The sequence below is a fragment of the Treponema maltophilum ATCC 51939 genome (assembly GCF_000413055.1).
In the GTDB taxonomy this organism is placed as follows: Bacteria; Spirochaetota; Spirochaetia; order Treponematales; family Treponemataceae; genus Treponema_C; species Treponema_C maltophilum.
In genome coordinates this window covers 1,998,738-2,460,110 of the sequence record NZ_KE332518.1, presented here as the reverse complement: position 1 = coordinate 2,460,110, position 461,373 = coordinate 1,998,738, and the positions used below count along the sequence as shown (strand labels likewise).

422 protein-coding genes, 6 tRNA genes, 3 rRNA genes and 4 pseudogenes (1 of these 435 cut by a window edge) are annotated in these 461,373 nt (G+C 48.1%); 256 read left to right on the top strand and 179 right to left on the bottom strand.

Features of this window, described 5'->3' with window-relative positions; genetic code table 11:
* Positions 1 to 95: 95 nt before the first annotated feature.
* Positions 96 to 785, bottom strand: coding sequence for a flavodoxin family protein (locus HMPREF9194_RS11350; RefSeq protein ID WP_016526522.1), 690 nt, complete (start codon positions 783 to 785; stop codon positions 96 to 98).
* Between the two features lie 60 nt (positions 786 to 845).
* Positions 846 to 1,283: a GNAT family N-acetyltransferase gene (locus HMPREF9194_RS11345; RefSeq protein WP_016526521.1), complete on the bottom strand. Its 438-nt coding sequence runs from the start codon at positions 1,281 to 1,283 to the stop codon at positions 846 to 848.
* 94 nt (positions 1,284 to 1,377) lie between these two features.
* Here HMPREF9194_RS11345 and HMPREF9194_RS11340 point away from each other — a divergent pair, with 94 nt between their 5' ends.
* The gene (locus HMPREF9194_RS11340; RefSeq protein WP_016526520.1) at positions 1,378 to 1,980 is read left to right on the top strand and encodes an alpha/beta hydrolase; all 603 of its coding nucleotides are present in this window, start codon (positions 1,378 to 1,380) and stop codon (positions 1,978 to 1,980) included.
* A gap of 92 nt (positions 1,981 to 2,072) precedes the next feature.
* Here the strand turns inward: HMPREF9194_RS11340 and HMPREF9194_RS11335 are convergent, their stop codons facing one another.
* Together HMPREF9194_RS11335 and HMPREF9194_RS11330 are read right to left on the bottom strand one after the other, a co-directional pair.
* Positions 2,073 to 2,417: a TIGR02328 family protein gene (locus tag HMPREF9194_RS11335; protein WP_245540759.1), complete on the bottom strand. Its 345-nt coding sequence runs from the start codon at positions 2,415 to 2,417 to the stop codon at positions 2,073 to 2,075.
* On the bottom strand, positions 2,410 to 2,826 hold the full coding sequence (locus tag HMPREF9194_RS11330; RefSeq protein ID WP_016526518.1) for a YbgA family protein: 417 nt from the start codon (positions 2,824 to 2,826) through the stop codon (positions 2,410 to 2,412). Before HMPREF9194_RS11330 ends, HMPREF9194_RS11335 begins: the two co-directional genes overlap by 8 nt.
* Before the next feature lie 186 nt (positions 2,827 to 3,012).
* Here HMPREF9194_RS11330 and HMPREF9194_RS11325 point away from each other — a divergent pair.
* Positions 3,013 to 3,789 (top strand): annotated as a pseudogene (locus HMPREF9194_RS11325) (carboxylesterase family protein); the annotation flags it as partial.
* A gap of 65 nt (positions 3,790 to 3,854) precedes the next feature.
* The gene (locus tag HMPREF9194_RS12185; protein ID WP_016526516.1) at positions 3,855 to 4,022 is read left to right on the top strand and encodes a hypothetical protein; all 168 of its coding nucleotides are present in this window, start codon (positions 3,855 to 3,857) and stop codon (positions 4,020 to 4,022) included.
* Between the two features lie 2 nt (positions 4,023 to 4,024).
* On the opposite strand, the gene HMPREF9194_RS11320 is transcribed toward HMPREF9194_RS12185, so the two are convergent.
* The 5 genes from HMPREF9194_RS11320 to HMPREF9194_RS11300 form a co-directional block, all read right to left on the bottom strand.
* Positions 4,025 to 4,789, bottom strand: coding sequence for a class I SAM-dependent methyltransferase (locus HMPREF9194_RS11320; protein WP_016526515.1), 765 nt, complete (start codon positions 4,787 to 4,789; stop codon positions 4,025 to 4,027).
* Between the two features lie 301 nt (positions 4,790 to 5,090).
* Complete coding sequence (locus HMPREF9194_RS11315) at positions 5,091 to 5,723, bottom strand: RpiB/LacA/LacB family sugar-phosphate isomerase (protein ID WP_016526514.1); 633 nt, start codon at positions 5,721 to 5,723, stop codon at positions 5,091 to 5,093.
* Between the two features lie 169 nt (positions 5,724 to 5,892).
* Positions 5,893 to 7,632, bottom strand: a complete 1,740-nt coding sequence (locus HMPREF9194_RS11310; RefSeq protein WP_016526513.1) for an ABC transporter ATP-binding protein — start codon at positions 7,630 to 7,632, stop codon at positions 5,893 to 5,895.
* The gene (locus HMPREF9194_RS11305) at positions 7,625 to 9,370 is read right to left on the bottom strand and encodes an ABC transporter ATP-binding protein (protein ID WP_016526512.1); all 1,746 of its coding nucleotides are present in this window, start codon (positions 9,368 to 9,370) and stop codon (positions 7,625 to 7,627) included. The genes HMPREF9194_RS11310 and HMPREF9194_RS11305 overlap by 8 nt, the downstream gene beginning before the upstream one ends.
* 128 nt (positions 9,371 to 9,498) lie before the next feature.
* The gene (locus HMPREF9194_RS11300; protein WP_016526511.1) at positions 9,499 to 10,107 is read right to left on the bottom strand and encodes a TetR/AcrR family transcriptional regulator; all 609 of its coding nucleotides are present in this window, start codon (positions 10,105 to 10,107) and stop codon (positions 9,499 to 9,501) included.
* Positions 10,108 to 10,255: 148 nt separating this feature from the next.
* Here HMPREF9194_RS11300 and HMPREF9194_RS11295 point away from each other — a divergent pair, with 148 nt between their 5' ends.
* The 3 genes from HMPREF9194_RS11295 (at position 10,256) to HMPREF9194_RS11285 (ending at position 12,313) form a co-directional block, all read left to right on the top strand.
* Complete coding sequence (locus HMPREF9194_RS11295; protein WP_016526510.1) at positions 10,256 to 10,756, top strand: GNAT family N-acetyltransferase; 501 nt, start codon at positions 10,256 to 10,258, stop codon at positions 10,754 to 10,756.
* 70 nt (positions 10,757 to 10,826) lie between these two features.
* A complete protein-coding gene (locus tag HMPREF9194_RS11290; protein ID WP_016526509.1) occupies positions 10,827 to 11,684 on the top strand; it encodes an SIR2 family NAD-dependent protein deacylase in 858 nt (285 codons plus the stop codon).
* Between the two features lie 29 nt (positions 11,685 to 11,713).
* Positions 11,714 to 12,313, top strand: coding sequence for a hypothetical protein (locus tag HMPREF9194_RS11285; RefSeq protein ID WP_016526508.1), 600 nt, complete (start codon positions 11,714 to 11,716; stop codon positions 12,311 to 12,313).
* 19 nt (positions 12,314 to 12,332) lie between these two features.
* Here the strand turns inward: HMPREF9194_RS11285 and HMPREF9194_RS11280 are convergent, their stop codons facing one another.
* On the bottom strand, positions 12,333 to 13,268 hold the full coding sequence (locus tag HMPREF9194_RS11280; RefSeq protein WP_016526507.1) for an alpha/beta hydrolase: 936 nt from the start codon (positions 13,266 to 13,268) through the stop codon (positions 12,333 to 12,335).
* Positions 13,269 to 13,480: 212 nt separating this feature from the next.
* Between HMPREF9194_RS11280 and HMPREF9194_RS11275 the strand changes: the two genes are divergently transcribed.
* Positions 13,481 to 13,978, top strand: coding sequence for a flavodoxin domain-containing protein (locus HMPREF9194_RS11275; RefSeq protein ID WP_040846985.1), 498 nt, complete (start codon positions 13,481 to 13,483; stop codon positions 13,976 to 13,978).
* Between the two features lie 46 nt (positions 13,979 to 14,024).
* Entirely contained in the window at positions 14,025 to 14,513 is a 489-nt protein-coding gene (locus HMPREF9194_RS11270; protein WP_016526505.1) for a pyridoxamine 5'-phosphate oxidase family protein, read from the top strand.
* A gap of 39 nt (positions 14,514 to 14,552) precedes the next feature.
* On the opposite strand, the gene HMPREF9194_RS11265 is transcribed toward HMPREF9194_RS11270, so the two are convergent.
* The 4 genes from HMPREF9194_RS11265 to HMPREF9194_RS12340 all read right to left on the bottom strand — a co-directional run bounded on the left by HMPREF9194_RS11265 (position 14,553) and on the right by HMPREF9194_RS12340 (position 16,980).
* Positions 14,553 to 14,954 (bottom strand): cytidine deaminase, encoded by a 402-nt coding sequence (locus HMPREF9194_RS11265; RefSeq protein WP_016526504.1) that lies wholly within the window; start codon positions 14,952 to 14,954, stop codon positions 14,553 to 14,555.
* Complete coding sequence (gene deoC / locus HMPREF9194_RS11260) at positions 14,955 to 15,599, bottom strand: deoxyribose-phosphate aldolase (RefSeq protein ID WP_016526503.1); 645 nt, start codon at positions 15,597 to 15,599, stop codon at positions 14,955 to 14,957. It abuts the gene before it with no gap.
* A gap of 136 nt (positions 15,600 to 15,735) precedes the next feature.
* Positions 15,736 to 16,662 (bottom strand): DNA/RNA non-specific endonuclease, encoded by a 927-nt coding sequence (locus HMPREF9194_RS11255; protein ID WP_211209560.1) that lies wholly within the window; start codon positions 16,660 to 16,662, stop codon positions 15,736 to 15,738.
* A gap of 156 nt (positions 16,663 to 16,818) precedes the next feature.
* Positions 16,819 to 16,980 carry a hypothetical protein gene (locus tag HMPREF9194_RS12340; RefSeq protein ID WP_016526500.1) on the bottom strand — a complete coding sequence of 54 codons (162 nt, stop codon included), beginning with the start codon at positions 16,978 to 16,980 and terminating at the stop codon, positions 16,819 to 16,821.
* Between the two features lie 71 nt (positions 16,981 to 17,051).
* On the opposite strand from HMPREF9194_RS12340, the gene udp reads away from it, so the two are divergent.
* A complete protein-coding gene (gene udp / locus HMPREF9194_RS11250; RefSeq protein ID WP_016526499.1) occupies positions 17,052 to 17,852 on the top strand; it encodes a uridine phosphorylase in 801 nt (266 codons plus the stop codon).
* On the opposite strand, the gene rhaM is transcribed toward udp, so the two are convergent.
* Genes rhaM through HMPREF9194_RS11215 form a run of 7 tightly spaced genes read right to left on the bottom strand, consistent with a single transcriptional unit; the run spans position 17,840 to position 24,981 of the window.
* A complete protein-coding gene (rhaM, locus tag HMPREF9194_RS11245) occupies positions 17,840 to 18,208 on the bottom strand; it encodes an L-rhamnose mutarotase (protein WP_245540747.1) in 369 nt (122 codons plus the stop codon). The two genes, udp and rhaM, sit on opposite strands and share 13 nt — an antisense overlap.
* A gap of 45 nt (positions 18,209 to 18,253) precedes the next feature.
* Positions 18,254 to 19,384 carry a substrate-binding domain-containing protein gene (locus tag HMPREF9194_RS11240; protein ID WP_016526497.1) on the bottom strand — a complete coding sequence of 377 codons (1,131 nt, stop codon included), beginning with the start codon at positions 19,382 to 19,384 and terminating at the stop codon, positions 18,254 to 18,256.
* A gap of 55 nt (positions 19,385 to 19,439) precedes the next feature.
* The gene (locus HMPREF9194_RS11235) at positions 19,440 to 20,417 is read right to left on the bottom strand and encodes an ABC transporter permease (protein ID WP_016526496.1); all 978 of its coding nucleotides are present in this window, start codon (positions 20,415 to 20,417) and stop codon (positions 19,440 to 19,442) included.
* A gap of 1 nt (position 20,418) precedes the next feature.
* Positions 20,419 to 21,396 (bottom strand): ABC transporter permease, encoded by a 978-nt coding sequence (locus HMPREF9194_RS11230; RefSeq protein ID WP_016526495.1) that lies wholly within the window; start codon positions 21,394 to 21,396, stop codon positions 20,419 to 20,421.
* Positions 21,393 to 22,916: a sugar ABC transporter ATP-binding protein gene (locus tag HMPREF9194_RS11225; protein ID WP_016526494.1), complete on the bottom strand. Its 1,524-nt coding sequence runs from the start codon at positions 22,914 to 22,916 to the stop codon at positions 21,393 to 21,395. The genes HMPREF9194_RS11230 and HMPREF9194_RS11225 overlap by 4 nt, the downstream gene beginning before the upstream one ends.
* A 1-nt stretch (position 22,917) precedes the next feature.
* Positions 22,918 to 23,700, bottom strand: a complete 783-nt coding sequence (locus HMPREF9194_RS11220; protein WP_016526493.1) for a class II aldolase/adducin family protein — start codon at positions 23,698 to 23,700, stop codon at positions 22,918 to 22,920.
* A 21-nt stretch (positions 23,701 to 23,721) separates the two neighbouring features.
* The gene (locus HMPREF9194_RS11215; RefSeq protein WP_016526492.1) at positions 23,722 to 24,981 is read right to left on the bottom strand and encodes an L-rhamnose isomerase; all 1,260 of its coding nucleotides are present in this window, start codon (positions 24,979 to 24,981) and stop codon (positions 23,722 to 23,724) included.
* Between the two features lie 193 nt (positions 24,982 to 25,174).
* Between HMPREF9194_RS11215 and HMPREF9194_RS11210 the strand changes: the two genes are divergently transcribed.
* Both HMPREF9194_RS11210 and htpG read left to right on the top strand, forming a co-directional pair.
* Positions 25,175 to 26,071: a helix-turn-helix domain-containing protein gene (locus HMPREF9194_RS11210; protein WP_040846358.1), complete on the top strand. Its 897-nt coding sequence runs from the start codon at positions 25,175 to 25,177 to the stop codon at positions 26,069 to 26,071.
* 206 nt (positions 26,072 to 26,277) lie between these two features.
* Positions 26,278 to 28,305, top strand: coding sequence for a molecular chaperone HtpG (htpG, locus tag HMPREF9194_RS11205; protein ID WP_016526490.1), 2,028 nt, complete (start codon positions 26,278 to 26,280; stop codon positions 28,303 to 28,305).
* Positions 28,306 to 28,308: 3 nt separating this feature from the next.
* Here htpG and HMPREF9194_RS11200 read toward each other — a convergent pair whose 3' ends face one another.
* Genes HMPREF9194_RS11200 through HMPREF9194_RS11185 form a run of 4 tightly spaced genes read right to left on the bottom strand, consistent with a single transcriptional unit; the run spans position 28,309 to position 33,346 of the window.
* Entirely contained in the window at positions 28,309 to 29,814 is a 1,506-nt protein-coding gene (locus HMPREF9194_RS11200) for a CapA family protein (protein ID WP_016526489.1), read from the bottom strand.
* A gap of 9 nt (positions 29,815 to 29,823) precedes the next feature.
* The gene (locus HMPREF9194_RS11195; protein ID WP_040846356.1) at positions 29,824 to 31,269 is read right to left on the bottom strand and encodes a TrkH family potassium uptake protein; all 1,446 of its coding nucleotides are present in this window, start codon (positions 31,267 to 31,269) and stop codon (positions 29,824 to 29,826) included.
* On the bottom strand, positions 31,266 to 32,696 hold the full coding sequence (gene trkA / locus HMPREF9194_RS11190) for a Trk system potassium transporter TrkA (protein WP_016526487.1): 1,431 nt from the start codon (positions 32,694 to 32,696) through the stop codon (positions 31,266 to 31,268). The genes HMPREF9194_RS11195 and trkA overlap by 4 nt, the downstream gene beginning before the upstream one ends.
* A complete protein-coding gene (locus tag HMPREF9194_RS11185; protein WP_156828036.1) occupies positions 32,693 to 33,346 on the bottom strand; it encodes a hypothetical protein in 654 nt (217 codons plus the stop codon). Before HMPREF9194_RS11185 ends, trkA begins: the two co-directional genes overlap by 4 nt.
* 119 nt (positions 33,347 to 33,465) lie before the next feature.
* Here HMPREF9194_RS11185 and HMPREF9194_RS11180 point away from each other — a divergent pair, with 119 nt between their 5' ends.
* The 4 genes from HMPREF9194_RS11180 (at position 33,466) to HMPREF9194_RS11165 (ending at position 39,328) form a co-directional block, all read left to right on the top strand.
* Positions 33,466 to 34,020 carry an NAD(P)H-dependent oxidoreductase gene (locus tag HMPREF9194_RS11180; RefSeq protein ID WP_016526485.1) on the top strand — a complete coding sequence of 185 codons (555 nt, stop codon included), beginning with the start codon at positions 33,466 to 33,468 and terminating at the stop codon, positions 34,018 to 34,020.
* Positions 34,021 to 34,140: 120 nt separating this feature from the next.
* The gene (locus HMPREF9194_RS11175) at positions 34,141 to 36,114 is read left to right on the top strand and encodes an FAD-dependent oxidoreductase (protein ID WP_016526484.1); all 1,974 of its coding nucleotides are present in this window, start codon (positions 34,141 to 34,143) and stop codon (positions 36,112 to 36,114) included.
* Between the two features lie 189 nt (positions 36,115 to 36,303).
* On the top strand, positions 36,304 to 38,979 hold the full coding sequence (locus HMPREF9194_RS11170; protein ID WP_016526483.1) for an FAD-dependent oxidoreductase: 2,676 nt from the start codon (positions 36,304 to 36,306) through the stop codon (positions 38,977 to 38,979).
* A gap of 7 nt (positions 38,980 to 38,986) precedes the next feature.
* A complete protein-coding gene (locus tag HMPREF9194_RS11165; RefSeq protein ID WP_016526482.1) occupies positions 38,987 to 39,328 on the top strand; it encodes a hydrogenase maturation nickel metallochaperone HypA/HybF in 342 nt (113 codons plus the stop codon).
* On the opposite strand, the gene HMPREF9194_RS11160 is transcribed toward HMPREF9194_RS11165, so the two are convergent.
* The 7 genes from HMPREF9194_RS11160 to dnaA all read right to left on the bottom strand — a co-directional run bounded on the left by HMPREF9194_RS11160 (position 39,325) and on the right by dnaA (position 45,954).
* Positions 39,325 to 40,167 (bottom strand): biotin--[acetyl-CoA-carboxylase] ligase, encoded by an 843-nt coding sequence (locus HMPREF9194_RS11160; protein WP_016526481.1) that lies wholly within the window; start codon positions 40,165 to 40,167, stop codon positions 39,325 to 39,327. The two genes, HMPREF9194_RS11165 and HMPREF9194_RS11160, sit on opposite strands and share 4 nt — an antisense overlap.
* On the bottom strand, positions 40,164 to 40,772 hold the full coding sequence (locus HMPREF9194_RS12520) for a P-II family nitrogen regulator (RefSeq protein ID WP_016526480.1): 609 nt from the start codon (positions 40,770 to 40,772) through the stop codon (positions 40,164 to 40,166). The genes HMPREF9194_RS11160 and HMPREF9194_RS12520 overlap by 4 nt, the downstream gene beginning before the upstream one ends.
* A gap of 10 nt (positions 40,773 to 40,782) precedes the next feature.
* Complete coding sequence (locus HMPREF9194_RS11150; protein ID WP_016526479.1) at positions 40,783 to 41,469, bottom strand: 5'-methylthioadenosine/adenosylhomocysteine nucleosidase; 687 nt, start codon at positions 41,467 to 41,469, stop codon at positions 40,783 to 40,785.
* A gap of 193 nt (positions 41,470 to 41,662) precedes the next feature.
* Positions 41,663 to 42,064, bottom strand: coding sequence for a DciA family protein (locus HMPREF9194_RS11145; protein WP_016526478.1), 402 nt, complete (start codon positions 42,062 to 42,064; stop codon positions 41,663 to 41,665).
* A 46-nt stretch (positions 42,065 to 42,110) separates the two neighbouring features.
* Positions 42,111 to 43,196 carry a DNA replication/repair protein RecF gene (recF, locus tag HMPREF9194_RS11140; protein WP_016526477.1) on the bottom strand — a complete coding sequence of 362 codons (1,086 nt, stop codon included), beginning with the start codon at positions 43,194 to 43,196 and terminating at the stop codon, positions 42,111 to 42,113.
* Positions 43,197 to 43,201: 5 nt separating this feature from the next.
* Positions 43,202 to 44,305 (bottom strand): DNA polymerase III subunit beta, encoded by a 1,104-nt coding sequence (dnaN, locus tag HMPREF9194_RS11135; protein WP_016526476.1) that lies wholly within the window; start codon positions 44,303 to 44,305, stop codon positions 43,202 to 43,204.
* A 227-nt stretch (positions 44,306 to 44,532) separates the two neighbouring features.
* Positions 44,533 to 45,954: a chromosomal replication initiator protein DnaA gene (dnaA, locus tag HMPREF9194_RS11130; RefSeq protein ID WP_016526475.1), complete on the bottom strand. Its 1,422-nt coding sequence runs from the start codon at positions 45,952 to 45,954 to the stop codon at positions 44,533 to 44,535.
* 90 nt (positions 45,955 to 46,044) lie between these two features.
* On the opposite strand from dnaA, the gene gyrB reads away from it, so the two are divergent.
* The 3 genes from gyrB to HMPREF9194_RS11115 are packed head-to-tail and all read left to right on the top strand — an operon-like array spanning position 46,045 to position 51,011.
* The gene (gene gyrB, locus HMPREF9194_RS11125) at positions 46,045 to 47,961 is read left to right on the top strand and encodes a DNA topoisomerase (ATP-hydrolyzing) subunit B (protein WP_016526474.1); all 1,917 of its coding nucleotides are present in this window, start codon (positions 46,045 to 46,047) and stop codon (positions 47,959 to 47,961) included.
* Between the two features lie 20 nt (positions 47,962 to 47,981).
* Positions 47,982 to 50,426, top strand: a complete 2,445-nt coding sequence (gene gyrA, locus HMPREF9194_RS11120) for a DNA topoisomerase (ATP-hydrolyzing) subunit A (protein WP_016526473.1) — start codon at positions 47,982 to 47,984, stop codon at positions 50,424 to 50,426.
* An 18-nt stretch (positions 50,427 to 50,444) separates the two neighbouring features.
* Entirely contained in the window at positions 50,445 to 51,011 is a 567-nt protein-coding gene (locus HMPREF9194_RS11115) for a GNAT family N-acetyltransferase (protein ID WP_016526472.1), read from the top strand.
* Positions 51,012 to 51,500: 489 nt separating this feature from the next.
* Here the strand turns inward: HMPREF9194_RS11115 and HMPREF9194_RS11110 are convergent, their stop codons facing one another.
* A complete protein-coding gene (locus HMPREF9194_RS11110) occupies positions 51,501 to 52,265 on the bottom strand; it encodes an epoxyqueuosine reductase QueH (RefSeq protein ID WP_016526471.1) in 765 nt (254 codons plus the stop codon).
* A gap of 4 nt (positions 52,266 to 52,269) precedes the next feature.
* Positions 52,270 to 52,686 carry a secondary thiamine-phosphate synthase enzyme YjbQ gene (locus tag HMPREF9194_RS11105; protein ID WP_040846352.1) on the bottom strand — a complete coding sequence of 139 codons (417 nt, stop codon included), beginning with the start codon at positions 52,684 to 52,686 and terminating at the stop codon, positions 52,270 to 52,272.
* Between the two features lie 139 nt (positions 52,687 to 52,825).
* Between HMPREF9194_RS11105 and hisG the strand changes: the two genes are divergently transcribed.
* The 3 genes from hisG to dtd are packed head-to-tail and all read left to right on the top strand — an operon-like array spanning position 52,826 to position 54,781.
* Positions 52,826 to 53,719, top strand: coding sequence for an ATP phosphoribosyltransferase (hisG, locus tag HMPREF9194_RS11100; protein WP_016526469.1), 894 nt, complete (start codon positions 52,826 to 52,828; stop codon positions 53,717 to 53,719).
* Position 53,720: 1 nt separating this feature from the next.
* Complete coding sequence (locus HMPREF9194_RS11095; protein WP_016526468.1) at positions 53,721 to 54,341, top strand: imidazoleglycerol-phosphate dehydratase; 621 nt, start codon at positions 53,721 to 53,723, stop codon at positions 54,339 to 54,341.
* The gene (gene dtd / locus HMPREF9194_RS11090; RefSeq protein ID WP_016526467.1) at positions 54,341 to 54,781 is read left to right on the top strand and encodes a D-aminoacyl-tRNA deacylase; all 441 of its coding nucleotides are present in this window, start codon (positions 54,341 to 54,343) and stop codon (positions 54,779 to 54,781) included. The genes HMPREF9194_RS11095 and dtd overlap by 1 nt, the downstream gene beginning before the upstream one ends.
* Here dtd and HMPREF9194_RS11085 read toward each other — a convergent pair.
* Entirely contained in the window at positions 54,778 to 56,007 is a 1,230-nt protein-coding gene (locus HMPREF9194_RS11085; RefSeq protein ID WP_016526466.1) for a dicarboxylate/amino acid:cation symporter, read from the bottom strand. The two genes, dtd and HMPREF9194_RS11085, sit on opposite strands and share 4 nt — an antisense overlap.
* 79 nt (positions 56,008 to 56,086) lie before the next feature.
* Here HMPREF9194_RS11085 and HMPREF9194_RS11080 point away from each other — a divergent pair, with 79 nt between their 5' ends.
* The 5 genes from HMPREF9194_RS11080 (at position 56,087) to HMPREF9194_RS11060 (ending at position 62,307) form a co-directional block, all read left to right on the top strand.
* Complete coding sequence (locus HMPREF9194_RS11080) at positions 56,087 to 56,797, top strand: hypothetical protein (protein WP_016526465.1); 711 nt, start codon at positions 56,087 to 56,089, stop codon at positions 56,795 to 56,797.
* Positions 56,798 to 56,866: 69 nt separating this feature from the next.
* Positions 56,867 to 57,511 (top strand): MgtC/SapB family protein, encoded by a 645-nt coding sequence (locus tag HMPREF9194_RS11075; RefSeq protein WP_245540746.1) that lies wholly within the window; start codon positions 56,867 to 56,869, stop codon positions 57,509 to 57,511.
* A gap of 11 nt (positions 57,512 to 57,522) precedes the next feature.
* The gene (locus tag HMPREF9194_RS11070; RefSeq protein WP_016526463.1) at positions 57,523 to 59,328 is read left to right on the top strand and encodes a DNA repair helicase XPB; all 1,806 of its coding nucleotides are present in this window, start codon (positions 57,523 to 57,525) and stop codon (positions 59,326 to 59,328) included.
* On the top strand, positions 59,325 to 61,583 hold the full coding sequence (locus HMPREF9194_RS11065) for a hypothetical protein (protein WP_016526462.1): 2,259 nt from the start codon (positions 59,325 to 59,327) through the stop codon (positions 61,581 to 61,583). The genes HMPREF9194_RS11070 and HMPREF9194_RS11065 overlap by 4 nt, the downstream gene beginning before the upstream one ends.
* Positions 61,584 to 61,617: 34 nt before the next feature.
* Positions 61,618 to 62,307 (top strand): HAD family hydrolase, encoded by a 690-nt coding sequence (locus HMPREF9194_RS11060; RefSeq protein ID WP_016526461.1) that lies wholly within the window; start codon positions 61,618 to 61,620, stop codon positions 62,305 to 62,307.
* Positions 62,308 to 62,325: 18 nt separating this feature from the next.
* On the opposite strand, the gene HMPREF9194_RS11055 is transcribed toward HMPREF9194_RS11060, so the two are convergent.
* Positions 62,326 to 63,489 (bottom strand): SGNH/GDSL hydrolase family protein, encoded by a 1,164-nt coding sequence (locus HMPREF9194_RS11055; protein WP_016526460.1) that lies wholly within the window; start codon positions 63,487 to 63,489, stop codon positions 62,326 to 62,328.
* Positions 63,490 to 63,572: 83 nt separating this feature from the next.
* On the opposite strand from HMPREF9194_RS11055, the gene HMPREF9194_RS11050 reads away from it, so the two are divergent.
* The 5 genes from HMPREF9194_RS11050 to HMPREF9194_RS11030 are packed head-to-tail and all read left to right on the top strand — an operon-like array spanning position 63,573 to position 67,715.
* Complete coding sequence (locus tag HMPREF9194_RS11050) at positions 63,573 to 64,181, top strand: LemA family protein (RefSeq protein ID WP_016526459.1); 609 nt, start codon at positions 63,573 to 63,575, stop codon at positions 64,179 to 64,181.
* 21 nt (positions 64,182 to 64,202) lie between these two features.
* Positions 64,203 to 64,967, top strand: a complete 765-nt coding sequence (locus tag HMPREF9194_RS12420; protein WP_016526458.1) for a TPM domain-containing protein — start codon at positions 64,203 to 64,205, stop codon at positions 64,965 to 64,967.
* Positions 64,964 to 65,770 (top strand): TPM domain-containing protein, encoded by an 807-nt coding sequence (locus HMPREF9194_RS11040; protein WP_016526457.1) that lies wholly within the window; start codon positions 64,964 to 64,966, stop codon positions 65,768 to 65,770. The genes HMPREF9194_RS12420 and HMPREF9194_RS11040 overlap by 4 nt, the downstream gene beginning before the upstream one ends.
* Positions 65,771 to 65,773: 3 nt before the next feature.
* Complete coding sequence (locus tag HMPREF9194_RS11035) at positions 65,774 to 66,841, top strand: alpha/beta fold hydrolase (RefSeq protein WP_016526456.1); 1,068 nt, start codon at positions 65,774 to 65,776, stop codon at positions 66,839 to 66,841.
* The gene (locus HMPREF9194_RS11030) at positions 66,825 to 67,715 is read left to right on the top strand and encodes a YitT family protein (RefSeq protein WP_245540745.1); all 891 of its coding nucleotides are present in this window, start codon (positions 66,825 to 66,827) and stop codon (positions 67,713 to 67,715) included. The genes HMPREF9194_RS11035 and HMPREF9194_RS11030 overlap by 17 nt, the downstream gene beginning before the upstream one ends.
* Before the next feature lie 19 nt (positions 67,716 to 67,734).
* On the opposite strand, the gene HMPREF9194_RS11025 is transcribed toward HMPREF9194_RS11030, so the two are convergent.
* A complete protein-coding gene (locus HMPREF9194_RS11025; RefSeq protein ID WP_016526454.1) occupies positions 67,735 to 69,378 on the bottom strand; it encodes a potassium/proton antiporter in 1,644 nt (547 codons plus the stop codon).
* 116 nt (positions 69,379 to 69,494) lie between these two features.
* Here HMPREF9194_RS11025 and HMPREF9194_RS11020 point away from each other — a divergent pair, with 116 nt between their 5' ends.
* The 15 genes from HMPREF9194_RS11020 (at position 69,495) to HMPREF9194_RS10950 (ending at position 83,837) form a co-directional block, all read left to right on the top strand.
* Positions 69,495 to 70,001, top strand: coding sequence for an O-acetyl-ADP-ribose deacetylase (locus tag HMPREF9194_RS11020; protein WP_016526453.1), 507 nt, complete (start codon positions 69,495 to 69,497; stop codon positions 69,999 to 70,001).
* Between the two features lie 86 nt (positions 70,002 to 70,087).
* Positions 70,088 to 70,720: a TetR/AcrR family transcriptional regulator gene (locus HMPREF9194_RS11015; protein ID WP_016526452.1), complete on the top strand. Its 633-nt coding sequence runs from the start codon at positions 70,088 to 70,090 to the stop codon at positions 70,718 to 70,720.
* 40 nt (positions 70,721 to 70,760) lie between these two features.
* Positions 70,761 to 71,732, top strand: a complete 972-nt coding sequence (locus HMPREF9194_RS11010) for a helix-turn-helix domain-containing protein (RefSeq protein WP_016526451.1) — start codon at positions 70,761 to 70,763, stop codon at positions 71,730 to 71,732.
* Positions 71,733 to 71,823: 91 nt separating this feature from the next.
* Positions 71,824 to 72,411 (top strand): MptD family putative ECF transporter S component, encoded by a 588-nt coding sequence (locus HMPREF9194_RS11005; RefSeq protein ID WP_016518357.1) that lies wholly within the window; start codon positions 71,824 to 71,826, stop codon positions 72,409 to 72,411.
* 2 nt (positions 72,412 to 72,413) lie between these two features.
* Entirely contained in the window at positions 72,414 to 73,073 is a 660-nt protein-coding gene (locus HMPREF9194_RS11000; protein WP_016526450.1) for an energy-coupling factor transporter transmembrane component T family protein, read from the top strand.
* A gap of 2 nt (positions 73,074 to 73,075) precedes the next feature.
* Positions 73,076 to 74,530, top strand: coding sequence for an ABC transporter ATP-binding protein (locus HMPREF9194_RS10995; protein ID WP_016526449.1), 1,455 nt, complete (start codon positions 73,076 to 73,078; stop codon positions 74,528 to 74,530).
* 215 nt (positions 74,531 to 74,745) lie between these two features.
* A complete protein-coding gene (locus tag HMPREF9194_RS10990) occupies positions 74,746 to 75,495 on the top strand; it encodes a class I SAM-dependent methyltransferase (RefSeq protein WP_016526448.1) in 750 nt (249 codons plus the stop codon).
* A gap of 11 nt (positions 75,496 to 75,506) precedes the next feature.
* A complete protein-coding gene (locus HMPREF9194_RS10985; protein ID WP_016526447.1) occupies positions 75,507 to 75,881 on the top strand; it encodes a VOC family protein in 375 nt (124 codons plus the stop codon).
* Between the two features lie 31 nt (positions 75,882 to 75,912).
* Positions 75,913 to 76,830, top strand: a complete 918-nt coding sequence (locus HMPREF9194_RS10980) for an alpha/beta hydrolase (protein ID WP_016526446.1) — start codon at positions 75,913 to 75,915, stop codon at positions 76,828 to 76,830.
* Between the two features lie 9 nt (positions 76,831 to 76,839).
* Positions 76,840 to 78,576 carry an ABC transporter ATP-binding protein gene (locus HMPREF9194_RS10975; protein WP_016526445.1) on the top strand — a complete coding sequence of 579 codons (1,737 nt, stop codon included), beginning with the start codon at positions 76,840 to 76,842 and terminating at the stop codon, positions 78,574 to 78,576.
* Between the two features lie 2 nt (positions 78,577 to 78,578).
* Positions 78,579 to 80,297, top strand: coding sequence for an ABC transporter ATP-binding protein (locus tag HMPREF9194_RS10970; protein ID WP_016526444.1), 1,719 nt, complete (start codon positions 78,579 to 78,581; stop codon positions 80,295 to 80,297).
* A 29-nt stretch (positions 80,298 to 80,326) separates the two neighbouring features.
* A complete protein-coding gene (locus HMPREF9194_RS10965; RefSeq protein ID WP_016526443.1) occupies positions 80,327 to 80,935 on the top strand; it encodes an MptD family putative ECF transporter S component in 609 nt (202 codons plus the stop codon).
* 168 nt (positions 80,936 to 81,103) lie between these two features.
* On the top strand, positions 81,104 to 81,811 hold the full coding sequence (locus HMPREF9194_RS10960) for an energy-coupling factor transporter transmembrane component T (protein ID WP_016526442.1): 708 nt from the start codon (positions 81,104 to 81,106) through the stop codon (positions 81,809 to 81,811).
* Positions 81,812 to 81,827: 16 nt separating this feature from the next.
* The gene (locus HMPREF9194_RS10955; protein ID WP_016526441.1) at positions 81,828 to 83,273 is read left to right on the top strand and encodes an ABC transporter ATP-binding protein; all 1,446 of its coding nucleotides are present in this window, start codon (positions 81,828 to 81,830) and stop codon (positions 83,271 to 83,273) included.
* Positions 83,274 to 83,468: 195 nt separating this feature from the next.
* Positions 83,469 to 83,837 (top strand): DUF488 domain-containing protein, encoded by a 369-nt coding sequence (locus HMPREF9194_RS10950; protein ID WP_016526440.1) that lies wholly within the window; start codon positions 83,469 to 83,471, stop codon positions 83,835 to 83,837.
* A 95-nt stretch (positions 83,838 to 83,932) separates the two neighbouring features.
* Here HMPREF9194_RS10950 and HMPREF9194_RS10945 read toward each other — a convergent pair whose 3' ends face one another.
* The 5 genes from HMPREF9194_RS10945 to HMPREF9194_RS10925 form a co-directional block, all read right to left on the bottom strand.
* Positions 83,933 to 84,997, bottom strand: coding sequence for an OmpL47-type beta-barrel domain-containing protein (locus HMPREF9194_RS10945; RefSeq protein ID WP_016526439.1), 1,065 nt, complete (start codon positions 84,995 to 84,997; stop codon positions 83,933 to 83,935).
* Positions 84,998 to 85,044: 47 nt separating this feature from the next.
* Positions 85,045 to 85,545: an OmpA family protein gene (locus HMPREF9194_RS10940; RefSeq protein ID WP_016526438.1), complete on the bottom strand. Its 501-nt coding sequence runs from the start codon at positions 85,543 to 85,545 to the stop codon at positions 85,045 to 85,047.
* 97 nt (positions 85,546 to 85,642) lie between these two features.
* A complete protein-coding gene (locus tag HMPREF9194_RS10935) occupies positions 85,643 to 87,400 on the bottom strand; it encodes an ABC transporter ATP-binding protein (protein WP_016526437.1) in 1,758 nt (585 codons plus the stop codon).
* A 51-nt stretch (positions 87,401 to 87,451) separates the two neighbouring features.
* Entirely contained in the window at positions 87,452 to 89,167 is a 1,716-nt protein-coding gene (locus HMPREF9194_RS10930; RefSeq protein ID WP_016526436.1) for an ABC transporter ATP-binding protein, read from the bottom strand.
* 19 nt (positions 89,168 to 89,186) lie between these two features.
* Positions 89,187 to 89,771: a TetR/AcrR family transcriptional regulator gene (locus HMPREF9194_RS10925; protein ID WP_245540744.1), complete on the bottom strand. Its 585-nt coding sequence runs from the start codon at positions 89,769 to 89,771 to the stop codon at positions 89,187 to 89,189.
* Between the two features lie 170 nt (positions 89,772 to 89,941).
* Between HMPREF9194_RS10925 and HMPREF9194_RS10920 the strand changes: the two genes are divergently transcribed.
* Positions 89,942 to 91,114 carry a CobW family GTP-binding protein gene (locus HMPREF9194_RS10920; protein WP_016526434.1) on the top strand — a complete coding sequence of 391 codons (1,173 nt, stop codon included), beginning with the start codon at positions 89,942 to 89,944 and terminating at the stop codon, positions 91,112 to 91,114.
* A gap of 9 nt (positions 91,115 to 91,123) precedes the next feature.
* Here HMPREF9194_RS10920 and HMPREF9194_RS10915 read toward each other — a convergent pair whose 3' ends face one another.
* The 4 genes from HMPREF9194_RS10915 to HMPREF9194_RS10900 all read right to left on the bottom strand — a co-directional run bounded on the left by HMPREF9194_RS10915 (position 91,124) and on the right by HMPREF9194_RS10900 (position 96,736).
* Positions 91,124 to 92,584: a hypothetical protein gene (locus HMPREF9194_RS10915; protein WP_016526433.1), complete on the bottom strand. Its 1,461-nt coding sequence runs from the start codon at positions 92,582 to 92,584 to the stop codon at positions 91,124 to 91,126.
* A 14-nt stretch (positions 92,585 to 92,598) separates the two neighbouring features.
* Entirely contained in the window at positions 92,599 to 93,375 is a 777-nt protein-coding gene (locus HMPREF9194_RS10910) for an outer membrane lipoprotein-sorting protein (RefSeq protein ID WP_016526432.1), read from the bottom strand.
* 206 nt (positions 93,376 to 93,581) lie between these two features.
* Complete coding sequence (locus tag HMPREF9194_RS10905; RefSeq protein WP_016526431.1) at positions 93,582 to 95,957, bottom strand: efflux RND transporter permease subunit; 2,376 nt, start codon at positions 95,955 to 95,957, stop codon at positions 93,582 to 93,584.
* A 149-nt stretch (positions 95,958 to 96,106) separates the two neighbouring features.
* Positions 96,107 to 96,736 carry a TetR/AcrR family transcriptional regulator gene (locus HMPREF9194_RS10900; protein WP_016526430.1) on the bottom strand — a complete coding sequence of 210 codons (630 nt, stop codon included), beginning with the start codon at positions 96,734 to 96,736 and terminating at the stop codon, positions 96,107 to 96,109.
* 150 nt (positions 96,737 to 96,886) lie between these two features.
* On the opposite strand from HMPREF9194_RS10900, the gene HMPREF9194_RS10895 reads away from it, so the two are divergent.
* The 12 genes from HMPREF9194_RS10895 (at position 96,887) to HMPREF9194_RS10840 (ending at position 108,927) form a co-directional block, all read left to right on the top strand.
* The gene (locus tag HMPREF9194_RS10895) at positions 96,887 to 98,134 is read left to right on the top strand and encodes a tetratricopeptide repeat protein (RefSeq protein ID WP_016526429.1); all 1,248 of its coding nucleotides are present in this window, start codon (positions 96,887 to 96,889) and stop codon (positions 98,132 to 98,134) included.
* Positions 98,135 to 98,262: 128 nt separating this feature from the next.
* Complete coding sequence (locus HMPREF9194_RS10890; RefSeq protein ID WP_016526428.1) at positions 98,263 to 99,198, top strand: beta-ketoacyl-ACP synthase III; 936 nt, start codon at positions 98,263 to 98,265, stop codon at positions 99,196 to 99,198.
* Between the two features lie 20 nt (positions 99,199 to 99,218).
* Positions 99,219 to 100,202 carry an ACP S-malonyltransferase gene (locus HMPREF9194_RS10885; RefSeq protein ID WP_016526427.1) on the top strand — a complete coding sequence of 328 codons (984 nt, stop codon included), beginning with the start codon at positions 99,219 to 99,221 and terminating at the stop codon, positions 100,200 to 100,202.
* Positions 100,203 to 100,251: 49 nt separating this feature from the next.
* Positions 100,252 to 100,995, top strand: a complete 744-nt coding sequence (gene fabG, locus HMPREF9194_RS10880) for a 3-oxoacyl-[acyl-carrier-protein] reductase (RefSeq protein ID WP_016526426.1) — start codon at positions 100,252 to 100,254, stop codon at positions 100,993 to 100,995.
* A 100-nt stretch (positions 100,996 to 101,095) separates the two neighbouring features.
* Positions 101,096 to 102,337, top strand: coding sequence for a beta-ketoacyl-ACP synthase II (gene fabF / locus HMPREF9194_RS10875; RefSeq protein WP_016526425.1), 1,242 nt, complete (start codon positions 101,096 to 101,098; stop codon positions 102,335 to 102,337).
* Positions 102,338 to 102,348: 11 nt separating this feature from the next.
* A complete protein-coding gene (gene fabZ, locus HMPREF9194_RS10870) occupies positions 102,349 to 102,780 on the top strand; it encodes a 3-hydroxyacyl-ACP dehydratase FabZ (RefSeq protein WP_016526424.1) in 432 nt (143 codons plus the stop codon).
* A 31-nt stretch (positions 102,781 to 102,811) separates the two neighbouring features.
* A complete protein-coding gene (gene fabV, locus HMPREF9194_RS10865) occupies positions 102,812 to 104,005 on the top strand; it encodes an enoyl-ACP reductase FabV (protein WP_016526423.1) in 1,194 nt (397 codons plus the stop codon).
* 47 nt (positions 104,006 to 104,052) lie between these two features.
* The gene (locus HMPREF9194_RS10860) at positions 104,053 to 105,273 is read left to right on the top strand and encodes a leucine-rich repeat domain-containing protein (protein ID WP_016526422.1); all 1,221 of its coding nucleotides are present in this window, start codon (positions 104,053 to 104,055) and stop codon (positions 105,271 to 105,273) included.
* A 49-nt stretch (positions 105,274 to 105,322) separates the two neighbouring features.
* Positions 105,323 to 105,862 carry an acetyl-CoA carboxylase biotin carboxyl carrier protein gene (gene accB, locus HMPREF9194_RS10855; RefSeq protein ID WP_016526421.1) on the top strand — a complete coding sequence of 180 codons (540 nt, stop codon included), beginning with the start codon at positions 105,323 to 105,325 and terminating at the stop codon, positions 105,860 to 105,862.
* 11 nt (positions 105,863 to 105,873) lie between these two features.
* Positions 105,874 to 107,208 (top strand): acetyl-CoA carboxylase biotin carboxylase subunit, encoded by a 1,335-nt coding sequence (locus HMPREF9194_RS10850; protein WP_016526420.1) that lies wholly within the window; start codon positions 105,874 to 105,876, stop codon positions 107,206 to 107,208.
* 10 nt (positions 107,209 to 107,218) lie between these two features.
* The gene (accD, locus tag HMPREF9194_RS10845; protein WP_016526419.1) at positions 107,219 to 108,013 is read left to right on the top strand and encodes an acetyl-CoA carboxylase, carboxyltransferase subunit beta; all 795 of its coding nucleotides are present in this window, start codon (positions 107,219 to 107,221) and stop codon (positions 108,011 to 108,013) included.
* Positions 108,010 to 108,927: an acetyl-CoA carboxylase carboxyltransferase subunit alpha gene (locus HMPREF9194_RS10840; RefSeq protein WP_016526418.1), complete on the top strand. Its 918-nt coding sequence runs from the start codon at positions 108,010 to 108,012 to the stop codon at positions 108,925 to 108,927. The genes accD and HMPREF9194_RS10840 overlap by 4 nt, the downstream gene beginning before the upstream one ends.
* Before the next feature lie 140 nt (positions 108,928 to 109,067).
* Here the strand turns inward: HMPREF9194_RS10840 and HMPREF9194_RS10835 are convergent, their stop codons facing one another.
* The 3 genes from HMPREF9194_RS10835 to HMPREF9194_RS10820 form a co-directional block, all read right to left on the bottom strand.
* Positions 109,068 to 110,963, bottom strand: coding sequence for a flavocytochrome c (locus HMPREF9194_RS10835; RefSeq protein ID WP_016526417.1), 1,896 nt, complete (start codon positions 110,961 to 110,963; stop codon positions 109,068 to 109,070).
* 90 nt (positions 110,964 to 111,053) lie between these two features.
* Complete coding sequence (locus HMPREF9194_RS12625) at positions 111,054 to 114,188, bottom strand: MFS transporter (protein ID WP_016526416.1); 3,135 nt, start codon at positions 114,186 to 114,188, stop codon at positions 111,054 to 111,056.
* Complete coding sequence (locus HMPREF9194_RS10820) at positions 114,185 to 115,012, bottom strand: Fic/DOC family N-terminal domain-containing protein (RefSeq protein WP_016526415.1); 828 nt, start codon at positions 115,010 to 115,012, stop codon at positions 114,185 to 114,187. The genes HMPREF9194_RS12625 and HMPREF9194_RS10820 overlap by 4 nt, the downstream gene beginning before the upstream one ends.
* Before the next feature lie 406 nt (positions 115,013 to 115,418).
* Here HMPREF9194_RS10820 and HMPREF9194_RS10815 point away from each other — a divergent pair, with 406 nt between their 5' ends.
* Together HMPREF9194_RS10815 and HMPREF9194_RS10805 are read left to right on the top strand one after the other, a co-directional pair.
* Complete coding sequence (locus tag HMPREF9194_RS10815) at positions 115,419 to 116,078, top strand: SH3 domain-containing protein (protein WP_016526413.1); 660 nt, start codon at positions 115,419 to 115,421, stop codon at positions 116,076 to 116,078.
* 286 nt (positions 116,079 to 116,364) lie between these two features.
* Positions 116,365 to 116,898, top strand: coding sequence for a hypothetical protein (locus HMPREF9194_RS10805; protein WP_016526411.1), 534 nt, complete (start codon positions 116,365 to 116,367; stop codon positions 116,896 to 116,898).
* Here the strand turns inward: HMPREF9194_RS10805 and HMPREF9194_RS10800 are convergent.
* On the bottom strand, positions 116,885 to 117,154 hold the full coding sequence (locus tag HMPREF9194_RS10800) for a hypothetical protein (RefSeq protein WP_016526410.1): 270 nt from the start codon (positions 117,152 to 117,154) through the stop codon (positions 116,885 to 116,887). The two genes, HMPREF9194_RS10805 and HMPREF9194_RS10800, sit on opposite strands and share 14 nt — an antisense overlap.
* A gap of 128 nt (positions 117,155 to 117,282) precedes the next feature.
* A tRNA-Ile gene (locus HMPREF9194_RS10795) sits at positions 117,283 to 117,356 on the bottom strand.
* A gap of 554 nt (positions 117,357 to 117,910) precedes the next feature.
* Between HMPREF9194_RS10795 and HMPREF9194_RS10790 the strand changes: the two genes are divergently transcribed.
* On the top strand, positions 117,911 to 119,416 hold the full coding sequence (locus HMPREF9194_RS10790) for a methyl-accepting chemotaxis protein (protein ID WP_245540743.1): 1,506 nt from the start codon (positions 117,911 to 117,913) through the stop codon (positions 119,414 to 119,416).
* On the opposite strand, the gene argH is transcribed toward HMPREF9194_RS10790, so the two are convergent.
* The 5 genes from argH to HMPREF9194_RS10765 form a co-directional block, all read right to left on the bottom strand.
* The gene (gene argH, locus HMPREF9194_RS10785; protein WP_016526408.1) at positions 119,400 to 120,893 is read right to left on the bottom strand and encodes an argininosuccinate lyase; all 1,494 of its coding nucleotides are present in this window, start codon (positions 120,891 to 120,893) and stop codon (positions 119,400 to 119,402) included. The genes HMPREF9194_RS10790 and argH overlap by 17 nt on opposite strands.
* A 29-nt stretch (positions 120,894 to 120,922) precedes the next feature.
* Positions 120,923 to 122,155, bottom strand: a complete 1,233-nt coding sequence (locus HMPREF9194_RS10780) for an argininosuccinate synthase (RefSeq protein ID WP_016526407.1) — start codon at positions 122,153 to 122,155, stop codon at positions 120,923 to 120,925.
* A gap of 68 nt (positions 122,156 to 122,223) precedes the next feature.
* Complete coding sequence (locus HMPREF9194_RS10775) at positions 122,224 to 122,964, bottom strand: NAD-dependent protein deacylase (RefSeq protein WP_016526406.1); 741 nt, start codon at positions 122,962 to 122,964, stop codon at positions 122,224 to 122,226.
* 45 nt (positions 122,965 to 123,009) lie between these two features.
* On the bottom strand, positions 123,010 to 123,894 hold the full coding sequence (locus HMPREF9194_RS11995; RefSeq protein WP_016526405.1) for a TIGR03943 family putative permease subunit: 885 nt from the start codon (positions 123,892 to 123,894) through the stop codon (positions 123,010 to 123,012).
* Entirely contained in the window at positions 123,891 to 124,787 is an 897-nt protein-coding gene (locus HMPREF9194_RS10765) for a permease (RefSeq protein ID WP_016526404.1), read from the bottom strand. Before HMPREF9194_RS10765 ends, HMPREF9194_RS11995 begins: the two co-directional genes overlap by 4 nt.
* 347 nt (positions 124,788 to 125,134) lie before the next feature.
* Between HMPREF9194_RS10765 and HMPREF9194_RS10755 the strand changes: the two genes are divergently transcribed.
* The 6 genes from HMPREF9194_RS10755 (at position 125,135) to HMPREF9194_RS10730 (ending at position 128,958) form a co-directional block, all read left to right on the top strand.
* Positions 125,135 to 125,635 (top strand): hypothetical protein, encoded by a 501-nt coding sequence (locus tag HMPREF9194_RS10755; RefSeq protein WP_016526403.1) that lies wholly within the window; start codon positions 125,135 to 125,137, stop codon positions 125,633 to 125,635.
* Between the two features lie 194 nt (positions 125,636 to 125,829).
* On the top strand, positions 125,830 to 126,432 hold the full coding sequence (locus tag HMPREF9194_RS10750) for a hypothetical protein (RefSeq protein ID WP_245540742.1): 603 nt from the start codon (positions 125,830 to 125,832) through the stop codon (positions 126,430 to 126,432).
* Positions 126,422 to 126,733 (top strand): winged helix-turn-helix domain-containing protein, encoded by a 312-nt coding sequence (locus HMPREF9194_RS10745; RefSeq protein ID WP_016526401.1) that lies wholly within the window; start codon positions 126,422 to 126,424, stop codon positions 126,731 to 126,733. The genes HMPREF9194_RS10750 and HMPREF9194_RS10745 overlap by 11 nt, the downstream gene beginning before the upstream one ends.
* Positions 126,734 to 126,751: 18 nt before the next feature.
* A complete protein-coding gene (locus HMPREF9194_RS10740) occupies positions 126,752 to 127,306 on the top strand; it encodes a histidine phosphatase family protein (protein ID WP_016526400.1) in 555 nt (184 codons plus the stop codon).
* A 21-nt stretch (positions 127,307 to 127,327) separates the two neighbouring features.
* Complete coding sequence (locus tag HMPREF9194_RS10735; RefSeq protein WP_016526399.1) at positions 127,328 to 128,257, top strand: NYN domain-containing protein; 930 nt, start codon at positions 127,328 to 127,330, stop codon at positions 128,255 to 128,257.
* Between the two features lie 11 nt (positions 128,258 to 128,268).
* Positions 128,269 to 128,958 carry an HAD family hydrolase gene (locus tag HMPREF9194_RS10730; RefSeq protein WP_016526398.1) on the top strand — a complete coding sequence of 230 codons (690 nt, stop codon included), beginning with the start codon at positions 128,269 to 128,271 and terminating at the stop codon, positions 128,956 to 128,958.
* Here the strand turns inward: HMPREF9194_RS10730 and uvrC are convergent.
* A complete protein-coding gene (gene uvrC / locus HMPREF9194_RS10725; RefSeq protein WP_016526397.1) occupies positions 128,919 to 130,937 on the bottom strand; it encodes an excinuclease ABC subunit UvrC in 2,019 nt (672 codons plus the stop codon). The genes HMPREF9194_RS10730 and uvrC overlap by 40 nt on opposite strands.
* A gap of 72 nt (positions 130,938 to 131,009) precedes the next feature.
* Between uvrC and HMPREF9194_RS10720 the strand changes: the two genes are divergently transcribed.
* Positions 131,010 to 132,446, top strand: a complete 1,437-nt coding sequence (locus HMPREF9194_RS10720; RefSeq protein ID WP_245540741.1) for a fibronectin type III domain-containing protein — start codon at positions 131,010 to 131,012, stop codon at positions 132,444 to 132,446.
* Positions 132,443 to 135,379 (top strand): tetratricopeptide repeat protein, encoded by a 2,937-nt coding sequence (locus tag HMPREF9194_RS10715; protein WP_016526395.1) that lies wholly within the window; start codon positions 132,443 to 132,445, stop codon positions 135,377 to 135,379. Before HMPREF9194_RS10720 ends, HMPREF9194_RS10715 begins: the two co-directional genes overlap by 4 nt.
* An 88-nt stretch (positions 135,380 to 135,467) precedes the next feature.
* Here the strand turns inward: HMPREF9194_RS10715 and HMPREF9194_RS10710 are convergent, their stop codons facing one another.
* The 6 genes from HMPREF9194_RS10710 to HMPREF9194_RS10685 form a co-directional block, all read right to left on the bottom strand.
* Positions 135,468 to 136,283 carry a metal ABC transporter permease gene (locus HMPREF9194_RS10710; RefSeq protein WP_016526394.1) on the bottom strand — a complete coding sequence of 272 codons (816 nt, stop codon included), beginning with the start codon at positions 136,281 to 136,283 and terminating at the stop codon, positions 135,468 to 135,470.
* The gene (locus tag HMPREF9194_RS10705) at positions 136,280 to 136,981 is read right to left on the bottom strand and encodes a metal ABC transporter ATP-binding protein (protein WP_016526393.1); all 702 of its coding nucleotides are present in this window, start codon (positions 136,979 to 136,981) and stop codon (positions 136,280 to 136,282) included. Before HMPREF9194_RS10705 ends, HMPREF9194_RS10710 begins: the two co-directional genes overlap by 4 nt.
* A gap of 76 nt (positions 136,982 to 137,057) precedes the next feature.
* Positions 137,058 to 138,146: a metal ABC transporter substrate-binding protein gene (locus tag HMPREF9194_RS10700; RefSeq protein ID WP_016526392.1), complete on the bottom strand. Its 1,089-nt coding sequence runs from the start codon at positions 138,144 to 138,146 to the stop codon at positions 137,058 to 137,060.
* A gap of 39 nt (positions 138,147 to 138,185) precedes the next feature.
* Positions 138,186 to 138,638, bottom strand: coding sequence for a Fur family transcriptional regulator (locus HMPREF9194_RS10695; protein ID WP_016526391.1), 453 nt, complete (start codon positions 138,636 to 138,638; stop codon positions 138,186 to 138,188).
* 237 nt (positions 138,639 to 138,875) lie between these two features.
* Positions 138,876 to 140,894: a S1 family peptidase gene (locus HMPREF9194_RS10690; protein ID WP_016526390.1), complete on the bottom strand. Its 2,019-nt coding sequence runs from the start codon at positions 140,892 to 140,894 to the stop codon at positions 138,876 to 138,878.
* Between the two features lie 344 nt (positions 140,895 to 141,238).
* A tRNA-Cys gene (locus tag HMPREF9194_RS10685) sits at positions 141,239 to 141,310 on the bottom strand.
* 117 nt (positions 141,311 to 141,427) lie between these two features.
* On the opposite strand from HMPREF9194_RS10685, the gene HMPREF9194_RS10680 reads away from it, so the two are divergent.
* Complete coding sequence (locus HMPREF9194_RS10680) at positions 141,428 to 143,146, top strand: glycoside hydrolase family 3 protein (protein WP_156828035.1); 1,719 nt, start codon at positions 141,428 to 141,430, stop codon at positions 143,144 to 143,146.
* Positions 143,143 to 144,066, top strand: coding sequence for a GNAT family N-acetyltransferase (locus HMPREF9194_RS10675; protein ID WP_016526388.1), 924 nt, complete (start codon positions 143,143 to 143,145; stop codon positions 144,064 to 144,066). The genes HMPREF9194_RS10680 and HMPREF9194_RS10675 overlap by 4 nt, the downstream gene beginning before the upstream one ends.
* Positions 144,067 to 144,272: 206 nt before the next feature.
* Here the strand turns inward: HMPREF9194_RS10675 and HMPREF9194_RS10670 are convergent, their stop codons facing one another.
* Entirely contained in the window at positions 144,273 to 144,974 is a 702-nt protein-coding gene (locus tag HMPREF9194_RS10670) for a queuosine precursor transporter (RefSeq protein WP_016526387.1), read from the bottom strand.
* A gap of 289 nt (positions 144,975 to 145,263) precedes the next feature.
* Here HMPREF9194_RS10670 and HMPREF9194_RS10665 point away from each other — a divergent pair, with 289 nt between their 5' ends.
* From HMPREF9194_RS10665 to HMPREF9194_RS10655, 3 genes are read left to right on the top strand one after another with little or no spacing between them, the layout of a single operon-like run.
* Positions 145,264 to 147,357: a methyl-accepting chemotaxis protein gene (locus HMPREF9194_RS10665; RefSeq protein WP_016526386.1), complete on the top strand. Its 2,094-nt coding sequence runs from the start codon at positions 145,264 to 145,266 to the stop codon at positions 147,355 to 147,357.
* Between the two features lie 30 nt (positions 147,358 to 147,387).
* Complete coding sequence (locus HMPREF9194_RS10660; RefSeq protein ID WP_016526385.1) at positions 147,388 to 148,542, top strand: phosphotransferase enzyme family protein; 1,155 nt, start codon at positions 147,388 to 147,390, stop codon at positions 148,540 to 148,542.
* A 28-nt stretch (positions 148,543 to 148,570) separates the two neighbouring features.
* A complete protein-coding gene (locus tag HMPREF9194_RS10655) occupies positions 148,571 to 149,923 on the top strand; it encodes an ABC transporter substrate-binding protein (RefSeq protein WP_016526384.1) in 1,353 nt (450 codons plus the stop codon).
* Between the two features lie 83 nt (positions 149,924 to 150,006).
* Here HMPREF9194_RS10655 and HMPREF9194_RS10650 read toward each other — a convergent pair whose 3' ends face one another.
* The gene (locus tag HMPREF9194_RS10650; RefSeq protein WP_016526383.1) at positions 150,007 to 150,666 is read right to left on the bottom strand and encodes a hypothetical protein; all 660 of its coding nucleotides are present in this window, start codon (positions 150,664 to 150,666) and stop codon (positions 150,007 to 150,009) included.
* An 84-nt stretch (positions 150,667 to 150,750) separates the two neighbouring features.
* On the opposite strand from HMPREF9194_RS10650, the gene HMPREF9194_RS10645 reads away from it, so the two are divergent.
* Positions 150,751 to 151,113: a hypothetical protein gene (locus tag HMPREF9194_RS10645; RefSeq protein ID WP_016526382.1), complete on the top strand. Its 363-nt coding sequence runs from the start codon at positions 150,751 to 150,753 to the stop codon at positions 151,111 to 151,113.
* Here HMPREF9194_RS10645 and ppk1 read toward each other — a convergent pair.
* The 3 genes from ppk1 to HMPREF9194_RS10630 all read right to left on the bottom strand — a co-directional run bounded on the left by ppk1 (position 151,110) and on the right by HMPREF9194_RS10630 (position 156,607).
* Positions 151,110 to 153,287: a polyphosphate kinase 1 gene (gene ppk1, locus HMPREF9194_RS10640; protein WP_016526381.1), complete on the bottom strand. Its 2,178-nt coding sequence runs from the start codon at positions 153,285 to 153,287 to the stop codon at positions 151,110 to 151,112. The two genes, HMPREF9194_RS10645 and ppk1, sit on opposite strands and share 4 nt — an antisense overlap.
* A gap of 13 nt (positions 153,288 to 153,300) precedes the next feature.
* On the bottom strand, positions 153,301 to 154,731 hold the full coding sequence (locus HMPREF9194_RS10635; RefSeq protein WP_016526380.1) for an MGH1-like glycoside hydrolase domain-containing protein: 1,431 nt from the start codon (positions 154,729 to 154,731) through the stop codon (positions 153,301 to 153,303).
* 121 nt (positions 154,732 to 154,852) lie between these two features.
* The gene (locus HMPREF9194_RS10630; protein ID WP_156828033.1) at positions 154,853 to 156,607 is read right to left on the bottom strand and encodes a hypothetical protein; all 1,755 of its coding nucleotides are present in this window, start codon (positions 156,605 to 156,607) and stop codon (positions 154,853 to 154,855) included.
* A gap of 135 nt (positions 156,608 to 156,742) precedes the next feature.
* Here HMPREF9194_RS10630 and HMPREF9194_RS10625 point away from each other — a divergent pair, with 135 nt between their 5' ends.
* Entirely contained in the window at positions 156,743 to 158,263 is a 1,521-nt protein-coding gene (locus HMPREF9194_RS10625) for a tetratricopeptide repeat protein (RefSeq protein ID WP_016526378.1), read from the top strand.
* Positions 158,260 to 159,438 carry a TraB/GumN family protein gene (locus HMPREF9194_RS10620; RefSeq protein WP_016526377.1) on the top strand — a complete coding sequence of 393 codons (1,179 nt, stop codon included), beginning with the start codon at positions 158,260 to 158,262 and terminating at the stop codon, positions 159,436 to 159,438. Before HMPREF9194_RS10625 ends, HMPREF9194_RS10620 begins: the two co-directional genes overlap by 4 nt.
* A gap of 280 nt (positions 159,439 to 159,718) precedes the next feature.
* On the opposite strand, the gene radA is transcribed toward HMPREF9194_RS10620, so the two are convergent.
* Together radA and HMPREF9194_RS10610 are read right to left on the bottom strand one after the other, a co-directional pair.
* Complete coding sequence (gene radA / locus HMPREF9194_RS10615; RefSeq protein WP_016526375.1) at positions 159,719 to 161,074, bottom strand: DNA repair protein RadA; 1,356 nt, start codon at positions 161,072 to 161,074, stop codon at positions 159,719 to 159,721.
* 225 nt (positions 161,075 to 161,299) lie between these two features.
* Positions 161,300 to 163,036, bottom strand: a complete 1,737-nt coding sequence (locus HMPREF9194_RS10610; RefSeq protein ID WP_016526374.1) for an AMP-dependent synthetase/ligase — start codon at positions 163,034 to 163,036, stop codon at positions 161,300 to 161,302.
* A gap of 168 nt (positions 163,037 to 163,204) precedes the next feature.
* On the opposite strand from HMPREF9194_RS10610, the gene HMPREF9194_RS10605 reads away from it, so the two are divergent.
* Positions 163,205 to 163,277 (top strand) — tRNA-Thr (locus HMPREF9194_RS10605).
* Between the two features lie 14 nt (positions 163,278 to 163,291).
* Here HMPREF9194_RS10605 and HMPREF9194_RS10600 read toward each other — a convergent pair.
* The 6 genes and pseudogenes from HMPREF9194_RS10600 to HMPREF9194_RS12175 form a co-directional block, all read right to left on the bottom strand.
* A complete protein-coding gene (locus HMPREF9194_RS10600) occupies positions 163,292 to 164,032 on the bottom strand; it encodes a lysophospholipid acyltransferase family protein (protein WP_016526373.1) in 741 nt (246 codons plus the stop codon).
* Positions 164,032 to 165,192 (bottom strand): glycosyltransferase family 2 protein, encoded by a 1,161-nt coding sequence (locus HMPREF9194_RS10595; RefSeq protein ID WP_016526372.1) that lies wholly within the window; start codon positions 165,190 to 165,192, stop codon positions 164,032 to 164,034. The genes HMPREF9194_RS10600 and HMPREF9194_RS10595 overlap by 1 nt, the downstream gene beginning before the upstream one ends.
* Positions 165,189 to 165,959: a tetratricopeptide repeat protein gene (locus HMPREF9194_RS10590; RefSeq protein ID WP_040846341.1), complete on the bottom strand. Its 771-nt coding sequence runs from the start codon at positions 165,957 to 165,959 to the stop codon at positions 165,189 to 165,191. The genes HMPREF9194_RS10595 and HMPREF9194_RS10590 overlap by 4 nt, the downstream gene beginning before the upstream one ends.
* A gap of 179 nt (positions 165,960 to 166,138) precedes the next feature.
* On the bottom strand, positions 166,139 to 166,588 hold the full coding sequence (locus tag HMPREF9194_RS10585; RefSeq protein WP_016526370.1) for a hypothetical protein: 450 nt from the start codon (positions 166,586 to 166,588) through the stop codon (positions 166,139 to 166,141).
* 32 nt (positions 166,589 to 166,620) lie between these two features.
* On the bottom strand, positions 166,621 to 166,893 hold the full coding sequence (locus HMPREF9194_RS10580) for a BrnA antitoxin family protein (RefSeq protein WP_016526369.1): 273 nt from the start codon (positions 166,891 to 166,893) through the stop codon (positions 166,621 to 166,623).
* A pseudogene (locus HMPREF9194_RS12175) lies at positions 166,862 to 167,119 on the bottom strand (BrnT family toxin); the annotation flags it as partial. The pseudogene HMPREF9194_RS12175 and the gene HMPREF9194_RS10580, both read right to left, overlap by 32 nt.
* 216 nt (positions 167,120 to 167,335) lie before the next feature.
* Between HMPREF9194_RS12175 and purH the strand changes: the two are divergent.
* The 7 genes from purH to HMPREF9194_RS10545 all read left to right on the top strand — a co-directional run bounded on the left by purH (position 167,336) and on the right by HMPREF9194_RS10545 (position 176,044).
* Positions 167,336 to 168,898 (top strand): bifunctional phosphoribosylaminoimidazolecarboxamide formyltransferase/IMP cyclohydrolase, encoded by a 1,563-nt coding sequence (purH, locus tag HMPREF9194_RS10575; protein ID WP_016526368.1) that lies wholly within the window; start codon positions 167,336 to 167,338, stop codon positions 168,896 to 168,898.
* Between the two features lie 64 nt (positions 168,899 to 168,962).
* The gene (locus HMPREF9194_RS10570; RefSeq protein ID WP_016526367.1) at positions 168,963 to 170,033 is read left to right on the top strand and encodes an MraY family glycosyltransferase; all 1,071 of its coding nucleotides are present in this window, start codon (positions 168,963 to 168,965) and stop codon (positions 170,031 to 170,033) included.
* Between the two features lie 173 nt (positions 170,034 to 170,206).
* A complete protein-coding gene (locus HMPREF9194_RS10565) occupies positions 170,207 to 171,619 on the top strand; it encodes an SH3 domain-containing protein (protein WP_156828032.1) in 1,413 nt (470 codons plus the stop codon).
* A 6-nt stretch (positions 171,620 to 171,625) separates the two neighbouring features.
* Positions 171,626 to 173,653, top strand: a complete 2,028-nt coding sequence (locus tag HMPREF9194_RS10560) for an ABC-F family ATP-binding cassette domain-containing protein (RefSeq protein WP_016526365.1) — start codon at positions 171,626 to 171,628, stop codon at positions 173,651 to 173,653.
* Between the two features lie 116 nt (positions 173,654 to 173,769).
* Positions 173,770 to 174,549: a transporter substrate-binding domain-containing protein gene (locus HMPREF9194_RS10555; protein ID WP_016526364.1), complete on the top strand. Its 780-nt coding sequence runs from the start codon at positions 173,770 to 173,772 to the stop codon at positions 174,547 to 174,549.
* A gap of 117 nt (positions 174,550 to 174,666) precedes the next feature.
* Positions 174,667 to 175,335, top strand: a complete 669-nt coding sequence (locus HMPREF9194_RS10550) for an amino acid ABC transporter permease (protein ID WP_016526363.1) — start codon at positions 174,667 to 174,669, stop codon at positions 175,333 to 175,335.
* On the top strand, positions 175,322 to 176,044 hold the full coding sequence (locus tag HMPREF9194_RS10545; RefSeq protein WP_016526362.1) for an amino acid ABC transporter ATP-binding protein: 723 nt from the start codon (positions 175,322 to 175,324) through the stop codon (positions 176,042 to 176,044). Before HMPREF9194_RS10550 ends, HMPREF9194_RS10545 begins: the two co-directional genes overlap by 14 nt.
* On the opposite strand, the gene HMPREF9194_RS10540 is transcribed toward HMPREF9194_RS10545, so the two are convergent.
* Positions 176,039 to 176,866 (bottom strand): Cof-type HAD-IIB family hydrolase, encoded by an 828-nt coding sequence (locus HMPREF9194_RS10540; protein ID WP_016526361.1) that lies wholly within the window; start codon positions 176,864 to 176,866, stop codon positions 176,039 to 176,041. The two genes, HMPREF9194_RS10545 and HMPREF9194_RS10540, sit on opposite strands and share 6 nt — an antisense overlap.
* Before the next feature lie 107 nt (positions 176,867 to 176,973).
* Here HMPREF9194_RS10540 and HMPREF9194_RS10535 point away from each other — a divergent pair, with 107 nt between their 5' ends.
* A complete protein-coding gene (locus HMPREF9194_RS10535; protein ID WP_016526360.1) occupies positions 176,974 to 177,585 on the top strand; it encodes a nitroreductase family protein in 612 nt (203 codons plus the stop codon).
* Position 177,586: 1 nt separating this feature from the next.
* On the top strand, positions 177,587 to 179,032 hold the full coding sequence (gene aroA / locus HMPREF9194_RS10530) for a 3-phosphoshikimate 1-carboxyvinyltransferase (protein ID WP_016526359.1): 1,446 nt from the start codon (positions 177,587 to 177,589) through the stop codon (positions 179,030 to 179,032).
* 29 nt (positions 179,033 to 179,061) lie between these two features.
* Here the strand turns inward: aroA and HMPREF9194_RS10525 are convergent, their stop codons facing one another.
* The 3 genes from HMPREF9194_RS10525 to HMPREF9194_RS11990 are packed head-to-tail and all read right to left on the bottom strand — an operon-like array spanning position 179,062 to position 181,500.
* Entirely contained in the window at positions 179,062 to 179,289 is a 228-nt protein-coding gene (locus HMPREF9194_RS10525; protein ID WP_016526358.1) for a SlyX family protein, read from the bottom strand.
* A 4-nt stretch (positions 179,290 to 179,293) separates the two neighbouring features.
* Positions 179,294 to 180,700 (bottom strand): MATE family efflux transporter, encoded by a 1,407-nt coding sequence (locus HMPREF9194_RS10520; RefSeq protein WP_016526357.1) that lies wholly within the window; start codon positions 180,698 to 180,700, stop codon positions 179,294 to 179,296.
* A gap of 53 nt (positions 180,701 to 180,753) precedes the next feature.
* The gene (locus tag HMPREF9194_RS11990; RefSeq protein ID WP_016526356.1) at positions 180,754 to 181,500 is read right to left on the bottom strand and encodes a GNAT family N-acetyltransferase; all 747 of its coding nucleotides are present in this window, start codon (positions 181,498 to 181,500) and stop codon (positions 180,754 to 180,756) included.
* Positions 181,501 to 181,551: 51 nt separating this feature from the next.
* On the opposite strand from HMPREF9194_RS11990, the gene HMPREF9194_RS10510 reads away from it, so the two are divergent.
* From HMPREF9194_RS10510 to HMPREF9194_RS10500, 3 genes are all read left to right on the top strand, one after another.
* Positions 181,552 to 182,043 (top strand): hypothetical protein, encoded by a 492-nt coding sequence (locus tag HMPREF9194_RS10510; protein ID WP_156828030.1) that lies wholly within the window; start codon positions 181,552 to 181,554, stop codon positions 182,041 to 182,043.
* Positions 182,044 to 182,110: 67 nt separating this feature from the next.
* Positions 182,111 to 182,183: transfer RNA gene (locus tag HMPREF9194_RS10505), tRNA-Ala, on the top strand.
* Positions 182,184 to 182,244: 61 nt separating this feature from the next.
* Positions 182,245 to 183,381: an HAD family hydrolase gene (locus HMPREF9194_RS10500; RefSeq protein ID WP_016526354.1), complete on the top strand. Its 1,137-nt coding sequence runs from the start codon at positions 182,245 to 182,247 to the stop codon at positions 183,379 to 183,381.
* A 28-nt stretch (positions 183,382 to 183,409) separates the two neighbouring features.
* On the opposite strand, the gene HMPREF9194_RS10495 is transcribed toward HMPREF9194_RS10500, so the two are convergent.
* Together HMPREF9194_RS10495 and HMPREF9194_RS10490 are read right to left on the bottom strand one after the other, a co-directional pair.
* Complete coding sequence (locus HMPREF9194_RS10495) at positions 183,410 to 184,330, bottom strand: ParB/RepB/Spo0J family partition protein (protein ID WP_016526353.1); 921 nt, start codon at positions 184,328 to 184,330, stop codon at positions 183,410 to 183,412.
* Complete coding sequence (locus HMPREF9194_RS10490) at positions 184,323 to 185,078, bottom strand: ParA family protein (RefSeq protein ID WP_016526352.1); 756 nt, start codon at positions 185,076 to 185,078, stop codon at positions 184,323 to 184,325. The genes HMPREF9194_RS10495 and HMPREF9194_RS10490 overlap by 8 nt, the downstream gene beginning before the upstream one ends.
* Positions 185,079 to 185,133: 55 nt before the next feature.
* Here HMPREF9194_RS10490 and HMPREF9194_RS10485 point away from each other — a divergent pair, with 55 nt between their 5' ends.
* Both HMPREF9194_RS10485 and HMPREF9194_RS10480 read left to right on the top strand, forming a co-directional pair.
* Positions 185,134 to 185,655 (top strand): gamma carbonic anhydrase family protein, encoded by a 522-nt coding sequence (locus HMPREF9194_RS10485; protein ID WP_016526351.1) that lies wholly within the window; start codon positions 185,134 to 185,136, stop codon positions 185,653 to 185,655.
* Positions 185,652 to 187,061: a class I SAM-dependent methyltransferase gene (locus HMPREF9194_RS10480; RefSeq protein WP_016526350.1), complete on the top strand. Its 1,410-nt coding sequence runs from the start codon at positions 185,652 to 185,654 to the stop codon at positions 187,059 to 187,061. The genes HMPREF9194_RS10485 and HMPREF9194_RS10480 overlap by 4 nt, the downstream gene beginning before the upstream one ends.
* A gap of 70 nt (positions 187,062 to 187,131) precedes the next feature.
* Here HMPREF9194_RS10480 and HMPREF9194_RS10475 read toward each other — a convergent pair whose 3' ends face one another.
* The 4 genes from HMPREF9194_RS10475 to HMPREF9194_RS10460 all read right to left on the bottom strand — a co-directional run bounded on the left by HMPREF9194_RS10475 (position 187,132) and on the right by HMPREF9194_RS10460 (position 192,432).
* Positions 187,132 to 188,028: a carbohydrate ABC transporter permease gene (locus HMPREF9194_RS10475; protein WP_016526349.1), complete on the bottom strand. Its 897-nt coding sequence runs from the start codon at positions 188,026 to 188,028 to the stop codon at positions 187,132 to 187,134.
* Positions 188,029 to 188,039: 11 nt separating this feature from the next.
* Positions 188,040 to 188,942, bottom strand: a complete 903-nt coding sequence (locus HMPREF9194_RS10470) for a carbohydrate ABC transporter permease (protein WP_016526348.1) — start codon at positions 188,940 to 188,942, stop codon at positions 188,040 to 188,042.
* Positions 188,943 to 189,053: 111 nt separating this feature from the next.
* Complete coding sequence (locus HMPREF9194_RS10465; RefSeq protein WP_016526347.1) at positions 189,054 to 190,373, bottom strand: extracellular solute-binding protein; 1,320 nt, start codon at positions 190,371 to 190,373, stop codon at positions 189,054 to 189,056.
* A gap of 403 nt (positions 190,374 to 190,776) precedes the next feature.
* A complete protein-coding gene (locus HMPREF9194_RS10460; protein WP_016526346.1) occupies positions 190,777 to 192,432 on the bottom strand; it encodes an AMP-binding protein in 1,656 nt (551 codons plus the stop codon).
* Between the two features lie 85 nt (positions 192,433 to 192,517).
* On the opposite strand from HMPREF9194_RS10460, the gene HMPREF9194_RS10455 reads away from it, so the two are divergent.
* The 5 genes from HMPREF9194_RS10455 (at position 192,518) to HMPREF9194_RS10435 (ending at position 195,927) form a co-directional block, all read left to right on the top strand.
* Entirely contained in the window at positions 192,518 to 192,745 is a 228-nt protein-coding gene (locus HMPREF9194_RS10455; protein ID WP_040846939.1) for a hypothetical protein, read from the top strand.
* Positions 192,726 to 193,037, top strand: a complete 312-nt coding sequence (locus HMPREF9194_RS10450) for a YbjQ family protein (RefSeq protein ID WP_016526344.1) — start codon at positions 192,726 to 192,728, stop codon at positions 193,035 to 193,037. Before HMPREF9194_RS10455 ends, HMPREF9194_RS10450 begins: the two co-directional genes overlap by 20 nt.
* Positions 193,038 to 193,042: 5 nt before the next feature.
* Positions 193,043 to 194,089, top strand: a complete 1,047-nt coding sequence (locus tag HMPREF9194_RS10445; RefSeq protein WP_245540740.1) for a DNA-methyltransferase — start codon at positions 193,043 to 193,045, stop codon at positions 194,087 to 194,089.
* Between the two features lie 58 nt (positions 194,090 to 194,147).
* On the top strand, positions 194,148 to 194,642 hold the full coding sequence (locus tag HMPREF9194_RS10440; RefSeq protein ID WP_016526342.1) for a DUF2147 domain-containing protein: 495 nt from the start codon (positions 194,148 to 194,150) through the stop codon (positions 194,640 to 194,642).
* A gap of 94 nt (positions 194,643 to 194,736) precedes the next feature.
* Positions 194,737 to 195,927, top strand: coding sequence for a hypothetical protein (locus HMPREF9194_RS10435; RefSeq protein ID WP_016526341.1), 1,191 nt, complete (start codon positions 194,737 to 194,739; stop codon positions 195,925 to 195,927).
* 38 nt (positions 195,928 to 195,965) lie between these two features.
* Here the strand turns inward: HMPREF9194_RS10435 and HMPREF9194_RS10430 are convergent, their stop codons facing one another.
* Positions 195,966 to 196,868: a tetratricopeptide repeat protein gene (locus HMPREF9194_RS10430; RefSeq protein WP_016526340.1), complete on the bottom strand. Its 903-nt coding sequence runs from the start codon at positions 196,866 to 196,868 to the stop codon at positions 195,966 to 195,968.
* 182 nt (positions 196,869 to 197,050) lie between these two features.
* Here HMPREF9194_RS10430 and HMPREF9194_RS10425 point away from each other — a divergent pair, with 182 nt between their 5' ends.
* On the top strand, positions 197,051 to 198,223 hold the full coding sequence (locus HMPREF9194_RS10425; protein ID WP_245540739.1) for an iron-containing alcohol dehydrogenase: 1,173 nt from the start codon (positions 197,051 to 197,053) through the stop codon (positions 198,221 to 198,223).
* On the opposite strand, the gene HMPREF9194_RS10420 is transcribed toward HMPREF9194_RS10425, so the two are convergent.
* The 3 genes from HMPREF9194_RS10420 to HMPREF9194_RS10410 all read right to left on the bottom strand — a co-directional run bounded on the left by HMPREF9194_RS10420 (position 198,205) and on the right by HMPREF9194_RS10410 (position 200,631).
* Positions 198,205 to 199,188 carry a BtrH N-terminal domain-containing protein gene (locus HMPREF9194_RS10420; protein WP_016526338.1) on the bottom strand — a complete coding sequence of 328 codons (984 nt, stop codon included), beginning with the start codon at positions 199,186 to 199,188 and terminating at the stop codon, positions 198,205 to 198,207. The genes HMPREF9194_RS10425 and HMPREF9194_RS10420 overlap by 19 nt on opposite strands.
* Positions 199,185 to 199,703, bottom strand: a complete 519-nt coding sequence (locus HMPREF9194_RS10415) for a PadR family transcriptional regulator (protein ID WP_016526337.1) — start codon at positions 199,701 to 199,703, stop codon at positions 199,185 to 199,187. Before HMPREF9194_RS10415 ends, HMPREF9194_RS10420 begins: the two co-directional genes overlap by 4 nt.
* 178 nt (positions 199,704 to 199,881) lie before the next feature.
* On the bottom strand, positions 199,882 to 200,631 hold the full coding sequence (locus HMPREF9194_RS10410) for a formylglycine-generating enzyme family protein (protein ID WP_016526336.1): 750 nt from the start codon (positions 200,629 to 200,631) through the stop codon (positions 199,882 to 199,884).
* 227 nt (positions 200,632 to 200,858) lie between these two features.
* On the opposite strand from HMPREF9194_RS10410, the gene HMPREF9194_RS10405 reads away from it, so the two are divergent.
* From HMPREF9194_RS10405 to nox, 5 genes are all read left to right on the top strand, one after another.
* On the top strand, positions 200,859 to 203,396 hold the full coding sequence (locus tag HMPREF9194_RS10405) for a ribonucleoside-diphosphate reductase subunit alpha (RefSeq protein WP_016526335.1): 2,538 nt from the start codon (positions 200,859 to 200,861) through the stop codon (positions 203,394 to 203,396).
* Positions 203,397 to 203,418: 22 nt separating this feature from the next.
* A complete protein-coding gene (locus tag HMPREF9194_RS10400) occupies positions 203,419 to 204,480 on the top strand; it encodes a ribonucleotide-diphosphate reductase subunit beta (RefSeq protein ID WP_016526334.1) in 1,062 nt (353 codons plus the stop codon).
* Positions 204,481 to 204,564: 84 nt separating this feature from the next.
* On the top strand, positions 204,565 to 205,941 hold the full coding sequence (locus HMPREF9194_RS10395; RefSeq protein ID WP_016526333.1) for an ATP-dependent 6-phosphofructokinase: 1,377 nt from the start codon (positions 204,565 to 204,567) through the stop codon (positions 205,939 to 205,941).
* A 39-nt stretch (positions 205,942 to 205,980) separates the two neighbouring features.
* A complete protein-coding gene (locus HMPREF9194_RS10390; RefSeq protein WP_016526332.1) occupies positions 205,981 to 206,634 on the top strand; it encodes a DUF1007 family protein in 654 nt (217 codons plus the stop codon).
* 64 nt (positions 206,635 to 206,698) lie between these two features.
* On the top strand, positions 206,699 to 208,036 hold the full coding sequence (nox, locus tag HMPREF9194_RS10385; protein WP_016526331.1) for a H2O-forming NADH oxidase: 1,338 nt from the start codon (positions 206,699 to 206,701) through the stop codon (positions 208,034 to 208,036).
* Positions 208,037 to 208,088: 52 nt separating this feature from the next.
* Here the strand turns inward: nox and HMPREF9194_RS10380 are convergent, their stop codons facing one another.
* Entirely contained in the window at positions 208,089 to 208,976 is an 888-nt protein-coding gene (locus tag HMPREF9194_RS10380; RefSeq protein ID WP_016526330.1) for an Mrp/NBP35 family ATP-binding protein, read from the bottom strand.
* 163 nt (positions 208,977 to 209,139) lie between these two features.
* On the opposite strand from HMPREF9194_RS10380, the gene HMPREF9194_RS10370 reads away from it, so the two are divergent.
* The 6 genes from HMPREF9194_RS10370 to HMPREF9194_RS10345 all read left to right on the top strand — a co-directional run bounded on the left by HMPREF9194_RS10370 (position 209,140) and on the right by HMPREF9194_RS10345 (position 223,643).
* Positions 209,140 to 216,027, top strand: a complete 6,888-nt coding sequence (locus HMPREF9194_RS10370) for a FlgD immunoglobulin-like domain containing protein (RefSeq protein WP_169558734.1) — start codon at positions 209,140 to 209,142, stop codon at positions 216,025 to 216,027.
* A 209-nt stretch (positions 216,028 to 216,236) separates the two neighbouring features.
* Entirely contained in the window at positions 216,237 to 217,547 is a 1,311-nt protein-coding gene (locus HMPREF9194_RS10365; protein WP_016526328.1) for a TolC family protein, read from the top strand.
* Between the two features lies 1 nt (position 217,548).
* On the top strand, positions 217,549 to 218,511 hold the full coding sequence (locus tag HMPREF9194_RS10360) for an efflux RND transporter periplasmic adaptor subunit (protein ID WP_016526327.1): 963 nt from the start codon (positions 217,549 to 217,551) through the stop codon (positions 218,509 to 218,511).
* Complete coding sequence (locus HMPREF9194_RS10355; protein WP_016526326.1) at positions 218,508 to 221,708, top strand: efflux RND transporter permease subunit; 3,201 nt, start codon at positions 218,508 to 218,510, stop codon at positions 221,706 to 221,708. The genes HMPREF9194_RS10360 and HMPREF9194_RS10355 overlap by 4 nt, the downstream gene beginning before the upstream one ends.
* Positions 221,705 to 221,998 (top strand): PG0541 family transporter-associated protein, encoded by a 294-nt coding sequence (locus HMPREF9194_RS10350; protein ID WP_016526325.1) that lies wholly within the window; start codon positions 221,705 to 221,707, stop codon positions 221,996 to 221,998. The genes HMPREF9194_RS10355 and HMPREF9194_RS10350 overlap by 4 nt, the downstream gene beginning before the upstream one ends.
* A 103-nt stretch (positions 221,999 to 222,101) precedes the next feature.
* On the top strand, positions 222,102 to 223,643 hold the full coding sequence (locus HMPREF9194_RS10345) for a bifunctional metallophosphatase/5'-nucleotidase (protein ID WP_016526324.1): 1,542 nt from the start codon (positions 222,102 to 222,104) through the stop codon (positions 223,641 to 223,643).
* A gap of 147 nt (positions 223,644 to 223,790) precedes the next feature.
* On the opposite strand, the gene HMPREF9194_RS10340 is transcribed toward HMPREF9194_RS10345, so the two are convergent.
* Positions 223,791 to 224,960, bottom strand: a complete 1,170-nt coding sequence (locus HMPREF9194_RS10340; protein WP_016526323.1) for a DNA recombination protein RmuC — start codon at positions 224,958 to 224,960, stop codon at positions 223,791 to 223,793.
* Positions 224,957 to 226,750, bottom strand: coding sequence for an aspartate--tRNA ligase (aspS, locus tag HMPREF9194_RS10335; protein WP_016526322.1), 1,794 nt, complete (start codon positions 226,748 to 226,750; stop codon positions 224,957 to 224,959). Before aspS ends, HMPREF9194_RS10340 begins: the two co-directional genes overlap by 4 nt.
* 1 nt (position 226,751) lies before the next feature.
* Between aspS and HMPREF9194_RS11985 the strand changes: the two genes are divergently transcribed.
* Complete coding sequence (locus tag HMPREF9194_RS11985) at positions 226,752 to 227,480, top strand: TetR/AcrR family transcriptional regulator (protein WP_051127893.1); 729 nt, start codon at positions 226,752 to 226,754, stop codon at positions 227,478 to 227,480.
* The gene (locus HMPREF9194_RS10325; RefSeq protein WP_016526320.1) at positions 227,477 to 228,160 is read left to right on the top strand and encodes a YoaK family protein; all 684 of its coding nucleotides are present in this window, start codon (positions 227,477 to 227,479) and stop codon (positions 228,158 to 228,160) included. The genes HMPREF9194_RS11985 and HMPREF9194_RS10325 overlap by 4 nt, the downstream gene beginning before the upstream one ends.
* A 30-nt stretch (positions 228,161 to 228,190) precedes the next feature.
* Here the strand turns inward: HMPREF9194_RS10325 and HMPREF9194_RS10320 are convergent, their stop codons facing one another.
* The 6 genes from HMPREF9194_RS10320 to HMPREF9194_RS10295 form a co-directional block, all read right to left on the bottom strand.
* On the bottom strand, positions 228,191 to 229,294 hold the full coding sequence (locus HMPREF9194_RS10320) for a LacI family DNA-binding transcriptional regulator (protein WP_016526319.1): 1,104 nt from the start codon (positions 229,292 to 229,294) through the stop codon (positions 228,191 to 228,193).
* Positions 229,281 to 230,663, bottom strand: coding sequence for a sedoheptulokinase (locus HMPREF9194_RS10315; RefSeq protein WP_016526318.1), 1,383 nt, complete (start codon positions 230,661 to 230,663; stop codon positions 229,281 to 229,283). The genes HMPREF9194_RS10320 and HMPREF9194_RS10315 overlap by 14 nt, the downstream gene beginning before the upstream one ends.
* Entirely contained in the window at positions 230,663 to 231,613 is a 951-nt protein-coding gene (locus tag HMPREF9194_RS10310) for an ABC transporter permease (RefSeq protein WP_016526317.1), read from the bottom strand. Before HMPREF9194_RS10310 ends, HMPREF9194_RS10315 begins: the two co-directional genes overlap by 1 nt.
* 19 nt (positions 231,614 to 231,632) lie before the next feature.
* A complete protein-coding gene (locus tag HMPREF9194_RS10305) occupies positions 231,633 to 233,150 on the bottom strand; it encodes a sugar ABC transporter ATP-binding protein (RefSeq protein WP_016526316.1) in 1,518 nt (505 codons plus the stop codon).
* A 12-nt stretch (positions 233,151 to 233,162) separates the two neighbouring features.
* Positions 233,163 to 234,179, bottom strand: a complete 1,017-nt coding sequence (locus tag HMPREF9194_RS10300; protein WP_016526315.1) for an ABC transporter permease — start codon at positions 234,177 to 234,179, stop codon at positions 233,163 to 233,165.
* 91 nt (positions 234,180 to 234,270) lie between these two features.
* Positions 234,271 to 235,347 (bottom strand): sugar ABC transporter substrate-binding protein, encoded by a 1,077-nt coding sequence (locus tag HMPREF9194_RS10295; protein WP_016526314.1) that lies wholly within the window; start codon positions 235,345 to 235,347, stop codon positions 234,271 to 234,273.
* Between the two features lie 170 nt (positions 235,348 to 235,517).
* Between HMPREF9194_RS10295 and HMPREF9194_RS10290 the strand changes: the two genes are divergently transcribed.
* Together HMPREF9194_RS10290 and HMPREF9194_RS10285 are read left to right on the top strand one after the other, a co-directional pair.
* Positions 235,518 to 236,069: a hypothetical protein gene (locus HMPREF9194_RS10290; protein ID WP_016526313.1), complete on the top strand. Its 552-nt coding sequence runs from the start codon at positions 235,518 to 235,520 to the stop codon at positions 236,067 to 236,069.
* A gap of 39 nt (positions 236,070 to 236,108) precedes the next feature.
* Positions 236,109 to 237,197 carry an aminotransferase class IV gene (locus HMPREF9194_RS10285; protein WP_016526312.1) on the top strand — a complete coding sequence of 363 codons (1,089 nt, stop codon included), beginning with the start codon at positions 236,109 to 236,111 and terminating at the stop codon, positions 237,195 to 237,197.
* Positions 237,198 to 237,199: 2 nt separating this feature from the next.
* On the opposite strand, the gene HMPREF9194_RS10280 is transcribed toward HMPREF9194_RS10285, so the two are convergent.
* Positions 237,200 to 239,416, bottom strand: a complete 2,217-nt coding sequence (locus HMPREF9194_RS10280) for an MFS transporter (RefSeq protein WP_016526311.1) — start codon at positions 239,414 to 239,416, stop codon at positions 237,200 to 237,202.
* 51 nt (positions 239,417 to 239,467) lie between these two features.
* Here HMPREF9194_RS10280 and pepF point away from each other — a divergent pair, with 51 nt between their 5' ends.
* The 15 genes from pepF to HMPREF9194_RS10205 all read left to right on the top strand — a co-directional run bounded on the left by pepF (position 239,468) and on the right by HMPREF9194_RS10205 (position 254,068).
* Entirely contained in the window at positions 239,468 to 241,264 is a 1,797-nt protein-coding gene (gene pepF / locus HMPREF9194_RS10275; protein WP_016526310.1) for an oligoendopeptidase F, read from the top strand.
* Between the two features lie 81 nt (positions 241,265 to 241,345).
* Entirely contained in the window at positions 241,346 to 242,254 is a 909-nt protein-coding gene (locus HMPREF9194_RS10270; protein WP_016526309.1) for an amidohydrolase family protein, read from the top strand.
* Positions 242,254 to 243,024 carry an exodeoxyribonuclease III gene (locus tag HMPREF9194_RS10265; protein WP_016526308.1) on the top strand — a complete coding sequence of 257 codons (771 nt, stop codon included), beginning with the start codon at positions 242,254 to 242,256 and terminating at the stop codon, positions 243,022 to 243,024. The genes HMPREF9194_RS10270 and HMPREF9194_RS10265 overlap by 1 nt, the downstream gene beginning before the upstream one ends.
* Position 243,025: 1 nt before the next feature.
* Positions 243,026 to 243,625: a rhomboid family intramembrane serine protease gene (locus tag HMPREF9194_RS10260; RefSeq protein WP_016526307.1), complete on the top strand. Its 600-nt coding sequence runs from the start codon at positions 243,026 to 243,028 to the stop codon at positions 243,623 to 243,625.
* Positions 243,626 to 243,744: 119 nt separating this feature from the next.
* Entirely contained in the window at positions 243,745 to 244,395 is a 651-nt protein-coding gene (locus tag HMPREF9194_RS10255) for a TetR/AcrR family transcriptional regulator (RefSeq protein WP_016526306.1), read from the top strand.
* Positions 244,379 to 244,900 carry an SRPBCC family protein gene (locus HMPREF9194_RS10250; protein ID WP_016526305.1) on the top strand — a complete coding sequence of 174 codons (522 nt, stop codon included), beginning with the start codon at positions 244,379 to 244,381 and terminating at the stop codon, positions 244,898 to 244,900. The genes HMPREF9194_RS10255 and HMPREF9194_RS10250 overlap by 17 nt, the downstream gene beginning before the upstream one ends.
* Positions 244,901 to 244,997: 97 nt before the next feature.
* Positions 244,998 to 245,975: a UDP-glucose 4-epimerase GalE gene (galE, locus tag HMPREF9194_RS10245; protein ID WP_016526304.1), complete on the top strand. Its 978-nt coding sequence runs from the start codon at positions 244,998 to 245,000 to the stop codon at positions 245,973 to 245,975.
* Positions 245,972 to 247,201: a M20 family metallo-hydrolase gene (locus HMPREF9194_RS10240; protein ID WP_016526303.1), complete on the top strand. Its 1,230-nt coding sequence runs from the start codon at positions 245,972 to 245,974 to the stop codon at positions 247,199 to 247,201. Before galE ends, HMPREF9194_RS10240 begins: the two co-directional genes overlap by 4 nt.
* Positions 247,198 to 247,845, top strand: a complete 648-nt coding sequence (locus HMPREF9194_RS10235) for a penicillin-binding protein activator LpoB (RefSeq protein ID WP_016526302.1) — start codon at positions 247,198 to 247,200, stop codon at positions 247,843 to 247,845. Before HMPREF9194_RS10240 ends, HMPREF9194_RS10235 begins: the two co-directional genes overlap by 4 nt.
* A 9-nt stretch (positions 247,846 to 247,854) precedes the next feature.
* Positions 247,855 to 249,219 carry a COG3014 family protein gene (locus HMPREF9194_RS10230; RefSeq protein ID WP_016526301.1) on the top strand — a complete coding sequence of 455 codons (1,365 nt, stop codon included), beginning with the start codon at positions 247,855 to 247,857 and terminating at the stop codon, positions 249,217 to 249,219.
* On the top strand, positions 249,207 to 250,247 hold the full coding sequence (locus HMPREF9194_RS10225) for an LPP20 family lipoprotein (protein WP_016526300.1): 1,041 nt from the start codon (positions 249,207 to 249,209) through the stop codon (positions 250,245 to 250,247). Before HMPREF9194_RS10230 ends, HMPREF9194_RS10225 begins: the two co-directional genes overlap by 13 nt.
* A gap of 14 nt (positions 250,248 to 250,261) precedes the next feature.
* The gene (locus HMPREF9194_RS10220) at positions 250,262 to 251,431 is read left to right on the top strand and encodes an aminopeptidase (RefSeq protein WP_040846928.1); all 1,170 of its coding nucleotides are present in this window, start codon (positions 250,262 to 250,264) and stop codon (positions 251,429 to 251,431) included.
* A 4-nt stretch (positions 251,432 to 251,435) separates the two neighbouring features.
* The gene (miaB, locus tag HMPREF9194_RS10215) at positions 251,436 to 252,932 is read left to right on the top strand and encodes a tRNA (N6-isopentenyl adenosine(37)-C2)-methylthiotransferase MiaB (RefSeq protein WP_016526298.1); all 1,497 of its coding nucleotides are present in this window, start codon (positions 251,436 to 251,438) and stop codon (positions 252,930 to 252,932) included.
* 58 nt (positions 252,933 to 252,990) lie between these two features.
* Positions 252,991 to 253,326 carry a hypothetical protein gene (locus HMPREF9194_RS10210; RefSeq protein WP_016526297.1) on the top strand — a complete coding sequence of 112 codons (336 nt, stop codon included), beginning with the start codon at positions 252,991 to 252,993 and terminating at the stop codon, positions 253,324 to 253,326.
* Positions 253,327 to 253,396: 70 nt separating this feature from the next.
* Positions 253,397 to 254,068, top strand: a complete 672-nt coding sequence (locus HMPREF9194_RS10205) for a hypothetical protein (RefSeq protein ID WP_016526296.1) — start codon at positions 253,397 to 253,399, stop codon at positions 254,066 to 254,068.
* Here HMPREF9194_RS10205 and HMPREF9194_RS10200 read toward each other — a convergent pair.
* Entirely contained in the window at positions 254,028 to 255,560 is a 1,533-nt protein-coding gene (locus tag HMPREF9194_RS10200; RefSeq protein WP_016526295.1) for a pallilysin-related adhesin, read from the bottom strand. The two genes, HMPREF9194_RS10205 and HMPREF9194_RS10200, sit on opposite strands and share 41 nt — an antisense overlap.
* Before the next feature lie 80 nt (positions 255,561 to 255,640).
* On the opposite strand from HMPREF9194_RS10200, the gene HMPREF9194_RS11980 reads away from it, so the two are divergent.
* The 6 genes from HMPREF9194_RS11980 (at position 255,641) to HMPREF9194_RS10170 (ending at position 260,768) form a co-directional block, all read left to right on the top strand.
* Positions 255,641 to 256,537, top strand: coding sequence for a GNAT family N-acetyltransferase (locus HMPREF9194_RS11980; protein WP_016526294.1), 897 nt, complete (start codon positions 255,641 to 255,643; stop codon positions 256,535 to 256,537).
* Positions 256,538 to 256,625: 88 nt separating this feature from the next.
* Positions 256,626 to 257,228, top strand: a complete 603-nt coding sequence (locus HMPREF9194_RS10190) for a DbpA RNA binding domain-containing protein (protein ID WP_016526293.1) — start codon at positions 256,626 to 256,628, stop codon at positions 257,226 to 257,228.
* Positions 257,225 to 257,881, top strand: coding sequence for an MBL fold metallo-hydrolase (locus tag HMPREF9194_RS10185; RefSeq protein WP_016526292.1), 657 nt, complete (start codon positions 257,225 to 257,227; stop codon positions 257,879 to 257,881). The genes HMPREF9194_RS10190 and HMPREF9194_RS10185 overlap by 4 nt, the downstream gene beginning before the upstream one ends.
* 54 nt (positions 257,882 to 257,935) lie before the next feature.
* Complete coding sequence (locus HMPREF9194_RS10180; protein ID WP_016526291.1) at positions 257,936 to 258,760, top strand: hypothetical protein; 825 nt, start codon at positions 257,936 to 257,938, stop codon at positions 258,758 to 258,760.
* The gene (locus HMPREF9194_RS10175; protein ID WP_016526290.1) at positions 258,757 to 259,449 is read left to right on the top strand and encodes a metallophosphoesterase family protein; all 693 of its coding nucleotides are present in this window, start codon (positions 258,757 to 258,759) and stop codon (positions 259,447 to 259,449) included. The genes HMPREF9194_RS10180 and HMPREF9194_RS10175 overlap by 4 nt, the downstream gene beginning before the upstream one ends.
* 38 nt (positions 259,450 to 259,487) lie before the next feature.
* Complete coding sequence (locus tag HMPREF9194_RS10170; protein WP_016526289.1) at positions 259,488 to 260,768, top strand: solute carrier family 23 protein; 1,281 nt, start codon at positions 259,488 to 259,490, stop codon at positions 260,766 to 260,768.
* Between the two features lie 126 nt (positions 260,769 to 260,894).
* On the opposite strand, the gene HMPREF9194_RS10165 is transcribed toward HMPREF9194_RS10170, so the two are convergent.
* Entirely contained in the window at positions 260,895 to 261,881 is a 987-nt protein-coding gene (locus HMPREF9194_RS10165) for a DUF5700 domain-containing putative Zn-dependent protease (RefSeq protein ID WP_016526288.1), read from the bottom strand.
* Between the two features lie 136 nt (positions 261,882 to 262,017).
* On the opposite strand from HMPREF9194_RS10165, the gene HMPREF9194_RS10160 reads away from it, so the two are divergent.
* The 5 genes from HMPREF9194_RS10160 (at position 262,018) to HMPREF9194_RS10140 (ending at position 267,637) form a co-directional block, all read left to right on the top strand.
* Positions 262,018 to 263,703, top strand: coding sequence for a DUF4153 domain-containing protein (locus HMPREF9194_RS10160; RefSeq protein WP_016526287.1), 1,686 nt, complete (start codon positions 262,018 to 262,020; stop codon positions 263,701 to 263,703).
* Positions 263,704 to 263,827: 124 nt separating this feature from the next.
* A complete protein-coding gene (locus HMPREF9194_RS10155; protein WP_016526286.1) occupies positions 263,828 to 264,424 on the top strand; it encodes a winged-helix domain-containing protein in 597 nt (198 codons plus the stop codon).
* Between the two features lie 11 nt (positions 264,425 to 264,435).
* The gene (gene serC, locus HMPREF9194_RS10150; RefSeq protein ID WP_016526285.1) at positions 264,436 to 265,542 is read left to right on the top strand and encodes a 3-phosphoserine/phosphohydroxythreonine transaminase; all 1,107 of its coding nucleotides are present in this window, start codon (positions 264,436 to 264,438) and stop codon (positions 265,540 to 265,542) included.
* Between the two features lie 2 nt (positions 265,543 to 265,544).
* Positions 265,545 to 266,744, top strand: a complete 1,200-nt coding sequence (locus tag HMPREF9194_RS10145) for a phosphoglycerate dehydrogenase (RefSeq protein ID WP_016526284.1) — start codon at positions 265,545 to 265,547, stop codon at positions 266,742 to 266,744.
* 83 nt (positions 266,745 to 266,827) lie between these two features.
* Positions 266,828 to 267,637 (top strand): transglycosylase SLT domain-containing protein, encoded by an 810-nt coding sequence (locus HMPREF9194_RS10140; RefSeq protein WP_016526283.1) that lies wholly within the window; start codon positions 266,828 to 266,830, stop codon positions 267,635 to 267,637.
* A gap of 70 nt (positions 267,638 to 267,707) precedes the next feature.
* Here HMPREF9194_RS10140 and HMPREF9194_RS10135 read toward each other — a convergent pair whose 3' ends face one another.
* Positions 267,708 to 268,115, bottom strand: coding sequence for a hypothetical protein (locus HMPREF9194_RS10135; protein WP_016526282.1), 408 nt, complete (start codon positions 268,113 to 268,115; stop codon positions 267,708 to 267,710).
* An 86-nt stretch (positions 268,116 to 268,201) separates the two neighbouring features.
* The gene (locus HMPREF9194_RS10130; RefSeq protein WP_016526281.1) at positions 268,202 to 268,648 is read right to left on the bottom strand and encodes a PTS sugar transporter subunit IIA; all 447 of its coding nucleotides are present in this window, start codon (positions 268,646 to 268,648) and stop codon (positions 268,202 to 268,204) included.
* 88 nt (positions 268,649 to 268,736) lie between these two features.
* Here HMPREF9194_RS10130 and HMPREF9194_RS10125 point away from each other — a divergent pair, with 88 nt between their 5' ends.
* Genes HMPREF9194_RS10125 through HMPREF9194_RS10115 form a run of 3 tightly spaced genes read left to right on the top strand, consistent with a single transcriptional unit; the run spans position 268,737 to position 273,792 of the window.
* Positions 268,737 to 269,147 carry a hypothetical protein gene (locus HMPREF9194_RS10125; protein ID WP_016526280.1) on the top strand — a complete coding sequence of 137 codons (411 nt, stop codon included), beginning with the start codon at positions 268,737 to 268,739 and terminating at the stop codon, positions 269,145 to 269,147.
* An 8-nt stretch (positions 269,148 to 269,155) separates the two neighbouring features.
* On the top strand, positions 269,156 to 270,244 hold the full coding sequence (locus tag HMPREF9194_RS10120; protein ID WP_016526279.1) for a radical SAM protein: 1,089 nt from the start codon (positions 269,156 to 269,158) through the stop codon (positions 270,242 to 270,244).
* A 14-nt stretch (positions 270,245 to 270,258) separates the two neighbouring features.
* Entirely contained in the window at positions 270,259 to 273,792 is a 3,534-nt protein-coding gene (locus tag HMPREF9194_RS10115) for an alpha-amylase family glycosyl hydrolase (RefSeq protein ID WP_016526278.1), read from the top strand.
* Positions 273,793 to 273,890: 98 nt separating this feature from the next.
* Here the strand turns inward: HMPREF9194_RS10115 and HMPREF9194_RS10110 are convergent, their stop codons facing one another.
* Complete coding sequence (locus HMPREF9194_RS10110) at positions 273,891 to 275,207, bottom strand: pyridoxal-phosphate dependent enzyme (RefSeq protein WP_016526277.1); 1,317 nt, start codon at positions 275,205 to 275,207, stop codon at positions 273,891 to 273,893.
* Positions 275,204 to 276,106 (bottom strand): DUF2156 domain-containing protein, encoded by a 903-nt coding sequence (locus tag HMPREF9194_RS10105; protein WP_016526276.1) that lies wholly within the window; start codon positions 276,104 to 276,106, stop codon positions 275,204 to 275,206. The genes HMPREF9194_RS10110 and HMPREF9194_RS10105 overlap by 4 nt, the downstream gene beginning before the upstream one ends.
* 88 nt (positions 276,107 to 276,194) lie before the next feature.
* On the opposite strand from HMPREF9194_RS10105, the gene pepT reads away from it, so the two are divergent.
* Together pepT and murA are read left to right on the top strand one after the other, a co-directional pair.
* Entirely contained in the window at positions 276,195 to 277,454 is a 1,260-nt protein-coding gene (gene pepT / locus HMPREF9194_RS10100) for a peptidase T (protein ID WP_016526275.1), read from the top strand.
* Positions 277,451 to 278,734 carry a UDP-N-acetylglucosamine 1-carboxyvinyltransferase gene (gene murA, locus HMPREF9194_RS10095; RefSeq protein ID WP_016526274.1) on the top strand — a complete coding sequence of 428 codons (1,284 nt, stop codon included), beginning with the start codon at positions 277,451 to 277,453 and terminating at the stop codon, positions 278,732 to 278,734. Before pepT ends, murA begins: the two co-directional genes overlap by 4 nt.
* 2 nt (positions 278,735 to 278,736) lie before the next feature.
* On the opposite strand, the gene HMPREF9194_RS10090 is transcribed toward murA, so the two are convergent.
* The 4 genes from HMPREF9194_RS10090 to HMPREF9194_RS10075 all read right to left on the bottom strand — a co-directional run bounded on the left by HMPREF9194_RS10090 (position 278,737) and on the right by HMPREF9194_RS10075 (position 283,166).
* Entirely contained in the window at positions 278,737 to 280,548 is a 1,812-nt protein-coding gene (locus HMPREF9194_RS10090; protein ID WP_016526273.1) for a hypothetical protein, read from the bottom strand.
* A 1-nt stretch (position 280,549) separates the two neighbouring features.
* Positions 280,550 to 281,353: a hypothetical protein gene (locus HMPREF9194_RS10085; RefSeq protein WP_016526272.1), complete on the bottom strand. Its 804-nt coding sequence runs from the start codon at positions 281,351 to 281,353 to the stop codon at positions 280,550 to 280,552.
* Between the two features lie 336 nt (positions 281,354 to 281,689).
* Positions 281,690 to 282,241 carry an STAS domain-containing protein gene (locus HMPREF9194_RS10080; protein WP_016526271.1) on the bottom strand — a complete coding sequence of 184 codons (552 nt, stop codon included), beginning with the start codon at positions 282,239 to 282,241 and terminating at the stop codon, positions 281,690 to 281,692.
* Positions 282,242 to 282,359: 118 nt separating this feature from the next.
* On the bottom strand, positions 282,360 to 283,166 hold the full coding sequence (locus tag HMPREF9194_RS10075) for an SDR family NAD(P)-dependent oxidoreductase (RefSeq protein ID WP_016526270.1): 807 nt from the start codon (positions 283,164 to 283,166) through the stop codon (positions 282,360 to 282,362).
* A gap of 126 nt (positions 283,167 to 283,292) precedes the next feature.
* On the opposite strand from HMPREF9194_RS10075, the gene HMPREF9194_RS10070 reads away from it, so the two are divergent.
* Genes HMPREF9194_RS10070 through HMPREF9194_RS10060 form a run of 3 tightly spaced genes read left to right on the top strand, consistent with a single transcriptional unit; the run spans position 283,293 to position 285,271 of the window.
* Positions 283,293 to 283,874, top strand: a complete 582-nt coding sequence (locus HMPREF9194_RS10070) for a TetR/AcrR family transcriptional regulator (RefSeq protein WP_016526269.1) — start codon at positions 283,293 to 283,295, stop codon at positions 283,872 to 283,874.
* Positions 283,871 to 284,515 carry a CDP-alcohol phosphatidyltransferase family protein gene (locus tag HMPREF9194_RS10065; protein WP_016526268.1) on the top strand — a complete coding sequence of 215 codons (645 nt, stop codon included), beginning with the start codon at positions 283,871 to 283,873 and terminating at the stop codon, positions 284,513 to 284,515. Before HMPREF9194_RS10070 ends, HMPREF9194_RS10065 begins: the two co-directional genes overlap by 4 nt.
* A 15-nt stretch (positions 284,516 to 284,530) precedes the next feature.
* Positions 284,531 to 285,271 (top strand): RNA methyltransferase, encoded by a 741-nt coding sequence (locus HMPREF9194_RS10060; protein ID WP_016526267.1) that lies wholly within the window; start codon positions 284,531 to 284,533, stop codon positions 285,269 to 285,271.
* Positions 285,272 to 285,348: 77 nt separating this feature from the next.
* Here the strand turns inward: HMPREF9194_RS10060 and HMPREF9194_RS11975 are convergent, their stop codons facing one another.
* From HMPREF9194_RS11975 to HMPREF9194_RS10040, 4 genes are all read right to left on the bottom strand, one after another.
* Positions 285,349 to 286,485, bottom strand: a complete 1,137-nt coding sequence (locus HMPREF9194_RS11975; protein ID WP_016526266.1) for a sigma-54-dependent transcriptional regulator — start codon at positions 286,483 to 286,485, stop codon at positions 285,349 to 285,351.
* A gap of 75 nt (positions 286,486 to 286,560) precedes the next feature.
* Positions 286,561 to 287,301 carry a WecB/TagA/CpsF family glycosyltransferase gene (locus HMPREF9194_RS10050; RefSeq protein WP_016526265.1) on the bottom strand — a complete coding sequence of 247 codons (741 nt, stop codon included), beginning with the start codon at positions 287,299 to 287,301 and terminating at the stop codon, positions 286,561 to 286,563.
* Positions 287,283 to 288,077, bottom strand: coding sequence for an RsmE family RNA methyltransferase (locus tag HMPREF9194_RS10045; protein WP_169558733.1), 795 nt, complete (start codon positions 288,075 to 288,077; stop codon positions 287,283 to 287,285). Before HMPREF9194_RS10045 ends, HMPREF9194_RS10050 begins: the two co-directional genes overlap by 19 nt.
* 84 nt (positions 288,078 to 288,161) lie before the next feature.
* Positions 288,162 to 289,670, bottom strand: a complete 1,509-nt coding sequence (locus HMPREF9194_RS10040; RefSeq protein WP_016526263.1) for a S41 family peptidase — start codon at positions 289,668 to 289,670, stop codon at positions 288,162 to 288,164.
* 333 nt (positions 289,671 to 290,003) lie between these two features.
* Between HMPREF9194_RS10040 and HMPREF9194_RS10035 the strand changes: the two genes are divergently transcribed.
* Genes HMPREF9194_RS10035 through HMPREF9194_RS10025 form a run of 3 tightly spaced genes read left to right on the top strand, consistent with a single transcriptional unit; the run spans position 290,004 to position 293,321 of the window.
* Positions 290,004 to 291,629 (top strand): N-6 DNA methylase, encoded by a 1,626-nt coding sequence (locus tag HMPREF9194_RS10035; protein ID WP_016526262.1) that lies wholly within the window; start codon positions 290,004 to 290,006, stop codon positions 291,627 to 291,629.
* A complete protein-coding gene (locus HMPREF9194_RS12460; protein ID WP_016526261.1) occupies positions 291,626 to 292,762 on the top strand; it encodes a hypothetical protein in 1,137 nt (378 codons plus the stop codon). The genes HMPREF9194_RS10035 and HMPREF9194_RS12460 overlap by 4 nt, the downstream gene beginning before the upstream one ends.
* A gap of 1 nt (position 292,763) precedes the next feature.
* Positions 292,764 to 293,321, top strand: coding sequence for an MT-A70 family methyltransferase (locus tag HMPREF9194_RS10025; protein WP_016526260.1), 558 nt, complete (start codon positions 292,764 to 292,766; stop codon positions 293,319 to 293,321).
* Between the two features lie 284 nt (positions 293,322 to 293,605).
* Here HMPREF9194_RS10025 and HMPREF9194_RS10020 read toward each other — a convergent pair whose 3' ends face one another.
* Positions 293,606 to 296,401 (bottom strand): CHASE2 domain-containing protein, encoded by a 2,796-nt coding sequence (locus HMPREF9194_RS10020; protein ID WP_016526258.1) that lies wholly within the window; start codon positions 296,399 to 296,401, stop codon positions 293,606 to 293,608.
* A gap of 44 nt (positions 296,402 to 296,445) precedes the next feature.
* On the opposite strand from HMPREF9194_RS10020, the gene HMPREF9194_RS10015 reads away from it, so the two are divergent.
* Genes HMPREF9194_RS10015 through HMPREF9194_RS11970 form a run of 3 tightly spaced genes read left to right on the top strand, consistent with a single transcriptional unit; the run spans position 296,446 to position 298,802 of the window.
* A complete protein-coding gene (locus HMPREF9194_RS10015) occupies positions 296,446 to 296,916 on the top strand; it encodes a hypothetical protein (RefSeq protein ID WP_016526257.1) in 471 nt (156 codons plus the stop codon).
* Complete coding sequence (locus HMPREF9194_RS10010) at positions 296,913 to 298,073, top strand: hypothetical protein (protein ID WP_016526256.1); 1,161 nt, start codon at positions 296,913 to 296,915, stop codon at positions 298,071 to 298,073. The genes HMPREF9194_RS10015 and HMPREF9194_RS10010 overlap by 4 nt, the downstream gene beginning before the upstream one ends.
* A 9-nt stretch (positions 298,074 to 298,082) precedes the next feature.
* The gene (locus HMPREF9194_RS11970) at positions 298,083 to 298,802 is read left to right on the top strand and encodes a FecR domain-containing protein (RefSeq protein WP_016526255.1); all 720 of its coding nucleotides are present in this window, start codon (positions 298,083 to 298,085) and stop codon (positions 298,800 to 298,802) included.
* A gap of 178 nt (positions 298,803 to 298,980) precedes the next feature.
* Here HMPREF9194_RS11970 and nagB read toward each other — a convergent pair whose 3' ends face one another.
* From nagB to HMPREF9194_RS09980, 5 genes are all read right to left on the bottom strand, one after another.
* Entirely contained in the window at positions 298,981 to 299,784 is an 804-nt protein-coding gene (nagB, locus tag HMPREF9194_RS10000) for a glucosamine-6-phosphate deaminase (protein WP_016526254.1), read from the bottom strand.
* Between the two features lie 52 nt (positions 299,785 to 299,836).
* Positions 299,837 to 301,009 (bottom strand): N-acetylglucosamine-6-phosphate deacetylase, encoded by a 1,173-nt coding sequence (gene nagA, locus HMPREF9194_RS09995; RefSeq protein ID WP_016526253.1) that lies wholly within the window; start codon positions 301,007 to 301,009, stop codon positions 299,837 to 299,839.
* 104 nt (positions 301,010 to 301,113) lie between these two features.
* Positions 301,114 to 302,598 carry a tRNA uridine-5-carboxymethylaminomethyl(34) synthesis GTPase MnmE gene (gene mnmE / locus HMPREF9194_RS09990; protein ID WP_016526252.1) on the bottom strand — a complete coding sequence of 495 codons (1,485 nt, stop codon included), beginning with the start codon at positions 302,596 to 302,598 and terminating at the stop codon, positions 301,114 to 301,116.
* Complete coding sequence (locus tag HMPREF9194_RS09985) at positions 302,595 to 303,515, bottom strand: phosphatase PAP2 family protein (RefSeq protein ID WP_016526251.1); 921 nt, start codon at positions 303,513 to 303,515, stop codon at positions 302,595 to 302,597. The genes mnmE and HMPREF9194_RS09985 overlap by 4 nt, the downstream gene beginning before the upstream one ends.
* Before the next feature lie 93 nt (positions 303,516 to 303,608).
* Positions 303,609 to 305,828, bottom strand: coding sequence for a putative glycoside hydrolase (locus tag HMPREF9194_RS09980; RefSeq protein ID WP_016526250.1), 2,220 nt, complete (start codon positions 305,826 to 305,828; stop codon positions 303,609 to 303,611).
* 60 nt (positions 305,829 to 305,888) lie between these two features.
* On the opposite strand from HMPREF9194_RS09980, the gene HMPREF9194_RS09975 reads away from it, so the two are divergent.
* Positions 305,889 to 306,974, top strand: coding sequence for a 6-phosphofructokinase (locus tag HMPREF9194_RS09975; RefSeq protein WP_040846910.1), 1,086 nt, complete (start codon positions 305,889 to 305,891; stop codon positions 306,972 to 306,974).
* A 10-nt stretch (positions 306,975 to 306,984) separates the two neighbouring features.
* On the opposite strand, the gene HMPREF9194_RS09970 is transcribed toward HMPREF9194_RS09975, so the two are convergent.
* Positions 306,985 to 307,419, bottom strand: a complete 435-nt coding sequence (locus tag HMPREF9194_RS09970) for a MarR family winged helix-turn-helix transcriptional regulator (protein ID WP_016526248.1) — start codon at positions 307,417 to 307,419, stop codon at positions 306,985 to 306,987.
* Between the two features lie 63 nt (positions 307,420 to 307,482).
* Here HMPREF9194_RS09970 and HMPREF9194_RS09965 point away from each other — a divergent pair, with 63 nt between their 5' ends.
* Positions 307,483 to 308,268 carry a YesL family protein gene (locus tag HMPREF9194_RS09965; RefSeq protein ID WP_016526247.1) on the top strand — a complete coding sequence of 262 codons (786 nt, stop codon included), beginning with the start codon at positions 307,483 to 307,485 and terminating at the stop codon, positions 308,266 to 308,268.
* 26 nt (positions 308,269 to 308,294) lie between these two features.
* On the opposite strand, the gene HMPREF9194_RS09960 is transcribed toward HMPREF9194_RS09965, so the two are convergent.
* Genes HMPREF9194_RS09960 through HMPREF9194_RS09950 form a run of 3 tightly spaced genes read right to left on the bottom strand, consistent with a single transcriptional unit; the run spans position 308,295 to position 311,358 of the window.
* Positions 308,295 to 309,359, bottom strand: coding sequence for an ATP-binding cassette domain-containing protein (locus HMPREF9194_RS09960; RefSeq protein ID WP_016526246.1), 1,065 nt, complete (start codon positions 309,357 to 309,359; stop codon positions 308,295 to 308,297).
* Positions 309,352 to 310,056 carry a GTP-binding protein gene (locus HMPREF9194_RS09955; RefSeq protein WP_016526245.1) on the bottom strand — a complete coding sequence of 235 codons (705 nt, stop codon included), beginning with the start codon at positions 310,054 to 310,056 and terminating at the stop codon, positions 309,352 to 309,354. The genes HMPREF9194_RS09960 and HMPREF9194_RS09955 overlap by 8 nt, the downstream gene beginning before the upstream one ends.
* A gap of 24 nt (positions 310,057 to 310,080) precedes the next feature.
* Positions 310,081 to 311,358, bottom strand: coding sequence for an ABC transporter substrate-binding protein (locus HMPREF9194_RS09950; RefSeq protein ID WP_016526244.1), 1,278 nt, complete (start codon positions 311,356 to 311,358; stop codon positions 310,081 to 310,083).
* A 118-nt stretch (positions 311,359 to 311,476) separates the two neighbouring features.
* Here HMPREF9194_RS09950 and HMPREF9194_RS09945 point away from each other — a divergent pair, with 118 nt between their 5' ends.
* Together HMPREF9194_RS09945 and HMPREF9194_RS09940 are read left to right on the top strand one after the other, a co-directional pair.
* Positions 311,477 to 312,601 carry a YibE/F family protein gene (locus HMPREF9194_RS09945; protein ID WP_016526243.1) on the top strand — a complete coding sequence of 375 codons (1,125 nt, stop codon included), beginning with the start codon at positions 311,477 to 311,479 and terminating at the stop codon, positions 312,599 to 312,601.
* Between the two features lie 115 nt (positions 312,602 to 312,716).
* Positions 312,717 to 314,624 (top strand): bifunctional metallophosphatase/5'-nucleotidase, encoded by a 1,908-nt coding sequence (locus HMPREF9194_RS09940; protein ID WP_016526242.1) that lies wholly within the window; start codon positions 312,717 to 312,719, stop codon positions 314,622 to 314,624.
* A gap of 44 nt (positions 314,625 to 314,668) precedes the next feature.
* Here the strand turns inward: HMPREF9194_RS09940 and HMPREF9194_RS12550 are convergent, their stop codons facing one another.
* The 8 genes from HMPREF9194_RS12550 to HMPREF9194_RS09905 all read right to left on the bottom strand — a co-directional run bounded on the left by HMPREF9194_RS12550 (position 314,669) and on the right by HMPREF9194_RS09905 (position 321,820).
* A complete protein-coding gene (locus HMPREF9194_RS12550) occupies positions 314,669 to 314,794 on the bottom strand; it encodes a hypothetical protein (RefSeq protein ID WP_281166986.1) in 126 nt (41 codons plus the stop codon).
* Between the two features lie 146 nt (positions 314,795 to 314,940).
* Positions 314,941 to 315,258 (bottom strand): type II toxin-antitoxin system RelE family toxin, encoded by a 318-nt coding sequence (locus tag HMPREF9194_RS09935; RefSeq protein WP_016526241.1) that lies wholly within the window; start codon positions 315,256 to 315,258, stop codon positions 314,941 to 314,943.
* Complete coding sequence (gene relB, locus HMPREF9194_RS09930) at positions 315,259 to 315,465, bottom strand: type II toxin-antitoxin system RelB family antitoxin (RefSeq protein ID WP_016526240.1); 207 nt, start codon at positions 315,463 to 315,465, stop codon at positions 315,259 to 315,261.
* A gap of 98 nt (positions 315,466 to 315,563) precedes the next feature.
* A complete protein-coding gene (malQ, locus tag HMPREF9194_RS09925; RefSeq protein ID WP_016526239.1) occupies positions 315,564 to 317,213 on the bottom strand; it encodes a 4-alpha-glucanotransferase in 1,650 nt (549 codons plus the stop codon).
* Between the two features lie 27 nt (positions 317,214 to 317,240).
* Positions 317,241 to 317,870 (bottom strand): adenylate kinase, encoded by a 630-nt coding sequence (locus HMPREF9194_RS09920; RefSeq protein WP_016526238.1) that lies wholly within the window; start codon positions 317,868 to 317,870, stop codon positions 317,241 to 317,243.
* A gap of 28 nt (positions 317,871 to 317,898) precedes the next feature.
* Positions 317,899 to 320,184 carry an AAA family ATPase gene (locus tag HMPREF9194_RS09915; protein WP_016526237.1) on the bottom strand — a complete coding sequence of 762 codons (2,286 nt, stop codon included), beginning with the start codon at positions 320,182 to 320,184 and terminating at the stop codon, positions 317,899 to 317,901.
* Positions 320,185 to 320,193: 9 nt separating this feature from the next.
* Positions 320,194 to 321,156, bottom strand: a complete 963-nt coding sequence (locus HMPREF9194_RS09910) for a hypothetical protein (RefSeq protein WP_016526236.1) — start codon at positions 321,154 to 321,156, stop codon at positions 320,194 to 320,196.
* Between the two features lie 13 nt (positions 321,157 to 321,169).
* Positions 321,170 to 321,820, bottom strand: a complete 651-nt coding sequence (locus tag HMPREF9194_RS09905) for a TP0733 family outer membrane beta-barrel protein (RefSeq protein WP_016526235.1) — start codon at positions 321,818 to 321,820, stop codon at positions 321,170 to 321,172.
* Between the two features lie 118 nt (positions 321,821 to 321,938).
* Between HMPREF9194_RS09905 and HMPREF9194_RS09900 the strand changes: the two genes are divergently transcribed.
* Positions 321,939 to 322,823 (top strand): bifunctional 5,10-methylenetetrahydrofolate dehydrogenase/5,10-methenyltetrahydrofolate cyclohydrolase, encoded by an 885-nt coding sequence (locus tag HMPREF9194_RS09900; RefSeq protein WP_016526234.1) that lies wholly within the window; start codon positions 321,939 to 321,941, stop codon positions 322,821 to 322,823.
* On the opposite strand, the gene HMPREF9194_RS11965 is transcribed toward HMPREF9194_RS09900, so the two are convergent.
* Positions 322,815 to 325,196, bottom strand: coding sequence for a patatin-like phospholipase family protein (locus HMPREF9194_RS11965; protein ID WP_016526233.1), 2,382 nt, complete (start codon positions 325,194 to 325,196; stop codon positions 322,815 to 322,817). The genes HMPREF9194_RS09900 and HMPREF9194_RS11965 overlap by 9 nt on opposite strands.
* A gap of 121 nt (positions 325,197 to 325,317) precedes the next feature.
* Between HMPREF9194_RS11965 and nifJ the strand changes: the two genes are divergently transcribed.
* The 10 genes from nifJ to HMPREF9194_RS09845 all read left to right on the top strand — a co-directional run bounded on the left by nifJ (position 325,318) and on the right by HMPREF9194_RS09845 (position 339,164).
* A complete protein-coding gene (gene nifJ, locus HMPREF9194_RS09890; RefSeq protein ID WP_016526232.1) occupies positions 325,318 to 328,857 on the top strand; it encodes a pyruvate:ferredoxin (flavodoxin) oxidoreductase in 3,540 nt (1,179 codons plus the stop codon).
* A gap of 146 nt (positions 328,858 to 329,003) precedes the next feature.
* Positions 329,004 to 329,609 carry a dentilisin complex subunit PrcB gene (gene prcB, locus HMPREF9194_RS09885; protein ID WP_051127883.1) on the top strand — a complete coding sequence of 202 codons (606 nt, stop codon included), beginning with the start codon at positions 329,004 to 329,006 and terminating at the stop codon, positions 329,607 to 329,609.
* A 23-nt stretch (positions 329,610 to 329,632) separates the two neighbouring features.
* The gene (locus HMPREF9194_RS09880; protein WP_016526230.1) at positions 329,633 to 331,300 is read left to right on the top strand and encodes a bifunctional ADP-dependent NAD(P)H-hydrate dehydratase/NAD(P)H-hydrate epimerase; all 1,668 of its coding nucleotides are present in this window, start codon (positions 329,633 to 329,635) and stop codon (positions 331,298 to 331,300) included.
* A 133-nt stretch (positions 331,301 to 331,433) separates the two neighbouring features.
* Entirely contained in the window at positions 331,434 to 332,003 is a 570-nt protein-coding gene (locus HMPREF9194_RS09875; protein ID WP_016526229.1) for a TetR/AcrR family transcriptional regulator, read from the top strand.
* A gap of 157 nt (positions 332,004 to 332,160) precedes the next feature.
* Positions 332,161 to 333,879, top strand: coding sequence for an ABC transporter ATP-binding protein (locus HMPREF9194_RS09870; protein ID WP_016526228.1), 1,719 nt, complete (start codon positions 332,161 to 332,163; stop codon positions 333,877 to 333,879).
* A gap of 10 nt (positions 333,880 to 333,889) precedes the next feature.
* The gene (locus HMPREF9194_RS09865; protein ID WP_016526227.1) at positions 333,890 to 335,614 is read left to right on the top strand and encodes an ABC transporter ATP-binding protein; all 1,725 of its coding nucleotides are present in this window, start codon (positions 333,890 to 333,892) and stop codon (positions 335,612 to 335,614) included.
* On the top strand, positions 335,602 to 337,077 hold the full coding sequence (locus HMPREF9194_RS09860) for an ABC transporter ATP-binding protein (protein WP_016526226.1): 1,476 nt from the start codon (positions 335,602 to 335,604) through the stop codon (positions 337,075 to 337,077). Before HMPREF9194_RS09865 ends, HMPREF9194_RS09860 begins: the two co-directional genes overlap by 13 nt.
* Before the next feature lies 1 nt (position 337,078).
* Positions 337,079 to 337,789, top strand: a complete 711-nt coding sequence (locus tag HMPREF9194_RS09855; RefSeq protein WP_016526225.1) for an energy-coupling factor transporter transmembrane component T family protein — start codon at positions 337,079 to 337,081, stop codon at positions 337,787 to 337,789.
* A gap of 10 nt (positions 337,790 to 337,799) precedes the next feature.
* Positions 337,800 to 338,402 (top strand): MptD family putative ECF transporter S component, encoded by a 603-nt coding sequence (locus tag HMPREF9194_RS09850; protein ID WP_016526224.1) that lies wholly within the window; start codon positions 337,800 to 337,802, stop codon positions 338,400 to 338,402.
* Positions 338,403 to 338,480: 78 nt separating this feature from the next.
* Complete coding sequence (locus HMPREF9194_RS09845) at positions 338,481 to 339,164, top strand: YkgJ family cysteine cluster protein (protein ID WP_156828028.1); 684 nt, start codon at positions 338,481 to 338,483, stop codon at positions 339,162 to 339,164.
* A 34-nt stretch (positions 339,165 to 339,198) separates the two neighbouring features.
* Here the strand turns inward: HMPREF9194_RS09845 and HMPREF9194_RS09840 are convergent, their stop codons facing one another.
* The 3 genes from HMPREF9194_RS09840 to HMPREF9194_RS09830 are packed head-to-tail and all read right to left on the bottom strand — an operon-like array spanning position 339,199 to position 341,284.
* Positions 339,199 to 340,830, bottom strand: coding sequence for an amidohydrolase family protein (locus HMPREF9194_RS09840; protein ID WP_016526222.1), 1,632 nt, complete (start codon positions 340,828 to 340,830; stop codon positions 339,199 to 339,201).
* A gap of 38 nt (positions 340,831 to 340,868) precedes the next feature.
* Positions 340,869 to 341,063, bottom strand: coding sequence for a type II toxin-antitoxin system HicA family toxin (locus tag HMPREF9194_RS09835; RefSeq protein WP_016526221.1), 195 nt, complete (start codon positions 341,061 to 341,063; stop codon positions 340,869 to 340,871).
* Complete coding sequence (locus tag HMPREF9194_RS09830; RefSeq protein ID WP_016526220.1) at positions 341,063 to 341,284, bottom strand: DUF1902 domain-containing protein; 222 nt, start codon at positions 341,282 to 341,284, stop codon at positions 341,063 to 341,065. The genes HMPREF9194_RS09835 and HMPREF9194_RS09830 overlap by 1 nt, the downstream gene beginning before the upstream one ends.
* Positions 341,285 to 341,429: 145 nt before the next feature.
* On the opposite strand from HMPREF9194_RS09830, the gene pth reads away from it, so the two are divergent.
* The 3 genes from pth (at position 341,430) to HMPREF9194_RS09815 (ending at position 343,899) form a co-directional block, all read left to right on the top strand.
* Positions 341,430 to 342,011 (top strand): aminoacyl-tRNA hydrolase, encoded by a 582-nt coding sequence (gene pth, locus HMPREF9194_RS09825; protein ID WP_016526219.1) that lies wholly within the window; start codon positions 341,430 to 341,432, stop codon positions 342,009 to 342,011.
* The gene (gene mazG, locus HMPREF9194_RS09820; protein WP_016526218.1) at positions 342,008 to 342,937 is read left to right on the top strand and encodes a nucleoside triphosphate pyrophosphohydrolase; all 930 of its coding nucleotides are present in this window, start codon (positions 342,008 to 342,010) and stop codon (positions 342,935 to 342,937) included. The genes pth and mazG overlap by 4 nt, the downstream gene beginning before the upstream one ends.
* Positions 342,938 to 343,275: 338 nt before the next feature.
* Positions 343,276 to 343,899 carry an ATP-dependent Clp protease proteolytic subunit gene (locus HMPREF9194_RS09815; RefSeq protein WP_016526217.1) on the top strand — a complete coding sequence of 208 codons (624 nt, stop codon included), beginning with the start codon at positions 343,276 to 343,278 and terminating at the stop codon, positions 343,897 to 343,899.
* Between the two features lie 87 nt (positions 343,900 to 343,986).
* Here the strand turns inward: HMPREF9194_RS09815 and ybaK are convergent, their stop codons facing one another.
* From ybaK to HMPREF9194_RS09785, 6 genes are all read right to left on the bottom strand, one after another.
* Positions 343,987 to 344,469, bottom strand: coding sequence for a Cys-tRNA(Pro) deacylase (gene ybaK, locus HMPREF9194_RS09810; protein ID WP_016526216.1), 483 nt, complete (start codon positions 344,467 to 344,469; stop codon positions 343,987 to 343,989).
* Between the two features lie 8 nt (positions 344,470 to 344,477).
* Positions 344,478 to 345,305, bottom strand: a complete 828-nt coding sequence (locus HMPREF9194_RS09805; RefSeq protein ID WP_169558732.1) for a LuxR C-terminal-related transcriptional regulator — start codon at positions 345,303 to 345,305, stop codon at positions 344,478 to 344,480.
* A 14-nt stretch (positions 345,306 to 345,319) separates the two neighbouring features.
* Positions 345,320 to 346,930 (bottom strand): glycoside hydrolase family 3 protein, encoded by a 1,611-nt coding sequence (locus HMPREF9194_RS09800; protein WP_016526214.1) that lies wholly within the window; start codon positions 346,928 to 346,930, stop codon positions 345,320 to 345,322.
* Position 346,931: 1 nt separating this feature from the next.
* Complete coding sequence (locus tag HMPREF9194_RS09795; protein WP_016526213.1) at positions 346,932 to 347,876, bottom strand: ABC transporter permease; 945 nt, start codon at positions 347,874 to 347,876, stop codon at positions 346,932 to 346,934.
* Between the two features lie 13 nt (positions 347,877 to 347,889).
* Positions 347,890 to 349,377, bottom strand: a complete 1,488-nt coding sequence (locus HMPREF9194_RS09790; RefSeq protein ID WP_016526212.1) for a sugar ABC transporter ATP-binding protein — start codon at positions 349,375 to 349,377, stop codon at positions 347,890 to 347,892.
* A 111-nt stretch (positions 349,378 to 349,488) separates the two neighbouring features.
* On the bottom strand, positions 349,489 to 350,592 hold the full coding sequence (locus tag HMPREF9194_RS09785) for a substrate-binding domain-containing protein (protein ID WP_016526211.1): 1,104 nt from the start codon (positions 350,590 to 350,592) through the stop codon (positions 349,489 to 349,491).
* Positions 350,593 to 350,770: 178 nt separating this feature from the next.
* Between HMPREF9194_RS09785 and HMPREF9194_RS09780 the strand changes: the two genes are divergently transcribed.
* From HMPREF9194_RS09780 to HMPREF9194_RS09760, 5 genes are all read left to right on the top strand, one after another.
* Positions 350,771 to 351,616: an SAM hydrolase/SAM-dependent halogenase family protein gene (locus HMPREF9194_RS09780; RefSeq protein WP_016526210.1), complete on the top strand. Its 846-nt coding sequence runs from the start codon at positions 350,771 to 350,773 to the stop codon at positions 351,614 to 351,616.
* 37 nt (positions 351,617 to 351,653) lie between these two features.
* Positions 351,654 to 353,378 carry an ABC transporter ATP-binding protein gene (locus HMPREF9194_RS09775; RefSeq protein ID WP_016526209.1) on the top strand — a complete coding sequence of 575 codons (1,725 nt, stop codon included), beginning with the start codon at positions 351,654 to 351,656 and terminating at the stop codon, positions 353,376 to 353,378.
* Complete coding sequence (locus HMPREF9194_RS09770) at positions 353,359 to 354,192, top strand: energy-coupling factor transporter transmembrane component T family protein (protein WP_016526208.1); 834 nt, start codon at positions 353,359 to 353,361, stop codon at positions 354,190 to 354,192. Before HMPREF9194_RS09775 ends, HMPREF9194_RS09770 begins: the two co-directional genes overlap by 20 nt.
* A gap of 9 nt (positions 354,193 to 354,201) precedes the next feature.
* Complete coding sequence (locus tag HMPREF9194_RS09765) at positions 354,202 to 355,053, top strand: SAM hydrolase/SAM-dependent halogenase family protein (RefSeq protein WP_016526207.1); 852 nt, start codon at positions 354,202 to 354,204, stop codon at positions 355,051 to 355,053.
* Positions 355,054 to 355,233: 180 nt separating this feature from the next.
* Positions 355,234 to 355,794 carry an ECF-type riboflavin transporter substrate-binding protein gene (locus HMPREF9194_RS09760; protein WP_016526206.1) on the top strand — a complete coding sequence of 187 codons (561 nt, stop codon included), beginning with the start codon at positions 355,234 to 355,236 and terminating at the stop codon, positions 355,792 to 355,794.
* A 112-nt stretch (positions 355,795 to 355,906) separates the two neighbouring features.
* Here the strand turns inward: HMPREF9194_RS09760 and gpmA are convergent, their stop codons facing one another.
* Entirely contained in the window at positions 355,907 to 356,653 is a 747-nt protein-coding gene (gene gpmA / locus HMPREF9194_RS09755; RefSeq protein WP_016526205.1) for a 2,3-diphosphoglycerate-dependent phosphoglycerate mutase, read from the bottom strand.
* A 218-nt stretch (positions 356,654 to 356,871) separates the two neighbouring features.
* The gene (locus HMPREF9194_RS09750) at positions 356,872 to 357,420 is read right to left on the bottom strand and encodes a DUF308 domain-containing protein (RefSeq protein WP_016526204.1); all 549 of its coding nucleotides are present in this window, start codon (positions 357,418 to 357,420) and stop codon (positions 356,872 to 356,874) included.
* Between the two features lie 837 nt (positions 357,421 to 358,257).
* Between HMPREF9194_RS09750 and tuf the strand changes: the two genes are divergently transcribed.
* From tuf to HMPREF9194_RS09585, 35 genes and pseudogenes are all read left to right on the top strand, one after another.
* Positions 358,258 to 359,445, top strand: coding sequence for an elongation factor Tu (gene tuf, locus HMPREF9194_RS09745; protein WP_016526203.1), 1,188 nt, complete (start codon positions 358,258 to 358,260; stop codon positions 359,443 to 359,445).
* A gap of 67 nt (positions 359,446 to 359,512) precedes the next feature.
* A complete protein-coding gene (rpsJ, locus tag HMPREF9194_RS09740) occupies positions 359,513 to 359,821 on the top strand; it encodes a 30S ribosomal protein S10 (RefSeq protein ID WP_016526202.1) in 309 nt (102 codons plus the stop codon).
* A gap of 71 nt (positions 359,822 to 359,892) precedes the next feature.
* Positions 359,893 to 360,519 carry a 50S ribosomal protein L3 gene (gene rplC / locus HMPREF9194_RS09735; protein ID WP_016526201.1) on the top strand — a complete coding sequence of 209 codons (627 nt, stop codon included), beginning with the start codon at positions 359,893 to 359,895 and terminating at the stop codon, positions 360,517 to 360,519.
* A 15-nt stretch (positions 360,520 to 360,534) separates the two neighbouring features.
* On the top strand, positions 360,535 to 361,167 hold the full coding sequence (rplD, locus tag HMPREF9194_RS09730; protein WP_016526200.1) for a 50S ribosomal protein L4: 633 nt from the start codon (positions 360,535 to 360,537) through the stop codon (positions 361,165 to 361,167).
* Positions 361,167 to 361,451 carry a 50S ribosomal protein L23 gene (locus HMPREF9194_RS09725; RefSeq protein WP_016526199.1) on the top strand — a complete coding sequence of 95 codons (285 nt, stop codon included), beginning with the start codon at positions 361,167 to 361,169 and terminating at the stop codon, positions 361,449 to 361,451. The genes rplD and HMPREF9194_RS09725 overlap by 1 nt, the downstream gene beginning before the upstream one ends.
* A gap of 27 nt (positions 361,452 to 361,478) precedes the next feature.
* Complete coding sequence (gene rplB, locus HMPREF9194_RS09720) at positions 361,479 to 362,303, top strand: 50S ribosomal protein L2 (RefSeq protein ID WP_016526198.1); 825 nt, start codon at positions 361,479 to 361,481, stop codon at positions 362,301 to 362,303.
* Positions 362,304 to 362,317: 14 nt separating this feature from the next.
* Positions 362,318 to 362,596: a 30S ribosomal protein S19 gene (gene rpsS / locus HMPREF9194_RS09715; RefSeq protein WP_016526197.1), complete on the top strand. Its 279-nt coding sequence runs from the start codon at positions 362,318 to 362,320 to the stop codon at positions 362,594 to 362,596.
* A 13-nt stretch (positions 362,597 to 362,609) separates the two neighbouring features.
* Positions 362,610 to 362,966: a 50S ribosomal protein L22 gene (rplV, locus tag HMPREF9194_RS09710; protein WP_016526196.1), complete on the top strand. Its 357-nt coding sequence runs from the start codon at positions 362,610 to 362,612 to the stop codon at positions 362,964 to 362,966.
* A gap of 1 nt (position 362,967) precedes the next feature.
* Positions 362,968 to 363,660 (top strand): annotated as a pseudogene (rpsC, locus tag HMPREF9194_RS09705) (30S ribosomal protein S3); the annotation flags it as partial.
* 185 nt (positions 363,661 to 363,845) lie between these two features.
* Positions 363,846 to 364,265, top strand: coding sequence for a 50S ribosomal protein L16 (rplP, locus tag HMPREF9194_RS09700; protein ID WP_016526194.1), 420 nt, complete (start codon positions 363,846 to 363,848; stop codon positions 364,263 to 364,265).
* A gap of 12 nt (positions 364,266 to 364,277) precedes the next feature.
* Positions 364,278 to 364,484, top strand: coding sequence for a 50S ribosomal protein L29 (rpmC, locus tag HMPREF9194_RS09695; protein ID WP_016526193.1), 207 nt, complete (start codon positions 364,278 to 364,280; stop codon positions 364,482 to 364,484).
* A gap of 10 nt (positions 364,485 to 364,494) precedes the next feature.
* Positions 364,495 to 364,767, top strand: a complete 273-nt coding sequence (rpsQ, locus tag HMPREF9194_RS09690) for a 30S ribosomal protein S17 (RefSeq protein WP_016526192.1) — start codon at positions 364,495 to 364,497, stop codon at positions 364,765 to 364,767.
* A gap of 10 nt (positions 364,768 to 364,777) precedes the next feature.
* Positions 364,778 to 365,146 carry a 50S ribosomal protein L14 gene (gene rplN / locus HMPREF9194_RS09685; RefSeq protein WP_016526191.1) on the top strand — a complete coding sequence of 123 codons (369 nt, stop codon included), beginning with the start codon at positions 364,778 to 364,780 and terminating at the stop codon, positions 365,144 to 365,146.
* Positions 365,147 to 365,170: 24 nt separating this feature from the next.
* On the top strand, positions 365,171 to 365,485 hold the full coding sequence (rplX, locus tag HMPREF9194_RS09680; protein ID WP_016526190.1) for a 50S ribosomal protein L24: 315 nt from the start codon (positions 365,171 to 365,173) through the stop codon (positions 365,483 to 365,485).
* On the top strand, positions 365,485 to 366,036 hold the full coding sequence (rplE, locus tag HMPREF9194_RS09675; RefSeq protein ID WP_016526189.1) for a 50S ribosomal protein L5: 552 nt from the start codon (positions 365,485 to 365,487) through the stop codon (positions 366,034 to 366,036). Before rplX ends, rplE begins: the two co-directional genes overlap by 1 nt.
* A gap of 7 nt (positions 366,037 to 366,043) precedes the next feature.
* Complete coding sequence (locus tag HMPREF9194_RS12165; RefSeq protein WP_016526188.1) at positions 366,044 to 366,229, top strand: type Z 30S ribosomal protein S14; 186 nt, start codon at positions 366,044 to 366,046, stop codon at positions 366,227 to 366,229.
* 16 nt (positions 366,230 to 366,245) lie between these two features.
* Positions 366,246 to 366,644, top strand: a complete 399-nt coding sequence (gene rpsH / locus HMPREF9194_RS09670) for a 30S ribosomal protein S8 (protein ID WP_016526187.1) — start codon at positions 366,246 to 366,248, stop codon at positions 366,642 to 366,644.
* A gap of 13 nt (positions 366,645 to 366,657) precedes the next feature.
* Positions 366,658 to 367,197 (top strand): 50S ribosomal protein L6, encoded by a 540-nt coding sequence (gene rplF, locus HMPREF9194_RS09665; RefSeq protein ID WP_016526186.1) that lies wholly within the window; start codon positions 366,658 to 366,660, stop codon positions 367,195 to 367,197.
* A gap of 11 nt (positions 367,198 to 367,208) precedes the next feature.
* A complete protein-coding gene (gene rplR / locus HMPREF9194_RS09660; RefSeq protein ID WP_016526185.1) occupies positions 367,209 to 367,571 on the top strand; it encodes a 50S ribosomal protein L18 in 363 nt (120 codons plus the stop codon).
* 8 nt (positions 367,572 to 367,579) lie between these two features.
* On the top strand, positions 367,580 to 368,092 hold the full coding sequence (rpsE, locus tag HMPREF9194_RS09655) for a 30S ribosomal protein S5 (protein WP_016526184.1): 513 nt from the start codon (positions 367,580 to 367,582) through the stop codon (positions 368,090 to 368,092).
* A gap of 3 nt (positions 368,093 to 368,095) precedes the next feature.
* Positions 368,096 to 368,284, top strand: coding sequence for a 50S ribosomal protein L30 (gene rpmD / locus HMPREF9194_RS09650; protein WP_016526183.1), 189 nt, complete (start codon positions 368,096 to 368,098; stop codon positions 368,282 to 368,284).
* Positions 368,284 to 368,736: a 50S ribosomal protein L15 gene (gene rplO / locus HMPREF9194_RS09645; RefSeq protein ID WP_016526182.1), complete on the top strand. Its 453-nt coding sequence runs from the start codon at positions 368,284 to 368,286 to the stop codon at positions 368,734 to 368,736. Before rpmD ends, rplO begins: the two co-directional genes overlap by 1 nt.
* Positions 368,737 to 368,751: 15 nt before the next feature.
* Positions 368,752 to 370,074 (top strand): preprotein translocase subunit SecY, encoded by a 1,323-nt coding sequence (gene secY / locus HMPREF9194_RS09640; protein WP_016526181.1) that lies wholly within the window; start codon positions 368,752 to 368,754, stop codon positions 370,072 to 370,074.
* Positions 370,075 to 370,102: 28 nt separating this feature from the next.
* The gene (gene rpmJ, locus HMPREF9194_RS12160; protein ID WP_016526180.1) at positions 370,103 to 370,216 is read left to right on the top strand and encodes a 50S ribosomal protein L36; all 114 of its coding nucleotides are present in this window, start codon (positions 370,103 to 370,105) and stop codon (positions 370,214 to 370,216) included.
* Positions 370,217 to 370,233: 17 nt separating this feature from the next.
* Entirely contained in the window at positions 370,234 to 370,599 is a 366-nt protein-coding gene (gene rpsM, locus HMPREF9194_RS09635; RefSeq protein WP_016526179.1) for a 30S ribosomal protein S13, read from the top strand.
* Between the two features lie 16 nt (positions 370,600 to 370,615).
* A complete protein-coding gene (rpsK, locus tag HMPREF9194_RS09630) occupies positions 370,616 to 370,996 on the top strand; it encodes a 30S ribosomal protein S11 (RefSeq protein ID WP_016526178.1) in 381 nt (126 codons plus the stop codon).
* Between the two features lie 137 nt (positions 370,997 to 371,133).
* Positions 371,134 to 372,189, top strand: a complete 1,056-nt coding sequence (locus HMPREF9194_RS09625; protein ID WP_016526177.1) for a DNA-directed RNA polymerase subunit alpha — start codon at positions 371,134 to 371,136, stop codon at positions 372,187 to 372,189.
* A pseudogene (gene rplQ, locus HMPREF9194_RS12515) lies at positions 372,179 to 372,572 on the top strand (50S ribosomal protein L17); the annotation flags it as partial. The gene HMPREF9194_RS09625 and the pseudogene rplQ, both read left to right, overlap by 11 nt.
* A gap of 377 nt (positions 372,573 to 372,949) precedes the next feature.
* On the top strand, positions 372,950 to 373,132 hold the full coding sequence (locus HMPREF9194_RS09615) for a hypothetical protein (RefSeq protein ID WP_016526175.1): 183 nt from the start codon (positions 372,950 to 372,952) through the stop codon (positions 373,130 to 373,132).
* A 262-nt stretch (positions 373,133 to 373,394) separates the two neighbouring features.
* Entirely contained in the window at positions 373,395 to 374,537 is a 1,143-nt protein-coding gene (locus HMPREF9194_RS09610; protein ID WP_016526174.1) for an ABC transporter substrate-binding protein, read from the top strand.
* A gap of 38 nt (positions 374,538 to 374,575) precedes the next feature.
* Complete coding sequence (locus HMPREF9194_RS09605) at positions 374,576 to 375,475, top strand: branched-chain amino acid ABC transporter permease (protein WP_016526173.1); 900 nt, start codon at positions 374,576 to 374,578, stop codon at positions 375,473 to 375,475.
* A gap of 2 nt (positions 375,476 to 375,477) precedes the next feature.
* A complete protein-coding gene (locus HMPREF9194_RS09600; protein WP_016526172.1) occupies positions 375,478 to 376,506 on the top strand; it encodes a branched-chain amino acid ABC transporter permease in 1,029 nt (342 codons plus the stop codon).
* Positions 376,496 to 377,299, top strand: a complete 804-nt coding sequence (locus HMPREF9194_RS09595; RefSeq protein WP_016526171.1) for an ABC transporter ATP-binding protein — start codon at positions 376,496 to 376,498, stop codon at positions 377,297 to 377,299. The genes HMPREF9194_RS09600 and HMPREF9194_RS09595 overlap by 11 nt, the downstream gene beginning before the upstream one ends.
* The gene (locus HMPREF9194_RS09590) at positions 377,292 to 377,996 is read left to right on the top strand and encodes an ABC transporter ATP-binding protein (protein WP_016526170.1); all 705 of its coding nucleotides are present in this window, start codon (positions 377,292 to 377,294) and stop codon (positions 377,994 to 377,996) included. The genes HMPREF9194_RS09595 and HMPREF9194_RS09590 overlap by 8 nt, the downstream gene beginning before the upstream one ends.
* Positions 377,997 to 378,008: 12 nt before the next feature.
* Positions 378,009 to 378,647, top strand: coding sequence for a CBS and ACT domain-containing protein (locus tag HMPREF9194_RS09585; RefSeq protein WP_016526169.1), 639 nt, complete (start codon positions 378,009 to 378,011; stop codon positions 378,645 to 378,647).
* A 163-nt stretch (positions 378,648 to 378,810) separates the two neighbouring features.
* Here the strand turns inward: HMPREF9194_RS09585 and HMPREF9194_RS09580 are convergent, their stop codons facing one another.
* Positions 378,811 to 379,233, bottom strand: a complete 423-nt coding sequence (locus tag HMPREF9194_RS09580) for an Hsp20/alpha crystallin family protein (RefSeq protein WP_016526168.1) — start codon at positions 379,231 to 379,233, stop codon at positions 378,811 to 378,813.
* A 577-nt stretch (positions 379,234 to 379,810) separates the two neighbouring features.
* Between HMPREF9194_RS09580 and HMPREF9194_RS09570 the strand changes: the two genes are divergently transcribed.
* The 8 genes from HMPREF9194_RS09570 to HMPREF9194_RS09530 all read left to right on the top strand — a co-directional run bounded on the left by HMPREF9194_RS09570 (position 379,811) and on the right by HMPREF9194_RS09530 (position 389,711).
* Complete coding sequence (locus HMPREF9194_RS09570; RefSeq protein ID WP_016526167.1) at positions 379,811 to 381,283, top strand: hypothetical protein; 1,473 nt, start codon at positions 379,811 to 379,813, stop codon at positions 381,281 to 381,283.
* A 12-nt stretch (positions 381,284 to 381,295) separates the two neighbouring features.
* Positions 381,296 to 383,263, top strand: coding sequence for a transketolase (tkt, locus tag HMPREF9194_RS09565; RefSeq protein WP_016526166.1), 1,968 nt, complete (start codon positions 381,296 to 381,298; stop codon positions 383,261 to 383,263).
* Positions 383,264 to 383,675: 412 nt separating this feature from the next.
* Positions 383,676 to 384,551, top strand: a complete 876-nt coding sequence (locus HMPREF9194_RS09555) for an NADase-type glycan-binding domain-containing protein (protein WP_016526165.1) — start codon at positions 383,676 to 383,678, stop codon at positions 384,549 to 384,551.
* Between the two features lie 370 nt (positions 384,552 to 384,921).
* Entirely contained in the window at positions 384,922 to 386,394 is a 1,473-nt protein-coding gene (locus HMPREF9194_RS11960; protein ID WP_016526164.1) for a L,D-transpeptidase family protein, read from the top strand.
* Positions 386,395 to 386,522: 128 nt separating this feature from the next.
* Positions 386,523 to 386,939: a hypothetical protein gene (locus HMPREF9194_RS09545; RefSeq protein WP_156828027.1), complete on the top strand. Its 417-nt coding sequence runs from the start codon at positions 386,523 to 386,525 to the stop codon at positions 386,937 to 386,939.
* 19 nt (positions 386,940 to 386,958) lie between these two features.
* Positions 386,959 to 387,543, top strand: a complete 585-nt coding sequence (locus HMPREF9194_RS09540) for a hypothetical protein (protein ID WP_016526162.1) — start codon at positions 386,959 to 386,961, stop codon at positions 387,541 to 387,543.
* Between the two features lie 143 nt (positions 387,544 to 387,686).
* On the top strand, positions 387,687 to 389,198 hold the full coding sequence (locus HMPREF9194_RS09535) for an SH3 domain-containing protein (RefSeq protein ID WP_016526161.1): 1,512 nt from the start codon (positions 387,687 to 387,689) through the stop codon (positions 389,196 to 389,198).
* 270 nt (positions 389,199 to 389,468) lie between these two features.
* Positions 389,469 to 389,711 carry a hypothetical protein gene (locus tag HMPREF9194_RS09530; protein WP_040846322.1) on the top strand — a complete coding sequence of 81 codons (243 nt, stop codon included), beginning with the start codon at positions 389,469 to 389,471 and terminating at the stop codon, positions 389,709 to 389,711.
* A 27-nt stretch (positions 389,712 to 389,738) separates the two neighbouring features.
* Here HMPREF9194_RS09530 and lgt read toward each other — a convergent pair whose 3' ends face one another.
* Genes lgt through HMPREF9194_RS09515 form a run of 3 tightly spaced genes read right to left on the bottom strand, consistent with a single transcriptional unit; the run spans position 389,739 to position 392,446 of the window.
* Positions 389,739 to 390,719 carry a prolipoprotein diacylglyceryl transferase gene (gene lgt, locus HMPREF9194_RS09525; RefSeq protein WP_016526160.1) on the bottom strand — a complete coding sequence of 327 codons (981 nt, stop codon included), beginning with the start codon at positions 390,717 to 390,719 and terminating at the stop codon, positions 389,739 to 389,741.
* 9 nt (positions 390,720 to 390,728) lie between these two features.
* On the bottom strand, positions 390,729 to 391,862 hold the full coding sequence (locus HMPREF9194_RS09520; protein ID WP_016526159.1) for a P-loop NTPase: 1,134 nt from the start codon (positions 391,860 to 391,862) through the stop codon (positions 390,729 to 390,731).
* Complete coding sequence (locus HMPREF9194_RS09515) at positions 391,853 to 392,446, bottom strand: hypothetical protein (protein ID WP_016526158.1); 594 nt, start codon at positions 392,444 to 392,446, stop codon at positions 391,853 to 391,855. The genes HMPREF9194_RS09520 and HMPREF9194_RS09515 overlap by 10 nt, the downstream gene beginning before the upstream one ends.
* A gap of 65 nt (positions 392,447 to 392,511) precedes the next feature.
* On the opposite strand from HMPREF9194_RS09515, the gene HMPREF9194_RS09510 reads away from it, so the two are divergent.
* The 11 genes from HMPREF9194_RS09510 to HMPREF9194_RS12510 all read left to right on the top strand — a co-directional run bounded on the left by HMPREF9194_RS09510 (position 392,512) and on the right by HMPREF9194_RS12510 (position 403,971).
* Positions 392,512 to 392,949 carry a hypothetical protein gene (locus HMPREF9194_RS09510; protein ID WP_156828026.1) on the top strand — a complete coding sequence of 146 codons (438 nt, stop codon included), beginning with the start codon at positions 392,512 to 392,514 and terminating at the stop codon, positions 392,947 to 392,949.
* A gap of 559 nt (positions 392,950 to 393,508) precedes the next feature.
* Entirely contained in the window at positions 393,509 to 394,228 is a 720-nt protein-coding gene (locus HMPREF9194_RS12415; protein ID WP_169558731.1) for a WG repeat-containing protein, read from the top strand.
* Between the two features lie 676 nt (positions 394,229 to 394,904).
* Positions 394,905 to 395,465, top strand: coding sequence for a hypothetical protein (locus tag HMPREF9194_RS09500; RefSeq protein ID WP_040846318.1), 561 nt, complete (start codon positions 394,905 to 394,907; stop codon positions 395,463 to 395,465).
* A 562-nt stretch (positions 395,466 to 396,027) separates the two neighbouring features.
* Complete coding sequence (locus HMPREF9194_RS09485) at positions 396,028 to 396,345, top strand: hypothetical protein (protein ID WP_016526152.1); 318 nt, start codon at positions 396,028 to 396,030, stop codon at positions 396,343 to 396,345.
* A 67-nt stretch (positions 396,346 to 396,412) separates the two neighbouring features.
* Positions 396,413 to 397,252 (top strand): hypothetical protein, encoded by an 840-nt coding sequence (locus HMPREF9194_RS09480; RefSeq protein WP_016526151.1) that lies wholly within the window; start codon positions 396,413 to 396,415, stop codon positions 397,250 to 397,252.
* A 1-nt stretch (position 397,253) separates the two neighbouring features.
* Positions 397,254 to 397,571 carry a hypothetical protein gene (locus tag HMPREF9194_RS09475; protein WP_016526150.1) on the top strand — a complete coding sequence of 106 codons (318 nt, stop codon included), beginning with the start codon at positions 397,254 to 397,256 and terminating at the stop codon, positions 397,569 to 397,571.
* A 96-nt stretch (positions 397,572 to 397,667) separates the two neighbouring features.
* Positions 397,668 to 398,597, top strand: a complete 930-nt coding sequence (locus tag HMPREF9194_RS09470) for a hypothetical protein (RefSeq protein WP_016526149.1) — start codon at positions 397,668 to 397,670, stop codon at positions 398,595 to 398,597.
* Positions 398,598 to 398,721: 124 nt separating this feature from the next.
* Positions 398,722 to 400,515 (top strand): alanine--tRNA ligase, encoded by a 1,794-nt coding sequence (locus HMPREF9194_RS09465; RefSeq protein ID WP_040846314.1) that lies wholly within the window; start codon positions 398,722 to 398,724, stop codon positions 400,513 to 400,515.
* Positions 400,516 to 400,624: 109 nt separating this feature from the next.
* Complete coding sequence (locus HMPREF9194_RS09460) at positions 400,625 to 401,704, top strand: MOSP complex formation periplasmic protein, TDE1658 family (RefSeq protein ID WP_016526147.1); 1,080 nt, start codon at positions 400,625 to 400,627, stop codon at positions 401,702 to 401,704.
* A 30-nt stretch (positions 401,705 to 401,734) separates the two neighbouring features.
* The gene (gene nusB, locus HMPREF9194_RS09455) at positions 401,735 to 402,166 is read left to right on the top strand and encodes a transcription antitermination factor NusB (protein WP_016526146.1); all 432 of its coding nucleotides are present in this window, start codon (positions 401,735 to 401,737) and stop codon (positions 402,164 to 402,166) included.
* A complete protein-coding gene (locus HMPREF9194_RS12510; protein WP_016526145.1) occupies positions 402,163 to 403,971 on the top strand; it encodes a tetratricopeptide repeat protein in 1,809 nt (602 codons plus the stop codon). The genes nusB and HMPREF9194_RS12510 overlap by 4 nt, the downstream gene beginning before the upstream one ends.
* Positions 403,972 to 404,243: 272 nt before the next feature.
* On the opposite strand, the gene HMPREF9194_RS09440 is transcribed toward HMPREF9194_RS12510, so the two are convergent.
* Positions 404,244 to 404,510: a co-chaperone GroES gene (locus HMPREF9194_RS09440; RefSeq protein WP_016526144.1), complete on the bottom strand. Its 267-nt coding sequence runs from the start codon at positions 404,508 to 404,510 to the stop codon at positions 404,244 to 404,246.
* 390 nt (positions 404,511 to 404,900) lie between these two features.
* Here HMPREF9194_RS09440 and HMPREF9194_RS09435 point away from each other — a divergent pair, with 390 nt between their 5' ends.
* Together HMPREF9194_RS09435 and HMPREF9194_RS09430 are read left to right on the top strand one after the other, a co-directional pair.
* Positions 404,901 to 405,839 (top strand): hypothetical protein, encoded by a 939-nt coding sequence (locus HMPREF9194_RS09435; protein ID WP_016526143.1) that lies wholly within the window; start codon positions 404,901 to 404,903, stop codon positions 405,837 to 405,839.
* Entirely contained in the window at positions 405,839 to 406,615 is a 777-nt protein-coding gene (locus HMPREF9194_RS09430) for a LysM peptidoglycan-binding domain-containing protein (protein ID WP_016526142.1), read from the top strand. The genes HMPREF9194_RS09435 and HMPREF9194_RS09430 overlap by 1 nt, the downstream gene beginning before the upstream one ends.
* Here HMPREF9194_RS09430 and HMPREF9194_RS09425 read toward each other — a convergent pair.
* On the bottom strand, positions 406,594 to 407,217 hold the full coding sequence (locus tag HMPREF9194_RS09425; protein WP_016526141.1) for an NUDIX hydrolase: 624 nt from the start codon (positions 407,215 to 407,217) through the stop codon (positions 406,594 to 406,596). The two genes, HMPREF9194_RS09430 and HMPREF9194_RS09425, sit on opposite strands and share 22 nt — an antisense overlap.
* A 133-nt stretch (positions 407,218 to 407,350) precedes the next feature.
* Between HMPREF9194_RS09425 and HMPREF9194_RS09420 the strand changes: the two genes are divergently transcribed.
* From HMPREF9194_RS09420 to HMPREF9194_RS09380, 8 genes are all read left to right on the top strand, one after another.
* Positions 407,351 to 408,172 carry a cytidylate kinase-like family protein gene (locus HMPREF9194_RS09420; protein ID WP_016526140.1) on the top strand — a complete coding sequence of 274 codons (822 nt, stop codon included), beginning with the start codon at positions 407,351 to 407,353 and terminating at the stop codon, positions 408,170 to 408,172.
* A 73-nt stretch (positions 408,173 to 408,245) separates the two neighbouring features.
* Entirely contained in the window at positions 408,246 to 408,836 is a 591-nt protein-coding gene (pgsA, locus tag HMPREF9194_RS09415) for a CDP-diacylglycerol--glycerol-3-phosphate 3-phosphatidyltransferase (RefSeq protein ID WP_016526139.1), read from the top strand.
* Positions 408,837 to 409,285: 449 nt separating this feature from the next.
* Positions 409,286 to 410,831 (top strand): 16S ribosomal RNA (locus HMPREF9194_RS09410).
* A 163-nt stretch (positions 410,832 to 410,994) separates the two neighbouring features.
* Positions 410,995 to 411,068: transfer RNA gene (locus HMPREF9194_RS09405), tRNA-Ile, on the top strand.
* Between the two features lie 189 nt (positions 411,069 to 411,257).
* Positions 411,258 to 414,228, top strand: a 23S ribosomal RNA gene (locus tag HMPREF9194_RS09400).
* A 56-nt stretch (positions 414,229 to 414,284) separates the two neighbouring features.
* Positions 414,285 to 414,393: ribosomal RNA gene (gene rrf / locus HMPREF9194_RS09395) — 5S ribosomal RNA — on the top strand.
* The 16S, 23S and 5S rRNA genes sit together here with 1 tRNA gene alongside, the layout of an rRNA operon.
* A 1,600-nt stretch (positions 414,394 to 415,993) precedes the next feature.
* Positions 415,994 to 416,461, top strand: coding sequence for a hypothetical protein (locus HMPREF9194_RS09385; protein ID WP_016526138.1), 468 nt, complete (start codon positions 415,994 to 415,996; stop codon positions 416,459 to 416,461).
* A gap of 76 nt (positions 416,462 to 416,537) precedes the next feature.
* Positions 416,538 to 417,203 carry a hypothetical protein gene (locus tag HMPREF9194_RS09380; protein WP_245540738.1) on the top strand — a complete coding sequence of 222 codons (666 nt, stop codon included), beginning with the start codon at positions 416,538 to 416,540 and terminating at the stop codon, positions 417,201 to 417,203.
* Positions 417,204 to 418,099: 896 nt separating this feature from the next.
* On the opposite strand, the gene lptB is transcribed toward HMPREF9194_RS09380, so the two are convergent.
* The 4 genes from lptB to HMPREF9194_RS09360 are packed head-to-tail and all read right to left on the bottom strand — an operon-like array spanning position 418,100 to position 421,714.
* A complete protein-coding gene (lptB, locus tag HMPREF9194_RS09375; RefSeq protein ID WP_016526135.1) occupies positions 418,100 to 418,825 on the bottom strand; it encodes an LPS export ABC transporter ATP-binding protein in 726 nt (241 codons plus the stop codon).
* Positions 418,822 to 419,520, bottom strand: a complete 699-nt coding sequence (locus HMPREF9194_RS09370; RefSeq protein WP_016526134.1) for an LptA/OstA family protein — start codon at positions 419,518 to 419,520, stop codon at positions 418,822 to 418,824. Before HMPREF9194_RS09370 ends, lptB begins: the two co-directional genes overlap by 4 nt.
* Positions 419,517 to 420,119, bottom strand: a complete 603-nt coding sequence (locus tag HMPREF9194_RS09365) for a hypothetical protein (protein ID WP_016526133.1) — start codon at positions 420,117 to 420,119, stop codon at positions 419,517 to 419,519. The genes HMPREF9194_RS09370 and HMPREF9194_RS09365 overlap by 4 nt, the downstream gene beginning before the upstream one ends.
* Positions 420,116 to 421,714 (bottom strand): CTP synthase, encoded by a 1,599-nt coding sequence (locus HMPREF9194_RS09360; protein WP_016526132.1) that lies wholly within the window; start codon positions 421,712 to 421,714, stop codon positions 420,116 to 420,118. Before HMPREF9194_RS09360 ends, HMPREF9194_RS09365 begins: the two co-directional genes overlap by 4 nt.
* An 88-nt stretch (positions 421,715 to 421,802) precedes the next feature.
* On the opposite strand from HMPREF9194_RS09360, the gene HMPREF9194_RS09355 reads away from it, so the two are divergent.
* Complete coding sequence (locus HMPREF9194_RS09355) at positions 421,803 to 422,618, top strand: CheR family methyltransferase (protein WP_016526131.1); 816 nt, start codon at positions 421,803 to 421,805, stop codon at positions 422,616 to 422,618.
* A gap of 19 nt (positions 422,619 to 422,637) precedes the next feature.
* Entirely contained in the window at positions 422,638 to 423,819 is a 1,182-nt protein-coding gene (locus HMPREF9194_RS09350; RefSeq protein ID WP_016526130.1) for a protein-glutamate methylesterase/protein-glutamine glutaminase, read from the top strand.
* A gap of 41 nt (positions 423,820 to 423,860) precedes the next feature.
* Here HMPREF9194_RS09350 and HMPREF9194_RS09345 read toward each other — a convergent pair whose 3' ends face one another.
* The 3 genes from HMPREF9194_RS09345 to HMPREF9194_RS09335 form a co-directional block, all read right to left on the bottom strand.
* Positions 423,861 to 424,283: a SoxR reducing system RseC family protein gene (locus tag HMPREF9194_RS09345; protein ID WP_016526129.1), complete on the bottom strand. Its 423-nt coding sequence runs from the start codon at positions 424,281 to 424,283 to the stop codon at positions 423,861 to 423,863.
* Positions 424,276 to 424,815: a tetratricopeptide repeat protein gene (locus HMPREF9194_RS09340; RefSeq protein WP_016526128.1), complete on the bottom strand. Its 540-nt coding sequence runs from the start codon at positions 424,813 to 424,815 to the stop codon at positions 424,276 to 424,278. The genes HMPREF9194_RS09345 and HMPREF9194_RS09340 overlap by 8 nt, the downstream gene beginning before the upstream one ends.
* 69 nt (positions 424,816 to 424,884) lie before the next feature.
* Entirely contained in the window at positions 424,885 to 425,940 is a 1,056-nt protein-coding gene (locus HMPREF9194_RS09335) for a polyprenyl synthetase family protein (RefSeq protein ID WP_016526127.1), read from the bottom strand.
* A gap of 63 nt (positions 425,941 to 426,003) precedes the next feature.
* Here HMPREF9194_RS09335 and HMPREF9194_RS09330 point away from each other — a divergent pair, with 63 nt between their 5' ends.
* Positions 426,004 to 426,606, top strand: a complete 603-nt coding sequence (locus tag HMPREF9194_RS09330) for an SAM-dependent methyltransferase (protein WP_016526126.1) — start codon at positions 426,004 to 426,006, stop codon at positions 426,604 to 426,606.
* The gene (locus HMPREF9194_RS11955; protein ID WP_016526125.1) at positions 426,607 to 427,761 is read left to right on the top strand and encodes a peptidoglycan DD-metalloendopeptidase family protein; all 1,155 of its coding nucleotides are present in this window, start codon (positions 426,607 to 426,609) and stop codon (positions 427,759 to 427,761) included.
* 8 nt (positions 427,762 to 427,769) lie between these two features.
* On the opposite strand, the gene HMPREF9194_RS09320 is transcribed toward HMPREF9194_RS11955, so the two are convergent.
* The 4 genes from HMPREF9194_RS09320 to HMPREF9194_RS09305 all read right to left on the bottom strand — a co-directional run bounded on the left by HMPREF9194_RS09320 (position 427,770) and on the right by HMPREF9194_RS09305 (position 429,694).
* Positions 427,770 to 428,225 (bottom strand): hypothetical protein, encoded by a 456-nt coding sequence (locus tag HMPREF9194_RS09320; protein ID WP_016526124.1) that lies wholly within the window; start codon positions 428,223 to 428,225, stop codon positions 427,770 to 427,772.
* A 13-nt stretch (positions 428,226 to 428,238) separates the two neighbouring features.
* The gene (locus HMPREF9194_RS09315) at positions 428,239 to 428,811 is read right to left on the bottom strand and encodes an RNA polymerase sigma factor (RefSeq protein ID WP_016526123.1); all 573 of its coding nucleotides are present in this window, start codon (positions 428,809 to 428,811) and stop codon (positions 428,239 to 428,241) included.
* Positions 428,812 to 428,821: 10 nt separating this feature from the next.
* Positions 428,822 to 429,160: a hypothetical protein gene (locus tag HMPREF9194_RS09310; RefSeq protein ID WP_016526122.1), complete on the bottom strand. Its 339-nt coding sequence runs from the start codon at positions 429,158 to 429,160 to the stop codon at positions 428,822 to 428,824.
* 63 nt (positions 429,161 to 429,223) lie between these two features.
* Positions 429,224 to 429,694, bottom strand: coding sequence for a flagellar basal body-associated FliL family protein (locus HMPREF9194_RS09305; RefSeq protein ID WP_040846307.1), 471 nt, complete (start codon positions 429,692 to 429,694; stop codon positions 429,224 to 429,226).
* A 289-nt stretch (positions 429,695 to 429,983) separates the two neighbouring features.
* On the opposite strand from HMPREF9194_RS09305, the gene HMPREF9194_RS09300 reads away from it, so the two are divergent.
* Genes HMPREF9194_RS09300 through HMPREF9194_RS09290 form a run of 3 tightly spaced genes read left to right on the top strand, consistent with a single transcriptional unit; the run spans position 429,984 to position 433,287 of the window.
* The gene (locus tag HMPREF9194_RS09300) at positions 429,984 to 432,428 is read left to right on the top strand and encodes a hypothetical protein (RefSeq protein ID WP_156828024.1); all 2,445 of its coding nucleotides are present in this window, start codon (positions 429,984 to 429,986) and stop codon (positions 432,426 to 432,428) included.
* Between the two features lie 15 nt (positions 432,429 to 432,443).
* Positions 432,444 to 432,878, top strand: a complete 435-nt coding sequence (locus HMPREF9194_RS09295) for an acyl-CoA thioesterase (protein ID WP_016526119.1) — start codon at positions 432,444 to 432,446, stop codon at positions 432,876 to 432,878.
* Between the two features lie 16 nt (positions 432,879 to 432,894).
* Positions 432,895 to 433,287 carry a DUF1622 domain-containing protein gene (locus HMPREF9194_RS09290; RefSeq protein ID WP_016526118.1) on the top strand — a complete coding sequence of 131 codons (393 nt, stop codon included), beginning with the start codon at positions 432,895 to 432,897 and terminating at the stop codon, positions 433,285 to 433,287.
* Positions 433,288 to 433,303: 16 nt separating this feature from the next.
* On the opposite strand, the gene HMPREF9194_RS09285 is transcribed toward HMPREF9194_RS09290, so the two are convergent.
* From HMPREF9194_RS09285 to fliS, 7 genes are all read right to left on the bottom strand, one after another.
* A complete protein-coding gene (locus HMPREF9194_RS09285) occupies positions 433,304 to 434,779 on the bottom strand; it encodes a hypothetical protein (RefSeq protein ID WP_016526117.1) in 1,476 nt (491 codons plus the stop codon).
* Between the two features lie 81 nt (positions 434,780 to 434,860).
* Positions 434,861 to 435,790 (bottom strand): SPOR domain-containing protein, encoded by a 930-nt coding sequence (locus HMPREF9194_RS09280; protein WP_016526116.1) that lies wholly within the window; start codon positions 435,788 to 435,790, stop codon positions 434,861 to 434,863.
* Between the two features lie 6 nt (positions 435,791 to 435,796).
* On the bottom strand, positions 435,797 to 436,456 hold the full coding sequence (gene coaE / locus HMPREF9194_RS09275) for a dephospho-CoA kinase (RefSeq protein WP_016526115.1): 660 nt from the start codon (positions 436,454 to 436,456) through the stop codon (positions 435,797 to 435,799).
* On the bottom strand, positions 436,453 to 439,287 hold the full coding sequence (gene polA / locus HMPREF9194_RS09270; RefSeq protein ID WP_016526114.1) for a DNA polymerase I: 2,835 nt from the start codon (positions 439,285 to 439,287) through the stop codon (positions 436,453 to 436,455). Before polA ends, coaE begins: the two co-directional genes overlap by 4 nt.
* Before the next feature lie 168 nt (positions 439,288 to 439,455).
* The gene (locus tag HMPREF9194_RS12505) at positions 439,456 to 439,596 is read right to left on the bottom strand and encodes a hypothetical protein (RefSeq protein WP_281166995.1); all 141 of its coding nucleotides are present in this window, start codon (positions 439,594 to 439,596) and stop codon (positions 439,456 to 439,458) included.
* Between the two features lie 226 nt (positions 439,597 to 439,822).
* The gene (locus tag HMPREF9194_RS09260) at positions 439,823 to 440,311 is read right to left on the bottom strand and encodes a flagellar export chaperone FlgN (protein WP_016526113.1); all 489 of its coding nucleotides are present in this window, start codon (positions 440,309 to 440,311) and stop codon (positions 439,823 to 439,825) included.
* A gap of 3 nt (positions 440,312 to 440,314) precedes the next feature.
* The gene (gene fliS / locus HMPREF9194_RS09255; protein WP_016526112.1) at positions 440,315 to 440,752 is read right to left on the bottom strand and encodes a flagellar export chaperone FliS; all 438 of its coding nucleotides are present in this window, start codon (positions 440,750 to 440,752) and stop codon (positions 440,315 to 440,317) included.
* Between the two features lie 182 nt (positions 440,753 to 440,934).
* On the opposite strand from fliS, the gene ftsH reads away from it, so the two are divergent.
* Genes ftsH through HMPREF9194_RS09240 form a run of 3 tightly spaced genes read left to right on the top strand, consistent with a single transcriptional unit; the run spans position 440,935 to position 445,303 of the window.
* Positions 440,935 to 442,959, top strand: coding sequence for an ATP-dependent zinc metalloprotease FtsH (ftsH, locus tag HMPREF9194_RS09250; RefSeq protein ID WP_016526111.1), 2,025 nt, complete (start codon positions 440,935 to 440,937; stop codon positions 442,957 to 442,959).
* A gap of 3 nt (positions 442,960 to 442,962) precedes the next feature.
* Positions 442,963 to 444,000 carry an ABC transporter permease gene (locus tag HMPREF9194_RS09245; RefSeq protein WP_016526110.1) on the top strand — a complete coding sequence of 346 codons (1,038 nt, stop codon included), beginning with the start codon at positions 442,963 to 442,965 and terminating at the stop codon, positions 443,998 to 444,000.
* Positions 443,990 to 445,303: a glycoside hydrolase family 1 protein gene (locus HMPREF9194_RS09240; RefSeq protein WP_016526109.1), complete on the top strand. Its 1,314-nt coding sequence runs from the start codon at positions 443,990 to 443,992 to the stop codon at positions 445,301 to 445,303. Before HMPREF9194_RS09245 ends, HMPREF9194_RS09240 begins: the two co-directional genes overlap by 11 nt.
* Before the next feature lie 18 nt (positions 445,304 to 445,321).
* Here the strand turns inward: HMPREF9194_RS09240 and HMPREF9194_RS09235 are convergent, their stop codons facing one another.
* Together HMPREF9194_RS09235 and HMPREF9194_RS09230 are read right to left on the bottom strand one after the other, a co-directional pair.
* A complete protein-coding gene (locus HMPREF9194_RS09235; protein ID WP_016526108.1) occupies positions 445,322 to 446,962 on the bottom strand; it encodes a peptide ABC transporter substrate-binding protein in 1,641 nt (546 codons plus the stop codon).
* Positions 446,955 to 448,439: a TP0584 family protein gene (locus HMPREF9194_RS09230; RefSeq protein ID WP_016526107.1), complete on the bottom strand. Its 1,485-nt coding sequence runs from the start codon at positions 448,437 to 448,439 to the stop codon at positions 446,955 to 446,957. The genes HMPREF9194_RS09235 and HMPREF9194_RS09230 overlap by 8 nt, the downstream gene beginning before the upstream one ends.
* 29 nt (positions 448,440 to 448,468) lie before the next feature.
* Between HMPREF9194_RS09230 and HMPREF9194_RS09225 the strand changes: the two genes are divergently transcribed.
* Together HMPREF9194_RS09225 and ispF are read left to right on the top strand one after the other, a co-directional pair.
* On the top strand, positions 448,469 to 449,110 hold the full coding sequence (locus HMPREF9194_RS09225) for a CarD family transcriptional regulator (RefSeq protein WP_016526106.1): 642 nt from the start codon (positions 448,469 to 448,471) through the stop codon (positions 449,108 to 449,110).
* Positions 449,107 to 450,402: a 2-C-methyl-D-erythritol 2,4-cyclodiphosphate synthase gene (gene ispF, locus HMPREF9194_RS12145; RefSeq protein WP_016526105.1), complete on the top strand. Its 1,296-nt coding sequence runs from the start codon at positions 449,107 to 449,109 to the stop codon at positions 450,400 to 450,402. Before HMPREF9194_RS09225 ends, ispF begins: the two co-directional genes overlap by 4 nt.
* 188 nt (positions 450,403 to 450,590) lie before the next feature.
* Here the strand turns inward: ispF and HMPREF9194_RS09215 are convergent, their stop codons facing one another.
* The gene (locus tag HMPREF9194_RS09215; RefSeq protein WP_016526104.1) at positions 450,591 to 451,430 is read right to left on the bottom strand and encodes a sigma-70 family RNA polymerase sigma factor; all 840 of its coding nucleotides are present in this window, start codon (positions 451,428 to 451,430) and stop codon (positions 450,591 to 450,593) included.
* Positions 451,431 to 451,931: 501 nt separating this feature from the next.
* Between HMPREF9194_RS09215 and HMPREF9194_RS09210 the strand changes: the two genes are divergently transcribed.
* Positions 451,932 to 452,156, top strand: coding sequence for a YdbC family protein (locus HMPREF9194_RS09210; protein ID WP_016526103.1), 225 nt, complete (start codon positions 451,932 to 451,934; stop codon positions 452,154 to 452,156).
* A 13-nt stretch (positions 452,157 to 452,169) separates the two neighbouring features.
* Here HMPREF9194_RS09210 and holA read toward each other — a convergent pair whose 3' ends face one another.
* The 6 genes from holA to rpoN all read right to left on the bottom strand — a co-directional run bounded on the left by holA (position 452,170) and on the right by rpoN (position 456,972).
* Complete coding sequence (holA, locus tag HMPREF9194_RS09205) at positions 452,170 to 453,198, bottom strand: DNA polymerase III subunit delta (protein WP_016526102.1); 1,029 nt, start codon at positions 453,196 to 453,198, stop codon at positions 452,170 to 452,172.
* Positions 453,198 to 453,809 (bottom strand): transcriptional repressor LexA, encoded by a 612-nt coding sequence (gene lexA / locus HMPREF9194_RS09200; protein ID WP_016526101.1) that lies wholly within the window; start codon positions 453,807 to 453,809, stop codon positions 453,198 to 453,200. Before lexA ends, holA begins: the two co-directional genes overlap by 1 nt.
* 6 nt (positions 453,810 to 453,815) lie before the next feature.
* Positions 453,816 to 454,082: an HPr family phosphocarrier protein gene (locus HMPREF9194_RS09195; RefSeq protein ID WP_016526100.1), complete on the bottom strand. Its 267-nt coding sequence runs from the start codon at positions 454,080 to 454,082 to the stop codon at positions 453,816 to 453,818.
* A 30-nt stretch (positions 454,083 to 454,112) separates the two neighbouring features.
* Positions 454,113 to 455,102, bottom strand: a complete 990-nt coding sequence (gene hprK, locus HMPREF9194_RS09190) for an HPr(Ser) kinase/phosphatase (RefSeq protein WP_016526099.1) — start codon at positions 455,100 to 455,102, stop codon at positions 454,113 to 454,115.
* Positions 455,103 to 455,196: 94 nt separating this feature from the next.
* Positions 455,197 to 455,484 (bottom strand): HPF/RaiA family ribosome-associated protein, encoded by a 288-nt coding sequence (locus tag HMPREF9194_RS09185; protein ID WP_016526098.1) that lies wholly within the window; start codon positions 455,482 to 455,484, stop codon positions 455,197 to 455,199.
* A 105-nt stretch (positions 455,485 to 455,589) separates the two neighbouring features.
* Positions 455,590 to 456,972 (bottom strand): RNA polymerase factor sigma-54, encoded by a 1,383-nt coding sequence (rpoN, locus tag HMPREF9194_RS09180; RefSeq protein WP_016526097.1) that lies wholly within the window; start codon positions 456,970 to 456,972, stop codon positions 455,590 to 455,592.
* A gap of 120 nt (positions 456,973 to 457,092) precedes the next feature.
* Between rpoN and HMPREF9194_RS09175 the strand changes: the two genes are divergently transcribed.
* Together HMPREF9194_RS09175 and HMPREF9194_RS09165 are read left to right on the top strand one after the other, a co-directional pair.
* Positions 457,093 to 458,433 carry a DUF1015 domain-containing protein gene (locus HMPREF9194_RS09175; RefSeq protein ID WP_016526096.1) on the top strand — a complete coding sequence of 447 codons (1,341 nt, stop codon included), beginning with the start codon at positions 457,093 to 457,095 and terminating at the stop codon, positions 458,431 to 458,433.
* A gap of 515 nt (positions 458,434 to 458,948) precedes the next feature.
* Positions 458,949 to 459,031 (top strand) — tRNA-Leu (locus HMPREF9194_RS09165).
* A gap of 171 nt (positions 459,032 to 459,202) precedes the next feature.
* Here the strand turns inward: HMPREF9194_RS09165 and HMPREF9194_RS09160 are convergent.
* Both HMPREF9194_RS09160 and thrS read right to left on the bottom strand, forming a co-directional pair.
* Positions 459,203 to 460,960, bottom strand: coding sequence for an aminopeptidase P family protein (locus tag HMPREF9194_RS09160; protein ID WP_016526095.1), 1,758 nt, complete (start codon positions 460,958 to 460,960; stop codon positions 459,203 to 459,205).
* 16 nt (positions 460,961 to 460,976) lie between these two features.
* Positions 460,977 to 461,373: the end of a threonine--tRNA ligase gene (gene thrS, locus HMPREF9194_RS09155; RefSeq protein WP_016526094.1), read on the bottom strand. Its footprint extends 1,358 nt past the window's final position; only the last 397 of its 1,755 coding nucleotides appear in the window; its start codon lies off the right edge, out of view; the stop codon is at positions 460,977 to 460,979.

Below are 461,373 nucleotides of genomic sequence, written 5' to 3'. Positions count from 1 at the left end.
AATTTCTCAACTAAACTTTCAAGTTAATATGCGGCATCTCTAAAAATCCGGTTGGTTTTCAAAGGTTCCCTATAGAATATTTCCAAAGTTTATCATTATTTCCACGGACGGTTTTTATCCCGCCATCCCTTTTCCTGCCAATAATCCGTATCTGCCCGATTCCGAACTTTATTTTGCAAGAGGCGCATGATATTGAACATCAGTTTTGTTTTTATTCCGGGCTTCGCTTTACCATACTTATCGGTAATTTTTCTTGCAAGAGAGCTTAATGCTTTATCTATGGATTTTTTATCTTTTTCACTTACATCTTGCCATTTTACAGCCTGAACAGCTTTGCCGTATGTGTAAATTTCAGCAACTCCCCAAAAAAACAAACTGTCTGCCATATCTTTATTTGCAGATTTCATACCCCCACCCGCGGCAGAGGAAATACACACACCCTGCTTAGAAAACATTGTTTCCTCCGGCCGGTGTACCATCCAACGATATCCGTAATGATCTAAAAATGCTTTCATGGAACCCGTTGGGTGCATTACATATACGGGACTTGCAAGAATAATCAAATCGGCTTTGTCTATCGTCTCGGTAATAGGGTTAAGTTTGTCGAAATGCGGACATTGTTTTTCCGATTCTAAAAAACACTTTGTACAACCGGTACAAAACTCACCGAAATCTTTCGGCAAAAAAAACTCTTTTATGTTTCCTCCGACTTTCAATGCCAGATTGTTCGCAATATGATATGTTGATCCCTTATGATTTTGTCCGTGTATAATCACTGTTTCCATCGTCTAAAAATCATCTCCTCGGATTTCGATTTTACCGATTTATACGAATTACAGTTTATCTTACTCCAGCCACTGTATAAATGCCGTTTTGTCCTCGCTGTTGTACCCTGCATTTTTATAGAAATTCAATGTGCTTTCTTTTTTTGTACCCGTCAAAAGCATCATCTTATAGCAATTATTTTTAATCGCTATCTCCTTTGCATAATCGAGACATTCCGTTGCGTATCCTTTTCCGCGGTATTCTTCATTCGTAACGACATTTTCAATAAACGCATACGGGCGCACATCTCTCGTCAAATTCGGAATGATCACACAAACACAGGACGACAGTATTTTGCCGTCTATTTCATTGACGATGATATGATGATTTTTATCTTCAATAATTGTTTTCCATGTGTTTTCCAGACGGCTTGAATTTTCCGGAATATCTTTTTCGTGTAAAAACAGATATAGATTCAATAATTCATATAAATCTTCTTTTACCGCTTCTCTTACCATAAGCACAACCCCGCAGCCGATTTTCAGCTGTCCGTATTATACCACAAGTATTGAACACTATCCATATTTCGTTTAGAATGCGGCGGAGTTTTATATGAAAAATGCGGTTGTATATATACACGGAAAAGGCGGTTCTGCCGACGAAGCGCTTTACTATAAAAAGTTTTTTAATGATGATTATGAGCTTTTAGGTTTTAATTATAAATCGGAATTACCTTGGCAGGCCGATGAAGAATTTCAAAACTATTTTGATTCCATTATTCCAAATTATAATGAAATTTTATTAATTGCAAACAGTATAGGGGCATATTTTTCTATGTTATCCTTATCGGAAAAACCGATCAAAAAAGCACTGTTTGTTTCCCCCATTGTCGATATGGAAAATATCATTTTACACATGATGAAACGGGCAAAGATATCCGAAGAAGAGCTTAGACTAAAAAAAGTCATCAACATTCAGTTCGGCGAATCCTTATCGTGGAAATATCTTTCTTTTGCCAGAAAAAATCCTATAGCATGGAACATTCCTACCGGCATTCTTTACGGTAAAAAAGACGATATGACTTCTTTAGAGACAATGACGAATTTTGCGAATAAAATACATGCGGACTTAACGGTTTTTGATGAGGGAGAACATTGGTTTCATACTGAAGAACAAATGAATTTTTTGGATACTTGGTTTAGAAGATTTCTTTGATGGATTTCCGTACAGAAACGAAGTGAGGGAAACCTCCGGAGAAAAAAAAGCCATGAACAAAGACTTTCTTTTTATAATGGAGCCCCACAATATTAATCCAAATGAATTCCCTTGGTTTCCAAATTCTTGAGACACTCGCGATAATAGCAATCATCATGTTCGGTATATATGGGATTAGGTACTTCAATGACCGCTAAATTGTTATATGCCGGACATCTTTTGCCGCGATAGTCTTTGTCCAACCACTCGGGACTGACCCTGTAGCCTCGCCGATTCATCTCTGCCATAATGAGTCGGTGGTACCGATAGAGCAAATACGGTGAATAGTTAAACACATAGTTGACCGTTGCGTGCGGCCTGCCCCAGCCGTTTCCGCGCAAGGCACAACACTCCCTATGTTGTCCCAACAGCTGTTGACGCGGGAGTTTGTTAATCATATCTTGATGCCACAGTCTCATCTTGTTCTCCGAATAATAGATGCGATTGCTGCAAATAGTTGTTAGGGTAGACTGCAAAGAGCTTGCGAACAGCGCCCAACAAAATTTCCTGTTCCGCCTGACCGCTGCGATATTGCTCCAAACAATACATAAACTCCGCCTTTTCATCCCGAGCAGCCTGCTTCTTAAAATATCCCCAGATATGCTGAAACGCGTTGCAGACTTGTCCTCGATTCTCCGGTAAAGTGCGCGCCTGATCAATGAGAGTCAACACATGCCGCACTTGTGCATTCTCCCGCTTTAAATATTCGCGAATCTCGTTATAAATAGTGCCGGACTTGCTGAGAACGAGATACTTATGTGCTGCCCAAAGTTTCTGACATTCTTTTAATTGATTTGATTCTCTCATACCGTTTCTTTAAATCTCGAACAAATTCGCCCAAGGTCAATTTTTCGAGATGCCCTATCACTTATTCGGAATCCCCTGAAAAAATCTCTTTTAATTGACACTCTGCAATTATACAAAAAAATATAAGTATTGAGAATATAGGCAATCCGACGTTGATCTGCCCACTGATAGAAAATGTATCTTAAAGGAGAAGGATCGGGAACGGTTCCGATATACACAATGGCGCATATTGCCGAGCAAGGTATTGTAGCGGTTACAATTACTTATCGAATAGGAAACTTCGGCTATATGCCTGTTTTTGAAAGCGGATGCGCAGTCGCAGCCCTGTATCATTATTTAAATCCGCTGAGTAATAATCTGTTTCATAAACTCATGCTTTGTGCGGGAAATGTCCCGAATGATATCATTGACGGTAAGTTTTTTACAGAGCACCCGATGAATCTGTTGGAACGAGGATCATTCCCTTGTATGCCGGTACTGATAGGGTCAAATAAAGATGAATTTTCCATGATTGAATTACCGATGTACTACAAAGCCCTTGGAATTACAAAGAACAAAGAACATTTAAAAGAATTTCTGTTGAAAAAATACGGAGAATTTGCAGATTCTCTTGAATCCGAACTAAAACCGGAAGCGAACGGAATCGTAGACTTACAAATTCAAATCATGGAGTTGCTTGTATTTCACTCAAGTGCACTGTTCCTCATGGAAAAAATCGGAGAAAAATCTCCCGTATACGGATATAGAATGAATTATATTCCTAATCTATATAATGGACTTCGCGGCTCATATCATGGGGCGGAACTTGCATTTTTCTTCGGCACCATAGATAACATGAATATACACATTACCGATGAAAATAAGGCTGCCGTTATTGCAATTCAAAAGGATTGGATACAGTTTATTAAGTTCGGCAAGATAGAAGGGCGTCCGCTTTTTAATAAGACCGGAAAAATTACAGAAAGGCATTGTGAAAAAATTATACAGCTCATAAAGAACTGAGCGAAGGGGAATATAAAAGAGGTTGTATGGAAAAAGATTTGTGCTTTAAAGCACTGTTAAAGTTTTCTCTCGGCGTGGTGGCCATAGGAATTTTATTGTTTTTGCCTGCAGGAACTTTTCATTATTGGAAAGCATGGTTGTTGATGGGGATATTATTTATTCCGATGCTCTTCGCAGGAATTGTATTACTATAACATTATAGTTTAATGCAAAGTGTAGCTATATAGTCATTTCCATAACGTGATAATCTATGTCTTTTGTCACACGATTCATAAAAATCTATCATAGCGAGACCATTTTTAAGTTGTCCTCTAATCTGAGTTTCTAAGGTATGGCTAAATTCATATCCATATTCTGGATTTATGGTTATCTTGCCTTCCTCTTCAAGCTCTTTTGAATTAAAAGGGATTGAAAACTTTAAAAGTAATTCCTCATCGGGTTTGTCCCATACAATGTCAGCATCATACATGTATATCCAAGGATTCATAAATCCGACCATTAACAGTCCACCCTTTTTCAATACTCGAGAGGCTTCTTTATACATGTTTTCTAAATCTTCTATATATACATTTGAAACCGGATTAAAAATAATATCAAAAGTTTCATTTTCAAATGGAAATGGTTTTGTCATATCGCCTTGAATTGTGTTGATTTTTAAGCCTTCTCTTTTAGCAACCATATCATCTCTTTGTAATTGTGATTTAGAAAAATCCATTATGGTTACATCATAACCTTTTATAGCAAAAACCGGTCCCTGCTGTCCACCACCACAAGCTAAACCTAATATCTTTTTTCCGTTTGCTTTTTCAAACCATTCTTTCGGAACTTTTTTCCCAACAGTTAATGCAACAGAAATCGGATTATTTCTAACTTCTTCTAATTCTTCATGTGTCAATGGCTCAGTATAGTCATTTTTTACATTATTCCATCTATCTTCATTTAATTTTATATAATTGTTCATCTTATAATCTCCTCGTAATTTTATATTATTTCGATTTAAGTTGAATATGTTGCCATTACATTTTTCTCACCTCTACAAATTCTAATTTGAAGCGCGCAAGCATAAATGAACGACCGCCAAGCGGACATATTCATTTCGCGGCGCTTCGCCAGCAGACAAAGAGCACGAAGTGCGGCAAATGCGAAGTGTTTGGTCTGACGGTGAAGAAATGGCCGATAAACTGGAATTTGTAGATATCATTTGGGAAATATGATTGTTTATATCAAAGCTTAAAATTTTAATCATATATCTTGAAATCATATCAAATCTTACTTGAAATGTATTTTATTAGTTTTTCCTCTCTTGAATGATTAAGTATATAATCAATAACATCTTTTTTAGACAATATTTTAGCCATAAACTCTTGTTCCAACTGCTCCATAAACTCAATCAAAGATACCTTACTTATTTCATTAAATTTTTTAACACGACTGGTTTCTTTAATCTTTCGTTCTGCAATCTCTGGAGGAAATCCGATTCCAAAGTCTCCATCAAACAATTTTTCTAAAGTATATTCAAGATTGAGTTCCCCTAACCAACCAAAACCCAATCCCAAAGATAAACTTGCTACATTACCATCGTTAATTCTTCCAAATAGGTAGGCGTCTTGTGGATTCTGAATAAACCCTGACAATAACCCTGGCAATGTATTGCATGCCAAATTCATTCCTTGCCCTGAAGAACATCCAGTTATCACAAAATCGACCACCTTACTATTGATGAGTAAGGCAGTTAAGACCGCAATTTCTGTATACGAATATGAATTTATTTCTCTCGGATAAACCCCAAAATTTATAACTTCATAATTCTTTGATGACACTACTTTATTTGTTATTCTATATAATATTTCATTCTTATCAACTTGTGTTGTTCCTTGAATGATTCCTATCTTCATTTTTACCTCTCTTATATTGCAGTTTTTTCATTACTATGAAATACAAAAATACATTGTAAAATTCTAATTTGTTTTACTCGATGTTTGTAATATTATACTATTTTTAAGGCTTTTTTCCACTGTCAGATTTTTCCCCCACCCGAACGCAGTGAGGGGAATCTCCATACAATTATTTTTTTACCTTCCAGCTTGCAGCTTCGCGCCTCTCGCCGATAAAGTTGCGGTATATGCCGTTCTGATCCATCAGTTGGGTATGGGTGCCCTGCTGCACAATCTTGCCGCGGTCTACGACGATAATCTGATCGGCTCTCTCTACGGTTTTCAGCCGATGGGCAATCATGATGACGGTCTTTTCGGCGGTGAGCGCTTGGATAGCGTGCATCAGCTCGTTTTCGTTTTCGGGATCGACGTTGGCGGTTGCCTCATCCAAAAAGATGACCGGTGCATTTTTCATCATGGCGCGGGCAATGGAGATGCGCTGCTTTTCTCCGCCGGAAAGACTTGCGCCGCCTTCACCGACTACTGTGTCGTATCCGTGGGGAAGGCTTGAGATAAAGTCATGGCAGCAGGCTTTTTTCGCCGCAGCAATCACATCCTCCATCGGAGCGCCGGGCTGACCAAAGCGGATATTGTTGGCGATGGTGTCGTGGAATAAATAAACCGATTGGAACACAAAGCTGAAATTCGCCATCAAGGAATCCATATCGTAATCCTTCACATTCCGGCCGCCCAGCATAACGGTTCCTCCGTCTACATCCCAGAACCGTGCAAGCAGATTTACCAAGGTGGTTTTGCCTCCGCCGGAAGGGCCGACAATCGCCGTCGTGGTCTTTTCCGGAATCTTCAATGAAATGCCGTCAATGATCTTTCGCTTCTCATAAGAAAACGCGATATCCTGCGCAGTAATATCACGCACTGCCGGTGTAATATTTTCTCCGGATATATCCATCTGCGGCGTGTTCAGAATTTCCTGCGCCCGGTCAACACTCATATCAACCACGCGCAGCAGTGACGAATATTGTCCTGCCGTTTCCAGACTGGTATAGATGATAAATGCGGAGATTACCATGACAACAGCATTCAGCGCGTCCATGCTTCCGGCACAATAAAATGCGCATGAAAAAGCTACCATTGCCACACCGGTAAGCTTGGCAATAAAACTCTGCAATGCTATGCGGGGCACCAGTGTCGTTTCCATGTCGGTATTGATCTTACTGTTTTCCGAGATTGCCTCATTTAATTCCTTGCTCTTAACTCCCGTCAACCGGTAAGCCTTAACCTCGGTCATACCCTGCAAGTATTCCAGAACCTTTTCTACCAGCCTTTCATCTGCGCGTATCTTTTTTCCCGACACCTTTTCGGAAGCAATTCGGAGACGGCTGTTTGCAAAAAGAAACAGCGAAAAACCGCAGAGCAGCACACAGGCGATTCTCCAGTCGAAGAAAAACAGCATGATGACAATAAGCGAGGTTGTAAGCAAGCCGTCGCAGACAAGCATTACCACACGAGTCGCAATATTTTCAAGACTTTCCATTATGTTAGTTGTAATAGATGTAATCTGCCCGAGGCTGTTGGCGTTAAAGTATCCCATAGGAAGATACCGCATGTGCTCCGCAATCTCCACCCGTTTTTTCGCACAAGTGTCATAGCCCCCTTCGGTCTGTAACATAACAGCCTTTGATTTTAGTAATCCCGATCCGGCAATGCTGATCAGCATAATCCCTAACGAGAGCAGGATATCTTTTGTGTCTACCGTTCCGTTCATCAGCGCCCGAATCATCACCGCAATCGCCGGAATCTTTAGCGCCTCAAACAGAGCCTGAATAACATTGAGCCGAATGGAAGTGATGAATTTCCGGCGGTTTTCTTCACCGCAGAACGCAAAAAACTTTCTAATAACTTTAAGCATGATCTTTCACCTCCATATGTGCATTCCACATCGTTTCATATAAGCCGTGATGAGACAAAAGCTCATCATGGGTTCCGCTGTCTGCAACGGTGCCGTCTTTAATGACATAAATACAATCGGCAGCGGTAATCGTAGAAAGCCGGTGCGCAATCACGATGAGCGTCTTACCCTCCGTCAGCTTAGAGATAGAGCGCTGAATAACCGCCTCGTTCTCCGGGTCGGTGTATGCGGTTGCCTCATCCAAAATGATAATAGGTGCCGCTTTCAGCATTGCTCTGGCAATGGAAATACGCTGCCGCTCGCCGCCGGAAAGATGCCCGCCGGAAGTGCCTACCACGGTATCGTAACCATTCTCCAGCTCCAAAATAAATTCATGACAACCGCTGTGTTTTGCCGCTTCCTCAACTTCCGCATCCGTTGCATCCGCCCGCCCGATGCGGATATTTTCCCTGACCGTCATGTTGAATAGATAATTGTCCTGCGAGACAAAGGCGATCTTATCCGAATAGGCCTCTTGCGGAATTTCGCGAATGTCCGTATCCCCCAGCAAAATTGAGCCGCTGCTCACATCCCAAAGCGAAGCGATGAGGCGCGCAATGGTACTCTTTCCGCTGCCGGAAGGACCGACCAGCGCAATAAAGCTGCCCTCCGGGATTTCCATTGAAATGCCATGAAGCACTTCCTTTTCCTTATACGAAAAATGAACATCCTGCAGCTTCAACGTGTTTTCCTTTGGAATAGCTCCGTCTACAGGGCGCTCCATTTCCGGCGCGTACAAAATACTTTGAACTTCACCGAAGATGGTTCCCATCGTTCGAAAGTCGTCCGAATAACTCATCAAGGTTATAAGCGGCGTGATGATGCCGACAGAGAGAATAATAATTGTTACCAGATTCTGCGGCGGAAGAGATCCGCTTTTCACCAAAAGACCGCCGATAGGGAGCACGGAAACCATTGTGGCGGGCATGATTACCGTGGCGAATGTAAAGGTGAGAATACAGGAGCGCATCCAATCGATATAGCTGTGAGCGGCTTCATACGCGTCATGCACGAAGCGGTCGTAGGAACTTTTTGTATTTCCGAAAACCTTGATGACTTGAATACCGCCGATATATTCAACCGCCGTATCATTGAGCGCTTTTGTGGCTGTAACCGTGCGTTGATAAAATTGAGGACTGCCCTTCATCATAAGACCGTAACAGAAAAAGCCAACCGGTATCGTTGCAAGAGAAGCCAGCCCCATACGCCAATCAATAGTAAAAATATAGATCAAAATAATAATGGGGATCAGTAAATTTGCGGTGAACTCCGGAACGATATGCGCCAGTGTTGTTTCAATGCTGTCAATACGTTCGATGAGCGTATTTTTGAGCGCCCCGGAACTTTGCTCCAACACCGCACCCAGCGGCATTCTTGTCAGTTTTTCCGTGCAGCGTTTTCGGATTTCCCCGAGCACGGCAAACGTTGCTCTATGACTTGTCGATGTACTGAGCGCATGAAACAGTACACGGCAAAACCAAAACGCTGCAATAATCAGACAACGTATCATATAATATGACAGGTCTTTGTTTCCGCCCATCAAACCATGTACGATGCCGACAACAACAAAATACGGTGCGATGGAAAAGGCCACGCCGATAACTGCGAGGATAACACTCAGAACATATTGATCTTTGTGTTCCCCTGTTTGTCCCAACGCCCACGCTATAGGCGAAGGACTTTTTTCTTTTTCCTTCATAAGCAAACTTCCTTTTGTTAGCTAACAAACAATAGTTAATATTAACTAACATTAACTTAACCTCATCGCCTCTTCTTATAAACAAAGACAGGCGGTAAGACTTTATCCTAATTCAATTATGCAAGGTATTAAAACCCGAACAACTGCTTCCAGCCCGGAACAAAGAATGCCTCTACCGCTTTCAGACAATGTAATGCTTCTTCCAAACTGTAATTATGTATAACCGGTTCAAAAAGAGCGGTCGTATATGCCGAAAGCAGAAGATGCAGTTCCTTTGAATCTATGTCTTTCACGGCGTATCCTTGCGCTTTCAACATCGGCAGATATTTTAAAAGCTGCGCTTGCTGCCCCTCTGTAAGATCGTGGAGGAAATGCTCGTATTTGCTTCCCTGCGATTTTGCCAGCAATAGATGATATTCTTCTATGTTCGGATAGATAATCTCACGCATCATGTCTATTTCGGAATCGCGCCACTGAATGTGTTCCTTCTGATTCATCGTATCCACATAGCGCGCAATATGTGCATCCAGCCAAGCGTTTATGCGATCCACCGCAGGAGCAACAATTTGATCAAAGAGATCTGCTTTATCCACACAATGCCGATATATTCCCGCAGCCGTCATACCGCAGCGTTTGCTGATACTTCGCATGGAGGACTTATCAAAGCCCTTCTCCATAAATTCGGCTTTTGCTGCGGCTATAATTTTTATATGATTGGCGGTTTTGTCCCTCGGCATAGATTCCTTTTTTTGTATACACCGTTAGCTAACACATATAAACATACAACCAAAACGTTTGGCTGTCAAGACGGTCGAAGTCTGATATGAGTATAGAAAACACTAGATTTTTGTGCTATTTTTGTATAAGAAGTACGGAGTGGTTCTGATGAATATTTATTTTAACAGGCTGACTGCAAAATATAAAAAAGAAACGATCGATATTTTCAATTATTATATCGAACATACGACTGCCGCATATCGATCCGAAAAGGTTGACTACGATTTTTTTAATGCCCTCGTTGATGAAAATACTGTAAGTGCATACGCGGTAATGAATAATTCAAACGATGTTATCGGATTTTGCATGCTGGAAAAATATAAAAACATCCGAACATTTAACGAACTTGGCGATTGCATGTATTTTATTAAACCGGAAATGACCGGAAAAGGCGTGGGACGGGAAATCGTATCATTGCTGGAAAATGACGCAAAACTGCACGGAATGAAAAAGCTTGTCGTTGATATATCCGATGAAAATGAAAAAAGTATTGCATTTCATAAGAAGCAGGGGTTTATTGAATACGGAAGATTGAAGAACTGTTGGCGGAAATTCGGCAGGAACATCGGAATAGTATATATGTATAAAGACATAGGTACGGCAAAATGAAAAAAAGAAAAGGTGAAAAAACAGCATACCGGCTCGTTAAATTTTTATAGAAAAGATTCAGGAAAAGATTATGGAATTTACAAACGATTTCTTGCCGCTTCTTGAGCGGCTGAACAACGCGCTTTCGAAAGCGGATACGGTGCTCATCGGAGCCGGCGCGGGACTTTCAACTTCCGCAGGCTTCACTTATTCGGGCGAGCGCTTTGAAAAATATTTTTCGGATTTCCGCGCAAAGTACGGCTTTACCGATATGTATACGGGCAGTTTTTATCCGTTTAAAACGCTCGAAGAATTTTGGGCGTATTGGAGCCGCTACATTATGATAAACCGCTATACCGATGCGCCGAAACCGGTCTACGAAAATCTGCATAAGCTGACGGCCGGCAAGAATTATTTTGTGCTGACGACGAACGTCGATCACTGCTTTCAAAAAGCGGACTTTGATAAAACGCGGCTCTTTTACACACAGGGCGATTACGGCTTATGGCAGTGTTCCGTTCCCTGCCACGACAAAACCTACGACAACGAAGAGGCCGTCCGCAAAATGGTCGAAACGCAAAAAGACATGCGCATTCCGTCCGATTTGATTCCGTACTGTCCGCGCTGCGGAAAACCGATGTCGATGAACCTTCGAAGCGATTCAACATTCGTGGAAGACGAAGGTTGGCATCGAGCTTCCGAACGCTACGGCAACTTTATCGCGGCGCATAAAAACGAAAACATTCTCTTTTTGGAATTGGGCGTCGGCTTGAATACGCCCGGCATTATCAAATATCCGTTTTGGCGCATGTGCGCCGACAACCCGCGTTCGCTTTACGCGTGCATCAATTACGGCGAAGCGCTCTGTCCCGACGAAATCCGCGAGCGCTCGATATGCATAGACGGAGATATTGCAAACGTGCTGAACGCACTGGAAAAGATGCGGTGATTGTGATACTGTGAGGTTCGGAGGGAAATATGGATAACGACACAAAGCAGGAATTCGGCGAGATTGCGCAAAACATTGCGCCCTACGGAATTATGATGGCGGTTTTCACTTTGTTCTATTCCGTTTGGTTTTGTTTCGCATGGGGCACTCTCGGCAGGGTTTTATTTGCGCTGACCGTCGCATACGGCGGAACCATCGTTTTTGCAAGCATAAAAAATATCAAACACGCAAAGCGTTTTAAAGCGGTGCCGTCCGATGCGGGAAAAAAGATTCTCAAAAACATGAGTATCGTAAGCGCGATTACCTATTCGGCGATTACGGTTTTTGCCGTGACACTTTCGGCCGTTCATCTTGTAAAATTGATTTTTCCCGCCGTAACCCTTATTATCGGCTTGCACTTTATTCCGCTCGGAAAAATCATGAACAGAAAAATCGACTATCTTATCGCGCCTGTTCCGATTGTCTTTTCGCTGGCGGCCTCGTATTTAGCGTTTACGACAACAATGACATGGCTTGAAGTGTATGCCGTGGCGGGAATCGGAGGAGCAGTAGCGACGATGATTTACGGCGCGTATATGTTGTATGCGTACAAAAAAGTTGCGCGCGAATATGGCGTGGAATATCCTTAAAATTTCTGCGGTAAAAATTTCAGTTTTCTTTTATATACGCGTAAATAATTTTGCGCGTTTCTTTCGCTTCCGGAAGCCAGCCGGCGGCAGCCCACGTGTGCATCATGCCTTTTCCGATATGAATTTCAAGCGCAACGCCGTCCGCTTCACATTTTTGCTTAAAGGCATCGAGTTCGGCATAATAGATTTCGTCCGTTCCGTAAAAGGCCGCGATGCGCGGAAAACCTTTCCAGCTGTATGAAACGGAATTCCCCAAAAAACCGAGCGCGCCGCACAGCGACATCATCTTTGATGCGGCTTCGACGTATTCTGCGGTAAACATCGCATCTTTTTTTGCGATGCGCTTCATATTGTCAAGCTGTGCGGTTGTCGGGGGCATTTGGATCGTAGCCGAAAACGGAATGAGTTTGCCCGGAAGCGGAAGGCCGAGTTTTTGTTCGGTAATGTATGTACAAATGTCAAGGCACAAAGAGCCGCCGGACGACAGACCGAAAAAGGCGATGTCTTTCGCATCGTATAAGCCGAGCGCTTCTTTATAAACGTCGATAATCGATTCGATAAGTTCTTTTCCCGTCGTTTTAGGAAAAAGTTTATACCACACGATCCACACATCGGCTCCCGTTTGATCGGCCATATCCTGTGCAAAATCGAAATCGCCCGCATCGCCGGACATCACAAAGCCGCCGCCGAAAAAGTACAGCACGAGCTTTTTTTGCGCACCCGCACCGCCGCTTTTTTTATGCCGGCTGTGTACGGCATAATACGGAATTTCGCCTGCCGTTTTTTCATCGAAGTCGTATTTTTTGTGAAGATCCGAAAGCGGTAATTTCTTTTTTTGCTGTGCCTTATACTGTTCTTTAAGAAATTTTTCAGGATCGGAGGCGGCCTTTTTCATCATCGGGCGCACAAGGCTTTTAAATAAAAATTTCGTAAGCGTATATCGAATGCTTGCCATATCGAAAACTCCTTGGCGGACTTCGCCGTTAATTATTGTCGTCTAACATATTGTACCGCACTGCGGTTTTTCATTCAATAATTTTACGGCATTTTTAGCGAAACGCGATCAAGCACATAATTCTTTATTGCTTTTATGCAAAAGCTGTTGTAGTATATATGCATGCCGTTTGTAAAATGGTAAATTTTATTGTATTATGGGGTTGTAACCTTATGAATAAAACGGGTATTTTTTACGCAAGCAAGAGCGGCACGACGGAAGCTTTTGCAAAGCAAATTGCGGAAAAACTGGGCGCCGACGTGCACAATATGAAAGAAACGGACGTCGACGTGATTGCGGACTATCGGAATGTGATTTTGATGTCGTCGAATTACTTTTTCGGCTCTTTGGCGGAAGATTGGGGAAGTAAGGTAAAACTTTTGCATACCGTCGATTTTTCAAAAAAAATCGTTGCCGTCGTCGGAGTCGGCAGTCAGGAACGCCACCCCGACAGCTTTTGTTCCGGCGCAGCGGACTTTTTCGACAAACTCCGGTTTTCCGGCGCCCGCTTTGTAGGCAGCGTGAACGCAAGCGGCTATAATTTTACGTTTTCGCGCATGCAAAAAGGACAAAAAATGCTCGGGCTTTGTTTGGACAAGGGCGACGCCAAGTCTGTGGAAAAAATCGACGCATGGGTAAAAGACGTAAAATCCGCTTTTTCCGCCTCTTAACAAAAATTCCGCGTTCCGTTATAGTAAACGCCGGGAAGAATCTTTTATGAGAAGAACAGATCGGGAAGTTACGGATCCTGCACAGATTGCGCGCATTGTAGAAAAAGCGAAGATCGTACATGTCGGCATGGCCGACGGAGGCCGCCCTTACGTGGTGCCGCTTCACTACGGCGCGCTGTTCAACGACGGAATATTGACGCTGTATCTTCATTGCGCAAACGAAGGCCGAAAGCTCGATTTTATAAAAAAGAATCCGCAGGTTTTTATTGAAATCGACACGGACATCGCGCCGATTTCGGGCGGAGAAATCCCGTGCAAATACGGTTCGGCCTACGCAAGCGTTATGGGAGAAGGAACGGCACAAATCGTCGAAAACGGCGATGAAAAGATTTTCGGTCTTGAATGTATTATGAAAACGCAAACGGACAGGGATTTTACCGTATCGGCGCAAATGGCCGCCGCGGTAACCGTTTTAAAAATCGAGGTTCCGCGCGTAACGGCAAAAAGCCGCCGGCTCGAAGCGCACAAACATTAAACGCGGCCGCACCCGGCTCGTTCGGGCGGTTCTTTTTACTTATAAATCCGCGGAACTGAAGGCGCCGGGTAAAAGCTCCGCAATAACGGTTTTTTTGATTTTGCCGTTCAGGTTTGCCAAAATAATTTGACAATCTTTTCCCGCAAGTTCGGAAATAACCTGACGGCAGGCTCCGCAGGGCGAAATAACGTCATCGGTTTGACCGACTACGGCAAGTTTTACAAACTCGCCCGCACGGCAGCCGTCCGACAGGGCGGAAAAAAAAGCGCTGCGCTCGGCACAATTCGTCAGCCCGTAAGAAGCGTTTTCGATATTGCAGCCGTGATATACTTTGCCGTCTTTTGTAAGCAAGGCGGCGCCTACTTTAAAACGGGAATACGGCACGTACGCTTTTTCGCGCGCTTTGCACGCCTCTTTTACCAAATCTTCGTCGGAAATCATTTATTCGCCTTTTACGATTTTTATACCGTTGCTGGTGCCCAAGCGCATAACGCCCATTTTCAAATATTTTTCGGCGGTAGCGGCGTCGCGAATACCGCCGGACGCTTTTACGAGGGCATTTCCCTGAACAGTGTCGAGCATAAGCTGTACGTCTGCAACGGTTGCGCCGCCCGTACCGAAGCCGGTGGACGTTTTTACAAAATCGGCGCGCGCCGACACGGCAAGCTGGCATACCTTTCTTTTTTCTTCATCGGTTAAATAACAGGTTTCAATGATGACTTTTAACACGCGGTCGCCTATCGCCTGTTTAACCGCGCGGATTTCGTTTTCCGTTTCGGAATATTTTTTATCTTTTAATAAACCGATATTGATAACCATATCGATTTCATCGGCGCCCTGTTCCACGGCGTTTTTCGCTTCAAAAACCTTCGCCGCATACGACATCGCGCCCAACGGAAAAGCGACAACCGAACAAACCTTAACGGGAGAGCCCTTCAGTTCCTTCGCGGCAAGCGGCACCCAGCACGAATTTACGCACACCGAATAAAATCCGTATTCTTTGGCTTCCGCGCATAAACGAATAATATCTTTTTCAACCGCATCCGCTTTAAGTATTGTGTGATCGATAAATTTGTTTGCTTTCATAATTTTCTCCCCGAAACTGCATTACTATAGCATGTTTTATGAAAATATCCTAGTAGAAAAACACATTTCGTGCGGGAAAGTAACGGCACAAAAAAAGCAAGGCCGGCACTTTATCTTATTTTTAAGTTTCCTATCTTTAATCTTCAAGCTGCCGTTCTATCTCATCGGGGACGGCCGAAAAAAAATCATAACCGGTAAGCGCTTCCAGCGCATCGACGCTCACGGAATAATCCTGCCACTTTTTTTCGGCGCATTCGACCGTGTTCGGAATCAAAACGGCGATAACGCGCGTATCCGCACTTATACGCTTAAGGTCGTCCGTTCCGTTTTCCAAAACCAAAAGAACCTTCCACACGTACGACGGAATTTTTATAGCGCGGCCGGAATCGGGAACGGGAATTTCGGAAAAAAAGCCCTTATCCGAAGTTCCGCCGCTTCCCGCCTGCCCGCATACAATGTACAGCTCACAGCCTTCGGCCGCCAACGAGCGTTCGTATTCTTCGAGCAAGCGCCACACAATGCGGTTGTTGTTCGGCGTTTGCGGAACCATATTCGTCATTAAAAACGTTTCGGAATTATCCCGAACGTTTTTCGAGCGGTCCGCCGACGGGCACATATGCCCCCGATCGAAACCGTATTCTTTATAGCCGTAATCCGATTCTTTTACGGCGTACCACGAATCGGGAAGTTCGTCGTCGGCACGGAAGTCGCTTTGCCGTTTTATATCGCCGAGGTCGGAAGCGTCCAAGTGCCAGCTTACCCAATTCGGCTGCAAGGCGGCATTGTTGTACGAAAGCGCGTACGTATTTTTTATCATAAGATAATTGTCCGCATGATTTTGCTCGTCCCGAACGGCGCCGCTCGGATTTCCCAAATATAAAGAACCGTTTTCGCTATATGCAGGATCCGCAGGAGGACGGCCGGCAAAGCTTACAAAAAGCAGAATTAAAAGAGGCGCGGCGGTAAAAAGGATTTTCTTCATTTTCGATTCACGCAAAACAATAGCACATTCGGCGCTCTTTTGCCAATACAACAAGGATTCGGTATGAATGAAAATCGGCAAAAAGTGATGTGTACAGCAATGCCTCTGCCCGCATGCGGCGCGGTTACGCTTTTTGGGCAAAATCACCTGAGAAAAACGCGTAAAACGCCTCGCGGTCAGGGCCTTGCTGATACGCGGCGCTTATTGACTTTACACCATACTGCCCCCTCCCTCCCGTCATATGCGGGCAAAATCCATCTTTCTCATAAGACGGTATTTTTTTAATTCTTCATTCATGCCGAGTCCCTTTTTCCCGGAAAGCCCTAGATTTTTGAGCAGAAATGCACTTTGTTTTTGTCTTTTTATATCATTTTTTATGCTGAGGATTCGGTTCATCATAGACATCCGGCATGACATGGATTATACTTTTTACAAATTATTTTAGTATACGGTTTTTTACGGGAGGTTTTATGCAAAATTATTCGGGAGAAGTCGGTTTACAATATCATGTGCAGATACGGCCGGGGGATGTGGGACGCTATGTCATTATGCCCGGCGATCCGAAGCGCTGCGGAAAAATCGCGCAGTATTTTGAAGAACCGAAGTTTATTGCCGACAGCCGCGAATACGTTACCTACACCGGTACTTTGGACGGCGAAAAAGTAAGCGTTACCTCAACCGGTATCGGCGGGCCCTCTGCGTCCATCGCGATGGAAGAACTGGTACGCTGCGGCGCCGACACTTTTATACGCATAGGAACCTGCGGCGGTATGGACTTAAACGTAAAGGGCGGCGACATCGTTATCGCTACCGGCGCAATCCGTGCCGAAGGAACCAGCAAAGAATATGCTCCGATTGAATTTCCGGCCGTCGCAAATTTGGACGTTACAAACGCGCTCATAAAGGCGGCAAAAAAACTCAACGCGGTCTATCATGCCGGCATTGTGCAGTGCAAAGACGCCTTTTACGGCCAGCACGAGCCGGAAACGAAACCCGTCAGCTACGAATTGGAACAAAAATGGCAGGCGTGGCTGCGCATGGGCTGTAAGGCATCGGAAATGGAATCGGCGGCGCTTTTTATCGTAGCCGATTATTTGCGCGTACGCTGCGGTTCGGTTTTTTCGGTTGTCGGCAATCAGGAACGGAACAAAGCCGGCATGGACAATCCGATTGTGCACGATACGGATACGGCAATCCGTGCCGCAGTGGAAGCGCTGCGCTTTTTAATCGCGCAGGATGCCGAAGAAAAAGGCAGCCGTCAGTCCATGTGAAACATGCAGGGTAAATCCGTGCATACGGGCGAATTATCGGGATTAACGTCCATAATATCGGCCATCATATCCCACCATTTGCGGACTATTTCCATGTCTTTTTGCTTATCGGGATTTGAACCGGGCTTTACCTTTTGAACGGCAAAGAGCGTCAACGTTTCTTCGTCCAAATAGATGGAATAATCGTATACGCCGGACTCGCTGATGGCTTTTTTCAGTTCCGGCCAAATGGCATCGTGGCGTTTTTTATATTCGGCTTTGCAGCCCGGCTTTAATTTCATTTTAAAAGCTTTTTCCATATTTTCCCTCACAGGATAGGTTTCCATAAAATAAGGCTGCCCCGAAAGAAAACTCATTCAAGGCAGCCTTGTCGATCGATTATTGCAACATGCTTATCGCGATTATAAGCGCTTGATCCACACGGCCATATTGCCTTTGTGGAAAGAATACGGTGCGCCTACGGAAATCAGCGTTCCGCCGGGAGCATCGGGATCGGGAATGGTTTTCATTACGCGGTCGGGATATTCGCCGTAAGCGGGTACTTTCAATTCTTTTCCGACGGCGGAATTATACGTTCCCTTGCACAAAGAATCCACGGCAACGGCGGCGGTGTAACCCAAGTCTATAACGTCCCACAGGAACATATAGGGGCATACGCTTGCAAATTCGTTGTCGCTCGGAGAAGAAGGCATATACGCTTTCATTTCCGAAGGCAATCCCAAACCGGTCAATTTTATAGCCGATTTGCTTGATTTTAATACTTCACCGGCAGCCATCATTCCGACTGTTGTGGGAGAAATGATAACGTCGACTTTGTTTTCCGAAACGAATGCGTTGGCTTGTGTCGTTGACTTTGTCAAATCGTCGTCGCCGTATTTTTTATCAAGCACGGGGTTAACTTTTCCCTTGTAAATGGGATCTTTCAGTTCGACTTCCATTGCGGCAATCCAGTTGTTTTGTACGGTCGTCGTAACACCGGCCGACAAAATACCCAAATTGATAACTTTGCCGTTATAAGATGCCAATGCGTTTGCGGCGGCTTTTTTCATGTTTCCGTCTTTCGGATACGGAACGCCGAGTTTAATACAAACGGCTGCTTGAATAAGCGCTTGGCCGACTTCCTGCTGGCTTGCAGGAATAACGTGAGCTTCACGCTGGCTTGCTTTTAATGCGGAGTCGACGGAAATTACTTTTATGCCTTTTTGCTTGGCAAGCGCAATTACTTCGTCAAACCCTTCATCGCCGTTTACGGAGATGGTTAACGATTTGATGCCCTGATTGATCAGTTCTTTAATCATTTGAACCTGCGCCGCAACCGTCGTATCGGCGGGAGATTTGTCTACGCATTTTTCTCCCATGCTGTTCATATGTGTTTGAAAGCCCTGATACATCAGCGTACCGAATGTGTTCCCGGTGCTCTTAAACATAAAAACGTGCGCGTCTTTTACCGAGCCGCCGTCTTTTGCACCGTTTGCAAACACTGCCGCGCCCAAAAGCATAAAGCACGACAAAACAACGAAAGCTTTTTTCATAGTGAAATTCCTCCTTCAAACTATGATTATATATTAATAAAGCATAAAATGCTTTTTAACGGTTTTTATGCACGCGCGCAGCGATGCGATCTCTGATCATCGGCAAGCTCACGGTAATAATAAGAATCAAGCCCGTGATGATTTTGCGCGTATTCGCTTCAACGCCGAATAAACCGAGCATATAAAATAAGAAGCCGTAAATCAGCGTTGCAATAAGAGGTCCGAAGATATTGCCCTTTCCGCCGGCCGTAGATACGCCGCCGAGCGCGCAAATGGCAATAACATCCAATTCCAATCCGGTTCCGGCGCTCGAATCGATACCGGAATACAAACCGATATAAAACAGCGAACACAGGCCCGCCATAAAGCCGGTAATAACGAACACCGCTATTTTTATTCTCGTTGTGCGAAGCCCCGAATATTCGGCGGCGACGGCATTGTTTCCCATTGCGTACACGATTCGGCCGAAGCGGGTCGCGTGCAAAAGCAAGCCGAAAACGATACCGACCAAAATAAAACTCAATAGTGAAACCGGAATGCCCGCAAGTGAATCCCACGACAAAACTTTAAGCCATTTCGGATACGTATTCAAGGACGCCGTTCCCATAATGACTTTTACAATACCGCGGAACAACATGGAAGAGGCAATCGTAACGATAACGGCGGGCAAACGCAGTTTTGCAACCAGTACGCCGTTAAAAAACCCGCACAGCATACCGGTCAGCAGTGCGCATGCAATGGCGATAAATGCATTGCCGACCGCCCCGTACACATAGCCCATCACCATGGCGGACATAAGCATTATGGATGCAACGGAAACGTCTATATCGCCCAGCAGTAAAATAAAAATCATGCCGAAGACCATCATCGCCGGAATCATGGCGGATTGCACAATCATTGCAAGCGAACCGGGTTCGAAATAAATATAGGGAATGTATACCATCATTAAAACGTTCAACAAAAGGAACACGTATACCAGTATCATTTCCCAGCTGACAAAAAAAGATGCTTTTCTTTTTAAAAGTGTACTCATTTTATATTTTCCTGCTATAAAGCGCATGCTTTTCCGCAATACGTTCGGTCAAAAGGTTGACGATAACGGCAACGATGATAATACTTCCCTGCAAAGCGTTCGTCCACAAACTCATGCCCGGAAGCATACTTAAAAAGGCGCTCACAAGCGTCATCATAATAAACGCCGTTACAACGGATTTAAAATTGCCCCGGCCGCCGGTAATGCTTACTCCGCCCAAAACACAAATAGCGATAACGTCCATTTCCATGCCGATTCCTATATTCGGCGCAAAGGATTTATAGTTTGCCGAATATAAAATACCGGCGAGACCTGCAAGGCCGCCCATTATTACATATGCGAGGATTTTTATGTTCGACGCCTTAATACCCGCGATGCGCGAAGACGTTTCGTTGCTTCCGACCGCGTACAGACGACGGCCGTATTTCGTGTAAGCAAGGAATATCGACATAAGAACGGACAAGACCAATAAAAACCATATGATATTATATAAACCGAATTGTCCGCCGGAAAGATGCGCAAAAGAGTCCGTATACTGCGAACTGGTAACCCACTTGCCGCCGGATACGAAGTAGGTGGCGCCGCGATAAATATTCATCGTTGCAAGCGTCGCAATAATCGGCTGTATATATAGTTTCCCGACGAGAACGCCGTTTATTAAACCGCACAGCAACCCGACCGCCACTCCGATTACAATAAGCAGCAAAACGGGTATTTCGGGGTGTTCGGCCATAAGCAGCGAAGTCAGCATACCGGAAAGGGCCAGCTCCGATCCTATCGACAAATCGATGCCGCCGGTTAAAATAACGGCCATCATGCCGAGTACGAGAATGCCGACAACGCTGTAGTTACGTATCGTTAAATGAATCGTTCCGAGCTGAAACAACGACGGGGTCAGAAAAACGGCCAATATAAGGAGCACGGCAATCGCGCCCAATAAGCCTATTTGCCGGTTATCAATCAGTTTTTTTATCTTCATACCGCCTCCTGCCTGTGTTGTTCATTAACGGAAGTAATGGCTGCCCGCAGTATTTTTTCCTGATCCGCTTCGCCGCGATCGAGTTCCGCCGTAACGCGGCCGTTTTTCATAACGATTATTCTGTCCGCCATTCCCAAAACTTCAGGCATTTCGGACGAAATCATAATTATCGCATAACCGGAAGCCGCAAGTTCGTTCATTATCGTATATATCGAATATTTAGCGCCGACGTCAATACCCTTTGTCGGTTCGTCCACTATTAACACTTTCAGCTTGGAGCGCAGCAGTTTGGCAAGCGCGACCTTTTGCTGGTTGCCGCCGGACAAAAAAGACGGCGCGGTTTCGACGCTGCTCGCTTTAACCGCTATTTTTTTACATAATACATCCGCGTCGGCTTTTTCTTTTGCGCGGTTAAGGAAAAGGTGCAGTTTTCGGTACTCGATTAAATTAGACAGCGTAATGTTTTGATAAATCGGCATGTCCAGCACGAGGCCCTGCAAGTGCCGATCTTCGGGCAGCAGCCCGATTCCCTGCCTTAGCGCATCTTGCGGATTGCGGCATACAATCTTTTTGCCGTTCAGCTTCATGCATCCGGAATCGGGGTGCAAAACGCCGTAAATCGCCTGCATAACTTCGGTTCTTCCCGCGCCGACAAGCCCCGTCAGCGCAACGATTTCGCCCCTGCGTACGGTAAACGAAACGTTTTTAAAGTAACCGGTTAGACCTAAGTTTTCAACTTCAAACACCGTTTCGCCGATAACGGCGGTTTTCGGCGGATACATTTGTTCCAGTTTTCGGCCGACCATGGCTTCAATAAGCTTTGCATTGGAAATCCCGTTCACCGGCCAGGTTCCTATATAACCCGAGTCGCGGAACACGGTTACCCGCGAAGCAAGACGATACATGTCTTCGAATTTATGGGTAATGAAAATAATCGAAACGCCCGAATCCCTGAGCTTTTCGACAATCCGGTACAAATCTTCGCATTCGTGCTGCGTTAACGAAGCGGTCGGCTCATCCATAATCAAAATGCGCGCATTTTTGGATAAGGCTTTCGCAATTTCAACCAACTGCTGCTTTGCGACCGACAGCGTACCCATGCGCGCTTCAACGTCGATGTCGGAACCGAGTTGGTCGAGCAGCGCCTTTGCCCGTTTGTGCATTTCCTTCCATTTATAAAAGCCGAACTTGTTTTTAAGTTCCTGTCCCATAAAAATGTTTTCGGTTACGCTCAAATCCGGAAATGCGGTAACGGTTTGATAAATAACCGCGACGCCGAGCTTTTGCGCTTCGAGCGGCGTTTTAATCACAACCGGCTTCGAATCGAAAAAGATTTCTCCTTCGTCGCATTGATAAACGCCGGTAATAACTTTAATCAAGGTCGATTTTCCCGCGCCGTTTTCGCCCATAAGCGCGTGCACTTCGCCTTCGCGTAAGTCGAAGCGGACGTTGTCGAGCGCCTTAACGCCGGGAAAAACCTTTGTGATGTTTTTTAATTCAAGGACGATTTTGTCGCTCACTTTAATTTTCTCCCTTTGACGCAAATAAAGCTTTGCGGTACTTTTCGTCGGGGCGGCTCATGATGTGGCGTACCGTCTGCACATCCAGCAAATTGATACCGCCGGCAACAATCGCGCCCAGCCGAATAAAAGCCGCTTTTTCTGCCGTAAGTGTGATGTTTTCCGCTTCGCGGGCCGAAGAGCCGAGCGCGACAAAGCCGTGGTTTTGCATATAAATACACTTCGGCACGCTGCCGTATTCGGCAATATATGTATCGATTTGTTTTTTTATTTCGCACGCAAGCGGAATTCCCGGATCGGTATACGGAATAAAAACCGAATCTTCTCCCAACAACACAATTTCGTCGGGGTACATTCGCCCCCGCAGGTTTTCCGGAAAGGTTTTGGAACAGGTAAGGCGGTTTATATTGCACGGATGCGTGTGCGCTATAAAACGCACGCCTTCATAGCTGAGGCACAGCGCATGCATTAAAGCTTCAACCGACGGCCGTTTTGTTTCTTCCGGATTTACCTTTGCCGCATTAAAAAGCTTTTTCAATTCATCTTCGCAAACGTTTTGTTTTTCCAGCAAATCCAAAACGGTTTGTTTTTTAAGCCGCACAAAACCGTCTTCGCTTATGGAACTCATTTCAAAACCGCTGGCTTTTAAATAATAAGAGCCGTCCGGCAGCAGGGCTGATGTATTCCCTTCGCCGATTATAACCAAACCGCGTTCGGGTTTTCCCAAATTCCGCGACATTTGCGTAAGTTCCCGCAAAATATCTTCATTCGTTTTTTCGGACATATTCGTATTCCCGCCTTTTATTCAAACGCGCTTTGAAGTAACTTCTTTATCGTATGCTTCAACCAGCGTACTCATTTCTCTGTCGGAAGGGATTCCGCAGCGGCGGCAATATTCGTTCCATAAAATGCTGAACGGCAGCGTTTTTGCCGCTTCAAACAAAGCCAAGCGTTCAAAATAATTGCCGCTGTCTTCGCTTTGCGTAAGCTGCCTGCGCGGCTGCAACAATGCCGCCAAAAGACCTTTTTGCGCCGAGCGGCAGCCCAGCGTCCATGCGCCGATACGGTTTATCGATCCGTCGAAAAAGTCGAGGCCGATGTGAATATCTTTCATGCGGCCGCTGTTTACGATTTCTTCGCACATAAGGCGCAGTTCGTCGTTAAAAATAACCACGTGATCCGAATCCCAGCGCATCGGGCGCGACAAGTGCAAAAAGATTTCTTTAATAAAAAGCATAATGGCCGACAATTTATCCGCAACGTTTTCCATCGGATGGAAGTGCCCCATATCGAGGGTAAGCAGTTTGCCGCGGGTTATCGCATAACCCATATAAAATTCGTGCGAACCGGCAACATAGGCTTCCGTACCGATTCCGAACACCTTGGATTCCACCGAATCTTTTAAATACGTTTCCGAAATTTTTTCGGCATATATTTCGTCCAAAGAAGCGCACAGAATTTCCCGGTATATCTTTCTGTCGGCCGGAAGGTCTTTCATGCCGTCGGCAATCCACAAATTGTGAATGCACGGATCGCCCTGTTTTTTACCGAAAAAGGCGCCGATTTCGCGGCAGCGCTTTGCGTGTTCAATCCAAAAATCGCGAATTCCCTTGTCTTTTGAACACAGCGTTAAACCTTCGGCTTTCGGATGCGAAAAAAAGGTCGAGTTAAAATCGATTTTTAAACCCTTCGACAAAGCCCAATCAAGCCAACTTTCAAAAAAAGTCGGTTCCAATGCGTCGCGGTCAACGGGCTTTTTGCCGCCGAAATCCGCATAATTCGCATGAAGGTTGATACGGTAGGTGCCGGGCACGAGCGACATAACCGTTTCTATGTCGCGGCGCAACTCGTCTATTGTGCGCGCCTTGCCCGGATAATTACCCGTTACCTGAATGCCCCCGCCGGACAATTCGCTGCCGGCTTTTTCAAAACCGCCGACATCGTCGCCCTGCCAGCAATGCAGCGATACGGGCGTTTCTTTGAGAATGTGTAAAACCTTTTCGGTATCTACGCCGTATTGCGCATATGTTTCTTTTGCATATTCATACAATTGATTTTGATTCATCTCTCCTCCTATAGGGCTGTCCAAAAACTGAAGTTTTTGGACAGTTTCCTTGATTTTATATGCGACGTTTTAAATTAAGTCATTACCGTACAAAGACTTAATTTAAAACTCGTCGGGGATGGCGAAAAAGTAACAAACTTTTGAGACATCCCCAGTGTGTTGTAAAATTCTATCATCATCCGGACATCACGCCTTGACAAAAAAATCAAAAAACAGCACAATTTCGTCAACGGTTATGTATCGACTTTTTGCCCAAAATTATTGGAAAGAAAAAAATATTCCGTTTCACCTTGAATTTCGGGACAATCAGGCGCCGTTTCCCGTGCACAGCCACGATTTTCACGAGCTCGTCTATATTTACAGCGGAAACGCAATGCATTTGACAAAATACGGAAACTACGAAATTCGGGAAGGCGATGTTTTAAGCATAAAGCCCGGGCAGTCTCACGGCTTTAAAAAAATGAACAACCTCGTTCTTATGAATATTTTTATAAAGCCGGCTTTTTTAGCGCAGGACGCCTTTCATTTAGGGAACACGGCCGGTTACGGCGCCTTGTTCGAACAGGACACAAAAACGGCGGAAAACAACCCGCCGCTGCATTTTCACCTGTCCAAAGCGCAATCGTTTGAAGCGCGTTCATTGATTGAATCCATGCGCCGCGAAACGGACGGAGCTTCCGCAGGATATGTAACGCAGGCAACCTCGTTTTTTTTGCAGCTTTTGGTTTTGTGCGTGCGCGCGTATGAAAACATCGGCCAAGCCGGCGACAATGCCTCGGTTCGCCTTGTCGATTATATTGAAAAAAATTATCTTAAAAATATAAGTTCGCGGGATTTAATGCTTGTGAGCGGTTTGTCGGCGAGCAGTATGCTGCGCACGTGCAAGCGGGTTACCGGCTGCAGTCCGGCGGAATATCAAAAAAAACTGCGCATGCTGTCGGCGATCGACGATTTGGTTCAAAGCGATAAATCCGTTACGCAAATCGCCCTCGATGCCGGATACAACGACAGCAATTATTTTTCGCGCTTGTTTAAAAAATTCGCCAACCTCACCCCGTCCGAATACCGCGCGCAAAAACGACAGGGTTAAAGCTAAATTTGAAATATGCAAAAAGAGGCCGATAAAATACGTATTTCGGGTTTTTCAAAACCCGAAATTTTCCGATATTTTCGCGCCGTATTGAATGTCGGATTTTTGAGCGCGGATAAAACAAAGTTGCCGAAAAAACCGTTTTTTAGTACATTTAGAGGAAACACGGATTTCTCCGCAAATTCATTTTAAAAAGGAGTGCTGTAATGGCAACCCATCAATTTCAAACGGAAGTAAATCAGCTTCTTAAACTCATCATTCACTCTTTATACTCGAACAAAGACATTTTTTTACGCGAAATCGTGTCGAACGCGTCGGACGCCTTGGATAAGCTCAAATATCTGACGGTCTCCAAAGACGAATACAAACAGGTTCGCTTTGATCCGCGCATCGATATTTTCTTTGACGAAAACAAAAAAACGCTCACGGTACAGGACAGCGGCATCGGTATGGACGAAAGCGACTTGAACGCCAACTTGGGAACCATCGCCCGGTCCGGCACAAAGGCCTTTTTGGAACAACTTGAAAAAGACGCTCAAAAAGATTCCGCCCTCATCGGCCAATTCGGCGTCGGCTTTTATTCGGCATTTATGGCTTCTTCCCGCATAGACGTTATCACGCGCAAAGCCGGAAAAACGGCGGACGGAAAGCTCAACCCGCTGTACCGCTGGTCGAGCACGGGAACCGAATCCTATGACTTGGAAGAAATAAAGGCCGATTCTGAAGACGCAAAACGTTACGGTTTGGATAAAGAAGATGCGCACGGAACGGTTGTCATTATGACGCTGAACGACGAAAGTTCGGAATATGCGAGCCGCTGGAAGGTTGAAGAATTGGTTAAGCGCTATTCGGACCACATTGCCTTCCCCATTTACCTTCATTACGTTCAAAAAAAATACGACGACAAGGGAAAAGAAACCGGCAGCGAAAATAAAACCGAACAGATAAACAGCGCAAGCGCTTTATGGAAGCGGCCGAAAAGCGAATTGAAAAAAGAAGATTACGATAACTTTTATAAAACGCTTTCCCACGATACGGCCGATCCGCTTATGTACGTGCACACGCACGCCGAAGGAACGCAGGAATACACGACGCTGTTTTATGTTCCCGAACGCGCGCCCTTCGATATGTACCAAGCCGACTATAAAAGCGGCGTAAAGCTGTATGTTAAACGCGTTTTCATTACCGACGACGAAAAAGAACTGCTCCCGCCTTATTTGCGTTTTGTGCGCGGAATTATCGATTCGGAAGATTTACCGTTGAACGTCAGCCGCGAAATTCTGCAGCAAAACCGCATTTTAACGGCAATAAAAACCGCGTCGGTTAAAAAGCTTTTAAGCGAATTCAAAAAACTGGCCGAAAACGCCAAAAAAGAAGCGCCGTCCGACGGCAAAGCGGCCGCGGATAAAAAGGCCGAGGCCGGAAAAGACGATAAAAAAGCGGTGGCAAAAACCGCAGCCGATATATGGAACACCTTTGTGTCGCAGTACAACCGCCCGCTCAAAGAGGGCTTGTATTCCGATTTTGCAAACCGCGACGAGCTGTGCGAAATTATCCGATTTAAAAGTACCGCACCCGAAGGAACCGGCGACAACAAGTGGACAAGCTTTGCCGATTACGTTCAGCGCATGAAAAGCGGCCAAAAAGCGATTTATTACATTACCGGCAACGACGAACAAAACCTGCGCAATTCGCCGCTTTTGGAAGCATACAAAGCGAAGGGCTTTGAAGTTCTCATCATGGCCGACGAAATCGACGACATCGTTTTCCCCTCGCTGGGTAAATATAAGGATTTCGACTTAAAAGCCGTCAACCGTGCAGGCAGCGACGAAGAACTTGGCGTCGACAAAAAAGAAGCCGAAAAAAAAGAAAAGGAATTCAAACCGGTTACCGAAAAAATAAAAAAAGCGCTCGGAGATCGCGTAAAAGACGTGCATCTTTCCAAACGCTTGTCGGATTCGCCGAGCTGCATTGTCGTAGACGAAAACGATCCCTCGCTCCAGCTTGAACGGATGATGAAAGCGATGGGTCAAGCCGGATTGGCCGACGTAAAACCGATTTTGGAAGTAAACGGCGAACATCCCCTGGTCGCGTCGCTGAAAGATTGCGAAGACGAACAGCGCATCGCCGACGTATCGGGCGTACTTTTGGACCAAGCGCTTTTGGTAAGCGGCGCGGAATTAAAAGATCCGGCGGATTTCGTTAAAAAGCTGAACCGGCTTTTAACAAAGTGAAAGTTATTTTAACGCAACGCCGGATGTCCCCAGCTTGACGGGATAGAGTTCAACATAAACGATTTTACCGTCGTAAATACCGAGTCGGGCAATTTCGCTGTCGGTTGCACCGTACATTTCCGTCATACCGTTAAACAGGAAGTTTCCGAGCGAGTAGACAATCAGGCCGTTTTTATACCATTCGGTCGGCTGCAAAACGTGCGGGTGACTTCCGAACACAACGTCGGCGCCGCTGTCGCAAAAAGATTCATACAGCGCGCGCTGGCGTTTAGTAGGCGTAAAACGGTATTCTTCTCCGCCGTGTACATTCACTACGACAAAATTACCTTTCGCTTTTTGCTCGGCTATGCTTTTTAAAAGTGTTTCGCCTTCCCATAAGATTCCCGCACGCGTTTTTGTAGCGGTGGCGGTTGTTTTTCCGTTAAAGCCGCTTTGTTCGACGGGGAAGGCTCCGCACGAAATTACCGCAACTTTTTGTCCTTTTATTTCCGTATTATAAAACTTTGCGGCTTCTTCTTCATTCAAGCCGGCTCCGGAAGTCGGAACGGAATATTCGTCAAGGGCGGCAAGCGTATCTTTAAAGCCTGATTCGCCGTAATCGTAGCAATGATTGTTTGCCTGCATAAGATAATTAAAACCGGCGTCTTTTAAAAATGGCAATACGGCTTTTTTAAACTTAAACGTATACGTTTTATTCGCTTTTGCGGAAGATTCGGTAACGACCCCTTCGAGATTGCCGATGGTAAGGTCGTTGCTTTGTAAAACGGGAAGCGTCGTTGAAAACACTTTTTTAAGCCCGTCGGGATCATTTATTAAGACATCCTGCAGTCCGCGTGCAACCATAATGTCGCCCACGCCCGCTATAAATAACGTTTTTTGATCCTCGGGACTAACAAAGGTTTTTTCGCACCATTCGGCAAGCGCTTTTGCAACCGCTTCCGAGTAGACGGTGCAAACAGCGTACGTATTGACCGTAAGAGCGTAATTTTCGTCGCCCGCGTATAAGCCGTCAACGGGAAGGGCGCGGTTTTTTTCGGGTAAAGCGGAAGGCTCGGTTATGCTCACGGACAAATTCGGATTTAAAACGGAAGCAGCTTCCGATTGCTTTTCGAATTCGGCTTTTACGGAAGGCAGCAAAACGGTTTTTTCCAGCGGATACTTTGTTATATTGTCCGCTTGCCGGTCAGACTCCAAAAGCAATATGTTTTTTTCACAGAGAACGGTTGCGGCCGTAACTTCTATTTTTCCGAAAAATCCGTTTCGTTTTGCCGTTTCGCTTAGTTTTTTAAAAGTAAAAGGAAGTTTCCGATTTTCCGTTTGTTCCGCTTTTTCCGGCAAAGGTAAAACGTATTTTTCAAAAAGCGCGTCATCGATATGCACGACATAGCGTACCGGCCGAAAAAAAGCCCGTAAAACAATAAGGGTGAATGCGGCCGCACAAAGCAGTGTTCCCAAGATAAAAAGCGTTTGCCGCTTTTTTCTTATTATTTTTTGTATTGTATTGAACATAGTTCCTCTCTATTTTTTCCAAAATCCGGGCATAAAGAAAATGAGCATCGTGTACAGTTCCAAACGTCCGGCAAGCATCGCAAAAGAAAACCAGTATTTTGCCGCCGACGAAAAAAAGCCGAAGTTATGCACGGGACCGACCGCGCCGAAGCCCGGTCCGATATTGCCCACGAGGGCAAGAGATGCCGTAAGTGAAGTAAGAACATCGGCTCCGTCGCAGGCGGCGGCAATAGCCGTAAGCATCAGCATAAAAAAATACAAAAATATAAAGGCCGCAACGCTGTATACGACGTCTTTTCGCCCCGCCCTTTTATTCAAATGAATGCTGAAAACGCCGTGCGGGTGCAACTGACGCCGTACTTCGATTCCCATCTGCTTGCCTACAATAACCCAGCGGATAACTTTTATGCCGCCGGCCGTCGAGCCGGAACAGCCGCCGATAAACATAAGAGCGCACAGCACAATTTGCGCCGCGGGATGCCACAACGTATAATCGACGGTTGAAAAGCCGGTTGTCGAAATAATCGAAGCGACGTGAAAAGACGCATGCCGAAATGCCGTTCCGAACGAACCGTATTGCGGCATAATAAACGGAACGATCAGGACGGTCGCAATAAAAATAACCGCGGCATATACTTTTAATTCGGTATTTTGCAAAAATTCTATGCCGCGGCCGACCAGCACGCGGTAATACAAACTGAAGTTTACGCCGGCAAGAATCATAAAAATCGTGCAAATCCATTCGGCGCCGACGCTCCGGTACGAGCCGATACTCGCATTGCGCGAGCTGAAGCCGCCGGTTCCGACGGTCGCAAAGCTGTGACCGAGCGCATCGAAAAAATCCATGCCGGCGCACATAAGCAATACGGTTTGAACAAGCGTCAGCGCAATATAGATGAACCACAAAATTTTCGCCGTTACCGTAATTTTCGGCGTGATTTTTCCTTTTTCGGGGCCGGTCGTTTCGGCCTTTATAAGCTGAAAGCCGCCGACACCCAAAATAGGCAAAAGCGCGACGGTTAAAGCGACAATTCCCATACCGCCGAGCCAGTGCATTTGCATTCGCCACAAATTGATCGAACGCGGCAGGCTTTCGACTTCGGATAAAATCGTCGCACCGGTCGTCGTAAAGCCCGAAACGCTTTCGAACAGGGCGTCGTCAAAAGCGGGAATACAGCCCGACAGCAAAAAAGGCAGCGCGCCGAAAAAACACGCACCCAGCCACGAAAAAGCGACGACGATAAATCCCGTGCGTGAATTCAGCTTAAAAACCGAACCGCGCGTAAGAAAAAATAAAACCGCTTCAAAAACGATGCATACGGCGGCGGGAATGACAAAAGCGGGAATAAGCGCGTATTCGCCGTACACGAGGGCGGCCGCAACCGGAATACACATGGTAAGCGAAATAAGCGCCAAAAGAACGCCGACAATACGCACAACGGAAATAAACATCAGTTTCCCACCCCGAATAAATCCATCGTGCGCTGAACGTCTTTTGTATGCGTAAGCATTACGAGGCGGTCGCCGGCTTCAAATATCGTATTCCCGTAGGGAACGACAAAGCGTTTTGTTCCCTGTTCCTGCACAAGCAGGATAATGAATGAGCCGGGAACGGCGACTTCTTTGAGTTCTTTGCCCAACACAGACGCCGACGGAGGAAGAACGGCTTCGATTATTTCGAATTCGCCTTCGGCAAGCGTATGAATGCCGGTAACGCCTTTGCCGCGCAAATGGCTTAAAATCGTATCGACAACGGCGTCTTTTATCGGAACGGCGACATCTATGCCGATATTGCGTGCAATGGCCGCATAGTTGCCGCTTTGCACCAAACAAACGGCTTTTTTTACGCCGAGCGTTTTCATATATGCCGACGTAATCATATTCAATTCGTGATTGTTCGTCGCGGCAATAACCAAATCGAATGAACTTATGTCTTCTTCTTCTATAAAACTTTCGTCGGTAACGTCGGCATTGTATACCGTTGCCGACGCAAAGCGCGCGGACGCTTCTTTTGCCCGTTTGGAATCCGCTTCGATTATAACGAATTCCTGGCTTGTTTTTTCTTTTTTACCGAAAAACGAAAACGGAAAAAAATGTTTTTTTCTGACGATCAGCTGTTCGGCGATTCCCGTTCCGATTCTGCCCGCACCGACCAAAGCGATTTTTTTCAATACGTCCATTTTTGAACCGCACAGATGCAAAAACTCGGGCAAATCGCCCTTTCGCAGCACAAACCCGATTCTGCTTCCCGCTTTAAGCACGGTAGAACCGGTGGGAAGAAAGGTTTTTTCGTCTTCTTCTATAAAACCGACCAAAAAGACGGCCGACGTCAGTTTTCGCAAATTTTGAATGCGTTTTCCGTCGAGCGGGCTTTTTTCTTCGATGTACAAAGAAACCAATTCAAAATCGCAATTTTCAAAATCGACGACTTCGGTAACGGCTCCGTGTTCTACGGCCGTTACAATCGCTTCGGCCGCTTCAACGTCGGGGTGCACCATAAAGTCAATACCGTACAAGGGACGACCGCCTTCCCGGTTTATTTCTTTTTCTTTGCCGGCGATATCGGCATAGTAGTCGTAATTACGCACGCGGGCGATTTTAATAATGTTCGGATACACCGAATCGACAAGAGAACAGGTTATCATATTCAATTCGTCGGATTCGGTTACCGCGACAAGGGCGTCGGCTTTCGCAATGCCGGCTTCTTCGAGCGTAGTCAAATTATTGCCGGTCGCCTGAATTACCATACAGTCCAAGCGGTTCGAAACAAAGCGCACGGTTTCTTCGTTGCTTTCAATGATGACGACGTCGTTCTTTTCGGAGATCAAGCGCCGGGCAAGCTGAACGCCCGTAAACCCGGCGCCGATAATAATGATTTTCATTCGACACCCGCATTCGAATTAAGTTTGGAAACCTTTCGTTTGGAAAGGCCTTTAAAAGATGCGGCGGCGGCCGAGGTTAAAACGACGGCGGCGCCGGCTTCGGCAAGGGTGTTGGACACAAGAACCGCCCACATAAGAGCAGGCGGTATTGCTCCGGCGATAACCAACGCACCGAGCACAAAAAACGCGTGAACCGCCGTTCCCAAAAAGGCGGTAAGGGCGATAATCAACACATCGCCGGCGGCGCTGCGGCTGCGGTTAAAAAACGAAAGTCCCTTGTACAGAAAAAAAACGCACAGCGCAAATAACAAGCGCGGCAAAACCGATATAAGCGGATTTTGAAAAAACGGATCGATCGGCCCCGACGGCGATACGACGGCATACACCAAAGACGACAAGCCGAATACGAGGGCCACACCCAAGCCCGCCCACAAACCGGCAAAGCCTTTTGCATCGGTAAGACAAACCGCCAAAATTACCGGAACGTGCAAAACGGTGATTGCCGCCCCCGTAAACCACGGAATAAAGCCGAGCCGCGTTGCGGTCAGCAATACCGTAAGCGCGCCGAGCGCACCGGCTAAAGCCGCCGTTTTATTTGTGCGGTTTTGTTTGAATGACGATTCCGCCGACATTTTTTCCGAACCTTTCATGCCTTGATTGTAGCACAAGAAACCGAAAAATAAAAGCGGACAGTCCGACCGCTGCATTCTACGGGTACATTGCATGTTTTTACATATTTCGTTAAAGTCTGACTTACAAGGAGTTCATCTTGCCTAAAACCCTGATTATTCTTGCCCATCCCGATCTTTCTCAATCCGTCGTCAACAAACAGTGGGCGGCCGCGCTCAAGCAGCACGCCGACCGCTTTACCGTTCATGAACTCTACGCCGCCTATCCGCAGGGCAAGATCGACGTGGCCGCCGAGCAAAAACTGATAGAGGCTCACGGTGCGCTGGTATGGCAGTTTCCCGTGTACTGGTTTAACTGCCCGCCGCTTTTAAAACAGTGGTTTGATGACGTGCTGACTCATGGGTGGGCATACGGCTCGAAGGGCAAGGCGTTGACGGGCAGAAAAATCGCGCTTGCCGTTTCGCTCGGCGCACCTGCCGAAGATTACCGCGCAGACGGTGCGGTCGGTTGCAGCGTTGCCGATGTGCTGCGCCCCTTTGAACTTACGGCAAAATACTGCGGCGCCGACTATCGCCCGCCGTTTGCTTTCCATACGATAGACAGCAACGCCGGATACAGCGAAGCCGCCCGAAAAGCGGTAGAGCAAAGTGCAGCGGATTATTTGGCCCGGTTGGAGGCACTGCAACAAGCGTGATGCCTTTGTATCTATATCACATATATTGATACCGAAATATTAAAACACCGACCGTTCTCATCGGCGGCTTTTCGCACTGTTTTTTGCGTTTATTTTATATTTTTATAGTTTGGAGGCTATATGAAAACATCTCGGTTTTTGCAAACAGCGGCATATGCGCTTTTTGCAATTGTATTCCTGTTCGTTTCGTGCGGCGGAAAATCCGTTAAAAACGGCACGTACACGGCTGCCATCGGCGGTATGAACGGCGACGTTGAAGTCAGCGTTACTATCGAAGGCAAAAAGATTGCCCGCGTCGAAGTAACAAACGATGCGGAAACACCCGGCATCGGCACGCGCTTAAAAGACATAGACGGAAACGTCGTAACGGCCGGCGGACTTTCTCCGGTAGACGTCATTCCGCAGCGCATTGTCGAAAACCAAAGCACAAACGTCGATATCGTAACCGGCGCCACGATTACGTCGCGCGCGATTATGGCCGCAGTATCCGACTGCTTAACGCAAGCGGGCGCAAAACCCGCCGATTGGAGCAAAAAGCAAAAACCCGCTAAAGCTCCGTCGAATGCGAGCGCGGATGTCGTCGTTGTAGGCGGCGGCGGAGCGGGTCTTGCAGCCGCAATCGCAGCGGGACAACAAGGCAAATCGGTTATCATCGTCGAAAAAACCGGCGAAGTCGGCGGCGACACCCTCGTGTGCGGCGCCATCTACAATGCGGCCGATGAAGAATTGCAAAAAAAAGTTACGATGTCGGATTCGGTAAAACCGACGATCGAAAAAGCGCTCGCGGAAAAACCCGTGAGCGACGAACACGCAGCCCTTCAGGCGGCGGTACGCGCGCAGTGGAATGCGTACAAAGCAAGCGGACGCAAAGATTTGTTCGATTCGAAAGAATGGTACGCGCTGCAAACGTGGAACGGCGGCGACAAGGCCGCAAACCTTGAGCTTGTCAAAACGCTCGCGTACAACGCGTACGACGGCTTAAAGTGGATCGAAGGTCTCGGCATGCGCTTTTCCGATAAGATTGCGCAGGGCGCAGGCTCTTTGTGGCAGCGCACGCATACGAGCGTTATGAAACTCGGCACGGGCTTTCTTTCGACCTACATCGACAATATCGCAAAAATGGACAACGTTTCGCTCATGGTCGAAACGACGGCAAAGTCACTCGTTAAAGAAAACGGCAGAGTTACCGGCGTCGTATGCGCCGACAGAAACGGAAATCAATTTACGATTTCCGCAAAAGACGGCGTCATCCTTTCGACCGGCGGTTTCGGAGCAAACAGTAAAATGGTACAGCAGTACAACACCTCCGGCAAATGGAGCGACTTGAGCAAAGTCGGAACGACGAACCGCTTTTCCGCTTCGCAGGGCGACGGCATAACCATGGCGACCGCTGCGGGAGCCGCACTTGCCGACATGGAACAAATTCAGCTTTTATACCTCGGCAATTTGCAGGACGGTCAAATTTCGAAATACACGCTGCGTGCGGCAAACGGCACCGACCAAATCATCTTTGTGAATAAAGAAGGCAAACGCTTTACAAACGAAGGCGGCCGCCGCGACAATATTTGCCTTGCCGTTTTCAACCAGCCGGAACAGTTCTACTACGTTCTCGAATGTGCAGACGGCGACAAATACAAAGACATCAACGATCCGTCTTGGCGGAGCGCCGACGGCTTTACCTTCGACTATTGCGAAAAGAACGGCTTTATGTACCGGGCCGACACGCTCGACGAAATGGCATCAAAGCTCGGCATGGACGCCGCCGTTCTTAAAAAAACCGTCGATACGTTTAACGCGAGCGTCGCGTCCGGCCGCGACGAATTCGGCAGAACGCTCTATTCGGTAAAACTTGAACACGGCCCGTGGATCGCAACGCCCCGTAAAGCGTGCATCCACCACACGATGGGCGGCGTCGCTATCGACACAGATGCGCGCGTGCTCGACGCAAACGGTAAAGCGATTCCCGGCTTGTACGCCGCAGGCGAAGTTACCGGCGACATTCACGGCGCGAACCGCCTCGGCGGCAACGCGGTCGTAGATACGGTTGTCTTCGGCAAACGTGCCGGCGATACCGTTGTCGCGGACGCAAAATAACATTACGGCGGCTGTATCGCGGTTCGCGCGATACAGCCGCCTTATTTAAAAATAACCGGATAATCCGCAAAACCGGCCGATATTATATAAAATATTATACAAAATCCCGTTTTTCTATTTACTTGAAATTCCGTTCCGTGATATAATAAATCATATTCAACACACACATCTTCACATAAAGGACGAATTATGGCACTGCGAAAGAAAATCGTGCAGCTTGCACACATGGTCGGCGGATTAACGGGCGTTATCAACAAAATAGACGAAAACGCGCCCGAGTATTATTCCCTTGAATGTTGCGTATCGGACGAGCAGGCGGACGTAGCCCTTGTTATGGGATTGCGCAAACCCCGCACCATAGAATACATTGCAAAAAAAGCGAACCTGAGCGTCGAAAAAGCTCACAAACTGGCAATGGAATTGGCGCAAATCGGCGTATGCAAAGTTTATACCGACGAAAAAGGCAAAGAAGTTTTTATGGTGCAGATTTATGCACCCGGCATTTTGGAAATGATGGTAAATAATGCCGAATCGGTAAAAAAATATCCGCAAATCGGACGAGCCTTTGAAGAATACACGCGTCTGCGCATAGCGCCTATCGCACCGAATTTGCCGATGGGTACCGGAATGATGCGCGTTATTCCGATTCAATCGGCAATAGACGGCAATATGAAGGCCGTTTCCTACGAAAAACTTTCCTATTACCTCGACAAATATGATACCTTTTCGCTTTCGGATTGCTCATGCCGGCGTTCACGGCGCATCCTTAATCAGGGCTGCGGTCACTTGGAAAAAGACATGTGCATTCAAATGGGAACGGGCGCCGAATACTATATCCGCACGGGTCGAGGTCGACAGGTAAGCCGCAAAGAGGTTGAAGAAATTCTTAAAAAAGCCGAAGAAGCGGGCCTTATGCACCAAATGCCCAATATCGAAGGTTTGGGCGAAACGGCAGCTATTTGTAACTGCTGTGCGTGTTCATGCTTTGCGATGCGCGTCGCAACGTTATTCAATACGCCGGATGCAATTCGTTCAAACTACGTTTCACAAGTCGAGTCCGATAAATGCGTTGCCTGCGGTCAATGCGTCGAAAACTGTCCCACGAACGCGCTTCGCCTCGGACAAAAACTGTGCACCAAAACGCCGTTAAAAGAAAAAACGTATGCGAAAGTGCGCGATCACGTATGGCTCAAAAAAAACTGGAACCCGGATTACCGCGAAAACCGCAAAGACGTCGTTGAAACGGGAACGTCGCCGTGTAAAACGGCGTGCCCCGCACACATTGCGGTTCAAGGCTACATTAAACTTGCCGCGCAGGGAAAATACAAAGAAGCGCTCGAGCTTATCCGCAAAGAAAATCCACTTCCGGCCGTATGCGGCCGCATTTGCCCGCGCAAGTGCGAAAGCGAATGTACGCGCGGCGACATAGACGATCCTATCGCCATCGACGAAATTAAAAAGTTCATAGCCGAACAGGATTTGGATAAAAACCGCCGCTTTATTCCGGCTAAAAAGCACGATTACGGAAAACCCGTCGCCGTTATCGGTTCGGGACCGGCCGGCCTTTCGTGCGCCTATTATCTTGCCGAAGACGGCTACAAGGTTACCGTCTTTGAAAAATTGTCCAAACCGGGCGGCATGCTGACCGTCGGCATTCCTTCGTTCCGCTTGGAAAAAAACGTCGTCGAAGCCGAAATCGACATTCTTAAAGAAATGGGCGTCGTTTTTAAAACGAATACCGAAGTCGGAAAAGACGTTTCGCTCGACGATTTGCGCAAACAGGGTTTTAAAGCCTTTTACCTTGCAATCGGAGCGCAGGGCGGACGAAAACTCGGCCTTGAAAACGAAGATGCGAAAGGTGTTATTGCCGGAGTTGAATTCCTGCGCGATGTAAACCTCGGCAAAAAAAGCGCTCTTCACGGCAAGGTTATTGTTATCGGCGGCGGAAATGTCGCCATCGACGTTGCACGGACAGCCGTCCGCGAAGGCGCGGAAAGCGTTGCGATGTACTGTTTGGAAGCGCGGAACGAAATGCCCGCTTTGGACGAAGAAATCGAAGAAGCCTTGGAAGAAGACATCGTCATCAATAACTCGTGGGGTCCCAAACGCATTATAAGCAAAGACGGCAAAGTTACCGGCATCGAACTGAAAAAGTGCGTTTCCGTGTTCGATAAAGATAAAAAATTCAATCCGCAATACGACGAAAACGAAACGATTACCGTCGATGCCGACTTCGTGCTGCTTTCCGTCGGACAAAGCATCGATTGGGGCGGATTGTTAACCGACAGCGCGGTCGTACTGAACCGCAACAATACGGCGCAAGCCGATTCGTTTACCTATCAAACCGCGCAAAGCGATGTTTTCGTCGGCGGCGACGCGTACACGGGGCCGAAGTTTGCGATAGACGCAATCGCAGCCGGCAAACAGGCGGCAATTTCTATACACCGTTTTGTACAGCCGGGTCAAAGCCTGACCTACGGCCGCGACAGGCGCGAATACGTCGCTTTGGATAAACAAAATATCGTTGTCGAAAGCTATGATACGACTCGGCGCCAGCTTGCCGGCCATAACGCGAAAAACCGCAAAACGTTCAAAGATACGCGCGAAACTTTTACCGAAGAGCAGATCAAAAAAGAAACCGAACGCTGTTTAGGCTGCGGCGCGGTTCAAGTCGACCAATACATGTGCGTCGGCTGCGGACAGTGCACGACAAAGTGTAGATTCGACGCCATCTCTTTGGTAAAAAAATACAATAATTTTGCGCCGGTTTACGAAAAACTGCCGCTTGCCGTAGCAAAATATGCGGTGCGGCGCAGCGGAAAAATCGCCGTATCGTCGATTAAACGCATATTTACGCAAAATTGAGGTTTTTATGCATGAGCTTGGAGTCGTGTGCGAAGTTTTAAAAACCGTGCAGGAAATAGTCGACGAACAAAAACTTTCGAAAGTCGAAAAGATCGTTTTGCAAGTAGGCGAGCTTTCGGGTGTCGTTCCTTCTTATCTTGAAGACTGTTTCCCTGCCGCCGCGTACAAAACGTCTTTTGAAAACACACAACTTGAATTGGAAGTTATTCCGGGTGAAGTTAAATGTAAAGACTGCGGCGAAATATTCAACGGGTTTAAATACAATTTAAAGTGCCCGAAGTGCAGCGGCGAACGTTTGGAACCGCTGAGCGGCAGGGAATTTTTGATTAAAGAAATCGTCGCCTGCTAAACGCGCAAGCTCACTTCGCCGGAAAGCAATTCGTACCGCTTTCCGGCGGAATCTTCAACAATAAGGTGGGCATCGTCGGTTATTTCGCGGGCGATCGCTTCATACGTTTGTTGCGGCGAAATAACCCTTATGCGTTTTCCCAAAATAAACGAGCGGTTTTTATATTCGTCCATCAGTGCGCGCTCGTCGGTTTTGCCGGAAAATGCATCGAGCATGTTCGAAATAACCGATGCGGCAAGAGCGTTTCTGTCCGTGTCGGAATCTTCGGTGATATAACCGGCTATATCGCGCAATTCGCCGGGAAATTCGCATTGTGCTTTGCATACGTTTATGCCGACACCGACAACAGCTGCACCCATTTTCTTCCCGCGCATAAAACCTTCGGTTAAAATACCGCACGCTTTTTTCCCGTTTACAAAAACATCGTTTACCCATTTTATGCGGCCGTCTATACCCAAGGCGTTTAAAGAGCGGCACACGCATACGGCGGCAAAAGCGGTCATCAATGAAGTATCGGCGCTTTGCGCCGCGCCGGCTGCGTTTGTATGCTCCGAAATATCGGGAACGTAAATAAGACTCAAATATATTCCGCTTCCGGCGGGCGAAAAAAAGCTTTTGCCCGAACGGCCGCGGCCGCCGCTTTGTTCTTCGGCAATCAAAACCGTCCCGTGCAGCGCGGCAAGATCTTCGTCCGCCGAATTTTCGGCACAGGATAAGCGCCGCTTTGCTTCGGAATTGGTCGAGTCGATTGTTTTAAAAACGGTAATCTTTCCGGCACACAGCGCCGATATGTGCGGCGGCAAAAAACGCTCTATGTCCCGCGTGTCAAGCGGCTTCAATTATGAGTTCCCAGATGGAAACAGGATTCGGCCGCAAAGGTGCAAAGTATGCCCGAGTCGGGCTTTCCGAAATGCGGCAGTTTTTTTACCGCTTCGGTTATCGCATCGGCGGTTTTCGTTTCGGCGACAATCAAGACCGCTTCTTTTTCGGGAACAATCTGTATGCCGAAAAAATTCATATCCTGTTCGGTTCCCGTTCCTCTCGCATCGATAATTGTTCCCCCGGGAGCACCCGCTTTTCGTGCGGCCTGCATAACGGCTTCCCCGTATCCCGATTTTACGATAACGCAAATAAGCGTGTGATCCGATTTTTTTGACATATCGAGTTTCTCCGTTAAAAGGCTGAATACGATGCCGGTGCAATCTTTATGCTGCGCTTCCGACTTTTCCCAAGAGCTGCGTATGCACGAAAAAACATCGGATGAGGCAAAAAATCCGATTATCGATTTTTCTGTTGCACCCAAACCCAGTTTTTGCAGTAAGACGGGGCCTGCGGTTCCGCGCCCCGAAAAAACAATAAGTTTTTGCGCCCCGCATTCGCAGACGTTCGACACAAAGCTTTCCGTGTATTGTTCGGGAATAATCGCAACCGCAAGCTTTTCCATACGGTATATATTACAGCAAGCCGAATATATTCGCAACCAAAACCGAACTTATTTTTGCGGCTTTTTTTTCTTCGTACACTTCTTCGGTATTTTCGGCCATGTCGGAAATACAGCGGATAACTACGAACGGAATTCCGGTTAAAAAACACACTTGTGCAATTGAAGCGCCTTCCATTTCCACACAGGCGGCATCGCATAACGAACGGATTTCTTTTTTGCGCTGCGCGGAATTGACAAAAACGTCGCCGGAAGCGATGCGGCCTTCAAGAAGCGACGATGAAAAAGCGCATTCCTTCCACGCTCTTTTTGCGGTTTCAATAAGGAAGGCGTCCGCTTTAAAATCGACCGTTTTTAAACCGGGAACTTCGCAAGGTTTATAGCCGAAGCCGGTCGCATCCACATCGTGATGTATGCAGCACGAGGACACGACAACATCGAATACGTGCAAACCTTCTTTTAAGCCGCCGGCAACCCCCGTATTGATGACGTGCGTTACGCCGAAGCATTCAATTAATAAAGTTGTGCACATTGCGGCGTTTACCTTGCCCACTCCGCTTTGCACGATAACGGCATCTTTGCCGCGAATCGTTCCCGTATAAAACACTAAGCCGCCCTTTTTAACCGCTTCAATTCCGGTAAGAATCTCTTTCAGATATTCGATTTCAACACTCATTGCACCGATAATGCCTATTTTCATAGCAAACTCCTTCCTTTTCGTCTGTTTTACAAAAAAATGCAAAAAAAAGCAATAAATGCGAAAAAAGTATTGACATTTTTTTTACAATTTCGTATAGTATCCTCAGCAGCAACAATCATAAAAGGGTCGCTTTTCCTCCTCCTTTAGCGGCCCTTTTTTTATTTTAAAATATATCTTTTTTTTGTATACTCTCTTACCGACCGTCGCGCGCATTAAGCCATTCTTCCGTTTCTTCAACCGTAAGATCGCGCAAACCGCTTTCCGTTTTTTTCCCTTTTCCGCGCAAAACAAAGGAAAAACCCTTTACGGACAGTTCCGGGAATTCTTTTTTGAGCTCTTTTAATATACGTTTTTGCTGCATGTTAAAAAGCTGTATCCAGCCGGGATGATCGGTTTCTATATGCAGTAAATCGTTTTTTAAATCCGTAATGCGGCTGTGCGCGGCAAGTTTTTCGCCGTCGCTTATTTTTTGCAAAACCTTTTTCCAGCCTCTTTCCAAATCGGCTCCGCCTTGAGGCGCTTTGGAAAAAATATCGGTAAAAATCGAATCCAATAAGTCCGAAGCTTTTTGTACGTATACATCGTCCGCTTTCATTTAAAATTCTCCGATACTGCACATTAACGCAAAACTCCTGCGCTTTTTACGCCGTCGGCGTTAAAACACCGTTTTTTACTTCGTACACCTTTGTCGAACTTCTCTTATAGCGCGCGTAGGGTTCTTCGGGCAAAAAGGTACAAAAAAGCTGATCGTATTGGGGAAGCAGCGCGGTTATGCGTTCGCGTTTTGCAATGTCCAATTCCAAAAGAACGTCGTCCATAAGTAAAACGGGCTTTTTCGAAACGGTTTCGGTATATAAAACGGCTTGGCATACCCTGAGCAAAATAGCCGCAAGGCGCCGCTGGCCGGTCGATGCGGTCGGAATAAACGGCTGCTGATGCCGCATAAAACGGATCCTGTCGCGGTGTGGCCCGCTTAAAGTCGTTTTCATTACAATATCGCTTTGCCGTTTTTCCTGAAGCAGCGCGACGATTTCTTCCTCTTTTTTTTCTTTCCACGACGAATCGTAGGCAATGGAAACCTTATCGATTCCCGTAACTTCTTCGTATAAGGGCGCAAAAATTCGATTGAAGCGGAACAGCGCTTCGTTCCGTTTTTTAACAATCGTAAGACCGTTTTTTGCCAATTCGATATCGTAAATATCGAGCATTTCGTATTTTTCGTCGCGCAAAAGCATGTTGCGTATTTTCAATATCTTTTTGTATTTGCGCAAAACGTCTATGTATAAAACGTCGTACATCGATAAAGACTGATCGATAAAAAAACGCCGCCGTTCCGGCTCTCCCACGGCAAAATCCAAATCGTCGTGACAAAAAAGAACGCAGGGTATCGTCTGTATTAAATCTTTACGGTCGGTTAAAACTTTTCCGTTTTTTAACAGCTTTTTTTTTCCGGCGCTTTTTGCATATTGAATGGCAATCGTATCGGCTTTTCCGTTTTCGTCTTTATAAAATCCGCGTATACCGTAAGAATCTTCGCCCGAACGGATAATTTCCGCATCGTTTTTTGTGCGGAAAGAAGATCCGTATGAAATCATATATAAAGATTCCAAAATGTTCGTTTTACCCTGTCCGTTTTCGCCCGTTAAAAAAACTTCCGGAGCAAAAAGATCTATAGCGGCATCTTTTATATTGCGAAAACCGACCGGGGATACCGATAAAAAAGGCACAAACTCTATTCCGCCTGCATCGGCATTATGATATGGAAAAAGTCCTGAGCCGGTTCGGGTTTCAATGTAATCGCCTTCATATATTCAGTAAATTCAAAGGTTATATATTCCGTATCGATTACCTTCATCGGTTCTTCCACATACAGATAATTCAGTGCAATCGTTATATGTTCGCCCGCATAACGGCACGGAATTTCTTCTTTCGCCGTTCCGATTTCGGACTCTTGTGCCGTTATCGTCAACATACCTTCCGAGAGATCGAAATACACACGGCGCGATTTTTGTTCAACCAAAAGCCCGACACGGCGTAAAGCATCGAGTAAATCTCTGCGGTTTATTTGAAACTTTTTGTCCTGCGCTTCCGGAATAACGCGCTGATAATTCGGAAACTGACCGTCGATTAAAACCGATGCAAAGCTGTAATTGCCGAATTTAAAATATATCATTTTGTTTAAAACAGCCATTGAAAGATTTCCTTCGGAAGGAAGCCGTTTTAAAATAATATTTAAAATTTTCGGCGGAACGATTGCCGGCTGAAAATCCGCAATACCGGCGCATAAAGGTTTTGCCGAATACGCAAGACGCCGCCCGTCCGTGGCAACCATGACGAGATTTTCCTCTTTTTTTTCGAAATATACACCGTTCATAAAATAACGCGTTTCATCGTCGGAAACGGCAAAAATCGTTTGTGTAATCATCGCCTTAAATTCCGCGGCGGGAACTTCAAACCACGGAATATTTTGTTCGGAAGCGAATTCGGGGAACTTATCGCTTGCCATACTTTTCAGCTGGAAGCGGACTTTTTTAGTTATGGGCTTTATAACAACGTTTATATCTTTTTGTGAAAATTCCACATCGCCGGAAGGAAGCGTATTCAAAATACTGATGAATTTATCGCAAAAAACGGTTGTCGTTCCTTCTTCCTCGACTTCAACGGGAATTTTGGTTTCGAAATTGACTTTTATATCGGTAGCTTTTATCGTAAGCGAATTGTTTTCGGCTATAAATAAAACGTTTGAAAGTATGGAAAGAGCGTTTTTTGTGGAAATTATTTCCTGCGCAATTCCTATTTCTTTGAGTATTGCATCTCTGTCGAATGTGAATTTCATAGTTCCTCCGTTTTTGTATTATTATATATATATTTATATATAATAGTAACAGTAATAATAAGGCTTGTGTAAAAGTGGATACTTTATGTATTTTATTCTTTTACAACAATTTACGCGTTTAATAAGCCGTTATTGTTTTTACTCGAATATCCACATATCAACAAGGCATTGCGGTTTTCAATACGGCATCAACAACATAATAGCATATTTTGCACAACTTGTGTATCTTATTTTTTATAATCCTTTATATTTTTTATAAGATATTGAATTTTTGAATCCAGTTTCGAATCGGTAATGATCGCTTCGCGGATTTTTTGACACGAATGCATAACGGTTGTGTGATCTCTTCCGCCGAATTCCATGCCGAGCTCCGTCGTGGAAAATTCGGTCAATTCCTGTGCCAAATACATGGCAATTTGCCGGGGCAAAACCACGTTTTTTGTGCGCTTTTTTCCGCGTATATCGGAAAGCGAAATATTAAAGTCGTCGGCAACGACCCGCTGTATAATGTCTATATTTATATTTTCGGGCTGTGCCGAAGAGAATTTGTCGCGCAGCTGTTGACGCGCAATGTCCAGCGTTATTTTGTTTTGCACCAATTCGGCATAGGCTATTATTTTGGTAAGACAGGATTCCAAATCGCGCACGTTCGTTTCGACGTTTTGCGCAATCAAATCTATCACTTCGTCGGGAATAAACGATATAAACTGCGACGAAGATTGCGAGCGCATGTATTCGAGCTTTTTTTCCAAAATAGCGCGCCGGGTTTCGTATTTGGGCGGCTGCAAATCGACGTTCAGTCCGCGCTCGAAACGGGAACGCAGCCGTTCGGTCAGGTTTTTTAATTCCGATATGGGACGGTCGCAGGTAAAGACGATTTGTTTAAACGAATTGTACAACGTATCAAACGTATAAAAAAGTTCTTCCTGCGTTCCTTCTTTATTCTGCAAAAAGTGAATGTCGTCTATTAAAAGAACGTCTACCGAACGGTATTTGTTTTTGAACTTTTGCGCGGTTTTTTCGTTTAAGGACTGAATAAATTCGTTTGTAAAATTTTCGGCGGTAATATATATGACTTTAAAATTGCCCGTCTGATAAACGGCGTTCCCTATCGCTTGAATTAAGTGTGTTTTTCCCAAACCGACGCCGCCGTAAATGAGAATGGGATTGTACGTTCGACCGGGATTTTTTGAAATGGCAAGGGCCGCGTTATACGCAAACGAATTGTTTTCTCCCATTACAAAGGTATCGAACGTATAATCTTCGCGCAAATCGGGATGTTTTTTGATTTTTTTCGCCTCGGCGTTTTCGCTTTGGCTTTTTTGCTGATTGTGTTGAGGCCGGCTTTCGGCTTTTTTGCTTTTATCGGCCGATTCGTCCGGAACGCGTATAATAAATTCAAGTTTAAGCGATTTTCCGGACAATTCATGCAGCTTTTTTTGCACGGCGGCCGCATATCCGCGCGAAACGAAATTATCTTCCAAAAATTTTGAAGGGCACGCGGCTACGATAGCGGATTCTTTTGAATTTACATATTTGACGGGCGAAAACCACATGTCGAATTCCTGAAGACGTTTTTTTGAAGAAAATTCTTCTTTGAGCTGCTCTATACCTTCGTGCCAAAAGGCCGAATAATCCCATGTAGCCATAGCACGTCATTATAACCTGCCTTTACTTTTTTCCGCAATATGACTATAATGAAATTACTGCTTTTTATACCTCTTTTTTAAGGATTTTTCATGAGTGCTGGTTATTCGGCTCAAAACATTCAAGTTTTAAAAGGCCTTGAGGCTGTCCGCAAACGCCCCGGTATGTACATCGGTTCTACCGGTCCCGACGGTTTGCATCACTTGGTGTATGAAGTTGTGGATAACTCCATAGACGAAGCGATGGCCGGCCAATGCGACCGCATTACCGTAGTACTGGAACCGGACGATATTGTGCGCGTTGAAGACAATGGCCGCGGTATTCCCGTGGATATTCACCCGACCGAAGGCATAAGTGCTTTGGAATTGGTTTTAACACGCCTTCATGCCGGCGGCAAATTCGACAAGGGTTCTTATAAGGTTTCCGGGGGGTTGCACGGTGTCGGCGTTTCGTGCGTAAACGCGCTGTCTTTGTGGCTTGAAGCCTTTGTCGAAAAAGACGGAAAAAAATACTACCAAAAATACGCGGCGGGTAAATCGCTTGCGCCGGTAAAAGAAATAGGCACGACGGATAAAAACGGAACGACCATCCGCTGGAAAGCCGACCCTTCGATTTTTACCGAAACGACCACATACAGTTTTGACGTGCTTGCGATGCGCTTGCGCGAACTTGCCTTTTTGAACGGCAATATAACGATTGTGTTCCGCGACGAACGGCTTACGACGCCGCGGGAAAAAGTGTATCAATTCGACGGCGGTATCCGCCAGTTTGTTTCGTATTTAAATGAAGGCAAGGCGGTTATTCCGGCCGAGCCGATTTTTATCGAAGGCAGCCGCGACGACATCGTTGTCGAACTTGCGGTTCAATACAACGACGGATACAACGAGAATATTTTATCTTTTGTAAACGATATAAACACAAAAGAGGGCGGCACCCACTTGGACGGTTTAAAATCGGCGCTTACAAAAGTTATGAACGAGTTTTTAAAAAACAACGCAAAACTTTTAAAAAAACTCGACAAAGAAGAAAAGCTGACCGGCGAAGACGTTCGTGCCGGCCTTACCGCCGTTTTATCGGTAAAGGTGCCCGAACCGCAGTTTGAAGGCCAAACGAAAACAAAGTTGGGCAACACCGACGTTCGCGGCATTGTCGATTCGCTGGCTTACGAACAGCTTATTTTGTTTTTTGAGCAAAACCCCAAAGTTATAGATTTGATTTTGGAAAAATGCGTTGGAGAGGCGGCGGCCCGCATTGCGGCGCGCAAAGCAAAAGAAGCGACGCGGCGCAAAAGTTCTTTGGACAGCTTCGGTTTGCCGGGAAAACTCGCCGACTGCTCTTTAAAAGATCCTGCAAAATGCGAAGTGTACATAGTGGAAGGAGATTCGGCAGGCGGTTCGGCAAAAAAAGGCCGCGACAGTAAAACGCAGGCTATTTTGCCCTTGTGGGGAAAAATGCTGAATGTCGAGCGTACGCGTTTGGATAAAGTCGTAAATAACGAAAAATTACAGCCGGTTATCGCGTCTTTGGGAACGGGCATCGGCAAAGATTTTAATATTGAAAAAATACGTTATCATAAAATCATCATTATGGCCGATGCCGATGTCGACGGTTCGCACATACGCACGCTGCTTTTAACCTTCTTTTTCCGCTATATGCCCGAGCTTATCGAAAAAGGGTTTGTGTATCTTGCGATGCCGCCTTTGTATAAAATAGTATTCAATAAAAAAGAGTGGTACGTATACGACGATAACGAGCGCGACAAAGTATTTACCGAAATCGGGCGCGATTCGGAAAAAATCAGCGTGCAGCGTTATAAAGGTTTGGGTGAGATGGACGGAACCCAGTTGTGGGAGACGACGATGGATCCTGCGCGCAGAAAAATGATGAAGGTAACGCTTCCCGATGCGGTTGAAGCCGACCGTATATTCAGTACGCTGATGGGCGAAGAAGTTGAACCGCGCCGGAAATTTATTGAAGAAAATGCCGTTTACGCAAATCTGGACGTATAAGGAAGATTGAAGGAATATTGATGGAAGAACAAAAAACCCCGGAAGGCGGCGTTTTAATTTCGATTCCTATTGAAACGGAAATGAAGCGCGCATACATAGATTATTCGATGTCCGTTATCGTAAGCCGCGCTTTGCCCGACGTCCGCGACGGACTCAAGCCCGTTCACCGGCGCATTTTGTATTCCATGGAAGAACGCAACCTGCGCTATTCCGGTCCGACGCGAAAGTGTGCAAAAATTGTCGGTGATGTACTGGGAAGTTATCACCCGCACGGAGACGCTTCCGTATACGACGCGCTTGTCCGCTTGGGGCAGGACTTTTCGCTTCGTTATCCGGTCATCCATCCGCAGGGAAACTTCGGCACCATCGGCGGCGACCCTGCCGCAGCCTATCGTTATACCGAAGCCAAAATGGCCCGGCTTGCCGAAACGATGGTCGAAGACATCAAAAAAGAAACCGTCGACTTTATTCCGAACTTTGACGAATCTACGGTCGAGCCGACCGTTTTGCCGGCAAAGTTTCCCTTTTTGCTTGCAAACGGTTCTTCCGGTATTGCGGTCGGTATGGCGACGAATATGCCGCCGCACAATTTACGCGAAATTGCCGCAGCCGTTGCCGCATACATCGACAACAACGATATTTCAATAGACGAACTTTCAAAACACATAAAGGGCCCCGACTTTCCTACAGGCGGCGTTATCTACGGCCGCAAAGGCATTAAACAAGCTTTTAAAACCGGCAAGGGCAGAATAATCGTACGCGGCCGTTTTAATATTGAAGTCGATAAAAAAGGTCGTGAAAGTATCGTGTTTACCGAAGTTCCCTATCAGGTAAATACAACCGTGCTGTGCAGCCGCATCGGTGAGCTTGCGCGCGAAAAGGTCATCGACGGTATAGCGGCCATAAACGACGAAACGTCCGACCGCGCCGGCTTGCGCATCGTTATCGAGCTTAAACGCGGTTCCATCGCCAAAGTCGTATTGAATCAGCTTTTTGCAAAAACCGCGCTGCAGTCTTCGTTCAGCGTAAACAACCTTGCGCTCGTAAAAGGCCGGCCGGAAGTTTTAACTTTAAAGTCTTTGGTTGCCTATTTTGTCGAGCACCGCAACGAAGTCGTAACACGGCGCATCCGTTTTGATTTACGCAAAGCCGAAGAGCGCGCCCACATCCTGCGCGCCCTCATCGTCGCCATCGATAACATCGATGAAGTGATAAAAATCATCCGCTCGTCGCGCGACACGCAAACGGCAAAGGACGCGCTTTCCAAGCGCTTCGGTTTTGACGACGTTCAGTCGCAAGCGATTGTCGATATGCAGCTTAAGCGCCTCACAAGTCTCGAAATCGAAACGCTCAAAAAAGAATTGGAAGAGTTGGAACTTTTTATCGAAAAATGCAAAGACCTTCTTGCGCATCCGGAAAAAATCCTTCAGCTTGTAAAAAACGAAACGCTTGAACTTGCCGAAAAATTCGGCGACGATCGGCGCACGGACATCGTTTCGGACGAAGTGGAAGAAATCAATATAGAAGACCTAATCAAAGAAGAAGATATGGTCATTCTTATTTCGCACTTGGGTTATATAAAGAGCATTCCCGTTACCGCGTATAAAAATCAGGGAAAGGGCGGCAAGGGCTCGAACAGCGCAAAACTCGTTGAAGACGATTACATAAAACAACTTTTTGTCGCGTCCACCCACGACTACATTGTCTTTATTTCGACCGAGGGAAAAGCCTATTGGATTAAGGTACACGAAATTCCCGAAGCCGGCCGCGCATCCCGCGGTTCTCATATAAAAAGCCTTTTGGCGATCGGTGCGAACGAAGAAATCGCAACGGTCGTATCGCTTCGCGAATTCAGCGAAGAACAGCATTTGTTTATGGCGACCGCAAACGGCGTTATTAAAAAAGTTAAAACCGCCGATTTTAAAAACGCAAAAACGCGCGGCATTATTGCAATCAACCTCGACGCGGGAGATAAAATCGTTTCGGCGATTCTTACCGGCGGAAGCGACGATTTGGCGCTTGCCTCCCGCCGCGGAAAAGTGCTGCGCATAACCGAAACGTCGGTGCGTCCGATGGGACGTTCTTCACGCGGCGTTTCCGGCTTAAAACTTGCAGTCGGGGACGAATTAACCGCCGCCGTCCGCGTCGATACAAACGCGAATATGCTTTTGGTTACCGAATCCGGCTACGGAAAGCGCGTCGACTTCGATCAGTTTTCGGTGCATTCACGCGGAACGCAAGGCCAAATCGGCTACAACGTAAATGACAAAACAGGCGAAGTTGTCGGGGTCATTGCCGTTGCCGACACCGACGAAGTGATGTGTATAACCAGTCAGGGAAAAACCCTCAAACTTGCGGCGTCCGCAATAAGCCAGCAGGGACGCGCAAGCCAAGGCGTATGCATTCTTAAAATCGATTCACCCGACTTTGTCATCGGTGTAGACCGCGTCGAAAAAGAAGAATAAAGGGAAAAAACAGGCGTTATGGCGAATATTGTTTTAAAGCCCGTGGACGGCGCTCTTTATAAAACAATTAAGCCTTATATGATTGAAAACCTCGCCGCGTTTTCAAAACAATCCCGCTCGGCTTGCGAAAAAGAAATCGACGCCCTTCTTCCCGACGGTGAAAAAATAAAAAAACATTATCTGTACGCAATCGAAATAAACGATTTTTGTCCCGATAAACAGGTAACCGACAGTGTTGATATTAGTTCCGACTATGCCGGTATTTATGCAGACAGTGATGCCGAAATCACGGTCGGTTATCTGTGGTTTTTTGCCGTCGAAAAAGAAGGAAGGGATATCGCTTTTCTTATGGATATCTTTGTTCGTCCCGAATACCGGCGTAAAGGCATAGCGCGCAAAGCGCTCAGGCTTGCTGAAAAACTTCTGGCTGAACGCGGCTACGATACAATCAGACTACATGTAGAGGATTCCAATTCCGCCGCCAAAAATCTGTATGCCGGTTTAGGCTATGTTTTTGTTCAGCGCGCGGAAAACGGCGAAATATTGGAAAAAAAAACGGATGTACAAAATAAAACACCTGTTTGAAATAAATTTGAAGGCTCTTCCGTTTCGGAACTGAAAGCCGCCTTTGAATCTTCCGTTGATGATTATATCGAGTTTTGTAAGTTGAAGAACGCATAAACCGAGAAATGGCTCTTATAAAATAGAATCCTCCGATTTTTATTCCGAGATCGTTTTATTACAAGCGGAAATTTAATTCATATGGATGTTTTTCGGGAATCTTACGGTGAATGTTTGCCGAATTGACGGCAAGGTTTTATATCGAAAGAGTAGCGTTTGATAAAAACATTTTCATCGCTGCCGAAATCACCGGATAATAATCAATCATTTTTTCATATTCATCCTAAAATGTTTCACGTGAAACATTTTTGTTCGAATGGCGCGGTTGTGGCTCCTGCTGGGTGAAAACTTAAACCCAAATATTTAAGACCGATGCCGAAAAGTCCGCAAAAAGAAAAATTTGTGCCGCCGAAAGCAGCAAAAAAAAGCAAGATGAAGCGTTTAAGAAGATTTTCAAGAAAAAACCTCTGCGTTGACGCGGTTCTGCTGCGCGGAACGGTGGGTTTCACTGTTTTGTTTTGAATATATGCATCCGCAGTAATCTTGGCGGTACAGTCCGTATTCGGCGGAAATTTCAAGGGAGCGCTTGTAGCCGTTCTGTTTTTTAAAATCGGCATACAAATAACGCGGGACGGCGGGTTTTTGCCGAAGCGGAGCATTGGACGCCAAGCCGGCTTCCGACAGTTCTCTTTCAAGGGCGGCTCCGATCTCGTTGATCTTTTCACTGTTTTTGTGCGGGCTGATCGAAAGCGTTGTCGTAAAATAGTCGAAGCCGTTTTCAAGCGCGTACAAAGCCGCTTTTTTCATGCGCAGGTGATAACAGGCAAAACAGCGCTCGCCGCGCTCGGATTCTTGCGCCCGTTCGGGAAGTTCTTCGATGTTGACGGCGGCAAAAAAATCCCCGATATTGTAATCGGCACGAACAAGGTCGACTGTCGAGTCCGACGTTTCCGTTCGATGTTTATGTTGGCGACGGTTCAAAAAGAAAGCAAGTTCTTCGAGCCGGCGCTCATACTCGGTGGCCGGGTGGATGTTCGGATTATAATAAAAAATCGTAATTTTAAAATGATCGGCAAGGCGTTCCAATACGGCCGACGAACAGGGACCGCAGCATGCGTGGAGCAAAAGGCGCGGTTTTTTGTATATAAACTCGCTCGACTGTGCTATGCGTTCAAGTTCAAGAGAAAAAAGCTTGTCGTAGTTTTGTTTTTGATTCACGATCTTATTCTCCGATGATTTTTACCAGTACGCGCTTTTTTCGTCTGCCGTCGAACTCGCCGTAAAAAATCTGTTCCCAGGGTCCTAAGTGCAACTTTCCTTCGGTAACGGCCACGACAACCTCGCGTCCCATAATTTGACGTTTCATATGCGCGTCCGCGTTTGTTTCGCCGACATTGTGCCGATACGATGAAACCGGTTCGTGCGGCGCAAGTTTTTCAAGCCATACGTCAAAGTCGTGATGAAGGCCGCTTTCGTCATCATTTATAAAGACGCTTGCGGTAATGTGCATCGCATTTGCCAAAACCAAGCCTTCACGTATGCCCGACTCGGCAAGCAGCCGTTCGACCGTCGGTGTAATATTGATAAACTCGCGTTCCTTTGAGGTGTTAAACCATAGTTCTTTTGTAAAACTTTTCATACAAACAGTATACTTCGGAATAACGGGAACGGCAAGGGCTGTATAAATTTTCACATGTCTGTTTTGACATATTTATTAAAAATGTCGTTCTGTGTAGTAAAGTCTGTACAAGGCGGGTGTTTTTTTGTATGATGGGTGCATGGATAAATTAAAGGTATTGTTGCCGAAAGGCCGAATTTACGATAACGTTGCCGAGTTGTTTGCCGGAGCCGGCATTTCTATAAAACTGCCCGAGCGGGCGTACCGGCCGGTTGTCAATCAGGACGACTTGGAAGCAAAGGTTATGAAACCTCAAAATATCGGTAAACTGTTGGAGTTCGGGGCGCACGACTGCGGATTTACCGGCCGCGATTGGGTTGAAGAAACCGAAGCCGACGTCGAAGAAGTTTTGGACTTGGGCTTCGATCCGGTGCGTATTGTTGCCGCGGTTCCGGCAGGCTTAAAAGATGAAGATTTAAAATCGAAGCGTCTTATTGTGGCGACCGAATACAAACATATTGCGCGCCGCTGGCTTGAAGAAAAAAAGCTTGAAGCGGTTGTCTTCCGCACATACGGGGCGACCGAAGTTTTTCCGCCGGACGATGCGGATATGATTATCGATAACACGGCGACCGGCCGTACCCTTGCCGAAAACGGGTTGCGCATTGTCGAAACGATACTGAACAGTTCCACGCGCTTTTTTGCGTCGAAGGCCGCAATGGCGGATCCCGTAAAAAAGCAAAAAATCCTTAAATTGAAAATGCTGTTTGAAGCCGTGCTGAACGCTCACGGGCGCGTTATGCTTGAAATGAACGTCAGTGCCGAAAATTTCGACAAGCTTGTGCATGCGCTTCCTTCCATGCGAAGCCCGACCATATCGCCGCTTTATTCGGGAAATACCGCCGATTCCTCCGGCACAGGCGCCTTAAACTCCGCCGGCTATGCCGTAAAGATTGCGGTAAAACAAAGCGAAGTTCCCGCCTTGCTGCCGCGTTTAAAAGAGTTGGGCGCAACCGATATTTTGGAGTATGAACTGCGGAAGGTACTGGCGTAAAATGAACAGAACGGCCTTTATAGAGCGGCGGACCGCCGAAACGAACATATCGCTTTCTCTTAACGTGGACGGCACAGGTGTATGCAATGTCGATTGTCCCGTCGGTTTTTTTACGCACATGCTGCACTCGTTTTGCAAACACGGTTTGTTTGATCTTTCCGGTACGTTGAAAGGCGATTTGGAAGTCGATCAGCACCACTTGCTCGAAGATACGGGGATCGTTTTAGGCAGCGCCTTTGCTCAAGCACTCGGTTCGTGTGCGGGGATTTACCGCGCCGGATCCTGCCTATACCCGATGGATGAAACGCTGTGCCGTGCCGCGGTCGATTTCGGCGGGCGCTCCTATCTTGTGTGTGAAGCGAATTTAACCGGTACTCCGCTTGTAAGCCGCGCGCCGAACGGAAAGGAAACGCTGTTTCAAACCGATTGTTTTGAAGATTTTTGGCAGGGCTTTGTAAGCACGGCAAAGTGTTCTTTGCACCTTGATGCGCTGCGCGGCAGAAGCGACCATCATAAAATGGAAGCGCTGTTTAAAGCCGCTTCGCGCGCGATCCGCGACGCCGTTGCCCCGGACAGCCGGCGCGGAAACGCGATTCCTTCAACAAAGGGCATTATCGTATAATGAAAGCATTAATTCAGCGTGTTCTTTCGGCTTCCGTTTGTGTTGACGGTGAATGCTGCGCTTCAATTTCGCGCGGATTTCTTGTTTTTTTAGGCGTAACCCATGCGGACACAAAAGAAATTGCCGAAAAAACGGCGGAAAAAATCCGAAAACTGCGTATTTTTGAAGACGAAAACGGAAAGACCAATTTATCGATAGAAGACGTAGGCGGAGAACTGCTTGTGGTTTCGCAGTTTACGCTGTATGCGGACTGTAAGCGCGGCAACCGGCCGGGCTTTGAAAACGCCGCCGAGCCTGCTTATGCAAAAAGCATATATGAATATTTTTTGTCGTGCTGCGAAAGCCGCTTTGCAAAGGTTGCTCACGGCATTTTCGGTGCCGATATGAAAGTTTCGCTCGTCAACGACGGTCCGTTTACGATAATGCTGGAGACGGATTAAACATACTGCTTCAATTCTTTATGGATAACCATCTTTTCGCGCGAGGCGACATAGTAGGTTGCAAACAGCGATATAGCCGTGTCTATTGCGGCGGCAAAGGCGCAGATAACGGCAGCGGCGGGCTTGAGCAGCAAATAACCGGCTTCAAAGCCGCGCCCGTAGACGGTACATAAAATCGTAAGAGCCGCGAACGCGCCGCCGGTCGGAAAAGAGCCTAAGCAAAACGAAATGCCGAACGACAGCCCCGTGAGCCACAGAATGTCGCTGAAAAAGATGCCGAGGCTGGAGTAGGAGCGCAGAACGACGATAAAAGATACGGCGATAACCATGGCCGTTCCGCCGCGGGCAAAAACGGAAAAAATCGGCATGCTTACCGCTCCGATTCTGCGCCGGATGCCCAAACTGTCTTTTGCGTGCCGAAGGTTCAGCGCAAGGCTGAAATTTACGTCGCCCGAAAACAAAGCCCCGATAATCGGCGCAATACCGGCAAACAAAACCTTATACGGGTGATTTTCGCGGCACAAAAAGCGCAAAAGTACGGGCAAAAGGCCTGCGATAATGATGACGGTATCCGCAATCAATAAAAGGAATAACCCGGTAAAAGTTCCCGACGCGAGGGTTTCAAAAAAAGTCAGCGCCCACATGCACGATACGGCGATGATGCCGATTGCGATTAAGTCCGTAAAAAAACTTAACACGGCGTAGCTGATTCTGGAAAGCGAATCGAACAGAGTAAAGGCGGGCTTTGCTCTGATGCTGTCGGATGCGAAGCCCGCACCCAAAAATCCGGCTAAAACAAAAACGGGCAACAAAAAAGCGCCGTCAAAAAGCGCACCGACGCCGTTGTACGGAAATAAGGATAAAAAATGCTCGGAAAGATTCAGGCTTATCGGTTCGGACAGTTTTTCAACCGAAATGGGAATGCGCGGCAGTTTTATGATAAGGGCGGAAACGATGCCGATTAAAGTCGTTATAAGCGTAATTCCCGCTCCGGTTATGAGGGTAAAAAGACCGGTGCGCAGCAGTTTCCGCGTGTCGCGCAGCTTGGTTACGGCGATTGTCATGTTGAAAAAAAGAACGGGCAGCAAAAAATACCGTCCCATTCTTACGGTAAGTTCCGCGCAAAATTTAAAAAAAGCTTTGAGTTGAATGTGTTCGAAGGGCAAAAACAAAGCCAAAAGAATGCCGAGCGTACAGCCGATAAGAAACTTTATCCAAATTTTCATATTCGAAGAATACCCTATGACGCGTCGACAGTCAACACGCGTACTTGAGAAAAGAGAAAAGCTTTGTTATACTTTTACTATGGACAAGGGCATTATAATCGCCGGAAAGGATTTTCCGGAAACGCGTGCATTTGTAAAGGCCGCTTCGGCAAACGGTTTTTCCGTTATAACATCGCTTGCCGACGACGAAAGCGCTCAAATTCCCGCCGAACCGGTTAAAGGTTTTGTATGGCAAAAAGCTTCTCCCGTGTCGGCGCGCTCTTTTGTTTTTGAAGCGCAAACGGCGCTGCCCAAGCTGACTCACGCGCTGCTTATATTCGATACGCTTTCTTACATAAATAAAATTCACCTGCGCGACAGCCAATCGCTTTCTTCCGGTATAGACGATTTGATTGCTTCATACATGCACATAACGCGCGAACTGCTCGGCCGGTTTGCAAAACTCGGCGGAGGAACGCTGTGCTTTGTTTTTAAGCCCTATCCCGAAAACGCGAAATTCGGCGCGCGGAAAGAAGCCGTAAGTCCGTCGCAGGCCTTTGTGCTTGCCGCCGCGTCCGCATTTAAAACCTTTGCCGAACAAACGGCTCTGTCGGACGCATTTGCTTCGGGTATCGATTTTTTGCTGTGCGAAGAAGACCCTGCGGCGGAAAACGACGGCGAAACGGCGGACTTTGTTTTTTCCGCACTATCCGCTGCCGAAACATCTAAAAGCGGCGGTAAAAAACAGGCCGCGCGCTGGCTTCGTCCCGGTTCAAAATTTTCTGTAGGTTGGCATCTTTTTAACCGATAATAAATTATGACATTGGCTAAAATACACGATCTATTTTTCGGGACGGATCTCGGTTGGTACGCGTGTCTGATGCGTATTTTTCTCAGCTTTATTGCCGGAGGCATTTTAGGCTGGGAGCGCAAGCACCGGCAGCAGTTTGTCGGTATGCGCACGCTCATTTTAATTTCCGTGTCTTCAACGCTGTTGATGCTGCTTTCGGTGTATACGGCGCGCTTGTCCGAAAATCCCGCCCGCGGAGATCCTGCACGTATTGCCGCTCAGGTTGTGTCCGGTATAGGTTTTTTGGGTGCCGGTACGATTTTGCGCCAAGGTTTGAACATTAAAGGTTTAACGTCTTCCGCGATAATTTGGTCGTCGGCCGCTTTGGGCTTGGCGATCGGCGCGGGCTTTGTAATTCCCGCCTATACAGCCCTGTTTTTGTATGTCTTTGCCCTGATTTTTCTTGAAAAGGTTGAAGAAAAATATTTCCCTGCCGAACGCGCCAAACACTTGAATTTGGTATTCGAAAACAAACGGGTCGACCTTGACGCTTTAAGCAAGCTTATTCACGCGAACGGCTTGATTATTATGACTACCGACGTAACGCGCATTTTGGGACAAAAACACTTGAGCATTTCGTTTTCCGTGCGCGTTCCGCCGTCTTTGGATATTTTTTCGCTTACCGATAAAATAAAACAGCTGGGGCGTCTTGAAGAATTCAGTTTAACCGATTAAAATAGACTGTTATGCAGAATTCCAATCCTCTTATCGTACAGGGCGACAAAACCCTGCTTTTGGATATTCACGCACCCTTGGCGAACGAATGCCGCCGCGCTTTAATTCCCTTTGCGGAATTGGAGCGCTCGCCGGAACATCTGCATACCTATCGCCTCACGCCCCTTTCTTTGTGGAATGCCGCAAGCGCCGGTTTTTCTCCCGACTATGCCGTCGACGTTTTAAAAACCTATTCGCGTTTCGACGTTCCGCAGCCGATTATCGTTTGGATCCGCGAAACCGCTTCCCGATTCGGCAAACTGCGGCTTCTTCCCGATCCGCTTTCCGGTTCGGAAGGCGAAGATACCCTGATTTTGGAAACGCAATCGCTTGCCGTATACCGCGAACTGGAAGCAAATAAAAAACTGTTAAAATATCTGCAACCCCTGTCCGACGCTTGTGCCACCGCGAAAACCGAAAACTCCGAAAAGACGACAGGCGGCCGGCCGCCCGTGTTCGCCTTTAAGCTTTTGCTTACCGACAGGGGAACGATAAAAGAAGAACTTTTAAAAACCGGCTGGCCCGTAAAAGACGAGGTGCCGCTCCGCGAAGGAGAAGGGCTTTCTTTTTCGCTGCGGGAACGCACCTTATCGGGAAAAGATTTTACATTCAGAGAATACCAAAAAGAAGCGGCCGCTTCCTTTTGGGGGAACGGCGGACCGGGAACGGGATTCGGTACAATCGTGCTGCCCTGCGGATCGGGAAAAACGATTGTCGGCATGCTGCTTATGGAAAAACTGCAAACAAGTACGCTCATCGTTACGGCGAACATTTCTTCCGTTCATCAATGGATAAGCGAACTGTTAGATAAAACTGATTTAAGTCCGGATCAAATCGGCGAATATTCCGGAGAAAACAAAGAAATCAAGCCGGTAACCGTTGCGACATATCAGGTTTTAACGTGGCGCCCGAAAAAAGAAGGCGCCTATCCGCATTTTAAACTCTTCCGCGAACGCAGTTGGGGGCTCATTATTTACGACGAAGTGCACCTCTTGCCGGCTCCCGTATTTCGTGTAACGGCCGAACTTCAAGCCGTACGCCGGGTCGGCTTAACCGCAACCCTCGTGCGCGAAGACGGATGCGAAGGCTTGGTATTTTCTTTGGTCGGGCCGAAACGCTACGACGTTCCGTGGAAGGAGCTTGAAAGCGCGGGATGGATTGCCGGCGCCGAATGTATAGAATTCCGCGTGGACATGGATAAAGGCAAAGAACTCGATTATGCGGTTGCCGCGCTGCGTCAAAAACACCGCATTGCCGGCGAAAATCCGGTAAAAATTCCTATCGTGTGCGAACTGGTCCGGCGCTTTTCCGAAGATAAAATCCTCATCATCGGCCAATATTTGGACCAGCTGTTTAAAATCGCCGACGTGCTGAAAGTGCCGCTTATTACGGGAAAAACGCCGGTGCGCGAACGCGATGCCGTGTACGATGCTTTCCGCAAAGGAAAAGAACGTGTCTTGGTTGTATCCAAGGTTGCGAATTTCGCAATCGATTTGCCGGATGCGTCCATGGCGATTCAAGTGTCGGGAACCTTCGGAAGCAGGCAGGAAGAAGCGCAGCGGCTCGGTCGGATTTTGCGGCCGAAAACCCGTACGGCCCGCTTTATAACGCTGATTTCGGCCGGAACGCAGGAAGAAGACTTCGGCGCAAACCGGCAAAAATTTCTTGCCGAACAAGGCTATTCTTATCGTCTGGTGCGCACAATCGAAGAATGCATCGGTGAAGCGGCGGCCGGTACGGCGGACGCTGCACGTGCCGTCGGGGGAGGCATGCAGTGAAAGCGCTTTTGCCGTACGATATAGCGCCTTGGCGGGAATCCCTTACCGCAATGGACGAACCGGGCTTTTTCGGCCTCATGCGTCTTTATTTGGGCGAAATAAAAACGCCGTACAACAAGCAAAAGCTCATAGAAGCGCTTACTTCTTTTTTGCACAAAGAAGAAAACAGGCGCGTTCTTATAAAACTGCTTTCGCGCGAAGAACTTATGATTATTGCCGCGGTTTTATACATTCCGTTTTGCACAAAAGAAAAAGCCGCCGCCTTTTTTTCGCCGACCTTTTCGTTTGCTTTTTTGCACAATGTTTTTTTGAACCTTGAAGAACGGCTGATTTTATTCCGGCGCAAAGATGCGGAAAATGCAAAAGAATATTTTGACGTAAATCCGCTGCTGTTGAGCGACATCCAACCGCTTATAAACACCGATTTGCTTTTTCCGCAAGCGCATCCCGTGTGCCAAGTGTCCGCCGACCCGGAAGCTTTCTGTCGGGCGGAAGGGTCGGACGTGCCGGCGGTATGCAAACGGCATTTTTTATCGGCGCGGCTTTTGGCGTCGTGGTTTGCTTTTACCGCCGAAAATCCCGATTGCTGCCGTTCGGACAGAAGTTTTAAAAAAAAGACGCACGAGTTTGTCGGTCTTCGATTCCCTGAAATTTCGGCCGATTTTTTGCAAAAAATGCACAAAGCGCTGCTCAATTTGTCGTTGTTCCGAAAAAAAGAATTTGGCCGGGAAACGCTTTTTGAGCCCGATTTTGCAAAATGGAAAAGCTTTGCTTTGCTTCCGCCTTTAAACCGCGCTTCCTATATTGCCGCCGCTTTTTGTCTTGCGGATTGCAGCAGCGCGCCGTACGATGTTCCGCGCGACGAGCTTCAAAAAACCGCCGTCCTTGTACGGGATTTTTTATTGCTTATGCCGCGGGACGGGCTTTCCCGGCGGAATGCGCAGGGCTTGCTGTTTTTGCTCAAAGAGCGGCAGGGCGAGTTCCCGCAAAAAGAAAACCGCTTCAGGCGGCTTTTGCGCGAAAGTTTTACGGGAACAGCCGCGGATATTTCGGAAACCGGCGAAACTTTAAAACCCGAAACCCTTGCCGATGCGCTTATTTTATTCGGCTTGTTGCAAGGTTCGGCGGCGGAAAAGAAGCGGACGGGAAAAAATCGGGACGAAGCGTTTGAAGTATTTACGGTAAACTCCGAACTGTATGCCCCTTCTTCTTTGCGCGGCAGCGATGGAACAGGCTCGGAACAGCTTGACAATTCGGTCAGCATAAATGCGGGATTTTCGATAACCGTGCTTAAAGACCTTCCGCTTTCCGTTTTTATCGATTTGGCGTCCTGCTCGGAACTTGAAAGCTGTACCGCCGTTGCGTCTTTCCGCATAACAAAAACCGCCTGCCTTCGCGCCTTTGCCGGCGGCGCAAAACCCGAGGGTATAGAATCGCTTTTGAAAAAAACCGCTTCGCACAAGCTTCCGCAAAACCTGCTGTTTTCGCTGCGGGATTGGTACGGCCTGTATTCTTCGGGGAGCCTTTTTAAAGGCTACGTGCTGCAGGTTACGGACGACAAACGCGTACTGGTCGAAAACAATCCGTACATTGCGCCGCATATACGCACGACGTTTTCGCCGGGTGTGTATTTACTCGATTTTTTGAACGACGATGAAGCCTTCGAAATGATAAAAAAAAGCGGTTTGGAATTTATCGGCAGATTGAAAAATCCCGAAAGCGGAATAGAGCCGCTTCCTTTTGAGCGGCTTGATACAGCGGCACGCTTTTCCGGCGGCACGGACGGGCTTGATGTTCTTTTTGCAAAAAAAAGTACGAATGCCGATTCGATGAAAAACGATGAATTTTGTGAAAAACATCTTCGGCAAATGGAAACGGAATTGGAAAAAATGAATTTGCCGAAAGAGCAAAAAGAAGAGCTTTTGCTCCGCATACGGCGGAAAACGATAGTGCATTCCGCTCAGCTGCGCTCCGATTCCGTTCGGCTGGAAAAAACCGAAGCGTTCGGAATGGATTTTTTGGGAAAGATACACGTGCTCGAAAGCGCCATCGCCTTTTCCGACCTTGTAGAAATCGGTTCCGCGGGCCGCGTCGTAACGGGCTTTCCCGTCAAAATAGAAAAGTCTGCGGGAGACGCCGTCCTCGTGCTGCAATGCGATGATGTAAAAAACGGCACCGAGAGTCAAAAAATCTCCGTTGCGCAAGCGCGTTCGGTAAAGCGCATACGGAGTTCCGTACTCGGCAGAACAAAATAAAAGCAAACCGGAATAAGGCTTGCGGGAGATGACTATGAAAGTACAGGCTGTTTTATTCGATTTGGACGGCGTCATTATAAATTCGGGAGCGGATATCGCTTTATCGGTCAATGCCGCGCTCGAAGCGTTCGGCTATAAAACGCTTCCGGAAGACGTACTCGTAAGTTTTGTCGGGGACGGAGCGAAAAAACTTTTAATCCGCGCGCTTGAATATCAAAACGCGGATGCGGCGAACATGAAAAATTTTCAGGAATTGTTCGAGTGGTATGTGGACTGGTACCGAAAAAATCCGGTAAACAAAACGGTGCTGTATCCGGGGATGTATGAGCTTTTGGAAACGCTGAAAGAAAAATCCGTGTACGCCGCCGTCGTTTCGAACAAACCGCTGAGCGTCGCGCAGACAATTTTGGCGCATTTTAAAATCGGCGGCTTTTTCGACGCCGTCATCGGCCCGGAACGGCTGAGCAAAATAAAGCCCGATCCGGAAGGCTTGGCGCTTGCGGTAAGCGACATCGAAAAAAAACGCGGCGTGTGCTTGGAGCGAAGCCGGATTGTAATGGTCGGCGATTCGGCGTCGGACATTCAAGCGGGGCGGGCTTTCGGCTGTATAACCTGCGCCGTAACGGAAGGTTTGGGGAATCGCGAAAAACTGCTCGAAGAAAAAGCCGATATCGTTGTTCCGTATGCGGGCGATTTAAAAAACAGCGGCTTGTTTTCGGCCTAACCGGTACTGCAAAAACTATTAAAATAAAGGCGCGCCGATTTTCGGAGTTTGTTTAAAACCTTTTTTTAGTAAAACGGCTGTGAGTAAATCGGCGGCTTCTTTGTGACAGAGGGGGCCGGGGTGCTTTTGAGCTCCCGCCGTTGTATCGTCCATCGGAGAAAGCTCTATAAAGCGGACTTTATCGTCGGCGTTTTCCGCTCGGAACTCTTCTACGGCGCTGCGGAACAAATCCATGCAGCCGGTTAAAAACATTCCGTAGCACCAGATAATCAGCGCTTGCGGATTGTGCCGGCGGATTTCGCCGATAAAGTTTTTTGCCGCCGCCTTTAAGCGCGCATAATCGGCATCGCCGTGTAATTTGTATGTTTTTCCCGAAGCGGGATCTTCCCAAGGAGCGGCGCGGAACGCATACTCGTCGTTTGAGCCCAGGTTTATAATAACCGCGTCCGTTTTCCGCCGCGAAAAATCCCACGCTTGGGATGCGCCGGCTTTGCGGTTTGCGGCGCCCTTTGCCAAAGAACACACAAACCGGTACAGCGGCGGGATAGTGCAGTGCGGGTCGTTGTTCCAACCGCACAAAAGACCCCAGCCGCTTTGCGCGATAATCGAAATATCCGCATTAAACCGCTGCGAAAGAATCATGGCGAAGTGATTGCGCGTTCCCTGCCATGCAGGATTCCATTCTTTTCCCGGCACGGGGTCTTCCAAGCCTTCGCCGCAGGTAAGGCTGTCGCCGATACATTCAAAAAGATATTTTTTAGGCTCAAGAGGCATAAAAATATCCGGAATGGATTTTTCGCTGTTTGTACAAAAGCCGTGAATGCAAAAACGGTGCGCGCTGTCGCCTGCCATAGCCTGCGATTCTTTTAAAATTTGTATGCGTGTTAAGGGCGCCGGAGAGCGTACAAGGCAAATGCGCGACCTTCCTTTTTCGGGTGCAAAGCGCGCCGTGCGTTTTCCGTTTATCCATACGCTTATCCACGGCCGGTAGTATTTGTAATCGCATTCGATGTCGGCATATAATTCGGCCTCGGTTACCGCGCATTCGATGCCGCTTGCCGTCCAAAACAGCGTGAGCGGGTTTAAAAAGGGTGACCCGTCCGGCGAGCATCCGGTTCTGCCCGAAATATGCAGGCGGTTCGAAAGTGCTCCGGAAAATTCGGTAAGCGATATAAAGCGCATCGTTTCTCCGTTTGACAATAGAGTAAAAAAAAGGTACGATAAATATATAGGCCGAAGCCTTTGTTAATCAAGTAGGAGGAATCATGAAAAAATCGACGCTGACCGTGCTTGTCGTTATCGGCATTATCGTGCTGATTGTCGCCGGAGCATGTAATTTTTATACGGGAACATATAATTCGTTCGTTACAATGGAAGAAGGCGTAAAGGGACAGTGGGCGCAGGTTGAAAATCAATATCAGCGCCGCTTCGATTTGATTCCCAACTTGGTTGCGACGGTAAAAGGTTATGCCGCTCACGAAAGTCAGGTTTTTACCGACGTGAGCGAAGCCCGTGCGAAAGCCGGCGGCGTTATGCAAATGTCGGATCAGCTTTTGAACGACCCGGAAGCGTTCCGGCGTTTTCAGGAAGCGCAGGCTTCGTTGGGAGGGGCGCTGAGCCGCCTTTTGTCCGTAACGGAACAGTATCCCGAATTAAAAGCGAACGAGCAGTTTTTGTCTTTGCAGGATCAACTTGAAGGAACGGAAAACCGCATCAGTGTCGAGCGCAAGCGTTTTAATGATGCCGTTCAGCAATACAACAGAGAAATTCGGCTTTTTCCGAAAAGCATTATTGCGGGAATGGGCGGATTTACGCAAAAGCCGTATTTTTCGGCCGATGAAAAAGCCTCCGTCGCTCCGACCGTATCTTTTTAAAATCCGCAAAGGATGCTGCCGATGAGCGGACAACAAAACACACAAAAAGAACAAAAAGAGCGCGTGCGTATTTTACGCAAAGCGGGAATAACCGAAGCCGCTGCCGAAAAAATCGGCAAAGCGATAGAAAAAGCAGAACAAACTACGAGCGGCGAAATTGCGGCGGCGATAACACCGCAAAGTCATTCGTATGATTTTTGGGAATTGTTTTTTGCATTAAGCTGTTCGGCCGTGCTTTTTGCCGTCTTTGTTTTTGTGTCCGATAAAATCGCAGATGCGGCTTCGTTCTTTTTTTGGGGCGAACTTCCCGCGCGCGTTATGCCCCTTTTAACGGGCGCCCTCGTTTTTTTAAGCTGCGCACTGATTTTTTTCTTTGCAAACATAAGCGCGCTCGACCGTCTCATTGTTCCTTCTTTTTACCGGAACGAAGCCGTCTTCCGCCGCGCAATGCGCTTGTTTACCGAAAGCGGCATATACGACACAAAAGAACATACCGGTATTTTGATTTTCATATCGCTTTTGGAAAGGCGCGTCTGCATTATCGCCGACCGCGGTATTTGTTCAAAAATCGAACAGTCCGTGTGGGATAGGCTTGCCGCAGCTCTTTCCGAAGGCTTCGGTAAAAAAAACGCACGGACGGCCGGCTCCGAATGTTCGGCATCCGCCGAAGCGCTCATACAAACCGTAAACGAATGCGGCGCTCTTTTGGCAAAGCATTTCCCCGCGCGGAACGAAAATCCCGACGAATTGAGCAATGCGCTTATCGTCTTGAGAGGCGGCGAATGAAACGGATTTTTACCGCGCTTTTTTTATGCGCCGCGCTTTCCGTGCCGGCGCTTGTTCCGCCCGTAATGAACGGTCCGGTAAACGATTATGCGGGACTTTTAAATTCTGCCGAAAAGCGGCAGCTAACCGATTTTTTAACGAACCTCAGCGATACGAAAGGAATTCAAATTGCGGTTTTGACGTTGCCGAGCCTCGAAGGCGACGACTTGGAAAGTTTTTCGATGCGGACGGTTGAACAATGGAAGCTCGGCAAAAAAGGCGAAGACAACGGCGCATTGCTGCTTATTGCCGCCGCCGAAAAAAAAATCCGCATCGAAGTGGGCTACGGGCTTGAAAGTACTTTAACCGATATGCAATCCGGCTCGATTATTCGGAACATTATCGCTCCGGCTTTTAGAAGCGGCAATTACGGCAAAGGCATAATCGGCGCCGTGCAAAAGATGGCAAACCTTACCGCCGGAGGCGATGTCGGCGATATAGACGAATCTTATGCGTCCGAAATTTCCGACGAGGATCCGGCCGCCGCTTCGCGCTCTTCGGCTATTGTTTTGTTTTTATTTTTTGTGTTTATGATGATCGCTATGAACAGGCGCCGGCGACGCTTCGGACGCAGCCGCGGTTCCGGTTTTGCCCGATCGGCGGCGACGGCGGCATTTCTTTCGTCGCTGAGTAAACATTCTTCCGGCACGTCAAGCTGGAGCGGCGGCTCTTGGGGCGGCAGTTCTTTCGGCGGGGGCTCCGGAGGCGGCTTTTCGGGCGGCGGAGGCGGATTCGGAGGCGGCGGTGCTTCCGGAGGATGGTAAATTATGACAACCGTACTCGATAGGGTGCAAAGCTATCCCGGCTTTGAACCTTTAAGCGACGCCGATTTTGCGCGCGATATGGATGAGCGCGTCGTTCCATTCGTAAACAGGCTGCGCAAAGATCATAGGCTTAAAACCGAAAACGGCAAAGATATCTATTGCGAAACCTTGGTTCCGGATGCGAAAAAGGTACGCGGTCTTATCGTGTTGTTTCACGGTTTTTGCGAATTCTGTTCCAAATTCGACGAATTCACCTATTATATTTTGCAGCAGGGCTACGCGCTGTGCCGCTTTGATGAATTCGGGCACGGATTTTCGGGACGGGAAATCGACGATTCCTCCAAAGTGCATATCGAGCGTTTTCAAACCTATGTAGACTGTGCGTATGAAGTTGTTGTAAAAATTGCCGAACCGCTTGCAGCGGAATTGGGGAAAACGCTGGGCGACGGAAAAGAACGGGACGGCGGAAAAGCGCTGCCCCTGCTTTTGTTTTCGCATTCTATGGGCGGAGCGGTTGCCGCATTGTTTTTGGAACAGCACCCTTCCGTTTTTAAGGCGGCCGTTCTCGCTTCCCCGATGCTGGAGTTCTTTCCGAAAAAACGTTCTCAAAACACGGCGCATCTTTTCGTAAAAATGCTGCGCGTTTTCGGCAAGGGAAAAATGTATTTTCCCGGTCAAAAGAAATTCGACGGCACCTATTCGTTTTCTGCGGAAAAAGCGCTTACGTGCAGCAAAAACCGCTTTTTGTACCATTTTAACAAGCGGCATGCGCAAAAGCGCTACCAAACATGGGGTGGAACCGTCGCTTGGCTGGACGAATCGGTTAAGGCCATAAACCGTATTTTTAAGAAAAAAGCGCTTAAAAAAATTACCGAACCGATTCTCGTTTTTCAGGCGGAAAAAGACGCAACGGTTTCCAACGGCGGGCAAAACCGCTTCGTCGAAGCCGTTCCTTCGGCGCGTTTGGCGGTTTGTCCCGGTGCGAACCACGAATTGTACAACGGCACGGACGAAACGCTGCGTCGATGGTACCCCGAGTTGTTTAAATTCTACGATGAATTTTCAAAATAGTATGGATAAAGCAAACGCGCAAAAAATCGGCGGAAAAATCAAGCGCCTGTTTTTAATTATTTTCGCATCCGTTCTTTTTTCCGCAAACATCAAAATCTTTGTCCGCGCAGGCTCTCTTTTGCCGGGCGGCTTTACGGGTTTGACGCTGCTTATTCAGCAAATCTTTTTTCGTTTTGCGCACACAACTGTTCCGTTCAGCGTTATCAATTTTATCTTGAACAGCATTCCGGCCATGATCAGCTTTCGGTTTATCGGCAAAAACTACACGCTTTATTCGGTTCTCATGATTATTCTTTCCGGCCTTTTAACCGACATGTTGCCGCTTCATCCTTTTACTGACGACATCCTTTTGGCGGCCGTTTTCGGAGGGTTTTTTAACGCGCTGGCAATCAGCCTGTGTCTGTTTGCCGGAGCGACCAGCGGCGGAACCGACTTTATCGCGATTTTTATTTCCGAAAAATACGGGCGCGATGCGTGGAATTATATTCTCGTTGCCAATATGTGCATATTGGCGGTGGACGGTTTTATGTTCGGCTGGGACCGCGCGCTGTATTCGATTTTGTTCCAGTTTACGTCGACGCAGCTTTTAAACTATCTGTATCGGCGCTACCAAAAGATGACGCTGTTCGTCATAACGACCAAAACCGAAGAAGTGTTTGAAGTCATCAAGGTAGACACGCATCACGGTGCAACGGTGTTTCACGGGTACGGCTGCTATAATCACACCGACCGCGACCTTTTGTATTCGGTCGTTTCGGGCGACGAAGTGCGCCGTGTGATTCCCAAAATAAAAAAGGCCGATCCGGGCGCGTTTATAAATGTTGTGCGCTCGAAAGAAATTTCCGGGCGGTTTTATCTCAGGCCGAACGATTAGGACTCTGCGGCAGCGTCTTTTATACCGCGTTTTGTTCGACAACGAGTACGTCGCCTGCGGCAAGGCGTGTGTCGCCTTTGGGAATGATAAGGCGGCTGTTGCGTTTTATAAGCACAATGAACATTTTTTCCGACGCGATTTCCGCAAGCGTTTTTCCCGCCCAATCGTGCAGTTTGCCGATCGGCATTTCAACCAATTCTTCTTCGCGCGCGGCGTCGTTTGTTTGTTCGGTAAAAACGCGCGCCGCAAGTACCAAGATGTCGCCGCTTTGGATGACGGTTCCTCCGCGCGGAATAAGGCGTTCCGCTCCGCGCAAAATGAGTACCAACAGCGTCTCCGGCGGAAGCACGAGATCCTTAATTTCCTGCCCGTTCCACGGGTGTTCTTTCGGCTGCGTTACCTGAATAAAACGCACGGGAATTTCGTCGGGATAATCGTTGAACGTATGCAGGACGTTTGTGCTGTCGTCTATCATTTTGAGCGCTTTTGCCGCAAACGGCAGCAGGCTGCCCTGTACAAGAATCGAAAAAAGAACGATGCAAAAAACTATATGAAACACATCGTGCTGCAAACCGCCGTGCGGATAGCTCTGTATCGCGCTGACCGCCATAACGGCAAAAACGATCGATGCGGCGCCTCTGAGTCCCGCCCACGATACGAGCAGCTGTTGACGCACGGGAAAGCGGAAGGGCGTGAGCAACAAAAAAACCGCCAATGGCCGCGACACAAGCGTTAAAAAAAGCGCTATTGCAACGGACGGGAACATCACCTTGTATATATCCGAAGGCGCAGCCAAAAGACCGAGCAGAAAAAAAACGAACATTTGCACGAGGCCGGTTATGCCGTCAAAAAAATGGACGAGCGGCTTTTTGTGCGGGATGGTACTGTTGCCTAAAATAATGCCCGCTATGTATGCCGAAAGGTACCCGTTCCCGCCGATAAGGGACGGCAGCGCGTACGAGAGCACGGCCGCTCCGATAACGAAGGCCGAATCGAATCCCGCTTCGGAAAATTTGAATTTACGTAAAATAAAGGCGGAAAGCATACCGAAAGCAATTCCGAATGCCGCGCCGTACAGCAGCTGTGATATAATCAAATAGATGAGCGAAGCGATGCTCTTTCCCTGTCCGCCGCTTTGCTCTTCCAAAATCGACAAAGCGATTATCGTAAGCATGTACGACATCGGGTCGTTACTTCCGCTTTCGGCTTCGAGCAAAGATGCCGTATTGTGTTTTAAGTTTAATTTTTTTGAACGAAGAATGTAGAACACGGAGGCGGCGTCCGTTGAACTTATAACCGCTCCGAGTAAAAAACTTTCGCTTGCCGAAATATGTAGGACAAAGTAACAAAAAAGGGCGGTAAATACTGCGGTAAAAACGACACCCGCCGTAGACAGCAAAAAAGATTGAACGGCAACCGGTTTTGCCGCGCTCCATTTTGTTCCGAATCCGCCGTAAAACATGATAAAAATAAGGGCCGTCGAGCATAATTGTTCGGCAACGGCATAATTCGTAAACGAAATTTTAAAAAGTCCGTCGGAACCGAACACCATGCCCAAAACGATAAAGGCCAAAAGCATCGGAATACCGAGCCGCGAAGAAACCTTATTGAGCAGTACGCATAAAAAAATGACGGCGGAAACGGTCAATAAAAAAAGAGCCATACGTCGAAAGTATAGCGGAAAAGCCGTTTTTTTCCAAGTGCGCGTCAGTAAATACGGTGCGCGTGTCCGCATTATACGCACTTGCGCCGTTTTCAATTTATTTTTATAATTATGCCATGCCGATACGAATAATAACCGCCGATATTACGAAAACAAAAGCCGGCGCGATTGTAAATGCCGCAAACACGACGCTGCTCGGAGGCGGCGGGGTTGACGGAGCCATACATAAAGCCGCATGTCCGCTTCTTTTGGAAGAATGCAAAAAACTGAACGGCTGCAAAACCGGCGAAGCAAAAATTACGGGCGCATACAATCTGAGCGCGCGCTACGTCATTCATACGGTCGGACCCGTTTATTCGGACGGCAAAAGCGGCGAGCCGGAACTTCTTGCTTCGTGCTACCGGGAATCTTTGCGCACGGCACTTGAGCACAACTGCGAGTCGATCGCATTCCCCTGCATAAGCACGGGTGTTTACGGGTATCCGAAAAAAGAAGCCGCTGAAATCGCTCTGCGCGAAATCAGAACGTTTTTAAACACCCACGGTGATTGCATGGAAGTAACCGTCGTTTGCTTTGACGATGCGTCTTGCGGCATCTATAAAGAAATGTTTTTCGATTATTGATTTCGATTTTCGGAATTCGAAAGCCGTGTTAAAAGTTAGTTATAGTTGACATTTTTTTCGCTTTTTAATAACATTGTTACTAATTTATGAACGGTTTAAAGCACGAATTAAATACGCGTGAAAAAATCCTTGATGCGGCAAAACGGGAATTTTTGGAAAAGGGCTTTGCCGGCACAAATGTGCGCGCCGTTGCGCAAAGAGCCGGCGTAACGACGGGCGCTTTGTATAATCTTTTTAAAAACAAAGACGGCATATTTGAAGCCCTTGTCGGCGGCGTATTCAACGAATTCTTACACATACTGGCACACAACGACGTTTTCGAAGCACGGGAACTCGATATGAAAGCGGGCGATCTTTCCGAAATTACCGAAATGTCGCAGCGCCGCTTTTTAAGGATGATAGATTTTTTCTATGCCAATTGGGACGCGATGAAGTTGTTGGTTTGCTGCGCAAAGGGAAGTTCCTTCGAACATATTTTCGATAAAGCAATCGATTTGACGGAAAAAGCAACGCTTCGTTTGCTGACGATGGACGGCGTTAAAATGTCGCGCCGCATAAAGTTTTTTATTCACGTTATGGTAACGTCTCACTTTGAAAATTTAAAAGAAATTTTTTATCACGATTTGACAAAATCGGAAGCGGCGGAATATGTGCTCGACTTTAACGTGTATCACTGCGGCGGGTGGAAACAATATTGGATGGAACAGGTAAAGGAATAACGTTTAATCGGGTTCAATGATGTAAACAGCAGGGAACACTATGGATTACTTAAACCACCTCTACGGCCGCGACATAAAAGCTGTCAAAAAATTACAACACGGGATAGTACATACCGTCAAAACGCCGAATGGAATATGCTACATTACATCGTACCGAATCTTCCCCGGTGTAAACGTTATGTTTAACGACATTCACACCGACACATTGAATTCTCCTGCCGCATCGGCTCTGCCCAATAACAATATCAAACAGTACGAACTGAACCATTGCAGAGAAGGCGCATTTGAATCGACATTAAAAGACGGCATAAAGGTCAACATGAATGCGGGCGACTTTGCAATCAATCCTTTAGAAAACTGTTCGCAACATTCGCTCTTTCCGATACGGCATTATCATGGCATTACCGTTTATATTATTCCGGCGGAATTGGGAGAAGAAGCCCGTACCTTGCAGCAGTATTTTTGTATCGATTACGGAAGCATTTTAGAGCACCTGTGCAGAAACGGTACTCTCTTTTTAAAACGAGCAACACCCGAACTTGATCACATATTTCATGAAATGTATCACGTACCGGAGGAAATTGCCGTTCCGTATTTAAAAGTAAAAATACAGGAATTGTTTTTGTATTTAAGTACCTTGAAAAACGGCATTGATTTTGCCGACCGTGAATACGCTCAAAAAAACAATAAGGAAATCATCAAGCGCCTCCACCGGTTTATCATAAAAAACTCAAATAAAAACTACAGTTATGCGCAGCTTTCCGCCGTCTTTCATATTAAAACGACAACAATGAAAACCTGCTATAAATCGGTGTATGGCGTAACCATTCACGAAACCGTCAAACATGCGCGGCTTCAAAAAGCAATCGATCTCCTTAAAAACTCCTCCGCCAACATTACGGAAATCGCTTTGGAAATAGGTTACTCAAGCCACGCAAAATTTTCGGAAGCATTTAAGCAGACCTATAACCTGCGACCGAGCGAATATAAAAAACTAATCCGGCAAGAATAAAACTGTCCGCCTTATCGGGTACCACTTGTCCGATTCGGAAAGAATAATAATGTAAACCGATGGTAATATCTTCACCTATGGAGGTACTACTATGTCAAATAGGTTGTCCGTAAAGGATTTGGCGACGATCGGTATTTTTTCGGCAATAATGATCGTTGTGTTTATTGCATTCTCGATGATTACCGGCGCGTCCTTATTTTTTAATATGGTGTTGAATGCCGTGTTTGCAGCGTTTATCCTCGCACCGTTTTTTGTGTATATGGCAATGAAGGTCAATAAACCGGGCGTAGTTCTTATTTATAATACGCTGCATGCCGTTTTAACAACCGTTTTTATGGGGCCGTTTATGTTCCCTTGGTTTTTTGTCGGTGGAATTATCGGCGAACTTTCCATGTGGGGTAAGGACAGCTACCGGAACTGCAAGCGAATTACCATAGCGTGGATTATTACTTCGCTTACACGAGCCACACACGGTATGAGCGAAATTTGGTTTTTCTATAATGCTTTTGTAAAGACCGGTGTTTCGAAGGAACAAATCGATATACAAACACAATACTATACCGATCCTAAATGGGTCGCAATTTCATTAATCCTTACTGTTATTGCTGCAATGCTCGGTTGCTATATCGGCAATAAAATGCTTAAAAAACATTTTATAAAAACAGGGTTGTTAAATTAGGTATGGATTTCCGTACTAAATTAACAGTATTCTTTTGTACGGTATTTTTGGTATCGGTTATTTCCAAGGATACCGTATTTTTCTGTTTAATCGGTTTATTGGCAGCGTATGGCGTTTTTCAAAAACACTATCGCAGTATATTCCGCTGTGTTTTTGTTTTACTCATTGTCGAAACAATACAGCTCATTTCAAAGGGTAACGGATTAGGTACAATGCTGCCGGAAATGTTTTTATTTATTATCACTCGAATGATCGCTGTGCTTATATCGGTTATTCCAGTCATTAAAACACCGCCGGGAGAATTGACCGCTGTTATAAACAAATTGAAAATCAATAGAAACATTGCGTTGTCTTTTATTTTTATGATGCGTTTTTTTCCGATTATCGGAAATGAATTTAAAGAGATTATCGAGTCCTTAAAATTGCGCGGATTATTTACCTTAACAAAACCGCTGCAAACAATGGAATATGTCTTTATCCCGATGATGTTTTCCGCTTCTAAAACAGCGGAAGAATTAGCTGCTGCTGCGGAAGTACGGGGGATATCCGCTGCCGGAGTACACACCTCTAAGCGGGCTATCGTATTTACCGCCGTCGATTGGGCTATCACACTGATCGCTCTTGTTATATCCGCGGGATTATATTATTGGGAACTTCATTAAAAATGATTACATTAGATCATATCTGCTATGCATATCCGCAATCGTCAAAAGAAAATCTTAACGATATAACGATGGAGATACAAGACGGAGAGGCCGTTGCTTTAATCGGATTGAGCGGATGCGGAAAAACAACGATAACGAGAATCCTCAACGGACTTGCCTACAAATTTTTTTCGGGAAAAATGGACGGCTGCATATCGATTAACGGTATCGACCCGACCAAAAAGGAATTATACGAAATAGGACGGGTGATCGGTTCTATTTTTCAAAATCCCAAAAGTCAGTTTTTTGCAGAAGTTGTAGAAGATGAAATTGCATTCGGCTTGGAGAATTACGGTATCGAACGTACCGAAATTGTCAAGCATATTACCGACTCTCTACGTATGATTAACGGCGAAACGTTACGAACAAGAAATCTGTTTCAGCTTTCAAGCGGCGAAAGACAGAAAGTCGCGATTGCGTCGATCAATGCACTTGATCCGCCGGTCTATGTATTTGATGAACCTTCTGCAAATCTTGATATGGCAAGTGTGGAAGCGCTAAAACGATTAATGGCTTTGTTAAAAAAGAAAGGAAAAACGCTTATCGTTTCCGAACATCGAATCTACTATCTTAAAGATATCATCGATCGGTATTATTACATAGAAGACGGAAAAATCATCCGCAGCTACACGAAAGACACATTTGAACATTCACCGGTTGAATTTTTTCAAGGTCTCGGATTGCGCTTATATTCTCTTGACTGCATTGAACCGCACGGAAAAACAATGTCCGGAACACGACGCCTGAAAATCGATAACATCTCTTTTTCATACAACAGACAATCGTTACTGGAAAATTTAAGCTATTGTTTTACAAGCGATATAATATACGGAATCATAGGCGGAAACGGCGCAGGCAAAAGCACCTTCGCAAAAATACTGAGCGGGCTGCTGCATGAAAAAGGAGGAAGCGTTTATTCGTGCGGAAAAGACAGCTGCAATGACATAAAACTCAACTGCCGTACACGGAGGAAAACGATATACTATTTGTCAAATAACCTTGATAGCAATCTTTTTGAAATCTCTGCTGCGGAAGAACTGCGATTAAACGATCCCGCCGCCGACACCGCCGAAATCTTAAAAGGCTATTGCTTAGACAGTGTTGCTGATACACATCCGCAAATTCTCTCCGGCGGACAAAAACAACGACTGGTAATCGCCGCCGCCTCATTATTAAAAAGGGACGCATATATTTTCGACGAACCGACGAGCGGCTTGGACGGAAAGAATATGCGCCTTGTAGCCGATAAAATGCGGGAACTTCAAGCACAAGATAAAATCGTTATTGTTATTTCTCACGACTATGAATTTTTAATGGAAGTGTGCAGTATCGTACTGCACCTAAAAGGAAACTTTACGGAATACATCGCCGCTACCGATAAAGAAAAGATACTGAACATTTTGCAAAAGGAATAAAAATGATGCAAAGCGATAAAAAAAGATCGCATTTTTTGACCGATACCGACGAATTTTTGATGCAAAAGGTACCCGCTTGACAGTTTTTTTTCTTTTTAATAACATTGTTATTAACTTGTAAATAAACGGCTCTTGGATACGGCGCTTTTATTTTATAGTAAAAGTTTGTTTATATTAACAAAAAATAAAAACAAAGATTTATAGGCAAGGTAATCATGTCTACATATCAAGATGCAAATGCGGCGGTAATAGACCGCTGGATTGCGGAAGGCTGGGAATGGGGAAAGCCCGTCGATCATCAAACCTTTGTGCAAGCGAAAAACGGACAATGGTCGGTTGTGTTGACGCCGACAAAACCGGTGCCGCGCGAATGGTTCGGTGATTTAAAAGGGAAAAAGCTGTTAGGACTTGCATCAGGAGGCGGGCAGCAAATGCCGATTTTTACCGCAGCCGGAGCGGAATGCACGATACTTGACTACTCTGAAAAACAGCTTGAATCTGAGAGAATTGTTGCCGAGCGTGAAGGTTACCGAATTAACATTATACGTGCAGATATGACAAAACCGCTTCCCTTTACCGATGCATCCTTCGATATTATTTTCCATCCGGTAAGCAACTGCTATATCGAAAAAGTTGAACCGGTGTTTTTGGAATGTTTTCGGATACTCAAAAAAGGAGGTGTGTTACTGTGCGGACTTGATACAGGGATCAATTATATTGTTGATCAAAAAGAAGAGAAAATTATCAACGCACTTCCGTTTAATCCGCTCGTTTACGAAGCGCACCGCAAACAGCTTGAAGAATCGGATTCCGGCTGGCAGTTTTCGCATTCCCTTACCGAACAAATCGGCTCTCAGCTTCGCGCGGGTTTTACGCTCACCGATATTTACGAAGACACAAACGGCGAAGGCCGCCTGCACGAACTGCACATCCCGTCGTTTATTGCGACGCGCGCGGTAAAATAGAGGAGTACAAAATGGCGAAGAGCAAAAATATAAAGAAAATATATGCTTGTTGGATTTATGTAAGCGATTTGAAAAAATCGATCCGCTTTTATCAAAATATCGGTTTTGAACTTAAGTTCATTGAAGAGGACGGAGCTTGGCCGGAATTCGATTTGGGAGAAACGTCGTTCGCCCTGCTGCAACGACCTGCGGAAAAAGGAAAAGTGCAGCCCGCAAAAACAAGAATTATGTTCGAGGTAAATGACATTGAAAAAATGCGGCAACATTTAATTTCTCTCGGCGTCAAACTGATCGGAGATATCAGGGCAGAACCTTACGGCAAACTGCTGACCTTTGAAGACCCCGACGGGCATTGGCTGGAGTTTTTTGAAAACAAGCGGACTTGAGGTGTGGAGCTGTTGAATAAAGGAGAACGTTGTGTACGCGAATGATGACACATGGAAAAAACTGCAAGCGTTTTTGCCCGAACGCAACAGGATCGGCGCTTGCTGCGAACCGGCCGAAACGTTCTGCTCATTCGGCGCAGCGGACATTCATCTCGACGTGTACAACGAACAAAACAACAACGGCGTTACGCTCGTCCTGTTCCACGGTGTCGGCGGGAACGGCCGGCTCTTGTCGTTTATCGCGGTTCCTTTGGCGCGTCTCGGCTATAAAATTGTATGCCCCGATTTGCCCGGCTACGGCTATACCGAATACAGGGGTGTGCCGACGTACACTACGTGGATTGATGCGGGCGTTCATATCGTTCAGCGGGAATCGCCGCGCTGTAAAAAGCTTTTTGTGCTGGGTTTGAGCGCGGGCGGCATGCTCGCATACAACATTGCTTGTTCGGTACGCGGCGTGTCGGGTGTCATCGTTACAACCTTGTTGGACAACCGATTCAAAGAAGTACGCGAATATTCGGCAAAGAACAAAGTGCAGGCGCGCATCGCTTTACCGCTTTTGCCCTTTATTCCCCGCTTCCTTCGGCGTTTAAAGATTCCGGTAAGAGCGGTAACGAATATGAAGGCAATCGTCAACGACGAGCGGATACTGTCTTTGCTGCTGCGGGACAAACGGAGCGCGGGCTCATCCGTGTACTTGGGTTTTTTATGTTCCATGATGGAAAGCGTTCCCGCCGCAGAGCCTGAGGCGTTCGGACTTCCGCTTTTGCTTTGCCATCCCGAAAAAGACCGCTGGACGCCGGAGCGGATAAGCCGCCTGTTTTTCGACCGCATACGGGGTGCAAAAGAACTGCGCGTACTTGAAAACGCCGGGCACTTTCCGATTGAACAGCCGGGCATCGGTCAGCTTGAAGAAGCGATCGTATCGTTTATAAAAAAAACAGTATAGGAGGTCTGAATGGATACATATAAAAGATTGTTTAAATATACGCCTGAAAAAATACATTGTGTGTATATTTCAGCGTTATGCGCCATGCTGGGCGTCGCTTCTCAGATGGGAGCATTTTGGTTTTTATGGAAGTTTTTGTACGCGCTTTTGGTTACAAAAAACGTTACGGACGGCTCGATGTACGCGACGGTGATTGTCTCGCTTTTGGCGGGCTATTCGATTGTGTACTTCGGCGCTTTGTGGGCATCGCACGTGCTCGGCTTTCGGCTTGAATCGAATTTGCGCAAAACCGCAATCAAACATTTGATGAACGCTTCGTTTGCGTTTTTTGATATGAACCCGTCGGGAAAAATCCGCAAGCTCATAGACGACAACGCGCAGGAAACGCATATGCTGGTTGCGCATTTAATTCCCGACAACATCTCCGCATTGTTTACGCCGATTTTTATGTTTGTCATCGTGTTTGCGGTCGATGTAAAGCTCGGTTTTTTGCTTCTCGGCGTTGCGCTTATCGGCGGCGCACAGATGATGTTTATGATGGGCAATAAAAACTTTATGCAGAAGTATCAAGCGGCATTGGAACGGATGAATGCCGAAGCTGTCGAATATGTGCGCGGCATGCAGATTGTAAAAATCTTTAAAAGCACCGTCGAATCCTTTAAAGCGTTTTACGAAGCGATTACCGGGTATTCCGATTTGGCATACAAGTACACGCTCAGCTGCCGTTCTCCGTATGTGATGTTTCAAGTGCTGTTTAACCTGTTCGCGGTATTCACCATTCCTGCCGCCATTTATTTTATGAATAAGGGCGCCGACGGAAATCTCATCGTTGCAAAAATCGTCTTTTTTGTGTGTATTGCCGGCATTCTTTTTTCGGCGTTTATGCGCGTGATGTATGTCGGAATGTACAACTTTCAGGCAAAAAGCGTTGTGGATAAACTTGAAAATCTTTTTGCAGACATGGAAAAAGACAATCTCGAACACGGCACGGAAGAAAAGTTTGACAACTTCGGAATCGAATTTAAAAACGTTTCGTTCGGCTATACCGACGAAAAGATTTTAAAAGACGTGAGCTTTACGTTAGCGCCGAACAAAACCTACGCGCTGGTCGGTTCGTCCGGCGGCGGAAAATCAACCATTGCAAAACTTATTTCCGGTTTTTACAAAATAAATTCAGGCAACGTTTTAATCGGCGGAAAGGATATTTCTTCATATTCAAAAAATGCGCTTATGCGCAGCATCGCCTTTGTGTTCCAAACGTCGAAGCTTTTTAAAACGAGCATTTTTGAAAACGTCAAAATGGGAAACGCACAGGCAAGCGATGGAGGAGTAATGAACGCGCTCCGGCTCGCCCGCTGCGAAGACATTTTGGCAAAATTCCCCGAACGTGAAAAAACGGTCATCGGTTCAAAAGGCGTGCACTTATCCGGCGGAGAAATTCAGCGCGTTGCGATCGCCCGCGCTATTTTGAAAAACGCGGACATCATCATCTTGGACGAAGCATCCGCGGCCGCCGACCCCGAAAACGAATACGAAATTCAGCAGGCATTTTCCAATTTGATGAAAAACAAAACGGTTATTATGATTGCGCACCGCCTCAGCTCGATTAAAAATGTCGACGAAATTTTGGTTGTCGAAGACGGAAACATCGTCGAGCGCGGCAGCGACGCCGAGCTTATGCAAAAAGGCGGAAAGTACAGCCGGCTGCAAAAGCTGTATTCTCAGGCAAATGAGTGGAGAGTCTAAGAATGAATAAATTACAAAAATGGTTCGGGGTTACCGAATCGGGTGCAAAAGGAATTGTTACGGCGTCGGTATGGTCGATGCTTGCGGATATCTCGTTTATTTTGCCGATGTTTTTAACGATGTTTTTCCTGCAGGGATATTTTGAGGGAACGCTGCGGCCGGCGGGTTTTTATATCGGCATTATTGCCGCCCTTGCGCTGGTGATGTATGTACTCGTGCATATCAATTACAACACGCTCTACACGGCGACGTTCAAAGAATGCAAAGAACTGCGCGTTAACATTGCCGACCGGCTCAAAGCCCTGCCGCTTGCGTATTTTTCGAAGCACGATGTTTCGGACTTATCGCAAACGGTTATGACCGATGTCGCCGCAATCGAGCATGCGCTCAGTCACGCAATTCCGCAAACAATAGGACTGGTAATTTATCTTGTAATTATCGGCGCGATGATGATTGCCGCTCATCCGGGATTGGGCTTATGCGTATTTGTACCGATTATCATCAGTTTTATTTTATTAATCCTGTCGAAAAAAATTCAAATACGCGAAACAACGCGCGACTTTCATAAGCAGCGTGAACGTTCGGAATTTTTTCAGGAAACGATAGAGCTTCAACAGGAAATTAAAAGCTACGGGCTCACGGATTCGGTGGTGGCAAAACTGAAGGGCAATGTCGACGAAGCGGAAAAACTGCATTTGGTTGTGGAAGCCCATCAAGCGATCCCGCTTAACATCGCGATGCTGTTTTTAAAGTTTTCAATCGGTTGTACCGTGTTTTTCGGATTAAAAATGTATTTGGCAGGGACTGCGCCGCTCTTGTACTTTATCGGCTATATTATCGCCGCCTCGCGCGTTACCGATGCGGTTGCGGGCGTCGAAGCGAACCTTGCCGAGTTGATGTATATCGATTCGCGCGTTAAACGCATTAACGAGCTGCGCGAAACGGAAACGCAGGAAGGCGAGCCTGCTTCTTTGCAGCATTACGGCATTCAATTTGAAAACGTCGAATTTTCGTATAACAAGGGGCAAAAGATTATCGACGGCATTTCGTTTACTGCCGAACAAAATCAGGTTACCGCGCTTGTCGGCCCGTCCGGCTGCGGAAAGACGACCGTGCTCCGGCTTGCATCCCGCCTCTACGACTACGATAAGGGACAGATCCTCATCGACGGCAAAGACATTGCAAAAATCGACACCGACAGCCTCTTCGATAAAATTTCGATTGTGTTTCAGGACGTCGGACTTTTTAATACGTCGATTATGGAAAATATCCGCGTCGGAAATAAAAACGCAAGCGACGATGACGTAAAAAAAGCCGCCCGCCTTGCAAACTGTACCGAGTTTATCGAAGCTTTGCCGGACGGTTACAATACGGTTATCGGCGAAAACGGCAGCCGTCTTTCCGGCGGAGAACGTCAGCGGCTTTCGATTGCGCGCGCTCTTTTAAAAAACGCGCCGATTATCATCCTCGACGAAATCAGTGCATCGCTCGATGTGGAAAACGAAATGAAAATTCAGGAAAGCCTCAACACGCTCATAAAAGGCAAAACCGTGATTATTATTTCGCACCGCTTAAAATCGATCGAAAATGCCGACAAAATCATCGTCATGAACGAAGGCAAAATCGACGCGGAAGGTACGCACGCTGAACTCCTAAAAGCCTCACCGCTCTACCGCAGCATGATTGAAAAATCGGGCTTAACGGAAAAATATACGTATTGAAAGCGGACTATCAATTTTCAGGAGGTCTTATGGATACGCAAAATACGATAGACCGAAAAGGTTTATCGGTAAAGGATTTGGTTACAACGGGAATTTTCTCGGCGCTCATGCTTGTTTTTACGATGGCGGGCGGTATGTTTTTTGCGGCGAATCCGATACTCACTTTTTATATGCCGATGGGCTGCGCGCTGTTGTGCGGCCCCGTGTATTTGCTTTTGGTCGCAAAGGTTCACAAGCGCTGGAGCATAACCGTTCTCGGGGTAATTGTAGGCTTTTTCTTTTTTGTAACGGGAATGCATTGGTCGATGGCGCTCGGCAATGCCGGCATGGGCATTATCGCCGACATTACGGCTGGATTCGGCAATTATAAAAATAAAAAGCTTAATGCGCTTTCCTATATGCTGTTTATGCTGTCAAATACGTTTACCTATCTTATTTTCTTTATCGACCGCGACAAGTGGATAAGCGCAATGCTCAAAAAAGGTACGGACGCTTCATATATTGAAACGATGAGTTCATCGGCAACGCCGTGGATGCCCGTGCTGATTGTCGGCGGAACCTTGCTGGTTGCGGCGTTCAGCGCGTGGGTCGGCGGGAAAATGCTGAAAAAGCAATTTGAAAAAGCGGGACTGGTGTAATTGATAGTGCGCTAATGTGTAACGGATAATTGTTTTGGGCGTTCCGCTTAATTTTTGCCCAGGCAAAAATTAAGCGTCGGGCTTTATGGGGTTCCGCTGCCGCTCCATTCCTTCGGAACAGCTGCGCTGCCCCTCCAATCCCTCACGCGACTGCATGCTAATGAAAGTATGGAAATGAAAAATGTGGAAATAAAAAAATCGGTACTTGATCCGCGGACAAAACTGTTTATGCTGCTGCTGTGCGTTATCGGCGCAGCGGCGGCGCCGTCGCTGCGCTACGGAGCCGGTTTAACCGCGCTGGTGGGTATAACGGGTATTTTGTGCGGATACCGGCGCGCCGCACTTACGGGTATGGCCGGCTATGCACTGCTTTACGTGCTCACGCTGTTGGCCGCCGATATGACGGGTACGCTTAAAACGACCTTACTGGCCGCATTTGCGCTGTTCCATAAGGTATACCCCTGCGGCATGATGGGCGCTTTGTTTATCGTTTCGACAAAGGTAAACGAATTTTTGTCCGCGATGCACAAGCTCCGCCTGCCCAAAAAAGCCGTTATACCGCTTGCCGTCATGATCCGCTATTTTCCAGCAATCGGCGAAGATTGGCGGTATATCAAAGACGCGATGCGCATGCGCGACGTATCGCCGACTCTTATAGGTTTTATAAAACAGCCGGTAATGACGGTTGAATGTATTTACGTCCCCTTGCTCACGGCGGCATCAAAAACCGCGGATGAACTTTCCGTCGCAGCCCTTACCCGCGGCATTGAAAATCCGAACCCGCGTACCTGCCTCGTTCGGATACAATTCGGTTTTGCGGATGCCGCTGCCGCCGCCGTTTTTTTACTGTATGTTGCCGCGGGTTTAATCCTTTAAGCGGAATTGAGGTGATATGATAACGATACGCGATGTTTTTTTTACCTATTCCGGCAGCGAAACGGACGGCATACGCCGCATCAACTTGGAAATAAGCAAGGGAGAATGCGTGTTGTTATGCGGGCGTTCCGGCTGCGGAAAAACGACCCTTACGCGCTTGATAAACGGATTGATTCCCGCGTTTTATGCGGGCACGCTGACCGGTTCCGTGCGTATCGAAAACCAAGATGTTGCCGAACTGCCCTTGTATAAAATTGCGCAGCGTGTCGGCTCGGTTTTTCAAAACCCGCGGACGCAGTTTTTTAACGTCGACACCGACAGCGAAATTGCGTTCGGAATCGAAAACGAAGGCTGCCCGCAAGAACGGCTCATACAGCGCGTGCGCCAAACGGCAGAAGAGCTGCATATCGAAAATTTACGGGGCAGAAATATCTTTGAACTTTCCGGCGGCGAAAAACAAAAAATCGCCTTCGCTTCCGTGTATGCAATGAATCCCGACATCTACGTACTCGACGAACCGTCGTCGAATTTGGATTCCGAATCGATTGCGGCCCTGCAAAGCTACATACAAAAGATAAAGACGCAGGGAAAAACGGTTGTTGTAGCCGAACACCGCCTGTATTATTTAACCGGAATTGCGAACAAAATCGTATATATGGAAAAAGGTGAAATCGCCGGTATTTTTACGCCTGCCGAATTTAAATCGCTTCGTCCCGAAACGCGGCATCGCATGGGCTTACGGGCAGCGGATTTGAGCGAAGTGCGGCCCGATCGCGCGCCCGATACGGCGGCCGCACAAAACGGAACAGCGCACGAGCGGCTTGAACTGGAGGTGAAGAATGTTTTGCTGTACCGCAAAAGAAAGCTTATTTTGCAAAACCTTTCTTTTTCCGCCCGCGCAGGCGAAATTATCGCAATTACGGGCGCAAACGGTGCCGGAAAGACAACCTTTGTACGCGCACTGTGCGGCTTGCACAAAGAAACGTCCGGCAGTTTTCTGTGGAACGGAAAAACGCTTAAACCGAAAGAGCGTCTGAAGCGCGCGTATATGGTGATGCAGGATGTGAATTACCAGCTTTTTGCGGAAAGCGTCGAAGCCGAATGTTCTTTCGGGCTGAAAGCGGTAAAAGCGGAATCGGTCGAAGCGGTTCTTGATGCGCTGCATTTGTCGGCGCTTCGCGCGCGGCATCCGGTTTCTCTTTCCGGCGGACAAAAGCAGCGGGTCGCCGTTGCCGCGGGACAGGTGAGCGCCAAGCCGCTGCTTGTTTTTGACGAACCGACAAGCGGTCTTGACTATGACAGCATGGCCCAGGTTTCGGCCCTTATCCGCAGCCTTGCCGCACACCGTATCGTTTTTATCGTAACGCACGACTATGAATTTATCTGTAAAACCTGCACCCGCGTTTTGCGCTTCGGCGAAACGCAAATCCTTTCCGATTGTCCCGCCGGTGCGGGGTTTTGAAGAACAGACGGACACGTCTATGAGCTATTGGTGTAACCTTGAATACCGACAGACATGTAGCTCAAGTCGACGGCTATGATTGAAAATATAAATAAATTGACGGAATAGCCATAAGGTTATATTTACCGAAAAATTATCCGAAAATAAAAACGAGAAAAGTGTAACGGCCGCGAAACCGGCCTAAAAGGAAGTCCTATGGGAAAATTATTATGGAAGCGGGTGTACGATCCGTCGGAAAAAGAGGACGGGTTCAGGATTTTGGCGGACAGATTGTGGCCGCGCGGAATTTCGAAAGAAAAGGCTTGCCTCGACGAGTGGGCAAAGGAAATTACGCCTTCGTCCGATTTGCGGCAAGCATATCACCGCGGCGAAATCGACTACGAAACTTTTTCGTCCCTGTACGCAAAAGAATTGGCGCAAAACCCCGGTGCAAAGGATTTTACGGATAAAATCAAAGCTGAAATAAAAAAAGGAAACGTTACGGTTTTATATGCGAATAAAGACGTTGAACAAAGCCACATTCCCGTTTTGCGCCGCTTTATCGAAAAATCGCTGAAAGCATAAAAAAGGCCGCCGCAAAGTCGTTGACGTACGGCAGCCTTTTAGGCGGCTGTCCGAAAACTTCAGTTTTCGGACAACGTTTAATTTTAAGTGCGATTTTATTCCGCGTTTGCCGAAAAGGTCATTGTTGCGGTTTCGGGTGTTATCGTGGGCAGCTCGTTTTCAGCTTTGTCGACGAGTTCTATTCCCGAAACAGGGTTAATCTTGTCGACGTAGCAGGTATAAGTTACCGGTACGGATACGTTGCCGACATTGTCGATGGCTTTAACTTCAATGGTGTACACGTCGTTTTGATTGAAGCGGATAGGCTCGACATATTTGGTATATTCGCCGTCGTTGATTTTTATGTAAATCGCGTCTACGCCGGAAAGTTCGTCATCGGCGGCAAAGGCAACCGATTCGTTTGCGGAAACGATTACGCGTCCTTCATCATCGACGAGTTTTTCGTTCGGGAATACCATGTATACGTCGTCTTTGTTGATAAGGCGGTTGGAGTTTTCGAGGCGCACAACCGGAGCGGTCATGTCGACGGTGACGGACGCCAAGCCGAAGGGGCTTAAGTTTCCGACATTATCCATTGCCGTATAGTACAGGAAAACGGGGCCTTCGCCGTCCAAAGAAAAATAAGCGTCTTCAGCTTCTTTGCCTTTTCCGAAGCGCACGAGTTTATTCAAATCGGTACCGATATAGGCTGCGGCGACTCCGGCTCCGCCCAAAACGTCGGATGCGGAAACGTACCATTTCGTATTTGCCGAACAATAGGTTTTCGAGCCGTCCGAATACAAGGGTTCGGTCGTTTCAATGCCCGTTCTCGGGGGCGTGTTGTCGACTATAACCGAAAGGGTTTTCGGTACTTCCAAGTTGCCGCTGTTGTCGTAACCGCGATATGAAATATCGTAGCTGCCTTCTTCAAGAATTTGGAAGGGGCTTTTGTACTTCATAAAATTCGCGCCGTTCAAAGCGAACTCGACATAGTTCAAGCCCGTTTCTTTATCGACCGAAAGCAGTTTGAAAAAGACATCGCTGTTTACAAAGCTTTTTACTCCGTCGGAATAATGGACGGGCGGGCGCGTGTAATCGGTACCGACCGTTTCGGGCGCTTGTGCCCATGCGGCAAAACAAAACAGTGCGCAAGCAACTGCCGTAAATCCTTTTTTCATCATTTTTTTCCTCCAAAATGAATTATAATTTCATAAGTGTTTTTCGAGCCTTACTCGGCACTTTGAATTTCCACTCTTCTGTTTTTAAAGCGGTCCGTAATTTCGTTGTGGGATGCGGCCGGTTCTTTGGCCCCCATTCCTACAACGGTTATGCCGTCCGGATCAAACAGACCCGTGTCCTGAAAATACTGCGCAACGGCAACCGCACGTTTAAACGCAATACGTTCTTCGTCTTTTTCCGAATCCAGTTTTGCGCTGTGTCCGGTAACGGTTATCCGTTTTACATTACGGGCCGCAAGCTCTTCTCCGATGCCGTCAAGTTTTTGTGCGGTAAAGCGGTCGACCTTATACGACAGCGGCGCAAAATAAACGGTGTAGTCGATTGTTTCCGGTTTTGCCGGTTCGGCTTGTACCGCTGTTTGTACAGTCTGCTCCGTTTCTTCGGCAACTTGCTTAGGCTGCTCGGCTTTCGCTGTTTGCTTCGGTGCGGATTTGCACGAAAAGAACGGCAAGGCGCAGAGCATAAAAAGCAATACTTTTAATTTATTCAAAGGAACCTCCTCGACGATTTCAGTCTACTATATACATACCCGTTTTCCGTAAAAATAGCAAGGACTTAGGTATTAAAGCGCATAAAATAAATTTTTATTACACCGTCCATTCCAACGCCCGCTGCCGATGTTCGACAAAGGATTTATAAATGCCGTCGACGGTTTTCAGCGTTTTATGTGTACCCTGCTGCACGATGCGCCCCTTATCGAAAACGAGAATGTTGTCCGCCGCCGCAATGGTTTTCATTCGGTGCGCGATGATGATCGCGGTTTTGTTTTTTAGCAGTTCGGCGAGGGCGCTCATGAGTTTTTCTTCGTTTTCGGGGTCGATGCTTGAAGTCGCTTCATCGAGGATGACGATGGAACTCGGCTTGAGCATTGCCCGCGCAATCGAAATACGCTGACGCTCGCCGCCGGAAAGATTGCTTCCGCCTTCCTGCAGCACGGTGTCGTAGCCGTCGCTCAGTTCCGAAATAAAATCGTGGCATTGGGCTGCCTTTGCCGCAGCGATAATTTCTTCGTCGGTTGCGTCGCTCTTGCCGAATTTGATATTGTTTTTTACCGTGTCTTCAAACAGATACACGTCTTGGAACACAAAAGTAAAGTTCGACAAAAAGGCATCGTAGGCAAAGTCTTTTATGTTCGTGCCGCCGAGTTTGATTTCGCCCGAGTCGACGTCCCAAAAGCGCGCAATCAGCTGGCATAAACTGGTTTTGCCGGAACCCGAATAGCCGACCAGTGCGGTTGTACCGTTTTTCGGAATGCGCACGCTTAAATTGCGGAACAGTTTGTCTTCGGGGTGAATACTTTCGCGGTAGCCGAAGGTAATGTCGTTGACGCTGATGTCTTCGTCGCCGTGAGGCAACAGCGAGCCTTCGTTCATCGTTTGGATGTTTTTCACCGCGAACAGCGTGTCGAGGTTTTGTACGGCGATGCCGCGCATTCGCTGCATGGTTCCGGCGATTTCAAAGCCGCCGAATACGACAAAACTTGCCGCAATGAGCATCATGGTTTTTTCGATGTTTATCGTGCCGGACGAATAGCGGTACAAAGCACTGAAAATAATACCCGCCGTTCCCAATTTGAGCAGCAGCGAAAAAACGAGCAGTGAGGGCATAATCGTCTTTTCTACGGCAAAAAAACCGGTTTTGTTTTTTTGGATGCTTTCCGTTACGTTTTTAATCGCTTCGCCCGTTTTACCGAAAGCCTTTACGACGCCGATACCCTGCACGTATTCCAAAACGGCGGTTTGCAGGCGCAGCTTTAAATCGGTCAGTTTGGTCGTTACCGCATCGGTCTTTTTTTGAAACAAATTATTGAACGCGATCGAAACGGCAAGCGTAACGAGAATAATAAGTCCGGTCATCATATCGTAGGGCAAAACAAAAAATGCCATTACGGCGGTTTGAATCGCACCGGCAAACATCATTTCGATAATCATCATATCGATTGTTTCGACGCCGGTAATTACGGTTGTAAGCGCGCCGGAAATATCGCCGAGTCGGCTTTCGGAAAAATAACCCATGTTGACGTTTTTAAGTTTGTCGCCGATCGAAAGCCGGTTTTCGGCGCCCATAGTGTATGCCGCGATATTTTTGTTGCGGTCGGCAATGTAGGCGAAAATGATTTTTCCCGCAATGCTGACGAACATAACGCAAAAAACGATAAAAATATCGCGATTTGTAACCGGCTGCGATTGAAACACCGCGCGGCTCACCGTCAGCAAAAAAAGGCCGAGCGCGCCGAGCGTCAGTCCTTCAAACAGGCTTTTAAACACATCGCACACAAACAGCACCGTTATGCGCTTCGATTGCTTTCCGGCAACCGCGTATATTTTTTTCAATAAATCAAACATAAAATCTCCTGCTAAATAAACGAGTTTGTAGCGGAACTTCAAACAAGTCCCTTACTCCGCCTTGTCTTTGCCGCTGATGTGGGACTGCCACATCTTTTTGTACAGCGGCGAACTGCGCAAAAGTTCCGCATGCGTGCCTTCCGCGGCAATGCGGCCCTTTTCGAGCACGATGATTTTATCGGCATTGACGACGGTGGAAAGCCGGTGCGCGATCATAATCACGGTTTTGTTTTTTACGAGATTGTCGATCGATTGTTGAATGACGGCTTCATTTTCGGGATCGGAATAGGCCGTCGCTTCGTCGAGCACGACAATGGGACTGTCTTTGAGCAGCGCGCGCGCAATCGTGATGCGCTGGCGCTCTCCGCCGGAAAACTTGCCGCCGGCGTTTCCCGCATCGGTATCGTAACCTTCCGGCAAACTTTTGATAAAATCGTCGCAACTTGCTTTTTTGCATGCCGCTTCGATTTCTTCGTCGGTTGCGTTTTCTTTAGCCATTTTTAAATTATCGCGGATGCTCTTGTTGAATAAAAAATTTTCCTGCGACACATAGGTAACCAAACGCATGTTCCGCTCCAAGCTCATGCTGCCGATGTCTGCGCCGCCGATGGTGATGCGTCCGCCGTTGACATTCCAAAAGCCCGCAAGCAGTTTCGCGACGGTCGATTTGCCGCTGCCGGAAGAACCGACAATCGCGGTCAGTTCTCCTTCTTTTGCGATAAAGTTCAAGCCGTCGAAGACCGTTGTGCCGGTCGTTCCGCCGTAGCCGAATACGACGTTTTCAAAGCGCACGTCGAAGCCTTGCGGGGCGCCTGCGGTGTCGGCTCGGACCATTTCCGGTAAGTCGAGCACGGACTGTATTTCTCCGAATACGACGCGCACATTCGCCATCGTGTCCGTGTACGCCATCGCTTTCAGAAGCGGTTTGTACGACGCATAAGAAAGCAGCACACACATAATCAGTGTAGGAATTGCAATGCCGCCTGTCATAAAGAGGTATAGCCCGACAGGCAGCACGAAAAGGAGGGTGGACGGCAGCACTTCCATTGCCGCGGTCATTGCAAAGCACACGCTCAAGTACCAGTCGAGCATGGAGTCGCGGTTGTCTTCGACCGCTTTTTGAAATTTGTCGTAGGAAGACGCCGACTTGTTAAACGCTTTGATAACTTTGATGCCTTGGATGTATTCGACCGCGGCGGCATTCATTTTCTTTGACGCTTCAACGTACCGTTTCGACTTGACTTCATAATCCCTCATCATCAGCATGGAAAAGAGCATGCCGAGCGGCAACGTGACGAGGTTTGCAAGGCCGATTTTCCAATTCAGCGTAAAAATGATGACGACGATGATAATCGGAATGAGCACGTTCGCGAGCACTTCGGGAATGACGTGCGCGATGGGCTTTTCCATCTTATCGATTGTTTCCACGATAAACTGCGACCATTTGCCGCTGCTTTTTTCTTCAATCGTTCCCATCGAAAGACGGCTCAGCTTTTCGACGACCCGTTTGCGCGTGTCCTCGATGATGCTGAACGCAAGGTTGTGTGAACCGATGGTCGATACCGAATGCCCGATAAGGGCTCCTGCAAAACCCGCAAACACAAGACCGACATACGGCACAAACACACGGTAGTCGCTCGTGCCGTCTATGAGCTGTGTCAAAATCGAAGCGATTGCAAAATACGGAACGATTCCGCACGCCGCTCCGATAATCGCCGCAATCACCGGAAAAATAATTCCGCCGATATGTTTTTTTATAATATCCATAAGATACTCCTGTATACCTTTATATTCCCAAAACGGATTTCCAGCCGGCGGCAAAAAAAGCGGCCAGCGTACGCGCGTATCTAAGCGCGGCGCGTTTTGAATAATTGTGCATAACGATTTCGGCAACGGCCGAATAATACGCGTAAACCAAAATGTACCATTCTTCATCAGCCGGTTCCCGAATCGGGACGCCGTTTTTTTTCAGCTCGCGGAAAAACTTTTTTGTTTCGCGTGTTTCGGCTTGAACCACCGTATCCCAAAAACCGGCATATTTTGTCCCTTCGGAACATTTCAGCAAGAGGCGGAATATGTCGAGGTGCTCGTAGATATATTCGATCATGCGCTCAGTTGTTTTTGCCGACAGTTCCCAAAGCTGCGGTAAATCTTCGGATTTTATGAGCACAAAATGCCGCATTACCGAATCGGCATACAACTCGGAAACGGAACGCAAAACCGGCTCGACCAGCGCACCGAACAGGGCTTCTTTGTCTTCAAAATGATTATAAAAAGCGCCGTTTGTTACGTGCGCGTCTTTGCAGATTTCCCGAATGCTCGAGCGCTCAAAGCCGAATTTTAAAAAATGTTTTTTTGCACAATCCAGCAAATTATCGTGCGTTTGTTGAAAGTCTCTTGCTATAGTGATCCACTCCTTAAATAAATTACAGTGTAATATTACGCTGTAATAGATAATAGCGCGGCGATAAAAAAAATGCAAGAACTTGTACGAGAATCGCTTTTTGCGTTATATTTATGTTATAGTAAACAGGAGCATATATGAAAACAAAAAAAGTACCGATTACCTTGCTGTGCGGCTATTTGGGTGCGGGCAAGACAACGCTTATGAACATGATTCTTACGAATCAAAAAGGATACAGGGTCGCCGTTATCGTGAACGACATCGGCGAAATCAATGTGGACGCAAGTCTTATTGAAAAAGACGCCAAAATTACGGATAAAAGCAGCCTTGTGCCGCTTACGAACGGCTGTATTTGTTGTACACTCAAAACCGACCTCGTTGTGCAAATCGAAAAACTTATCGCAACCGGCAAGTACGATTACATTTTAATCGAATCGAGCGGCGTGTGCGAACCGATGCCGATTGCGGAGGCGATCGAAACAATCCGCAACGGGCATTTGGACAATGTCGTCAGTGTGGTAGACGCGAAAAGGCTTGCGGATGAATTTGCCGACGGCGGCCGGCTGCTCGACAAAGACATGGAAGAGGAAGACATCGAATCGCTGCTCGTTCAGCAAATCGAATTTTGTTCGACGCTTATCATAAATAAAACGGATTTGGTAACCGAAGAACAGATAAAAAAAATCCGCGCGGTTGTGCGCAAACTTCAGCCGCATGTAAAAGTTTTGGAAACCGTGCGCTGCTGCGTTCCCATAGAAGAACTGCTTGCGACAAATCGCTTCGATTTTGAAAAAGTTTTTGAAAGTGCCGGCTGGATTGCCGAGCTTGAAAAGCGCGCGGAAAAAGAAGAGGAAGAACACCATCACGAACACGGCGATGAACATGAACACTGTCATGAGCACGAACATCATCATCACGAACACAAGCATGAAGGCGACGAAGAAGACGAATACGGCATCGGCTCTTTTGTGTATTACCGCCGCCGCCCCTTTAACAGATTGAAGCTCGACGAGTACGCGGGAAAATGGCCGCGCAATATTATTCGCTCAAAAGGCATTATATGGCTTAGCGACGATCCGACAACGGTGTATGTTTTTGAAACGTCGGGGCGGCAAATTCAAGCAGGCCCTTCGGGCAGGTGGCTTGCAACGCTTTCCAAGCGGGAGCGAGAAGAAGTGTTTGCCGAAGATCCGGAGGCCAAAAAAGAATGGGACGAAGACGTCGGCGACCGCATGATAAAACTGTGCATTATCGGGCAAAAGCTCGACAAAACGAAAATCTGCGCCGACCTTGATGCCTTGCTCGATTGAGCGGCGGTTTTACCACGTAAACGTGCCCTTTAACCAAAGAGCGCTTATTTTGTGCAGTGCGGCAAAGTCGCCCTTACCCTCATAGCCCTTGGTGTATACGTCGCCTCCGAGTGAAAACCGTATGTTGTCGGTGAGCGCGTAGGCGGCCGAACAAGTGCTTGATGTGCTGCCGTAGTTTACATCGACAACACCGCTTGCCGAAAATTTGAGCGTGTCGCGCAAAAACGTTTTGCTTATATTGAGGCTCGCAAAACCCCTGTGCATCGAGCGCTCTATATCGTCTTTGTGATCGAGGATGAGGTCTTCAAAATACTGGGCGCTGAGCGTCCACGAATCCTTAATCCAATCGATGCCCGCAAGCGCCAACAGTTGGTGTTTGCGTACCGCCGGGTCAAAGGTAAGCGGTACGTCGGCACCCGAAGTACCATCGAGCAGTTGTGCGCCGTTTAAAGCCGGCATTTGATTTTTAGGCTCAAAGTACCGTCCGCCGATCCACGCGGTTTCCAGCCTGATTGTTACATCTCCTGCGGGAATTGCCGCGTCGATACCCGCCATAGCGATACGGGAATACTCTTCATTTAAATTGGTGTGCAGTTCTTTCGGTACGTATGGATTAGGAGGTCCCGGGGGACTGGCGGGATTAAAAAGTCCCTTTTTAACATACCCGCTTTTTACAAAGCGAGGATTTTTATCCCAACCGTAAAAGCCGGAGACGGAAAAATCGATGCCGGGTAAAAAGAAGGAAAAACGGGCGGCGGCTTCCGTGTCGGTAAACATCTTCGGCTTTGTGCTTTCGGTTTTCGTGTATGTAATCGGAATGCGGCCGTGCGGCATATTGTAGAAGTCCGGCGTATCGATATAGTACAGGCCGTCCTTTGCACCGTTTTCAAAGCCGAAGCGCGGCAGTTTGTTCGGCGTAAAAAACGGTACGGCAACCGCTTCAAACGTAAAAAGGTCGTGAAAAAAACGCAGGCGTATACTGTCCGACGCGAGCCGCGCATCCTCGCCGCTAAAGGCGATAAACTCCGAAGTGTCCCGGGCGCTTAAGACATCGGTGAGCTTAAACCCGTCCGCCTGCCCCCACGAGATAATCTGCCGTCCGACGCTTATGTCCCAGATATTATCCGAATAGCGGTAATAGGCTTCGTTCAAGCGGAAGCCCGTGCGCGCGGGATTGCGGTAATTGTACTCGGCGGCGGCCGAAATAACCGCATACGAAGAGCCTGCGGACACTTCGCCTTTTACGTCCGAAATCGAACGGGATGCTCCGTATTCAACATTCTCTTTATCGCTATTCCAACGAAAGCCGTGCAGCGTTTCCATTTTGCCGCCTACCGTAAATACCGGTTTTGCGTCGGAGTCCGTATCCGCTGCATCCTGCGCAGCGCACGGTAAAGCTGATGCAAAAAACAGCATACAAAATGCAGTACCCGACAAAAACGCTTGTCCGTATTTTCGTATTGTTTTCATATTGTAATTAACCTCTATCTGATTTTGCCTTCTTCAAGCGAGTTTACTCTAAAGTACGAATCGGGAATGTTTTTGTTGAACTCGTGCTTGAGCGTTTCGATAAGGGTTGTGTGCTTTTTTTGTAAGTTGTTCATTTCCATTTTACCCGCCGTCCAAAAGCCGTCTTTCTTTTCGATGCCGCTTACGGTAAGCACTTTCAACAGCGTTCCCTGTTCGTCGTAAAATTCCGCCTTAACCTGTACCAGCGATTCTTTATCGATCCACGAAACGTATTTCGAGTACATCGATTTTTTCACCGGAACCGACTCTATCTTCCAGCAGTTTTTTCCGTTTAACGTTTCTTCGGCAAGCAGAGTGTACGTGTAGTCGTCGATCTTGTGCCCGCTTATATCGTCGTAGGTAAAATCGGTGCCCATAAAATAGTCCTGACTTGATGAACTGCTTATGCGTTTAGCTTTTTTTAATGCAGGCATATAAAGCCAGCGGTCGTCGCTTTTTGAAGCATCGTCATACGAAAAAGAAAGATAGCCGACGCCCTTTACATCGGCGGGCAGCAAAAACACCATCACGGTTTTTTCTTCGCTGCCGTAATCCTTCGAATACGCCGTAACTTCGCGCACGCGCTGTTTACCGCTCGAATTGGTCAGCGTCATCCGCATCGTAAACGAATCGGTCGCAGCCTTTTCGCGCTTGTCGACTTTTTGCATGATTTCTTTTCCCGTCAATTCCTGTGCAAAGCCTGCTCCCAATGCAATTACTGCAAAAACTAAAATCGTAATAATCTTTTTCATAAAAAACTCCTTTTTCTTAAGTAGAGAGGCAACCCCGTTCAGGGCAGGGTTTCCTCTCTCCCTAAAACCCTCTCTCCTTCCCGCACGGAGAACAAACAGTTTTTCTTTGTATATTCAAACAATGCAGGATACACGGCTTTCATACAAACTCGTCGTCCAAGCGAGCGGCGCCATTTGAACCGAAGCTTGGGCATGGACACGGACGTTCACTTTTCAACTCCGAAGGGTTTGCTTATATAAATCAGTATCGGCGTCATAAGATAATCGGCGGCGAGGGCGGACAAAAGTCCGACGGCAGCCAATACGCCGAGGCGCAAAATCGCATCGATTTTACACGTCAGATACACTAAAAAAGTGGCGGACAAAATAATCGTGGTCATTGCAAGCGTTTTTCCGATGGAATAAAAAGTACCGAAAATCGCACGGTCATACGATTTTTCTTTTTCAAAAAGATACTTGGTGTGATTGGTAAAGTGAATGGTGTCGTCAACGGCAATACCGAGAATCATCGGCATAATCGCCATCGTTATAATGTCCAGCGGAATATCCAGATAACCCATAATCGCACCGATGACAATAACGGGGAAGATGTTCGGAATAAGTCCGATCAGTCCCATTTTTACGCTGCCGAACACGAGCATCATCAAAATTGCAATTGCAACGAGCGAAGTTAAAAATGAATAGAGTTCGCCGAATACGATCTTGTTGTTTAATTCCGCAAACTGTACGGCGGCTCCCATTAAATGGCAGGATGCCTGCGGAAACAGTTGCGTGCAGGTTTGCTCGATGGTTTTCATGTTAGCCGCAAGTTCATTCGCATCATACGCGGCGACATCGACTGCCATGCGGAGCGTGCGGAAGTCTTCGTCAACCCAGCGCGACGTTTGGCCGCCCGAAATTTCGTACAAAAAAAGCAGCTGTGCAAGTAAGTCTTCATCGTCGGGAATTGTGTAAAAAGCGGGATCGTCGGCGTGCATGGTTTGGTTCATTTCTTTAACGATGTCCAAAATTGAAAAAATTTTCGGCACGCCGTTATTTAATTTGGTCAGTTTAAAGCTCCCGATGAGCGTGCTCAGCTCATCGATTTTTTTTAACACGTCGGGATTTTTAACCGCATCGTCTTCATCAAAGGTGAGCATAATATTGTAGTTAAAGTAAGAACCGAGTTGCGACTGCGTAATTTCATAAATACGCTTGACGTACGGAATACGCAAGCCCATAAATTTAAAACTGTCCATATTGACGTCAATTTTGAATAGAGCCGGAATACAGGCTGCGGTAATGAGCGTAAATGCAACGATGACGGCTTTCCGTCTTTTTATGACGGAGCGACCGAAGTGTTCAAAGCGCGCGTCCGTTTTTTGAGCGAAGGCGGCACTTTTAGTGTGAGCGTTTGCCGCGTCTGCAATATCTTTGCCGAAGCTCATCAAAATCGGAATTAAAACGCTCACGTAGATATATACGGCGAACACCATTGCGGCGCTTGTCGCTCCCATCCAGCGAATCGGCTTAAGATCCGTTGTTAAAAACGAAAGTACCGAAGCCGCGGTTGTAACGACGGTAAAAAAGAGTGGCCAGCCCGTGTTTTCAATCGACGCGACAACGGCTTCTTTGCGTTTGCCGAGTTCATAAAAACTTGTTTTAAATGAGTTAACCAAGTGAATGGAATAACCGACCGAAAGCGCCATCGCAAGCACAATGGGAACCGACATCATTTCCGACATTCCCGTAATGTGCAAAAAACCCATAAAGCCGAGCACGGTGGTAATGGCAAAAAAGGTCGCAAATAAGGGCACCAGTGTTCCGCGAAGCGAACGGGTAAACACGATGAGCAAAATAATCATACACAAAAAGCTCAAGCCCACGCTTTTTAGCGTTTCGCGCCCCATCACAACCTGTTCTTCCGTTTCGGTGTAGGGAAGTCCCGCGGGTTTTATCGTATATGCCGAACTTTGATACTTAGGATCGGTAACGATGTTGATCGCCGCTTCTCCGATAACGTACATGGGCGCTTTGTTCGAAGTTTTACTCCACACTTCTTCCGGCGGCGTTGCTTTAAGCGAAAGTACCAGCCATGTTTCCGTTGCGTCCCGCGTTACAAGCTTGTTTACGATGGATTTGCGCGACAGGATAAAGTCCTTCGCCTTTTGCAGCTCGGCAGGGTCTGCGGGAATACCGTCCTTAAACGGGTTTGTGATTTCTATTCCCTCTTCGGTACCGACGGTAATATCCGTGTCGGTAATGGACGTAACGGAATCCGCGTAGGGAACTTTTTCCAAAAATTCGGCGCCGATAGCTTTAATGGCGTTCAGCACTTCCGGTTTAAACACATCGTCGGATTGAAAAAGCAGTACGATTGAATCGTTGCTGCCGAACAGCTCTTTAAACCGTTCATCATTTTTTTTGATGTTTTCTTTTACGCTTATGAATTCGTCTTCATCGGACGAACCGACCTTAAAGCTTTTTATGCCTATAAGCCCGGCTGCCGTTAAGGCGGCGAGCAGGACAAGACAAAGCCATCTGTACTTTAATTGAAATTCGGCGATTTTTTTAAAAAATTTATGCAAGCCTTCCGTTTTCATTGTAGCCTCTTGTTTTAATGCAAAAATGGTAAACACTGTTTACCGGTACAGTATAGTCTTACATAAAAAATTGTCAAGAGGCGGTGGTTGCAGAATATTTTCAGTCTTTTAATACATAGTCAATGGCTGAATCAAACTGTTGCATTGTTTTATGTTTCCGGCTGCATGATTTTTGCCCAGCAAAAATACATGATATCGGTCAGTAAATCTATAAATTTTTCCGCTTTTTTTTGCGGATATTCGTGAGTGATAATTTCAAAGAACGGGGTTAAGGCGGTACTGTAAATCAAATGAAGTTGATCGTCCGTTAAAGGCCGTATGTTTATTCCGTGTTTTTTTACATCGCCGATGAATTTTTTACACGCGACAACATCCGCCATTACAAAATCGTGGCGAATGTTTTCATATTTTGTTCCCGTCGAACGGTTAAACAAAAGCTTAAATTCATCAAAACGACTGTAAGCGAGCGTGTATAAATTTTGTATGGATATACGGACGGCTTCTTTTGTAGCCACGCCGTTTTTCGCTTTGATCAGCTCTATCGCGGTTTCCGAAAAATCGGCACCGATGTTTAAAGTCTGCGTAATAAGCGGCTGTACGAGTGCTTCAAAGATTGCTTCTTTTGACGGAAAATGTTTATACAGGGCGCCGGCGGTTATGCCGGTCAGTGCCGCAATGGAGCGCATCGACGCTTTTTCAAAGCCGTTTTGCAAAAATTCCATTTTTGCATTTTTGAGGATTTCCGTATAAGTATCGTTCTTTTTTTTTGTCGACGTCATTATCGGCACTCCTCTTGTACTATAGGTTTTCGTAAAAAAACTGTCAAGGAAGGATGGCGCGGCGGCAAAAAAAGACTTGTAAAAACGCCGTTTCACTGCCATACTGTAACAGTAAAAACCGAAGTTTTATAGAATGTACGGGAGTCTGCCATGAAAAAACGTTTTTTTATTTTTGTCCTGTTCTTTGCTTTTTGCAATATTTTTGCTCATAATATAGAGTTCATCAATACTGCGAAAATAAAAAATGCCGCAAAGTATTCCGACAAAATAACTTTTTTGTATGATAATATGCCGTTTTTAAGCGGGTATATTCCCGACGAGCTTTGGAAGGCTCCGTTTTCAAAAGCCGAATACAGGGAAAAACTCAAAGACATCCTTAAAATTCTTTCCGAATATCCGGAAAATAAAAATCAGGAATATTTGCTTTTAAAAGCCTATGTGTGCGAAGCTTTGTATCATTTGGACGAACCCGATTCTTATAAGGCCGCCGTACAGGCTTACACTGCCGTAGATACGCTGAAAGACAAAGATTACCGCTATAAGTGGTTTTTGGGCTCCTTTTATGCGCATGCAGGCAAACCTTTTGAAGCGATAAAGCAATTTGAATATATTTTAGAACGGATTCCGCGGGAAAAACTGCATCCCGATTTTATCGCCGATTATGCGTATGCCGAATTATTGGCTTTGATGCCCAAAAGAGCGATTGCGGATTTATTGTATTATTATGATGCAACCGGCTTGGATTCGACAACCAATGAGATGCTGCGGAGTTTACAAGATGATTTTATTGATTATAAGGACGGAGAAGAGGTTCCCTTTACGGAGGTATTCCGCCCCGTTGAGCGGGAAAGCGGCAAGGGCTTTTTTTCTCGTCTGCTCGGATTATGGATTCCGCTTACTTCCGACGACCAACCCCGTTTTTTTAACCTCTCCGACGGCAACATATCGATTAAAATACGGGTTCCGATAAAAGCGGCACAATATTCGGGTTCTACCTACTCTATAATGATCGCTTCGTTTTTATCGAATGATAAAAAGGTTACCCGCTTCATTGAATCTCTGCCCAATAGAAAAAAGATTACACTTGCGGTACCCGATCGATATGAAATCTATGAGTATTCAAATGTGCAGGAATATATCAGGTTCGGCGGTATGCACGGTCTTGCTGCGATTGTAAGAGCGCCCTATAACCGTGCGCTGGAAACGGAGATAGAAGAACCGCTGAAAGTAAGCTCATCCGGGGATGGCGAGGGGTTTCAGATTTTGCCCTTCAAAAAAGAATTTAATCGTTATAAAGGGGAACTTATACATATCATTCTGCTTGATTCCGCCGAAGGTTTTTATAAAGAATCCGTATCGAGATACGTCGATCTATTGAACAGTATGCAGATAAAATAACCGGACAGGAGTGCAACTTTTTGCTTTTTGCGGTGTCTGAATACATCGGATAAGCCAGCCGCAAAGAAATTCATGTGGGTGTTGACAAAATACGGTAAAGTGTCATACACTGTGCGGGTGGAGATGTGATGGCCGTTGTAATATGCGGAACGGGAAAGGCTTTGCCCGTGCGAAAAATGAAAAATGCCGATTTCCCTGCCCGGCTCGATACGTCGGATGAATGGATCCGCAGCCATACCGGCATTGTGTCACGCTTTATTGCGGACGAAACCGACAGCGCTTCTTCGCTTGCCGTTGCCGCGTGCCGTGAAGCAATGGGTGCAGTGAACGCCGCCGACATCGATTTGATTGTATGCGCAACGGCGACGCCCGATTATTGCGGCTTCCCGTCGGTTGCCTGTCTTGTGCAGCGCGCTTTGGGCGCACAAAACGCGGCGTGTTTCGATATCGCCGCCGCCTGTTCGGGCTTTTTATACGCGCTCGATACGGCGGCCGCTTTAATGGAACGGCATAAAAGCCGGTTCGCCCTTGTGTGCGCCGCCGAAGTGCTGAGCCGCATTGTCGATTGGAATGACCGCGCAACCTGCGTACTGTTCGGCGACGGCGCCGGAGCGGTGCTTTTGCAAAATACGTTTACCGACGGAATTGAGGGTATCCGGCCTGCGGTCTTGGGAGCAGATGGCGCCGGAGCCGACAAGCTGTATGTCGACGGCGAGCGTCATATCCGCATGGACGGGCGCGCGGTCTACACCTTTGCCGTAAAAATCATCGCCGACACGGTGCTGCAGCTGCTCGAAAAAGAAGGCTTGCGCATGGACGACATAGACTTGGTGGTTTGCCATCAGGCGAACAAACGGATTTTGGAAGCGGCCGCAAAACGCCTGAATTGCGTTTTTGCCAAATTCGTGTGCAATTTGGAAATCTACGGCAACACATCGGCGGCGTCCGTTCCGATAACGCTTGACGATTTGATAAAAAGCGGCCGGCTGCGCAAAGGTATGACAATCATCGCCGCCGGATTCGGCGCGGGGCTTACCTGGGGCGGCTGCGTTATACGGTTTTAAGATATTTTATAGGAGAAAACATGCGCTGTGTGTTTTTATTTTCCGGACAGGGTTCTCAGTTTAAGGGCATGGCTCGGGATATCTGCGATACATATTCCGCCGCCCGCTCGGTAATAGACAGCATGAGTTCAATCGTGAACGAAGATATAGCTTCGCTTTTATGGGAAACCGAAAAAGAAGAGCTTTCGCGCAGCGATAAAAGTCAGCTTGCAATTACGGCGGTCGAATGCGCAATCTTGGCGGTTTTAAAAGAAAAAGATATTGTTCCGGCCGCCGTTGCGGGATTCAGTTTGGGCGAATTTCCCGCCCTCTATGCCGCGGGTGTTTTGGATTTTGAATCGGTATCGCTCATTGTACAAAAACGCGGCCGTATTATGCAAAAAGCCTGCGAAGAAATTGCCGCGCAGACAAAAGGCGGCGCGGCTTCGTGCGGTATGGCCGCCGTCATAACACCCGAAGCCGGAAAGATAGCCGAACTTTTAGCCCCGTATTCGGATAGTGAAAGGGGCATTGTTTTTGCGGCGAATATGAACAGTCCCGTTCAAACGGTCGTTTCCGGAACCGCCGACGGTTTGGCCCTGGCCGAAAAGCTGTGTAAAGAAGCCGGCGCAAAACGTTTTATCCGTCTTGCGGTTGCAGGTCCCTTCCATTCGCCGCTTATGAAGCAAGCCGCCGCGGAATTCGAAAAAGTATTGGAAGACTTTACGTTTGCGGATCCGGTTATTCCCGTTTTTTCGAACGTAACGGGAAAACGCATACTTACCGGCGCGGAAGCGAAAAAGAATGCCGTGCTGCATATTACGCATCCGGTACTGTGGACGGACGAAGAAAAAGAAATCGCTTCGCTGATGCAAAGCGAAAAAATCGATTCGCTGTTGGAAATCGGCCCCGGAAACACGTTGAGCAATTTGTGGCGCGATGCGGAATGTTCGTCTGTGCTTTGTTCTCCGACGGGAACGGCCGAACGACTCGGCGCGCTTTTCGGCGGCGAGAGTGCGCACTGACGCAAAACCGTGCGCTGAGGTAAACTATTTTATTAATGAGGTTGACGGGATGTTATTGGAAGGAAAAAAAGCTTTGGTAACGGGTTCTTCCCGCGGAATCGGAAAAGAAATCGTAAAACGTTTTGTTGAAGAAGGCGCGGAAGTGTGGGGTTTGTGTACAAAACCTTCGGCGTCAAAAGCGGAACTTGAAGCTTTTGCCGCAGAGCACAAAAGCGTCTTTCATGAAATATACGCCGACTGCGGAAACGCTCAAGAGCTTTCGCAAGCCGTAAAAACGGCGCTCGAAGAATCGGGCGGCTTCGACGTTTTGGTAAACAACGCGGGCATAACGCGCGACGGTCTTTCGTTCCGCATGAAACTCGAAGATTGGGAAGCCGTTTTGCGCGTCAATCTTACGAGCGCCTTTATCGCGTCGCAAATCGTATCTTCGGATATGATCCGCAAGAGGAGCGGTTCGATCATCAATATGTCGAGCGTTGTCGGTTTGCACGGACAGGGCGGTCAAGTGAATTATTCGGCAAGCAAAGCCGGGCTTATCGGTTTTACAAAAAGCCTTGCAAAAGAAACCGCAGGCCGCGGGGTCCGTGTAAACGCGATTGCCCCCGGTTATATAGAAACGGATATGACGGCCACCGTAAACGAACAAATGCGCAACGTATGGATTGAAAGCATTCCGCTTAAACGAGCCGGTCAGCCGAAGGACATCGCGAATGCCGCCGTATTTTTAGCTTCGGATTTGTCGCAGTACATTACCGCCCAAGTGCTCGGCGTCGACGGCGGCTTGGGAGCATGATTACAGGAGAGGCGATAAAAAGCGCCGTCTAAAGCAGCGCCGGCACTTTTTATCAAATCGGAAACGGATGTTTCCTCTTTGATTTTTTATAGGAGAAAGTATGAGAAAAGTTGTTGTTACGGGAATGGGCGTCGTTTCGCCCTTGGGAAACAGCCTTGACGAAACATGGCAGGGGATAAAGGAAGGAAAAAGCGGTATTGCAAACATCACCGGTTTTGACTGTACCGATTACAAAGTGCAGATTGCCGCCGAAGTAAAAGATTTCGACGCATCGCAGTTTGTCGACAAACGTGAAGCGCGGAAAATGGCGCGCTTTACCCAGTTTGCCGTTGCCGCAGCCGTTCAGGCGGTAAAAGACGCGGGCCTTACCAAAGAAACCATAGATGCCGACCGCACGGGTATTATGCTCGGCAACGGAATAGGCGGTTTTGAAATATACGAATCTTCCTTTAAAAAATATTTCGAATCGGGTCCTGCGCGCATTCCGCCGATGACCGTTCCGCTGCTCATTCCGAACGAGGCGGCGGGAAATATCAGCATGCTTTTGGGCATTCACGGCCCCTCATGGACTTTGGCAACCGCCTGCGCTTCCGGTACCGACGCGCTCGGAAACGCTTTGGATATGGTGCGCTCGGGCCGCGTGGATATGTGCCTTGCAGGCGGTACGGAAGCGACCGTTACGGGATTCGGCATAAGCTGTTTTACGATTTTGCAAACCCTTGCGTCCGACTACAACAGCGAGCCTGCAAAAGCCTGCTGTCCCTTCGATAAAAAACGCTCCGGCTTTATTATGGGCGAAGGCGCCGCTATTTTGATTTTGGAAGAATACGAACACGCGAAAAAACGCGGCGCAAAAATTTATGCCGAATTTGCAGGCTACGGCTCATCTTCGGACGCCTACCACCTTACCAGCCCCGATCCTTCGGGAACCGGCGGCGCTCTTGCGATGACAAAAGCGCTTCAGGATGCCGGCGTAAAACCCGAAGACGTGCAATATTATAACGCGCACGGAACTTCCACGCCGATAAACGATCCGGCCGAAACGGCGATGATAAAAAAAGCTTTCGGCGATCACGCGTACAAGATGAAAGTATCGTCTACAAAATCGATGACCGGACACTGTTTGGGTGCAGCCGGCGCGCTTGAAGCCGTATTTTGCGTAAAGGCGATACAGGACGGTTTTTTCCCGCCGACCATCAATTTGACCGAACCCGACCTTGAAGCGCACTGCGATTTGGACTATGTGCCGAACAAGGGCCTTTCCGGCGACATACGCTGCGCCGCATCCGGCTCTTTGGGGTTCGGCGGGCATAACGGTGTCGTTGTGTTCAAAAAAATATAAGAGGCACAAGCATGAGTCTTACCAAAGATATAGAAAAATTACTGCCTCACCGCAGCCCGTTTTTGTTCGTCGACGAAATTATTTCGGCGGATGAAAAAGGCAGCGTCAGTGAGCACGTATTTACGGAAAACGAATTTTTCTTTAAGGGTCATTTTCCCGAATATCCGGTTGTTCCCGGCGTTATCCTGGTTGAAACGATGGCGCAAGCGGGAGGCGCGGCGCTGAGTTTTCAAAACGTTTTTGAAAAAAACGCTTTGTTTTTTTTGGCGACGGTGGATAAAGTTAAATTCCGCTCGCAAGTACGCCCCGGCGACAAGGTCCGCGTGGAAGTAACGAATTTGCGGGTTTCGCCGCGTATGGTAAAACAAGCGGGTAAGGCTTATGTCGGCGATACGCTCGCCGCAGAAGCCGAATGGATGTGCCTTGTAGGCAGCGCGGAATAATCCGGCCTAACCGCCGTTTAAGGAGTAAGTTATGATTATAAAACCGATGGTACGCGGCAGCGTATGTTTGAATGCGCACCCTGCCGGATGCAAAAAATCAACGGACGATCAAATTGCATACACGAAAAAGAAAGCGGCTTCTTACGCAAAGGACCGCGCGCCCAAAAACGTTTTGGTGCTGGGCTGTTCGAACGGCTACGGATTGGCAAGCCGCATAACGGCCGCCTTTGCATACGGAGCGGCGACAATCGGCGTGTCGTATGAAAAAGCCGGCAGCGAAACCAAATGGGGAACGCCCGGCTGGTACAACAATTTGGCCTTTGATAAAGCGGCCGAAAATGCGGGACTTTTTTCATGCACGATAGACGGAGATGCCTTTTCCGATGAAATAAAAAATCGGGTTATCGAAGAAGCGAAAAAAAAGCATATACGCTTCGATTTGGTCGTATACAGCTTGGCCAGCCCCGTGCGGACCGATCCCGACACGGGCATTATGTATAAATCCGTACTCAAGCCATTCGGCAAAACGTTTACCGGAAAAACGCTCGACCCGTTTACCGGCGAGCTGAAAGAGATTTCGGCGGAACCCGCGAACGAAGAAGAAGCTGCCGCAACCGTTAAGGTTATGGGCGGCGAAGATTGGGAGCGCTGGATAAAACGCTTGGCGCAAGCCCGCGTTCTTTCCGACGGTTGCATTACGGTCGCGTATTCGTACATCGGGCCGGAAGCCACCCAAGCCCTGTACCGCAAAGGAACAATCGGCAAGGCAAAAGAACACCTTGAAGCAACCGCTCACAGCCTGAATTCCTTTATGAGATCGTTTTCGGGCAAAGCCTTTGTATCGGTCAACAAGGGGCTGGTTACGCGCGCAAGCGCCGTCATTCCGGTTATTCCCCTGTATTTGGCTTCACTGTTCAAAGTGATGAAAGAAAAGGGCCTTCACGAAGGCTGCATCGAACAGATAAACCGCCTCTTTTCCGACAGATTGTACCGCGCCGACGGAACAATTCCCGTCGATTCCGAAAACAGAATCCGTATAGACGATTGGGAACTTTCCGACGAAGTGCAAAAAGCGGTTGATGCCCTAATGGTACAGGTAACGAGCGAAAACAGCGAACGATTAACCGATTTGGCAGGCTACCGGCACGACTTTTTAGCCGCCAACGGGTTCGACATTGCAGGCGTAGATTACGATGCCGATATCGAACGCTTCGACAGGATATAAATTGAAAACCGGGAAATGAATAAATTCAAGGATTTTAATAGATACTTATGAAAAAATTTTTGACGATATTATTTTTAACAGGACTGTTGACAGCGGGTATTGCAGCGGCTGAAAATCCTGCAAAAACCGCAGGCGCAGGAAGAGCAATACTCGGTATAAACGACGACCCGAAAGAGATAGTCGTAACGGCGGTAACGGCAGACGGTTCCGCAATACAGGTTGAAGGTTGCACGGTTACGGAATTACCGAGCGGAGAAGAAACAATTCTCACGGCAACAGGATCAAAGGTTACCCTTAAAGGCGCTATTACCGAACTGAACTGTAAAGGAAACCGGCTTTCTTCGCTTGATGTACGGGAGCTTACCGCGCTACAGGTACTGCGCTGTGGCTCTAATCGGCTGACCTCACTTGATGTACGGGGGCTTACCGCGCTGCAGGTACTGTACTGTGACAATAATCGGCTGACCTCGCTTGATGTACGGGGGCTTACCCTGTTACGGAACCTGAGGTGTCATACCAATCAACTGACATCACTCAACGTGCAAGGTGCAGCCGCTTTACAGGAGCTGAGCTGTGACAATAATCGGCTGACCTCGCTTGATGTACGGGGATTAACCGCCTTACGAGTACTGAGCTGTGGTGACAACCGGCTTACTGCACTGGATGTACGCCGTTTGACCGCTTTACAGGAACTGCACTGCGGTTCCAACAAAATCGCTTCCCTCGATGTACGGGGTCTTTCCGCACTACAGGTACTGTACTGTGACAATAATCGGCTTTCCTCCCTTAATGTACGGGGGCTGAGCGCTTTACAGTGGCTGATATGCTGGGATAATCAACTCACCGCACTCGATGTGCGGGGGCTTACCGCTTTACAGTGGCTGGAGTGCGGGGATAATCAACTCACCGCACTCGATGTACAGGGCTTACCGGCCTTACAGGCACTGGGCGTTCAGTATAATCGATTTGAAGAAGATTCCGTTATACGGATATTGAACGCCTTACCCGATCGAAGTGAGGAACAAGAAGGCAGCGTCGTACTGTACGCCGAAGATGAGATACACCCTAAAGAAAACGGGTCGGTCGTTTACACAATCCGTAGAATACTTGCAAAGGGGCGTGATACGCACCCTAAAAAAAGCGGGTCGGTCGTTTACGCCTCGGCCGAATTTCGATCGGCATTTGAGGCTGCAAAGCAAAAAAACTGGAAGCTGTTTATGCAAACCGAGGATGAAGAGGGTACGGAAATCCGGTTGCAGGAGGAATAAGCGGTATTTGAATTGCGGTTATTTATAGATAAATTTAATGGGAGTTTTTATGAATGAAGAATTGATTTTAAAGCTGTTCGAAAAATTCGAACAAAGCTCGTCGGTATATATGCGGATAAAGGACGGCGAAAATGAATTCGTTTTGAAAAAAGAAGGCGCCTTTACTCCCGACCGGATCATGCCGATTGTACAAAGCGCGCCGCCCATTCCGATTCAGGCGCCCGCCGCACCGACGGCTGCGGGCTTTGTCGCGGGGGCTGCCGTACCGTCAGCTTCGGCTGTCGCGGCAGCTGCAGGCGGCAACGCTTCCGCATCGGGCGCACAATCCGCCGATCCTGCGGCAAAAAATCTTATACAAATAAAAAGCCCGATAGTCGGAACTTTTTACCGTTCGCCTTCTCCCGATTCTCCGCCCTATGTAGACAAGGGCGCGAAGGTAAAAAAGGGACAGCCGCTGTGCGTGCTTGAGGCGATGAAAATGATGAATACGCTCGAATCCGAATTCGACGGAGTTATAGAAGACATTGCCGTTTCGAACGGCGATTTGGTCGAATTCGATCAGGTTTTGTTTACCCTCCGCACCGTATAGGAGCGCGGCCGATGATAAAAAAACTGCTTGTTGCGAACCGCGGCGAAATTGCCGTACGCATTATCAGAGCCTGCAAAGAGTTGGGAATCAAAACGGTCGCCGTTTATTCGGATGCCGACCGGGAATGTTTGCATGTGAAATTGGCCGACCAATCTTATTGCATAGGGCCGGCTCCCTCGGCAAAAAGTTATTTGAACCGCAGAGCTTTGATTACCGTTGCCCTCGGCACCGGCTGCGAAGCCGTGCATCCGGGAGTCGGTTTTTTATCGGAAAATGCCGACTTTGCCCGCGAAGTTGAAAAGGCGGGCATGTATTGGATCGGTCCCGATCCGGAAACGATCGACATGCTCGGCGATAAAGTTCGTGCGCGCGAAACCGCGGTAAAAAATGGTCTTCCCGTAACGCCCGGTTCGGACGGGGCGGTTAAAAACGCGCAGGAAGCGGCAAAAACGGCCGAAAAATGCGGCTATCCGGTTATCATAAAAGCGGCTTCCGGCGGCGGCGGAAAGGGTATGCGCGTCGTATGGAAAGAGGCCGATTTGGCCGAAAACCTTAAAATCGCATCCGCCGAAGCCGAGGCGAACTTTGCCGACGGCACCGTATACATCGAAAAATACCTTGTCGATCCGCGCCATGTCGAATTGCAGATTTTGGGAAACGGAAAAGGCGCCGTTGCCGTTTTGGGCGAACGCGATTGCTCCGTTCAAAAAAATCATCAAAAGCTCATAGAAGAAAGTCCGTCGCCCGGCGTGAGCGAACAAATGCGCGAGGCCATGTGTTCGGGTGCAATCAATTTGTTTTCGTCGCTTAAATACCGCGGCGCGGGCACCATAGAATTTTTAGTTTCCGGCAGCAATTTTTATTTTATGGAAGTAAACGCGCGCATTCAGGTTGAACATCCCGTTTCCGAAATGGTAACGGGAACCGATCTTATCTGCGAACAGGTCCGCGTGTGTACGGGGCAAAACATGAGTTTGCCGGCGGGAATTCTTCCCGTTCACGGTTGGGCGATAGAAGCGCGCATAAACGCATTTACGCCCGGCACGATTAAAACGCTGCGCATCCCCGGCGGAAACGGTATCCGCTTCGACAGCTTTTTGTATCAGGGCTACACGGTCGTTCCCTTTTACGATTCCATGACGGCAAAGCTGATTGTTCACGGACAAAACCGCGCGCAAGCCGTCCAAAAGCTTTTGTGCGCCTTGGATGAACTGTGCATAGAAGGAATCGGCACAAATATAGAAGAGCAAAAAAAGATTTTACGCTCGGCGCAATTTCAGTCGGGACAATTCGGCACCGGATTGTACGCGGAACTGTTTGCGAAAAAAGCCGTAAACGGCAACTAAGGAGGTGCTTATGGACTGTCCCCATTGCAAGGTTTCGCATGATGATGAAGTTTTTATCGATAATTTAATGGTGTGTCCGCATTGCGGCTGCCATTTGCGTATAGACGCCGCGCAGCGCATAGAATATCTTTCGGACGAAAATTCCTTTGAAGAACTGTACGCCAATTTGAAAACGGGCAACCCGATCGAAATGGAAGGCTATGAAGAAAAACTGTCGGCGGCGGAAGCAAAAACGTCCATGAACGAAGCCGTCGTTACGGGTTCGTGTTCGATAAAGGGACGCAAAGTGCTGCTTGCCGTTATGTCTTTTAATTTTATGGGAGGCTCGATGGGTTCGGTTGTCGGCGAGAAAATTTCCCGCCTTATGCTGAAAGGCGCCGCCGAACGACTTCCCGTTATTATTTACGCGACGTCGGGCGGTGCCCGAATGCAGGAAGGCCTTTTTTCTCTTATGCAAATGGCGAAAACCTCAAGCGCGGCCGCCGAACTCGACGAAAAAGGCGTTCCGCTTTTTATACTGCTGTGCGACCCGACGACCGGCGGCGTTACGGCGAGTTTCGCCATGCTCGGCGATATTATCGCGGCCGAACCGGGGGCCTTAATCGGTTTTGCCGGCCCGCGCGTTATCGAAGGAACAATCCGCCAGCAGCTGCCCGAAGGATTCCAGCGTGCCGAATTTCAGCTTAAAAAAGGCTTTGTCGACTGCATTGTACCCCGCTCGGAACAGCGCCGGTTTTGGGTACGCATGATCGACGCGCACAGCGCGAATTGTTCGAAAAACGGAAAAGCCGGGGGTGCCGTATGAATAACATGAATCAGGAAGCCTTATTAAGCGGCTTGCAGGATATTGCGCAAAAGTCGGGACTCGATATAAGCGAAGAACTCGGAAAGATAACCGCAAAACTGCAAAGCGGCGGCGCGCTTTCAAAAACATGGGAACACGTGGAATTGGCCCGCCACAGCGACCGGCCCCGTACCCTCGACTATATCGATATGCTGTTTGAGGATTTTACCGAACTGCACGGCGACCGCTTTTTCGGCGACGACCCTGCCATGGTCGGCGGCATCGGATTTATTGAAGGACGGGCGGTAACCGTTATCGGCAACCAAAAAGGTCGGAATTTGCGCGAAACGATAGACCGCAACGGCGGAATGGCGAATCCCGAAGGTTACCGCAAAGCGCTGCGCCTTGCAAAACAGGCGGAGAAATTCCGACGCCCCATAGTTACGTTTATCGATACGCAGGGCGCCTATCCCGGCTTGGGCGCCGAAGAACGCGGCATCGGAGAAGCGATTGCCGTCAATTTGCGCGAATTCAGCCGCCTTAAAACGCCGATTATCTGCTTTATTATCGGAGAAGGCGGTTCCGGCGGAGCTTTGGGTATCGGCGTCGGCGATAAGATTTACATGCTCGAAAACGCAATCTTTTCGGTTATATCGCCCGAAGGCTGTGCTTCCATTTTGCTGCGCGATTCAAGCCGCGCAAAGGATGCCGCCGTTATGCTGAAAATTACGAGCCGCGAAGTTTTGGGCTTAAAGATGATAAACGGTGTTGTAAACGAACCCGAAGGCGGCGCCCACACAGATCCTTTAAAAACCGCAGCTGCCGTCCGCGATCAATTGGTACACGATTTGGCTGATTTATGCAAACGCGATCCCGCCGTTTTGGTTAAATACCGCAGCAAAAAAATCCGCTCAATCGGCTGTGTTTTGGAATAAATAAAAAATCGGAATAGGTAAAAAAAGGGGCGGAAACCGCCGCCGAAGCGGACGATCTTTGCCCCCTCTTTTTTTCAGGCACGCACCGATTGATTTTATCGCGCGGATAAATCGGTGCCGCCGATTACACTTTATTCTTTTTATTCTTTTGCGGCATTGGCGCCTGCAATTCTTCCGAATACGTGAATATCTACAAGTGCGTTTCCGCCCAAGCGGTTTTTGCCGTGAATACCGCCGGTAACTTCACCCGCCGCATAAAGGCCGGGAATAACCTTGCCGTTTTTATCCAGCACTTGCGCATTCAGGTTTATCTCGATACCGCCCATCGTGTGGTGTACGGTCGGCATACGCGGAGAAGCATAAAAGGGCGCTTTGTCCATTTTTTGACCGAAAAGGCTGCGGCCGAATTCCGGATCTTTTCCGGCAGCAACGGCTTTGTTAAACGCGTCGTTTGTCGCCTTTAAAACCGCAGGATCGATATCGATTTGTTTTGCCAAATCTTCAATTGTGTCCGCGCGGAAAATCTTTTTGTCGGCAACCAGTTTGTCGACGTCATCTCCCCACAGGTTTTTGCCGTCTTTAAACGTAACGTGGCTGTCTGCAATAACATAGCTGAATGAACCGGGCTGTTCAAGCAAAGCCTTGGTCATAACGTCGCGCCGGCCGTCTTCAGCCATAAAACGTTTGCCACTTTTGTTTACCTGATAATAATATTCAACGCCGATACCGCCGACCCATCCGTTCAAACCGCCCGTTTCCGGGTTTCCGAGCGGCAAGCACTGAATGTATTCCATGCCGATAAGGTTTGCGTTGACTTTTTCGGCCATCGTAATGCCGTCGCCTACGTTTGCCGGATTATTCGTTGTTCCGAGATTTTCGCCTAAAAGCGGATTGTACTTTTTGCGCATTTCTTTGCTGGCCGCAAAACCGCCGGATGCGATTACAACCGCTTTTTTCGCATTAAGCACGACAGGTGTTCCGTCGCTTTGCACGGCATTTACACCCGCAACACGGCCGCCTTTTTGAATAAGGCTTTCGCCCTTGCAATTCATGATGATTTCAACGCCCAATTTGTCGGCCAAAGCTTTGTTTGTGTTGATATAGTCCGCACCGGCCGCATTTTGGGGAACGTGAGCGCGGGGCCACAAACCGCCGGGGACCGTTACGATCGTATCGCGCCATACAAGGCCGTTGCTTTCGAGCCATTCGGCTGCCGGTAAAGATTCGCTGCACAGTTTTTCAATAAATTCGATTTTTCCCGCATAATCGCCGCCGTCATACGTTTGCAAAATATGCAGCGGAATGCAGTCGAACAGATGGTTCGGCTTTTGCGCCTTATACGCATCCAGTTCTTTTTTTAACTCATCCTGATATTTTTTGTGCAAATCGTTTTTAGGCGCAACGGTTAAAAGTCTTTCAATGCTTTTCATCGCGGCATCGGATGCCGGAGAAACCTTTGCCTGCCGCGCGGGATCGACCGCATTATACGGGCCGCCTGCGCGTATCGTATTGCCGCCGAGCAAGGGTGTTTTTTCAATAAGAATAACTTTTGCACCGTTTTGCGCTGCGGAAATGGCTGCCGACAAACCCGCGCCGCCTCCGCCGATTACAACGACGTCGGCCGTTTTTTCTACGGCTTTTCCGGTTTTTTTAGCATTGCTTTTCTTCGTTTGAAGAGCGGCAACGTCTCCGCCGGCTTGTTCAACGGCAGACGCTACAGCCGCCAAAATCGCTTTCGACGTGAAGGTTGCTCCGGTAACGGTATCAACAGCCAAACTTTGCGTTTTGATGATTTGAGCGGGAATTTCCTTTATCGGCGTATCTGAAATACCGGGTGTTTCGTTGTGTTTCCCGATTTCGATTTTTGTAATTGCCGATTTGCTGAATGTTACGGAAACGTTTACATCACCGTTCATGCCCGGTGCCGCAGCGGTATATGTACCGGCGTTGTAAACCGCTTTGTTTGCATTACCGCCGCAATCGATAAGGCAGAGCGTCAAAAGTAATGCAAACCCTGTTAAAAAGATTTTTTTCATAAGTACTCCTATGTATAAAGCATACGATAAAGAGGTGTTTGTGTCAAGAATTATCGATAATCTTTTATCGAATCAGCCGATCGCCTGCGCTTAATCTGCCCTTGCCGAATGTTCCCCAAAAGCCTTGTTCAGCATATCCGCAATTTGCTTCATGACTGAAGCGTCGGCTTTTATTTCTTTTCGGTCGTAGGTAAACAATCCGTTTATTTCGTCTTCAACGTCGCTGACTTGCGTGTAAACGGCGGCGCTTAAGCCCTTGGACATGTTGCGCAAAACGTCGTTTTTATACAGTTTTAAAATATTTTCATTCAGCGTTTTTTTGTCCGAAAACATTTTGTATCCGTACAAAACGGGCGAAACCATGTGTCCTTCGGAGGGCAGACTGTAGCCGCCGAATTCGGTAAGCGCGAGAACGCGTTTTTCCGAATCGGACTTCGGCGAAAAGGGCTTAAAGTAAATGTGGTAACTGTGAAAGTCGCCGGCCTTGCGGTCGAAGTAGCCGCTTGCGTGGTCTATCGCGCGGCTCGAATCCCAAGATCGTACTTTTGCGGCCATGTCGGCCGCGTCGAATTGTCCCCAGCCTTCGTTGAAGGGAACCCATACGGCAAGGGAAACGCAGTTGTATAAATGATTGACCGTGCGTTCGGCGTCGCGCAAAAAGTTTTTGCGGCCTTGTTCGCTTTTCCGCCCCATAAGTTTATAGCGCTTTGGCCCGTCGGAGTACTTTAAGCCGATCCACGGCGCGTATTGAACGACAAAGGGTTTGTACGGTCCGCCGCCGCTTACAAAATCCTGCCATACGAGTACGCCGAGTCTGTCGCAGTGGTAGTACCAGCGCAGCGGTTCGATTTTAATATGCTTTCGCAGCATGTTAAAGCCGAGCGCTTTTATCCGTTCGATATCCCAAATCATAGCTTCGTCGGAGGGGGCCGTGTACATGCCGTCGCTCCAATAGCCCTGATCCAAAAGTCCGTGGTGAAAAATCGGCTTTCCGTTTAAGCTGAGAACGGGTCCGCTTTTGCCTTTGATTATGCCGAATTCCCGCATGCCGAAATAGGTGCGGACGCTGTCTTTTCCCGCGCTGATTTGTGCGGTGTATAAAAACGGCGAATCGGGCGACCAGCTTTTAAAGTTTTCGGGCAAGCGTATGCGCGCGCTGTTGTTTAAAAGCGGCGCTTCGGCTACGACGACGTCCCCGTCAAAAACGGTTACTTTGCCGTCCTGCGCGTGCGTTCCGTCGAAGATTACGGTAAATTCAACTTCGCCTTTTTTCAAATCGGGATTGATGCGGACGTTTTTAACATGATTTTCCGGTACCGTTTCGCACCACACGGTTTGCCAAAGGCCGCTTTGTCCCGTATACCAGATTTTTCCCCTGTTCAGCGTTTGCTTTCCGTACGCTTCATCGCCCAGATTCGTATCGTCGGTAACTGATGCGATAATTTCGTTTTCGCCCTCGTTTATAAGGCCGGTAATGTCGAAATAAAACGGCCAATAGCCGCCCGAATGACTGCCCGCAATTTTGCCGCCGACGTACACGGTACAATGCTGATCCGCGGCACCGAAGTGCAAAAGAAGACGCTCGTCCCGTGCCGGCATTTTGTCGAAGCGTACCGTCCGCCGGTACCACAGCGTTTGACCCGGCATAAGTTTGCGCTGAACGCCGGAGAGTACACATTCGGGCGAAAAAGGAACAAGGATTTCGCCGTCCCAGTTTTGCGGTATTTCTTTTCCGTCGCTGATTGCATATTGCCACGCACCGTTCAGGCACTGCCACTGTTTCCGTTCAAGCTGGGGGCGCGGATAGTCGTTTAAGGGGCATTCCTTATTCAGCTTTTCGCCCCATACGGTCAGGAGGGGATGAATGTCTTTGTTATTGACGCGCTTATAATAATGTTTTGCGGCGAAAAACAGCGGAATAAAGGCGCCCGTTACCAAAATCGCGGCCCACATATAGATGGATTCGACGGGAATGTTTTCGGTAATGCCGTATTCGTTTACTATGGAGCCGGCTCCGTTTTTTATAATGATGTTCCCGATAATGGTTCCGATAATCATCGGAGTAAGAACAAAGAAAAGAATGCGGATGCCTTCGAATTGGCCGCGGCTTTGTTCGGGGTAGAGCTGTTTAACCCACATGGTCATCGTCTGCGTAATCAGCACAAGTCCCATTCCCGCCGAAAACACGGCAAAAAACAGCGGCGCGTTTTGCGCACTGAATACGCTTTGCGTATTGACCGTGTCCGGCCGGATGAACAGGGTTAAAACCCATAAGCCGATAATATTGACCGCAACGGCGAATGCGGCAACCCGCGGCGTGCGGTTTTTATTTATAAGACGTGCCGCGGGGATCGCCGACAAAGAGGCCGCAAGCAGGCTGAGTCCCTGAATGAGCCCCATGCTGTCGGCGCTGAATCCCATGCGGTAAATCATCCAGTTTCCCATATGTACAAAATAAATATTAAAAGGAATGAAAAAACAGGCGGTTGTAACGCAGGCAAGCACGAGTTCCGTTTGCGCAAAAAATCCTTTTATCTTAAACACGGAACAAAATTGAGCGGCAAGCGAACCTTCCCGGTGCGGTTTGAGCGACGGAGAATCTTTTAAAAAAAACAGCGAAAATATGCCGACGGCGATAACGAACAATCCCATCGACCAAAAAAGGCGTTGATAATTGTTTTCCGAGCCGATGAGAAAGCCGCCGAGCACCGTGCCGACGATGGTACCGATAATCGGCTGGACGGCCAAGACGGCGCCGACTTGCCCGCGGTTTTTGTCGTCGGTCATGTCGTTGCTCCACGCATTATAGCCGGAATCGTTGCCCATCGAACCGAAAAAACTCATCACATCGTCGGCAAGAATAACCATAACCGCCGCCCACATAGAAACGCGCGCGCCGACTCCTACGGCTCCCTTTCCGATAAATTCGGTAAAGCCGAATAAAATGGTGCAAAGCCCCCACACAATATAGCCGAAAGAAACAAAGCGCCGCCTCGTGCCCAAGCGGTCTGACAGCGTCCCGAAAAGAAAGGTTGAAAAAGTGGTTACCAAGGCACTCGTGATTACCATCAGCGTAACGATTGAAGAATCTTTTGCGATCTTCGCGTATACGAAGGTGTTGAACCACTGATTTTCGATGTTCCAGCAAAATTGCCCCGCCAAGCCCAGCATCCACATCAAAAGCCAAAACCGAACTTGATTCATACCGCTTTCATTTTTTTTCATAACCGCACACCGTCCTTTATTTGCATATACACCTTGTTCAAAATAATAAGAATAGTCAAGCCCTTTATAAAATCTTTACCACAATTTATTAAATTATATGAGAATACATTTTTGTATAATTTTGTTTTTCCGATTTTTTCTTCAATTAAAATTCCCGCTTCCGAAAGCTGATGCAGATATTTACTCGAAGTATTGCGGGAAATCTTTAATTTTTCACACAAGTATTCGTTTTTCGTATAAAAATCATAAAACAAATATGTATCAAAAGGATGAATCGATTCAAACTGAAAATGAATGACCGCTATTTTTAGAATCGCATCGATATCTTCAAATTCATTCGTATTTATATATTTTTCAAGATTTGCAAGATAGTCCGAGATTTCTTCGTAATTTTGCGGCGGAGTGTGCAGGACTGCTCCCGTTTTGGTATTTTTGATTACAGTCCCCGGAAGTTTTCGTATATCGCCCGCTTCCGGTTCAACAATATGATGAATTCGGATTATATGATTTGCACTTAGAAATCCGTTTTCCGTAATCAATTCAAATCCCGTAAGCATTGCCTGTCTGTAATTGAGGACTTCCTTCGATGCGGGATTCGTTTTTGAATAAGTCATTTCTTTAAAAATTTCATCAAAGGTTGTAACGATATTTTCAATTTCGGAAGATTCCTTTGCTTCTCCCAAAGTGATCGCATTGAAAATGATATACGGATTCGGCAAAAGATTGATCGGGCCGTTAAGCCGGCCGAGCGTATGATTCGCCTTATTGAGAGCTTTCAGCAAGGCAATATCATCAAAATTAAAATTATAGGGAAGTTTTGTCATTAATATATTTTTCGCGCAATATGTGCACGTTGTCAAGACATGCACAAATATTTTTGTTTTTTGTGCATAAAATACAATCTAAAATTATAAAGAATCATTCAAGAGCTCTTCCTTTTGGAATAAAATTTATTCGTTTTTATGATATAATCGGGAAAGAGGGGTAATGTGCGAGATCCTGATAAGTTAACGGATTTTGCATGGAAAGAATTGGGAAAGACAAACAGCAGGTATAATAATTTTGCATTATCGTTCGGAAACTATACTCGATATAATGTTACCACATATAATTTACCGGATAAATTAAAATTAAAATATTCATATACCGGACATTTTGTACTCGGAGAAATATTATATAACCCTGGAACTACAACTGATCTTGTATTACGTCGGGATCTGGTAAAGTTATATGCAAGATAAAAAGATAATTTTTATTATAGCGGTATTATTGAATATAATATCGCTATATTCACAAAGTTATAAAAATATAACAGGACTCTGGATAGACCAATTTGCATATGATTGGCAAATTTCACATTATAACAAGTTCAAAGGATTTGGCATTGCAATTTCTCTTACTGAAGATGGTATTGGAGAATATTGGGATGGAAATATATTCGATGTAACTGAAACAAAGATATTGGAAAATGATATAATTATATTAAGATTGGCAAAAGAAGGTCGGTCTGTATTAGAGGTATCCCTAAAGCTCTTAACTGATGATATAATTTGGATATATAAATCCGTTGGTACAGGAGAGGTATATAATTATCCATGGTACCGCATATCCGGTCCTGCCAAAATACCGATACAGAATGCCGTTTTAAACGACAGCCGTGTTCGTCTTTGCGTAAAGCCGAATTTGTCGTGTGACACGTGGGGCTTCTTAAATAAAGGCGATACGGTAAAAATAAAGGATAAAAGCGAAGAACCGTTTACGATCGACGGAGAATCATGGTATTGGTATAAAGTAGAAACGGACGATTATCCCGACGGCTGGGTATACGGGAAGTATTTGGATATAGAAGAGGGTAACGGAGGGAGTGTGAACAAAGACGCAAGCTCCTAAAGAAAAAAAGATGTATATACAAAGAAGATCAGATGGTATACAGAAGAACTTTACTGTCGGCGAGTTTTTGCATATGCAAAAACTCGGTAAGCATCCGCTTTCGACAGAAAGCGGTGCGACGCACACGGAAATGGCCTTGAGGATGCAAGTGGACAAACGCTACAGCGAGAGTATGGACAGCATTATAGGGGGCAGCGACATCTGGTGTGAATGGAATACCTCAATGGATATTACCCAAAGATAACATATGTTTCGCTGAACTTATTAACGAATTAGAGAAAATAAAATGAAAATAACACCGAAGCAAAAATTTGATCAAGTATTAGCAGGAAAAGGCAAAGGCACAAAAAACGGTATAACTGTTGAAAATATATGGCGAGATTTGTTTCTTCTAAATGAGGAAAAAAATTGGAAACTCTATGAAGAGCTATTAAAAACAAATGCGCAAGCCGACATAAAAAATGAAAAAAGTATCATGTGTTTTTTGTGTATTTATCAGTTTAGATACGAAGAACAGCAAGACATAATTTTCGGGAGCAGACCTTCTTATAATGGCATCTTTTTTAATGATATGGAAATAGAAAAGATAATATTTACGGAAGGAGAACAAATTCTTGATAGAATAAAAAAGGGAATGCAAAAAGAATATGATTTGGAGTATTTGCTTTATACGACACAATCAATAGCACATTTACAGCTGAATAAGGAAAAATCGATTTTCTTTTTACGACAAATACTTAAGTATTGTTATATGTATATTTCAGATGAGAAAAAAATACGGATAGAAAATGAAATTAAAGAAATATCTAAAAGGGAATAAAGTTTTTACTTATATCCGGCGATAAAGATTTAAGCTGTTTTAAACATTTCCGGGAATATGCAAACCAATTCATAGCACCGGATAACGAAGATGGAATGGACACAGAACGCGGGGCGGCTATGGGCGGTACGGATATAAATCTCGGAAGAAGTAAGAATATCTTTTTTCCCGATACAGGATCGATAAAATAATAGTACCAGCGGTGTACTATTTTACTTTTTGATTTTGTCGCTTTTTTGAAAAGATGATAATCCATACCGAACCTCCTGAAATTTTGATAACCGGTTGATATGCGGTTTACATTTCAAAACTTCTGAAAGCCAGCCAGATTCCTAATTACTTGTTTTACATAAAAATAGCACTTACCCCAAGTACTGTTTTTTATGGGCCCACCTGGACTTGAACCAGGGACCGACGGATTATGAGTCCGCAGCTCTAACCAACTGAGCTATGGGCCCGTTCGGCGCGGTGCACCGCAGGTAAAAAATAATATATCATAAAATAATCGAGGCGGTCAAGACGATTGACAGCCGGCCGACAACAAAAAATACATTGAAAATTATACGATTACGTACTATAATTTGTAATTACATTAATAGTAATAATGGTGTTTCAACGAAACTGTACGATTTGGAGGTTTTCTATGGACGATACAAATTCCGTCAGGTTGATTGAGAAATTTCCGTTTTCTATGAAAGCGCTGTTTGCAGGGGCGTATGTTTTACCGACGCTTGCATTCGGACCCTTTCTTATCTTTATCCATGCGTTTTCTATGGCAGATTTCCTGATTCTGCTCTCTTCACCGATTTGCTTAATAGGCTTAGTTGTTTGTAACATCATTTTTCCGGCCGGTATTTATGTGCATTATGAAAACAGTATTTGCAAATATGACGGTTCGCAACCGTCGGTGCAGGCTACAAATCGACGTGTAAAAAATTTCGAAAATCTTTCCATAATCGGGGCGAATATTAACGGTCTTATCATGTTTACGCTGTCGCTTATAATTTGCCGTTTGTATGCGATTGAGCATCAGCCGCTTGTGTTGCTGTTGGCAGCCGGAGGCAGTACATGGCTGTTCGCGTTGATTTCGTATATTCCGTTCCTTGAAGCGTTTGAAAAACATATCCATAACCTTCCGATGAAAAGCGAATATATAACGCTTTCGGTATTAATGAGAAACGCGGATATCACCGGTTTCAGCTTTTTAGGCGTCGTCTGTTATGTGCTTGCGCCGATGTTTTGTACGGCGAACGCAACGCTGGACGCGCTTCCGTTGTTTTTAACACGCGTTTTGCCTGTGCTTATCTTGGGAAGTGTCGCCGCTATTTTTGATTCATACCTTTTTGTAAGCAATATGCAAAAGCGTATTTTAGCAATAACGAGATTTTCATCGTATCTTTCCAAAAACGATTATACGCAAAAAAGCCTTGTCGTAACGAGTCGCGACGATTTCGGCGTCCTTATGGCGGACTTAAATCAATTTTACAACGTTATGCGCCGTCTGCTTCGTACGATCATCGACGCGGTTGCCGTTTCTACCGATTCGGCGGACAGTCTTGCCGACGGCATGAGTGAAACATCTTCGAGTATTACGCAGATCGTCGCAAATATCGAATCGGTCAAGAGCAGAATCATTAATCAGGCGGCGGGTGTCGAAGAAGCCCAGGCAACCGTTAAATATATGGTCGAATACATCAACGACCTCGATAAAAACATCGACCGCGAAAAGGTAAGCATCGGTTCATCTTCGACGGCGGTCGAACAGATGGTCGCAAATATCCGCTCGGTGACGAATACACTGAAGGCGAACGAAGTTGCCGCACAAAAGCTCAGCAGCGCATCGGATAACGGGCGTGCCGCGATGGAACAGGCCGTTGATCGTGCACGCAACGTTCTTGAACGCTCCGGAGGCTTGCTTGAAGCGAGCAATATCATCCGGAGTATCGCCGACCAGACGAACCTGCTTGCCATGAATGCCGCGATCGAAGCGGCGCATGCGGGGGAAGCGGGCAAAGGCTTTTCCGTCGTTTCGGACGAAATCAGAAAGCTTGCCGAACAGTCGAACCAACAGGGTAAAACGATCAGCGAACAGCTGCAGGACCTGCAGGAATCGATTCAGCAAGTGTCGGACGGTACGATGCAGGTAAAAAATCAATTCGATACGATTTTTTCGCTTGCCGACGATGTTACGGAGCAAAACCGCACCGTTATGTCCGCGATGCAGGAACAATCGGCCGGCAGCACTCAAGTACTTGAAGCGATGAGTGAAATCAAATCGACGATCGACCTTGTCGCACAGGGGTCTGCGGAGCTGACGAACGGCGGCAAACAGATTGCCGAAGAAATGACATCCCTTGCCAATTTGACGGAAGAAATCAACGGTGCGATGAGCGAGATGTCGGACGGAGCACAGTCGATTATCCGCTCCGTGCAGAACGTCGATTCCGCAACGGCGAGGAACCGCACCAACATTCAAAAGCTTTCCGGCGAAATCAATACCTTTACGGTCGATCGTTAGTGTACGGCGCGAGGCGCGATTCGGCGTGAGTTTCCGCGTTTTTGCAAAAGCGGCGCAGACTTTCGATTTGTATGCGCACCTGTTTTTCGGAAGGACCGCCCGCCGTGTTTTTTGCGTTGAGGCAGGCCGCCGGCTCAAGGCAGACAAACACGTCTTCTTCGATAAGGGGCGATATTTTCGTATATTCGCTGAGCGGAAGATCTTCGAGCTGAATGCCGCGCTCGATGCATGTTTTAACGGCCGAAGCCGCGCAGCCGTGCGCCGTTCTGAACGGCATTCCCTTTTTTACAAGATAGTCGGCAAGGTCGGTTGCGTTTGCAAAACCGCCGCAGCACGAGGACGCCATGCGTTCTGTATCCCACTGCGCCGTTTCCATCATCGCGGCAAACACTTCAAGCGAGGCGCCGAGCGTGTCGAGTGCTTCAAAAACGCTTTGTTTGTCTTCCTGCATATCGCGGTTGTAGGCAAGCGGGAGGCCTTTCATCAGCGTAAAAAGCGCGATTAAATCGCCGTAAACGCGTCCGGTTCTTCCGCGGATCAATTCGGCAAAATCGGGATTTTTCTTTTGCGGCATAATGCTCGAGCCGGTCGACCATTGTTCGTCAAGATTTATAAAATGAAATTCGCTCGACGACCACAAAATCACTTCTTCGCAAAAACGCGACAGGTGGGTCATGCACAAAGCCGCCGCCGCGGTAAGTTCTATGCAGTAATCACGGTCGGCTACGGCATCCATGGAATTATGCACGATATCGGAAAAGCCCAACTCTTTTGCCGTATAAAAACGGTCGAGCGGAAGACCGCTTCCGGCAAGGGCCGCGGCTCCGAGCGGGCATTCGTCCATACGCTTGAGCGCATCGGCAAAGCGTCCGTAATCGCGTGTAAGCATCCACGCCCATGCGCACAAGTGCTGGGCAAGGCTTACCGGCTGCGCGCGCTGCAAGTGCGTGTAACCGCTCATAAGGCTTGAAACGTGTTTTTCGGCAATTGTACACAAAACGTCCGTCAGGTGCACAATGCGCTTTTGCAAATCGGCGGCGGTGCGGCGCAAATACAGGCGCTCGTCAAGGGCGATTTGATCGTTGCGGCTGCGCCCCGTGTGAACCTTTTTACCCGTGTCGCCGAGCCTTTCGGTTAACTCGTGTTCGATAAACGAATGAATGTCTTCAAAACTCGTATCGATTGAAAGTTTTCCGGAACGGATATCGCTTTCAATGTTTTGCAGTTCACGCACAAGAGCGGCCGCTTCCTGCGGTTCTATGATTTTTTGCGTGCCGAGCATTTTAACATGCGCAATGCTGCCTTGAATGTCGTCAAAAATCATGCGGGAATCGACGCGGATGGATGTTTCAAAGTCCAGCGCTCGGGCCGAAAGCGTTTTGGTAAAACGCCCCTGCCACAGCGCGTCTTTCGGCTTGTTTTGTGCGTTTTTTTCGGCCCCGTTTTGCGGGCAGTCTTTTGTGCTTTTTGCGTGCATTGCGGCGCTCCGTTTCGTTATAAAATGCTTTATAAAGACTGCGGCGGCAAACCGTTTTCTTTTTCCATAAGGGCGCGCACCGTTATCGGGAGGCCGTACAGCGTGATAAAGCCTTCGGCGTCGTGATGATCGTACAAATCGCCCGTTTTAAAGCTTGCGATGCTTTCGTTGTACAGCGAATAGGGCGAAGATGTGCCCGCGTTCCGTATGGAACCCTTGTACAGCTTGAGCTTGACGCTTCCGGTAACCGTTTTTTGCGTCGCATCGACAAAGGCCGAAAGGGACGTCATAAGCGGTGTAAACCACTTTCCGCCGTAAATCAGTTCGGCAATTTTAAGACTGACGTGCTGCTTAAAATGATAGGTGTCGCTGTCCAAACACAGGTGCTCGAGCATTTCGTGGGCAAAGTACAAAATGCTGCCGCCGGGAGTTTCGTATACGCCGCGGCTTTTCATGCCGACGACGCGGTTTTCGACAATATCCGTAATGCCGACTCCGTTGCGCCCGCCGATTTTGTTTAATTCTTCGAGCAGGGCCGCCGGCGCGAGTTTTTTGCCGTTTACCGCGACGGGAATGCCTTTTTCAAAATCGATGGCGACGTATTCGCCTTTTTCAGGCGCTTCTTCGGGAACGGCGGTCAGTTTAAGCATATGTTTATAATTCGCTTCGTTTTCGGGTTCTTCCAATTCCAAACCTTCGTGTGACAAATGCCAAATGTTTTCGTCGCGGCTGTACGATTGGTCTTTTTTCATCGGAACGGGAATACCGCGCTGTTCAAGGTAGGTGATTTCGGCTTCGCGGCTGTCCATATTCCACTTGGGATGGCGCCATGCGGCAATGATCTTTACTTCGGGAGCAAAGGCTTTTATCGCCAGCTCGAAACGGATTTGATCGTTGCCCTTGCCCGTTGCGCCGTGGCAAATCGCGACGGCCTTTTCTTTACGCGCGGCTTCCGCCAGAATTTTCCCGATAAGCGGCCGTGCCGTCGACGTTCCCAAAAGGTAGCGGTCTTCATAAACGGCTTGGGCTTTGAGTGCCGGGAAAATATAATCTTTTACGTATTCTTCGCACGCATCGACGATGATACACTTTTTTGCACCCGTGTCGAGCGCACGTTTTTTTATATCGTCCCAGTCTTCTTTTTGACCGACGTCTACGCACAGCGCGATAACTTCGTAATCGAAATTTTCCATAAGCCAGGGAATAATGACCGTCGTATCCAAACCGCCGGAATACGAAAGAATGATTTTTTCTTTATTCATACCGATTGCCTCTTTTGTGCATAAATATGCATTATGTATAGCATTTTTGTATAATTTATACAAGCGGATTATACACGTATTTTTTCGAATACCTTTCCGATGCTGTCGCGGATAATCAGGTCGGCGCGGTCGTCAGCGGAGGTTTCGCCTTTGTTTATGAGCACAAGACGCCTTCCCGAAAAATACCGAATAAGGGACGCCGCGGGATAGACAACGAGCGATGTGCCGCCGATAATCAGCGTCTCCGCCTTTGCGATCGCGTCTATACTTTTTGAAAGAATGTCGGAATTAAGGCTTTCTTCGTACAGCACGACGTCGGGCTTTAAAATGCCGGAACAGCCGGATGTTTTTGAACAACGCGGCACGCCGTCTTTTTCACTGTTTTGTACGACTTCGTCTGCCGTATAAAAAGCGCGGCAGTTCATGCAGTAATTGCGCAAAAGGCTTCCGTGCAGTTCGTATACCGTTTTGCTGCCGGCCGCCTGATGCAGTCCGTCTATGTTTTGCGTGATGACGGCTTTCAGTTTTCCGGCTTTTTCAAGTTCGGCAAGTTTTAAATGCGCCGCATTCGGTTTTACACCTTTTACAATCAGCTTTTTTTTATAAAAGCGGTAAAATTCCGCGGGATTCGAATCGAAAAAGCTGCGGCTTAAAATGGTTTCCGGCGGATATTTCCACTCCTGACGGTACAAGCCGCCGGTACTGCGAAAGTCGGGAATGCCGCTTTCGGTCGACACGCCGGCTCCGCCGAAAAAAACGATATTGTCGCTTTCGTCGATAATGCGCTGTAATTCTTCCGTTCCGTTCATAAAAACAGTATGTACCGCAATACGGCGCTTGTCAAGTTTCGGCTTTTATATACCCGGATACAGATATGCGTCTACGGCTTCGGCCGGTTCAAGTTTTTCCACGTCGATTTGAGGTTCGGGGCTTCCGCGGTAATCCCGCACGGCAAGGGTTCCCGTAACCGTAAGCCATGTGCCGTTTTCCAATTCGCTTATTTTATCGTAGCGGCACACAAGGCCGTAGGGCACAAGGTCGGCGGCGCAGCACACCATAAGAAGGCGTGCCGGAATGAATTCCGTTTCGCTCATAAAACGGCTGTCGTGAAAGGTCATGCCCTTTACGCTGATGCGGTAGCCTTCAAATTGATGGGGATGTTTATACAGGGCATCGACCCATTGCAAAAAATCTTCGTCGGAAACCGTAATCGTTTTATGCGCCGAATCAAGGCCGGGCAGCGTGATTTCGGCTGCGGCGTTTTGCTCACTCTGCGTGCTCTGCATATCGTCGTCTTTCCGCTGAACGGGAAAGCCCCCCGAGCCGGGCGCCGTACCGGCGCTTGCATCCGCCGCGTCTTTTTGCGGCGTTAAAAAGGGGTTGCCCGTTTTCGGTACCTTTTGTGCCGAATAGCCGCCCTGCGAAAAACCGCTTTGCGGCGCATATGACAAATCGTCTATACTTATGTTTTTGCGGGGCAGCAGCAACAGCATAAGGGGAATCAACAGCACAAAAACGGAGGTAAGGTTTACATGATAATGATCCGCTTCAAAAGCCGTTTTTGCGGCGGAAAGCGCCCATGCAAACATAACGCAGGCGGTAAAAATCAGCCACGGTTTCATACGCGGCGTAAGATAAAATAAAAATTCGTTTGTAAGACAGAGTTTTAAAATATAAAAACCGAAGAGGGCGCATCCTGCCGCTTCGATCATCGGCTGAAGCGAAAATCGCTTTGTCATAACCATGCCTCCGCACCGCATAAAATGCAGATGAACAAAACGGCAAAACATACCGTAAAGGATGTAATTAAAAACCGCACGATAAAGCGCTTCGTAAAACCGCCCGAGAGCATAAGGATATTCTTTATGTCCAGCATAGGGCCGAATACGAGAAAGCCCAAGACGGGCACAAGCGAAAACCGCGCGATAAACGACCGCCCGATTACCGCGTCGGAAGAAGAACACAAAGAAAGCAAAAAGGCGAGAGCCATCATGATAAACAAAGATACGGCCATTGCGCTCGGCGCCGATTCGAAGGTCAGCTTTCCGCCGAGCCTTTGTAAAAGCGCCGAAAACGCCGCTCCGACAATCAAATATTTTCCCACGCCGAAAAATTCGAGCCGCGCGTGTTCAAAAAAAGCGTGAACGGTTTTACGGCCGCCGTTTTCGGAAGAGCAGGCCGCGCAGCCGCAGTCTCCGCCGCCGAAGTGTTCGCCCGGCAGCAGTACGTTTTTCGGCGCACGTATCAAAAACGACAAACCTATAAGCGCCGAACAGATAATGCCCAAAAATACCCGCGCAAAAACGATCCGCATGTTGCCGTTAAAAGCGTAATAGGTGGAAAGAATAACCACCGGATTTATTACCGGCGCGGCAGTCATAAAAACGATTGCCGACGTCAACGGAATTCCTTTTTTGACCAAACTGCGGAACACCGGTATCGACACGCAGTCGCATACGGGAAGACAAAATCCGCCCAACAGAGCAAAGGCGATTCCCGCGGCGGTGTTTTTCGGAAAATGCCGCTCGATGAACCGCTCCGATACAAAAAAACTTATCAAGGACGAAAGCAGCACGCCCGTAATTAAAAACGGAAAAGCTTGCAGTACAATTCCTAAAAAAGCCAAAACCATGCGTACTCCTGCACAACCGACTCGAGGAGCCAACTCGAGCGGCCAATTTGCAACTCGTTTGCAAATTTAAACATAACAGGTCTTGTGCCGTCTGTCAATAAGAGCGGAAACGGATTCAACGGGGAAACCGGAACGCCGCGTCACAAATTCGGCATAAACGAAACGCGGCAAAACCGCTTGCTTTCGGCCGGGCGGCGTGAAAAAAAGCATAAAACTGCGCAAAGTACTTTACAAAATAAAGTAACCGTGCTATGCTTATTTTATGAAAGCGAAGAAACGATTCAAATCGGCTGCAGCGTTTTGTTGTGTATTCGGCTTTCAAACTTTCATTAAAACAGGAGTATGATATGAAAAAAATCGTATGCGGCGCCTTGTTGCTGTGCGCCGTTTGCACCTTCTCGTTCGCAAAAGAAGGCTCGGATCAAAGATCGATGTCGGGTATCGGCATCGATTACGCCTTGGTCGGCCGTCAAAACAACTTCGGTCTTTCGGCCGCGCTTACTTCGCCGTGGCTGTTTGACAATTCGCTCGCCTTCCGCGCAAATACGGATTATTTTTTCCCGAGCGCCGACCACCGGAGCGGCTTTTTTGTTCTCGACTGTTCCGTCATGGGCGGCCACATTATGCAAACCGCAAATATCCGCTTATACGGCGGCGGCGGTGCGGTCGCGCTTTTCCCGATGAAGTCGGGCGAGCCGACGGTCAGACTCAGCGGGCACGGCTTTTTCGGTTTTGAATTTTTTATGACCGAAAAACCGGTCGGATTCAGCTTTTTTACCGAAATGGGCGGAGGCGGATTCGGTTTCCACGCGAAATCGGGCTTGCGTTACACGATTCCGATACGGTAATATTGCAGACGGGAACGACGGATTTTCCGTTGCAGGAATTTTTGAGGGCGGCTTTTTGCGATTGCATCGCAAAAAACGGGCTTTCCGGGGTTCCGCCGTTCGGCTCCATTCCTTCGGAACGGCTTCGCCGCCCCTTCAATCCCTGCCGCGTAAAGATCGTTGTCCGATGCTCAAGATAACAACCGAGAGGCAAAATGATGAACGAAATAGAAGAACGATTGACTCTTATCGGCGCATTGGCCGAAGACGCACAGGCCGGCTTTGAAACAATGCTCGTTCCTTTTTTAGTGTACGGCATCTCGATTCCTCTCGGAACCGCCGCAACATACTGTTTTGTTCATGTGGGACTTTCCGAATTCGTGTGGGTCGTTTGGCTTGCGGTCATCGGATTTTGCCAGATTTTTTTGCCTCTGTATTTTCGCCGCGAACGGCGGATAAAAATACAAAGGGCTTCCGACCGTATCTTCGCCGTTTTATGGGGCGGCATCGGTTTTATAATCGTGCTGGGTTTTGTATTGGCGTTTTTCGATAAACTTGCCTTTCCCGCAGTATTTTTCATCATCGGCATATCGGTTGCCCTGGGCTGCGCGGTAAGCGGCACGCTGGTGCAAAAAAAAGTCCGCCGTATAATGTATGCGGAAAGCCTTTGTTGGCTTTTGTGTGCGCCGCCCTGCCTTTTTGTCGAGCCCTACGCGGCACCGCTCATTATCAGCGCGGCAACTTTTGTACTGCTGGCAATTCCCGCTTTTGTGAGCTTGCTTATTATGCGAAAAAAGAAGAGCGGCGATGAGCGCTGATAACCGGTACGACGTTTCTTTTGACCATCGCCTGCTCGACGAGCAGCTGTCCTCCCGTTTGCGGCTTGCGGTTATGTCGGTTTTGCTCGGCTGCGAAAAAATCGAATTTACCGTGCTGCGCGATAAGGTACACGCAACCGACGGCAATTTAACCGCGCATTGTAAAAAATTGGAAAACGCCGGTTATTTAACGGTGGAAAAGCTTTTTGTAAACCGCAAGCCGCTTACCCTCTACAGTGCGACAAGCTTGGGCCGCAAAGCCGTAAAAAGATACGCACAAAAACTTGCTTCGTTTTTATAAAACCGTTATACTTGGGTCATGAAACTTTTTATTGCCCGGCACGGCGAAACCGATTGGAACGTCGCGCACCGCACATGCGGCTGGTCGGAATCGAACCTCACCGAAAAAGGGCGCGCTCAAGCGCAAGCCTTGGCCGCGCGTCTTGCGGAAGAACAAAGCAAAAACGACATTCGGCGTATATTCGTGTCGCCGCTTAGACGCGCGCGCGATACGGCGTCTTATATTGAAAAAGCGCTCAATTTAACGGCGACGGTCGATGCGCGCATAAAAGAAGTCAACTTCGGCAAATTTGAAAATCTGCCGTGGGAAAAATCCGACGAGTTTTTTCGCGTACGGGAAAATCCGTTTGTAAAATTTCCCGCAGGCGAATCGCTCGTATCGGCCTCGCACCGCGCTTACGGCCTTATCGACGAAATCGCTTCGGCGGGCGGCGAAGGCAATGTTCTTTTTGTGTGCCACGGTATGATTATGGCGCTTATGAGTACGTATTTTCGGAATATTACGCAGGAAGAATTCCGCAATTTTCATGTGGACAACTGTCAGCTTTTCGAATTCGATTTTGAAAAACGCTGATTATCGCTTTTCGGAGGAAAGATGAATATCGCTATTTTGTGGGACATAGAAAACGTTACGCCGCCGCGCGGAACGAATTATATTCAGCTCATCGTGGACACGATTTCCGAAGAAGGAAAAATATCGTACGCGACGGCATTCGGCGATTGGAACCGCAGTCACATAAAAAATATCGCGGCCGAATTGGCGGCAAACAGTTTTGAACTTATTCACGTGCCGGCGGCGCGCAAAGACAGCTCGGATATGTCGATGGTCGCTCACGGCGTCGAACTGATTTTTCAATATCCGCATATCGATAAATTCGTATTGATTACCGGCGATGCGGATTTTCGGCCGCTTTTGTTGAGCTTGCGCAAGTACGGTAAGCAAACGCAGATTATCTGCGACGTTACAAACAACGCGTCCGAAGACCTTTTAAAAATGGCCGACGACTTTAAAGATTACCGCGACATTATCGACGATGCGGATTCGGCCGACAACGGTTCGGACGAAGATAGCGGAAGCGAAAAACTGACGCGCGAGCGTGCCTTCGAACTGCTCGAGGACACGGTCGATATTATGCAAAAAGAAAAGAAAACGCCGCATTTGGGCGCCGTAAAAATCCGCATGAAACTGCTCAATTCGGGCTTTAACGAAAAAAAGCTCGGGTACCGCACGTGGAAGGCTTTTATAAACGATGCGATTAAGGTAAAGGGGCTGCGTTATGCCGACGAAGACGGCAATATTTTGGAGCTGACCGAGCGTGCGCAAAAGGGTTTGCCGGAAGTATTCAACAAACTTTTGTCGGTTTTGGACAACGGCAAGCCCGTTTTATTCAACGAAGCGGCTAAAAAAATCAATTACCGCGATTACGGTTACGGACGTTTTAAGCAGCTTGCCCTCGACGCGGAAAAGCGCGGAATCGTTAAATTGGAAAAACGCGGACTTTCGTGGTCTTTGAGTAAGGTATAAGAAAATAACATATGAAAAAATTCAACATTACCGATTTTGACGGCGCAATTTTCGATATGGACGGCACGCTGGTCGATTCCATGCAAGTATGGCAATCGATGGGCAGTACGTATATTCGCAGCAAGGGCCTCGTTCCCGAACCGGGCTTGGACAGAACGCTGTACCCGCTGACGATAATCGACGCCGCCGATTATTTGAATACGCATTATAATTTGGGTTTGGAGCGCGAAACGGTTATAAAAGAATGCAACAGCGTTGTCGAAGAACGCTATAAAACGACGGTGCTTTTAAAGCCGGGCGTGCGCGAATTCTTACCGCTTTTAAAAGCGCACCGTATACCGGCGGCGATCGCTACGGCAACCGACCGCTATTTGGTGGAAATCGTTCTTGAACGTTTGCAAATTGCCGAATTTTTTACGGGCATTGTAACGTCCACCGAAGCCGGAAGCGCAAAGGCCGAATCTCCGGCAATCTTCCATGCGGCGCGCAAACTTTTGGGCAGCACGATCGAAAAGACCGTTGTGTTCGAAGACGCGTTTTTTGCGGTGCGCACCGCAAAAAACGCGGGCTATCCGGTCGCGGCGCTCTACGATGAAACGGCGCGCTGTCCCGCCGAAGAAATGAAAAAATACTGCGATTGGTACGCCGAAAGCTTTTTCGACTATTTGCCCGACGGTTCGGCGGAAGGCACGGAAGCGTAAGAACTTTCTTTTTCGGCCGCGGACGAATCGTCTTGCGCGCCGCCTTTCAGCGCGAGCTGCGCAAGCTGCGCGGCATAATCGGCACCCGCAGGCGCTGTGCCGGAACCCGATGTGCCGGCTGCTGCAAGTGCCGTATCCGCTGAAAGTACGCTTCGGCGTTCCGCGGTCTGCGCGGCAAGCAAAACGGCGGCCTTATGCACGTCTTCGGCGGGGCCGGTACTCAGCGTTAAAACATCGGCAATTTCCTGAACGCTTGCCGCGCTCAATTCGGCCATGGTCGGCCATTTTTCCGTAATCAGCGCCGCACGCTTTTCTCCGATATGCGGCAGTTTTGTAAAAAGGCTTACGGTATTTTCTTTTGTGCGCAGGTTTTGATTGCGGCTCGTCGCAAACCGGTGCGTTTCGTCGCGTACCCGCTGCAAAAGGCGCAGCGCGTCGCTTCTTTTCGGCAATCGCAGCGGCGTGCTGTTCCCGGGCACATACAGCTCTTCGTCGCGTTTTGCCAAGCCGACAATCGGAATGTTCAGCCCGAGCGCATCGAGAACGCCCTTTACCGCATTCACTTGCCCGATGCCGCCGTCTATCATAATGAGGTCGGGCATTTCCGCCTGTTCGTTTAAAAGTCTCGTGTAGCGGCGGCTTGTCGCTTCGCGCATGGATTCAAAATCGTCTATCCGGCCGTCCAGCGATTTTAAGCGGAATATGCGGTAATTCTTTTTGTCCGGATTCCCGTTGTAAAAGCTGATAAGACTCGCAATCGGAAATTTGCCCGCAAGGTGGGCTATGTCGAAGCCTTCTATGCGCATAGGCAGCGAATCCAAATTGAGCAGCTTTTTCAATTCTTCCAAAGCCGGCGTATCGCCGCGTTCCCGCATTCGACGGATAATGTCTTCTTTTGCGTTGTGAACGGCCATGTTCAAAGCGGCGTCGTGCCGGGCGAACGCGTCCGTTTCTTCGGGAACGGTTATAATCGTGCGCACGCCGAAGGTTTCAAAAAGCCATTTTTCCATCAATTCCGTTCCGCTCTTATTGCGTACGAAAATCCTCGGCGGGATCATTGCCGCTTCCGTATAATACGCGCTCATAAACTCGCCGATAAGTTCGTCATCGTCTTTTAAACTGCGCGTTCGGTATAAATCGCGCATAACCAGTTTGCCGGAGCGCATTTTTAAAACGGCAAAGCTTACGAGGGTTCCTTCCGAATAAAAGCCGATGTAGTCTCTGCTTTCGGGGTTAAAATCGACGACGGCGTTTTGCTGACGCAAAGTCCGCAGCGCACCGAGACAATCGCGGCAGCGTCCGGCCTTTTCGAATTCAAGATTTTTAGCCGCTTCTTTCATTTTTGCTTCGAGCTTCCGTGCGGCCGTTTCGACATTTTCTTCAAGAAAACTCTTAATTTCATCGATAATAGAGATATAGGATTGTTTGTCGATTTTACCGCAGCAGGGAGCGGCACAGCGTCCTATATGATAGTACATACAGGGATTTTTCCTGTCGGGCATTCTTTTGCACTGACGCAGCGGATATATGGCGGACAAAGTGTCGATAAAGGTACTTAAAGCGCCTGCGTTGGGAAAAGGGCCGTAATACAGCGAACCGTCCTGTATAATTCTGCGGGTTTTTATAATCCGCGGAAATGCTTCATTCGTAATGCGGGCAACCGGGTAGGATTTATCGTCCTTGAGGTCTATATTGTATCGGGGATGGTGCTGCTTTATAAGGGTGTTTTCCAAAATAAGCGCTTCATATTCGTTGTCCGTCGTGATATATTCTATAGAGAACGCTTTTGATACCAAAACGCGGGTTTTTATGTCTTTATGCCCGGAAAAATAGGAGGATAAACGGTTTTTCAGATTTTTAGCCTTGCCTACATACAGAATATGTGCGCCGGCGTCTTTCCATAAATACACGCCGCTCGACTGCGGCGCCGAAAGAGCCGTTCGGTGCAAAATTTCGTATTGTGCGTTTTGAGCTTCCATTCCGATCCGTTAACCCGAAAAATGCGTATAAAAATAAAACATATAACAAGCCTCTTATTTTTTTCTCTTGCGGTGCCGCTTCTTTTTGCGGCGGAAAAAAAACTGGTGCTGGGCGGCGACCGCGGCTGGCCCGAATTTTCACGAGCCGAAAATATTGCAAAAACGGCCGGCCGGTTCGGCAAAGAAGCCGTTTGCGTAGCGGGCGCCGGTCTTTCGGCGACGGCCGACACCGACCTCTTGCTGAATTTCGAAACGGGCGCCGTTTTTGACCGCACGGGGAATTATACGCTTTTGTCTTCCTCTCTTACGCCCGTGTCCGGTTCCATTATGGGCAAATATGCCGCGCTTGGCAAGGGGGCGGTTAAAGGGCTTGAATTGAAAGGCGGACCTCAAAGCATTTTCGGACGTCCGGGACAAACCGGTTCTTTTACGATTTCGTTTTGGCTGAACCCTTCTCTTGCCGAAAACGGCGAAACGGTTTTTTCGTGGCGTTCATCGCGGACGGTTGACGGCGTTTCCGTTTACCAAATGATTGCCGCCGCGTTTTTTAACAATAAGCTCGAATGGACTTTTACGAACGTGTTCGCGTCCGCGAACATGCTGAAAAATGTGACGCTTTCGGGAAAAAGCTTAACCATTCCCGGTACGTGGGCACTTCATTCGTTGAGTTTTGACGAAGAAACCGGCTTGATCGAATACTGCGTAAACGGAAAAACCGAAGACTTAACTTATACGACGGACACTTCGCGCGCACGGGGAACCGTATTTTTGCCCGTTTTGGGCGTTCCCGCCGAACTTGCAATTTGCCCCGGTTTTACCGGTAAAATCGACGATTTTTGCATACAAAAAAAAGCCGTGCGCTTCGATCACCGGCAGCCGCTGTTCAATCCGTCGGGTGCATATTTTGAAACAAAACCCGTCGGCCCCTTTCCCCCCGGAACGGTTATAACGGGCATCGAAGCGATTGTCGATACGCCGAAAGAAACGGACATTCAGTTTTTTGTGCGCGCGGGCGGCAACTATCACGCGTGGACGGACTCCGATCCGGCGTGGGGCCCTGTAACGGAACACACGAAAATAGAAAACGTCGGCGGAATATGGCTGCAAGTTGCCGCCGCTTTGTATACCGACGGCTTGGGCGAAAAAACCCCGACCCTCACGGAGCTGACTTTAAAATATACGGAAAAAGATCCCCCGCTCGCGCCCGTGCGTGTATTTGCGCAGGCAGGCGACGGCAGCGTAGACCTCTCGTGGCTTGCGTCCGCCGGCAATTCCGCGGACGGCTATATCGTCTATTACGGCGAAAGTCCCGGCGAATATTTGGGCACTGACGCGCTTGAGGGCCGCTCACCGATAAACGCGGGAAATACGCTTTCGCTTCGCCTTACGGGCTTAAAAAACGGCAAAATATATTATTTTGCGGTGTCCGCGTATGAAGATTCGGAGCCGACTCTTGAAGGCGCGCTGTCGGCGGAAGTTTTTGCGCGGCCCCTAAAGGGAAAACGATGAAACAAAATACGTTTTCAAAAGAATTTTTAATAATGCAGCGCGCCGAAAAGGCCGTTCTTGCGCGCGATTATGCATCCGCCGTACGCTTATATGTCCGTCTTTTAAAATCAGATCCGAATAATATCGACGTGCTTTCAAAATTAGGCTCCGTTTATGTGTATGCAGGCGACGATGCCAACGCCTTCAAAATTTACAAAACCGTTATTCAAAGCGACCCGTCGAATCTTTCGGCTTTGAACCATTTAAGCGGAATATACCGCAGAAGAGGGCAATACGACGAATCCATCAAGCTTATCGAAAAAGTCAGGCAGGTCAGCGCAAATCCCGATGAAATGGCTTACAACGAAGGCTACACGTATAAGCTCATGGGTAAATACGATGAAGCCGTTTCATGCTTTTTGAATGCAATCGAATTGAACCCGAACGACGTGCTTGCGTACAATCACTTGGGAACGATAGAAGATTTACTCGGGCAGCCGGACAAGGCGCTCTCCGCTTTTTCACGCGGGCTGCAGATCGATCCGAACCATCCCATTCTGCACTATAATTTAGCCCTCCATTTTGTCGGTTTGAACGAAGCGGAAAAGGCAATAATGCATTTTGAAGCGGCTCTCCGCGTCAGACCGAATTGGGATGAAGCCTTGGACGCGTATTCCGAGCTGCTCATAAAAATAAACCGGCCCGACCGCGCCGAAGAAGTGCTGCAGCAAAACATTAAGTTAAACCCGAAAAGCATAAGCGCGTACAATAAGCTCGGCAAGCTGTATGCCGGACAAAACGATTTTGCAAAAGCGGAAAATGCGTATTTAAAGGCTTTGGCGCTGGACGGAGAAAACATGTGCGCTCTGGACGGACTCGGCAAGGTTTACGACAAGCAAAAAAAATATTTCGATGCGGCCGCCATTATGGAACGGCTCGGAAAATTGCAGGCGAACGATACGGAAACATCCCTGCGTTATGCGAAAATTCTTATCGAACTGGAACGATTCCGCGATGCCGATATCTTGCTCAAAAAGATTTACGATGCCTCTCCTCATAATATTCAAACGTTGAACGTATTGGCTCAATATTTTGCGCGCCGGAACGACATAAAAAAAGCGTATACCTGTTACAGGCGCATTTTGCGCATCGACTGCAAAGCCGCGGATTTCTTAAAAGACAATGCCGAACAGTTTATGCATACGGGAAAATTAAAATATGCGGAACAGCTTTTAAAAGAATATTTACGGCGAAAAACCGAAGATGCCGATGCGTGGGCACGTTTGGGTAAATGTTACCGCGAACTCGGCAAATATAAAAAGGCTTTAAAGGCGTTAAGCTGCAGTTTGAATATCGACAGCAACAATTATTTTGCGATAGAAGAACTCGGAATTTTAACGCAATTTTTAAATGAAGACGCCGCATCGATGAATTTTATCGCGGAACTGCTGAATAAAAATAACGATTCCGATCCCGATTTGGATACGCTGCGCAGTTCAATGACGGTGCGGGAAACCGCACTCGACGCTATGGAAAAAGACGAAAACAAAAACGGCGAAGATGTGCTCGACGGTAATGCATTTGGCGGCGAAAAAGGCAAAGATGAAAACCGGGATAAAGATGAAGACGACTTTCCCGTATCGAGTGCCGAAATAGGCTTTGAAAGTCTTCGGCAAAAAGAAGATGAAGGCGAAGATGCCGTGCTTAAACTTGATGCCGCCGCTGACGAACCGCTTTTTCACGACGAATACGATCCGTTGATTTTTCCGGAGTCTTTTTTTTCGGACGCCGAAAACGAAAAGAGTTTCGAACAAAAGGACAAAGAACCGTTCGACCTTTCAAATCTGTTTCCCATCGACAGCCCTTTGGAGATTACTCCGACCGATAAAGACGAACTGTTCGATGATTTTTTCGATAAAAAAAGTTCGCAGCACTATGACCCTATAGAAGAAGAGGAACTGCTGACCGTCGACGGAAGCGGCTTCGAACCGGATGACGAGGAAGACGGTGTGCGGAATGAAGAAAAGACCATTCCCGTTTTTGAAAACCTGCCTCCGCCGGTTCAAAATGCGTCTTCCCCTATAGCACCCCAAAGTCCGGTACCGCCGCAATTTATATCGCAGCCACCGCAATTTATACCGCAGCCGGCACAAAGTATACCGCCGGTGCCGCAAACGTCCGTTCCCGCCGCACAACCGATTACGCCTCCGCAAACCGTTCCGCTTGTACAAAATACTCCTCCGCAAAACGTGATACCTGTACAAAGCGCGCCGATTCCACTTCACGACATGCCGCTTGACGATGTGCCGCTCGAGCCCGAATTTTTGCCGCCCGAACCTCAACCGAAAACGGAGAGTGCGGAACCGGTTGTTCCGACGACGCCAAGACCCGAAGAAAACGGGAACTTCGAAGACGAAAATCCGCTGCCGGATGAAATGCCTATCGATACCGAACAGCCGCTTTTTGATGAAGACTTTCCCGTAGAGGACGACCGCCCGCTGGAAGTGCTCGATTCGGCTGAAGAACCGGAAGACGACGAAAACTTTGACGAAATGCTTATGAATCAAGTGCGCAAGGTGCTTGACGATGTATTCGATACTTCGCCGATAGAAGAATTTTCACGCACTTTCGAAATGTTCAATTCGCTGCGCGGTCTGTGCTCGTATTTGCCGGATGAAAAAAAAGACGAATTCTTCTCGGATTTGAACAGGGTTAAACTGGATTATGTAATCGATCGTTTGGAAGGGAAGCCCGGACTTTTAGCCGCGGCGCAAGCGCTTCATTCGAGCGGCTTGGTAAAGCCCTATACGGGAGCGCCGAAAAAGGAATTTCTGCAAAGAACGCTTTCGTATATGGATTCGCTTGCAAATACGCTTTCGGACAAGGGGCATGCGCGGGCTTTGCGAAAAGAAATTCATCGGGTCTTAGACCGACTCAATAAAAAAAGCCCTTGACCGTCGGGGCGGCTCCATACAAACGCCGTCAAAAGGGAAAACGCCGCCGCAAAAAACCGGTGCTGAAACCCTGTCGTCTCGGAAGCGTTTATTTTTTTACAAAACCGATTAAAGCGCACAAGCCGAATCCGATTAAATTCGCGGTAACGATGCTTGCTCCGGCCGGCGTCGACCATACAAAGCTCGCAATAATTCCGATAAAAAAACAGATCAGAGAAAACGCCGCCGAAAAAATGACGACGGGCCGATAGGTTTTAAAAACGCGCATTGCGCTCAAGGCCGGAAAAATAATGAGGCTTGAAATCATCATAACGCCGACAAAGCGCATGCCGGCAACAACCGTGAGCGCGGTAAGAACCGCAAGCAACGAATTGTAGCGCCGCGTGTGCATTCCCGCCGCCGCCGAAAACGTTTCGTCGAAGGTAACGGCGAAGATGCGATTGTATAAAAAAATATATAAACTTATAACAACGATGCCCAGACAAATGCTTATGTACACGTCGGATTTGCTCATCGCCAAAATACTGCCGAACATATAGGCTGTAACGTCGGTGTTTAAGCCGGATGTTATCGAAGTGATTAAAATACCCAAAGCGAGCGCACTGCTCGAAAAGAGCGCGACGGCTGCATCGCCTTTTATGTCGGAATTCGTACTGATGCGCAGCAACAAAAAAGCCGCAATAACGACGACGGGAATCGATACGATAAGGGGCGATAAATTAAGTGCCATGGCGATGGCCAGGGTTCCGAACCCCACGTGCGACAGTCCGTCGCCTATCATCGAAAAGCGTTTTAAAACGAGATTTACGCCGAGCAGCGCCGCACACAGCGCAATGAGGCTGCCGCCTATGAGTGCGCGTATAATAAACGAATACGAAAACAAATCGCGAAGTAATTGAATCATCGGCAACAAGTCTCCACGGCGGTCATCGTGCGGTACAGATCGGTTTTTTTATAGTCTTCCGTACTTCCGTAAAATAAGGCGGCCGTATTCATGTGTAAAATGCGCGATGCGTTTGCAACCGCGCGGCGCACGTCATGCGACACCATAAGCACGGCCGTCTTTTCTTTTTGATTGAGCGCGCGGATTACCGCATACAATTCATCGGTAACGGACGGATCCAATCCCGTAACGGGTTCGTCCAGCACCAATAAATCGCTTCCCGCACACAACGCGCGCGCCAAAAGCACGCGCTGCTGCTGGCCGCCTGAAAGATTTTTGTAAGGAAGCTTTCCCAGCTCTTGTATACCCAGCTGTTCCAACCTCTCGGCCGCAGCAGCGCGGTCGGCTTTAGAATAAAAAGGCATCAAACTGTTTTGCCGTAACCGCCCCGACAATACGACTTCGTTTACCGACGCGGGAAAATCCCGCTGAACGGCGTTTTGCTGGCTCAGATACCCGATCGCGCAACTTTCGCGGTTTACCTGCCCCGATTTGGGGCGGATAAAACCGAGCAGCGTTTTTACCAAAGTCGTTTTGCCCGAACCGTTTGCGCCCACGATACAAAGGTAGTCGCCCCTTTCTATAGCGAGCGATACGTTTTCAACCGCTTTGCGGCTGCCGTAGGATACGCAAATATTTTCGGCGGACAGTATAGCCATTTTTATTTCCCGTTTTTAAATCGCTCGGACGGCAAAGACCGGTTGATTTTTGCCGGCTCCGAACGACGGTACACAATCAGCGCAAGCCCTTTTTAAGGCTCGCCACGTTGCGCTTCATAAGCGAAACCCATGTTTCGCCCGCTTTAAAGTCGTCGCGCGACACGTTGTGGATCGTATGCAATTCCAACACCTGTACGCTGCCGGCGCCTTTTTTTGCCGCGCCTTCGGCAACGGTTTTTGCGATTTTTTGATTGCTCAGTTCAATGGCAAAAACCGCCGGCACTTTTTTTTCGGCTGCCTTATCGATAAGGTAGGCGATGGTTGCCGTACTCGCTTCGACGGCGGTGCTGCAGCCGTTAAACGCCGCACTGTACCCCAGTCCGTAATAGTCGGTAAAATAGCGTAGCGGGAAACGGTCGCCCATCAATATGAATTTGTCGGAGACGGCGTCTATCGTCTTTCGAATTTGAGCGTCGACCGCGCGTATCTGCGCATTGTACGCGGCGGCGTTTTGCGTAAAGGCCGCCGCATTTTTCCCGCCGTATTTTTGCGTATCGATCTTTACGAGCGCATCCCTGATCGCGTCGACCATTTTCACTGCATTTGCAGGCGACGTCCAAATATGTTCGTCCGCCTCATGCTCGTTTTCTTCATGATCGTATTCGTCATGGGCTTCGCCGGCCGCGTGATCATGTTCGTGATCATGCTCGTCTTCGGCTTCCATCCCTTCGACGATTTCTTCGTCTACGAGGTCGACGTAGTCCATCAAGCGCACAATCGTTTTATCGGACGTGTCGATCGATTTTAAAACGTCTTCGACCCATTCGTCGCTTTCCCCGCCGATATAGATAAACACATCGGCATTGTGAATTGCGGCAATATCGGCAGGAGAGGGATCGAATGAATGGATTTCCATTCCCGGTTTAACCAAAAGCTTTAAATTCTTTTCGTTCACAATAACGGACGTTTTTCCCGTTTGCGCATCGCCGGCTCCGTACATAACCGCACGCGCAAAATCGTATACGGGAAAAATCGTTGCGACGACACTCGGTTTGTCGTTTTGCGCCTTATTTTTAGCGCCGTCTTTTGCACCGGATGCAAACAAAAACGCCGAACAGGCAAGCACGCATACAATCGCGGCCGCCGAAACAATAAATTTTTTCATGATAAATTCTCCCCGGAATTAATCGATATATTTTTAAAGTTACCTCTGAAAACTGCAGTTTTCGGAGGTAACTTTACTGCATTTCGCGCATAATCCGTAAAGCACTGTCCGGCTCGTATCTAGAATAAACCGATGCTTTTGCCGTATGTGCGAAACAAGCATTCCCATTTGAGAGCAGTCAAGGTGAATCAATGCGCCGCAGCCGGTGCATTTTAAATGATAGTGTTCGCCGCAGTCGGCTCGGTCGCTTATGTACTGAAAGCAGGCTTTTTCGCCTTCACCTGCGCTGTACTTACGTATGCAGCCGTCTTTTACGAGCTTATCCAGTGTGCGGTATACCGTTGCGAGCGCGGGCGCGTTTGCCTTGTCGGCTTTGCTTAACGCATAAAACAGTTCTTCCGCCGTAAAATGCCTTTCCTGCGCGTCTTTCAGGCAGCGTATAATACGCTCGCGCTGCTTGGTATTGTACGATTCCCTCGCTTTATCTGCCATATATGAAAATGATAATCATTCTCATATATAAAGTCAAGAGGGAAATTAAGTAAAAAAGAAAATACCGTAAAGGCGGCCTCCTATCCCAATCGCGGTTTAATCTGTGAAGAATTTGCACGTTTGATTTTCGTTTTAATTTTTGCGCGGTTCAAGGGGATAGAGAAAAAGTTAATTACCTTTTCTCTATCCTCGACAAATTTTAAATTACGTTTTTGAACAGCCCGAATCAAAAAGCCGTTATTTATAACCTTTCGGTTGTTTAAGCGATTTTTTGATTGCCGAAGCGAAGGACGCGATTTCTTTAAATTTATCGTGCTGCTTCAGTTCCGTGCCGAGCTGGTAGACGAACGGCAGTTTCGGCCGATCCTTTGCCGCTACGCCGTTCAGGAACAGAATTTCGTCGTAATAGGTGTACTGATCCTGATTGTACGGTCGGGCGTTATAGGGAGCCGCGCGTCCGATTTGCTGCGCCCACGTATCGAGCATACCTTGCGGGGCATTTTCCGGCGGATTGAGCTGGCGCGTAATACCGAAATACTTATAGTTGTCGCTTCGGGTATTTGTAAACGCTTCAAAGCCGCGCACTTCAAAATCGGTTTTTCCGTCTTTTGAGAAAAATCCCAAGATCAGCCGCATGGTGGCATCTTCGTCGACCGGGAAGTTTTTTTGCGAAACGGTTAAATCGTATTCGGCATTTTTAAATGATGTGCCGCTTGAACCGAAGCCGAACTGTATCGGACCGAGCAACGGATCGACGGGATAACTTTGCGCAGGGATGCTTAAAAATTCCTTCCATTCTTTAAACGATGCCGCATAGCGGGGAATTACGTAGTCGGTCATAAAGGCCATGTCCAAATTGTGCCCGCTGCGTATTGAAGATGTGGAGTCGGTTTTCGTTACGACGTACAAACCTCCGGGAAGCGGCAAAGCGAAACATACGGCTTCGGCGTCGGCAAAGGGCAGGCTCCAATAGTTGACGAGCCATGTGCGGCCGTAGATGTCCTTGTGCGTGTTGGAGCGGGAAGGCTGTCCGTAAGAGGTTACGGCAACGCGTTCCGTTCCGACCGTGCGGTACATGCGCGATGCGCTTAAAAGATAATCCATGTACAGCTTCGGGGAAGAAATCAATTCTTCCATGCCGACGTTATCCGGCTTTTGTATAAACGCCATGGTAAAATTCAGCATGCGTCCGTACGAAACGCTGCCGTTTTGCGGCAGTTTGTAATCGTTTATTTCGTTCGGTTTATAGGCGCCCCATTTTTTGTTGTCCGTTCTCACAAGGGTAAGGGGAAAACGGGCCATCCACGGCGTGTACAGGATTTCGACCGAGCCGTCGGCTTTGTTAAAGCCTTCTTCGCCGGCGAAGTCGAAGCGTTTTTGAATGTCTTTTATAATGCCCGCGATAAACGCGTTGTAGTCGGCAAGCAGCGTGCGGCGTACGTCGGTCAGTTTTGCGGGGAGCTTTTGCTTATAATCGTATATGTAAAAGAATTTTTCCGCAATGATGTTCGGCATGACGTAATGGAGCGGGGAGTGAACGGTTCCCGTTCCGTGCGGAACGTTTTTCGTTTCGGCAAAGGGCAGCGCGTAATTGAGGTTTTCGTTTGCGCTTTTCATCGTAATAATGCCCAGCACGTCGCCTTCGGGGGTAATGAGCGGCCCGCCGGAATTGCCGGGGCTTGCGGCTGCGGAAAAGCGCAGCCACTTCCACGCACCGCTTTCTTCTTCAAAGGTTTGGCTTGTTAAAAGACCGTTGCGGATAATGATTCCTTCGCCGAGCGCATTCCCGACCGAAAAGGTTTGCGTGTTTAAAGCCGCATCGGTTTTTGCCGAAAGCCCCTTGCTTTTTTGCGTATAGCCTTCCGCCGTAAACACGATAAAGTCCCGGTCGGTTGCAAACGATAAAAGAGAGTCGACCTTATAGACGGTTCCGTCGTGCGCGCGCAGGTAATAATCGGTATACTGACTTTCTTCGGTCAAACCGAACACGTGTGCGGCCGAATAAAACAGGCCGTCGTCCATTAAAAACGCCGTTCCGATCGGCAGATATTTGTCGTTGCGGATTGCGAACGGAATCCGTTCCATCGGAAGCGGCTTTTCGTATTCGATTGCCCCTTCTTCGGGTTTAAGAACGACGACTTCAAAGACGGCATCATTCAGCTTTGCCAATACTTCGGGTTTCAGTACTGCTTGTGCGGTCAAAAGCGGCATAAAAATCATGCACGCTATAAAAGCGAAAAAACGCTGCACTTTCATACAAACTCCTATAAAAAGTTTTATCCGAAACCGCAGCCTCGGATATAAAAAGTTTTTGAGGAAGCGTAGAGCCTGCGGCTCTGTTCCGTAAAGAACCGGTTTACGCGCCCGCTCACCGCAGGCTGCGAATCAGCTTCCGAAAAAGTTTTTAAGGAAGCGTCAGCCCTCGTATACAGAATACCCTATTGTGCGGTATTCTGCAAGAACAGTGTTCGGTATGAACGAAAATCGGATAGGAATATTTATCGCTTTTGGCCCGGACGGGGAAAATCCCGGCAGTGAAAATCCAGCGTAACCGGCTTACAACAATAGAAGCGATAGAGGGCTATGTGAAATCGATAAAAAGGCGCCAATCAGAATCGAACTGATGCATGGCGGTTTTGCAGACCGCTCCCTTACCGCTTGGGTATGGCGCCGTGCAATCAAACGCGTGCATTTGTGCGTGCGCGCTTAATTACAACAATAGTATATGTTTTTTCGGCGCTCTTGTCTAGTATTAAAACGGCGCTTTGTGTATAATGTTTTTTATCTATATGCATTTTCCCGTTTTTCTTCGCACCAGCTTATGCTGCCTCTTTTCGGCCGTTTGCCTCGCGCTTTCGGCCGTGCCCGACAACGAACCGATTACTTTTTGGAGCGATTATCCGAACGAAGAATTGGCGGACGCCATTTGTTCGCGAATGACCGACGAAGAGTTGTTTGCGCAAATCCTTATGTTCGGCTGGGCGGGGCAGGAGCCCTCGCCGCTTTTAATCGAATGGGTTTCGCGGCGCGAATTGGGAAGCGTTAAGGTGTTCGGCTGGAATACCGACGACATCATCCTTGTCGCAAAATCGATTACTCTGTTGCAGCAAAAAGCTCAGTCGGGCCGGTTTAAAATACCGCTGTATGTTGCAACCGATCAGGAAGGCGGGCAAATTCGGCACGTTAAGGGCAAAACCAGCGAAACGCCCGGCAATTTGGCAATCGGGGCTTCGTCGTACCCGGCCGATGCGTGGTACAGCGGATTTTACATTGCCAAAGAACTTAAAGCGCTCGGCATAAACATGAATTTTGCTCCGACGGTCGATTTATATACAAACCTTAATTCAAGCGTAATCGGCAGCCGCGCCTTCGATTACGATCCCGATTTTGCCGGCGTTATGGGCGCGTCTTTTGCGGCGGGTACCATGGCCGCAGGCGTTATTCCGACGGCAAAGCATTTTCCCGGCCACGGCGACACGGGAGCCGATTCGCACGGGAAGCTGCCGGTTATCGACATCGATTTGAAAACGCTTGAAGAACGCGAGCTTGTTCCTTTTAAATATCTGGTGCGGGAAAATATTCCGGCGGTTATGTCGGGGCATTTAAGCTTTCCGCAGATTCTTCCGGGAAATAGACCGGCTTCTCTTTCGAGCTTTTTTTTAACCGATTTATTGCGCAATAAAATGGGCTTTAAAGGATTGATAATAACCGACGATATGATGATGAACGGAGCGACTTCTTATACCGGCGCCGCTTCGACCGCGGTTGCGCTTGCCGTGGAAGCGGGGAACGATATCATTATTTCGTCGACGACGGCCCAATGGGAAGAACCTTTATGGCGCGCCAATATCGACAAAATGAAACGTGATGCGGGTTTCAAAAAAGCGGTGTTCCGTGCCGCCCGCCGCGTTATACTTTCCAAACTGAATTATTTTAAAAGCGGCAATGCGGTTCCGCTTTTCCCCGATATAAACGCCGTCGCAAAAAACGTTCCCGATCCGGGAGCGGACACCTTTTTTACGGCTTTGGCCGCACGCGCGATAACCTTGTATAAGGGCGGAATTTTCCCGTATGCGCCGGAAAAAGCCGCAGCGGAACGCATTCTTGCGGCCGGACAGTTTCAGGATTTTTTTCTTGAAACGTCGCGGCGCTACGGGCAAACGCGCTATTTCTTTTTCGGTTATACGCTCGACGCCGAGCAAATACGCGAAAAAGCCGAAGAGCTTGCTTTTGCGGCAAAAAACAGCGATACGGTTATTTTTTGCGTCGCAAACGACGTGTCGCGCAGGGTTGTACGGAACGCGGCCGCTCTTTTAAAAGGAAGCGGCAAAAAATTGATCGTCATTTCGGTTTTGGAGCCGGTTCACGTTCTCGACTTCGATTGGGCCGATACGATTTTGTTGGCGTACAGCTATTCGCCGTTTTCGTTCCGGGCGGCGCTTTCGGCTCTTGCAGGCGATTATATGCCGCAGGGCAGACTGCCGCTCGATGTTCGGAAATCGCAGTGAAACCGTTCAGTTTGGCTCCGATTACGGAAAACGACTTGAATGACGTGCAGGAATTTTTACTTCCCCGCGAACGGTTTTGCGCGGCCTTGGTAAGTCTTTTTGCGAACCGCCCGGCGGCGGAAGCGCAGGCGCGTTTTTTGCTTCCCGCTTCGGGCGCGTGCGGCATACTCAGGCATCGTACGGAAATTATCGGCGTGTTGTATATATCGCCTTCGGGGCTTGTGTATCATTGCCTGCCGCTTTCGGCATTCTCTCCGGACGAACGTGAACAAATCGCCGCGCTGTGTGCCGCCTTTCCGAAAGGGAGCGCGGTTTCGAGCATTGTCGGATGTTTTGAAGCAAGCCGCTTTTTGGAGCGCTGTTTTAAACTGTGCCCCAAAGAAGCGCGCTTCTATAAGCTGATGTGCGCGGACACACAAGCGGAAAACGAGGGCAGCCGTACGGAACGGGACGTTCATCGGAGCGAACCTTCGCCCCGATCCTTTCCGAACGGACTTTCCGTCCGCCGCTGCCGCAGCGAACATGCACCGTTTTTGTTTCCGCTTGTAAAGGCGTACTACGAAGAGGAAGTGCTGCCTTCATGGATGAAGGTTGACGACGAAACGCTTAAACTGCTCACGGCCGGAAGGCTGCGCACGCAATTTATGTTCGGTTTGGAACTGCCGGACGGCTCTTTTGCCGCAACCGCCGGAACGAACAATATCGGTATACACTGCGCCCAGCTCGGAGGCGTTTACACGCTGCCTTCATTCCGCCGCAGGGGCTGCGCATCTTTTTTACTGCGTCGGGTGTGTGAAGAATTGCGGTCGCATGGCTACAGCCCCGTGCTTTTTGTCCGCAGCGAAAATAAAGCGGCGCTGGCCTTGTACGAAGGCTGCGGGTTTTCCGGTTGCGGCGACTACGCGATTTCGTATTATTGAAAGGACGAAGTATAAGTCCGATAATCGATTTTAAATTAGACTCACAAAAATATACTATTTCAGTATGAATCGAACGGTTCCGTCGCCGGCATGCGCTGTAAAGATCCGGCCGACCGGCTTTCGGCAATTGCGCGCAAAAGTGCAATCGATAAACTTTTGGACGACTTTTGCGCGTGCATAGAAATACATTATTGATTTTAATCCCGTTACGCTTTGTTCCGGCGTGAATCTATAAAGCGGGCGGCATACACAAAAGGCGTGTCGGCAAGGCTTGTCGCAATGTAGATAACATAGGTTGAAAACGTTATGGACACAAGTGTTTGTACCGTGTACACGCCGAAAAAGGCGCCCCACGTAAAAAGGACGGTGTTGAGAAGCTGGGACACCAGCGTAGAGCCGTTGTTGCGCAGCCATAAAAATCCCTTTTTGGTTTTAAAGCGTTTTTCGGTAAAATTCCACCATGCGTGGTATAACCATACGTCAAAAAATTGCGAAACAATATAGGCTGCAAGCCCTGCGGCCATAACGCGCGGCGTGTTCGAAAAAACGGCTTTCATGTTTCCCATAACCCAATCGTTTTGCGACGGGGTGAATGCCAGCCAATATTGTGAACACACGATAAACAAAACGGATGTAACGCAGCCGTAGACAACCGCCCTTTGCGCCGCCTTTTTGCCGTATAATTCGCTCAAAATATCGGTAACTAAAAACGTCGATGCGAACAGCACATTGCCGAGCGTTTGTTCGAGCCCGAAAGCTTTGATTAAAATCAGCACTTCGATATTTGCGGCAATCGTCGCGATAACAGTCCACAGGTACATGCCCGCTTCTTTAAAAAGGCGCAGTAGCACAAGCACCGTTCCGAAGTAAAGAAACACGGAACAGATAAGCAGAATTTCGTTTTTCATAAAAACTCCGTAGTTTTGTTTTACGGCAGGATGGTTTCGAACTGCCGGCTTCGATTCGAAGCTGTGCCGATTATAACAAAACTCGAAAGAAAACACAACGCGCGGAAAAGACGTGCAAAAACGACGCCTTCCGTGCTCATTTCCGTTCAAAATAAATCCCTGCGTCGCTCCGCGCCGACGAACTCTTGTCTCGCTTTAAAAAAGACTATACAATAAGTTCCTTGAGGAGTTGTTAAAAACTTTATCGGAAGCGTAAGCTTTCCGCAAAAGTTTTTATAGGAGTACGCAAATGAAAAAACGCTTTTCGATGAGAAAACGCCTGCTGCTTATTTTCGGCATTTTAATTTTGACCGCGAATTTCATACAGGGCGTGTTGGCCGCCCGCGTCGCGCGCACTACCGTAACGGAGCGAATCGCCCTCCAGCTTACCGACAACGCAAAAAACATTGCCGATCTTGTCGACGCAAGGCTCGATGCCGTTTTTCAAATTTTGGAAAACACGGCAAAGATACCGCAGCTGCGTTCTTCGGCGTATTCGCGCAAGGAACAGCTCCTTTTACTGGAAAAAGAAGCGGCTCTTAACTCGCGCATAGTGGGATTTATTATTGCCGATGCCGGCGGCACCTGTTATGCATTCGACGGCAACATCGTTTCGGTAACGGACAGAAGATGGTTCAACTCCGCGATCAAAGGCAAAAAATACATATCGGAACCGCAGGTTTCGAAAGGTTCTTCGCAGATTATGATAACCTTTTCCGTCCCCGTATACGGAGACGACGGCAGCGTCATCGCCGTTTTGGCTGCCGACACAAAAGCTTCTCTTTTGTCCGAAGATATTGCCGATATAGTCGTCGGCGACACGGGCTTTTGCTACATCATAGGCGAAACGGGCGATACGATAGCGTATCCGGATTATTCGGTTGTCGTAGCCGGAAGCAACAGGCAAAAGGAAGCCGCGTCGAACGCCGACTTTGCATCGATTGCCGCATTCGAAAAACAGGCACAGGAAAGCCTCGTTCCGGCAGTCGGCTATTTCAGCTACGACGGAGAACGTAAAATCGCCTCGTACGCGAAGATAAAAGCGGCGAATTGGACGGTTATCATCAATGCACCGATGAATGAATTTATGCGCTCGATCCGAAGTCTGCGCAGGAATATAACCGTGCTCGGAGTCATTCTGCTTGTCGTTTCGATTATTGCCATATACTTTGTTGCACGGCAATTCGTGCGTCCGATCCGAAATGTCGTTACGGTTTTGCAGGATATCGCTCAGGGAGAAGGCGATTTAACCGTGCGTCTGCCCGTAAAAGGCAATGACGAAATGACCGATTTGTCGGAATATTTTAACCGGACGATCGAAAAAATCGGCTCGTCGATAAAGTCGGTCGGCGAAAGCGGCTCGGAAATGCAGCATATCGGAAACGAGCTTTCAAGCAACATGAGCCAGACGGCAAGCGCAATACACGAAATAAGCGCGAATATCGAAAACATAAAACGGCAAACGTTAACACAAACGTCAAGCGTTACCGAAACGGCCGCGACCACCGAGCAAATCATCCGTACGATAAAACAGCTTAACGCCAGCATCGAAAGTCAGGCGGCGAGTGTTGAAGAATCTTCGTCGGCAATCGAACAGATGGTTGCGAACATCGCTTCGATTACGCAAACACTCGAAAAAACCGACGGCACCATTAAAAATCTTGCCTCCGCAACCGAAGACGGAAAAGGCACTATTGTAACCGCAACTTCGGTAACGCAAAAAATCAACGAAGAATCCGCCGGATTGATGGAAGCGTCGAACGTCATTCAGCATATTGCAAGCCAGACGAACCTTTTGGCAATGAACGCCGCCATCGAAGCCGCCCATGCGGGCGAAGCGGGCAAAGGCTTTGCGGTTGTCGCCGATGAAATCCGCAAACTCGCCGAAGAATCGAGCACTCAGGGTAAAAACATCACGGCGACGCTCAAATCGCTTTCGGGAGAAATTGAAGCTTTGTCTTCCGCGGCAAAAACGGTCGAAGATAAATTCAATGTTATTTTTGCGCTCTCCGAACAAGTGCGGGACATGAGTACGCGCCTGACCGATGCGATGAAAGAACAGGAACACGGCAGCAAAGAAGTGTTGGCCGCAATCCGCGACATCAATTCCGTTACCGCACAGGTAAAAAACGGTTCCGACGAAATGCTTATCGGCGGCGAAAACGTTGCGCAGGAAATGCATAAGCTGGACGAACTGACCCGCGTCATCGGCGAGGGCATGAACGAAATGGCCGCCGGTACGGTGCAGATAAACAATGCCGTGCAGGAAGTCAACGAAATTACGCAAAAGAATAAACGCAACATCGAGAACTTGGTAAAGGAAGTGCACAAGTTCAAAGTGTAATCGCACCGAATGAAGGGAGAATCTTTAAATATGAACGAGGAGTCGGTTAAGGATGTTTTCAGCCGGTTCGCTTTGTACGGCGATTTGGAATCTTTTAAATCGTTCGGTAAGGGCCACATAAACAATACGTTTCTTTCTACATGGAATCAGGCCGGTACAAAGGTGCGTTATACGCATCAACGCATCAATAAAAATGTATTTAAAGAGCCCGAAAAAGTTATAGAAAACATTCGCGCCGTTACGCATCATATTTACGAAAAGGCGCGGCTGCAAAAAGACGATCCGATCGGCTCAAGCAGGCGTACGCTTACCCTTGTACCGGCAAAGGACGGTTTGTTTTATTATAAGGATGACGAGGGCGAATATTGGCGCACGTATTTGTTTATTGAAAACGCATCGACCTTTGAACTTATGGACAACCCCGTTTTGGCGTATAAAGTAGGCTGCGCCGTCGGGACCTTTCAAAAGCAGCTTTCCGATTATGCGGGGCCGCCGCTTCACGAAACGATTCCGGTTTTTCACAATATGAAAAGCCGCTACGTTCAGCTCGATACCGCCGCTTCCGACAACAAGGCCGGAAGACTTGATTCGGTGCGGGAGGAATTCGACTTTTTGCAAAAAAACCGCAGCCGCGGCATGATTTTAACGGACGGCCTTGAAAGCGGAAAGTTGAAAAAAGGCATTACGCACAACGACACCAAATTGAACAACGTTTTGTTTGACGATGCGACCGGAGAAGCGATCTGTCTTATCGACCTCGATACGGTTATGCCGGGAACCGTGCTTTTCGATACGGGCGATCTTATCCGCACGGCGAGCAACACCGGAGCCGAAGACGAACGCGACCTTTCCAAAGTCGGCTTTAACACGGATTTATTCCGCGCGCTTATAGACGGCTACACGGAAAAAGCCGCCGATTTTTTAACCGACTACGAAAAAAGCCTTATCGCCGAATCCGGCAGGATTCTCACTCAAATAATGGCCGTGCGCTTTTTAACCGATTATTTAAACGGCGATGTGTATTACAAGATTGAACGACCGTCGCACAACCTTGACCGCGCGCGCACGCAAATTAAGCTTATGCAGTCCATGGACGGTCAATGGGATCGTATTCAAAATATCGTGCATGATTTGTGCCGCAAAAACACTGCCGCCTCCGCGGTTTCGGGAACGGCGAAAATCTGAATTGCGGATTTTCGCGAACGAGGACAAAATGGGAGAAAAACGCACGCCGAATCTTAAACCTCGTGCCGTACTCTCTTGTTCGGCATTCTTTTATGCCGCGCTTATGCGTACTGCGCTCTTGTGCGCCCTGTTGCCCTACGCGGTGCTTTTTTGCATCTCTTTAACCGGCTGCAGCGAAAAACGTGAAAACATAAAAATCGTTTATTGGTCGATGTGGCGCGAAGGCGAACCGCAAGCTCAGGTTATCGCTGAGGCGGCAGCCGCTTTTACGCGCGAAAATTATATCGATGTCGATATTGTCTTTAAAGGCCGCGATATCCGCACTTCGCTGATTTCCGCCCTCGATGCCGGAGAAAAAATCGACTTATTCGACGAGGACATCGAGCGGGTTGCCGTTTTTTGGGGCGAATACCTTTTGCCGCTCGACGAATATGCGGAAAAAGCCTATCCGGGCACCGAGGGAAAGCCGTATTATTCCGTTTTAAATAAAACACTGTACGCACTCGCAAAAGAACTCGGAGGCGGAAGCGTCAAAAACATTCCGTACCAACCGTCCGCATCCGTGGTTATGTACAATAAGGATTTGTTTGCAAAAGCCGGCATTCAAAGAACGCCTAAAACATGGAGCGAATTCCTTCGCGCCTGCGAAAAACTGAAAGCAATCGGCGTTCCCGCAATTACGGTTGACGACGCCTATATGGCAAACCTGTTCGGGTACAACATGGATCGCTTGGTCGGTGCTCAGGCGGCCGCCGACATGGTGCGGCGGAAAAACTTTACGGGAACTCAAGTGCTCGAATTCGGTAAAATTTGGGAAAACATGGCAAAAAAAGGCTACATAAGCCCGAAGGCCGCATCCAACGTATGGCCCGCCGGACAAACCGAAGAAATGGCCCGCGGAAAAGCCGCAATGTATTTAAACGGAACCTGGCTTCCGAACGAAATAAAAGAACTCGCGCCCGACTTGAATTGGGGAGCCTTTGCGTGGCCGGCAATGTCGCCGAAGGGCGACGGCACCGAAGCGAACCATTACGGCAGCCAAAGTTTTGCCGTCAATAAAAACAGCCGGCATCCCGAGGCCGCGTTCCGCTTTATCGTATGGCTTACAACGGGCGAATGGGACGAACTGCTCGCCGAGCGAACAATCGGTATTCCGGCCGGCAACAACACGCCCTGGCCCGTACAGCTTGCAGACGCACGGGCGATTGTCGATAACACGACGAAACGCTTGCCGTGGGCTGTCGGCATGGAACGCAATCGGGAAATCAATTTAAAAATACAAGAAAATTTTAAAAAGCTTATACGGGGCGATTTGGACGCGGCGGGCTTTACAAACGCGATGCGAATCGAACGCAGGCACGGCGGCAATCAGGAATTCTGAAAAACCGGTTTTAGAAAAATAAAAACGTCCGATCCCCGACGAATAGGCCGGACGTTCCTTACCTTTACTTTTCGTTGCGCAATTCAGTTCGCGGAAACGATGCGGTAACTTACGCGCACGGGCTTATCGGGAAGCTTTTCCTGCGTTTTTTTGCCGACCGAAAAGAAGGGCATAAGATTGTTAACGCTGTCTTTTACCGGCGTGACGTTTTCCGCCATCTTCGTTCCGTTTATAAAACAATTGTAGGTGCCGTCGGCATTGCGCGTAACCTTTAAAGTGTTTACGCTTCCGTAGCCTTTTTTAACGCTCGACGTTTCGTACAAATAAGCGGTATTCGCCTTGTTCGGTTCAACCAAGTCGGTATAGGTTGAAGCGGTTACGCCGTATAATGCGTACTCGCCGTCTACGGTAATTTCGAACCGGATGTAGGACGAAAGCTTGCCCTTGTCGTCCGCAATATAACCGAATACAAGGCCGAAAGCGCTTTTTGAGTATCCGCTTTCTTTTTTGAATTCGACCTCGGCCGAGGAAAAATCCTTCAGTTCATCGCCGGTATAAAAATAGCCGGTTTGAACCGTATCGGACATTTCGTTTTCCTGCCATTGTCCCGTAATTTGATTTGAACCGGAACCGTCCGCACCGCTGTTTTTCGGTGCGCTTTTACACGACAGTATGCATGCCGCCGCACACATAACTGCGGCACAAAAAACCGTTTTGGTTAAAAAAGATATTGCGCTTTTCATACATATATCATACCATAAAAGCGTAAAAAAAGCCAGTGGTAAAAAGTCCTTCAAACAATACCGCTGCTTTTTACGGGAGGAAACATGTCCGGCGAAATAAAAGCGCTCGTATCAAAAGAAGACACCTTCGACAAGTTGGAAATACGGCTCGGTCAAATTATCGATGCGGAACTCGAACCTGCCGCCCCGAAAAAGGCATACAAGCTGACAGTCGATTTCGGAAAATTCGGCAAAAAAATAAGCGTCGGCTGTTTTACCGAACACGATATCTCCGACATCAAAGGCAAAAAAGTCCTCGGCGTGCTCAACTTCGAACCGCGTAAAATCGGGAACACCGTGTCCGAAGTTCTTATTTTAGGCGTTCAGTTTCCCCGCGCCGAAAGCGGCGAAGCCACATTTATAACGCCGCTCGCGCAAGACGCAAAAATCGGCGGGAAGCTGTTTTAGGTGCGGGGAGCCGCCCTTCCGTATTTTTCATACAGGCTTTCCTGTGCACGTACGGCTTTTTCTCCCGCTCGCGGGTTTTTCATTGTCCACGTACCGTCGGCGTTGAGCGTATGCGAACGAGTGTTGTCGGCAAAATACAGTTCCAGCGTATCTTTTATATCCCGGAACTGCGTTTCGCGGGTAACGGGAACCATAAGTTCCACGCGCCTGTCGAGGTTCCGGCTCATCCAATCGGCGCTCGAAAGGTAGAGGTCTTCGGCGCCGCCGTTTTGAAAATAAAAAATACGCGAATGTTCCAAAAAGCGGTCGACTATGCTGACGACTTCAATATGTTCGCTGAGATTTTTTACCCCCGGAACAAGCATGCAAACGCTGCGGACGTTCAGCATAATGCGCACATGAGCGCCGCTTGCTTCGTACAAGGCTTTGATAATATCCGGATCGCCGAGCCCGTTCATTTTTGCAACAATAAGCCCCGGCTTTTCGGCCGACGAAAAACGGCATTCGCGCCGTATCAAATATAAAAGCTGTGATTTTAAATTGACGGGCGATAGGTACAGGTTTTTCAAAGCCCGAATTTCGGAACGTCCCGAAATCATGTTAAAAAAAGTTTCGGCGTCGTTTGCCGTTGCGGGATCCGACGTAAATAGCGACAAATCGGAATATTGGCGCGCCGTTTTTTCGTTGTAATTTCCCGTCGCCGTGTGAACGTAACGGACAACTTTCCGCCCTTCGCGTCGGACAACGAGCAGCATTTTTGCGTGAACTTTTAAATCGCCGATTTTATATTTTACGTGCGCTCCGCTGCGCTGCAAACGGCGCACCCAGCGGATATTCCGCCGCTCATCAAAACGGGCTTTAACTTCAACAAAAACCGTTACCCGCTTGCCGCTGCGCGAAGCGCGCTCAAGCGCCTTTATAACAGCCGAATCGCCGCTCGTGCGGTACAGCGTCATTTTTATATCCGACACGGCAGGATCGTCGGCCGCATCGTTTATAAAACGCAGAACGGGATCGTATGATTCGTACGGAAGGTGCAGCAAAATGTCCTGCCGTTTTAAAACGTCCCACAAGGGTTCATCGGGATCGAGGCAGGCAGGATACAGCGGCTCCCGCGCAGGGTACCGCAGGTGAGCAAAACCTTTCGCGTCGGCAAGTTTGTTCAGCGACGCGACGCCGATAATCGAAGGTGAAACGTATACGTCGCGCTCCTGCAGCTTCATTTTTTCGGCAAGAATGTGCGTAAGGGCGGGACTTCCGGTCGTGCAGATAAGGCGCACGGGAGAAGAAAAGCGGCGCTTGGCAAGATTTTTTTTCAAAGCGCGTATAAAAAGTTCTTCGCGTTCTTCCTGTACGGGAGGGCCCGCATCGCCGACTGTCTTAAAAATAAGGCTTTGCCGAATCGGACGGCCGCCGAACAGCCGCTCGCCGAAGGCTAAAATAATATCGTCGAGGAGGGTAAAACGATACCGACTTGTCCCCGCGCAAATTTTTACGGGATTTTTTGCGCAACTTTCTGCTTTGTTTTCCGTCGCGAGCGGCGCAGCGCATTCGGTGTGTGCCGGCAGCGGAACGATGCGCTCCGTTTTCGCAGGAAGCGGAACCAAAGCAATACGTTTTTCTTCAGACAGTGCTCTGGCAAGCCCGTTGTCGGCAAGACGGTCGAGGAAAAAAGCGGCGTATAAGCGCATGTTTTCGACGCGCGGAAGTTTACCGTTTTCGGAACATTCCGACGGGGCAAGACGCGGAAGAACCCGTTCGCAAAAAAAACGTTCGGCAAAACGCTTTTCGTCTGCGGTAAAATCTTTCGACTTTACATACACCAAGCCTTTTTGCGCAAGAAGGGGCAAAAGTTCTTCGTGCAGCGTGTTATGCTGAATCGTAAAAAGTTCATGTACACGGCGGGATACGGCATCAAGACATTCGCCCGGACTCAACAGCGAATCGTCCCGTTGCTGCGGGTTTGCGTTTAAGCGGCGCTTTAATTCCGCAACGCGCACCATAAAAAATTCGTCAAAATTCGACGATACGATGGCAAGGAATTTCAAACGCTCCAAAAGCGGATTTTCCGCACGCTTCGCTTCGGCAAGAACTCGTGCGTTGAATTCTATCCACGACAATTCTCTGTTAAAAAAAACGGTTTTTTGTTTTTCGCGCGACGTTTTTGTTTTCAAAGCGTTCCGCTTCTTACAGTTTGTCTATGAGCATCGAGCATTTTCCCGAAGGAATCGGAAGCGTTTTTTTCTTTTGCCCGAGAATGTTTATCGTAAAATAATAGAGCTTTTCGCTTTCCATTTGGATTTCCCAGCCGCGCAGACTTTTATTCGATAAAATCGTAATCATATTGCGTTTGAGCGACAGGTTTTCAATGCCCATAATTTCCAAATTCGGAATTATCCAATCGACGGTCTTTCGCGGCAAACTTATCGATAAACCGATAACGTTTTCGATCATTAAAGCGATTGTCGACAATCCGGCAAAGGGTACATCCCGTTTGCGCGGAAAAGAGGGGTTCCCGCTCAATTTTGCGATTCCTTCTTTGCCGGGCAAATACGCTTCCCACAAGTCGCCTTTTTCGTTGCCGTGCGGGAACATGCCGTCCAAAATATAATACAGGTGCCGAATCGACGCTTCGCGCGCCAAATCGTAACGCTGATATTTTTCCAAGCCTTTTATAACCATAAAATTAAAGGCCGGGAATACGCTGCCGCGGTAGCCTTCTCCGTTTTGGCTGAATTTTTTTTCGTCCGCCGAAAGCGTCGGAAACGGATGCTCAGTGCCGAAGGTTTTCGGATTCGTTAAGTGCGAAATAAGCTGTTCGGCCTTATCTTCATTGGGAATTTCGGCCAAAAGCGGCCAAAAGCCCGCGATCGTTTTGTGCTGAAGTTTTTCACCCTTTTCGTTTAAATCCTGATAAAAGCCCGCATCCGCGTTCCACATAAGCGAATTGATGCGGGTTTTAAGCGAAAAGTACAGCCGCTTGTATTGAAAATTCAAATCTTTTTCATTCAAAATGTCGCCCAAGGCCGCCATGTACAAGGCGCCGACAGCCATTGCACTGTTAAAATCGACCGGATAGGCAACCTTATCCCGCGGAGAATTGAACATGGTGCCGGCTTGTGCCGGAACGGCATAGAGCCCGTTTTCCCTTTTAAAATTGTTTTCGATCCACGTCATGTATTTTTGCAAAACGGGCATTACTTCTTTTATGCGCCTTTTATTTGCCGATTTATGGTACAGATTGTATTCCGCCCACGCAAACAGGGGCAAGCCGATCCCTTCGGGATTTTCTTTTGTTACGACGGGAGAATCGTCCGCCGCATTGTATTTCCAACGTATGGCGCCGCTGTCTTCCCGGCGCTCATACAGGTAATCGAGGTTTTGATGGGCCGGAAAATTGCGGTTCGAATACACCAAAAAGAAAGAAGAAAAAATCGATTCGAGCTGATCTATAACCGAGCTTTGATTTTCTTCCCGATATACAAAATATCCGTCGTCGGATTGCGCTCCCGTGTGCGGATCTTTCCAAAAATCCTGAACCCATGACCATGTTTTATCGTATATGTCTACAAAATCCTGATCGTAAAAATGGATCTTGGGAAAATCGCGTTTATTCACAGATACTCCTTGCAGTTATGCGATTTCCGGCTGAGCCGTATAATAATAAGTATATCACAACTTTCGGAAAAAGGGTATAAAAAGATATAATTTTAAGCAAAATTCGACACTTGAAAGCGCCTTACTCTGAGGTTTGCGGTGCGGCTTCGCTTTCCGCAGGCTCCTCGGCTGCCGCCGGGCGGTCCTGCTTTATTTCTTCCCGTTCGGCGGTATTTGCGCTTGCCCTGCGGGAGCGGTAAAACAGCCTGACCGTTTCGACCGGCGATTTGTGCCGGAATTTTAAAAACAGGGTTTTTGTTTGCGCATTGTAAACGTATCCCGACGAATTATAGGTTTCAAAGCGCGGGTCTGTCCGGTACTGCAGCCCGTAAATCTCTATTGAACTGAACTGTTCTATACCGCTGAGAATCATATAATGCGTTTCTTCGGTCGGGAACAGCGTTTTGAATACGACGGTACCGTCATCTTCCTTTACATAGTCGATACTCGAAGCGACCGTCCACGCCCAAACGGGGTGGCCGTTTTCGGAACCGATAACGTCGATGTGCGGATAATAGAAGTTGTCTTCGGCTATGTACGGATACAAATCGGCTAAGGTGCGGCTGTCAAGCGACGCGACGTTTTCGAGCGCCGAAGATAAGAGGCAGGTGCCGCCGGCTTCCGTATTTTTGTTGCCGGTTGTTTTTCCGTAATAGCGCAAAGCGTGCGCGATTTTTGCCGTCAGCGCGCGGCTTATGCGGCTATCTTTGTCTTCAACATATAAAGTACCCGAATCGGACGGTTTGCAGGATTTTTCCAAGACCGAAACGCACCGGCTCAATACCGGAGCAAGCAGAGAAGCGTTTTCGGCGCGAGCCTTATGCAGCGCGGCATAGACGTCCAAAATGCCGGCGGCTTGCGCAACCGTCGGAGAAAAATCCGCTAAAGATGCCGGAAGATTGAGCAGAGCTGCCGTTTCCCGACTCGGCCGCTGCAAAAGCACAAAGGGCAGGCGGTCAAGCTCGAATACGTCCAAGTTGTTTTTTTCAAGCGAGTATTGAATGCGATACGAAATATTTTCCCGTTCCATAACGAGCGTTTGATTCATTTTAACCAATGTGTTAAAATACGGCGCGGTAAAATACGTGCGCTTGGTGCCGTCCGTAAAAGAAGGAGAAACGGAACCTATGCCGTCGTGATACGTTCCGCGCGCAAGGCATTCGGCCAAATAGGCGGCAACAAGCGGTTCGTTTATGTTTTCGGAACCGACGGAAGAAAAGTCTTCAAAAAGCTTTGTACGCGCCTGAGCGGCAAGAGCTTGCAGCGTTCCTTCCTGCGCCTTATCTGAACCGGCAATCGCAGCGAAGTTGAATTCTTTAACTTCTTCGTAAGGACTCAGCCGGACTTCCGGCAATGCGGCGCTTACCTGCACGTATTCGCCCGATAATGTTTGTGCCTGCAGGATCCGTGTTTCTGCCTTTGACTTTATCAGCGCGCGGGATTGACTTATATCCGTAACGCTGTAGGTTTCCGTTGTTTTATAAGGTATGGTAAGGGAAAGCGCCCGTGCGGGAAGATGTGCGCTCACATTCAGCTGATCGGAGTTGCCGTCGAAATGCAGCGAAACGCCTTCGGAAAAGAACAGCGTAAAGCTTGTTTTATCCTGTTCTTCCCAATTTTGCAGCACAAGCGGAATTTCCTTTTTCGCGGAAGTTTGCAAAACGAGCGGATTCGAATCCACCGCGTAGAGCGTCGCCGCTTTCGAGGCGGCGTAAAAACTGTTTTTTAAAAGCCGGCTTGCGCTCCCGCCCGCCGTTTGCGCATTCGCATAGGATAAACGAAGCTGAATCGTGCCGAAACTTTTGGAAACGGACAATTCATTTCTAAATTGGAGCATAAAAATGCCGAAAATAATAATACCGTAAAGAAGAGTTAACGTTATAAATTTACGAACGGGATTATGAGCCATTGTCTTAGTGTACCCAATGACGGCCTTAAAATCAACTCCCCGTAAAACACCGAAGGAAAAACGATGATAAAACACTTTCAAAAAACGTCAAAACCGCAGTCGCCGAACAGACTGCCGCACCGCAGTGTGCTTTGCTGCCTGTTCTGCAGCCTCACGGTCTTCATCATTTTGTCTTGTAAAACCGTACCGCCCGACGAAAACGCACCGGCTCCTTCGCCGCAGACGGAACAAATACAAAAAGAACGGCCGACTGTGCCTTCTCAGCAAAAGCCGGTAAAATCTTCCTCTTTTTCGCCCGAAAGTTTTACCGAAAAACTGCAAAGCCTGCTGCAAAAAGGCGACACGAAAAAAGCCCTCGCCGCATTCGACTCGATTCCGGCCGCATACAAAGACGATCCGGGCTTAAACTACCTTCACGCTTCGCTGTTGCTTTCCGCAGGCGACCTCGCGCTCGCACGCGAAAAAACCGACCGTTTGCTGCAAAAAGATCCCGGTAACGAAGACGCGCGGCTTTTAAGCGCGATGATCGCAAAGGCGTCCGGCGACACAAAAAAAAGCACGGACACGATAAAATCGATTCTCCAAACAAATCCCAAAAACGCCGACGCAAACGCCGCCCTTGCCGAAAGCTTTATGCTTGCGCGCAATTTTAAGCAGGCGAATCTGTATTTTAAAAAAGGTGTGGAAGCCGACCCGAAACACGAGGCGAGCCTGCTCGGTTTTGCGCAAACAAGCTGGTACTTGGGGCAAACCGATAAGGCAAAAGAAACCTTATTAAAACTTACCGAAATAAATCCGAAAAACGCAATGGCGTGGTCGTACCTCGCCAAGCTCGCCGACGAAAGCAGAAGCTATTCGCAAGCGCTTGAATACATACAAAAAGCGCTCGAATACGATAAAGATTATTATTACCATTGGCTCGACGCCGGCTCTTATTATTTGGGCTTAAATAAATATAAAGAAGCCGAAGACGCGTGGACGCGGGCGATTAAAATCGAACCGGATTATTTTTTAGCCTACGCATACCGGGCTTCTTTGCGCGACGAGCAAAAAAAATATGCCGATGCACTTAAAGATTACCGCGACGTTATCCGCTGCAATCCCAAATATTATTATGCGTACGAGTCGGTCGCCATGCTTGCCTGGCGCGACGGTAATTGGCAAGAATCGCTCGACTATTTTTTAAAAGCGTACGAAAGAAACCCTCAAAACGTATCATACCAACTGATGATTTCCGCCTGCTACCAAAAAATGAGCAATACGGCGGCAAATAAGGAATTTTTATCGAAGGCGATGAGAGGGCAGGACAAACAAAGCCTTGACTATCTTATGCTCAGATTGTACTACGACGGCTTGGCCGATTCGGCCGTATTGAATAAGGTCGTCAACAATAACAGCAGAACGACAAAGGGCAAAATGCTTTTTTACATGGCGCTTTTTTACGAATTGAAGGGCAATAAGACGCTTGCGAACAAATTATATCTTGAAGTTGCCGACATGGACTCGCCGCTGTTTTTTGAATACAAATTGACGCAGTGGGCCGTCGAAAAAATGAAACCCGAAGACAAGCAGGTCGCACAATGAAACAAAATATAAAAACGCTGCACTTTAAAGACCGCGAAATTATTTTAGTCGGGACGGCTCATATTTCCAAAGAAAGCATGGAAGAAGTCGATAAAACCGTTCGGGACACGCTGCCCGACTGCGTCGCCGTCGAATTGGACGAACAGCGCTACGAATCGATAAAATCGCCGGAAGCGTGGAAAAACCTCGACATCGTAAAAGTCCTAAAAGAAAAACGTGGCTTTATTATGCTGGCCAATTTGGTGCTCGGCTCGTTCCAGCGGAGAATGGGAGCCGATGTCGGCGTAAAGCCCGGCGACGAAATGCGCTCGGCGCTGACCGTTTCCGAAGAGCTGGGCATTCCGGTCGCGATGGTGGATCGTCCCATTCAAACGACGCTCAGGCGCGCATGGGCGAAAAATTCGCTGTGGGGCAAATTAAAGCTTTTATCGGCCCTGTTTGCCGCCGCCTTCGAAAAAGAAGAGATTTCGGCCGAACAAATAGAAAGTCTTAAAAGCTCAAACGAAATGGATTCCATGATGGACGAATTGGCCGGCTATTTGCCGACGGTAAAAGAAGTCCTTATCGACGAACGCGACCGATACCTTGCCTCGCACATATGGAACTGCAAGGGAAAAAAAGTTTTGGCGGTTTTGGGTGCAGGGCACCTTCCCGGCGTCGAAAAATTCCTTAACGGCATAGCGTCCGGAGAAAAAAATTGCGACACCGCCGACATAGAAGAGGTTCCCGCCGCGGGAGTCGGTGCAAAGATTGCAGGCTGGATTTTCCCCGCCCTTTTGATCGCGTTGATTGCCGCCGGCTTTTTTACCGGCGGCGCGAAAACCTCCTTCGACATGCTTATTTCCTGGGTTTTGTGGAACGGCTCTCTTGCCGCGCTCGGTACGCTTTTGGCGCTGGGGCACCCGCTCGCGATTATCACCGGTTTTGTCGGTGCGCCGTTGGGCACGCTGAACCCCTTTCTCGCGGTGGGCTTGTTCACCGGCCTTGTGCAGGCATGGGTGCGCAAGCCGAAAGTCGAAGATATGGAACACCTTGTCGACGACGCTTCTTCGCTGAAAGGGCTGTACAAAAACCGCATCGGGCGCGTACTGTTGGTGTTCTTTTTGTCGAGTTTGGGCGGATCGATAGGCAATTTTATCGCCGTCCCCGCTCTTATCGGTTCTTTGCTGCACTGAAACGATTATGGGAGGTACGCGATGAAAAGGAAAATCGCTTTTTGTTTGGCATATTGTTTATTTGTGTCAGATTTTCCGTAATTGCGGAAACACCGGTCATGGCGCTTGACGACACTTCGGAGCAACATGCCGAAAATATTACGAATATACTCAAAGCGTCGGGCTTAAAAAAAAGTTTCGAACAAATCCGTACGGAATCGGCTTACCTTTCTTTTGCCCTACGCCTTGAATTTTGATGAGGCCGTCCAAAAAGTAACCGACTTTTTAGAAAACCGCGATTTCAGCCGAACAGGTTTTTTACAAGCGCCTGAATGTCGCCGACGTACGCGATACCGTCTTCTTTTTCGGGACCCAAACAGCGCGTAAAACCGAGCGCTTGAGCGGCTTTGGCGCGCTGCTTTAAGCGGTTTACGGGGCGAATCTCGCCCGCAAGGCTCAATTCGCCCGTTACCGCCGTCTTTTCCGGGGGGGGAATGTCCGTGCGTGCGGAATACAGTGCCGCCGCCAAAGCCGCATCTATGGCGCTTTCGGTCAAGCGTACGCCGCCTGCAACGTTTATATAAATATCCTGATCACTGAAGCACAATCCTACACGTTTTTCCAAAACCGCGGCGACGCGGCTTACGCGCGCGCCGTCGATTTTATCCGAATAGACGCGCGTTAAAGCGGCTTTTGCGGGAACGGTAAGCGCTTGAAGTTCAACCATAAAAACGCGGCTGCCCTCAAAAACGGGAACAACGGCCGTTCCCGCCGGAATGGATCCCGTTCTGCGCACGATAAACATCGTTGAAGGATCCTCTACCGGGCACAGCCCCTTTTCGGTCATTGAAAAAATTCCCAATTCATCCACAGAGCCGAACCTGTTTTTAAGCGATCGCAAAAAACGGACGCGGTCGTCGTTTTGCTCAAACGAAATAACCGTATCCACCAAGTGTTCGAGCGCTTTGGGGCCGGCAATCGAACCGTCTTTTGTAACGTGCGCGCTCATAAAGAGCACGGCGTCGCGCTCTTTTACCCACAAAGTCAATTCGGCGGCACAGTATTTTAATTGATTGATCGTACCCGGAACGGCACCCGCTTCGGGAGAAAAAACGGTTTGTATGGAATCGACGATGACACACACGGGATTGAGCGCGTTCAATGCGTTTTCGATATCTTCCAAACGGTTCGTACACAGGATTTCGATGCCGCCGTTTTTTAAGCCGAGCCTGTCGGAACGAAGCCGTATTTGCGAGGCGGCCTCTTCGCCGGAAACATACAAAACGCGCCCCGCGCTCCCTTCTTTGCACACGGAAGCGGCCGTCTGAATAAGTAAGGTGGATTTTCCGATGCCCGGCTCGCCCCCGATAAGAACGGCGGAACGCTTTACCGCGCCGCCGCCCAACACGCGGTCGAATTCTTCCATACCGGTGGAAAGACGCGCACCCAAAACGGGATCTATTGCGCTCAGGGGCAGCGGCTTTACCCGCTCGCGCCCCCCGATGCTTCGGCTTGCCGAAGACTGCGCATCGTCCGACGTACATTCGGCAAGCGTGTTCCACTCGCCGCAGTCGGGACAGCGCCCCATCCATCGCGGCTGAGCGTACCCGCACGAAGTACATTTAAAAAATGTCGAAGCAGCTTTTCTTTTTACCATAAGACTTCTCCTATCCTGATTATAGGAGCACTCAGTCTTTTTTCTATAAAAAATTTCATTTCGTTATTTTGCATAACGGGTTTTGTCATCTTTCAGCGGTAGGAACGGTACACGGCGGGAGCCCGAGGGCGGGACGCTTTGAGCGTTCCGCTCGGGTTATTGCACTCTAAAAGCTCAACCGCGGCAAGAGCCTCGGAGATCCCGCCATGAAACCCGTTATGCAAACTATTTCGTGTATTTTCGCTTTACCTTGCGCGTCGTTGTCATTTCAAGCGGTTCGTCCAAAATAGTTATTTTGGAAATACGCGCGTAGGTCGGAAGGTTTTTATTAACCTTATCGATAATGTCTTTTACCGCATCGTATATCGGATCCACGGCATCGTCGGAACCGCGAATCACATTCAGCCGCTTGAACAAATCATCCGAAGCGTACACCAAAGCTTCAATGCCTTCGGACTTCATCGCCGCATCCTGCAAATAACCCTGTATCGTTATCTGTTCTATGTCGGTAAAAAGTTGGAATGCGTTTTCGATTTCTTCGGGGAAAACGTTTTTGCCGCCTTCGGTAACAATGAGGTTTTTTGCGCGGCCGGCAAGGTACAGGTAATGTTCGGAATCGAGTTTTCCCAAATCGCCCGTTTTAAACCAGCCGTCGGGAGTGAACACATCGGCGGTTTCTTTTTCCATTTTGTAGTAGCCTTGCATAACCATCGGGCCTTTAACGATAACTTCGCCGATGCCGTTTTCGTCCGGATCGAGAATTTTCATTTCCATGTACGGATGGAAAAAGCGGCCGACGCTTTCGATTTTAAAATGTTCTTTCGGATTCAGCGCGATAATCGGAGACGTTTCGGTAAGTCCGTAGCCTTGAATAAAATCGATGCCCAATTCCTGATACATGCGGAATACGCTTGCCGCAAGGGGCCCTCCGCCGGAAATCGCAATGCGGATTGTGCTTATGCTGGCTTTTTCCAACACGGCTTTAAACATCTTTTTACCCGGGTTGACGCCCGTAATTTTTTTGATCATGTAAGAAATGCCCATGAGCATACGGATGATGCCGTATACGATAAAGCCTTTTTCTTTAATGCCCTTTAAGATGCCCGCAAGCAGTTTGTTGAATAAAAGCGGAACACCCAAAAGCATGGTGATTTTGCCTTCACGCAATTCTCTGAGCATGCGCGACACGGCCATGCTTTTCGCAAACACGAGTTCGGCGCCGACGGACAACGATTCGATAAAAACGGCCTGCATCGTATACGAGTGGTGAATCGGCAAAAGCGCATAAAAAACGTCCGTTTCGAATATTTGCAAATTCGTTTGCGCAATGTAACAGTCGGAAACGAGGTTTTTATGCGACAGCATAACGCCTTTCGGAGTCCCCGTCGTTCCGGAAGTGAACAAAATAGCGGCGGTGTCGTTTTCTTCAGCCGGCTTTATGTCGCTTTTTTTATCGGTTTTTAAATCGTAGACATAGGTGTCGGCGAATTTGGGAGTCAGCGAATAGACTGCAAGTTTCGATTTATCCGTGTTCGATTTAAAATGTTCGTAGCGTTCTTCGTCCACAAAAAAGATTTTCGGGTCGGAAGCCCGCAAAAGATTTTCGATTTCTTTTTCATGCAGCGCGTAATCGATCGGAACGATGACGGCTCCGGCAAACAGGGCGCCCACGTACACGGTTGCCCACTCGGGAGAGTTTTTTCCGGAAACCGCAACACGGTCGCCCTTTTTTACTCCCTGCGCCGCCAGCCATTGGGCCAGCCGTTCGACTTTTTCCAATACTTCATTATAAGTGTGTGTGTGTTTTTCCTGTTCAAAAACGGTGAAACACGGGCGGTTCCCGAAGCGCTTTACGGAAATGCGGAACATTTCCGGCAGCGTGGGCCATTCCCCTTTAAAATCCGTTCCGCGGTACGCGTCCAAAAACGCCCACGGCTTACGGTCTGTTACGGCTTTGCTCATATGGGTATCCTCTTAGATAATCGATATTGGGTTTATTATACACGCTTTTTAGGTTTTTGTCATTATAAATAATCGCAAACTTTAAATATATGTGAAATTTCCGGTGAACGATGCACGGATACCTTGACCCGAAGCCTTTCTTTTACTATAATGAACCATTATGAACGTGCCAACTTAGCTCACTTGGCAGAGCAGCTCATTCGTAATGAGCAGGTACAGGGTTCGATTCCCTGAGTTGGCTTTTCCCCAGACAGTTTATGCGCCTTCTCCGACGATCCGCGGCATGTGCCCTTTGTAAAATTCGCGGGTGCCACCGCGTCTGTCTATTTCGTTTTGTATGCACACGCGTACGTACTCGGCGAAGACTCTGACCGCTTTGAGATCCGTTTTGCCGGTTGCGGGATTTTTGCAGTTAAAGCGTGAAGGATGCACCGCATCGAGCACATAAAGCCGCACGCGCGGTTTGGGCGTTTTGCCGCCGCTGCTTATAAAAACGGTTGCCAAAGGCACGACGGGAATATCCAATTCGGCGGCGATTAAAAAAGCGCCCGCATGAAAGGGGAACACATCCTGATTTTGTACATAGCATTCGCCTTCGGGGTACAGATGGATAAAGCGGCGGTGAGTCAAGCCTTTTGCGCATTCTTTGGGCAGATTGAACATGGACCGAATGCTCGGCGGAACGGGAACGCCGCCTAAAAGCCGGCACAGCGTTCCGAGAAACGGAACAAGCACGACGCTTTCCAAAAGCGTATGATAGGCGCAGCGCGGATACACTGCCGCCGACATCAAAACGGGATCGAGAAAGGTCGTGTGGTTCGATACCAAAACGGCTTTTTTCAGTTTTTGCAGCTTGGTGCGCCCGAAGATTTTCGAGCCGTAAAGAATCTTATATACCGCATATGCCAAAACTTCCAAAGGGTAAAAAGTCAGCGCCGATGCAATACGAAAAAAAAGGCTTGTGTCTATGAGCGGGCGCCCTTTTTTGTAGGCCATCAGTAAACCATCCTACCCTTCCATTCATAGCCCTTTTTGAACACGGAACGTCGCCAGGATATGAACGCAATATATAAAATATTTACAAAAATCAGCGGATAGATAAACGCGTGCTTCCAGTTTACGCCCTGTGTCGTAAAAACGATTACCCATGTGCCGCCGACCAAAAGCATGTTGATCCACAGCGCGGCAAGCGTAAACGTAAAAGCTTTAGCCGCAAGCACCGTATAGATGCTTAACCCGATCGTTAAAAATGGCGGCAGGGCTAAAAAGATAAACACGCCGATAACGGCCAGCACGAGGATAATGTTGTTTTTGTTCATAAAATCGAAGATGTTTTTACTTATACCGTTGACGCAGCTTTGCCACGATGTGTACATTCGGCACATGGCCGCATCTTTCAGATTAAGAAAAACGGTTTTATAGCCGTGTTTTTTCATTGCACGCGCAAGGAAAACGTCTTCGGTCGTTTTGTCTTTGACCAAATCAAAGCCGCCGCAAGCCATGAACGAAGCGCTTTTTACGCAAATATACTGACCGATGGCTACGGCCAAAGCCGAAGACTTACCCCACTTGCACACCCACAGCGGCAAAATAAAACCGCTCAGCAAATAGAGCGAAGGAACCGTCGCTTTTTCGCCGAGCGTTTTTGTTTTTTGCGTTATATAGCCTGACAAAAAGTCAACCTTATGATAGAGAATGTTCGTAATCGCAAGAGAAACGGAAGACGACGAGTGAACGGTGTCGGCGTCCGTAAACAGCCAATATTCGCCCTTCGCTTTGCCGCACAGCTGCTTCATTGCGAACACCTTGCCCCGCCAATCTTCCGGCAGCGCTTTGCCGGAAAAAACCTTCAATTTGTCCGGATACAAGGCTTGCAGTTTATTCAACAATTCGCGGGTTTTGTCGGTCGAATTGTCGTCCAGCACGAGTACTTCATAATTTTTATATGTTTGATGCATGAGCGATTCTATACACGGCACAATATGTTCTTCTTCGTCGCGGGCGGGCACCAAAACCGACACAAGCGGGCCGTCGGTCAATTCGGCCCTGCGGGTTTCTTTTCCCATCCATAAAGCGTTGATTGTCGCCAAACAAAAAAAATATGCGCCGAGTGCGATGATAATCCAGTCGAATGCAACAATCACAAAAGAAGTCATGGCGCTTTCCTTTTTGCCGAAATCTGCTCTTGCAGCGAAAGAGCGAAAAAGTTCGTCGGGTAGACTTCGAGCGCTTTTTGAATCCACGGCAGCGCATCGTCGTATTTTCCCTGCTGAATATACACATAGGCAAGGGCGCTCGTTATATTGAACAGATCGTCGTTTTCGAGCCTTATGCCGCTTGTATCCAAAATCTCCTGCATTTCTTTTATACCGCGCCGGTAATTATTGAACGGGCTGGGTGCGTAAATATGCTGCGCCGACAACAAATAACGGGCAGCGCCGTTTTTAGGATCGGCGTCGAGCACTTGCTTTGCGATTTTGCCGACTCTCAGTCCGTTTGCAAGCGCATATGAAGTCGGTTTTACGGCACAGTTTTGCGAAAGACTTTCGCCTTGTATGAGCAGGGCTTCGGGGCCTTGGCGAAGTACAAGGGCTTTTTCGGCATTTTCCAGCGAGCGGTCGTAAAAAGAAGCGGCTTCGGTTTTGTTTTGGGCGTAGCTGTAACTTCTGCCCATATAATAATCGAGGCGGGATTGTGCAACGTACATATCGTAATCGCTGAGGGAAGCGAGAATATCCGCCTTTGTTTGCTCATATAAGGCGCGCAAAGATTCGTGATTTAAAGGATCGGCATACATCGCATCACGAAAAGCCGCGAGAGAAGCGGGCTTTAATTCGGTCGGAAGAGCGCGCTGGGCATAACAGTATACGGCGCAGCACAAGGCGGCGCACGTAAACGCACACAATCTTTTAAAAACTTTCATCGGCATTACTATACAGAATGACAATAGAAAAAACAAGTGTCAAACTGTGCCGCGCGGCGCGCCCGGCGCAGGCGGATTCGGTATAAACGGGAAACGGTAAACAAGAAATTGCCCGTGTAATCAACAGTAAAACAATAAAGGCTGTGTACTTTTTTGTACGCAGCCTTTATTTCCCCATCTTATTTTCTCTCAAAAAGAAGATTTGGAGCCTGGGTAAAATATAATTTTTCCTCTTTAATCCCATAATCTACTTTTCCTTTTTGAGTTTGAATATAGGTATCGGTTACAGCCAAAATCTCTTCAGTAGTTGTTTTAGTACCATCTTTAACGGCTTGTTGATATGTTGAATTCCGACACACCATTTCTGTTGTCCAGTTTTTTCCGGAAAACACATGTTTGGCTTTAAATTCAAAAGAATAAGCCGGCGATTTACCGGAAGGATCTGCTTCGATTGTTACTGTAATAAATTTACCACTATCATATCCCTCCGTTTGCCATGTGCCGATAAGACGTGCAAGATAATCGACTTGAGCGGGAGTGTTATTGTTCGGATTGCCGCCTGCAGGACTCGGGCAACCGGTCAGCACAAGTGCTGCCGCAATGATAGCTAATAATACTAATTTTTTCATAAGGTTTCTCCTTTTATCGTTGTTTATATAGATTACATCTGTTTCAAAGGGCAGCCGTTTTGTCGTGCCCAACGAAGAACGCTGTTCATTCTTTTTTGATAGCCCTTAGCTCCTCTGCTTTGCAGCCATGCGAGGTTATCAATATCAATTCGAAATGTTACGGCTTTTTTCATCGGCTTCCAGTATTTAAAATGTCCGCGCGCAAAATCCTCTTCCGTAAGTTCCGGGATATCATCAAAATTGATTCCTTTAGCTCTGATTTCAGCCACTTTTTCAGCCGTTAATTTCTCTGCAGTATGCGTCATAAATATTTTTCTCCTTCGGCGATGCAAGCCGCGCTGAAATTATGTGTATAAGATCCTTCTCGGTATAGCTTACCGCTACAACGAAAAGTTTATTTGTACACCCGAGTCCGAAATATCTATCCTCATTCAATTTTGAGTGTTTGCTGTCATAAATCTCATAAAAATTCGCATCATCGAATATATCAAGAATTTGTTCGAACGAAAAGCCATGATTTATTACATTCTGTTCATCTTTTTTTTGTCCACTTTATATAAATTCAAATACGTGGTATACTGCCGGTAATTCAATTGGACATTTCGGAAAACTCGCTTTTAGCGATTTCTCCGAAATGTCGCCGAGTTTTAACTCGCTGTATTATCGCGAGTTAAAACATCACATTTATAGAGTTACCTCTAAAAACTGCAGTTTTTAGAGGTTCCCAATTAAAAAAGAAGGGCGCTTATGAAAAAGAGAGCATTGGTAAGTGTATTCGACAAAAACGGTATACAGGATTTATGCACCTTTTTGCATACGCACGGCTGGGAAATTCTTTCCACCGGAGGAACGGCCGCCTACCTAAAAGAACACGGCATTCCCGTAACCGATATAAGCTCGGTTACCGGTTTTCCCGAATGTCTTGACGGAAGGGTAAAAACACTGCACCCCGCAGTCCATGCCGGCCTTTTGGCACGCCGCGATGACAGCGCACACATGGGCACGATCGAAAAACTGCACATCAGCCCCATCGACCTTGTATGCGTCAATTTGTATCCTTTTTTCGAAAAGGTACAAGCCGGCCTTGATTTTGCCGACACAATAGAATTTATAGATATAGGCGGGCCGGCCATGCTGCGATCGGCGGCAAAAAACTTTAAAGACGTTATTGTGCTCACCGAACCCGCCGATTACCAAGCGGTGCAGGATGAACTGGAAAAAAAAGATGTCGGTTTTGAATTGCGCCGTATGTTGGCGGGAAAAGCGTTCAATTTGACTTCGGCATACGATGCGGCGGTTTCGCGTTTTATGCTTGCAGCGGGGAAAGAAGACGATGCGCCGAATTTTCCTTCATATTATACCGTTCCGCTCCTAAAAAAACAGGAACTGCGCTACGGCGAAAACGCGCATCAAAAAGCCGCTTTGTACGTATACGCGGACAAAATCGGCAGTTTCGGCGCAATGCGGCAACTGCAGGGAAAAGAACTGTCGTACAATAATATGCGCGACTTGGACATTGCATGGAAAACGACCTGCGCATACAAGCGCTATGTAAACGCCGAAAACCCCTTCGTCGTTGCGCTTAAACACAATACGCCCTGCGGCGCCGCCGAAGGTACGTCGATCGCCGATGCGTATACGCGCGCGTTCGACTGCGATCCGGTGTCGATATTCGGCGGCATTCTCGGCTGTTCGGTATGCGTCGACGAAGAAGCGGCAAAGCGCATGAGCGACTGCTTTTTGGAAGTTATCGCCGCGCCCGATTTTACCGAAGAAGCGGTGCGCATTTTTTCCGCAAAAAAGAACCTCCGCCTCGTGCGTATGGATTTGCCGGTACAAAAATCGTTTGAAATGCTGTCGGTTGACGGCGGCGTTTTGGTACAAACGGGCGACGAAGATTTGTTCGATTCGTGGCGCGTTGTAACGAAGGCACAGCCGAGCGAAACGCACAAAAAAGAAGCCGCTTTCGGCATGACGGTTGCAATGTTCGCAAAATCGAACGCGATTGTCGTCGTTAAAGATGCGGCGGCAATCGGCATAGGCAGCGGCCAAACAAACCGCATTTGGGCGGCACAGCAGGCGTTGGCACACGCAAAGGCCATTACCGACGCGGCGGGAAAAACGCCCGCCGAAGTGCTTATCAGCGACGCTTTTTTCCCGTTCGCCGACTGCGTCGAAACGGCCGCAAAATACGGCATAAAGACAATCATTCAGCCCGGCGGCTCCATACGCGACGAAGAATCAATCGCCGCCGCGGACAAAGCCGGTATCGCCATGGTGTTTACCGGCCGGCGGCACTTTAAACATTGACGGGGCCGGCGAAAAAGTAACAAACTTTTGCGACATCCCCGCCGATACTTAGTAAGGATAAATCATGTTGTACTATCTTGCATCTTACATTGTGAACTTTTTCGGGCCGCTCAGACTTTTGCAGTCTTACGCAGTGCTTATTTCCCTTGCGCTGTATACGGGCTTTGTCGCCGTATACGTGCTGCTTCCGCGCTGCTACGCTTTTTTGCCCGAAGACCGCGGGCGCGAATTTACCGTGAATGCGGCGGCCGCAAAGGGAAAACCGACCGGAAGCGGCGTCGTTTTTATCAGTGTTTTTGTCGCGGCGGCCGCCATTTTCGCCCCGCTCGACCTTTTGCAGCTGTGCATGCTTGCGCTTACGTGGCTGACCATGCTTACCGGCTTTTTGGACGACCGCAGTACGGTCAGCTGGGGCGAATACAAAAAAGGCGCTCTGGATCTCGCGATTTCGGTTACCGCTGCCGTCATTTTGTATGTTTTGAACCCCGAACGCATGAGCGGCGGGCACGTACAGTTTTGGCTTCCGTTTATAACCGACCCGGTGTCCGTTGCGGCGCCCGTGTACATTGCCGTTGCGACGCTCCTTTTATGGACGTCGATCAATACGACAAACTGCACAGACGGGGTCGACGGGCTTTCAAGCACCCTGGTACTTATCGCGCTCATTACAATGGGCTCCCTGTTTTACTTTGTATTGGGACACAAAGACATTGCGGCGTACCTGCTCATTCCGCACTTGGCGGACGGCGCGGGCTGGGCAATCATCACCTTTTCGCTTGCCGGCGTTCTTATGGGCTACCTGTGGCACAACGCCTATCCGAGCAAGGTTCTTATGGGAGATGCGGGAAGCAGGGCGCTGGGTTTTTTTATCGGCGTATGCGTTTTGGTAAGCGGCAACCCGTTTTTAATTTTTGCAACCTCGTCGGTTATCTTTTTGAACGGCGGAACGGGCTTGCTCAAGGTCGCCCTGCTGCGCTTTTTCAAAATCCGCATATTCGATTCCGTGCGTTTTCCGCTGCACGACCATATGAGTAAAAACCGCAAATGGTCGCCCGCACAAATACTCGTTAAATTCATGATTTTGCAAGTGCTCGTTACGATTGCCGTTTTGGGCATCATACTGAAAGTGCGTTGAACGGCTCAAGTCGTTCTTGTACGTAATTGCCTTACCGCTTTAACGCGCAGTAAAGGCTGTTATTATCGCAAGTCTTCTCATGCATACAGAGTGAACGAAAAGTGCCGCTTGAAATTTTTTGCGAAAATCCCCGGCTCCTTGCCGTTATTCGGCTCTTATGGTATGCTTTATGTATGAAACGAGCCTTATCGGTCTGCCTGCTTATTTTTGCACTTTTTTGTACGTCCGCTTGCAGCGGAAAAATGGGGTACGGCGTTGTGCTGTGGTCGATTCCGGAACACGGCCTTTTTGACGGAACCGTCGTGCCCGTATATGTGCGTTCAAACATCGGCAAAGTATACATCATCGGAATTCCCGGTTCCAAACAAAAAATCGAAGTGCCGTTGTGGCGCATTACCGACCCCGAATCAAAGGGAAAAGCGCTTAAAACGGCGCAGCGCCTTGCCGAATACCGTCGTCAATATGCGGTTGCGGCTTTGGACGGGCTTCCGATCCGTACTGAACCGGTCAATACGGCAAAACAAGTGTACCGGCTCCGGCTCAACGAAGTTATAAAAGTTTTGTACAAGGGTGAAGGGCAAGCCGTTATGGCGGGAAACACGCCGCTTGAGGGGATCTGGCTCAGAGTGCTCACCGAAGACGGAAGTTCCGGCTGGTGCTTTTCGTACAATTTACGCCTTTTCGACGAACGCAACGGCGTTCATGCGGCGCTTCAACCGGCAGCGGAAGAAAAAGACGAACTTTTGGAAGAAGTTTTAAAAACCGAATGGGTGCCCGAATATTACAAAAGCATCATTGCGTCCGGAAAAATCGATACGGACAGAATTAAAAGCGAATACGGATTCGATACGGGCGCGGATTCGGGCTTCGTTTCGATTTCCGTACCGGAACTGTCCGCCAAAGCAGCGTACAAGGGAACGGCAAAAACCGGCGAAAACACGTATACCTTTACCGGCACATCATTTGCAATGACCGTTCTTTCGCCGTCGTCCGTTACCGTTCAGTACACGGGGCAAGACGGTCTGCCCGTATCCTACACTTTTATCTCTTTGGAACAAAGCGGTGTCGTGCAGTTTGTATCTTTGTCGCAAAGCGTACAAGGCGAAAACGGTTTTGTAGACGGCTCGGACGAACGGAAAGACGAACCGAAAAAAGAAGACTGCGTTGCAGCCCTTATCGAAAATGAAAATCGTCGCCGCACGGAGCAATACCGCAGACTTTCGTCGTTCGGTCCCGTGTTCGTAAGTTCGAATTACGGCACGTTGCAGCTGAATGAAAACGGCAGTTTTATGTGGCGGAATTTCAAACCGGCAATAACTTCGGAAATCCTTCCGCAATCGCTGAATAGGGAAAGCACCCTGCGCGGTACGGTACGCATAAAGTATTTCGTTTCGAACGCGCTCGAAACTCAGTTCGACGGCGTGCTGACTTTTGCGATTAAGGGCATCGAAGACGAAGTGAATTTTCTCTACAAAACCGAAGAAACCGGTTTGCGCCTGGAAGACATGCGCGGCGCTTCCGTGCGGAACGGCGTCGTGCAGTCGCGAAGCGGCAATCCGTCGGTTTTGTTTTTTGCAAAACAGTAACGCGCTATGTCTTTTTTACAACTGTCGAATCTGTGCCTGAAATTCGGCGAGCGGGAAATCCTTAAAAACGTTACGGTAAATTTGCGCAAAGAAAGCCGCGCGGCTCTTGTCGGTGCGAACGGCTGCGGAAAATCGACTTTTATGAAAATAGCGGCCGGTCTTATAAGCGCCGATTCGGGAGAGAGGGTTGCGCAAAAAAACTGCCGCGTCGTATACCTTCCGCAGTCGGGCATCGTCCATTCGGGAGCGACATTGCGCGCCGAAGCCGATAAAGCTTTCGCCGAAGGCTATGCGCTCCATGAGGAAATGGAGGACATCGGCGAGCGCTTAAAAACCGTTTCGGATGAAAAACTGCAAACACAGCTTTTGGAGCGCCACCGGCAAATCAACGAATACCTTACCGATTCGCAGTGGTACTTCCGTTCGAGCCGGGCCGAGCAAGTACTTTCGGGCTTGGGTTTCGAAAAAGCCGATTTCGACAAGCCCGTCGAAACTTTTTCCGGCGGCTGGCAAATGCGTATTGCGCTCGCAAAGGTTTTGCTGCAAAATCCCGACATTTTGCTTTTGGACGAACCGACGAACTATTTGGACATAGAAGCGCGCACATGGCTGCAGGATTTTTTGCTCGGCTTTTCCGGCGGATTTTTGCTTGTAAGCCACGACCGTTATTTTTTGGACACCTGCGTAAACGAAATACTCGAACTGTTTAACGCCGAACTCCATCGTTACGCCGGGAATTTTACAAACTACGAAAAAAAGCGCCAAAGCGAACTTGAAAGCTTAATCGCCCAATACGATCTTCAGCAGGAAAAAATACGCAAAACCGAAGATTTTATCAGGCGCTTCCGCTACAATGCGGCAAAGGCGGCCCAAGTGCAGGAACGCGTAAAACAGCTTGAAAAACTGCCGCGCATCGAAATCCCCGAATCGCTGAAAAAAATCCGCTTTTCGTTTCCGAGCGCACCGCATTCGGGCAAGATTGTTTTGCGTTTGGAAAAAATCGGCAAAGCTTACGGCACTCATTCCGTTTTGCGCGGTATCGATGCGACGGTTGAACACTCGGATCGCCTCGTCGTTACCGGGCGCAACGGAGCCGGAAAAACGACGCTCCTGCGCATCCTTGCCGGCGAAGATACCGCTTATGACGGACGACTTGTCCTGGGCGCGAACGTGAGTATCGGCTACTTCAGTCAGGACAGCGCCGAAAAAATAAACGGAAACCTTTCGGTCATCGACATGCTCGAAAAAGAAGCGCCGCTCGACCTTGTTCCCAAGCTGCGCGACATGCTCGCGGCGTTTTTATTCCGCGGCGACGATATTTTCAAAACAGTCGACGTGCTTTCGGGCGGCGAAAAAAGCCGCCTTGCCATGCTGCGCCTTTTGCTCAAACCCGCCAATCTGCTCATCCTCGACGAGCCGACAAACCATTTGGACATTCATTCAAAAGACGCCCTGCTCGCGGCTCTGCAAAGTTTCGGCGGAACGATTGTGTTTATTTCGCACGACAGAAGTTTTACGCAAGCGCTCGCAACGCGAATATTGGAACTGAACGCCGGACACTGCCGGCTTTATCCGGGCCCCTACGATTATTATTTGGAACAACAAAAAAAACACGCGGCCTTCAATACGGACGCCGGGTTTTCGGCTTCGGGCGCTACGCTTGCCGGCGCTCACGGCGGAGCTTCCGCCGCGACGGTGCGGGACGCAAATGACGAAAGCGCTCCGGTCAGTGCGCCGCAGCAGAGCATGCCGCCAAGCTATGCGGAACAAAAACGTTTGCAGTCGCAAAGACGCAAACTTGAAAAAGAAGAGCGGCTCCTTATGGAACAAATCACGCAGGTCGAAGAACAAAAAGCCCTGCTCGAAGCCGACCTTGCAAAACCGGAAGTGTATTCGGACGGCGAAAAAAGCCGCAGCGTACAGCAGCGTATTCACAAACTTGACGACGACCTTTTGCAGCTGAGCGAAAAATGGGAAAAGGCCTTGGGCGAACTTGAGGAATTTTTGAACGGACAGCCTTCTGTAGTACCTTAACAATGCATAAAGAACCGAATTTATACGTTTTTTTTGCGTTTTATTGCATATTTATTCAAAATTCGCTTGACATTATGCATTAAATTCCGTATAGTAATTTTTATCAGGAGGAATTTATGAAAAAATTCGCAAGTATTATCGGTCTTTTATCGCTGGCTTGTGCCTTCCTTTTTGCGGGCGGCGCAAAGGAACAAGTTGTTATTACGTCGGCTGCGGACTTGGCGGGAAAGCGCATCGGCGTTCAAGCCGGAACTACCGGCGAGCTGTATGTGCAGGAAAACGTTCCGGGCGCAAAGATCGCTTCCTTTAAATCGGGAATGGACGCCGCGCTCGATTTGAAAAACGGCGCCATCGATGCCGTCGTTTTGGACGAGCTTCCCGCAAAAGAAATCGTTGCAAGGAATCCTACGCTGACTATCGTAACCGACAAGTTCGCAAAAGAAGAGTACGCGATCGCGGTTAAAAAAGGAAATGCGGCGCTGCTTGCTTCGATAAATAAAACCATCAAACAGCTGAAAGGCGACGGCACCTACGAAAAGCTCATTGCCTCTTTTATGCCGGTTGACGGAAAAATAAAAATCCCGGCAACCCTTGCCGCTTCCGAACAAAAAGCCGTCGTAAAGCTGGGGACGAATGCAAACTTTCCGCCCTTTGAATATGTGGAAGGCACGAACATCGTCGGCTTCGATATTTCGATGGGGCAATATATCGCAAAGGATTATAAGGCAAAACTTGAAGTTGTCGATATGGCTTTCGACAGCCTCATTCCGGCTTTGTCGTCCGGCGCGATAGATTTTATCGCCGCGGGAATGTCCGTTACCGAAGAGCGCAAAAAGAACGTGGATTTTTCGGATCCGTATTATGCATCCGAACAAGTTATAATAATCAGAAAATAAATTTACGGGCCGCTTAAAGCCGCCGGGAAAAAGGCGTCCACTGTTCCGGACAAAGATTCGGACGGCGGCGCCGGTTTTTCCGTTTAATCGGCGCTTCGGCCGCATCGGAGGAAAAGGGTGCTGCAATCCTTTTATGATACGATAATCGTCGGCGACCGCTGGAAACTGCTGGTTCAGGGACTCGGCACGACGCTGTACATATCGATGTGTTCGATTATTATCGGCACTGTTTTGGGCTGTGTGTTCGCATTGTTGAAAATATCGCAAAACCGCATTTTGCGCGGCGCGGGTGAATTATATACGACAATTATCCGCGGTATTCCGCTTGCGACCCAGCTTATGATTTTTTACTTTGTCGTGTTTGCGCCGCTCGGACTGGACAGGCTTACGGTTGCCGTTCTTGCATACGGAATCAATTCGGGCGCTTACTGCACGGAAATATTCCGCGGCGGAATACAGGGCGTAGACGTTGGTCAAACGGAAGCCGGCCGCTCGCTCGGTTTATCGAGAAGACAAACGCTTATAAAAATAATTTTTCCGCAGGCGGCAAAAGCCGCATTGCCCGCGTACACAAGCGAGTTTATAACATTGATCAAAGAAACGGCCGTTGCAAGTTTTATCGCCGTTACCGATTTAACGAAGGTCGGCGACATGATCCGCAACGCAACGTATAACGCGTGGATCCCGCTTTTGTCGGTGGGATTTTTATATTTGGTAATGACGCTCGGACTGACGAAAATCTTTTCCGTTTTTGAAAAAAGGCTGGCGCAAAGTGATAGAAGTTAAAGATTTGAAAAAACAATTCGGCAAATTGGCCGTTTTAAAAGGCATTTCCGAAACGATAGAACGGAGCGAAAAGGTTGTCATCATCGGGCCGTCCGGATCGGGCAAAAGCACTTTTTTGCGCTGCCTTAATTTACTGGAACAGCCGACAAGCGGCAGCATCCGTTTTAAAGGTCTTGAAATAACCGATAAAAAAGTCGACATAGACGCGGTGCGGCAAAAAATGGGCATGGTTTTTCAGCACTTCAATCTGTTCCCGCATTTAACCGTTTTGGAAAACATCATGCTCGCGCCGGTTACGTTAAAACTTATGACAAAAGAACAGGCTCGCGAGCAAGCTTTCACTTTGTTAAAACGCATCGGCTTGGAAGATAAAGCGGGCGTTTATCCTTCGCAAATTTCAGGCGGCCAAAAACAGCGTATCGCGATTGTGCGTTCTTTAGCCATGAAGCCGGAGGTTATGTTGTTTGACGAACCGACAAGCGCTTTGGATCCGGAAATGGTCGGCGAAGTGCTCGCTCTTATGAAAGAGCTTGCCGAAGAAGGCATGACGATGGCGGTTGTAACGCACGAAATGGGATTTGCCCGCGAAGTTGCGGATAAGGTGCTTTTTATGGATAACGGGCTCGTCGCCGAAAAAGGAACGCCCGAACAAATATTCAATCATCCGCAAAACAAACGCTTGCAGCAGTTTTTGCAGCGGGTTTTATAGCACGTGTTTTTCGATAAAACGGGCAACGCCGTCTTCATCGTTTGTAAACTCGCTTGTATACGCAGCGAGTTTTTTTATCGCCTCCGAGCCGTTTTTCATCGCGACGGAGCATCCGGCGAGTCGAATCATGCTTTCGTCGTTCATAGCGTCTCCGAAGGCCATCGTGTTTTTTTGCGGAACGCCCAAACGTTCGGCAAGCCACAAGAGGGCTTCGCCCTTTCCCGTGTCTTTGGGAAGGATTTCAAGAAAAAACGGCTTACTCGTAAATAAAACGCATGTGCCGCCGAGTTCTGTGCGAAGATCGGATTCGAGCCGCGCAATGTCGGCGGGTTCTCCCGATATAACCATTTTTGCGTGTTGTTTTTCGGTAAGGAATTCTTCAAAGTTCGGAACAACCCGTTCTTTTAAACGGCTGAGTTTAAGATCGGTATCCGCCCATTTGTTTTTAAACGGAATGTAAATCGTACTCGGGTCGTACACTTGGCAGGCAAAGCCGTTGTTGTTTGCGATACGGAACGCGCGCACAAGCACATCGGAATCGACAAAGCGGCTATATATGACTTTTCGCTCATGCAAATCGATAATCGAAGCGCCGTTTTGCGCAATAATGTAGCGGCCGCCTTGCGTTCCCGCAATCTCCAGCCTGCGCACATAAGGCAAAATGGCGTTATCGGTTCGGCCGGAACAGAGCGTAACATATATTCCGCGGTTGACCGCTTTTTGTATAATGCCGACGGTATAATCGGATATCGTTAAATCGGTCTTTAAGAGGGTGTCGTCAAGGTCGAGGGCGATTATCTTCGCTTCTATGCGGTCGGACATATGGCGAATCATAGCATCCGCAAAGCGTAAGTGTCAACCGCGCCTTGACAAAACGGGAATGCTCCGCTAAATTTTTTACAATTTCTGTGTGGAGGAGTGTTATGCGAATGATACAAAAAATAATATGTGCCGTATGCGCTGCCGCGGCACTGGTATGTGTATCTTGCGTAAAAAAAGTGCAAGCCGAAACAAAACCTGAGCCGCGCAAAAACGGTATTTTCAGCCGAATAACCGCCCGCGTGTATGATACGAGAAAACAAGTAAGCGACGCCGATTTACGTTTGATTTTGCAGGCCGCTTTTGCATCTCCGACTGCGGATGATTCCCGTTCAACGGAATTTATTATCGTACAGGACGGCAATAAAATTACCGGCTTAAAAGAAGGCAATCCCTACGCAAGCCAGCTTAATACGGCACAAACGGTAATTGTCGTTGCAATCAACGAAAAGATAATTCGCCACCGTGATTTGGCTGCACTCGACGCGGGAATCGCCGCCCAAAGTATTATGGTGCAGGCGGCGGAACTCGGTTATGCGACGGTGCCGATGAGTATTGCTCCGCAGACGGTTCGAGTTGCAAATACACGGAAAGTGCTCAATCTTCCCGAATACGTAACGCCCCACATTATGATTGTTATCGGTTTTGCCGCGCCCGATGCTCTAACAAGCGCAAGCACCGATTATTGGAACGATTCAAAAATACATAAAAACGGATGGTAATATGGACGCACGCGTACGGAATTCTTTTTTAAAAGGCCCGATCCGGGTACCCGGCTCAAAAAGTCATACGATACGGGCCGTTATTTTCGCCGCAATGGCGGAAGGCGTGTGCGAGATTACAAATCCGCTCACCGGAGAAGACTGCCGGTCGGCAATCGGTGCCGTAGGCCTTATGGGCGCCCAGGCCGAATGTGAAGGCGAACTCTGGCGCATCCGCGGGGCGGGCGAAAAACTGCACTTGCCTTCCGACGTCGTTCACGTGGGCAACTCCGGCTCCGTGCTGTACTTTTTATCGCCGATAGCGGCCTGCTTCGACGGATGGTCGGTGTTTACCGGCGACGAATCGATCCGCAGCCGGCCGGTCGCTCATTTGGCGGACGCACTCGGTCAAGCCGGAGCGCAGGTTCACATAAGCCGTCCCGGCTCAAGCGCTCCTCCCGTACTTATACGCGGTCCGATCAAGGCTTCGCACATCCGTACCGACGGCAGACTTTCACAATACATAAGCGGCTTTATGATGGCCGCCCCGCTTTTGGACGGCACTACCGACATCGAGCTTACCGATCCGAAAGAAACGGCCTATCTTGTAATGACAAAAAACTGGCTCGAAAAACTCGACGTGCCGGTTACGGCCGACAAGGACATGAAGCATATCCGAGTGCAGGGTCCGAAACGCATTCAGGCGTTCAATACGGCAATACCGTCCGATTGGGAAGCCGCCGCCTTTCCGCTCACAGCCGTGTGCATAGGGTCAGGCGAGGTTTCGATCGAACATATAGACACGTCCGGCTCCCAATGCGACGCGCTCATTGTGCCGCTTTTGCGTTCTCTGGGGGCGGACATCCGGCTCGACCGCGGTACGCACGCGCTGCACATAAAAGGCGGCGCACGTTTAAGCGTCGAACACTTTACCTCTTTTTGCGCAAACGAAACGGAAGAAGACAGGCGCGGTATAGGCTTTTCGCTTTGCGATTATGCGCGTATGGACGATACGGACGCCGGCAGTACGGACGCTGCGGGAACCTTGCGTATAAACTGCTCGTCTTTTCCCGACGCCGTATGCGCTTTGGCAGTCGCCGCCTGCTTTACCGAAGGGACAATCGTCCTTGAAGACATAGGCGTATGCCGCAGCAAAGAAACCGACCGCATACGCGTTATGGCCGAACAGCTGAGTTCACTCGGCGCCGACATATGCGAAGGAAAAGATTTTTTAACGATACGCGGCCACTCTCCGATAACGAAAGACGGTTTGCCGAACGGCGCCTTTACGCTGCACGGCGGTACGGTTGAAAGCAAAAAAGACCATCGGGTTGCAATGTCTCTTATGTGTTTGGGTTTGGCGCTCAAAAAAGGCCAAGAGCTCACGGTAAAAGACGCCGAATGCTGTTCCGTTTCGTTTCCCGGCTTTATCGAAAAGATGCGCTCGCTCGGCGCTTTTATAAGCTGACGTTTTACGCAACCGCTTCCGGCGGGGTTTTAATAGTGCGGCGGGCGCGCGTCGGCGGGGGCATCGCGCCGGTCCTCGACCATTTCGGCAAGTTTTTGCCGGAGCGCTTTATTTTCGGCTTTCAAGCCTTCAATCGCTTTGCCCTGTTCCAGCGTAACATCCTGAATCTTCCGCATAAAGTCTTCCATGTATGCAAGCTTTATTTCGAGCCGCTCAAAGCGTTCCGCCGTGTCCTTTTCAGTTATACCCTGTTCCATTGCGCTACTTTTCTCCTTCGCTTTGAACCGCAAGATTCTTTACCCATAATTCCCGCTTAAGCCATAAAGCGGCTATTGTCATTTTGACAAAGTCGGTCAGTTTTATAATTCCGTACAGGGCGACCGGTCCGAACGAAGTAAAATATGTGAGCAAAAATATTCCCGGCAGCACCAAAGCAAAATTGACAAAGCCGTCCGTAACGGCGCCCATAAGAACGTCTCCTCCGGTACGCGAAACGGTAAACTGCGCGTTCAAATAAGCCCAAATCGGCATATAGCACGCATTTAAAAAAACCATATTCCGCGTAACATGCCGGGCGGCTTCGCTCAAATGCAAAAACACAAAGGGAATTAAAAAGGTTGTAAAACATCCCAAAATGCCCATGCTCAAACCAAATAAAAAAGCCCCGTTTAAAAGCCATGTTTTTTGTACCTTCGCTTTTTCAAGCTGATTCGATCCCAGTGTTCCGCCCATAATGACGCCGATCGAAGCATTGATGCCGTAAAAGCAAATAAAGAACAGATTTGCAACGGTAAATCCCGCGGACATACCCGACACGATTTCGGCGCCGCCGCGGCTGTTGTACAAGGCGGTTACAACCGATTCGGTGAGAACCCAGCTCATCTCGGACACCAAAATCATTCCGGACTTCGACAAAACGTTGACAAAAAAGCCGAAGCGCACGCGGAACAATTCGCGCAGATATGAAAAAAACGGCGGTTTTGTTTTGCGGATATATATCAAAAAGATAAGCGCTTCGCTTGCACGCGCAATAATCGTCGCTATCGCGGCGCCCTTAACTTCCAAGCGGGGAGCGCCCAAGTTCCCGTAAATAAAAACCCAGTTAAAAAACGTATTGATAAAAGTCGCAATCGCCGACACGACAAGCGGTTGGCGCACTCTGCCTATTTCGCGCATGGACGAACCGATCGAAACGGCAATTGCAATCGGGATCCACGTAAAGGCGGCTGTCTTCATATATATGCACGCCTGCTCGACGATTTCGGCGCTTTGGCGGTTGCCCCGCACCATTAAAGCCAAAACGGGCTTGGGATTCGCAAGGCAAAAAATCGTATAGGCGATCGATGCCGCCAAGGTGATAATGATTTTAAATCGGAAAGCTTGGCGCATGCCGGCCGCATCTTTTGCGCCGTTATACTGCGACATAAAAATTCCGCCGGATGCACACAGCGTGGTTAAGAGAACATAAAACACGAAGTTGATTTGGCCCGCAATATTTACGCCCGACATTTTTATGTCGCCCAAGCCGGCGACCATAAAATTATCGATAAGGGACACCATGCTTTGAATCAAATTCTGCGCCATGACGGGAAGCGCCAAAGAAAGCGCAACCCTATAAAAAGAAAGCGGTCCCAGATAATCCTTTTTTTTCAAAAGCGAACCGGTCATATATGTACTATACGCTTATACCCGAAGACTGTCAAACCTCAACCGCACAGCAGTCAAGCCTCAGCCGTCGGTGCGGAAGAAAAACCGCTGCCGGCCGATAGGGAAAATCCGTACACGAAAATACGCGAAAACGGCTCCGTATTTTGCGGTATGCCCAAACAGCCGCTTTGCTCTTTTAGACGCTTAAAACCGCTGCGGTCATAAAAGCGGTAATTGCAGTCGGTATCGGTCGTTAAAACGAAATTGCGTATCTTTCTTCTTTTGCTCCATTCAAAAAATCGCGAAAGAAGCCGACGGCCGAGTCCCGAACCTTGATGCGAGGCGTCTACGAACAAACACAGGATTTCGGCATCAAAGGAAATATCTTTTAAAATATTTTTTTGTACGGAACAATACGATAAAAAAGCTTTGCGCACGGCGGCGCGCTCCCCGTAAAAACCCGCAAGCCACAAAAAAAAGATTTTTACGTAAAAAGCGGCACGCGCCGTCTTCTTTTTCGCGCGATAAAACAGCCGCCCTAAAACGCCGCTTCTTTTCGCAGGCGCATCGGCAAATAAAAAGCCTACAGGCACACCGTCAACCAAAGCGCCCGCCGATGCTTTAGTCTTCCCGCCTTCGGCCGCAGGCACGGCGACGTCGGTATAATCGCTTTGTACGCGGAACATGTCGACAACAAAGCCGCACAAGCGTTCGGTATTTTTTATGCCGGGAAAATATTCGTCAAGACGCCATGTCGGTGCGATAATGCGGCAAAGTGCTTTTTTATCGCGCCTTCGGTACGGCCGGAAAACAAAATTCATAACCTCTAATGTACCGCTTTACAACAAAAAACGCTATATATATACTGTCCGGTGAATATGTTTTTTTCGACGGTTTTTTATATTGATTCAAAGCGCCGCGGTATTTGGACAATCAATCCCGTGTTCCGCATTGTTATGTTTGTGATTTTAGCCGTAACGGCCGCATCGCTTTTGCTGTTTTCCGATGAAGAGGCGTCCCTGCCCTTTTTGCAGTATTTTTTCGCCGCGGCGGCCGCAGCCGGTTTTTTGTACCGCGATTGTTGCATTTTCGACACGAAAGCAAAACGGATAACGCATAAAATCGGCTTTGCCTTTTTCGTAAAAAAAAGGTCGTGGAGTTTTGACGAAATCGGCAGCCTCTGCCTTGTACGTCTGTACCGCGGGAAAAAACTTTTTGAAATTCAATGCGGCCTGCGTTCGAAAAACGGCGAACTTCTCGCGGATATCGAACACGTAAAAAAACGGGAAAGGGACGCGGTCGAACGACGCGCAACACAAGCCGCATCCCTTATCGGTTGTCCCGTCGAATACGGCGATCTGTAAAGAAGACAAGATAGCGCAAACCCCTTGCCATAAAAGCGGAAATGGAGTATATTTTTTATATACACGTGGGGTATTAGCTCATCTGGTAGAGCGATTGGTTCGCAATCAATAGGTGGTCGGTTCGAGTCCGATATACTCCAATTTAATTGCTTGTAATGTCAATGTCTTCTTTTCAATTCTCTTTATTTACGGAATTTCATTATGGATAAAAATAAACCGATTTTGGCAATTTGCTACGATTTCGATAAAACCTTGTCGCCCGATGATATGCAGGCACAGGGTTATATTCAATCCATAGGCTATAAAGTTGAGGAATTTTGGAAAGAATCCAATAAACGTGCCGAAGACAATGAAATGGACCAAAATCTTGCGTATATGTATATGATGGTGCACAAATCCAGAGGCAAGGTTCTTTTTACAAAAAAGAAATTACAGGAATACGGTTCCAAAGTTACGCTTTTTCCGGGCGTGGATACGTGGTTCGACAGAATAAATGCGTACGGGGACGAAAAAGGCGTAAGCGTTGAACATTACATCATATCATCGGGGCTCAAAGAAATGATTGAAGGAACGCCCGTCGCGCATAAATTCAAAAGAATTTATGCGAGCGCCTTTTACTACGACGACGCGGGCGTTGCGGTATGGCCGGCGCAAGCCGTAAATTATACGAATAAAACCCAGTTTTTATTCAGAATCGAAAAGGGCGTCTTGAATGTAAACGATCAAAATGTAAACGCATACTTCAAGCCCGATCAATACCGGGTGCCGTTCAGAAATATGATTTACATCGGCGACAGCGAAACGGACATTCCGTGTATGAAGCTCGTAAACATACACGGCGGGCATTCGGTCGGCGTTTACAATGCCGACACGGAAGACAAATCGAAAGTCTTCCGCATGCTCGACGAAAACAGAATTAAATATTTCGCTCCGGCGGATTACACGGAAGACGGCAAGTTGGAAATTCTTGTCAAGCAAATTATCGACCGCACCGTATCGAATGAAATTCTTGAAAAAGCGCATTTCGAATGCGTCGCCGAAAAGTCGGAAAAAACGGAAAACAAAAGCAAAGAAGAACAGCTGAAAGACGCTTTAATCAACCGGCTTGAAGGCAGCATGAATTTTACCAATACACATTCGGTAATTTCGCAACTGGTAAAAATCAAGTCATGGTCAAATGTGCAAAAAGAAAAGCTTTTGAAAATCGCCTTGAAGAATTATCAGGTCACTTATATTTTAAAAGACGAAGATGTACGCCGCTTTTACGAACCTTTGTGCGAAAGCGGCGGCAGCGAAAACGCAGTTAAGGTGCGCGAAAAGCTAAATTTGAATTCATAACATCTTGTAAAAGCCGAAAGTCCAAGCCTTATTTGTCCGCGCCGGTAAGCAGATTGTAAAACCGGTCCAGATCTTCGCGCGAAAAGTACTCGAGGGTTATGGCGCCCTTGTCGAAATTTCCCCTGAGCGATACTTTGGTGCCGAGCTTTTCAATGAGCCGCTGCTCGAGAAAAACGTAATCGGGCTCGCGCTTATCGGCGCTTTTGACCTTTGTTTTCACCGGCAGCTTTTTGCCGGAATTCATTTCGGCGGCGATTTCTTCGGCTTCACGGACGGAAAGCTTTTCGTCGGTAATGCGCGTAAATAAAGTTCGTCTGAGCGAAGGGTCTGCAACGGACAAAACGGCGCGTGCGTGTCCTGCTGAAAAGGCCTCGGTACCGAGCGCTTTTTGCATATCGTCGGGAAGTTTCAAAAGACGCAGCGCGTTTGCTACGGTGGAACGGTTTTTGCCGACGCGGCGCGCCGTTTCTTCCTGACTTAAGTTGCCCAGCTCCATAAGTTTGTGATAGGCTTTCGCTTCTTCAAGCGGGTTTAAGTCTTCGCGCTGAATGTTTTCCACAAGGGCAACTTCGAGCTTTTTGGTTTCCGAAAATTTTTGTATGCGCACGGGAACCTGTTTAAGGCCCGCAAGGCGCGCCGCCCTCGTACGTCGTTCGCCCGCGATAATCCAAAAGGTTCCGTCGGGAGCGCTTTCGGCCAAGATAGGCTGAATGACGCCGTTTTCTTTTATCGAATCGGCAAGGTTTTGCAAAGCTTCCTCGTCGAATTCCCTGCGCGGCTGATGCGGGTTCGGCTGCAGTAAATCCACGTCGATAAAAACTTCGGCACCGTCTTTACTTTCTTTTTTTGCTTTTGCCGAAGGCTCGGAAATTTTCTTTGAAGTTTCCGCTTCCCGTTCGGCTTGCGGCAAAAGAGCGTCGAGGCCCTTGCCGAGTCCGCCCTTAGCCACGTTCCATCACCTCTTGCGCAAGTTTTTCGTAGCTGCGCGCACCGACGCACAGCGGATCGTACAAACATATCGGCTTGCCGTGCGACGGCGCTTCGGAAAGGCGCACGTTTCGCGGAATAATCGTCGCAAAAACGGAATCCTTAAAATACGCTTTTACCTGAGTAACCACATCGTTTGCAAGCCGCGTGCGCGAATCGTACATCGTAAAAAAGATGCCGCCGATTTGCAAAGCGGGGTTTACGGACTTTTGTACTTTTTTTACCGTTTGCAGCAAAAGGGAAATTCCTTCCAAAGCGAAATATTCGCACTGCATGGGAATCAAAACCGAATGCGCGGCGGCAAGGCCGTTCAGCGTTAAAAGTCCCAGCGACGGCGGGCAGTCTATTAAAATATAATCGTATTTCGGCAAAAGCGGTTCAAGCGCTTTTTTTAAAAAGAATTCGCGTTCGGCTTGGTCGACCAGTTCTATCGCGGCTCCCGACAAATCGATCGATGCGGCGACCGCATCCAAATTGATAACTTCGGTACGGCGCACCGTTTTTTCGTATGTCGACAAGCCCGCCATCAATTCGTAAATCGTGGGTTTTTCTTTTGAAATGCCGACCCCCGACGACATATTCCCCTGCGAGTCGAAGTCGACTAAAAGAACTTTTTTGCCGGCAGCCGCCATATATGCACCGATATTGATGACGGATGTCGTTTTTCCGACGCCGCCTTTTTGGTTTACAAAAACATAGACTTTTGCCATACTATCAGTATACTATTTTTTTCCGAAAAAGTATATATTAGGCTAAGGAGTTTTTATGAAAGATACGAACAAACAACATATGCCGTCGATTGCGGAGTCGGCGTTTATAGCGTGGAATGCCCATGTATGCGGCGATGCCGAACTGGCCGAACATACGTCGGTGTGGTTTTCCGCGACGGTTCGGGCGGACATAGCGCCGATAAAAATCGGCAAAAACAGCAATATTCAGGATAACGCCGTCGTTCACGTGGACGAAAATATTCCCTGCATTGTCGGCGAAAACGTAACGGTCGGGCACGGGGCCATCCTTCATTCGTGCACGGTAAAAAACGGCAGCACAATCGGCATGGGGGCTATCGTACTGAACGAAGCGGTTATCGAAGAGAATTCCATGGTCGGTGCGGGCGCCCTCGTAACGCAGGGTAAAACCTTTCCCGCCGGCAGTTTGATTTTAGGATCGCCTGCAAAAGCCGTGCGTTCTTTAACGGATGAAGAAATAAAAGCGATGAAAAAAAATACCGAAAACTACGTGCGCCATGCCGCAGAAGAAAAAGAACGGCAAAAGAATCGGGAATGAGCGGCGGCGATTTTCTTACTGCGATTTTCGGCATGCTTCCTTCGTGCACGTCGATTGTGCTGTCGAGTCCGCTGAAAAAAAGGTCCTGCACCGAAAAGCCGCACGGTGAAAATACCCGGGCTGAAGGCGCGGACAGTAAAACCTCGTGCGCCGGAGGTGCGGACGGTTGCATAAAAATCCGCATGCGCAAAGCGGGAAAGGAAAGCTTCAGTGCCGAATTCTTCGGCAAAAAACAGGTTTTCCACAAAACGTTCCCGCTCGAAGGATTAAAGGAATTTCTCAAAGAACTTCCATATGCCGGAGGCGCCCTGTGGCGCCAATGTATTTTTACGGCCGAAGATACGCGCTGCATTTTGCTCGCGAATAAAAAAGGACGCACATCGCTGTCGATTAAAAGCGTGCCGCGCGCTCAAGTTGACGTCGAATCCGAGTATACGCACAATCGGCAAAAGAATTATCTTATTGACGAAAACGCCGCCGCGCCCTTTTTGCACGCTTTGGGACTTGCCGCCGCCGACGGAAAAATCATTGCAAAAAAATACGCGAAGTTCCGCCAGATCAACCGTTTTTTGGAATACGCGGACGACGTCTTGGGCGCCCTGACCGAACGCGGAGCGGGAACAAAGCGGCCGCTGAGCATCATCGATTTCGGCTGCGGCAAAGCCTACCTTACCTTTGCCCTGTATTATTTTTTAACCGAAGTCAAAGGCTTGCAGGCGGATATTACCGGCGTGGATTTAAAACGCGATGTGATCGAACACTGTTCGGATCTTGCGCGCAAGCTGAATTACGGCGGCCTTCATTTTGAAGTGAACGACATACGCTCCTATGCTCTGCACTCCCATGCGGACGGACTGTCTTCCCGCGGTGACGCGCCGCAAGAGGAATCGGAGCGGCAGATCGACGAAAAAGATATCGATATGGTTATATCGCTTCACGCATGCGATACGGCGACCGATTACGCGCTCGCTTTTGCGCTGCAAAAAAAAGCGAAAGTTATTTTGTCCGCTCCGTGCTGCCAGCACGAATTGAACGGAGCATTGGGAAAAAACTGCCCCGATGAAGCCTTTAACGCGTTTACCGAATACGGCATTGTAAAAGAGCGCTTTGCCGCCCTTGCCACGGATATCATGCGCGCCCGGCTCATAAAAAAACACGGCTATGCCGTTCAAATATTGGAATTTATCGATACCGAACACACGCCGAAAAACCTGCTCATACGCGCGATCCGGCACAAAAACGCTGATGCAAACAAAACGGCTGCAACCGCAGCGCTTTCCGAGCGCGACGATGTATACGAAAATCTGTGCCGCGCTTTGGGCAAGCGCATTATTTTGGAAAGTTTATCGGAACAACCGGAATCGGCAAAACCGCACAAAGAAAAAGGCGCCGACCGGGCCCGATAACGGAAGCGGGCAGGGCGGTCGGCGCCTCTTTCGGCTTTATGTTCGGTCGTATGTTTAATTTTACTCCGGCTTATTCTTTTCCGGCCGAATACATGGCGTTGCCGCCGAGGAAGTATTTGGACAAGGTTAAAAACAAAATAACCATCGGCAAACTTGCAAGCAGGGCAACCGCCATCATGGCGCCTTCGTCCGCAAATTTTTCTTCGGCAAAGCTGACGATGTAGGTCGGAATCGTTTTAAGGTGCTTATCCTGCGCAACCATCAGCGGCCACATTAAGTTGTCCCATTGCTGGCGGAAAGTTAAAATAGCCAAGGTCGCCAAGGCCGGCCCCGAATTGATCAACACGATGCGGGAAAATATTCCCGGCTCGCTGCAGCCGTCTATGCGGGCGGCGGCAATAACGTCGTCGGGGAAGGTCAGCAAATACTGGCGCATCATAAAAACGCCGAACGCATTCATCATAAACGGAATGATTAATCCGCCGTAGGTGTTTTGCAGTTTTAAATTCAAAACGACCATATACAGGGGAACCATAATCGTCTCAAAGGGAATCATCATGGTCATCATGATAAACATAAAAACCGTATTTCTTCCCCTAAAGTGAAATTTTGCAAGCGCATAGCCGGTAATGCACGACAAAAGCAGCGTCGTTACGGTAACGGTTGCCGAAACGATGAGCGAATTCAATACGTTGCGCAAAAAGACAAAGTTTTCGTCGTTGCCCGCCAAGGCGCGGTAAAAGTTAAACCAGTGTATTTTTTCCGGTATCCATCGGTACGGAATGCTCGTAATTTCCGACGCGGGCATAAAAGCCGCCGTAAACATAAACAAAAGCGGTGTTAAAATAACGACTGCGCTGAAAAGCAAAAAGATTGTCATCAGCGTATTTTTGCCCCATTCGGGAAGCACGAACAGCAAAACAATGTATGCAACGGCGCTTATGCTTAAAATCAATAAAAATTGCACGGCATCCTCCCTTAATACGACACGTCTTCCGAACGTGAAAAGCGCAGTTGAATAATTGTCAGCATCAGCATAAACAAAAATAAAATAACGCTCATAACGCTTGCCCTTCCGACGTTATAGTTGCGCATTGCGGTATTGTAAATATTCAGCGTTATAACGTTGACGGGGCCGAGCGGAGAACCGGCCTGCGTAAACAGATACTGCGTCGAAAAGGTTTTCAAACATTGCAACATCGCCATTATCGAAACGAGAACGGTCGTCGGTTTTAAAAGCGGCAGCGTAATGCGGAAAAAGGTTTGTCCGCGGTTTGCCCCGTCGATGAGGGCCGCTTCATATATGCCGCGGGGGATCTTCCCCAAGCCGGTTAAAAACAAAACGGTAAAATAACCGATGTACTTCCAAAAATAAACGACCATCGTCGAAATTTGCAGCATAATGCCGTTGCTCAGCCATTTAAAGTCGACGCCGGAAGTCATCATAATCGCATTTGCCGCCTGATTCGCAATGCCGCGCGGCTCAAAAATCAGCTTCCAAATGAGGGCGGCGACAACGGAAGATAAAACGGCCGGCGAATAATAAATAAGCTGCAAAATGCGCGAGCCTGCCGGACGGAAGGTTAAAAATGCGGCAAGAATCATACTGCCGATTACGAGCGGAATAAAGGTTCCGAGCGTGAACACGACGGTTGCCCGCACCGAATTCCAAAAATCGGCGGAGGCGAATATCTTTATATAGTTCGTCAAACCGATAAAAACGGGCGGTTTAAGCGAAATCATATTTTTATTGCAAAAGCTCAAATAAAAAGCATTGGCAATCGGGTAAAACGAAAATACGGTAAAAAACAGCAAAGCCGGAGTTACAAACAGCCAAGCCCATACGACGATTTTCTTTTCAAGACTTTTTCTTTGCGCCATAATACATCCTTTAATAAATACAAAGGGGCGGAAGTTCTACCTTCCGCCCGCATTAAATCACAGAAGCCGTCCGAACATCGAAGCTTTCGGACGGTTCCGCCTTTCGGCATATTACATTTGTTCGTCTAAAAGAGATTGTGCGCTTTTTTTGAGTTTTGCAACCGCGTCTTTCGGCGATACGTTATTCATCATAACATTTTCGATCGCTTCTTTAATCAATTCGTTTATCTGCCAGCTGGCGGCTCCGTAATAAACGGGCTGCGCACGCTTCAGGTCTTCGATAAACACATTGCTGTAGGGAATCTTTTTGAATTGTTCACTTTCAACCAATTCTTTTTTCGGAGCGATCAGCGCAACTTTTTCCAAATAATCGGTCGGATGACTCAGCAAAAATGCGACAAAGCGCCACGCTTCTTTTTGCTCGCGCAGAGGAATTTGCGAGTTTACCATGTAGTATTGGAAATAGTAGTTGTTCGACAAATTCTTGCCGCCCTTAAAAACGGGGTACGGAATGATCATCCAATCTTTGCTGTTGTAAAAAGCGGGATTCGCTTTAAGCATGCGCGCTTCCTGATACAAGCCGGACAAGTGCATGGCGATTTCGTTTTTGTCGTTGTCGAAAAGCTTGCGCGCCGCCGTGTATGTGGGAGCGCCGAGGTTTTTACCGTTCGGTCCCCATTGGCGCATATATTCGAGCGCTTTTTCCCATGCGGCGGTGTTGACGATCGCTTCTTTGCCGTCGGCGGATACAACCGCGCCGCCGAGCTGGCTTACCATCGGAGTCCACGAAATAAGATAATCGCCGTAGCGGAAATCGAAGCCGCGGCGTGTAATGATGTCGCCGTTGCGCTTAACGATTTTTTCGGAAACGGCCATAACGTCTTCCCATGTTTTGGGATAATCTTTTTCGGGATCAAGACCGGCATCGCGGAAGATTTTTTTGTTCAGATAAATGCACCAGTTTTGCAGTTCAAAGGGTAAGCCGTAGACTTTGCCTTTTTTGCCTAAAAGAGAGCCGTCTTTGTCCGTAACCGGGTCGAGCATGTTCGGCATATACTGCGCGATAATGTCCGAATCCTTTTTTAATCCCAACGCTTCGGGATCGACCGGAGCAACCAAACCCTGCACCAAAAGCGGATACGCTTTTTGCAGTTCCATGTTCCAAATTGAAGGCGCATTTTTTGCCGCGTAAGCGGTCGGAATCAAATCCTGTATTTTGGTTGACGGATATACGGAATACTTAATGGTTACATTCGGATGCATTGCCATATATTCGGCTGCATATCCTTCTTCAAGTTTTTGCCGGTTCGGATCTTCGTGCGTCCACATAACCAATGTAATGGGACTGTTGTCGTCTTCTTGGGCACCGTTTGCAAATACGGCCGAAGAAAGAAAAAGTACCGCCATCAGCAATACAGTGAGCTTTTTCATACTAACCTCCTAAAAAGCACAGTGTTTTTTTATCGGTATTGATTGTATAACGATTGGCGCTAAAAATCAATAAAAAATGCACATCTTATTCTGTGGCAGGATGTATCGACACGGATGTCGAAAAAAATTTAAATATGCAAGTTTATGCGATGCATAAACTTGGAGTAAGAATTATACAGGACGTATAATTCTTACTCACTTTGCTCATAAGCCGTTCTCGCACTCTTTTTTGACGCCTTTCTCTCGGGCACTCGTGGGCTGTCCAAAAACTTCAGTTTTTGGACAGTTTCCGTGATTTTATATGCGATGTTTTAAATTAAGTCATTACTGTACAAAGACTTAATTTAAAACTCGTCGGGGATGGCGAAAAAGTAACAAACTTTTGAGACATCCCCATGTTCTCCTATTCTTTTTGTGCGCGGATGGCGGCTCGGCTTATTTTACCGTTGTGGGTTTTGGGCAAAGCCTGCACGAATTCCAAAGAGCGCGGAGCCTTGTACAGCGCCGCATTCTTTTTTGCAAAAAACATCAATTCCTTTTCGAGCTGTTTGCTCGGCGTATAGCCGCGATTTAAAACAATAAAGGCTTTTACCGCCTGCCCTCGTTTGGGATCGGGCACTCCCGTTACGGCGCATTCGAACACGGCGGGATGCTGAAGCAGCACCGATTCCACTTCAAAAGGACTGATGCGGAAACCGGAACTTTTTATCAAATCGTCGGTACGGCTGCTGAACCAAAAATAGCCGTCTTTATCGCGGCTTGCCGCATCGCCGGTATGGTATACGCCGCCGCGAAACACTTCCGCCGTTTTTTCGGGGTTTTTATAATAACCGCCGAACATGCCGAACGGATGCCCCTTGTCCAAGCGCAAAATAATTTCGCCTGTTTCATCCGCTTCGCAGGAAGAACCGTCGGGACGGACAATGTCTATGTCGTAGCCGGGCGCAGGCTTTCCCATGGAACCGGGTTTTATGTCCATTCCGGGGAAAGTGCCCGTTACCAAGGTCAGTTCGGTTTGGCCGTAGCCCTCGCGCAGCGACATACCCGTTTTTTCTTTAAACGTATCGAAGATGTCCTGCGAAAGCGCTTCGCCTGCGGTCGTGCATTCTTCCAGCGCCGACAAATCGTAATTTTCAATCGGCTCCCGGATAAGATAGCGATACACGGTGGGCGGAGCGCAAAAAGAGGTAACGCGGTACTGCGCGAGTTTTTCGAGCAGTTTGCGCGGAATAAACACGTCCATATCGTAAACAAACACCGCGCAGCCGCACAGCCACTGTCCGTATATTTTTCCCCACATCGCCTTTGCCCAGCCGGTTTCGGCAACGCTTAAATGGCGGCCGCCCTGTTTAACCCCCTGCCACAATTTTGCCGTTACGATATGACCGAGCGGATACAAAAAGTTGTGCGCGACCATTTTCGGGTTTCCCGATGTGCCCGACGTAAAATACAGCAAAGCCGTATCTTCGCCGCAAGGGCGCTTGGTTCCGGCCGGAAGGCTGAATTCGTCGCTCATGTTTTTCGACAGTTTATCGAACGAAATCCACCCGTCCATTTCATCGTGTACCCATACCAAAAGCGGTTTTTTATAGGCGGCTTCCGCGGCTTTTTGAATTTCCTGCTGAAGCTGTTTTTCCTGAACCGCGACAATCATCTTGATGCCCGCCGATTGTATGCGGTATTCGATGTCGTGGGACGCAAGCTGAACCGTTGCCGGAACGGCAATCGCGCCGATTTTATGCAGGGCCGGCAAAATAAACCAAAACTCGTACCGTCTGCGCAAAAAAAGCAAAACCGTATCGCCGCGAGCGATTCCCATCGCCGTAAAAAAGTTAGCCGCTTTGTTTATCTCTTTTGCGAGTTCGCCGAACGTAAAGATTTTTTCTTCGCCCTTGTCGTCGCACCACACCAAGGCTTCGGCTTCCGGCGCTTCCGCCGCATACCGGTCTATAACGTCGTATGCAAAGTTAAAATTATCGGGGATGTGCAGAGAAAAAGATTTTTGCGCGGCTTCCCAGCCGTTATCCATATCACAGGTAAGGTACTCTTCATAAAACATAGCGTCACTCCGTACATGTTTAGACAAGATGCGCAAAAAAAAGTTGCAGCTTGTAAATTCAAATTCCGTATGTTATAATCCGTACATGCATTCACATACGAAAAAAATGATTGCCCCGATAATAATCGTTTTTTTGAATTTAGTATACTATACCGCATTCGCTGTATTTTTTGTAAAATTCGGCGTACCGCTTTTATTTAAAATCATCGGCATTATTGTTCCCGCCGCGGTTTCGGCGGCTTTTATATGGCTGCTTGCCGAACGGTTAAACGAAATTAAAGGAGGAGAAGAAGATGATCTTGGTAAATACTGATTACGTTTCCGGCAAAAATCTGGAAACGCTCGGCTTGGTAAAGGGAAGCACCATCCAGTCGAAAAACATCGGTAAAGACATTTTGCAGGGCTTAAAAACGATAATCGGGGGCGAATTAAAAGGCTATACCGAAATGATGAACGAAGCGCGCGCTTTGGCAACCAAACGCATGGCGCAGGAAGCCGAACAAATGGGCGCGGACGCCGTTGTGAATATCCGCTATTCGTCCGCAGCGATTATGCAAAATGCCGCGGAAGTTATCGCCTACGGAACGGCCGTAAAATTCAAATAAACGCATTGAGCGCACAGTCAAAAACCGAGGCACGGCCTTTGCCGAAAAAAGAGCGTTCGCCCAAAAACAAAACGCTTACAATGAGCGCGGCCGAACGCGCCGAATACAAAAACCGCCTCGTGTATGCCGGCTCTGCAAAAGTTTCCGGATCGGGAACATTTGCCGCGGATGCGTTGCGGAACAAAACCCTGTGCGCCGACCTTTTCGGCGTACTCGACAAATTGCCGCACTCGTGCGCCGATTTATTGATTATCGACCCGCCGTATAATCTCGATAAAAACTTTCACGGCTTAAAATTCGGTAAACGCGGCGACGATGAGTATTCGGCCTACCTTGAATCGTGGTTTCCCCGCCTGCTGAGCGTACTCAAGCCGACCGGCTCGGTGTATCTGTGCGGCGATTGGCGCAGTTCGTGCAGCCTCTATGCCGTCATGAAAAAATATACCGTCGTCCGCAACCGCATTACCTGGCAGCGCGAAAAGGGGCGCGGCGCAAAAGCGAATTGGAAAAATTCCTGCGAGGATATTTGGTTCGGTACGCTCGGGGACGACTATTATTTTAACGTCGATGCGGTAAAACAAAAGCGCAGGGTATTGGCCCCGTACCGTGAAAACGGCAAACCGAAGGACTGGGAAAAAACCGACGAAGGCCGCTTCCGCTTAACCTGCCCCGGCAATTTTTGGGACGATATTTCGATTCCGTATTGGTCGATGAGCGAAAACACCGATCATCCGACGCAAAAACCCGAAAAGCTTATCGCCAAACTCATCCTTGCAAGCTGCCCCGAAGACGGTCTTGTCTTAGATCCTTTTCTCGGTTCCGGCACCACATCGGTTACCGCAAAAAAACTGGGGCGCAATTTTATCGGTATAGAAAAAAACGAAGAGTATTGCTGCTGGACCGAAAAGCGCTTGGCGCGTGCCGAAAGCGACGCGGCCATTCAGGGGTATGCGGACGGCGTTTTTTGGGAACGGAACACGCAAGCCGTTCAGCGCGCCGAACTGAAAAAGTCCCGGCCGTATCATGCCGAATCTCTGTTCGCCGAACCTTGACAAACGGCATTATTCATTCCATACTGATACATTATGTATAGATAAAGGAGTTTCAAAGATGAAAAAACTGATTTGCGCGGCTCTGCTTTTGTTTACAGCCGCCGCAGTGTTTGCCGCCGACCCGGTTGAAGGCTATTGGGTCAGCATTAACGAAGAGGGAGAATTAACCGCCGGCTGGCACATTTATCAAAAAGACGGCGTTTTGTACGGCGAGATTCTTGCCGCCGCAGGAAAGCCCCGCGACACCATCGCAACCGCGGTAAAGGAATCGTATAAAGATTTCCCCGTCAGCGGAGCCGTAAACAAAATGCCCCTGCTCGGAACGCCGTGGATTTGGGGTCTTACTTCCAAAGCCGCCGGACAATGGGCAAACGGCAGCATCATCGACCCGGCGGACGGCAAAGTATACAAGTGCAAAATCACCTTCCGCAAAGCCGACGGCAAAAAGTATAAAGAAGACACGCTCGAAATGCGCGGCGAAATCGGCATGGGCATCGGCCGCAGCCAATTTTGGAAAAAATCCACCCCCGAAGAAATCGACAAAATAAAGTAAGGCGCCGCCTTGCCTTAAAGATCCGGGGCTGTCTCAAAAGTCGGCAGCTTTATCGGCAGTCCCGGTTTTAGATAGACCGCTCTCGGAGAAAATCATGAAAAAGACATTTTTATTTATCGCGTTTGTATGCTCGGTTTTTGCGGTTTTCGGCCAATCGATCGAAAAAGAAGTCGACATCCGCGATGTGCCGGATTTCGTACGCACTGCGATGGATCCCGAAGAATCGTACGTTTTAAAAATCAAAAATAATTTTAAACCGAAAGATGTTACCTATGCCGAAATAGCCGCCCTTTCGGAATTTATGCATGTAAATCACGAAAATAAAATTGAAGGCCCTATTGAATACATTTATTTTGACGGCAGACATTCTCCTGCGGTTTTTTATGAAATTCGCCGGCAAATCGACGCGGCGGCAAAAAAATACGTATGCGTGGACTTTACTTATTCCTATTATTACTACGCAAACGACAAACGCTACCCCCTGCCCGAAAACTGTTTTGCAAATCATAAAAACCTGTATTGGATAAAAATGGGTTCTTTTGATTACGAGCAGGTACCCGAAAATTTTTGTAAAAACTGTAAAAATCTTCAGTTTGCAATTATGTGGGAGCCGGGGCCTGTTGCAAAAACAGCCTTCGTCGGCGTAAACAAAAAAGCAAAACTCTACGATGAAAACGGCGAATCGAAACCGTTACGTTCAATTCATGATATCGAATTGCACACCTATCCGGACTGGGATTATTCGGCCTTTACGGAAAAGGATGCGGCCGAGCCGATCGACGACGATTATTTCGCTGAAATGCCCGATCCTCTTTCCGATGACTATGAGGACTATATAAGCGGAATAAAAGAGCACCTTCGGCAGGAACTGGAAACCGCCTCTTTTGCGGAAATTCTCGGAGGCGAACCGGAAGAAGTTTCCGCTCAAAATGCGGCATCGGTATTAAAGCGGGAAAAAATCGACCGAACGGATGCGTTTTCGGCGGCACGGGAACTTATGTGTACCTATCTTTTAAAAGGCGAAAAATCCGACCTTGAACAAAGCTATGACGAAGATTTCGATACGATTTTCGATCTGTCGGATATACGACTTTATTTCAGTGCCGAAAGCGTTCTTTATGAAAATGAAAAAAGAGCCGCTGTCGTTGTCGGTATTTCGGGAAACGGCGATGCGATAAAAGATGTTATTGTAGTTGACTTGGAATTAAAAGATGGCGAATGGCGGGCCAATGAAATCGCTTCCTTTGTTTTTGTAAATATAGTGCTTGCCTCCTCCGAGGAATAAGAGTTCGGCGAAAACGGAAAACAGTATTTTCAAAAAGTTTAATCCTTTTTTGAGCGGCCTGTTCGTCTGTCTTTTTTATTCAGTGCTTCCAAATATTCTTTTGCGTACTGTTTAGACTGAGGATTATCTATCTTCAACATCTTTTCGTAACAGGTTCTTGCAGCTTTATAATTTTTTTTCTCTTCGTATAAATATCCTAAATTTCCAAGAATGATATAATCGTTTTTATCAAGTTTATGTCCCTTTTCCAACAATTCAATCGCTTTTTTGTTATTTCCGGAATATGAATAATAATTTGCGGTCTGATTAATCGATATTAAATTATTAGGATATAATTGTTCGAGTTTTTTTGCCAAATTTCCCAAATCATCTTTTACATATTCAAAATTATTAAATAAAATCGCAAAATATCCGTTTATGCCGTCTAAAAGAACGGCTTCTCCGTCTTCCTGTATAGGAACATTATTTGTCCACAACCACTCATTGTTTACTTTTACGGAAGTATTCAGCAAATCCAGTATTGCCTTAATTCCTTCTTTGTAAAACCTTGCCTGTAATAACGTAGAGCATTTTCCAAAATGTATATCCAGCCTTTGCGGATTTTTAACCAGCGCTTTATCCAAAAAAGAAATCCCTTTTATTACATCGTCGTTATTAAAGTTTTTTTGCAGGTAAGCTCCGTAATATTTCCCGTCATCGGCTTTTCCCATTGCCGGAAACATTTCCAAATCTCTGTTCACATAATAATTAAAATAGCCGATCAGCATTTCAGGATCATCGGGTCGTTCTTTTTCCCAATCAATTAAAAGTTTTTCCATTGACCGATAATCTATTGGCCGATAGTCGGACTTAAAATAATCCATAAATTCTTTTGAATAATCTCTTGTAAAAACAAGAGTACATAAAAAAATAAAGAACAGTCCTGTGCCGATTTTTTTCATTATGTTACCCCCGGATTTTTTACAGTATATCACAACCTTAGCCGCTGTCAATGCAGACACCGTATTGTTTTTTTTCTACATGACAAAAAATCATTATGACAAAAACTGTTTTATTGACATTTAAAAAAAGATATGTTAGATTCGATTTCATCATGTTTTTTCTAAAAGCTGTATATTGCCGTTTGTATCAAGCCGGCTTTCGCTTGGCCCTGCCTTTTTTTCCGTACAGAGAACCGGAGATTATTCCGACCTGTTCCGGTTTGGATAAAGTATTTAAAAAAGAAAACCTTACATCAATCCTCATCGTAACCGACAGGGGAATCGTTGCAAACGGTTTAACGGAACCGCTTATACGGGTTCTAAAAGAAAACGGCATACGCTTTGCCGTGTACGATAAAACCGAAGCAAATCCGACGGTGTCCAATGTTGAAGAAGCGTTCAGCTTGTATAAAGACTCGGGCGCCCAAGGAATTATCGCCGTAGGAGGCGGCTCTCCGATGGACTGCGCAAAGGCTGTGGGAGCCAGAGCCGTGTATCCTAAAAAAAGCGTCGAAAAGATGAAGGGTATTCTCCGGGTACTGCGCCGCCTTCCTCCCCTTATTGCAGTTCCTACAACAGCCGGAACCGGAAGCGAAGTTACTCTTGCCGCGATTATCACCGATAAAGAAAAACACGATAAATACGCTCTGCTCAGTTTTCCGCTGATTCCCCGTTATGCAGTCCTTGATGCGGCATTAACCTATACCCTTCCGCCCCATATCACCTCTTCTACCGGAATCGACGCTCTCACCCATGCGGTAGAAGCCTACATCGGCCGTTCGACCACAAAGGAAACAAGGGCGCTTGCATTGGAAGCCGCACGGCTTGTTTTTGAAAATGTTGAAGCGGCATACAAAGACGGCTCAAATCACCGGGCAAGAGAAAATATGCTCCATGCGGCCCACAAGGCGGGGCTTGCGTTTTCAAAGTCTTATGTGGGCTACATCCACGCCGTCGCCCATTCCCTCGGCGGCTTTTACGGAACACCCCACGGCTTAGCCAATGCCGTAATCATGCCCTATGTTTTGGAAGCCTACGGTAAAACCGTTCACAAAAAATTGTATAAAATGGCCTTGGCATCCGGTATTTGTACGGAGCGGGATGGCCGGAAAAAAGGTGCCGAATTGTTTATACAAACGATAAAAGACTTGAATGCGCGTATGAACATTCCCGATAAAATTGCGGGCATAAAAGAAGCGGACATTCCGCTTTTGTCCCGCCATGCCGAAAAAGAAGCAAACCCGCTTTATCCCGTTCCTAAACTGATGACCCGAACCGAACTTGCAGCCTTTTATTATCAAATCGCGGGAAAATAAAGTAATTCCATCGCTTCTTTTTCTTCCCGCGCAATATTTTTTAATCTTTTTGAAACTTCCAAAACATAGCTTCTTTCTTGCGTTTCGGATATTTTCTCAAGGATGGAAATTATCTCCGCCCAATCCGATGCAATTCGGATGAATTTTAAATAGCCCCGCTCAATGATTTTGTCCCCCGTCAGTTCATAAGCTTCTTTCAAAAAGTCTCTGTATATGTTTCTGAAAATAGACCCCCCTGTTCCGGCTCGTTCCATCAACATCGCAGTAGTACCGAATTCTTCTTGAACATTCTTTGAATCGTCGTACCATTTGATAATGATATCGCTCGTTTTTTCTATGCCTTTGTATGCTAAATTTTTAATCGGCGGATTAAGATATATTTGAGCATTGTTTTTTATTGCAACCGTTACGGCGTCTTTAAGTGCGGGAATGTTTTTTTCTTTGTCGATGGTATAATACAGATTCTTTGAAGCCATCGCACCTTTTTCACTGCGCGCGGATTCCAAACTTTTAAGCGACGTACTCGTAACCGTTCCTTGCTGAGCCGTATCAACCAAGATTGCTTTTTCGTCATCATAGCCGATGATTGCAACATAGTGTCCCGCAAAATGGATCGGATTTGAAAAATATTCAAGATGATAGCAATCGAGTTTAAGTCCTACCGCCTGACCCTTATCCAATAATTTTTTCACTTCTTCCCATGCTTTTTTCTTTGAAGATGTTTCGTTCACAGTTAATTTCAAATTCAAGTTTTTGGCGATATTTTGTGTCAACAAATCCTGTTTAATGCGGCCCCCGATAAACGGAAAATCCATAGTCTTCATATTCCATATGATAAAACCCAAGCCCTCACCTAACCCGAAGATCATCGGTTCACTCAGTTCAATTCCAAGCTGATTTAAGAGAGTTCCTGTTGCGGTGGACTCGCAATGCTGTCCTATAAAAGGCTTAATATCCAATTTCATTTTTTCACTTCTCCCATTTCTTCATTTAACCATTCAAGTTCTGCCAAAATCAGCCTTTCGCTTAAGCCGAACAATCGTGCGGCGGAACGAGCAGCCGTGTTTTTTTCCTTTGCTTTCTCTTTAAGATTTATTAAATCCCGTTCTAACCGAATTTTCCTTTTGAGTAATGAATCCGCAACTTCAACACCATCTAATACGGTACTATTTGCCAGACCTGTCATAAGATGCGTATTTGCCGGCATCCGTTCTTCAATGCGTTTTTTTGTTTTTTCTCTCAGGACATTTAAGCCGAATTCCGTTATCGAATACTCTTTTTTCTCCTTTCCATTAGCATTTTTACCGGAAGCCAAGCCTTTCTTTTCAAGCTTATCAAGCACATAATATATTGATGAAAAACCTATGTCCGTCCACTTTCTCATACCTCGTGTTTCAATGATTTTTTCAATATTGTATCCATGCTCCGAATGCTCTGAAAGAATCCCTAATATCAATTCTTCCGTTAATGATGTTTTCATACCTGTATTCTAGCACTGGAATACAGGTATGTCAATCACAGATTTTCCTTTTTTTACCTTTCTTTTTACTTTGTACAATTTTCCGTCCGAATTTTCTTCAAATGAATATCATAGTCTAAGCCGCTGTCAATTATGCACAAAATCTCTTTAAAATCCCCCTTGCCTTCTTTTGTCGTTTTCACTCCATTCCCGCCGAATTGTTTTTTGCGATTCTAAACCCCAAATCATCGATTCTGAATTCCGGGAAAGTCTTCTTTCTTGAAGTAGCACCGCAGGCTCTTTCTTCGCTTGCAAAGCTCCCGCCTCTGAAAATACGATAGTTCCTGTATCGCTCTTCGTCGTATAAATCAAAACACCACTCCCAGACATTGCCGATCATATCGAAAAGCCCGAAGTCATTTTCCTTCTTCATCTTCACTTCATGGGATTGTCCGCCCGAATTTTCTTTGAACCATGCAATTTCATTGATATCGCCGTATCGATATCCTTTCGAGTTTCCTCTGCATGCATATTGCCATTGTGCATCTGTCGGCAGCCGAAATCCGTTTTTTGAATCATCAACCGTGATATATTCCGAAACAGGGTTCCACACATAAGATTTTTCCAATCCGAGCTTTTCGGAAAGTTTATTACAAAATTTGATAGCATCTATCCAACTTACATTTACCACAGGAAAAGCTTTTCTTTGAATATCACAGTCAGTCTCCATTACAAAATGGTACAGTTCATTGGTTACGGGGGTTTTAAGCAATAAAAATGATTGAACGGACACTGATTTTTGTCTAACAATTTTTTCTTTATTTGTTCCGGGAATGGACATTTTATAATCCGAACTCAGCCACTTAATCGGATCGACAAAATCCCTGATTAACTCATTCCCTTCAGGAATTACCGCCATATTTTCTTTTATATATTCGGTTAAATTCATTCTATATTTTCCAACCCAATTTGATTGATTCCTCTATATCGTATTATCGGCGAGATTTAGTATATCATAGTCTAAGCCGCTGTCAATGCGGGCTCTTGCTTTTTATTGTTTTGAAGTTTATACTAAATACAGTTTTGTATAAAGAACAACAAATAGCGTGAAGCGTAAAGAGCAGGCGGAAAAGTTCTGCCGGCGGAATGCGCTTCTTTAATCGGGGTGGGAAATCAATGGAAATTATTAAACGCACGGGGAAAAAAGAAGCCTTTAGAAGTATAAAAATTGCCGACGCAATGGCTGCAGCCTTTAAAAGCGTCGGAACAGACACCGGCGCGGTAGAGCGGTTAACCGCGGAAATTGAAGAAGAATTAAAACGGCTGCACGCGGCCGGAAACGAAATCCATATCGAAACGATACAGGATTTGGTCGAAAAAACCCTTATAAAGCACAATTATCCGGCCGAAGTTAAAAGTTTTATTTTGTACCGCGAAAGCCGGGCAAAAAAGCGCTCGGCGCGCAAAAGAATAACCGATACGTTTTCTTCCCTCGATTTGGACGGCGAATTAAAATCGGTTCAAAAAGATTTTCCCGAAGAAGAATATTCGCTCGACGCCTTGTATCACAAGTATTCGGCGTTCAAAAAAGAAGGCGTGTCCGACGCGGACGCTTTAAGCGCTCTTATCCGCGCGGCGGTTGAAATGACGACGCAGGAAGCGCCCCGCTGGGAATATATCGCATCGCGCTTTTTGATGGTTGAGTTCCGCATAAAACTGAAAGCTCATCTTGAGCGGCTCGGCATTCAAAGTTTTTATGAAAAAATCCGCTATTTAACGCAGGAAGGTTTGTACGGCTCGTATATTTCGGAACACTATTCGAAGGCCGAAATCGATTCGTTCGCTGAAACGATAGCAAGCTGCGATTCGGGAGAGGAAAACCGCAATTTTTTATTGACCTACAGTTCGCTCGATTTACTTATACGCCGCTATCTTATCCGCACGACGGCAAACGTGCCGCTTGAAACGCCGCAGGAAATGTTTATGGGAATCGCCATGCATTTGGCGATGAACGAAAAAACAGACAGAACCGGCTGGGTACTGCGTTTTTACCGCATGCTGAGTAAGCTGCAGGTAACCGTTGCAACGCCGACCTTGTCCAACGCGCGCAAGCCCTACCACCAGCTTTCGTCCTGCTTTATAGACACCGTCCCCGATTCGCTCGAAGGTATTTACCGCTCGATAAGCAATTTCGCTCAAGTATCGAAATTCGGCGGCGGTATGGGTCTGTATTTCGGTAAGGTACGCGCATCCGGTTCGGCTATCAGAGGTTTTCAAGGCGCGGCGGGCGGCGTTATCCGTTGGATAAAACTCGCAAACGATACGGCCGTCGCCGTAGACCAGCTGGGCGTGCGTCAAGGTTCGGTCGCCGTCTATCTCGACGTGTGGCACAGGGATATTCCCGAATTTTTACAGCTGCGCACAAATAACGGCGACGACAGGATGAAAGCGCACGACGTGTTTCCCGCAGTCTGCTATCCCGATTTGTTTTGGAAAACGGCAAAAGAAAATATAGACGCACAGTGGCATCTTTTGTGCCCCTACGAAGTGCTGCGCGTAAAAGGCTATGCGCTCGAAGATTTTTACGGTGAAGAATGGGAAAAGCGCTATATCGACTGCGTAAACGACAACCGCATTCACAAGCGGACGATTCCCGTTAAAGATCTTGTGCGCCTTATTTTAAAGTCGGCAGTCGAAACGGGAACGCCGTTCGCCTTTTTCCGCGATACGGTAAACCGCGCAAATCCGAACGCGCACAAAGGCATTATTTATTGCTCGAATTTATGTACGGAAATCGCGCAAAATATGAGCGGCATCGAATTCGTTACGCGCGAAGTAAAAGACGAAAACGGCGATACGCTTGTCGTCGAAACGACCGCGCCGGGCGATTTTGTCGTATGCAATCTTGCTTCGCTCGTGCTGGGCAATATCGACACGGATACGGAAGGCGAACTCGAACATATTACCGAATGTGCGGTGCGCGCCCTGGATAATGTTATCGACCTGAATTTTTACCCGCTTCCCTATGCCGAAATTACGAACAAACGCTACCGGTCGATCGGCCTCGGCGTGAGCGGCTACCACCACATTTTGGCAAAAAAAGGCATCGCATGGGAAAGCGAAGCGCACCTCGCCTTTGCCGACACGCTTTTTGAACGCATAAATAAAGCCGCCGTAAAAGCGAGCGCCGCGCTTGCCGCGGAAAAAGGATCTTACGCCTTTTTTGCCGGCTCCGATTGGCAAACGGGCGCATATTTTGAAAAACGCGGCTATACGGGAAGCGAATGGCGGACGATAAAAGAAAAAGCCGCGCAGGGAATGCGCAATGCATACATTATGGCCGTGGCGCCCACGAGTTCAACATCGATTATTGCCGGCACCACCGCCGGAACGGATCCGGTGATGAACCGTTATTTTTTGGAAGAAAAAAAAGGCAGCATTATGCCGCGCGTTGCCCCCGACTTAAATGCGCGCAGTTTTTGGCTGTATAAAAGCGCTCATACCGTCGATCAAAGCTGGTCGCTGCGCGCGGCGGGCGTACGGCAGCGGCACATAGATCAGGCGCAGTCGGTAAATCTGTACATTACCAATTCGTTTACGCTCAAACAAGTGCTGGACTTATACATTTTAGCCTGGGAAGCCGGCGTAAAATCGATTTACTATGTGCGCTCAAAATCGCTGGAAGTTGAAGAATGCGAATCGTGCGCGGGATAAGGTGAAAAAACGGGAGGTTTTTATGGAAAACAAAGATATTTACCGGCATTTGGCCAAAAAAGCAATCTTTAATGCCGATGGCGATACGGATGTATTGAGGCGGCGCATGATAGGCGGCAACACCACCAATTTGAACGACTTTAACAACATAAAATATGCATGGACAAGCGATTGGTACCGACAGGCGATGAACAATTTTTGGATTCCCGAAGAAATCAATTTACAAAACGACGTGCAGGAATACCGCCGCCTGACAAACGACGAGCGGAGTGCGTACGACAAAACGCTGTCGTTTTTAGTATTTTTGGACAGCGTTCAAACCGCAAACCTTCCCTCGATAAGCGAATACATTACGGCAAACGAAGTCAATCTGTGCTTGGCGATTCAAACGTATCAGGAAGCGATCCATTCGCAAAGCTACGGCTATATGCTCGACACCATCTGCAACCCATCCGAACGCAATGATATTTTATATCAGTGGAAAGACGACGAACACTTGCTTGCGCGCAACAGCTTTATCGGCGGTTTGTACAACGATTTTCAAAAAAATCAAAATCCGTATACGCTTGTGCGGACGGCGATTGCAAATTATATTTTGGAAGGCATCTATTTTTATTCGGGCTTTATGTTTTTTTACAACTTGGGGCGCAACGGAAAAATGAGCGGCTCCGTGCAGGAAATCCGCTATATAAACCGCGATGAAAATACGCATTTGTGGCTGTTCCGCTCCATTTTGCAGGAGCTGCAAAAGGAAGAGCCGGAACTGTTTACAAGCACCCTTACGGACGAATACCGCGCAATGATAAAAGAAGGCGCCGAACAGGAAATCAAATGGGGGCATTACGTTATCGGCGATAAGATTGCCGGCCTTACAAAAACCATGATCGGCGACTACATAAAATATTTGGCGAATTTGCGCTGTGCCAATTTGAAATTCGCGCCGGTATACGAAGGACACGAAGAAGAACCTGCGGCCACTTCGTGGATAAATCAGTACAGCAATGCGAACCTTATCAAAACCGACTTTTTTGAAGCAAAGTCGACCGCATATGCAAAATCGACCGCCCTTGTAGATGATTTGTAATTCGGCGATTTCCGTGTATAAACCTTGCTTTTTTTTGCAATACGCACTACGATGCAGGCAAGAATTATTTTTTAGGATGAAAAGATGAAAGGCGTATTCGATTTTACCGTTGATCAGCTGGGGCCGTGCAAGGTTCCTTCTCCCATTATGCTTTCGAAGGTGTACGGCGATTTTATCGCAAACTATGTAAAAGAAGACGATTTTATCCGCTATAATGTAGACGTTTACGACAACGTACTCGAAACGGAAGCCGAAGCGTACAATAACAATCTTATCCAAAAAGCGGGGCCGCGCGAATACATTTATTTTAATCCCAAACACGTAAACGCGGCCATCCTCACTTGCGGCGGTTTGTGCCCCGGACTGAACGACGTTATCCGCGCGATTGTGCGCTGTTTGTGGAACCGCTACGGCGTGCGCCGCATACGCGGCATACGGTTCGGCTTTCAGGGACTTTTTGCCGAATCGGGATTCGACCCGATCGATCTTAATCCCGACATCGTCGACGACATTCATAAATCGGGCGGTTCCTTTTTGGGAACAAGCCGCGGCGGCGGAAACCGCGTTGTCGAAATCGTCGACGCGATAGAAGCGCTCAATTTGAACATGGTCTTTATTATCGGCGGCGACGGAACGCAGCGCGGCGCTTTGGAAATCGCCGACGAAATCGGAAAGCGCGGTTTGAAAATTGCCGTTGTCGGCGTTCCGAAAACCGTAGACAACGACCTTGTGTTTATTCAAAAATCCTTCGGTTTCGATACGGCGGTAGAACAGGCCACGCAAACGGTTGCGGCCGCTCATATGGAAGCGCATTCGCAGATAAACGGCATCGGGCTCATAAAGCTTATGGGCCGCGAAGCGGGCTTTATCGCTTCGGCGACCGCCCTCGCCAGCCACGAAGCGAATTTTTGCCTTATTCCCGAAGTTCCGTTCCACTTGGACGGAGACGGCGGTTTTTTGGATTCGCTCGAACAGCGCATACAAAGACGCCGGCACGCCGTCGTGATTATTGCCGAAGGTGCGGGGCAGGAACTTTTAAAAACAAGCGACGCAAAAGACGCGTCCGGCAATAAAAAACTCGGCGACATAGGCGTTTTTTTGCGCGACAAAATCACCGAATACTTTGCCGCAAAAAAAATTCCCATCAATTTAAAATATATAGACCCCAGCTATCAAATCCGTTCGGCGCGCACAACCGCAACCGATTCGATCTATTGCGAACGCTTGGGCAACAACGCCGTTCATGCGGCAATGGCGGGCAAAACCAAATTGGTTATCGGGCTTGTTCACAATAAATACGTGCACATTCCGATCCGCTTGGTAACGAGCCGCAGAAACACCGTCGACCCGGAAGGCTCGCTGTGGCGCGACGTTATCGACGCGACCGGCCAGCCGATTCTTATGCTGAAAAACAAGGATTTCTTTTTGGCGCAAAGCGTAACCAAAAAGAAAGACGAATAACCTGCCGCCGGCAACGGAGCCGAAGGCTGCCGAGAACTTATGAAAAAGATTTTTAAAACAGTTGTGTTTTGTGCCTTTATTTGTGCGGCTTTTTTTATGCCGGCCAAGGCGGCGTACGCGCATCCGCACGTATTTATCGATACGGCGATTGAATTCGTGTGGCAGGGCAAAAAACTGCAGGGCGCCTATATCGAATGGACCTTTGACAAAATATTCAGCAATGAAATCATAAGCTGGCTTGACGCCGATCATAACGGAAAATTCAGCGATGCCGAAAGCGAAGCGGTGTACAACAATGCCTTTATCAATTTGCGCAATTATTATTTTTATACGTTTATCCGCCAAGGCACAAAACGCAGTAATCCGGAAAAAGTGAGCCGGTTTAAAGCGACGCAAAAAAACGGCATAATGACCTACCGCTTTTACGTTGATTTGTCGAAGTATACGGGAACGGAATTGTACTTTGCCGTCTACGATTACACGTATTTTTGTGACGTGCGCTATATTGAAGACGGCGGTATACGCCTGACCTACGATCCGGCTGTCGTCAATCCGACTTTTAAAATCATCGAAAACAAGGATTATCCGGTATTTTATGACCCGCTCAGTCCTGCAGCCGACACAAGCGTGTATTACCAATGGAAGCCCGGCTTGCAAACCTATTATCCGAAAGAAATCCTCCTTTCGTGGTAGCACTTTTTTCCCCGATACGCTAAAATTGGTGGAATAATCAAACCTTTTAGGAGGAGTCGGACGGATGAGCAAAATCGTCATTATCGGCGGAAATCACGCGGGAACCGCGGCCGTCAATACCGTGTTGGATAACTACAAAGGCAATAAGGTTGTCGTATTCGAGCGTAACGACAATGTAAGCTTTTTGGGCTGCGGCATGGCGCTGTGGATCGGCAATCAAATAGACGGTTCGGACGGACTTTTTTATTCCAGCAAACGGCAGATGGAACAAAAAGGCGCCGTCGTACATATGAAAACCGAAGTAACCGACATCGACTTCGATAAAAAAATCGTGCATGCAAAAGATTCCGAAGGCAATAAAATCGACGAATCCTACGACAAATTGATTTTGGCAACCGGCTCGAATCCGATTATTCCCGATTTACCCGGAAGTTCTTTGCGCAACATTCAGCGCGTAAAGCTGTTTCAGGATGCGCAGGACGTTATAAATAAACTCAAAACCGAAAACATCCGCAACGTTGCCGTCATCGGCGCAGGCTATATCGGCGTGGAACTTGCCGAAGCGTTTAAGCGCCACAACAAAAATACCACCCTCATCGACATCGCCGAAACCTGTCTGCCCGTATATTACGACGGCGAATTTACGGCGCTTATGAAAAAGAACCTCGAAGACAACGGCGTCAATTTAAAATTCGGCACCAAGGTTGAAGGCTTTGAAGGAAAGGACAAGGTTGAAAAGGTGCTGACTTCTACGGGAAGCGTGGACGCCGATATGGTTGTGTGGGCGGTCGGCTTCAGACCGAACACGGAACTCGGAAAGGGAAAACTGGACTGCTTTAGAAACGGCGCGTACATAGTCAACGAACGGCAGGAAACGAGCCGAAAAGATGTATTCGCAATCGGCGATTGCGCAACGGTAAAAGACAATGCCGTGTGTGCCGTCAATTACATAGCGCTTGCGACGAACGCGCTTCGTTCCGGCATTATCGCCGCGCACAACGCGTGCGGCGTAAAACTTGAGTCGCCCGGCGTTCAGGGCTCAAACGCGATTTCCATTTTCGGCTTACATATGATTTCAACCGGACTCACCTTGACAAAGGCGAAAGCGGCCGGCATAGACGCCGAATGTGCCGATTACGAGGATTTTCAGCGCGCGCTGTTTATGCGCACAAACGAAAAGGTAAAAATCCGTATCGTATTCGAAAAGAAAAGCCGGCGCATTATCGGCGCGCAGCTTGCCTCCCGGCTCGACGTATCGATGGGCATCCACTTGTTTTCGTTGGCCATTCAGGAAAAGGTTACGATCGACAAGTTAAAACTGCTCGATCTGTTTTTTTTGCCGCACTTTAACCAGCCGTACAATTATATTACAATGGCGGCTTTGCGCGCGCCGAACACATAGGCGGGAAAACGCCCCTGCGTTAGGTGCCGGCGGACGCTTTGTTTACCGGGCTTTACGGACGCAGCGTTTCGATGAGCGCATCGAATTCCGTTCTTTCCAGTTTTTCGATGCGGCCTTCATCGCAGGCGGCGGCAAAGGCGCTGTCCATCGGCAGCTTTACCGTAACCGGAATTGCGTGCTTTGAGGCAAGATTGTCGGCATTGCTCTTTCCGAACACTTCGATTTTTTCGCCGCAGTGCGGACACTGAACATAGCTCATGTTTTCAACCAGCGCCAAAACGGGAATATGCATCATATCGGCCATTTTTACGGCTTTTTCGACAATCATGCCGACAAGTTCTTGCGGACTTGCAACGACGATAATGCCGCCGATCGAAAGCGACTGAAACACCGTTAAAGGAACATCTCCCGTTCCCGGCGGCATATCGACAAACATGAGGTCGACGTCCTTCCAAATTACGTCCGTCCAAAACTGTTTGACCGCCCCGGCGATAATCGGGCCGCGCCACAACACGGGATCGGTTTCGTTTTCGAGCAAAAAGTTGATCGACATAACCTGAATGCCCTCCGCCGTCGTCGCCGGATAAATGCCGTTTTCGTCCCCTTCAACTTTTCCGTGCAAACCGAAAATGCGCGGAATGGACGGACCGGTAATATCGGCATCCAATACGGCCGCGTGCAAGCCTTTTTTTTGCGCGGCGCACGCCAATAACGAGGTAACAAGGGACTTACCCACGCCGCCCTTTCCGCTTACGACGCCGATAACCTTTTTGATGGAACTTTTGGGATGCGGCTTTTCGGAAAAATCCTGCCGCGCTCCGGCAGACTGTCCTGCCGCCTTGCCGCAGGAACTGCGCGCTTCGGCACTGCAGGAAGATGCCGAGGGACATCCTGAACAGGCGGAATTTTGCGATTGATTGTGTGTGTTATTTTCGTTCATATAATTAAGATACTTCTTTATGCCTTATCAGTCAATTTGTCTTTATTTTTTGCCGTCGTTGCGGTTTTTCCTCAAATGCCGCCTAAAATCGAATTCCGTCAGAAATCAATTTTCTCCATATTTGACTGGATTTTTCGCAAAAAAGCCGATACAATATATGTATATGAAAAGGAATTTTAAGAGCTTTGTTATTATATCGATTTTTCTCTTTGCCGCGGGAATACTCGCCTCGGCTCAAACTTATACGTGGACGGGTGGATACGGTAATTTTAAAAATCCGTCAAACTGGAGCCCGAACCTTCCCGCCGGCACAACGCCCGCCGCCTTCCCGGCCGGTACATATAAAATTCTTTCCCCCGGGCCTTGTTTTTTAACCGAAAATATTACCTTTGCGGGGCCGGCGCAGATTGAAGTAGGGTCGGAAATAAACGATGGAAAATTTCAGTTAGCCAACTACGCTTTGCGCGGGACGGTAACCGTAACCGTAAATAAAAAGGGAACGCTGGAACTTTCCGGTACGGATGAACATCGGAATCTGTTCAGTGGCGGAAAAATAATTCTAAAAACCGACTCTACTGTCGTATACTACGGCAATACCGGCAAAGATATTTGGCAGGGGGCGTATCAAAATCTTATTGTGAGAGGTCCCGTTCAAGCACAGTCTCTTACAGTGAATAAAACACTGAAGATAGAAAGGAACCCGCCTGCAGAAAATCCTCCGATACAAATTACGGCTCCTGTACAAACCTATAACGGCGACGTTACGGTATTGACGAATACCGAGTTTCGTGCGGCAACTTCCGTAACTTTCGGATGGTCGGTAACGGCGGTGGGGCGAAACCTGTCCTTTACCGGCGGCGGAGCGGTGAGTATGCAGGGAGTTACCGCCGGAACGGTGAGTGCGGCGGGCACGTCGATGCTTACGGTAAACGGAGCCGTTACTTTGAGCGGGGATTTAAAAGCAAAGAATTTGACTGTAAATACCGCAACTGTCTCTGCCGCAAAAATTGAAGTGAGCCAAGCGGCAACCGTAAGCACTGCCGCAACGATTACCGCACCGACACAAACGTATACAGGTAAAATAACTGCGAAAAATGGATCAGCCTATAAGAATATCATCTTCATTACCGGTTCCGCTACTGGAACCGGCTTAAAAACAAAGGACTTAACAGCCGGAAATATTACCGTAAACGGAAATTGGGACGCGGGAGATCATGATCATCCTGTAAATATTGAAGCAAACGGAGATATCGAAGTAACCGGAAACTTTTCTTCCGTACAAAGTACCGTTGAGGCAAAAAAAGTTTCAGGTTCCGGAGGGAACATTACTGTAAACACGGCAAATACGCAATGGAGATGCTGGGGCGACATAACTGCTGAAGGAAATATGATAATAAAGGATATGAAAGCCTCAGGCGGTACAATAAAGATACTTGGAAATCTGACTGCAGGTATTTTTCATTTTGCGGATTATGGTAAATTACTCTTTAGCGGGAGCGGTACAAAAACCATAAGTTTTACCAACCCTTCAGAAATCCGAGAATTAGAAATCGCTTCGGGTACAACCCTTAATCTTCTTTCAGATATAAAAATAACTCATAAACTTACAAATAATGGTACATTCGCCGCGGGAAATCATAGCGTAACCTTGACTAAAGCAAACAAGATAGATACCTTAGATCCGGATCCGATTCCCTCAGAGATCATCATTACCGGAACATCGGCTGAGACAAGCACTCAATTCAAAGATTTAGACTGTACCGATTCATATATAAAAACACTTACGATAAACGGAAAAATTTCTGTAGCCGGAGATTTGAAGCTGCAAGGACAATCGGCAACATCCTCTTTGACCGTTCAAGGCGATACCGGAAATCCTCATATCGCGCTTACATCTGCCAATTCGGCAAAGGGACAATTTCTTAAAGTCAAAACCAATATTCCTATTAGAGGCGGCACCTATACGGCAGAAGACAGTATACCTGATGGTTCGGATACCGATATACAAGCCGGAAAACCCGAAAACTGGATTTTTACAAATTATAACGGAGCTGTAAGCTGGTCGGGGAAAAAATCTAATGCTTGGGCTGACCATAGAAACTGGACACCCTATGTGATTCCGGGAAAAAATACAATTGTAACGATTCCTGTAGTAACAACGCAATATCCCAAACTTACAGCGAATGTAAAGGCAAAAACGATTACCCTTGCTCCCGGCGCCAAATTGGATTTAGCCGATTATGTTATAACCGATGATTCCGGCGACACAGGTTTTGCTCCGCTTGAAAACTTCGGAACGCTCAAAATGACGGGGACGAGCGGGCAAACGACCTGGCTGGGTAAAACCGCAGCCGACGATAAAATCACGCATAAGCCGGGATCGACGGTTGCCTATTACGGGACGACGAATAATGCTTTATGGGGCGGTCCGTACGAGAATTTGACCGTAGAAGAAAACCGAAAGAACATAAAGGTAACGTCGCCTTCTTTAAGGGTCGACGAAAAGTTTACCGTAAAAGCCGCCTCGGGCGACCACAGTTACGTTACGATTGAAGCGCCGAGGCAAACCTATATCGGCGATGCCGATATAGGCGCAAATACGACGTTTACTTCTTCACCTGAAATAAATTTTATACAGGCAGTGAATGCGACGGGGAAAAACCTTACTTTCAACGGCGGCGGTACGGTGAAAACGAAAAAGCTTTCTGCCGGAACGGTGAATGCCGAGAACGCGTCAAGTCTTACGGTAGAAGGCCCCGTCGTTTTAACCGGCGATTTAAAAACAAGGAAGTTGAACGTAAATACCGCAACAGTCACAGCCGCAAAAATCGAAGTACGTGAGGCGACAACGGTAAATACCGCTGCAACAATTACCGCTACCGCCGCCGGCCCCGCGACGCAAATCTATAACGGTACCGTAACGCTGAGTGCGGATACCGAATTTAAGGCGAAAACATCGCTTTTGTTTGCCGGCACTACCTCTCTTAGCAGCAGTACTTCTCCGAAAAAAGATGTTGAACTGAAAAGTCCCGTTGTGGAAATAAGGGGTGATGTTGACGTCAACAATGTAACGATTACAGATATCGATACCGCCACCAAAACCAAAACAATAACGACCGGCGGTACAATAACGGCGGCCGGTTTCTATGCTCAAGCGAGCGAAAAAATCATCCTGAAAGGTGCCGTAAAGCTCGGCGATAAATTTGTACAAACGGGCAATGCCGCCGTGCAAATCGGCGCTCCGATTACCGACGGGGCGGGAACGGGACTTCCTGCAAACGGAATTTCTTTTGAATCGAAAAACCTTTATCTTGTTGTTACGCCGCCGGCGACAACAACCTTTGACCCTTCGCCGAGCGCCGTAACCAAGCCTGACGACTGCAATATCTTTGTCGCAGGAGATCTTACGCTCAAAAACGAGTTAAAATGCGCAAATTTTGTGCTATTTAAAGGAACGGTTGCGTTCGCCCCTTCAAGCGGCGGCATTACCACGGAAGTAAACGGTACAAAGGGCGACATAGTGCTGTTCGGGCCGCAGTATAAAGCAAACGACACTACGGCCGATGGTGCCTCCGACCCGTCGGAAACAACGGGCTTGTTTACCTATAATCACAGCAGCCGAACAGGAAGCGCCAATGCCAACGGTTACAGCGCCGCCGCATCCTTGACGCTTCCGGCCGCACTTCCCGACGGAACGGCTTTGCCCAAAGAAACCGATACATCACCTTCTTTTTCGGGCACTTTCGCAAATCTTTCCGGTAAAACCCTCAAGGCCGGTAAAAATTTCTATGCAAACGGCATGAATTTGAGCGCACCATCTTGGACGCTTGATATTCCGAATAACGATGATGCAACACAGGCCTTTGCCGAAGCGTATTTTACAACGGTTTCGAATTGCAGCGTTTTGGGCGGCGGATTTGTTGCCGCGGCGGAGCGTTCTCCTACTGATACTATTACAAATTCTCCTGCATGGGGAAAGGATCGCTTGACTATTGTCGAAGCGTATACATATTCCGACGATACGATATATGTCCGCTTTAATATGGATGTTGAAAATTCGAAGGGGGAGATTGCTCGCGCAATTAACAGCGGAAATATAAAATTCAATAACGGCATGATACCTTTTAAAGAAGCGTTAGCTGTTACCGTTAGCGGCGGACAAAAAATACCGGGAGCAACGTTGCCGAACGGCGATGTGCACGAATTCTTTTTGCGCACGGACGGTAATCCAGCGCGACGTTGGAATACCGATGCAACGGGAATGTATGCAGGGTCAAATCAAAGCACCGACCGCGGCGGTGCGCAGCCGTATGCAAGCGCATCGGGAAAAGATCCCGTTCATCAAAACACAAAACCGAACCTGTGGATTCCGAAGGCAACTTCTTCAATTTATGCGGCCGTGCGCGATAAATATAAAAACCGCATTCGCCATTATGCTGTCGGTGATGCGGACACAAGCGGCGATAACGGCAAAATCTACGGCGATGTGAAAGACCACTGCCCGCCCGTTCTTGCCGCCGTCTATGTGGGGCAGGAAACGCACGTTCAAGCGCCCAATCCCGTAAATCAGCCCAAGTACGACGCGCACAATTTTATAGAATTCCGCTACTCAGAACCGGTATTTATAGACGGCATATCGGACAACCCCGATATTGCCACGGGCGCAAAGTATATTCGGGCAACCGATACGATCGGCAATATTGAAACGGGTTCGGGCGGGACCATTACCGCAGTTAAAGGTCTTGCGTCCTTTTCAAGCGGCAAACTTGTTACCGGCATAAGACCGGGGGCAACTTCGGGGTCAGTGCATGCCGTATACCGAACGGCGGCAATGAGGGTTACGACGCCCCTGCCGCCCGGCAGTCCTTCAGGAAGGGAATGTCGGGTGCGTGTTTCCGTTGCCGGCTGGGTCGAAGGTACCGTATCTGTGCCGATTGGCGGCTCATCGACTCCCGTTCACAATTGGGTCGGTTATATAACCCAATCGGAAACGCCGTCCGGTTCTGCAACGCCTTTGGATACGGCAAACATCAGAACTCGCAATACTCCGCCGCCTTTGGAACGGTGGGAAAAACTTGATGCACAATTTGTGCCTAAAATATACGCTTCGTCCGCCGTCGGACTGGCTGAAGTCAGCAGCTGGGACACCTCTCCGCCGGTGCTTGCCGTCGTTGCGAAGGAGTCGGCGGCTTGGAATACGGGAACTTCCGAAAAAGAAGCGGTTGCGTATTCGCCGTCTTCCCTCCTTGCCGACAGACTGGAATTCCACTTTTTCGACAACACGCCGGCCGCCCTTACCCCAAACAATTATTGGTGGAAAACGACAGAAGGATGGATGAACGGTTCTTCGCTCGTGGATGATTCCCGCTACGATTCGCGCGGCGGTTCCCGGTTTGCCGGAAGCGCCGCTACGACCGGCGGTATACGCGCCTGTACTATTGCAGACAGTATTGCCGCATTTGACTTTACGCATACAAAAGCGGAATACAATACCGTATTGCAAAATTTCAAAACTTCCGGAATGTACAGCCAAAAAGCGGAAAATGAAGCATTTTTTTACAATACGTCTTCGCCGCATCCGGATACGGACACGCTGTATTTACAGTTACGCATCGGAACTCCGGCTTTCCCGCTAACGGAATCCTTCGGCATAGCCTATACCGAGCGCGATTCGGCTCATCCGAACGGCGGTATTATAACCGACTTGGCGGGCAACAAAATGAAGTCTTTCGGAAATGCCGTTTCTTCTTTCGATTTCCCGCCGGAAATCGCTTTAACGGTCGCTCCGGTCGGTTCGAATAAAATGTATATACTGTTTTCCTGCCCCATCGATATAGAAGGCGAGTCGCTGCGCAAAATTCCCGCTAATCTTGTTATCGATTCAGGCTTGGAGGTCGATACCGGCGTTCCCGCCGTTGTCCGCACCGATACAAAGCGCGCAACGGGGCTTGTCGTTACGCTTAACCGGCCGGTGACGGGTTCCGATGTAATCGCTTTGCAAAAAAGAATCGAAATCTCCACTGCGCATTCTCCGATGGCGATAAAATCGAGAAAACACGGCTATCCCGCCGTTGCAGACCACGTACACAAACATGTAATCAGCGATTTTGCCGTAAACGTCGTGCGCCCCTTATTCGCCTACGACGAAAAAATGCTTGACGACGGAAGTGTCGGTTTTTCGTCGCAAAATTTGTACGGCGACGGAAGTTATGCAATGCGCGTATTTGACGGTTCGGGTACATCGGGCAATACCGTACACGAAAAAGAAGATATTACGATGAAAATCGCGGTTGAAAATGTTGACTCGGCACAAATACCTTCTTCTTTAGAAATGTTTATCGATAATATGCCGGATCCGGCTTCCGTTTCCGCCGAATTCAACGAACTTACCGGCTTGACCGGCCGCGTATGGCTGCCTTCGGCCCATCCCGTTTTGCCGACAATCAGTGCTGCCGGAAATACTCATGCCGCAGCGCTTAATCCGCAGTCTGTCGATCCGGGAACATACACATTCAAACTTATCAACAACCCGAGCACTCCCGGCAACTTAAACTATGCTGCGGGAAGCAGGGTCGGCTTTTTATTCCCGATGGCGGACAGCGGCGGAAACATTATCATGATGGATAATGACGGCGATGCTATCTCGCCGCCGAAGCCTGCGCCGACACCGCCGGTTCCCCTCTACGCCCTGCGCTTAAAAGACCCGAAGGATCCTGCGTCCATAGATTTGTGGTCGTTCGACATCGCGTCGGTAAAGCGGCAGGCGGGCGGCGCAAGTATTTTGAACAACGTTATCAACGTGAATACGGGCGAGCAAACCCTGATTAAGGTCGATACCGAACGGGCGGGCAGTTTAAGCGTTATCGTTATGACGCTTGACGGCGATGTGTTGAAGATTCTGCATTCCGGCCGCGTCGAAAAGGGCGAGCATATTTACAAGTGGGACGGCAGGAATGCAAACGGCGAGCCGGTTGCGCGCGGGCTGTATTTTATACGGATTGTCGGGCCGGACATCGACGAAACGCGCAAGGTAATGGCCGTGCGCGAATAAACCGCCGGAAAAACGGCGTGCCGAGCGGGCAGCAAAACGCCGCTCGGGGCGGCCTGCCGAAAAGAAGCCGGTCGGAAGTGAACCGGTTGCCCCTTGGCGACGGTCGCGTTAGTATAACTGTTGCTTTTTTTGCGAAAAAAGGCTATCTTTACCCCTGTGTTTCGAGGTTTTCGACGTGAACGGGAACTTTGAAGCACAGAGGATTTTCAGTGAATAAAAAATTATTGTGTTTACCGATAAGCTTGTTTTTATGCGCCGCGCTTTTTTCGCTGACCGTTGATGAAGCGGTCGATTACGCGCTTAAAAACAGCAAAACCCTGCAAAGCGCGGCCATAGATCTTGAAATAAAAACGCGCGCCAAAGATACCGCATGGAATTCGCTTGTACCTTCGGTTCAGGTAACCGGCACGCTTGCGCGCAGCAACAAAGTGCAAAATCCGATGCCCCCTCCCGGTGGCTGGAAAGAAGCCGACCACTGGAAGGCGGTGGGAAATATCGGCGTGTTGTTTATGTTTAACGCGGCTTTGGTGCAGGAAATACGGGCGGCAAAGGCCGATTTCGAAGCCGGCCTCATTACCTGGGAGCAAACGCGCGCCGACACCGAACGCAGCATACGTAAGCTGTTTTACGGCTTGCTTTTGCAGCAGGAAAGCGTCGCTTTGCAGCAAAAAATGCTTGCGAACGCTCAAATCCGTTCAAATCAGTCGGAAACGGGCTATAAAAACGGCCTCGTGTCGGAACTTGCCTTTTTACAGGCGCGTGTTGCCTACGAAAACCAAAAGCCGGCCGTCCTTAAAGCAGAGCAGGAATTTAAAAGTCAACTCGGCATGTTCGCCTTTTTACTCGGGCTTCCGCTCAATTCCGACATAAAACTGGAAGGTTCCATAGAACCGGTGTTTGCCGATTTTGACGCCGAAAAACTGATTGCCGACTATGTAAGCCGGAGAGCCGATGTACTTTTGCTGCAAAAGAACATTGAGCTTATGCGCATCCGGCTTTCGGCGATGAACCTGCAAATCTTTACGCCGTCCTTGTCGTTGAGTTACGGTTTTCAGCCGGTTGTTGCCGATATAACAAAAAACTGGTTCGACGATAAAAATTATGCCGACGGCGGTTCGTTCAGCGCATCTCTTGCGTGGAATTTAACCAATATGCTGCCGTTTTCGTCGACCCGACAGCAGGCAAAAACCTTGCAGGCAAATTTGCAAAAGACCGAAATTCAATATGCGACGCTTTTACAAAAGGGCGAAATGGAAATCCGCACTCTTACCGATAAACTCAAGCAAAGCCGCACGGTTATCGAGGCCGGAAAAAGCGGCAGCGATTTGGCGCAAAGGTCGTACGATATGACGCGGGAAGCCTACCGAAACGGAACCGCCGAACTTTTGTCGCTGCGCGACGCCGAAGCCCAGCTCATTCAGGCGCGCTTAAGCCTTGCAAGTGAAAAATACAACTACCTTTCAAATCTGCTCGATTTGGAATATGCCTTACAAACGAAATTAACACGTACCGGAGAATAATATGCGTACAACAAAAAACAACAAAACGGCCGCAGTCTTTGCCGCCGCTTCGGTCGGCACGCTTTTTGCCGCCCTTCTTTTGCTTTCGTGCGGAAACCGTTCCGGAGCAGCCGGCGCCGGTCCCGCGCGGAACGGAGCTGCGCAAAACGCCGAGCCTGAAACCGTGTACGCGGTAAGCGTGTATAAGGCGGGCGAGGGCGTTTTGGACGATTATCTCGAATTCGGCGGCGACATTGCCGCTTCTTCAAGCGTGGATATCCTGCCCGATACGGCCGGCAAAGTGTCCCGCGTGTACGTGAGTGTCGGCGATTATATCGAAAAAGACGGGATTATTGCCGATATAGACGCGTCGCGCGCGGGCATGAATTATACGACAAACCGCGTAAAAGCGCCGATAAGCGGAACGCTTACCTCCTTTACGCCTTCGGTCGGCAGTACGGTTGCCCCGTCCGTTCCCATGGGGCAAATCAGCAACACCGCAACGCTCGAAGTAAAGACCGCGGTTCCGGAACGCTTTGTGTCGCGCGTCGCGCTCGGGCAAAGGGCGGAGCTGCTGTTCGACGCGTGGCCGGGCAAAACCTTCGGCGCCTTTGTAACGCAGATAAGCCCCGTTCTTGACACAAGCACGCGCACGATGCCGGTAAAACTGCAAATATCGCCGGCGGATTCGCGCGTAAAAGTGGGCATGTATGCGCGCGTAAAACTCATAACCGATAAAAAAAAGGGCATCGTCGTTCCGTATTCGGCACTTATAAACCGCGGCGGACAAACGCGCGTGTGTGTTGTCGGCAGCGACAACAAGGTAACGCTTAAAACGGTGGAAGCCGGCATTCGCGTCGACGATTGGGTCGAGCTGTTGTCCGGCGTGGATGCGGGCGATTCGGTTGTCGTAAAAGGGCAATCGCTTTTGGACGAAGGTTCCGCCGTAAATATCGTACACACGGGTGAAGGCGGTGTGCAATGACGCTTTCGAAGCTCGCCGTCGGTAAACCGACAACCGTTTTGCTTATAAGCATTATTTTAACCGCGCTCGGCATCTATTCGGCCCTAAAACTGCCGATAGACTTGTATCCGGATATGGAGCTTCCGTATATGATCGTTTCGTCTTCTTACCCGAACGCGGGCCCCGAAGAAGTGGAACGATCTTTGACGCGTCCGCTTGAAAGCGCCGTATCGAGCGTAACCGGCTTAAAAAATTTCAGTTCAACCAGCTCGTTCGGTTCAAGCCTCATAATGATCGAACTGAATTACGGAACGAATTTGGATATCGCCGCAAACGAAATACGCGACCGCCTTGAGCTCGTAAAAAATGCGCTCCCTGCGGATGCGACCTCACCGACGATAATAAAATCCGATCCTTCAATAATACCCATAATGTCGCTTGTCGTAACCGGAAACCGCACGCCCGAAGAACTGCACCGCTATGCGATCGACATTATTCAGCCGCGCTTGGAACAGGTTGACGGCGTCGCTTCGGCAAGCGTAAGCGGCGGGCGTGAACGGGCAATCAGAATAGAAATTCCGCGCGACCGTTTGGAAGCCTATTCGCTGACAATCGGCCAAGTGGTTCAAATGCTCGGAACGCAAAACGTGCAAACCGGTGGCGGACGCATCACCGAAGGCGATTTGAACTATACGGTTATGACTTCCGGCCAATATGCTTCCCTCGACGATATACGCAACACGGTTATTTCATATAAAACGACCGATACTTCCGCCGGAACCGTTCCCGAACTGCGTACCGTCCGCGTCCGCGATATTGCCGACGTATACGACGGTTTTAAACCGGAAACGTCTTTGGCGTATATGAACGGCGTTCCGTCGGTTATGCTCACGGTGCAAAAACAAAGCGGAAAAAATTCCGTCCAAACGACGCATCGCGTGCGCGAACAAATGAAGACCATAGAAAAGATGCTGCCTGCCGACGTTGAAATCGTCGAAACGATGAACACTTCGGATATTATCGAATCTTCAATAAGCCAAGTGCGCAATTCGGCCATACAGGGCGCCCTGCTCGCGGTTTTGGTGCTGTTTTTGTTTTTGCGCAGTTTAAAGAGTACCGCTATCATCGGCATTACGATTCCCGTTTCTCTCATCGTAACATTGGGCGTTATGTATTTTATGGGCTTTACGCTCAACCTTATGACGCTTTCCGGTCTTGCACTCGGCGTCGGTATGCTTGTGGATAACTCGATTGTTATCCTCGAAAATATTTACAGCTACCGGGAACGCGGCGCAAAGGCCGTTCCTGCGGCGGTTTTGGGTTCTCAGGAAATGATAACCGCCATTACCGCAAGTACGCTCACTACGATCTGTGTTTTTTTGCCCCTCGTTATGTATTCGAGCGAACTGGGCGTTCTCGCGCAAATATTCAACAGTTTGACGTTTACGATCGTCATTTCCCTGCTGTGCAGTTTGCTTGTTGCGATTGTGCTGGTGCCGGTTTTGGCTTCCAAATATTTAAAGCTTGAACGCGGCAATGCGAACAGGCTCGGCCCGCTGTCCTTTATTGACGGCGCTCTTGCCGGATTTTTTACGAACATGGACAACGCCTATGCGAATACGGTTACAAAAGTACTCAAACACAAGGCGCTGTTTTTAATCGTGCTTGCCGGTCTTTTTGTCGGAAGCGTTATTATGATTCCTATTGTCGGCTTTGTGTTTATGCCGACTCAAACCGGCGACTCCGTTGCGATCAAGCTTGAAATGCCCAAAGGTACCCGCCTTGAAGCCACCGAAAGCGTTGTCCGCCAAATGGAAGAAATCGCGATGCGCGAACTTAAGGGCGTAAAAACGACAACCGTTTCGGTCGGAGGCAGCGATTTTTTCGGTTTTCAGGTGGCTCAAGCCAATTCGGCTACGTTGAATATAAAACTTTCGCCTTTTGCCGAACGCAAACCGGGCGACGATACCGATATAACGGCAAAAGAAAAAATGCGCGCATATTTTAACCGTTTTCCCGGCGCGGTGTTTTCGTTCCAAACGAACAATTCGATGAGCGTTTCAGGCGGCGGTGTGGACGTCATCATTTCCAGCGACGACTTGGATAAAGCGCGCACGACGGCAAACGCTATTGTCGCGCTGTTAAACGAAAAAGCGACCGACTATATAAACGAGCCCGCAAGCGACTTGCAGGACGGACTTCCCCGCCTGAATATCCGCGTAAACCGCGAAAAAATGTACAACTTGGGCTTAAATATCTACAGCGTTTCGAACGAAATAAAAGCGAACGTCAACGGGCAAACCGCGGGCCGCTATTCGACCGGCGGCGAAGAAGTCGACATTTTGGTTACGCTGAACGAAAAAGACCGCGAAAAACGCAGCGATTTGGAAAGCATTTTCGTTACGAATGCGAACGGCAAACGCATCCCCTTGGCGAGCTTTGCCGAATGGGAAGAAGGAACATCCCCCGTTTCGATAAACCGCGAAAATCAGCGGCGCACGATTCACGTAAAAGCCCAGCCCGTGTTCGGCAAACCCATTACCGAAGTGCAGCGTGTCGTGGAACGGGTTATCCTTGAGAACATCCCCGCCGATGACAGCGTGCGTATAACCTACGGGGGCGATTACAAAGAACTTATGAACGCGCTGAAGCAACTGGCGATTATTATCTTTATGGCCGTTATTCTCGTGTTCGCCGTTATGGCAAGTCAATTCGAATCGTTTTCGGATCCTTTTATCATCATCTTTACGATTCCGTTGTCGCTGATCGGCATCGTGGCTTTGTACTTGATTTGTCGTTCCGTGTTCAACGCGCTCACGGCCGTCGGTTTGCTGATTTTGGTCGGCGTTATTGTAAACAACGGTATCGTACTCGTCGATTATACGAACCTTTTGCGCAAGCGCGGCTTGGCTTTGGAAGAAGCGTGCGTTGAAGCGGCGCGGAGCCGTCTGCGCCCCATTTTGATGACGACGCTTACGACGGTGTTCGGTCTTATTCCTATGGCGTTCGGAGCCGGCGAGGGCGCCGAAATGGTGCAGCCCATCGGACAAACCGTGTTGGGCGGCTTGAGCTTCGGAACGCTTATGACGCTTTTTTTGATGCCGGTTTTGTATTATATTTTTAACGGCAGACGCGAAAAACGGCTGGCAAAAAAATTGGCGCGCAAACAGCAAAAAATGAGCGCCGATTTGGCAACGAATAGCGGAGAAGCGCAATGAAACGCATGGAAATAATACTGAATCAATCGATCGAAGAAGATTTTTCCGAAGCGTGCCGGCTGCAAAGCGTCGGTGCGCACTTTACGAAAATTCCGTCGGTGCAGGGGAACGGCTTTTCCGGTCCCAAAAAGGGGGACGGCGTGTGGCCCCAGCTTAACGCTTGCTTTGTAATTTACTGCAGCGACGCCGAATGCAAAAAAATTGCGGCGATTGTAAACCTTTTGCGCAAAACCTACCCGAAAGAAGGCATCGCGTGTTTTGTTGCGCCGGAAGACTTTAACGCGGTGTAGCGTACAGCATCAAAGTCAAAATACGTAACATGCAAAAAACGAGGATTTTCGGTTTACGGCAGGCGAAATCCGTTGTATAATACATGCAATAGGAGGAACCTGTATGAAAAAACATTGGTCCGTAATTGCCGCTCTGGCGGCGGTTTTTATGCTCTTCGGCTGCGCGACGACTGTGCGCAGAACGGCGGGTGCGGAGTACTATTTAACCGTTTTGCACACAAACGATCACCACGGAACGACGCTTTCCAAAGACGGGAAAGCCGGCCTTGCCGAACGTGCAACCTTTATAAAACAAGTGCGCGCGCAGGACAAAAACGTGCTGGTGCTCGACGCGGGCGATCTGAATATCGGAACGGCTCTGTCCAATATGTTCGACGCCGAACCCGATATTATGGCGTACAATAAAATCGGCTACGATGCCGTTGCCCTGGGCAACCACGAATTCGACAGTACGCTTGCAAAGCTCGAAAAACAAATCGGCTGGTCGAAATTCCCGTGGATTTCCGCAAACATAAAAAAAGGCGGACGCTATCTGGTAAAGCCGTACATTATTAAAGAATACGAGGGCTTCCGTGTCGGTGTTATCGGTCTTACGACGCTGCGCACAAAGGTTATCGCAAGCCCCGACAAAAGCCTGACCTTTATCGACGAAACCGACGCCGCCCGCAAAATGGTGGACGAACTTAAAAACAAAAAGAAGTGCGACCTCATCATCGTGGTAGGACACGTCGGCAACATACAGGAATCCGAAGATCATACGACATCGCTCGCGATTGCCGAAAAAGTTCCCGGAATCGATATCTTTATCGACGGACATTCCCATTCCAAATTCGAAAAACCCGAACGCGTCGGCGGCACTTATATCGTGTCCGCCAACGAATGGGGAAAATTCATGGGCAAAGGCCGCGTAACGATTAAAGACGGCAAAATGACCGCTTTCGATTGGACGCCCGTCGAAATTACGAGCGCGGCTTTCCCGCCCGATCCGGAAATCCTCGAGCTCATTCGCCCGTATAAAGAAAAAGCCGATGCCAGCTTAAAAGAAGTCGTTATGAAAACTTCGGCCGAATTCGAGTTCGGCAACAGGCTCAGCCGCAAAAAAGAAATCGCGCTCGGAGATTTGGTCAGCGATGCGCAAATCGCCTACTGTGCTTCCATCGGCGTTAAGGCGGACTTTGCGTTAACGAACGGCGGCAACATCCGCACGAACCTGCCCGAAGGCAATGTTACGCGCGAAAATATTTTAACCGTTCTTCCGTTTGAAAACTATGTGTACGTTGTAACCTTAAAAGGTTCGGACGTTATAAAACTTTTCGATTTTATTGCAACGATTCCGCAGGGTGCAGGTGCTTTTGCGCAGGTTTCCAAGGAAGCGCGCTTTACGCTGAATTACAACACGGGCAAGGTCGAAAACCTTACTATCGGCGGTAAACCGATCGATCCTGCGCGCACGTATAAAATTGCGACAAACGATTATCTTGCAAAAGGCGGCGACGGCTACGAAGTATTTAAATCGGCAACTGAAATATTCAATACGTCGATGCTTTTGAGCGACGTGGTTATCAACTACGTACAAAAACTGCCGCAGCCGATTGCACCTCAAACCGACGGCCGCATACAAATTATCGGCGGTATGGCGCTGTAAAGTTTATCGCAGCTCTAAGCGACCGATGTGCGGTTCGGCGCTCGGGGCTGTCCGAAAACTTCGGTTTTCGGACAGCCCCTTAATTTAATATGCTTTTTATTGCCGGCATAATGCGGAACAATCCGCATCAAAAATTGCAATGAAGGCTTACGGTTTTTCCGGCAGCGATTCCGCTTTTTTTAAGCTGCGCTCTATGGCGCGTGAACGCACTCCCGCCCGTTCCAATTCCTGTCCGGCTTGGTCTATTTTTTCGCGCGTTTTTTCGAGCATACCGCCGAAAGCTTCAAATTCGCTGCGGACGGTACTCAACAGGCGCCACACTTCGCTGCTGCGTTTTTCGACCGCCAAAGAATGAAAGCCCATTTGCAGGCTGTTTAAAAAGGCGGAGATTGTCGTGGGGCCGGCGATCGTAACGCGGTATTCGCGCTGAATTTCTTCAAACAAACCGGAAATGCGCAGCACTTCGGCGTATAAGCCTTCGAAGGGCAAAAACATAACGGCAAATTCGGTTGTATTGGGCGGATCGATATATTTTTCGGCGATGGTTTTTGCCGACAGTTTTACGCGCTTTGCAAGGGCGGCCGTATGAGTTTCGGCGGCGGCATTGTCGCCCGCATCGTAGGCTGCGCGCAAACGCTCATAATCTGCCGTGGGGAATTTCGCGTCGATCGGCAGCCAAATAAAATCGCCGCCTCCCGGAATGTCCTTGTTTTTTGAAGGAATTTTAACCGCAAATTCGACCATGTCGGCGCTGCCGCGCTTCGTTTTAACGTTGCGGCCGTATTGGGCGTCCGTTAAAAGCTGGCGCAAAATATTTTCAAGCTGAAATTCGCCGAGCACGCCCTTTGTTTTTGCGTTCGACAGCACTTTTTGCAAATCGCCGACACCCGCGGCAAGCGCGTTCATTTCGCCCAAGCCCTTTTGTACTTGTTCGAGCTGGGCGCTCACAAGCTTAAACGATTGCCCCAAGCGCGTTTCGAGCGTGCGCTGAAGTTTTTCGTCGACCGTTGCACGCATTTTTTCAAGCTGGGCCGCGTTGTCCGAGCGGATCGCCTGCAATGCCGCATTCAGTTCCTGCCGGCTTACGGTAAATTCCTGCCGGTTGTCGCGCATTACCGTGTGAATCTGTTCCTGCAGCGATTTAAAACGGTTTTCTACAACGGCGGCAAAACCGTTCAGCGAACGTGAAAGTTCTTCCCGGTTTTCGCGCGCTGTTTTTGCCGCCGCATCGGAAGGGTTGCGCAGCAGCAAAATAAGAATTGCGGCGAGCTGAAGGATAATCAGCGCCAGACACAGCATTTCCGTCAAAGAAATCATGTGCGGTCGGTTATCCGTAAGTGCAGTTCTTTCAGCTGCTTTTCGTCGACTTCGCTCGGGCAGTCGTCCATCGGACTTACGGCAAAGGTGTTTTTGGGGAAGGCGATAACTTCTTTTATCGACGATTCTTTGCACATAAGCATAACGAGGCGGTCCAAACCGGGAGCAATGCCGCCGTGAGGAGGGGCGCCGTAGGTAAAGGCTTCGGTTAAAAAGCCGAATTTTTTTTGACCTTCTTCTTCGTTAAAACCGACGATTTTGAATATGCGCTTTTGTAAGTCCGGATCGTGAATACGGATGGACCCTGATGCAAGTTCGTAGCCGTTCAGCACCAAATCGTATAAATCGCCTTTAACGCTTGCAGGATCGCTTTCCAGCGTTGCGTGGTATTTTTCCTGCGGCATGCTGAACATGTGGTGCGCCGCGTCCCATTTGTGTTCGTCTTCGTTCCACTCAAAAAGCGGAAAGTCGATAATCCACGCAAAGGCAAATTCATCGGGATTCGCAAGGCAAAGGTCTTTTCCCAATTTGGAGCGGACGGCACCCAGCGCGGTGCACGCGATTTTATAGTTTGAATCGGCGCACAGCAAAATAAGGTCGCCCGCTTTTGCACTCAGTTTTTCGGTAATTTCCTTTGACTTTCCTTCAAAGAATTTGGAAATACCGCCTTCAAGTTCGCCCGAAGAGGCGACTTTCATCCACGCAAGACCTTTGGCTTTGTAGATTTTGGCGATGCTTTCAAGTTCTTCTATTTTTTTTCGGCTGTACGCTTCGGCCTGTCCGGGAACCGTGAGCGCCTTTATCGCGCCCGAAGGAAGGGCGTCTTTAAACGCTTGAAAGCTGCCCGAAGCGGCCATAAAAGAAGCGTCGGTCATTTTCAAGCCGAAGCGCAAATCGGGTTTGTCGGTACCGTACAAATCGATTGCGTCGTCGTAGGCAATGCGCGTAAAATGCTCGGGAAGAGCAATGTTCAGCGTTTCTTTGAACACGGTTTGCATCATGCCCTCGGTAACGTTCAGCACATCGTCGCGCGACACAAAGCTCATTTCCATATCGATTTGCGTAAATTCGGGCTGGCGGTCGCCGCGCGCATCTTCGTCGCGGTAACAGCGCGCTATTTGAAAATAGCGGTCAAAACCCGAAACCATCAAAAGCTGTTTGTACAGCTGCGGCGATTGCGGCAGCGCGTAAAACTTTCCCGGATACAAACGCGACGGTACCAAATAGTCGCGCGCGCCTTCCGGCGTCGATTTAATAAAGGTGGGCGTTTCAAGCTCGTAAAATCCGTGCGAAGCAAGATAGTTGCGTACCGAAAGGGCGACTTTATGGCGCAGCGCCAGATGGTGCTGCATTTGTTCGCGGCGCAAATCCAAATAGCGGTATTTTAAGCGCAAATCTTCGTTCGGAATAACGGGCGTTCCGTCTTTTTGCACTTCGTCGATCATAAAAGGCAATACCGCGCTTTTTGAAAGCACGACAAGCGTGCGCGCGACAACTTCGATTTCGCCGGTGCCCATATCGGCGTTGACCATGGAATCGGGGCGCGCTCTGACCTCCCCTTCAACGGCAATGCAGAATTCCATGCGCAAATCTTTTGCACATGCTCGCAGTTGTTCGGAAGAATCGGCATCGACGACAACCTGCGTTATGCCGTACCGGTCGCGTAAATTGATAAAGGTAATGCCGCCGTGTTCGCGGATGCGGTGAATCCACCCGTTTAATATAACCGTACTGCCGGCGTCTTTTTTGCGTAAATCGCCGCAGGTACGGGTGCGTTTGAATGTTTCCATAATGCAATATCATAGCGGGAATTACGCCGATATGCAAGCCGTGCGTGTTGACATTCGCTTCGATGCGTACGATAATGAAAGCGGCAACGCAAAGGCAAAGATTATGGCAAAATTTCAGCGGAAAACGGCGGAAGAACGCAAGGACGAAATACGGCGCGGTGCGGTGCAAACGTTTTTAAAAAAAGGTTACCGTAATACGACGATGGAAGATATTGTCGCTTCAACAACGCTTTCAAAGGGCGGCGTGTACCGGTATTTTAAAAGCACAAAAGAAATCATGCTGTCGCTTATGCACGAGGGCAATATTTTGTCCCGCGAGCGGCTCCGCGTTCTGTTCGATAAAGCCGAGGAAAACGCCGATGTGTGTGCACTTTTTTCGCAAGCCGTTATAGAAAAGCTGTTTGCCGAAAATCCTTTAAAACGCCTGTATTTAATGTTCGTAACCGAAATCGTCTACGATGCCGAATTCGAAAAAGAATGGCAAAAACTCAACGCCGATTTTTATCCGATTTTGCGCGCGGATTTTCTTGAATGGAAAAACGAAAAGCCCGATCTGGCCGACGCATTTTTGAATTTGCTGGAAAAGCTCGATTTGGATTTTTTGGGCGCCTTAGTAAACGCGCTTTTAATGCAGTACGAATTATTTTCGGACAAACGCGTTTTGCGCTCGAAAAAAGATTTTTTGTACGGCATTTTTTACGATTACTGCAAAGACCGCATAAAACGATGAATACGCAATCTTCCGAAACCAAAATGCATGAAAGCCTGTGCATTGCGCTCATACTCGCTTTGATGGGCGGCTTTTTGGACGCATATACCTATATTTTAAAAAACGGCGTTTTTGCAAATGCGCAAACCGGCAATTTGGTTCTTTTGTCGATTTCCGTTTTTACGGGACAGGTCGGCTCGGTGCCCAAATATCTTTTGCCGATTGTCTTTTTTTCGTTCGGCATAGTGCTTTCGGAATGCATAAAATCGACCGCGTGTATAAAATCCGAATTGAACAAAATTCGCTTTGCGCTCGTCTTTAAAGCGGTTCTATTGATTATGATAGGCTTGACTTCTCCCGTTACGGCCGACTTGTTTACCACTTGTTCCGTTTCTTTTTTGGCCGCAATTCAAGTCGGCATATTCAACAAGCTTAAAGGCTCGGCTGTTGCGACCACGATGATTACGGGAAATTTAAAATCGGCCATGCAAAGTCTGCACTTGTTTGTGCATAAAAACGATCACGCGGCGGGAAAAATGTGCGTGCGCTACCTTTCCGTTATCGTTTTTTTCGGAGCGGGAGCAAGCGCGGGCGCTTTTTTAACCCGCGTTTTTCGGGACAATTCCATTTATTTTTGTCTGATTTTTCTTTTTGCGGCCTATGCGATATTGACTATAGACGAAAAAAGGGCGCTCCGATAAAACCGATACAAATCCGGCCGCATCGGATTTTTATCCGGGTATTTTGCTTGATTCGCGAATTTTCAATTCAAAGTCAAGCATAAGATTGCGGGCAGGCAAATAAGGATTTTCAATCCGCGTAAGCATTGTGTGTATGATAACTTCCGCCAAGTCTTTACAGGGCTGCGCCACCGTTGTAAGCGGTACGGGAAAATAACGTGCGGCTTCAATGTCGTCAAAACCGCTGAGCCGAACGTCTTTCGGGATTTTGATATCGGCATCCGACAAAGCTTTTATAAACTTCATTGCGGTATTGTCGTTTGCGCAAATAATATTTTGAGCGCCGTTTTGTATAAGCGGTAAAAGCTCTTTTGATGAAAAATTCCGAATGTCGTGTACCCATGTTTTGTGCGGCGTTATTCCGCTGTCTAAAAGCGCTTGCCGATATCCTTTAATGCGCTGCGGTACGGTTTGCGCCATAAAGGGCTGGCATAAAAAATCTACTCGTTTTGCCCCTTGTTCGATAAAATGAAGCGCCGAAACATACCCCGCCCTGAAGTTATCGATTCCGACAAGGTCGTATTTGCTTCGAAGCGGGAATTCATGATACTCGCCGTCAACCAAAACGATCGGAATATTGCACTTTTCTATTTTGCTTATGATCTTTTTATTTATCGAAAAACAATTACGGGTAAGTTCCACCGGGGCAAACAAAATACCGTCGACGTTTTGTTCGATATAAAAATCTATCATTTGTTCCGTCTGAGTTCCGGTTATATTTGCTCCGTTAAATTGACCGCCCCATATAAGAGAAAAATTAAGGGTTTCGGACAGTTTTGCGATTCCTTCCGTAATCGGGCGGAAAATTTCACTTAATCCGATTAGGGGAAAGACAAGCCCTATCGTCTTTTTTTTCTTTTTATCCGCTGCGGGATCCCGTAAAAAAGTTCCGATTCCGCTTTTTCTGTATGCTTTCCCTTCCCGCACAAAAATATTAATGGCCTTGGCAACCGTAGGACGTGAAACGGCTAAGGTTTCGGCTATTTCAATTTCGGAAGGAATTTGCTCACCGGCAAGAAGTTGTCCGTTGTTAAATAAATGCGAAAGATATTGATAAACTTTTTTTGTTTTGGGTGAAAGTTTATTTTCCGTCATCGTTCAAAGCCTTTATTTTTTGTACCGCTTGATTATAGTCGGAAAAATCACCTAATGCCATGCCCGCATTGATGGCCGCCCCGAATGCGCCTTCTTCATCGCGCGGTGTTTTTTGTACGGGAAGACCGAACAGTTTTTCGCAGCAGTTTTGCACAAAAGGATGCTTGTTGAAAAAACTTCCGGAACCGTACAGTTGAACGATATTCTTTCGAATCTCCTGCGGAAAAAGATTAAAAAAATCTTTAAGTTCGTTGATGATTCCCAAAACAAGGCCGGCGGTTATGTTTTGCGGCAGAAAGTTGTACTCGTCGATTCCTTCTATAAGCGCTTTGGCATCGGGGGCGGTACGCGTTCCGCAAAAGCTTGTTTTAATTGCAGGTATATTCGGGATACCGAGGGGATTTATTTCATCGAGTCTTTTGTACACATTGCAGTTTTCTTCGGTTTCTTTTCCGCACAGCCATTTTATTGTTGCACTGAAAAAACGTTTTAAAAGTGCATATGCGTATCCGCCGCACAACGAAGCACCCGATAAAATATAACCCTTTTTGGGGAAGGGGCGTGTTTCCACCCCTTCAATGTGTACCGGTTTTTCGCTGTAACAGGTAATTTGTCCGCTGGTGCCTAAGCTGATTACCGCGTTCGAATACAAATCGGTAATCGCCCCCAAAAAGCTCGCCTGATTATCCCCTATCGCCGTAACGACCGGGACGTTTCGGTATGTTCCGATAATAGCGTCCGACTCAACGATGTCCGGCAATAAAGCGGGATCGATGCCGGCTGAACGCAGTTTTCCGCAAGTATAGTTTTTTTCGCCTAAAAAAACGGCTCCGAAGCTTTCGGCAAGCGTGATGTCAGAAACGGGCTCTTTGTTTCCGGCAAGTTTCATCGCAACGTAATCGCCTATAGAACAGATTTTATGCGCATGTGCGGGAACTTCGCCGCAAGAGCGCAGGGTATAATGCGTTGCAAGACCGTAGCCGGGAGGACAGGTTTTTCCCAACTTTTGTTCCAATTCTTTGTAGTAGGGTATGCCGGATTTTTCGCACTTCAGCGCCGAGCGCCGGTACTGCCATGTGTATAGGGGCGAAAGGGCGTTGCCGCTTTTATCGGTGTATACGATTCCGTGCATTTGCGTTGAAATTGCGATAGCGCCGATTTTCCCGTCGTGTTCGGCAAATACGGAATCTATTAAGTTTTTTGCCGCCGCATAAATCGTATCGACATTCTGCTTTTTGTCCCACGCTTCTTTTGCGTCGATGTGAGCGCCGTTCGGACACGTTTTTATCTTTTTTATGTGCCAATCGGCACTTTCAACCGCAGTACAGCACAGAGAAGTCGTTCCCAAATCGATACCGATGTATATCATTATTTTACAATTAAGCCTCGAATATTTTTATCGGAATTAAGATATACGGCAAAGATCACGATTGTACCGAAAACAATCTGCTGCCAAAAAGCGTCTACCGCAATGACATTTAAGCCGTTTTCAATAATCATAACGAGGAACACTCCCAATACCGTTCTTAAAACGCTTCCTCTTCCTCCGGTTAAAGGCGTGCCGCCTAAAGCAACCGCAGCCATTGCCGTTAAGGTTAAAGGGTTGCCGATGGTCGGCAAACTGCTTTTTAATATGAGCGTATAAAAAATGCCTGCAAGAGCGGCGCCTACACCCGAAAAAACAAAGGGGAACAGCGTTGCTTTTATAATATTGATTCCGGCAATCCGTGCGGCGCGCTGGTTGGCGCCTGCGGCATAAATCGATTTTCCCAGCGGCGTTTTTGTTTGCACAAGATAAAATAGTGCAAGAAAAACGAGGGCAAGAACAAACAAAAACGGAATAATTCCCCATGAGATTTTTGCCCAGCGGATAAGTCCCCATTTTTCAATGGGAATGCCTTCGGGACGCCCCTTCGATATCAAAAGCGCTACGCAGTTCCATATATTCATCGTACACAGGGTAACAATAAAAGAAGGGATTTTCAGCTTTGTAAACAATATGCCGTTGAGTAAGCCGCATGCTATGCCGAAAAGCAGTACCAGCGGAATAATTGCGTTGCCGAATTTTGCAATCCACAATCCCGTAAAAACGCATGAGCAGGAACATATGGCGCCTACCGACAAGTCAACCGAACCTATCAATAACACAAAGGTAACGCCCGTTGCAACAACCAACAGCGGGGCCGAATCGGTTAAAATATTTTTTATGTTGAGCGGCCCCAAAAAACTGGGTTTGAGCAGGGTAAACAGCAATATCATAAAAACGATGGATATCGTACTGAAAAGGTTCATCACCGTGCTTTTTTTTATTAAACTCATAGAACTTTCCTTATTTTCCTTACATCATAAACCGAACGATATCGACTTGTTCCGGTTTGTTGTGTGCGCCGGCGTCGAATTCCTGCGTTACGATGCCGTCTTTCATAACCAATAATCGGTTGCTCATTCCGATGCATTCGTCGAGCGTGTCCCCGAGCATAATAACCGCAACACCTTTGTCGGCTATATCTCTAATCAAATCGTAAATCTCTTCCTTTGCACCGACATCGACACCGCGCGTGGGATGATCCAAAATAATGATGTCGGCTTCGCTTGCGATGACACGCGCAAAAACGACTTTTTGTGCATTGCCGCCGCTTAAGGTTTCGGCGTTTTCAAAAACGGACGCACATTTTATGCCGAGTTTTTGAACCCATTCCTGCGCATGAGCGATTTGCAGTTTTTTTGAGATAAGCGAATGCTTCATTACGGGGCGGAAATTCGAAAGGCTGATGTTTTCGATGATGCTGCGGATGCCGAGAATTCCTTCTTCGCGCCGTTCTTTCGGAATCGATAAAATTCCCTTTTTTAACGCGTCGGCAGGGGATTTAAAACGCTGCAAAACTCCGTGCAGCAAGATTTCTCCTTCGGAAAAATCTTCATCACCTAAAATAACCGAACAGACGCTTTCTTTTCCGGAGCCGACAACACCGCACATGCCCAAGATTTCGCCTTTGTGCAGTTTAAAGTTGACGTCTTTAAACGCCCCCTTTTGGCCGAGATTTTTAACTTCAAGTACAACTTCTTTGTCCGGCGTTTTTTGCCGATTGATTTTAAAGTATTCTTCGCTTGTCGAGCGGCCGACCATTTTTTCCTGAAGCAGTTTTTCGGTTGCTTCGGCTTTGTTTACTTCGGCAACCTTTGCCCCGTCTTTAAAAACGTAAATCCGGTCGCTTATGGCGATAACTTCGTTTAAGCGGTGCGAAACGAAAATAACGGAATTGCCCGCCGCCTTTAAAAGCTCGATTTTTTTGAACAGTTTTTCTATTTCGGTTTCGCTTAAGACGGAAGTCGGCTCGTCCAACAATATGAGCGTTCCGTTTTTTTTATATTCCTGTACGATATTAAAAACCTTATCTATTTCGACCATTTGACGCGCGGCAAAATCCAGTGCCGAAATTTTTACCGTCGGGTCGATGTTTTCTTCGCTTAAAATACTTTTGGCGTCGGCATACAGTGCCTTCCAATTTATAAGGCCGAATTTTTTGTATTTTTTTTCGCGGCCGAGAAAGATGTTTTGTCCCGCAGTAAGGTTTTTTATTAACGATTGTTCTTGAAAAACCATACCGACACCCTGTTTGTTCGCCTGTACGGGATTGGCGCATGTATAGGGCGCGCCGTTCATTTTCATTTTTCCCGATGTGGCTTCTTCAACTCCGGCGATTAGTTTGAGTAAGGTGGATTTACCTGCGCCGTTTTCGCCGATCAATCCGAGCACTTCGCCCTTTTTTACATACAGGTCGATATCGTTCAATACGCTTGTGTTTCCGTATTTTTTGCCCACGCCAGATACTTCAAATAATATGTTTTCTTCCATAACAAAGCCTTATTACTTTATAATAATTTTTCTGCCGCGAACGACGGTCAGAGAAACCGCCGCGATAATCAATATGCCTTGTACTGCCGACTGCACATACGGATTGATGCCCTGTAAAATCATAGCCGATTGAATGACAACTACGATAAGAACTCCGACTAAGGATTGCAAAACGCCGCCTTTTCCGCCCCATAACGCGGTTCCTCCGACGGCAACCGCCGTAATGGTCGTAAAAAGATAGCCGGTGCCTATGGTAACTTCGCCCCGGTTTAAACGCAAAACACCGAAAAGGCCTGCAATACTGGAACAAAAAGCGCTCCACGTAAACACTAAAATTTTTGTTTTATCGACATTTATCCCCGTCGTGCGCAAAACGGCTTCGTTTTCGCCTATGGCGAAAATATGGCGGCCGAAAGCGGTGTATTCCTGAATTACAAAAGCTGCGGCAAAAATCACAAAAGAAAACCATGTTAAATACGGAATGCCTAAAAGGCTTCCTTGGGCAATATATTCAAATGCGGGATCCCGTATGGAAGCGGGACGTCCCATATAGGTTAAAACGCCGAATCCGGTCATTACGCTTGCCATGCCGAATGTTACCATAAAAGAGGGAATTTTAAGCTTCACATGCAGTACGCCGGTTAAAGTGCCTACCAGCGATCCGACGCACAGAGCTATGGCGACTCCGAGCAAACCGAGATTTATGGAATTCTTTGAATTCATAACGAGCATTGCGATAAAAGAGCCCACAAATCCCATAACCCCTTCAACGGAAAGGTCTATGCTGCCTAAAATAATAACAAAGGTTAAGCCGACGGAAAGCACCAGCGGAGTGGCTATTTGGTACAAAATACTGATAAAATTATTATACGTAAAAAAACCGTCTACGCATACGGACACGGCTATAACTAAAATAACAAAAATGATAAAGGGAGCCGTATTGATAATTCTGTTCTTTTTTCGCTCTTCGATTATTTTTAATTTAAACTCTTCGGCAACTGTTGAAGCGCCGTTTGTAACGGTATTCACCGCCTTCCTCCTTACCGAGTTAGGAACTGCCGCAAAAACGTTCCTTAAATGTTTGATTTTTGCGGCAGCTCGTTTCCAAATCCCCGTTGTCTTATTTTTTTATTTTGAATGTTCCCGCAATCGGATAATCCAAATTGTTAAAATCGTAAGACGGTTTGCCCGACATAAAATTCTTTCTGAATTGCGCTACGTTGTTTTTATCCACAAATTCCGCCTTTGTCGTAAACAGTCTTTTTTCGACCGGCATCTTGGCGGGGTTGATTTTACCGGTGTACGCCGCATATGCCAAAGCGGTCATATAGCCGCCCTGCAGGTAACCGTTGTTTGCAACCGTGCACACCATATCGCCGGCTTCGATCGCTTCAATAGCTTCGGGAATGCCGTCAACGCCGACAACCTTTACTTTGCCGTTTAAGCCTTTGGCTTTTAAAGCTTGCAGAGTGCCCAATGCCATGCCGTCGTTTGCACACCATATACCGTCTATATCGGTATATTTTGAAAGCCACGTTTCAACTATCGTTAACGCTTTTTGAGGATTCCAATCCGCAACTTGAGTATCGAGCAGAGTAACGCCGGGATTTTCCGCCAATGCGTTTTTTAAGCCCTGATACCGTTCAACGGCCGAATCGTTTCCGAGCTGTCCTTGGAGCGCCAAAATTTTGCCTTTGCCGGGTGTTTTAAATTCTTTAAACATAGCCTTTGCAATATTGTACCCCTGCGCAACGCCGTCTACCGTTGAGTGAGCAACGTAGTATTTATACGTTGTCGGGTCGAGACCCTTGGCCAAGTGCCACACGCTTACCCAGTAAACGCCGGCTTCTTCGCACAATTCGGCAATTGCCGCGGTGTTCGGGGCATTGCTCGGATCGACGTACAAAATCGAGTTTTTGCCGTGAGCGGCGATAAAAGCTTTTATACCGCTTAACTGTTTGGCATCGTCTCCGTCGCAGGTAAGTACCTGTACTTCCGCGCTTCCCGCCGGCAAAGAAGCGGCAAAGAGTTTGCCGCCTTCGGCTTCTTCGTTCCAATAAGCGTTATCCGTGGAATGGATGCACATTGCTATTGCAACGGGTTTGGTTTTTGCTCCCGAGGCATCTTTTTGTCCGTTTGCGAACAAAATGCTTGATATAATGCAAGCAACCGAAATACACACCGAAATTTTTTTCATAGTTCCTCCTAAAAAGGCTGCAGAATTTCAATAAACTGCAGTGTTCTGATTTTGATATTTATTTTACACCCGTTTTTTTAGCTTGTCAAATTTTTTTGTATGCTTTTTGTAATTTTTTCCGCATGTTTATTTGTATTTTTTTCGCTATTGCGGTACTATGATCCGTACCTATGTTCAATCCGTATGTTATTATCGAATGGCTTTCTTATGTATGTTTGATTGCGCTGTTTGTAAGCAGGTCGTTTCGAAAGCGAAGGCTTTTAAAGCGCGCGGGGAATTGCCTGCTGCCGCTTGCGCGCAAAAACACGCTTGTGCCGTACGCGGGGATTTTTATCGTTTCCGCCTGTATGCTTGCCGTTCTGGGTTTGCGCAGTTTTGATTTTATCATAGCGCTTGTTTTACGCATAACGGCCGTTCTTGCCGCCGAACTTGCCGTGCGCGACGCGGTGTGCAAAGATGCGGCGGGCGTATATGAAAACATGCTCATAGCCGGCGGCAAAACAATTCCGAAAACCGGTATTGTGCGGTTGTGTGATGTCGATTCGGCTTGCAGCGGCGAAGGACAAGAGGCGGACGGCACGCGGAACACGACGCTTGTTTTACAAACCGATACGGCCGGCCCTCTGCAAACGGCGGTTGTGAGTTTTGACAACGGCACCGAGTGCTCCGGCGCAAAACGCATTATACAAAAATGGCTTGCAGAGAAGGCGCCGAAGCGTTAATATAAAACGGTAATTATAAAACGTATCGAGGAGGCTTTTATGGCTTTTGCGCTTGAGATGTACCCCGTTTTGTATTTTGCCCGCTACAACGCCGGAACGAAAAACTGGGAAGAACAATGGGTAACGCAGGATTCGGTTTCGTACGACGAACTGCAAAAACTTGCCGGAGGCGAGCGCGAGCGGCTGCTGAGTGCGCGCAATAAACTGCCGCTTCCCGCCGTCAGCTATACGAGCCAGTACGGGTACGGCTGCTTTGAGGGCATGAAAGCTTTTCCGCAAAAAAACGGCGGCGTAAGCATCTTCCGTCCCGACCGTAACGGTGCGCGTTTTGAAAATTCGCTCAAAGGTTTGCGTTGTCCCGTTTTCCCGCACAAAATGTATGTGCAAGCCTGTGCCGAATTTATACGGCGCAATGCGGCCTTAGGCTATGTGCCGCGCTATGAAAGCGAATGGGAGAAAAACGACTTTGCAACGGCAAAGGCCGTGTACGTGCGCCCCTTTATGACAAGCGAAGGAGCGATCGGCGTATCCTGCGCAAAAGAGCCGTACGTTATTATCTGCGCAACAACCGTTTCCAATTATTTTACGAGCGGCGGTACAAAGGCCGTAACGACAAAGCGCATACGGGCAACCCCGAACGGAACCGGCTATATAAAATGCGGTTCGAACTACGTTATATCCGCGCTCGCAAAAAAGGAAGCGGAAGAGCAGGGCTTTATGGAAGCCGTCTTTTTGGATTCCGAACATCACAAATACTTACAGGAAGGCTCTTCCTGCAATATTTTCCTTTTGCTTAAAAACGGCACACTGGTAACGCCGGAACTGCAGGACACGATTTTGCCCGGCATTACGCGCTCGAGCATTATCGATTTGGCACGGCGGCAGGGTATTAAAACCGAAGAGAGGCTTGTATCGATCGACGAAGCGATGAACGATGCTGCCGAATGCTTTGTATCGGGGACGGCCGCCGGCATAACGCCGATAGAAAGCATTACGCATAACGGAACCGAAGCGGTTTTTAACAACCGCTCCCCCGGGAAAACATCGCTTATGCTGCTTAAACAACTGAAAGGCATTCAGTACGGCGCTTGCGAAGACACGAACAATTGGAACTATAAAGTATTGTAAACTTATTTTTCCAAAAGCTTCGGGTTGCCCAAAAGCATAAGGACCCAAAAACATAAAAAAAAGCGGAAGCAGTCACATGAAGTCAGTTCGGCGTCGGGAATGCAGCTTATAAGCGTTGCGCACACCACGCCGCCGTTTTGCTTTGCGTACACGCGGATATTTCGGCAAAACTCGTCGGCCTTTGCAGGATCCTTTAAAAATTCGCCGATAAGCGGCGGAAAGACGTTTTGCGCAAGTTTTTTATGCGCCGAGATTTCATCAAAAAGATCGGTTAAAATAACCTCGGCTTCGTCCGGATTTTCCGCATACTGGCAGTAAGAGGGGTAAAATGCTTGCGAAATGCCCATGATTGTCGAAAGGGCGAGCATTACTTCGTGGCGCACGTCGCTCTTTTGCGCATGCGCGCGCAGCACGTTCAGCAAAATAAAAACGGAAGCGGAGTCGGCGTACAATTCCATTGCGCGTATACCTTTTAAAAGAATGTGTGCGTTGTCTGTTGAGGCAAGTTTTTGCCCGATTTCCAACTGGAATTTCGTTTCGCCCATACGCGCAAGGGCGGTCATACATTCTCCGCACAAAAGGTAATCGTCGCTGCCGATTTGTTTTTTTAAAACGGGAACGCTGCGTTTTACATTAAACAAGCCCAATGTGCGTGCAGCCTTCGCCGCCGTCGTAAAAATTCCGTCTTCGGCTTCGCGGAGCAGGGCGTCTTCGAGCGCTTTATTCAAAGCAGGAAGGCTTTCCATTCCCGCCAGTGCCCGCATGCGTACCGCATAGCTCGGCGAACCGAGAAGTTCGGCAAACTGCGAAGCCGCCGCGGCCGTATTTGAAAAACGCAGTTCGTTCAATAAAGCCGTTTGTTCGTTTTCCTGTTTGCTGCGGTCGAGCTTGTATAAAAGACCGAGCCCGCGAATATCGCGCGGCGAAAAAAACAGCGGCAGCGCTTCTTTTAAACTGTAGCTGCCGAGGGTTTTCAGTTTTATCTGCAGACAAAAGCCGATCCCGATAATAATGATTTGCAGGACAAAAAACACGCGGTAGACGTCGGGGTACGAAAGCCCGGTGTCTTTAAAAGCGTCGAGCAGCACGCCGCCCAAAAGGGACCCGGCGGCGCCCGCGGCACCCATAACCAAAAAATAGACGACGCCCATGTCTATAACGGCTTCCTGCGGAAACATACCGAAAAAGTAGGTTTGCGCGGCGTTTTCCTGCCCCGAAAATCCCAAATTGCAGATAAAGGCGAGCAGGCTTAAAAAGATAAAAGCCGCAATCGCCGTCGTGATATTCGGCGAAATGAGCGTCGGAATGAGGCTTAAAAGCGACAGCACGGTAAAAAGCAGATAAATGGGTTTCGCGCCGATTTTATCGATAAAAACACGCGACACAAGTCCCATGCATAAAGCGCCGAAGGTCATAAAAAACGAAATAAAGGTAATAACACTGTCCGGCTGCATGTATACTTCGCGGCAGTAAACGACAATAAAAGGGCGCGCCATGCCGACGCCGAGGGTAACGACCGAAAAAGCCGCAATATAAATTCTGAAATTTCTGTCGTGAACGGCGGCAATAAAATTCTTCGAAAAACTTCCGTTTGAAGGGCCCGTATTTTGTGCGCTTGAGGGCATTTTATACAGCAAAAACGAGGCCATAAAGCCCAGTATTATGCCGACGAACATTGCGGCGCTCAGCACGACAAGCGAATCTCCGAAATGCAAAGCGATTGCAAGCAGCAAAATCGTTATAAGCGCCGCCGTATTGTTTACGACCGACAAAAAAACCAAAAAACTGCCGCGATCTTTTCCGGGCGTCAAATCGCTTATAACCGGATTGTTTGCGACGAGTCCGACGCCCCTGAAAAAGTTAAAACCGAAGGTTCCCAGTAAAATGCAAAAAAGTCCCCATTGCGGAAGTCCCGCCTTTACAAACAGCGGAATCGTCAGCAGGGGCAAAAGCGAAGCGTTGCGCAGCATCCACGAATCGGCGTAAACCCGCATAATGGGGCGCTTTTGCGCAAGGATTTTGCCCAGCGGAATGGCAAAAAACGACAGCGAAGCGAAGGCGTTTATCAAGCCGATTGCGGCATTTCCCGCATTCAAATACATTGCGTACACGACGAGAACGTTCCCCGTAACGAGTGCAAAAGATGCGGAATTAAGGGCCGAAAAAATTCCGTACAAGCGTCTGCCCTGAGTGATTTGATATTTCGACAAAACGGCCATGGCTCACTTTAGCACGTAGCATTAAAAACTGCAATCTGTTATACTCGATTTATGGATCAACGGCATATACCTTTGCGTTCCGCGGTAAAGGCGGAAGATAAATGGAACCTCGAATCGCTGTTTAAAACGTACGGGGAATGGGAAGAAGCTTTAAAACAAATACCGCAATACGCCGAAAAACTGGCCTCGTTTAAGGGCCGCGTAGCGGAGAATCTGCTCGAAACGCTTAAACTGTACGAGCGCATGGAGCAAACCGCCGAAAAAGTCGGCGTCTACGCGTCCTTGCTGACCGCCCAGGATGAAGGCGACAGCAGCGCTCAGGACAAAATGGGCCGCTATATGATGGCGTCGAGCGCCGCAGAAGCGCAAATCAGTTTTTTTATACCCGAAATACAGGCCGTACCGGAAAAGACCATCGCCGAATGCCTTACAAAAAACGAAGCGAAAAACTTTGCGGTATGGCTACAAAAGATACTGCGTTTAAAAAAATATATTTTAAGCGAAAAAGAAGAGCGGCTTTTTGCCCTGCAAAGCGAAAGCATGCAGACGCCTTCGACGGCTTTTTCCATGCTCACGAATGTCGATATGGATTTCGGCAAAGTGCAAACGCCCGAAGGCGAGCTCCCCTTAAGTCAGGCGTCGTGGTCGGCCTTTATGCTGAACGAAAACCGCGACATACGCAAAACCGCCTATGCGCAGTTTTACCGTGCGTTCGATTCTCACAAACATACAATCGCTTCGCTGTATGCCGGAAGCGTCAACCAGGACGTGTACAGGGCACGTGCGCGCGGTTATGCATCCTCTCTTGAACGCGCGCTTTTTCCCGACAAGGTCGGCGAAGACGTATACAGAACGCTTATCGCCGTTGTGCGCTCGCACTTTCCCGTTTTGCACCGCTATTACGCCATCTTAAAAAAAGCGCTCGGTGTTTCCGAACTGCGTCACTACGACGTATACATGCCGCTTACAAAACGCGTGCGCTTTATAACACCGTACGACAAAGCCGTCGATATTTTGCGCGAAGCGCTCGCGCCCTTGGGTACCGAGTACACGCAAACGTTGTGCGCCGGCCTTCGTTCCGGTTGGGTTGACCGCTACGAAAACAAGGGCAAAAGAAGCGGCGCTTTTTCGTCGGGCGCGTATACCGGTTATCCGTACATTCTTATGAATTATAAAGAAGACGTTATACGCGACGTCTTTACCCTTGCGCACGAAGGCGGACATTCGATGCATTCGTGGTATTCGGCGCGCAACAATCCGTTTATGCAGTACGGGTATACGATATTCGAAGCCGAAGTCGCCTCCACGTTTAACGAACAGCTTTTGTTTCAATATTTGCTTGCGCACACCGAAAAAGAAGACGAAAAGCTGTACTTGCTTTGCACGCGCGCATCGGACATTTTGGCCACTCTTTTCCGCCAAACCATGTTTGCCGAATTCGAATTGAAAGTTCACGAAGCGGTCGAAAAAGGAACGCCGCTGGCCGCCGATTATTGCCGCGCCGTATACCGTAAGCTGCTGGAAGATTATTTCGGCCCCGATATGGTTCTTGAGCCGGAAAGCGATCTTGAATGCCTGCGCATTCCGCATTTTTACAGCGCTTTTTACGTATACAAATACGCTACCGGTATCTCCGCCTCTCTTTCCCTTGCGCAGCGCGTTACAAAGGGCGGCAAGGCCGAACTTGACGATTATTTCAAATTCCTTAAATCGGGCGGTACTTTGTACCCCGTCGAAACGCTGCGTTTGGCCGGAGTCGATATGGAAAAAACGGAACCGATAGAAACGGCCGTCGGAATTTTTGCCGCGTTGCTTGACGAAATAGAGAAAAATCTTACAAAAAAGTGATGAATTTCGTGTTTTTTGCCGATAATCGGATTATAATATTACGTATAAGGAAATGAAAAAAATCCGTATGGAGAACTATTCATGACTTCTGTAGCAGAATTTAAAGTCCGGCCTAAGATGGATGCACATAACCATCTTAATCTGGGAATGCGGTATGCATCGTATATTCCGTGGGCGGGGTTTTATATACCTAACTTTCCGCGTCATTTTAACGGTTTGGACGACATGCATACCGTTATTTCGGAATACACGCGCCCTCGCTGCGTTACCGAAAAGGACGTACAGGACTTGCTTACTTTGTCGATACAGGACTCGGTTGCCGACGGCGTAACGATTTTGGAAGGCAGTATCGATATAAGCTTTATTCATCACTGCGGCGAAAGCATAACGCGCTTTATCGACATGGTAAAACGCGTGCATGAAAAATTCAAAAATAAAATAGATTTCCGCCCCGAACTCGGAATGGGCAAAACCTTCGACAATTCGCTTACACGGCGTTGGGCGCCCGAATGTTTGGAAAGCAAGGTTTTTAAAAGCATCGATTTGTACGGGCCCGAAGTTGAAGACGGCATAGAAGATTTTAAACCCATCTATATTTTGGCGGGAAAACTCGGCATTAAGAAAAAGGCCCACGTGGGTGAATTTTCCGATGCGAAGTCGGTTAAGCGCTTTGTGCAGTTTTTTGAATTGGACGAAATTCAGCACGGTATCGGGGCTGCATCCGATAAAAACGTTATGAAGTTTTTGCGCGACGAAAAAATTCGTTTGCATGTGTGTCCGGCGAGCAATGTTATGCTGGGCGCCGTTCCTTCTCTTGAAGAACATCCGATAAAAATTTTATATGAAAACGGCATAGACGTAACCATCAATACCGACGATTTGCTCTTTTTTAATAAAAGCGTCAGTGAAGAATGCGTCGATTTGATTAATGCCGGCACGCTCACCGAAAAACAGGTTTTCGATATCCTGGATAAAAGCGCGGCGGGCTGATGTCTCGTATTATTTCGTGGAATGTAAACGGCATACGCGCCGTAGAAAAAAAGGATTTTACAGGCTGGCTTTCCTCTTGCGGTGCCGACGTGGTGTGCATTCAGGAAACCAAAGCGAATCCCGGTCAGCTTTCGGAAGCGCTGCGCAATCCGGACGGGTACCGTTCGTTTTGGGCGAGCGCGGTCAAACCGGGCTATTCGGGTACCGCTTTGTATACGAAAAAAGAACCCGACAATGTCGTCTTTATGGGTATAGATGAATTCGACCGCGAAGGCCGCACGATCGCCGCCTTTTTCGGCACGACAGTCGTCATAAGCGCATACTTTCCGAACAGTCAGGATGCGGGCGCCCGTTTGGGCTATAAACTCGATTACTGTGCCGCCGTATTCGCGTTGTGCAATAACCTCGTTGAAAAGGGATACAATATCGTTTTGTGCGGCGATTACAACATTGCCCATAAACCGATCGATTTGGCGAATCCCAAAAGCAACGAAAAAAATCCCGGCTATTTGCCCGAAGAACGGGCGTGGATGGACATGTTTACGTCGAACGGCTATGCGGATACCTTCCGTCATTTTTGCACCGAGCCGGATCAATATACGTGGTGGTCGTACCGCTTCCGCGCCCGCGAAAAAAACATCGGTTGGCGCATAGACTATCAGTGCGTAAACGACGCCTTTTTGCCGCAGGTTGAATCTTCTTCAATTTTAAGCACGGTGTTCGGTTCCGATCATTGCCCCGTGTCGCTGACGCTTTCAGGCAATTTGTAATATGACAAAAAGAGTCCGCTTTTTTAACGACGCGCCCTTAAGCGTAAGTTTTATTTTAATATGCATGGCCGTTTTATTTGCCGCCCGGTTTTTTCCCGCCGAGGGTATCGCCGCGCTTTTTTGCGCGCCGACAAAGCAAAACGGAGTTTCTCCGTTCGACTGGAAAAGGCCGCTCGATTACCTGCGCTTGTTTATTCATGTTTTCGGCCACCGCGATTGGACGCATTTTACCGCAGCGGCCGCCTTTATACTGCTGCTCGGTCCCGATGCGGAAGAGCGGTACGGCAGCGCCTTTTTGCTGTTTATGACGGCCGTATGCGCTTTTAGTACGGGCGTGCTGAATACCGTCTTCTTTACCGCTTCGCTTTGCGGCGCCGACGGAATCGTGTTTTTGCTGCTCGTGCTCGGCACCTTTGCAAACGTGCGTGCACAGACAATCGCACTGACGCACGTATTGCTGTTTGTTTTATACCTCGCGGGATGTTTATTTGTCGTTATCGATACGGCGTATGCGGCTCCTCTTATCCAGATTGCCGGCGGCTTGTGCGCAAGCGTATTCGGCTTTGCGGCGCAGCCCGTAAAGCGCACGCGGAAAAACTGAATTAAGAAAACGGGTCTTTTACGGTTCTTCAATCGCTTTGCATCTTAACCCCTTGCATTTTGTAGAACAGTATTCTATAATGTTTTGTAGAATGATATTCTACAAAACGGGAAGGGCACATGTCCGATAAAAACGAAGAAAGAGAGAGCCGGAAAAATCAATTGATCGATGCGGCGACAACGCTGTTTTTTTCAAAAGGCTATACGAATACTTCGGTACGGGATATTTTGGATGAGGCAAACGACCGGACGTCTTCGCCGAGCGTTTTTTATTATTATTTTGAATCAAAAGAAGCAATTTATCGAGCCGTTTTGCGCCGCTATTCCGAGCGCTATGTAAAATCCGTGCAGGATACAATCGACACGTACAAAGACGATGCGCAATCTCTTATGGCGCAAGTAACGGCGCTGTTTTTAAAAACGGTAAAAGCCGACGCGCACGGAAAAGAAGCCGCCGCTTCGCCGGACAATCTTTTGTACGCTTTAAAACTGAAAGAAGAACTGACGCAAAAATTCGTTGAAGTATGGGAACTCTTTATCCGGTCACTGGATTGGTACAAAGCCGACGCCGAAACGGTTCACAAAACGGCCGTTTTTATTGCCGGCGGCATCGGAGAAATGATGTACGATTTCGGCTATGTTCACGAAAAAAAAGAGGGCAGCGCCCGAAAACTTATGGACTGCATGATTGACTTTTGCGCCGGTGTTTTGAATGCGCCGGCTGCACAAAAAGAAAAATACAGGAGGATGGTGTATGATAACTTTGCATGAACAGGTTGACATTAGCGCGCCGTTTGAAAAACTGTGCGCATGGGCCGACAATTTTGAAGAGGAATTCGTCAAGTGGAGTCCCTACCATTTGGAATGCGAACTGTACGACGGGAACGTACATGCGGGCAGTAAGGTCCGCTTTTACGAAATCGTTATGGGACTCGACTACGACGTAACCGGTACCATCGTAACGAGCGAACGCGACGATAATCATTTTCGCTTCGTATTTAAAAGCGACAAGGGAACCGCTTTTATCACCTTTGAAGGAACGCGGACAAAAGCCGGCTGCCGCTTTTCGCACACGGAATCCTTCGGCATAACGACGCCCGTCATCGGGCCGATTATGAATTTTTTGCTGTTCAAAATCATCTTTCGTAAAAAATGCAACTGGCAGCTTATCCGCGACGATATGATTTTGGACAATAAGTATTTAACCGAGATCCTTACCGAAGGCAAGTATCCCGAGCGCATTCCCGTCGAACGCTTAAAAGCCGGAGTAAAATAAAAGTCCGCCTTCGGGTCAGACTGAATCCCCGTGCCTTGCCGATAAAACATTGCAGTTTTTTTTCCTTTCGGCTATACTTTTTATATTCGGAGGATATATGAACGTATTGGTTATAGGCGGCGCGGGCTACATCGGAAGCCATGTGGTAAAGGAACTCATGGCGGCGGGGCATAAGGTTACCGTATTCGACAATTTGTCGTCCGGGCTTTTGCAAAACCTGTTTAAAGAAAACGGTTTTATTGCCGGCGATATTTTGTATAAAGAAAATCTTGACGCCGCCTTTGTGCGGGGATTCGACGCTTTTATTCATTTGGCGGCTTTTAAAGCGGCCGGCGAGTCCATGCTCAAACCGGAAAAATACGCGGAAAACAATATTACCGGTTCGTTGAATATTATCAATTCGGCAATCGCGCACAACTGCAAATACATGGTTTTTTCGTCTTCGGCGGCCGTGTTCGGTTCGCCCGAATATCTTCCTATGGACGAAAAACATCCGAAAAATCCGGAAAACTTTTACGGTTTTACCAAGCTCGACATCGAACGGTATATGCAGTGGTACGATACTTTAAAAGGCTTAAAGTTTGCGGCCCTGCGTTATTTTAACGCCGCAGGCTACGATCCCGACGGTATTATTACCGGTCTTGAGCAAAATCCCGCAAACCTGCTGCCGGTGATTATGGAAACCGCATGCGGCATGCGTAAAGAGCTACAAGTCTTCGGCACCGACTACGATACGAAGGACGGAACCTGTATACGCGATTACGTTCACGTAAAAGATTTGGCGGTTGCGCACGTACAGGCGCTCGAATACATTGCAAAGCACAACGAAAGCCTTACCGTCAACTTGGGAAGCGAAAAGGGCGTTTCGGTTTTGGAAATGCTCGAAGCCGCACGGCGCATTACCGGAAAGCCTATTCCCGCAAAATTTGTCGGACGCAGAGCCGGGGATCCCGCCTGCTTGTATGCAACCTCGGCTTATGCCCGCGAAAAACTGGGCTGGAAGGCCGAACATTCGGATGTCGATACACTGATCGGCTCGACCTGGGCCGTGTATAAAAACAGAGGTGAAAAATGAGTTTAAAACAGCTTACCGATTGGATCGATTCCCAAAAAAAAGCGATTGTCGATTTGGAAACGCTTTTAACTTCACATCCGGCCCTCGCGCCCGAAAGCGGCGGAGAAGGCGAGCTCGAAAAATGTATTGCCCTTGAGCAATGGCTTAAAAAAGAAGGCATTACGGATTTGGCGCGTTTCGACGCTCCCGACGGCCGCGTAAAATCGGGCATACGGCCGAACCTCGTGGCGACGATACAGGGCAAAAGCGACAAGCGCAGCATATGGGTTATCGCCCACTTGGACGTTGTGCCCGTCGGCGAGATTTCGCTGTGGTCGGCCGATCCGTGGAAGGTGTACGAGAAAGACGGAAAGCTGTTCGGGCGCGGCGTCGAAGACGACCAGCAGGGCTTGTGCAGCGGCGTGTTTGCCGCGCTCGCGTATGTAAAAAACGGCATTGTGCCCGAATATACGGTAAAGCTTTTGTTCGCGGCCGATGAAGAAGTCGGTTCGGTATACGGCATACAGTATCTTTTGAAAAAACATAAACTGTTCCGCAAACAGGATCTTATCATCATTCCCGACGGCGGAGATTCAAAAGGTGAAACGATCGAAATAGCCGAAAAAAATCTTTTGTGGATGAAAATACGCATCCGCGGAAAGCAGGCGCACGGATCCATGCCGCATTTGGGAAAAAACGCTTTTTTGGCCGCGTCGGCTTTGGCGATGGAGCTTAACGCTTTGGAAAAGTTCTTTAAAAAGCGCGATAAACTCTTCGATCCGCCCTATTCAACATTCCAGCCGACAAAAAAAGAGGCGAACGTGCCGAACATCAACACGATTCCCGGCGAAGACGTGTTTTACATGGACTGCCGCATTTTGCCCTGCTACACGCTCGACGACGTGCGCGCCGAAGCCCGCAAGCGCATGGATAAAATCGAAAAGGTATACGGCGTAAAAATCAAATTCGGCGAAGAGCAGGCGGTGCAGTCGCCCGCAACACCGGTCGATTCGCCGGTCGTAAAAGAATTGAGCGCTGCGATCAAAAAAGTTACGGGCAAAAAAGCCCGCCCGATCGGCATCGGCGGCGGAACGGTCGGCGGCTACCTGCGCATAAAAGGCTACAACGCCGCCGTTTGGAGTACGCTGGACGAAATGGCGCACCAGCCGAACGAATATTGCAAAATAAAAAATCTTATGCAGGACGCCAAAGTTTTGGCGGCCGTTTTCGGAGGAGAAAGCTTATGAAACGCTATACGATGCGTTATAAGATGATTCCCGAAGCCGCCGTTTCGCTCTTGTGTTCTTTGTTTTGCCTGTGCGCCGCGTTTATGTTCGCCGGCTGCGAATCGCCTAAGGTCGAACGCATCAATGCGGAGCAGGTTACCGATTTAAGCGGATATTGGAACGACACCGACGTGCGCCTTGTGGCGAACACGCTTATAAAAGAATGTACCGAAGCGCCGGCCATAGCCGCATATATCCGCGCAAACGGCAAAATGCCCGTCGTTATCGTCGGAACCTTCCGTAACCAAAGCGATGAACATATCGATACGTCGATTTTGGTAAAGAAATTCGAAGCGGCTTTGGTAAACAGCGGAAAGGTCGACTTTGTCGCTTCATCCGGCGAACGCGGCGATATACGCCAAGAGCGCAAAGAACAGCAAGCGTGGGCGAGCGAAGAAACGGCAAAACGTTTGGCAAACGAAACGGGAGCCGACTTTATGCTTATCGGCGCCGTAAAAACGATTGTCGATATGAATTCCGCAAAACGAACGCGGACCTATTACGTTACGGCCGAACTTATCGACATCGAAAGCAACCGCAAGCTGTGGATCGGCGAAAATTCGGAAATAAAAAAACTTATAACGAGATCGAAAGTCCGTTTTTAATCCTGCGGTATGAAAGGGTTTGCGCACAGCCTTCGGTATTTGTGCATACTGATATGTTTCGCTTCCTGCGTTTCGGCCGACCGCGCCGTCTATGACGCCTATCTTGTTTCCGGCGATTACGAAGGCGCCCGAAAGCGCCTCGAAGCGGATAAAAAAAGTCTGTACGCCGGAACCGACGCGGTTTTATACAACCTCGATTCCGGCATGCTTGCGCACTTTGCGGGCGATTATGGCGCTTCCAACGAACGCCTTTCGGAAGCGGAAAAACTCATGGAATATTATTACGCCAAAAGCGTTGTGCAAACGGTCGGCTCTTTTATATTGAACGATTCGCTTGTCGATTATGCGGGTGAAGATTACGAAGATATCTATACGAATTTATTTATGGCGCTCAATTATATTCAGCTGCATAAGATCGATGACGCCTTTGTGGAAATTCGGCGCTTCGATAATAAATTAAAACTTTTATCCGCAAAATACGAACAGGCCATATTCGAAGCGAACAATCAAACCGAACGGCAGCTTAAAGAAGACGGATTGTCCGCCTACTCGCCGTATTCATCGTATTCCGAGTCGAATAAACAAAGCGAATTTCACAATTCGGCCTTTGCCCGCTATGTCAGTTTGCTTTTGTACCGAAGCGAAGGCCGTTCCGACAGTGTACTCATCGACAAAAAATATGCGGAATCGGCGTTCCGTATGCAGCGCCCGCTGTACCCGTTCCCGATTCCCCAAGCGATTGACGAAGAATTCCGTATTCCCGAAGGCAAGGCGCGAGTTAACGTGCTGTGTTTTACGGGGCTTTCTCCGGCAAAGCGCGAAGAAGTGCTGCGCATTCCGAATCCGTACGGCGGCTTATGGTTTAAAATAGCGCTTCCCGTTATGGAAATGCGGCCGTCAAAAATCGCCTATGCCGAAATCGAAGCGGTCGGAAAGAGCGGCAAAAAAACGTACGGAAAACTTGAACTTCTCGAAAGCATCGAAAACATTGCCGAAGATACGTTCCGGCGCAAGCAGGCGCTTATTTATGCAAAAACCTTTGCCCGTGCGCTTTCAAAATCGATAACATCGTCCGCCGTCAGCGCCGCGGTCGGCGCGCAGGATGAGGGGGACGGCAACATGGAGTCCCTGGCGGTATTTATAGAGCTGCTTTCGGGAATTTTTATGGAAGCGTCGGAACGGGCCGACACGAGAGGCTCGCGCTGTTTTCCCGCAAACGTGTGGGCCGGCGGCTTGAATGTGGAGCCCGGGGTGTACACGGTGAACGTATCCTGCTATGATAAAAACGGAAGACTTGTGTATTCCGGTACGAAAAAAGATATGGGCGTAACGGGTTCGTCCCTTGCCCTTGCGGAGTTCGTATGCATGCGCTGAAACAATCTGTAATTTATACGCTGACTCTGGCGCTTATATTTGCGTGTGCGGGCGTTCCTTCGGTAAAAAAAGCGCCGCAGTGGGTTACCGAACCTGCCGCCGCGTATGCCGACAGTCACTATTTGACGGCCGTCGGTTATGCATCTTCGCGCAGCGCGGCTGAAGCCGAAGCGGTGTCCGCTTTAACGAAGTCGGTCAGCCAAAAGGTGCGCGCACACAGCGTGTCCGTGCAGTCGATGGAATCGACTGCTGCCGGCGTGGAGCGTTCTTTTTCTTCTTCCGTCGATACCGTTTCTTCCGTTGATGAAATTGCGGGACTAAAGATACGCGAAGTGTGGACTGCCGGCGACGGTACGGTCTACGCCCTCGCGCTCGTCAACCGCGAAGAAGTCGGTTCATACTATGAACAAAAAATGAAAGACGCCGAAAACGGCATAAATGCTTTGATCGCATTTGCCGCAGACAATCCGGCAAGTTTTGAAGCCGTCAACGCTTTGCGCAGCGCTGCCGAAAAAGCCGGCGAAAACGATAAAAGTGCGGCCGTGCTTTCGGTCGTAAATCCTTTGAAGTATAAACGGCTTTCTTTTGCGTATAAAAATACGCAAACCGTGCAGGCGCTTCTTATGCACGAAATCGAAAACATTCACGTCGCCGTACGGGTTAAAAACGATAAGGACGGCAGGCTGGAAAGTGCCTTTTCCGAAGCCGTAAAAAAAGCGGGCTTTAAAACGGTGCCGGGAAATTCCGCGCACGATGCCGATGCGCCCTATATACTCAACGTTGTTTTAAACCTCGAACCGCTCGAAACGCCTGCCGGTACCGAAAACAAATACGTGCGCTATACGGTAAAGGCGGAACTTTCCGACAGCCGCACGGGAAAAATCATACTCCCGTGGAGTACGGGCGGCCGCGAAGCCCTCTTTACGCAAGGCGAAGCAGAACAGCGCGCCCTGCGCACGATTGAAGCGGACGTAAAAAAACGCTTTGCCGGGGAATTTTCGGCGTGTTGCCGAACAGAGGCCTTTTAGTGTATGCTGTGCGCATGAACAACGAAATACAGGAAAAAATAAAACAAACGGCTCTTGTAGTCGTCCGCGACGTATGTGCGCTTAAAAAAGGCGAGCGCGTGTTGATTATTACGAATCCCGAAAACGACACGCTTGAAATAAGCCGCAGACTCTATGAGGCCGCCGACGAGTTGGGCGGTAAAGCGGTTATCGTTATGCAAAAAACCAAAACCCTGCTCGATTTTGCCGAGCCTGAAGTTATTGCGGCTCTTCACACCGAGCCGGATATTTGTCTTTCCGTGTCCGCAAACAAGCTCGGAAAAGATGAAGCCGGATCGAAAAAGCCCTTTGTTGCCGAAAACGGCGAAGAGTTCAGCCATATTTTCAATTACAATTATGAAGGCAAAAAAAACATGCGGGCAGTGTGGACGCCCGGCTTGACGATAGATATGTTTGTGCGCACTGCGGGCATCGATTATAAACTGCTGCAAAAGCGCTGCCGCATATTGGCGGATAAGTTTAAAGGCGCATCCTTTGTGCGCGTAACCTCTCCTTCCGGAACCGACATTACCGTTCCCGTAAAAGGCCGGGAAGCCTTTTGCGATGACGGCGATTTTTCAAAACCGGGAAGCGGCGGGAATATTCCCGCAGGAGAAGTGTTTATAAGCCCGCTTACGCCGAAAACGTCGGAAGGCTGCCAAGGGCGCATTGTGTTCGACGGTTCAATGAGCGTTGCCGAAGGAACGCTCATTATCGACGATCCGATTGTCGTCGATGTGGATAAAGGATATGTAAGGTCAATAGCGAATAAATCCGGAAAGCCCCTCGATACAAGCGGCGAAAACCGTGCAGCTTTGCGCTTGCTGCAATCGATTAGTACGGCCGAAAAGCAAGCCGTCGAAATGGAAAAAGACGGACGCCTTCCGGCCGGGAAGGGTGCCGAATACGCGCGCAACGCACGCAATATAGGAGAGCTCGGTATCGGACTTAACCCCGCCGCACGCATTACGGGAAAGATGCTTGAAGACGAAAAAGCGTTTAAAACCTGTCACTTTGCCATCGGCAGCAATTACGACAACGATGCGAAAAGCCTCATTCACTACGACGGCGTCGTGCGCAATCCGACCATCGTCATTCACTACGAAGACGGAAGCGAGTTTGTCGCCGAAAAAGACGGCGAATTGAACGACGTGCTTAAACAATAAACGTATGACCTTTTTTTTCGAAACCTACGGCTGTCAGATGAATAAAGCCGAATCCTCCGCGATAGAGCAGCTTTTGCTTGCGCGCGGATGGAGCGCGGCGGACTCGGCTCAAACGGCCGATTTGATTATCATAAATACCTGTTCGGTGCGCGCCACCGCCGAAAGCCGCGTAAACGGCAGGTTAGGCTGGTACACGGCGTTGCGCAAAGAACGGTGCGAAGGCAAGCCCTTTGTGCTCGCCGTTACCGGCTGCATGGCCGAAAGGCTCAAAGAAAAGATACGGGAACGCTTTCCCGCAGTCGACTATGTAGTCGGCAATTTTGAAAAAGAACGTTTTGCCGATATTGCCGCCGCGGCCGAAAACGCCGCGCGCGGCACGGAAGACGGAAGTACCGCGTGCACTGCGGACGATGTAAGTGCCGGCGCAAAGACAAACGTACCTTTGTTCCGCGCCGTGTCCGGAAAAAAAGCGGCGGTCGTGCAAAATTCCGCCGATCTGCAAAATGTGCTTTCTTTCGGCGATCAAACGGAAAACGATAAAGAGGATTTTCCCGACAAGCCCGCATACAGTTTTGCCCCCCTTTCTTTGGAGCCGGGCGCTTTTCAAGCCTTTGTGCCGATCATGCACGGATGCAATAATTTTTGCACGTTTTGCATAGTGCCCTATGTGCGCGGCAGGGAAATCTCGCGCCCCTTTGCCGAAATCGTTAAAGAGCTCGATGTGCTTTCCGAGCGGGGCGTATGCGAAATAACACTTTTGGGGCAAAACGTCAATTCGTACCGCTGGAAAGACGGAGGCTCGGCGCTTATGGATTTTCCGCTGCTTTTGGACCGCATAGCCGACCATTTGGAAAAAACGTCTTCCCCGATTAAATGGATACGCTTTATGTCGAGCCATCCGAAGGATCTTTCCGACGATTTGATCGGCGTGATAAAAAATCGGCCGCGCGTGTGCCGGCACATTCACTTGCCCGTTCAGCACGGTTCGAGCCGGATTTTGCAAAAAATGAACCGGCGCTACAGCCGCGAAACCTATCTCGACTTGGTAGATCGCATCCGCTCGGCGCTGCCCGACGTATCGCTTACGACCGACATTCTTATAGGCTTCCCCGGCGAAACGGAAGAGGATGTCGAGCAAATGCTTTCTTTGATGCGCCGCGTGCGCTACGAAGCGGCCTTTATGTATTATTACAATCCGCGCGAAGGAACGCCCGCCTGCTCGTTTGCCGATCAGGTTCCCACGGACGAAAAAAAAGCGCGATTGCAAAAAGTCATAGACCTTCAGCAGGTTATTACGAAAGAAGAAGCTTTGAAAAAGCTCGGGCAAACGGTAACGGTGTTGGCCGAAAGTCCGTCGCGCGACGACAAAGCCGAACTTTTGGGACATACCGAACGAGATTCCCGTGTGGTGTTCGCCGCCGAAAAAAAACTGTGCGGGCACTTTGCACAAGTGCGTTTGGATAAATTGCACGGAAATACGTTTCGCGGTACAATCGTATGAATTACGGAGTTGCCGAATACGGTGCATTCATGATAAAATAAAACAAGGGGAGAACAGTATGCCGTGGAAATTTATTCTGTTTATATTTTTTTTGATTTTGGGAGCCGTGTTTACGGGCTTGAATTTGGGAAACGCCTGCAACATCAATTTGGGATTTAAAACCTTTGAGCAGATTCCGGTTTTCTTAACCATTCTATTTGCATTTTTGGCCGGAATTCTCGTAACGCTGCCGTTCGCGCTGAGCCGCGGCAAAAAAGAGCCTGCAATAAAACCGGAAAAAGGGCTTAAAAACAAAAAGCAGCTTTCCCCGGAAGTTCTTGCGGCCGTTGAAGATTTGCCTTATGCCGAAGCCGTCGAAAGAGTTAAGGCTTCGAAAAACAACAAACGACCATAAGCGGCCGCGGCGGAAGGTAACGGAATTGTCTTATTATAAAAAAACCGCGGCGTCGGTTTTGCTTGTTTTTATGCTGTCCGTTTTTCTTTTTGCGCAAAAGGCCGGCGTTTCAAAAAGTTCGGGCGAAGCAAAAAGTACTGCGGCCGGTTTGCAGCCGTATATGGAATCGCTTGCAAAAACCTTAAAAACCGCCGCCGCTTCGGAAGACAGACTCAAAGCCGGCGAAGCGCTTGCCCCGATTCAAGAGCAAATCGGCTTGTATGCCGAGGCGGCAGCGACGTACGGTTCGGCCGCATCATTGGCCGGCGTTCAAACCTTGCGCGGACAAAAACTTTTGCTCGGCAGTGTCCGCTGCTCGCTTTCCTGCGGCGACGTGTCAGGCGCCGACTTTTTGCTCAGTACGGCATTTGCGTCCGCTTCCGATACGAATATAAAAGCGTCCGTAAAGCTCTATGCGCTGTGGAGCTGGATTATAAAAGTGCAAACCGAAAAAGAGCTTGAAGGCCCCGTATCGGTACTGCAAACCTATGTTTCCGCGCAGGACATGCTCAGCGTACGGCCGGCGCTGCTTTTAACCCTGTACCGTATAACGGGCGAAAAAAAGTGGGCTCAAAAGCTGCAAAGCGATTTTCCCGATTCCCCCGAAGCGGCCGTTTGTGCGGGCAACGCTCGCTTGCTGCCGGCTCCGTTTTGGTTTTTCTTTAATCCTGCACCGTTTCCGATTCAAGCTGAAGGCTCTTGACCGCCGCCGGCTCTATTTGCGAAAGACTTACCGTAACCGGATGCAAAACGATGCGCGTTCCGCTTGTGCTCTTTCCCGTTTCCGCATCGGTTACCGGTCCCGCGGCGATTTCCGTGCGGTAAAATCCCGAAAAGACGCCGCCGTTTTGCCGGCTTTTAAATTGCAGCAGGTTTTCGCCGAAGATTGTCAGCGGTGAAAAAACGCCGGTTTCCGTAAGCGTTCCGTTTTTTGCCGAATACGTGCTGCCTGAAAAAGTTATATTCCAGCCGTTGTCGCATTTCCAAAAGGTTCTGCTTGTCGTTTGCAAAACGGCGGCAATATCGGAAGGTTGTCCTTCTTTTTTACTTGCGGCGGCAAAAAGCGTTTCGGTATTTTGTTTTTTGTAATTTCCGTCCCACAGCGTTTCCGATCCGATGAGCATGCCCAAATCGTCGACGACTTTTATGCGTATTTCATCGGCGGACACGAGCGCTATGTCGAAACGGCGCGAAATATTCGGCATAGACCGGTTTGTCGTGTATACGAGAATTCCGTTTCTGCGCAGCGTACTGCGTTCCCACGCATAAATTTCCTGCCGGTCGTTTTGGAAAAAAATAACTTCTTTTTTATCGTAATCGCAAAATAAATAGCGGTTTTTTTCCGCCGTCGTTCCGGCCTTTGTCCACAATCCGTTTAAAAAAGCGGCGAAGGTTTTTTCGGTTCCGTCCTGAATTTTTGCCAATTCCTGCGCGGTTATGCTTTTTTGCGTAATCCGCGTGCGTACTTTTTCGACGTATTTTTGTTCGCGCTTGTTCCAATCGTACATAATCTGCAGCTGATCCAAAGAACTTTCCGGCGATTCGTCGTCGGATGTATACGCCCAAATCGGGAAACTTTCGCCGTCGACGTCTTCCATCGGATATGAATCGCTTCGCGGCCTTTGCTGCACAAAGACGGTTCCTTCCGCATACAAATTGACGATTTCGTGCAACGAAAACCTTTGCAGGCTTTTTCGGGGCAGCCACGCTTGAAAGCGCGATTCGTTTTGCGTTCCGTAGCCCGTTACGATAATCGCATTTTCGTGCGTGCCGGTAATATCCATTACCGAAAGTGAAAATGTTTTTGCCTGTTCTATGTCGGTTGTGATTTCGGCTGCGCGTTCGTAGCGGTTTACAAGCGGATTGTATAAACCGGCTACAACTTTTATAAACGAAGAGTCCGGCGTTTTAACGGCGATAACCTGATCGTCATATCCGTCAAGGTCGAAATCGGCCGAGGACGACGCAATAAGCGATTCTCCCGTTTGCAGGGGAATCAGCGAAGTGAGCGTTATGTCGTCGCCGGGAATGCTTTCTTCCTGCAAAAAAGTCGGTTTGCCGCCCTGAACGGCCGGTATAACGGTTTTTGTGCGCACCGTATCTTTTGCGTTCGACGCAACCCATTGCCTTTTTACGGCAAAGAAGACGACGGCTATTCCCGCTGTGGCAAATAAGATAATCGTCAATTTTTTCATACGCACACTATAGCTTATTTTGTGCGCGCCTTCAACCGCACGTTGATTTTCTTTGAAAATATGGTATAATACGAACCGGTATGCAGTTTGAACTCAGCGATGAAATAATTAATCAAATTATTTTTTCCATGGAGGATCAAAACGGCCGGTATGTTTTCGATTCCGAAAATAATACGCTGACGGCTGTGAGTACCGTGCCGGACGGAGATCCCGACCGCTATTACGCTTTGCCCATATGGGATTCGGTGGACGGGTTTAAAATGATGGAGCGCTTTGTCGCTTCGTTGCGGAATCCGCCGGTAAAGGAAAAACTGCGTGCCGTATTGTTTGCAGGGAAGGGAGTGTTCCGCGGTTTTAAGGATATTCTTAAAAGCAGCCCTGAAGTTGAAAACCTTTGGTTTGCTTTTAAAGAAAAAGCTTTAAGGCGCGAAATTATCGGCTGGTATAATACGCTGTGCGATTCATGGGGCGCGGAAAAAATCGGCGCCGAACCGGAAGAAACCGACGAACTCGTGTGTTCCGATTTTACGTTCCGCGAGGGACAAGACGCTTCGGACGAAGTTTTTGTGCAGCGCGCCCGTGCGCTGTGTGAAAGCGAGCTGAAAGAAATGTACGATGCCGAATCGGCAAAAGCGCTTTCGCTTTTGGATCGCGTGCCGGCCATGCTTGCGGGCAGCGGGCCTTTTTATACGCTTACCGTAAAAACGGCCGAAGGCGATTTTGCGGGTTTTATACGGGTATCCCCTTTTCCCGAAGGCGCGCGAAAAACGGTTATTATTACCGATTTTTATGTTTTTTCCGCATGGAGGGGCTTAGGGATAGGAAAGTCGCTTTTTGCGCGCTGCATGGACATGCTGAAGGCTAAGGGCATCGCTCATGTCTTTGCCTTGTCGGTGCATATTCCCGTTTTTTTTGAACAGGTTATGCTGCGCAGCGGTTTCAGGCGAATTTCCGCCGGTTTTTTAGCCGATATTTGAAAACGCCGATCGATATAGGGCGGTCAATCGGTTTTTCGTAAAGGTAAGACGATTTGGAAGAATCTTATAGGAGTAATGAGGAGTTTATATGGCTTTCCGACGGGATGTTTCCGTTATTCACGAACGTTTTGAAAGTATTCTTGCACATGCCGTAACGGCGGTAAAAACAGAAGAAGATCCTCTTGTGTTGAACGAATACAAAAAATTATTTAAAAAGAACGTTCCGCTGACGCTGCGCTCGTATGTGGCGTCTTACATAGTAAAACAGCTGGCTTCCGGCATACCGCTTGCACAGGGCAAAATAAAGCCGGCAGAGCGCGCTGCCCGCGCTTCGCAATCCGATAAGACGCCGAAAGAGCGCACGCCGCGCATCGTTATCGACGCCGATGCGGCTTCCACAATCTTTATCGGCATAGGGCGCAGCAGGGGCGTTTTTCCCCGCGACCTTATCGCGCTTATTTGTCAGCGGGTGCCGCTCGAACGCGAACGGGTCGGCGACATACGCGTGTTGGATAATTATTCGTTCGTGCAAGTGTACGCCGACGACGCCGATAAAATAATCGAAGCTTTAAACGGCAGCGAGTACCGCAGCAGAAAGCTTACGGTCAGCCGCTCCCGCAAAAAAGAAGACGGCGCCAAGACTTCCGACGGCGGAGATTCGGTTTCTTCTCCCGAATCCGATGTTCAGTGACGCCCGTTTGTCTGCCGACCGGCCCTTTAGCGGTTAATACCTATATCGTGCCGTGCAGCGCCGCTTCGGGCTTTGAACGCGTGTTTATCGTCGATCCGGGCGGCCAAGCCGACGCGATTGCCGAAAAGGTCGGCGGCGCTCAGGTTGCCGGCATTGTGCTTACGCACGGGCACTTCGACCATATAGGCGCCGTCCCGCAGCTGAAAGCCTTGTATAAAGATGCGCCGCTGTGCATTCACAAAGACGACCTGGGGTATACGGGAAAGGGCGCCTACGAACGGCACCGAAGCGATTTTTTGCGTGTCGGCGCCGCGTATTTAGTTGACGAGTTTGCATCGGCTTATCCGGTTTTTCCCGAAGCCGATATCGTGTTCGACATTCATACGCCCGAAACCGCCGTTTTAAGCATTGCCCCCGAATGGACGATTTTGCACACGCCGGGACACAGCCCCGGTTCGATAAGTCTGTACCATAAGGACGGCGTTCTTTTGTCGGGCGACACGCTGTTCGCTTCGGGCTTCGGCCGCACCGACTTGACCGGCGGAAGTTTTGAGCAGCTCCGACAAAGCCTTGCCGCCCTGTTTGCGCTTCCCGACGACACGCGCGTGTATCCCGGTCACGGCCCTTTTACGACAATCGGCAAAGAAAAATAACGCGATTCACTCCGCCCCCTTTTCATTTTTTTCGTACTGTGATAAGATGAACGTGTGGAAAAAAGGAGATATCCGTACAGTTTTTTTCGGCTTTTAAATAAAAGGGCAGTGCTTGTTCCGGTCGCTTTTTTCCTTTTCTTTTCTTTGTCTTGTTCGAATAAAACCGCAAAATCCGAATCCGAAGAAAAAGGGATCCGCACCGATTCCTCCGCCGTAGCTTCGGCTCATCATGCAGGCTTACGCAATATTGTCCTATTTTTGGGGCATGACTTTACGGATGCCGAAAAAAAGCAAAAGCTGACCGATTATCTCGACCGCACCTACGGACTTTTTCAAAACGGCGGAATCATATCGATTTTATCCTATCCCGAAGACGTAACGGTTGCCGGTAAAATCAGGACGGCATCGCTTTCGTCCAAATTGACCGAACTGCGTGAACGCGGGGAGCTTTCGGCTTTTATTACGATCGGCGCTCCGCAGGGCATACATTCGGTGCTTGCCGCGCTGCAGGACATCGGTGCCGAAATTCCCGTTTTCTCCGTTTTTCCGCAGGACGACGTGTTGGGTACCGAAGCCGGCTCGGATTTGGTTATCGATTACCGGACCGCTCCGCTTAAAAACGATGCCGACGTTGCTCACGATTCTGCCGAAGATGCCGATTTGGAATACAAGGGCGATTTCGGAGCCGTGCTTTCGCCGCTCATACAGGTACTGTTGAATTGGAGCGAAATGAAGGAAAGCCCCATGCTCATACCGTCACTTCGAAGAGAATTTTTTAAGCAAACCGGCTGCAACCTTGTCATCTATACCGATCCCGTTACCGGCTTGAGATCTAAAAATCATTATGTGTTGGAAGGAATTCCGAGGGAAAAACAATGAACTCATTGGTACAGCAGGATTCGATGCTTATCGGTTCCGCCGAAGCGGTTGCCGAGCTGGAAAACAAAGAACAGGCGCGATTGCTTGTCCTTTCCGACAGCCACGGCGCCATCGATACCGTAAAGCATATTATTCTGCAATGCGGCACCGATGCCGACGCGCTGGTGTTTTGCGGCGACGGCTTTTGCGACATTGCCGCCTGTATTGAAGATGCTGCCGACGACGATAAATTAAAAGACGCACTGCCGCCCGTTATTGCGGCGGTTCGCGGCAACGGCGACGCCGACACGTATCCGATTACGGTAAAAGAAGACGAAGATCGAACCTTTGACGCACACCGAAAATTGGCGGCGCCCCAATGGCTGAGGTTCAGCGCGGCGGGACGCACCGTTTTCGTTGCTCACGGCCACAAACACGGCGTCGATTTGGGGACCGAAACGCTTTCGTCTTCGGCGTATACAATGGATGCCGACTTGGTGTTTTTCGGACACACGCATCGTCTGTTTTGGGAAGAACACGACGGAACGCTCATCCTTAATCCGGGAAGCTGCGTAAATCCCCGCGATCGTTTTCCGCCCTCGTTTGCGGTTGTGAGCTTCCCCGGCGGCAGGGAACGCTTTCATATTGAATTTTTTGAAATACGCGAAGGCTTATTCGGCGCGATAGACATACTGCCATTGGCACTATAAATACATAAAGCCGCAAAAGCGGCAGGGGAGAGCGTACAATGAGTACACATCAGGTTTTGGGACCTTCCGATCGTCCCGGATTGTCGCGGTGGATACCGCTCAGTTTTCAGCACGTATTCGCCATGTTCGGAGCGACCGTGCTTGTTCCGCTGTTGACGGGACTAAGTCCTTCAACGGCGCTATTTACAGCCGGTACCGGAACGCTGCTGTATATTTTAATTACAGGCGCGAAGGTACCGGCTTTTTTAGGTTCGTCCTTTGCCTTTATACCGGCGTTGACGGCCATTGCCGCTGCATACGGAATGCCTTATGCACTCGGCGGGGCTTTTTGCGCCGGTATTTTTTATGCCGTTGTCGCCGCGCTTGTAAAAGTTGCGGGAACAAAATGGCTCGATAAGGCGTTGCCTCCGGTCGTTATCGGTTCGGTCATTATCGTTATCGGCTTGAACCTTGCGCCGACGGCGATGCGCTCGGCAATGTACGGCGCGAACGGCGAATATTCGCTCGTGTACTTTTCGATCGCCTTGGTAACCCTTGCAATCGCCATTATCGCGAGCGTGTTTTTGAAAGGCTTTTTCAACACCATTTCGATTTTAATCGGTCTTGTCGGCGGCTATCTTTTTACGCTGATTATGGGATTCTTTTTCCCCGCGTATGCGATTATCGACTTCAGCGTCGTGCGCAATGCCGCGTGGTTCGGCGCCCCGTCCTTTGCTTTGCCCAAATTCGGCTTCGTCCCCGTGCTGACCTTTATCATCGTTTCGCTTGCAACCATCTGCGAACACTTGGGCGACACGATGGTTACGTCGAAAGTGGTCGGGCGCGATTTTTATAAAGATCCCGGCTTGCACCGCACCTTACTCGGCGACGGGCTTGCCACAACCTGGGCTGCTCTGTGGGGAGGCCCGCCCAACACTACCTACGGCGAAAACATCGGCGTTATGGCAATTACAAAAGTGTACAGCGTATGGGTTATCGGCGGGGCGGCGGTAATTGCCGTGCTGTTATCCTTTATCCAAAAGTTCGGTGCGATTATTCAAACAATTCCCGGCCCCGTTATGGGCGGTATTTCTATGCTCTTGTACGGACTTATCGCTTCGAGCGGACTGCGCACAATCGTCGAAAGCGGCGTCGATTATAAAGATAAACGCAACCTTACCATATCGTCGGTTATCATGGTTATCGGTATAGGCGGCGGCATTTTGCAGTTTGATGTCGGCGGAGGATTCCATTTCGCCCTCGGCGGCGTTGCGCTTGCAACGGTCGTCGGTATTTTGCTGAACCTCGTTATCCCGAACAAAAACGGTAAAAGCGCCTAAACTGCGCTGTGCTTTAGCTAAGGCGCACCGGTAGCATATTATATCAAGGAAACCGGAGGCTGCCCTGGAAGTTATTGAAAACTTTACAAAGGGCAGCTCCGGTTCTAAAATCGAGCCGGGCGGGACCTACCGTCCGGCCGTTTTTTTAAGTATGCTTTTCATGTCGTCTATAACGTAGGGACTTTGTATGTCTTTTTTGTCTTTGGCAAGAATCACAAAATTATCGGCAAGAATTTCTTCGGCATGAATAATATACTCCGTGTTTTTTCCTACTTTTTCAAAATAGTTTGAAATCCTGCTCAGCGGAAAAACTGCATACTTTCCGTTTTCGACGTGCAGGGTGCATCCGTCTTTTCCGGTATCTACGGCAAAAAAGAGCAGCCGCATATAGTTGAAAAACTCTCCGCCTTTGGTTTCGTCATACGGGCCCGTCGCCAAAAGCAGCGGCATCACATCGGTTTTTTCGCTGTTTATTTCGGCTTTAAAATAATAATTATTTGCAGGTGCGTCGGGATTCGTTATTTTGTTTTTGTTGATATTGTCGGGAATTGAAAGTTTGCCGGTTTTATAAAATCCGATGTGATTATACAATTTTTCGCGCACATCCAAATTATTTCGTGAATAAATATGGAACAGTTCGTGCAAGCATAATTCCGATAAATCCTCCTTATCGATATTCAGCATCGATTGCGCAAAAACGATAACATTTAAATTCCGGCAGTACGCCGAATTGCCTTCTTCGTGTCCGGTCGTTTTTACAAGATAAACGATTTCAGGCACTTCGATTTTATAATCTTTTAAAAGATTTTTAATTTCGGTAAAAACACCGTTCAGCAGATTCTTTTCGTCCTCCTGCCAGTCCAATGTTTGCTCTTTTATAAAATCAAAGTATTGTTTTTTTGTAACGGACTTTGCCGTTTTTAACCGTGCCGACATATCGAACGGCGTTAAAGCGTTTGTAAAATCGTCCTCGATTAAAAGCAGCTCTTTACCTTTCTCTTTGTCAGCCAAAACGAAGTGCGCGTTTTGAATTTCGGCCTTCCTTTCCGCCGCCAAAATCGGCACGAGTAAGCCCGCGCAAAGTACAAGCACGGCAATCGCAATCTTTTTCATTTTTTTTCTCCCGATTAAATATTTATTTAGCGATATAAGAATATCAGAATAATAATTATATAAAATTCTTTTTGTGTCAACGCGGGAATTATTTGTATCTTTTGACAAAAATTGCGCCGGCGGTTACAATGGTGTCATGAGCATAAAAGATTCTTTTAAGTGTTTTATAAACCGCACGCTCTCGGGAATACGCCGTTTTCCGCTTTCGGTATTTTTCACTTTTGCGGTTTTTGTAAGTTCGGTGATTTTTTTGTTTGCACCTCAGGTGCAAGGCGAAGCCGAAAATACCGTTTCTACTTTACGTGATACCGCACTGCAGGCGGCTTTTGCTTCGGCGTTCGCATTTCTTACCTGTACGGCAGGAACCCTTACCGCACTGCGCTTTTCGTTTTCGCGGAAAATCCGTATTGCGCTCTACGTGTTTTCGGCCGCACTGTGGCTTCCCGGTTTTTTTCTTGCCCGAAAAACGAATGAGTTCAATTATGCTTCGCTTGCGTATTGGGGCATTATCTGTATTTGTATTTTTATTGCGCTGTATCTTTGTATAACCGAGTTCAACGAAAAAACCGTTTTTTTGCACATACTCAAAGCGGCCGTTTTCGCCGAATGGATTGCTTTTATCGTTTCTTTCGGCCTGTTTATAAGCCTTTGGGCGGTCAACGAACTCATCGTCCCGATAGAAAATGTCGAAGAATATCTGTCGTTGATCTCCGTTTTTTCGCAAGCTCTTGTAGCCGCGAACGTGTTTTTATCACAGTTGTCCTTTGAAAAAAACGAATATCCCGTGGCGCATATGTATAAGGCGCTTGTACTGTATGCGGCTTTTCCCGTCTACGTGATTTATATTGTCGTGCTGTACGTGTATTTGGCAAAAATCCTTTTTACGTGGAATATGCCGGGCGGACAGATAAATATCTTTGTGTCGCTGGCAACGGCTTTTTACCTCTTTTTTTATTGTACGTTAAAGGCCTTTCCCTGCCGCGCGACCTCCTTTTTTTATAAGGTGGGAGCCTTTGTGATGCTGCCCTGCATTGCGGCCCAGCTTATTGCAATATGGATCCGCTTTGAAGCCTACGGATTGACCGATGCCCGCTGGGCGGGAATATTGTACACGGTTTCGGTTTTGTGTTTTATTGCGGCCGTATTGCTTAAAAAAAATGCACCTCGCGTGTGGCTGCTTTGTGCCGCGTTTTTGTGCGCCGTATCGACCCTTACGCCCTTGAGCTTGAATCGCGTTCCCTCTATGGAACAAAGGGCACGGCTTGAAAAACTTTTGCACGAGTACGGCTATTACGCGAGCGGGCGGTTTGCAAAGCCTGAAGCATCCGCTATAGCCCGAATTCCGCAGGAACAGCGCCGGGCGATGGTCAGCGCATACAACGAACTTTTGAGCGAACATAAGGCTGCTTACGGCGGCGCTGACGCTCTTTCCGACAATTCGGACCCCCAAACCGTTTTCGGTTTTCCGCAGTCGAACGACAGACCGGACAATGAAGTTCATAAGTCTTACAAATGGAGGAAATATGCGCTCGATATATCATCCTATTCGTTTATGGTGCCGACAGCGCAATCCGTCCGGAAGTCCAAAGACGGTACGGTGTATACCGAAGTTCCGCTATGGGTAGAAAGAACAAAATACGATATTTTTGACGACTTGCTTGCTGTACCCGAAAACGGTGAAGACTTCAGCATTGAACTCGACAGTGAAACGCTGCTGTTCATAACAAGTGCGAATTATTTGTACGATGAGGAACGCAAGGGTCTCATAAGCTATCAATTTGAAGGTTTTATACTGATAAAACAGCAAAGCTTTGTGAATTAATTCACAATAAAGCCGTGTTTTTATCTGTTTTACACGAATTTGGTTCTTTTTCTGTTGACGCTTTCAAAAAATTCACTTATAATGTTGTTGTGTATCGTGATATTTTTCACAATATCGGAGGCTTATGCATATTCCGGAACCGGCGCGGAAGCGTCTTATTCAGCTTGCGCAATTGCTGCCGGCGCTCGATGCCGACACCCTTACGTCGCTCGACCTTAGCCGTATGACGGGCCGGACGGATGCGACGGTGCGCAAGGATATTTCGTATTTGGATTTGTGCGGCGCGTCGAACGGCTACAAGCGACCGGAACTTTTAAAAGCCCTTCAAACGCTTTTGGTTCCGCAAAACGAGATAAAAAAATGCTGTATCATCGGTTTGGGGCTTTTTGCGCAAGCGCTTACGGAAAGCGGTCTCCTTTTGTCGTCGCCCTTTGTCGTAACGGCCGGTTTCGATTCAAGCTTAAACCGCGTCGAAACTGTGCGCGCTCCGTTTCCTCTGTATCCTTCGGCGCGCTTGGAAAGGGTTATCGGAGGCGAAAACATAGAGTATGCGATCGTTACGCCGGACGAAAAAGACGCGCAGGGCCTTGTAAACCGACTTGTACACTGCGGCATTAAAGGGATTGTGAATTACGGCTGTGCGGTACCGGTGCCGCACGGAAAAACAAAGGTAGAAAATCTTTCGCTGCTCGGTTCTTTGCAGAATCTGGCATCGGAGTAAAAGGGGGTAGTATGAGGGTTTATAATTTTTCGGCGGGGCCGTCCGTTTTGCCCGAAGAAGTGCTGCGCAAAGCTGCGTCCGATATGGAAGATTGGAACGGAAGCGGGCAAAGCGTTATGGAAATGAGCCACCGCTCAAAGACGTTCGAGCCGATTATCGCCGATGCCGAAAGCCGGCTGCGAAAACTTATGCGCATAGGCGATGATTTTGCGGTGCTTTTTTTGCAGGGCGGGGCGAGTACGCAATTTGCGATGGTTCCGATGAATTTGAAAAAGAAAGGAAAGGCCGCATACGTGAATACCGGCGTGTGGGCAAAAAAAGCTTTAGCCGAAGCGAAAAAATATGTGCAAGCCGACGAAACCGCTTCTTCGGCCGATAAAAACTTTACGTATATTCCCGACGTAAAAACGATTGCCGGCGATTACGATTACGCGCACATTACGCTGAACAATACGATTATGGGAACTCGCTGGGCTCATATTCCCGAAACGCGCGCCTCCGACGGCTCTGCTTTCCCGCTCGTGTCGGATATTTCAAGCTGCATTTTATCCGAACCGCTCGATGTATCGAAATTCGGCCTTTTGTATGCGGGCGCGCAAAAAAACCTTGCGCCGGCCGGCGTTACCCTCGTCATTATCAGGAAAGACCTTATCGGCGAAAGTGCGGTTCCCGAAACGCCGACCATGCTCAGTTATAAAACTCACGCGGAAAACGCGTCCATGTACAATACGCCGCCGTGCTGGAACATCTATATAATGGGCCTCGTGCTGCAATGGATCGAAAAAAACGGCGGCGTTGACGGCATGAAAGCGCGCAATACCGAAAAAGCGCGGCTTTTGTACGATTACATCGACAACGGCAAATATTATAAAGCGCCCGTCGAAAAGAACAGCCGCTCGATTATGAACATTCCTTTTTTAACTACGGAAACGGACGTCGAAAAAGCCGCCGCGCTGAATAAACGCTTTGTTGCCGAAGCGGAAAAAGAAGGCTTGGTAAACCTTGCAGGACACCGCTTGGTCGGCGGCATGCGGGCGTCGTTGTACAATGCGATGGACATCGGCGGCGTAAAAGCGCTCATCGCGTTTATGGAACGGTTCGGAAAGGAGAATCTTTGACTATGTACAAAATACAAACCTTAAACAAAATATCGCCCAAGGGGCTTGAACTGTTTCCGCGCGATTTGTATGAAGCGGCATCGGAAATTCCGAATCCCGACGCTCTTATCGTGCGTTCGGCCGATATGCATACGATGAATATTCCGCCGAGCGTAAAAGCCGTTGCGCGCGCCGGCGCGGGAACGAACAACATTCCCGTTGCCGCTTTAACGGAGCGGGGTGTTGCGGTTTTCAATACGCCGGGTGCAAACGCAAACGCGGTAAAAGAACTGACCGTCGCGGCCCTGCTGTTTTCGAGCCGGCCCGTTATCGCGGCGAACCGCTGGACCGAAAACCTGCGCGGCGGCGCCGACATTCCCGGTGCGGCCGAAAAGGGCAAAGCGCAGTTTATCGGCCCCGAACTGCGGGGCAAGCGGCTGGGCGTAATCGGCTTGGGTGCGATCGGTGTAATGGTTGCAAACGCCGCCGTGGATTTGGGTATGCGCGTTATCGGCTACGATCCGTTTATTTCGGTCGATTCGGCGTGGTCGCTGAATAAAGACGTCAAAAAAGCGGAAAACCTCGACAGCTTATTGAGCCGCTGCGACTATATCAGTTTGCATATTCCGCAAACGGCCGACACAAAAGGGTTGATAAATGCCGAGCGTTTAAAAATCGTAAAGCGGGGCGTACGCATATTGAATTTTGCGCGCGGCGGCTTGGTGGTAAACGCCGATATGTGCGCCGCCGTAAAAGACGGCCGCGTTGCCTGCTTTGTAACCGATTTTCCCGACGAAGAACTTTTGGGCGTCGAAAATATTATTTGTCTTCCGCACTTGGGGGCATCCACTCCCGAAGCCGAAGAAAACTGCGCCGTTATGGCCGTTACCGAATTGCGCGATTTTATGGAAAAAGGTACCGTTGAAAATTCGGTCAATTTTCCCAAATGCAAAATCGAAGGCGACATTCCCGCCGGCGGCACCAGACTTTGCATCGCGAACAAAAACATTCCGAACATGGTAGGGCAAATCACGACCGTATTGGCCGAAGCGCACCACAATATTTTTGCGATGATAAATCAAAACCGCGCCGAACTTGCGTATAATATTATCGATATAGAAGGAATTCCCGCTGCGGAAGTTGCCGAAAAAATATCGACAATCGAAGGCATTATCAGCGTCCGGCTTATAACAAATGCGGAAAACAGTATAAAAACGATATAAACCGCAACAAATTTCTCCGTTTTGCATTGCCAAAACGTGCATTTTTTTGTATATTAACTGCATATAAAAAATGGAGCTTTATTATGCATTTGACTAAAATGAATGGCGGCAATGCGGCGGGAATCTTTGCCGGACCGATGATTTTTATTTTGCTCTTTTTTGCAGCCGCGCTGTGCGTCGGTTTTTTTATTCCGCAGACAATCGTAGTCGGTAAAGCCGATGCGGACATCCGTACCGAACAGGACTGGCTTGAAAGCGGCGCTCAAAACCAAGCCGCAGTTCCCGGAAAGCCGCTTGAATACGCGCTGAATCAGTCGGCCTTCCATCAGGAAATAAGTACGAAAGGAGCCCAAACGGATTCCGGACTTGAAATGTACCGCAAGCTTATTTCGCGCAATGCCGTCGTTTCCTTTTATGAGGAAATTACCGGCGACCGCGACGTAACGCTGGCTATTCTCGAGTACGCCGATTTATATGATATTCCGCTGTCTTTGGCTTTTTCGCTCGCGTTTAACGAAAGCCGCTACAAGGTGCAAGCCGTCAACGGGAATAAGAACGCGTCCGTTGACCGCGGCTTGTTTCAATTGAACAGTCAGGCTTTTCCCGGCTTTTCCGAAGAGGACTTTTTTAATCCGTACATAAGCGCCAAACAAGGCTTGGCGTTTTTGCGCTATTGCCTCGATACCGGCGGAAACGAAATTTCGGCCCTTGCGATGTACAATGCGGGAACGCACCGCGTGCGCAGCAACGGAACGCCTCAGATGACTTTAAACCATATTTCGAACATTATAACGTACAAGCGCGGCTTGGAAGATATGTTCGACGTTAAAGTCGCTTCCGTGTTCCGCAGCGGCAAAGACGCCAATGCGCTCGCCTATGCCGGAAAGCGCTGAAAAGAGCGTAAGGCGGGCAATCAGTTTATTGTTTTGCGGCGGTCTTCGCTTTTGACCTGATGCGCGCCTGCTATCGCCGACGCACGAATTCGTAGTGTCCGTGCTTTTTTGCAAAGGCCGCTTTAAAACTTTCTACGCATGAATCTTCAAGCCCCGCTTGAGCAAGGGTTTCCCAATCGCTTTGAAAGTCGGGCAGTATAAAGCCGGCGATTGCGGCGCAGTCTTTGAGCCGGCGCGCGGCGTGCAGCATTGCCGCGGTAAACGATTCGAATAAGGCGGCGTCTTTTTTTTCGCCGCAGGCCCAAAAGTTCCCTTTACCCGAATAAAAGCGCGGATCGAGCAGGATTGACGCTGCTTTTGCGCCGTTTGTTTCCCATTCTTTTAATTCAGTGCGCAGCGATGCCAAAAAAGCTTCATTGTATGTTTCGCATTCCGGCTCGACTTCATCCCAAAAAATCGGTTTTATTTCGTATTCCACGCGAACCTCTTTAAAAAAGAAACCGCTGCCCGAAAAGAACAGCGGCTGTTGTTTGATTGGTAAAAACTGTCAATTTGCCGAAAAACTTATTCGGTCAAAATCCTGATAACTTCGGCTTTATCGTTTGTTTTCAGTATTTCCTGCCGCTTGTCCGCACTTTTGAACAACAAGCTTACTTCGGCTAAAAACTGAAGGTGCGGCCCCGTTTTGTTTACGGGAGACAGGGTCATAATGAAAATCCGGCACGGCTCCTGATCGAGCGAATCGAAATCGACGGGATTGTCCGAAATGCCGATACAGGCGACCAAATCGCTTACCGTATCGGTTTTTCCGTGCGGAATGGCGATTCCGTGCTTCATGCCCGTGGACATTTTCCTTTCGCGGTCAAGGACGCATTCAAGAGCGGCGGCTTTATCCGTCACCTTGCCTGCTTTAATCAGAATTTCCAGCATCTCATCGATGATCTGCTCTTTTGTTGTGCCCTTTAAATGGAGCTCAACGGTTTCCGGTGTTAAAACAGTTCGTAAATTCATACATATATTCTACGGGTTGTTTTGCTAAAAGTCAAGGATAAAATCGTGTTTTCAACAAATTTTCTTTAAAATATGATATATTTACGATATGGATGATATTCAAAAATTACATGCGGACATTAAACGCCGCATTAAACACGAACGAGGTGCAGGCACCGCATACGACGGAAAGCGTGCCGCAAAGTCTGTCGCCGATTATTTTGCGTCGCTGTATACCGATATGGGCACGTTGAGTGCGCAGATAGCCGATTATTGGCTTCGGACGCGCATTGAGAATTCCGAACATCCCGAAAGCGAACCGAGTGAACGACATATAGCATGGCTTTTAACCGCTGCCGAAATTCTTGACGGAACCTATGCCGATGGTACCGAAGACGGAGTTTTTTCCGAGCGGGATTGGCGGGAACTGTGCGACATGGTCAATTACGAAGCCGAAGAATTACCCATGGACAGACTTTCGGCTTTAATGTCGATATTCGTCGCAAAAAAAATTTTATAAACGTCCTCATGAATGCGTATACGTCGTGCACCCTGTGTCCGCGCTGCTGCAGCGTAAACCGCACTGCGGGACAAACGGGTTTTTGCAAAGAAACGGCCGATTTGAAAATCGCTTCGGCATGCCTGCATTTCGGCGAAGAGCCGCCGCTTACGGGAAAGGGCGGCTCCGGAACGATTTTTATAAGCGGCTGCAATTTGGGCTGTGGTTTTTGCCAAAACTATCAGATTTCGCGGGAAGGAATGGGAAAGATTGTCGACTGCAAAGAGTTTTGCCGCATATGTTCGGCGCTCGAACAGGCGGGTGCCGAAAACATCAATATCGTTACCGGCAGCCATGCGATCCCTGCCATCGCTTCTTTTCTCACGCAGTCAAAAAAAGAAGGGCTCGGAATTCCCGTGTGCTGGAATTCTTCCGCATATGAAAGCGTTGATGCGATCGACATGCTTGCGCCGGTTACGGATATTTGGCTGCCCGATTTAAAGGCCTTCGGTTCGGCTGCGAGCGAAGCGCTGCTCGGCACAGGCGATTACGCACGGACGGCAAAAAAAGCGATACGGCACATGATAGAGCTTGCGCCCTTGCGCTTTGAGCCTGTTACAACGCGGCGTGTGCAATCCGGCCGAAAAGAGGCGCGCAGTGAAAAATGCGCAGATGCGGAAAAGAGCAAACGTGCGGGCAGCGCGGCGGACGTCGAAAATGCGGTAAACGACGAAAATACGGAAGGAGCGGAAAAAATGGTGTCGGGCGTTATCGTGCGCCATTTGGTTATGCCCGGCTGCCTTGACAATACGGTTAAGGTTTTGGATTGGCTTAAAGAACACGCGGACGGAAAAGCGTGCATTTCGCTCATGAGTCAGTATACGCCTGTCGTAAAAAACGGAACGCAGCAAAATTTCCCCGATCGCTTTATCAATCGGGACGAATTCGAATACATCAAACAACTCATACATGACTACGATTTTGACTATTTGTTTTATCAGGAACTGGAAAACGACGATTCGTGGCTTCCGGACTTCAGCCGCGTTCAGCCTTTTTCGAACAGTTTGGCGACTCCCGTGTGGCACTGGAAAAACGGTTTTACAAATTCAATGCTATAGAGTAGAATGTAACTATGGAACTGCATATTTTAAATAACGTGCGGAATATCTGCAATTTGAACGCCGCCCTTTTTTTGCCGAGCGGCACAGCGCATCCTGAGGATATACGGGATATACGGACGCTTGCCAAAGCAATCAACGATAAGGCGGAAACCCTTTTGCCCGCGGGACAATTCGTTATGGCGGGGCAATTGCACGCGCTTTCTTTGATAAACGAAATGCAGCACCTCGTGTGCCGTTCCTTTTGCCGGCACGAAAATCCTGCGGCCTTTACCGATGCCCTGCGCAGTGCCGAAAAAGCGCTCGGCTTGCAAGCGATCGATGCGCTGCTTGCCGACTTTTGCCGCGAATTTCCGCCTGCGGCCGTATACGGCAGCGGAATGAGCATAGAAGCGTTTTTAAACGGCGGCACGGACGGTATTCCCAATAAAGCGCTTATATTGGAAGAATGGATGCTTTTGCATATTGCGGTCGAAAATCCCGCATGTTCGCCGTTTTTGTTTTTATTCGGCGATGCGGAGCTTGCAAAAAATCCGAAATATGCGGCGCTGTGGGTGCTGCTGCAATCTTTTTTTAAAACGCAGCCCTTATTCGGTCCCAATCACACCGATTTGATTACCATGCTGCGCGAGCCTGCAAAGGCGAGTCCGAACAGTTTAAAAGGTCAGCTCGATTATATTGCGCGCAGCTGGAAATCTCTTATAGAAAAGGAAGTACCCCGTCTGCTTTCCGGCATGGATATTATCGCCGAAGAAGAAAAACCCGCGTGGGTCGGCGGCCCCGGTTTTGCGCCGCCTCCGATGCAGGCGTACAGTTACGACAGCTTAATAAAAGAATACGAGCGCTTCAGTTCCGACCGCGAATGGATGCCGCGCGTCGTTCTTATGGCAAAAACCGTTCTCGTATGGCTCGACCAGCTTTCAAAAAAATACGGTCGTCCCGTGCGGCGTTTGGACGAAATTCCCGACGAAGAATTGAATGCGCTTGCGAGCCGCGGTTTTACGGGCCTTTGGCTTATCGGCATATGGAAGCGTTCTTGGGCAAGCAAACGCATCAAGCAGATAAACGGCAACGCCGAAGCTGCGGCAAGCGCGTACAGCTTGTACGATTACGATATCGCCGACGAACTGGGCGGCTGGGAAGCTTTAAACGATTTGCGCGCCCGCTTGCAGCAGCGGGGTATCCGCCTAGCGGCGGACATGGTGCCCAATCATACGGGAATGGATTCGCGCTGGGTTGTCGAAAAACCGGAACTTTTTATGCAGCGCAAAGACTGTCCTTTCCCGACCTACAGTTTTAACGGCGAAAATCTTTCGCTTGACGGGCGCGTCGGCATTTTTTTGGAAGATCATTATTATTCAAAAACGGACTGCGCCGTCGTCTTTAAACGCGTTGATATGCAAACTCAGGATGTGCGCTATATATATCACGGGAACGACGGCACCGGAATGCCGTGGAACGATACGGCTCAAATAGATTTTTTGAATCCCGCCGCGCGCGAAGAAGTTATACAAACAATTTTACATGTTGCGCGTAATTTTCCGATTATCCGCTTCGATGCGGCGATGGTGCTTGCCAAAAAGCATATACGCAGATTGTGGTACCCCGAACCCGGGCACGGGGGCGACATAGCCGGCAGGGCAGAATACGCTATGAGCAACGAGGATTTTGAAAAAGCGATCCCGAACGAATTTTGGCGCGAGGTTGTCGACCGCGTTGTGCGGGAGGTTCCGGACACGCTGCTTTTGGCCGAAGCCTTTTGGATGATGGAAGGCTACTTTGTGCGCACGCTCGGCATGCACCGCGTGTACAACAGCGCTTTTATGAATATGCTCAAAACCGAAGAGAACTTTAAATACCGCAACACAATCAAAAATACGCTTGAATTCGATCCGCAGGTTTTAAAACGCTTTGTCAATTTTATGAACAATCCCGACGAAGAAACGGCGGCGGTTCAATTCGGAACCGGCGACAAATACTTCGGCGTGTGCACGCTTATGGTTACGATGCCGGGTCTCCCGATGTTCGGGCACGGCCAAATAGAAGGCTTTACCGAAAAGTACGGAATGGAATTTACGCGTGCGCAATGGGACGAACGCGACAATCCCGACTTAATCGGCAGGCATGAGCGGGAAATCTTTCCGCTTATGAAAAAGCGCTCGCTCTTTGCCGACGTGGAGCATTTCCGCCTGTACGATGTGCATAACGAAGGCGCGGTAAATGAAAACGTGTTTGCGTACACAAACCGGGAAGGTTCTGAAAAAGCTGCGGTGTTTTACAACAACGCATACGAGCGCGCCGCCGGCCGGGTAAAAGTTTCCTGTCCCTTTGCGGTTAAAGAAGGCGGCAACGTTCAAATGAAAACCGAAGACTTTGCGCCGGCACTCGGCTTAACGAACGACAGGAATTTTTACTGCATTTTTCAGGAACAAAAGAGCGGCTTATGGTTTATCCGCTCGAACGCCGATTTATTCGAAAACGGAATGTTCGTTCAGTTGGACGGCTACGAATGCCAAGTGCTGCTCAATATCTATGAAGTGTGCGACAAAACTACCGATTCCGGCCGAAATGCCGCGCCGTACGCGCTTTTATGCGAGCGCTTGGGCGGAAAAGGAACCGAAAGCATAGACGACGCACTGAAGGATACGGCTTTTGAAGAACTGTACGGCGCGTTTGCCTCTTTTGCTTCAAAGGATTTGTTTGCCGCGATCGCAGCCCGTTGTCTGCCCGGTTTACAGCCGAAGGACGATTTGCAAAGCGCGCCGCCTTTGCCCTTGTGCGACGTTTTGGAACGGCATAAAGAAGCCGCTTTTGCGTATTTCACCGTGCTGCGAAATTTCCTCGGCGCAAAAGCTTCGGCTGTCGAGCCGGCTGCAGAGCGGCATGCCTTGGAAAGCGCATGGGAAGCCTTTGCCGCCCGTATCGAAAAACTCGTAAGTTTATGCGAGTCGGCGCAAAAAGCCGGCAGTCCCGGCGGCAAAGGCGGCGCGGCCGGCGTGCACAGTTTATACGAAACCCTCGCGCAGCAGGCGTTTATGCCGCAAATCCTTACAGCCTTTTTTATTCTGTACGCTTTGCACGAACTTATGCCTGATGTCCGCGCCGAAACGGTAAAAGAGCATATTGCTTTGCGGGGGCTCGACCTTAAAGCGGCGCGCCTTTTAAAATCATACGGATACGATTCCGATTCGATATACGGCGCCCTTGCCGCCATGCAGGAGATGAACGTTTTGTGCGAAACCGTCGCGGGCGACACGGAAAAAAATATCTCGGCCGACATTGCCGCTTTTTTCGCACGCCTTATAAAAAGCGAAAAAGCGCCGCTTATTTTGGGAGCCAACCTTTTCGAAAACGTTATCTGGTTTAACCGCGAAAAAGCCCTTGAAGCGGTGCAGGATGCGGCGCTTCTTTATGCGGTTTTGTACGCCGAAAAACCGTCGTTTGCGTGTATAGAAAAAACGGCTCAAAAAGTTTCGGACGCCGTTGAAAAATCCGGCTATAAGGCTGAAGTTTTAATCGATTTGTTAAAGCAAGACGCCGAGGTTTGATTATAACAGGCCGACAGTGCGCGGTATGACCGGCGGGAAAGCGATTAACTTTAAGATATTTCCGGTTTTCGGACATTTGCGGCACGTTTGTTTTCCGCTTACGATGCGGCGGATACTTCCGCCGCAATTTTTTTGAGCGCGTCGACTTCGGCGCCGATTTTTTTTACGGGTTCAATCGGTTCGTACAGCGCGTGCAGTTTTTTGTTCGCGGGCGGTTCTTCGCCGCACCACAGGCGAAGTTTTTCCGCGTGCAAAACGGGATCTTCGGAGGCAATCAGTACAAGGGTTGTATCGTCCGTGCCGATGATGTCCGGCCTTTTGCAGGCTGCGGCGTATGCGCGTGCGGCGTCCGGATCGGCAAAGTAGCGGTAATCGGTAAAGAGGCGCTTAAAAGATTCGGCGACTTCGTCTTCCGTTACATCGGCCGTATAAACCAAACCTTTCATAACCGCGGGGCTTGCCGTAAAAATTTCTTCCAAGCGCTCTATGTTTGACGGCAAAGCCGGATCGGCGCTTCCGCGCTTTTCGAGCGGAACGATCGAATCGGGCATGCAGCATTTTCCCTGCACGTCGCGGGTCAGGGCCGCCGAAGAATCGGTTATAAAACCCTTTACCGGAAGCGAAAACTTCCAGCTGTACAGCCCTGCCGCCAAGTTCCCGTAATTGCTCGAACTCATTGCATAATAAATATCGCCGTATACTTTTTTGCGCAAGCGCGAAAACGCATACATATACAAAAAAGTGTGGGGCAACAGCCGCCCGATATTTACGGTATTTGCAAGCGTTAATCGATATTTTTGCACCGATTCGGGGTCTTCGTATAAAAGCCTGCTCAGCGTAACGCAGTCGGAAATGTTGCCGTCCACTTCTACCGGATACACGTTGCCCCCGTTCCATATGCAGTCGGCTTGTTCGAAGCCGCGCATAGTTCCTTTCGGGTAGAGCAAAACCGCTTTTACGTGTTTTTTATTTTTTAAAGCGCGGGCAATCGATGCGCCCGTTTCTCCGCTTGTCGGAGCGACGATGAGTGCCGACTTTTCCCGCATGAGCAAAATGTGTTCGAGGCATGCGGTCAAATATGAAATACCGAAATCTTTGTGTATGCCGGACGGCCCGTGGAACAGTTCGAGCACGTACAGATTGTCGGCAAGCTGTTTGAGTTCCGGACTGAACGGAAACGCCTGATTTGCAATCGCTTCGCTGATAATCGGGCTGAATTCTTCATTTATAAGCGCCGACGTTAAAGAGCCCGCAACGGATCGGAAAGACGTATTTTCGTCCATATACATAATCCACGGGCGCAAGTCTTCCGAATAGGCGGGCACATACAAGCCCCCGTCGGGCGCCAGACAATGCACGACGGCTTCGGAAAAACATACCTGCCGTGTTTTACTGCGTGTACTGACGAATTTCACGCTTTTGCCTCCGCGTATGTTACGCAATATTTTTTTACGAAAGCGGCCGGACGATAAGTCATTTTTGCCTGCCGCAGCCCCTCGTCGCCCAAGTCCTGTTCGCGGTTTATAAATTCAACCGTTTCGGGAAGGGCGCGTGCCGTAGCGCGGTTTACAAACTGATATACGCCGCGGTACGAATCGATGCCTTTTTCAAAGTGCACTAAAAACACCTTTCCCGACACGATATATTCGCCCAATGCCCATGCGACGGGTTTGTCTTCAACATATACGAGTAAGCCGCTGAAATTCGATACGGCCAGCACTTCCAACGCATTGACGCATTGGTCGTAATCGGCAATGTCGCCTTCGGCTCGCGCGGCAACCCATGCGTCGAGCACGATTCCCGCGTCGGCGGCATTCTTTTCGGTTAAGGGCCGCACGTCCCATTTATATGCGTTTTCAAATCCGTTTGCCAAATTGCGTTTTTTATGCAACGCTTTGCCGGCCAAATCGGCAAGGCTTTGTCTCGTGTATAAATAATCTTCGTTGTCCCGATCTTCCTGCAAAACATAGCCCTGTTTCGTTAAGAATTCCGCACAGGCGTCGTAATGCGTTTGTCCCATGTTTTTCCAGCGCCCGTAGGTTTTAAGTAGCCCTTCTATTTGTTCGTTTGAGGGAAGTGACCCTATGACGAAGAAAAAGGTGCCGTATTTGTCGCGTCCGTTTACGATAAAGGTCGTTTCCGCCGTTTGCGGAAGGCGGCTTATGCGGTAATCGTATTTTGCGCGGTACAGATAGAGATTTAAAAAGGTAAATTCGGAAACGCCGTCGGGTAAGTTATTCAAAAAAGGATAGAGTTCTTTATACATTGAGGCCGAAACGGATGCGAATTCGGGAAACTCGGGAATGATATTCATATTCTTTAATGATAGCGCATTTTCCGCAAAAAGTCAAAAGCGGAGTTCCGCTCTTGCGCCCCGTGCGAAAATATCGTATGCTGTGCGTATGAAAAACTATAACGATAAAATCGCTCAGCCGCTTTTGGAACGCTTTTTGCGCTACGTGCAAACGTGGACCACCAGCGATGCGGATAAAGCCGATAAGGGCATTATACCTTCAACCGAGCGCCAAAGAGATTTCGCGCAAAATTTGGAACGTGAACTGCACGAGTTGGGTATTGAAGACGTGCATGTAACCGACCACGCGTATGTGTGCGCACGCATTCCCGCCTCAAAGGGATACGAAAAAGCGCCCTCAATAGGACTTTTAGCCCACATGGATACGGCCGAAGAAGTGTCCGGAAAAGACGTGTGCCCGCAGGTTATTAAAAACTACGACGGTTCTCCCGTGCGCCTTAAAGAAAACGTCGTTTTGGATCCCGCGCAGGATACAGCGCTTTTGCTTTCCGTCGGTGAAACGATTATTACAACGGACGGCACAACCCTGCTCGGCGCCGACGATAAAGCCGGAATCGCTTCGATTATGACCGCATTGGATATGCTTCTTAACACGGACAAAAAACCGCACGGGCCGATTGAAGTTATTTTCAATCCGGATGAAGAAACCGGACACGGAATGGATAAGGTGCCGCTCGATTGGCTGCGCTCAAAGCAATGCTATACGATCGACGGCGGGCACATCGGCGAATTGGAATCCGAATGCTTTACCGCGTGGAAAAGCGAAATCACTTTTAACGGAAAGGCGAAACACACCGGAACGGCGCGTCCCGATATGGTCAACGCGGTTACGATGGCCGCGGCTTTCGTCAATTTGTTGCCCCAAAACGAAAGTCCCGAAGCTACCGACGGCTATTTGGGGTTTTACGCGCCCATGCAGATAAGCGGTCATATTGAACGGGCGAACGTGCTTTTGTATTTGCGCGATTACACCGATGAAGCTATGGAGCGCAGAAAAAAGACGGTCGGCGTGCTTGCAAAGGCAATGGAACATAAATTCCCCGGTTCTTCGGTGAAGGTAAAGCATACGAAGCAATACGTCAACATGAAAGGAAATCTGGACAAAAATCCCGAAGTTATGGAAATGCTTCTAAAGGCCGCAAAAAAGGTCGGAGTTGAGCCCGTATCGAAGCCGATCCGCGGCGGAACCGACGGTTCCCGCTTAACCGAAATGGGAAGACCGACGCCGAATGTCTTTAACGGCGGTCATAACTTCCATTCACGGCGCGAATGGGCGTCCTTAAATCAAATGACCTATGCGGTCGGCCTCATTTTGGAATTGATTGCGTTGTGGGCGGAAAAGCGATGAGCGAATACCGTATAGAAGGCGGCTTCCCGATACGGGGAACGATTACCGTCAGCGGAAACAAAAACGCCGCGCTTCCCTGTATTGCCGCAACACTTTTAACAAGCGAGCCGGTAACGCTCCATAATATTCCCGACATAGCCGATACCGCCGTTATGCTCGAAATCCTTAAAGCTTTGGGCGCTTCCGTAAAATCCGCGGGCAAGAATTCGTGGACGATTCATGCGCAAAATATACGCGTCTGCGATATTCCCGTCGAGCTTTCCAAAAAAATACGCGCGTCCATTTTGTTTGCCGGCCCTCTTTTGGCACGCTGCGGCAAAGTCAGCATGAATCCGCCCGGCGGCGACGTTATCGGCCGGCGGCGGCTCGACACGCACTTTTTAGCCCTTACCGAATTGGGCGCGCGGGTCAACATCGACGGACGCTTTACGTTTACCGCGAATAAGCTTGCCGGTACCGATTTGTTTTTGGACGAAGCGTCCGTTACGGCGACCGAAAACGCGCTTATGGCCGCATCGCGTGCCGGCGGCACAACCGTTATTACGAACGCCGCCTGCGAACCGCACGTTCAGGATTTGTGCCGCATGCTTAACGCAATGGGCGCAAAAATAAGCGGTTGCGGTTCGAACATTCTGAGAATCGAAGGCGTAAAAGAGCTGAAAGGCTGCGAGTTTAAAATCGGCGCCGACTTTATGGAAGTCGGTTCCTTTATCGGACTTGCCGCGGCGACCAAAGGCAGCATAGAAATAAAAGGCGTGCAAAACTGCGACCTGCGCCCGATAAAACTTTCATTCGGCAAACTCGGCATTCACTGGGAAACGGACGGCGATACGATAAAAGTCGGCGCCGCGCAGGAAATGCAAATCAACACCGATTTGGGCGGCATGATTCCGAAAATAGACGATGCGCCGTGGCCCGGTTTCCCTCCCGACTTAACCAGCATTATGACGGTTGTCGCAACGCAGGTAAAAGGTACCGTGCTCATTCACGAAAAAATGTTCGAATCGAGAATGTTCTTTGTCGACAAACTTATCGGCATGGGCGCGCGTATTATTTTATGCGATCCGCACCGCGCCGTCGTATCGGGGCCTTGTACCCTGCACGGTGACGAGGAATTATCTTCGCCGGACGTGCGCGCGGGCATGGCGATTGTGATTGCGGCTTTGTGCGCGCGAGGCGCAAGCATTATTCGGAATGTTTACCAAGTGGAACGCGGCTACGAGCATTTAACCGAGCGCTTAAAAAGTTTGGGCGCGCATATAGAAAGAATCGACAGCTAGCGCTATTCTTCGTGCAGCGATAAAAACTTAATCGACAGTAAAATCACGCATACGAAAAGCACGACGAGTACGACGGGAAGCTGCGCAAAAGACGCGACGCCCGGCAGCGCGTAGTATATGAGGTTCATCAAGTAGCGGAACCATTCCATGCAAAACTGCACAACCGCCGTAAGCACGGGGAAGCTGAAAATCCATGTAAAGCGGAACACTTGCGACGATTCGAGTTTGTAATTCCATGCAATAATCGATAAAAAGATAAAGAATGCAAGCAGTAAAAGCGGCCGGCAAAGACGTTGAAGCAAAAACAGCGAAAAAATACGTTTTTGAAATCCGTAGCGTTCGGCAATCGGCACAAACCGGAATAAAAAAGCCAAATTCATATACTGCGGGCCTTTTGCGGATGCCCTGCACGCCAAATCAAAATCCTGCAAACTCATCGGCAAAATCCGCACGATTTCCCGCTCGTATTGAGCGCTTTGTGCCGCAAAATAATGCGGGGAACCGACTATGTCGCGATTTTTTCTGTCCACTGAAGTCAATAAAAGCTGCGGAACGTAGGTTTCGGCATCCTGAATGCCCGTGCGCTTTTCGTAGCCTATACCCAAAGAACCGGCTCTTTGCCCGATGAGTTTTACATAGGGATCGGTCATGGAATACAGCAAATGTCCGGCCTCATCGTATGCAAGGCATGAATAGTTGCGCAGGTATTTTACAACGTTATCCGTTTTTGCAACCGTCGTCACCCCTCCTATGCTTATGAGGTCGGTTTTGCCGTCCGGATGCGTTACTTTAAAAGAAACGTTTTGAAAGTTTTCAAAAAAAGCGAGATTGCGCGTTTCATCGATAAAAAAATACTGTTTGAGCAGGGCTTCGGTTGCAAGCCGGTAAAAGCGCAGAATGTCCGGATCAAGGTCATTCGCTTCGTATAAATCGAGGAAGGTGTAATACGCACCCAGTGCATCCCCTTCCATAAGCGCGCTGTAGCCTTCACGCTTTTTTAAAAAAATCATCGCCGCATCGTCCGTTTCGAAGCCCGACCACGACGCGATAATGTTCCACGATTCGACCGCAATGCGCCGAAGTTCGCCGCTGTTCGCATCGTTGTCGCCTGCAAGTTTAAGACCCCACCACGCGTAATAGTGCGCGTCAAAATAGTTTTTCAATTCGAAGGCCGTTTGAGCTTTTTGCAGCAAGCGCATAACCGAATACGGCGTGTTTTGCAGGGCGGCTATATCCGACGGCAGGGCGGATGAAGGTTCGGCCTCTTTCCGCTCGCTTTGCGCCGAAAGTTTTAATGAATCGTCATAGAGTTTTTTTGCGTCGCGATTGTCCGGCCACAGGGCTAAAGCATTTTCGGCATAAAAAACGGCTGCCGCCGCATTGCCTTCGTTTACGGACGTTTTCGTTTGTTCCGTGTACCAGTTATAATCCTGCATTTTGTTTTCGAGGGCCGTTTGTTTTGCCGATACGATCGGGGTAAGAATTTCCGTACCCGCAAAGCACAAAATAACGGACACGCAGGAGGCGACGAGAACCGTTCGGTAATTTCTTAACTGAACGGGCGAAAAACGTGCCAGATTTTTGCCGGCGTCTTTAGCAAACGACCACGAAAAGGCAATGCAGCATACCGATGCGAGAATGGCCGGAAGCCGGGCAAAAAAAGCGCGGACGCCCGTGACAAAGCGCCACATGCCGGCGTCGTTAGGCATAAGTACCGGAAGTTCCTTTATCAAAAACGCTTTTCCGACAAAAAAAGCGAAAGCGAATACCGTGTATACGAAGATTAAAATCCATGTGCGCGTTGAAGTTTTCATATCAGCCTTCCGTTCGGCTTCCCGTGCCGGCCCTTAAACGCACAATCGCGCGCGTAAGCGGAAGTATGCACAGCAAAACGCATACGGCCGAATTCACAAAAAGCGGGAACCATTTTGTATGCACCGTTGAAGAAAAAGCCGGCGTGTGTATGTAAATATTCAGTGCGCCGATTCCTATAGCGAAAACGATAACGAGGGCCGCGTTCATGAGTTTCCAGCGCGAAAACGAATAAAAGCCGTACAGAGCGCCGAATGCAAGGCCGGCCGAGGCCGTTATCAAATAGGAAAGGCGTCCTCCCGCTACGGCAGAACGGATCACGGATGCGGCAAAAAACAGTTTCGGGAAAAAACCGGCGATAAAAGCCGGAGGCTTTAGATATTCGGCTTCATAATCGCGCAGCAAAATATATGAAAATCCGTTTTTAAAAAACACTGCGGCCGGAGATGCTTCCTGTCGGCCCGTTATAAAAGCACTCACCTTGGGCGCGGGATTGTACAAAAAGCACAGCGGAATAATAAGCAGCCAAACGACGCAGCATAAAAAAAGGTACACTAAAAAATCGAAAAGAGATGAACTTCCGCGCCGTGCGGCGGCAAAAACGACAAACAAAAGCGACACAACTCCGCTTAAAGGAAGCAGCGAAAAAAACGAATACGAAAAAACATCGGCAATGCGCTCAAACGGATCCGTATATGACAAGTAGCCGGGTGTCCCCGGATATAAAAGAATCATTGCGGCGACAAAGGCCGTAAACAGCAAAAGCGTAAAAATGTATATTGCAATAAAAAACAATGATTTTTTCATTTTTATCAGAATATCACGGATATCGAATAAATACAAGATTTAAATGGAATTATCAACAACTTTTCCACAGCACGGTATTTGTTTATCATATAAACAGATAGCCGAACTCTTCCGCCGCGGAACGCTCGATGAGGCGGCGTAAAGCGATTATTTTAGAGATATTTTTAAATTATTGTATTATAAAGGATTAGCGGAAGTCGGGGACAGTCCGCCGTATGGCATGGTACAATTCTTTTTATTTTAAGGAAATAGCGTAAGTGCGGCGGCTTTCATCATTTTTTGCACAGGTTTTCCACAACCGGCCAAAAGAGCCGCTTACCTGTGCGTTGTCCGGTTCTAGCCTAAAAACACTTGTCCGTTGGCATCCACGGCCAAAATCGTTTTGCATTCCGAACAGCGGAAGCGGCCGGAGCGGGGCGCTTTCAGCTTTTTTGAACAAACGGGGCAGGTGAAGATTTTCGGAAAAATGCCCGTTTCGGTAACAACGCCCTGTTTAAAGAATGCGATCGCTTCTTCCGCTGAGCCTTTAATATTAAAAAATTGGGAAAATCCCAATAATTGGAATACTTCGTATACCTTAGCCTGAATTTCCAAAAGGACAATGTCGCCGCCGGACGGTTTTACCATTTTTAAAAAGGCGGTAAAGGAGCCGATTCCCGTCGACGAAACGTAGTTCAATGCGGCGCAGTTGAATATTAAGTTTTTGTATCCGGCGTCGACAACTTTCGCGACCCGTTTTTGAAAAAAGCTTGAATTATAGGTATCAATATAACCGTTCAAATACAAAATGATACCGTTGCGCACCTGATCGACTTTTTGCAGGGTGATTTTGAGACTGTCCTCTTTTTCGTCGTTAAAACCGGGTACCAAATTATTATTCGCATCCATGTCGTCTTTCCTTACAGTTATCAAAAATAACCATTTAATCTATATTGTACACTATTAGTATAACTCATGTCAAATCCAAATTCGAACATTCGAAGATTATTTGCGTTACATGCGTGAATTACGGTTCCCAACCCCCGTCCGCGTTCAGTATGGCGCCGTTTATCATCGGCTGCCGCAGCAAAAAAACCGCCGCTTCGGCGATATCTTCTGGTTCGGCAAGCTTATGCAGCGGCATCTTTTCCGCAAGTTTTTTTTGCTCGGACTCGGAGATGTATTCCGTCCGTGTAAAACCGGGCACAATAAGGTTGCAGGTTATTCCGTACCGGGCGTAACAAACCGCGGTCGAACGTGCGAGCGTTGCCAATGCCGTTTTGGCGCCCGCATAGGCCGCGTTAGTCTTAAAAGCCCTGATACAATCGGTTCGTGTTCCGCCCATGAGCAAAAATCTGCCCCAGCCTTTTTGCATCATTGCGGGCAGCGCTGAAGAAATAATCATGCCGGGCAAAACGTAGTTCAGCTCTGCGGCAATGCGCCAGTCTTCGGCAGTCGTTCGATGCAATTCTTTTTGAACAAACGGTCCGAAGCATACACATATAATATCGGCACGAATGAGCGTTTGGTTGAGCCTTGTTTTTTCAAAAGACGCTTCAAAGCCGCTTTCAAAATGCTGAATGATTTTTTCGACGCGGACTTTTTCCGACAACCGTTTTGCAAGCGCGTCGAATTTTGCCGACTCGGCCGAACCGTGAATAATCAGGTCGGTGCCGCAATCGGCAAGTTTTGAACAAACGGCTGCTCCGATGCCGCCGCTTCCTCCGACTACCAGCGCCGTTTTTCCCGCAATATTTTCCATAAAAACGTTGTACGCTTTAAAACGGATGAGGTCAAGGGCGGGATGCGCTTGACAAAACGGAATTTTTCTCATATTGTATTTTGTGAATGAATTAAAAAATATATTCATTCATTTTGTTGCCGCTGCATTCGGTACGGAGGAGTGCGGGATGGTGCGCAAATACTGAAAGTATTAAAAAGCATGAAAGGATTTTGCGGTATGGAAGAAAAAACGGAAGAAAAAAGAGAACGGCTTAACGAAGCCGCCCATGAGTTGTTTTTGCAAAACGGGTATAAGGATACGAATATTTCGCAAATCGCGCAAAAAGCCGGCATGGCGGTCGGTTCATTTTATAAGTATTACGCATCAAAAGAAGATATTTTTTTGGATGTACATATCCGCGAAAACGAAACGATGCGCAAACAGCTCATAGAAGAAATCGATTGGGACGGAGATGCCGAGCGCGTTATCGAACAGCTGTTTGCGTACAGTTTTAATAATGTTATGAGTAATAAAATTCTTGCCGAATGGAACAAACCTTTTATTTCGGACAAGCTGCACGAATATTATGCGTCCGAAACAGGCAGGGAAAATAATTCGTTTCATCGGTTTTTGCGCGAAACCTTTACAAATCGTTTAAAGCGGAAAAATCTCGACACCGATACCATCGATAAGATTTTAAAAGTACTCGATTTTATTTACTATGTGGATTGTCATATTGCAAACAGCGATTTTGAAGCTTACGGCGAAACGCTGCAAACTTTCGTATTATATTTTGTTAAAGGAATATTAGCCGAATGATGTACAAAAATACTGCCGGCGAGATTCCCGTGCAAAAAAACATTTTAACCCGGAAAAGGCGGGCGGCTTTTATTTTAGTCAATACGCTGACCTTTTTGCGCGTGCCGCTTTCTGCCGCCTCATATATACTGCTTGTTTCATCTTGTTCCGCGGCGGGAAAACTGCGCCCCCTTTTATATGCGATCCTTTTCTTGGCCGTTGCCTTAACCGATTTTTTTGACGGAAAGGCTGCGCGCTTTTTCCGTGTGCAAAGCCCGTTCGGTGCGATAGCCGATGTTTGTTGCGACTTTTTGTATATCGCTTCCTCATGTTTTGCTTTGTACAGGCTGCATCTTTTTCCGCTGTGGATGCTGGCTGTAATTACGCTTAAGCTGGCGGAATTTGTTGCGACATCGACATTAGCGCGTTCGGCGCCGCGCAGCGGCAAGCGAACAGTTTTTCTCTTTGATTTTGTCGGCCGCTATACGGCGATAGGATTTTATCTTTTGCCCGTTATTATTGTTGTCCTGCATGCGCTTATGCCGCGGGAGGTGTTTTACATAACGGTTCACGCGCTCTTTTTTATTCTTGCATTTTTTGCCGCCGTTTCGAGCGCGCAAAGGCTTGCCATATTTTTCAACTGTGGTATAATTCGGCAATAAAATAAAGGGCTGAAGATGAACCTTGCCGATATCGTAATTGTGTTGTGCAATCCCGCCGAAAGCGGGAATATAGGCGCCGTCTGCCGCGCGATGAAAAACATGGAGCTTTCCCGCCTGCGCATTGTCGGAAAACGTTCGGACTATGACGGCGAAACCGTTAAAACGCGCGCCGTACATTCGTATGATGTGTGGGAAAATGCCGAGTTTTATTCCGATCTTGAATCGGCGGTGAACGACTGCGCTTTTGCGGCGGGAACCACGCGGCGGCACGGGCAAAAGCGTAAGGGCTTTTATTTATTGCCGGAAGAATTCGCACAAAAAGTTTTTTCTCTGCCGCCGCCGGCAGGAGCGGTTTGCAAAGCCCGTGCCGCCGCCGTGTTCGGCAACGAGCGCACCGGCCTTACCGACGAAGAGCTGAATCTATGCAGCGCCGCGGTTACGATTCCCGCGAATCCCGCCGAAGGCTCGCTCAACCTTTCCCACGCGGTGCAGATTATCGCCTACGAATTATACCGAAAAGCGCTTCCCGCGCAGTGTACGTACGAACCGGTGCCGCTCGGCCGCCTCAAGCAAACGGTTGCAGTCGTGTCCGACAGTCTGCAGCGCATCGGATTTTTTACGCTTGCCGGCCGCAATGACGCCGAACGTTTTTGGCTTTCCGTTTTTGCAAGGGCGGGCTTGTCCGAAACGGAAGCTTCCCGCATCGAAAAAATCTTTGTAAAGGCGGCCACCCTTGCGCTTAAAAAGCGGGAGTAAGTCGCCCCGCATAAGCCCGTACTCATAAGCCGGTGCGGCTTTAAGCGCGGGGTAAAAGACGAATTTTAAGGGCGAACTTACAGAACGAATTTGATGTCGCCTTCTAAAATTACCGTGTGCGCCGAGGCGTAAAAAGCCCGCGATACGCAATTGTGCAGTTCGCGTATGTTGCCGGGCCAATGATGGCTGGAAATCTTTACTTCGGCGGCGGGAGAAAAGCGTTTCATGCTGCCGGCATCGGCGCACAGCCGTTCCAAAAAACTGCGGGCAATCGGCAAAATGTCTTCGGTGCGTTCGGCTAAAGTCGGTACCGAAATTTCCATGCCCGTAATGCGGTAGTATAAATCCTTTCTAAAACGGCCGCTGTCTTTCCACGAGTTGAGCGGACTGTTTGTCGCGCAGATAATGCGCACATCGGCTCTTTTGCTTTCGCTGTCGCCGACGCGGCGAAACTCGCCCGATTCCAATACTTTAAGCAATTTTACCTGAACGTTTGCATTTATACCGCCGATTTCGTCCAAAAAAAGCGTTCCGCCCGAAGCACGCTCGAACAGTCCCGGCCGCGTTACCGCTCCCGTATAGGCGCCGGCCTTGGTGCCGAACAGTTCTCCTTCAACAAGTGTTTCCTGTATGGCCGCAATGTTTTCTTCCACAAAAGAAGACTTTTTACGTCGCGACAAGTCGTGTATGAGGCGCGCCGCAAGACTTTTTCCCGTTCCGGTTTCTCCGAGCAGGAGTACCGGCATATCGTTTTGCGATGCAAGCAAAATTTGTTTTTTCAAAACGGCGGAAGCTTCCGATACGCCGATAAAGGCTTTCAGAACATGAGCACCCGTTATATCCGGGACGGAAAATTCCTCGGGTTTTGAAGCGTAATATCGTATGTACGCTTGTAAATACGAACGGCAGCAGGGGAAAACGATGACGTCGGATGCGCCCAGTTTAAGAATCTTTGCCGCAAAAGCGGCCGTTTTTTCCGTTACGAACACGAGAACGGGCGAATCCCCGCATCTTTTAAAAACCTCGTGAGCTTTTTGAATGTGTCCCTGCTCGAACAGGCGGAAGTCGAACAAAATCAACGCATACGACGACAGCCCTTCGTCTTCAGGCGGAGAAAGAGAAGTCGTGCAGACAACACGAAAATTTTCGTCTTCGAGCGACATGCAGAGCGCTTTGATTTTCTCGCTGCCGCCGACTAATAAAATTCGCATCATTGCCGATTAACCTCAAAAATCGACATCGACTTTTCAGTGTTACCTCTGAAAACTGCGGTTTTAGAGGTACCCCGATCAGTTTTCGGAAGACAACCTGTCCTTTATCAATAACAGTATATACCATATGTACGGAAAAACAAGGAAAATCTTTAAAGGGTTGGCGGCGATTTCCGCCCAGATTTCGCGCCCCGCATCGAATGTTTCGTTCGACACGCGTTTTTTCCGTTTGGAAAAAATCGATAAGGCGTCCTTATAATACACAAAGATGCTCGAACCGAAGCTGTTGCGCCGCGCGTACGACCAGGTAACTCCGGACGGAATGCCGTCGGCAAGCAACACCATGGACGGGTTTGCTTTGAATATGGCCGAAAGTACGTCTTTTTCCATATCTTTCGGAAAATAGCCGGTGTAGCGGCCGACAATGTGCAAGCCGGGAAAGGTCGCCTTGAGGTTGCGTTCCGATTCGATGAGCGTGTTTTTATGACCGCCCAAAAGATACAGGGACTTATAGCGCGTTTCCAAAATCGTAAAAAAAGAAATAATCGCCGAAAAAGGATTGTAGCGCACGGGCTTTGTTCTTTTTAAAAAAGCGGCACCCCGTATGATACTTTTTGATATGGGCAAAACCAGCGATGCGTTTTCCAAGCATAATTTGTATTCGGGGTTCCGCCGCGCTTTTAAAAGGTTCCATACGGACAAAAAAACGATTTGTTTTGTTCCCGACGTTGCCAAAAGCTCGAATAAAACTTTTTCGAGCTGTTCCGGGTGGATAACGTCTACCGGAACGCCGGCAACTCTTATTCGTTCAACTTCCATTCTTCATACTCCGTAACGGCGCTTTGCACGGCGGCAAGTCCGTACAGCGCCGCCGTTTCAGTGCGCAATATATTCGTTTTAAAATGTATCGGCATAAAACCGCTTTGTTCGAACAGAATTCTTTCGTCGGGGCTTATACCGCCTTCGCAGCCGACGGCAAGCGCTATGCGCTGCAAAGGCCCTCCGGCCTTTTGTACGGCTTCACCGATGCGCGAAAACAGGCTGCAAGACGAGCCGTTTCCCTCCGGTTTTTCGCACAGCATAAAGGCCGCGCTTCGAAGCGGGGCGGATTGTCCGCGCCATAAAGCGGCGGCTTCGTGCGCACCGAGCGGCTCCCGTATAAGTGTCGCGGTCGGCGAACCGCTTTGCTGGCGCGCTTCGCGGATAATGCGCTGCCAGCGCTCCGTTCTGCCCTGCGAAGGCGGCGAATATTCCCCCTTTACGGGAACGATACGGCTTACGCCGCATTCTGCCGCCTGACGCACAATCAAATCGATTTTTTGCGCTTTCGGTACAAACTGAAAAAGCCACAGTTCGGGCCCGAAAGCTGCGGCGCCCTGTGTTTCAACTCCGCTTTCCTCATCGGCGGGACTTAATGCCGCCGCCGCGTTTGGGGTTGTTGCGCCGTTTTGTGCTGTTGTTTTTGCCGCCGTTGTATCGGCGGCCGCTAAAAACGGTTCGGTTTTGTCCGCGCAAAACAGCATCGAAACGAAGCGTCCGTCGCTTAAACGTACATCGATCGGCGTACCGCTTTGAAGGCGCAAAACGCGGGACAAATAGCGGGACTCCTTTTTAGTTAAAGCTATGTGCCCCTTTGAATCGGGCATGCACGAACTGACGAACTGGCGCACCGCACAAGCCTATTTTTTTGCCGCCTGAGCGCTTTCGGAAGCCGCGTCCGCTTGCAGTTCTTTAATCGTTTTTGCCGACTTTACCAACGCGTTGAAATTCGGCAATTTGAGCGTTTCAAGCGCGGCTTGCAGCTGAAGGTCGTAATCCAAATCGTAGAGGTCGGCCGGTTTTTTACGGTTTACTTCGAGCTTTATAAGGCGGCGCAAAAGACGCAGTTCCAAATTATAGCTTTTTTGCAATTCTTTTGCATAAGCGGCTATCTCTTTTTCGCTCATGTTCGGATGAGATTCCGCGTATTTTGCAATCGTGCCGTCCGTAACCAGATTCGCGTAGGCTTTTTCTTCGCTTTCGGATAAAACCGGCAAAAGCACTTCTTTGTCCGGCGGAATACCGATTTTGTCGATGTTTGAATCCGAAGGCGTATAATAGCGCGCCATAGTCAATTTTATGCCGTCGGAGTTGGGCAGGGGAACCACTTGCTGTACCGAACCCTTGCCGTATGTACGTTCGCCCACAAGGTAGGCCAAGTGATCGTCTTTTAAAGCTCCGGCCAAAATTTCCGAAGCGCTCGCCGAGCCCTTGTTGATTAACACGACGAGCGGAATTCCCTTGGGTAAAACCGTCGCTTTAGCCGTTGCGCGGTACACGGAATTTTCGAACGTAAGCCGGCTTTTCGTACTTACGATAATTCCCGAATCGATAAATTTGTCGGCGACTTCGACAACGCTCGTTATAAGGCCGCCGGGATTATTGCGCAAATCGATAATCAGCGAATCGAACGAAGCTTCTTTAAACGAGTTCAGCGCTTCCTGTACGCGGCTCGGGGTTTTCGGCGTAAATTCTATGATGCGGATATAGCCCGTTTTTTGTTTGCCGTTGTTGATCATGCCGTATTTGACGGTGGGAACTTCGATAATCGCGCGCACGAGCGTAACGGGAAACTCGCTTGTTTTTCCGCGCCGGATTATCAAATTGACGCTCGTGTCTTTCGGGCCGCGCAGAATTTTAAGCACTTCTTCCATTGTGATGTCGGCGGTCGATGTTCCGTCTATGCTTAAAATCAAATCGCCCGCTTGTATGCCCGCTTTCCAACCGGGCGTATCTTCTATCGGCGAAACGACTTCCACATAAGCGGGCTTTTCCGCACTCGATTCGGCCGGCTTTGTAATCGACAATCCCACGCCGCCGAAACCGCCGGTTGTCGTGTCGTTTAAATCGCGCATTTGTGCGGAACCCAAATACGCGGTGTACGGGTCCTGAAACGCGTCCATCATGCCTTTTAAGGCGCCTTCGTACAGCACCTTGGGATCCGTTTCGTCTACGTAGTTTTCCAATACAAAGGTGTACACGCTGTTGAGCAGTTCCATGTATTGACGGGTTTGACTGTCTTTTTGTGCGCTTGAAGCGGAAGTTTGGGCAAAGACCGAAGGGATGTTTAATATGCAAAGGGCAAGACAAAGGGTAAAAACCGCGGTCAGCAAAAACCGAACCGGCGCGGCGTTTTTAAGATTTTTCATATACTTATTGTACGGGCTGACCGTAATTTGTCAAGGCATCGGCAGGCGGAAATAGAATTTCGGTATGAACGGGGAAAAAGACTGCCGCCCCTTGTCCTTCCAAGATTATTCTATCTTTCTTTAGCGAGTTTTGATTATGCTTCTCTGAGCGTTGTAAACGATTTAGGGCTTATATATTGGTATGAATAATAAATGCATAACACCACTTCCAAAGCCGACAAATCGGACAAGTCCATTTGCGATTAAAAATAATGTTAGAAGGACTCCTACCCCGGGGCGCTGATTTTTTAGTCGTACCTTTAATAAGATAGAAAATTATGATATATTTGTAGTATGAAACGAGATTATTTTCAGAACAGCCTTTTTGATGAACTTATTGAGGAAACTCCAAAAATAGAAAAAGAAATAGAAATCTCTTTTAATGATAATTTGTTGTCAAAATTTAAGTCATACGTGCTAGAAAACTATATAGACGATGTAGAAAAGACTGGACTTTCATATACTTGGGCTTATATTTGCGAATTTGTTTTGAATTATGGTGAAAACGAAGATTTTTTAAATATAAAAAACTTTGGAGAGATGTACGAAATTGGCCTTGCAATTCAAAATAAAATTCAGAAAAAGAATAAGGGGCAATATTATACTCCTGAAGATGTTGCAAGCATAATGAGCGAATGGTTTGATTCCGTTGACGGCGAAAATATTTGTGATGTAGCTTGTGGAACCGGAAAACTTATTCTAACTTATTTGGATTTTATTGGGGAAAAAAATGCAAAAAGACTTATTCAAAGTGGCAAATTATTTTTATATGATATGGATGAAACCGCTTTAAATATTTGCAAAACGGCAATTCTTCAAAAATATGGGAAAAACTTAGGTGATAAAGTTCATTGCTTTATCGGAGATTTTCTTTCTTCAAAAATAAAACTCCCTGAAAATTGCAAAGTCATTTCAAATCCCCCGTATGCGGCAATTCAACAAGTTGGCTTGGATTGGAAAGATACAAAGGTTTTGAACGATTCGAGAGAATTGTACTCTTGCTTCATGGAGAAAATTATACAGAATTGTAATTCTGCCGTAATTATCACTCCCTATAGTTTTATTTCAGGAAGTAAGTTTTATTCATTAAGAATGATTTTAAATCAGTGTTCTGGTGAAATTTATTCTTTTGACAATGTTCCAGGAAACATCTTTTGCGGACGAAAGCACGGAATTTTTAACACTAATACGAGTAATTCAGTCCGTGCCGCAATTACAGTACTACGGAAAAACAATTGTGATGGGTTTAGACTCACTCCGCTTATTCGTTTTAAATCTACAGAACGAAAAGAACTTTTGCAATGTAAAATGCTTGAAAGTTTTTTATCGCCGAAACGACAAAAAATCTCTCGAGCTTCACCGGCGTTTTATAAATGTTTTAAGGAATTACAACCATTGTATGACCGAGTAATGGAGAAAGCAGAACATCATACGCTTGCTGAACTAATATCAAAAAGCGGTGAATATACACTTTCTACTGCGAACACTTGCCGTTACTTTACGAGTGCTTTTTCGGGTTTGATAAATAGAAATGGTTTAACAGTTTTACATTTTAACGATAAGAAAAAATTTGATTTTGCATATTGTCTTATAAATTCTTCGTTTGCTTATTGGCACTGGCGACTTTATGATGGCGGTATTACTTACCCTGTCAGTTTGCTTTTAAGAATGCCTGTTATATATGATTCTTTGACTGAAGACGACCATGAATTTTTTAAAAAAACGACACAAGAAATGTCTACTAAAGCAAGCAAATTTATCATTAAAAAGAATAATGTTGGTGTTCAAGAAAATATAAAATATCCTCGTGAATATAGAGATAAGATAAATCAACGATTTTTGAAAATTCTAAATCTGAATGTTGATAATTCAACAATGGATTTGATTCATTCAAATATGGCATTAAAGGTAAGTGTATGAAAGTAGAAAACGAAATTATCCCATTAGCAAAATCGCAAAAAGAAATAATGCAGGAGTTTTATAGCATTGCTCCGATAAAAGTTATTTTTGCCAAAGATAAGCGAAACGCCCTTTGGAAATTTGCAACCAAAAGAAGCGATGAATTAGATTTGAATGAGTTAAAAGAAATATGTCCCGCGTTGGAACACCAAATTCGCAAAAGTTATGAAGAGGGAAATAATATTCAGTCCGCAGTTTTTAGTGAATGTGTTTATGCTCAAACTTTCGCAAATATGCTAAAATTGGATTCGTTTGCAAATTGCTCAGATGAACCGTTATTTATTCCGCCCCCAGTTTTGAATTTAATCAAATCTTACAATTTAGTTCCCCGTTATGCGTATTCTACAAAAGGCAAACGACGGATGTTGATTCAGGCAGGTAGCTGCGATGGAATTGACAGCGCCTTGATCAGTGTAAGTGATCTAGTTATTTACACAATTGAGTTTAAAGAACCTGGCGCAAAAACCAGCGAACCTGATTTACCCAAATATGGTGAAGACGGAAAAATAAAAATCACAAAAGACTTCCTGGATCGCTACCCTCAGTTTGAAGCAATGCTAAATGAGCAAAAGGATTTAAATTTTTTTGAAGTTATGGGACACAATATTAATAACTTTTCTGAAGAAAGTATAAATATCGCTGTGTTAAACAACTATACGAAAAAATATGCTGATGTGATTTGTACTGAAGATATTAATGGCTACTTTGTGATGATACCTGTAAACCAAGTACAACTCTGGGCCAAACTTGAAGGAGAAATAAGACCATCAGGTAGAAACCATTATAAGGTTTGGACTCCATGTGCTTTGTCTCGATTTATGCTACAATACAACCCCGATATTGATGGCGTAACCGTAAGACTTAAAAAGAGTAAACTTGAAGTAAGAACAGAACGCGGCGGAGATGGTAAAATTTCAGGTTATAAAATCACTCCATTGTTCTTTGTTTATGCGAAAGATTGTGAAGATGACGGGGAATATATCACTTTCAATTTAATGAAAGTGCAGCAGTTGAATCCAACAATCACAGCGAAGATGTTTTTCAAAACCTTGAAATATGAAGAAGTAAAATCATACTATCAGAAATTGTTTTAAAATGAAAATTGATATTTACAATACAGAAAATAAATATGATATTATCTACGCTGACCCACCTTGGGCCTACCTTTGGGGCAAAGGAGAAACTGGCGGAAATTTTTGTCCTGAAAAACATTATAAAACAATGGAAATTTCAGAGATTTGTGCACTTGGTGATACAATCAAGAAAATCCGTACGAAAAATTGTGCACTTTTTATTTGGACGACGATGCCGTGTCTAAAAGATGTTTTCTCAGTAATTGAAGCGTGGGGTTTTAAATACAAAACTTGTGCTTTTACTTGGATTAAAACCAGAAAAGATGGTCAGCCTTTAGCTGGCATGGGAAGTTATACTAAGGCAAATGCTGAGCTGTGTTTACTCGCAATGCGAGGGCATATTAAAAGCGTGGATAAAACCGTTCCACAAGTTTTAATGCATCCCCGTCTTGGTCATTCGGTTAAACCAGATGAAATAATGCGAAGAATAGAAAAATTATTTGGTGACAATACAAAAAGAATCGAGTTGTTTGCTCGTCAGCAAGTCGACGGCTGGGATTGTTGGGGAAATGAAATATGAAGTTGTGTCCAATAATATAAAATAATTGCCTGACATCGTTTCTGTCTCCGAATTCTTCTACATGATAGTAGTCGTAATATACATTTCTTAATGTGATTCTTTTCTTTGAGTCAAGTTTTGCATCATAGGATTTTACTATTTGCATTGGCATAATGCATCTCCTGTACAAGTGGAAAATCCCACTATTAGAATATAGCTCTACTTGTAAAAAAAGCAAGTCTCAATGCTTGCTTTTTTTACTGCGAAAGTAATGGAAATAAAATCATACTGAAGTTGCGTTCGCGCTACTTTGTCGTCATGGTTAAAACGCCCGACCAGTTTTTGGGAACGCCCGTTTTGATAAATTCGGTGCAGCGCGCGGCGAACACTTCGGAAGGCCCGTCGCCCGGAAGAATGCGCGATGCCGTTTGAAAAAGCTTTTTGGCGCCTTCGAAGTCTTTTTGCAGATAGCGGTCAAGCCCCGCATGGAAGACCTTTACACATTCGACTTGGTCGGCGCTTGCTTCCGATTTTATGCCTAAAATATTGTACAACTGCACGGGCTGTTCGATGCCGATAACGCGTACGCGATCCAGGCGGCGGCCGAGCAGGGTCCCCGCATTTGCACCCGTATTCGCCGCATCCCACGTCGATTCGGATGCAAGTATCCACGACGCATAACTTTTGTTTACGCCTTCGAGCCGGGCGGCAAGGTTCACGTCGTTGCCCATAATCGTATAGTTCATCTTCATATCGGTGCCCATGTTGCCGACGACCATGTTGCCGGTGTTTATGCCGATACGCGTTTGAAGCGGCATCGGAAGTCCGCCTTCTTCGGTCATCCGTTTATTCAGCCGCACTTCGGCTTCTTTCATGCGGACGGCGGCAACGCAGGCTTGCCACGCGTGGTCTTCCACGGTAATCGGCGCGCCGAAAAACGAAACAATCGCATCGCCGATATATTTATCGATGGTGCCCTGATGGTTCAAAATGATATTGCTTAAATCGGTCAGGTATTCGTTTAAGATATTGACCAACTGCACCGGCGTAACTTTTTCCGAAAGCGTCGAAAAACTTTTTATGTCGGTAAACAGCGCCGTAATCTTTTTTTCTTCGCCGCCGAGCGTCAGCTTTGAAGGATCGTTTACGATTTCGTCTACGACTTTTTCGGACAAATAAGTCGAAAACGCGCGGCGCAAAAAAGTTTTATCTTTTTCGGCCGAAGCGAACCGGTATAGCGATGTTCCTATGTAGCACAAAACGACCGCCAAAAACGAACCGACAAAGGGCGTATACACGCCGAATTGAATCAGCACAAAGGAAATAAGCGGAACGGCGACGATTCCCGATGCGCCGATGATGTTTAAGGCCGTAATGCTTATGCGCCGGTCGAAAAATACGATAATAAAAAGCACAAAGGCGCAGCATGCAAAACCGACGTACCACGGAATCGGCGTGATAAAATTCTCATTCAAAATCGTATTTAAAACATTCGCATGCGTTCCGATGTTCGGGTACTGTCCCCAAAACGGCGTGGTTCCCAAGTCGGTGGAATTGCTCGCCGTGTGCCCGATAATGCAGATTGCTCCGCCGTACAGCGATTGCAGTTCGGTAAAGAGGTTGTTGTATTCTTTAAGATAGGAGGCGAGTTTTGAAAATTTATCGGTTACCGAAGAGGCGATATCGGCGATTTCCGCGCGGTTTTCGTCCGTGGTCAATTCGTTCAAAAGTGAAAGAATTTCCTGTTCGTACATCGGATCAAGCAGTTCGGCGCATTCGCCGAAAAAGGTTCGGCGGCGCTCAAAATAGTCGTCATAGCGCGGATCGGTGCGTGAAGGATTTTCGGTATCTTCGAGCAGTTCCCGCTTGGCCGTCTGCAAGTCGGCATACGAAGCGGTTAAATAATTCGCAGCGTCGTAATAACCGAGCATGGCGCCGCCGCGCCCCAAACGGAAGCCGGCAAGACTTTGCAAAATCGAAAAAATCGCCTGTTCTTTTTTGTCCAAATCGTATAAAAACAAAACCGATTCGTTTTTAAAGCTGTTGCGGAACGCATCGGGGATCCAGTTTATAAGCATTCGTCCGTTTGAATCGAGCGGGATCGAAACGTCGCGCGGTCTTTCTTCTCCCGGAAAAAGCGCGTTTTTTAAGACGAGAGAACTTTTTGTGCGCACGAGGGTATCCGTTTGCAGCATCTTTAAAAGCGGAGCCAGCATAAGCTGGGGAATATACAGGCCGTCGCTTTCGTGTAAAAGCTCTATGCGCCGCCTTGTACCGTCGGAATCCAAAACGACGTTCGTAAAGCCCGCGCCCTGAGCCTGCTTCATAAGTACGAGCAATGCCGGCGTCATCTTGCGGGTAAGCTGCTGCTGCGCCAAAAACAAATCGTTTTCGTGCGCAATAAGACCCGCCGGCGCCGTTACGTTTTTTAAAAGCACATTGTCGCGCACGTATTCGTTCAATTCGTCGGGAATGTTTATGCCCATATCGCATGCGTTTATCGTAAGCCATGTATTACCGAAAAAGTGAATCGCGTTTGCAAAGTACACATCGTTGTCGCGCGAAAGCTTTCCGACTACGGCGTTTTGCAAGTCTTTAAATTCGGGCGCGACATACGATTCGACTAAATCCTTTGCCGTTTCCGGAGCGTAGGCCGGCGGAAGATCGCCGCGCGCAACCGCATCGGAAAGGTCTTCTATAAGCGAAGCGATTTGCGTTTCGCTTCGGCCGAAGCGTTCCGGCAGCGAGTTTTCAACGACCGGATCGATGCCGCGCTGCGACGGTGATACGTATTCGATATCGAATACGGCCGTTTGTGCGCCTAGTTCTCGCATGCGGATCAACGCATCGCCTAAAATATCGCGGCTCCACGGAAAGGTTCCGATTTCTCCGATGGACGCGTCGTCGATAGCCGCGATTAAAATATCTTTTTGTTTCGGAACGGCGGGTTTTACGGCAACAAGAATATCGTACATTCTCAGTTCAAGTTTTTCGAATATGCCGATTACGGATCCGAACGCGGTCAGCAAAACGACCGCCGTACAGATTAAAATCTCAGGTCTGAAAATTGAAAAAAAATGTTCCTTTTCTTGCTTTTTCATACTTTTTAGTATATCATATAAATAAAGCGAATTCAGGGGGAAAAATGAAAAAAAACGTATTTTTATCCTTTTTTTTACTCGTTTTTTGCGCTCTTGCTTTTGCACAGCAGGCCGACAGAATGACGGCAATGATAAACGCTCCGCGCGTTACCTTTAATCAGGCGGCCTATTTCGCTTCAAGCTATCTGGGCTTGGGCAGCGAAAACATGAGCGACGCCGAAGCCGGCAAAATGCTGGCCGCGTTCAGTTCGTTTCCGAAACTGAGCGTTTCCGAACAGCCGCTGACCGTTAAAGAATTCGCTTATTTTTGTGTAAAAGTATGGAAGATTAAGGGCGGCATCGGCTACACCGTTTTTAAAGCGCCGCGCTATGCCCTTAAAGAATTGAAAGCGCTCGGCTTTGTGCCGGTTTTTGCGGATCCCGACACCTATGTAACGGGACGCGATGCTTTGTACATAATGGGAAAATGTGCCGATTATGCGGAAGTTCAAAACGCGAAGAAGGGGGCGGAATGAAACATTTAAAACACTGTTTAATACTTTTGTTCGGCATGTTGATTTTACCCGCTGCCGCTTTCGATTGGGGCGGATTTCTTTCCGACGATACGGGTATAAAAGGACAAATTCCTTCGATACAGGCAATTCCGTCGAAGGCAAGCCAATCGAATAAGCTGACCTTGTGGATGCGCGTGCCGCTTCCCAAATTGAAAAACTCGTACTTTGCGGCCGAAACCTTTTATTCTTACACATATAAATTCGGCGAAAAAGAATTTTCCCACATATGGGACATAAGCCTTTTAAAACTCAGTTTGTCGGCCGACAAGGGCGCGGTAAAGACGACATTCAATATCGGCCGCTTCGGCATTTCCGACAGTACCGCGTTGATATTTTCCCAGCCCGCCGACGGCGTCGAATTGGTCGTCGATGCCGAAAAATTTTCCGTAAAAGCCTATGTGGGCTTTACCGGCCTTTTAAACTCGAAAACGGCGAACATGACTTCTTCGACCCCCGACGAAAAAGCGCTGTACGTGTATCAACTTGCGCCGTCGGCCGTTATCGGCAGCGTTTTTTTTACCTTACCGCAGCTTTTTGCCCAGCAAACGCTTTCGTTCGAAGCCTTTGCGACAACCGGTGCCAAACCCGCAGGTGCCTTTTTAACCGCCGCGCTGAACGGCCCGATACGCGGCCCGCTGTTTTATATACTGTCCACCTCGTGGTATGTCGGTGCGAACACGGCGAATCGTGCGGTTTTTTCAAACCTGTCGGCATTTGAGCTTACGGCCTTTTTGCCGTTTTATTCTTCCATGCTTTCGTGGAAGACGGTTTTTGCCGCCGGAAAGACGGGTCGCGGCATCGTCGACTTTGAACACTTCAGTTTAACGTCCGCCGCTATCGATTCGTCGATAAAATACGCCGGCCACATAAAAAGCGGCATAACCGCGTCGATCAGACCGATAAAACCGCTTTTGTGTACGGCAAGCGGCGATGTGTTTTTCAACGCAATGAACGCCGGCACAAAAGGTTATGCGGGCGTACAATGGCAGGCGTCCGTACGCTGGCAGATTATAAACGATTTGCAGCTTTCCTGCGCCGCAGGACAGTTTTTCAAATCGCCCATACAGACAAAAGGCCCCTATACGTTTGCAAATGTAAAGGTGCTGTTTAGCTTTTAGGAGGTAATCGTGAAAAAAACATGCCTTTTAGTATTCTTTGCTTTGCTCATTATTCCCGCTTTTACGCTCGATGCGGTTGTGGTTTCGGTTTTGGGAAAGGCCGAAGTGCAGACGTCAAAGGGTTGGCAGCCTATGATGACGGGTGCAAAATTGACTGCGGGAACCCTCGTTTCGACCGGGTTCAAATCGCAGGCGGTGCTTTCAATCGGCAAATCGACCGTTACCGTTCAGCCTTTAAGCCGCCTTACCATCGAACAACTGACCGAACGCGCCGATTCCGACGTGTCCAAAATATATCTTGATGCGGGCTCGATTAAGGCCGATATAAAAGCCGCCGAAAACAAACGGGTCGGCTTTACGGTAAAAAGCCCTGTTGCCACCGCTTCGGTTCGCGGCACATCGGGCACGATCGATTCGTTCGGCACTTTGGAAAGCACGAGCGGCGTATGGATGGTCGCGCCCGCTTCGGAAAATGACGGCACGGTTGTGCAGGGAGTCGCCGTCGCCAAGGGGTCGATCATTACCGTAGGTTCGGACGGAAGAGTGACGCCGCCTCAACAAGCCAACGCTCAGGCCGCGACGGGCGCAAATCCCGTTTCCGTTTCGCCTTCCGTTGCCGAAGCGAGTGCAAGTGTGACGGCCTCTCCCGCCGCCGCGGCGCAAAGTGCGGCAGGAACAGCCGGCGACGCCCGTGTGCGGGTTCCCATTACCGTCGGCTGGGAGGACTGACCGCGAGCTGAAAATACAACGCTGAAAATACAACTATGAAACCGCGGACTTGAAAAACTGCGGCAATAAACCGCAGACAAAAAAAGGCTGCTTGGCGGCGGCTGTCCAAAAAATTCGCTTTTGGACGCTTTCCGTTCGGCAGCCTTTTTTTTGTACCTGCTCGTTCGCGTATAGGCGCTTAAAACGAATTATTCATATTGCCCGATTCGATATCTTTAAAATACTTTACCGTTCCCACTTTAAGTTCGTCGGTTGCGTCTTCGTCGCAGATGATGAGGGCTTTCGGGTGCATTTGCAAAACGCTGATTGTCCACATTTGACTTATGCCGCGCTCGACCGCGTGGGCAAGTGCGCGCGCCTTGTTGTGTCCCGTAATCAGTACGAGCACTTCGGCTGCGGAGGTAACGGTGGCCACTCCGACGGTAAGCGCGGTTGCGGGCACTTGATTTATGTCGCCGCCGAAAAACCGCGAATTGACAATCATCGTGTCGCGCGTTAAGGATTTTACGCGCGTGCGCGAACCTAAAGACGAGCCGGGTTCGTTAAAAGCAAGGTGTCCGTCGACGCCGACGCCGCCTAAAAACAGCCTGATGCCGCCGGCATCTTCAATCGCCTTTTCGTAGGCGGCGCATTCGGCTTGCAGATCGCGCGCCATTCCGTTCAGAATATGTACGTTTTCTTTTTTGATGTTTATGTGCTTAAAGAAGTTTTCCCACATAAAATAATAATAGCTTTGCGGATGGTCTTCGGGCAAACCGACGTATTCGTCCATATTGAAGGTTACGACGTGTTCAAAGCTCACCTTGCCCGCCTTGTTCAATTCGATAAGCTTTTGGTACGTTCCCAGCGGAGAACTGCCGGTGGGAAGCCCGAGCACAAAGGGCTTTTTCGCCGTCGGCTCAAAATCGACAATCGCCTTTGCGATATGGTTTGCCGCCCATTCCGAACATTGGTTGTAATCATTGCGTATAATAACTCTCATTGCGTTTATCACTCCTTCTGTTAAAAACTTTTGCTAAAACCCTTTGCCGCTGTTACAGCAAATTCTTTTTGAATACACCCCGCAGTATCGATGCGATAATGTTGAACTGTTTGTCGAACACGACGACGTCGGCATCGTAGCCGGGGATGAGCATGCCCTTTTTGTTGTAGTGCATAACCGATGCCGGAGTAGAAGATGCGGCGCGCACGGCATCCGAAACCGAAAAGCCGAACTTAACCAGATTCTTTACGCCGCGGATCATCGTCAGCGACGAGCCGGCAATAACGCCGTCGGCCGCGCGGTGGAAGCAGCCGCCTTCAAACACAACCTTTTCGCCGTTTGCCGTCAGATTGTCGCCTTCCTGCTCGGTAGGCGTCAGTCCGTCGGTTATCAAAACGATTTTTTCCAGCGGCTTGTCTTTCAAAAGCAGTTTGAACAAGTCCGGGTGAACGTGAACGCCGTCGGCAATCACTTCGCAGGACATTTCCGGATGGATGAGTACGGCGCCGACCGCTCCGGGGTTGCGGTGGTGCAGCTGACTCATTGCGTTGAACAAATGGGTCGAATGCAAAATGCCCGCCTGCATGCCTTCAACCATGTTTTGATACTCGGCGTTTGTGTGGCCGGCTTGCATAACGATGCCGTGTTTAAGTCCGTACAGCGCAAGGTAGCGCATGCCCTTGAGTTCCGGCGCGACGGTCATGTTCACAATGTGCCCCTTTGACGCTTCCCAAAAGCGGTTCATAAGATCCATATCTACGGCACGTACCGTTTCGGGCCTTTGGACGCCCAGTTTGTCGGGCGAAATAAAGGGGCCTTCCATATGGATGCCCATTATCTGCGCGCCGCTTTCTTTGCCCATGGCTTTTACGATTTCTTTTATGCTGCGTATCATGTCGGCTTCACCCGCCGGATACAGCGTGGGGTTAAAGGCCGTTACGCCGTATTGCGCCAAGTCTTTTGACATTTCAACCATCGCTTCGACCGAACAATTGTCCGTGCCGTGGCCTTTAAAGCCGTGAATGTGCGTGTCGATAAAACCGGGAGCAATGTAAGCTTCTTCAACATCGAAAATCTTTACCGAAGGGTCGAACTTTTTTTGCAAAAAGCGGCGCTCGGAAAATACGTCGGCGATCCTGCCGTCTTCAATTAAAACGGCGCAGCTTTCCATTTGGGAAAATCCGGTCAGCAGCGTTCCGTTGTGTAAACATATCGATACAGACATTTTTTTCTCCGATTTATGAAAACCGATTGATTCCGATGCGCGGAACAACCGGCGTTTTCTTATACTATATCCTGTTGCGCGGAAAAAGGAAAGGGTGCAATCTGCTACTTTCCGACGCAAAAGCGCGAAAAGATGTTTTCCAAAATATCGTCGGCGCCCACTTCACCGGTTATTTCGCCTAAAAACGAAAGGGCGTCTTCCATATCCTGAACCGCGGCGTCGAGCGTCAGATCCAAAGAGGGAACGGCGATTGCGTGGTTTAGCGAATCGAGCGCTTCGTCCGCCGCTTTTTTTTGCCGCAGGGAGCCGAATCCCGCTTGAAGCCGCTCGCTGCCCGCAAGCGCATTTCCCGCGCTTCCTAATTCCGTACCGCCTGCGGCCGAAAGAAGAAGATTTTTTACCGTTTCGGTAAGATCGGCAAGGCCGCTTCCTGTTTTGGCGCTGATATATACGCAGGGAAGCTCGTGCGACTTTTTCGTAAGTTCGGCTGAGCGGGAAAAACTTTCCGCCGCAGGTGCGATGTGAGGGGGTGAGCCCGTTTGACATCCGGCGGGCGCTTTGTCGGTTTTGTTCCACACGATGACGAGGGGTTTGCGCTTTTTTTGCAGCCGCCCGATCATAAGCGAATCTTCTTCCGTTTCGCCTTCGGAGGCGTCGATAAGGTACAAAAGCAAGTCGGCTTCGTCGGTCAAGTCAAGCGTGCGCTCTACGCCCGCCTGTTCGACAATGTCGTCGGTGCGACGCAAGCCGGCCGTATCGAAAAGGCGCACGGGTATCCCGGCAAACGAAATCCAGCTTTCGAGCCAATCACGCGTCGTGCCGTGAATGTCGGAAACGATGGCGCGGTCTTCTTTGAGTAAAGCGTTGAACAGGCTCGATTTTCCCGCGTTTGTGCGCCCGCACAGCACCATGCGTACGCCGTCTTGGTACAGCTTTTCCGATTTCCACGACGAAATAAGAACGGCCAGTTTGTCGCGTGCGAATATAAGGTCTTCAAAGTTAAAAACGCCGGCGACGGCGTTTTCGTCTTCGGGGTATTCGATGTCGGCTTCAAGCGCCGCAAGCGATGAAAGAATCAAATGCTTTATGTTGTCCAATTCGCCGTAAAGGGAACCAGCAAGACGGCCGCACGCGCGGCTTCGCGATTCGTCGGTTTTGGAATCGATGATTTCGCGCACGGCTTCGGCGCGGGTTAAGTCGGTTTTGCCGTTGACGAAGGCTCTGAACGTAAACTCGCCCGCTTGCGCCGCTTTAAAACCGTTTTGCAAAAGCAGGCGGTACACCGCCGATACGGGAGCCGTTCCGCCGTGGCAGAATATTTCCACCATGTCTTCGCCGGTAAAGCTTTTGGGCGCGCGGTACACGCCGAGCATAACTTCATCGATTTTTTCGGTTTTTTTTTCGCCGCCGCAGATCCAGCCGTGAATAAGCGTACCGCCGGCGGAATTTAAAAGCGTTTTCGGACGAGAAAAAATGCGGCTTACCGAATCGATGCAGCCGGCGCCGGATGTGCGCACAACCGCAAGCGCGGACGGACCGAGCGCGGTTGCAATCGCCGCAATAGGCTCGTTCGGAACGTAGGTTTTCACGGCCGGCTTCCTGCAATCTTTAATGCAATGCACAATTTCGGCACGATAAAACTTGTCGAAAAGGCTGCCAGTGCATAGCGGATAAAACGGAACAAAACGTAATAGTCGCTTCCTTTTGCCGGAAAAACGGCTTTTAAACCGAAGTAGATGCCGCCGGTCAGCGCGGCGAAGATAATCATGCGGAGCGCTTTTTGCACCGGTGTTCCGCTCGCCGCGCAAAAACCGCCGGTTTCGCACAGCAGCACATAGCCCGTACCGAAGCCGAAAAAGGCGGCGGCCATGGAAGGATCGAGCGAAGAAATCGCGTTAAAACCCGCCGCGATTAAAGCGAGCATGAGAATTTTAACCGTTTTTGTACAGCCTTTCAGCAACCGTTCAATCTGTTCGGAAAAAAGCATGAGGCCCAGCGAAAACAAAAAACCGAGCGCCCAGCCTAAAAGAACGTCGCTCGGATAATGGACGCCCAAATAGACGCGCGAAAAGCCGATACAAAGCGGAAGGCCTGCCGCAAGCGCAATTTTTACGGCGCGCCGTTTTTTTACGGAAAGCGAGGATGCCGGCCACAAGTACATTGCGTACGGCCAAAACGAAGCCGATGCTTGCGAATGGCCGGAAGGAGTTGAAAAGCCGCTTACGCTGTCCAAGCCGACGGAAGGATCGACGACGTAGGGGCGCGGAACTTTCAGCGTATTTTTTAGCGTGTCGTTGCATGCGCCGGCAAAAAGTACGGCGAGGGCGAGTTTTGCGCCCCGTTTTTCATCGAAACATAAAAAGATGAGCGGTAAAATCAACATGTAAGCTTTCGGGTCGGATAAAAAGCTGACAGCCTTCATACAAACCGTAAGCGGCGTCGATTGCAGACTTTGCACCGCCCGTATAAGATTCAATCCCCATTCATACACGCTTTGTGAAAACATACTACTCCTACAATAGCGAGTTTGCAACGCAAACTCGGCGTTGAAGCAAGCGGCGCCGTTTGTGCCGCGCGCTTCAACCGGTCCTCCCATGGATTAACCGCCGGACACCGCGGGTTTTCTCGCCGATTTGTCGCGTTCGGCTTTTTCCCACGGATAGGCGGAACCGTTTTTTGCATCCCCGATGTCGGGGCTTATGTCCGTATAGCGGCCGGCATTGTTCCAGTACATGTAGCCGCTTTCGGCCGCGTCCCGTACGCCGTACATTTGTCGCAGTACGTAATCCTTGTCGTAAAAGCGCCGGTCGAACGATACGTTCAAATAAAAAGCCTGAATCCACGGGCGCACCAGCACTTGCGAGCGCGCGATGACGGTGTTCCGGTAAGTGCCGTAAAAGTAAATTCGGTACGGGCGTTCGATAATCGGCGTGTAGGCTAAAAAATCCTGTTCGAAATGGCTCGGATAAAACATCGGGCAAATAACGTCGACATAGGGCGCCATAAGCTCCACGTCCTGCCCGGTGCGCGTTCCGCTTCGATACCAGCCGTTTGCCCCGTAAATGTCTATGCCGATGGGCGCCTGAATATTTTTGCGCGCGTACGACAAAAACGAAATAAGGGCGCTTTCCATGTCCATGCCTTTATCGCGCCAGCGGTATTGCGTATCGAAAATATTTTTGCCGTCGGTCGGAAAGCGTATGTAATCGAATTGAATTTCGTCAAATCCGCGCCGGATGAGTTCTTTCGCTATGGCCGTATTGTATTCCCACACTTCTTCCGAATACGGATCGACCCAGTATTCATCGTAAAAAAGCGTTTTCTTTTCGGCGGCCTTGCCGTCTTCGGCGGGAACGTCTTCGTAACCTTTTATACCGACCCACGGCGCGTTCTTTTTGCCGTCCCAGACGGCGTACTTATTACTCTTCCAAGCGTACAGATTACGGTCTTTAAAAACGACGATGCGCGCGATAAGATAGATGTTTTTTTTCTTAAACCGGTCTATAAACGCATCGATATCGATGGAATACATGCTTTCGCGCGCCTTTTCCGATACAAGCGGATCGTTCGAGCGGTAGCGCAAAAAACCGTAATCGTCTTTCATGTCTATAACAAGGCTGTTCAGATTATTTGCGTCGATTATGCCGGCGAATTTGTCGACTCCCGCCTTCGAAACGACTTGCCCCGCGGGAACGTACAGGCTCCTTTTTGCGCGTATTTTGTCGGCATATGCGGATTGAACCGTCGACGGCCGGGTAAGCCACAATTCGTTGAGCATTAAAGGGGCGTTCAAGCCGGTCATCCACGAGGGAAACATGCCGCAGCGCGGAATATCGGCCGTGTCGGCGAGCAGCTTTTTGATTTTATCGGTGCCGGCGGTCGGCGATACGACGGAAAAAGTTTGCGGATTGTATACGATGAGGCCGTCCATGCTCATAAAAGCGAGGTTGTCGCCGCAAGCGGTTAAGCCGTCCCATGTGTCGGCCGCTTCGGTGCCTTTTGCGATAAGCACGCCGGCTTTGCGTTCCCAGTCCAAACGGTACAAGCGCGGCAAAAAGCTTTGGGTAAGGTACACCTCTTCTTTTAGGGTGCCGTCCGCATTCATCGACGGTAAAACGGCAATGTCGGCTATTTCGTCCGCGTAAGAAAGCGTCGGGACGGTTTCGAATCCCGTTTTTATGTCGATCCATGCGGCACCGGGAACGTCAGGTTGAATATACGAAAGTCCGTAGAGCGCGTGCGAATGAAAAACGGTTAAAACTTTTTTTGTTCCCGACGGCGTTTTTTCATCGACCATTGCCGCCGCCACGGCTTTGCCGCCGGCGGTTTTCGAGCTGAAGCCGAGCGACCGCCAGCTGAGCCCTGCGTTTTTGCTTATAAACACTTCGTTTTTCGTAAGCGTAACAAGCACATTTTCGTCTGAAGCGAGCATTTCCAAATCTTTTAAAGGCCGCACTTCGCGCACAAAACTTTTAACGCCGCCGTCGAATTCCTTTATCGTATTTACGGGCAAACCTTCGTTGCGCAGCTGAAAGGTTTTTAAATCGGGGCTGAATAAAACGCCCTTGGAAGTTAAAAAAAACCAACCGTTCCCGTACAGAATTTTGTCGACGGAACCTTCCGTCCACAGGGGGACGACGGCAAGGGCGGAAACGGCGAACAATCCGTTTTTGGTGCCGATAAGACTTTCGTTGTAAGGCGGAATTCTTTTGGCGGCGGGAGGTATATTTGTTTGCTCGGAATAAAGTTCTTGTGCAAAAAAAGGGAGAGCGGAACTCAACAAAATGCAGAAAAAAAATCGTACGAATATGCGGCGCATACGCCATCTTATCATAAAATGCGCTTGCGTGAAAGGGGCTTGCGCTATATACTTTACCGTATGAAAAAAGCTGCGGTAAAAACATTCGGCATTTTAACGTCCGGCGGGGACGCTCCCGGCTTGAATGCCGCGATACGGGGCGTTGCCCGCACCGCAATAGAAAAATACGGCATGCGGGTAATCGGCATAAAAAACGGTTACCGCGGTCTTATGCAGGGCGACTGCTTCGAACTGGGGCCCGACGATGTTTCGGGTATTTTGACGCGCGGCGGAACTATTTTGGGCACTTCGCGCGAAAAGCCTTTTAAAAATGCCGAGCGGGACCCCGCAACCGGCCTTACCGCCGTCGAAAGCATAAAACGCACGTACAAAACGCTCGGTTTGGACGCCCTCGTCGTTATCGGCGGCAACGGTACCAATACGACGGGTGCTTTATTGTATGAAGAAGGGCTGAACGTTATCGGCTTGCCCAAAACAATCGATAACGATTTGGTCGGAACGGACATTACCTTCGGTTTTCACACCGCCGTTTCGGTAGCGACCGAAGCCATCGACCGGCTGCATTCGACGGCGCACAGTCACAACCGCATTATGATTATCGAAGTTATGGGGCACAAAGCAGGCTGGTTGGCTTTATATGCGGGCGTTGCCGGCGGCGGTGATGTTATCCTTATTCCCGAAATTCCGTACAAAATACAAACGATAGCCAAACACTTGCAAAAGCGCAAGGAAGCGGGTAAGAATTTTTCGATTGTGGTTGTCGCCGAGGGCGCCCTGTCTAAAACCGAAGACGACATGAACAAAAAAGATTTTAAACAAAACCGCAAAACGATGCCCCGCTCGATAGCGTACCGCGTTGCCGACGAACTGGAAGACGCGACCGGCTTGGAATCGCGCGTAACCGTTTTAGGCTATGTGCAACGCGGCGGCACGCCGTCTGCATACGACAGGCTTTTGGCGACGCAATTCGGCGTACAAGCCGCGTACATGCTTGCGCGGGGCGAATTCGGCCGTATGGCCGCTATCGTAAACGGTAAACTCTCTTCGGTTCCCCTTAAAAAAGTAGCCGGCAAAATAAAAGCCGTTCCGATGGACGACAGCGTGCTTTTGTGCGGCAAAGATGCCGGTACCTGTTTCGGCGACTGAGCGGCGATTTTCAGCCGGCAAAATTTTTTTCGACGCGGCGCAAAAGAGAAAAAAGCGTTTGTTTTTCGGCATCGGAAAAACCCGTATAACAGGTATCTATAAGCGAGTGCGAAATCGCTTCGGTCGCATCGGTGTATGCTTCGCCTTTTTCGGTTAAAAAAATAAAGGTTATGCGGCTGTCGTTTTCGCTGCGCTGTCTTTGTATGTAGCCTTCCTTTTCGAGTTTTTTTATAAGAAAAGTTGTAGTCGATTTGTCTTTATGAATGCAGCGGGCGATTTCGCCCATTGTCATCCGGCCGTTTTGCGCAAGCCGGTATAAAATAAATCCGTGCGATGAACCGATGCCGGAAAAACCCTGCTCGACCAATTTTCCGTTTAAATAAACGGAAATATCGTTCGAAATTTTCGATAAAAGCGACGATACGTTGTTTACATCTTTGTCCACGCAAGCAGTATATCATCCGTGTTCCGCATTGACTAGCGGGTAATATTTTCGTACATTAATACCATGATTTGGTTTTTCCTTAAAAAGAATTTTTGCGACGGCTGGGACAATCTTTTGTTTTTAGCCTTGTTCAACTTGATTATACTCGGCTTGTGCGCGCTTGCGTTTTTTGCCGTGTCGTCCCTTGCCGGTATTTCGGTGCCGCTTTCGCTGTGCTGTGCGCTCGTATTCGTTTGCGCGCTGTGCGTACCGCTTTTTGCCGTCAGCGGCGCGTCAAAACAATTGGCCGATTTTAAATCGGTTACCGTAAAAGAAACGTTTGCGGCCTTTTTGAGCGTATGGAAAAGCGCCGCCGCCTTCGGCTTGCTTATTGCCGTTCTTGTGTTTATGGCGGCCGTAGCGCTTCCGTTTTATTTCAGCATGGGAAACCTTATCGGTCTTCTTTTAGGCTCCGTGATTTTTTGGGTGCTTGTCATTGCCGTTTTGTCGCTGCAGTGGTTTATGCCCCTGTATTCGTACTTCGGAGGCGGCATCCGAAAAAATATAAAAAAATGTTTTATCCTTTTTTTCGATAACACGGGATTTTCGATTTTTATGTTCGTCTATGCATGCGCGATTTTTGCCCTGTCGGCCTTTTTGGGTTTTATTGCGCCCGGCGTTTCGGGAGTCATTTTGGCGTACAACAATGCGCTGCGCCTTAGAATGTACAAATACGATTGGCTCGAAACCCAAAGCGGCCTTTCCCGCAAAGATGCCCGCCGCCGCATCCCTTGGGACGAGCTTCTTGCCGAAGACAAAGAAACCTTAGGTCCCCGCGACTTCAAAAGCTTTATCTTCCCGTGGAAATAAAAGCCGGTGAAAGAAGGCGGGCGCTTTCAAAACTCCGTTAACCGTTCTCCCGAGCGCAGTTTGGTGCGCATGGCTTGGATTTTTTCGTCGGTTTGTTCGAGTTCTTTCAGGATTTCTTTTTCCTGCGCGGATGTTTCGATGACGGCGCTGATGCCGCCGTTTTTTATGACAATGCGCCGGTCGGCATAAAGCGCGAGCGCCGGATCGTGGGTTGCCATAAGGACGATTTTTTCTTTCGAAACCAAAAGTTCCAGCGCCTTTCTGCGGTCGATGCCGGCGTTTTCTATTTCGTCGATAAGGACTATCGGCGAAGAACTTAAAATCGCCGTGTCGGCAATCATAAGCGCGCGCGACTGCCCCCCGCTCAAAGCGGTAACCGCCGTGTGCGGGTTAAAACGTTCTCCGGCAAGCTTATTCGCCGCATCGATAATATTACGCACGGCATCGTCCTTGTTTTGGATTAAGCGGCTTTCGGCGTGCAGGCGCAGAAATTCTTCGACCGACAAATCCATAATAAAATTCATGTTTTGCGAAAGCTGCGCAACCAGCTTGTTGTTTGCCGAAAAGCGGATCGATTTATCCGGCAGTTTGCCGTTTATCAATACGGTTCTGTTTGTCGGCGTGTCTTTTTGCGCAGCCCATTCGATATCGGCCAAAAGGCGCGACTTTCCCGAACCGGTCGGGCCGACAATCGAAATTATCTGCGACGTGTACAGCTCGATTTTCGTAAAGTTTTCGTTTGCGCCGGATTTATCGGTGCCGGGCAAAATGGTCATACTGCGCACGCCTTGGGAATCGTCCGGATTCAAAAAATTCTTCATCTGAATGATAAAGTCGAAAAACGAATCGTAGAGTTCCTGCTTGTGCAGGGCTTCTTCTTCGGATCTTTCTTCGGAAACCGAAGCCAAAAAATCGGCAAAGGTCAGATTTTTATGCTCAAAGATTCCCAATTCGTTCAGCCGGTTTTGGACAAAAAAGTCCTCGACGAACGGATATTCGGCCAAAAGAGCGGCTATTGTTTTTTGGGAAAGCGCGCGGCTTTCTTCGTCGGCATTTTTTAATTCAAAGCCGTTTTGCGTATTTTCATTCATTATTGTTTCCCGTAATTTTCATTTTGCGTATATTGCCCAGCTGAAAGTTGTCGCCGATGCGCGTTTCGCCCAAACAGTACGAACACAGCGCCGACGGCATCGGAAAGCGCAGCTCCATGCCCTGCACCGATTTTATGTCGCGCTCTTTGCGCAATAAAAGTGTGCTCAGCTCGAATGCGCCCTGTCCGGTCAGGCCGTTGACGTGCATGATAATCGCGCGCGGATTTACCGTGTTTACCTTTGCGGCGAACACTTCGCGTTCGGCTTGCGATACGATATCGCCTTTGGTAATAACGACTATATCGGCGGCTTTTAAAAGCGGGCCGATTTTTTTCGGCGTATTGATTCCCGAAAGATTGTCTATAACGCAAATGCCTAAAATATCTTTTATGTACGGCGAACAGCGGTTGCATAAGCCGGCCGATTCGGTTATCAATAAATCCAGATTTTCACCCGCGCCCCACTGCACCGTTTCTTCAATATTCGATACGAAAAAATGATCGGGGCACAGCGAACCGGAAATCCCTTTTTGTACGGGAATGCCGGCTTTTTTGTACAGTACATCGTCGTCCGTATACAAACAGTCGAATTTTACGACGCCGGGGCGAATGTTTTGTTCTTTGAGCGCTTCGGCAGTTTTCAGGATAACGCTCGTTTTGCCCGAAGACGGCGGCCCCGATACTATAACAAGGTTCATAGTGATTTTATCTCCGATTTTCCCTTATATCGATGCGGCTTCAAAATCGTGCCGGAGCTTTTGTAAAAGACTTCCGATGTCGTTTTTGTAAATAAAGTCCCAGCCCAGCCACAGGAATTTTTTGTCTTTGTCCAGTTGATTGTCCACTTGCGCGTTCGTTGACGGAAAGTAACCGTTGCGCGCAAAGACGTTTCCCGCTCGCTCGGAAAGAAAAAAGTCGGCGAAGGGCTTGGTAACGGCCTCCGTTTCCTTTTTTACGAGCATGAATATCGGAACGATAATCGCGCCGTCTTTCGGCCACACAATTTGCATATTCGGATTGTCTTTTATCATTTTCGAAAAAAAGTACGGCGTGATGCTTATTGCCGGCTTTCCGCTGCCTGCCGAGTTGCTCTTTTTTACCATTTGCGCCGGATGCAAGAATTCCCGGCACGCTTTTGCAAGATTCGTTACACCCTCCGAGCCGAACTTTGCATAAATGTGCAGCAGCACCGAATTGAATAAATCCAAGTCCCTGAACGGCAGCGACAACGAATGTTCGTATTCGCCGGATACCAAATCCGCCCACGTTTGCGGCACTTTTTTGCCGTTCAGCACGGCCGTATTTACTACCATAACGGCGGGCACTACGCCGATAATCGCGTAATTTTTTTTGCCGTCGCGTAAATCGATGTAGTCGTTGCAAAAATCCTTATTCATCGTTTCGACCGAGCAGTTGAATTCTTTGTTGTCGATAAAGGCGCCCATAAGCTTTTTGTCGAAAAAAAGGTCGAAGCCCGCCGAAAGCAAAATGTCCGGCAGGTTTTCTTTTTTGCCCGTTTTCGCCTGTTCGATAATCCAATCGATGCCCAAATTGGCCGAACGTAAGTCGTAACTTACCGAATAATCCGCAGTTTCAGGATCGTTTTTATGCTCTTTTTCGTACTGTGCGTAAAATTCCTGAAAGTCTTCGAGCAGCGGAATGCGGATGGGGCAGGGCAAAACACCTTCTATGCGGATTTTCTTTTTGTCGTCATCCGGGCTTCCGCCGGATACGTGCGGCGTCGTACACAGCGAAGAATCGCGGTTTTCCGCCTCTTCGGCTGTTTTTTCGATTACCGCGACAATCTCTTTTTCGCACTGTGCCGTATCGAGGCCGCGCGATAAAAGCGCCGTTTGAAGGCTTATTTGCTTGGCCATAAGTTCGCGCATCGCCGGATTCGCCAGCGGCGTAAAGCCTTTTTGTACCAAATAAGGAATTACATCGGGATATTTTTCGGTTATATCGAAAACCGTATCGTTCATGTTAAAATATGCGTTCATAATGAACTGAATATACCCGAAATGCGTGCAAAAAGTAAGTGGTTATAACAACAAAATATAAGTAAAAACTAACGGTTGACGGCGCGGCAAATCAGGGTTTATAATCCAATCGGAAAACATGCGTGAAAAAGTTTTTGCGGGTGCGGTATTGATTGTTACGGCACTCCTGTGCATTTTTATGCCGAAAATTTCAAGTAAACTCAAGCCGAAACCCGTGTTCACGCAGGAATTCGCCGCCGGTGTTGTGGAAGAAGTGTTGGAAGAAGATCTTTTCCCCGACCCCGCCGTGAGGGGAAAATTCCGCGGAACGCAAAAACTGCGCGTCAAAATCCTTGAAGGAACGTACAAAAATCGGGAATTCGACATATACAATACCTTGAGCAGTTTGCACAGTACCTACGCATACAGGGGCCTTAAAGCGATTTTTACGCTGCGCGAAAGCGACGGCAAAACGGCCGTGTGGCTGTACAATCTGAAGCGCGACACCCATGTCTATGTTTTGGCGGGACTGTTTTTTGCGGCGCTGCTTATTCTCGGCCGCGCACAAGGGCTCAAGTCCTCTTTGGCTCTGGTGTTTACCTGCGTACTTATCGTTACCGTTTTAATTCCCGCTTTGTTTGCGGGGCTTGCACCGGTACCCGTTTCGATTTTTCTTGTGTCGGTTATGACGATTGTAAGCTTTATTTTAATCGGCGGCTTTACGCGCAAAACGTATTGCGCCATAGTCGGCACCGTATGCGGCGTTACGATTGCCGGCATAATTTCGGCGATCGTGTCTTATTCGGCGCAGCTTTCGGGTGTAAATATGGAAGGAGGGGAACAACTTCTCAATTTGGCGCCCGATTACGCTTTGCGGCTCGACGGACTTTTGTTCACTTCGGTTTTGATCGCCTCTCTCGGAGCGGTCATGGACGTGAGCATGTCCATCGCATCTTCGGTTCAGGAAATCGCAAGCGCAAACCCGCGCTTGAGCAAAAAAGAGCTTTTTATGTCCGGCCTCACCGTCGGAAAAGATATTACCGGAACGATGAGCAATACGCTTATTTTGGCTTTTGCGGGCACGTCCCTTCCCTTGGTTATGATGATTTGGGGCTACGGCATGAGCTTTATGCAGTTTATCAATATACCGCGCATTGTTATAGAAATTATGCACGGCATTTCGGGGAGCATCGGCATTATCGCGTCCGTTCCGTGTACGGCGCTTGCTTCCGTTTTTGTGCTTAAGCGCCCGCGCGGGCGGTAATTGCGGGTTTTACTCCCGCACAGGGTGTCGGTTAAAAGAGTCGGCGTATCTGGCAAGCGCCGGTTTTTTCGGCAGCGTACGCTGTCTTGTAAAATTTTTATCAGGAGACTTCAAAATGAAAAAGAAAATCTTGCGGTTTGCTGCACTTATTGCCGTTGTTTTTTCGCTTATTTCCTGCGTTGAAACAAAGGGCGCGGCAAAAGGCGTGGAACAGCCTGCGGTCCGTACCGCAAAGGCCCGCGGCAAGCAATCGGATGAGGTAAAGCTTACCCATACGCTTATTCAAAAAGGGCAGGCGGGAAGCGATGAAGTTACGCTCAGTTTCGGCGTAACGGGCGACGTTCACGGCAGACTGTATGCATACGATTATGCCGTCTGCGAAGCGGTTGCCGGTGCGGGCTTTGTCAAAACCTATGTGCTCGCTCAGGAGCTGCGCAAAGAAAACCCGAACGCGGTTTTAATCGACGTGGGAGATACCGTGCAGGACAACAGTGCGGAGCTTTTTAACGATCTTGAAACGCACCCGATGATTCAAGCGCTCAACTATATGAATTACGACGTGTGGGTTTTGGGAAATCACGAATTCAATTTTGAAAAAGAATTCCTTACGCGCAACATACGCAATTTTAAGGGGTCGGTGCTGAGCGCGAATATCAAAAACACAAAAGACGGCAGCGATTTTGTTTTACCCTATCAGCTTTTTAATATCGAAGGCGTGCGCGTTGCGGTCGTCGGTCTTGTGCCGCCGCATATTCCCATGTGGGAAGCGTCTTCGCCCTCGCACTTTAAAGGTTTGGAATTTCTCGATCCGATCACCGTTTTGCGGGAAACCGTCGATTCGCTTAAAGGAAAATACGACGTGCTTGTCGGAGCCTTTCACCTCGGACGCAACGGCGAATACGGTTCGACCGGCGGCGTTATCGAAATCGCAAAACAAATTCCCGAATTCGATTTGATTTTCGGCGGACACGAACACGCCCGCTATGCAAACGAAGTTGACGGACAAAACGGCGATAAAACATGGATAATAGAACCCGGCTGTTACGGCTGGGCTTTGGCGGTCGGCGAAATAAAGGTAAAAAAACAAAACAATACGTGGAAGGTCGTTTCCGCAAAGGCCGAAAACCGCGAAACCGCGAAGGTCGTTCCCGACACGGTTATGGAAAAAGAATTCGAGTTTGTGCACGATACCTCCGTTGCCGATGCAAACGAAATTGTCGGAAAGGTTACCGAAGACTTTGTTCCGCGCGTGGACTATATTACCGGCGAAGAAAAAGTTACGACCATGCCTACGATTCAGCTGGAAGATTCGGCCCTCATCGATTTAATCAACAACGTTCAGCTGTATTACACCAAAGCCGACATATCTTCGGCGGCGGCTTTCCGTTCGGATATGAATTTGAAAAAAGGCGACTTTAAGAAAAAGGACGTCGCCTTTATCTATAAATATTCGAACACGCTTATGGGTGTTAATATGACCGGCGAAAATCTTTTAAAATATATGGAATGGTCGGCATCGTATTACAATACGGCGAAAAAAGGCGACGTAACGATTTCGTTTAACCCGAATGTGCGCAGCTACAACTATGATATGTTCGAAGGCATAGACTACGATATCGACATTTCGCAGGAAGCCGGCAACAGAATCAAAAACGTCAAAATAAAAGGGCAGAGCATCGACCCGAAAAAAGTCTACAAACTTGCCGTAAACAACTACCGTTTCGGTACGCTCCAAAGTTTAAAACTTGCGACCCCGCAGGACGTGTACTATGATTCGTATGAAACGATGCAGGATGCCGGGCGCATTCGTGCCTTAATCGGAAAATACGTTAAAGATGTGGACAAAGGCGTCATCAGTCCCAAAGTGAATAACAACTGGAAGATTATAGGCTTCGATACCGACGTTGAAGGCCGCGATAAGATTTTGGATGAAATCCGTGCAGGCACCATAAAGATTCCCGCCTCTGCGGACGGAAGAACGCCGAACGTACAGTCTATCAATATTTACGAATTGAATAACTGAAGATAAATCTTCCTTAAAATTGTCCGGCGAGTAAATCTTCAGATTTAGGAGCCGGACAATTCGTGCGCGTAAGCGCACACGTATATCCGCGAGTTTTCGAGAGGAAACTCGAAGTTAAAAGCGCCGCGCCATTTGAGCGGTGCTTTTAAACCTTCCTTAAAATGCGGCATTGCAGGAAGTATCAACTTTTGAAAATGCCGCATTGGTGTGCGAGCCTCACTCCGAAACTCGGCGTTTAACGAGGCCGCGCTGTTTTAGCGGCCTTGTTAAACCGTGTCCGCGCCTTTTCCCGTAAACGGTTTACGTTATTCAGAAGTCATCTTTCGTATTTTTTTGCGAGGTTTTCTTTGTTTTTATAAACATCCGAGCAGCTTTCTACGGCCAAAACCGTTATTATCAATTCTTTATTTTCCAAATAGCCGATGATTCTGTATTTTCGAAATTCGTTATTTTTAAATCGCCAAAGACCTTTCAGATTTCCGACCAATTCGGTACCGCCTATATCATAGAGGCCTTTTTTATCTTTTGCCTGTGCAACTTTTTCTCTAAGGTATGTTTCTATAGCCTTTCGTTCCGTTTCTTTGAGCTTTGAAATCTGTTTTTTTGCTTTCGGAGCGAGGCTCACCGTAAACATTCAGCTGAAAACCTCGTCGAGCGAATACGTCTTTTTGCCTTCGGCAACCCATTCATTGTAGGCTTGTTCGGCAAGATAATAGTCTTCCATGTCGTCCAATTGCTGTTCTATTGCTTTTACGGCGTAAAACGTTTTTGTTCTGCCGGTTTTTTCCGCAAGCGTTGTCAGGCGCTTTTCCAATTCGGGTTTTAATCTTAATGCCAGCATAATAAGTCTCCGCGTTTTTATTTGTTATACAAGTATAGCAAATAAAGTCGGGCAAGTCAAATTGAATCGTATTGAATCAGCCGGAGGCGCGAATTGTTTTAATTCCGTTTTTCTTTAACGTTCCGTCCCGAAAGGCGGGAGAGGTGTTTGAGGTATCGAGCTTTTTCGCCGTCGAAAAAATCGGCGTTCATACGCCATGCCCAATTCGTTTCGCCGGAGGTTGAGGGCATGTTCATGCGCGCTTCGGAGCCCAGGGCGAATAAGTCCTGCATGGGAATGACGGCGAAGGCGGCGACGGAAAAAAACGCGGCGCTTATGAGGGCGCTGCAAAGTTGTTCGTCTTTAAGCTGCACGCCGGGAACGGCACGGCTTAAGTAGCCGCTTACAAAAGCGCGCTCATGTTCGGATGCGCGGTTCAGCCAGCCCTGCGTCGTATCGTTGTCGTGCGTCCCCGTATACACGATACAGTGTTTGTCGTACATGTGCGGTAAAAACGGATTGGTGCAGCCTGCACGGCCGGCTTCGTTTGCATCAAAGGCGAACTGCAAAACCTTCATTCCCGGAAAACCGAATTCGTTTAACAAACTGCGCACGCCGTCGGTAATGACTCCCAAGTCTTCGGCGATAAGATTGACCTTGCCCAGTTTTTTTTCGATTGCGGAAAAAAATGCCGAACGCGGTCCTGCGAGCCATGTGCCGTTTACGGCCGTTTTTTCGCCGAAAGGAACCGCCCAGTAAGCTTCAAAACCGCGGAAATGGTCTATGCGCACATAGTCCACAAGCGTCAGGCTATGGCGTATACGCTGCACCCACCACGCGTAATCGTCCTTTTTCATTGCCTTCCAATCGTACAGGGGATTGCCCCAGAGCTGCCCCGTTTCGCTGAAGTAGTCGGGGGGAACGCCCGCAACCGCTTTGGGAAGGGCGCGCGCGTTAAGCTGAAAAAGGTTTTTGTGCGCCCACACGTCCGCCGAATCGAGCGCGACGAAAATGGGAATATCGCCGATTATCGAAATGCCTTTGGCGTTCGCGTACGCTTTTAAGCGCATCCATTGCTCGAAGAAAAAAAACTGAACGGCTTTTTGAATTTCGATACTTTTTTTATTCCGGCGTTTCCACTGTGCCAAGCCGTCTTCTTCGCGCAGGGCAAGAGAACGCGGCCAATAGTTGTTCCACAATCTGCCGTCAAGCTTTTCTTCCTGCGCTTTTTTATCATACAATTCTTTTATGCTCATAAAAAGCGCGTAATCGTCGAGCCAAAACTTGTGCTTTTTTTTGAATTCGGCGTAAGAGTCCGCCCGGCGCGAATCGGCCTTTGCCGGATTGTTTTGAGCGAGCGAGTCCAAAAAACGTTCGGCCGCTTTTTGCAAAAGGGGAATTTTTTCTTTTACGAGGGAGCCGAAATCGATTCTGTCGGTATGCGCCGCCTCATCGCTTTGAACCGGCTCGTCGGCCGAAGCGGGAGCGGATTTTTCGGCCGGCCGAATTTCGCTTTGTTCGAGTAAACCTTCCCGAACGAGGGTTTCGGTATCGATGAGCAGCGGGTTTCCCGCAAAGGTTGAAAAAGAAGCGTACGGAGAATTGCCGTAGCCGGTAGGCCCGAGCGGCAGAATTTGCCAGAGCGTTTGGCCGGCGCTTTCGAGCCAGTCGATAAAACGGAACGCTTGTTTTCCCAAAGTGCCGATGCCCTCGGATCCGGGCAGCGACGAGGGGTGCAATAAAATTCCGCTTGAGCGGGGCATGTCCATACGAACCTCTTCGAATCGGCCGGCGTTTTATACGGGGAAATTCTTTTTAAAATCGGCCAAAATAATATCGGTTGCCGGTTTTGCGTCGATGGCTTTTAAAAGATTTTTTGAACGGTAAAAATCTATAAGCGGTGCGGTTTGCGCGCGGTAGACTTCAAGCCTGCGTTTAATCGATTCGGGTTTGTCGTCGTCGCGTATGTACAGTTCGCCGCCGCAGTGCGTACACGTATTTTCCTTTTCGGGCGGCATAAATACGACGTGAAAATTGTGCGAGCATTTGCGGCATACGCGCCGCCCCGAAAGGCGTTCGACGACGGCTTCGTCGTTTATGTCGAAATTGACGGCGCAGTCTATTTTTGCGATTTTTTCAAGCTGTTCGGCCTGATTGATTGTGCGCGGGAAACCGTCCAAAATAAAGCCGTTTTTCGCATCGCTTTGCGCCAATCTGTCCCGTATGAGTTCCACGGTTATATCGTCGCCGACCAAAGCGCCCGAATCGATAATCGCTTTTACTTTTTTGCCCAGCGGCGTTTGAGCCTTTATAGCCGCGCGGAAAATTTCTCCCGTTGAAATGTGGGGAATGCCGTATAAAGCCGAAACGGCTGCGGCCAACGTGCCTTTGCCTGCACCCGGCGGGCCTAAAAAAATAAAATTCATAATTCAACTCCGTCCTTTCGGAATCACTTTAGCACGTTAAAGTAAAAAAAGCAACCGACGAGTACCAATCGAATGTGTACCGTTCCGCCGTTTGTTCGAACAGCGTGCGGAAAGCCTGCACGGTTTCGCTTTCGGTTTTTTCGGCAAGGAATTTCCCGTAGGCCGAATTTTTTTCGTCGAACCAGCGCGCAATTTCTTGCGGACTTATTTTTCGTTTTTCGCAAAAATCGTGAACGGTCAACGTGAGGGAAAAATCCGCACCGGACGCCATGCTTCCGGCACTGCCGCCGTTTGTGTCCGCGTTTTCAAGCGCCTGTTTGATTGTTTGCCCGTCCCACGAAAAAAGGGGATTTGAGCGGTCGGCGTAAAATTCGTTTTCGGTTTTTTCAATCGATGCGATGAGCGCCGCATTTTTTTTGTCGTGCGCATACAGGTTTTGCAAAAGCGATGAAAGACGCTGCGCCGCGCGGGGAATTTTTTGCGCGATGAGAATGCGCGCGCCTTTTGCCGCAAGCGGCCGCAAAACCGCAAGCTCTTTTTTCAGTTCTTCTATATCGGCGAAAGACGCGACGGGATTGCGGTAAAAGATGCGGTCAAACAACGTGTCTTCAAAGACCTTTTGCTTGAGCGCTCGGGACAAAGATTCCGATTTACTCATAAGGGAGGGCATGAGGACGATTGCGGGGCGGTGCATGTCTTCGAGGGTCGCCGTATACTGCGACAACACCTGCATGCCCTGTTCGCTGCGGCATAAGCCGACGGTAAATCCGTCCGGTGTTTTGCGGTTCAGCTCCCACACCAAAAGCGCATCGTCGGCGCCGACGACAAGGCTGCGGCTGTTTGCCGAAAGGCCGGCTTTTGCCGTCAAAAGGTCGCGGACTGAACGCAGCGTATTCGTTTTATCCGATTCGGTGCGCTGCTGCCAAAAAAGCGCTTCGTCGGTTTGTTCGGCGTTTTCGAGCATCGCCGCGATTTGCAATTCGCGCCTGCCCAGCACTTCGTCGCGGATGGATTTTTCGTAGCCTTGCCCGCTCGGATTATAAAATACTCGGCCCGATAAATTGTCGGGTAAATACTGCTGAGCCGTCCAGTGGTCTTTGTATGCGTGCGGGTACAGGTAACCCTTGCCGTGTCCGAGTTCTTCGGCATCGCGGCTCGCATCTTTTAAGTGATTCGGTACTTCGGCATCTTCTTCGGCGACCGATTTGAGTGCGTCGAAAAAACACAGCGTGCTGTTCGATTTGGGGCAGGTTGCCAAATAAAGGGCGGCTTGCGTAAGCATAAAACGCCCTTCGGGAAGCCCGATGCGGTCAAAGGCTGCGGCGCAGCTTTCGACGATGCCGAGCGCATGAGGGTCGGCAAGTCCCGTATCTTCGCAGGCGGAAATAAGCATGCGCCGGAATATAAAGTGCGGGTCTTCTCCCGCTGCGAGCATGCGCGCCATCCAATACATAGCCGCATCCGGGTCGCGACCGCGAAGGCTTTTTATAAAGGCGCTGATAATATCGTAGTGATAGTCGCCGTCGCGGTCGTAGAGGACAACTTTTTTTTGAATGCTTTCTTCGGCCGTTTCGCGGCTTATGTAAATACGGCTTCCTTCCGGCGGAACGCAGGGATTTTCCTGCGGCGCCCAGCGTTCCGGGGTCGTTTCGACGGCGAGTTCCAGCGCGTTTAAAAGGCTTCGCGCATCGCCGTTTGCCGTACCGATAAGGTGTTCCAAGGCGCCGTCTTCGAATTCGACCTTCCATTTTCCGTAGCCGCGCTCTTTGTCGCTTAATGCGGCTTGCGCCGCGCGCGCAAGGTCTTCTTCGGTGAGCGGGAACAGTTGGAAAACGCGGCTTCTGCTTACGAGGGCTTTGTTCACTTCAAAAAAAGGATTTTCGGTTGTGGCGCCGACCAGGATAATCGTGCCGTTTTCGACCCAGGGCAGCAAAGCGTCTTGCTGACTTTTATTCCAGCGATGAACTTCGTCAACAAACAAAATGGTGCGCCTGTCGTAGAGTTTGCGCTGCTCGTCGGCATGAGCGATTGCGTCGCGGATGTGCTGCACGCCGGTAAGAACGGCGTTAAGCGTAACGAAATTGCTTTTTGTATGATTGGCGATAACGCGGGCGAGGGTTGTTTTTCCGGTGCCCGGCGGCCCGTAAAAAATAACGGAACTTAAACGGTCGGCTGCAATCGCGCGCCGCAAAAGCCTGCCCTTGCCCACGATGTGGTCCTGTCCGATGTATTCGTCGAGCGTGCGCGGCCGCATACGGGCTGCAAGAGGGCTTTCCCTTTCGGCGCCTGAAGCAGCCGCGTCGAACAAATCCATAACCGCCGCTTATTCGTAGTTCCAGTTGCCGCGCGAAGGATAATATGCCCACAGCGCGTTGTGTTTGCTTGCGGAAGCTTTTCCTGTCCCCGTATAAATTGCATAGTTGGGGCCGTCACGGAAGAAGGCGACACAAAAGATTTCGCTTTCGCCGAATGCTGCTTCCGCATTGCTTCCGAGAATGCCCGCGCTTTGAGGAATCCCGCTACTCAGTACGATTTTTTCCAAGCCTTTTTTTGTGCCGGCAATAAGATATGGATCTGTACCGTCAAACATATATACAAGACAGGTAATAGTTTCGGAAGTCTGTACGGAAGTGTTTGTCAAGGCAGCAAAAGTCGCACCGTGCTTAATTGTTTTACCGTCGTCGGCGACACTATACAGATTTGAACCTGAATCGTCCGAACAAAAAGCTCTCTTGTCCGAAAAATAGTCGCCTGAACTGCCGGCTGCTGCTGCGACGGTTTTTGCATCTGCACCGTTGGTGCCGGTTTTTTCGGTACTCAATGATGCTGCACCGAGCAAAAAGACTTTCCCGCCCACGCGTACATATGCATTGCGTCCGGCGGAACCGATCACTCCGTTATCGAAAATGACAACTTCATTCGCTTTGCCGCTTGTGCCGCTTACTTCCTGCCATGTATTGCCGTCAAAAGCGTAGACTTGACAATTGTTTTCATGAGCGCTCAGTGCGTAGACATGGGTGTTTGACGAGGCAAGGTATTCCGCACCGTTCGGGGGCGCCGATATTTTTTTCCAGCCGCGCACACTTTTAAGCGGTTTTTTGTATACGTTGCCGTTTGCCGCGTACAGATCATTACCGCAGCGGACAACCGAATATACATTGCCTTTTATCGCAGGCTCGGCAAGTTTTATTTCCTGCTCTATCGCCCAAAATATGGGTAGCTGCGAACACGATGCCAATATGATCGCGGCCGAAAGAGCGAACAGTCCGTACATTCTTTTATGCATAAAAATCCCCGAATTAAAAATGATAGCGGACGGTAAGTCCTATATCCTGAATAATGCCCGTTCTGTTTTGTTGCGCATTTTTATACCACTGGGGCAAAATGTACAGTCCCGCATGTAAACCGAACGACCATGAGCTGTCGTAACGGAAAAAAGCCGCCGCATCCGGATGCAGGGCAAGACCGAAATAGCTGCTGTTAAGGTAGTTTTCGAACGCGCCTCCGATGCCGATCGACAGCGGAAACTCGAATTTGCCCGCCGAAAACTGCCAGCCCGCACGGAACAAAATAGGCACAAAATAAAACACGTTTTTACCGATTGTCTGCGAATAGCCGAAGCTCACGTCGCCGCCGAGCGTTAACCCGCTTACGATAAAGCGCTGGTAGCCCAGCGTTCCCGAACCCCCGACCAGCAATTTGCCGAAGGGAACGTAGGGAATATCGACATTCAATTTCAAAATAATGAACTGATCGCCCGGCTGATTCATTTTGTATACGACATCGCTTTGAATGTCGGCGGAATCTTCTTCGGTTTTATTTTCGGAAGACGGCTCTTCGGCGTTTGCGTCCGGACTGCCGGACGGTTCCGTTTGGGCAAAGGCACTCGACGTACCCGCAGCGAAAAAACAGAACAAAAGCGCTGCGCATAATACAAATAAACGTTTCATGGTACTCCATCAAAAATTAAGACTGGAAATAAGGGCGCAAAATAATTATAGTAGGATTATAACCTTTTTTACGGCTTTATGTCCATTATATAAACAGAATTTACGGGGAGACAGTTACATGAGCGCAGTTATCATAGACGGATTTTCGATCGCACAAAAACTGCGGCAACGAGCCGCCGAAAAAGCCGCGCTGTTAAAACAAAAGGGCGTTGAACCCTGCCTTGCGGTTGTCCTTGTCGGCGAAAATCCCGCAAGCGTTTCCTACGTTGCCGCGAAAAAAAAAGCGCTTGGCGAAGCCGCCATGGCCGATCGTTCGGTCAATCTACCCTGCGATGTAAGCGAAGAACGCCTGCTTGCTCATATCGGCGATTTGAACCGCGACCCTTCGGTGCACGGCATTTTGGTGCAGCTGCCCCTGCCTTCACATATCGATGAACAAAAAGTAATCGCCGCGATTGTCCCCGAAAAAGACGTTGACGGCTTTCATCCGGTAAACGCCGGCAAGCTGCTTATAGGCGAAGACGGCTTTGTTCCCTGCACGCCGTTGGGGATTATCGAATTGCTGAACGAAATGCGCATCGAAACCGACGGGGCGCACGCCGTGATTGTCGGCCGTTCAAACATCGTCGGTAAACCGCTTGCACTGCTTTTGGCGCGCAAACCGGCGAATGCGACCGTAACGCTGTGTCATACCGGTACGAAAAATCTTGCATCCTTTACGCGCAGCGCCGACATCCTCGTAGCGGCGATGGGCGGACCGAACGCAATCGGCGCCGGCATGATAAAGCCGGGGGCTGCCGTTATAGACGTGGGCGTAAACCGCATTCCCGATCATACGAAAAAAAGCGGTTTCCGTTTAGCCGGCGATGTGGACTTTGAAGCGGCTCGGGAAATCGCGGGCTTTATTACGCCCGTTCCCAAGGGCGTCGGCCCGATGACCATTGCCATGCTTTTGCACAACACGCTCAAAGCGGCCGGCAGCAAAAGATACTTATCAGTATAAAGCGATTCCGTAATCGCAGGATGCAAACGGCGATATTTTGCCGTCCGAGCTTCCCGCGCCGGCGCACAGGCGCACCGAAAAAAGTCCTTTTATGCGGACGCCCGTTCCGGCCGAAACCCTCCACGTTAAATCGGGGCTTTGTGCAAAAGAGGCAAAGTCGGGCCATACGTCGCCGACCGAACCGGTGAGTGAAAAGAACAGCTGCCCTCCCAAAATGGTGAGCTGCTGCCACGGCTGAATCTGCAAAGCCAAAGAGGCCGCCGCTTTGTGTATGCCGTATTTGCGGGCGGCGGTAACGTGCGGAAAAAACAGACGTTCTTTCAGGTTAAAGCCGTATACGGGAATAAGCGACGGCGCCTTTTTTAGCTGTTCGGATAGGCAGCTTCCCGCAAACAAGCTGCATAAAACCGTAAGGTGCTGTGAAACGGGAAGTGCCGCCGTAAAATCGGTTTTAATGCGGTCGAATATACGTACGTCGTAGCGCTGCCCCAGGGGGAAAACGGCTTGCGCTTCCGTCGATGAAAAAAATCCCTTTGTCGGAAACGAACGGAAATTAAGATTGCTGAAAGTGTATAGGGAAGAAATATCGGCGGTAAAATCGTACAGATTTTTATCGTAGGGCGCAAAGGGCCATGCGGTGTCGTAGGGAATCGCCTGACGCGTGTCCAGCCAGCGCAGGGCGCCTTCGTTTACGAGCGTATGATACGGATTGAATAAAATGCCCGCGCCCGCTTTTAAAGATGCGCGCCTGATTAAACTTCCGTTTACGGCATGAAAGTCGAAGTTGCTCGAAAAAAAATCGGGCTCATGGGAAACGGACGCCTTTGTTTGGAAAAAAACCTTCGGCCCGAGCGGCTGAAAAAACAGAAAATCGAAGGCGGTATTGTTGACATAGGAAACGCGCAGCGAAATAACCGAACCGGTTCCGCCCAAGCCCCTGAACTGCGCGGCGGTCGATAGGGTTAGAGCGCCCGAAGATGCCGAGCTTGCGGTTCCGGCAAAGGTTAAGCTTTGCAAAATCAAGCCGTTTTCTTCGGGCTTTTTTTGCAGCGAAAGCTCAAGAATGTTTTTGTCGCCGCGCGCATCGATGCGGGAAACCGCCGAAGTATAATTGCCCGTATTCATTGCCGCGTCCGTCAGGTTTACGAGAACCTGTTCGGTAAACGGCTTGTCGGCCGCAGCCGCAAAAATCCGCTCGAAATAATGTTTGTCGGAATCTTTGCAGCCTTTTAAAATCAATTCGGACGGGCGCGCGTAGGGAAGTCCGGCGTAGGTTCCCTTGTGCAGGGAAACGGTTTCTTGTGTTTCGATAAATCTGAAACCGTCGATTTTGCCGTTTTGAGCGCTTTGCGGATTTTCCTCCGGCGGATTTTTTTCGGTAAGCGATGAAGGCGCGGCATCTTGCAGGGGAAAAATCTTTTTTTTCAATTCGATTAAACTGCCGCGGTAACGTTCGGCTTCAACCTTGCCGCGTTTGTAAATGTCTTCGGCACGCAAATAATCTATCGTCGAAAAATCGCGGATATCGGGAAACATAACCAAGTCGGTCATTGCGTAATCTTCTTTTCCCTTAATTGCCTGCTGCATCGACACCATTTGTTCGAGTACTTTTAAAGGGCTGGAGTCGAAATCGTCGGCATTCGTTCTGAGCGGGTTCGAAATTTCCACGGCAATGATGATATCGAAGCCGAGTTCTTTTGCCGTCCGTATGGGCAGATTGTCGCTTGCACTTCCGTCGATATAATACCGCCCGTCAACGGGAAAGGGTTCAAATAAGCCGGGAATGCTCATGCTTGCCCGCATCGCTTCGGCCAAATCGCCCTGCTCGAAGATCGCCAATTTGCCGGTCAGTAAATCGGTTGCCGCCGCCCGGAACGGAACGCTCAGACTGTCAAAGTCGATATATGAAGGAATTTTGATGGTAAGCGATTTTAATTGTTCGTATGCTTTTTGGCCGGTCAGCAAGCCCTTTCCCAAATTCAGGGACAAATTGGCGCCGAGTTTCAGCGCAATCGGATTTGCCGGCAAACCGTGTTCGTTCAGCGCATGTTCAAACGGCGAAAAGTTGTCGTTGCGGAAGATGTCGACCCAGTCCAAGTACAGTACCGAGTCCTTAATTTCCTGCGGCGTATAGCCTGCGCAGTATAAACCGCCGATGATCGCTCCGGCGCTCGTTCCGACTATCATATCGATCGGAATGCCCAATTCGTCGATAAGTTCCAAAAAAGGGATATGTACAAAGCCGCGCGCGCCGCCGCCTGCCAATACGAGGGCGACGGAGGGACGCGTTTTCGGTGTTTCGGCCGCGGAAAAAACAACGCAGCAGCAAAGCAAAACCGCGGCTGCGGCCGTCATTTTTTGTTTGAATTTCATACGGCGATTATATGAAAAGCGCGCCGCTGTTGTAAAGAGGCGCTTGCAAAAACTTGCGTATAGAGGTACTATATATACAAAATAATCGGTTTATTCACACATTCTTTTAAAGGACGGTATTATGGCAGAAAAAAACATGGTTATGATTGACGGTAATACGGCCGCCGGTCACGTGGCTCACGCGTTGAGCGAAGTAATCTCTATTTACCCTATTACGCCTTCAAGCCCTATGGGTGAAGTTGCGGACGAATACTCGGCGAAAGGGAAAAAGAATATTTGGGGCACGGTTCCCGACGTTGTGGAAATGCAGTCGGAAGCCGGTGCGGCGGGTGCCGTGCACGGCGCTTTAACGACCGGTGCATTGAGTACGACTTTTACGGCATCACAGGGTCTTTTGCTGATGATTCCGAATATGTATAAAATCGCGGGAGAATTGACGAGTACCGTTTTCCACGTTGCCGCCCGTGCACTCGCAACGAGCGCTTTGTCGATTTTCGGCGACCATCAGGACGTAATGGCGTGTCGCCAAACCGGCTGGGCAATGATGGCGTCGAACAGCGTTCAGGAAGTTATGGATTTGGCCGTTATAGCGCATTCGTCGACGCTTAAAACGCGCGTGCCGTTTATACACTTTTTTGACGGATTCCGCACTTCGCACGAAATTCAAAAGATCGAAGAAGTTTCGTTCGACGTTATGCATAAAATGATTGACGACGAACTCGTGCGCGCTCACCGCAAGCGCGGCTTGTCGCCCGAAAATCCCGTCGTGCGCGGAACGGCGCAAAACCCGGACACATACTTCCAAAGCCGCGAAGCCGTAAACAAATACTATGAAGCCGTGCCCGGCATCGTACAAAAAACGATGGACGAGTTTGCGCAATTAACCGGCAGACACTATCACCTGTTCGATTACTTCGGTGCGAGCGATGCCGATAAGGTTATCATTTTAATGGGCTCCGGTGCCGAAACGGTTGAAGAAACGGTTGAAGCGCTGAACGCAAAAGGCGCCAAAACCGGCGTACTCAAAGTCAGGCTGTACCGCCCCTTCGACGCCGCCGCCTTTGTAAAAGCGATTCCTTCTTCCGTTAAGGCTTTAGCCGTACTCGACCGCACAAAAGAACCCGGTTCTTTGGGCGAACCCTTGTATGAAGACGTACAAACCGCTCTTGCCGAACTCGGACGCAAAATCGATACCGTCGTCGGCGGCCGCTACGGTTTGGGCTCGAAAGAATTTACGCCCGCAATGGTAAAAGGCGTATTCGAAAATCTCGACGGCAAAAAACAAAACCACTTTGTCGTCGGCATCAACGACGACGTTTTGGGCAAAAGCCTTCCGTACGACGCTTCGTGGACGCTTGAAGAAGAAGGCACGAACGAAGCCATGTTCTACGGTTTGGGTTCCGACGGTACGGTCGGCGCGAACAAAAACTCGATTAAAATCATCGGAGACGCCCGCCCCGAACTCAACGCTCAAGCGTATTTTTCGTACGACTCCAAAAAGTCCGGCGGGTTTACCGTATCGCACTTGCGTTTCGGTAAAAAAGCCATCCGCCGCCCGTATTTGATTACGAGCGCCGACTTTATCGCTTGTCATAAGTTCACCTATATGGAAACATATCACATGCTCGAAACGGCGAAAAAAGGCGCATCCTTTTTGCTGAACAGTCCCTACGATGCGAAAACCGTATGGGCGCACATTCCCGTCGAGCAGCAGCAAGCCATTCTCGACAAAAAGATGAACTTTTACGTTATCGACGCGTTTAAGATTGCGGAAAAAGCCGGAATGGGCACACGCATAAACGTCGTCATGCAAGCCGCGTATTTTAAGATTTCGGGCGTTTTGCCCGAAGCCGAAGCCGTAGATTATATGAAAAAATTCATCGAAAAATCCTACGGTAAAAAAGGCGCCGACGTCGTTCAAAAGAACATCGCAACCATCGACATGGCTTTGGCCGCCGTCGAAAAAGTGGATTATCCGGCACACACCGAAGGCGATATTCACATGAAGCCGGCGATGGCCGATTCTTCCGATCCTTTTGTACGGGACGTTTTGGGCGTTATGGCCGTTCAGCAGGGCGACAAACTGCCGGTAAGCAAACTGCCCGCCGACGGTACCTTCCCGACGGCGACGACTCAGTTTGAAAAACGCGCCATTGCCGAAAAGGTACCCGAATGGGATCCTTCCATTTGTATTCAGTGCGGACAGTGCGCGCTCGTATGTCCCCATGCCGTTATCCGCATGAAGGTGATTACCGACGCTCAGGCAGCTGCGGCTCCGAAAGCGTTTAAAACCGCCGCCGTCAAACCGAAACCCGAAGACGGCAAAAAGGTTGTGTTACAGGTTTCGACCGAAGACTGCACGGGCTGCGGCGTATGCGTTACGGCCTGCCCCGTTAAGAGCAAAACGGATGAAACCAAGCGCGCAATCAACATGGTGCACTATACGCCCGAAATCCGCGAAGCCGAAGCGAAAAATTGGGAATATTTTATGACGCTGCCGGATGCGGATCCCGCCTCGCTGAATTTGTCGACGGCGAAGGGCTTGGCCTTTAAGCGCCCGCTGTTCGAGTTCAGCGGAGCTTGTGCGGGTTGCGGCGAAACGGCGTATATCCGCCTGATAAGCCAAATGTTCGGTGACCGTGCCGTTATAGCGAACGCCACCGGCTGTTCTTCCATCTACGGAGGAAACCTGCCGTCTACGCCCTATGCAAAAGACGCTTCGGGTCGCGGCCCTGCATGGTCGAACTCGCTGTTTGAAGACGCGGCGGAATTCGGTATGGGTATGTGCTTAACCGGCGATAAACTGAGCGAATATGCGCGCGAAGTTGCTTCTTCTGTTAAAGAAAAAGGAATCGCCGCGAACCTTATCGAAGAGATTCTTGCAAACGCTCAGGGCGACGATGCCGCGATTGTGCAGCAGCGCGCCGACATCGATGCGCTTAAAAAAGAACTCGCTTCGTCAAAGGAGCCTGCCGCGCAGGAACTTCTTTCGCTTACCGATCATCTTCTCAAGCGTTCTCACTGGATTATCGGCGGAGACGGCTGGGCATACGATATCGGCTTCGGCGGTTTGGATCACACGATCGCTTCCGGACGTAACATCAATATTTTGGTACTCGATACGGAAGTATACTCGAATACCGGCGGTCAAATGTCCAAGGCGACTCCTATCGGCGCGGTAGCCAAATTCGCCGCGTCCGGTAAGGTGAACAGCAAAAAAGACTTGGGCATGATTGCAATGAGCTACGGCTATGTGTACGTCGCCCACGTCGCTTTGGGTTCAAATATGAACCAGACAATCAAAGCGCTCCGCGAAGCGGAATCGTACAACGGGCCTTCGATCGTCATTGCGTACAGCCCCTGTATCAACCACGGTATCAACATGAGCGCAACGCTGACGAATCAAAAAGAAGTCGTTTCCAGCGGCTTATGGCCTCTGTACCGCTACGATCCGCGGCTTGCCGAGCAGGGCAAAAACCCCTTCCAGCTCGACAGCAAAGAACCGGACTACGACCTTGCGAACTTTATGTACAAGGAAGTGCGCTTTAAGAGCTTAAAGCTGGCGAACCCCGACCGTGCGTCGATGCTGTTGGATAAAGCGATTGCTCATGCCAAACGTCAGTGGAAAGAATACAAATATTTGGCCGACCGGGATTTTTAACCGATTCCGCTCAGGCTGAATATCGATAGGCCAACGGGCTGTCAAAAAAGGAAGTCAAACGGCGACCTTTTGCGACAGCCTTTTTTTATATACATCGAATTAATGAACCTTGATTAAAAAGGCGACATATGTTACTTTGTAACGGAATGAAAGGGCGCATTTTTTTAGATATTTGTATTTTTTTATCTATTTTTACCCTTTGTACATGTAAAGCGGCGCCCGAAAAATCAGCGGCTGCCGACAATGCGCCCATCGTATCGGCGGCAACTCTTGCGCCGCAAACGGTGGCACGGCAAGCTGCAAATGGCGTCGCTGTGTATTCCGCTCAAGAGCATCAAGAGCAAGCCGGGCGCATAGAAGTCGCGTATGAAATTCTTGAAAAAGGAAGCTACGGCAGGGAATTTGCCCCTGCGGTGATCGAAAACCAAGCCGATTTGGACAGACTGTATGCGCTTTTGCACGGACATTCGTCCCCGCCGGCACCGAAAATCGATTTTAAGCGGAAAAAAGTAATCGCAGTGCGCGCGGGGCCCTTTAATACCGGCGGCTACGGCATCAAACTTTATTCCGCGATCTATACACAAGACGGCTTGGAAACCGTGTTCTTAATAACCGCTCCGGAGCCCGGTCAAATAGTAACGCAGGCTTTTACAACTCCCTATCTTATAATCGGCATAGAAGTACCCCCTTCAACGCCCGTTTCCGTCACGCTGCAAGGGTATAAACCGGGGTTTGATTTTATACAAGATTAACGAAAGCAGGGGAGGACTGAGCTGTGCAAAACGTATATACCGATACGCGGGTTCTTGACCGCGCCGCCGTAAGCCGGTTCGGTTTAACCGAAGATATTTTAATGGAAAATGCCGCTTGTGCCCTCGAAGCAGAGATTATTTGCGCTTTACAAAAAAACGACCGCTATGATAAAGAATGCCGGGTGCTTGTCGCCGCAGGCGGGGGCGATAACGGCGGCGACGGCTGGGCCCTTGCGCGCAGGCTGAACGGCCGCACGGGTGCGGGCTTTTCCTGTTCGGTTGCGGTGCTTGAAGTTTTTCCGCCCAAATCGCAAGCGTGCATGAGGCAAGCCGAACGTGCGCGCTCGGCAGGCGTTCCGGTTATCCGCAATTTTTCGCGCACGGATTTTATAAAAGGCCGCCACATTATCGTCGATTGTATTTTCGGAAGCGGCTTTCACGGACCCTTAAGCGATAAAATCGAAAAACTTATTGCCGCTCTCAACAAGGCCGATTGTTTTAAAATCGCCTGCGATGTTCCGAGCGGTATAGATTCAAAAGGCTGCGGTACAACAGCCTTTTGCGCCGACATAACCGTGTGCATGGGCGCGCTTAAAACAGCGCTGTTCAGCGACTTTGCAAAAAATCATACGGGAAAAATCATAACCGCGCCGCTGGGTATTCCCTCTTCCCTTTTTGAAAGCGGCGAAAAATCGGGGAAAAACGCCGAAGTTGCGGAGCCCGCGCAAATTTCCGCTGCGGCAGAGCCGGTAGCGCCGGCAGCTTTTGGGTCTGAAATACCGGCGGCGTTTTTGCTTGAAGCGTCGGACATGAGGCTCCCGGAGCGCTTTCTTCCTTCCGTGCATAAGGGCGACTTCGGGCATGCGGCCGTGTATACGGGGGAAAAACCGGGCGCGGGAATAATCGCCGCATGCGCCGCCTTCCGCTGCGGGGCGGGCTTGGTAAGCCTCGTACCTGTCGCCGGGCAATCGGCGCCTGCAGTGAAAGCGGGGCAAAACGCACTGCCGCCGTACACGATTCCTCCCTACCTCATGCAAAGTTCCGTTTTGCCGGAAAAAGCGAGTGCCGTTGCCGCGGGCATGGGCTTCGGACGGAATGATGCCCAAGGAGCCGCGGAGCGTGCCGCCGAACTTTTCGCTGTACTGAACGAAAAACGCAAGCTCGCGTGCGTTTTGGACGCCGACCTTTTTTATCACGCCGACATAAAGCATTTGCTTAAAGCGCGCCCTTCGGGTTTGGTACTGACGCCACACCCGAAAGAGTTTCAGTCATTGCTTTTGCTGTGCGGTTTGGGATCCGTTTCGATCGGGCAAATCGCCGAAAACCGCTTGGAACTGGTAAAGGATTTTTGTTCGGCCTATCCCGGCGCGGTACTGCTCCTTAAAGGTGCAAATATGACAATCGGCTATTGCCCCAAAAAGGGCGGCAAACAGAAAGGCGGAAAAGCCGAGTTGTACATCAATACCTTCGGTATGCCCTGTCTTGCAAAGGGCGGAAGCGGCGATGTGCTTGCAGGATTGGTGTGCGCCTTCCTCGCGCAAAAGTACGAACCGCTCAATGCGGCAATTCAAGGCTCTCTGCTTTTAGCCGCCTCTTCACGTTTGCAAAAATCGTCGTACGCGTCAACACCTTTTACCCTGATACAAAGTTTGGAAAAGCCTGAAAAACTGAAAAAAACTTTGGAAGGATAAGAAAATCGAATTTTTGTAACATCGTTTATTTTTGTGTCAATCATATTGATAAATATTGAATAAAGATTTATTATTAAATTATAATTCAGTATTGATAGAATAGAAAGGAGAACGTTTTGAGCGTGCGGGCGGTATGCAGGTATTAAAAGAAGAAGTCAAAGATAGAATTCTGACGGCTGCGGAAAAAGTATTTTATGAACAAGATTACAGAAGTGCAAAGCTGACGGATATTGCAGAACAGGCTGATATTCCTGTTGCGCTTATTTATACCTACTTCAAAAACAAAGAAGGATTATTTGATGAAGTAGTCGCAGGCGTATTGGATAACATCATTAAGATGATGGAAGATGAGGAAAAGATGGAAGCCGGAAGCCCCTATGAAAGATTTAATCGGGGCGGAGCATCTCAACTTCCCAAACTGTTAAAAAACAGAATTAAACTCATCATTTTAATAGACAAGAGCTCGGGAACGAAACATGAGAATGCAAAAGATATGTGGGTCAAGCGGTTGGAACAGCATATAAAAGACGGTTTAAAAAGATATTCAAAAACCAAGCACGATCCCATGCTTGCTCATATTTTGGCAAATAATTATGTTGAGGGACTTATGGAAATTGCACGGCACTATAAAAATGAAAAATGGGCAGAAGATATGCTCTTTGTTCTTAATAAGTGTTATTTTAACGGCGTGGAATCGCTTTAATATAGAATAGAAGAGAAATAGAATAGAAGAGAATTTATTTTAGGAGCGTTCAAGCGCTCCTTATTTTATCTGTCAATATTGAATAAATATTCAATATTGTTCGGTTTTAAAGATAAACAAATATACATGTGCATTATAGATGTAGAGAGGAGTAGATATGACTGAAAAAGAATTGAAAAAACAGGTAACGGGTAAAACCTTTTTGTCCAATGTGCTGCTTGCGCTTAAAATAGTGTTTGACTTACTACCGCAGGTTTTATTGGTACTGGTAATAAGCAGCCTATTTTCGGGAAAAGCGGAAAGAGAATATTTTAAAATGATTGCCGTAGGTATTTTCATCTCGTTTATGCTCAAGGCGTGTTGTAATTATCTTGCCGTAAAGACAGCTCATGACAGGGCTTTTAGTACATTGACGGAATTACGGCTTGCCATAATTGAACACCTTAAAAAATTGAATTTAGGCTTTTTTAAAAAGCATACTACCGGCGAGCTTACAAGCATTGTTGAACACGATGTAGAGCAGATTGAAATATATCTGGCGCACGGTCTTCCGGAAATTATGGCGGCAACTCTTCTTCCTGTTCTGGTTTTTATTGCAATGCTTTTTATAGATTACCGGCTCGCATTAATAATGATTACAGGGGTACCGCTTATGTTCCTTGTACAACAATTATCTGCAAAGACCATGCAAAAAAAATTCCAAATATATTTTGAACGAGAAATGCAGATGAGGGAAGATATGATGGAATATGTAAAAAATATTGCCGTCATAAAGGCCTTTGCAAAAGAAGAGTGTTTTAGCGGTAGGACTTTGGATTCTGCACGCTCTTATGTGCAAGATGTAAAAAAGAGTATGGGTGCCGTTACGGGTCCGATGGTGCTTATAGATATTTTTATGGAAGCCGGAGCGGTATCGGTTATGACGTTAGGAAGTATACTGCTCTTACATAACAATATTTCTACCGCTCAGTTTATATTGTCCGTTATCTTATCTTCGGTATTTGTGTCGGCAATAAGTAAAACCGCAACGCTCCATCACTTTTCCATCGTGTTTACTGAAAAGCTCAAAAGCATAGCGGTGATTCTCTGTGCGCCTCTTGCAAAAGAAAAGATCAGCGAAAAACTGAAAACGGGAGATATAGAATGCAAAAACGTACATTTTAAGTATGAAAAAGACGGCTTTGCGTTAAAAGATATTACGGTACAATGTAAAGAAAACACTTTAAATGCGCTTGTCGGGCCGAGCGGCTGCGGTAAAAGCACGCTTGCGAATCTTATCATGGGTTTTTGGGACGTTGATTCAGGCGTGCTCACAATTTCGGGTAAAGATATTTCACGCTATGATACGGACAGCATTTCCGCTCTTATTGGAAGTGTTCAGCAGGAAGTAATTCTTTTTAATATGAGCATTTTTGAAAATATCGCGATCGGTAAGGCGGGCGCTTCGGAAGCGGAAGTTATAGAGGCCGCCCAAAAAGCACGATGTCATGATTTTATTTCCGCCCTGCCTCACGGCTACAACACAAAGGTAGGAGAGATGGGCGTAAAACTTTCGGGAGGAGAAAAGCAAAGAATATCCATTGCCCGGATGATTCTTAAAAATGCCCCTATTCTTATTTTAGATGAAGCGATGGCTGCGGTTGACAGCGAAAACGAAAAACTCATAAACGAGGCGATCGAAGAATTAAGAAAAAATAAAACGGTCATCACGATTGCGCATCACCTGAACACCGTACAAAACGCGGACAAAATAATCGTTATGGATAAAGGCCGCATACTGGATTCCGGCACACATGAAGAATTGATTTCGCGATGCACCTTTTATAAAGAAATGGTCGAAGCCCAAAACAAAGTAGACAACTGGCGAGTAGGGTAAAGGAGTATTTATGTATAAAGAATTATTTGCATTTTTGAGTAAGCGGGGAAAAATCGATGTATGTATTTCTTCTCTGTTTTTTACCTTGTACGGATTGAGCTCCGTGGGGATGTTGCTTACGGTGTTTTCGATGTTGTTTAAGATTGCTGCCGGGACTGATGTGCATGGGCTCTACGGGGCTTTTGCAATGCTGATAGGCTTGGTCGTTTTTAAGGGACTTTGCAATATGCTTGCCGACTTAAAAAAGCACGGAGCCGGCTTTGATGTGGTGCAGCAAATACGGGAGCGGATGATTGTAAAATTAAAGCTGTTTAGTTTGGGATTTTATACGAATGAACGGCTGGGAGAATTAAATACGATTCTTCATAAAGATGTGGACAATATGTCTATGGTGGTCGGTCATATGTGGCCGCGGATGTTCGGTGATTTTCTCATTGCTCTTGCGGTATTTATAGGCCTTTGTTTTATCGACCTTAGTGCAGCCCTTGTTATGGCCGCGTCGATTCCGCTTTCGCTTGCCTATCTTTTTTACACAATTAAAGGAGCACAAAAAACGGAACATAACAATAATTCCGCCCTTGCCGATATGGTGAGTTTATTTGTTGAATATGTACGCGGTATTCCGGTGCTCAAAAGTTTTTCGCATAATAAAAGTCTGGATAATGAACTTTTTGAAAAGACAAAAAAATTCGGAGAAACAAGTAAGGCTGCGTCCCGTTTTAAGGCAAGACAGCTTTCGGTCTTTTCGTTTTTAATCGATGCAGGGTATTTTGTTCTTTTCATTTATTCAGGTCTTGCCGCGTTACGTGGAAGCATGGATGTGCTCAGCTTTATGATTATCGCAGTCATTTCAAAAGAATTTTATAAACCTTTTGCAGCTATGGAAACGCACTATATGTATTATGTGTCTGCCGTAGACAGCTATCACCGCTTGGGAAAAATTCTTCATGCCGAGGTAATAGCCGATAAAACGGACGGAGTTTCTCCTGCACAAAACGATATTGTTTTTAACGATATAGAGTTTTCTTATGAAGAGGATGAATTCAAAATGAATGGAGTAACTTTTTCCGTTCCGGAAAAAACGATGACCGCGCTTGTAGGAGAATCGGGAAGCGGTAAGACGACGGTTACGAATTTGCTGTTGCGGTTTTACGATGTGCAAGGCGGAAGTATTACGCTCGGCGGAATTGATATACGAGATATTCCCTACGATGAACTTTTGGATCGCATCAGTATTGTTATGCAAAATGTGCAGCTATTTGATAACACCATCGAGGAAAATATCCGAGTAGGAAAAAAAGGAGCAACAAAAGAAGAAATTATCGAAGCTGCAAAAAAGGCAAAGATTCACGATTTTATTATGAGCTTGCCGAAAGGCTATGAAACGGATATTGGAGAAAACGGAGGTCTCTTATCCGGCGGACAAAGACAGCGGATTTCCATTGCACGAGCATTTTTAAAAGACGCACCGATTTTAATCCTCGACGAGATGACCAGCAATGTCGATCCCGTAAATGAGTCTTTAATACAGGATGCCATTATAAAACTTGCAAAAAACAGAACGGTCATAGTGATCGCTCATCATTTAAGGACTATTCAACAAGCAGATCAAATTCTTGTCTTTCAAAAAGGCAGTCTTATCGAAAAAGGAAAACACGATGAACTTTTGGAAAAAGATGGGTACTATGCGCGGCTTTGGAAAGCACAATACGGGAGCGGAATGTGCTCTCGCTAAAAGATATTTCGTATAAAACAAGGACAGGTCTTCTCATTCTCGACAATATAAACCTCGAAATAAAAAAAGGAGAATTTGTTGTCATTACCGGAAAAAGCGGAAGCGGGAAGAGCACACTCGGCTCTGTTATCAACGGCCTTATCTCGCATTACTATGACGGAGTATTAACGGGCGAAGCTTATCTAAACGGAAAAGATATACGCACTATGGAGCTTTCACAAATAGGCTGCATGGTAGGCTGTGTATTCCAAGACCCGCGAAGTCAGTTTTTTATGACCGATCCTTTTAGTGAAACGGCATTCGGTTGCAGCAATATGCTTTTGAACAGGGAAGAAATACTGAAAAGGGTAGACAACAGTTTGAAACTGCTTGGAATAAATCATCTAAAAGAGAAGAGTATCTTTAAACTTTCAAGCGGTGAAAAACAAAAACTGGCTATAGCGTCATGCTATGCGATGTCGCCTGACATTTTTTTGTTCGATGAGCCTACAGCCAATCTGGATATTCATTCCATCTTTGATTTGGAAAACATGTTACGGAGCTTAAAAGAAGAAGGAAAAACCATTATCATTTTGGAGCATCGATTATTTTATCTTTCGGCCTTATGCAGCCGTATGCTCGTTATGGATAAGGGAAGAATTACGGGAGAATTCTCAAAAGACGAATTTTTTGAGCTGCAAAAAAACAATAAAAATATTCGACCCATATATTTGGAAAATCTCGATACGGTTCATTCTAAAAGTATTGTCGATAAAACTACCCCATTGTTTGAAATAAAAAATATTTCATATTCACATTCAAAACAGGAAAAAACCGATGTGCTTAAAGACATATCGATAAGGGCTTATGAAAAGGAAGTTATTGGCATTATAGGTGAAAACGGAGCGGGTAAAACAACTCTTGCTAAATTGTGTACAGGCTTATTAAAAGAAAAAAGCGGAAACGTTTTGATTAAAGGAGAAAAGCGTAGCTATAAGAAAAGGGCGGGAAGTATGTATTTTGTCATGCAGGACTCCGACTTTCAACTTTTCGGTAACACCGTAGAGGATGAATTGGATATAGGAAAAAAAGGCGGCGGTTTGAACGGCACGGAAAAAGAAACCGTTTTATCGGATTTTGAAATTCTTGATTTAAAAGAATGGCATCCGCTTGCCCTCTCAAGAGGTCAAAAGCAACGGCTTACCATTGCAGCGGCTTTTTGCAATAACTGTAAGATACTTTTTTTAGATGAACCGACAAGCGGTTTGGATAAACATTCTATGGATTTAGTTTCTAAAAGTATTCTCACTGAGGCAAAGGCAGGTAGGCTTATATTTGTAATATCGCATGATTATGAATTTTTACTGTCTGTCTGCAACAGAATTATTTATTTAAAAAGCGGAATGGTTCACGCTGATTTCAATTTAAATAATGATACCAAGAAAATGCTTTGGGAGCTTTTAAGTAAAAAAGAGGAAAGGTGAAGTGAATACAAAAAGAAAAGCGGATCCGAGGACGGTACTCGGCATTGTATTTATTTTTATCTCGTTCGGTCTTGCCGTCAATAAGCCTCTCTCCTCACATGTTTTACTTATTATTTGTAATTTCTATTTATGGGATGTACGCGCTTATCGTGAATCCGTTTTATATAGCGGAATGTATAGTATCATTGCCGTGTCGATGTTTTATATTCATTATATTCCGAATTCGACAATTGCTCTCATGATTGTATCTTTAAGTTATTTTATTCAAAAATTCGTTATTGCGGTTATGATGATTATATTCTTGAAAAAGAAAACTTCCATGCCCTCTATTATATCGGCTATGCAGACGATGAAATTTCCAAACATAATAGCAATTCCCTTAATCGTTGTATTTAGGTATTTACCGTCCTTAAAAGAAGATTACGGCTGTTTAAAAGACAGTTTAAAAATAAGAGGAATTTCTATTTCGGGCTTACGGTTTTTAATTCATCCCATTCGTTCTTTGGAACTTATAATTGTTCCGATTTTATTTAGAAGTCTTCGCATAGCTGAGGAACTTTCCACATCGGTTTTGCTGAGAGGAATTGAAAATTATAAAAACAGAACAAATATCTATCCGCTCAAATTTACGAAAACGGATTTTGTATACGGATTATGTACGGCTATTGCTGTGGGTGCGGTATCGTACTTACAGTTTAGTAATATTTTTTAAGGAGAATGTCATGGAAACAAAGACAAACAAGTTGAATGCGCGGGATTTTATTTTTATCGGAATCTTCGCTGCGGTTGCACTATTAATTTTCTTTATTACGGGAGCACTCGCTGCATTAACGCTTTTCGGCACGATAGCCAATATCCCGATTACGCTGTTTTTTGTATCGATAGCATTTATGCTGGCGGTATCAAAGGTAAGAAAAACGGGCGTCTTTTTTATTATGGGGATAATTATCGTTTTACCGGGATTTATGGCAGCAAACGGAATAGGCGTCGGCCTTTCAATTATCGGCTGGTTCATTGCGGAGACTCTTGCGTCAACGATGAAGTACAAAGATAAAAAAGCAATTATTCTGTCCTATGTGCTGGGCTCCACATTGCAGACAGCCTTGTTCACCCTGCCTATGTATCTTTCGCATGGAGAATACTTTGTGCAAAGAAAGGAGATTTTACATTTAACGGATGAAGCTTTACAACAGTATTTGCAGGTTGTGGGTTCATGGCAGATGTACGGATCAATGATTGCATTAACAGTTATAACAAGTTTCGCGGGAGCGTGGCTTTCTATGCGGATATTAAAAAAACATTTTGAAAAAGCGGGGATGGTATAAGCGGATAATTTTGTCTGTATATTTTTTATCTTCATACTACTTGTCGAAAAAAAAGCTTTTTTATAAAATATGCAAATTATGGAAGAAGCTCGGCCTTTTGCCGGAACGAAAATAGCTGATGCATTGAACGGCGTTCATGCTTTGTACGCCGATATAGATACCGAACAGCGGGTGTGGAAACGGCATACGCCCGCCCCCTGTCCCGCCGGCTGCGGAATGTGCTGCGAACATTTTGAACCCGATGTATACGAATACGAAGCGCTCTATCTTGCCGCGTGGCTTCTCGCACACGACGCCGACAAAGCCGAAACCATCCGCACGCGCGGCGCACTCCAATCGCGCAACAATGACGACGGTTGTTTTTTGTACGATCCGAATACTCCGTACCACTGCACCGTATACGGCGGGCGCTGCCTTATCTGCCGCTTGTTCGGTCATTCGGGAACGCGCGGCAAGGATATGAAGATTCATTGGAAGCCGTGTAAATTTACCCGGCCTGCGAATACGGAAGCGGCCGGTTCTCCCGCCCACGAGTACGGCGAAGCCGAATTGCGTGAATCCTGCGGTGCGGTGCCGCCCGATATGGCCGTTTTTTCTTCGCGCCTTTTGTCGCTGAATCCCGACGATACGCATACAAGGCCGCTTCGCGAAGCGCTTCCCGAAGCGATCGAAAAGCTCCGCCTTATTTTGCGCTTTTTAACGCCGCCCGAGCCGAATTCTCCCGAACCGGATCTTCCGTCGCCCTGTCCGCTCAGCGCTTAAGGCTTTTGTGCGCGCAGTGTTTTGTTTAAAAAGCTTAATTGAAAGCGGGGTAGCCCGTTTTGCGGAAAAGGTAGCGGCCCTGTTTTTCTTCGACGACCGTACCGTCTTTTACACACACTTTCCCGCCTAAAAGGACGTATTTTGCCTGCCCGCGGACGCGTATGCCTTCGTAGGGTGTGTAGCCGCCCTTATGCAGATTGTTCGATTCGCCGATGACGGCACAAGGCGAAGGATCCCATACGGTTATGTCGGCGGTCGCTCCCGCGGCCAAAGTTCCCCGATCGGGGTACAAACCGAATATTTTTGCGGGGTTTTCGCTTACGAGGGCCGAGAAACGGGCGGGCGTGAGGCGGAAATTCGGTGCAAGTTCTTTTTCGGCTGTGTCGGCCGGAGCGCTGTCTTGTGCATCCGGCTCGGAACCGACGTCCGCCGCGGTAAAAAGCAGCGCGGCGCGGTACTGTGCGCCGGGAAGGCCGGGCGCCGTCTTTGAAAAGCCCTTTTTTGCCGCTTTTTCACGTTCGCCAAGATCGAAGGCCGCATGATCAGAACAGATTATATCGATGTAAGAATTGTCTTTTGAGCCGGGATTCAAATCCGCTTTGCCGCGCATCAATTCTTTTTGGAGCGCTTTTAAATCCTGTTTTTTGCGAAGCGGCGGATTACATATGAATTTTGCGCCGTCGAATCCGCCTTTGCGGTACAAAGAATCGGTCAATAAAAGATATTGCGGGGCCGTCCCGCAAAAAAACTTTTGCCCGCGTTTTTTGGCAAGTTTTATTTGTTCCAAACTTTGCTTTGCCGACACGTTCAATATATATACGGGAACGTCCGCAAGTTGGGCGAGCGACAAAAAGCGGGCAACCGCTTCCGCTTCGACCGCAGGCGGGCGGCTGATCGGGTGGGACGACGGGCGCTTGCGTTTGTTTTTCAGCTGTTCTTCAACCAAATGGCGCACCATGTCGCCGTTTTCGCAGCGGCAGCACACGAGGGCGCCGTGTTCTTTTGCCGCGTTCAGAATTTCAAAAATTTCCGAATCGCTTAATTGCAGGTTAAAGCCGCTCATGGATACGGTATAGCTTGAAACGCCGCGCATAACCGTTTTGGTCATTTGCTCCGTTACGGTTTCGGACTTTTCCGCCGGAGAATCTTCCGATTTTTTTTGCGGAATTTCGCCGCTCTTTTCGGGCGCCGTGTTTACGTCTTCTTCGGCCGTTTGTTTCGGAGGAGTGAGGGTGATATGAAAACCGTAATTGCAGCTGCTTTTATGAAGGGCGCCGGCATGTTGTGCATCCAGCGCATCCTGCAAGCTTTGCCCGTTTTTTTGCAGCGCGCAGTTGATAATCGACGTGGTTCCTCCTGCGAGGGCGGCCTTCGTTCCGCTTTCAAAATCGTCGGGGCTGCGCACGCTTTCCTGTTGGCCTTCGATAAAAACTTCGGCTTCAAACTGCGTAAACGCGTCGATAAATCCCGGAAAAACATAACAGCCTTCGGCGTCCAACAGTTTGCTTTCGGCATGGCGCAGCAAACTGCCGAGCATAATGTCTTTTTCCGTTTTGACGATTCTGCCGTCTTCGATAAGCATGTCAGCCTGCCGCTCTTTTCCGCCCGATACGACAATTCCGTTTTTTATGAGAACCCGATGTACCGAATCTTCCCGCTCTGCCATTACACCAGTATATCACAAGGGGCGATTTTGTGCCAATGCTAAAATTTATAATTAAGCCCGCTTTGTTTCATAATTGCATTGGCTGTGTGGCGCGATTTTATTTTTGTATCAACGGTAAAGCGGATCTTGCTTATAGGGCTGTACCAAATATCATGATCGCCTTTACCGTGCCGTACAAAAGTGCAGCCGTTATCATTCAGTATTTTTCGTACGGTCTTTTCATATTCGGCCATTATGCGTACATTCGTTCCGATTTTTCAATATAAAAGTGTAAGACGGTCCGGTCATCGGTATTTTGCTTATTTAGGGTAAGCAATTCGGGAACCGCATGGCGTACGCGTTCCATAAGAGCGTCTATTGAACCGGCTTCAAGAACGAGGCCTTTGACGTCATCGCTGGAAGCTGTCCAGACATTCGCTTCTCCGTCCCAAGCGATTGTAACAACATATTCCACAAAGCATCTCCTTATTAAGATGGCTTGTGATAATTATACTTCATTGGCTATAAAACGGCAATAGAAAAACAACGGATGATTTTTTCCGTTCCGCTGACGCAGGCTGTTTGTTGACATGCTCGCGGCTTCTCGATAGTATTTTGCCATGGATTTAATCGAATTGGTCGCTTTTTTGGGCAACACGGGAAAACAATACGAGCGAAACCGTCACAACGCCGCATGGCTTTTTGCCGATTCTTTGCAGGCTCTTTCAAGCCTAAGTTGGAGTAAAAAATTCAAAGGAGAAAGCGCGACGCTGAATGCGGGCGGCCGAAAAATCCAATTGCTGAAGCCGCACACGTTTATGAATCTTTCCGGCGAAAGCATTGCCGAAGCGGCGTCCTTTTACAAGATAAAACCGGAGCGCATTTTGGTTGTCCACGACGAATTGGAGCTTCCGGCGGGAACGTTCGGGCTCAAATGGTCGGGCGGTTTGGGCGGCCATAACGGATTGCGCTCAGCAAAGGCCTGTTTGGGTACCGCCGATTTTTGGCGCTTGCGCTTCGGCATCGGGCGTCCGATTTATGACGATGTTGCGCTGTGGGTGCTGAGCGATTTTTCAAAAGATGAAGTTCCGGCGATGAATGCGGCTTTCCAAGGAGCGGGCGAACTTTTCGAAGCGCTTTTAACCGAAGATCCGGAAAAACTGCTTCCCGAATGGAAAAAACGACAAGGCGGAGTACAATGAACGATATGCAAAAAAACAATACGGAGGCCGCAGTTTCCCCCGTTGTAAATGAACGTGCCGCAAAGGCGGCATCTTCATACAAAAATCTGTACGAAATTATCAAAACGCTGCGCGCTCCCGGCGGCTGTCCGTGGGACAGGGAACAAACGCCGCTTACGCTGCGGACAACTCTTTTGGAAGAAACCTACGAAGCGCTGGAAGCAATAAACGAAGCCTATGAAGATGCGCCGTCAGCCGAAGCGTGCATTCACGCAAAAGAGGAATTGGGCGACGTTATGTTGAATATTTCGATGATTGCATACATGTTTGAACAGGAAGGCGCCTTTACCGTTTCCGACGTGCTCGACGGCGTATGCGAAAAACTTGTGCGGCGCCATCCGCATGTGTTCCCCGAATCTTCCGGCAAGGCGGTCGCGCTCGGAGAAACGAAAACCGCCGAGCAAGTGCTGACGCAGTGGGAAGCCATCAAACAAAAGGTCGAAGGGCGTACGGGCAAAAGCATCCTCGATGAAGTGTCCAAAGGCCTTGAACCTTTAACCCGTGCGTATAAGATGCAAAAAAAGGCGGCGAAAAAAGGTTTCGACTGGAGCGATATTTCCGCCGTTCGTGCCAAAGTATTTGAAGAGATTGCCGAACTCGACGAAGCGCTTGCCGGCGCAGATACTCATGCCGATAACGGTTCCCCCGGAAGCGCTCCGGACATGCGGCACAGCGAAGAAGAATTCGGCGATATTTTATTCGCTTTGGTAAATTGGGCTCGGCACTTGCATATAGACCCCGCCGTTGCGCTTGAAAGGGCGAATGCAAAATTCCGCAAACGCTTTACATATGTCGAAAACGAGTGCCGTAATCGCGGCATCGAAATGAAAAAAGAAAACCTTCAAGCAATGGATGCATTGTGGGACGAAGCAAAACGCACGCTGTAGCCGAAGTGCAATCGCCCCCAATTCACGTTAAAGTAAATTATAAAATCTTATATTTTACTTTAAGCGCGGAAAGTAAAATATAAACTTGTTTTTAACGACTATTTGAAAATGGACATCTCGAAAAAACCGCTTTAGCGATTTTTCCGAGATGTCGACGAGTTGTAACTCGCTGTATTATCGCGAGTTACAACATCGTATTTTCAAAGTTACCTCTAAAAACTGCAGTTTTTAGAGGTTCCCAAATGTTTTAAAATATGTTATATTATAAACATAAAACAATACCGGGCGCTGTTTAAAATGCGCCGGCGCTTGTGAAACACGAATAAAGAGGTTCTTTTATGGATATGCGCCGTTTAAAAAACGACAGAGATGACGACAACGAAGACATAACGGAAAAAAAAGATGCAGGCGAAGGCGCGGATGTACTTGCCGCCCGCTTTTTAAAAACCCGTCAAATACTGCTGACCGGTGAAATAGATAAATCGCTTTCGGAAAAAATAATCCGCCAGCTTTTGATTTTGGAAGCTTCCGGCAATAAACCCGTTTATATGTTTATCGATTCTCCCGGAGGAGATGCGGATGCCGGTTACGGTATTTTCGATATGATCCGTTTTATCGACGCGCCCGTATACACGGTCGGCATGGGACTTGTCGCGTCGGCCGCGGCTCTCGTGCTTTTAGCCGCTCCCAAAGAACGGCGCATTGCGCTTCCGAACAGCCACTTTTTAATCCACCAGCCTTTGAGCGGCATAAAAGGCGTTGCGACCGAAATCGAAATTCATGCCAAAGAGCTTGAAAAAATGCGCGAGCGCATCAATAAGCTGATTTCCGAAGAAACGGGAAAGCCGCTCGCTCAGGTTGCAAAAGACACCGACCGCGATTGCTGGCTTAACGCAAACGAAGCGCTCGATTACGGCCTGATCAGCAAAATAGTATTTTCGCGCAAAGACTTAAAAAAATAAGCATTTACTTTTGCCGGTTTTTCCGTTTTGTTAAAAACGCGAGTTTCGCTCAAAGCCGAAACGTGGGCGTTTTTACGCTGTGTCTTTTCAGCCGGCGATGTCGGCCGTTTGCGCTTGCGCAGCGCGTATAAGATCGGAAGGCGAAAGTAAAAGCTGTGTACCGCGAACGCCTGCGCTTACGTATACGGTTTCGTGTTTTAAAACGGACGAATCGATAAATACGGGAAAGCGGCGCTTCATGCCGATCGGCGAGCAGCCGCCGCGCACATAGCCGGTAAGGCTTAAAAGCGATTCGCTTTTGACGCTTTCCATCGTTTTTGCACCGCACACGGCGCGCGCCTTTTTTAAGTTTACTTCTTTGTCGGCCGGTACGCAAAACACGGCTATTTCCTTTGTGTCGCTTTGCATGACGATTGTTTTAAAAACGCTTTCCGGCGCGGCTCCCGCCTTTTCGGCGATTCGCTCCGCGGCCCCCAATTCAAGCTTGTGGTCGGCGTTGTCTTCGTATTCGAAGGTGCGGTAGTTTATATTCAGTTTTTCCAAAATACGCATTGCGTTTGTTTTCGACATGTGTCCTCCTACGGATTAAGCTGCAACAAGTAAGAGCGTAAGTTTACGCCTTTGTTGCGTAACCCCAATTTATCCCGTAAATTATTCCGATGATTTTCGACCGTTTTTTGTGCGATATCGAGTGCGTCCGCAATATCTTTTGATGTTTTTCCCATTCGTATAAATTCGGCAACTTTTATTTCCGACGGCGTCAGGATACTGTATAAATCGGAAACGTTTCCCGCGGGTTGTATAAATTCTTCGAGATTTTTTCGTATAATGTCGAGGCAGAGAGAAATGAGCGGATCGTTTATTGCCGTTTGCAGTTTTTCGATGCCGCCTAGATAATAATTCCGCATTTTTTCTATAAGCTCGCGCTTTTCAGACGAATTGATATTGCGTATTTCATCAAGAAACGCAAGCGCTTCCTGAATTTTTTCGAGTTTTAATTCCGGAGCGTCGGGAAGACGCTGTTGGTTTTGAGTCGGCATTGTAACTTGAAGAAAAAAGAGCTCTTTGAACGCACTGCTCGCAAAAAAAGTAAACTCGAGTAAATCGTTTTTCAGCGTTGTTTCGATGTCTTCATTTTCTGAAGAGAGCGAAAGTTCCATCAGCTTTTTTATCTGCGCGATATTTTTTTTGTGAAGGATATATTCGCAATCGTCAAGCGTACTCAGTTTTTTTTTATCCGGTATATTATGACGGCAAACGGAACCGGCCGCATCGAAAATCAAAAAATAAATATTGTTTTTCGATAAAATACTCTCGAATAGACACAGCTGCTTTTCGGCGGATTCTTTGGAATCGACCAAATCCTGCAGCATGTTTATAATCGCCGTATCTTTGTTTGTCGTCATTTGACCATAGTTTATCACATTTGCGGAAATTGTAAAATTGCTTTTGCCGCCGACTTTGCCGCACATCCCCGGCTTGAAAAAGCGCAAAGATACGTAACGTTTTTCGGATATAATTTTATTTCGTACGGGCTTCTCAAGCCTACTATCACGGTTTTTTCGGCATATTTCGTTGCCAGTTTTTGCGCAAGCTTTTCCTGTTCGGCCTTGGGAAAATCTTCTCCGGGAAGCGGGTAATCTTCCGTAACGATAAGAATCGCTTCGGCCCGTTTGAACCGATCTTCGTTCTCGGCCAGTGCCTCGTTATGATTCAAATAGATGAAGTTTTCCCCCGATTTTTCCAGCGTTTCTTTAAAATATTCATACGCGGTTTTCTTTTGGTTCGGTCCGATTCCTCTTGCGTTTGTTAAAGAGCGGTATGCCGTTTCGGGCGCCGCATTGATGCAAATACGGGTTCCCGCTTTCGGCAGCGGCCAAAGGCCCTTTTGCAAAACCTGAACACATTGATCGCTTATATCGTTTTGAATGCGTTCGGCTTCGGAATAGCGTTGCGCACTTAATCGAGGTGTTCGTAGTTGCATTTTATTCAATTTAAGCGACAATATTCTGAAAAGTTTTTCGTCTACCTCTTGAACGGAAAGTTTGCCGCTTTTTACGGCTTCTTCGGCTTTACGAAGCGATGCCAATTGTTTATCCAAATAATCCGCCGAATGATCGTAGTGTTCTTCCGAAAGCATGACTATATCGACGCCGGCTTTTAAGGCAAGTAATGTCGATTCGGCAGGATCGTAAAATTTCCGTATTGCGCCCATATTCATCGAATCCGAAAGGATAATCCCTTTAAAACCGATACGATTTCTGAGTATGTCTTTTAGAATGACAGGCGACAGCGTTGCGGGATTTTCCGGATCGATTTTCGGGTACAAAATATGGCTGGTCATAACAATGTCCGCGCCGGCCTCCACACCTTTTATAAACGGCAAAAGGTCGGTTTTAAATAATTCGTAGAGCGTCCGCTCTACGCGCGGTATTTCACGGTGCGTATCGCCCGAGGTGCTGCCGTGGCCGGGAAAATGTTTTAATGTTGCAAGTGCGCCCGACACGGTACAGCCTTGCACGGCATATGCGACACAGCGTGCAACTTTTTCCGGATCTTCGCCGAAGGAGCGTGCCCCGATTATCGGCGAATCGGGCGTAAGGTTTACGTCGGCGCACGGACCGAGTAAAGCGTTATATCCGACGGAAAGCATTTCTTCCCCCAATACCCGATACATATCGGCAACGCGAATCGAATCCGAGAGTGCCCCGAGCGCCAAATTGCCCGGGCCCGTATGCGATTCGGGAACCAGAACACCCCATGAGCCTTCCTGATCGACGCCGAGGATGAGCGGTATTCCGTTTTGAGTTTGGGATGCCATTGCCTGCAGTTTTGAGCTTATTTGCTCGGCTTCATCAAATGTTTCCGCATTGTCCTGACTGATATAACATCCGGCAATCCCGTATTCGTCTATAAGCGGCTTAATGATTTCGGGGTTTTTACCCGGGTATGCAAGCAAAAAAAGCTGCCCGACTTTTTGCTTTACGCTCATTTTATTTATAATCGATTTTATATCGTTTGTCGTATGCATTTTATTTTTTCTCTCTCATCGTAAGTGAAACGGATACAATGATAATCAAACCGCGAAATATCATTTGCTGGTCTACGGATAATCCCATGAGGATGAGGCCGTTATTCAATATGCCCATTATAAGCGCGCCGATAACGGAACCGATAACCGTGCCCTTGCCTCCGAACATCGATGTTCCGCCGATGATTACGGCTGCTATAACAATCATAACTTCGTTTTCGCCCAAGGTATAGCGCGCCCCGTGCAATCTGCCTGCATAGAGAATCCCCGAAAAAGCGGCCAACGCCGAATTGATTATCAAAACAGCCTGCTTAATGCTGCGGACTTTTACGCCCGAATACAGGGCGGATATTTTGTTTCCGCCGGTAGCCAAAACTTTGCGCCCGAAAGGCGTACGCTTTAGTACCATGTGTCCGATAACCGCAGCAAGCAGCATCCAAATAAAAAGAACGGGTACCGGCCCGATATCTCCGGATCCGAATATAAACGTAAAAAATTCGTTGTTCACCGGAATGGATTGAAGGTGGCTTATCCAGCGGGCGAGTCCCAGCACGATGCCGCTCATACCCAACGTAACCAAAAATGACGGGATCCCGATTCGCGCAACGAACAAGCCGTTTATAAAACCGATAAAAACGCCGCACAATAAGCCTGCCGTGACCGCAATGAAGATACTTCCCGTTGAGCGCAGCAGCAATGCCGTAACAATCGCCGACAAAGCGACCACCGAACCGAAGGACAAATCGATTTCTTCAGCGGAAAGCACGAAGGTCATTCCTACGGCCATTATCGAAATCATTGCCGTTTGGCGGGCGATATTCATGAGGTTTGCTCCCGTCAGAAAACCTCTGTCGAACAAAAGAACGGAAAATAATAATATAATGCCTGCGAATATAAGATATATGACATTGCTGCGCCAGTCAACGGCTTTCAATTTTTGTAACACTTTCTACTCTCCTTTATTGCACTTTGCGAAGAAGTTCTTCTTCGGTAACCTTTTCCGACAAGACTTCCGTAATGCGTCCTTTTTTCATTATATAAACGGAATCGCAAAAACTTGCGATTTCATTAAATTCCGAGGAAACAAAAAGCACCGCATTGCCTTTTGCCGCAAAATCATGGATTATCTTCATTATCTCGCGTTTTGCCTGAATGTCGACCCCGAAGGTCGGATCATCTAAAAGCAAAACTTTGGAATTGCTTGCCAGACATTTTGCCACGACCACTTTTTGCTGGTTTCCCCCCGATAAATAACGCACAAGCTGTTCCGGCCCTTGCGTCTTTACATTGAGCGATCGTATATAATGCCGGACGATTTTATTCGATTTTTGTTTATCGATGACGAAAAACTTTTTTAAACGGTTGACTATCGAAAGAACAACGTTTTCCGAAACGGGAAAATCCAAAACAAGGCCTTGCTCCCTTCTGTTTTCGGGAACCAACGAAATCCCGTGTTCTATGGCATCCGCAGGTGAATCGAGCGAAACCGGTTTTCCCTGTATAAGGATTTTTCCTGTTTGCACTTTATCTATACCGAATAAACTTTGCAGAAGTTCCGATCTGCCGCTGCCCAACAGGCCGGCAATTCCGGCAACTTCTCTCGGGTACAGTTTCAGCGATATGTCTTTGATATGTGCCGTCGAAATATTCTTTGCTTCAAAAAGAGCCGGCTGCGTTCTGTCAATTTTTTCTCTGTTCCACGAAAAAGACCGACTTTCGCCTCCGCTCATTGAATCTATTAAAAACTGCAAATCCAATTCATCGGTATTTTTTCTGAATAAAGTTTTTCCGTCGCGAAGCAGCGTGATACTGTCGCACACTTTAAAAATATCCTGAAGATAGTGAGTAATATATATTATCGATATACCTTGGGATTTAAGCGTGTTCATAACGGCGAACAGTTTTTCGATTTCCGGTTTGGAAAGGGATGCCGTCGGCTCATCCAATATAAGAACTTTCGGATTATATGATAACGCTTTTGCAATTTCCACTATTTGCTGTTTTCCGATGCTCAATTGTTCGACCCGTTCGTTCGGTGACACTTCGCCGTGCACGCCGATTTTTTCCAGCAGTTCGGCAGCTTTTTTCCCGTTTTTTTTGTCGTCAATAAACACGCCTTTACGGTAGGGATTTGTTTGCAAAAAAATATTTTCACTGACCGTCAGAGTCGGTATAAGGCTCAGGTCTTGAAAAACCATTGCGATCCCGGCCCGGCGTGCGCCTTCCGGCGTTTCATAATCCGCTTTTTTACCGAAAATAAAAATGTCGCCGGAATCTTTTTTATACACTCCGTTTATGATTTTCATAAGGGTCGATTTCCCGGCGCCGTTTGTTCCGACCAGCGCGTGGATTTCGGATTTTTTCACGCTGAAGTCCAAATCGTGAAGCACGCGGACTCCGTCGAACCCGATGTTTATTTTTTTCGCTTCTACAGCGTATTCACACATGTTATATCCTTGCCGAAGCGGGCTGCCCGCTTGTTGCCGTTTCTTTTCGGGCAGCCCGCTGAACTATTCCGTTAAAATGATCGTTTAAAATAAGTGCTGTGTCTAAAAACCTTACATTGCGGAACGTACGTCCCGGGGAAGCGGCCTGTTTAAAGACTTTTCCCACTGCGTACCGATATTGGTTTTATCTACTTTTATAGCGGGAACCGTTACAAAGGCCGGCGTGGGTTTGTTAAGTACGCTTAGCGCTCCCATTTTGGCGAGCGTTTCTCCCAATACGAAGGGAAGGTCGGCTACCATGCCTTTCATATTCCCGCCTTTTACCAAATCCATTGCATTGTTTGCTCCCAAATCCATGGTAAATACACCGATATCTTTTCTGCCCGCCGCGCGAACGCCCGCAACAACACCTTCGGCAATGGTATCCCAAGGCGCGTAAATTGCCTGTACGTTCGGGAACTGCGTTATAATCGCCGATGCGATCGTATCTCCGTCGGACGGATTTGCTATTCCTTTTTTTGTAACAATACGTATACCCGGATAATCGCGTTTCAGCACGGCTTCCACCGCCTTGTCTCTTTGGTTTGTTACGTAATATGCCGCGTCATGAAAAATCAGGGCAACATCGCCTTTGCCGTTTAAGGAATCTCCGATCATTTCAGCTGTCGCTTTTCCCATTTGAAAGAGGTCGTCCGTAACGATTCCCACATAATCTTTACCGTGAACAAAGCCTGAAGGCAGATTGCTTATTAAAACGATTTTAGCTCCTTTGTCGACGGCTTGGCGCAATGCAACCGCACCGCTTACCGGATCTATGACCAGCGTAATAATAATATCGGGTTTTAAGGCCAAAGTCGTTTCGATATCGGTTCTTTGCTTATTCGGATCCATTTCCGCATCGGTAACGGCGACAACTTTTATACCTAATGCCTTGAACTGCGCTTCGGCTCCGGCAATGACGGCATTTGTCCAATCGGCCGAGGTGTGCATTAAAATCGCCGCTTTGTAGTTTCCTGCCTTCAGCTTTTCCGTATCGGCTTTCGTCAAAGTGATGCTTTCATAGCTTGCAGGCGGTTCCCCCTGCGGCCCCCGTGTTTCGTACACAAAATCTTCTTTCTTTCCACTCTCTTGTCCGCCGCGCGCAAAGGCGAAAACTGCGGATACAAGCAGCAGACATACGGTGAGTGAAAAATAGATGTTTTTTTGTTTTTTCATGGAATTCTCCTAAGAAATGGTATTTATCAGAGAGAAGTATATAACCCATTCCGGTATTTGTCAAATTTAAATGAGTGAAATATGAGTATTTTATTTTTATCGCTTTGGTCTTGACCCTCGCCGCAGGCTGTAGTAATATTGGAAAAATTATTCAGCATAGGACAAACAGGACAATAATATGGGCAAACCTTTGGTTTTTCAATCGGACTTCGGGTATGACGACGGCGCGGTAAGCGCCATGTACGGCGTTGCGTACAGCGTATCCGGAGATATAAAAGTTTTTGACGTTACGCACAACATTCCGCAATATAATATTTGGGAAGCTTCGTACCGGCTTATTCAAACAGTCAATTATTGGCCGAAAGGCACGGTGTTCGTATCGGTCGTCGATCCGGGCGTGGGTTCTACGAGGCGCAGCATTGTCGCGCTGACGGAAGCGGGGCAGTACATCGTTACGCCGGACAACGGAACGCTTACGCACATAAAACGTTTGTCGTCCGTGTGCGAAGCGCGCGTCATAGACGAAAGCGTAAACCGCCTGCCGAATTCGGGTGAAAGTTATACGTTCCACGGCCGCGATATTTACGCGTATACGGGCGCGCGTCTTGCGTCCGGTACGATAAGCTACGAACAGGTAGGTCCTTCCGTTGCGGTTTCTTCCATCGTCGAATTGCCAGTATCGGAACCGCTTGTGCACGATTCTTCCATAAAGGGCTCGATCGACGTGCTCGACGTGCGTTTCGGCAGTTTATGGACGAATATTTCGCGCCGCCTGTTCAATTCACTCGGCATAGCCTACGGCGGCAAGGTCGAAGTCATTATAGAAAATTCGACGCGCCTTTTGTACCGCAATACGCTGCGTTATGCCCGGTCTTTCGATGCGGTGTATGTCGGCGAAGCGCTTGTTTATGTGAACAGCCTCGATTATTTGGCGGTCGCCATCAATCAGGGAAATTTCTCCAAAGCCTACGGAGTCGGAACGGGCGCGGGCTGGACTATCACCGTGCAAAAACCGGCCGATTGATTTTATGGCACATTCATCACGTTCGGCGGGAAGCAAGATGGAAAAGAAACCCGTTATCGAATTCCGCAATTTTTCTTTTCAGTATTTTGCGCAGGCAAAGCCCACATTAACCGATATAAATCTCACGATTTATGAAGGCGAAAAAGTGCTGATTGTCGGCGCAAGCGGCAGCGGTAAAAGCACTTTGGGCAGCTGCATCAACGGCCTGATTCCGTTTTCATACAAAGGAAAAATCGACGGAAGTTTAAAAGTGTGCGGCGAAGAAACGTCTTCGCTCGACGTATTCAAGCTGTCCAAAAAAGTCGGTACCGTTTTGCAGGATTCCGACGGTCAGTTTATCGGATTGAGCGTGGGCGAAGATATTGCGTTTGCGCTCGAAAACGAATGCGTCGGTCAGGATGAAATGCGGCCGCTCGTAAAGCAAACCGCAGCTCTTGTCGGCATGGATTCTTTTTTAACCTCGTCGCCGTACGAACTTTCGGGCGGTCAAAAGCAGCGTGTTTCTTTTGCCGGCGTTATGGTGAACGACGTGAGCGTGCTCCTGTTTGACGAACCGCTTGCAAACCTTGATCCGAAAACCGGTCAAACGGCGATCGAATTGATCGATGACATTCATCAAAAATACCGCAAAACGGTTATCATTATCGAACACCGTATTGAAGACGTGCTGCACCGTCCGGTAGACCGCGTTATCGTCGTCAACGACGGAAAAATAGCAGCCGATATGAGCGCCGATGCTCTTATGGCTTCGGGCGTTTTGCCTACGTTCGGCATCCGCGAGCCGCTGTATGTAACGGCTTTGCGCTGCGCGGGTATTCCCGTTACGGAAAAGCTGCATGCCGGCAGAATCGAAACGCTCGACGTTAAAGCCGTCCGCAAAGCGCTTATCGATTGGGATAAAAGTTTGCCCGAGAAAAAGCCCCAAGCGCGCGGTAAAGAAGTTTTAACCGCGCAGGACGTCGGCTTTGCATATACGCCGCGCAGCGCCAAGGTACTCGAACATATAAACTTCAGCGTTTACGAAGGCGAAATGCTCAGTTTGGTCGGCACGAACGGCGCGGGAAAAAGCACGCTCGCCAAACTGATTACCGGCATCGTGCGTGAAAGCGAAGGGCGCTTTCTTTTTAACGGACAGGATATGGCGGATATGACCATCCGCGAACGCAGCCGGCACATCGGCTTTGTTATGCAAAACCCGAACCAAATGCTGTGCAAGCCGATGATTTACGATGAGGTCGCGCTCGGCCTGCGCCTGAACGGCGTTCCCGAAAACGAAATAAAAGACCGGGTCAATCACGCCTGTTCGATTTGCGGCATCGCGCCGTTTATAAGCTGGCCCGTATCCGCGCTCAGTTTCGGACAAAAAAAGCGCGTAACCATAGCGTCGGTTTTAGCTATGCAGCCTCGTATCATCATCCTTGACGAGCCGACGGCCGGGCAGGATTACCGCCATTATTGCGAAATTATGGAATTCCTCGTGTCGCTCAATAAAAGCGGCGTTACGATTATTCTTATTACGCACGATATGCACCTTATGCTCGAATATACGGCGCGTTCGCTGGTGCTCCATGCGGGAAATCTTCTTTCGGATTCGGATTCGGTGCATGCGCTGACCGACACGGCTATTGCGGAAAAGGCGAGTTTGAAGGTTACTTCATTATATACGCTTGCCGAAAAAGCCGGTTCGGACGACAGTCATCGATTCGTACAGAACTTTATAGATTACGAGCGGGAGGTTTTGCGTGAAGGCAAAACTGTTTGATTATATTGAACGCGACAATTTTATATATCGGCTTTCGGGGCTTACGAAACTGGCCGGTTTTTTTTTCATGACCTTTGCCGTTATGTTTTCGTACGATATCCGCTTTATAAGCTGCGTATTCGTATTTTCTCTTGTTTTAATCCGTATGGCGGACATTACCTTTTCGCAAATACGCATTATGCTGCTCTATGTGATTATTTTTTTGGTAATCAATTTCGTGTTGACTTTTTTGTTCAGTCCGCTTTACGGTACCGAAATTTACGGCACGCGCCACGATCTTTTTTCGTTCGGCGGCCGCTATGTACTGACCGAAGAGCAGCTTTTGTACCAAATTACGAAAACGCTCAAGTACGCGTCGGTGGTGCCGCTGGGGATTATCTTTTTTCTGTCTACGAACCCGAGCGAATTTGCCGCTTCGGTAAATCGCATCGGATTGCCGTATAAAGCGGCGTTTGCGTTTTCGCTGACTTTGCGCTATTTTCCCGATCTCATCCGCGACTATGAGAATATCGCCGCGGCTCAGCAAACGCGCGGACTCGATTTGTCGAAAAAAGAAAAGGTATCCCGGCGCATGAAAAACGTTATGAATATTTTTATACCGCTTGTATTTTCGACGCTGGACAGAATCGACACGATAAGCAATACGATGGACTTGCGCGGCTTCGGCAAAGGGAAAAAACGCAGTTGGTATGCGGCGCGCCCTTTAAAGAAAGGCGACGTCGTTTCGATCGTTTTATGCGCCGGAGTTTTTGTTCTGTCGCTGTGCATAAGCGTGTTTATAAATCATTCGCGCTTTTTTAATCCGTTTGTGTAAGGAGTATATATGCAAAATAAAAAACCTCTTTTGGTGTTTCAAACCGACTTTACGTATAAAGAAGGCGCCGTATCGTCTATGTACGGCGTTGTAAAAACCGTAGATTCTTCGCTTGAAATTATGGACGGAACTCACGAGCTTCCGCAGTTCGATACGTGGAGTGCAAGCTATCGCCTGTTCCAAAGCCTCGCCTTTTGGCCGAAGGGAACCATATACGTATCGGTCGTAGACCCCGGCGTCGGAACCGCGCGCCGCGCCTGCGTTGCAAAGACGGCAAACGGCTACTATGTGGTGTCTCCGGACAACGGCAGCCTTACCCACGTTAAGCGCTTTATGGGCATAACGGAGGTGCGCGAAATAGACGAAAAAATCAACCGTTTGCACAATAAAGAAACCGAAGGCGTTGCGATTTTTCACGGCAGAGATTTGTTCGGTTACTGCGCGGCGCGCTTGGCTTCGGGTATCATCGATTTTGAACACGTCGGTCCCGCCTATCCGGTCGAAGAAATAAAAGAACACAAAATCTACGAACCGTCCGCGGAAAACGGCGTCGTTAAAGGAGTCTTCGAAATCGACGATCCGAATTTCGGCAATCTGTGGACGAACATTCCGCTTGACTTTTTTAAATCGCAGGGATTTTCTTACGGCGAAAAAGTACGCGTGCGGATATTCCATAAGGACAAAAAAGTTTTCGACGAATCGATTTTGTTCCATCAAAGTTTCGGCTTTGCAAAAGAAAACGAGCCTATTATTTACAACAACGAATTGCGCCGTGTCGCTCTTGCCGTAAGCCGCGGCAGCTTTGAAAAACGGTATAACCTCGGCTTCGGCCCCGATTGGACGGTTGAGTTTTCGCGGTAAAAGGTACGAAGTCCCTGAACGGTTTCTTTTTTCATGCCTTATCGGAAGCCGCAGTTTTTTGTGAGTTTCGTTCATGCCGGCTCCGTTTTACACCCTTGACAGGGCGCCCGTATTTTGGTTGAATGCTGTAATAGGGGAGGAAATTTCCCCGATTATTGTTTTGCGAAACGGAGGTGTCGTATGAAAAAACTGTTTGCGTTTTCGACCAAAACTATCGTGGCGATCGGTTTGGGCGCCGCTTTGTTTATGGTGCTCTTTATGTATGTAAAAATTCCCAGCGGAATTCCCGAAACGTCGTTTCAAACGGCATACGGCTTGGGCGCTTTTTTTGCCGCGCTGTTCGGCCCTGTCGCCGGCGGACTTATCGCCTTTATCGGTCATGCGCTGTCGGATTCGATTCAATACGGTTCGGCATGGTGGAGCTGGATTATCGCAAGTTTTGCAGCCTGCTTTTTGATGGGCTTTTCCTATCCGTTTTTGAAAGTCGACGAAGGATTGTTTTCCGTTAAGGACGCACTGGTGTTCAATTTGATTCAAATCGGCTCGAATATCGTGGCATGGATTGTCGTCGCGCCGGTTTTGGATATTTTGATTTACAAAGAACCCGTCAACTTGGTCTTTGTTCAGGGGGCAACGGCCGCTTTGCTCAATTCGATTGCAACCGGCGTTATTGCCACCTTGCTTTTGTTTGCATACGCAAAAAGCCGTCCCAAAAAAGGCAGCTTGTCTAAAGAAGGCTGAGTTGTGCCGGAGCGTCCGGCTATAAAAAAAACGGACAAGGGGAACCCTTCGTCCGTTTTTTTTATTTATTTATAAAGTTTTGATATGGCAAAAAAACGACTTTCCGATTCTGCTATTTCTTTTTGCCCTGATTAGCGACGCCCGCCATTTTTTCGGCGATCGCTTTTTCATCTCCGAGGTATTTTTTCCCGATCACTTTAAAATTCTTGTCGAATTCGTATACGAGCGGGATCCCGGTCGGAATGTTCACTTCCAAAATCTGTTCTTTTGTCAGGTTTTCAAAATATTTTACGAGGGCGCGAAGCGAATTACCGTGAGCGACGATGAGCACGCGCTCTCCGTTTTGCATGTGCGGTTTGATTTCGCTTTCAAAATAGGGAACGGCGCGTTCGATTGTCGTCGCAAGGCTTTCGGTCAAGGGCAGCACGGATTTATCTTTTACCGTGCGGTACGCTTCCTGCAAGCGGGGACTGCGCTTGTCGTCTTCCGTCAAAGCCGGAGGCGTTACGTCGAAAGAGCGGCGCCAGATTTTTACCTGATCTTCGCCGTATTTTTCGGCGGTTTCGGCTTTATTCATTCCCTGCAGTGCGCCGTAGTGCCGTTCGTTCAGCTTCCATGTTTTTATGACGGGCAGCCATTCGCGATCCATCGATGCGAGCGCAAAGTTCAGTGTGTGTATCGCGCGCTTTAAAAACGACGTGTAGCAAATGTCAAAATCGAAGCCTTCTTTTTTTAATGTGATTCCGGCTTGTTTCGCTTCTTCCTGTCCCTTTTCGGACAATTCCACATCCGTCCAGCCGGTAAAAAGATTCAATTTGTTCCATTCGCTTTCGCCGTGGCGGATAAGTACCAATTTCATATACAACTCCCGTAAATTTCTAAAATAAACGAGTTTGCAACGCAAACTCGAGGTAAAAAGTGCCGACGCTATTTTAGGCGACACTTTTTATACCACTCCTATAAATCCCTATACCCTTACTATACCCGTTTGTGCCGTTTGAAACAAGCCGGTTCTTCGCGTTTGCCCGCGCCGCGGCAAGAGATCGTCGCGCGTCGGTTGAGCGTTCTGCCCGCTTTTCAGTCGTCGATTTTTTCGGCGTAAATGACCGTTGAGCGGTTTGTGCGTTCCCAGATGATTAAGCCGATTCCCGCAATGCATGCGCCGATGCCGATGATCCGGATAAGTATCAAGCCTACTTGGGCCGGAACGATAAACAAAACAAAGGCAAGCACGATGCTGACGGTAATTTCGGCGACGTACATCTTCGTATTGACGTTTGCCGAGCGGAGCTTTAAGGTTCCGTACACTTCCAGCGCCGCCGACAGCAGCAGGTAGACCGCAAGCATGTACACCATCGCCGTCCAAATGGCTCCGGCAAGAGCCAGCGGCAAAATGACGGCGATAAGCCCCGTTATAATGCCGAGTATGCCTCTGATTATAATAATCCTGCTGAAGTTTTTGTCGTCGATGGCTTTGCGCACATAGATGATGTTATACGCTCCGTTTAGAATGCCCGCGACGCCCAAGATAATAACGGCCGTTTTTACGACGGCTTCGGGCGCAAAAATCATCATCAAGCCGATAACGGCGGTCAATAAGCCCATTGCAATAATCGTTTTTCGCATAGTACACTCCCTGAACGATTATAACATAACCGGCCGGTTTTGTGTACTCTCGCGAGGATTTAACCGGAAATAAAAGTATATTGAAAGCGAGGCTGCCCGCTGCAGCGCAGTTGCATTTTTAGGGTAAAATTACCCGAGCAAAACATGCAAAACGCTTCGCGGCGCATGCCTCGCTCTTACGGCATCTTTTATTCGTGCGGAGGGTTTAATACCCGGGCGCTCTGCGTCGGGGTTGTTGATTTACGTTTCAAAAGTACAGTAAATATGAGGTTTTTTGTCCGGTTTTTGCTTTAATTTTGCTTTAAATAGCACAAAACGGCATAAAACGGCTTTAAAAGGCTTGCATAATTTTTTGATTTAGTGTATAAAAGGAATTCCGCATCGTGAAGCCTGTCAGGTGTTGCGTGCGGATTTTGTCCGTATTGAGCGGGCAAAAAGGGTTCTTTGAGAGTCAAGCGGCTTTTTGCGCAGGCAAAAAACCGGTGAAGCCGTAAAGGTCGGGCGTTGCCCGTATCAGGCTGTCACAACCCGCGGTATGCATGACGTCCGTCGTTGACGGTGTCTATTATGGTACAGTATCGGGGTGCTTGACTGAGATGCTTTAAAGCGTCTCCGGGCTCCGGGATGCCAAACCGGTCATCAAATGCAGATTTGGTGGCGATAGGTGGAATCCGGCCGGGATGATTGAATTGATAATCATCTTTGCAGTAAAAAACAATTCCGTTTTTCGGCCTTCACCTTTCTATCGCTTGGTATTCATCCTGTATTTAATGTGTGTATATGTGTTATACAGCACAATATTTTTTTTCGTGCCTTTAATCTGGTAAGGAGGATCAAATGGCAAAGGAAAAGTTCACAAGAACAAAACCGCACATGAACGTAGGTACTATCGGTCACGTTGACCACGGTAAAACCACCTTGTCTGCGGCGATTACATCGTATTGCGCCAAAAAATTCGGCGACAAGCAGCTGAAGTATGACGAAATCGATAATGCTCCGGAAGAAAAAGCCCGCGGTATTACCATCAATACGCGTCACTTGGAGTATCAGTCCGATAAAAGACACTATGCGCATATCGACTGTCCCGGTCACGCCGACTATATTAAGAACATGATTACCGGCGCCGCTCAGATGGACGGGGCCATTTTGGTTGTTTCGGCGCCCGATTCGGTTATGCCCCAGACCCGCGAGCATATTCTGCTTGCCCGTCAGGTAGGCGTTCCCAAAATTATTGTCTTTTTGAACAAGGTCGACCTTCTCGACGATCCCGATCTTATGGAATTGGTTGAAGAAGAAGTGCGTGACGTGCTTGAATCGTACGGTTTTTCGCGCGATACGCCCATTATAAAGGGTTCCGCGTTTAAAGCTTTGCAGGACGGCGCGACGGCCGAAGACACCGCTCCCATTCAGCAGTTGCTGGACACGATGGACTCGTATTTCGACGATCCCGTTCGCGATGAGCAGCTTCCCTTCCTTATGCCGATCGAAGACGTATTTACGATTTCCGGACGCGGTACTGTCGTTACGGGTCGTATCGAGCGCGGCGTAATCAATATGAACGAAGAAGTTGAAATCGTCGGTATTAAACCCACGCAAAAAACCGTTATTACCGGTATCGAAATGTTCAATAAACTGCTCGATCAGGGTATGGCGGGCGATAACGTCGGTCTTTTGCTTCGCGGTATCGATAAAAAAGCCGTTGAACGCGGTCAGGTTTTGGCGAAGCCGGGTACGATCAATCCGCACACCAAATTCGAAGCACAGATTTACGTTTTGTCCAAGGAAGAAGGCGGACGCCACAGCCCGTTCTTCTCTGGTTATCGCCCTCAGTTCTATTTCAGAACCACCGATATTACCGGAACCGTTACGCTGCCGCCGGGTGTTGACATGGTTAAGCCCGGTGACAACACGAAGATTATCGGCGAGCTGATTCACCCGATCGCTATGGATAAGGGGCTTAAGCTTGCTATCCGCGAAGGCGGACATACGATCGCTTCGGGCCAGGTAACCGAGGTTCTTGGTTAATAGGAAGTTGGATGCGGCGGCTTTCCGTTTGAGCTGAAGGCCGCCCTTTGTTTCTCTCGGAGGGAAAATGGCTACTGAAAAAATCCGTGTCAGGCTGCGCGCCTTTGATGCGGAGTTGATTGATCAAAGTGCAAAGTCTATTGTTCAGACTGTGCAAAAGGCGGGGGCCAAGGTTTCAGGGCCTATTCCTTTGCCTACAAAAATACAAAAGGTAACAGTGCTGCGCTCGCCCCACGTAAATAAAAAATCGCGCGAGCAATTTGAGATGCGCACGCATAAACGCCTTATAGATATTATTGAGCCGTCGGCGGATGTTATGGATTCTTTAATGAAACTTGAGTTGCCCGCCGGTGTTGATGTTGAAATAAAACAGTAACAACATATTGTTATAAACCGGTATCGGTCCCCCGGATCAGGGGATGGCGGCCGGATTGAGGAGATATCAGAATGAAAGGTCTGATTGCAAAAAAAACGGGCATGACTCAGGTATTCGATGAAAACGGCGACCTTACACCGGTAACCGTGATCCGCGTCGAGCCTAATACGGTTGTCGCCTTAAAAACAAAAGAAAAATTCGGCTACGATGCCGTTGTTCTCGGAATCGGAGAGCTGAAAGAATCGAAGATTTCCAAGCCGTATGCGGGATCTTTTCCCGAAAATGTAAAGCCCAAGCGGAATGTTAAAGAGTTCCGCAATTTCGGCGGCGAAGTTGCCGTGGGCGATACGGTCGGTGTTGAGCTTTTTAACGGCGTCCGCTTTGTGGATATAACCGCCGTTTCCAAAGGTAAGGGTACTCAGGGTGTCGTAAAGCGCTGGGGGTTCGGCGGCGGACGGGCTTCGCACGGTTCCAAATTTCACCGTGAAGCCGGATCGACCGGTCAGTGTACGTCTCCCGGCCGTTCTTTTAAAAACGTAAAGATGCCCGGCCGTATGGGCGGAGAACGCGTAACCGTTCAGAATTTGCGCGTCGTAAAAGTGGATCCGGAACTCGGAGTCGTAATGGTATGCGGCTCGGTGCCCGGAGTTAAAGATTGCATGCTGATTGTTAAGCCTGCGGTCAAAAAAGAAGCGTAACGGCGGGGAAGACAAATGGAAAAGAAAGTCTATTCTATCGATGGTAAAGAGCTGCGTACAATTCAATTGGATGACGCGGTGTTCGGTCTTCCGGTAAACGAAGATGTGATTTATTACGCCATTACAAACGAATTGGCGAATGCGCGTGTCGGAACGGCTTGTACAAAAGATCGTTCGGAAGTTCACGGCAGCAATGCAAAGCCGTATAAACAAAAAGGTACCGGACGTGCGCGCCGCGGTGATAAAAAATCTCCGCTTTTGCGCGGAGGCGGCGTTATTTTCGGGCCGAAGCCGAGAGATTTCAGCTATGCGCTGCCTAAAAAGGTAAAACGTTTGGCGATGAAGTCGATTTTAAGCATGAAAGCTCAGGACGACTCTTTGACGCTTATTGAAGATTTTACCGTTGAAAGCGGAAAAACAAAAGATTTTGCCGCGATTTTGAAGAATTTTTCAAACAACGAACGCACGGTGCTTGTGCTTAAAGACGACGATGCGAAAATCAAGCAGGCCGGACGCAATATTCCGACCCTGTCTTTTCTTTCGTACAACCGGCTTCGGGCGCACGACCTTTTTTACGGAAAAAAAGTGTTAATGCTTGAAAGTGCGGCGAAGAACTTGTCCGAGTTTTATAAACGGGAGGCCGAATAATGATCTACGAAGATATAATTATTGCGCCTGTATCGTCGGAAAAAGCGACCGAATTGCGCGAACAGGGAAAGTACGTATTTAAAGTTCATCCGAGCGCAACAAAACTTGAAATAAAAGAAGCGGTGCGCAGGCTTTTTAATGTAAAAGTTGCCGGCTGTACTACGATGAATGTGTTTGGAAAGATGAAGCGGGTGCGTTACCGCTCCGGCAGAACTTCCAGTTGGAAAAAGGCTATCGTCAAGCTGGCGCCTGGCGAAGTTATCAAGGTTTTCGAAGGCGTGTAGCCTTCGGCCGTATAAAAGGGGATCCTAATGGCTCTTAAATTATATAAGCCGATAACCGCAGGTACTCGCGGACGGGTAGACCTGCGGAAGGATGAATTGACCGCCGACAAGCCCGAAAAAAGCTTGACCAGCGGGATATCTTCCCGCGGCGGACGCGGTGCCGGCGGCCGTATTGCGGTAAGGCATCAGGGCGGCGGTCATAAACGCAGATACAGAGATATTGATTTTAAACGCGATAAGCACGGAATTCCGGGTACGGTACGGACCATCGAATACGATCCGAATCGCAGCGCCAACATTGCTTTGATTTTTTATGCCGACGGCGAAAAGCGCTATATTATCGCGCCTCAGGGGTTGACTGTCGGGCAAAAAATACTTTCGGGTGAAAACGCTTCTCCTACGGTCGGGAACGCGCTTCCTTTGGAAGCGATTCCGGTGGGATTTACGGTTCACAACATCGAATTGACGCTCGGCAGGGGCGGCCAGTTGGCCCGTTCGGCCGGAGCGAGCGCGCTTGTTGCGGCGAAAGAGGGTGATTATGTTTCTTTGCGCCTGCCCTCAAGCGAAGTGCGCCGCGTGCATAAAAAATGCTACGCAACGATCGGCGTTGTCGGCAACGAAGACCGCATGAACGTTCAGCTCGGTAAAGCCGGCCGCCGCAGATGGTTGGGGGTCCGGCCGTCGGTTCGCGGTATGGCCATGAACCCGGTCGACCACCCGCTCGGAGGCGGTGAAGGCGCCGGAAAGGGGCGCAACCCCGTTACTCCGTGGGGTCAGCCTTGTCGCGGATACAAAACCCGCAAAAAGCGGAAGGTGTCTAACAACTTTATTGTTACCCGCCGTAAGAAGTAGCAGAGGAGAATACCGTGTCAAGATCTGTTAAAAAAGGGCCTTTTATCGAAAAAAGCCTGTACAAAAAAGTAATCGAAATGAATAAAGCGGCGGACAGGAAGATGATTAAAACGTATTCCCGCTGTTCGACTATTATTCCCGAAATGGTCGGAAATACGATTTCGGTGTATAACGGCAAGTCGTGGGTTCCCGTGTATATAACGGAAAACCTTGTCGGACATAAGCTGGGCGAATTTTCGCCGACCCGTATTTTCCGCGGACATTCGGGTTCCGATAAAAAAGTCGAAAAATAGGTAGGTGGTTGCTATGGTTGAAACAAACGGATACAGAGCCGTAACAAAGTTCCTTGTGGCATCTCCTACAAAGGTTCGTCCGGTAGCGAATGTTATTAAGCGGAAAACGTGTTCTGAAGCGATGGCTATTCTTGAGAATATGCCGCAAAAAGGGGCAAGGCTTATCCGCGGTACCGTTAAATCGGCGGTATCCAATGCCCTTTCGTTAAATAAAAAACTCGATGAAGATATGCTCTACGTGAAGGAAATTCGAATTGACGAAGGTCCTCGTTTGAAAAGGGTGTGGTTCCGCGGTAAAGGGCGTGCGGATATGCTTTTACGGCGTATGTGTCATATTACCGTTGTCGTAGCTGAAAAGGCGGGGGAATAAAATGGGACAAAAAGTAAACCCTATCGGATTGCGTTTGGGAATAAATAAAACGTGGCAGTCCCGCTGGTATGCGGATCCTCGCGAATATGCCGATTTGGTACTCGAAGATCTGAAAATCAGAAAAATGATTCAGGATTTGCCCGAGTGTAAAAATGCCGATATCGCCGATATCGAAATCGTGCGTCATCCGCAGCGCGTTACCATTGTCATCCATACGGCGCGCCCCGGAGTTATCATCGGTATTAAGGGCGCCAACATCGAAAAAATCGGTGCGGAAATCCAAAAGCATTTGACGAAAAAGATTCAGATTAAAATCAAAGAAATCAAGCGCGCGGAAATCAACGCTACACTTGTTGCGCAAAGCGTCGCGCGCCAGCTGGTAAACCGCGGTTCGTTCCGCAAGGCTTTGAAGCAATCCTGCTCGAGCGCAATAAAAACCGGCGCTCAGGGCGTAAAAATCCGCATAAGCGGCCGCTTGGGCGGTTCGGAAATGTCGCGCACCGAAGAGCATAAAGAAGGACGCGTTCCTCTTCATACTCTGCGCGCGGATATCGATTACGGTTTTGCCGAAGCGCTTACCACGTTCGGTAAAATCGGCGTTAAAGTGTGGGTGTACAACGGCATGATGTACGGCCGCGAACAAAACGAAGATGCCGGCCAACTTTTGAAAAAGCGGCGCGATCGGCCCGAACGCAAAGATTTTTCGTCACCGGATCACTCCGGTAAAAAGAGCGACGCTCGGGGCAAAAAAGGCCCGCAGGCTGCAGCCGCTTCCGATGAAAAGAGTGCGGCAAAAAAACAGGCGGCTGCCAAAGCTGAAAATACGGCTGCCGGCACCGAAGGCGCGGCCGATTCCGCTGCGGCAGAAAGGAGTTAAGTATGGCGTTGAGTCCTAAAAGAGTTTTGCACCGCAAAGTGCAGCGCGGAAGAATAAAGGGCAACGCTACGCGCGGCTGTCATATCGATTTCGGCAACATCGCTTTGGTCGCGCTGGAGCCCGTATGGCTTTCGGCAAAACACATAGAAGCCGCCCGTGTCGCGTTGAATCGTAAAATTAACCGTAACGGTCAGGTGTGGATCCGGATTTTCCCGGATAAACCCATTTCCAAAAAACCGGCCGATACCCGCATGGGTAAGGGAAAGGGCGCTCCCGAATTTTGGGCAGCGGTAATAAAGCCCGGTCAGATATTGTTTGAAATCGGCGGTGTCGATATGAACTTGGCCGAGCAGGCAATCAAGCTTGCGGGAAGCAAACTTCCGATAAAAACGAAGATTGCTTATCGCACTGCGGTGGAGTAAGAGGTATCGTAGATGGCGAAAGAAAAAAAAGATAAAGAACTGTCTTATTCCGAGCTTGTTGCAAAGCGGAATGAGCTTAAAAGAAAGTATATGGATTTTCGGTTTCAAATGGCGGTCGGCCATGTGGATAAACCGATTCAAAAGCGTACCATGCGCCGCGAAATAGCGCTCATAAATACGCTGATCCGGCAAAAGGAAATTGCCGGTTTGGATAAGTAGGAGTTGACCCGTGGAAGAACAAGCAGTGCAAAAAAAGAAGTCGAAGCGTTCTTTTGTCGGAATCGTAACCAGCGATAAGATGGATAAAACCATCGTCGTGTCGGTGTCGACAAAAAAGCTGCACAGACTTTATAAAAAGTATGTAACGCGCGTCAAAAAATGCAAAGCGCACGATGAAACCAACAGCGCCCACATCGGCGATCGCGTGCGTATTGTCGAGTGCAGGCCTTTAAGCCGCGAAAAATGCTGGCGGCTTGCCGAAATTATTGAACAGGCCAAATAAGGAGCAATGTATGATTCAAATGCAAACAAATTTGAACGTAGCCGATAACTCCGGAGCAAAGGTCGTTCAGTGTATTAAAGTTATCGGCGGCTCGAAGCGCAGATATGCAAGTATCGGCGACGTTATCGTTGTAGCGGTAAAGGATGCCATTCCTACTTCCGCGATTAAAAAGGGATCGGTTGAAAAAGCCGTTATCGTGCGCATCGCAAAGGAATACCGCCGTTCCGACGGAACCTATATCCGTTTTGACGACAATGCCTGTGTTATTGTCGATGCGGCGAACAATCCCAAGGGTAAACGCGTATTCGGTCCGGTAGCCCGCGAGCTCCGCGACATGGATTATATGAGAATCGTATCGCTGGCCCCGGAAGTTCTGTAACGGGTCTTGAGGAGTTGTTGATTTATGGAAAAGAAATTCAAGATTCGTAAAGACGATCAGGTGGAAATCATCGCCGGAAAAGATAAGGGTAAGCGCGGAAACGTTATCCGCGTGATCCGTGATAAGGATCGCGTTATTGTTGCCGGCTGCAATATCGTAAAAAAGGCGATGAAAAAACGCAATCCGCAGGACAGAGGCGGTATTGCCGAAGTTGAAGCCCCGCTGCATATTTCAAACGTAGCGATCGTGTGCAAAAAATGCGGTCCTACCAAAATCGGATATAAAATCGACGGCGATAAAAAAATTCGTGTTTGCCGTAAATGTGGAGATACCCTGTAATGAGCAATTACGTACCCCGGCTTAAGAAAGTCTATAAAGACAAAATCGCTCCCGAGCTTTTTAAAGAGCTCGGTTATACGTCCGTTATGCAAATCCCCGCGCTGAAAAAAGTCGTGGTAAGCATGGGCGTCGGCGAAGCTCTCACAAATAAGAAACTCCTTGATGCCGCAGTGACCGATATCACTCTTATTACCGGTCAAAAAGCTGTGAAAACAAAGGCTAAAAAGAGTATCGCAAACTTTAAACTCCGTGAGGGCAACGAAGTGGGTGTAATGGTCACCTTGAGAGGCGCCTATATGTATGAATTTTTGGACCGCCTCATCAATGTCGCCTTACCCCGCGTTAAGGACTTCCGCGGCGTCAATCCGAACGGATTCGACGGACACGGAAATTATTCTCTCGGTATTACGGAACAAATTATTTTCCCCGAAATTGACTTCGATAAAATCGAGCGCATTTCCGGTATGAATATCAGTATCGTAACAAGTGCACGCACGGACAGCGATGCCCGCGCTTTGCTTACCAAGTTCGGAATGCCTTTTAGGAAGTGAGGAGAGCATGGCAAGAAAGTCAATGATTATTAAAGCCGCCCGCACGCCGAAGTACAGCACCAGATTGGTGCACCGGTGCAAGATATGCGGCCGCCCCCGCGGATATTTACGGAAATACAAGATGTGCCGTCTTTGTTTCCGCAAGTTAGCCAGTGAAGGCCTGTTACCGGGCGTTACAAAATCCAGTTGGTAGAAGGCAGGAGTACAGTATGAGTGTTTCAGACCCCATCGCAGATATGCTTACCAAAGTTCGGAATGCGGTAAGAGCGCGCCACGAAAAAGTGGACGTGCCCACATCCAAATTAAAACTGGAAATCGTAAAGATCTTAAAAACGGAAGGCTATATTAAAAACTTTAAAAAGGTAACGCAAGACAGCAGCAACGTTATTCGGATCTTTCTTAAATATGATGATGAAAACGTGCCGGTTATTCACGATTTGCAAAAGGTTTCGACGCCCGGACGCCGCGTGTATGCCGGATATAAAGATTTGCCCCGTGTATATAACGGGTACGGAACGGTCATCGTGTCGACGTCCGCCGGTGTTACAACCGGCAAAAAAGCGGCCGAAAAGATGGTCGGCGGCGAATTGATTTGCACCGTCTGGTAAGGAGAAAGGAAGTATGTCGAGAATAGGAAAACTTCCCGTAGCCATTCCGGCGGGAGTAAAATTAACGGCCGGCGGTAATCTTATTACCGTTGAAGGCCCCAAGGGAAAGCTTACCCAGGATTACAACGATTTGGTGAAAATCGATATTGAAGAGGGTAAAGCGGTCGTTACGAGGATGAACGATACGAAAAGCGCGCGCGCCGCTCACGGTTTGTACCGCAGCCTTATACGGAACATGGTGATCGGCGTAACCGACGGCTTTACAAAAAGCCTTATCATAAACGGAGTCGGTTTCCGCGCCGAAGTTCAGGGAAAGATGCTGGTTATGAACCTCGGGTATTCCACCGATTTTATTGCGGTTATTCCGGAAGGTTTAACGGTTACGGCGGACGCTCAGGGAAAAATCAGTATAACGGGTATCAATAAACAGCTGGTGGGCGAGTTTGCTTCGCAGCTGCGCCGTTTGCGCAAACCGGAGCCGTATAAGGGCAAGGGCGTGCGCTACGAAACCGAAGTTATTAAACGCAAAGTCGGTAAGGCCGGCGTAAAATAAGGGTGTTTGTTATGATTAAGAAATTAAACGATAAAAATCGGAAACGCTTAAAAAGGAAAATTCATATTCGGAAACACCTGCGCGGAACGGCAGCTCGTCCCCGTATGACCGTTACGAAAAGCAATTGCAATTTGTACGTACAGGTTATCGACGACGACGAAGGCAAAACGCTTGCGTCCGTTTCCACATTGGAAAAAGATTTTGCATCGCTTAAACCCAATATCAAGGGCGGCGAGGCCATCGGCGAAGCGATGGGCAAGCGTCTTTCCGAAAAGAAAATTACGACGGTTGTGTTCGATCGTAACGGGTACCTCTACCATGGCGTAGTAAAAGCCATTGCCGACGGCGCCCGCAAAGCCGGAATCGTATTCTAGGAGAAGCTATGGAACACCAGAGAAATCATGATAGAGATCAGCAAAAAGAATTTGTTGAAAAACTTGTAAAACTGAACCGTACCGCCAAAGTCGTAAAGGGCGGCCGCCGCTTTTCCTTTTCCGCGCTGACGGTTGTCGGTGATCAAAAAGGCCGCGTCGGCTACGGGTTCGGCAAAGCGAATGACGTTACCGAAGCGATTAAAAAGAGTATCGATAAGGCCAAGCGCAATATGATTACGGTGCCGCTGCGGCACGGAACCTTGCCGCACGAAAGTGCCGCAAAGTTTAAGGGTTCTTCCGTGCTTTTGATTCCCGCCTGTTCGGGAACCGGTATTATCGCCGGCGGTCCGGTGCGCGCCATTATGGAAGCGGCCGGCGCTACCGACGTTATGTCAAAATCGCTCGGCTCGAACGCATCGGTTAACGTAGTGCGCGCGACTTTTAAAGCGGTTGAAAACCTGATGGATGCCGCAACGGTTGCAAAAAACCGGGGCAAACATTTAAAGGATATGTGGGGTTAAACAATGGCTAAAGCGAAAAAAATCAAAATAACGCTTGTAAAAAGCACGATCGGGCAAAAACCCGCAAAGCGGGCGACCGTCCGTTGTTTGGGATTAAAGAAGATCGACTCTTTTGTGGAGCAGGAACCGACCCCGTCCGTTTTAGGCATGGTTGCATCCGTTTCTCATTTGGTAAAAGTTGAGGAGATATGATGTCTGAATTAGTTCTTTCCGCGCCTCAGGGTGCGAACAAAAAAAAGCGCATCGTCGGCCGAGGCTCGTCTTCCGGAAGAGGAACGACTGCCGGCCGCGGCAATAAGGGACAGCAATCCCGTTCCGGCGGAAAAACCTATGTCGGTTTTGAAGGCGGTCAAATGCCGCTGTACCGCCGCATTGCGCGCCGCGGTTTTTCGAATTATCCGTACCGCAAAGAATATGCGGTCGTAAACCTTGAGCTTATCGCCGCGAAATTTGCCGAAGGCGATACCGTTAACCGCGAATCGCTCATCGAAAAGGGCCTTTTGAAAAAATCGGCGCTTTTGGTGAAAATTCTCGGAAACGGCGATGTCGATAAAAAGCTGACCGTTTGCGCGGATAAGGTTTCCGCGGGAGCAAAAGAAAAAATAGAAAAAGCCGGCGGAAGCGTTTCCGTTTCCGGCGAGTAATCCGGCGGGTGTATTATGGCGAATAATCCTATTGTCAATATGTTCAGGGTAAAGGAACTGCGCGACCGCGTCTTTTTTACCGTAATAATTCTTGCCGTTTTCAGACTCGGCAGCGTACTGACCGTACCGGGAATCAGCCCTCATGCGTTGACGGCGTATTTTTCTTCGCTGACGAAGGGCAATCCCTTTGTGGATTATATGGACTTTTTTGCCGGCGGCGCTTTTTCAAACTTTTCGGTATTTATGCTCGGCGTTATGCCCTACATTTCGACTCAGATTATCATGCAGCTTGCGCTGATTATTTTTCCGAGTTTAAAACGGATTGTACAGGAAGACGGCGGCCAAAAAAAGTTTCAGGCATGGACGAGAATCGGTACGGTATTTGTGTGTATTTTGCAGGCTTCGGCTCTTACGGCTTACGCGTATTACGTTCCCGGTGCCGTCGTTATTTCGAACGGCGTTTTATTCAGAGTGCTTTTCGTATTGACCGTTACGACGGGCACCATGATAACGATTTGGCTGGGCGAACAAATAACGGAACGCGGAATCGGCAACGGAATCTCGATGATTATCTTTGCCGGTATCGTTGCCCGTCTTCCTTCGGCCGTGTATGAATTGGGAAAACTCATAAATGAGCAGGGCAGCCAAATGCTTGTAAAAAGCGTTGTCGTGCTCGTGATGTTTGTCGCCATTATCGCCTTTGTCGTGTACGAACAGCAGGGCGAGCGCAAAATCCCCGTTCACTATGCAAAGCGCGTTATCGGCCGCAAAATGTACGGCGGCCAAAGCATGTACATTCCTTTTAAAATCAATCCGTCGGGCGTTATTCCGATCATCTTTGCTTCTTCGTTTTTAACGTTCCCTTTGCAGATTGCTTCGAGTTTGGGACCGAACGTACGCTGGCTGAGCAGGGTTGCGGCCGTGCTTTCGCCTGCAGGTTTGCTGTATAATGTTTTGCTCGTGCTTTTGATTATATTTTTTGCGTATTTTTATACACAGGTAACTTTAAACCCCACCGAAATCGCAAAAAATATTCGGGAAAACGGCGGTTCGATTCCCGGCATCAGAACGGACAAAACGGAAGAGTATATGCAAAAGGTTTTGAACCGGCTTGTGCTGCCCGGTTCTTTGTACCTTGCAATTATTGCGGTTATTCCGACCGTTATTCAAAATGCGTTCGGCTTTCCGCAAAATATTTCCATGCTTATGGGCGGTACTTCGCTTTTGATTTTAGTCGGCGTCGACTTGGACACAATGAGCCAAATTGAAGCGCTGCTCAAAATGCACCACCATGACGGTTTGGTAAAAAAAGGAAGACTGCGCTCGCGCAATCTGTAGCACAGCGTTTAGTTAAACAGGAGTTACTATGAAAGTACGAACAAGTGTAAAGCCTATTTGCGACAAATGCAAGGTAATCAAAAGAGCCGGCGTTGTCCGGATTATTTGTTCCAACCCCAAGCATAAACAGCGCCAGGGCTGAGCCCAAGGAGTAGTTGAATGGCTCGAATTGCGGGAGTTGACCTCCCTAATAAACATGTCAATATCGCATTGACGTATATTTACGGAATCGGACGTTCTTCCGCCGCCGAAATCTGCGCGAAAACGAAAATAGATCCGGAACGCATGATGAACGATCTTTCGCAGGATGAAGTTGCGGCTTTGCGTACGCTCATAGACGGCGAGTATAAAGTTGAAGGACGTTTGCGCTCCGAAATCGGATTGAACATTAAACGCCTTATGGATATCGGCTGCTATCGCGGCTTCCGGCACAGAAAAGGGCTTCCTGTCCGCGGACAGCGCACCCGCACAAACGCACGCACCCGCAAAGGTAAGAAAAAGACCGTTGCCGGCAAGAAGAAATAAGGTGGAGGCAGTATAAATGGCGACTGTAAAAAAACGGAAAGAAAAAAAGACCGTATACGAAGGTAATGTCTATATTCAAGCGACGTTCAACAACACGATTATCACCATTACCGATTTGCAGGGAAACGCGCTTTCGTGGGCTTCTTCCGGCGGATTGGGCTTTAGAGGCGCAAAAAAATCGACGCCCTTTGCCGCTCAGTCGGTAGCCGAAACCGCCGTGCAAAAAGCGGTCAGCTACGGTTTGCGCGAAGTTCACGTTTTTGTAAAAGGCCCGGGCGTCGGCAGGGAATCTGCCGTCCGTTCTTTGGGAGCTCTCGGCTTAAAAGTAAAATCCATCAGCGATGTTACGCCGATTCCCCACAACGGTTGCCGCCCGCGCAAAACACGCCGTATGTAATCGGAAAATTTTTCCGGTTTACTATATAATGTTGCGGTATACGGTTTCGGCCGCAGCCGCAGCGAGCCGATGTAACGGATTTTGCTTGCAAAAAGCGATCCGTAATCGCGCTTTATTCGAAACGATAAGGAGTCCCGATGGCCCGTAAAAATCTGTTGCAGGGATTTAAAACACCGAAAGGGATTACATTTGAGCATATTGAAACGAATCCGAACTACGGAAAGTTTACCGCTTATCCCTTCGAACCCGGTTTCGGTACTACGGTCGGAAATACGCTGCGCCGGGTGCTGCTTTCCAGTATTCAAGGATATGCGGTTACGTCGGTCCGTATCACGTCGTATGATACCGACGGCGTTCCGCATGTTATTTCCAGCGAATTCGAAAGTATTCCCGATGTGGTTGAAGACGCGCTGGAAGTACTGAACAATCTGAAGCAAATCCGCTTTAAGCTTGACGGCGATACGGAACAGGAAACGTTTTTATTCGAATTTAAAGGACCGGGAAAGATTTCCGGCGATATGTTCGAACGCGCTCCCCAGCTTCAAGTGATGTCGAAGGGCGTGCACGTTTTTACGATGATGGATAATGCCCGCCTCGAATTCGAAATTCAAGTCGATTTGGGACGCGGCTACGTTCCCGCCGAAGAAAACGAACGCTATATCGAAGTTGTCGGAACGATTCCGATGGACGCGATTTTTACGCCCATATCGAAGGTAAAGTACGCAATCGAGCCCTGCCGCGTCGGTCAGCGCAACGATTACGATAAGCTTGTTATGGAAATATGGACCGACGGCAGCGTCAGTCCCGAAGACGCTCTTGCCGAAGCCGCGAAAATCGCAAAAGATCATTTTTCGATTTTCATCAATTTTAACGACAGCGAAATCGGCCGCGGCGATGAAATCGACGAGGGCGACGAGCGGATCAAACAGCTTTTGAACACGCCGGTTGAAGAACTCGAACTTTCGGTGCGGTCTTCGAACTGTCTGAAAAACGCCAACATCCATACAATCGGCGAACTGACGAAAAAGACGGAAGACGATATTGCCAAAACCCGCAACTTCGGCAAAAAAAGTTTGTCCGAAATCAAGGATAAACTCCTTGAATGGAACCTTAATCTCGGTATGACGGATTACAGTCATCTGAAAAATGCGGTAAATTTAACGAAGAAAAAGGAAGAATCAGATGAATCATAAAAACGGATTTAATCCCCTTTCCCGCACGGCGTCTCACCGCCGGGCAATGTCGCGGAACATGGTAACGTCGCTGTTCAGATACGAGCGGATCACGACGACGAAGGCTAAGGCGCTTGAAGTGCGCAAAGCCGCGGAAAAACTTATTACGCGAAGTAAGGTCGACAGCGTTCACAACCGCCGTCAAGCGGCGCGCTTTATCGCCGACGAAGTAATTTTGGCAAAATTGTTTACCGATATCGGACCGCGCATGAAAGAACGCAACGGCGGCTACACCCGCATCTTAAAGTTGGGTTTCCGCCAGGGCGATGCGGCCGACTTGGTTATTCTCGAATTGGTGGATTACAAACTCGACACATCTTCAAAAGATAAAGACGCAAAAAAAGACGAAAAAGGCGCAAAGGCCGCTCCCAAAGCCAAAGGCACGGAAAAGGCCGATACGAAGGCTAAGACCGACGCAAAGCCGAAAGCCAAGGCGGTAAAAGATTCGGCTTCAAGTAAGGCTAAAGCTCCCGCGGAAAAAGCCGTCGCTAAAGCGGACAAACCTAAAGAAGCCAAGCCTAAGGCCGCTAAAGCGGAGAAGCCTAAAGCCGCTAAAGCCGGCGCAAAAAAGGCCGCCGGAAAAGCCGTTTCGGGTGATGCTTCTTCGGAAAGTGTCTAAAAAAAAGCCGATTGACGCCGGTGCACGGAGACCGCTTTATGCGGTTTCCGCTGCTTTTTATTCCGGGTTTGCCTTGCAAGCCCGCACATTTATGGAGGAATTATGTCGAAATCACATCGCGGCAAAGGCATCCGCTCTTTAGCGAATCACGGACGCGGCGTTTGCGGACGCTGTAAAAAAGAAAATATAAAAACGCTGTATGAACACGAAGTTGAAGGGCAGAAAATCGCCGTGTGCAAATTCTGCAATGCCGCCATTAAAAATGGCAAAAGCGCGGTTCTATAAGCGGACAAAGTTGGATGCCGAAAGCGGCTTTTGACTTAAGCGGTTTCCGGTACATTCGGCCGGGCCCGAGAGGGAGAGGAACGGGAATGAAAGTTCTCGGCGCCTCTCTTTTTTTTCGCTTCAGTGGTCAATATTGCGTTTTTAGTATACGTAAAAAACTTCAGTGGAGCTACAGCAAACTATAGACATGACGTTTTTTTATTTGTATACTGATATTCTTATTACGTATTCTTGTAAATCGCGGAGATTATGGAGGTTTATTATGAAAAAGAAATTAAAAGCGGCCGCCGGCGCTCTGCTGTGCCTTGCAGCGTTTTTGTTTTTGGGCGGAGCAAAAAAGGCCGATACCTTTGCGATCGGCGGAATTTTTCCCCTTTCGGGACAGGTTGCGGTATACGGTATTGAAGCGCGCAACGGTATAGAACTCGCCATTGCCGAAATAAACGCTGCAGGCGGTATTGCCGGCAAACAGGTTGTGCTTATTTCGGAAGACGATGAAGGCAACCCCGAAAAAACGGTCAACGCGTATAAAAAATTGGTTACAAAAGATAAGGTAAAGGTTATAATCGGTTCCCTTACGTCCGGAGCAACGGCCGCCATTACCTCTTTGGCACAAGCGCAAAAGGTTGTTTTGATTGCTCCCGCGGCGACGCTTCCGAGCATAACGAGCGCGGGCGACTTTGTGTTCCGTGCGTGTTTTATCGACCCCTTTCAGGGAACGGTCGGCGGCCGCTTTGCCGCACAGAATTTGGGCAAAAAACGCGCTGCCGTTTTGTACGACGTGGCGAACGATTATTCGGTCGGTTTATATGAAAACTTTAAAATCGCCTTTGAAAAAGCGGGCGGAACCCTTGTTGCCGCCGAATCGTACAGCACCGGCGATAAAAACTTCAGAGCTCAGTTGACGAAGATTAAAAGTGCGAACCCCGATGTTGTGTACATACCCGATTACTACGGAGTCGTTTCGCTCATTGCAAAACAGCTGCGTTCTCAGGGCATAAATACGGAAATTGTCGGCGGCGACGGCTGGGGCGGTCTTGTGGATAATGCGGGTGATGAAGTTCTCAAGGGTTTTTATTCGGACCACTATGCCGGAGATTCGACCGAACCGCTCGTACGTAAATTCGTTGCGGCTTATACCGCGCGCTATCATGCAAATCCCGCTTCCTTTGCGGCTTTGGCGTACGACTGTGTCTATTTATTGAAAGATGCCGCCGAAAAAGCCGGCACGACGACGAATTCGACCGCTTTACGCGACGCGCTTGCAAAGACGAACGGTACCTACGTAACCGGCAATTTGACTTTCGATGCAAATCGTAATCCCGTTAAATCGGCAGTTATAATGGAAATCGTTAAAAAAGACGGCAAGATTGCTCCGGTGTATAAAACGACCGTCAATCCTTAAAAAGATTTATTTATCGGTATAGGAGTGCGGGAGCAGCTATGGAAGTCGGCAATATGATTATTCGGCAGCTTGTCAACGGTTTGTCGCTTGGCAGCATGTACGCCCTTATCGCCTTAGGCTATACGATGGTCTACGGTATCGTAAAGTTGATTAACTTTGCGCACGGCGATATTCTTATGATCGGGGCATATTGCGGCTTCTTTATTTTGGCCTCGTGGGGTGCAACTCCCGTATTCTTGTTGATTGCTTTTGTTTTTGCCATGGCGATGTGTGCTTTAATCGCCGTTTTAATAGAACGCTTTGCGTACCGTCCGCTGAGAAGTGCGCCCCGCCTTAATTCGCTGATTACGGCGATCGCCGTTTCGCTGATTTTGCAAAACGGTGCGCGCGTTCTTCCGTTTATGGGACCCGAACCCCGCCAGTACCCGACGCCGCAAACCGTCAACATCGATATAGGATCGATTTCCGTTTCGAATATCGACCTTATCGTTATTCTCTTGTCCGCTTTTTTGATGATTGTACTCAATTACATTATCAATAAAACAAAAACGGGAAAGGCGATGCGTGCGGTATCGTTCGACATGCAGGCGGCAAGTCTCATGGGGATTTCGGTCGATAAAACGATTGCGTTTACCTTTGCGCTCGGCGCCGTTCTTGCCGCAGCCGGCGGTATTTTGTATGCGACCGCATACCCGCAGGTTGAGCCGGTTATGGGAACCATGCCGGGCTTAAAAGCCTTTGTCGCGGCCGTTTTGGGCGGCATCGGATCGGTTCCGGGCGCCATGCTCGGCGGTTATATCCTCGGTATTGCCGAAACGTTTACAAAGGGCTTTTTATCTTCCCAATTTGCCGATGCCATATCGTTTGCAATTTTAATTATCATACTGCTGGTTAAGCCCACGGGCCTTATGGGCAGTACAAAGCGTGAAAAGGTGTGATTATGGCAAAAGGCGTCCGTTCTTTTAAAAATACGGCCGTACCCGCGGCCTTTGCTTTGTTTTTTTTATTACTTCCGACTGTTTTAATACATTTTTCCGTTATCGACGCGTACACGGCGCAGATCATCACGCTCGGCGGCATCAATGCCGTTATGGCGCTCAGCGTCAATATCGTGTGCGGTATTACAGGTCAGCTTTCGCTCGGACAAGCCGGTTTTATGGCGATCGGAGCGTATTCGGCCATTATCTTAACCGAAACGGCGGGTTTTCCTTTGCCGCTCGCGATTCTTGCCGCAGGCCTTATAACCGCCTTCGCCGGTTTTTTAATAGGCTTTCCGACTTTAAAGCTTACGGGCGACTACCTTGCGATCGTAACGCTCGGCTTCGGCGAAATCATACGCGTATTTTTAATCAATTTTAAGCAGATTACCGGCGGGGCGAACGGCAAGCGTTTTACCGCTCCGGCAGCGGTACTGCTTTCGTTGTCGCCCGAACTTTCGTGGCTGGTTATCATCGGCTCTTTAATATTGATTATCGCTTTGGTGCAGAATTTTTTGCGTTCAACCTACGGCAGGGCGATTCTTGCCGTGCGCGAAGACGAGATCGCCGCATCTTCAAGCGGCATCGGCGTATTCCGCTATAAAATGATCGGCTTTGTGATCGCCTCTTTTATCGCCGGCATCGGCGGCGCTTTGTATGCGCCCTTCATCGGCTTTATAAAACCCGACCTCGCATCCTTTAACCGAAGCATCGACTACTTGATTTTTGTCGTTCTCGGCGGTATGGGCTCTTTAACCGGTTCCGTTATCGCCTCCTTTGTGCTTACTTTTTTGCAGGAATTTTTGCGCTTCCTGAAAGACTTCCGGCTGCTTATTTATCCGCTGATTTTAATCTTTGTTATGCTGTTCCGGCCGCAGGGACTTTTGGGTATGAAAGAACTTTCCTTTGTTGCCCTGTGGGACAAGGTTCGCCTTATGACGCGCAGCGGCTTAAAAAAACGCGCAAAAACGGAGGCCTCCGATGGACAATAGCACATTGCTCATGCAGGTAAACGATATTTCCATCGTATTCGGCGGTTTGCGCGCGGTGAGCAATTTTTCCTGCATGTTGAATAAGGGCGAACTGGTCGGCTTAATCGGGCCGAACGGCGCCGGAAAAACAACGGTGTTCAATATGCTTTCCGGCATATATATGCCTACCGAAGGCAGCATTGACTTTTGGGACAAAAAACGGCGCGTGCACAGCGTCGAAAAGCTTTCGAGCGATAAATTGAACCGCATCGGCATTGCGCGTACCTTTCAAAATATCCGCCTGTTCGGCAATTTGAGCGCCGAAGACAATATCCGCATTGCCCTGCACGGGAGCCGCAAGGTAAACCCGTTCGACGTGGTGCTGCGCACGGGACGCTTTTACAAAGACGAACAGCACATGAAGGAAAAGGCAGGTTCTCTTTTGTCGCTGTTCAAAATGGCGGATAAAAAAGACGAACTTGCAAAAAATCTTCCCTACGGCGAACAGCGCAAACTTGAAATTTGCCGCGCTTTGGCCGCCAATCCCTTGCTTTTGCTTTTGGATGAACCGGCCGCCGGAATGAATCCGCAGGAAACGGCCGAACTTATGCAGCTTATCGCGTTTATCCGCAAGGAATTCGGCCTTACGATTTTGCTTATAGAACACGATATGAATTTGGTTATGGGAATTTGCGAGCGGCTCATTGTGCTCGATTACGGCCGGATTATTGCCGAAGGGAAACCTGCGGACATTCAAAAAAATCCCGCGGTTATAAAAGCTTATTTGGGCGGGGAGGCCGCTTCCGATGCTTAACGTAACAGATTTAACCGTACATTACGGCGCAATAGAAGCTTTGCACGGCATTTCGTTTGAAGTGAATGAAGGCGAAATAATTTCCCTTATCGGTTCGAACGGAGCGGGAAAAACGACCACGCTTCACGCATTGTCGAATATCGTAAAAAAAACACGCGGAACCGTTATGTTTGAGGGACAGGACATAACCCGCCTCGCGCCCGACTCCATAGTTCGCACGGGACTTATCCAAGTGCCGGAAGGCCGGCGTATTTTTGCAAATATGAGCGTTCACGAAAACCTCGAGTTGGGCGCTTATACGCGAACAGACCGCAGCGGTATAAAAAGCGATATGGAAAAAGTGTTTACGCTTTTCCCCCGCTTAAAGGAGCGCATCCGTCAAACGGGCGGCACGCTTTCCGGCGGAGAACAGCAAATGCTTGCTATGGGGCGCGCTCTTATGTCGAAGCCCAAACTGCTCCTGCTCGACGAACCGTCCATGGGGCTTGCCCCTATTTTGGTCGATGAAATTTTTTCGATAATTAAAGAAATCAATGCCGAGGGCACGACGATTTTATTGGTTGAGCAAAACGCGTTTAAGGCCTTGAATATTGCGCACAGAGCGTATATTCTGGAAACGGGATCCGTCGTAAAAACCGCCGAAGCGTCTTCGCTTATAAAAGACGAATCGGTAAAAAAAGCATATCTAGGCGGATAAAAGGAAGGTAGTATGATTGTTGCCGATGTTATGACTAAAAATCCGGTGTGTATTGCTCCCGATATGTCCGTAAACGACGTTAAAGCGCTTATGACAAAGGAAGGGGTGAGCAAATTCCCCGTTTTGGATAAAAACGATAACCTTGTAGGGATTGTTACAAAAAAAGACTTACTTAAAGCCGGCCCGTCGCCCGCTACGACGCTGGACATGTACGAAATAAGCTATTTGCTGTCGAAGCTTAAAGTCGACAAGATAATGGAAAAAGACGTAAGCATCGTGCAGGAAACGGAAGTGGTCGAAGAAGCCGCGCGCATTATGGCCGATAAAGACATTACCTGCCTGCCCGTTATGCGCGGCAGCCTTTTAGTCGGCATCGTTACCGAAAAAGATCTCTTCCACGCCTTTGTGGATATGTTCGGCGCCCGTCATCAGGGAGTGCGCGCCACGTTTTCGCTCGATGAAAAACCGGGTCAAATTGCGCGCCTTGCAAAAGCCATTGCCGACTCGGACGGGAACATCGTGTCGCTCGTAACCGCCGAAGGAGAAGACGTAAAACACCGGCGCTGCATGGTAAAGGTTTCCGGCTTAAAAAAAGACGCTTTGCAAAATATCTTAAAAGACACAGGCGCCGTTGTCGAAGATATCCGCTAGCGGGGGGCTGCCGTCTGTAACCGCAAAAACCGTAATTTTTACTGAGTTTTTCCGGTTATAACCGCAAAAGTATTGATTTTTAATGAGTTTTGCGGTTATAAGGGAATTAAAAAACTGTCCGAAAACTTTCGCTTTCGGACAGCTCCAACCCCTTATCGGAATCTTAGTTTGCCGTTATGGCGATTGCGCGGGATTTTGTTTCGGCCCTGCGCGGGATGCTGACCGACAACAAGCCGTTTTTGAAACCTGCCGAAACCTTTTCGCTGTCGATGTCTTCGGGGAGCGTAAAGCTGCGCGAAAAGTTGCTCGACACGCGCTCTTTGATGAGCCAGTCGCCTTCGGTTTTTTCTTCTTTTTGCTCTTTTGCCGAGCTTATTGAAAGCACGCGGTCTTTCAAATTTATTTGCACGTCTTTATCGGTGCAGCCGGGAAGTTCCATGTCGAGGATGTACGCGTCTTTGGTTTCCCGAACGTCTACGCGCGGCAGCCGGTTTTTGCCGTTGGCCGGCGATTCCGAAAAGTTGCGGTCGATTACATCGAACAGGTCGGATGTAAATCTCGGATTAAAAAAGGATAAGGTATTCATTTTGTGCCTCCTGAATTGATTTCGTTTATATTCGCATTGCGGCGGCGCCGCTGTGCGTCATTTATGATATTGCAATAAGCGTGCCAACTTTTCGTTTACAGCCTAATAGATGCGGAACTGTGTTACCGAGCCGTAGACGGAATCGCGCGTTTTTTTGCGATGATTTTTATTTTGTTGTATAGTAATGAATAAGACGGTTTGATAAACACGGGGCTTTCGGCGGGTAAAAATGTGCACTTTACATTCGGCACGGACGAAGGATATTTCCGGCTAAATATGCAGCGCATACGGCAAAAACGGCGCAGTGTATCAAAAATATACGTCTTAAAAGCGTTATTTTGACACGGTTATGGCTTTTAAATAAAAAAGAAGGGGGACTTTTGAGCAAACGCGGGGAATCCGGTATGAACAAAAAGTCGAAAAAAGTGCCTGTGAATAGCGACAAAGAATTGTACGTCCCTGTACAACCCTTTGTCCGAGATTTGCCTTACGGCAAACTCGCGCAACGAGGGCATGCCATTGCATGACCGAGTTGCGCATTTTCCTTTTTGTATTTATGTGGTATAATTGAACGGTCATGGTTAAAGAAGACTTTCCGTTTGAAGCGGTAAACGCGTTTTTGCGGGTGCATACCGCCGTTTTTACGCCGAAAACCGTGCAGCGCCATTTGCTGCAGCAGGGCTTTCATGTGAACGTGCGCGAGATTCCCGAATATCTTGACTCGCATCCGTTGGCGTTCGAGCTGAACGGAAACGACTATATAAGCCGCGCCGGGCTTTTTACGGGCGAATACTTCAGCATAAAACCTTCGCGTTTTGAAATACAAGAGGGCATTTTGGTTATCGGGCACCGTTGCATGCCCTTTACCGATCCCGAAATGTTTCCGCACGAATTGAATTTTTATACCGATAAAAAAGCCGTGACGAAAAGATGTATTCCGGTTGCGGCGGACGACATTTTGGATATGTATCGCCTGTTCGGCGAAGAATACGTTCCGCAGTTTTTGGCACTCGATCCGGGCAACGAAAAATACAACTTTGCCGAAAACGATTACGAAATTCCCAATAAAATCAATTTAACCGTGTGCAATATGAAAGCGCTCTATGAGCGCTGGAATTTCGCCTACAAAGATCGCCTGCTTGCCAAAGTCGTCGATTGGGACAAGGGAACGGTCGAGCTTTCGTTTTTAAAGCAGGAGCGTTCGCATCTTTTTGAATCGACCGCCGAAGACGACCGGCGCAGTTTTTGGTACCGCTACATGGATTCGTGCCTGCAAAACGTTATAGACACTTACGGCCCCTGTTCCGGCATCGAAGAGCAGCTTGCGCTTGCGTATTTGGGGCATACGCGGCTTTTGTGTACTCCCGCGTGCGGTTCTATGGAAGAATTCCTTGAGCAGGCGCACGGCATCGAGTTTGCCGAATACGGCGTCGAAACCCGTTTGTGGAAAAAGGGCGAAGAAGTGTACGATTCGCCCTTGTGGAAGGGACAAATTCAGCCTGAAATCGACATTTCAGATACCCTGTATGCCGAAATCGGAATTCCCGTTCCCGAATTTATCGTCGACGCGTACATTTACGATTCGCTGTACCGAAAAGACCGCTGCAGAACCGATGTTTTAAAACGGATTATTCCCGAAGTGCACGTGCTCGAAGATTGGCAGCTTAAAACGTTTTTATTGCACCTTGAATCGCGCTATGCCGCACTGGCCGAAACGTACAATCGCTTTACCGATTTTAATAAGGGCGATGTGCGTCAAGCCGCGCTGGAATTGTATTCGGCGCTCGTAACGCTTATTTGCGAGCTCGATTTGTGCGGGCTGCCGGCGGATGTTTTTCCGCAGCAGGATTTGGTGATTTTATCGCAGCTTTTTGCCCATACGGGACACCTTATCGAAGTGCTGCTGTATCAGGAAAACGTAACCGATGCCGATTTGAATTCGGCCGCCGCATCTCTTGACGGGATGAGCGCAAGTTTTGAAGATATAGAAGAAGTTTTAACGGACGTTATGCACCGTAAAAAGAAAAACGCGTTTTCGGTTATAAAATAACAGGAGGATAAAATGAACATAAAAGCGCTTAATGCGGTATCTCTTTCCGTGCGCAGTCTTGCGATGGACGCGATTCAAAAAGCGAATTCGGGACACCCGGGCTTGCCGCTCGGCTGTGCGGAACTTGCCGCCGTACTCTACGGCGAAATCATGAAACACAATCCGGCCGATTCCCGTTGGGTCGACCGCGACCGCTTTATTTTGTCGGCGGGACACGGTTCGATGTTCGACTATGCGATTTTGCACTTGAGCGGCTATAAAGTATCGCTCAAAGACATACGGAATTTCCGTCAGCTCGGTTCCTCATGTGCGGGACACCCCGAATACGGCTTAACCGACGGCGTGGAAGCGACGACCGGGCCCTTGGGGCAGGGCATTGCGATGGCCGTAGGTATGGCGCTTGCCGAAACCGTTTTGGCCGCACAATTCAATACCGCAAAGCATAAAATCGTAGACCATTATACATATACGCTCGTCGGCGAAGGCTGCCTTATGGAAGGCGTTTCGTCGGAAGCGTCGAGTTTTGCCGGCAGCATGAAGCTCGGAAAGCTCATCGTCTTTTACGATAAAAACAATATAACGATCGACGGCGCTACCGACGGTGTTTTCGGCGAAGATGTCGCCGAACGGTATAAAGCCTACGGCTGGCAAGTGCTGCACGGCTCTATGTACGATATGGAAAACATCGTCTTACTGACCGAACAGGCAAAATCGGACGAACGGCCGTCGCTGATTATTCTCGATTCGGTTATCGGAAAGGGCGCGCCGACGGTTGCCGGAACATCGAAAGCGCACGGTTCTCCGCTCGGAGATGCCGGTATCGCCGCGGCGAAAAAAGAACTCGGACTTCCCCTCGATAAAGAATTTTACGTTGTGCCCGAAGCCCGCGAGTATTTTAAATCAAAAAGCGAAGGCTGGGCAAAAAAAGAAAACGAGTGGAAAGCGTTGTTTGCCGACTGGGCACAAGAAAATCCGGAACTTGCAAAAGAATGGAAGCGCTTTTTTGCCGGGAAACCTTCGAAAAAGCCGCTTATGAGTTTGTACAAAGAAGGCGATTCGCTTGCAACGCGGAATGCTTCGGGTACGGCTTTGCTGGAATTAAGTAAAGTCTATACGAATTTAATCGGCGGCTCGGCGGACTTGCAGGGGCCGAACTGCACTAAGCTCGCGGACACGACGGCCTATTCGCCTTCGTCGCGCGGCGGCCGCTACATTCACTTCGGTATACGCGAGTTTGCGATGGCGGCGATTTCGAACGGTATCGCCCTGCACGGCGGATTTCGCCCGTTTTGCGCAACCTTTTTGGTTTTTGCCGACTATCTGCGCCCCGCTTTACGCTTGTCGGCTTTGATGCGCCAACCGGTTATCTATGTACTGACCCATGATTCGATTTTTGTCGGCGAAGACGGGCCGACCCATCAGCCGATTGAAACGCTTGCGTCTTTGCGCGCCATTCCGAACCTGCGGGTACTGCGCCCGGGAGATGCCGAAGAAACGGCCGAAGCGTGGAAGGCGGCGCTCGCTTCAAAAGAAAGCCCCGTTTGCATCGCGCTGAGCAGGCAGTCTTTGCCGGTGTACAAAAAGGACGATCCCGACTGGCGCACGACCTTTTCGTGCGGCGCATACATTGTGCAAAAGGGCGGCACAAAGCCCGACGTTACGATTTTTGCATCCGGTTCGGAAGTATCGCTCGCGCTCGAAGCGGCTAAAAACGTTACGGGCAAAAAGGTGCGCGTCGTTTCGGTTGTTGACCGCGAACTGTTCCGTTCCCAGCCTGCGGCGGTTAAAGAAGCCGTTGCGGGAAGGGGCGGCCGCCGTATCGTTGCCGAAGCCGGAAGCCCCATGGGCTGGGAAGGCTTTGCGTCGAGCGAAAAAGATTTGTTTTGCCTGCATTCATTCGGCGAGTCGGCGCCGGGTTCGCAGGTTGCAAAACACTTCGGCTTTACCGCCGACGCTTTGGCAAAACTTATAACCGGATAAAATCCGGATGGGGGCTTTGTCTATGTTAAAGAAAAGAATTTTTCTTATGGCTGCTCATGGTATTCTTGCTTCTCTAACCCTTGTAATTGCCGGGCAAACGGGAATTCAATCGGAGGTATAGTCTTGGAAAAAATAACTTCTAAAAACATACTGATATTGTGTATGTTGTATTTTTGCTGTGCTGCAATCTTTTACGGATATAAGGCCGAAGCATTATTTTGGGATAAAAAAAACGGGGTATCCGGCTTCTTTCGTTTTAGTTCCGCATTTCGGCGACGGTAAAAGTGTCGGAGACAATCTTAATCTTTCGTGGAACAATGAAGTAAAAACATTTTATTTATTTGTTCCCGATATCCCGTAATGATTATGGAATTATTACAATATTGCAAATGAATATGCGGGGAAATATTCCATGGTAAAAAAAACAAACCTGACTCTGATTATGACAGTGATTTTATTTTGTCTCGGCTTGCCGGCCGGTTATGCGGAAGACGGCACTGTCATTGCGGAATATCGATATGGCGGCTTGGAGCTTAGAGAATCTTATGTTATTTTGACTGCACAAAAGGCTTTTTTCGGTAATTTATATACATCACGAGTGCCGCCTTCTTTAACGGAGATCAATGGGTATACAATACGGACGGAACACGCAATTCCGTTCCTTATCAGAGGCGAAGAGAATAAACAATTTATTATTTTATGGAATGATGAAGTGTGTTATTTATTCAAGAACAGTCGTATCGCGCCGTACAAGGGTGCTGAAGGCCCTGTATATGTAGGACTCGAAAAATCCGAATGTCTGTCGTATGTACTTACACCTGCAAAGGCTACAACTGCATCTTCTTTCCTGAAAGAGCCGGCTACGGCAACAAGGCCGCGTATGGATTATGCACCGGAAAATCTGGAAAGATTCGGCTTGGATGCTCCGTGGGTCGAAAATGCGCCGGGGGCGGGGATCGGAGAAAAAGTTCGTTTTTCGGTTGCCGATGACGATGGAGAGTTCGCTATAGGTAAAACGGTCGGATTTTATATTTTCAACGGATTTATTTCATTTGAGCGGCCTGATTTATATAAAAAGAATTCTCGCGTCAAGAAAATCAAAATGACCGACATGAAAACAAATAAGAGTCGGGTAATAGCATTACAAGATACACCGAACCCGCAGTTTATCGATATAAATGATTTTGCAGGAACCGAAGTTGAATTGGAAATTGTCGAAGTGTATCCGGGTACGCACTATGAAGACACCTGTATCGGGGGAATTGTATTAAAACGTCTGCGAAAGTAGCGGAGGAATCCGGTTACAATCGATAAAGTACATATGGCAAGAAACTTTTTGGAATGTAATTAGGCGTTGTAAGTGAAGGTAAAAAAACGGCCTCGTTTATTCATCGGTTTTTATCCGCCATTCTTTTTTGTGATTTCGTTTTTTTTCGCTTTACAAAATTCACATTTGGAGTCATCATATTTATAGATAATAGCTGTCGTACGTCTGTTTTCAGCACCGCTATCGTCTTACCGTTTTAAGAAAAAAAATAAATTTTTTTTCTTAAAAACTCTGTTTTTTTGCTCGTCGCGACTGATAATAACTGTAAAGGGTTGAGAACTGCCGATTGCATAAAGCCGGCAGGCACGTTTCCCCCTTACAGGAGGTTACAATGTCAAAGACAAACAAACGTCGGGTTTTTGCGGAACCGCAGGTATTTTCCGCACAAGAATTCGAAGCTTCGGGAATCAGGGAACTGAGTTTTGAAGAGTTGCTTGAAGTAAACGGAGGTAAACAGGTAAAAGACGATCCGAGGACGGACAAAAACTCGGACACCTGTCCGCATTCAAGCAATACACCCCGAGAAAGTTCTTCTTCCGGCAGCGGTTCCTCGGGAGGCTCTTCCGGCGGCGGGGCATCGAGCGGTTCAAGCGCATCAAGCGGAAGCGGTTCTGGTACATCAAACGGCGGCAGTTCGTCGGGCAGCTACGGTTCGGAATCTTCAGGCGTTTCGAACGCGTCCGGCGGCTCGAATAAGGAAGAAGAAAGATCTCCTACACAGGGAGGCGGAGCGCCGCATGCCGAAATCTCATCGCCTTCGGGTGGCAGTTCTTCCGGAGCGGAATCGGCCGGGACGAATACCGGCTCTTCCGGCAGCAGCTCCGCCGGAGGCTCTTCAGGCGGCGGATCTTTCGACCGTGATTCTCCTGAGCGGGACAGAGATTCCGATCGGGACAGCGGATCGTGGAGCGACAGCTATACACCGTCTGGACAAAGTCGGGAATCGCCTAAGCCGAACAAAGGTGAGGAAAAGTCCCCTACGCAAGGAGGCGGAGCGCCGCGCGGAGAATCGGCAGCGACGGGGAGAAACCACGGCAAAAATACGGGAGCGATAAATTCCGGGACAAAGGGCGGAGTTTTGTCGGGCTTTAAGGAATTTTGGGGTAATGCCGGTAATAGTGTAGGAAAGGCGGTTCGCGGTGTTAAAGATACTGTCGGGGATAGATTGACTCGATTAAATAAAAAAATAGAAGAAGAAACTACTAATAGTAGTAATAATAGTCAATCTATTAATGATTTTAAGCTTCCTGAAAAAAGAAAGCGTGAAAGTGCTGTGTATATGTCATTTGATAAAAGTGAAGAAACTTTAAAAATTACTTCTTATCGAATGTTAGCAAACGGGGATTGGCAGCCAACACATGTTACTACAATAAGCGCTCGAAACCATGTACGTAATGAATTAAATAATTTAAGGAAAACGCCTGATGCAACAACTTTTCCTCTTGATGGCTCAGAATCCCAATGGTATTTTCCTCGACAATTCCCGAATGGAGTATGGGAGTGTAGAACGAGCAGAATAAGTACGAATCCCGATATATCAGGGGTTTTTATCCCTACTAACGCTTTCCAAGACGTACCTGTATATGGTCCTAAAAGTCAAGGAAAACCTACGCCTAATTTAGATGGGAATTATATCCCGACTGGTATACAAACTGATACAGGATACGGTATCCATTTTGCTCCCAATGGTACTTGGGGGTGTATAGGTTTGGAAAGTAAGCAAGATGCAGCATGGCTGGCAAATAAAATTGACGTTGCACTAGAATCTTCCAATGGATTTGCTCTTTTGCGGGTAAAGGACTAACTATGTTTAATCGTCGACCTTTATTGTTTATAAGTGTAATTTGTGTTCTATTTTTGAGTACGGGAATATCCGTTGTTGCTCAAAATATAAAAAACGGACAGCAAAACCGAATAATACAGACGCAAGATTTGCCTCTGAATATCTTTGAATCGGACATCTTTACCGGCATACCGAAGGCTCCCGAATTCATTACACAAAAATATACGGTAGAGCAGTTGAGTGAGGATGAAGCCCGAAAAGACTATTGGCGCTTTGCGGGTGAATGGACAAGCGTCGTTATATGTTCGGTCGGCGAAAACCGTATTATTTATACACAGTACAAAGACGACTATACGCTTCAATATGTTGAATTGACCCAAAAGGCTTCTTTTGCCTCTGAGTGGAGTCCTTATATAGGGAAGAGTACGGATTATCTCTTACGTATATTCGGCGTGCCTACGGAGCTGAATTCGTCGGTTATACTTTATGCAGACAAAGGATATTATATATCTTTTTACTACGAAAAAAAACGTATAACTAAGATTCTTTTAGCGCGGGAACAATGAGGTCGGCAAAGGGAGGAATATGAAATATATCGGATTTATTGTTGCATTGATTATTTGCATGAATATGTCATGTTCAAAAGAAATAAGTAAAACAGAAACTGCGGAGGCAAAAGACCTTTCAGATGAAATAACGGTAAGTGATATTTTTGAAAAAGACATCTTTGCCGATATTCCGCCTACTCCGTTTGAACTTAATAATGAGCCATGTGAGATCAAGGAAGTTCCTTTTGATCGAATGCTCGATTCGGTTACGCAGGAAGAACTGCAAACGATCTTTTCAGGCATCTATGATGCTGCCGTCATTGCGGAGTCGAAAGTATTTGTAATTCGGTATACGCTTTATAACGGATCCTATAAGATCCGCTCTGCATCTTTCTGTACGTATACTGCGTTGTGCGATAAGTGGAGTTCGTATATCGGAAAAACGCCGTATGACGTGTTGACGGAATTCGGTACTCCAACCGAAATACGTAGAGGTTCTCCGATTACTATGTTGTATAAAAAGGATGTATGGACGGAGGGGGAAGGGCTTGCGACTTGGTATGTACAATTTGATTATACTGATAAAACCATAATCAAGGTTTCTTTATGGAAGCAAAGGTAACTTTATACCGGAGGGCGGCGATGCATAAATCTTTTTTATTTATTTTAATGCCGCCGACCGGATATTCGAAAAATTCTCAATTCCCGAATCGGAATTGTAGGCATGGAGATTAAGTGTTCTTATGAGAACAGCGGAGGCAAATTATGAAAAAGAGAGTGCTGTATACGTTTCTATTCTTTCTTTTTCCGATATTTTTGTATTCGCAGGGGCTTGTTATTGATGAACGCGATATAGCCTCTCTTATACCTGAAAACTTTGTGAAAAATTTTTGTGCACGGACGGATGGAGTAAATGATAAAGCAACCGATATCACGTTTAAGGATATGACGATAGAACAAAAAAGAATTCGTTATACCTATGAAACGTATGATATCTATATAAAAGATATTCCCAAAAAAGCAAAACAACGCTTTTTCGGTAGTACCTTGCTGTCCGAATTCGGTGAAGAATATGGATATAATCGCCGTCTTGCAGAACCGTATTACAGTAGAGGTTTTATAACTTACAATGAGATAGTAGAACTTTTAACTAAAGCCGCAAAAGATGAGTATGTACTTTTTGACGATAGAGAAAGTCTGACATCAGGTGTACGCTTTTCTCTTTATAAAAAGCTACGACATAATAAAAATATTATCGGAGAATCAGCAGTAGGCTTTTCAGAAGGAGAAGGAGCATTCTGTCCCCAAATGTATATAATAGAATGTGCTTTCCTAAACGGAGAAGACCGTATTTCTTTTATAAAGATGTACTGTTATGATTGGAATTTGGACATTGTATCTTTTTTCCCGGAATATTTTAGAAGGGATACGTATGTAGATACATGGGCTTTTATTTCGGGAAAAGAGCAAGAACAATTCAGAGAACAGATCGAAAAGCGTTCAAAGCGACTTCCGCCCTGGATGCTTGAATTTTTGGATTACTATGACAAACTGTATATATCCGTACAAAATTTATTTGATATGCAGCTTCCGTTTGAAACAACCGTATTTTACACACAGGCAAATTTAAATATCCGCGACAAGGCGGGTACGGACGGAACAAAACTGCGTATGATAACCATGGGAACACGGCTGCGGCTACTTGAAATCGGCGCAAAAGATAAAATCGACGGCATAACTGCGCCGTGGGTAAAGGTGCGTTTACCGGACGGTACGGAGGGTTGGTGCTTTTCGGGGTATATAACTGCGAAAAAAATATATAAAGCTGTTCTCGATAGAGAAACACCTATTATAAAGAATTCCGGCAACGGTAATAAAAAGCTTGACAGTATTGATAATCTTATCATTGATAATAAAATGATAAGGCTGGGGGATAAAAAGCCTAAGGGGATGATTTCCAATACTATATTGGAAGCTCCTTTTATGGAATTTTATAAATTCGGCGATATAGAAGGATATGAGAGTCTCGACACTATAATAGGTTGGAATAATATGAATGCCGTTATATTTATTACAACTGTTGCCCCTACTGCTCGCACGCAATCAGGTATTACAATCGGTTCATCAAGGCAAGAAGTTATTCGTGCTTATGGCGAAGAATATTTGTCTACTAAAAACAGGATACAATATATCAATAATGAGTTTGAATTGGTCGGTATGATTTTTTATTTTGAAAATAATAAGGTAATACGGATTACTTGTTTTACGCATATATAATTTATGGGTTGGTTGTAATGCGAATATTTTTTTAACACTTCGTGTCTATTAAAGGCTGGTGCTTTGCAGGATATGTTGCGGTACAAAAGCCGTGAGGGTGCGAAAAAGATAATTTTATACCGGAAGGTCGGCGATGCATAAATTTTTTTATATTTTATTTTAATGCCGCCGCCCAAATGTTCGAAAAATTTTCTATTCCGAAATCCGACTTATAGGTATGGGGAATAAAACCGTTGCGAAAGCAGCGGAGGAATCTGTTATGAAAATTTTTTGTACATTTCAATTGCCGTGTTCTTTTTTCTAAGCGGGTGTGCAAAAGAAGCTGTAAAGGAAAAAGACGCTGAGCAGCAAGTCACTGTCGATGACGCGAGAATCCTTGGAAAGGACGGTTTTACCGATACGCAAAAACAAAAGCGTTTGCTTATTCCTTATTTTATCAAAGCAAAGTATAACGGCGAAGATGTATTGGTCGACAGAAAAGACGGCCGCATGTTTTACTGCAAAGATTTTTAAAAACTCGCGGGTTGTGCCGGCCGGCTCTTATGATGACGGCCGTCGCTTCCGGCTGCGGATTGCGAGGACAGCGAGAAGTATGCACGAAGATAAAATCATCGCAAGGCAAAAAACTTGGCCGGTCGATAAATTGAGCAATGACTGATTAAAGTAAATGGGAGCGTCGGTCTGTACGCTGATTCGGTAGCCGATGTCGGCATCGGGTTCGCGGAAATATTCTATAATAAAGCGTACGATGCCGTAGCCTCCCGTATAGACTGCGGTTAAAAAACCATGGAAGGGCTTTTTTTTGCGCAAAAACCATAAAAGCGCAAAAAGGACAATGCCTTCAAAAAAGGCTTCGTACAATTGGCTGGGGTGGCGCGGCAAATTGACGAGTGTCGCATCGGCGGCAATGCGCAGGCCGGCTTCTTCGGCTATTTTGCGTACCCAACCGATCGACAGCGAAAACTTCGGCGCATCGGGAAAAATCATACCCCACGGGACGGTCGTAATGCGCCCGTACAGCTCGGCGTTAAAAAAGTTGCCGAGGCGTCCGAAGGTGTAGCCGAGCGGAATCGCCGTTCCCATTGCGTCCATCCATTGCAGTGCGGGGCGTTTGTTTTTGGCGCACCATATAAGCATACCGGCCAAGCCGCCGATAAAGCCGCCGTGATAGGACATGCCGGCTAAACCGGTGAAGGTACCGGATTTGCTGAACGGCCAAAAAATAAGCCATGGTTCCTGCCGGTATACGCCGCTTTGGTCGTATACAAGCGTAGAGAACACGCGGGCGCCTAACAGCAGACCGACAATGCCGAAGGTGAAAAAACTGAAAACGTCATCCTGCGTCGCTTTTTTTTCGGGCGAATCGAGCATGCCTTCTTTTTGCAGTTTGGTAAAAATCCATATGGCGGTTGCAAACGCGCACACGTACATAAGACCGTACCAATGTATGATGTTTAAAAACGGAACTCCGGGAAAAATTTGCGGATGGAGCCATGAAGGGTATTGTATTGCCAAAAACATAGGTTGTCCTTAAAGTCTGAAGCCTTGCGCGTGCGCTTTTACGATTTTCGATTTTAAAAGCACGTTTTCTTTTCGCAGCTGAGTGATTTCGTATTGCTGAGCCTTTATCGTGTCGGCAAGTTCCGCCGTCGTTAAGGCGCCGCTTCCGATTAAATCTTCCACGTAAGACATCTTCGCTTCGTAGTCTTCTTCGGCTTCGGTACCCACAAGGTCGAAGCTGTCGGCGGGAAGTCCCGCGTCATCGAAATTCAAATCTTCCGACTGCATGATTTTATCGGCGATGCGGTAAATCGATTGCGACAAAATCGACTGCGGTTTGTACACCGTTATCGGAAGGCGGGAAGAAAGCGCCACATCCTGCATCGGGTCGCGGTACACAACGCCCAAATAGTCCATCGTCAGTCCCAAATATTCGGTGCATGAGCGGCGTATCTTCATCGCGCGGTCGGCGTCTTTCGGGTTTTCGATCATGTTCATAACGAGGCGCGGCTTGAATTTTTGAATGCGTTTAATAAAAACTTCCGCGCTTTTCGGATCAAGCCGGATGATGGTTTCCGTCAGTTTGGGGATGTAGAGCCGCTGCAACGACGAGGCATCGCTTTTCAATTGTTCAAGATATTGGTATGCTTTTGAATTCTTTTTAAACGAATTGTACATAAGGCGGAACAGCACATTTTTCAAAAACAGATAGCCGTTCAGTGTTGCCGTAACGGTCGGTGCCGTAACGAGGATACCCTGCGGCGAAAGCAAAAACATATCCAAAATGGTTAAATGCGTTCCGGCTCCCAAATCCAAAATCAAATAATCTGTTTCTATGTGCTGGAATTTTTTTATAAGCGTATTCTTTTGCGACAGGCTCAATGCGGTGAGTCCGGGAATTTCGGAATCGCCCGCAATGAAGCGCACGTTTTTATAGCCCGAAGGCATGATGATTTCTTCAAAATCGGACGCACCCGACAAAAAGGTTCCCAAGCCTTTTTTGGGCGCCTGCTGGCCGATTGCCAAGTGCAGGTTTGAAGCGCCCAAATCGAGGTCGGCAAGGATAACGTCTTTTCCTGCTTTGCCCAAGGTAACGGCAAGATTTGCGGACAAAAGGCTTTTGCCTACGCCGCCTTTTCCGCTCGCAACGGGGATTATTTGCATGGTTCACCTTCCGTCGTTTTGTTTTGCTTATAATTTTTTATCATAACCGCTGCAGCCAGTATAACATCAATTACAAAAAAAAGCATTATAAATATGAATGTTTTTAAAGAAACAAATCTGTTTATAAAAAGGTACCGTCCCCGATCGGTTTGTAAAAATGTGCGGCACACAAAAAGCGCAAAACCGGCGGCGCTCGCAATCTTTATACAGCCGTACAGGTTTGCGGCAAAAGCTTTTTCCCCGCCGCCTTTTTCCATCGCATATAATAGAAAAAAAGGCACCATAAGAAGCGGGACGGCCGCATACCACGACAGAAGTCCCGTTGCCGAAGACGTTCCCGTTTGGAGGGTGAGGACAAAGTAAAGACGGATTATCTCGTATGCGGCGGCAGCCGCAAAAAAAAGCGATTTTTTGCTCATGTATGCATTTCCTTTTCCCATTATACCCGAATCGTATGCGGCAGGCAACAGAGCGGGGGAATAAGAACGCAAAAAATTGGTAACGGATTGGTTGAAGCTGACGACTTTACCGAAGCCGGCTGAGTTTGCTAAGGCGGGCGAATCTTGACGCGGGAATCGAATCATACTAGACTTATAAAGAATTCGGGAGAAATAATATGCGGCGAGCGTTCAAAGCGGGTTTCTCATTTTTGATTTTCATAACGGCAATCATATATTGCCAAAGCGCGCAAGAAAAATGGCAAACGAAAGAAATTCGCGTAAAGCCTGCAAATATTAAACTCTTGCTAAAATACCGCGGCTCCGGATTAACATACTTCGATTATACGGATAAAGAATATAAAGAGTTGCTGAATGTCATAAAATTGTTTTATACCGATAGGGACGGAGAGCATTATCTGGGTGAAATTACACGGACGGGTGTATACGACGCAAAAGGAAACGCCGTTTATGTATTGCCGGAAAATTTAAAAGGCTCATATATAAGTTCGCGAAATTTGTCGTTCCCGACTTCAGTGAACTATGTACGATATCAAGACGGCAAATATATTGAAATGGATACGGCCGTCGCATTGGAAATAGATTTAAAAACCATGACCGTCAAAAAATATGAAATTATTTTGGAATAATTATAAAATCAATAAGGGTATTGCAATGCAAAAAAAGTTCACTTTTATTTGTATCATTATACTTTTGGCGGCAACCGGTTTTAGCTGCCGTCAGACTTCTTGCCGACAAAATACGGTACCTCGTCCAGAGAAAAAATTGATAACTTTCCGGATGGGGGAGCAAGGAGATTTTGTAAGCGGGCTTTTTAACGAAGATAAAGCAGTTGTTGTTTTTTCAGAAAAGTATTATATCAAAGAAAATTTCTCCGATGGCTATGCTTTGATCGGTCAAAACTATGATCCCGAAAAAGATGTGCCCCTTTTTTGCTCCGTTGTCGATGTGAGCGGGACAACTATATTGCAATACAAGGATTCCAGTCCGGTGTATAGAATACATATATCGGAACAAATGTTCCAATATATGCTCTACGATAAAGACAAGGACATTGATGAACATGGTTTTTATGATATACATGGTAATAAAGCGGTTTACTGTGACAGGCGCGTTGCTTATTTTTCAGGAGGCTTCCATGAAGGCTATGTCGTATATCATGATCTCAAAAAACATAAAGCGTTCTTTATGGATAAGCACGGTACGTTCTTAAAAGGGCGGTTCGGTTTTCCGGTCAGTGCCGATATCTTAAACGGATTTTCCGAAGGTTATGCCGTTTTCGGAGAAAAGCACGGCAATCCTGATTTGCATACGCAAAGCAAGAGCTTATGGGGAATTATGGATAAAAAGGGACGTAAGCTGCTTTCGGCAAAATATGCCTATTTGGGAGAGCGTGTAATAAAAGGTTTTATACCGGCAGCCTCCGTTTATTATGATAACGAAGAAGAAACCGTCGCCGCAACGGGGCTTATTGACGTAGCGGGAAACTGGCAAATAAAGCCGAAATATTACGAAGTTAAAAATTATTCCGGCAGCGTCTGTGCGGTGCGATACATGCCGGTAAGTGCCGATCGCAAAGTGCGGAATGCTTCCGGATACAAAGCGTCCGGCTGGAAATTGGTCGATATACGGGACAATGATGTTTTTATTCTTCCTCAGGATTATACATTGGACGACGACTTTAACGACGGACATATTATATACGGTAAACCTGCCGGAGAAAGGCAATGGAAATGGGGGCTTATGAATGAACGGGGTGAGTTTGTGACAAGGCCCGTCTTCGATAAAATATGGTATTCATCGTGCGGTTATTGGATTGTTTTATACAATGACGAATACATGCTGTATTCGGATAAAGACGGCCTTGTGCGTCCGAAAGAATATCTTGACTTCAGCAAGATACCGTAAGACGGCAGTTGACAAAGAGAAAAACTTCCTATAGGCTCAAAAACAGAGACGCTGCAAAGTACAGTTTTTTATACACCCGACCGTTTCGCTTTACTTATTTACTTACCGAAAATATTTTTTACGGTCAAAACGATTTTATGCGGCTTTTGAAGAACTGCTTGAGGTAAACGGAGGAAAGCAGGTAAAAGACGATCCGAGAACCGACAGAAACTCGGACACCTGTCCTCATTCAAGTAATGCACCCGGAGAAAGGTCTTCCGGTGGTCCGAATAAGGGAGAGGAAAGGTCTCCTACACAAGGCGGCGGCGCGCCGCGTACTGAATGTTCGCCACCTTCAAAGCGAGATACGTCGAGCGGAGGAAGTTCCGGGCGAAGCAGTTCATCCGGCAGGGAGTCCGGAGGTTCTTCCGATTCTAAGCCATCGAATCCTGGCGGGGTAAATAAGGGAGAGGAAAGGTCTCCTACACAAGGCGGCGGCGCGCCGCGTACGGAATGCTCGCCGCCTTCAAAGCGGGAAACGTCGAGCGGAGGAACTTCAGGTTCTTCAAGCAGCGGCGGTTCGACAGGCGGGGGCGGATCATTTGACCGAGGGGAGCGGGATAGGGATTCCGATCGGGACAGCGGCTCATCGGGAGGCGGCGGAAGCGGCTATCATCCTCCTGCGCAAAGTCAACCGGTGCCTAAGCCGTCTGTTCAGCAAGGGCAAGAAAACGGCTTGCCGCAAAAGCCGAATCCGGCAGTACCTGCTTTACCTGAAGAGAAAAAGGGACTGGGAGAAAAAATACGTTATTTCTGGAATGTTGCAACAGGAAAATCATCAGACGGAAAGGCAAAAGGTTTATATTCAGCATCCGGCTTTGATGGGCGCCTCTCTGACAAACAATTTAATTTTTTTGTTAAAGCAGGCGGGGCTGAATATACCTTTGAAAAAACACTTTTTGACGGTAAGAATTTTAAAGTGGACTTTTCCGGGACTATGGGAACTTGTCAAGCGGAGGCATGGGTAGGAATGAAAGACGGTAAAGCGGGAGGGAGCGCGGAAGCTTCCTTAATTAAATATGCGGCAAATGTTGATGTGTCGGCCTTCGGCAAAACACTGAGAGCCGAAGGAGCGTTCGGTTTAGGAGTAGGAGCCAGTACATATCTTATTGCAGGGCGTTCCATGCTGCCACATGCTGCAGCAAAGGGGATTTTAGTTGAAAGTAATATCTATTTGAGGAACTGGGAATGGAAATAAATCGGAATTTTGGAGCGGTTTGTATTGTATTGGGAGTTGTTTTTCTCGGTATATCCATGCAGTTTGACCATATAATCGGTGGCAATGCCGTAAGGGGCTATCATAAAGAAGATGTATATATGGTGTACGACAAGGAAGATAAGGCATATACGCAAGTATCAAAACCCGTATGGTACGCAAATTATGTATGCACTTGCGTTACAATGGTATTTGCCGGGGCACTTTCTTTTTTCTGTTCATACCTTTTTCGCAGATATGTACCGCTGGGAATCCTATGAGAATAGTAATATTTACGTGTTGTATACTCTATATAACCGCTGTGTTCATTGCGGGAATACCCTTGAAAATCAAATTAAATAAAAAATATGCACACGTTATCGGTATAAATACTTTGGATAGTTTGACGGAGAGCGTATTTGACAGCTGTGAAAAAAACGAAGAACTGAAAAAGATTTTAGCGCAGTTAAAGATATATCAAGCCCATTCTTTGATAGGCAGTCCTTTGTGCGCATCGGTTGTATTGGTATATATGTTCTTTCTCGCATAGCGGAAGGGATAAAAAATGAAGTGGGTTAACAAATTGGCTTTATTTTGCATTGTGTGTGCGGTTACACTTTTTGTAGGCGGTGTTATTTTTAACCATATGATCGGCGGGAATGCAGACAGCGGCGATCATAAAGAAGGTCTATACATGGTATACAATAAAAAGCAAGCGGAGTATACTCAAGTGTCAAAGTCCGTATGGTATGCAAATTATGTATATACGCAAATTGAAGTATTTTTTATTTATCTGGGCCTTGTTTCCGTCGGATATTTTTGGACAATGTATGTTTCCATACCGCTGGCAAAAAAAATAAACATACTTAACCGAAATCGCTGATATTTTCGGATATCGGTAGTGTTGCTGTTTGTTTGAGGGAGCTGAAGTTTGAAGATAAAATATTTTTATGAGGACCTTTAGATTGATAAAAAGCATTAAAGAATTTAAATTTCGATACGTACTGTGTATTTTTATAATGCTCCCATTCTGTGCCTCATGCAAACAAGGGGAAAAGACCGATTTTATCTTACAGGAAGAAGCGGACTTTGCACAAAATTGGCTGGAAAGACTCAGAGCAGGCGATTATGAATATGCGTATAATCATGCCGATGAAGAACTCAAAGCAGACCTAACTCCGGAAGTGTTCGAAAGTTTTGTTTTAGTGTATCCGAAAGAAAATGTAAAAAAATTGTCTTTACTGCGCTGGAATTATAGCAAAGCTCAATCGCTTAATTCTGCGGGTTTGGTCCGTTATTCTTTCTACTACGAATACGAATTTGAAAACGGGGATTTTGTCATAGCGGAGGTGTTGTGTGAACGCAACGACGGTGTGTTAATGACTGTCGGTGCTGCTCTTAAGCGGACTACCGAGTCGCAAAGAAACGTCAACAAGCTTACTTTAAAAAATAAAAGCGCTAAACATTATGCCGTGCTGTTTTTAATGTTTCTAACGTTTTTATATTCGGTTTGTATGCTTGTTGTTTGTATTCGTACTCGGTTCCCTTTGAGGCAAAAGATCCCGTGGCTGCTTTTTATTTCCGTCGGTTTCGGTGCCGTCGATATAAATTGGACAACGGGTATGATTCATATACAGCTTTTACACATACATCTTTTGTCTGCCGCCGCGCTTATTCGCAGCGATTTTGCATGGCATATTGTGTTCGGTATTCCCGTGGGGGCTATTTTGTTTTGGTTTAAGCGCAAAAAGATTCTGGCAGCCGCAAAAAATAATAACGAGGTTGTATGAAATGAAAAAAAGCGTAGTAATATTTTTAACTTCATTTTTAATCATTTTTATTGTTTTAAATGGTATTATTTGGGGTAGATTCGTATATATTAATCATAAAGTCGACTCATATGATATTAATAAAGACGGTTTTTATGACCTTACTGAACAAAATGATGAATTTGATTATTGGTTTAAGAAATCTACTCAAGGAGCATCATCTCATATGTTGCTTTTATCTAAAGAAACAGTATTTGCGTCTTTAATGTTTTCTTTTATAATAGTATTTATGTATAATGTAATTATTATAATTTATAAAACACACAAAAAAAAGATGTAAGATTCAAAGCGAGATTACGGTGAAAAGATTGTTAACAGTATTTCTGCGGAAGCGAAAGGATATGTTGCCTCCGATATCTGCCGAAGGCGGGCTAAAATGAAAGGTTTTATTTGGTTGTTTTTATGTTCAGTTCTGTTCTGCGTTTCGTGTAAAAAGCAGCCCCCGCAAAAAGAAGCAGGCTTGATATTTTATAACAATTACCGTGGGCCGACACAATTGTGGATAGACGGTAAAGAAGCCGATTTAGTTCCGCTGCGATCTTTTCCTGAAAGATGGAAAGACTATATATACTTTAATTTTGATTGGAAAACAAATAAACTGTGGGCAAGAACGGTATTGAGTACCGAAGAGGCATTCTTTTTTGCCGACGTAACCGACGGTACTTACAATGCTGCAAAAGAGTTTATGATAAAAAAGCCTGAGGGGGAAAGGCTGTGGATTGCTTTCGTTTATAACGATGAAGTAATAATCGAATACTATAAAGAAGAAGATACGATACATTATCCGGGTTTATACGTTATAACGGATTTAAAGACGGGCAGAGAGCGGATTGTAGATCTGCGGGGGATGTTTGCCAAAACGAGGGTGAGCAATAATTTTCTTATCGGGTACGACGGCACGCATCTGTTTCTCGACAAAGGGTGGTATGATATGGAAAACGGACAATATTATCCTTATCCGTCGGACAAACATTCTTATATTAGATACCGCGAAATAGTTAGAGGTGTTCCATGTGTAGTTGAAGTTCACAATCATGATTATTTTATGCGGATATATGATACGCAAAGCGGAGAATACAGAGGAGAAGATATAAACTTACGGAAGATAAATATAAAAGACTGGTGCGATGTGTATGCTGAAGAAGATCGACTTTTTATTACGATAGGGACGAATAATGCGTGGATTATTCCCCCGGGAGGAATGGCGAAGGGCAAAACGTTTAAGTACGATATGCGCACAAAAACCTTAACGGAAATCGAAATGCCGCACGTCTATGCGCGTATTGTCGGACGCATAAGAGAATAAGGAATCCTATGGCGAAAACTTTGTGCTAATGAAAACACGCTTATGAAAAATGCGTGAAGTTGCGGCCCTATTCGCTTTCTCCCGCTACTTGACAGACACGGGCCTCCCGTCTACTATATACCCTATGACTGCAAACGAATTGCGATCCAAATATATAGAATTTTTTAAGAGCAAAGGGCACACCGAGATTTCCGGTAAGTCCGTTATCCCCGAAAACGATCCGACCGTGTTGTTTACGACTGCGGGCATGCATCCGCTGGTGCCCTATTTGATGGGCGAACCGCACCCGTCGGGAACGCGGCTGTGCGATTATCAAAAATGCATCCGCACGGGCGATATCGATTCGGTAGGGGATTCGAGCCATTTAACCTGTTTTGAAATGCTGGGTAACTGGTCGCTCGGCGATTATTTTAAAAAAGAAGCGATAAGCTGGAGTTTTGAATTTTTAACGGGCAAGCAGTGGCTGAATATTCCCGTCGATAAACTGTCGGTTACCGTTTTTGCAGGCGATGCGGATGTGCCGCGCGACGACGAATCGGCTTCAATCTGGATGTCGCTGGGCATTCCGAAAGAACGCGTGCACTTTTTGCCGCGCAGCGATAACTGGTGGGGGCCCGCCGGCGAAACCGGTCCATGCGGTCCCGATACGGAAATGTTTTACGATACGGGCAAAGCCCCCTGTTCCGATCACTGCGCGCCGGGCGCTTGCTCGTGCGGCAAATATGTCGAAATATGGAACGATGTCTTTATGGAATACAATAAAGACAAAGACGGAAAGTACAACAAATTGAGCCGCCGCTGCGTCGATACCGGTATGGGAATCGAGCGTACGGTCGCCATGCTGCAGGGCAAAAAATCCGTGTACGATACGGAAGTATTTCAGCCCATCATTCATTCGATCGAAAAACTTACCGGCAAAAAATACGGCGACAACGAAGCCGACGACGCGTCGATCCGCATTATCTGCGATCATACCCGCGCGGCCGTTTTTATTATCGGCGATCCGAAGGGCGTGCTTCCTTCCAACGTGGGGGCGGGCTATGTTCTGCGCCGCCTTATCCGCCGTTCGGTGCGCCACGGCAAAAAACTCGGTTTGGAAAAAGCTTTTTTAGGCGTACCCGCCCAAGTCGTTATCGACAACTTTAAAGGCGCGTACCCCGAGCTTGAAGAAAAACGCCGGCTTATATTGGACGAACTTTTGCGCGAAGAGGAAAAATTCCTTGAAACGCTTAAAAAAGGCGAAGCCGAATTCGAAAAGCTTTTGCCCAATTTAATGAAAAATCCCGCAAAGATTATTCCCGGACGCGTTGCGTTCCGCCTCTACGATACCTTCGGCTTCCCGGTCGAATTGACCGAAGAGCTGGCCGGCGAACACGGCATGAAGGTAAACAGACAGGAATTTGACGAAGCGTTTAAAAAGCATCAGGAGTTGTCGCGCTCGACAAGCGGTCAGGTGTTTAAAGGCGGTTTGGCCGACCATTCCGAAATTACGACAAAGTACCACACGTGCACGCACTTATTGCAGGAAGCCCTCGTGCGCGTGCTGGGGCCGCATGTTATGCAAAAGGGGTCGAATATTACCGCCGAACGCTTGCGGTTTGACTTTTCGCATCCGGCGCCCATGACAAAGGAAGAAATCGCCGCAGTCGAAAATATGGTAAACGAGCAAATCAAGCGCGACCTTCCCGTTACGATCGAAATTATGGATTTGGAAGATGCGAAAAAAGCCGGCGCGCGCGCGCTTTTCGGCGAAAAATACGAATCAAAGGTAAAAGTGTATTCCATCGGCGATTTTTCCAAAGAAGTGTGCGGCGGGCCGCACGTGGAGCACACCGGCACCATCGGCACGTTTAAAATACAAAAAGAGCAGTCGTCTTCGGCGGGCGTACGCCGCATTCGCGCGGTTATTGTAGACTGAGCCGCTCCGTGCTCCGAGTGCGTTTGAATTACGCAAATTCGGTTTGTACTGTAACGCCGGTACGTTCCGGTTGTTATATGTTATACCATTGTTTTATTGAGGAAAGGATATGAAACGGTTAGTAGTGTTTTTTGTACTGTTGAGTACGGCTTTTTTGGCGTCGGCTCAAAGCGATTTGCAGCCGCTCGTTACGATAAAACTGCACAAAACGGAATCGATTACGCTCAAACAGCTGAAAAATCGTGTTGCCGCGTATCAAAAACAGGCGGGCGGCACTTCGTTTACCGTCGAGCAAAAAAAACAGATTCTCGACGCGATGATTGACGAAAAGCTTGCATTGCAGGCCGCTCAAAAAGCGGGTATTTCCGTTACCGATTCCGATGTGAACGACTATTTTTTGAATTCCATTTCCGCGATGGTCGGCCGCTCGATAACCGAACAGGAATTTGCCGCGCTTGTAAAAAGCCAAAGCGGTTTGTCGCTGGACGATTATTTCTTTTCTCAAATCGGCATGAAGTTGGCGGAATATAAAAATTTTCTTAAAACGCAGCTTCTTGCACAGCGTTATGTGGTATCCCTTAAACGCAACGAACTGCAAAACACGGCGGCAACCGATGCCGAAATCCGTTCGTTTTACGAAATCAACCGGTCGACCTTTGTGCAAAACGACATATTAAAGCTTTTTATGGTCGTCGTTCCCAAATCGAAAGATGCCGCCGCGGCAAAAAAACTTGCCGATTCTTTATACGGCGAAGTAAAAAGCAAAAAGGCGAATTACGCTCAGCTGAAAGTTAAAAGCAAACTCGACAATTCGGGTTTCCAAGCAGGTGATATGTACATAAGTAAGGGAACCCTTGCGGCACAGCAGCTCGGTATGGACGACGCGGCTTTGCTTAAACTGTTTTCGCAAAACGTCGGCTTTATTTCGGATATAAGCGAAACGCCTGCCGACTATCAGTTTTATGTCGTGCAGGAAAAATACGGCGCGAAAATCCTTGCCCTCGGCGATGAAGTGCAGCCCGATACCGCGACTACCGTATACGAGTACATAAAAGAGCAGCTCGGCCGCCAAAAAGAAGCGTCCGCCTTTGCCGCCGCGGTTGAAGAAGTTACCAAATCGCTGCGTACTCCCGAAAATTACCAAATGCTTAAAACAGGCGAAGCGCTGAATAAGCTTTTGGATTGGTAATCCGATACGGCCGATGGAGCGACGGTAAAAATGGCGAGGCGCAAAAGCCGGATTTTAGCCTTTCAAGCGCTGTACGCGTGGGATTCCGGTTCGACCGATGAACAAACCTTACTTGATTTTTCGTGGGCGTCCGCTTCTCAGCTTGAACGGATGGGCGAAGACGGAAAAGCCTTTGCCCGCCTTATTATAAGCGGAACGCTCGAACATTTGCCGCAAATAGACAAAATGATTTCGCGCCATTTGGTTAATTGGGAAATCGGGCGCCTCAATAAGGTCGATTTGGCCGTTTTGCGTATGAGCGTTTATTCGCTGATGTTTCAAAAAGACATACCCGCTTCAATCGTTATAGACGAAGCGGTCGATATTTCGCGCGAATTCGGCGCCGACGAAGCCTATCGTTTTGTCAACGGCGTTTTGGGCGCCGTAAAACCCGCTATCGAAAAAGAAGCTCAAAATCGATGAAAGCTTTTACGGCGGCGCTTTGCTGTCTTGTAATCTGCGTTTTGTGTTTTGTTCCCTCATGTTCTTCCGGTTCTTCTTCGGGTATTTTTGCCGAAAAGCTTGAAGTTATCGACGCCTTTATCGGCGCCGAAGATTACGGCGGTGCGTGGCGCCTGCTCAAAAAAAACAAAAAATACGTGCGCTCCCCGCGCGACTATTTAAGCCTTATACGGCGCGCCCTGCTTTTGGATAAAAACGATTTTGCCGAAAAATACATGCGCAAAGGTTTGTCCGTTTTTCCCGACAATCAGGAACTTTTGGCGGTGTACGCTCATTTTCTTTTGTCGCTCAAGCGTTACGAAGAAGCCGCAAAATACGCGCCGAAACTCGAAGGCGGAAGGTACGGTTCTCTGTATGCCGAACTGCGCTTCCGGACTGCGGGTTCGGAAAAAAATCCTTCCGATTTTTTATCGCCTTCTTATATTCAAGCTTATATCGATTCGGCGCTTACGACCGGCAACGGCGCGTATATCCGCAATGCGGCCGTCATTTACGCGTTGCAGGGCGACATGCAGGCTGCATTCCGCCTCCATCCGAAAACGATGTCCGTATACGACTATCCGGAATTTTGGGCACGCATTTCGTTCGATTCGGGGAATTTCGTTCAGTGCGCCGAAGACGTCGGTTTTGCAAAACCCTCGCCCGAATTAAGTTCGCTCGCTTCGGATGCGCTTTTGCATGTCGGCGACGAACGGGGCGCCGTACTCGCATGGATCGATTCGACCGAACGCTTTCCCTCTTCGAATCCCGCGTCGTGGTATAACGCTTCGCGCGCCGCCTTAAAATCCGGCAGTATGGGGTATGCGTACTTATTTTTGTCGTCGCTCGTCCGGCGCTTTCCCGATTATGTTCCCGGTTTGGCCGCATACGGCCGTTTTTCCGTGTATACGCCGCCGCAGACAAAGGAGCATATTTTTTCGAACGTGCTGCGGGAAAAAGGTATAAAAACGCTGAGCATGGAACTTGACGACGAGCTTCCCCGCGTCGCTCCCGAAGAGGCTTTGGCCCGTATGAATGAAAGCCTTGCGCGCACGGACGACGCTTCCCTCGCTTTGGAAAAACTGAAGCTGCAATGGCGCGTGCAAGCACAAGCGCAGGAAAAAGCGCACACGCAGGCGGGACCGGCAGATTCTTCCGCGTCCGCGCGGAAAAAAGCCGCCGATATTTGGGCACTGCTTGAGCGGCGCGCGGGCGCCGGATACGATCCGCTTACGGTCAGGTTTGCACTGTGGAATTTGTGCCGGTACGATATGGTCGGCGAAGCCGCCGAACTTTTCGATTTGTGGTGCGCTTCCCGCTATGCGCCGGAAACGGACGGTTCCGTTCCCGCTCCCGCCTCCGAAGGCAAAAATAAACAGGTTGCGCCGAAAGAGCGAATCGTACCGTTTAAAGAAGAATGGGAATACGACATAGGCTCTTATATAGCTTTTAAGCAGGGCCGATATGCGCGCGCAGAAGAGATTTTAACCGCTGCAATGAACAATAAAAATATAAAACCGGGCGAAAGCGTGCGGCTTAATCTTGCGCTTTTGTATAACGGTTCGAGCCGGCGCGTACAGGCGCTCGCCCTGTACAGAAATATTCTTGAAGATGACCGAATCGATAAAAAACTGCAAGCGGAAATATATTATAAAATCGCGGTTATCCAGCGCGAGCAAAAGGAAAACCGCAGCGCCGTTTTGTCGCTGAATCAAGCTTTGGCTTTGGATCCGGCTCACAGCCGTTCGCGCTTTATGCTTAAACAATTGGATTCCGCAGCGGACTGAACAAGGGGTCGGCGAATTAAGGTACGGTTGAAAAACAAAAGGATGTTTTGGAAAAAAAGGTTTGATTTAATGCGGCAGGGATTGGAGGGGCGGCGCAGCCGTTCCGAAGGAATGGAGCGGCAGCGGAACCCCGGAAAGCCCGACGGGGCTGCCTCAAAAGTCGGTTGCTTTTTGGACAGCCCCGGGCCGCCCGTAACATACGTCGGACTTCGGGAGTTCGGAGTTGCAAAAAGTCGTCGCTGACGGCGGCTTTTCGGCTCCTTTTGCACCGTTTATTCGATTACGGCGATGATGTCTTCGGCTTTAAGAATAAGGTGGTCTTCGCCGTCGATTTTAATTTGAGTACCGGCGTATTTGTCGTACATAACCCGCTGTTTGGGCTGGACTGTAATCTTTTCTTTATCCGTTCCGACCGCAATCACAACGGCGATTTGGGTTTTTTCCTGCGCCGTGTCGGGAATAATAATTCCGCCGGCGGTTTTAGATTCGGTTTTTTCGGTTTTTACCAGAACGCGATCCGCTAAGGGTTTAACCTTCATTTTAATCCTCCAAAAGAAATAATCAATGCTCCCAATAATATACAAAAAAACGGGTTGCTCCGTCAACTTGTACAAAAGGTAAAAAAACGACATGCTTCCGATAAGGCGTGAAAAAACCGCCCGTTCAGGCAATTCACTCCGTTCATAAGCCGTTTTCGGACGGTTTTTCCTTTCTCATGAGCCTGCGTTCTTTTTTCACTTCTTTACGCATATCGATCGCTGCCCGGTGTCGGTGTGGTTGTATGGAAGGCGGAAGGTCGGTAAAAAATCGGGAAGATGCGTTTTTTTCGAAAAAGCGGTAAATGAAGTTGTTTTTAATGACAGAATAGTGTATACTGTTTATCAGAGGTTTTCCGGTTATCGGATTGTCCTTTGTTTTAGGAGGAATTTATGAAAAAATGGATGGTTTCACTCTTATGCCTATACAGCCTTTTCGCTTTGTTTTTGGCAGGCTGTAAAACACCGCCGAAGGATACAAAGCCGGCGGATGAAACGCCCGTTCAAACATCCGATAATACGGAAGTTGTACAAAGCGGTACCGACGTAAAGAGCGCCGCGGAAAAATTGAAAACGCAAATGTCGGCTGCCCGCAAAAAAGCGGTGGATGCCGGAGCCGCCCGGTATTTTCCGAGTGAATTAACCGTTGTGGATACGGCCGCATCCGAAGCCCGAAGCGTGTATGATGCCGGCGGTTCTCCTGCGGATTTTAACCGAAAAGCATCGGATATCGTGTATCAGTACAATGCGCTTGAGCAGGCTTCCGTGGCGTACAGCACCCGCAAAAAAGTGAACGACATGAACTTTGCGGATTCCGACCGCGCGAATTACGATGCGGCGGAACAGGCGTTTGTAAAAGCCGGGAAAATGTTCAATGAGGGTGCCGCCGGAAAAGATTTGTATGCGCAAATGAAAAACGCCGCCGATAAATACAACGCCGTTTTGAATGCGGGCTATAAAGGCTTGGCCGAAAAAGAGCGCGACAAAGTGCTCGAGCTTAAACAAAAAGCCGATGCGGTAAAAACCGGCGTTGCCGATAAAAACGGCTATGCGAGCGCCGTCGCCTTTTATACGAGGGCGAATCAGGAGCTGCAATCGGGACAGGCCGAAAAAGCGTATAACGATTATATCACCGCCTACGGTGCGCTCGATAAGGTGTATCAGGCCGTACTCAAAAAGCGCGCTGCCGCCGAAAACGCGATGGAGCGCGCAAAGCGCCGCGTTGAAGAAGCCGACGCCGTAGCCGAAAAAGCGGACAGCACGGTGCCCGTCGAGCAGGTTGAAGCGCTTGCTCCGGTTGACAAGGCTTCATCCGCACAGGAGGCTCAATAATGAAAAAAGCGATTTTAATTCTTTTATGTTTGTTCGGCGTACTCGCCGTCAGTCTTTCGGCTGCAAGCTATGCCGACAACCAGTATCAACGATTGGCAAAAGAATATAAGGCCAAGTCGGAAAAGGCCTTCGACGAAGGCGACTACGATAAGGCGGTCGAATATTCCGCTTTAGCCGAAGAAAACGCGGAGCTGTCGGACGCCTATGTTGCCGAAATGCTTGCGAAATACGAAGCGAATACGCGCATTATGTATGCGCGCAACAGAGTGCTGTACGCGAAAAACCTGAAAGCCGAAACGTATTATCCGATGGCCTTTGCCGCCGGACAAAAAGCGTTGGACAACGCGGTTTTGGCCTACGGTATGGAAAACTGGGCAACCGCAACCCTGTATGCCGAAGAATGCTTAAACGCGCTTCAGGGAATTAAAGAAGTGCTGCCGCTTCCGAAATACTATGTCGTAACGCCGTGGGCGCAATCGAAGGACTGCTATTGGAATATTTCGGGAAAAACCTATGTATACAATAATCCCCTCTTGTGGGAAAATCTGTATCAGGCGAATAAAGCCGGCATGCGCGATCCGTCCAACGCCGACCTTATTTATCCCGGTATGAAAATCACGATTCCCAGTTTGAACGGCGAATTCCGTGACGGCGTATATTCTCCGTCCATAAAGTACGATACCTACGGTTCGCAGCGGACGACCGGCGAAGCGGGATCTTCAGCTGCTGCGGGAACGGGAAGCGGAGGTTACGGTCAGCAAAGTCCGAAAAACTGATCGGGCATATGGCTGTTGAATAAACAAAGGGCGGCTGCCGTAAGCGCATGAATGTACGGCGGCCGTCCCATTTTTTTAAACACTTCGGCAACGGGAACAATGAGCGGTTTTAAAAACTCGTCTTCGTCCGGATGCGTATGCCGCGTATCGGTAAGATTTTCCGCGGCAAAAAAATACACCGTATTGCAAAACAGCGCCGGGTTCGGGTTCATTGCGCCGAGCGGCATGCACTTAAGCGCTTTAAAACCCGTTTCTTCCAAAAGTTCGCGCGCCGCCGCTTTTTCCGGTTTTTCGCCGTCGTTTATAACGCCGCCGGGAAATTCCGTACTGAGTTCCATGGCTCCGGCGCGCCACTGTTCCACAAGCAAAAAGCAAGGTTCCCCTATCCCGGCCGCCTTTTCCGCCTGTTCTTTTTTCAATAAAGGAACCGTTATAACCCAGTTCCGCGCATCGATGGTGGTAAAATCTTTTTCGGTACCTTCGGGCGAAAGGGCGCTTTGAGCGTTCAGCGTTAAAACGGGCGTTTTGTACAAAACTTTTTTTGCCGCGGCCGTCCAGTTTATGCTTCGACTTCCGCGCGATTCGAAATGCATATCGTTCATAAAATTATTAAAATCCCCTTTGACAAGTTCGGTTTTTCGCTTTATGCTGTATACAGCATAGAACAAGCGTGCTTTTTAGTAAAGGGACGGTGAAAGCCGGCGTCATAGAAAGCGGATTTTTTCGGAGGGAAACATGGCGGTTATTGCGATTTCCAGACAGGTTGCGGCTTGCGGCGACGAGATAGCGGCGGAGTTGGCTTCGCTGTTGAACTACACGTTTGTCGATCGGAAGAGCATCGAAAGCAAGATTATCTCTCTGGGCTTTCCCGCCGAAAAGCTTGAAAAATACGACGAAAAAAAGCCCGGTTTTTTTTCGTCGCTTGCAAAGGATCGCGATGAATACTTGGATTATCTTCAAACGGCGATTTTGGAAGCGGCTGCGCAGGGAAACTGCATTTTGATCGGGCGCGGCGCTTTTGCCGTGCTTGAAAACGTGCCGAACCTTTTGGCGGTTCGTTTTGTTGCAGCGGATTCCGTGCGCGTCAAGCGGCTTATGGACGAATTCGGCTGGGATGCGAAACAAGCCGCTCAGCGTATTGAAGAAAGCGATGCGAACCGCATCGGATTTCATAAAAGCTTTTTTAATCTTTCAGTCGAGGATCCCGTGCATTTTCATGCGGTGCTGAATACCGGGCTTTTTGATGCGCACGGCGCGGCCTTTCTTTTGGCCGAAGCGTGTAAAAAAATGTTTACTCCCGAACTTGAAAAAAAAGGAACGCAAAAAATTGCCGATTTGTTGGCCGCCCAGCATTTGGTGAATACGCTGATTTTCGACTACAAGCTGAATATTAACTTTTTGCGTGCGGTAATTTCGGGCAATACGGTTACCCTGCAGGGCGTGGCGGAATCTCCCGTTGTTGCCGAAAAGGCTTCAAGCATTGCTTCCGATATCATGAAAGGCAAAACGATCGCTTCGGCAATCAGCGTCGTGCAGGATTTTAAATCCTACCCGTGAGCGGCACCTTCGCATACGGAACCTCTAAAGCCCCCGTGTTTACAGCCGGCTTTTTTTGTGCTATAGTTTATATATGAAAAAGGCCGATGCTTTTACTCTGGTGCGTATTATTTTTGCTCCGATATTTTTCTTTTTGTATTTTATTCCGATTTGGACGGGGCTTTTTGTGCGCGTTTCGGCCTATGTGCTTTTACCGCTTTTAATGTGCGCCGAATTTACGGACTTTTTGGACGGATTTTACGCAAGAAAAGAAAATGCCGTAAGCGACTTCGGCAAACTTTTCGATCCTTTTGCGGACGTGTTTTTGCACATAACCGCCTTTTTGTGCTATGCGTTTTCGGGTTACATGCCGCTGTGGACATTGGTGCTGATTATGCACCGGGAACTCGGAATGCTTTTTTTGCGCCTGATTGCCGTTAAACGCGGCATAACCATCGGCGCAAAAGCCGGAGGAAAGATAAAGACCGTTTTGTACATAGCATCGGGCATGTTTTCGCTTGCTTTGGAAAGCGCCGTCCGTTGCGGTTTGGCTGAAAGTTTTCCGCTGCAAACGCTGAAGTACGCGGGCTTTGTGCTCTATGTATTGTGCGTCGTCTTTTCGTATGCATCGTTTATCGACTATGTCGTTTCGTTTAAGCGCTCGTTTTCCGTTAAAAAGGACTAAAAAGCCGTAAGAAGCGTAGGAAGAGTAAAAAAAAAGCTAAAAAAAGTAAAAAAAAGCTGCAGAGCGCTTGACACGAAATAGCCGGCTGTGATATATTCAACACACTCGCCGCTTGAGTAAAACGCTCGCGCGGCGCAGACTTTTTGCCGCCGTAGACGGCAAAAAAAGAGTAACTTGAAATACAAGGGAAGGAAAAGAAAGCTGCAGTAACGTGACGGTTACTGCAAATGCTACAAAGCCGGAAACGGTTTTGTAAGACAGCAAGAGGTTCAATAGTGCGGGTACGAAAGTATCCGGGTTGAAATAAACAAGGGCAGCCGTCTAAAGGACGGCACAGTCAATGCATCGGAAGTATTCTGCATAAAGCGGGGTACGGAAGGTGCAATCCTTGAAATAAAAGCAAGGGACGATTTGAAATGAAATCATTGGTCGCAAGACCTATGAATACAATCATGGAGAGTTTGATCCTGGCTCAGAACGAACGCTGGCGGCGCGTCTTAAACATGCAAGTCGAACGGCAAAAGAGGGGCTTGCCCCTTTTTGAGAGTGGCGGACTGGTGAGTAACACGTGGGTGACATACCTTTTAGTTGGGGATAGCTATTAGAAATAGTAGGTAATACCGAATGTGACCGTATTTATTAGAAGGATACGAGGAAAGGAGCTAAGGCTTCGCTAAAAGAATGGCTCGCGGCCCATTATGCTTGTTGGTGAGGTAACGGCCCACCAAGGCGATGATGGGTATCCGGCCTGAGAGGGTGAACGGACACATTGGGACTGAGATACGGCCCAGACTTCTACGGGAGGCAGCAGTTAAGAATATTCCGCAATGGACGAAAGTCTGACGGAGCGACGCCGCGTGGATGAAGAATGCCGAAAGGTTGTAAAATCCTTTTAAGCCTGATGAATAAGCACAATAGGGAATGATTGTGCGGTGACCGTAGGGCTTGAATAAGCACCGGCTAATTACGTGCCAGCAGCCGCGGTAACACGTAAGGTGCGAGCGTTGTTCGGAATTATTGGGCGTAAAGGGCATGTAGGCGGATAGGCAAGCTTGGTGTGAAATGTTACAGCTTAACTGTGAGACAGCATTGAGAACTGCCGATCTTGAATTACTGAAGGGTAACCAGAATTCCACGTGTAGGGGTGAAATCTGTAGATATGTGGAAGAATACCAATGGCGAAGGCAGGTTACCGGCAGATAATTGACGCTGAGGTGCGAAAGTGCGGGGAGCGAACAGGATTAGATACCCTGGTAGTCCGCACCGTAAACGATGTACACTAGGTGTCTGGCATAACAGCTGGGTGCCAAAGCAAACGTGATAAGTGTACCGCCTGGGGAGTATGCCCGCAAGGGTGAAACTCAAAGGAATTGACGGGGGCCCGCACAAGCGGTGGAGCATGTGGTTTAATTCGATGGTACGCGAGGAACCTTACCTGGGTTTGACATAGTATCTGATGCCGTAGAGATACGGCAGCGTAGCAATACGAGGTACAACAGGTGCTGCATGGCTGTCGTCAGCTCGTGCCGTGAGGTGTTGGGTTAAGTCCCGCAACGAGCGCAACCCCTACTGCCAGTTACTAACAGGTAAAGCTGAGGACTCTGGCGGAACTGCCGGTGACAAACCGGAGGAAGGTGGGGATGACGTCAAGTCATCATGGCCCTTATGTCCAGGGCTACACACGTGCTACAATGGTAGGAACAAAGTGAAGCGAAGCTGTAAAGCGGAGCAAAACGCAAAAAAGCTATCGTAGTTCGGATTGGAGTCTGAAACTCGACTCCATGAAGTTGGAATCGCTAGTAATCGCATATCAGCACGATGCGGTGAATACGTTCCCGGGCCTTGTACACACCGCCCGTCACACCATCCGAGTAGAGGGTACCCGAAGTCGGTAGTCTAACCGCAAGGAGGACGCTGCCGAAGGTATGCTTTGTAAGGAGGGTGAAGTCGTAACAAGGTAGTCGTACCGGAAGGTGCGGCTGGATCACCTCCTTTCTAAGAGAAAGGTCAAAAATGCTTCGCATTTTTGACGGTCAGTTTGCCTCCAGCAAACTGAGGTCAGAAGTGCGGATAAGCAGATAAAGTGTCAGATGTACAACACGGGCCTTTGTTTATACAACCTCTTGTGCTTTCTTTTCCTCCCTTTTATTTATATGACGGGACTGTAGCTCAGTTGGTTAGAGCACTTCTCTGATAAGGAAGGGGTCATAAGTTCAACTCTTATCAGTCCCATAAACGCTCCTTATTTGAGAAGCGTTTTAATCTGCCGGAAAGCCTGCGGGTTTGAGGCAAGCGCACATTGACAATGAAGGGAAGGAAGAAACGAAGGCGTATGGCGCGGAGCGGAAGGAAGAAAGCCGAGGAAGCTTGACCTGATCCTGAAGCGATGAGGCGTTATACGGAAAGCAAAAAAGATAATATGGTCAAGCGACAGAGGTTTATGGCGGATGCCTGGGAGCTGTGAGGCGAAGAAGGCCGTGGTAAGCTGCGAAAAGCCGGGAGGAGAAGCACACATTCCGTGATTCCCGGATAGCCGAATGGGGTAACCCGGCGACAGAGATGTCGTCATTACGATACCTGAATAAAATAGGGTAGTAAAGCCAGACTAAGTGAAGTGAACCATCTAAGTAACTTAAGGAAAAGAAATCAAGAAGAGGAGCGATCCTCCGGAGATTCCGAAAGTAGCGGCGAGCGAAATCGGAGGAGCCCAAACCCGGTTAAACGGGGGTTGTAGGGCCGCATGGGGATGACCCGAAGAGTTGGTGAGAAAACTTATTTATAGTGGAAAGGTTTGGGAAGGCCTGACAGAGAGGGTGAAATCCCCGTACACGAAATGAATAAGACTCTTTGATGCGGTACCTGAGTACGGCGGGGCACGAGGAACCTTGCCGGAAGCGGGGTCGACCACGATCCAAGGCTAAATACTCCACAGCTACCGATAGTGCAGCAGTACCGTGAGGGAAAGGCGAAAAGAACCCCTGCAAGGGGAGTGAAATAGAACCTGAAACCATAAACTAACAAGATGTTACGGCGCGAAAGCGTTGTAGCGTGCCTTTTGTAGAATGAACCTGCGAGTTATCTTATGCAGCGAGGTTAAGGGATGGGAGTCCCGGAGCCGAAGGGAAACCGAGTCTTAACAGGGCGAAATAAAGTTGCATGAGGTAGACCCGAAGCCAAGGTGATCTAGTCATGAGCAGGTTGAAGCAAGGGTAAAACCTTGTGGAGGACCGAACTATAATCTGTTAAAAAAGGTATGGATGACTTGTGACTCGGAGTGAAAGGCTAAACAAACCTGGAAATAGCTGGCTCTCCCCGAAATGCCTTTAGGGACAGCCTTATACAAATTTAGCGGAGGTAAAGCACTGGATGGACTAGGGGGCGTCACTGCCTACCAAACCCAATCAAACTCAGAATGCCGCAAAACAACGTATAGGAGTGAGACTGCGTGCGACAAGGTTCGTAGTCGAAAGGGAAACAGCCCGGACCAACAACTAAGGTCCCGAAATACCGCTAAGTGTAAAATGAAGTTTGGATGCACAGACAGCCAGGAGGTTGGCTTAGAAGCAGCCATTCCTTAAAAGAGTGCGTAATAGCTCACTGGTCGAGCATACAAGCGCAGATAATGTAACGGGGCTAAGCGGTATACCGAAGTTTTGGATCTAACACGTTTTGTGTTAGGTGGTAGGGGAGCATTCCATGAGCTGAAGAAGCAATACCCGTGAGGGGTTGTGGAGGTAGTGGAAGAGAGAATGCAGGCATAAGTAACGCAAAGACGGGTGAGATTCCCGTCCGCCGAAAACCTAAGGTTTCCTGGGTAAAGGCAATCTGCCCAGGGTAAGTCGGCCCCTAAGGCGAGGACGAAAGTCGTAGTCGATGGGAAATCGGTTCAAAATCCGATACCTCTATCAGTTTCGAGGGCAAGACGCATGAGGTGAAACCCGGCCGGAGAATGGTAGTTCCGGTCGAAGCAACGAGCTTTTGAGAGCGACAGGCAAATCCGTCGTTTGAGGTAAGTTGTGACAGCCAACGGAGAGAAAGTCGAAGTGAAGCGGGTGTAATCAAGGTGCCGGGAAATATTGTCTAAGGCTAGGCTGATAAAGACCGTACCGTAAACCGACACAGGTAGGAAGGATGAGAAATCTAAGGCGCACGAGAGAACTCGCGTTAAGGAACTCGGCAAAATGCACACGTAACTTCGGAAGAAGTGTGGCCCGATTCGGTAAAAGAAGAGGGTGGCACAGAGCAGGCCCAGGCGACTGTTTATCAAAAACACAGCCATCTGCTAATCAGCAATGAAACGTATAGGTGGTGACACCTGCCCGGTGCCGGAAGGTTAAGAGGAGATGTGAGGGGAGCCCCAAAGCATTGAATTGAAGCCCCGGTAAACGGCGGCCGTAACTATAACGGTCCTAAGGTAGCGAAATTCCTTGTCGGGTAAGTTCCGACCCGCACGAATGGTGTAACGATTCTGGGCACTGTCTCAACGCGAGACTCGGTGAAATTTATATACCGGTAAAGAAGCCGGTTACCCACAGTTAGACGGAAAGACCCCGTGAACCTTCACCGTAACTTACTATTGGGATTTTATTTATCATGTGTAGAATAGGTGGGAGACAATGAGGCGTGGTCGTTAGGCTGCGCGGAGTCGCAAAGTGAAATACCACTCTTGATGAATGAAATTTCTAACCTGTGCCGTGAAGCCGGTATAGGGACAATGGTAGGCAGGCGGTTTGACTGGGGCGGTCGCCTCCTAAAGAGTAACGGAGGTGCGCGAAGGTCTCCTCACTCTGGTTGGAAATCAGAGCGCGAGTGTAAAGGCACAAGGAGGCTTGACTGCGAGAGTGACAGCTCGAGCAGGTACGAAAGTAGGTCTTAGTGATCTGGCGGTAGCGAGTGGAAGCGCCGTCACTTAACGGATAAAAGGTACTCCGGGGATAACAGGCTGATCTTCCCCAAGAGTTCACATCGACGGGAAGGTTTGGCACCTCGATGTCGGCTCATCGCATCCTGGGGCTGGAGCAGGTCCCAAGGGTTTGGCTGTTCGCCAATTAAAGCGGTACGTGAGCTGGGTTCAGAACGTCGCGAGACAGTTCGGTCCCTATCTGCTGTGGGCGTTGGATGATTGAGAGGAGCTGCATTTAGTACGAGAGGACCGATGTGGACGAACCTCTGGTGTATCTGTTATTCTGCCAAGAGTAAGTGCAGAGTAGCTATGTTCGGAAGGGATAACCGCTGAAAGCATCTAAGTGGGAAGCCCACCTCAAGATAAATCATCCCTGAGGGTTTAACCCTCCTAAAGACTCCGGAGACACTATCCGGTCGATAGGTTGCAGGTGTAAGTACAGCAATGTATTCAGCCGAGCAATACTAATCAGTCGTGAGGCTTGACCATATTATCTTTTTTACTTACCAAACTATTCGTTTTTTCCTTTTCTTTTGTTTATTATGCCTGGTGGCCATAGTGGAGAGGTCATACCCGTTCCCATCCCGAACACGGAAGTCAAGCTCTCTTACGCCGATGATACTGCTTACGCGGGAAAGTAGGTTGCTGCCAGGCTTTTTTTTATTTTGAGCCGCGTATGGCGGCTCAAAATAAAAATACAGTCTAAAGAAGCCTATCAAGTTTGCTTACCTTTGCTTACAAACCCAACAGCCTTCTCTTGCAAACTTGGTGAGCACGCGCCCCGCGTGCGTCGGTTGCTGCCCAACCTTAGTCGGTATGTCGGGCTTTTTTATTTTAAAGTGCTCCGGCGAAGACAGTCCCCCTTTAAAATAAATTATGACCTAAAGAAAGCTATCAGTTTGCCCCTAAGAAATATCAAACGCATACTTCCTTTGCGCGGGCAAACTGCTGTTAAAACAGCCGTGAAAAACTTCAGCTTTTCACGGCTTTGCATGTATGCGAGTTTGACGCCTTGCGACAAACTCGATGCGTAACGGCAAAATGAATCGACTTTTGCCGTTACGCAGAGTGCTGCCAGGCTTTTTTTTATTTTGAGCCGCGTATGGCGGCTCAAAATAAAAATACAGTCTAAAGAAATCTATCAAGTTTGCTTAACCTTACCTACAAAACTCAACAGCCTTCCCGTGCAAACTTGGTTAGCACGCGCCTCGCGTGCGTCGGTTGCTGCCCTGTCGGGCATAAAATACAGTCTAAAGGAATCTATCAAGTTTGCTTACCTTTGCTTACAAACCCGCCAGCCTTCTCTTGCAAACTTGGTGAGCACGCTTGCGTGCGTCGGTTGCTGCCCGACTTTAGTCGGGTAAGCCAGGCTTTTTTTTATTTTGAGCCGCCATACGCGGCTCAAAATAAAAATACAGTCTAAAGAAGCCTAGCCAGTTTGCTTGCCTTACCTACAAAACCCAACAGCCTTCGCTTGCAAACTTGGTGAGCACGCGCCTCGCGTGCGTCGGTTGCTGCCCTGTCGGGCATAAAATACAGTCTAAAGGAATCTATCAAGTTTGCTTAACCTTACCTACAAAACCCAACAGCCTTCCCGTGCAAACTTGGTGAGCACGTTTGCATGCGTCGGTTGCTGCCGGGCGCTAGCCCGCGTGCGCATGTTGTACGTCTCAGGGCATAAAATACAGTCTAAGGAAACCTATCAAGTTTGCCCGTAAAGGATGTCTTATTCACACTTTTTTTGCACGGCAAACTGCTGTTAAAACGGCCGTGAAAAACTTCAGCTTTTCACGGCTTTGCATATATGCGAGTTTGACGCCGCATCGTCAAACTCGATGCGTAACGGCAAAATGAATCGACTTTTGCCGTTACGCAGACTGCTGCCCGACCTTAGTCGGTATGTCGGGCTTTTTTATTTTAAAGGGCTCCGGCGAAGACAGTCCCCTTTAAAATAAACTATGGCCTAAAGAAGCCTATCAAGTTTGCCTACCGTACCTACAAACCCAACAGCCTTCGCTTGCAAACTTGGTTAGTGGCAGGCGTATGATAACTTTTCTTTTGAAGACTGCAGAATCATGGAACAGTCAGAATCATGCAACTTGACCGTGCCGTATGAATATATTATCATAAAATATTGCCGGTAATTGTTCTTGTTAAAGAATATAATATAGATAAAGCCGTGTCGGGCATGCATTGTTTTTATGGGCTTTTACTTTCAGCAGGATGAGTGTGTCGGGAGTTGCAGAGGACATAAATGAACTATATAGTAAAATATTTTTGGTCATTGGGAATAATTCTTACTGGAGTAAATACTTTTATATTAAAATCAAGAATGCCCGCAATTGATTCACCTGAAGAATCTGCCGAACAGAAAAAAATTATTGCAGGATATTTTTCGTTTCTCGCGATTCCATGCTTGCTTTTGCAAATCTTTCAATTGTTGGGAAATTATCGAACCGCCTTATATATACTTTACAGGGATTTTTCAAATCCGTTTTATTGGTGCGGGGTTTGTTCCGTGCTGTTGAGCTATTTTGTCTTTTTATTTATTGCCGCATCTTATAAAAATATCGAGCGATACAGTCAACAACTTTTCAGAGCAAATCTGAAACGTAACACTCTTATTTTTATAATACTCGGAATAATCGTGTTCGCGGTAATAATTATATTCGGCTTTTCATCAACAATAAATATAAAAGAAAACGTTGAAAAAATCGTATAACGAATTTTTCAAACAAATACGGGAGAAAAAAATGAATAAAAAGCGCTTTTCAATTTGTATGTTAGCGATATTTTTTATGGTGTCCGTTTATGCACGTGAAAATATTGTATCCGTTTTTCAAGATTCAAAAAAAGAAACCGATCTATCGTCGTGTTTAAAAAACGGATTGATAAAGCTCGAAGTAAACTTAAACGAAGAAATTCCGGAAGAAAATCTTTCCGCGATACATTATATTTTAAAACATACCTACGAGAACAATATTCATAAAATGCGAGGGGAAGAAGACAATAAGGTGTATACAAAAGAAACCGGTGAAGAGGCCGTGTTCGACAAAGAAGGAAATCTTGTTACAAATGATTGGAATAAAGGCTCTTTTAATTACGGTTCATACGGCGAGCCTATACATAAATTTAAAGTCGATATATGGCCGTGGCTGATTTGGGGTAATACGAGAGAAGATCCGACAAGTTTTGATGAAAGATTTTACTACTACATCATGGATTTGGACAACGGTATTCAATCGTATATCTTTTTGGAAGATAAAACCGAAATCGAAAAAATAAACTACGCAAATCTGAATGAAACGGATAAATTGATATATAAATTTTTCAATTATTTGATTTTTAACAAATCATATACATTCGATTTATCGAAAAAAAATATAGCAAAGTATAAAAAAAGCGCTGATAATTATTGGAAATATCTGTCGCAATTATTAACTTTGTCGGGATATGAAAAATAAAAAAGCATATTTAATAAGGAATACAAAAAAAACGATACGCTTTCCATAATCATCAAAACAACTCCGTTTCATAAAAAAGATGCTTCCGGCAGTTTCGATTCTATTCTGAAAATTCCGGCTGATATTACATCAATCACGTTCGGCAAAAGAAGGCACGAAATTTGGAATAGAGCATCACCGTTTCATACCGGTAAATTGAAAATCGGCAGTGTATGTTCCTTCCGAAGATAAATATTTCTTATATGATGATTCAAAGGTTTATTTTAGAACGCCGATATACGGTCGTAAAGTAGTCAGCGGGTGGGAAATGAATAATAAAACCGGATTTATATTTTTTAACGACGGAACATGTTTGGATAAAAGTTTGTCCGATAAAGAAAGTGAATCTTTTTGCACATACACAGAAACCACCGGTATTATTCGATTGGCATTCCCCCTATTGCCGTCTCCTCAATATTTTTTACAAGACGGCAATAGGTTATTTTCGGGATTTTCATATTTATATAAATAAGTCGGTATAATAAACTGACCTGATTTTAAACTCGGCATGCCGGTGAAAAAGTAACCGACTTTTCAAGATGCCGACGAGTTGTAATTCGCCGTATTATTGCGAGTTACAACATCGCATTTTTAAAGTTAATAGTTCGTTTTTTGCGGCCGCGCCCGGATAACCCTTCTTTATAAGATTAAAAAAAGTGTAAAGAAGGAATTGTTTAAACGGCCGCAAATATTTATAATACGGCAACTGAATTATAAACGGAGGGCAAACAATGAATAAAATTCCGATCCTTACATATCTGAAAAATAAAAGAGATGTGTGAAAATATATGGAAAGAGAGTAAACATGGAAAACGGACCATCCCCTATGACGCCCATTGATTTATTAATGAAACTTTTCACATCCTAAACTCTTCGCCTAAATAGAGTTTGCGGGCGACGGGGGATTCGAGGATTTCTTCCGGGACGCCTTGCACGACAATTTGGCCGTTGCTTATGATGATGGAGCGGTCGGTGATTTCGAGCGTGTCGCGGACGTTGTGGTCGGTGATCAGCACGCCGATACCGCGTCGGGCAAGAAGGCGTACCATGGCTTTTATGTCGGCGACGGCGATGGGGTCGATGCCGGCAAAGGGTTCGTCCAAAAGCAAAATCTGCGGTTCGGTTGCCAATGCGCGTGCTATTTCCGTTCGGCGCCGCTCTCCTCCCGAGAGTGTGTATGCCGGCTGTTTTCGTATGCGGCCGATCGCAAACTCTTCTATAAGGTCTTCGAGTAAGGCGTGTTTTTGCTCTTCGGACAGGTCGCGTCGCGTTTCTATGATCGCCCATATGTTTTCTTCGACGGTGAGTTTGCGGAATACGGACGTTTCCTGCGGCAAATACGAAATGCCCAGCCGCGCCCGTTTGTACATGGGAAGGCGCGTGATGCAGCGGTCGTTTAAAAACACGTCGCCGGCGGTCGGCCGGTAAAAGCCGACAATCATGTAAAACGTAGTGGTTTTTCCCGCGCCGTTCGGCCCCAAAAGACCGAGCACTTCGCCGCTCGTCATCGAAAAATCGATGCCGCGCACAACTTCTTTTTTCCCGAAACTTTTATACAAGCCCGATACCGTCAGTTTGCTCATGTGCCGCTCTCCGAAGATGTTCCGCCGTTTTCTTTTTTGTCGATAACCGTGCCGCTGACTTTGCCGTCGAGCGTTATTTCTTTAGTATCCAAATTAAAGACGATTTCCTGTGCGCGGAAAACGTTGTCGCCTTCCGTTACCCGCGGCGAACCGCTCAATTCCAGCATTTGTATTTTTTTGCGGTAGACGGCAAAGGCGGACGTGCATACGGATTTTTCCTGCGTAATTTCAACATTGATTTGAATGAGGGCGGTTTCGGTTGCCTGATTGTATTCGACGTATTCGGCTTTTACGTGCACGTCGTTTTTTGTATCGTGCATCGCAACTGCGCCTTCCAAAACGGTGATTTTCGTTTCCCGGTCGTAGCGGAGCGAATTGCATGTAAAGGTAAAACCGCCTTCGGTGTCGGCGCCTTCCACGTTTTTTTCGGCGATTATACTGCGGTAATTGCTGCCGCTTAATTGAATCGAATCGGCTTTTATGTCCAGCGTGTTCGTTTGAATGCGGGCGCCGCCCTGCAAGCGCGTGTACTCATTGGTTTCGCTTGTGCTGCCGGTCATCGAAGATGCCGAAAAAACGATTGTGTCTTTTTCGGGCACCGGCGTACTCGATACCGCACTTTGAGTCGCACTTTGTGCCGTGCCCGGCAGTGCGAATGCAAAGAATAAAAGCGCTGCAAGTGCCGAAGCCTTCATTGTATTTCTCCGCTTACGCTTTCGCCGAAGGCGAACGACAAATCGTCTTTGCGCGCCGAAAATGCTTTTCCGCGTATCGTTATGAAGCTGCCGCTTTCGGTTTCAAGCGAAACGTTTACGGTATCGTCTTTGCCGCCGTCCAGTACGGACGTTTTTTCATTCCAGCGTAAACTGTCCGCCGTAATTTCGGCACGGTGCTGGAAACTTTTTATCCGTATGCCCGAAAAAAAACAGTACAGCTTGTTTTCTCTGTCGGCGGACAGCAGGGAACACGAGCCTGTCAGCGAGGGCTCGGAATTGTCGCCGTAGACGGCGAACGAAACGTTTTTGCCGTACAGAGAGTCGGCTCCCGTGTACTGTTCGATTTGTTCCGCTTCCATGCGCAGTTTTGTTTCGCCGCGTTCCACATGCGTGAAGCCCGCATCGTAAAACACGAATTCGGGACTGACGATTTGCGCTTGACTTGAGCGGCCGTAGTCGAGTGAACAGCCGCTTACGCATAAAAAGCATAGAGCGGCAAAGCACAAACCGACGGCGGCCGAACGAAGACAGAGCGCCGCACGAATGCGGTGCGGCACAGCGGACAGCGGGCGCATCATTTTTTTATCGCGGCGCCTATAAAGGCGGATACCAGCGGGTGCGGATTTGCCGGCCTCGATATGAATTCGGGATGGAACTGTACGCCGATGCCCCACGGATGGTTTTTCCATTCGAACGCTTCAACCTGACCGTCGGCTTTCGAATATGCACCGATCAGCAGATTGTGCGACTGCATGTCGCTGCTGTATTTGCGGTCGAAGGTGTATTTGCTGCGGTGGCGTTCGGTAACGGGCGTTTTGCCGTAGATTTTCGCGAGCTTTGAATCGGGAAGAATGTCGACGCTGCCGTTACCCAAAAGCATAATGCCGGCGGCGGTTAAGCCCGCTTGTTCTTCGGGCAGACTGATAACCGGATAATCCGAGTTTTGAACGAATTCGGTCGAGTCGGCGTCTTCCCAGCCCAAAATATTGCGCGCCGTTTCGATGGCCATAAGCTGCATGCCCAATCCTATGCCCAAAAACGGAATTTTATGTTCGCGCGCGTAGCGGATCGCCTGCAAAAGTCCCAAAAAACCGCGCTGGCCGTAATTGTCCGGCACGATAATACCGTCAACGCCTTTAAAATACTGAGCCGTGTCGGCGTTGCTTTCGAGCGTTTCGGCGTCTATCTTGCGTATTTCGAGTTCATAACCGTGCGCGCTGACCGCGGCATGAAACAGCGCTTCTCTAACCGATTTATAACAGTCGTCGAGGAAGGTTTTTTTGCCCAGCATGCCGATGCATACCTTGCCCTTCGGGCGGTTCAGCTTGTCTATAAACGAAGTCCACGCGCTTATGTCGGTTTTGCGCTTTTTCCATCCGAATTTGGATAAAATCTGTGCATCCAAGCCTTGGCGGTGAAATTCTATCGGCAGCTCGTAGATTGTTTTGTCTACGTCGATCGACGTAAAAACCGACGCTTTTTCGACGTTGCAAAACGATGCGATTTTTTTGCGCAAATCGTCGTCGAGCGGAACTTCGCTGCGGCATAAAAGAATATCCGGTTGTATGCCCAGTTGCTGCATGTTTTTTACCGAATGCTGGGTCGGCTTTGTTTTTAATTCGCCGCCGGTTATGATCGGAACCAGCGTTAAATGTACGCACAGGGCGTTTTCTTTTCCTTTTTCGCGTATGAGTTGGCGGGCGGCTTCGAGAAAGGGAATCGATTCGATGTCGCCGACCGTTCCGCCTATTTCGATAATAACGATATCGGCTTCGGTTTTTGCGCCGACAATCATGATTCTCCGCTTTATTTCGTCGGTTATGTGCGGAATAACCTGCACCGCGCGCCCGTTGTAGCGCCCGCTGCGTTCGTTTTTTATAACTTCTTCATAGATTTTGCCCGTCGTGATCGAATTTGAACGGCTTAATTCCACATTCACAAAGCGGGCGTAATTGCCCAAATTCAAATCGGTTTCGGCGCCGTCTGCGGTAACGTATACTTCACCGTGCTGGTACGGGTTCATGGTACCCGCGTCCACATTTATGTAAGGATCGCATTTCATCATGGCGATTTTTAAACCGCTGCATTCCAAAAGACTGCCGATGCTTGCCGCCGCAACGCCTTTTCCCAAGCTGGAGCACACTCCGCCGGTTACAAAGATAAATTTACTCATTCCGTAATTTTCACATCTCCGGGGCTTTTTGTCAACCGTTCTCAAATGGCATTTACTTTTTTTTACTTATCATTTATAATGTTCGAATATGGTTGATTTATTGACTGATGCCCAGTTCGATATGTTCCGCAAAACTATCTACGACGAAAGCGGTATAACGTTTTCCGAATCGAATCGGACTATCTTGGACAGTCGTTTAAAAGAGCGCTTGCGCGAAAAATCGCTGAGTAATGTCGAAGATTACTACAAGCTTATTCTTTCCGACAGGGAAGAGATGAAGATGTTTTTGGATTCCGTAACGACAAACCTCACGCGCTTTTTCAGAAATCAGCCGCATTTTGATGCTTTAAGTCATTATGTTATTCCGAAAATCGTCGAATTGAAAAAGAATGCCGGCCAAAAAACGGTAAAAATATGGAGCGCCGGCTGTTCGACGGGTGAAGAACCGTACACGATTGCAATGGTTTTAAAAACCGTTTTGCCGCCGACAATGGATTTTGAAATCATGGCTTCGGATATTTCTTTAAAATCGCTGATGGTCGGTAAGCAGGGGTTTTACCCCGAAAGCCGCATTGTCGGCATTCCGCCCGATTATTTGCAGCGCTTTTTTACGAAAACCGATGGCGGCTATCAGGTAAAAGACGAATTAAAATCGAAAATAAAATTCGACTATCATAACCTCAAACACGATTCCGGACAGCGCAACCTCGATGTCATTTTTTGCAGAAACGTGCTTATCTATTTTGATGAAGCGGCTCAGCTGACGGTTATCAACCGCTTTTGGGATTCCATGGCGCCCAAATCCTTTTTGTTTATCGGGCACTCGGAATCTTTATTCGGTATGGATACGAAATTCGAATTTCTAAAAACCGATTGGGCATGTTTGTACCAAAAAAATACTTAAATACTGCAGGTAAATTTTTATGGATAATATTGACGTTTTAATTGTAGACGATTCCGCGCTTATGCGGAACCTTGTGTCGAGAATGCTCGAATCGGCTTCCGGCGTAACCGTTTGCGCAAAAGCGATGAACGGACAAATGGCTTTGGAAAAAATTCCCGCCTCCAATCCCGACATTATTGTGTTGGATCTTGAAATGCCGGTGATGACCGGTCTTGAATTTATGCGCGAGCGCAAAAAGGCGGGAATCGATATTCCCGTAATTATTCTTTCCAGCATTGCGCACCGCGGGGCGGCCGTTACGATTGAATGCCTTGAATTGGGTGCGAGCGACTTTTTGCTGAAGCCGTCGAACGTCGGGTCCGAAGAATTGCCGAAGGTTGCCGAGCGCCTTGTCGAAATGGTGCGCAGCTACGGCGGCTCTTACGCGCGCAAAAAGGGCAAAAAGATTCCGTTCTTTTTTACGGGCACCGCCGAAGAACGGCGTGCGGGTTCTCCCGTCGGAGCGCCTGCGGGTTCCGGTTTAGCTCAAGCGGCAAGTACCGCTTTAAAAAAGCCCGAATTTTATTTACCCAAAGCGCCCGCTCCGGCCGCTCCCATTCAGGCGGTGCGCGAAAGCGGTCCGATTGAAATTATCGCATTCGGTATTTCCACCGGCGGTCCGAACGCTTTGCGCGAAGTGTTTGCCGGCTTATCGCCGGATATCCGCCAGCCTATAGTAGTCGTCCAGCATATGCCGGCCGGCTTTACGGCGGAGTTTGCCGCCAGTTTGAACAATATTTGCCCCTTGGAAGTAAAAGAGGCGGCCGAAGGCGATGTGCTTAAAGAAGGTCGCATTCTTATTGCACCGGGCGGCTATCATATTACGGTTGAAAAACGCCGCCTTGCGTCGGTTATCCATACGAATCAGGATCCGCAGCGCAACGGGCACCGTCCTTCGGTTGACGTACTTTTTGAATCGATTGTAAAAGAGTATCAGGCGAATGCGTTGGGTATTATTATGACCGGAATGGGAAAGGACGGAGCGGTCGAACTTGCCGAACTGCGCCGCGCCGGTTCGCGTACGCTCGGTCAGGATGCGGAATCCTGCGTCGTATACGGTATGCCGCGCGCCGCCTTTGAATTGGGTGCCGTTCAAAAACAGGTTCCGTTAAGTAAGATGGCCGCGGAAGTCAACGAGTTGGCTTTAAAATACGCTCCGTAAGCATAATCCGTAAGCACAAGATAAAGACTTAAAGTCCCCGCTTATTCGTCGGCTACAATTTCGGTAATTTCGCCGTGCGCGTTTTTTACGCGGCGGCTTATTAAAAAGATAATTCCCGAAGGAACGAAGATTCCCAGCAATACCCCGATCGCTTGAAGCCATTCTCCCGAAGATATGTTCATTGCCGCTGCGAGGGCGTTTGCCGCAAACCAGCCGCCGACCGCGCACGCAACGGGAAGCAAAAGCGCTGTCAATGCCTGAACCGCCTGCGAACTTTTTTTTGCGGCGATGCGCACGGTCATTCCCGGCTTTACATTCAGCGAGCGGGGATTCATCACGGTAAAGGGGCTTCCGGCTTTTGCGCAGCTCGTTCTGTTGCAGCTTATGCATGCGTCTTTTATGACGGGTAAAACGGTGACACTGCCGTTTTTGCCGATCGATAAAATCTTTGCACTGTCACGCATTGGGATAGTTTCCTTTGTTGCGTAATTGCGCCATAAGGCGCGCGCATTCGGCTTGGCCGACCGTGTTGCCCAATTCGGCATAGGTGTCGCGCAGGTTGTACAGCGCATCGTAATAGTGCGGGTACAAACTGACCGCCTGTTCAAACGCGGTTTCCGCCTTTCGATATTCGCCGCGGGCAAAATACAGCACGCCCAAATTATTCCATGCGTGGGGATTTTCGGGATTTATTTCAATATTTTCCGAGCAATATTCAAAAGCATCGTCCGTTTCGTCAAGAGCGAAGCATACGAGGGTAAGGCTGTCGAGCAATTCTTCGTCGGTATTGTCGAGTTTGTAGGCGGTAAGCAGTACTTGTTTTGCCGCCTGCAAATTGCCCGAATCGCGGTAGGTTACGCCCAAATTATACCATAGAAGATAATTCGAGTTTTCCATGCTTATGGCCCTTTTAAAGCAGGCAATCGCTTCGGCGAAGTTTCCTTTGGAAGCAAGTTCGATAGCGTGAGTATTCAATGTTTCCGGACTTTCCGTCATAATGCCTCCGTTTTTTATATGCCGATTGTACGCTATTACGGAAAAAGGCGCAAGTACATAGGAGCTTTCTTATAAATGTGAAAAAAGTTCGGTGATTAAAAGCGACGGTGCGTTTTTTGCATACAGTTTTTCTATGCGGTCGCACGATTGTTCGATAAAGTCTTTGCTTTGCTTTTCGGCTTTTTGTACCGCGTTCCCGTTCAGCAAAAGCGAAACGGCTTTTTCCACGGCCGGAGAATCGATACCTTCTTCGGCAGCCTGTTTAAAATAGGCGGCGAGGGTTTTAAAATCTTCGGGATGATCTGCAAGATGGTACAAAACCGGCAAGCTTTTTTTGCCTTCCACGATATCGTCGCCGCGCTTTTTACCGACGTTTCCTTTTGTAAGATTGAGGACATCGTCGCGTATTTGAAAACCGACTCCTATATTGACCGCACAGGCGGCCGTTTGCACAGCTTTTTTTTCGCTTCCGCCTCCGGCCAAAACGCCGCAGCGTGCGGCAAGCGAGGCGAGCGTTCCGGTTTTAAGCGAGGTCATTGCAAGGTATTCGTTTACCGAAGGAAGGGCGGCGTTGTCTTTGTGCCAGGCAATGTCCATAGCTTGTCCCAAGTGAAGCCTGCGCAATTCCCTCATAAGCGTATCGTACAGTTTTAATTTTAACGAATCGGAAAGCGATGCCGCTTCAAGGCACGATGCCGCTTGAAAATACAGCCACGAGCCGGCATTTAAAGCGGTGTCCGTTCCCCAGCTTATATGCGCGGCGGGTTTTCCGCGGCGGGTGTCGGCATTGTCTTCGATGTCGTCGTGAATGAGGCTTGCCGTATGGACGAATTCAACCAGAGGAACAAGCGTGTAGGCACGCTTTATAAAAGCGGCCGTATGCCGCCGGCGATTACAGGCGGCTTCGGCGCACAAAATCATAAACAGCGGCCGCCAGCGCTTCCCGCCCGATTCGATTAAGGTTCTGCACGGTTCGGCAAGGACTTCGATATGCCGTGCGCATACCGCCTTATCCGTCGTTCCGAACGACGAAGCTTTCCACGAAGCAGTGTAGGGGCTCGGCGGCAAATTTTTTTGCAAAACATCTTCAATTTTTTCGAGACTTGATGTAAAATCGGAATTCATGGTATTGATTGTACAGAATTTTTCCGATAAAGAAAATAGCAAAGAAAACGGCGCGGAATGCATATGGGCGTAAACTCGTATGAAAAGCCGGACTTTTGGTCGAAAAAGGCTTTTTCCGAAGGATACCCTGCGCGTTCGGTATACAAACTGAAGGAAATAAACGAAAAGTTTTCGTTGTTTTCGAAAAGCTCGTGCGTGCTTGATTTGGGATCGGCGCCCGGAAGCTGGACATTGTTTATTTTGCGCGCCCTCGGCGGGTCGGGAAAACTCGTGTCGGTCGATTTAAAGCCTTTGGCAAAAAATATCGCCGGGGCGAATTTAATGTTTTTTCAGGGCGATTTATACGCCGATGACGTATTTGCCCGCGTAAAAGGCGAAGGGCCGTACGATGCGCTCGTGTGCGACGCGGCGCCTCCGACAACGGGCAACCGTTTGATAGATACGTCGCGCTCTGCGGCTTTGGCCGAACTTGCTTTTGAGTATGCGCGGACGGTGCTGAAAGAGGGCGGCAATTTTGCCGTAAAAATATTTCAGGGAGGCGATCAGCAGGCTTTGCTCGAAAAAATGCGGACGGTGTTTGCATCGGCCCGGAGTTTTAAGCCGACGGCTTGCCGTTCCGAGTCTTTTGAAATATACTTGCTAGGATTGAATAAAAAGGCGGAGTGAATGTTAAAAAAGTTTAAGATTTTTAGCGGCGTTTCTTTACGCTCGCTCGCTTTTGTATTTGCGGGCTTTTTTGTCTTTTTTTTATTTGCGGCGTTTTCGCTTTTTGCGTACAATAAGCTTTCGGCACAAAACGCTGCGGATAAATCCGCACGGGATACTGCGAACGGCGGCAGCGAGCTTTCCGAGTCTGCCGAAGGCGAAACGCTTTTGGGTACCGAATTCTTTTTGTCGGACCGCAGCGGACTGCAAAGCCAAGGGGCCGTTGTTCCGGCCGCCGACTCTCCCATATCGGAAGCGTTTGCGGGGCAGGGCGGCTACGATATGAGCGCCGGCATGTACGGCAGTACGCGCGATTTGCAGTCCTTTTTGCCCGAGCCTGCCGTATGGGCGCAAGCCGTGCAAAACGCCGGCGTATATCCGGAATTGACCTATACTTCGTACCGCATACGCAAGGGCGACATGATCGGCGTTATTGCCGAACGTTTCGGTCTTACGCAGGATACGCTCATAAGCATAAACAATATCCGCCAAACGAGGCGCATTCAAATCGGCGACTATATAAAAGTTCCGTCAATGCCGGGCATTTTGTATACCACGAAAAAAGACGGAGAAACGGCCGCAAGCGTTGCCGAAAAATATCAAGTGTCGGCGCAAAAAACGGCGGCCGTCAACCACTTGCATGAACAGGGATCGCTGGCTGCGGGAACGTCGCTCTTTGTACCCGATGCGTTTATGGATTGGGTAACCAGACAGGAGATAAACGGCGATTTGTTCAGACGGCCGCTCCGCGCGCGTTATTATGTCAGTTCCAACTTCGGCTGGCGGCGCAGTCCCTTTACCGGCAAACGAACCTTCCATAACGGCGTCGATATGGCAAGCCCCGCGTGGACTCCCGTTTATGCGGCCTTGGCCGGCACCGTTACCGCGGCAGGCTTTCATTCCGTATACGGAAATTATGTTATCGTAGCGCATCATTCAGGCTATCGGACCTTGTACGGACACATGGTCGGTATAAAAGCGCGGAAAGGACAGTCCGTAGACACAAGAACCGTTTTGGGCTGGGTGGGAACTACCGGTTTAAGCACGGGCCCGCACTTGCATTTTTCGGTGTTTAAATACGGTTCGGCGGTAAACCCGGTCAGCTTGTGGAATTAAGCGGAAGGTTAAAACCCGAAGCGCTTTATAAAAAAGTTCAAATTGCTTCCGATAAAAAAAGCGCAATAGCACGATATAAAAAGCGCAAAGCACAAAAATAACAGCATGTGCAGCTTTGAGCTTCCGTCTATCGTGCTGAATACGCCGAATAAAAATACCGCAAAAACGAGTATAAAGCCGGAAATTATCCAACGCTTAAGCGAAATAAGTTCGACACCCTCTTCTTCTTTTTGCGAAGCCGTAGGCGCAATCTTTTTTATAATAAGCGCGAGGGTCGGATCGTTTTGCGGCAAAACGGCTTGCAAGGGTTCGGCGCACAGTTTTTCGGCTTTTGCGTACAGCCGGATAAAATCGCGGCAATCCCGGCACATAAGCGCGTGAATTTTCATCGCGGCGTCCATACGCTCGTTTTTGTCGAGCGCCAAAAAACGCTCCGTAAACGCATCGCATTTTGCATTTTTCATTGAACGGTCCTCCTTACGGCCCGATAACGGCTTCCAGTTTGGGTTTGAGCAATTTTTTTGCCCGAAATATATGGGATTTTACGGTATTTACCGGCCATCCGGTAATAATACTGATTTCGTTGTACGGAAATCCGTAAAAAAAGTACAAATCAAGACAGATTGAAAAACGGTAGGGTAGTTCTTTTACCGCGCTGCGCACGGCTTGCCTGACGCTTTCGCGTAAACAGCGTTCTTCCGGCCCGTAATCCGTATCCGAAATTTCGGTGTTTTCAAAAAGGGGCGCATACTCTTCGCGCCGGTTCACCGCATTGACGGCGGTATTGTACGCTATGCGCATAAGCCATGTCGAAAAGCGCGCTTCGAAGCGGAACGAATGCAAATTGGTATACGCTTTAATAAAAACGTCCTGAACAAAGTCTTCCGTATCGTGCACGTTGCGGAAAAAACTTTTTCCCAAGCTGCGGACCTTTGTTCCGTAGAGCGTTACCAATGTTTTAAAAGCTTCGGTGTTTCCGCTGCAAGCCTTTTTTACCAAAATAAAGTCCTGCAGCATTTCTTCGGCATTTACGCTTTGCGCAGTTTTCAATGCATGCTCTTTACTTTATGTTTTTGTATATCCGGTAAAAAACGATAAGGGCGATTCCGATTGCAAGCGGAATAAGCCCGCCGAGCAGCGGATACGAAACGCCGTCGATAATCAAAATCAAAACCGTTAAAACAAGTCCGACGGCGATGAGTAAAATTCCCGTGAGCAGGGCGAAGGCTTTTAAATTAAAGCGGGCAGGCTCGTATGCGCCGGATTTTATAAGCAGCTTTATTTGCGTGTTCCGCCATAAAAGATAAAAAAATATAACGACGCCGCCGATAACGATTCCGACTAAAGGAATTATCGACACGATAACCTGCGCCGCGGGACTGGTAGTTATTTCCGTCATAAAACATCTCCTGAAAATCAATGCTTCCCGATATTAGACACGGCAAGCCGCAAATTGTTGCGTTCATTCAAAAAAAATATAATCCGAAAAATACAGCGTTTTGATTTTACCGAGGACGAGCTCGCGGTTTATGAGTTCGGTTAAATCGCTTTTTATTTTTTGTTCGCCCTTGCCGACCAATTCGTCCTTTGTGTACTGTCCCATATAGGATGCGACGGCAAACCGGATTTTACGGGTTTTTTGAATCAATTCTTCGTAAAAGGCCGTGTCGGCCGCATCGTAGAGAAAGTACGGCGTTATGACAAGCGGTACGGCAGGATCGTCGGCGGTGGCGCAGCGTACGGAGCCTATGTGCGAAAAAACGGCTTGCCCCGATTGCAGGCTCTTTTCCAAGCGAGCCGGCTCCGGATCTTTTCGCCGCAGCAGGACGCCCGGTTTTGCCTTACCGGAAACAAAGGCCGCCGCCGTCGCGAAAATCAAAAATAATACGATAATTCCCGAACATATAAGGCTCAGCCTCTGGATTTTATTCATGATTCGATTGTATACTGTTGTCGGCATGTATTCAAGAGTTCGCAAATTCGTGCCGATAATAAGAAAGACGGCGATTATTGTCGGCATGTCTTTTGTTGCGTTGCGTTCGCTTGTGGATGTTTTAGCGCTTTTTTAGATATTTTTTTACATAAATTCTTTCGGCGTTCGCTGTGCCGGAATTTCGAGGTAGGGATTGACTTCGGGGCAAAAGGTTGCGGTCAGTTTATTAATTTCGGTTTTCATATTTGCCGTCTTTACCGTTGCGGCTTTTTCCGGGTTGTTTTCCGTAATGGAAACCCGGTTCTATCAGCCTGCCCTTGTCCGCGGAATAAGCGAACGGCTTGACGCCGCATCGAAGACTCTGGACGACTATCTTCATTCGTCCGAAAAAACTTTTTATGACGATTTTGTCCAAAACGAATACGTAAAAAAAAGCTTCGCGTTCGAGCAGCTTTCCGAAGATATTAAAGGCAGGGAAGATGCGTCCGGCGCTTTGTTTGCCGCCGTTCCGTCTTTAACCGGCATACGCATTATAGAAAGCGGCGGAAAAAGAATCCATTACAGTACAATCGCGCAGGACATACTTCAGCGCAGCGAAAAACTTGTTTCATACCGCATGTACAAGGATACCGGCGATTTGGATTACGCGGACATTGAAAGTTCCGACAGCGACACAAAAGGGATTTCGGTCGGCGCCGGTTCCGCTGCAGGACAAGTCGGCGGGCACTCGCGCATAATCTGTGATCCCGACCGCGACCGCATCTTATTCAGTTTCCCGTTTTACGATTCGTATTCGGTGTACCGCGGGACGATTGTTTTTTATACGGCCGCTTCGGCTTTTTCGCGGGAACTGGTAAAACTCAACCTTCTTGCGATGACCGACAATGTGATTTTTACCGGAACGGCCGAGCGTCCCGTATTTGTGCTGGATTTTCCGAATACCGGCCGGAACATTTTGCAGGATATTCTAATTAAAAAATTTTCGGGCGATGTTTCGTTTACCGAAAAAATCATGGAAACCGACAAAAGCGATGTGTGGCTGCTTTTTTCGAAAAAGAGCGCTTCGAACATATATGTATCGCGTTTATACGAAGAAAATCTGTTCGTTTTTTCCGATACGGTGCGAATCCTGCTTTTAGCCAGCGTTTTTATTACCGCCTATCTTATCATTTTTTTGATTTTTAACGTAAAGCAGGACGATATGCTGATTATCCGCGAGCGGATAAAACGCTTTCAGTTTGCGGTTATAAACGATTATTTGGCGGCAAAAGAAGAAGTCGATTGGAATGCCGTGTATGCGGACATGAATCGGCGCAAAGCCGAAATCAACGGCGCGATCAAAAAAAGTTTGGGAGGCAAAGCCAAACGCCATGCACGGGAAACCGACCTTTTGCTTGAAAAAAGCTGGGACGAAATTCTGTCCGCTCTGCATCGGCAAAGCGCGGCAAAAGAAAAGCCCAACCTCGATATGCTCACGGCCGAATTAAAAGAAATGATGGGAAAAATCATTTCGAGCCGCGACTTTGCACCCGCCGCTTCTCCCGTGCTTTCTGCCGCTTCGCCTCAGTTCGTTCCAATGCAAGCCGTCCCGGCAGCCGGCGAACCTGCCGTACCCGTTGCTAAGATCGCTGCGGATGCCGAGCCTGTGGACGAAGTTGAACCCGTACTTGAAGCGGAGCCTGTGGATGAAGCCGAAGCCGTACATGACGCAGAGTTTGCCGAGCCCGTAGACGACGCCGAACCCGTGCTTGAAGCGGAACCGGTGGACGAAGCGGAAGCTGCCGCGCCTGAGGTGAGTGCAGACGCCTCAACGGCCGCCGGCGATGTATCCGCCGAAGAGCCGGAAGAACTTGAAGAAGTTGAAGAAGCCGAGCCCGTCAGTGAAGAAGCGGAAGAAATTCCCAAAGACGCGGAAGCGGTTGAGGAACTCGAAGAAATTCCCGAAGCCGAAGAAGTTGAAGAACTTGAAGAACTTGAAGAAGTTCCGGCCGCGGATGAGCCGGCCGAAGTGCTTGCGGAAGAACCGAGCGCGAAAGCCGAATCGGCGGACAAACGGACGGATGCGGGCGGCGAAGATATTTTTGATCTTGATTTTGTAAAAGACTCCGCCGTGCTGGCCGGGTTGGAAAACAACGAAGACGAAGTAGCGGATGTTCCGCAAACGCCGGCTGCGGCGGAAGAAAAAACCGACGATTTGCTTGACCGCAGCTTCTTTGAACTTGCAAGTGCGAAAAAAGCCGTAAATGAAGAAAAGCCTGCAGCTGAAGACGGCGAGGATGAAGAGGGCGAAGATATCTTCAACGAAGAACTGAAAATCGGAGAAACTCAAACCGAAAAAAATGCCGCTCATGCCGTTTCTTCTTCGAATTCCGAAAACGATTTTTCCGACTTTAAAATCGAAAAGCCCGATTTTTCAATACTCGACGAACCCGCTTCCGGCATCATGCCTGCATCTGCTGCGGTTGTTTCCGAAGCGGCGACAGAGCCGACGGAAACCGTTGCCGCAACGGCGGTCCCCGAAGCCGAAGGCACAGAGGCGGATTTTGTAGAGCCGCTTCCGTTCAGTTTTACGTTCGGGAAAATCGGTGAAAAAGCGGCCGACTTGCATTCGGCGGATGAACCGATTCTCGAACGGGACGGCCTTTTTGTTATCGCAAAAGAAGCCGGCGAAAATGTAACAAAGCAAAAACTCGATGCGGAATTCCAAATGCTTGTCGATTCCGTGTTAAAATAAACAAAGGAAGGTGCTATGACTCATACGGCCGAATTGGTTGTGCGCAGTTACGAATGCGATTCTTATAATCACGTGAATAACGCCGTATATTTGAATTATTTGGAATTTGCCCGAATGGAATATTTGCATGCATGCGGTTTCGACTATCACGGCATATTTGCGGCCGGATATTATCTGTACGTTACGCACATCGACATTTATTATAAAGCGTCGGCTTTGCTCGACGATAAACTTTTTATCGAAGTAAAGCCGGTTAAGCTTAAAAATATTTCGGGCGAATTCCGCCAAAAAATCTATAAAGAAGACGGAACCGTCTGTGCCGAAGCGACGGTTACATGGGCCTGTGTTTCGTCGAAAACGGGGCGGCCGGCAAAACTTCCCGACGAATTTTTGGTTGAAGGTTTGTATCCCGATGCCCCCGATCCCGCACCGGAAAAGCGCGCGAGGTAAGGTTTCTGGAGAGAATATGTCCGCTTTACACGGCAACACGTTTATTTTACAGCTGCTTAAAAATATCGAGTTTTTTATTTCCGTCGTCAGCGTGCTGATCATCGTCTACGGCACGCTTGCTGCGGTTGCGGCTTTTATAAAAACCGAACTGTTCCGTTTAAAATCGAAATACAATGTACAGCGCTTGCGCGTTATCCGCGCCGATTTGGGGACGTATTTGCTTTTGGCGCTCGAAGTGCTGATTGCCGCCGACATTATAAAATCGATCATCGAACCGGATCTTATCGACTTGGGAATTCTTGCCGGCATCGTTACTATCCGCACGGTTCTTTCGGTTTTTTTGAATAAGGAAATTCAGGAAATCGACAAAGAGCGCTCGGAAAATCCCGATATGTTTACGGGCTTGTAAAGACGGCTTTCGGCTTTTAAAGCGACAGCTTCAAAACGATATCTCCTTTGATTTTGTCCAAGCCGGAATTTTTAAAGATGAATTCCGTATAAGCGTTCAGCCCCGGCCGGATGCGCATCGCCCGCACGTTCCTTTTCTCCGTCGCCCGTTTTAAAGCGAGCTTGAATTTCACCGAACCCGAAAAGACGGCCCCTTCCCGATTTTTCGCCATCGTGCAGTTGAGTTGTCCTGCGGCCGAGGCTGTGCAGTTTATTTTTTGCATGATGACGAAAGTCCCCGTACAGCCGCTTTCGGCCTTTACGCCTGACAGTACTTTTTTACGCGCGGGGTATAAGGTTCCTTCTATACCCGCATTCCATGAAAACGCCGTGTCCCCGGTTTTTCTTCCCTTAAACCGAACGGAGCATTCCGGAGTTAAAACGGTTTGCTCTGTACAGGCTGAGTGCAAAAGATTGAGCGGCGCCAAACTTGCTCCGAACTCCGCTTCCGCCGGTGCGACGTTTATTTTCACAAGCGCTTTTACCGACGACTTCCACACAGCGGAAGCATCGGGATTTTTTGCGCTCGTCTTTTGCGCGTTTGTCGTTTTATCGTCGTACCAAATACCGGCCGATATTCCCGCATGTACGGATTGTACGATCGCGTTGCGGAAAGAAAGGCGCAGCTGCGGATTTACAAAGACTTTTATACGTTCGTTTTCAAACGAACCGTTTTGATTCAAATAATCGCGCGTGCAAAAAAAAGCGAGCGCATTGTATGAAAAATAACCGAATTTTTGCGCCGCATCGAACTGTGCCGAATACGAGGGCATTCCGTACGGATTGGCGGTACAGCTTGCCTGCAGCGAAAAACTGCTTTGCCCGCCGGACACGAACAAATGCTGTATCAGTGTGTCGGCGTAAAAAGGCGCAAACGGCGGCCGCTGCAAAAACCAGCTTTCAGGCCGGTTGTAATCGATAAAGCTTCTTTTCCATGCGGAAGTCCATGTGCATTGAATATAGCGCGGAAAATCTTTTGTACGAATGCCGATAGTGAAGGGAAGCAAAAGTGCCGCTCCGGCGCACACGGAATAATCGGCGAGCGAAGACGGAAAAACTTTTTCGGTCGCTGCGCTTTTTTCAACGCCGATAAAACACGACATTTTTATGTCCGCAAAGGAAGCGTCGGCAGCGGCATACAGCGGGAAAAGGCCCTTATCCGCGTACGATGTGTAAAAAACGTCGGAGGAGCGCTCGGCCTTTTTAAGCGGCTGAGGCGATGCCGGAGCTGATGACGAAAATGAGCCCCACAAGCCGCCGAACGCGATGTTTCCCGCATACAACGACAGGTTTTGCAGCGGCGTATATTTGACCGTAAAAGTACTTTTTGCCGGCGAAAAAACGGGCAGCGCCGCCCGTATGTTTATGAGTCGGTTTTCCGCCGCACAAAGCCCGGTGCCTGCAAAACGGCACAGCGATGCGGCCGCAATAAAAAAAGAGAGTATGTATTTCATACTCTCTTTATAGGTTCAGCCGGTGTTTTTTCAGCGTTTTTTTATGATTTTTTGCGCGCAATAAAATAAGCACGCCGAAAATCAGCGCAAAGGCTTTGACGAATTGGTAACGTAGCTTTGTGCGGAACTGAAGTGCTCTATGAGCTTTATGCGGCTGTTCCAATATTGCGCTTCGCTTTCGGTCGTGTAGGGGCCGACGCGCAAACGGTAAAAGGTTTTGCCGCTTTTATCCCGATACGTAAAAACTTCGGCAGGAATTTTTTCGCTTGCCAAAATACTGCGCGCGTTTTCGGCGTTTTCTTTATCAGTAAAAGATGCCGCCTGTACCCAAAAACGGTCGGGAATGTTTGCGGTTTTCGCGGCCGCCGCCTTCGGTTTGCCCGTGTTTTTTGCTGCGGTGTTTGCCGGTTTTGCGGCGGCCGCTTTTTTGGCGGGAGGCGCGTTCTTTTGCGTTTGTGTGTTTTGGGCAGATTTTGCCGGCTTTACGTTCGGGGTTTGCGTCGTTTCGGCTGCGCGCGCTTCATTGCCGCTTTGGGCCGGAACGACCGTTTTTACGTCCGGGGCATTTTGACTGCCGGCCGGCGCTTCTATTACCTGCTGTTCGGGCGCCCTTCCCGAGGCGGTTAAATCTATCGTCGTAACTCCGTCTTTTGTTAAAACCGTTGTATTATTGCTGATAATCGTCAGATCGTTACTCTGTACCGTGTTCATCGAGCCGGAAGGCGCATTTGAAGCGGCAGCATCGGACGGAAGAACGGTGGGGGCCGTTCCCGCAGGATGCGCGGGAACTTCCCTATCGGTGTCGGAGGCTTCTCTGCTCGGAATCTCGGCAACGGCCGAGCCTGAAGCTTGCGGTGTTAAAATCCACGTGTTTCCGTTTTGTTCCTGCGTAAGGGCGGAAGCCGAATCGGCGTTTTTGTGCGGGGCATAGAGAATCCACGCCGCTCCTATAACGATCAGCAAAAAAATACCGACCGCCGCGCTTATCCATAATATCCGTTTTTCTTCCATAAAAATCTATCCTTTGTATACGGACGACTGCAAAACGGCTTCTATTTTTGCCTGGAGCCGCTCTTTTGTTCCGCAGTTTCTTACTCTATATATATCGGCATTTTGATTTTTACATTTAGCAAAGATTTGCCTTTGCGCAAAAAAACGTTCGATAATGCGCCTCGCATTCAGTTTATCCCGCTTTTTTACGCGCATAAACCGAATAAAAAAAGGCGCATCGATGTATAAAATGCAGTCGCACTTTTTAATGACTTTTATGTTGTATAAAAGCGCCGCATTGACGACAAAAGATTCCGAAGGAGATGCGGTGATGCGTTTTTCGATAATATCGTTTACCGCAGGATGAATGAGATTTTCCAATAAGGCGAGTTTTTGCGGATCGCGGAAAACGATGCGGGCAAGATTTTTCCGCAAAATGTTCCCTTCGTCGTCCATGAGGGGAATGAGTGCCTTTTGCGCATCCTGTGCAAAAAGTTCGCAAACGCGTTCTTTTTGTTCATCCAATACAACGTGCGCGATTTCGTCCGCGTCCAAAACGGTAAAGCCTTTTGCGCGCAAAATATCGGCGGCGGCGTTTTTCCCCGCAGCCATCGGGCCTGTCACCCCGATAAGGCGGCCCTTGTTCCGTGTTCCGCTTGTCAATGAAGCGCCCGATAAAATGCTCAATGGAACTCGCCCCAGTTTTTGCCGTATTCCACGCTCACCCGCAGCGGAACGGAAAGCGATACCGCTTCTTCCATTTCTTTTTTAAGGAGAGCCGCCGTTTGCTCGGCCTTGCCCGCAGGACATTCGACGATAAGTTCGTCGTGCACTTGGAGCAAAAGTTTTGCGCCGGGAATGCGTTCTTTGAGAGCCTTGTCGACCGCGATCATCGCTTTTTTTACGACATCGGCGGCCGAGCCTTGAATCGGTGTATTGACCGCAATGCGTTCGGCGCCCGCTTTTTCCGTTTTGTTTTTGCTGTTTATCGCGGGAATCGGCCGCTTTCGTCCCATAATCGTTTCGACGTATCCGGTTTGCTCAGCCTTTTCGATTGTCGCGCGTATAAACTCGCGGATATGCGAATACGTGGCAAAGTACGAATCGATAAACGCTTGAGCCTTGCCGCGCGGAATGCCCAATTGGTTGCCGAGCCGGAACGCGCTCATGCCGTACATAACGCCGAAGTTGATCGTTTTTGCCGTACGCCGCTGGTCCGCGCTTACCGCATCCGGCGCGACGCCGAAGATGAGCGAGGCGGTTTCGCGGTGAACGTCTTTTCCCTCATTAAAGGCCGTGCACAGGTTGGGGTCGCGCGACAAATGCGCCAAAATTACCAGCTCGATTTGCGCATAGTCGGCCGACACAAGAAGACGTCCTTCCGGGGCCGAAAATGCGGAACGGATGCGCCGCCCCGCTTCTTCGCGCACGGGAATGTTTTGCAGGTTCGGGTCGCGGCTCGAAAGACGGCCGGTTGCGGTACCCGTCTGCATAAAGGTTGTGTGAATGCGCCCCTTGTCGTCGGCCAAAAGGGGCAGGGCGTCCACATAGGTTGATTTAAGCTTTGCCATCGTACGGTATTCGAGAATCTTTTTCGGAACAGGATCCCAGGCGGCAAGCTCTTCAAGCACGGCCGTATCGGTCGAAAAGCCCGTCTTTGTCTTTTTGACGGGCGTCAATTTCCGTTCGGTAAAAAGTATTTCCTGCAGCTGTTTTGTGCTTGCAATGTTAAATTCGCGTCCGGCAAGACGGTATACTTCGCGCTCCACCTTTTGAATGTCGGCTTCCAATTCGACCGAAAAAGCGGCAAGTTTTTCTTTTTCGATTCCGATTCCTTCGATTTCCATTTGCGTTAAAATCGGCAAAACGGGCGTTTCAAGTTCGTAGAACAGAGAACTCAATCCCGATTCTTCCAGCCGCTCTTTAAAAAACGACCACAGCTGCCGCGTAAAATCGGCATCTTCGGCCGCGTAAGAACAGGCGGTTTCGAGCGGAACAGCCATAAAGGTTGAACCTTTAGGCACGATGTCGGCAAACTCGATGCCCTTTAAACCGAGTTTGCGTTCGGCAAGCGCTTCAAGCTTAAACGATTCGCGGTCGGGCTGCAAAAGCCATGCGGCAATCATCGTGTCGTATATGCGGCAGGAAGGGAAGGCGCCTTTTCCCATGTTGTTTGCAAGCAGCACTTCAAGGTCGTATTTGCCGTTGTGCATAATGAGCGTCATGTCCGCATTGTAAAAAAGGCGTTCAAGCTGAGCGAGGGCGTCCTGCTTGGTTACCATAGCGCCGGCTAAAAGCATGTCGGACGTTTCGACCGGAACGTAATAAGCTGTGCCTTTTTCGGCGCAGAGCGAAAAGCCGGCCAAGCGCGCTTTGTGCGCATTTAAACTGTCGGTTTCGCAATCGAAGGCGGCGGTTTTCGCGTCAAGGAGAGAGTCGACAAGGGCGCGCAATGCTTCTTCGGTACGGATAAGACGGTAGTCGCCTTTGTTTTGCTTGATCTCTTCGGAGTCTTTTTCTTCGATAAAAGTCCGTGCGGCGGCATTTTGAGCGGGTGCGGTTGAAAAACCCGCGGCATCCGCCGTTGAAAAATGCGCAGCGCCCGCAGGTGCGGCATCCGGGTGTGCAGCGTTTGCCCCGCTTTCCGCCGACGCCGACTCGTACTGTTTTGCAACGGCAAAAGCGCCGCACTTTTTTAAAAGGTGCGTCGCTTCTTTATAGCCGAGCTGCGCGATGCGCAAGTCGTCGAGCGAAACGCCGAGCGGAACATCGGTACGGAGTTCAATCAGTTTTTTCGAAAACAATGCGCTTTCTTTTCCGCCGCGTATTTTATCTCCGACCGAACCGGTCAGCTTTTCGGCGTTTGCAAAAACCCCGTCGAGGCTGCCGTATTCACCGAGCAGCTTTTGCGCCGTTTTCGGCCCGATGCCCGGAACGCCGGGAATATTGTCGGCCGTATCGCCGGTCAGCGAAAGCATGTCGAGCATGAGGTCGGGCATTACGCCCCATTCTTTTTGAACGCCTTCGGCATCGATCGTTTCCCAGCCGCCCGCCTTGTCGTTTTTGATCATAAGCGTGCCGTCCCCGACCAGCTGCATTAAGTCCTTATCGCCCGATAAAATGCGGCAGCCGCGCTTTTCGGCCTTGCACCGCGAGGAGAGGGTTGCGATAATGTCGTCGGCTTCGAATCCGTCGCAGCGCAAAACGGGAATGCCGAGTGCATGCAAAATGTCTTCGATGACGGGCACTTGTTCGTGCAAGTCTTCGGGCGTTTTGGCTCGGGTTGCCTTGTACGCATCGTACATTTCGTGTCTGAACGTGGGTGTTCTCGAATCGAAGGCGGCTGCGGCGAACGAAGGCTTGCAGTTTTGCAAAATGTTGAAAAAATTGCGGAAAAAGCCGAAGACGGCGGAAATGTTTTGTTTTTTGTCGTTTATGAGCGGACGGTTTATAAAAGCGAAATATGAACGGTAAATGAGCGCGTAGGAATCCAAAATATACAGCGTGTTGTCGGTCATTACATTCTCCCGCTATAAGGTAGCACGGATCGGAAGGAAAAACAAGGCGCCGCTCACACACGTTTACCGGAAGCATTGCATACCGCCGTAACGGAATTTTACAGTCCTATGTACTAAGGGGATGGCGAAAAAGTAACAAACTTTTTCGCCGCCCCCGCATCGGATCGATTAAAATGCGGCTATTGTTGCAAGTATGCCGAAAATAACGCCGGGGAAATTTGCCGCCGACAAAGGATAATCGCGTTTCTCTTTTAAAAGCCCGTAAGCCGTCCATATAGTACAGTTGACCGCGGCGGCTAAAGGCTGTATAAACGGTGTTTTTTATCCGTGAACGTCGTTCCATATTTGCGGAATATATGATACATACATGACTACCGAAAGTACCGTTCCGATCCACCCTAAAATTTTCAGATTTTTTTCGTTCATCTTGTCCTCCAAGCGGATTCTGCGTCCGCATACGTCACTGTACTTCAATTATAAAATAAATATAATTGACGGAAAAAAGTACAAAGCATATAAAGGCGCAAGCGTTCTCTCAGCCTTGAATGTTTATTATCGATGCGGTATGCGCGCCGTGTGCGTAGATTGATTTTGCTCTCTTGTAGGGGTTTTGAAGGCTTTGCAGTTTTAAGCGCACGGAATCGATGTGTGTCCGAAGCGCAGTGCGGTTTTTTTCGTTTTGAACGAGGATTTGTGTTTGCAGTTTGGATAAATCGGCGCGCAAAACGGGAATTTCGGCGTCGTTTCCCGCGTACGTGTCCTTATACAGGGCTTCCATCGGCTTTATGACTTTTTGCAGATTCGAAATATTGCCGATTATGTTTTGTTCGAGTTCGGTATGGGCGTACAGCTTTTCCATATCTTCGCATACAATGCTTGTTTCCTGCTTTTCGAGCACGGTTAAATATTCGCGGAATTTTGCGCGCTGTTGAGTAAGCAGTTCTTTGAGCCGCCTGAGAACGGCGACCCGTTCGTTCAATTCCTGTTCGTTCAATTTCCGTTCGCTCGGTTTGTTTTCCGCCATAGTTTATCCGTTTATATCGACGGAAGGATGAGCCGCAGGTTCGGCGGCAGGCGTTTCCGAAACGGCTACGGCCCACGAACCGTGCAGGTCGTTCATCATCGTCCGCACGGAAGAAAGTTTTTTGCGGTCGTGATTGATGCTTATGTCCACCAGTTCCCGGTTGAAAAATCCGTACAAAGCCATAAGGTTTTGCGCGATTTCTCCGCCCTTTTCCATATCGAGCGAAACCATCAGTTCCGTAATGATTTCCTGCGTTTTTACCAAATTGGCATGAAATTTTTCGATGGAAACCGTTTCTATTTTGTCCGAATCCGTATACAAGGCCAAGGCCGCGTCCAAACGGCGGATCGCTTCTTCGTAGAGCATAAGAATCAATTTACCCTGACTGGCCGTTCTGACTCCGGTTTCTCTGTATGCGGTATAAGCTTGCGTGTATGCCATACGGGTTTATTATCGGTATTTTTCGAGTGGACTTTAGCAAATGCTTCTCCCGCGATTTTCCCGTTTTTGCGACAAAATCACTCGACTAAATCGGCACAAATGCGTATATTTAAGTGAGTACCGATGGCCGGAACGGCGGCATTCGGCGCCTTTTAAGGTAGTTTTTTATAAATGAGGCTGTCATGAGCGATAAAAACGACGCGGACAACAACAAAAACGGCAAAGACCCTTTCGACTTTTTTAAACTTTCGGTTGATCCCGAACACGGCGGCAAGGAGCGTAACGAGCGCCCGCCGCGCATTCCTTTTTGGCTTATTCTTTTGGCGTTTATTGTGGGTGTAAGCGTTTTTAACTGGATTTTCGTGCTGCGCGGAAGCGATACGACAATCGATTTTTCCGAATTTAAACGGCTGATAAGTTCCGGTCAGATTGTGCGGGTCGAAATGGGCGACACGTACTTTTTAGGTTACGGACCGGATTCGTCGCGCGGCACAAAGGAAACGGACATGCTTCCTTCGTTTTTGTTTTCGTCATCTTCGTCGCAAGGAACGGTGTATAGAACGGTAGGAATTCTTACCGAAGACTTTTTGTCGCTGCTCGACGAAAAGGGTGTCGCCTATAAGGCGGTAAAAAATCAGCGCAGTATTTTGCTGCAGCTTTTGTTCAATTTGGTTATTCCCGTCGGTATTTTGTTTGTGATGTACCGCTTTATCTTTAAGCGCATGGGCGGTTTGGGCGGAAGTATTTTTTCCGCGGGACAAAGCCGCGCGGCTGCGGTAGAAGAAGGCAAGGTTACGACCCGTTTTTCCGATGTTGCCGGCGTTGACGAAGCGAAAGAAGAATTGGTTGAAGTAGTCGACTTTTTGAAGTCGCCGCAAAAATATACCGAAATCGGCGGAAAGATTCCGAAGGGCGTGCTTTTGGTCGGCCCGCCGGGAACGGGTAAAACGCTTTTGGCGCGCGCCGTTGCGGGCGAAGCCGGTGTTCCTTTTTTTCGCATTTCCGGTTCCGACTTTGTCGAAATGTTTGTCGGCGTCGGCGCAAGCCGCGTGCGCGACCTTTTTAAACAGGCGCGCGACAAAGCACCGTGCATTGTCTTTATCGACGAATTGGACGCCATCGGCAAAAGCCGTATCAATTCGGTAAGCGGCGGCAACGACGAGCGGGAGCAAACGCTCAATCAATTGCTGGTCGAAATGGACGGCTTCGACAACGAAAAAGGCTTGATAATTCTTGCCGCGACGAACCGTCCCGACATTCTCGACCCCGCGCTGCTGCGCCCCGGCCGCTTTGACCGGCAAGTTCCGGTCGAACGCCCCGACGTAAAAGGCAGGGAAGAAATCCTGCGCATTCACTCGAAGAACGTCAAGCTCGACGCCGAAGTCAACTTCGAATCGCTTGCGCACGGCACTATCGGATTTTCGGGTGCCGACCTTGCAAACGTTGTAAACGAAGCAGCCTTGCTTGCCGTCCGCAACGGGCATGCGAAGGTCATGATGTCCGACTTTAACGATGCGATCGACAAGGTAAGCATCGGTCTTAAAAAGAAAACGCGCAAAGAAAACGAAAAAGAGCGGCGCATCGTCGCCTTCCACGAAACGGGACACGCGCTTGTCGGCGCCTTTACGCCCGGTTATCCGCCGGTTAATAAAATTACCGTGGTTCCGCGTTCGCACGGTATCGGCGGGTTTACGCAGTACCGCGAAGAAGAAGAAAAAACGCTGCAAACCGAACGCGATTTAATCAACGAAGTGGACGTTTTGCTCGGCGGGCGTGCCGCCGAACAGGTTGTTTTTAACGAGATTTCGACGGGAGCCGCAAACGACATTCAGCGGGCAACCGACACAATCCGCAAAATGATTACCGCCTACGGTATGAGCGGCCGCTTTAAAAACGTTACGCTCGGAAAGTCCGGACAGGGCTACGGGTTCGGTCCTGCGGAACCCCAGCTGGTGCGCGAATATTCGGAAGAAACGCAAAAATACATCGACGAAGAAATCGCGCGCATTATGGCCGAGCGCTTTAAACACGTTTTAAGTCTTTTAAAAGAAAAAAAACAGGTTATGGAATACGTCGCGAACCGGCTTTTGGAAAAAGAAACGATCGAACAGCAGGAGTTCAACGAGATTATAAAAGCCGAAGCCGACCTTGCCGCAAAGAGCGCTCAGGCAAAACCGCGGCGCGGCAAAAAAACGGACGAGGCTTAAAAGATGGATTTTATACCCGAATCGTTTGTGCAGCGCGTAAAAACCTTTGTGAGCCGTTATGCGGCCGCATGCATTTTGTGCGCGTGCGTTATCGTCTTTGCCGTAACGGATACGAGTTTGATTTCGCTGCGCAGTATACGCGATGTGTTTTCGAATGCCGCGCCGCTTTTGATTTCGTCGGCGGCAACCGCCCTGTGTTTGTTTGCCGGCTATATCGATTTGTCCGCCGGAAGCGCGGCCGTTTTTGCAGGTATCATCGCAGGCTCATTTGTACAGGCGTCCGAAACGGCCGGCAGATTTTTTCCTTCTTTGCCGCCGATTCCTTTTTTTATCGTGATTCCCGCGGTACTGTTGCTGTTTTTTGTCGTCGGTGCCTGCAACGGCTTTATAATAAAAAAGTTTTTTGTACCGCCGTGGGCGGCGACGCTCGGCACCGGTCTTTTATTGTCCGCTTTAAGCCGCGTGTACCTCTACGATCAGGACATTTCGCAAAAAGTTTTGGAAGGTTTTACAAAGGGCTACACCTTTTTCGGTGCGGGATACATCGGCGCAAGCCCCGTATATTCGATTCCTTTTGCCGTGATTTTTTCGATTGCGGTGTTTGCGCTTTTGCTTATCGTAATCAAAACGTTTTTTCCGGTTTTCAATCTTCCCGTTTTGCATAAAGAAGTGCCGCTTTTGTGGCCCGCGTACCCCAAAGATTTTACGCTCAAAGAAACAATGTTTTTATACGGCATCACCGCTTCTCTTTTTGCATTAAGCGGTATAATGATTTCCGCCCGTGCGGGAAGTGCAAGCGCCGTCTCCGGCTTGGAATTCCAAATCAGGCCCCTCATCGTATGTTTTATCGCTTCGCTGTCTTTGTTCGGCGGAAGAGGAAACTGGACAGCCCTTGTCGCATCGGTTCTTATTTTTTGCGCCTTTACCTACGCGGCCGATTTTATCGGTATAAACCGGTTTGTATCTTTATGTATTTGCGCCGTTATATTTTTAGCGTCTTTGTTGACCGATATACGCGCGAGGAGGCGACATGCACTTTAAACTGCCCGAAAACTTATTGCTGGGAACCGCAACCGCGGCGACCCAAATCGAAGGCGGCGACACGAATAACAGCTGGTACGATTGGGCTCTAGCTCCCGGTCATATCGCCGACGGCACAAACCCGCTCAGGGCCGATGACCATTACAATCGCGTAGACGAAGACATCGCCCTTATGAAAAGTCTGAACCTTCAAATATACCGCTTCGGCGTGGAATGGAGCCGCATCGAACCCGAACGCGGTCAATTCAACAGCGAAGCGATCGGGCATTACCGCGACGAATTGAAAAAACTGCGCGACAACGGCATACAGCCGCTCGTTACGCTGCACCATTTTACAAACCCGCGCTGGTTTGAAAATACGGGTGCATTTGAAAACCCCGAATCGCCCGAGCTGTTTTCGAATTTCGTTCGCTATACGGTTGAAGGTCTTGCCGATTTGGCCGACGAATGGATTACGATTAACGAGCCGAACGTCTATGCCGTAAACGGCTATTTTTTCGGCATATGGCCCCCCGGCAAAAAAAACGATTTAAAAGCCTTGAGCGCCGTCTATACGAATTTGGCCGTTTCGCACATCGCCGCTTATCGGGATATTCACCGCATCAGAGAACAAAAAGGTTTTGCGCCCGATGCTACGCGCGTGGGCTTTGCCAATCATTTGCGCGTTTTTACGCCGCGCTGCAAATGGAATCCCGTACACCGGCTGTCGGCCGCGTTTATGCGCCGCGCCTTTCAGGATTCGCTTACGCAAGCGTCAATGACGGGCAAGGCATCCTGGCCGGTAAAAAAAATGCCCGCGTCGGTAAACGGAACGCCTATCGGATGCGGCCGCTTTTACGATTTTATCGGCATCAATTATTACTCGCGCGATGCGGTGAGTGCCGGCAAAAACGGCGTGTTTCCTTCGGTTCCGCACAACGATTTGGGCTGGGAAATTTACCCTGAAGGTTTGCGCTTGCTTTCGGAAAGCATGTCCCGCCGCTATAAGGCCCCGATTTACATAACCGAAAACGGCACGTGCGACGCACGGGACGCGTTCAGAAGCCGCTTTATTTACGATCACTTAAAGGTTGTGTGCGAATCCGGATTGCCGATCGAGCGTTACTACCACTGGTCTCTTATGGACAACTTTGAATGGGCCGAAGGCGAAAGCGGAAAATTCGGCTTAATCGCCGTGGACTACGAAACGCAAAAAAGAACCGTCCACTCAAGCGGCGAGTTTTATGCGCGCATTATTCAAAACCGCGGCGTAACGGACGATATGTACAAAACCTTTGTGGAAAGTACGCGGTACCCGCAATAAGCCGAAAAGCGCGCGCTTTTAAATGATTCCTTCGATTTTTGCCGGTTCGAGAAAGTACAGGTATTTAAAGGGATGAATGTTCAGCGCGTTTACAAACCAGCCGCCCAAAACGTTCCTGTCGACCGCGTTTAAAGAAACCGGATGCGACACGGGCAGAATGAGCGCTTCGTCCAATAAAAACTGTTCGGCTTCGGCAAGTTTTTTATAGCGCTCTTTTTCGTCCTGCGCCGAGGCGGCTTGTTCGAGCAGCGCTTCAAACCCTTCGTCCTGCCAATCCGTTATACGAAGCGACGAATCCTTTCTGAACAATTCCAAAAAAGAAAGCGGGTCGGCAAAATCGCCTATCCACGTGTAGGTAAAAAGATCCGCCTTTGATTCGCCGATGCTTTCCAAATAACGTTCTTGAGCGATCGGTTTTATGAGAACTTTTATGCCGGCTTTCATAAGCGAATCGGCGATAAGCGCGGCTTGTTTTTTTGTGTAATCGAAGTCGGGAATGGCGATCGTAAGAGTCGGTATCGGCTTTTTGCCGCCGGCCTTGGCGCCCCTTTTTTTCCCGGAGTTTGACGCGGCTTGAGCAAAAAGCTCGGAATCTTCCGAGTCTTCCGCATCTCCGCCGTTATCATCGCCGACGCCGTAGATTTTCGGATAATTCTGCAAAGGAACAATCAGCGTTTGCGCGGCGACCGGCGCATCCTGCCGCAGCTTTTCCCACGGGATGGCGGCGAGTACGGCTTTGCGCATACGCAGATTATTCCACGGCGCTTTCGAAGCTTTAAAGAAAAAGAATTCCGTGCCGAACTCCGGGTAGACGGCGACATTTTTTTTATCGTATATTTTTTCAACGTTAACGTAGCCTTCGACCCACGGCGATTTTCCCGTGTTGAACGAAAAGGCGTTTTCGTCCTTGTCGGTTCCGCTTATAATGCGGATCGAAGGAAGGGCGACTTCGCCTGCGGCATAATAAAAAGGATTTTTTTCAAGCAGCAACTCTTCCTTATCGTGTTTTTTCAACACGAAGGCTCCCGAAAACACGTTCGCATCCGGATGCACGACGGCGAAAGCGTGGTGGCACAGAATTTTTGCAAAGTGCTTCGCGGGCTTTTCCAAGCGGACGACAAGCGTTTTTTTATTTTTTGCCGTAATGCCTACGCTTTCGGCGGAACCGGTACCGTTTCGGTACGCGGCAGCGCCCGCTATGCAGTCCAAAAGCGAAGCGAACGGCGCGCGCAAACCGGGACGCAAAAGTGCGAGCCAAGAGCGCTTTACGTCTTCGGCTTCGATTGTTTCGCCGTTACTGAACTGTGCGTTTTCGCGCAACGTAAAGGTCCACGTCTTTTGGTCGCGCGATATGCGGAACGTTTCGGCAAGCGCGGGAAGCGGATCGAGCGTCATAGGGTCGTACGAAAAAAGCCCTTCGTACAAGCCGTTTAAAATTTGGGCTTCGGAACTGTAATTGGCCGTGTGCGGATTTAAGTTATCCGCGTGCGACGAATCTATAATCACCAATTCCTTTTGCACATCGGGATTAAAGAGTAAAATGCCCGGATCTTCGTCTTCTTGCGCGTGTTCATGCGCATATGCACAAAAAAACGACAGCATGCAAAATGCCGCCGCGCGGAACAAGGCGCGGAACAAAAAGCGTGCGGTATTATACATTTTGTATTCCCAATTTTTGCATTTGCGCCTGTTCGGCCATGTATGAAGTGTATTCCGCTTTGCGCTGATTTATTTTTATAAGCGTATTTTTTACCGTCGTCAGTTCTATTTGAATGCCCTTTATTTTGCCGCGGTTTTCCGCGTTCACGGCCGTTTTAAAAAACTCGTCGAAACCTTCCAGCACGAATTGCAGATTGTTGCATTCGGAAAGCTGCCGTTGCAGATAATCCAAAAGCGCGCCTTCTTCCATTCCCGCAAGTTTTTGTATATTTGCCGACTGCTGTATGCCGAACGACGCGTATAAACGGGTGCGCTTCATCAAATTGTCTACAAAGGCGGTAAAATCGACGGTCTGCGTTTTTACCGTTTGCGTATACGGATCGTTCACTGTCAATTTATACTCGACGGGCTTTTCGGCTATGTTGAATGCTTTGCGGAACGCCGTTTTTAACTTTGCCCAAAAACCGTGGTGCTCGCTTTGCAAAAGCTGATGGTTTTCGTCCAGCTTGGGCGCAATAGCCGTATACTGCGGAGAAAGCGCCGCCAACAGCCGGCACGCGCTTATCAAAAGTTCTTTTGTATTGATTTTCGGCTGTTTTTTTATCGTTTCGGCTTCTTTTATGCCCAGTCTATTCAGCAGATTTTCGCGCAGCGTTTCCTTATCCGGCGCGGTTTCTTCCTGTATAATTTCCTGTATCAATTCGGTATAAAACGGCTGCTTGCCCATCGCCGAAGCGAAATGCTCGCGTACGGCATACACGCCGTTTTCCGATGTCAGCGTTTCGCGCACGGGTGCGAACGCATCGCTGTCAAGAATTTTTTTGCGTACGTCGATTTTATACAATTCTTTTTTTAAGTCCGTTACGTCTTTTAAAATCGTGTTGATTCTCGCAAGGCTTTTCGTTATAAAATTGATTGAATCGTTCAAAACGCCGACCGACAAGGTGTCCGAACCCATTTTTATGGCCGTAAAAATTTCTCCCAAAGTCCGGCTGTTTTGCTTTGCCGCCGTATTCATGAGCGAATTCCAGCTGATGTAGTTGTTCAGCTGAACGAGTTTTTTTATGCGCTCCAACGTTAAATTTTCCACCGAAAATTTAAAATAATTGCACAAAAATTCCAAAGCGCTCTCGTATTCGGAAAGCCGTAAACCTAAAACGGCGGCACGATCATTTTCTTTGAATTCGGTTTCGTCGGGAATCGTTATTTCCGTAATTTTTTTATCGACCTTGTAGGGATCCGGTTGAATAAATCCTTTTTTCAGCAGCAAAGACAGCACCGTATTAAAAACCGAACGGTAATTGCGGTATTCGTCAACCAGCTTGGGCAGCGCGGTGCCGTCATACCATGCGGTTTTTTCATTGGCGGCGGCGTACAATTTATTCTCGAAATCCGTGGGAACACTCATGCTTTTATTATCGGCATTTTTTATCGCCGCACAAAGTAAAAAATCCTTGTTCCCTGCCGCTTTGACCATTCCGCGATTTTATGATATATTAGTAGGGTATGAGTAAAGCGAAAACTCCTTTTAAGGTTAATCAAAAAATCGTGTACCCCAGTCAGGGTGTCGGCAAAATTATTGAAATTAAAGAAAAAGTTTTTAACGATGAAAAATTATTGTACTATGTAATGTACTTGGAAGTTTCCGATATGACGATTATGGTTCCCGTCGCCCGCTGCGGCGAGTTGGGAATCCGCGCCATTGTTTCGCAGGATGAAGCGATGGCCGCTTTGCAAAAAATCGGTGAAGATTTCGAACCGATTACGTCGGACTGGAAACTTCGCTATCAGATGAATCTCGATCTGTTAAAGAAGGGGACGGTAAGCGACATCGCGATGATTGTGCGCTCGCTGTATCACCGCAGCAAGGTTAAGGAACTGCCGATTTTGGAACGCAAACTGTACGATTCGGCAAAAAAGCTGCTCGAAGACGAAATATCGTTTGCCTTGGATAAACCCTTGGAAGAAGTTGAAGCATTAATTCACGAAAAACTTGAGCCGGCAGGTCTCCAAAACGAAATCCGCCGCGGCGCTTCCGCTTTTGACGGTTTGAACGACGATGACGAATTTTTAAACGAAGACGACGAAGACGATATTATGGGCGCCGATGAAGACGATGAAGACGACGACGGCGACGATGATGAATGAAAATCGCCCTTATTTTAACCGCGGCGGGCACTTCCGAGCGCTTTGCTTCCGGTAAAAAAAAAGAATACATGCCCCTGTGTTCCGCTTTATTTCCGAACCAAAAAAGCGGAACCGTACTGTCGTGCAGCGCCGAACCCTTTTTGCGTACGCTGACTTCCGATTCCGATTGTTCCTCCTGCACCCTTGCGCGTTTCGTCGTAACGCTGCCGTCGCAAAAAGCCGATAAAGCCGAAGCGGAACAAGCGCTTTTTGCAAGTCCCTTTGTTGCCGAAAAACTGCGTGATTTACATCTCAAGCCTGAATTTATTCCGGGCGGAGCTTCGCGTCGCGAATCGGTTTTATGCGCTTTGGAGTATTTAGCATCGGGCGCGCACAGCGCGGGCGCACAACATTCCGATCGTGATTGCGATGTCGACCTTGTTTTTATACATGATGGGGCGCGCCCTTTTTTAAGTCCGGGCTTGGTTAAAAAAGTTCTGGCTCTTGCCCGCGAAAAAGGCGCGTGTGCTCCGGCTCTTCCCGTCGTGGACACTTGCAAAGAAATAGATACCGAAACTTCGGCAATTACGCGCCATTTACCGCGTTCCCGTTTAGCGGCCGTCCAAACGCCGCAGTGTTTTTATTTTAAAAAACTTTTGGAAGCCCACCGCAAAGCGCACAATGACGGCAAAACCTATACCGACGACACGGAAATATGGGGCGCATACGAAGGGGATGTATACGTGTGCGAGGGGGAACGAACAAACGTGAAAATAACATATAAAGAAGATTTACCCGGCGGAACAAGCGCTTCCCGCACTCCGGCTTCATGCGCCGTTTACAGAATCGGACTGGGGTCCGATACGCACCGTCTTGTATCCGGCCGGCCGCTTCTCATAGGCGGCGTTCACATTCCTTTCGACAAGGGCGAACTTGCCCATTCCGACGGGGACGTACTGTTCCACGCGATAACCGACGCGCTGCTCGGCGCCGCCTCCTTGGGCGACATCGGCGAACTTTTTCCGCCCTCCGATCCCGCATGGAAAGATGCCGATTCAAGCGTCCTTCTTAAAACGGCATGGCGGCGCGTGCAGGACGCCGGCTGGCGTCTTGAAAACCTTGACTGCGTGCTTTCCATAGAACGGCCGAGGATCCTCGATTGGCGGCACAAAATACGCGAAAGCATCGCCTCCGTTTTGGACTGCGAAATCGACCGCGTGTTTGTAAAAGCAAAAACCGCCGAAGGCCTCGGCGATATCGGCGAGGGAAAGGCGGTTTCGGCCCTCTGCACGTGCCTATTGCGCTTCACGTGATAAGAAAGCGTGGCATGGCGCCGCTAAAAATACCTCCGGGGCAGTTCCGGCAGGACGCCGGACAAGCTGTACGTGTCTATTGCGTCACGAATGAAATACGGCGCGGCATGGACGCCGCTAAATACGTATATATGCGAGTTCGCCTAGTGCGAACTCGGTTAGTGAAATGCACAGGGATGTGCATTTCACTAAGCTACATAGGCTTCGAGGCGGCTCATGCGCTGCGGATGCTGTAAGCGGCGCAAAGCTTTCTTTTCAATTTGGCGGATGCGCTCTTTCGTTAAATTAAAGACGTCGCCCACTTCTTTTAACGACATCGAAGAACTGCCGTTTAAGCCGTAGCGGTAGCGCAAAACTTCCGCCTCTTTTTCGCTTAAACTATCAAGTACGCTGTCTATGTCTTCGCGCATCGTCATATTGATTGCGCTTTGTTCGGGGTTTTCGTATTGATCGTCTTCCAAAAATTCACCGATTGTCGCGCTGTCCGCATCTGCCGGCCGGAGCGCCGAATCGAGCGAAACCATATCGCGCGAAATGCGGATGATTTCACGCACATGAGCGCTGTCCATATTCAGCATGCCGGCAACTTCCGCGATTTCTTCTTCTTCGCTTTTGTTTCCGGTCAGCGTTTTGCGCGCTTTTTCTATTTGAACCAATTCGTTTGCCCGGTTAAGCGGCAAGCGGATCGGCCGGGATTTTTCGCAAATGGCCTTTAAGATGGCTTGGCGTATCCACCACACGGCGTAGGATATAAAATGATAACCTTTGGTAACGTCGAAGCGTTCGATCGCCGTAAGCAGACCGATATTCCCTTCGCTTATGAGGTCGGTTAAGTCGAGGCCGCGGTTTTGATACTTTTTCGCCACGTTGACGACAAAGCGTAAATTCGCGTTTACGATTTTATGTTTGGCTTTTTCATCGCCGCGGGCGGCCTTTACCGCCAACTCGTTTTCTTCTTCCCTTGTCAGCAAGGGGATTTTATTTATATCTTTAAGATACAATGCAAGTACATTATCGTTGCCGCTCATATTTACTCCTATAAAAACTTTTGCAGGAAGCTTGAGCTTCCGAAAAAGTTTTTAGCAGCGCTTTCGCAAACCACCGGTTGAGAAAGCGCAATAAATAACCGAGTTTGCCATGCAAACTCGGTGTTGAAGCTTGCGGCGCCATTCCGGCCGCGAGCTTCAAACACACTCCTATAAAACCTAAAAGGCTTATGCTTTTATAAATGCAATAACCGTGCCAACCGTATGATCTTTACAAATTATTTTGTAATTCATTGTAAGACAAGGTTTTAACCGGCACTGCAAAGGTATCGAATCTCCGCCGCAATTCAGCCTCTGCATGAAAACAGAGTCAAAATAACACAATCTCCTTTTTTTGCGCCGGATTGCCTCTTTTTGACTCAACTGCGGGATGCCTGCGCGTTTTTCTACAGTGCATGTTTTTCTCCTTTACGGCGGGCCGGAAGTATTGTATACTGCGACCGGATTTGTGCTGTATTTTATCGGAAAGTATATGGAGGAAGTATGGCGGATGATTTTTCTTTTGAAATAACAAAACAAATCGGGGAAATCTCGAAAAGCAAATCGGGCTGGGCGCTCGAACTTAACATGGTGTCGTGGGGCGGCCGCGAACCGAAATTCGATTTGCGCAGCTGGGCGCCGGATCATCAAAAAATGGGCAAGGGCGTTACGCTTACGCAGGAAGATTTGGTTTCGCTGAAAGCGCTTTTAAACGCGATGGAACTGTAAAAACGCCCGTCCGTCAGCCGGCGTTTTCCGCCGATTCAAAGGCGCGTCCTTTTTTGCAGGCGAGCGAATAGAGCATAAGCTCAAGTTCGGCTTCTTCGCCGGCTTTTCCGTTGCGGCGGATAGTGCTGTCGGTACGCGCTATGCGGGCAAGGCAGGCTGCCGCAGCAGAGCGATCCCAGAGCCGGGCTGCCGAAGCGTATTGACTTTGCATTTTTTTGCTTGCAAAACCCTTTGTTTTTAAATCGAAGTCGCTTATTCCGCCTTCGGCGTGCAGGCGGTGCCACAGCCCCAGTTTTCTGAAGCAATAGGCCAATCCCGCAAGGAGCTGGACGGACGAAGATTCTTTTGAACTGCGCAAATACTGCAGGATCGTTAAAGCGTCTTCCAAACGGCGCTCGTCGCTTTGAGAAGCATCGCACAGGGCGGCAAACAGGGTAAACACCGATTCCTGACGGTTACGGCTTAAAACAGCGTCGACGTCATCCGCCGTTATGCGGTGATTTTTTTCAAAGCAGGACAAAAAGCGCGAACATTCGGTCCGCAAAGCTTCGGTATTGTTTTCGACCAAATCAAGGATAGTGTCGACGGCGTCTTTGTCGATCGAAAAACCCGCTTTTGCAAACCAGTTTTCGAGCCACTTGCTTTTTTGCGATTCGAACAATTCCCAAAAGATAACGCGGTTTTGTTTGGGAACGATGTTTTCAAGCTTTTTATCCACCGACGTTTCATCGGATTCCAAAATGAGAAGCGAACTGCCGCCGGAGCCTTGCTTTGCTTCTTCCTGCGCCCATTGCGCAATTAAATCGATGTCGGCCTTTAATTTTATCTGTTCGGCGCAATGCAGCACGATAAAGCGCGACGCGGCAAAAAGGGAGCCGTTTTGCAAAAGCGATATGATGTCGGCAACGCGGGCGTCGTTTGCGTAAAACGTATATTCGTCGATTTGCCCGAGGCTGCGGGCTTTTCGGCGGTATTCTTCTATGGCATCGTTTTTTTGTCCGAGTTCGGGACCGGTAAAAAGCCAAAGCGGAAAAGCGGGCATCAATAATTCCTTATGATGTTGGATAAAATGCCTAAGATTTTTACATTTTGACGGTAGATCGGATTGTACGCATCGTTTTCGGCTTGGAGCCGTATGCGCGCATTTTCTTTAAAAAAACGTTTAAGCGTAACCGAATCTTCGTCGGTAAGCGCGACGACAATGGCGCCGTTTTCGGCGTAGTCCTGCCGGCGGATAACGGCGAGGTCGCCGTCCAAAATGCCGGCTCCGATCATGCTGTCGCCGCGCACAAACAGCGCAAAGTATGAACCGCCGCTGCGTACCATCGAAGACGGAACATAGACGCTGCCGCTGTAATTTTCATCGCAAAAAATAGGCAGGCCTGCGGCAACCGTTCCGAGTACGGGAATGCGTTCGCTCCGCTTTAAACCGATTTCTTCGTCTTCGATAAGAACTTTGAGCGAGCGCGAGCGGCCGTCGGCGGAAGCCAAATAGCCTTTTTTACGCAAAGCGGCAAAATGGTCCTGCACCGCCTTTACGGAAATCCCGAAACGCTCGCCCGTTTCGCGTACCGTCGGCGGGCACGAATTCAATTCGGTAAACGAGCTGATAAAATGAAGAACTTCTTGCTGTTTTTGAGTCAGTTCCTTCATGGCGCCTTAGTCTTCTTCGAATTTATTTTCAAACAGCGTGTTGAGCGCTTCTACGGCTTCTTTTTCGTCCGGCCCGTTCGCTTTTACGGTCAGCGTCGTGTTGTAGCCTGCGGCCATCGTAATAACGCCCATAATCGATTTTGCATTTACGACCGTGCCGTCTTTTTCCATTAAAACTTCGGACGCAAACTTATTCGCCGTTTGGGCGATTAAAGCCGCCGGCCTGGCGTGTATTCCCGCTCGATTGCGGACAGTTAACAGTTTTTCAACCACAATATACTCCTCTGCAATTCCTATAAAAACTCAATATAAATCGTCGGTACCGTAATAGGCCGACTGCGCTTCTCCGCTTTCTATCCAGCGCAGCACGTTTTGATTAAAATCGCGCGCCGAATAGTACCCCATCGATTTTAAGCGTTCGTTCATCGCCGCCGTTTCCAAAATAATCGGAATATTGCGTCCGGGTCTTACCGGAATTTCAAGGGCGGGAATTTTTACGCCGAGCAGTTCTTCGGTTTTTTGAGCGGTGCCGAGCCTGTCGTACAGTTTGTTTGCGTCCCATTCTTCGAGCTTGACGACCATCTGTACTTCTTTTTGCTCGCGGATCGCGCCGACCCCGTACAGTTGCTGAATGTTTATGATGCCCAAGCCGCGTACTTCCATATGGTGGCTTATCATTTTATTGGCGCCCTGCCCGAGCAGGACGTTCCCGTTTACGCAGCGTATGTTTACGATGTCGTCGGCGACGAGCCGGTGCCCGCGATGAACAAGTTCCAGTGCCGTTTCACTTTTGCCGACGCCCGAATCCCCGAGAATGATGATGCCGATACCGAATACTTCCACCAAAACGCCGTGAATGCTTTTGCGCGGTGCAAAAATATCGGAAAACAATCGGAGCAGGCGGCTCGAAAAATCGGTTGATTCCAAATCGGTTTGCAAAACGGGGCAGGCGGCTTTATCGGAAAGTTCTATAAAAGCCTGCGGCGGAACAAGGTTGTGCGTAAAAACACAGCAGGGAATTTCGTATGAAAATAATTGTTTTATCGGGTCGAGGTTGTTTTCGCGGACGATTTTTTCCAAAAAGGCGGTTTCGCCGCGCCCGAAAACCTGCACGCGCTGAAAACCGAATGATTCGTAAAAACCGGAAAGTGCAAGGCCGGGTCTGTTCAAGTCGGGAAGCGTAATCGGTCTTCCCAAACCGCTGCGTCCGCACAGGCAGCGCAAATTGAGCGAATTGTGGCCTTTTAAGTCGAGGTCGAGAAGATCGAGAACGGTAAAACTCTTTTCAGCCATAACCGAACTATACACGCAAAGGCAAAAATTTTCAACCGCTTTGCGCGGAACGCGTTTTTAAAAGGCTCGTTCCGCACGCGCTTTGAAATCCCTTTTATTTTTTCTGTATCTTATCTTTTTCTTTTTTCACCTTTTGATCGAGAATGTCTATCAATTTGTTTAAGCCCGAAGCGAACTCGTAATCTTCGGCGGAGACGTGAGCCGTCATTCCCCACCTGAAATTGACGGTCGTATCGAAAATATATTTTTTATCTTCCTTTACTCTAAAAAGCAGATCGACTATCAAATCGTCCGCGTACTTTATGCGTTCAAGTTTTTTGGAAATCAAATCGGACTGGTCTTTATCCAGCTCAAACCCTACAGCGTTGATTGTCGTTTCCATAGTATCTCCTTTCGAAGCAAACTCGGCATTGAAGAGCGCAGGCGCGTTTCGTTTGCGCGTTTGTCCGCACTTTTGAGCCGTTCTTCTTAAAGTATACAACGATTTTTACGAACGGTCAAACGAAGATTCTATATTTAATTCGGCACGATATTTGGCAACCGTGCGGCGCGCTATGTGAACGCCTTCGGCTTCGAGCAGTTCTGCAAGTTTCGCATCGGACAGTTTTTTTATGCCTTTTTGTTCGTTTTTGTCGATGATGATTTTAAGCAAATGCTTAACCGATTCTTTCGAGCCGGGATTGCTTTGCGCTGTATCTTTTTGTGAAACCGCGTTCGTAAAAAAATACTTGAACTCGAATAAGCCCCATTCACACTGCAAGTATTTTCCGTTTGCAATGCGGGAAACGGTCGTTTCGTGAACGCCGATTGCTTCGGCAATATCTTTCATGCGAAGCGGGCGGAGGTGTCCCGGCCCCTTATAAAAAAAAAGCTTTTGCCGTTCGACGATTGCACACACGGCCGCATATACGGTTTTTTCGCGCATTTCGAGCGTGTTTATAAACCATTTTGCCTGCCGAACGGACTTTTCGGCAAAGGCGCGCGAAGATGCATCGGCGTTTTTTTCTTCGCTTAAATGTTCGTATAAGGGCGAAATTCCCACCTGCGGAATGCTGCCGTTTATAAATTCGATGATAAAATCACCGCCCGTTTCTTCTTTTTCTTCTTCGCTCGCCCTGCGCACGAGTACTTCGGGAACGGCAAAATGCACGCCGTGCGAAGCGCTTCCGAACTGCCGGCCGGGGAAGGGTTCCAAAGTGCGTATAAAGGCAAGGGCTTGTTCGGTTTCCTGTTCGGTGCAGGGAATGCCCGAACTTTGCAGCGCCTTGCATATGAGGGCGCCGCGTTTTTTTTCCAATACGCCGAAATGCGATTTGAGGATGGTCAGCGCCAAGGGCGGCGCGTTGCCGGCAAGTTCGGCTTGCACAAAAAGGCTTTCCTGCAAACCGGAGCAAGCGCAGCCTTTCGGATCCAAACGGCGCACAATGCCGAGCATTTCGGTCAATAAAGAAAGGGGGTCGTCCGCATTGAGCAGGTTTTCCGGCTCGGAACTGTTATAGCCGCGCGAATCGAGGTTTTGAATGATCCTGCTTCCGATGCGCATTTCGTCGTCGTTCAGTTTTAAAAGCGACAACTGGGACAATAGGTGTTCTTGCAGCGATTCGGATGCGGCCGGGACGTTTTCCAAAAACGCTTGCCACTCGTCGCTTTCGGCGGCATTTCCGCTTCGCGAGCTTACACGGACGGAAGAGGGTTCCCACTCGGCTTCGCGCGTAATTTCCACGGCAGGATTCTTTTCGGCTTCTTCACGGATGCATTCGCTCAATTCTTCGGCGTTCATCGCCATTAAAGAAATCGATTGAATCATTTGAGGAGAAAGCCGCATTTGCTGCTGCATGTTTTGCGTATAATCCAGCCTGAGATCGGCCACACACTCCTCCTTCAATTTTTCGCCGCGGACAAAATTACAATCGCAGACGCCTTATTCCGTACCGTTTCCGGTGCACATTCAGTATAGCATATTTTGCCGTTTTTGCGGTATACTCGTGCCATGGAATCGTTAAAAAAATATGCTTTACATGTTCCGCAGATACTGCTGCCGGCAAAGGGAATTGACCTTAAATCATGGGCCGTTGTCGCTTGCGATCAATACACGCAGGACAAAGACTATTGGCAAAAAGCCGAAAAAATCGCACAGGGGAAACCTTCGGCACTGCACATCATTTTACCCGAAATATATTTGAACACGCTTTCGCAGGCGGAAAAAGAGCGGCGTACGGACGATATAAAGCGCACGATGGCCGACTATCTTGCAAACGGCGTTTTTGCTCCGCCCCTTGATGCCTTCATATATACCGAACGGAAAACGTCTTACGGCCGGCTCCGCAAGGGCTTGGTCGCCGCGATCGATTTGGAAGCATACGATTGGCGTCCCGAACAAAAAGCGAAAATACGCGCAACCGAAGCGACTATTTTGGAACGCATTCCGCCGCGCGTTGCGATCCGCGAAGGCGCGCCCTTGGAAGCGCCGCATATTATGCTTTTGGTAAACGATCCTGCGCGGCGCTTTATTGAACAAACCGGCGAAATCGTTAAACAAAGCGGAGAAAAACCGGTCTACGACACTGACCTTATGATGGAAGGAGGCCGCATAACCGGCCGGGCGGTTTCCGGCGGCAAGGCTATGGACAATATGGGCGAAAGCCTTTGCGCGATCGAAGAGGCAAACAAAGCCGCCGACGGTTCGGTTTTTATGTTTGCGGTCGGCGACGGCAACCATTCTTTGGCTACGGCAAAAACCGTATGGGAAAATCTTAAAAAAACTGCCGGAGCGCCGGCGGATAAAAACGGGCATACCGCGGTTCCCGACCGGTTGAAAAATCATCCTGCGCGCTATGCCTTGGTCGAAATCGTCAACCTGTATGACGAGGGCCTTACCTTTGAGCCGATACACCGCGTTCTTTTTAACACCGATGCCAAAGACCTCATTCGCTTTGTACATTCGAAATTGGGCGGCACCCCGACGCCCTGCAAAGACGGCGCGGAACTTGCGCGCACGGTTGAACAATCGCCGTCGGCTTTCGGCTTCGCTTCTTTACAGGGCGGATTTACCTGTCTTAACATACCGACGGACGCGCTTGCCGTCAGCGTGTTTCAGCCCGTCTTGGACGAATTTATCCGCTCACAAGAAATGATCGACTTTATTCACGGCGCCGACGAAGTGTTCCGGCTCGCAAAGCAAAAAGATACGGTTTCGATTTTGTTTCCGCCCATAGCGAAAGACAGCTTTTTTGCGACGGTGGAAAAATACGGTTCTTTGCCGCGCAAAAGTTTTTCGATGGGCGAAGCGAGCGAAAAGCGCTTTTACCTTGAATGCAGAAAACTGGTATAGGCACGGGAATTCACCCTGACCGAAAAGTAAGCAAAAGAAACTACCCGCATCCGAATAGAGGCGTGAAATAAAGGCCGTTCAGGCGATTCGCTTCGCTCATAAGCCATTCACGGCCTCTATTTCACGTTTTCTTTTAAAGGCATATTTTCTTTTAGGTTCTTACGTCATGCTGAAGCCCCGCCCTCTTAAAAGCAGGAAAGAGCTTCCGAGCCGACCTCCGTTTGAATCATTCAAAATCTGTAGTCTCGTATATCGAATCTTTCGGTTTTTGCCGATTTCTAGTTATATCAAATTTCAGAAAAACTAGGGTAAATTTTCACGCTTGACAAATAATAAATAAGGTCGTATATTGCAATTGTCCGAATGCGTATAGCGATTGTACGCCTCTTGGGGCAACCTCCGCTCGAAAGAGCGGTTTTTTATTTACATCCGAAAATCTAGGGTCTTTACTTTTTTGCGTGCCTATGCTATAGTACTTGAGTTGCGTTCGGAACTTCGGTTCCCGCATATATAGTGCCGGCGTGGTGGAATGGTAGACACGATAGACTCAAAATCTATTGCTCGCGAGGGTGTAAGAGTTCAAGTCTCTTCGCCGGTAAAGAAAAAGGTAACAGATACATCAGCAAAAAAAACGCCGCGTAATCGATGCGGCGTTTTTAATTTTTAGAGGTAACTTTAAAAATACGATGTTGTAACTCGCGACAATACAGCGAGTTACAACTCGTCGGCATCTCGAAAAAGTCGCTCAAGGTCGGTTTTTCGAGATGCCTTATATCTTTGCGGTTTTTTCACGTAAAAAACTTTTGTGCGCGCCGTCCAAATAGGGCAAAAGCCGTTTGAAAACTTCTTTGTGGTAATCGTTCAGCCACGCCTTTTCTTCTTCGGACAAAATACCGCTCACAATCGGCCGCGTGTCTATGGGGCACAGCGTGACGGTTTTGAAGCGGTAGAAGTCTCCGTGTTCGGTTTGCATAAAGGGAACGGTTACGACAAGATTTTCGATGCGGATGCCGTGTTTGTTTTCGATATATAAGCCGGGCTCGTTCGATGTGAGCATGCCGAGCTTTAAAGGTTCGTTTATATAGCGTTTTGAAATCGACTGCGGACCTTCATGCACGGCCAAAACAAAGCCGACACCGTGTCCGGTTCCGTGGTTGTAATCCTTTCCCCTGTCCCACAAGCATTCGCGCGCGATCGTATCGAGCGAAAGGCCGGTTGCGCCCGCTTTGAATTTCGCGCATGCCAAGCGTATATGCGATTTTAAAACGAGCGTATAGTTTTCTTTTTCTTCTTTTGTAAGCGGACCGAGCGCAACGGTGCGCGTAATGTCGGTAGTACCGTTTAAGTAATGTCCGCCGCTGTCCAAGAGCAAAAAACTTTTCGGTTTAAGCTTTGCGCAGGATTCTTTGTGCGGCGCATAGTGGATAATCGCTCCGTTCGATCCGTAGCCCGCTATGGTTTCGAAGCTCGCTTCGATAAAGTCTTTGCCCTGCGCACGGAACTCGAGCAGTTTTTCGCTTACATCACATTCGGTAATGCCCGAAGATGCATTTTGTTCGATCCAGCGCAAAATCTTAACCATCGCCGCGCCGTCTTTTTCCATTGCCTCATCGATGTTGCGAAGCTCGACCGAATTCTTTACCGCTTTTAAAGCCGTCGTAAAGTTCAAGCCTTTTATGATGCGCGCTTTTATTTTGTCGCGCAAATAAACGTTTGTGCGCGCGGGGTCCATATACACGGTTCCGGTAAGTTTTGCCGCTTCGGCAAAAACCGCTTCATAGGGCATAATCGCAACGCCCTGCGCGCGAAGATATTTTTCCGATTCGGCATTCAGCTGTTTTTTATTGATAAAAAGTATCGCTTGCTTTGCCGTTACGAGCGCATAAGCGGTTGCAACCGGATTATACGCAATGTCGTGCGCGCGTATGTTAAAAAGCCAGCACACGTCTTCAAGCGCTCCGATAATCGTCGAGTCGGCTCCTTTTTCTTTAAGGGCGGAGCGCACTTGTTCGGTTTTGTCGCGGGCGCTTTTTCCCGTATACATTTCGCCGAGGATAAAAACGTCGCTCATCAGCGCTTCGGGGCGATCCTGCCAAATATCGCCGATTAAATCCGCGTCCGTTGCGATTGTTATCGGATCGAGTTCTTCTTTCATGCTCTCATAGTTTTGCACCGAAAGCGTTTTGCCGTCTATGCCGACCTTATCGTTCGGTTTTAAAACTGACTTTAAAAACGCGTTTAAGGTCGGAACGCCTTTTTCGTCCATTTTGAACAGTTCGATGCCCGAACCGGCCAGCTGTTTTTCGGCTTGCAAAAAGTAGCGCCCGTCGGTCCACAAACCCGCTTTATCGGCCGTTACGGCGACGGTGCCGGCCGAGCCGGTAAAGCCCGAAATATATTCGCGCGTTTTATAGTGGGCGGGCACATATTCGCATAAGTGCGGATCGGCGGTGGGAATCACGTAAGCCGCGAAGCCATGTTCTTTCATTTTTTGCCTGAGTGCGGCAAGCCTTTGCGGTACTGTCATAGTATATTCCTGTAAATTATATCCCTGCAAAACGGGTCGCCGTTTTGTCTTTTACGTAATCGATAAATTCGGTGATTTTCATAATCCGTTGATCCTGTCCGTCTCTAAAGCGCACGGCGACCGTGCCGTCGGCGGCTTCTTTTTCGCCCGCAACAAGCATGTACGGAATTTTTTTAAGCTGGGCGGTTTTGATTTTGCCGTTGATGCGGTCGCTGCCCACATTGATGTCGGCGCGGATTCCCGCTTTTTTGATTTGTTCGAACACGGATTGCGCATAGCTTTCGGCAGCCGGCGAAACGGGTATGACGACCGCCTGTTTGTACTGCAGCCATGCGGGCAGTGCGCCGGCGTAGTTTTCTATGAGAATGCCGATAAAGCGTTCCAAAGAACCGAGTACGGCGCGGTGCAGCATA

Bases quoted from the DNA above. Each gene is read 5' to 3' on its own strand.
- HMPREF9194_RS11200 (WP_016526489.1), bottom strand. From the start codon at position 29,814: ATGTTCAATACAATACAAAAAATAATAAGAAAAAAGCGGCAAACGCTT.
- HMPREF9194_RS10405 (WP_016526335.1), top strand. From the start codon at position 200,859: ATGGAAATTATTAAACGCACGGGGAAAAAAGAAGCCTTTAGAAGTATA.
- HMPREF9194_RS11330 (WP_016526518.1), bottom strand. From the start codon at position 2,826: ATGAGAGAATCAAATCAATTAAAAGAATGTCAGAAACTTTGGGCAGCA.
- HMPREF9194_RS11075 (WP_245540746.1), top strand. From the start codon at position 56,867: ATGCGTATTTTTCTCAGCTTTATTGCCGGAGGCATTTTAGGCTGGGAG.
- HMPREF9194_RS09950 (WP_016526244.1), bottom strand. From the start codon at position 311,358: ATGAACGCATATTTTAACATGAACGATACGGTTTTCGATATAACCGAA.
- HMPREF9194_RS11085 (WP_016526466.1), bottom strand. From the start codon at position 56,007: ATGAAAATTTGGATAAAGTTTCTTATCGGCTGTACGCTCGGCATTCTT.
- HMPREF9194_RS12550 (WP_281166986.1), bottom strand. From the start codon at position 314,794: ATGCCGCATTTTAAGGAAGGTTTAAAAGCACCGCTCAAATGGCGCGGC.
- HMPREF9194_RS11280 (WP_016526507.1), bottom strand. From the start codon at position 13,268: ATGGCAAGCATTCGATATACGCTTACGAAATTTTTATTTAAAAGCCTT.
- HMPREF9194_RS10395 (WP_016526333.1), top strand. From the start codon at position 204,565: ATGAAAGGCGTATTCGATTTTACCGTTGATCAGCTGGGGCCGTGCAAG.
- HMPREF9194_RS10420 (WP_016526338.1), bottom strand. From the start codon at position 199,188: ATGAAATTGGATATTAAGCCTTTTATAGGACAGCATTGCGAGTCCACC.
- htpG (WP_016526490.1), top strand. From the start codon at position 26,278: ATGGCAACCCATCAATTTCAAACGGAAGTAAATCAGCTTCTTAAACTC.
- HMPREF9194_RS10230 (WP_016526301.1), top strand. From the start codon at position 247,855: ATGAAAGGGTTTGCGCACAGCCTTCGGTATTTGTGCATACTGATATGT.
- HMPREF9194_RS10040 (WP_016526263.1), bottom strand. From the start codon at position 289,670: ATGAAAAATCTTAAAAACGCCGCGCCGGTTCGGTTTTTGCTGACCGCG.
- aspS (WP_016526322.1), bottom strand. From the start codon at position 226,750: ATGGAAACATTCAAACGCACCCGTACCTGCGGCGATTTACGCAAAAAA.
- HMPREF9194_RS10965 (WP_016526443.1), top strand. From the start codon at position 80,327: ATGGATACGCAAAATACGATAGACCGAAAAGGTTTATCGGTAAAGGAT.
- HMPREF9194_RS10010 (WP_016526256.1), top strand. From the start codon at position 296,913: ATGAAACATTTAAAACACTGTTTAATACTTTTGTTCGGCATGTTGATT.
- HMPREF9194_RS11235 (WP_016526496.1), bottom strand. From the start codon at position 20,417: ATGAGTACACTTTTAAAAAGAAAAGCATCTTTTTTTGTCAGCTGGGAA.
- HMPREF9194_RS09975 (WP_040846910.1), top strand. From the start codon at position 305,889: ATGAAAAAAGCTGCGGTAAAAACATTCGGCATTTTAACGTCCGGCGGG.
- HMPREF9194_RS11230 (WP_016526495.1), bottom strand. From the start codon at position 21,396: ATGAAGATAAAAAAACTGATTGATAACCGGCAAATAGGCTTATTGGGC.
- HMPREF9194_RS11080 (WP_016526465.1), top strand. From the start codon at position 56,087: ATGGACAAGGGCATTATAATCGCCGGAAAGGATTTTCCGGAAACGCGT.
- HMPREF9194_RS09280 (WP_016526116.1), bottom strand. From the start codon at position 435,790: ATGGAAGAAAAACGGATATTATGGATAAGCGCGGCGGTCGGTATTTTT.
- HMPREF9194_RS11020 (WP_016526453.1), top strand. From the start codon at position 69,495: ATGCCGATACGAATAATAACCGCCGATATTACGAAAACAAAAGCCGGC.
- HMPREF9194_RS10885 (WP_016526427.1), top strand. From the start codon at position 99,219: ATGCGCTGTGTGTTTTTATTTTCCGGACAGGGTTCTCAGTTTAAGGGC.
- HMPREF9194_RS10835 (WP_016526417.1), bottom strand. From the start codon at position 110,963: ATGAAAAAAATCTTTTTAACAGGGTTTGCATTACTTTTGACGCTCTGC.
- HMPREF9194_RS09330 (WP_016526126.1), top strand. From the start codon at position 426,004: ATGGGCGTAAACTCGTATGAAAAGCCGGACTTTTGGTCGAAAAAGGCT.
- HMPREF9194_RS10310 (WP_016526317.1), bottom strand. From the start codon at position 231,613: ATGAGTTTAATAAAAAAAAGCACGGTGATGAACCTTTTCAGTACGATA.
- HMPREF9194_RS10535 (WP_016526360.1), top strand. From the start codon at position 176,974: ATGATACAAAAAATAATATGTGCCGTATGCGCTGCCGCGGCACTGGTA.
- HMPREF9194_RS11300 (WP_016526511.1), bottom strand. From the start codon at position 10,107: ATGCCGAGGGACAAAACCGCCAATCATATAAAAATTATAGCCGCAGCA.
- HMPREF9194_RS09175 (WP_016526096.1), top strand. From the start codon at position 457,093: ATGGAATCGTTAAAAAAATATGCTTTACATGTTCCGCAGATACTGCTG.
- purH (WP_016526368.1), top strand. From the start codon at position 167,336: ATGAAAAAGAGAGCATTGGTAAGTGTATTCGACAAAAACGGTATACAG.
- rplN (WP_016526191.1), top strand. From the start codon at position 364,778: ATGATTCAAATGCAAACAAATTTGAACGTAGCCGATAACTCCGGAGCA.
- HMPREF9194_RS10235 (WP_016526302.1), top strand. From the start codon at position 247,198: ATGAAACGCTATACGATGCGTTATAAGATGATTCCCGAAGCCGCCGTT.
- HMPREF9194_RS11340 (WP_016526520.1), top strand. From the start codon at position 1,378: ATGAAAAATGCGGTTGTATATATACACGGAAAAGGCGGTTCTGCCGAC.
- HMPREF9194_RS10840 (WP_016526418.1), top strand. From the start codon at position 108,010: ATGAATAACATGAATCAGGAAGCCTTATTAAGCGGCTTGCAGGATATT.
- mazG (WP_016526218.1), top strand. From the start codon at position 342,008: ATGAACGATATGCAAAAAAACAATACGGAGGCCGCAGTTTCCCCCGTT.
- HMPREF9194_RS10130 (WP_016526281.1), bottom strand. From the start codon at position 268,648: ATGAATTTACGAACTGTTTTAACACCGGAAACCGTTGAGCTCCATTTA.
- HMPREF9194_RS10355 (WP_016526326.1), top strand. From the start codon at position 218,508: ATGACGCTTTCGAAGCTCGCCGTCGGTAAACCGACAACCGTTTTGCTT.
- HMPREF9194_RS10160 (WP_016526287.1), top strand. From the start codon at position 262,018: ATGAGCATAAAAGATTCTTTTAAGTGTTTTATAAACCGCACGCTCTCG.
- HMPREF9194_RS09935 (WP_016526241.1), bottom strand. From the start codon at position 315,258: ATGTTTACGGTGAGCCTCGCTCCGAAAGCAAAAAAACAGATTTCAAAG.
- HMPREF9194_RS11145 (WP_016526478.1), bottom strand. From the start codon at position 42,064: ATGAAAGCGGACGATGTATACGTACAAAAAGCTTCGGACTTATTGGAT.
- HMPREF9194_RS10765 (WP_016526404.1), bottom strand. From the start codon at position 124,787: ATGGTTTTGGCTTTTTTAGGAATTGTACTGCAAGCTTTTCCGTTTTTA.
- HMPREF9194_RS09430 (WP_016526142.1), top strand. From the start codon at position 405,839: ATGAAAAAAGCGATTTTAATTCTTTTATGTTTGTTCGGCGTACTCGCC.
- HMPREF9194_RS09750 (WP_016526204.1), bottom strand. From the start codon at position 357,420: ATGCGAAAAACGATTATTGCAATGGGCTTATTGACCGCCGTTATCGGC.
- HMPREF9194_RS10775 (WP_016526406.1), bottom strand. From the start codon at position 122,964: ATGAACGGAACGGAAGAATTACAGCGCATTATCGACGAAAGCGACAAT.
- HMPREF9194_RS10650 (WP_016526383.1), bottom strand. From the start codon at position 150,666: ATGAAAAGCGCAATATCTTTTTTAACCAAAACGGTTTTTTGTGCCGCA.
- rpsE (WP_016526184.1), top strand. From the start codon at position 367,580: ATGGAACACCAGAGAAATCATGATAGAGATCAGCAAAAAGAATTTGTT.
- gyrA (WP_016526473.1), top strand. From the start codon at position 47,982: ATGGAAGAACAAAAAACCCCGGAAGGCGGCGTTTTAATTTCGATTCCT.
- pth (WP_016526219.1), top strand. From the start codon at position 341,430: ATGGATTTAATCGAATTGGTCGCTTTTTTGGGCAACACGGGAAAACAA.
- HMPREF9194_RS11960 (WP_016526164.1), top strand. From the start codon at position 384,922: ATGTCAAAGACAAACAAACGTCGGGTTTTTGCGGAACCGCAGGTATTT.
- aroA (WP_016526359.1), top strand. From the start codon at position 177,587: ATGGACGCACGCGTACGGAATTCTTTTTTAAAAGGCCCGATCCGGGTA.
- HMPREF9194_RS11175 (WP_016526484.1), top strand. From the start codon at position 34,141: ATGAAAACATCTCGGTTTTTGCAAACAGCGGCATATGCGCTTTTTGCA.
- HMPREF9194_RS10105 (WP_016526276.1), bottom strand. From the start codon at position 276,106: ATGAATATCATTCCCGAGTTTCCCGAATTCGCATCCGTTTCGGCCTCA.
- tkt (WP_016526166.1), top strand. From the start codon at position 381,296: ATGAACATAAAAGCGCTTAATGCGGTATCTCTTTCCGTGCGCAGTCTT.
- HMPREF9194_RS10555 (WP_016526364.1), top strand. From the start codon at position 173,770: ATGAAAAAATTCGCAAGTATTATCGGTCTTTTATCGCTGGCTTGTGCC.
- HMPREF9194_RS10350 (WP_016526325.1), top strand. From the start codon at position 221,705: ATGAAACGCATGGAAATAATACTGAATCAATCGATCGAAGAAGATTTT.
- nifJ (WP_016526232.1), top strand. From the start codon at position 325,318: ATGGCAGAAAAAAACATGGTTATGATTGACGGTAATACGGCCGCCGGT.
- HMPREF9194_RS10960 (WP_016526442.1), top strand. From the start codon at position 81,104: ATGGAAATGAAAAATGTGGAAATAAAAAAATCGGTACTTGATCCGCGG.
- HMPREF9194_RS09940 (WP_016526242.1), top strand. From the start codon at position 312,717: ATGAAAAAGAAAATCTTGCGGTTTGCTGCACTTATTGCCGTTGTTTTT.
- HMPREF9194_RS11010 (WP_016526451.1), top strand. From the start codon at position 70,761: ATGGATTACTTAAACCACCTCTACGGCCGCGACATAAAAGCTGTCAAA.
- HMPREF9194_RS10540 (WP_016526361.1), bottom strand. From the start codon at position 176,866: ATGTCCGACCGCATAGAAGCGAAGATAATCGCCCTCGACCTTGACGAC.
- HMPREF9194_RS10125 (WP_016526280.1), top strand. From the start codon at position 268,737: ATGGATGATATTCAAAAATTACATGCGGACATTAAACGCCGCATTAAA.
- HMPREF9194_RS09625 (WP_016526177.1), top strand. From the start codon at position 371,134: ATGGCCCGTAAAAATCTGTTGCAGGGATTTAAAACACCGAAAGGGATT.
- prcB (WP_051127883.1), top strand. From the start codon at position 329,004: ATGAAAGGGCGCATTTTTTTAGATATTTGTATTTTTTTATCTATTTTT.
- HMPREF9194_RS10930 (WP_016526436.1), bottom strand. From the start codon at position 89,167: ATGGATATTATAAAAAAACATATCGGCGGAATTATTTTTCCGGTGATT.
- HMPREF9194_RS09910 (WP_016526236.1), bottom strand. From the start codon at position 321,156: ATGCATAAAAGAATGTACGGACTGTTCGCTCTTTCGGCCGCGATCATA.
- HMPREF9194_RS10080 (WP_016526271.1), bottom strand. From the start codon at position 282,241: ATGGATGCGAATAATAATTTGGTACCCGGTTTTAACGACGAAAAAGAG.
- HMPREF9194_RS11070 (WP_016526463.1), top strand. From the start codon at position 57,523: ATGCAGAATTCCAATCCTCTTATCGTACAGGGCGACAAAACCCTGCTT.
- HMPREF9194_RS10975 (WP_016526445.1), top strand. From the start codon at position 76,840: ATGGATACATATAAAAGATTGTTTAAATATACGCCTGAAAAAATACAT.
- dnaN (WP_016526476.1), bottom strand. From the start codon at position 44,305: ATGAAATTCACATTCGACAGAGATGCAATACTCAAAGAAATAGGAATT.
- HMPREF9194_RS10265 (WP_016526308.1), top strand. From the start codon at position 242,254: ATGTCTCGTATTATTTCGTGGAATGTAAACGGCATACGCGCCGTAGAA.
- HMPREF9194_RS10590 (WP_040846341.1), bottom strand. From the start codon at position 165,959: ATGAAAGTTTTTAAAAGATTGTGTGCGTTTACGTGCGCCGCCTTGTGC.
- HMPREF9194_RS11215 (WP_016526492.1), bottom strand. From the start codon at position 24,981: ATGAATCAAAATCAATTGTATGAATATGCAAAAGAAACATATGCGCAA.
- HMPREF9194_RS11985 (WP_051127893.1), top strand. From the start codon at position 226,752: ATGCAATATCATAGCGGGAATTACGCCGATATGCAAGCCGTGCGTGTT.
- HMPREF9194_RS09725 (WP_016526199.1), top strand. From the start codon at position 361,167: ATGATCTACGAAGATATAATTATTGCGCCTGTATCGTCGGAAAAAGCG.
- HMPREF9194_RS10485 (WP_016526351.1), top strand. From the start codon at position 185,134: ATGAAAGATACGAACAAACAACATATGCCGTCGATTGCGGAGTCGGCG.
- HMPREF9194_RS09980 (WP_016526250.1), bottom strand. From the start codon at position 305,828: ATGCGCCGCATATTCGTACGATTTTTTTTCTGCATTTTGTTGAGTTCC.
- HMPREF9194_RS10625 (WP_016526378.1), top strand. From the start codon at position 156,743: ATGATAAAACACTTTCAAAAAACGTCAAAACCGCAGTCGCCGAACAGA.
- HMPREF9194_RS09920 (WP_016526238.1), bottom strand. From the start codon at position 317,870: ATGAATTTTATTTTTTTAGGCCCGCCGGGTGCAGGCAAAGGCACGTTG.
- HMPREF9194_RS10070 (WP_016526269.1), top strand. From the start codon at position 283,293: ATGGAAGAAAAAACGGAAGAAAAAAGAGAACGGCTTAACGAAGCCGCC.
- HMPREF9194_RS10890 (WP_016526428.1), top strand. From the start codon at position 98,263: ATGGCCGTTGTAATATGCGGAACGGGAAAGGCTTTGCCCGTGCGAAAA.
- HMPREF9194_RS10465 (WP_016526347.1), bottom strand. From the start codon at position 190,373: ATGAAAAAGCTCACTGTATTGCTGATGGCGGTACTTTTTCTTTCTTCG.
- HMPREF9194_RS09600 (WP_016526172.1), top strand. From the start codon at position 375,478: ATGGCAAAAGGCGTCCGTTCTTTTAAAAATACGGCCGTACCCGCGGCC.
- HMPREF9194_RS09840 (WP_016526222.1), bottom strand. From the start codon at position 340,830: ATGGCAGAGCGGGAAGATTCGGTACATCGGGTTCTCATAAAAAACGGA.
- HMPREF9194_RS10020 (WP_016526258.1), bottom strand. From the start codon at position 296,401: ATGAAAAAGCAAGAAAAGGAACATTTTTTTTCAATTTTCAGACCTGAG.
- HMPREF9194_RS10565 (WP_156828032.1), top strand. From the start codon at position 170,207: ATGAAACGAGCCTTATCGGTCTGCCTGCTTATTTTTGCACTTTTTTGT.
- HMPREF9194_RS11305 (WP_016526512.1), bottom strand. From the start codon at position 9,370: ATGAAGGAAAAAGAAAAAAGTCCTTCGCCTATAGCGTGGGCGTTGGGA.
- HMPREF9194_RS09310 (WP_016526122.1), bottom strand. From the start codon at position 429,160: ATGACGGAAATAACTACCAGTCCCGCGGCGCAGGTTATCGTGTCGATA.
- HMPREF9194_RS09900 (WP_016526234.1), top strand. From the start codon at position 321,939: ATGAGCGCAGTTATCATAGACGGATTTTCGATCGCACAAAAACTGCGG.
- HMPREF9194_RS10750 (WP_245540742.1), top strand. From the start codon at position 125,830: ATGATGAACGAAATAGAAGAACGATTGACTCTTATCGGCGCATTGGCC.
- nagA (WP_016526253.1), bottom strand. From the start codon at position 301,009: ATGTCTGTATCGATATGTTTACACAACGGAACGCTGCTGACCGGATTT.
- HMPREF9194_RS10950 (WP_016526440.1), top strand. From the start codon at position 83,469: ATGGGAAAATTATTATGGAAGCGGGTGTACGATCCGTCGGAAAAAGAG.
- HMPREF9194_RS09425 (WP_016526141.1), bottom strand. From the start codon at position 407,217: ATGAACGATATGCATTTCGAATCGCGCGGAAGTCGAAGCATAAACTGG.
- HMPREF9194_RS10895 (WP_016526429.1), top strand. From the start codon at position 96,887: ATGAAAAAACGTTTTTTTATTTTTGTCCTGTTCTTTGCTTTTTGCAAT.
- HMPREF9194_RS09420 (WP_016526140.1), top strand. From the start codon at position 407,351: ATGGCGGTTATTGCGATTTCCAGACAGGTTGCGGCTTGCGGCGACGAG.
- miaB (WP_016526298.1), top strand. From the start codon at position 251,436: ATGACCTTTTTTTTCGAAACCTACGGCTGTCAGATGAATAAAGCCGAA.
- HMPREF9194_RS10340 (WP_016526323.1), bottom strand. From the start codon at position 224,960: ATGATTTCTTTGACGGAAATGCTGTGTCTGGCGCTGATTATCCTTCAG.
- ybaK (WP_016526216.1), bottom strand. From the start codon at position 344,469: ATGTCGAAAACAAACGCAATGCGTATTTTGGAAAAACTGAATATAAAC.
- HMPREF9194_RS10210 (WP_016526297.1), top strand. From the start codon at position 252,991: ATGCCGTGGAAATTTATTCTGTTTATATTTTTTTTGATTTTGGGAGCC.
- HMPREF9194_RS09475 (WP_016526150.1), top strand. From the start codon at position 397,254: ATGAAAAAAAGCGTAGTAATATTTTTAACTTCATTTTTAATCATTTTT.
- HMPREF9194_RS09835 (WP_016526221.1), bottom strand. From the start codon at position 341,063: ATGGCCGAATATGAAAAGACCGTACGAAAAATACTGAATGATAACGGC.
- HMPREF9194_RS10695 (WP_016526391.1), bottom strand. From the start codon at position 138,638: ATGGCAGATAAAGCGAGGGAATCGTACAATACCAAGCAGCGCGAGCGT.
- rpsK (WP_016526178.1), top strand. From the start codon at position 370,616: ATGGCGACTGTAAAAAAACGGAAAGAAAAAAAGACCGTATACGAAGGT.
- fabZ (WP_016526424.1), top strand. From the start codon at position 102,349: ATGAGTCTTACCAAAGATATAGAAAAATTACTGCCTCACCGCAGCCCG.
- HMPREF9194_RS10660 (WP_016526385.1), top strand. From the start codon at position 147,388: ATGAACGAGGAGTCGGTTAAGGATGTTTTCAGCCGGTTCGCTTTGTAC.
- HMPREF9194_RS10910 (WP_016526432.1), bottom strand. From the start codon at position 93,375: ATGAAAAAGATTATTACGATTTTAGTTTTTGCAGTAATTGCATTGGGA.
- HMPREF9194_RS10065 (WP_016526268.1), top strand. From the start codon at position 283,871: ATGATGTACAAAAATACTGCCGGCGAGATTCCCGTGCAAAAAAACATT.
- HMPREF9194_RS10500 (WP_016526354.1), top strand. From the start codon at position 182,245: ATGGATAAAAATAAACCGATTTTGGCAATTTGCTACGATTTCGATAAA.
- HMPREF9194_RS11095 (WP_016526468.1), top strand. From the start codon at position 53,721: ATGAACAGAACGGCCTTTATAGAGCGGCGGACCGCCGAAACGAACATA.
- nusB (WP_016526146.1), top strand. From the start codon at position 401,735: ATGGCGAGGCGCAAAAGCCGGATTTTAGCCTTTCAAGCGCTGTACGCG.
- HMPREF9194_RS09805 (WP_169558732.1), bottom strand. From the start codon at position 345,305: ATGACGACAAACAAAGATACGGCGATTATAAACATGCTGCAGGATTTG.
- HMPREF9194_RS09470 (WP_016526149.1), top strand. From the start codon at position 397,668: ATGAAAGGTTTTATTTGGTTGTTTTTATGTTCAGTTCTGTTCTGCGTT.
- HMPREF9194_RS12520 (WP_016526480.1), bottom strand. From the start codon at position 40,772: ATGGAAAAGCTTGCGGTTGCGATTATTCCCGAACAATACACGGAAAGC.
- HMPREF9194_RS11265 (WP_016526504.1), bottom strand. From the start codon at position 14,954: ATGATTTCCGACGAAGATTTGGTAAAAGAGGCGTGCAAAGCGCGCGAA.
- HMPREF9194_RS09955 (WP_016526245.1), bottom strand. From the start codon at position 310,056: ATGAACCTTGTTATAGTATCGGGGCCGCCGTCTTCGGGCAAAACGAGC.
- HMPREF9194_RS10745 (WP_016526401.1), top strand. From the start codon at position 126,422: ATGAGCGCTGATAACCGGTACGACGTTTCTTTTGACCATCGCCTGCTC.
- HMPREF9194_RS11105 (WP_040846352.1), bottom strand. From the start codon at position 52,686: ATGAAAAGTTTTACAAAAGAACTATGGTTTAACACCTCAAAGGAACGC.
- HMPREF9194_RS11030 (WP_245540745.1), top strand. From the start codon at position 66,825: ATGAATTTTCAAAATAGTATGGATAAAGCAAACGCGCAAAAAATCGGC.
- HMPREF9194_RS11295 (WP_016526510.1), top strand. From the start codon at position 10,256: ATGAATATTTATTTTAACAGGCTGACTGCAAAATATAAAAAAGAAACG.
- HMPREF9194_RS10240 (WP_016526303.1), top strand. From the start codon at position 245,972: ATGAGTTTAAAACAGCTTACCGATTGGATCGATTCCCAAAAAAAAGCG.
- HMPREF9194_RS10580 (WP_016526369.1), bottom strand. From the start codon at position 166,893: ATGACGCATACTGCAGAGAAATTAACGGCTGAAAAAGTGGCTGAAATC.
- HMPREF9194_RS12460 (WP_016526261.1), top strand. From the start codon at position 291,626: ATGAAAGTAGAAAACGAAATTATCCCATTAGCAAAATCGCAAAAAGAA.
- serC (WP_016526285.1), top strand. From the start codon at position 264,436: ATGAGGGTTTATAATTTTTCGGCGGGGCCGTCCGTTTTGCCCGAAGAA.
- HMPREF9194_RS10935 (WP_016526437.1), bottom strand. From the start codon at position 87,400: ATGTTTGATTTATTGAAAAAAATATACGCGGTTGCCGGAAAGCAATCG.
- lptB (WP_016526135.1), bottom strand. From the start codon at position 418,825: ATGAGCAAACTGACGGTATCGGGCTTGTATAAAAGTTTCGGGAAAAAA.
- HMPREF9194_RS09585 (WP_016526169.1), top strand. From the start codon at position 378,009: ATGATTGTTGCCGATGTTATGACTAAAAATCCGGTGTGTATTGCTCCC.
- HMPREF9194_RS10250 (WP_016526305.1), top strand. From the start codon at position 244,379: ATGATAACTTTGCATGAACAGGTTGACATTAGCGCGCCGTTTGAAAAA.
- HMPREF9194_RS11040 (WP_016526457.1), top strand. From the start codon at position 64,964: ATGAAACGGATTTTTACCGCGCTTTTTTTATGCGCCGCGCTTTCCGTG.
- HMPREF9194_RS11240 (WP_016526497.1), bottom strand. From the start codon at position 19,384: ATGAAAAAAGCTTTCGTTGTTTTGTCGTGCTTTATGCTTTTGGGCGCG.
- HMPREF9194_RS09775 (WP_016526209.1), top strand. From the start codon at position 351,654: ATGGAAAAGAAACCCGTTATCGAATTCCGCAATTTTTCTTTTCAGTAT.
- HMPREF9194_RS10995 (WP_016526449.1), top strand. From the start codon at position 73,076: ATGATTACATTAGATCATATCTGCTATGCATATCCGCAATCGTCAAAA.
- HMPREF9194_RS10050 (WP_016526265.1), bottom strand. From the start codon at position 287,301: ATGGAAGTTGAACGAATAAGAGTTGCCGGCGTTCCGGTAGACGTTATC.
- HMPREF9194_RS09160 (WP_016526095.1), bottom strand. From the start codon at position 460,960: ATGACAGTACCGCAAAGGCTTGCCGCACTCAGGCAAAAAATGAAAGAA.
- nox (WP_016526331.1), top strand. From the start codon at position 206,699: ATGAGCAAAATCGTCATTATCGGCGGAAATCACGCGGGAACCGCGGCC.
- HMPREF9194_RS09965 (WP_016526247.1), top strand. From the start codon at position 307,483: ATGATTTGGTTTTTCCTTAAAAAGAATTTTTGCGACGGCTGGGACAAT.
- holA (WP_016526102.1), bottom strand. From the start codon at position 453,198: ATGCCCGCTTTTCCGCTTTGGCTTTTTACCGGTCCCGAACTCGGACAA.
- HMPREF9194_RS09380 (WP_245540738.1), top strand. From the start codon at position 416,538: ATGGTGTCCGTTTATGCACGTGAAAATATTGTATCCGTTTTTCAAGAT.
- HMPREF9194_RS11345 (WP_016526521.1), bottom strand. From the start codon at position 1,283: ATGGTAAGAGAAGCGGTAAAAGAAGATTTATATGAATTATTGAATCTA.
- HMPREF9194_RS10630 (WP_156828033.1), bottom strand. From the start codon at position 156,607: ATGCTCCAATTTAGAAATGAATTGTCCGTTTCCAAAAGTTTCGGCACG.
- HMPREF9194_RS09580 (WP_016526168.1), bottom strand. From the start codon at position 379,233: ATGAATACCTTATCCTTTTTTAATCCGAGATTTACATCCGACCTGTTC.
- HMPREF9194_RS10390 (WP_016526332.1), top strand. From the start codon at position 205,981: ATGAAAAAGATTTTTAAAACAGTTGTGTTTTGTGCCTTTATTTGTGCG.
- HMPREF9194_RS11310 (WP_016526513.1), bottom strand. From the start codon at position 7,632: ATGCTTAAAGTTATTAGAAAGTTTTTTGCGTTCTGCGGTGAAGAAAAC.
- rpmC (WP_016526193.1), top strand. From the start codon at position 364,278: ATGGCGAAAGAAAAAAAAGATAAAGAACTGTCTTATTCCGAGCTTGTT.
- HMPREF9194_RS09800 (WP_016526214.1), bottom strand. From the start codon at position 346,930: ATGCATACGACAAACGATATAAAATCGATTATAAATAAAATGAGCGTA.
- HMPREF9194_RS09845 (WP_156828028.1), top strand. From the start codon at position 338,481: ATGGAAGAAGCTCGGCCTTTTGCCGGAACGAAAATAGCTGATGCATTG.
- HMPREF9194_RS10225 (WP_016526300.1), top strand. From the start codon at position 249,207: ATGCATGCGCTGAAACAATCTGTAATTTATACGCTGACTCTGGCGCTT.
- HMPREF9194_RS10665 (WP_016526386.1), top strand. From the start codon at position 145,264: ATGAAAAAACGCTTTTCGATGAGAAAACGCCTGCTGCTTATTTTCGGC.
- HMPREF9194_RS11995 (WP_016526405.1), bottom strand. From the start codon at position 123,894: ATGACAAAGCGATTTTCGCTTCAGCCGATGATCGAAGCGGCAGGATGC.
- HMPREF9194_RS11980 (WP_016526294.1), top strand. From the start codon at position 255,641: ATGCAGTTTGAACTCAGCGATGAAATAATTAATCAAATTATTTTTTCC.
- HMPREF9194_RS11290 (WP_016526509.1), top strand. From the start codon at position 10,827: ATGGAATTTACAAACGATTTCTTGCCGCTTCTTGAGCGGCTGAACAAC.
- HMPREF9194_RS10570 (WP_016526367.1), top strand. From the start codon at position 168,963: ATGTTGTACTATCTTGCATCTTACATTGTGAACTTTTTCGGGCCGCTC.
- HMPREF9194_RS10325 (WP_016526320.1), top strand. From the start codon at position 227,477: ATGAATACGCAATCTTCCGAAACCAAAATGCATGAAAGCCTGTGCATT.
- rpmJ (WP_016526180.1), top strand. From the start codon at position 370,103: ATGAAAGTACGAACAAGTGTAAAGCCTATTTGCGACAAATGCAAGGTA.
- HMPREF9194_RS10730 (WP_016526398.1), top strand. From the start codon at position 128,269: ATGAAAAAATTCAACATTACCGATTTTGACGGCGCAATTTTCGATATG.
- HMPREF9194_RS10710 (WP_016526394.1), bottom strand. From the start codon at position 136,283: ATGATTCAATTACTTCGCGATTTGTTTTCGTATTCGTTTATTATACGC.
- HMPREF9194_RS10610 (WP_016526374.1), bottom strand. From the start codon at position 163,036: ATGAGCAAAGCCGTAACAGACCGTAAGCCGTGGGCGTTTTTGGACGCG.
- HMPREF9194_RS10165 (WP_016526288.1), bottom strand. From the start codon at position 261,881: ATGAAAAAGATTGCGATTGCCGTGCTTGTACTTTGCGCGGGCTTACTC.
- rplO (WP_016526182.1), top strand. From the start codon at position 368,284: ATGTCTGAATTAGTTCTTTCCGCGCCTCAGGGTGCGAACAAAAAAAAG.
- HMPREF9194_RS09230 (WP_016526107.1), bottom strand. From the start codon at position 448,439: ATGGTCAAAGCGGCAGGGAACAAGGATTTTTTACTTTGTGCGGCGATA.
- HMPREF9194_RS10740 (WP_016526400.1), top strand. From the start codon at position 126,752: ATGAAACTTTTTATTGCCCGGCACGGCGAAACCGATTGGAACGTCGCG.
- HMPREF9194_RS10170 (WP_016526289.1), top strand. From the start codon at position 259,488: ATGAGTACACATCAGGTTTTGGGACCTTCCGATCGTCCCGGATTGTCG.
- HMPREF9194_RS11015 (WP_016526452.1), top strand. From the start codon at position 70,088: ATGAACGGTTTAAAGCACGAATTAAATACGCGTGAAAAAATCCTTGAT.
- HMPREF9194_RS10585 (WP_016526370.1), bottom strand. From the start codon at position 166,588: ATGAAAAAATTAGTATTATTAGCTATCATTGCGGCAGCACTTGTGCTG.
- deoC (WP_016526503.1), bottom strand. From the start codon at position 15,599: ATGAAAGCAAACAAATTTATCGATCACACAATACTTAAAGCGGATGCG.
- galE (WP_016526304.1), top strand. From the start codon at position 244,998: ATGAACGTATTGGTTATAGGCGGCGCGGGCTACATCGGAAGCCATGTG.
- HMPREF9194_RS10035 (WP_016526262.1), top strand. From the start codon at position 290,004: ATGAAACGAGATTATTTTCAGAACAGCCTTTTTGATGAACTTATTGAG.
- HMPREF9194_RS09210 (WP_016526103.1), top strand. From the start codon at position 451,932: ATGGCGGATGATTTTTCTTTTGAAATAACAAAACAAATCGGGGAAATC.
- HMPREF9194_RS09235 (WP_016526108.1), bottom strand. From the start codon at position 446,962: ATGTATAATACCGCACGCTTTTTGTTCCGCGCCTTGTTCCGCGCGGCG.
- HMPREF9194_RS10155 (WP_016526286.1), top strand. From the start codon at position 263,828: ATGCATATTCCGGAACCGGCGCGGAAGCGTCTTATTCAGCTTGCGCAA.
- HMPREF9194_RS09365 (WP_016526133.1), bottom strand. From the start codon at position 420,119: ATGATGCGCCCGCTGTCCGCTGTGCCGCACCGCATTCGTGCGGCGCTC.
- HMPREF9194_RS11185 (WP_156828036.1), bottom strand. From the start codon at position 33,346: ATGAAAGGTTCGGAAAAAATGTCGGCGGAATCGTCATTCAAACAAAAC.
- HMPREF9194_RS09340 (WP_016526128.1), bottom strand. From the start codon at position 424,815: ATGACGGAAAGTCCGGAAACATTGAATACTCACGCTATCGAACTTGCT.
- HMPREF9194_RS09245 (WP_016526110.1), top strand. From the start codon at position 442,963: ATGGATTTTATACCCGAATCGTTTGTGCAGCGCGTAAAAACCTTTGTG.
- dnaA (WP_016526475.1), bottom strand. From the start codon at position 45,954: ATGGCTACATGGGATTATTCGGCCTTTTGGCACGAAGGTATAGAGCAG.
- rplV (WP_016526196.1), top strand. From the start codon at position 362,610: ATGGTTGAAACAAACGGATACAGAGCCGTAACAAAGTTCCTTGTGGCA.
- rplP (WP_016526194.1), top strand. From the start codon at position 363,846: ATGGCGTTGAGTCCTAAAAGAGTTTTGCACCGCAAAGTGCAGCGCGGA.
- secY (WP_016526181.1), top strand. From the start codon at position 368,752: ATGGCGAATAATCCTATTGTCAATATGTTCAGGGTAAAGGAACTGCGC.
- pepT (WP_016526275.1), top strand. From the start codon at position 276,195: ATGAAAAACTATAACGATAAAATCGCTCAGCCGCTTTTGGAACGCTTT.
- HMPREF9194_RS10755 (WP_016526403.1), top strand. From the start codon at position 125,135: ATGAAAAAAATCGTATGCGGCGCCTTGTTGCTGTGCGCCGTTTGCACC.
- HMPREF9194_RS10905 (WP_016526431.1), bottom strand. From the start codon at position 95,957: ATGAAAACGGAAGGCTTGCATAAATTTTTTAAAAAAATCGCCGAATTT.
- HMPREF9194_RS10205 (WP_016526296.1), top strand. From the start codon at position 253,397: ATGCTGTCCGTTTTTCTTTTTGCGCAAAAGGCCGGCGTTTCAAAAAGT.
- HMPREF9194_RS09905 (WP_016526235.1), bottom strand. From the start codon at position 321,820: ATGAAACGTTTATTTGTATTATGCGCAGCGCTTTTGTTCTGTTTTTTC.
- HMPREF9194_RS09945 (WP_016526243.1), top strand. From the start codon at position 311,477: ATGCGTGAAAAAGTTTTTGCGGGTGCGGTATTGATTGTTACGGCACTC.
- gyrB (WP_016526474.1), top strand. From the start codon at position 46,045: ATGAGTGCTGGTTATTCGGCTCAAAACATTCAAGTTTTAAAAGGCCTT.
- HMPREF9194_RS10805 (WP_016526411.1), top strand. From the start codon at position 116,365: ATGAAAATAACACCGAAGCAAAAATTTGATCAAGTATTAGCAGGAAAA.
- argH (WP_016526408.1), bottom strand. From the start codon at position 120,893: ATGCACGCAAAAAGCACAAAAGACTGCCCGCAAAACGGGGCCGAAAAA.
- HMPREF9194_RS09555 (WP_016526165.1), top strand. From the start codon at position 383,676: ATGGTAAAAAAAACAAACCTGACTCTGATTATGACAGTGATTTTATTT.
- lexA (WP_016526101.1), bottom strand. From the start codon at position 453,809: ATGAAGGAACTGACTCAAAAACAGCAAGAAGTTCTTCATTTTATCAGC.
- accD (WP_016526419.1), top strand. From the start codon at position 107,219: ATGGACTGTCCCCATTGCAAGGTTTCGCATGATGATGAAGTTTTTATC.
- HMPREF9194_RS09790 (WP_016526212.1), bottom strand. From the start codon at position 349,377: ATGTGTGAATACGCTGTAGAAGCGAAAAAAATAAACATCGGGTTCGAC.
- HMPREF9194_RS11955 (WP_016526125.1), top strand. From the start codon at position 426,607: ATGTTAAAAAAGTTTAAGATTTTTAGCGGCGTTTCTTTACGCTCGCTC.
- HMPREF9194_RS11170 (WP_016526483.1), top strand. From the start codon at position 36,304: ATGGCACTGCGAAAGAAAATCGTGCAGCTTGCACACATGGTCGGCGGA.
- HMPREF9194_RS10490 (WP_016526352.1), bottom strand. From the start codon at position 185,078: ATGGCAAAAGTCTATGTTTTTGTAAACCAAAAAGGCGGCGTCGGAAAA.
- HMPREF9194_RS09240 (WP_016526109.1), top strand. From the start codon at position 443,990: ATGCACTTTAAACTGCCCGAAAACTTATTGCTGGGAACCGCAACCGCG.
- HMPREF9194_RS10140 (WP_016526283.1), top strand. From the start codon at position 266,828: ATGCATTTGACTAAAATGAATGGCGGCAATGCGGCGGGAATCTTTGCC.
- HMPREF9194_RS10915 (WP_016526433.1), bottom strand. From the start codon at position 92,584: ATGAAAACAATACGAAAATACGGACAAGCGTTTTTGTCGGGTACTGCA.
- HMPREF9194_RS11050 (WP_016526459.1), top strand. From the start codon at position 63,573: ATGAAAAAATCGACGCTGACCGTGCTTGTCGTTATCGGCATTATCGTG.
- HMPREF9194_RS10400 (WP_016526334.1), top strand. From the start codon at position 203,419: ATGGAAAACAAAGATATTTACCGGCATTTGGCCAAAAAAGCAATCTTT.
- HMPREF9194_RS09285 (WP_016526117.1), bottom strand. From the start codon at position 434,779: ATGAAATACATACTCTCTTTTTTTATTGCGGCCGCATCGCTGTGCCGT.
- HMPREF9194_RS11990 (WP_016526356.1), bottom strand. From the start codon at position 181,500: ATGAATTTTGTTTTCCGGCCGTACCGAAGGCGCGATAAAAAAGCACTT.
- HMPREF9194_RS09335 (WP_016526127.1), bottom strand. From the start codon at position 425,940: ATGAATTCCGATTTTACATCAAGTCTCGAAAAAATTGAAGATGTTTTG.
- HMPREF9194_RS10900 (WP_016526430.1), bottom strand. From the start codon at position 96,736: ATGACGTCGACAAAAAAAAAGAACGATACTTATACGGAAATCCTCAAA.
- nagB (WP_016526254.1), bottom strand. From the start codon at position 299,784: ATGAGAGTTATTATACGCAATGATTACAACCAATGTTCGGAATGGGCG.
- HMPREF9194_RS10320 (WP_016526319.1), bottom strand. From the start codon at position 229,294: ATGACGGAAAATAAACTTTCACCCAAAACAAAAAAAGTTTATCAATAT.
- HMPREF9194_RS09570 (WP_016526167.1), top strand. From the start codon at position 379,811: ATGGTTAAAGAAGACTTTCCGTTTGAAGCGGTAAACGCGTTTTTGCGG.
- HMPREF9194_RS10525 (WP_016526358.1), bottom strand. From the start codon at position 179,289: ATGGAACAGGGTATAACTGAAAAGGACACGGCGGAACGCTTTGAGCGG.
- HMPREF9194_RS12420 (WP_016526458.1), top strand. From the start codon at position 64,203: ATGAGCGGACAACAAAACACACAAAAAGAACAAAAAGAGCGCGTGCGT.
- uvrC (WP_016526397.1), bottom strand. From the start codon at position 130,937: ATGGAAGCTCAAAACGCACAATACGAAATTTTGCACCGAACGGCTCTT.
- HMPREF9194_RS10410 (WP_016526336.1), bottom strand. From the start codon at position 200,631: ATGAATTTAACCGAATATATAAAAGAAAATATGGCGGTAATTCCTGAA.
- HMPREF9194_RS11115 (WP_016526472.1), top strand. From the start codon at position 50,445: ATGGCGAATATTGTTTTAAAGCCCGTGGACGGCGCTCTTTATAAAACA.
- HMPREF9194_RS10295 (WP_016526314.1), bottom strand. From the start codon at position 235,347: ATGAAAAAAATTTCGGTGTGTATTTCGGTTGCTTGCATTATATCAAGC.
- HMPREF9194_RS10260 (WP_016526307.1), top strand. From the start codon at position 243,026: ATGACAAAAAGAGTCCGCTTTTTTAACGACGCGCCCTTAAGCGTAAGT.
- HMPREF9194_RS09360 (WP_016526132.1), bottom strand. From the start codon at position 421,714: ATGAGTAAATTTATCTTTGTAACCGGCGGAGTGTGCTCCAGCTTGGGA.
- ftsH (WP_016526111.1), top strand. From the start codon at position 440,935: ATGAGCGATAAAAACGACGCGGACAACAACAAAAACGGCAAAGACCCT.
- HMPREF9194_RS10595 (WP_016526372.1), bottom strand. From the start codon at position 165,192: ATGACTTCTTTTGTGATTGTTGCATTCGACTGGATTATCATCGCACTC.
- lgt (WP_016526160.1), bottom strand. From the start codon at position 390,719: ATGTTTTTGGCAATACAATACCCTTCATGGCTCCATCCGCAAATTTTT.
- HMPREF9194_RS09615 (WP_016526175.1), top strand. From the start codon at position 372,950: ATGTCGAAATCACATCGCGGCAAAGGCATCCGCTCTTTAGCGAATCAC.
- HMPREF9194_RS09320 (WP_016526124.1), bottom strand. From the start codon at position 428,225: ATGAAAAATGCAAAATGCGATGCGTTTACGGAGCGTTTTTTGGCGCTC.
- HMPREF9194_RS10280 (WP_016526311.1), bottom strand. From the start codon at position 239,416: ATGGCCGTTTTGTCGAAATATCAAATCACTCAGGGCAGACGCTTGTAC.
- HMPREF9194_RS10820 (WP_016526415.1), bottom strand. From the start codon at position 115,012: ATGACAAAACTTCCCTATAATTTTAATTTTGATGATATTGCCTTGCTG.
- HMPREF9194_RS11055 (WP_016526460.1), bottom strand. From the start codon at position 63,489: ATGCGCTTTATATCGCTTACCGAATTTTCCGGAGCACTTTCGAACCGC.
- rplX (WP_016526190.1), top strand. From the start codon at position 365,171: ATGGAAAAGAAATTCAAGATTCGTAAAGACGATCAGGTGGAAATCATC.
- HMPREF9194_RS10455 (WP_040846939.1), top strand. From the start codon at position 192,518: ATGCATTCACATACGAAAAAAATGATTGCCCCGATAATAATCGTTTTT.
- accB (WP_016526421.1), top strand. From the start codon at position 105,323: ATGAATGAAGAATTGATTTTAAAGCTGTTCGAAAAATTCGAACAAAGC.
- HMPREF9194_RS10600 (WP_016526373.1), bottom strand. From the start codon at position 164,032: ATGGCCTACAAAAAAGGGCGCCCGCTCATAGACACAAGCCTTTTTTTT.
- HMPREF9194_RS10560 (WP_016526365.1), top strand. From the start codon at position 171,626: ATGTCTTTTTTACAACTGTCGAATCTGTGCCTGAAATTCGGCGAGCGG.
- HMPREF9194_RS10220 (WP_040846928.1), top strand. From the start codon at position 250,262: ATGAACAACGAAATACAGGAAAAAATAAAACAAACGGCTCTTGTAGTC.
- HMPREF9194_RS09760 (WP_016526206.1), top strand. From the start codon at position 355,234: ATGAAAAAACTGTTTGCGTTTTCGACCAAAACTATCGTGGCGATCGGT.
- HMPREF9194_RS09370 (WP_016526134.1), bottom strand. From the start codon at position 419,520: ATGAAGGCTTCGGCACTTGCAGCGCTTTTATTCTTTGCATTCGCACTG.
- HMPREF9194_RS10285 (WP_016526312.1), top strand. From the start codon at position 236,109: ATGGCTTTTGCGCTTGAGATGTACCCCGTTTTGTATTTTGCCCGCTAC.
- HMPREF9194_RS10380 (WP_016526330.1), bottom strand. From the start codon at position 208,976: ATGAACGAAAATAACACACACAATCAATCGCAAAATTCCGCCTGTTCA.
- HMPREF9194_RS10815 (WP_016526413.1), top strand. From the start codon at position 115,419: ATGCAAGATAAAAAGATAATTTTTATTATAGCGGTATTATTGAATATA.
- rplD (WP_016526200.1), top strand. From the start codon at position 360,535: ATGGAAAAGAAAGTCTATTCTATCGATGGTAAAGAGCTGCGTACAATT.
- HMPREF9194_RS10735 (WP_016526399.1), top strand. From the start codon at position 127,328: ATGAATATCGCTATTTTGTGGGACATAGAAAACGTTACGCCGCCGCGC.
- HMPREF9194_RS11220 (WP_016526493.1), bottom strand. From the start codon at position 23,700: ATGTCCGAAAAAACGAATGAAGATATTTTGCGGGAACTTACGCAAATG.
- rplF (WP_016526186.1), top strand. From the start codon at position 366,658: ATGTCGAGAATAGGAAAACTTCCCGTAGCCATTCCGGCGGGAGTAAAA.
- HMPREF9194_RS10270 (WP_016526309.1), top strand. From the start codon at position 241,346: ATGACTTCTGTAGCAGAATTTAAAGTCCGGCCTAAGATGGATGCACAT.
- HMPREF9194_RS10190 (WP_016526293.1), top strand. From the start codon at position 256,626: ATGGCTTTCCGACGGGATGTTTCCGTTATTCACGAACGTTTTGAAAGT.
- HMPREF9194_RS11315 (WP_016526514.1), bottom strand. From the start codon at position 5,723: ATGAAGATAGGAATCATTCAAGGAACAACACAAGTTGATAAGAATGAA.
- HMPREF9194_RS10015 (WP_016526257.1), top strand. From the start codon at position 296,446: ATGAAAAAAAACGTATTTTTATCCTTTTTTTTACTCGTTTTTTGCGCT.
- fabV (WP_016526423.1), top strand. From the start codon at position 102,812: ATGATTATAAAACCGATGGTACGCGGCAGCGTATGTTTGAATGCGCAC.
- ispF (WP_016526105.1), top strand. From the start codon at position 449,107: ATGAAAATCGCCCTTATTTTAACCGCGGCGGGCACTTCCGAGCGCTTT.
- HMPREF9194_RS10090 (WP_016526273.1), bottom strand. From the start codon at position 280,548: ATGAAAACTTCAACGCGCACATGGATTTTAATCTTCGTATACACGGTA.
- HMPREF9194_RS10990 (WP_016526448.1), top strand. From the start codon at position 74,746: ATGTCTACATATCAAGATGCAAATGCGGCGGTAATAGACCGCTGGATT.
- HMPREF9194_RS10085 (WP_016526272.1), bottom strand. From the start codon at position 281,353: ATGAAAAAATCATTGTTTTTTATTGCAATATACATTTTTACGCTTTTG.
- HMPREF9194_RS11035 (WP_016526456.1), top strand. From the start codon at position 65,774: ATGACAACCGTACTCGATAGGGTGCAAAGCTATCCCGGCTTTGAACCT.
- HMPREF9194_RS09870 (WP_016526228.1), top strand. From the start codon at position 332,161: ATGACTGAAAAAGAATTGAAAAAACAGGTAACGGGTAAAACCTTTTTG.
- HMPREF9194_RS09780 (WP_016526210.1), top strand. From the start codon at position 350,771: ATGGGCAAACCTTTGGTTTTTCAATCGGACTTCGGGTATGACGACGGC.
- HMPREF9194_RS12185 (WP_016526516.1), top strand. From the start codon at position 3,855: ATGGAAAAAGATTTGTGCTTTAAAGCACTGTTAAAGTTTTCTCTCGGC.
- HMPREF9194_RS12340 (WP_016526500.1), bottom strand. From the start codon at position 16,980: ATGATGAACCGAATCCTCAGCATAAAAAATGATATAAAAAGACAAAAA.
- HMPREF9194_RS09215 (WP_016526104.1), bottom strand. From the start codon at position 451,430: ATGAGCGGCAACGATAATGTACTTGCATTGTATCTTAAAGATATAAAT.
- HMPREF9194_RS10175 (WP_016526290.1), top strand. From the start codon at position 258,757: ATGAACTCATTGGTACAGCAGGATTCGATGCTTATCGGTTCCGCCGAA.
- rplE (WP_016526189.1), top strand. From the start codon at position 365,485: ATGAGCAATTACGTACCCCGGCTTAAGAAAGTCTATAAAGACAAAATC.
- murA (WP_016526274.1), top strand. From the start codon at position 277,451: ATGAGCGAATACCGTATAGAAGGCGGCTTCCCGATACGGGGAACGATT.
- HMPREF9194_RS09435 (WP_016526143.1), top strand. From the start codon at position 404,901: ATGAAAAAATGGATGGTTTCACTCTTATGCCTATACAGCCTTTTCGCT.
- pgsA (WP_016526139.1), top strand. From the start codon at position 408,246: ATGAAAAAGGCCGATGCTTTTACTCTGGTGCGTATTATTTTTGCTCCG.
- HMPREF9194_RS09480 (WP_016526151.1), top strand. From the start codon at position 396,413: ATGAGGACCTTTAGATTGATAAAAAGCATTAAAGAATTTAAATTTCGA.
- HMPREF9194_RS09345 (WP_016526129.1), bottom strand. From the start codon at position 424,283: ATGCGTGACAGTGCAAAGATTTTATCGATCGGCAAAAACGGCAGTGTC.
- HMPREF9194_RS10670 (WP_016526387.1), bottom strand. From the start codon at position 144,974: ATGAAAAACGAAATTCTGCTTATCTGTTCCGTGTTTCTTTACTTCGGA.
- HMPREF9194_RS09865 (WP_016526227.1), top strand. From the start codon at position 333,890: ATGTATAAAGAATTATTTGCATTTTTGAGTAAGCGGGGAAAAATCGAT.
- HMPREF9194_RS09295 (WP_016526119.1), top strand. From the start codon at position 432,444: ATGACTCATACGGCCGAATTGGTTGTGCGCAGTTACGAATGCGATTCT.
- HMPREF9194_RS09225 (WP_016526106.1), top strand. From the start codon at position 448,469: ATGAGTAAAGCGAAAACTCCTTTTAAGGTTAATCAAAAAATCGTGTAC.
- HMPREF9194_RS09875 (WP_016526229.1), top strand. From the start codon at position 331,434: ATGCAGGTATTAAAAGAAGAAGTCAAAGATAGAATTCTGACGGCTGCG.
- HMPREF9194_RS12415 (WP_169558731.1), top strand. From the start codon at position 393,509: ATGGATAAGCACGGTACGTTCTTAAAAGGGCGGTTCGGTTTTCCGGTC.
- malQ (WP_016526239.1), bottom strand. From the start codon at position 317,213: ATGGACATGCCCCGCTCAAGCGGAATTTTATTGCACCCCTCGTCGCTG.
- rpsM (WP_016526179.1), top strand. From the start codon at position 370,234: ATGGCTCGAATTGCGGGAGTTGACCTCCCTAATAAACATGTCAATATC.
- HMPREF9194_RS11270 (WP_016526505.1), top strand. From the start codon at position 14,025: ATGAGAAGAACAGATCGGGAAGTTACGGATCCTGCACAGATTGCGCGC.
- HMPREF9194_RS12625 (WP_016526416.1), bottom strand. From the start codon at position 114,188: ATGAAAAAAAATGAAAGCGGTATGAATCAAGTTCGGTTTTGGCTTTTG.
- HMPREF9194_RS10415 (WP_016526337.1), bottom strand. From the start codon at position 199,703: ATGAAAACATCATTAACGGAAGAATTGATATTAGGGATTCTTTCAGAG.
- HMPREF9194_RS09465 (WP_040846314.1), top strand. From the start codon at position 398,722: ATGACTGCAAACGAATTGCGATCCAAATATATAGAATTTTTTAAGAGC.
- relB (WP_016526240.1), bottom strand. From the start codon at position 315,465: ATGCTGGCATTAAGATTAAAACCCGAATTGGAAAAGCGCCTGACAACG.
- HMPREF9194_RS09595 (WP_016526171.1), top strand. From the start codon at position 376,496: ATGGACAATAGCACATTGCTCATGCAGGTAAACGATATTTCCATCGTA.
- tuf (WP_016526203.1), top strand. From the start codon at position 358,258: ATGGCAAAGGAAAAGTTCACAAGAACAAAACCGCACATGAACGTAGGT.
- HMPREF9194_RS09355 (WP_016526131.1), top strand. From the start codon at position 421,803: ATGGTTGATTTATTGACTGATGCCCAGTTCGATATGTTCCGCAAAACT.
- HMPREF9194_RS10690 (WP_016526390.1), bottom strand. From the start codon at position 140,894: ATGAAAGTGCAGCGTTTTTTCGCTTTTATAGCGTGCATGATTTTTATG.
- HMPREF9194_RS09765 (WP_016526207.1), top strand. From the start codon at position 354,202: ATGCAAAATAAAAAACCTCTTTTGGTGTTTCAAACCGACTTTACGTAT.
- HMPREF9194_RS09540 (WP_016526162.1), top strand. From the start codon at position 386,959: ATGAAATATATCGGATTTATTGTTGCATTGATTATTTGCATGAATATG.
- HMPREF9194_RS10120 (WP_016526279.1), top strand. From the start codon at position 269,156: ATGAATGCGTATACGTCGTGCACCCTGTGTCCGCGCTGCTGCAGCGTA.
- HMPREF9194_RS10945 (WP_016526439.1), bottom strand. From the start codon at position 84,997: ATGATGAAAAAAGGATTTACGGCAGTTGCTTGCGCACTGTTTTGTTTT.
- HMPREF9194_RS09915 (WP_016526237.1), bottom strand. From the start codon at position 320,184: ATGGATTTGTTCGACGCGGCTGCTTCAGGCGCCGAAAGGGAAAGCCCT.
- HMPREF9194_RS10255 (WP_016526306.1), top strand. From the start codon at position 243,745: ATGTCCGATAAAAACGAAGAAAGAGAGAGCCGGAAAAATCAATTGATC.
- HMPREF9194_RS11165 (WP_016526482.1), top strand. From the start codon at position 38,987: ATGCATGAGCTTGGAGTCGTGTGCGAAGTTTTAAAAACCGTGCAGGAA.
- HMPREF9194_RS10430 (WP_016526340.1), bottom strand. From the start codon at position 196,868: ATGAAAAAAATCGGCACAGGACTGTTCTTTATTTTTTTATGTACTCTT.
- HMPREF9194_RS10955 (WP_016526441.1), top strand. From the start codon at position 81,828: ATGATAACGATACGCGATGTTTTTTTTACCTATTCCGGCAGCGAAACG.
- HMPREF9194_RS10460 (WP_016526346.1), bottom strand. From the start codon at position 192,432: ATGTTTTATGAAGAGTACCTTACCTGTGATATGGATAACGGCTGGGAA.
- HMPREF9194_RS09520 (WP_016526159.1), bottom strand. From the start codon at position 391,862: ATGCAAATAATCCCCGTTGCGAGCGGAAAAGGCGGCGTAGGCAAAAGC.
- HMPREF9194_RS11005 (WP_016518357.1), top strand. From the start codon at position 71,824: ATGTCAAATAGGTTGTCCGTAAAGGATTTGGCGACGATCGGTATTTTT.
- HMPREF9194_RS10850 (WP_016526420.1), top strand. From the start codon at position 105,874: ATGATAAAAAAACTGCTTGTTGCGAACCGCGGCGAAATTGCCGTACGC.
- HMPREF9194_RS10370 (WP_169558734.1), top strand. From the start codon at position 209,140: ATGAAAAGGAATTTTAAGAGCTTTGTTATTATATCGATTTTTCTCTTT.
- HMPREF9194_RS10360 (WP_016526327.1), top strand. From the start codon at position 217,549: ATGCGTACAACAAAAAACAACAAAACGGCCGCAGTCTTTGCCGCCGCT.
- HMPREF9194_RS09960 (WP_016526246.1), bottom strand. From the start codon at position 309,359: ATGAATGAAAATACGCAAAACGGCTTTGAATTAAAAAATGCCGACGAA.
- HMPREF9194_RS10440 (WP_016526342.1), top strand. From the start codon at position 194,148: ATGAAAAAACTGATTTGCGCGGCTCTGCTTTTGTTTACAGCCGCCGCA.
- HMPREF9194_RS10970 (WP_016526444.1), top strand. From the start codon at position 78,579: ATGAATAAATTACAAAAATGGTTCGGGGTTACCGAATCGGGTGCAAAA.
- HMPREF9194_RS11000 (WP_016526450.1), top strand. From the start codon at position 72,414: ATGGATTTCCGTACTAAATTAACAGTATTCTTTTGTACGGTATTTTTG.
- HMPREF9194_RS11060 (WP_016526461.1), top strand. From the start codon at position 61,618: ATGAAAGTACAGGCTGTTTTATTCGATTTGGACGGCGTCATTATAAAT.
- udp (WP_016526499.1), top strand. From the start codon at position 17,052: ATGCAAAATTATTCGGGAGAAGTCGGTTTACAATATCATGTGCAGATA.
- rpsH (WP_016526187.1), top strand. From the start codon at position 366,246: ATGAGTGTTTCAGACCCCATCGCAGATATGCTTACCAAAGTTCGGAAT.
- HMPREF9194_RS10985 (WP_016526447.1), top strand. From the start codon at position 75,507: ATGGCGAAGAGCAAAAATATAAAGAAAATATATGCTTGTTGGATTTAT.
- HMPREF9194_RS10290 (WP_016526313.1), top strand. From the start codon at position 235,518: ATGTTCAATCCGTATGTTATTATCGAATGGCTTTCTTATGTATGTTTG.
- HMPREF9194_RS11150 (WP_016526479.1), bottom strand. From the start codon at position 41,469: ATGAAAATAGGCATTATCGGTGCAATGAGTGTTGAAATCGAATATCTG.
- HMPREF9194_RS10520 (WP_016526357.1), bottom strand. From the start codon at position 180,700: ATGACCGGTTCGCTTTTGAAAAAAAAGGATTATCTGGGACCGCTTTCT.
- fabF (WP_016526425.1), top strand. From the start codon at position 101,096: ATGAGAAAAGTTGTTGTTACGGGAATGGGCGTCGTTTCGCCCTTGGGA.
- HMPREF9194_RS09610 (WP_016526174.1), top strand. From the start codon at position 373,395: ATGAAAAAGAAATTAAAAGCGGCCGCCGGCGCTCTGCTGTGCCTTGCA.
- HMPREF9194_RS09485 (WP_016526152.1), top strand. From the start codon at position 396,028: ATGAAGTGGGTTAACAAATTGGCTTTATTTTGCATTGTGTGTGCGGTT.
- HMPREF9194_RS10800 (WP_016526410.1), bottom strand. From the start codon at position 117,154: ATGGATTATCATCTTTTCAAAAAAGCGACAAAATCAAAAAGTAAAATA.
- fliS (WP_016526112.1), bottom strand. From the start codon at position 440,752: ATGGCATACACGCAAGCTTATACCGCATACAGAGAAACCGGAGTCAGA.
- HMPREF9194_RS10145 (WP_016526284.1), top strand. From the start codon at position 265,545: ATGTACAAAATACAAACCTTAAACAAAATATCGCCCAAGGGGCTTGAA.
- HMPREF9194_RS09605 (WP_016526173.1), top strand. From the start codon at position 374,576: ATGGAAGTCGGCAATATGATTATTCGGCAGCTTGTCAACGGTTTGTCG.
- HMPREF9194_RS10700 (WP_016526392.1), bottom strand. From the start codon at position 138,146: ATGAAAAAATTTATTGTTTCGGCGGCCGCGATTGTATGCGTGCTTGCC.
- HMPREF9194_RS12165 (WP_016526188.1), top strand. From the start codon at position 366,044: ATGGCAAGAAAGTCAATGATTATTAAAGCCGCCCGCACGCCGAAGTAC.
- HMPREF9194_RS10480 (WP_016526350.1), top strand. From the start codon at position 185,652: ATGAGCGGCGGCGATTTTCTTACTGCGATTTTCGGCATGCTTCCTTCG.
- HMPREF9194_RS10305 (WP_016526316.1), bottom strand. From the start codon at position 233,150: ATGGAAGAAAACATATTATTTGAAGTATCTGGCGTGGGCAAAAAATAC.
- HMPREF9194_RS09985 (WP_016526251.1), bottom strand. From the start codon at position 303,515: ATGTTTTCACAAAGCGTGTATGAATGGGGATTGAATCTTATACGGGCG.
- HMPREF9194_RS10115 (WP_016526278.1), top strand. From the start codon at position 270,259: ATGGAACTGCATATTTTAAATAACGTGCGGAATATCTGCAATTTGAAC.
- trkA (WP_016526487.1), bottom strand. From the start codon at position 32,696: ATGAAAATCATTATTATCGGCGCCGGGTTTACGGGCGTTCAGCTTGCC.
- HMPREF9194_RS10470 (WP_016526348.1), bottom strand. From the start codon at position 188,942: ATGGCGCAAAGAAAAAGTCTTGAAAAGAAAATCGTCGTATGGGCTTGG.
- rpsJ (WP_016526202.1), top strand. From the start codon at position 359,513: ATGGCTACTGAAAAAATCCGTGTCAGGCTGCGCGCCTTTGATGCGGAG.
- HMPREF9194_RS10920 (WP_016526434.1), top strand. From the start codon at position 89,942: ATGAAAACAAAAAAAGTACCGATTACCTTGCTGTGCGGCTATTTGGGT.
- HMPREF9194_RS09515 (WP_016526158.1), bottom strand. From the start codon at position 392,446: ATGATTCGATTCCCGCGTCAAGATTCGCCCGCCTTAGCAAACTCAGCC.
- polA (WP_016526114.1), bottom strand. From the start codon at position 439,287: ATGACCGACAACACGCTGTATATTTTGGATTCCTACGCGCTCATTTAC.
- HMPREF9194_RS10860 (WP_016526422.1), top strand. From the start codon at position 104,053: ATGAAAAAATTTTTGACGATATTATTTTTAACAGGACTGTTGACAGCG.
- HMPREF9194_RS09590 (WP_016526170.1), top strand. From the start codon at position 377,292: ATGCTTAACGTAACAGATTTAACCGTACATTACGGCGCAATAGAAGCT.
- HMPREF9194_RS11975 (WP_016526266.1), bottom strand. From the start codon at position 286,485: ATGATGCGAATTTTATTAGTCGGCGGCAGCGAGAAAATCAAAGCGCTC.
- HMPREF9194_RS10645 (WP_016526382.1), top strand. From the start codon at position 150,751: ATGTCCGGCGAAATAAAAGCGCTCGTATCAAAAGAAGACACCTTCGAC.
- HMPREF9194_RS10200 (WP_016526295.1), bottom strand. From the start codon at position 255,560: ATGAAAAAATTGACGATTATCTTATTTGCCACAGCGGGAATAGCCGTC.
- HMPREF9194_RS10780 (WP_016526407.1), bottom strand. From the start codon at position 122,155: ATGAATAAAGAAAAAATCATTCTTTCGTATTCCGGCGGTTTGGATACG.
- HMPREF9194_RS10315 (WP_016526318.1), bottom strand. From the start codon at position 230,663: ATGATATACATCGGTATCGATTTGGGAACGACTTCTCTGTGCTGTACT.
- HMPREF9194_RS10715 (WP_016526395.1), top strand. From the start codon at position 132,443: ATGAAACAAAATACGTTTTCAAAAGAATTTTTAATAATGCAGCGCGCC.
- HMPREF9194_RS10620 (WP_016526377.1), top strand. From the start codon at position 158,260: ATGAAACAAAATATAAAAACGCTGCACTTTAAAGACCGCGAAATTATT.
- HMPREF9194_RS10075 (WP_016526270.1), bottom strand. From the start codon at position 283,166: ATGAGAAAAATTCCGTTTTGTCAAGCGCATCCCGCCCTTGACCTCATC.
- HMPREF9194_RS10450 (WP_016526344.1), top strand. From the start codon at position 192,726: ATGATCTTGGTAAATACTGATTACGTTTCCGGCAAAAATCTGGAAACG.
- HMPREF9194_RS09290 (WP_016526118.1), top strand. From the start codon at position 432,895: ATGTCCGCTTTACACGGCAACACGTTTATTTTACAGCTGCTTAAAAAT.
- HMPREF9194_RS09260 (WP_016526113.1), bottom strand. From the start codon at position 440,311: ATGGCGGAAAACAAACCGAGCGAACGGAAATTGAACGAACAGGAATTG.
- HMPREF9194_RS09460 (WP_016526147.1), top strand. From the start codon at position 400,625: ATGAAACGGTTAGTAGTGTTTTTTGTACTGTTGAGTACGGCTTTTTTG.
- HMPREF9194_RS12510 (WP_016526145.1), top strand. From the start codon at position 402,163: ATGAAAGCTTTTACGGCGGCGCTTTGCTGTCTTGTAATCTGCGTTTTG.
- HMPREF9194_RS11350 (WP_016526522.1), bottom strand. From the start codon at position 785: ATGGAAACAGTGATTATACACGGACAAAATCATAAGGGATCAACATAT.
- HMPREF9194_RS09185 (WP_016526098.1), bottom strand. From the start codon at position 455,484: ATGGAAACGACAATCAACGCTGTAGGGTTTGAGCTGGATAAAGACCAG.
- HMPREF9194_RS09385 (WP_016526138.1), top strand. From the start codon at position 415,994: ATGAACTATATAGTAAAATATTTTTGGTCATTGGGAATAATTCTTACT.
- hisG (WP_016526469.1), top strand. From the start codon at position 52,826: ATGGATAAATTAAAGGTATTGTTGCCGAAAGGCCGAATTTACGATAAC.
- HMPREF9194_RS11335 (WP_245540759.1), bottom strand. From the start codon at position 2,417: ATGATTAACAAACTCCCGCGTCAACAGCTGTTGGGACAACATAGGGAG.
- HMPREF9194_RS10705 (WP_016526393.1), bottom strand. From the start codon at position 136,981: ATGGCTATACTGTCCGCCGAAAATATTTGCGTATCCTACGGCAGCCGC.
- HMPREF9194_RS10025 (WP_016526260.1), top strand. From the start codon at position 292,764: ATGAAAATTGATATTTACAATACAGAAAATAAATATGATATTATCTAC.
- rpmD (WP_016526183.1), top strand. From the start codon at position 368,096: ATGGCTAAAGCGAAAAAAATCAAAATAACGCTTGTAAAAAGCACGATC.
- pepF (WP_016526310.1), top strand. From the start codon at position 239,468: ATGGATCAACGGCATATACCTTTGCGTTCCGCGGTAAAGGCGGAAGAT.
- HMPREF9194_RS11965 (WP_016526233.1), bottom strand. From the start codon at position 325,196: ATGAAATTCAAACAAAAAATGACGGCCGCAGCCGCGGTTTTGCTTTGC.
- HMPREF9194_RS11275 (WP_040846985.1), top strand. From the start codon at position 13,481: ATGAATAAAACGGGTATTTTTTACGCAAGCAAGAGCGGCACGACGGAA.
- HMPREF9194_RS09535 (WP_016526161.1), top strand. From the start codon at position 387,687: ATGAAAAAGAGAGTGCTGTATACGTTTCTATTCTTTCTTTTTCCGATA.
- HMPREF9194_RS11320 (WP_016526515.1), bottom strand. From the start codon at position 4,789: ATGAACAATTATATAAAATTAAATGAAGATAGATGGAATAATGTAAAA.
- HMPREF9194_RS10435 (WP_016526341.1), top strand. From the start codon at position 194,737: ATGAAAAAGACATTTTTATTTATCGCGTTTGTATGCTCGGTTTTTGCG.
- HMPREF9194_RS09815 (WP_016526217.1), top strand. From the start codon at position 343,276: ATGGATATGCGCCGTTTAAAAAACGACAGAGATGACGACAACGAAGAC.
- HMPREF9194_RS11025 (WP_016526454.1), bottom strand. From the start codon at position 69,378: ATGGCTCTTTTTTTATTGACCGTTTCCGCCGTCATTTTTTTATGCGTA.
- HMPREF9194_RS09850 (WP_016526224.1), top strand. From the start codon at position 337,800: ATGGAAACAAAGACAAACAAGTTGAATGCGCGGGATTTTATTTTTATC.
- rplB (WP_016526198.1), top strand. From the start codon at position 361,479: ATGGCTCTTAAATTATATAAGCCGATAACCGCAGGTACTCGCGGACGG.
- HMPREF9194_RS09440 (WP_016526144.1), bottom strand. From the start codon at position 404,510: ATGAAGGTTAAACCCTTAGCGGATCGCGTTCTGGTAAAAACCGAAAAA.
- HMPREF9194_RS11285 (WP_016526508.1), top strand. From the start codon at position 11,714: ATGGATAACGACACAAAGCAGGAATTCGGCGAGATTGCGCAAAACATT.
- dtd (WP_016526467.1), top strand. From the start codon at position 54,341: ATGAAAGCATTAATTCAGCGTGTTCTTTCGGCTTCCGTTTGTGTTGAC.
- fabG (WP_016526426.1), top strand. From the start codon at position 100,252: ATGTTATTGGAAGGAAAAAAAGCTTTGGTAACGGGTTCTTCCCGCGGA.
- HMPREF9194_RS09305 (WP_040846307.1), bottom strand. From the start codon at position 429,694: ATGAATAAAATCCAGAGGCTGAGCCTTATATGTTCGGGAATTATCGTA.
- HMPREF9194_RS10060 (WP_016526267.1), top strand. From the start codon at position 284,531: ATGAACCTTGCCGATATCGTAATTGTGTTGTGCAATCCCGCCGAAAGC.
- HMPREF9194_RS10655 (WP_016526384.1), top strand. From the start codon at position 148,571: ATGGGAGAAAAACGCACGCCGAATCTTAAACCTCGTGCCGTACTCTCT.
- hprK (WP_016526099.1), bottom strand. From the start codon at position 455,102: ATGGCTGAAAAGAGTTTTACCGTTCTCGATCTTCTCGACCTCGACTTA.
- HMPREF9194_RS09350 (WP_016526130.1), top strand. From the start codon at position 422,638: ATGGATAATATTGACGTTTTAATTGTAGACGATTCCGCGCTTATGCGG.
- HMPREF9194_RS10345 (WP_016526324.1), top strand. From the start codon at position 222,102: ATGAAAAAACATTGGTCCGTAATTGCCGCTCTGGCGGCGGTTTTTATG.
- radA (WP_016526375.1), bottom strand. From the start codon at position 161,074: ATGGTAAAAAGAAAAGCTGCTTCGACATTTTTTAAATGTACTTCGTGC.
- rhaM (WP_245540747.1), bottom strand. From the start codon at position 18,208: ATGAGTTTTCTTTCGGGGCAGCCTTATTTTATGGAAACCTATCCTGTG.
- HMPREF9194_RS09300 (WP_156828024.1), top strand. From the start codon at position 429,984: ATGGAAACCCGGTTCTATCAGCCTGCCCTTGTCCGCGGAATAAGCGAA.
- HMPREF9194_RS10680 (WP_156828035.1), top strand. From the start codon at position 141,428: ATGCATTTTCCCGTTTTTCTTCGCACCAGCTTATGCTGCCTCTTTTCG.
- rplR (WP_016526185.1), top strand. From the start codon at position 367,209: ATGATTAAGAAATTAAACGATAAAAATCGGAAACGCTTAAAAAGGAAA.
- HMPREF9194_RS09785 (WP_016526211.1), bottom strand. From the start codon at position 350,592: ATGAAAAAACAAAAAAACATCTATTTTTCACTCACCGTATGTCTGCTG.
- rplC (WP_016526201.1), top strand. From the start codon at position 359,893: ATGAAAGGTCTGATTGCAAAAAAAACGGGCATGACTCAGGTATTCGAT.
- gpmA (WP_016526205.1), bottom strand. From the start codon at position 356,653: ATGAAATTGGTACTTATCCGCCACGGCGAAAGCGAATGGAACAAATTG.